This is a genomic window from Microbulbifer sp. ABF4_148, from assembly GCF_056158985.1.
The window spans coordinates 295858-757230 of the sequence record NZ_JBSWUI010000001.1 but is presented as its reverse complement, the minus strand read 5'-3'; the positions used below and the strand labels follow the sequence as shown (position 1 = coordinate 757230).

General features: G+C 58.2%; 410 protein-coding genes, 1 tRNA gene and 1 pseudogene (1 of these 412 only partly in view). 223 read left to right on the top strand and 189 right to left on the bottom strand.

The annotated features are described in order from the left end of the window. The first annotated feature begins 481 nt into the window (after positions 1-481). The 10 genes from rpmE to rsd all read left to right on the top strand — a co-directional run bounded on the left by rpmE (position 482) and on the right by rsd (position 8043). A complete protein-coding gene (gene rpmE, locus ACXAD0_RS03275; protein ID WP_475086917.1) occupies positions 482-694 on the top strand; it encodes a 50S ribosomal protein L31 in 213 nt (70 codons plus the stop codon). 20 nt (positions 695-714) lie between these two features. Then, on the top strand, positions 715-1515 hold the full coding sequence (locus tag ACXAD0_RS03270) for a thermonuclease family protein (RefSeq protein ID WP_475086916.1): 801 nt from the start codon (positions 715-717) through the stop codon (positions 1513-1515). A 121-nt stretch (positions 1516-1636) separates the two neighbouring features. After that, entirely contained in the window at positions 1637-2890 is a 1254-nt protein-coding gene (locus ACXAD0_RS03265) for a malic enzyme-like NAD(P)-binding protein (RefSeq protein WP_475086915.1), read from the top strand. A 138-nt stretch (positions 2891-3028) separates the two neighbouring features. Next, positions 3029-3469, top strand: a complete 441-nt coding sequence (locus ACXAD0_RS03260) for a hypothetical protein (protein WP_475086914.1) — start codon at positions 3029-3031, stop codon at positions 3467-3469. 86 nt (positions 3470-3555) lie between these two features. Continuing rightward, a complete protein-coding gene (gene gshA, locus ACXAD0_RS03255; RefSeq protein WP_475086913.1) occupies positions 3556-5172 on the top strand; it encodes a glutamate--cysteine ligase in 1617 nt (538 codons plus the stop codon). Between the two features lie 22 nt (positions 5173-5194). Then, positions 5195-5788, top strand: a complete 594-nt coding sequence (locus ACXAD0_RS03250) for an acyl carrier protein phosphodiesterase (protein WP_475086912.1) — start codon at positions 5195-5197, stop codon at positions 5786-5788. Between the two features lie 32 nt (positions 5789-5820). Further along, positions 5821-6312 carry a disulfide bond formation protein B gene (locus ACXAD0_RS03245; protein WP_475086911.1) on the top strand — a complete coding sequence of 164 codons (492 nt, stop codon included), beginning with the start codon at positions 5821-5823 and terminating at the stop codon, positions 6310-6312. Between the two features lie 6 nt (positions 6313-6318). Further along, on the top strand, positions 6319-6720 hold the full coding sequence (locus tag ACXAD0_RS03240) for a CidA/LrgA family protein (protein ID WP_475086910.1): 402 nt from the start codon (positions 6319-6321) through the stop codon (positions 6718-6720). After that, positions 6717-7412 (top strand): LrgB family protein, encoded by a 696-nt coding sequence (locus ACXAD0_RS03235; protein ID WP_475086909.1) that lies wholly within the window; start codon positions 6717-6719, stop codon positions 7410-7412. Before ACXAD0_RS03240 ends, ACXAD0_RS03235 begins: the two co-directional genes overlap by 4 nt. A 163-nt stretch (positions 7413-7575) precedes the next feature. Beyond that, positions 7576-8043: a sigma D regulator gene (gene rsd, locus ACXAD0_RS03230; RefSeq protein WP_475086908.1), complete on the top strand. Its 468-nt coding sequence runs from the start codon at positions 7576-7578 to the stop codon at positions 8041-8043. Between the two features lie 122 nt (positions 8044-8165). On the opposite strand, the gene ACXAD0_RS03225 is transcribed toward rsd, so the two are convergent. After that, positions 8166-8939: an FKBP-type peptidyl-prolyl cis-trans isomerase gene (locus ACXAD0_RS03225; RefSeq protein ID WP_475086907.1), complete on the bottom strand. Its 774-nt coding sequence runs from the start codon at positions 8937-8939 to the stop codon at positions 8166-8168. A 593-nt stretch (positions 8940-9532) separates the two neighbouring features. Between ACXAD0_RS03225 and ACXAD0_RS03220 the strand changes: the two genes are divergently transcribed. Further along, positions 9533-10420: a hypothetical protein gene (locus ACXAD0_RS03220; protein ID WP_475086906.1), complete on the top strand. Its 888-nt coding sequence runs from the start codon at positions 9533-9535 to the stop codon at positions 10418-10420. A gap of 43 nt (positions 10421-10463) precedes the next feature. Here the strand turns inward: ACXAD0_RS03220 and ACXAD0_RS03215 are convergent, their stop codons facing one another. Then, positions 10464-10961 carry a TIGR02444 family protein gene (locus ACXAD0_RS03215; RefSeq protein ID WP_475086905.1) on the bottom strand — a complete coding sequence of 166 codons (498 nt, stop codon included), beginning with the start codon at positions 10959-10961 and terminating at the stop codon, positions 10464-10466. A 70-nt stretch (positions 10962-11031) separates the two neighbouring features. On the opposite strand from ACXAD0_RS03215, the gene ACXAD0_RS03210 reads away from it, so the two are divergent. After that, positions 11032-12930, top strand: coding sequence for an ABC-F family ATP-binding cassette domain-containing protein (locus ACXAD0_RS03210; RefSeq protein WP_475086904.1), 1899 nt, complete (start codon positions 11032-11034; stop codon positions 12928-12930). Positions 12931-12946: 16 nt separating this feature from the next. On the opposite strand, the gene ACXAD0_RS03205 is transcribed toward ACXAD0_RS03210, so the two are convergent. The 7 genes from ACXAD0_RS03205 to ftsY all read right to left on the bottom strand — a co-directional run bounded on the left by ACXAD0_RS03205 (position 12947) and on the right by ftsY (position 19157). Then, complete coding sequence (locus tag ACXAD0_RS03205; RefSeq protein WP_475086903.1) at positions 12947-13759, bottom strand: outer membrane beta-barrel protein; 813 nt, start codon at positions 13757-13759, stop codon at positions 12947-12949. Between the two features lie 118 nt (positions 13760-13877). Then, positions 13878-14594 carry a tRNA (guanosine(46)-N7)-methyltransferase TrmB gene (gene trmB, locus ACXAD0_RS03200; RefSeq protein WP_475086902.1) on the bottom strand — a complete coding sequence of 239 codons (717 nt, stop codon included), beginning with the start codon at positions 14592-14594 and terminating at the stop codon, positions 13878-13880. Positions 14595-14671: 77 nt separating this feature from the next. Next, a complete protein-coding gene (locus ACXAD0_RS03195; protein WP_475086901.1) occupies positions 14672-15049 on the bottom strand; it encodes a DUF423 domain-containing protein in 378 nt (125 codons plus the stop codon). 104 nt (positions 15050-15153) lie between these two features. Then, complete coding sequence (gene rpoH / locus ACXAD0_RS03190) at positions 15154-16008, bottom strand: RNA polymerase sigma factor RpoH (RefSeq protein ID WP_475086900.1); 855 nt, start codon at positions 16006-16008, stop codon at positions 15154-15156. A gap of 233 nt (positions 16009-16241) precedes the next feature. Further along, entirely contained in the window at positions 16242-17261 is a 1020-nt protein-coding gene (ftsX, locus tag ACXAD0_RS03185; protein WP_475086899.1) for a permease-like cell division protein FtsX, read from the bottom strand. Next, a complete protein-coding gene (ftsE, locus tag ACXAD0_RS03180; RefSeq protein WP_475086898.1) occupies positions 17242-17928 on the bottom strand; it encodes a cell division ATP-binding protein FtsE in 687 nt (228 codons plus the stop codon). Before ftsE ends, ftsX begins: the two co-directional genes overlap by 20 nt. 56 nt (positions 17929-17984) lie before the next feature. Then, positions 17985-19157 (bottom strand): signal recognition particle-docking protein FtsY, encoded by a 1173-nt coding sequence (gene ftsY / locus ACXAD0_RS03175; protein WP_475086897.1) that lies wholly within the window; start codon positions 19155-19157, stop codon positions 17985-17987. A gap of 113 nt (positions 19158-19270) precedes the next feature. Here ftsY and rsmD point away from each other — a divergent pair, with 113 nt between their 5' ends. The 3 genes from rsmD to ggt (ACXAD0_RS03160) all read left to right on the top strand — a co-directional run bounded on the left by rsmD (position 19271) and on the right by ggt (ACXAD0_RS03160) (position 22296). Further along, complete coding sequence (gene rsmD / locus ACXAD0_RS03170) at positions 19271-19852, top strand: 16S rRNA (guanine(966)-N(2))-methyltransferase RsmD (protein WP_475086896.1); 582 nt, start codon at positions 19271-19273, stop codon at positions 19850-19852. Positions 19853-19947: 95 nt separating this feature from the next. Beyond that, complete coding sequence (coaD, locus tag ACXAD0_RS03165; protein WP_475086895.1) at positions 19948-20424, top strand: pantetheine-phosphate adenylyltransferase; 477 nt, start codon at positions 19948-19950, stop codon at positions 20422-20424. 84 nt (positions 20425-20508) lie between these two features. Further along, on the top strand, positions 20509-22296 hold the full coding sequence (gene ggt / locus ACXAD0_RS03160; RefSeq protein WP_475086894.1) for a gamma-glutamyltransferase: 1788 nt from the start codon (positions 20509-20511) through the stop codon (positions 22294-22296). Here ggt (ACXAD0_RS03160) and mutM read toward each other — a convergent pair. The 4 genes from mutM to radC form a co-directional block, all read right to left on the bottom strand. Then, positions 22293-23108: a bifunctional DNA-formamidopyrimidine glycosylase/DNA-(apurinic or apyrimidinic site) lyase gene (gene mutM, locus ACXAD0_RS03155; RefSeq protein WP_475086893.1), complete on the bottom strand. Its 816-nt coding sequence runs from the start codon at positions 23106-23108 to the stop codon at positions 22293-22295. The two genes, ggt (ACXAD0_RS03160) and mutM, sit on opposite strands and share 4 nt — an antisense overlap. A 167-nt stretch (positions 23109-23275) precedes the next feature. Then, entirely contained in the window at positions 23276-23431 is a 156-nt protein-coding gene (gene rpmG, locus ACXAD0_RS03150) for a 50S ribosomal protein L33 (RefSeq protein WP_475086892.1), read from the bottom strand. Positions 23432-23466: 35 nt separating this feature from the next. Next, the gene (rpmB, locus tag ACXAD0_RS03145; protein WP_475086891.1) at positions 23467-23703 is read right to left on the bottom strand and encodes a 50S ribosomal protein L28; all 237 of its coding nucleotides are present in this window, start codon (positions 23701-23703) and stop codon (positions 23467-23469) included. A 237-nt stretch (positions 23704-23940) separates the two neighbouring features. Then, the gene (radC, locus tag ACXAD0_RS03140; protein WP_475086890.1) at positions 23941-24624 is read right to left on the bottom strand and encodes a RadC family protein; all 684 of its coding nucleotides are present in this window, start codon (positions 24622-24624) and stop codon (positions 23941-23943) included. An 89-nt stretch (positions 24625-24713) separates the two neighbouring features. Between radC and coaBC the strand changes: the two genes are divergently transcribed. From coaBC to slmA, 4 genes are all read left to right on the top strand, one after another. Continuing rightward, on the top strand, positions 24714-25934 hold the full coding sequence (coaBC, locus tag ACXAD0_RS03135) for a bifunctional phosphopantothenoylcysteine decarboxylase/phosphopantothenate--cysteine ligase CoaBC (protein ID WP_475086889.1): 1221 nt from the start codon (positions 24714-24716) through the stop codon (positions 25932-25934). Positions 25935-25951: 17 nt separating this feature from the next. Further along, positions 25952-28249, top strand: a complete 2298-nt coding sequence (locus ACXAD0_RS03130; protein WP_475086888.1) for a phosphomannomutase/phosphoglucomutase — start codon at positions 25952-25954, stop codon at positions 28247-28249. A gap of 65 nt (positions 28250-28314) precedes the next feature. Continuing rightward, a complete protein-coding gene (gene argB, locus ACXAD0_RS03125) occupies positions 28315-29220 on the top strand; it encodes an acetylglutamate kinase (protein WP_475086887.1) in 906 nt (301 codons plus the stop codon). Positions 29221-29390: 170 nt separating this feature from the next. Then, complete coding sequence (slmA, locus tag ACXAD0_RS03120; protein WP_475086886.1) at positions 29391-30002, top strand: nucleoid occlusion factor SlmA; 612 nt, start codon at positions 29391-29393, stop codon at positions 30000-30002. Between the two features lie 61 nt (positions 30003-30063). Here the strand turns inward: slmA and ACXAD0_RS03115 are convergent, their stop codons facing one another. Together ACXAD0_RS03115 and pyrE are read right to left on the bottom strand one after the other, a co-directional pair. Next, positions 30064-30666, bottom strand: a complete 603-nt coding sequence (locus tag ACXAD0_RS03115; RefSeq protein WP_475086885.1) for a hypothetical protein — start codon at positions 30664-30666, stop codon at positions 30064-30066. A 112-nt stretch (positions 30667-30778) separates the two neighbouring features. Further along, positions 30779-31432 carry an orotate phosphoribosyltransferase gene (gene pyrE / locus ACXAD0_RS03110; protein WP_475086884.1) on the bottom strand — a complete coding sequence of 218 codons (654 nt, stop codon included), beginning with the start codon at positions 31430-31432 and terminating at the stop codon, positions 30779-30781. A gap of 287 nt (positions 31433-31719) precedes the next feature. Between pyrE and ACXAD0_RS03105 the strand changes: the two genes are divergently transcribed. Beyond that, positions 31720-32493 carry an exodeoxyribonuclease III gene (locus tag ACXAD0_RS03105; RefSeq protein ID WP_475086883.1) on the top strand — a complete coding sequence of 258 codons (774 nt, stop codon included), beginning with the start codon at positions 31720-31722 and terminating at the stop codon, positions 32491-32493. 72 nt (positions 32494-32565) lie between these two features. Here the strand turns inward: ACXAD0_RS03105 and ACXAD0_RS03100 are convergent, their stop codons facing one another. Next, the gene (locus ACXAD0_RS03100; protein WP_475086882.1) at positions 32566-33495 is read right to left on the bottom strand and encodes a LysR family transcriptional regulator; all 930 of its coding nucleotides are present in this window, start codon (positions 33493-33495) and stop codon (positions 32566-32568) included. Positions 33496-33610: 115 nt separating this feature from the next. Between ACXAD0_RS03100 and ACXAD0_RS03095 the strand changes: the two genes are divergently transcribed. The 3 genes from ACXAD0_RS03095 to nhaA all read left to right on the top strand — a co-directional run bounded on the left by ACXAD0_RS03095 (position 33611) and on the right by nhaA (position 36204). Further along, positions 33611-33844: a hypothetical protein gene (locus ACXAD0_RS03095; RefSeq protein ID WP_475086881.1), complete on the top strand. Its 234-nt coding sequence runs from the start codon at positions 33611-33613 to the stop codon at positions 33842-33844. After that, positions 33845-34786, top strand: a complete 942-nt coding sequence (locus tag ACXAD0_RS03090) for a sodium-dependent bicarbonate transport family permease (RefSeq protein WP_475086880.1) — start codon at positions 33845-33847, stop codon at positions 34784-34786. A gap of 182 nt (positions 34787-34968) precedes the next feature. Then, positions 34969-36204, top strand: coding sequence for a Na+/H+ antiporter NhaA (nhaA, locus tag ACXAD0_RS03085; protein ID WP_475086879.1), 1236 nt, complete (start codon positions 34969-34971; stop codon positions 36202-36204). 62 nt (positions 36205-36266) lie between these two features. Here the strand turns inward: nhaA and rph are convergent, their stop codons facing one another. Then, positions 36267-36986 carry a ribonuclease PH gene (gene rph / locus ACXAD0_RS03080; protein WP_475086878.1) on the bottom strand — a complete coding sequence of 240 codons (720 nt, stop codon included), beginning with the start codon at positions 36984-36986 and terminating at the stop codon, positions 36267-36269. A 113-nt stretch (positions 36987-37099) separates the two neighbouring features. Here rph and ACXAD0_RS03075 point away from each other — a divergent pair, with 113 nt between their 5' ends. Together ACXAD0_RS03075 and ACXAD0_RS03070 are read left to right on the top strand one after the other, a co-directional pair. Continuing rightward, positions 37100-37978, top strand: coding sequence for a YicC/YloC family endoribonuclease (locus tag ACXAD0_RS03075; RefSeq protein WP_475086877.1), 879 nt, complete (start codon positions 37100-37102; stop codon positions 37976-37978). A 448-nt stretch (positions 37979-38426) separates the two neighbouring features. Continuing rightward, entirely contained in the window at positions 38427-40502 is a 2076-nt protein-coding gene (locus ACXAD0_RS03070; RefSeq protein ID WP_475086876.1) for a S8 family peptidase, read from the top strand. A gap of 96 nt (positions 40503-40598) precedes the next feature. Here the strand turns inward: ACXAD0_RS03070 and ACXAD0_RS03065 are convergent, their stop codons facing one another. Beyond that, positions 40599-41618: a hypothetical protein gene (locus tag ACXAD0_RS03065; protein ID WP_475086875.1), complete on the bottom strand. Its 1020-nt coding sequence runs from the start codon at positions 41616-41618 to the stop codon at positions 40599-40601. 223 nt (positions 41619-41841) lie between these two features. Between ACXAD0_RS03065 and ACXAD0_RS03060 the strand changes: the two genes are divergently transcribed. The 5 genes from ACXAD0_RS03060 (at position 41842) to ACXAD0_RS03040 (ending at position 47081) form a co-directional block, all read left to right on the top strand. Next, positions 41842-43086: a sterol desaturase family protein gene (locus ACXAD0_RS03060; protein WP_475086874.1), complete on the top strand. Its 1245-nt coding sequence runs from the start codon at positions 41842-41844 to the stop codon at positions 43084-43086. A gap of 249 nt (positions 43087-43335) precedes the next feature. After that, positions 43336-43956, top strand: a complete 621-nt coding sequence (gene gmk, locus ACXAD0_RS03055) for a guanylate kinase (protein ID WP_475086873.1) — start codon at positions 43336-43338, stop codon at positions 43954-43956. 163 nt (positions 43957-44119) lie between these two features. Continuing rightward, positions 44120-44392 (top strand): DNA-directed RNA polymerase subunit omega, encoded by a 273-nt coding sequence (gene rpoZ / locus ACXAD0_RS03050; RefSeq protein WP_475086872.1) that lies wholly within the window; start codon positions 44120-44122, stop codon positions 44390-44392. 42 nt (positions 44393-44434) lie between these two features. Next, entirely contained in the window at positions 44435-46555 is a 2121-nt protein-coding gene (gene spoT, locus ACXAD0_RS03045) for a bifunctional GTP diphosphokinase/guanosine-3',5'-bis pyrophosphate 3'-pyrophosphohydrolase (RefSeq protein WP_475086871.1), read from the top strand. A gap of 142 nt (positions 46556-46697) precedes the next feature. Then, entirely contained in the window at positions 46698-47081 is a 384-nt protein-coding gene (locus ACXAD0_RS03040; protein ID WP_475086870.1) for a RidA family protein, read from the top strand. A gap of 136 nt (positions 47082-47217) precedes the next feature. Here the strand turns inward: ACXAD0_RS03040 and ACXAD0_RS03035 are convergent, their stop codons facing one another. Then, the gene (locus ACXAD0_RS03035; RefSeq protein WP_475086869.1) at positions 47218-48093 is read right to left on the bottom strand and encodes an NAD-dependent epimerase/dehydratase family protein; all 876 of its coding nucleotides are present in this window, start codon (positions 48091-48093) and stop codon (positions 47218-47220) included. A 329-nt stretch (positions 48094-48422) separates the two neighbouring features. Beyond that, positions 48423-48683, bottom strand: a complete 261-nt coding sequence (locus tag ACXAD0_RS03030) for a GlsB/YeaQ/YmgE family stress response membrane protein (protein WP_475086868.1) — start codon at positions 48681-48683, stop codon at positions 48423-48425. A 185-nt stretch (positions 48684-48868) separates the two neighbouring features. Here ACXAD0_RS03030 and ACXAD0_RS03025 point away from each other — a divergent pair, with 185 nt between their 5' ends. The 4 genes from ACXAD0_RS03025 to ACXAD0_RS03010 all read left to right on the top strand — a co-directional run bounded on the left by ACXAD0_RS03025 (position 48869) and on the right by ACXAD0_RS03010 (position 53614). After that, positions 48869-49792: a hydrogen peroxide-inducible genes activator gene (locus tag ACXAD0_RS03025; protein WP_475086867.1), complete on the top strand. Its 924-nt coding sequence runs from the start codon at positions 48869-48871 to the stop codon at positions 49790-49792. Beyond that, the gene (recG, locus tag ACXAD0_RS03020; protein WP_475086866.1) at positions 49789-51873 is read left to right on the top strand and encodes an ATP-dependent DNA helicase RecG; all 2085 of its coding nucleotides are present in this window, start codon (positions 49789-49791) and stop codon (positions 51871-51873) included. Before ACXAD0_RS03025 ends, recG begins: the two co-directional genes overlap by 4 nt. A 91-nt stretch (positions 51874-51964) precedes the next feature. Continuing rightward, positions 51965-52639, top strand: coding sequence for a hypothetical protein (locus ACXAD0_RS03015; RefSeq protein ID WP_475086864.1), 675 nt, complete (start codon positions 51965-51967; stop codon positions 52637-52639). Positions 52640-52909: 270 nt separating this feature from the next. Beyond that, positions 52910-53614: a hypothetical protein gene (locus tag ACXAD0_RS03010; RefSeq protein ID WP_475086863.1), complete on the top strand. Its 705-nt coding sequence runs from the start codon at positions 52910-52912 to the stop codon at positions 53612-53614. A gap of 64 nt (positions 53615-53678) precedes the next feature. Here the strand turns inward: ACXAD0_RS03010 and ACXAD0_RS03005 are convergent, their stop codons facing one another. Then, positions 53679-55019 carry a dicarboxylate/amino acid:cation symporter gene (locus ACXAD0_RS03005; RefSeq protein WP_475086862.1) on the bottom strand — a complete coding sequence of 447 codons (1341 nt, stop codon included), beginning with the start codon at positions 55017-55019 and terminating at the stop codon, positions 53679-53681. A gap of 182 nt (positions 55020-55201) precedes the next feature. On the opposite strand from ACXAD0_RS03005, the gene ACXAD0_RS03000 reads away from it, so the two are divergent. The 4 genes from ACXAD0_RS03000 (at position 55202) to phoR (ending at position 58976) form a co-directional block, all read left to right on the top strand. Beyond that, entirely contained in the window at positions 55202-55822 is a 621-nt protein-coding gene (locus ACXAD0_RS03000) for a chorismate--pyruvate lyase family protein (protein ID WP_475086861.1), read from the top strand. Positions 55823-55857: 35 nt separating this feature from the next. Then, the gene (ubiA, locus tag ACXAD0_RS02995) at positions 55858-56703 is read left to right on the top strand and encodes a 4-hydroxybenzoate octaprenyltransferase (RefSeq protein ID WP_475090297.1); all 846 of its coding nucleotides are present in this window, start codon (positions 55858-55860) and stop codon (positions 56701-56703) included. A 96-nt stretch (positions 56704-56799) separates the two neighbouring features. Then, positions 56800-57504, top strand: coding sequence for a phosphate regulon transcriptional regulator PhoB (phoB, locus tag ACXAD0_RS02990; RefSeq protein WP_475086860.1), 705 nt, complete (start codon positions 56800-56802; stop codon positions 57502-57504). A 173-nt stretch (positions 57505-57677) separates the two neighbouring features. Beyond that, positions 57678-58976: a phosphate regulon sensor histidine kinase PhoR gene (phoR, locus tag ACXAD0_RS02985; RefSeq protein WP_475086859.1), complete on the top strand. Its 1299-nt coding sequence runs from the start codon at positions 57678-57680 to the stop codon at positions 58974-58976. Positions 58977-58998: 22 nt separating this feature from the next. On the opposite strand, the gene ACXAD0_RS02980 is transcribed toward phoR, so the two are convergent. From ACXAD0_RS02980 to ACXAD0_RS02965, 4 genes are read right to left on the bottom strand one after another with little or no spacing between them, the layout of a single operon-like run. Beyond that, positions 58999-59361 carry a hypothetical protein gene (locus ACXAD0_RS02980; protein WP_475086858.1) on the bottom strand — a complete coding sequence of 121 codons (363 nt, stop codon included), beginning with the start codon at positions 59359-59361 and terminating at the stop codon, positions 58999-59001. A gap of 33 nt (positions 59362-59394) precedes the next feature. Continuing rightward, entirely contained in the window at positions 59395-60042 is a 648-nt protein-coding gene (locus tag ACXAD0_RS02975; protein ID WP_475086857.1) for a DUF938 domain-containing protein, read from the bottom strand. Then, positions 60039-60815, bottom strand: coding sequence for a peroxide stress protein YaaA (gene yaaA / locus ACXAD0_RS02970; protein WP_475086856.1), 777 nt, complete (start codon positions 60813-60815; stop codon positions 60039-60041). The genes ACXAD0_RS02975 and yaaA overlap by 4 nt, the downstream gene beginning before the upstream one ends. A gap of 48 nt (positions 60816-60863) precedes the next feature. Next, positions 60864-61343: a DUF4265 domain-containing protein gene (locus ACXAD0_RS02965; protein WP_475086855.1), complete on the bottom strand. Its 480-nt coding sequence runs from the start codon at positions 61341-61343 to the stop codon at positions 60864-60866. A 111-nt stretch (positions 61344-61454) separates the two neighbouring features. On the opposite strand from ACXAD0_RS02965, the gene ACXAD0_RS02960 reads away from it, so the two are divergent. Further along, complete coding sequence (locus tag ACXAD0_RS02960; protein WP_475086854.1) at positions 61455-62738, top strand: M48 family metalloprotease; 1284 nt, start codon at positions 61455-61457, stop codon at positions 62736-62738. A gap of 105 nt (positions 62739-62843) precedes the next feature. Here the strand turns inward: ACXAD0_RS02960 and ACXAD0_RS02955 are convergent, their stop codons facing one another. From ACXAD0_RS02955 to ACXAD0_RS02925, 7 genes are all read right to left on the bottom strand, one after another. Continuing rightward, a complete protein-coding gene (locus tag ACXAD0_RS02955; protein WP_475086853.1) occupies positions 62844-63647 on the bottom strand; it encodes a putative porin in 804 nt (267 codons plus the stop codon). A 215-nt stretch (positions 63648-63862) separates the two neighbouring features. Further along, the gene (locus ACXAD0_RS02950) at positions 63863-64768 is read right to left on the bottom strand and encodes a putative porin (RefSeq protein WP_475086852.1); all 906 of its coding nucleotides are present in this window, start codon (positions 64766-64768) and stop codon (positions 63863-63865) included. 391 nt (positions 64769-65159) lie between these two features. Beyond that, positions 65160-65861, bottom strand: coding sequence for a phosphate signaling complex protein PhoU (phoU, locus tag ACXAD0_RS02945; RefSeq protein ID WP_475086851.1), 702 nt, complete (start codon positions 65859-65861; stop codon positions 65160-65162). Positions 65862-65922: 61 nt separating this feature from the next. Continuing rightward, on the bottom strand, positions 65923-66663 hold the full coding sequence (gene pstB / locus ACXAD0_RS02940) for a phosphate ABC transporter ATP-binding protein PstB (RefSeq protein WP_475090296.1): 741 nt from the start codon (positions 66661-66663) through the stop codon (positions 65923-65925). Between the two features lie 183 nt (positions 66664-66846). Continuing rightward, positions 66847-68139 (bottom strand): phosphate ABC transporter permease PstA, encoded by a 1293-nt coding sequence (gene pstA / locus ACXAD0_RS02935; protein ID WP_475086850.1) that lies wholly within the window; start codon positions 68137-68139, stop codon positions 66847-66849. Continuing rightward, on the bottom strand, positions 68132-69511 hold the full coding sequence (gene pstC / locus ACXAD0_RS02930) for a phosphate ABC transporter permease subunit PstC (protein ID WP_475086849.1): 1380 nt from the start codon (positions 69509-69511) through the stop codon (positions 68132-68134). Before pstC ends, pstA begins: the two co-directional genes overlap by 8 nt. Positions 69512-69680: 169 nt before the next feature. Beyond that, positions 69681-70733: a PstS family phosphate ABC transporter substrate-binding protein gene (locus ACXAD0_RS02925; protein WP_475086848.1), complete on the bottom strand. Its 1053-nt coding sequence runs from the start codon at positions 70731-70733 to the stop codon at positions 69681-69683. 193 nt (positions 70734-70926) lie between these two features. Here ACXAD0_RS02925 and ACXAD0_RS02920 point away from each other — a divergent pair, with 193 nt between their 5' ends. Both ACXAD0_RS02920 and ACXAD0_RS02915 read left to right on the top strand, forming a co-directional pair. Further along, complete coding sequence (locus ACXAD0_RS02920) at positions 70927-71562, top strand: TRAP transporter small permease subunit (RefSeq protein ID WP_475086847.1); 636 nt, start codon at positions 70927-70929, stop codon at positions 71560-71562. Continuing rightward, positions 71559-72920, top strand: a complete 1362-nt coding sequence (locus tag ACXAD0_RS02915) for a TRAP transporter large permease (protein ID WP_475086846.1) — start codon at positions 71559-71561, stop codon at positions 72918-72920. The genes ACXAD0_RS02920 and ACXAD0_RS02915 overlap by 4 nt, the downstream gene beginning before the upstream one ends. 138 nt (positions 72921-73058) lie before the next feature. Here ACXAD0_RS02915 and ACXAD0_RS02910 read toward each other — a convergent pair whose 3' ends face one another. Beyond that, positions 73059-73952 carry a hypothetical protein gene (locus ACXAD0_RS02910; protein WP_475086845.1) on the bottom strand — a complete coding sequence of 298 codons (894 nt, stop codon included), beginning with the start codon at positions 73950-73952 and terminating at the stop codon, positions 73059-73061. Between the two features lie 228 nt (positions 73953-74180). Between ACXAD0_RS02910 and ACXAD0_RS02905 the strand changes: the two genes are divergently transcribed. Further along, entirely contained in the window at positions 74181-75224 is a 1044-nt protein-coding gene (locus ACXAD0_RS02905; RefSeq protein ID WP_475086844.1) for a DUF1214 domain-containing protein, read from the top strand. Between the two features lie 42 nt (positions 75225-75266). On the opposite strand, the gene ACXAD0_RS02900 is transcribed toward ACXAD0_RS02905, so the two are convergent. Then, entirely contained in the window at positions 75267-76307 is a 1041-nt protein-coding gene (locus ACXAD0_RS02900) for a 2Fe-2S iron-sulfur cluster-binding protein (RefSeq protein ID WP_475086843.1), read from the bottom strand. Then, positions 76304-77086: a hypothetical protein gene (locus ACXAD0_RS02895; RefSeq protein ID WP_475086842.1), complete on the bottom strand. Its 783-nt coding sequence runs from the start codon at positions 77084-77086 to the stop codon at positions 76304-76306. The genes ACXAD0_RS02900 and ACXAD0_RS02895 overlap by 4 nt, the downstream gene beginning before the upstream one ends. A 222-nt stretch (positions 77087-77308) precedes the next feature. Between ACXAD0_RS02895 and ACXAD0_RS02890 the strand changes: the two genes are divergently transcribed. Next, positions 77309-78712, top strand: a complete 1404-nt coding sequence (locus ACXAD0_RS02890) for a MutS-related protein (protein WP_475086841.1) — start codon at positions 77309-77311, stop codon at positions 78710-78712. Here the strand turns inward: ACXAD0_RS02890 and ACXAD0_RS02885 are convergent. The 4 genes from ACXAD0_RS02885 to ACXAD0_RS02870 all read right to left on the bottom strand — a co-directional run bounded on the left by ACXAD0_RS02885 (position 78669) and on the right by ACXAD0_RS02870 (position 85294). After that, a complete protein-coding gene (locus ACXAD0_RS02885; RefSeq protein WP_475086839.1) occupies positions 78669-81863 on the bottom strand; it encodes an efflux RND transporter permease subunit in 3195 nt (1064 codons plus the stop codon). The genes ACXAD0_RS02890 and ACXAD0_RS02885 overlap by 44 nt on opposite strands. Next, positions 81860-83476 (bottom strand): efflux RND transporter periplasmic adaptor subunit, encoded by a 1617-nt coding sequence (locus tag ACXAD0_RS02880; RefSeq protein ID WP_475086838.1) that lies wholly within the window; start codon positions 83474-83476, stop codon positions 81860-81862. The genes ACXAD0_RS02885 and ACXAD0_RS02880 overlap by 4 nt, the downstream gene beginning before the upstream one ends. Positions 83477-83538: 62 nt before the next feature. Beyond that, positions 83539-84846 carry a TolC family protein gene (locus ACXAD0_RS02875; RefSeq protein ID WP_475086837.1) on the bottom strand — a complete coding sequence of 436 codons (1308 nt, stop codon included), beginning with the start codon at positions 84844-84846 and terminating at the stop codon, positions 83539-83541. A gap of 61 nt (positions 84847-84907) precedes the next feature. Then, complete coding sequence (locus ACXAD0_RS02870; protein WP_475086836.1) at positions 84908-85294, bottom strand: hypothetical protein; 387 nt, start codon at positions 85292-85294, stop codon at positions 84908-84910. 204 nt (positions 85295-85498) lie between these two features. On the opposite strand from ACXAD0_RS02870, the gene ACXAD0_RS02865 reads away from it, so the two are divergent. Next, a complete protein-coding gene (locus tag ACXAD0_RS02865) occupies positions 85499-85888 on the top strand; it encodes an acyl-CoA thioesterase (protein WP_475086835.1) in 390 nt (129 codons plus the stop codon). A gap of 50 nt (positions 85889-85938) precedes the next feature. Here ACXAD0_RS02865 and ACXAD0_RS02860 read toward each other — a convergent pair whose 3' ends face one another. From ACXAD0_RS02860 to uvrD, 5 genes are all read right to left on the bottom strand, one after another. Then, positions 85939-88173: an ankyrin repeat domain-containing protein gene (locus ACXAD0_RS02860; RefSeq protein WP_475086834.1), complete on the bottom strand. Its 2235-nt coding sequence runs from the start codon at positions 88171-88173 to the stop codon at positions 85939-85941. Positions 88174-88246: 73 nt separating this feature from the next. Next, positions 88247-90508 (bottom strand): ankyrin repeat domain-containing protein, encoded by a 2262-nt coding sequence (locus ACXAD0_RS02855; RefSeq protein WP_475086833.1) that lies wholly within the window; start codon positions 90506-90508, stop codon positions 88247-88249. 183 nt (positions 90509-90691) lie between these two features. Beyond that, complete coding sequence (locus ACXAD0_RS02850; protein WP_475086832.1) at positions 90692-91828, bottom strand: TRAP transporter substrate-binding protein; 1137 nt, start codon at positions 91826-91828, stop codon at positions 90692-90694. Positions 91829-91903: 75 nt separating this feature from the next. Then, complete coding sequence (locus tag ACXAD0_RS02845; protein WP_475086831.1) at positions 91904-92425, bottom strand: DUF3592 domain-containing protein; 522 nt, start codon at positions 92423-92425, stop codon at positions 91904-91906. Between the two features lie 30 nt (positions 92426-92455). Then, positions 92456-94681 carry a DNA helicase II gene (uvrD, locus tag ACXAD0_RS02840; protein ID WP_475086830.1) on the bottom strand — a complete coding sequence of 742 codons (2226 nt, stop codon included), beginning with the start codon at positions 94679-94681 and terminating at the stop codon, positions 92456-92458. Positions 94682-94883: 202 nt separating this feature from the next. Between uvrD and hexR the strand changes: the two genes are divergently transcribed. Beyond that, positions 94884-95738, top strand: coding sequence for a transcriptional regulator HexR (gene hexR / locus ACXAD0_RS02835; RefSeq protein WP_475086829.1), 855 nt, complete (start codon positions 94884-94886; stop codon positions 95736-95738). Between the two features lie 54 nt (positions 95739-95792). After that, positions 95793-97109, top strand: coding sequence for a multidrug effflux MFS transporter (locus ACXAD0_RS02830; RefSeq protein ID WP_475086828.1), 1317 nt, complete (start codon positions 95793-95795; stop codon positions 97107-97109). 14 nt (positions 97110-97123) lie between these two features. Here ACXAD0_RS02830 and gstA read toward each other — a convergent pair whose 3' ends face one another. From gstA to ACXAD0_RS02805, 5 genes are all read right to left on the bottom strand, one after another. Beyond that, positions 97124-97729 (bottom strand): glutathione transferase GstA, encoded by a 606-nt coding sequence (gene gstA / locus ACXAD0_RS02825; protein ID WP_475086827.1) that lies wholly within the window; start codon positions 97727-97729, stop codon positions 97124-97126. An 85-nt stretch (positions 97730-97814) separates the two neighbouring features. Continuing rightward, positions 97815-98234 carry a secondary thiamine-phosphate synthase enzyme YjbQ gene (locus ACXAD0_RS02820; protein WP_475086826.1) on the bottom strand — a complete coding sequence of 140 codons (420 nt, stop codon included), beginning with the start codon at positions 98232-98234 and terminating at the stop codon, positions 97815-97817. 66 nt (positions 98235-98300) lie between these two features. Then, positions 98301-99272, bottom strand: a complete 972-nt coding sequence (locus tag ACXAD0_RS02815; protein WP_475086825.1) for a glutathione S-transferase family protein — start codon at positions 99270-99272, stop codon at positions 98301-98303. Between the two features lie 75 nt (positions 99273-99347). Continuing rightward, entirely contained in the window at positions 99348-99749 is a 402-nt protein-coding gene (locus tag ACXAD0_RS02810; protein ID WP_475086824.1) for a DoxX family protein, read from the bottom strand. A 119-nt stretch (positions 99750-99868) separates the two neighbouring features. Then, positions 99869-100756, bottom strand: a complete 888-nt coding sequence (locus ACXAD0_RS02805) for a LysR family transcriptional regulator (protein ID WP_475086823.1) — start codon at positions 100754-100756, stop codon at positions 99869-99871. Between the two features lie 162 nt (positions 100757-100918). On the opposite strand from ACXAD0_RS02805, the gene ACXAD0_RS02800 reads away from it, so the two are divergent. The 4 genes from ACXAD0_RS02800 to ACXAD0_RS02785 all read left to right on the top strand — a co-directional run bounded on the left by ACXAD0_RS02800 (position 100919) and on the right by ACXAD0_RS02785 (position 105783). Continuing rightward, a complete protein-coding gene (locus tag ACXAD0_RS02800) occupies positions 100919-101788 on the top strand; it encodes a pirin family protein (protein WP_475086822.1) in 870 nt (289 codons plus the stop codon). 62 nt (positions 101789-101850) lie between these two features. Next, on the top strand, positions 101851-103170 hold the full coding sequence (locus tag ACXAD0_RS02795; protein ID WP_475086821.1) for a cation:proton antiporter: 1320 nt from the start codon (positions 101851-101853) through the stop codon (positions 103168-103170). 27 nt (positions 103171-103197) lie between these two features. Beyond that, positions 103198-105054 (top strand): monovalent cation:proton antiporter-2 (CPA2) family protein, encoded by a 1857-nt coding sequence (locus tag ACXAD0_RS02790; protein ID WP_475086820.1) that lies wholly within the window; start codon positions 103198-103200, stop codon positions 105052-105054. A 30-nt stretch (positions 105055-105084) separates the two neighbouring features. Further along, entirely contained in the window at positions 105085-105783 is a 699-nt protein-coding gene (locus tag ACXAD0_RS02785; protein ID WP_475086819.1) for an aspartate/glutamate racemase family protein, read from the top strand. A gap of 7 nt (positions 105784-105790) precedes the next feature. On the opposite strand, the gene ACXAD0_RS02780 is transcribed toward ACXAD0_RS02785, so the two are convergent. Together ACXAD0_RS02780 and ACXAD0_RS02775 are read right to left on the bottom strand one after the other, a co-directional pair. Then, the gene (locus tag ACXAD0_RS02780) at positions 105791-106375 is read right to left on the bottom strand and encodes an ion channel (protein WP_475086818.1); all 585 of its coding nucleotides are present in this window, start codon (positions 106373-106375) and stop codon (positions 105791-105793) included. 90 nt (positions 106376-106465) lie between these two features. Then, a complete protein-coding gene (locus tag ACXAD0_RS02775) occupies positions 106466-106606 on the bottom strand; it encodes a hypothetical protein (RefSeq protein ID WP_475086817.1) in 141 nt (46 codons plus the stop codon). Here ACXAD0_RS02775 and ACXAD0_RS02770 point away from each other — a divergent pair. Genes ACXAD0_RS02770 through ACXAD0_RS02760 form a run of 3 tightly spaced genes read left to right on the top strand, consistent with a single transcriptional unit; the run spans position 106600 to position 108709 of the window. Beyond that, positions 106600-107313: a hypothetical protein gene (locus ACXAD0_RS02770; protein ID WP_475086816.1), complete on the top strand. Its 714-nt coding sequence runs from the start codon at positions 106600-106602 to the stop codon at positions 107311-107313. The genes ACXAD0_RS02775 and ACXAD0_RS02770 overlap by 7 nt on opposite strands. A 20-nt stretch (positions 107314-107333) precedes the next feature. Continuing rightward, positions 107334-107900, top strand: a complete 567-nt coding sequence (locus ACXAD0_RS02765; protein WP_475086815.1) for a hypothetical protein — start codon at positions 107334-107336, stop codon at positions 107898-107900. A 29-nt stretch (positions 107901-107929) separates the two neighbouring features. Then, on the top strand, positions 107930-108709 hold the full coding sequence (locus ACXAD0_RS02760) for a hypothetical protein (protein WP_475086814.1): 780 nt from the start codon (positions 107930-107932) through the stop codon (positions 108707-108709). Positions 108710-108736: 27 nt separating this feature from the next. Here ACXAD0_RS02760 and ACXAD0_RS02755 read toward each other — a convergent pair whose 3' ends face one another. The 16 genes from ACXAD0_RS02755 to glmU form a co-directional block, all read right to left on the bottom strand. Then, complete coding sequence (locus tag ACXAD0_RS02755) at positions 108737-109498, bottom strand: caspase family protein (RefSeq protein ID WP_475086813.1); 762 nt, start codon at positions 109496-109498, stop codon at positions 108737-108739. Between the two features lie 280 nt (positions 109499-109778). After that, a complete protein-coding gene (locus ACXAD0_RS02750) occupies positions 109779-110150 on the bottom strand; it encodes a hypothetical protein (RefSeq protein WP_475086812.1) in 372 nt (123 codons plus the stop codon). A 45-nt stretch (positions 110151-110195) separates the two neighbouring features. Next, entirely contained in the window at positions 110196-110687 is a 492-nt protein-coding gene (locus ACXAD0_RS02745; RefSeq protein ID WP_475086811.1) for a GNAT family N-acetyltransferase, read from the bottom strand. A gap of 104 nt (positions 110688-110791) precedes the next feature. Then, positions 110792-111148: a DOPA 4,5-dioxygenase family protein gene (locus ACXAD0_RS02740; protein ID WP_475086810.1), complete on the bottom strand. Its 357-nt coding sequence runs from the start codon at positions 111146-111148 to the stop codon at positions 110792-110794. 188 nt (positions 111149-111336) lie between these two features. Next, positions 111337-111828 carry a hypothetical protein gene (locus ACXAD0_RS02735; RefSeq protein WP_475086809.1) on the bottom strand — a complete coding sequence of 164 codons (492 nt, stop codon included), beginning with the start codon at positions 111826-111828 and terminating at the stop codon, positions 111337-111339. 147 nt (positions 111829-111975) lie between these two features. Continuing rightward, positions 111976-113412, bottom strand: coding sequence for a prolyl hydroxylase family protein (locus tag ACXAD0_RS02730; protein WP_475086808.1), 1437 nt, complete (start codon positions 113410-113412; stop codon positions 111976-111978). 220 nt (positions 113413-113632) lie between these two features. Beyond that, positions 113633-115672 (bottom strand): hypothetical protein, encoded by a 2040-nt coding sequence (locus tag ACXAD0_RS02725; protein ID WP_475086807.1) that lies wholly within the window; start codon positions 115670-115672, stop codon positions 113633-113635. Positions 115673-115934: 262 nt separating this feature from the next. After that, positions 115935-119549, bottom strand: coding sequence for a di-heme oxidoredictase family protein (locus tag ACXAD0_RS02720; protein WP_475086806.1), 3615 nt, complete (start codon positions 119547-119549; stop codon positions 115935-115937). 896 nt (positions 119550-120445) lie between these two features. After that, positions 120446-121681, bottom strand: coding sequence for a helix-turn-helix domain-containing protein (locus ACXAD0_RS02715; RefSeq protein ID WP_475086805.1), 1236 nt, complete (start codon positions 121679-121681; stop codon positions 120446-120448). 318 nt (positions 121682-121999) lie between these two features. Next, positions 122000-122413, bottom strand: a complete 414-nt coding sequence (locus tag ACXAD0_RS02710) for a DUF1330 domain-containing protein (protein WP_475086804.1) — start codon at positions 122411-122413, stop codon at positions 122000-122002. 135 nt (positions 122414-122548) lie between these two features. Next, on the bottom strand, positions 122549-124378 hold the full coding sequence (glmS, locus tag ACXAD0_RS02705) for a glutamine--fructose-6-phosphate transaminase (isomerizing) (protein WP_475086803.1): 1830 nt from the start codon (positions 124376-124378) through the stop codon (positions 122549-122551). 23 nt (positions 124379-124401) lie between these two features. Then, positions 124402-125181 (bottom strand): DeoR/GlpR family DNA-binding transcription regulator, encoded by a 780-nt coding sequence (locus ACXAD0_RS02700; RefSeq protein ID WP_475086802.1) that lies wholly within the window; start codon positions 125179-125181, stop codon positions 124402-124404. 106 nt (positions 125182-125287) lie between these two features. Beyond that, positions 125288-126445 (bottom strand): dihydrolipoamide acetyltransferase family protein, encoded by a 1158-nt coding sequence (locus tag ACXAD0_RS02695; protein WP_475086801.1) that lies wholly within the window; start codon positions 126443-126445, stop codon positions 125288-125290. Next, positions 126442-127425 carry an alpha-ketoacid dehydrogenase subunit beta gene (locus ACXAD0_RS02690; RefSeq protein ID WP_475086800.1) on the bottom strand — a complete coding sequence of 328 codons (984 nt, stop codon included), beginning with the start codon at positions 127423-127425 and terminating at the stop codon, positions 126442-126444. Before ACXAD0_RS02690 ends, ACXAD0_RS02695 begins: the two co-directional genes overlap by 4 nt. Further along, entirely contained in the window at positions 127425-128540 is a 1116-nt protein-coding gene (gene pdhA, locus ACXAD0_RS02685; RefSeq protein WP_475086799.1) for a pyruvate dehydrogenase (acetyl-transferring) E1 component subunit alpha, read from the bottom strand. Before pdhA ends, ACXAD0_RS02690 begins: the two co-directional genes overlap by 1 nt. Positions 128541-128672: 132 nt before the next feature. Further along, positions 128673-130034 (bottom strand): bifunctional UDP-N-acetylglucosamine diphosphorylase/glucosamine-1-phosphate N-acetyltransferase GlmU, encoded by a 1362-nt coding sequence (glmU, locus tag ACXAD0_RS02680; protein ID WP_475086798.1) that lies wholly within the window; start codon positions 130032-130034, stop codon positions 128673-128675. 320 nt (positions 130035-130354) lie between these two features. Here glmU and ACXAD0_RS02675 point away from each other — a divergent pair, with 320 nt between their 5' ends. Then, positions 130355-131452, top strand: a complete 1098-nt coding sequence (locus tag ACXAD0_RS02675; protein ID WP_475086797.1) for a class I SAM-dependent methyltransferase — start codon at positions 130355-130357, stop codon at positions 131450-131452. A gap of 148 nt (positions 131453-131600) precedes the next feature. Here ACXAD0_RS02675 and ACXAD0_RS02670 read toward each other — a convergent pair whose 3' ends face one another. From ACXAD0_RS02670 to rpmH, 18 genes are all read right to left on the bottom strand, one after another. Further along, positions 131601-132020 (bottom strand): F0F1 ATP synthase subunit epsilon, encoded by a 420-nt coding sequence (locus ACXAD0_RS02670; RefSeq protein WP_475086796.1) that lies wholly within the window; start codon positions 132018-132020, stop codon positions 131601-131603. Between the two features lie 79 nt (positions 132021-132099). Then, positions 132100-133497 (bottom strand): F0F1 ATP synthase subunit beta, encoded by a 1398-nt coding sequence (gene atpD, locus ACXAD0_RS02665; protein ID WP_475086795.1) that lies wholly within the window; start codon positions 133495-133497, stop codon positions 132100-132102. A 72-nt stretch (positions 133498-133569) separates the two neighbouring features. Continuing rightward, positions 133570-134430 (bottom strand): F0F1 ATP synthase subunit gamma, encoded by an 861-nt coding sequence (gene atpG / locus ACXAD0_RS02660; RefSeq protein WP_475086794.1) that lies wholly within the window; start codon positions 134428-134430, stop codon positions 133570-133572. Positions 134431-134492: 62 nt separating this feature from the next. Beyond that, positions 134493-136037: a F0F1 ATP synthase subunit alpha gene (gene atpA, locus ACXAD0_RS02655; protein ID WP_475086793.1), complete on the bottom strand. Its 1545-nt coding sequence runs from the start codon at positions 136035-136037 to the stop codon at positions 134493-134495. A 61-nt stretch (positions 136038-136098) separates the two neighbouring features. Then, positions 136099-136635, bottom strand: coding sequence for a F0F1 ATP synthase subunit delta (locus ACXAD0_RS02650; RefSeq protein WP_475086792.1), 537 nt, complete (start codon positions 136633-136635; stop codon positions 136099-136101). Positions 136636-136646: 11 nt separating this feature from the next. Next, complete coding sequence (locus tag ACXAD0_RS02645; RefSeq protein ID WP_475086791.1) at positions 136647-137117, bottom strand: F0F1 ATP synthase subunit B; 471 nt, start codon at positions 137115-137117, stop codon at positions 136647-136649. Between the two features lie 70 nt (positions 137118-137187). Further along, on the bottom strand, positions 137188-137433 hold the full coding sequence (gene atpE / locus ACXAD0_RS02640; protein WP_020413895.1) for a F0F1 ATP synthase subunit C: 246 nt from the start codon (positions 137431-137433) through the stop codon (positions 137188-137190). Positions 137434-137504: 71 nt separating this feature from the next. Further along, the gene (gene atpB / locus ACXAD0_RS02635; RefSeq protein ID WP_475086790.1) at positions 137505-138440 is read right to left on the bottom strand and encodes a F0F1 ATP synthase subunit A; all 936 of its coding nucleotides are present in this window, start codon (positions 138438-138440) and stop codon (positions 137505-137507) included. Between the two features lie 59 nt (positions 138441-138499). Next, positions 138500-138862, bottom strand: a complete 363-nt coding sequence (locus ACXAD0_RS02630) for an ATP synthase subunit I (protein WP_475086789.1) — start codon at positions 138860-138862, stop codon at positions 138500-138502. Between the two features lie 196 nt (positions 138863-139058). Further along, complete coding sequence (locus tag ACXAD0_RS02625) at positions 139059-139961, bottom strand: ParB/RepB/Spo0J family partition protein (RefSeq protein ID WP_475086788.1); 903 nt, start codon at positions 139959-139961, stop codon at positions 139059-139061. A 16-nt stretch (positions 139962-139977) separates the two neighbouring features. Further along, a complete protein-coding gene (locus ACXAD0_RS02620) occupies positions 139978-140772 on the bottom strand; it encodes a ParA family protein (protein WP_475086787.1) in 795 nt (264 codons plus the stop codon). Between the two features lie 195 nt (positions 140773-140967). Beyond that, complete coding sequence (gene rsmG / locus ACXAD0_RS02615) at positions 140968-141579, bottom strand: 16S rRNA (guanine(527)-N(7))-methyltransferase RsmG (protein ID WP_475090295.1); 612 nt, start codon at positions 141577-141579, stop codon at positions 140968-140970. Between the two features lie 76 nt (positions 141580-141655). After that, a complete protein-coding gene (mnmG, locus tag ACXAD0_RS02610; RefSeq protein WP_475086786.1) occupies positions 141656-143545 on the bottom strand; it encodes a tRNA uridine-5-carboxymethylaminomethyl(34) synthesis enzyme MnmG in 1890 nt (629 codons plus the stop codon). A 719-nt stretch (positions 143546-144264) separates the two neighbouring features. Beyond that, positions 144265-145641 carry a tRNA uridine-5-carboxymethylaminomethyl(34) synthesis GTPase MnmE gene (gene mnmE / locus ACXAD0_RS02605; RefSeq protein ID WP_475086785.1) on the bottom strand — a complete coding sequence of 459 codons (1377 nt, stop codon included), beginning with the start codon at positions 145639-145641 and terminating at the stop codon, positions 144265-144267. Positions 145642-145739: 98 nt separating this feature from the next. Next, positions 145740-147389 carry a membrane protein insertase YidC gene (yidC, locus tag ACXAD0_RS02600; protein WP_475086784.1) on the bottom strand — a complete coding sequence of 550 codons (1650 nt, stop codon included), beginning with the start codon at positions 147387-147389 and terminating at the stop codon, positions 145740-145742. A 1-nt stretch (position 147390) separates the two neighbouring features. Further along, entirely contained in the window at positions 147391-147639 is a 249-nt protein-coding gene (gene yidD, locus ACXAD0_RS02595) for a membrane protein insertion efficiency factor YidD (RefSeq protein ID WP_475086783.1), read from the bottom strand. Then, on the bottom strand, positions 147636-148016 hold the full coding sequence (gene rnpA / locus ACXAD0_RS02590) for a ribonuclease P protein component (RefSeq protein WP_475086782.1): 381 nt from the start codon (positions 148014-148016) through the stop codon (positions 147636-147638). The genes yidD and rnpA overlap by 4 nt, the downstream gene beginning before the upstream one ends. Positions 148017-148052: 36 nt before the next feature. Continuing rightward, a complete protein-coding gene (gene rpmH / locus ACXAD0_RS02585; protein WP_067157157.1) occupies positions 148053-148187 on the bottom strand; it encodes a 50S ribosomal protein L34 in 135 nt (44 codons plus the stop codon). A 504-nt stretch (positions 148188-148691) separates the two neighbouring features. On the opposite strand from rpmH, the gene dnaA reads away from it, so the two are divergent. The 7 genes and pseudogenes from dnaA (at position 148692) to ACXAD0_RS02550 (ending at position 156198) form a co-directional block, all read left to right on the top strand. Further along, positions 148692-150290, top strand: coding sequence for a chromosomal replication initiator protein DnaA (gene dnaA, locus ACXAD0_RS02580; RefSeq protein WP_475086781.1), 1599 nt, complete (start codon positions 148692-148694; stop codon positions 150288-150290). Between the two features lie 47 nt (positions 150291-150337). Beyond that, positions 150338-151444 carry a DNA polymerase III subunit beta gene (gene dnaN / locus ACXAD0_RS02575; protein ID WP_475086780.1) on the top strand — a complete coding sequence of 369 codons (1107 nt, stop codon included), beginning with the start codon at positions 150338-150340 and terminating at the stop codon, positions 151442-151444. A 118-nt stretch (positions 151445-151562) separates the two neighbouring features. Further along, positions 151563-152669 (top strand): DNA replication/repair protein RecF, encoded by a 1107-nt coding sequence (gene recF, locus ACXAD0_RS02570; RefSeq protein WP_475086779.1) that lies wholly within the window; start codon positions 151563-151565, stop codon positions 152667-152669. Positions 152670-152690: 21 nt separating this feature from the next. Next, positions 152691-155111 carry a DNA topoisomerase (ATP-hydrolyzing) subunit B gene (gyrB, locus tag ACXAD0_RS02565; protein ID WP_475086778.1) on the top strand — a complete coding sequence of 807 codons (2421 nt, stop codon included), beginning with the start codon at positions 152691-152693 and terminating at the stop codon, positions 155109-155111. Positions 155112-155275: 164 nt separating this feature from the next. Continuing rightward, positions 155276-155560, top strand: coding sequence for a hypothetical protein (locus tag ACXAD0_RS02560; RefSeq protein ID WP_475086777.1), 285 nt, complete (start codon positions 155276-155278; stop codon positions 155558-155560). Positions 155561-155592: 32 nt separating this feature from the next. Then, a pseudogene (locus tag ACXAD0_RS02555) lies at positions 155593-155721 on the top strand (helix-turn-helix domain-containing protein); the annotation flags it as partial. Between the two features lie 147 nt (positions 155722-155868). Then, entirely contained in the window at positions 155869-156198 is a 330-nt protein-coding gene (locus ACXAD0_RS02550; protein WP_475086776.1) for an STN domain-containing protein, read from the top strand. 115 nt (positions 156199-156313) lie between these two features. On the opposite strand, the gene ACXAD0_RS02545 is transcribed toward ACXAD0_RS02550, so the two are convergent. Together ACXAD0_RS02545 and ACXAD0_RS02540 are read right to left on the bottom strand one after the other, a co-directional pair. Beyond that, on the bottom strand, positions 156314-156982 hold the full coding sequence (locus ACXAD0_RS02545) for a phosphoadenosine phosphosulfate reductase domain-containing protein (RefSeq protein WP_475086775.1): 669 nt from the start codon (positions 156980-156982) through the stop codon (positions 156314-156316). Between the two features lie 146 nt (positions 156983-157128). Beyond that, the gene (locus ACXAD0_RS02540) at positions 157129-157662 is read right to left on the bottom strand and encodes a DUF805 domain-containing protein (protein ID WP_475086774.1); all 534 of its coding nucleotides are present in this window, start codon (positions 157660-157662) and stop codon (positions 157129-157131) included. A 228-nt stretch (positions 157663-157890) separates the two neighbouring features. On the opposite strand from ACXAD0_RS02540, the gene ACXAD0_RS02535 reads away from it, so the two are divergent. Then, a complete protein-coding gene (locus ACXAD0_RS02535) occupies positions 157891-158484 on the top strand; it encodes a 1-acyl-sn-glycerol-3-phosphate acyltransferase (RefSeq protein ID WP_475086773.1) in 594 nt (197 codons plus the stop codon). A 14-nt stretch (positions 158485-158498) separates the two neighbouring features. Here the strand turns inward: ACXAD0_RS02535 and ACXAD0_RS02530 are convergent, their stop codons facing one another. Further along, entirely contained in the window at positions 158499-158948 is a 450-nt protein-coding gene (locus tag ACXAD0_RS02530) for a GNAT family N-acetyltransferase (protein ID WP_475086772.1), read from the bottom strand. 204 nt (positions 158949-159152) lie between these two features. Here ACXAD0_RS02530 and ACXAD0_RS02525 point away from each other — a divergent pair, with 204 nt between their 5' ends. After that, a complete protein-coding gene (locus ACXAD0_RS02525; protein WP_475086771.1) occupies positions 159153-161333 on the top strand; it encodes a TonB-dependent receptor family protein in 2181 nt (726 codons plus the stop codon). 65 nt (positions 161334-161398) lie between these two features. Here ACXAD0_RS02525 and gntH (ACXAD0_RS02520) read toward each other — a convergent pair whose 3' ends face one another. Then, positions 161399-162712 carry a guanitoxin biosynthesis MBL fold metallo-hydrolase GntH gene (gntH, locus tag ACXAD0_RS02520; RefSeq protein WP_475086770.1) on the bottom strand — a complete coding sequence of 438 codons (1314 nt, stop codon included), beginning with the start codon at positions 162710-162712 and terminating at the stop codon, positions 161399-161401. Positions 162713-162851: 139 nt separating this feature from the next. After that, positions 162852-164027, bottom strand: a complete 1176-nt coding sequence (locus ACXAD0_RS02515; RefSeq protein ID WP_475086769.1) for a class I SAM-dependent rRNA methyltransferase — start codon at positions 164025-164027, stop codon at positions 162852-162854. A 241-nt stretch (positions 164028-164268) separates the two neighbouring features. On the opposite strand from ACXAD0_RS02515, the gene ACXAD0_RS02510 reads away from it, so the two are divergent. The 3 genes from ACXAD0_RS02510 to ACXAD0_RS02500 all read left to right on the top strand — a co-directional run bounded on the left by ACXAD0_RS02510 (position 164269) and on the right by ACXAD0_RS02500 (position 167457). Further along, positions 164269-165291 (top strand): GlxA family transcriptional regulator, encoded by a 1023-nt coding sequence (locus ACXAD0_RS02510; protein ID WP_475086768.1) that lies wholly within the window; start codon positions 164269-164271, stop codon positions 165289-165291. A gap of 88 nt (positions 165292-165379) precedes the next feature. Next, positions 165380-166003, top strand: a complete 624-nt coding sequence (locus tag ACXAD0_RS02505; RefSeq protein WP_475086767.1) for a cytochrome P460 family protein — start codon at positions 165380-165382, stop codon at positions 166001-166003. A gap of 236 nt (positions 166004-166239) precedes the next feature. Further along, complete coding sequence (locus ACXAD0_RS02500) at positions 166240-167457, top strand: S41 family peptidase (protein ID WP_475086766.1); 1218 nt, start codon at positions 166240-166242, stop codon at positions 167455-167457. A 78-nt stretch (positions 167458-167535) separates the two neighbouring features. On the opposite strand, the gene ACXAD0_RS02495 is transcribed toward ACXAD0_RS02500, so the two are convergent. Then, complete coding sequence (locus ACXAD0_RS02495; protein WP_475086765.1) at positions 167536-167709, bottom strand: hypothetical protein; 174 nt, start codon at positions 167707-167709, stop codon at positions 167536-167538. Positions 167710-168272: 563 nt separating this feature from the next. Here ACXAD0_RS02495 and ACXAD0_RS02490 point away from each other — a divergent pair. Both ACXAD0_RS02490 and ACXAD0_RS02485 read left to right on the top strand, forming a co-directional pair. After that, positions 168273-170330: a hypothetical protein gene (locus ACXAD0_RS02490; RefSeq protein WP_475086764.1), complete on the top strand. Its 2058-nt coding sequence runs from the start codon at positions 168273-168275 to the stop codon at positions 170328-170330. A gap of 285 nt (positions 170331-170615) precedes the next feature. Further along, positions 170616-171245 carry a hypothetical protein gene (locus tag ACXAD0_RS02485; RefSeq protein WP_475086763.1) on the top strand — a complete coding sequence of 210 codons (630 nt, stop codon included), beginning with the start codon at positions 170616-170618 and terminating at the stop codon, positions 171243-171245. 78 nt (positions 171246-171323) lie between these two features. Here the strand turns inward: ACXAD0_RS02485 and gmhB are convergent, their stop codons facing one another. Genes gmhB through glyQ form a run of 3 tightly spaced genes read right to left on the bottom strand, consistent with a single transcriptional unit; the run spans position 171324 to position 175020 of the window. After that, positions 171324-171884, bottom strand: coding sequence for a D-glycero-beta-D-manno-heptose 1,7-bisphosphate 7-phosphatase (gmhB, locus tag ACXAD0_RS02480; protein ID WP_475086762.1), 561 nt, complete (start codon positions 171882-171884; stop codon positions 171324-171326). A 56-nt stretch (positions 171885-171940) separates the two neighbouring features. Further along, on the bottom strand, positions 171941-174025 hold the full coding sequence (gene glyS, locus ACXAD0_RS02475) for a glycine--tRNA ligase subunit beta (protein WP_475086761.1): 2085 nt from the start codon (positions 174023-174025) through the stop codon (positions 171941-171943). After that, complete coding sequence (glyQ, locus tag ACXAD0_RS02470; RefSeq protein ID WP_475086760.1) at positions 174025-175020, bottom strand: glycine--tRNA ligase subunit alpha; 996 nt, start codon at positions 175018-175020, stop codon at positions 174025-174027. The genes glyS and glyQ overlap by 1 nt, the downstream gene beginning before the upstream one ends. A gap of 168 nt (positions 175021-175188) precedes the next feature. On the opposite strand from glyQ, the gene ACXAD0_RS02465 reads away from it, so the two are divergent. Next, positions 175189-176076, top strand: a complete 888-nt coding sequence (locus ACXAD0_RS02465; protein ID WP_475086759.1) for a lysophospholipid acyltransferase family protein — start codon at positions 175189-175191, stop codon at positions 176074-176076. Positions 176077-176113: 37 nt separating this feature from the next. On the opposite strand, the gene ACXAD0_RS02460 is transcribed toward ACXAD0_RS02465, so the two are convergent. The 4 genes from ACXAD0_RS02460 to ACXAD0_RS02445 form a co-directional block, all read right to left on the bottom strand. Further along, positions 176114-177304 carry an ABC transporter permease gene (locus ACXAD0_RS02460; RefSeq protein WP_475086758.1) on the bottom strand — a complete coding sequence of 397 codons (1191 nt, stop codon included), beginning with the start codon at positions 177302-177304 and terminating at the stop codon, positions 176114-176116. 5 nt (positions 177305-177309) lie between these two features. Beyond that, the gene (locus ACXAD0_RS02455; protein ID WP_475086757.1) at positions 177310-178467 is read right to left on the bottom strand and encodes an ABC transporter permease; all 1158 of its coding nucleotides are present in this window, start codon (positions 178465-178467) and stop codon (positions 177310-177312) included. Beyond that, on the bottom strand, positions 178464-179159 hold the full coding sequence (locus tag ACXAD0_RS02450; protein WP_475086756.1) for an ABC transporter ATP-binding protein: 696 nt from the start codon (positions 179157-179159) through the stop codon (positions 178464-178466). The genes ACXAD0_RS02455 and ACXAD0_RS02450 overlap by 4 nt, the downstream gene beginning before the upstream one ends. Before the next feature lie 67 nt (positions 179160-179226). After that, a complete protein-coding gene (locus ACXAD0_RS02445; protein WP_475086755.1) occupies positions 179227-180312 on the bottom strand; it encodes an efflux RND transporter periplasmic adaptor subunit in 1086 nt (361 codons plus the stop codon). A 215-nt stretch (positions 180313-180527) separates the two neighbouring features. Here ACXAD0_RS02445 and ACXAD0_RS02440 point away from each other — a divergent pair, with 215 nt between their 5' ends. Continuing rightward, positions 180528-180974, top strand: coding sequence for a hypothetical protein (locus ACXAD0_RS02440; protein WP_475086754.1), 447 nt, complete (start codon positions 180528-180530; stop codon positions 180972-180974). Beyond that, complete coding sequence (locus ACXAD0_RS02435) at positions 180971-181600, top strand: CDP-alcohol phosphatidyltransferase family protein (protein ID WP_475086753.1); 630 nt, start codon at positions 180971-180973, stop codon at positions 181598-181600. Before ACXAD0_RS02440 ends, ACXAD0_RS02435 begins: the two co-directional genes overlap by 4 nt. Here the strand turns inward: ACXAD0_RS02435 and ACXAD0_RS02430 are convergent. From ACXAD0_RS02430 to def, 5 genes are all read right to left on the bottom strand, one after another. Next, positions 181597-183048 carry a TrkH family potassium uptake protein gene (locus tag ACXAD0_RS02430; protein ID WP_475086752.1) on the bottom strand — a complete coding sequence of 484 codons (1452 nt, stop codon included), beginning with the start codon at positions 183046-183048 and terminating at the stop codon, positions 181597-181599. The genes ACXAD0_RS02435 and ACXAD0_RS02430 overlap by 4 nt on opposite strands. A 35-nt stretch (positions 183049-183083) precedes the next feature. Next, entirely contained in the window at positions 183084-184469 is a 1386-nt protein-coding gene (gene trkA / locus ACXAD0_RS02425; RefSeq protein WP_475086751.1) for a Trk system potassium transporter TrkA, read from the bottom strand. A 117-nt stretch (positions 184470-184586) separates the two neighbouring features. Beyond that, positions 184587-185891, bottom strand: coding sequence for a 16S rRNA (cytosine(967)-C(5))-methyltransferase RsmB (gene rsmB / locus ACXAD0_RS02420; protein ID WP_475090294.1), 1305 nt, complete (start codon positions 185889-185891; stop codon positions 184587-184589). Between the two features lie 15 nt (positions 185892-185906). Next, the gene (fmt, locus tag ACXAD0_RS02415) at positions 185907-186881 is read right to left on the bottom strand and encodes a methionyl-tRNA formyltransferase (RefSeq protein WP_475086750.1); all 975 of its coding nucleotides are present in this window, start codon (positions 186879-186881) and stop codon (positions 185907-185909) included. A gap of 81 nt (positions 186882-186962) precedes the next feature. Next, on the bottom strand, positions 186963-187469 hold the full coding sequence (gene def / locus ACXAD0_RS02410) for a peptide deformylase (protein WP_475086749.1): 507 nt from the start codon (positions 187467-187469) through the stop codon (positions 186963-186965). 227 nt (positions 187470-187696) lie between these two features. On the opposite strand from def, the gene ACXAD0_RS02405 reads away from it, so the two are divergent. The 10 genes from ACXAD0_RS02405 (at position 187697) to ACXAD0_RS02360 (ending at position 196155) form a co-directional block, all read left to right on the top strand. Then, positions 187697-188758, top strand: coding sequence for a LysM peptidoglycan-binding domain-containing protein (locus ACXAD0_RS02405; RefSeq protein WP_475086748.1), 1062 nt, complete (start codon positions 187697-187699; stop codon positions 188756-188758). A 77-nt stretch (positions 188759-188835) separates the two neighbouring features. Next, positions 188836-190017, top strand: a complete 1182-nt coding sequence (dprA, locus tag ACXAD0_RS02400) for a DNA-processing protein DprA (RefSeq protein ID WP_475086747.1) — start codon at positions 188836-188838, stop codon at positions 190015-190017. Positions 190018-190187: 170 nt separating this feature from the next. After that, positions 190188-190775 carry an L-threonylcarbamoyladenylate synthase gene (locus ACXAD0_RS02395; protein ID WP_475086746.1) on the top strand — a complete coding sequence of 196 codons (588 nt, stop codon included), beginning with the start codon at positions 190188-190190 and terminating at the stop codon, positions 190773-190775. Positions 190776-190838: 63 nt separating this feature from the next. After that, a complete protein-coding gene (gene hemF, locus ACXAD0_RS02390) occupies positions 190839-191753 on the top strand; it encodes an oxygen-dependent coproporphyrinogen oxidase (protein ID WP_475086745.1) in 915 nt (304 codons plus the stop codon). 22 nt (positions 191754-191775) lie between these two features. Then, positions 191776-192216: a hypothetical protein gene (locus ACXAD0_RS02385; RefSeq protein ID WP_475086744.1), complete on the top strand. Its 441-nt coding sequence runs from the start codon at positions 191776-191778 to the stop codon at positions 192214-192216. A 75-nt stretch (positions 192217-192291) separates the two neighbouring features. After that, a complete protein-coding gene (aroE, locus tag ACXAD0_RS02380) occupies positions 192292-193128 on the top strand; it encodes a shikimate dehydrogenase (RefSeq protein WP_475086743.1) in 837 nt (278 codons plus the stop codon). A 292-nt stretch (positions 193129-193420) separates the two neighbouring features. Continuing rightward, entirely contained in the window at positions 193421-193912 is a 492-nt protein-coding gene (gene purE / locus ACXAD0_RS02375; protein WP_475086742.1) for a 5-(carboxyamino)imidazole ribonucleotide mutase, read from the top strand. Between the two features lie 43 nt (positions 193913-193955). Beyond that, positions 193956-195071 (top strand): 5-(carboxyamino)imidazole ribonucleotide synthase, encoded by a 1116-nt coding sequence (locus ACXAD0_RS02370; RefSeq protein WP_475086741.1) that lies wholly within the window; start codon positions 193956-193958, stop codon positions 195069-195071. Positions 195072-195377: 306 nt separating this feature from the next. Then, a complete protein-coding gene (locus ACXAD0_RS02365; protein WP_475086740.1) occupies positions 195378-195731 on the top strand; it encodes a hypothetical protein in 354 nt (117 codons plus the stop codon). Between the two features lie 34 nt (positions 195732-195765). Continuing rightward, complete coding sequence (locus tag ACXAD0_RS02360) at positions 195766-196155, top strand: c-type cytochrome (RefSeq protein WP_475086739.1); 390 nt, start codon at positions 195766-195768, stop codon at positions 196153-196155. Between the two features lie 85 nt (positions 196156-196240). Here ACXAD0_RS02360 and ACXAD0_RS02355 read toward each other — a convergent pair whose 3' ends face one another. Both ACXAD0_RS02355 and ACXAD0_RS02350 read right to left on the bottom strand, forming a co-directional pair. Beyond that, positions 196241-197152 carry a dimethylarginine dimethylaminohydrolase family protein gene (locus ACXAD0_RS02355; RefSeq protein ID WP_475086738.1) on the bottom strand — a complete coding sequence of 304 codons (912 nt, stop codon included), beginning with the start codon at positions 197150-197152 and terminating at the stop codon, positions 196241-196243. A 241-nt stretch (positions 197153-197393) separates the two neighbouring features. Further along, positions 197394-198635 (bottom strand): Zn-dependent hydrolase, encoded by a 1242-nt coding sequence (locus ACXAD0_RS02350; protein ID WP_475086737.1) that lies wholly within the window; start codon positions 198633-198635, stop codon positions 197394-197396. 111 nt (positions 198636-198746) lie between these two features. Between ACXAD0_RS02350 and ACXAD0_RS02345 the strand changes: the two genes are divergently transcribed. From ACXAD0_RS02345 to ACXAD0_RS02335, 3 genes are all read left to right on the top strand, one after another. Continuing rightward, positions 198747-199718 carry a LysR substrate-binding domain-containing protein gene (locus tag ACXAD0_RS02345; RefSeq protein WP_475086736.1) on the top strand — a complete coding sequence of 324 codons (972 nt, stop codon included), beginning with the start codon at positions 198747-198749 and terminating at the stop codon, positions 199716-199718. Between the two features lie 229 nt (positions 199719-199947). Then, the gene (locus ACXAD0_RS02340; RefSeq protein ID WP_475086735.1) at positions 199948-201339 is read left to right on the top strand and encodes an APC family permease; all 1392 of its coding nucleotides are present in this window, start codon (positions 199948-199950) and stop codon (positions 201337-201339) included. 184 nt (positions 201340-201523) lie between these two features. Continuing rightward, positions 201524-202945: an NAD(P)/FAD-dependent oxidoreductase gene (locus ACXAD0_RS02335; protein WP_475086734.1), complete on the top strand. Its 1422-nt coding sequence runs from the start codon at positions 201524-201526 to the stop codon at positions 202943-202945. Between the two features lie 39 nt (positions 202946-202984). On the opposite strand, the gene ACXAD0_RS02330 is transcribed toward ACXAD0_RS02335, so the two are convergent. Then, entirely contained in the window at positions 202985-203818 is an 834-nt protein-coding gene (locus ACXAD0_RS02330; RefSeq protein ID WP_475086733.1) for a helix-turn-helix transcriptional regulator, read from the bottom strand. Between the two features lie 77 nt (positions 203819-203895). Beyond that, positions 203896-204453 (bottom strand): gamma carbonic anhydrase family protein, encoded by a 558-nt coding sequence (locus tag ACXAD0_RS02325; RefSeq protein ID WP_475086732.1) that lies wholly within the window; start codon positions 204451-204453, stop codon positions 203896-203898. 146 nt (positions 204454-204599) lie between these two features. Between ACXAD0_RS02325 and ACXAD0_RS02320 the strand changes: the two genes are divergently transcribed. The 3 genes from ACXAD0_RS02320 to ACXAD0_RS02310 are packed head-to-tail and all read left to right on the top strand — an operon-like array spanning position 204600 to position 207759. Further along, positions 204600-206624 (top strand): M3 family metallopeptidase, encoded by a 2025-nt coding sequence (locus ACXAD0_RS02320; RefSeq protein WP_475086731.1) that lies wholly within the window; start codon positions 204600-204602, stop codon positions 206622-206624. Between the two features lie 15 nt (positions 206625-206639). Next, positions 206640-206894, top strand: a complete 255-nt coding sequence (locus tag ACXAD0_RS02315; protein ID WP_475086730.1) for a YheV family putative zinc ribbon protein — start codon at positions 206640-206642, stop codon at positions 206892-206894. A gap of 28 nt (positions 206895-206922) precedes the next feature. After that, positions 206923-207759 (top strand): hypothetical protein, encoded by an 837-nt coding sequence (locus tag ACXAD0_RS02310; protein WP_475086729.1) that lies wholly within the window; start codon positions 206923-206925, stop codon positions 207757-207759. Between the two features lie 147 nt (positions 207760-207906). Here the strand turns inward: ACXAD0_RS02310 and ACXAD0_RS02305 are convergent, their stop codons facing one another. Together ACXAD0_RS02305 and ACXAD0_RS02300 are read right to left on the bottom strand one after the other, a co-directional pair. Next, entirely contained in the window at positions 207907-208545 is a 639-nt protein-coding gene (locus ACXAD0_RS02305) for a hypothetical protein (RefSeq protein WP_475086728.1), read from the bottom strand. A gap of 209 nt (positions 208546-208754) precedes the next feature. Next, positions 208755-210128, bottom strand: coding sequence for an MATE family efflux transporter (locus ACXAD0_RS02300; protein ID WP_475086727.1), 1374 nt, complete (start codon positions 210126-210128; stop codon positions 208755-208757). 418 nt (positions 210129-210546) lie between these two features. On the opposite strand from ACXAD0_RS02300, the gene coxB reads away from it, so the two are divergent. Genes coxB through ACXAD0_RS02280 form a run of 4 tightly spaced genes read left to right on the top strand, consistent with a single transcriptional unit; the run spans position 210547 to position 214751 of the window. Then, positions 210547-211698 (top strand): cytochrome c oxidase subunit II, encoded by a 1152-nt coding sequence (gene coxB, locus ACXAD0_RS02295; protein WP_475086726.1) that lies wholly within the window; start codon positions 210547-210549, stop codon positions 211696-211698. Between the two features lie 20 nt (positions 211699-211718). Then, positions 211719-213269: a cytochrome c oxidase subunit I gene (gene ctaD / locus ACXAD0_RS02290; protein ID WP_475086725.1), complete on the top strand. Its 1551-nt coding sequence runs from the start codon at positions 211719-211721 to the stop codon at positions 213267-213269. Positions 213270-213282: 13 nt separating this feature from the next. Beyond that, positions 213283-213855 (top strand): cytochrome c oxidase assembly protein, encoded by a 573-nt coding sequence (locus ACXAD0_RS02285; protein ID WP_475086724.1) that lies wholly within the window; start codon positions 213283-213285, stop codon positions 213853-213855. A 5-nt stretch (positions 213856-213860) separates the two neighbouring features. Beyond that, entirely contained in the window at positions 213861-214751 is an 891-nt protein-coding gene (locus ACXAD0_RS02280; RefSeq protein WP_475086723.1) for a cytochrome c oxidase subunit 3, read from the top strand. A gap of 73 nt (positions 214752-214824) precedes the next feature. Here ACXAD0_RS02280 and ACXAD0_RS02275 read toward each other — a convergent pair whose 3' ends face one another. Further along, entirely contained in the window at positions 214825-215049 is a 225-nt protein-coding gene (locus ACXAD0_RS02275) for a DUF2909 domain-containing protein (RefSeq protein ID WP_475086722.1), read from the bottom strand. Between the two features lie 49 nt (positions 215050-215098). On the opposite strand from ACXAD0_RS02275, the gene ACXAD0_RS02270 reads away from it, so the two are divergent. Genes ACXAD0_RS02270 through ACXAD0_RS02250 form a run of 5 tightly spaced genes read left to right on the top strand, consistent with a single transcriptional unit; the run spans position 215099 to position 219180 of the window. After that, positions 215099-215896, top strand: a complete 798-nt coding sequence (locus tag ACXAD0_RS02270) for an SURF1 family protein (protein ID WP_475086721.1) — start codon at positions 215099-215101, stop codon at positions 215894-215896. After that, on the top strand, positions 215893-216510 hold the full coding sequence (locus ACXAD0_RS02265; protein WP_475086720.1) for a hypothetical protein: 618 nt from the start codon (positions 215893-215895) through the stop codon (positions 216508-216510). Before ACXAD0_RS02270 ends, ACXAD0_RS02265 begins: the two co-directional genes overlap by 4 nt. Before the next feature lie 12 nt (positions 216511-216522). After that, positions 216523-217572 carry a COX15/CtaA family protein gene (locus ACXAD0_RS02260; RefSeq protein WP_475086719.1) on the top strand — a complete coding sequence of 350 codons (1050 nt, stop codon included), beginning with the start codon at positions 216523-216525 and terminating at the stop codon, positions 217570-217572. 25 nt (positions 217573-217597) lie between these two features. Beyond that, complete coding sequence (cyoE, locus tag ACXAD0_RS02255) at positions 217598-218491, top strand: heme o synthase (RefSeq protein WP_475086718.1); 894 nt, start codon at positions 217598-217600, stop codon at positions 218489-218491. Between the two features lie 2 nt (positions 218492-218493). Beyond that, positions 218494-219180 (top strand): SCO family protein, encoded by a 687-nt coding sequence (locus ACXAD0_RS02250; RefSeq protein ID WP_475086717.1) that lies wholly within the window; start codon positions 218494-218496, stop codon positions 219178-219180. Positions 219181-219201: 21 nt separating this feature from the next. Here the strand turns inward: ACXAD0_RS02250 and ACXAD0_RS02245 are convergent, their stop codons facing one another. Both ACXAD0_RS02245 and ACXAD0_RS02240 read right to left on the bottom strand, forming a co-directional pair. After that, complete coding sequence (locus ACXAD0_RS02245; RefSeq protein WP_475086716.1) at positions 219202-220008, bottom strand: iron chelate uptake ABC transporter family permease subunit; 807 nt, start codon at positions 220006-220008, stop codon at positions 219202-219204. Next, positions 220009-220761, bottom strand: coding sequence for an ATP-binding cassette domain-containing protein (locus tag ACXAD0_RS02240; protein WP_475090293.1), 753 nt, complete (start codon positions 220759-220761; stop codon positions 220009-220011). Positions 220762-220912: 151 nt separating this feature from the next. Here ACXAD0_RS02240 and ACXAD0_RS02235 point away from each other — a divergent pair, with 151 nt between their 5' ends. Next, complete coding sequence (locus ACXAD0_RS02235) at positions 220913-221800, top strand: metal ABC transporter solute-binding protein, Zn/Mn family (protein WP_475086715.1); 888 nt, start codon at positions 220913-220915, stop codon at positions 221798-221800. A gap of 20 nt (positions 221801-221820) precedes the next feature. Here ACXAD0_RS02235 and ACXAD0_RS02230 read toward each other — a convergent pair whose 3' ends face one another. After that, positions 221821-222123 carry a hypothetical protein gene (locus ACXAD0_RS02230; RefSeq protein ID WP_475086714.1) on the bottom strand — a complete coding sequence of 101 codons (303 nt, stop codon included), beginning with the start codon at positions 222121-222123 and terminating at the stop codon, positions 221821-221823. A 273-nt stretch (positions 222124-222396) separates the two neighbouring features. Here ACXAD0_RS02230 and polA point away from each other — a divergent pair, with 273 nt between their 5' ends. The 6 genes from polA to ACXAD0_RS02200 all read left to right on the top strand — a co-directional run bounded on the left by polA (position 222397) and on the right by ACXAD0_RS02200 (position 228368). Further along, a complete protein-coding gene (polA, locus tag ACXAD0_RS02225; RefSeq protein ID WP_475086713.1) occupies positions 222397-225138 on the top strand; it encodes a DNA polymerase I in 2742 nt (913 codons plus the stop codon). A gap of 321 nt (positions 225139-225459) precedes the next feature. Next, a complete protein-coding gene (locus ACXAD0_RS02220) occupies positions 225460-226134 on the top strand; it encodes a phosphoribosyltransferase (RefSeq protein ID WP_475086712.1) in 675 nt (224 codons plus the stop codon). Next, entirely contained in the window at positions 226135-226497 is a 363-nt protein-coding gene (locus tag ACXAD0_RS02215) for a ribose-phosphate pyrophosphokinase-like domain-containing protein (RefSeq protein ID WP_475086711.1), read from the top strand. Between the two features lie 4 nt (positions 226498-226501). Further along, the gene (prs, locus tag ACXAD0_RS02210; protein ID WP_475090291.1) at positions 226502-227137 is read left to right on the top strand and encodes a ribose-phosphate diphosphokinase; all 636 of its coding nucleotides are present in this window, start codon (positions 226502-226504) and stop codon (positions 227135-227137) included. Positions 227138-227806: 669 nt separating this feature from the next. Continuing rightward, on the top strand, positions 227807-228175 hold the full coding sequence (locus ACXAD0_RS02205; protein WP_475086710.1) for a hypothetical protein: 369 nt from the start codon (positions 227807-227809) through the stop codon (positions 228173-228175). Then, on the top strand, positions 228156-228368 hold the full coding sequence (locus tag ACXAD0_RS02200) for a hypothetical protein (RefSeq protein ID WP_475086709.1): 213 nt from the start codon (positions 228156-228158) through the stop codon (positions 228366-228368). Before ACXAD0_RS02205 ends, ACXAD0_RS02200 begins: the two co-directional genes overlap by 20 nt. A gap of 57 nt (positions 228369-228425) precedes the next feature. Here ACXAD0_RS02200 and yihA read toward each other — a convergent pair whose 3' ends face one another. Beyond that, on the bottom strand, positions 228426-229067 hold the full coding sequence (gene yihA, locus ACXAD0_RS02195) for a ribosome biogenesis GTP-binding protein YihA/YsxC (protein WP_475086708.1): 642 nt from the start codon (positions 229065-229067) through the stop codon (positions 228426-228428). A gap of 163 nt (positions 229068-229230) precedes the next feature. On the opposite strand from yihA, the gene ACXAD0_RS02190 reads away from it, so the two are divergent. From ACXAD0_RS02190 to ACXAD0_RS02155, 8 genes are all read left to right on the top strand, one after another. Continuing rightward, complete coding sequence (locus ACXAD0_RS02190) at positions 229231-229878, top strand: c-type cytochrome (protein WP_475086707.1); 648 nt, start codon at positions 229231-229233, stop codon at positions 229876-229878. Positions 229879-230086: 208 nt separating this feature from the next. Next, entirely contained in the window at positions 230087-230770 is a 684-nt protein-coding gene (locus tag ACXAD0_RS02185; protein WP_475086706.1) for a thiol:disulfide interchange protein DsbA/DsbL, read from the top strand. Between the two features lie 458 nt (positions 230771-231228). Then, positions 231229-231735, top strand: a complete 507-nt coding sequence (locus ACXAD0_RS02180) for a hypothetical protein (protein WP_475086705.1) — start codon at positions 231229-231231, stop codon at positions 231733-231735. 136 nt (positions 231736-231871) lie between these two features. Further along, positions 231872-232669 (top strand): hypothetical protein, encoded by a 798-nt coding sequence (locus ACXAD0_RS02175; protein ID WP_475086704.1) that lies wholly within the window; start codon positions 231872-231874, stop codon positions 232667-232669. Between the two features lie 10 nt (positions 232670-232679). Beyond that, positions 232680-233090 (top strand): ACT domain-containing protein, encoded by a 411-nt coding sequence (locus ACXAD0_RS02170; RefSeq protein WP_475086703.1) that lies wholly within the window; start codon positions 232680-232682, stop codon positions 233088-233090. Between the two features lie 33 nt (positions 233091-233123). Continuing rightward, positions 233124-233864 (top strand): hypothetical protein, encoded by a 741-nt coding sequence (locus ACXAD0_RS02165; protein WP_475086702.1) that lies wholly within the window; start codon positions 233124-233126, stop codon positions 233862-233864. A gap of 93 nt (positions 233865-233957) precedes the next feature. Further along, complete coding sequence (locus ACXAD0_RS02160; protein ID WP_475086701.1) at positions 233958-235301, top strand: SLC13 family permease; 1344 nt, start codon at positions 233958-233960, stop codon at positions 235299-235301. Positions 235302-235409: 108 nt separating this feature from the next. After that, positions 235410-237026, top strand: a complete 1617-nt coding sequence (locus tag ACXAD0_RS02155) for a M28 family metallopeptidase (protein ID WP_475086700.1) — start codon at positions 235410-235412, stop codon at positions 237024-237026. A 107-nt stretch (positions 237027-237133) separates the two neighbouring features. Here ACXAD0_RS02155 and ACXAD0_RS02150 read toward each other — a convergent pair whose 3' ends face one another. After that, positions 237134-238012, bottom strand: coding sequence for a LysR family transcriptional regulator (locus tag ACXAD0_RS02150; protein WP_475086699.1), 879 nt, complete (start codon positions 238010-238012; stop codon positions 237134-237136). Between the two features lie 117 nt (positions 238013-238129). On the opposite strand from ACXAD0_RS02150, the gene ACXAD0_RS02145 reads away from it, so the two are divergent. Next, positions 238130-238906 (top strand): ferredoxin--NADP reductase, encoded by a 777-nt coding sequence (locus ACXAD0_RS02145; RefSeq protein ID WP_475086698.1) that lies wholly within the window; start codon positions 238130-238132, stop codon positions 238904-238906. 372 nt (positions 238907-239278) lie between these two features. Next, entirely contained in the window at positions 239279-239785 is a 507-nt protein-coding gene (locus ACXAD0_RS02140) for a lipocalin family protein (RefSeq protein ID WP_475086697.1), read from the top strand. A 31-nt stretch (positions 239786-239816) separates the two neighbouring features. Here the strand turns inward: ACXAD0_RS02140 and ACXAD0_RS02135 are convergent, their stop codons facing one another. The 10 genes from ACXAD0_RS02135 to ACXAD0_RS02090 form a co-directional block, all read right to left on the bottom strand. Next, positions 239817-241436 carry a hypothetical protein gene (locus ACXAD0_RS02135; protein ID WP_475086696.1) on the bottom strand — a complete coding sequence of 540 codons (1620 nt, stop codon included), beginning with the start codon at positions 241434-241436 and terminating at the stop codon, positions 239817-239819. Continuing rightward, complete coding sequence (locus ACXAD0_RS02130; RefSeq protein WP_475086695.1) at positions 241433-243784, bottom strand: hypothetical protein; 2352 nt, start codon at positions 243782-243784, stop codon at positions 241433-241435. The genes ACXAD0_RS02135 and ACXAD0_RS02130 overlap by 4 nt, the downstream gene beginning before the upstream one ends. Next, on the bottom strand, positions 243781-244977 hold the full coding sequence (locus ACXAD0_RS02125; protein ID WP_475086694.1) for a BatA domain-containing protein: 1197 nt from the start codon (positions 244975-244977) through the stop codon (positions 243781-243783). Before ACXAD0_RS02125 ends, ACXAD0_RS02130 begins: the two co-directional genes overlap by 4 nt. Then, positions 244977-245867 carry a DUF58 domain-containing protein gene (locus ACXAD0_RS02120; RefSeq protein ID WP_475086693.1) on the bottom strand — a complete coding sequence of 297 codons (891 nt, stop codon included), beginning with the start codon at positions 245865-245867 and terminating at the stop codon, positions 244977-244979. Before ACXAD0_RS02120 ends, ACXAD0_RS02125 begins: the two co-directional genes overlap by 1 nt. A gap of 3 nt (positions 245868-245870) precedes the next feature. Continuing rightward, a complete protein-coding gene (locus ACXAD0_RS02115; protein WP_475086692.1) occupies positions 245871-246869 on the bottom strand; it encodes an AAA family ATPase in 999 nt (332 codons plus the stop codon). A gap of 7 nt (positions 246870-246876) precedes the next feature. Continuing rightward, positions 246877-247587, bottom strand: a complete 711-nt coding sequence (locus tag ACXAD0_RS02110; RefSeq protein ID WP_475086691.1) for a DUF4159 domain-containing protein — start codon at positions 247585-247587, stop codon at positions 246877-246879. A 67-nt stretch (positions 247588-247654) separates the two neighbouring features. Further along, a complete protein-coding gene (locus ACXAD0_RS02105; RefSeq protein WP_475086690.1) occupies positions 247655-249286 on the bottom strand; it encodes a TldD/PmbA family protein in 1632 nt (543 codons plus the stop codon). 32 nt (positions 249287-249318) lie between these two features. Beyond that, positions 249319-250650 (bottom strand): TldD/PmbA family protein, encoded by a 1332-nt coding sequence (locus ACXAD0_RS02100; RefSeq protein WP_475086689.1) that lies wholly within the window; start codon positions 250648-250650, stop codon positions 249319-249321. 51 nt (positions 250651-250701) lie between these two features. Continuing rightward, positions 250702-252345, bottom strand: coding sequence for a TldD/PmbA family protein (locus ACXAD0_RS02095; protein ID WP_475086688.1), 1644 nt, complete (start codon positions 252343-252345; stop codon positions 250702-250704). A gap of 265 nt (positions 252346-252610) precedes the next feature. Further along, positions 252611-253993: a nicotinate phosphoribosyltransferase gene (locus ACXAD0_RS02090; RefSeq protein ID WP_475086687.1), complete on the bottom strand. Its 1383-nt coding sequence runs from the start codon at positions 253991-253993 to the stop codon at positions 252611-252613. Between the two features lie 174 nt (positions 253994-254167). Here ACXAD0_RS02090 and ACXAD0_RS02085 point away from each other — a divergent pair, with 174 nt between their 5' ends. The 6 genes from ACXAD0_RS02085 to ACXAD0_RS02060 all read left to right on the top strand — a co-directional run bounded on the left by ACXAD0_RS02085 (position 254168) and on the right by ACXAD0_RS02060 (position 259090). After that, a complete protein-coding gene (locus tag ACXAD0_RS02085; RefSeq protein ID WP_475086686.1) occupies positions 254168-254650 on the top strand; it encodes a hypothetical protein in 483 nt (160 codons plus the stop codon). 15 nt (positions 254651-254665) lie between these two features. Then, positions 254666-255334, top strand: coding sequence for a PspA/IM30 family protein (locus ACXAD0_RS02080; RefSeq protein WP_475086685.1), 669 nt, complete (start codon positions 254666-254668; stop codon positions 255332-255334). Further along, positions 255334-255993, top strand: a complete 660-nt coding sequence (locus tag ACXAD0_RS02075; protein WP_475086684.1) for a YqiJ family protein — start codon at positions 255334-255336, stop codon at positions 255991-255993. The genes ACXAD0_RS02080 and ACXAD0_RS02075 overlap by 1 nt, the downstream gene beginning before the upstream one ends. Before the next feature lie 16 nt (positions 255994-256009). Beyond that, positions 256010-257707, top strand: a complete 1698-nt coding sequence (locus tag ACXAD0_RS02070) for a flotillin family protein (protein ID WP_475086683.1) — start codon at positions 256010-256012, stop codon at positions 257705-257707. Positions 257708-257798: 91 nt separating this feature from the next. Further along, positions 257799-258767, top strand: a complete 969-nt coding sequence (locus ACXAD0_RS02065; protein WP_475086682.1) for a DnaJ C-terminal domain-containing protein — start codon at positions 257799-257801, stop codon at positions 258765-258767. Positions 258768-258769: 2 nt separating this feature from the next. Further along, entirely contained in the window at positions 258770-259090 is a 321-nt protein-coding gene (locus ACXAD0_RS02060) for a chaperone modulator CbpM (protein ID WP_475086681.1), read from the top strand. A gap of 53 nt (positions 259091-259143) precedes the next feature. On the opposite strand, the gene ACXAD0_RS02055 is transcribed toward ACXAD0_RS02060, so the two are convergent. Continuing rightward, on the bottom strand, positions 259144-260130 hold the full coding sequence (locus ACXAD0_RS02055; protein ID WP_475086680.1) for a calcium/sodium antiporter: 987 nt from the start codon (positions 260128-260130) through the stop codon (positions 259144-259146). 201 nt (positions 260131-260331) lie between these two features. Here ACXAD0_RS02055 and ACXAD0_RS02050 point away from each other — a divergent pair, with 201 nt between their 5' ends. The 10 genes from ACXAD0_RS02050 (at position 260332) to ACXAD0_RS02005 (ending at position 271069) form a co-directional block, all read left to right on the top strand. Next, positions 260332-261207 (top strand): DUF533 domain-containing protein, encoded by an 876-nt coding sequence (locus ACXAD0_RS02050; RefSeq protein ID WP_475086679.1) that lies wholly within the window; start codon positions 260332-260334, stop codon positions 261205-261207. 647 nt (positions 261208-261854) lie between these two features. After that, positions 261855-262679 (top strand): 2OG-Fe(II) oxygenase, encoded by an 825-nt coding sequence (locus tag ACXAD0_RS02045; protein WP_475086678.1) that lies wholly within the window; start codon positions 261855-261857, stop codon positions 262677-262679. Next, positions 262676-263659 carry a sulfotransferase family protein gene (locus ACXAD0_RS02040; protein ID WP_475086677.1) on the top strand — a complete coding sequence of 328 codons (984 nt, stop codon included), beginning with the start codon at positions 262676-262678 and terminating at the stop codon, positions 263657-263659. Before ACXAD0_RS02045 ends, ACXAD0_RS02040 begins: the two co-directional genes overlap by 4 nt. Further along, positions 263602-264642 (top strand): glycosyltransferase family 2 protein, encoded by a 1041-nt coding sequence (locus ACXAD0_RS02035; protein ID WP_475086676.1) that lies wholly within the window; start codon positions 263602-263604, stop codon positions 264640-264642. Before ACXAD0_RS02040 ends, ACXAD0_RS02035 begins: the two co-directional genes overlap by 58 nt. Then, on the top strand, positions 264639-265571 hold the full coding sequence (locus ACXAD0_RS02030; RefSeq protein WP_475086675.1) for a sulfotransferase family protein: 933 nt from the start codon (positions 264639-264641) through the stop codon (positions 265569-265571). The genes ACXAD0_RS02035 and ACXAD0_RS02030 overlap by 4 nt, the downstream gene beginning before the upstream one ends. Continuing rightward, entirely contained in the window at positions 265568-266569 is a 1002-nt protein-coding gene (locus ACXAD0_RS02025) for a glycosyltransferase family 2 protein (RefSeq protein WP_475086674.1), read from the top strand. The genes ACXAD0_RS02030 and ACXAD0_RS02025 overlap by 4 nt, the downstream gene beginning before the upstream one ends. 25 nt (positions 266570-266594) lie before the next feature. Continuing rightward, on the top strand, positions 266595-267356 hold the full coding sequence (locus tag ACXAD0_RS02020; RefSeq protein WP_475086673.1) for a WecB/TagA/CpsF family glycosyltransferase: 762 nt from the start codon (positions 266595-266597) through the stop codon (positions 267354-267356). 36 nt (positions 267357-267392) lie between these two features. After that, complete coding sequence (locus tag ACXAD0_RS02015; protein ID WP_475086672.1) at positions 267393-268352, top strand: glycosyltransferase family 2 protein; 960 nt, start codon at positions 267393-267395, stop codon at positions 268350-268352. A gap of 12 nt (positions 268353-268364) precedes the next feature. After that, the gene (locus tag ACXAD0_RS02010; protein ID WP_475086671.1) at positions 268365-269636 is read left to right on the top strand and encodes a glycosyltransferase; all 1272 of its coding nucleotides are present in this window, start codon (positions 268365-268367) and stop codon (positions 269634-269636) included. A gap of 20 nt (positions 269637-269656) precedes the next feature. After that, positions 269657-271069, top strand: coding sequence for a hypothetical protein (locus ACXAD0_RS02005; protein ID WP_475086670.1), 1413 nt, complete (start codon positions 269657-269659; stop codon positions 271067-271069). On the opposite strand, the gene ACXAD0_RS02000 is transcribed toward ACXAD0_RS02005, so the two are convergent. Both ACXAD0_RS02000 and ACXAD0_RS01995 read right to left on the bottom strand, forming a co-directional pair. Then, positions 271052-273316: a DUF5011 domain-containing protein gene (locus ACXAD0_RS02000; RefSeq protein ID WP_475086669.1), complete on the bottom strand. Its 2265-nt coding sequence runs from the start codon at positions 273314-273316 to the stop codon at positions 271052-271054. The genes ACXAD0_RS02005 and ACXAD0_RS02000 overlap by 18 nt on opposite strands. 465 nt (positions 273317-273781) lie before the next feature. Beyond that, positions 273782-275770, bottom strand: coding sequence for a glycoside hydrolase 5 family protein (locus tag ACXAD0_RS01995; protein WP_475086668.1), 1989 nt, complete (start codon positions 275768-275770; stop codon positions 273782-273784). A gap of 367 nt (positions 275771-276137) precedes the next feature. On the opposite strand from ACXAD0_RS01995, the gene ACXAD0_RS01990 reads away from it, so the two are divergent. Then, entirely contained in the window at positions 276138-277118 is a 981-nt protein-coding gene (locus tag ACXAD0_RS01990) for a sulfotransferase domain-containing protein (RefSeq protein WP_475086667.1), read from the top strand. Between the two features lie 81 nt (positions 277119-277199). On the opposite strand, the gene ACXAD0_RS01985 is transcribed toward ACXAD0_RS01990, so the two are convergent. The 4 genes from ACXAD0_RS01985 to ACXAD0_RS01970 all read right to left on the bottom strand — a co-directional run bounded on the left by ACXAD0_RS01985 (position 277200) and on the right by ACXAD0_RS01970 (position 283931). Then, entirely contained in the window at positions 277200-278576 is a 1377-nt protein-coding gene (locus ACXAD0_RS01985; protein ID WP_475086666.1) for an oligosaccharide flippase family protein, read from the bottom strand. A gap of 35 nt (positions 278577-278611) precedes the next feature. Then, positions 278612-279769: an acyltransferase family protein gene (locus tag ACXAD0_RS01980; protein ID WP_475086665.1), complete on the bottom strand. Its 1158-nt coding sequence runs from the start codon at positions 279767-279769 to the stop codon at positions 278612-278614. 51 nt (positions 279770-279820) lie between these two features. Beyond that, positions 279821-283081, bottom strand: coding sequence for an AMP-binding protein (locus tag ACXAD0_RS01975; protein WP_475086664.1), 3261 nt, complete (start codon positions 283079-283081; stop codon positions 279821-279823). 166 nt (positions 283082-283247) lie between these two features. Beyond that, the gene (locus ACXAD0_RS01970) at positions 283248-283931 is read right to left on the bottom strand and encodes a VOC family protein (protein ID WP_475086663.1); all 684 of its coding nucleotides are present in this window, start codon (positions 283929-283931) and stop codon (positions 283248-283250) included. Between the two features lie 588 nt (positions 283932-284519). On the opposite strand from ACXAD0_RS01970, the gene ACXAD0_RS01965 reads away from it, so the two are divergent. The 5 genes from ACXAD0_RS01965 to ACXAD0_RS01945 all read left to right on the top strand — a co-directional run bounded on the left by ACXAD0_RS01965 (position 284520) and on the right by ACXAD0_RS01945 (position 290737). Next, positions 284520-285929, top strand: coding sequence for an undecaprenyl-phosphate glucose phosphotransferase (locus ACXAD0_RS01965; RefSeq protein WP_475086662.1), 1410 nt, complete (start codon positions 284520-284522; stop codon positions 285927-285929). A 63-nt stretch (positions 285930-285992) separates the two neighbouring features. Further along, positions 285993-287183, top strand: a complete 1191-nt coding sequence (locus ACXAD0_RS01960) for an outer membrane beta-barrel protein (RefSeq protein ID WP_475086661.1) — start codon at positions 285993-285995, stop codon at positions 287181-287183. Positions 287184-287205: 22 nt separating this feature from the next. Further along, positions 287206-287763, top strand: a complete 558-nt coding sequence (locus tag ACXAD0_RS01955; RefSeq protein ID WP_475086660.1) for a polysaccharide biosynthesis/export family protein — start codon at positions 287206-287208, stop codon at positions 287761-287763. 4 nt (positions 287764-287767) lie between these two features. Further along, positions 287768-289945 (top strand): GumC family protein, encoded by a 2178-nt coding sequence (locus ACXAD0_RS01950; protein WP_475086659.1) that lies wholly within the window; start codon positions 287768-287770, stop codon positions 289943-289945. Next, complete coding sequence (locus ACXAD0_RS01945; protein WP_475086658.1) at positions 289946-290737, top strand: tyrosine-protein phosphatase; 792 nt, start codon at positions 289946-289948, stop codon at positions 290735-290737. 13 nt (positions 290738-290750) lie between these two features. Here the strand turns inward: ACXAD0_RS01945 and ACXAD0_RS01940 are convergent, their stop codons facing one another. From ACXAD0_RS01940 to ACXAD0_RS01930, 3 genes are all read right to left on the bottom strand, one after another. Further along, positions 290751-292502: a gamma-glutamyltransferase family protein gene (locus ACXAD0_RS01940; protein ID WP_475086657.1), complete on the bottom strand. Its 1752-nt coding sequence runs from the start codon at positions 292500-292502 to the stop codon at positions 290751-290753. A 204-nt stretch (positions 292503-292706) separates the two neighbouring features. Then, complete coding sequence (locus tag ACXAD0_RS01935; RefSeq protein WP_475086656.1) at positions 292707-293381, bottom strand: CAP domain-containing protein; 675 nt, start codon at positions 293379-293381, stop codon at positions 292707-292709. A gap of 642 nt (positions 293382-294023) precedes the next feature. Further along, positions 294024-294100 (bottom strand) — tRNA-Arg (locus tag ACXAD0_RS01930). Positions 294101-294292: 192 nt separating this feature from the next. Here ACXAD0_RS01930 and ACXAD0_RS01925 point away from each other — a divergent pair. From ACXAD0_RS01925 to ACXAD0_RS01890, 8 genes are all read left to right on the top strand, one after another. Next, positions 294293-294706 (top strand): c-type cytochrome, encoded by a 414-nt coding sequence (locus ACXAD0_RS01925; RefSeq protein WP_475086655.1) that lies wholly within the window; start codon positions 294293-294295, stop codon positions 294704-294706. A 286-nt stretch (positions 294707-294992) separates the two neighbouring features. Beyond that, complete coding sequence (gene hppD, locus ACXAD0_RS01920) at positions 294993-296084, top strand: 4-hydroxyphenylpyruvate dioxygenase (protein WP_475086654.1); 1092 nt, start codon at positions 294993-294995, stop codon at positions 296082-296084. A 55-nt stretch (positions 296085-296139) separates the two neighbouring features. Next, the gene (locus tag ACXAD0_RS01915) at positions 296140-296688 is read left to right on the top strand and encodes a VOC family protein (protein WP_475086653.1); all 549 of its coding nucleotides are present in this window, start codon (positions 296140-296142) and stop codon (positions 296686-296688) included. Between the two features lie 27 nt (positions 296689-296715). Continuing rightward, entirely contained in the window at positions 296716-297726 is a 1011-nt protein-coding gene (locus tag ACXAD0_RS01910) for a fumarylacetoacetate hydrolase family protein (RefSeq protein WP_475086652.1), read from the top strand. Between the two features lie 583 nt (positions 297727-298309). Beyond that, positions 298310-299071 (top strand): hypothetical protein, encoded by a 762-nt coding sequence (locus ACXAD0_RS01905; protein ID WP_475086651.1) that lies wholly within the window; start codon positions 298310-298312, stop codon positions 299069-299071. A 142-nt stretch (positions 299072-299213) separates the two neighbouring features. Then, entirely contained in the window at positions 299214-299522 is a 309-nt protein-coding gene (locus ACXAD0_RS01900) for a transposase (protein ID WP_475086650.1), read from the top strand. Between the two features lie 8 nt (positions 299523-299530). Then, positions 299531-300376, top strand: coding sequence for an IS3 family transposase (locus tag ACXAD0_RS01895; protein ID WP_475090290.1), 846 nt, complete (start codon positions 299531-299533; stop codon positions 300374-300376). Positions 300377-300415: 39 nt separating this feature from the next. Continuing rightward, positions 300416-300799 (top strand): PAN/Apple domain-containing protein, encoded by a 384-nt coding sequence (locus ACXAD0_RS01890; RefSeq protein ID WP_475086649.1) that lies wholly within the window; start codon positions 300416-300418, stop codon positions 300797-300799. A 55-nt stretch (positions 300800-300854) separates the two neighbouring features. On the opposite strand, the gene ACXAD0_RS01885 is transcribed toward ACXAD0_RS01890, so the two are convergent. From ACXAD0_RS01885 to ACXAD0_RS01870, 4 genes are all read right to left on the bottom strand, one after another. After that, positions 300855-301939, bottom strand: a protein-coding gene (locus tag ACXAD0_RS01885; protein ID WP_475086648.1) for an IS3 family transposase whose coding sequence is annotated in 2 segments (ribosomal slippage) — positions 300855-301675 and positions 301675-301939 — 1086 coding nt in all. Because the reading frame shifts where the segments join, the coding sequence is not laid out codon by codon here. A gap of 133 nt (positions 301940-302072) precedes the next feature. Then, a complete protein-coding gene (locus ACXAD0_RS01880; RefSeq protein WP_475086647.1) occupies positions 302073-302654 on the bottom strand; it encodes a hypothetical protein in 582 nt (193 codons plus the stop codon). Further along, positions 302651-303808: a M48 family metallopeptidase gene (locus tag ACXAD0_RS01875; protein ID WP_475086646.1), complete on the bottom strand. Its 1158-nt coding sequence runs from the start codon at positions 303806-303808 to the stop codon at positions 302651-302653. Before ACXAD0_RS01875 ends, ACXAD0_RS01880 begins: the two co-directional genes overlap by 4 nt. Positions 303809-303817: 9 nt before the next feature. Further along, a complete protein-coding gene (locus ACXAD0_RS01870) occupies positions 303818-304558 on the bottom strand; it encodes a hypothetical protein (protein ID WP_475086645.1) in 741 nt (246 codons plus the stop codon). 301 nt (positions 304559-304859) lie between these two features. Here ACXAD0_RS01870 and ACXAD0_RS01865 point away from each other — a divergent pair, with 301 nt between their 5' ends. The 3 genes from ACXAD0_RS01865 to ACXAD0_RS01855 all read left to right on the top strand — a co-directional run bounded on the left by ACXAD0_RS01865 (position 304860) and on the right by ACXAD0_RS01855 (position 307677). After that, positions 304860-305540, top strand: a complete 681-nt coding sequence (locus tag ACXAD0_RS01865; protein WP_475086644.1) for a DUF998 domain-containing protein — start codon at positions 304860-304862, stop codon at positions 305538-305540. Positions 305541-305662: 122 nt separating this feature from the next. After that, on the top strand, positions 305663-306700 hold the full coding sequence (locus ACXAD0_RS01860) for a hypothetical protein (protein WP_475086643.1): 1038 nt from the start codon (positions 305663-305665) through the stop codon (positions 306698-306700). Positions 306701-306813: 113 nt separating this feature from the next. Next, positions 306814-307677, top strand: coding sequence for a TolB-like translocation protein (locus ACXAD0_RS01855; protein ID WP_475086642.1), 864 nt, complete (start codon positions 306814-306816; stop codon positions 307675-307677). 98 nt (positions 307678-307775) lie between these two features. On the opposite strand, the gene ACXAD0_RS01850 is transcribed toward ACXAD0_RS01855, so the two are convergent. Together ACXAD0_RS01850 and ACXAD0_RS01845 are read right to left on the bottom strand one after the other, a co-directional pair. After that, positions 307776-308642 carry a DUF2306 domain-containing protein gene (locus tag ACXAD0_RS01850; protein ID WP_475086641.1) on the bottom strand — a complete coding sequence of 289 codons (867 nt, stop codon included), beginning with the start codon at positions 308640-308642 and terminating at the stop codon, positions 307776-307778. Positions 308643-308751: 109 nt separating this feature from the next. Continuing rightward, positions 308752-309030, bottom strand: coding sequence for a helix-turn-helix domain-containing protein (locus ACXAD0_RS01845; protein ID WP_475090289.1), 279 nt, complete (start codon positions 309028-309030; stop codon positions 308752-308754). 1052 nt (positions 309031-310082) lie between these two features. Between ACXAD0_RS01845 and ACXAD0_RS01840 the strand changes: the two genes are divergently transcribed. From ACXAD0_RS01840 to ACXAD0_RS01815, 6 genes are all read left to right on the top strand, one after another. Then, the gene (locus ACXAD0_RS01840) at positions 310083-312476 is read left to right on the top strand and encodes a DNA polymerase II (protein WP_475086640.1); all 2394 of its coding nucleotides are present in this window, start codon (positions 310083-310085) and stop codon (positions 312474-312476) included. A 444-nt stretch (positions 312477-312920) separates the two neighbouring features. After that, complete coding sequence (locus ACXAD0_RS01835) at positions 312921-313421, top strand: hypothetical protein (RefSeq protein WP_475086639.1); 501 nt, start codon at positions 312921-312923, stop codon at positions 313419-313421. 58 nt (positions 313422-313479) lie between these two features. Continuing rightward, complete coding sequence (locus ACXAD0_RS01830) at positions 313480-315033, top strand: DUF2235 domain-containing protein (protein WP_475086638.1); 1554 nt, start codon at positions 313480-313482, stop codon at positions 315031-315033. A gap of 109 nt (positions 315034-315142) precedes the next feature. Then, positions 315143-315685: a hypothetical protein gene (locus ACXAD0_RS01825; protein ID WP_475086637.1), complete on the top strand. Its 543-nt coding sequence runs from the start codon at positions 315143-315145 to the stop codon at positions 315683-315685. A gap of 341 nt (positions 315686-316026) precedes the next feature. Continuing rightward, a complete protein-coding gene (locus tag ACXAD0_RS01820) occupies positions 316027-317187 on the top strand; it encodes a tetratricopeptide repeat protein (RefSeq protein WP_475086636.1) in 1161 nt (386 codons plus the stop codon). Beyond that, the gene (locus tag ACXAD0_RS01815; RefSeq protein WP_475086635.1) at positions 317184-319040 is read left to right on the top strand and encodes a CPBP family glutamic-type intramembrane protease; all 1857 of its coding nucleotides are present in this window, start codon (positions 317184-317186) and stop codon (positions 319038-319040) included. The genes ACXAD0_RS01820 and ACXAD0_RS01815 overlap by 4 nt, the downstream gene beginning before the upstream one ends. Positions 319041-319171: 131 nt before the next feature. Here the strand turns inward: ACXAD0_RS01815 and ggt (ACXAD0_RS01810) are convergent, their stop codons facing one another. Both ggt (ACXAD0_RS01810) and ACXAD0_RS01805 read right to left on the bottom strand, forming a co-directional pair. Beyond that, positions 319172-320821, bottom strand: coding sequence for a gamma-glutamyltransferase (gene ggt, locus ACXAD0_RS01810; RefSeq protein WP_475086634.1), 1650 nt, complete (start codon positions 320819-320821; stop codon positions 319172-319174). A gap of 291 nt (positions 320822-321112) precedes the next feature. Then, complete coding sequence (locus ACXAD0_RS01805; RefSeq protein WP_475086633.1) at positions 321113-323230, bottom strand: winged helix-turn-helix domain-containing protein; 2118 nt, start codon at positions 323228-323230, stop codon at positions 321113-321115. Between the two features lie 108 nt (positions 323231-323338). Between ACXAD0_RS01805 and ACXAD0_RS01800 the strand changes: the two genes are divergently transcribed. From ACXAD0_RS01800 to ACXAD0_RS01790, 3 genes are all read left to right on the top strand, one after another. Continuing rightward, positions 323339-325210: a serine hydrolase domain-containing protein gene (locus ACXAD0_RS01800; protein ID WP_475086632.1), complete on the top strand. Its 1872-nt coding sequence runs from the start codon at positions 323339-323341 to the stop codon at positions 325208-325210. A 145-nt stretch (positions 325211-325355) separates the two neighbouring features. After that, on the top strand, positions 325356-327140 hold the full coding sequence (locus ACXAD0_RS01795; protein WP_475086631.1) for a DUF885 domain-containing protein: 1785 nt from the start codon (positions 325356-325358) through the stop codon (positions 327138-327140). A gap of 47 nt (positions 327141-327187) precedes the next feature. Continuing rightward, complete coding sequence (locus ACXAD0_RS01790; protein WP_475086630.1) at positions 327188-327790, top strand: hypothetical protein; 603 nt, start codon at positions 327188-327190, stop codon at positions 327788-327790. A gap of 80 nt (positions 327791-327870) precedes the next feature. Here ACXAD0_RS01790 and ACXAD0_RS01785 read toward each other — a convergent pair whose 3' ends face one another. The 3 genes from ACXAD0_RS01785 to ACXAD0_RS01775 form a co-directional block, all read right to left on the bottom strand. Further along, positions 327871-328461, bottom strand: coding sequence for a 3TM-type holin (locus tag ACXAD0_RS01785; RefSeq protein ID WP_475086629.1), 591 nt, complete (start codon positions 328459-328461; stop codon positions 327871-327873). Then, entirely contained in the window at positions 328461-329000 is a 540-nt protein-coding gene (locus ACXAD0_RS01780; RefSeq protein ID WP_475086628.1) for a glycoside hydrolase family 108 protein, read from the bottom strand. The genes ACXAD0_RS01785 and ACXAD0_RS01780 overlap by 1 nt, the downstream gene beginning before the upstream one ends. Positions 329001-329233: 233 nt before the next feature. Further along, positions 329234-329923, bottom strand: coding sequence for a hemerythrin domain-containing protein (locus ACXAD0_RS01775; protein WP_475086627.1), 690 nt, complete (start codon positions 329921-329923; stop codon positions 329234-329236). 244 nt (positions 329924-330167) lie between these two features. Here ACXAD0_RS01775 and ACXAD0_RS01770 point away from each other — a divergent pair, with 244 nt between their 5' ends. From ACXAD0_RS01770 to ACXAD0_RS01750, 5 genes are all read left to right on the top strand, one after another. Next, the gene (locus ACXAD0_RS01770; RefSeq protein WP_475086626.1) at positions 330168-330665 is read left to right on the top strand and encodes a hypothetical protein; all 498 of its coding nucleotides are present in this window, start codon (positions 330168-330170) and stop codon (positions 330663-330665) included. A gap of 133 nt (positions 330666-330798) precedes the next feature. Beyond that, entirely contained in the window at positions 330799-331485 is a 687-nt protein-coding gene (locus ACXAD0_RS01765; protein ID WP_475086625.1) for an ABC transporter ATP-binding protein, read from the top strand. Beyond that, positions 331461-333833 (top strand): ABC transporter permease, encoded by a 2373-nt coding sequence (locus ACXAD0_RS01760; RefSeq protein WP_475086624.1) that lies wholly within the window; start codon positions 331461-331463, stop codon positions 333831-333833. The genes ACXAD0_RS01765 and ACXAD0_RS01760 overlap by 25 nt, the downstream gene beginning before the upstream one ends. Continuing rightward, positions 333826-334914: a lipocalin-like domain-containing protein gene (locus ACXAD0_RS01755; RefSeq protein ID WP_475086623.1), complete on the top strand. Its 1089-nt coding sequence runs from the start codon at positions 333826-333828 to the stop codon at positions 334912-334914. Before ACXAD0_RS01760 ends, ACXAD0_RS01755 begins: the two co-directional genes overlap by 8 nt. Before the next feature lie 131 nt (positions 334915-335045). Next, positions 335046-335426, top strand: a complete 381-nt coding sequence (locus tag ACXAD0_RS01750) for a carboxymuconolactone decarboxylase family protein (protein WP_475086622.1) — start codon at positions 335046-335048, stop codon at positions 335424-335426. Between the two features lie 89 nt (positions 335427-335515). On the opposite strand, the gene ACXAD0_RS01745 is transcribed toward ACXAD0_RS01750, so the two are convergent. The 3 genes from ACXAD0_RS01745 to ACXAD0_RS01735 form a co-directional block, all read right to left on the bottom strand. Next, positions 335516-335899 (bottom strand): hypothetical protein, encoded by a 384-nt coding sequence (locus ACXAD0_RS01745; RefSeq protein WP_475086621.1) that lies wholly within the window; start codon positions 335897-335899, stop codon positions 335516-335518. A gap of 331 nt (positions 335900-336230) precedes the next feature. Then, positions 336231-337997, bottom strand: a complete 1767-nt coding sequence (locus ACXAD0_RS01740) for an ABC transporter transmembrane domain-containing protein (RefSeq protein ID WP_475090288.1) — start codon at positions 337995-337997, stop codon at positions 336231-336233. A gap of 165 nt (positions 337998-338162) precedes the next feature. Then, positions 338163-338621 carry a GNAT family N-acetyltransferase gene (locus ACXAD0_RS01735; RefSeq protein ID WP_475086620.1) on the bottom strand — a complete coding sequence of 153 codons (459 nt, stop codon included), beginning with the start codon at positions 338619-338621 and terminating at the stop codon, positions 338163-338165. Positions 338622-338623: 2 nt separating this feature from the next. On the opposite strand from ACXAD0_RS01735, the gene ACXAD0_RS01730 reads away from it, so the two are divergent. Further along, positions 338624-339214, top strand: a complete 591-nt coding sequence (locus tag ACXAD0_RS01730) for a tRNA-uridine aminocarboxypropyltransferase (RefSeq protein ID WP_475090286.1) — start codon at positions 338624-338626, stop codon at positions 339212-339214. 3 nt (positions 339215-339217) lie between these two features. Here ACXAD0_RS01730 and ACXAD0_RS01725 read toward each other — a convergent pair whose 3' ends face one another. Beyond that, positions 339218-340450, bottom strand: coding sequence for an MFS transporter (locus ACXAD0_RS01725; protein WP_475086619.1), 1233 nt, complete (start codon positions 340448-340450; stop codon positions 339218-339220). Positions 340451-340659: 209 nt separating this feature from the next. Here ACXAD0_RS01725 and ACXAD0_RS01720 point away from each other — a divergent pair, with 209 nt between their 5' ends. Together ACXAD0_RS01720 and ACXAD0_RS01715 are read left to right on the top strand one after the other, a co-directional pair. Then, the gene (locus ACXAD0_RS01720) at positions 340660-342918 is read left to right on the top strand and encodes an OsmC domain/YcaO domain-containing protein (RefSeq protein WP_475086618.1); all 2259 of its coding nucleotides are present in this window, start codon (positions 340660-340662) and stop codon (positions 342916-342918) included. Between the two features lie 43 nt (positions 342919-342961). Next, positions 342962-343600 (top strand): hypothetical protein, encoded by a 639-nt coding sequence (locus ACXAD0_RS01715; RefSeq protein ID WP_475086617.1) that lies wholly within the window; start codon positions 342962-342964, stop codon positions 343598-343600. Between the two features lie 6 nt (positions 343601-343606). Here the strand turns inward: ACXAD0_RS01715 and ACXAD0_RS01710 are convergent, their stop codons facing one another. After that, entirely contained in the window at positions 343607-345178 is a 1572-nt protein-coding gene (locus ACXAD0_RS01710; RefSeq protein ID WP_475086616.1) for a hypothetical protein, read from the bottom strand. 188 nt (positions 345179-345366) lie between these two features. Further along, positions 345367-347757, bottom strand: coding sequence for a hypothetical protein (locus tag ACXAD0_RS01705; protein ID WP_475086615.1), 2391 nt, complete (start codon positions 347755-347757; stop codon positions 345367-345369). Positions 347758-348229: 472 nt separating this feature from the next. Here ACXAD0_RS01705 and ACXAD0_RS01700 point away from each other — a divergent pair, with 472 nt between their 5' ends. Further along, complete coding sequence (locus ACXAD0_RS01700) at positions 348230-350782, top strand: TonB-dependent receptor (RefSeq protein WP_475086614.1); 2553 nt, start codon at positions 348230-348232, stop codon at positions 350780-350782. A gap of 109 nt (positions 350783-350891) precedes the next feature. Here ACXAD0_RS01700 and gntH (ACXAD0_RS01695) read toward each other — a convergent pair whose 3' ends face one another. Further along, positions 350892-352163 (bottom strand): guanitoxin biosynthesis MBL fold metallo-hydrolase GntH, encoded by a 1272-nt coding sequence (gntH, locus tag ACXAD0_RS01695; RefSeq protein ID WP_475086613.1) that lies wholly within the window; start codon positions 352161-352163, stop codon positions 350892-350894. 160 nt (positions 352164-352323) lie between these two features. Further along, positions 352324-355266 carry a M16 family metallopeptidase gene (locus tag ACXAD0_RS01690; protein WP_475086612.1) on the bottom strand — a complete coding sequence of 981 codons (2943 nt, stop codon included), beginning with the start codon at positions 355264-355266 and terminating at the stop codon, positions 352324-352326. Positions 355267-355700: 434 nt separating this feature from the next. Here ACXAD0_RS01690 and ACXAD0_RS01685 point away from each other — a divergent pair, with 434 nt between their 5' ends. Beyond that, positions 355701-356072: a hypothetical protein gene (locus ACXAD0_RS01685; protein ID WP_475086611.1), complete on the top strand. Its 372-nt coding sequence runs from the start codon at positions 355701-355703 to the stop codon at positions 356070-356072. Between the two features lie 56 nt (positions 356073-356128). On the opposite strand, the gene ACXAD0_RS01680 is transcribed toward ACXAD0_RS01685, so the two are convergent. Continuing rightward, a complete protein-coding gene (locus ACXAD0_RS01680) occupies positions 356129-357058 on the bottom strand; it encodes an SGNH/GDSL hydrolase family protein (RefSeq protein WP_475086610.1) in 930 nt (309 codons plus the stop codon). Positions 357059-357279: 221 nt separating this feature from the next. On the opposite strand from ACXAD0_RS01680, the gene ACXAD0_RS01675 reads away from it, so the two are divergent. The 5 genes from ACXAD0_RS01675 to ACXAD0_RS01655 all read left to right on the top strand — a co-directional run bounded on the left by ACXAD0_RS01675 (position 357280) and on the right by ACXAD0_RS01655 (position 361214). Then, positions 357280-357741 (top strand): methyltransferase family protein, encoded by a 462-nt coding sequence (locus tag ACXAD0_RS01675; RefSeq protein ID WP_475086609.1) that lies wholly within the window; start codon positions 357280-357282, stop codon positions 357739-357741. Between the two features lie 36 nt (positions 357742-357777). Continuing rightward, positions 357778-358014: a DUF1059 domain-containing protein gene (locus tag ACXAD0_RS01670; RefSeq protein WP_475086608.1), complete on the top strand. Its 237-nt coding sequence runs from the start codon at positions 357778-357780 to the stop codon at positions 358012-358014. A gap of 147 nt (positions 358015-358161) precedes the next feature. Beyond that, complete coding sequence (locus ACXAD0_RS01665; protein WP_475086607.1) at positions 358162-358344, top strand: DUF2256 domain-containing protein; 183 nt, start codon at positions 358162-358164, stop codon at positions 358342-358344. Next, positions 358341-359660 (top strand): DASH family cryptochrome, encoded by a 1320-nt coding sequence (locus ACXAD0_RS01660; protein WP_475086606.1) that lies wholly within the window; start codon positions 358341-358343, stop codon positions 359658-359660. Before ACXAD0_RS01665 ends, ACXAD0_RS01660 begins: the two co-directional genes overlap by 4 nt. Positions 359661-359678: 18 nt before the next feature. Beyond that, on the top strand, positions 359679-361214 hold the full coding sequence (locus tag ACXAD0_RS01655; RefSeq protein ID WP_475086605.1) for a cryptochrome/photolyase family protein: 1536 nt from the start codon (positions 359679-359681) through the stop codon (positions 361212-361214). Between the two features lie 23 nt (positions 361215-361237). On the opposite strand, the gene ACXAD0_RS01650 is transcribed toward ACXAD0_RS01655, so the two are convergent. The 4 genes from ACXAD0_RS01650 to ACXAD0_RS01635 all read right to left on the bottom strand — a co-directional run bounded on the left by ACXAD0_RS01650 (position 361238) and on the right by ACXAD0_RS01635 (position 368813). Then, the gene (locus ACXAD0_RS01650; protein ID WP_475086604.1) at positions 361238-362011 is read right to left on the bottom strand and encodes a CLCA_X family protein; all 774 of its coding nucleotides are present in this window, start codon (positions 362009-362011) and stop codon (positions 361238-361240) included. Positions 362012-362050: 39 nt separating this feature from the next. Continuing rightward, positions 362051-364492: an ATP-dependent DNA helicase gene (locus tag ACXAD0_RS01645; protein WP_475086603.1), complete on the bottom strand. Its 2442-nt coding sequence runs from the start codon at positions 364490-364492 to the stop codon at positions 362051-362053. A gap of 81 nt (positions 364493-364573) precedes the next feature. Then, positions 364574-366964, bottom strand: coding sequence for a penicillin acylase family protein (locus ACXAD0_RS01640; RefSeq protein WP_475086602.1), 2391 nt, complete (start codon positions 366962-366964; stop codon positions 364574-364576). 178 nt (positions 366965-367142) lie between these two features. After that, entirely contained in the window at positions 367143-368813 is a 1671-nt protein-coding gene (locus ACXAD0_RS01635) for a VRR-NUC domain-containing protein (protein WP_475086601.1), read from the bottom strand. Positions 368814-369058: 245 nt separating this feature from the next. On the opposite strand from ACXAD0_RS01635, the gene ACXAD0_RS01630 reads away from it, so the two are divergent. After that, positions 369059-369721, top strand: coding sequence for a hypothetical protein (locus ACXAD0_RS01630; protein WP_475086600.1), 663 nt, complete (start codon positions 369059-369061; stop codon positions 369719-369721). A gap of 16 nt (positions 369722-369737) precedes the next feature. Here the strand turns inward: ACXAD0_RS01630 and rep are convergent, their stop codons facing one another. After that, the gene (rep, locus tag ACXAD0_RS01625; protein WP_475090285.1) at positions 369738-371771 is read right to left on the bottom strand and encodes a DNA helicase Rep; all 2034 of its coding nucleotides are present in this window, start codon (positions 371769-371771) and stop codon (positions 369738-369740) included. Between the two features lie 218 nt (positions 371772-371989). Between rep and ACXAD0_RS01620 the strand changes: the two genes are divergently transcribed. Genes ACXAD0_RS01620 through ACXAD0_RS01610 form a run of 3 tightly spaced genes read left to right on the top strand, consistent with a single transcriptional unit; the run spans position 371990 to position 373531 of the window. Further along, positions 371990-372448, top strand: coding sequence for a YaiI/YqxD family protein (locus ACXAD0_RS01620; RefSeq protein WP_475086599.1), 459 nt, complete (start codon positions 371990-371992; stop codon positions 372446-372448). Between the two features lie 22 nt (positions 372449-372470). Continuing rightward, the gene (locus ACXAD0_RS01615; protein WP_475086598.1) at positions 372471-372992 is read left to right on the top strand and encodes a GNAT family N-acetyltransferase; all 522 of its coding nucleotides are present in this window, start codon (positions 372471-372473) and stop codon (positions 372990-372992) included. Beyond that, the gene (locus ACXAD0_RS01610; RefSeq protein WP_475086597.1) at positions 372989-373531 is read left to right on the top strand and encodes a GNAT family N-acetyltransferase; all 543 of its coding nucleotides are present in this window, start codon (positions 372989-372991) and stop codon (positions 373529-373531) included. Before ACXAD0_RS01615 ends, ACXAD0_RS01610 begins: the two co-directional genes overlap by 4 nt. A gap of 7 nt (positions 373532-373538) precedes the next feature. Here ACXAD0_RS01610 and ACXAD0_RS01605 read toward each other — a convergent pair whose 3' ends face one another. The 3 genes from ACXAD0_RS01605 to ACXAD0_RS01595 all read right to left on the bottom strand — a co-directional run bounded on the left by ACXAD0_RS01605 (position 373539) and on the right by ACXAD0_RS01595 (position 375919). Next, complete coding sequence (locus tag ACXAD0_RS01605) at positions 373539-374036, bottom strand: methyltransferase family protein (RefSeq protein WP_475086596.1); 498 nt, start codon at positions 374034-374036, stop codon at positions 373539-373541. 95 nt (positions 374037-374131) lie between these two features. Next, the gene (locus ACXAD0_RS01600) at positions 374132-375628 is read right to left on the bottom strand and encodes a YifB family Mg chelatase-like AAA ATPase (protein ID WP_475086595.1); all 1497 of its coding nucleotides are present in this window, start codon (positions 375626-375628) and stop codon (positions 374132-374134) included. 57 nt (positions 375629-375685) lie between these two features. Next, a complete protein-coding gene (locus tag ACXAD0_RS01595) occupies positions 375686-375919 on the bottom strand; it encodes an accessory factor UbiK family protein (RefSeq protein ID WP_475086594.1) in 234 nt (77 codons plus the stop codon). Between the two features lie 436 nt (positions 375920-376355). Between ACXAD0_RS01595 and ACXAD0_RS01590 the strand changes: the two genes are divergently transcribed. From ACXAD0_RS01590 to ACXAD0_RS01570, 5 genes are all read left to right on the top strand, one after another. After that, on the top strand, positions 376356-377081 hold the full coding sequence (locus ACXAD0_RS01590; RefSeq protein WP_475086593.1) for a TorF family putative porin: 726 nt from the start codon (positions 376356-376358) through the stop codon (positions 377079-377081). Positions 377082-377131: 50 nt separating this feature from the next. Further along, positions 377132-377470, top strand: a complete 339-nt coding sequence (locus ACXAD0_RS01585) for a P-II family nitrogen regulator (protein ID WP_475086592.1) — start codon at positions 377132-377134, stop codon at positions 377468-377470. A gap of 83 nt (positions 377471-377553) precedes the next feature. Then, positions 377554-378813: an ammonium transporter gene (locus tag ACXAD0_RS01580; RefSeq protein ID WP_475086591.1), complete on the top strand. Its 1260-nt coding sequence runs from the start codon at positions 377554-377556 to the stop codon at positions 378811-378813. Between the two features lie 136 nt (positions 378814-378949). Beyond that, a complete protein-coding gene (locus tag ACXAD0_RS01575) occupies positions 378950-379288 on the top strand; it encodes a P-II family nitrogen regulator (protein WP_043319767.1) in 339 nt (112 codons plus the stop codon). A 393-nt stretch (positions 379289-379681) separates the two neighbouring features. Further along, on the top strand, positions 379682-379912 hold the full coding sequence (locus tag ACXAD0_RS01570; protein WP_475086590.1) for a hypothetical protein: 231 nt from the start codon (positions 379682-379684) through the stop codon (positions 379910-379912). Between the two features lie 8 nt (positions 379913-379920). Here ACXAD0_RS01570 and xerC read toward each other — a convergent pair whose 3' ends face one another. From xerC to lptM, 5 genes are read right to left on the bottom strand one after another with little or no spacing between them, the layout of a single operon-like run. Further along, positions 379921-380844: a tyrosine recombinase XerC gene (gene xerC, locus ACXAD0_RS01565; RefSeq protein WP_475086589.1), complete on the bottom strand. Its 924-nt coding sequence runs from the start codon at positions 380842-380844 to the stop codon at positions 379921-379923. A 5-nt stretch (positions 380845-380849) separates the two neighbouring features. After that, positions 380850-381581 carry a DUF484 family protein gene (locus ACXAD0_RS01560; RefSeq protein WP_475086588.1) on the bottom strand — a complete coding sequence of 244 codons (732 nt, stop codon included), beginning with the start codon at positions 381579-381581 and terminating at the stop codon, positions 380850-380852. Between the two features lie 18 nt (positions 381582-381599). Beyond that, complete coding sequence (dapF, locus tag ACXAD0_RS01555) at positions 381600-382430, bottom strand: diaminopimelate epimerase (RefSeq protein WP_475086587.1); 831 nt, start codon at positions 382428-382430, stop codon at positions 381600-381602. A gap of 8 nt (positions 382431-382438) precedes the next feature. Next, the gene (lysA, locus tag ACXAD0_RS01550; protein WP_475086586.1) at positions 382439-383725 is read right to left on the bottom strand and encodes a diaminopimelate decarboxylase; all 1287 of its coding nucleotides are present in this window, start codon (positions 383723-383725) and stop codon (positions 382439-382441) included. Further along, entirely contained in the window at positions 383722-383958 is a 237-nt protein-coding gene (lptM, locus tag ACXAD0_RS01545; RefSeq protein WP_475086585.1) for an LPS translocon maturation chaperone LptM, read from the bottom strand. Before lptM ends, lysA begins: the two co-directional genes overlap by 4 nt. 109 nt (positions 383959-384067) lie before the next feature. Between lptM and cyaY the strand changes: the two genes are divergently transcribed. Then, positions 384068-384391, top strand: coding sequence for an iron donor protein CyaY (cyaY, locus tag ACXAD0_RS01540; protein WP_475086584.1), 324 nt, complete (start codon positions 384068-384070; stop codon positions 384389-384391). Between the two features lie 8 nt (positions 384392-384399). Here cyaY and ACXAD0_RS01535 read toward each other — a convergent pair whose 3' ends face one another. Further along, a complete protein-coding gene (locus ACXAD0_RS01535) occupies positions 384400-385434 on the bottom strand; it encodes a glycerophosphodiester phosphodiesterase family protein (RefSeq protein ID WP_475086583.1) in 1035 nt (344 codons plus the stop codon). A gap of 122 nt (positions 385435-385556) precedes the next feature. After that, positions 385557-386984 (bottom strand): argininosuccinate lyase, encoded by a 1428-nt coding sequence (argH, locus tag ACXAD0_RS01530; protein WP_475086582.1) that lies wholly within the window; start codon positions 386982-386984, stop codon positions 385557-385559. A 155-nt stretch (positions 386985-387139) separates the two neighbouring features. Here argH and ACXAD0_RS01525 point away from each other — a divergent pair, with 155 nt between their 5' ends. Both ACXAD0_RS01525 and ACXAD0_RS01520 read left to right on the top strand, forming a co-directional pair. Continuing rightward, positions 387140-388339 (top strand): sensor histidine kinase, encoded by a 1200-nt coding sequence (locus ACXAD0_RS01525; RefSeq protein ID WP_475086581.1) that lies wholly within the window; start codon positions 387140-387142, stop codon positions 388337-388339. A gap of 9 nt (positions 388340-388348) precedes the next feature. After that, positions 388349-389140 carry a LytR/AlgR family response regulator transcription factor gene (locus ACXAD0_RS01520; protein WP_475086580.1) on the top strand — a complete coding sequence of 264 codons (792 nt, stop codon included), beginning with the start codon at positions 388349-388351 and terminating at the stop codon, positions 389138-389140. A 30-nt stretch (positions 389141-389170) separates the two neighbouring features. Here ACXAD0_RS01520 and ACXAD0_RS01515 read toward each other — a convergent pair whose 3' ends face one another. The 3 genes from ACXAD0_RS01515 to ACXAD0_RS01505 form a co-directional block, all read right to left on the bottom strand. Further along, the gene (locus ACXAD0_RS01515) at positions 389171-389800 is read right to left on the bottom strand and encodes a LysE family translocator (RefSeq protein WP_475086579.1); all 630 of its coding nucleotides are present in this window, start codon (positions 389798-389800) and stop codon (positions 389171-389173) included. A gap of 21 nt (positions 389801-389821) precedes the next feature. Next, a complete protein-coding gene (locus tag ACXAD0_RS01510; protein ID WP_475086578.1) occupies positions 389822-390970 on the bottom strand; it encodes a PilT/PilU family type 4a pilus ATPase in 1149 nt (382 codons plus the stop codon). An 83-nt stretch (positions 390971-391053) separates the two neighbouring features. Then, complete coding sequence (locus tag ACXAD0_RS01505) at positions 391054-392088, bottom strand: type IV pilus twitching motility protein PilT (RefSeq protein WP_475086577.1); 1035 nt, start codon at positions 392086-392088, stop codon at positions 391054-391056. A 106-nt stretch (positions 392089-392194) separates the two neighbouring features. Here ACXAD0_RS01505 and ACXAD0_RS01500 point away from each other — a divergent pair, with 106 nt between their 5' ends. The 19 genes from ACXAD0_RS01500 (at position 392195) to ACXAD0_RS01410 (ending at position 409299) form a co-directional block, all read left to right on the top strand. Beyond that, on the top strand, positions 392195-392908 hold the full coding sequence (locus ACXAD0_RS01500) for a YggS family pyridoxal phosphate-dependent enzyme (protein ID WP_475086576.1): 714 nt from the start codon (positions 392195-392197) through the stop codon (positions 392906-392908). A gap of 42 nt (positions 392909-392950) precedes the next feature. Then, positions 392951-393778: a pyrroline-5-carboxylate reductase gene (gene proC, locus ACXAD0_RS01495; protein ID WP_475086575.1), complete on the top strand. Its 828-nt coding sequence runs from the start codon at positions 392951-392953 to the stop codon at positions 393776-393778. Between the two features lie 41 nt (positions 393779-393819). Continuing rightward, entirely contained in the window at positions 393820-394425 is a 606-nt protein-coding gene (locus tag ACXAD0_RS01490) for a YggT family protein (RefSeq protein ID WP_475086574.1), read from the top strand. 241 nt (positions 394426-394666) lie between these two features. Further along, entirely contained in the window at positions 394667-396634 is a 1968-nt protein-coding gene (locus ACXAD0_RS01485; protein ID WP_475086573.1) for a dynamin family protein, read from the top strand. Positions 396635-396778: 144 nt separating this feature from the next. Continuing rightward, positions 396779-397969 (top strand): homoserine O-succinyltransferase MetX, encoded by a 1191-nt coding sequence (gene metX / locus ACXAD0_RS01480; protein WP_475086572.1) that lies wholly within the window; start codon positions 396779-396781, stop codon positions 397967-397969. Continuing rightward, positions 397959-398549 carry a methionine biosynthesis protein MetW gene (metW, locus tag ACXAD0_RS01475; protein WP_475086571.1) on the top strand — a complete coding sequence of 197 codons (591 nt, stop codon included), beginning with the start codon at positions 397959-397961 and terminating at the stop codon, positions 398547-398549. The genes metX and metW overlap by 11 nt, the downstream gene beginning before the upstream one ends. Positions 398550-398661: 112 nt before the next feature. Further along, positions 398662-399114, top strand: a complete 453-nt coding sequence (locus tag ACXAD0_RS01470) for a DUF4426 domain-containing protein (protein WP_475086570.1) — start codon at positions 398662-398664, stop codon at positions 399112-399114. Between the two features lie 107 nt (positions 399115-399221). Continuing rightward, a complete protein-coding gene (gene rdgB / locus ACXAD0_RS01465; RefSeq protein ID WP_475086569.1) occupies positions 399222-399842 on the top strand; it encodes an RdgB/HAM1 family non-canonical purine NTP pyrophosphatase in 621 nt (206 codons plus the stop codon). Then, positions 399835-401013, top strand: coding sequence for a radical SAM family heme chaperone HemW (gene hemW, locus ACXAD0_RS01460; protein ID WP_475086568.1), 1179 nt, complete (start codon positions 399835-399837; stop codon positions 401011-401013). Before rdgB ends, hemW begins: the two co-directional genes overlap by 8 nt. Positions 401014-401194: 181 nt before the next feature. Next, positions 401195-401521 carry a thioredoxin TrxA gene (trxA, locus tag ACXAD0_RS01455; RefSeq protein WP_475086567.1) on the top strand — a complete coding sequence of 109 codons (327 nt, stop codon included), beginning with the start codon at positions 401195-401197 and terminating at the stop codon, positions 401519-401521. Between the two features lie 368 nt (positions 401522-401889). Continuing rightward, on the top strand, positions 401890-403149 hold the full coding sequence (gene rho, locus ACXAD0_RS01450; RefSeq protein ID WP_475086566.1) for a transcription termination factor Rho: 1260 nt from the start codon (positions 401890-401892) through the stop codon (positions 403147-403149). A gap of 272 nt (positions 403150-403421) precedes the next feature. After that, positions 403422-403691 carry an RNA recognition motif domain-containing protein gene (locus ACXAD0_RS01445; protein WP_475086565.1) on the top strand — a complete coding sequence of 90 codons (270 nt, stop codon included), beginning with the start codon at positions 403422-403424 and terminating at the stop codon, positions 403689-403691. A 179-nt stretch (positions 403692-403870) separates the two neighbouring features. Continuing rightward, positions 403871-405334 (top strand): 4-hydroxy-3-polyprenylbenzoate decarboxylase, encoded by a 1464-nt coding sequence (ubiD, locus tag ACXAD0_RS01440; protein ID WP_475086564.1) that lies wholly within the window; start codon positions 403871-403873, stop codon positions 405332-405334. A gap of 172 nt (positions 405335-405506) precedes the next feature. After that, positions 405507-405977, top strand: a complete 471-nt coding sequence (locus ACXAD0_RS01435; protein ID WP_475086563.1) for a helix-turn-helix domain-containing protein — start codon at positions 405507-405509, stop codon at positions 405975-405977. 213 nt (positions 405978-406190) lie between these two features. Further along, positions 406191-406799, top strand: a complete 609-nt coding sequence (locus ACXAD0_RS01430; protein WP_475086562.1) for a hypothetical protein — start codon at positions 406191-406193, stop codon at positions 406797-406799. Positions 406800-406980: 181 nt separating this feature from the next. Then, complete coding sequence (locus tag ACXAD0_RS01425) at positions 406981-407307, top strand: hypothetical protein (RefSeq protein ID WP_475086561.1); 327 nt, start codon at positions 406981-406983, stop codon at positions 407305-407307. Positions 407308-407378: 71 nt separating this feature from the next. Next, positions 407379-407975: a DUF1287 domain-containing protein gene (locus ACXAD0_RS01420; RefSeq protein ID WP_475086560.1), complete on the top strand. Its 597-nt coding sequence runs from the start codon at positions 407379-407381 to the stop codon at positions 407973-407975. Positions 407976-408140: 165 nt separating this feature from the next. Then, the gene (locus tag ACXAD0_RS01415) at positions 408141-408422 is read left to right on the top strand and encodes a hypothetical protein (RefSeq protein WP_475086559.1); all 282 of its coding nucleotides are present in this window, start codon (positions 408141-408143) and stop codon (positions 408420-408422) included. Positions 408423-408489: 67 nt separating this feature from the next. Further along, a complete protein-coding gene (locus ACXAD0_RS01410) occupies positions 408490-409299 on the top strand; it encodes a hypothetical protein (protein ID WP_475086558.1) in 810 nt (269 codons plus the stop codon). Positions 409300-409489: 190 nt separating this feature from the next. Here the strand turns inward: ACXAD0_RS01410 and ACXAD0_RS01405 are convergent, their stop codons facing one another. From ACXAD0_RS01405 to gshB, 11 genes are all read right to left on the bottom strand, one after another. Continuing rightward, positions 409490-410254: an oxygen-binding di-iron domain-containing protein gene (locus tag ACXAD0_RS01405; protein ID WP_475086557.1), complete on the bottom strand. Its 765-nt coding sequence runs from the start codon at positions 410252-410254 to the stop codon at positions 409490-409492. 166 nt (positions 410255-410420) lie between these two features. Further along, entirely contained in the window at positions 410421-412001 is a 1581-nt protein-coding gene (locus ACXAD0_RS01400; RefSeq protein ID WP_475086556.1) for a tetratricopeptide repeat-containing sulfotransferase family protein, read from the bottom strand. A gap of 111 nt (positions 412002-412112) precedes the next feature. Further along, a complete protein-coding gene (locus tag ACXAD0_RS01395; protein ID WP_475086555.1) occupies positions 412113-414365 on the bottom strand; it encodes a TonB-dependent receptor in 2253 nt (750 codons plus the stop codon). A 544-nt stretch (positions 414366-414909) separates the two neighbouring features. Further along, positions 414910-416151, bottom strand: coding sequence for a heme biosynthesis HemY N-terminal domain-containing protein (locus ACXAD0_RS01390; protein ID WP_475086554.1), 1242 nt, complete (start codon positions 416149-416151; stop codon positions 414910-414912). Further along, positions 416148-417605 (bottom strand): uroporphyrinogen-III C-methyltransferase, encoded by a 1458-nt coding sequence (locus ACXAD0_RS01385; RefSeq protein WP_475086553.1) that lies wholly within the window; start codon positions 417603-417605, stop codon positions 416148-416150. Before ACXAD0_RS01385 ends, ACXAD0_RS01390 begins: the two co-directional genes overlap by 4 nt. 140 nt (positions 417606-417745) lie before the next feature. After that, a complete protein-coding gene (locus ACXAD0_RS01380; RefSeq protein ID WP_475086552.1) occupies positions 417746-418525 on the bottom strand; it encodes a uroporphyrinogen-III synthase in 780 nt (259 codons plus the stop codon). A 10-nt stretch (positions 418526-418535) separates the two neighbouring features. Beyond that, complete coding sequence (gene hemC, locus ACXAD0_RS01375) at positions 418536-419453, bottom strand: hydroxymethylbilane synthase (protein ID WP_475086551.1); 918 nt, start codon at positions 419451-419453, stop codon at positions 418536-418538. Positions 419454-419508: 55 nt separating this feature from the next. Next, positions 419509-419943: a Holliday junction resolvase RuvX gene (gene ruvX / locus ACXAD0_RS01370; protein ID WP_475086550.1), complete on the bottom strand. Its 435-nt coding sequence runs from the start codon at positions 419941-419943 to the stop codon at positions 419509-419511. Between the two features lie 16 nt (positions 419944-419959). Continuing rightward, the gene (locus tag ACXAD0_RS01365) at positions 419960-420544 is read right to left on the bottom strand and encodes a YqgE/AlgH family protein (RefSeq protein WP_475086549.1); all 585 of its coding nucleotides are present in this window, start codon (positions 420542-420544) and stop codon (positions 419960-419962) included. A gap of 77 nt (positions 420545-420621) precedes the next feature. Continuing rightward, complete coding sequence (locus tag ACXAD0_RS01360; RefSeq protein WP_475086548.1) at positions 420622-421530, bottom strand: energy transducer TonB; 909 nt, start codon at positions 421528-421530, stop codon at positions 420622-420624. 90 nt (positions 421531-421620) lie between these two features. Further along, positions 421621-422577 carry a glutathione synthase gene (gene gshB / locus ACXAD0_RS01355; RefSeq protein WP_475086547.1) on the bottom strand — a complete coding sequence of 319 codons (957 nt, stop codon included), beginning with the start codon at positions 422575-422577 and terminating at the stop codon, positions 421621-421623. 311 nt (positions 422578-422888) lie between these two features. Here gshB and pilG point away from each other — a divergent pair, with 311 nt between their 5' ends. From pilG to ACXAD0_RS01325, 6 genes are all read left to right on the top strand, one after another. Next, on the top strand, positions 422889-423284 hold the full coding sequence (gene pilG, locus ACXAD0_RS01350) for a twitching motility response regulator PilG (protein WP_475086546.1): 396 nt from the start codon (positions 422889-422891) through the stop codon (positions 423282-423284). 196 nt (positions 423285-423480) lie between these two features. Next, positions 423481-423843, top strand: a complete 363-nt coding sequence (gene pilH, locus ACXAD0_RS01345; protein ID WP_475086545.1) for a twitching motility response regulator PilH — start codon at positions 423481-423483, stop codon at positions 423841-423843. A 29-nt stretch (positions 423844-423872) separates the two neighbouring features. Next, the gene (locus ACXAD0_RS01340) at positions 423873-424415 is read left to right on the top strand and encodes a chemotaxis protein CheW (RefSeq protein ID WP_475086544.1); all 543 of its coding nucleotides are present in this window, start codon (positions 423873-423875) and stop codon (positions 424413-424415) included. Positions 424416-424551: 136 nt separating this feature from the next. Further along, positions 424552-426699 carry a methyl-accepting chemotaxis protein gene (locus ACXAD0_RS01335; RefSeq protein WP_475086543.1) on the top strand — a complete coding sequence of 716 codons (2148 nt, stop codon included), beginning with the start codon at positions 424552-424554 and terminating at the stop codon, positions 426697-426699. A 128-nt stretch (positions 426700-426827) separates the two neighbouring features. Next, positions 426828-433010, top strand: coding sequence for a hybrid sensor histidine kinase/response regulator (locus ACXAD0_RS01330; RefSeq protein WP_475086542.1), 6183 nt, complete (start codon positions 426828-426830; stop codon positions 433008-433010). A 55-nt stretch (positions 433011-433065) separates the two neighbouring features. After that, entirely contained in the window at positions 433066-433542 is a 477-nt protein-coding gene (locus ACXAD0_RS01325) for a chemotaxis protein CheW (RefSeq protein ID WP_475086541.1), read from the top strand. A 124-nt stretch (positions 433543-433666) separates the two neighbouring features. Here ACXAD0_RS01325 and ACXAD0_RS01320 read toward each other — a convergent pair whose 3' ends face one another. Then, positions 433667-436336 (bottom strand): penicillin-binding protein 1A, encoded by a 2670-nt coding sequence (locus ACXAD0_RS01320; RefSeq protein WP_475086540.1) that lies wholly within the window; start codon positions 436334-436336, stop codon positions 433667-433669. Positions 436337-436493: 157 nt separating this feature from the next. On the opposite strand from ACXAD0_RS01320, the gene ACXAD0_RS01315 reads away from it, so the two are divergent. From ACXAD0_RS01315 to ACXAD0_RS01265, 11 genes are all read left to right on the top strand, one after another. Continuing rightward, positions 436494-437570, top strand: a complete 1077-nt coding sequence (locus ACXAD0_RS01315) for a pilus assembly protein PilM (protein WP_475086539.1) — start codon at positions 436494-436496, stop codon at positions 437568-437570. A gap of 2 nt (positions 437571-437572) precedes the next feature. Then, positions 437573-438154 carry a PilN domain-containing protein gene (locus tag ACXAD0_RS01310; RefSeq protein WP_475086538.1) on the top strand — a complete coding sequence of 194 codons (582 nt, stop codon included), beginning with the start codon at positions 437573-437575 and terminating at the stop codon, positions 438152-438154. 12 nt (positions 438155-438166) lie between these two features. Continuing rightward, positions 438167-438787: a type IV pilus inner membrane component PilO gene (locus tag ACXAD0_RS01305; RefSeq protein ID WP_475086537.1), complete on the top strand. Its 621-nt coding sequence runs from the start codon at positions 438167-438169 to the stop codon at positions 438785-438787. Further along, positions 438787-439314: a pilus assembly protein PilP gene (locus tag ACXAD0_RS01300; RefSeq protein WP_475086536.1), complete on the top strand. Its 528-nt coding sequence runs from the start codon at positions 438787-438789 to the stop codon at positions 439312-439314. Before ACXAD0_RS01305 ends, ACXAD0_RS01300 begins: the two co-directional genes overlap by 1 nt. Continuing rightward, the gene (locus ACXAD0_RS01295; protein ID WP_475086535.1) at positions 439314-441599 is read left to right on the top strand and encodes a type IV pilus secretin PilQ; all 2286 of its coding nucleotides are present in this window, start codon (positions 439314-439316) and stop codon (positions 441597-441599) included. The genes ACXAD0_RS01300 and ACXAD0_RS01295 overlap by 1 nt, the downstream gene beginning before the upstream one ends. A 3-nt stretch (positions 441600-441602) precedes the next feature. Continuing rightward, positions 441603-442142, top strand: coding sequence for a shikimate kinase AroK (gene aroK, locus ACXAD0_RS01290; RefSeq protein WP_475086534.1), 540 nt, complete (start codon positions 441603-441605; stop codon positions 442140-442142). Positions 442143-442281: 139 nt separating this feature from the next. After that, positions 442282-443367, top strand: a complete 1086-nt coding sequence (aroB, locus tag ACXAD0_RS01285) for a 3-dehydroquinate synthase (RefSeq protein WP_475086533.1) — start codon at positions 442282-442284, stop codon at positions 443365-443367. 243 nt (positions 443368-443610) lie between these two features. After that, on the top strand, positions 443611-448074 hold the full coding sequence (gene gltB / locus ACXAD0_RS01280) for a glutamate synthase large subunit (RefSeq protein ID WP_475086532.1): 4464 nt from the start codon (positions 443611-443613) through the stop codon (positions 448072-448074). A 12-nt stretch (positions 448075-448086) separates the two neighbouring features. Beyond that, complete coding sequence (locus ACXAD0_RS01275; RefSeq protein ID WP_475086531.1) at positions 448087-449505, top strand: FAD-dependent oxidoreductase; 1419 nt, start codon at positions 448087-448089, stop codon at positions 449503-449505. A gap of 129 nt (positions 449506-449634) precedes the next feature. After that, entirely contained in the window at positions 449635-450711 is a 1077-nt protein-coding gene (gene hemE / locus ACXAD0_RS01270) for a uroporphyrinogen decarboxylase (protein ID WP_475086530.1), read from the top strand. Positions 450712-450896: 185 nt separating this feature from the next. Then, positions 450897-452270: an HD-GYP domain-containing protein gene (locus ACXAD0_RS01265; protein ID WP_475086529.1), complete on the top strand. Its 1374-nt coding sequence runs from the start codon at positions 450897-450899 to the stop codon at positions 452268-452270. Between the two features lie 125 nt (positions 452271-452395). Here ACXAD0_RS01265 and asd read toward each other — a convergent pair whose 3' ends face one another. The 3 genes from asd to rsgA form a co-directional block, all read right to left on the bottom strand. Further along, a complete protein-coding gene (gene asd, locus ACXAD0_RS01260) occupies positions 452396-453250 on the bottom strand; it encodes an archaetidylserine decarboxylase (RefSeq protein ID WP_475086528.1) in 855 nt (284 codons plus the stop codon). 32 nt (positions 453251-453282) lie between these two features. After that, positions 453283-454041: a sulfurtransferase gene (locus ACXAD0_RS01255; protein WP_475090284.1), complete on the bottom strand. Its 759-nt coding sequence runs from the start codon at positions 454039-454041 to the stop codon at positions 453283-453285. A gap of 84 nt (positions 454042-454125) precedes the next feature. After that, positions 454126-455157, bottom strand: a complete 1032-nt coding sequence (gene rsgA / locus ACXAD0_RS01250) for a small ribosomal subunit biogenesis GTPase RsgA (protein WP_475086527.1) — start codon at positions 455155-455157, stop codon at positions 454126-454128. Positions 455158-455308: 151 nt separating this feature from the next. On the opposite strand from rsgA, the gene orn reads away from it, so the two are divergent. After that, on the top strand, positions 455309-455851 hold the full coding sequence (orn, locus tag ACXAD0_RS01245) for an oligoribonuclease (RefSeq protein WP_475086526.1): 543 nt from the start codon (positions 455309-455311) through the stop codon (positions 455849-455851). A 5-nt stretch (positions 455852-455856) separates the two neighbouring features. Here the strand turns inward: orn and queG are convergent, their stop codons facing one another. Next, entirely contained in the window at positions 455857-457011 is a 1155-nt protein-coding gene (queG, locus tag ACXAD0_RS01240; protein ID WP_475086525.1) for a tRNA epoxyqueuosine(34) reductase QueG, read from the bottom strand. Positions 457012-457174: 163 nt separating this feature from the next. Between queG and ACXAD0_RS01235 the strand changes: the two genes are divergently transcribed. The 4 genes in view from ACXAD0_RS01235 to mutL are tightly spaced (at most 51 nt apart) and all read left to right on the top strand, a layout consistent with a single transcriptional unit that may run on beyond the window. After that, positions 457175-458656 carry an NAD(P)H-hydrate dehydratase gene (locus tag ACXAD0_RS01235; RefSeq protein WP_475086524.1) on the top strand — a complete coding sequence of 494 codons (1482 nt, stop codon included), beginning with the start codon at positions 457175-457177 and terminating at the stop codon, positions 458654-458656. 21 nt (positions 458657-458677) lie between these two features. Further along, positions 458678-459163, top strand: coding sequence for a tRNA (adenosine(37)-N6)-threonylcarbamoyltransferase complex ATPase subunit type 1 TsaE (tsaE, locus tag ACXAD0_RS01230; RefSeq protein WP_475086523.1), 486 nt, complete (start codon positions 458678-458680; stop codon positions 459161-459163). Between the two features lie 51 nt (positions 459164-459214). Further along, positions 459215-460522: an N-acetylmuramoyl-L-alanine amidase gene (locus ACXAD0_RS01225; protein ID WP_475090282.1), complete on the top strand. Its 1308-nt coding sequence runs from the start codon at positions 459215-459217 to the stop codon at positions 460520-460522. A gap of 43 nt (positions 460523-460565) precedes the next feature. After that, positions 460566-461373, top strand: the 5' portion of a protein-coding gene (gene mutL, locus ACXAD0_RS01220) for a DNA mismatch repair endonuclease MutL (protein ID WP_475086522.1). The gene runs 1070 nt beyond the window's last position; the window shows 808 of its 1878 coding nt (coding positions 1-808); it begins with the start codon at positions 460566-460568; the stop codon falls past the right edge of the window.

The window sequence follows — 461373 nt, the reverse complement described above, 5'->3', positions numbered from 1 at the left end:
TTGCATGCAATATAAATATTTTTGAGTGCAATAAAATATTTATCAGAGGACCTGCATCACAGATTCCTGTATTCGCAGGCGCCTAACCGCCATCTGCGTACCTTTTTGCGCCATTCAGGGGAGAAGCGGGGTGCGACTTAGACCTACAACCTCGACACTGGCCATACTGCCCGGCCGGCAGCCTAACCAGGCACATTGATGGCCAGGGAGACAGGACGCCGGGTCTATCGGCAAATCAATGTCGACCAGGCAGTCTCTGGACGCGTGCCACCGAAACCCTGCCCCGGGAGGCCCATCGACCGCCCGGACGCGCCGCCATTGTCCATACTGATTAAGCAGCGGCAGGCCCATAATCGCTTGCGTTCCCGGTGGGTTTTGGTAGTATGCGCCGACTTTTTAACCGGCCCTGTCGGGCCAGCCTAAACCAAAGACGACTCTGTGCTTGGCGATGACCAAGTGGCAGTTTCGAAACGAGGCCATCATGAAAGCTGATATCCATCCGAATTACGTCGACGTCACTGCAACCTGTTCCTGCGGTAACGTTATCCAGACCCGCTCCACCCTGGGCAAGGACCTGAGCCTGGACGTTTGCTCCCAGTGCCACCCGTTCTACACCGGCAAGCAGAAGCAAGCGACCACTGGTGGACGCGTCGACCGCTTCAAGAAGCGTTTCGGCAGCCGCATCGGCAAGTAAGCCGGCGCAGCGCACCGCCCATGAAAGCGGTCAAAAAGGCACCCTGGAGTCTCCTCGGTGCCTTTTTTTGTGCCCTGCTGTTTGGCGTCGAATCCCATGCCGATTGCGTGCTGGGCGCCGCCGACGAAGTCGTGGCACTCAAACGGGTACAGGACGGTGACAGCCTGCTACTGAGGGATGGCCGCCGGGTGCGCCTGATCGGCGTCAATACACCGGAGATGGCCCGCGACGGGCGTCCCGCCGAACCACTGGCCCGCCGCGCCAAGGAATTCACCGAGCGCTTCCTCGCCGGCGGCGACGTGGAGCTGGTGTACGACCGTGATCGTCGCGACCGCTTCGGGCGCGTGCTGGCCCATGTCTATAACCATCGTGGTGATAGTCTCGAGTCCGCGCTGTTGTCAGCCGGACTCGCCTTCCACATCGCCGTCGCCCCCAATCTCAAACTGGCCGAATGCCTGTCGAGCCGCGAATACGAGGCCCGACGCCGCGGCCGTGGCGTTTGGGCACCGGGGATCTGGCCGGTGACCATGGCGGCCGATGTACAACCGGGGGATGCGGGCTTCGTGCTGTTGCGCGGTACGGTACGCAAGGTCGACCGCAACCGGTTCCTGTGGCTCGAACTCGATGGCCCGGTCGCCCTGCGACTCGGTCCAGGCGGGGATTATGGCCACTTCCGGCGGCGCTATTGGAAAGGGGCCGAAATAGAAGTAAAGGGATGGCTGGTGGACCGCGGAGCGAAATACTCATCTCGATTTCCACGCCATAAGCGTTTTTTTATTGCTGTGGACTCCCCATCCATTCTTGAAATTAGTACAAAATAACTCTCGCTAATCCTTACGCACCTTGTGGCTATCAGCGCCTGTCGGTTATCCTTCGCGCCCCAACCAATATCGGCCCGAGTGGCACCTGCCAGCGGCCTCAACGAGTGTTTGCGAGAATGGAATGACAGACGCATTGCGCCAGGCGGCGTTGGACTACCACGCCCTGCCAAGCCCCGGGAAACTCTCGGTGGAACTCACAACCCCTGCCCAGACGCAGGAGGACCTGTCACTGGCGTACAGCCCCGGTGTGGCGGAGCCCGTGCGCGAAATCGCCAAAGATCCGGAGGCGGCCTACCGCTATACCGGCAAGGGCAACCTGGTAGCGGTTATTTCCAATGGCAGCGCCATCCTGGGCCTCGGCAATCTGGGCCCGCTGGCGTCCAAGCCGGTCATGGAAGGCAAGTCCCTGCTGTTCAAACGCTTTGCCGGCATCAATTCCGTCGACATCGAGGTAGACGCTGCCGGCCCGGAAGAATTTATCCAGACCGTGAGCGCCATTGCCAATACCTTTGGTGGTATCAACCTGGAGGACATCAAGGCACCGGAGTGCTTCCAGATCGAGGATGCCCTGATCAATCGCTGCCTGGTGCCGGTCTTCCACGACGATCAGCACGGTACCGCGATTGTGACTGTGGCGGCGATGCTGAACGCGCTGGATATCCAGGACAAGCGCATCGAGGACGTGCGTATCGTGTGCCTCGGTGCCGGTGCCGCGGCCACCGCCTGCTGCAAACTGCTGCTCGCTGCGGGTGCGCGCAAGGAACAGATCACCATGCTCGACAGCCGCGGCGTGATCCATGCCGGGCGCACCGACATTAACGCCTACAAGGGTGAATGGGCGCGGGATACGGAAATGCGCACCCTGGACGATGCCATCGACGGCGCTGATGTTTTCCTCGGCGTATCCGGCCCGGATTTGCTGTCGGCTGAGCAGCTGGCGATGATGGCGCCGCGCCCGGTGGTATTCGCCTGCTCCAACCCCAACCCGGAGATTGCCCCGGAACTGGCCCACAGCACGCGCGATGACCTGATTATGGCCACAGGACGATCTGACTACCCCAACCAGGTCAATAACGTACTGTGCTTCCCGTTTATCTTCCGCGGCGCACTGGACGTGCGCGCGGTGCGCATCAATGAGGAAATGAAGCTCGCGGCGATCGAGGCCATTCGCAAGATCGCCCACCTGCCGGTGCCCGACGAGGTACGCGCGGGCTATGGCGGTATCGAGCTGGAATTCGGCAAGGACTACATCCTGCCGAAGCCCACCGATCCGCGACTGCTGCCGGAGGTAGCTGGTGCGGTGGCACGGGCTGCGGTAGACAGCGGTGCGGCCCGTCTGCCCTACCCGGAGGACTATCCACTGGCACCGCTCTGAGTCACCGGGCACAGCCGGCCAGACGTCGGCTGGTCGCACAACGGAAGGGGCTGGCGCCGGTTGCCAGTCCCGACCTTGACCCTTCCTGCAGCCTCGCTACACTGGCCCTCTGATACCGACGCAGAGTTGTTCTTCCGCATGAGTCACGTCTACGTGCTGACTAACCAGCACAAAAAGTTCCTGAGCAAAAGCAACGAGTGGATTGATGGCCGCGAGGCCAACAAGTTGTTCCGCAGCGAACACAAGGATGTCGCCATCAACCAAATGTTCGAGGCCAACACACGCGACGTTAGCCTGCGCATCGAACTGCTCGAATGCGAGCTGGTCGGCAAAGGGCACCCGGGCATTCCCGAAGATGCACTGGGCGACCCGGAGATCGAACCCGGCGCGCCGGAAGAACTGCCGGGAGAATCTGCACCCGAGGTAAGCCCGGAGCCCGCCCCCGAAGCCAACCCTGAAACTGCACCGGAAGTCGCTCCGGATGTGGCGCCGGAGATCATCCCCGGCCAACCGGGCGACCAGAACCCCAGCTCAGAGAGCCCGGGCGAGGATAACAGCCTGTCCGGGTCCGCCGCCTGAGGGCATCCGGGCAGATGAGCCGCCCCTAGCCACCGTTGGCATGGCGGCTTGAGTTCCCCGCTCAGAGACCCCATATTCGCCAGACTATGTTTTGCCGTCGGCGCACCAAGGAGATTCGCGTGCCCAATCCCTACCTGGCCAGTCTGGCCGAGCCCTCTCAGCATGCACTGCTCAAGGGCATTCGCCGCGGGATCGAGAAAGAGAGCCTGCGTGTGGCCCCAGATGGCACCCTCGCGCTCACCGGCCACCCGCAAAAGCTGGGTTCGGCGCTAACCCATGAATACATCACCACAGACTTCTCCGAAGCCCTGCTGGAATTCATCACCCCGCCCTGTGCCTCACCGGAAGAGGCGCTGGAAACCCTCGAACGCATTCACCGGTTCACCTATAGCCAGATTGGCGAAGAGCGCCTGTGGGTAAACAGCATGCCGTGCCGACTCGGCGCCGATGAAGACATTCCGGTGGCCCGCTACGGCAGCTCCCACAGCGGCACCATGAAGACGATTTACCGGCTGGGTCTGGGGTTGCGCTATGGCCGCACCATGCAGACCATCGCCGGCATTCACTACAACTTCTCCCTGCCAGACACCTTCTGGCAATGGCTGCACGAAAAAGAGGAAAGTAGCGAGACGCTGAGCAGTTTCAAAACCCGCCGCTACTTCGACCTGATCCGGAACTTCCGCCGCTACTACTGGCTGCTGATCTACCTGTTCGGCGCGGCGCCAGCGGTGTGTGCGTCGTTTGTTGACGGACGCGAACACAAGTTGGTGCCGGTAGAAGGCGATGAACACAGCCTGCACGCGCCCAACGCGACTTCCCTGCGCATGGGAGACCTCGGCTACAACAGTGCTGCGCAGCAATCCCTGATCGTCTGCTACAACGATCTGCAGAGCTACCTGGCCACCCTGTGTGCCGCCATCTCCCGGCCCTATGCCGACTATCACTCGCTGGGTGTGCAGGACACCGATGGTGAATACCAGCAACTGTCCACCGGCCTGCTGCAAATCGAAAACGAGTTCTATTCGCCGATTCGACCAAAGAATCCGGCGCGCATGGGGGAAACCGCACTGTCGGCACTGGATCATCGCGGGGTCGAGTACATCGAGGTGCGCTGTCTCGACCTGAACCCGTTCGAACCGATGGGTATCGATGCCGCACAAATGCGTTTTCTCGACAGTTTCCTGCTGCATTGCCTGTTGAGCGACAGTCCGAAAACCGATGAACTCGATTACCGTGCAACCCAGGAAAACCAGTCGCGCATTGTGTACCGCGGCCGCGAGCCGGGCCTGACACTGGAATGCAACGGTGCCGAGCGACCGCTGACCGAATGGGCGGAGGAACTGCTCGACGGGATCGCGGACATGGCAGGCTTACTGGATAGCGCCTGGGACAGCACCGACTACGCAGAGGCGCTGGAACAGCAGCGCAATAAAGTGCGCGGCAAAGCGGCTACCCCGGCGGCGCAAATCCTTCACGAGATGCAGGCCCGCGGGCAGAATTTTTACGAGTGGGCAGCGGACAAGGCAGAGGAACATCGCCGCTACTTTATCGAGCGGCCGCTCGATCGCGAAGAGCAGTCGCTGTTCGACCAGGCCGCAGCCACATCGCTGGAGCGGCAGCGAGAGGTGGAGCAGTCTGACACCGGCTCGTTTGAGGATTTCCTCGGCCAGTACTATGCCCAGTACACGTTCTGCCAGCAGTAGGGCGGCCTGAGCGACACCAACGGTGAACTACCTCGCCCACCTGCTACTCTCCGGGCCCGAACCAGACTGGCGACTGGGCGGGCTTCTAGGCGATTTTGTCAAAGGCCCGCTGAAAGGTGAGCGTCCCGAGGCCATCGAGGCCGGTATCCGGCTGCATCGGAAAATTGATGCGGTCGTCGATCAACACCCCGCCTATCGTGCAGCACTTGCCGAACTGGGTCCCGAATGGCGCCGTTACGGCGGTATTGCCCTGGATATCTGGTTTGACCACTTACTCAGTAAAAACTGGAGTCGCTGGAGCGGGGAACCATTGGGCCAATTTTGCGACCAATGCTGGGAGGATTTTCGCCAGCGTCGCGATCACATCCCGCCCAACGCACAGCGCTTCATGGCACGTGCAGAGCAATATAGACTCCTGCAGGGTTACACTGAGCTCGCCGTGATTGAGCGCAGCCTGGCTCGAGTCGGGCAGCGGCTGCGCCGCCCGGTCAGCCTCGAGGAGACCATGCCCGCGCTGGTCGCCGCGGATGAAAAGCTGGTGCCCCTGTTCGATGCGCTGTTTCTTGAGCTGAGTCGACGGGCGAGCGAATTTCGCCGGCAGTTCGACCAGCCGTAAACAATAAGACTGAAACTGGAAAATAGTATCTGATGACTTTGCCCAATCCCCGCACCATTTTTCTGGTGGTGTTCCTCGGCGTCGCATTTATGTTGTGTGCCGCTTTCTACCTCGAGTATGTCGAGGGTCTGGAGCCCTGCCTGCTGTGTATCACCCAGCGGATCATGTTCCTTGGGGCCGGGCTGGTATCGCTGATCGCTTTCCTGCATAACCCCGGTTCGACTGGCCGCCGCATCTACGGCTTGCTGGTTGCCCTTTGGGCCCTGGGCGGCCTGTATTTTTCCGGGCGCCAGTTGTGGCTGCAAAGCCTGCCCGAAGATCAGGTGCCGGCATGTGGCCCGGGCATTACCTACATGCTCGACGCCTTCCCGATGGGGGACGTCATCAAGGGCCTGCTCACCGGTGATGGCAATTGCGCAGAAGTCGCCTGGACTTTCCTCGGGCTGAGCATTCCCGGCTGGGCCGCCGTCGGCTTTGTGGGCCTGATTGTGCTGGGTATCTGGCAGGCATTTCGCCGCGGCTGATCTAGATTGTTGAGTCACAAGCCGGCTTCTCTTCAACGCTGGGGCGCAAGGGCCCTGGGCGCACTGGCGCTGGTGATTTTCAGTTTTGCTGGCAGCTGGTTGCAGCAGCAACTGGGAATCGCCGTACCCGGCGCCGTGATCGGAATGTTAATCCTGCTGTTTGGCCTGATGCTGCTGGGCCACGTGCCCAACGGGTTGGCGGAAGTGAGTAGCGCGTTGTTGCGCATTCTGGTTCTGGTCTTCCTGCCCGCCGCCACCGGTATCTATTTTCTACGCGACCTGTCGGCCGCTGACTGGTTCGGCCTGATCGCTGCCGCTGTCGTCGGCACGCTCATCTCCGTCGCAGTGTGCGGACTGTTGATGCGCGCGCTGCTCGCCCGGTCAGACAAGCGGCGAGATGGTCAATGAGTGATATCGCGCTGGCGCTATCCAGCCCTGTCTTTGTACTGCCGCTGAATGTCTGCGCGTTTCTGTTCGGGGTATGGCTTTATCGCCGTGCACGCACCCCGCTGCTGCATCCGATCGTCGGTGCCAGCGCCCTGGTGGCGGTCACACTCATCGCGCTGGGCATTCCCTACGAGGAATATCGCCAGGGCAGCGCATTGCACTATGCATTGCTGGGCCCGGCAGTGGTGGCACTGGCTATCCCGTTGCGACAAAACCTGGCCGTGGTGCGCCAGGCAGCTGTGCCCCTGACCGTCACTGTGGTCGTGGGCGCGCTGATCGCGCCGCTGGTCGCTGTCCTGCTGGCGCTGCTGCTTGGTGCGGGCGAACCGATCATGCTGGCGCTCACCGGCAGGTCCGTGACCACGCCGGTAGCGATGGCCGTGGCACAGCAGGTAGGCGCCGCAGAATCACTGACCATTGGTGCCGTGATGATCAGTGGCGTTGTCGGGGCGCTGCTCGGGCCACCACTGCTGCAGCGAATCGGCGCCGGAGATGAGCGCATTATCGGGTTTGTACTGGGCATCAATGCGCATGCCATTGGCACGGCGCGGGCACTGGAAATCAGCACGCTGTGCGGGGCCTTTGCGGGACTCGCAATGGGACTTTGCGGTGCCGTGACCGCACTCGCGCTGCCTCTGCTGACCGGCGGCTGAATACCGCCCCCAGACGGCCATTTCCCCTCACGTCAGTTATGGCACCTAAAGCGTCCGCTTCCTTGCCGCCGGCGGGTGAATCTCCTATCTTGGACTAAGCCACGCGCGTGGTCTTAGGGGTGTTCGCGCCTGAAGCAAAAGATGACACAAGGAAGTTTTGGCGATGTTGGAAAATTGTAAATCCGCGCGCGAGCGCTGGGGGGGCGTCAGCGACATCATTGATCGTTGGCTACAGTCACGACAGTCCCTGCTCGTATCCTTTTGCGCCCTCTCGGAAAAGAAAGAAATCCGCGAAGGCGACTCCGAAACAGAAGCCAATGTGCGCGAGCTGTGCCAGCACCTGATGGACTATGTCTCTGCCGGGCACTTTGAGGTCTACGAACAGCTGATTCTTGAAGGCAAGGCGTTCGGGGATACCGAGGGCCTGGAAAAGTCCCGCGATATTTATCGCGAGATCGATGGAACAACGGACATTACCGTCGATTTTAATGATAAGTATCAGGAAACGGACGATCTATCGAGCCTGGTCAGCGACCTTTCCCAGCTGGGGGAAGCACTCGAGACCCGCTTTACTTCGGAAGACAAAATGATCGCGGTCTTGCATACGGCGCACAAAAACCAGCTCGCCTAGCACTGTCATCAAGCATTGATACGCAGCACGCGCACAGACAACAAACAAAAAAAGGGGCCTGACGGCCCCTTTTTTATTGGCACCGGAAACATCCAGCGCGGTACGTCAGCAGAAGAGGGGTATCACTCTCCGCTGTCGCTTTCTGCCGGAGCCGCCGGCTCGTTGGAAACATTGGCCTTGTGCAGTTCCACCTCAAAGATCAGCGTGGCATTAGGACCAATCAGGCCACCCGCACCGCCCGGGCCGTAGGCCAGGTCTGAAGGAATGTAGAGCTCCCACTTGGCGCCTTCCTTCATCAGCTGCAGCGCTTCGGTCCAGCCCTTGATCACGCCATTCACCGGGAACTGAACCGGTTCGCCGCGCGCGTAGGAGCTGTCAAACTCGGTGCCATCGATCAGCGTGCCTTTGTAGTCCACTTCGACCGTGCTGTCTGCCGCGGGGGTATCACCGCTGCCGGCAGTAATAATCTTGTACTGCAGGCCGGAGTCTGTGGTTACCACGCCCTCTTTCTTGGCGTTGGCCTCAAGGAATGCTTTGCCGTCAGCCAGGTTTTGCTCAGCCTTGGCTTTAAAGTCTTCTTCCTGCTTGGCCAGCATCTCTTGCTGCTTGGCCTGCATCTTTTCCTGGAATACCGCGATGACTTCTTGCTTCTCTTCATCGGAGAGACGGGAGTCCCGCTCTGCCGCCACATCACTCAGCGCCATCATCACAACCTGCGGATCGAGCTGGACTTCCTGGGAAGCCAGGCGACGTGCCATATCTTCGGCAATGATATAGCTGACTTTCTGCTCGTGAGTGTCGAGAGCGACCTCAGTATTCTGGCCGGAATCTTGCTTGTTACAGCCGGTCAGTGCGAGGCCCAGAGCAACGGCAGCGGCCAAAGGATACTTTTTCATATTGGAAGGATCTCAGTGTCGTGATTATTTATCTGTGTCTGCTTGATGCACAAAAGCGCCATAGCTGACCCCAAGCGAATTACAGCCAGGCGCTTCCTGTAGATGGGTGCCCGATGACCTGATCAGAGAAACGTGATCGGAACCCTGGCAAACGGAACCGGTTAAACCCATATCGGCGGAAACCACCATTGTTCGCAAGTCTAACCCATGGTGTACGGGGATGCATATCAACCTGGTTCACACTGCCGACGGAAAATCCCTATCGGGAGCGAATCGTGGATTTTCTGCACCTGCATTGGTCTTGGCGGCCTTCGATGAGCGGTGAGAGTGCGGAAGCGGTCAAAAAGTTTCTTTGCCGGCAAAAATTTTTTGTATTCCGGATGAATTCATCCCCGGCGGCATACAACTTTTCAAAAAACAGCGCTATTATCTGGCGACCTGTCGTTGCTCCGGCTCAACACTGGTTGGTCTCGCGGGATCGGAGAAATCGTCAGTACATGTATTTTTAGAGGGTGCGGCTACCACCGCAACTGGATCGGATACTTAGGGTACCGATCTGCTCCGGATCGATAATCACCTCAGGACATTTACTCATGGCTGCCAGAAAGAAAGTTGCTAACCCGGTCGTAGAACTGGAGGCACAAATTGCCAAGCTCACCACCAAACTCGACAAGGCCCGTGCCAAACAAGTCTCCGATGCCAGCAAGGCGCTACAGAAAGCCGTAAAAGCACAGGCGTCTGCCAAGACCAAGCTGGCCAAGGCGAAGGAAAAACTTTCAGCCGCGCAGGCCGCAGGCAAGAAAAGCAAAACCGCCGCTGCCACCAAGCGTATCGCCACTGCCAAGGCAGCCGTTGCCAAGCTGGTGACTGAAGCGACCGCCGCTGCCAAAGCCAGCGCGACCGCAAAGCAGGCGGAAGCAGCTGCCAAGCTGGACGCCAAGGTAGCCGCCACCGTTGCCAAGGCAGCAGCCAAAGCGGAAAAAGCGGTTGGCAGCAAGACCAAAAAGAAAAAAGCCCCGGCAAAGAAAGCAACCAGCAAAACGGCTGCCAAGTCCACGGCGAAGAAGGCTGACGCCAAGAAAGCCGCCCCGAAGAAAGCCGCTGCCAAGAAGGCAGTAGCTAAAAAGGCCGCTCCGAAGAAAGCAGCCCCCAAGAAAGCCGCTGCAAAGAAAGCGACCCCCAAGAAAGCCGCGGCCAAGCCGACTGCGAAAAAGGCGGAAGCCAAGCCGGCAAAGAAAGCACCGGTGAAGAAAGCGGTCGCCAAGGCGCCGGCAAAACCGGCCGCCAAGCCGGCAGAGGCCAAGCCCGCAGCACCCGCTGAGAGCAAGCCCGCGGAAGCACCGGCGGCGCCAGTGGTGAGCAAAGCTCCGGAGGCGAAACCTGCCGCCCAGCCAGAGGCACCCAAGCCCGCAGCACCGAGCATCACGCCGGCAACACCGGCGAACAGCCTGTTTGCCAGCGAGCCGTCCAGCGACAACTAATCTGCGGCGGACGCGCGGTAGGGCGGCGCAGCTGCGCCAGTACTCAAATCGGTACGATGTCCCGACCCGCCGTAAACCCCTCGATCAGGCCCGCCCAGCGGGCCTGTTCTTTTTGCGGTAACCCATACTGCTGACCTGCGAGCGCGAGCGCGTCGCGATCTTCCGGCCACGCCTCCTGCTGCAGCTGCCATAGCGCGGCGAGCTGGCGCTGCTCCAACTGCAACTCCCAGCGCAGGCAGCGGCGATACAGATTACTGGCACGTGGCCCCAGCTTCTTGAGCCACCGTCGCACACCGCGTACGCTGCCAATAATCCGCCGTCGGGGCGCCAGGCCGCGATCCGCTATGCGCCAGCTCTCCTCACTCAACTGGCGACCGCTCGCTTCCACATAGCTCGCCCATAGCAACAGGCATACATCGGCCCCACGCGTATCCTGGCAATCCAACAAGAACGATTTCACCCCGTCGTGGCCATAGAAGTCGATACTGAAGTCCCACAGGGGGTTTTGCAGAGACGAAGATGGAGGTGCGGATTTTGTCACGTTAGAATTCCGACCGTTTTTTCGATTGGCTCCTAAACACTAGCCACTTTTCCCGTATAAGAGGTTTTCCTTGATCAATCTGCAAGGGGTCTCCCTGCAAAGGGGCGGCCGCGAACTGCTCAACAACGCGGATTGCCGCATTTTCCCCGGCCACAAGGTGGGCATCATTGGTGCCAACGGTTGCGGCAAGTCTACCCTGTTCAAGTTACTTTTGGGCCAGACCGAAAGTGATACGGGTAGCGTCGAGGTGCCCTCTGGCTGGCGCTTTGCCCACATGGCACAGGAAGTCGCGCACAGCGATGCGTCAGCGCTCGACTATGTGCTCGACGGCGATGGTGAGCTGCGCCAGCTCCAGCAGCGACTGGCACAGCTGGAAAATGGCGCTGGCAGCGACGCACGCGAGCTGGCTGAGCTTCACGAGCGCATGGCGGCCATCGACGGCTATAGCGGTCCGGCACGGGCGGCACAGCTGCTCGACGGACTGGGATTTTCCCACGCCGATCAGCAGCGCCCGGTGAACAGCTTCTCTGGTGGCTGGCGCATTCGCCTGAACCTGGCCCGCGCCCTGATGTGCCCCGCCGACCTGATGCTGCTCGATGAGCCCACCAACCACCTGGACCTGGATGCAACCCTGTGGCTGGAGCAATGGCTGCAACGCTACCCGGGCACACTGCTGATCATTTCCCATGACCGGGATTTCCTCGACGCGGTTGTAGACGGGATTGTCAGTTTCGAAAACCAGCGGCTGCAGCTGTACAGCGGCAATTACAGCAGTTTTGAACGGGCCCGCGCAGAGCGACTGGCCCAGCAACAAGCCCAATATGAAAAGCAGCAAGCGGAACGTGCGCACATGGAAGACTTTGTGCGGCGTTTTCGCGCCAAGGCAACCAAGGCCCGGCAGGCACAGAGCCGCCTGAAAGCGCTGGATCGCATGGCCGTGATTGCGCCGGCGCATGTCGACTCACCGTTTCGCTTTCAACTGCCCGCCGCCGACAAGGTATCAGACCCGCTGATTGACCTGCGCGAGGTGGACCTGGGTTATGGCGACACGACCGTCGTGCACAACGTCCAGCTGGGTATCCAGCCGGGACGTCGCATTGGACTGCTCGGCCCCAACGGCGCCGGCAAGTCCACCCTGATTAAAACCCTTGCGGGGTTGTTGCCGCCCCTGTCCGGTGAGCGCCTCTGTGGCGAGCATCTGCAGATCGGCTATTTCGCCCAGCATCAGCTCGAGGCACTGGACGGCCATGCGTCCGGCCTGCTCCATCTGCAGCGCCTGTCGCCGGATGCCAGTGAACAGGCGCTGCGGGATTTTCTCGGTGGCTATGGATTTATTGGCGACCGGGTGTTTGAGCCCGTCGCTGGATTTTCGGGCGGTGAGAAAGCGCGCCTGGCGCTGGCAATCCTCGCCTGGCAAAAACCCAATCTGCTGCTGCTCGACGAACCGACCAACCACCTCGACCTGGAGATGCGCCATGCGCTGACACTGGCACTGGCGGAGTTTCCGGGTGCGGTCGTGCTGGTCTCGCACGACCGCCACCTGCTCTCCAGTACTGCCGACGAATTTATCCTGGTTGCCGGCGGTAAGGCAGAGCCGTTTGACGGCGACCTGGAAGATTACAAACACTGGCTACTGCAGTTCCGTCGCGAGGAGCGCAGCGAAACCGCCAGGGCGGACGGCGCACCCAGCGAAGACAAGCGCGCCCAGCGTCGGGCCGCCGCTGCCCTGCGCGAGCAACTCAAGCCACTGACCAATCGCCTGAAAAAGGTGGAGCGCGAAATGGCGCAGTGTGAGGAACGTCTCGCGAAAGTCGAGGAACAACTCGCCGATGAAAGCCTCTACAGCGGTGGCCAACAGGATGAGATCGCCAAACTGAATCGCACGCAGTCTGAACAGCGCGGAAAACTGGATGAGCTGGAAGCCGAGTGGCTGGAGATCAGCGAGCAGCTCGAAGCTGCCCGCAGCTAGCGTCGGTTAACTGCCGTTAACGCGGGCAGCCGTTCTCGTCCACAGCGGTACCCTGCGGGGTACCGGGACACTGGTCGAGGTAATCCGGCACGCCATCGCGGTCGCTATCGATGGGGCAGCCGGTATTGTCTACATCGACACCGGGTGGCGTCTGTGGGCATTCATCATCGCCATCGAGAAAGCCATCGCCGTCGGTGTCCCGCACGACCACCGTATATTCACTCCACTGGTAGCCAATGGTAACCGCCAGCATGCCATCCAGGCCGCCGTTTTCGACACCCTGATAGGCCCGACCGTCGGCGCGTACCTGCCAGCGCGGCCCCAGTTGGTATTTGACCCCCAGGCCCAGATTGACCATGGTCTGGCGGTCGTACCAGTATTCGGAAAACCCGTAATCGTTGTCCTGCTCGATGCGAATTTCACCTGCACCAAACGCCACATAGGGCTGCCAGCAATAGTTGCCGCAGAAACGGCCGAGGAAGTGGTAAAAGAGGTCGAAATGGTAGTTGTAGATCTCCACATCTTCGGAGATTTTAAAACCGAATTCGTCGAAGGTGCTGGCATCGGCACTGTAGTAATCGAGCACGCCTTCCAGAGCCCATCGATCGTCAATGCTATAGCCAAAACCCGCGCCACCGCCGGATGCATCTTCCAGCTCGAAGCCCTCCAGGGGAGTGCCGTCGAGACGGTCATTGTCGAACCAGGATCTCGAGCCCTTGAGATACAGATTGAGCGTGGTTGACCGATCGGCCAGTGCCGGAGCGGTGGGAATGATCAGCAGGGCGAACAGAGGCAGCAGCCAGACTGCGCGCTGACGTCTTTTATGCATTGTTGTCTCCGGAAATCCTTTTGCCGGCAGCATCGGACTGGCTGGGTCACCGCGCAGTCCTCCGCACTTGAAGATAGCAGACGCAGCAGGCATTGCCCGCGCACTGTCGAGCTACGCCTCAGACCCTGCGATAGAGCAGATCCCAGACCCCATGACCAAGGCGCTGTCCACGACGCTCGAATTTGGTTTCCGGGCGGAATTCCGGGCGCGGGGAAAAGCCGCCGTCAGGCTGCGTGTTCTGCAGCATCGGCTCGGCGTCGAGGACTTCCTGCATCTGCTCGGCGTAGTTCTCCCAGTCCGTCGCCATATGCATCAAGCCGCCCGGCTTGAGCTTGCTGCACAACAAGCGCACAAACTCGGGCTGCACGATACGCCGCTTGTGGTGCTTCTTTTTGTGCCAGGGATCGGGGAAGTACAACTGGAAACGATCCAGCGAAGCATCTTCGATGCAGTCAGTCAGCACATCCACGGCATCCGCCATATAGACGCGCAGGTTACTGAGTTCAGCCTTGCCCGCATTATTGATCAGGCGGCCGACACCCGGTGGATGCACTTCGATGCCGATAAAGTTCTTGTCCTGCTCTGCCTCGACCATGGCCAACAGGGAGTCGCCCATGCCGAAACCGATCTCCAGGACCAGCGGCGCCTCGCGGCCAAACGCTTCGACAGGGTCCAGCTTGCCGCCAAACAACGACAGGCCAAAAGGCCCCCAGTAGTTGTCAAACGCGCGGCGCTGGCCTTCGGTCATGCGCCCGGCGCGGATCACATAACTGCGAATGGACTTCTTCTTGTACTCGGTGCGGTAGGGAAAGTCTTCCGCGGACTCTTCATGCATGGGCTGGACCTCGGCTGCGCATGTCGATGCAATCAGTGTAGGCCGGCGCCACCATGGACGCCGTCGGGGCGGGGATACTAACGAGGCAGCGACAGGGCGGCAACCAGCAGGGCGACCCAGCCCGCAATCAGGCAGAGTCCACCCAGCGGTGTGACAGGGCCCAGCCAGCGCGGTCCGCCCAAAGCCAACCAATAGAGACTGCCACTGAACAACAGGATCCCCACACAGAACAGGGACCCCGCGGTGGTGAATGCGGTTTTGTCGCCCCACACCTTGATCAGCACTGCAATCCCGATCAGCGCCAGCGCATGCACCATCTGGTAGTGCACACCCGTCTTGAACGCCTCCAGCAGGTTTTCCGCCACGCGACCACGCAGGCCATGGGCGCCAAAGGCACCGAGCATAACGCCGCTGCCGCCGAAAAGTGCGGCCAGTACGAGGAAAGTCTTGGTCATGTGTGTCCCTTATCCAATCGGGTTTGGAATCTCTGTTACTGGCCGTCTTGCGACAGCCATAAAAAAACCGCGCCGGAGCGCGGTTTTTCTGCCATCGGGAAGGATCAGGCTTCCATCGCCACACGAACCTTCTTCATGGCATTTTTCTCCAGCTGGCGAATACGCTCAGCGGAGACGCCGTACTTGTCGGCCAGTTCGTGCAGGGTGGACTTTTCCTCCCCCAGCCAGCGCGCCTGAATGATGTCACGGCTGCGATCATCGAGCTGCTCCAACGCGGATGCCAGGCTGCTGAGATTGGTCTCCTGCAGGTTCTCCTGCTCTACCTGGGCGGCCGGATCAAAGCGACGGTCCTCGAGGTAGTGCGCCGGCGCCTGCCAGGCCGAATCTTCGTCGTCATCGACACCGGCATCAAAGGCAGCATCGTGGGCGGCCAGGCGGCCTTCCATCTCATGCACCTGGGCCACATCGACATTGAGGTCCGCAGCAACAGCCTTGGCCTCGTCATTGGTCAGCCAGGCCAGCTTCTTCTTCTGACCGCGCAGGTTAAAGAACAGCTTGCGCTGTGCCTTGGTGGTGGCGATCTTGACGATGCGCCAGTTGCGCAGGATGTACTCGTGAATCTCGGCCTTGATCCAGTGCACCGCAAACGACACCAGGCGCACACCCTTTTCAGGGTTGAAGCGCTTGACCGCTTTCATCAGGCCAACGTTGCCCTCCTGGATCAGGTCACCCTGATTGAGGCCGTAGCCAGAGTAGGATTTGGCGATATGCACAACAAAACGCAGGTGCGACATAACCAGCTGACGGGCAGCATCAAGGTCTTCGCGATAGTAGAGATCTTCAGCCAGGCGCTTCTCTTCCTCGGCCGACAGCACATTAAAGCCGCTAACCGTTTGGATGTATGCGCCCAGATTGGCTCCCGGAGACAGCGTATAGGCTGGCTGCAGGCTCGTTCCCATTCAGGTTTCTCCAGTCAAATAGCCGCCAGCGGTGGCTGGGGCCCCGCGCGAACAGTTGAGTCCGCGTGACAAAAATTGTGTCCCAGTGTAGCACTAGCCCGCGCCGAAGCAAAAGCTAAGGGGCGCCGTCCTCAAACCGTGCCACACCCGTTGTATTTCGAGGTTCTTAGGCAGTTATCCACAGGGAAAGTTCCCCGCCCCGGACGACGCGCGGGCATCCCAGAACCGACCGGTCAGGACGGCTCGATCGCGCGAATGTGGCGTGCAACCGCGAGCCACGCGCCAATCAGGCCAAGCAGCGCCGCACCGGCGGTGAGTGCCAGCAAATATTGCAGACCCGGACCATCCAGGCTGTAACCACTGCCGTAGGACGAAGCCAGTCCCGCAACCGGCGATGACAGCAGCAGGGCACCCCCGGCCACCAGTAACCAGGCGATGAATCCACCAAATACCCCGTACCAGAGCCCGGAGTAGAGAAAGGGCCGCCGCACGAACGCATTGGTCGCACCGACCAGCTTCACCACCAGAATTTCCTCGCGGCGACTCTCGATATGCAGGCGGATGGTATTCACCACCACCAGTATGACCCCAAGTGCCAGCAGCAAACCGAGCCCCACCGCAATACGCCGCCCCAGTTGCGTCAGCTGGGCCAGCCGCTCGACCCAGGCCAAATCCAGTACGACCGCATCGGTCAGTGCACTGTCCCTGAGTCGCTGCGCCAGTGCTTCCAGCTGCGCCGCCTCAGTGGCGGCCGGCCGGACCAGCAAAACCGCCGGCAAAGGGTTGGCATCGAGGCCCGCGAGTGCATCGCCCAGGCCGGATGCCTGCTGGAATTCCGCCAGCGCCTGTTCCGGCGAGATATACGTCACCGCACCCACCAATGGATCGCTCTGCAACCGCTCGATAAATCCATTCACGGCATGCTCCCGCGCACTCTTGTGCAGGAACACGGACAATTGCGGCTGGCCATCCCAGCCGGCGATGGCCTTTTGGAAATTGACCAGGCCAATCTGCAGCGCGGCCGGCAGGGCCAGCGCGATGGCGATGACCAGCGCGGTCATGGCACTGGCCATGGGCGCGGCAAAAAAACGGCGCAGTGCCTCCGCCGCCATTTCCCGATGGTGACCAAGCCAGCTGTGCCAGCGATCTCCCACACTGGTACGTGCGGCAACGGCACCCGCACTGCGGCTGCGTGTCTCGGCTGGGGCGGGACGGCGTCCGGCGCCGCGCGGGTTACGAGTAGGCTGGCTCACGACCGGGGACTCCGTCATAGATCAATTCACCCGCCTGCAGGGTCAGTACCCGACGTTGCTGACGCGCGATTAATTCCAGATCGTGGCTGGCAATCAATACGGTCACCCCCACCGCATTAAAGTCGGCAAATAACTGCATGATTTCCGCCGACAACTGCGGATCGAGGTTACCGGTCGGCTCATCGGCCACGAGGATCGCCGGCTTGTTGACCACAGCACGCGCAATACCCACCCGCTGCTGTTCACCGCCGGACAGCATGATGGGATTCTGCCGCTCTTTGTGCAGCAGTCCGACCTTGTCCAGCGCGGCGCGCACACGACGTCCAACATCGCGCTTGCTGCAGCCGGCCACCGACAGCGGCAGGGCCACGTTGTCGAAAACACTGCGGTCGAACAGCAGCTGGTGATTCTGGAACACGATGCCGAGGTTGCGGCGGTAGTAGGGGACCTGGCCATTGCGCAGGCGATTGAGATTCTGTCCGGCCACAATAATGCTGCCGCGAGTAGGGCGCTCGATGGCCGTAAGCAATTTCAACAGGGTACTTTTACCGGCCCCAGAGTGGCCGGTCAGGAAAACCAGCTCTCCACGGTCGAGCTCCAGGCTGATACGCACCAGCGCATCCTGTCCGGAGGCATAGCGTTTATTGACGTTGTCGAAAGTGATCATGCGGCGCTGCTGTTATTGTTCTTTCCTGGTCGCGTTTCCGGCCGGGCCGGCAAGGCTCACCGACTGCTGTCACCGCGATCAAACAGGGCCCCGACAAATTCGCGAGCCCTGAACGGCTGCAGGTCTTCGGCCTGCTCCCCCACACCGATAAAGCGTACCGGAATTCCAAAACGCTTCGCCAGTGCAAAGATCACACCGCCTTTGGCCGTGCCATCCAGCTTGGTCAGCACCAGACCGGTCACACCCGCAGCATCGCGGAACTGCCCGGCCTGGCTGATGGCGTTCTGGCCGGTGCCAGCATCCAGCACCAGCAACACCTCGTGTGGCGCGCTCGCATCCAGCTTGCCCATTACCCGCCGTACCTTGGCGAGCTCTTCCATCAGGTTTGACTTGGTATGCAGGCGGCCGGCGGTATCGGCGATCACCACATCGGTTCCGCGGGACTGGGCCGACTGCACGGCATCAAAAATGACCGAGGCGCTGTCAGCGCCGGTATGCTGTGCCACCACCGGCACATGATTGCGCTCGCCCCACACCTGCAGCTGCTCCACCGCTGCCGCGCGGAACGTATCGCCGGCGGCCAGCATCACCGACTTACCTTCAGCCAGGTAGCGGTGTGCCAGTTTACCAATCGTGGTGGTCTTGCCGACGCCATTCACGCCCACCACCAGGATCACAAACGGTTTCTTGCTGGTATCAATTTGCAGAGGCGCATCCACCGCTCCGAGGAGATCGGTCAGCTCGTCCTGCAGGGCCTGGTACAGGGCCGCACCATCGGTCAATTCGCGGCGCGACACCCGTTCGGTCAGGCGCTGGATAATTTCGTCGGTTGCCTCCATCCCCACGTCGGCCATCAGCAGGTGGCTCTCGAGATCTTCCAGCAACTCATCGTCGATTTCCTTGGCCCCCAGGAACAGGTTGCCCATGCCCTCGGCAAACTGGCTGCTGGTGCGCGACAGGCCGCGGCGAATACGGGCAAAGAAACCGAGCTTTTCCCCGGCGGGTTTTGGCGCTGGCGACGCCGGCGGCTCCTCTGCTGGCGGGGTTGCCGGCGCCGGTTCCGCGGCCGCTGCGGTCTCTGCTTCAACCTCAGCGTCAGCCTCGCGCGGGGCCGGCTCGGCCGCACCTTCGTCATCCTTCCGCTGCTGCTCCTCCGCTGGGGCCTCTACCTCGGGCTTGGAGACCTCGTCTTCGGAGGGCTTCTTCTTGCGCAGAAAGTCGAAAATCATGTGGCTGTCCGGATGTACCGCTGCTGGAAAGGCGCTAATCTTAGCACGCCGCTGTGCCCCATACCGCGCTCCGCGCGGTCATCCATTCAGAAACCCAGTGTCAGGATTCCCCATTGCCCAGAAGTCGCCCCAACAAGTCCGCTCCGCCGGTATCCCAGCTGCGTATCATTGGCGGCGAGTGGCGCGGCCGAAAGGTACAATTTGCCGCACTGGAAGGTCTGCGCCCGACCGGGGACCGGCTGCGGGAAACGCTGTTTAACTGGCTGCAGTTTGATGTGGTGGGTGCCCGCTGTCTGGATTTATTCGCCGGATCCGGTGCGCTGGGCCTCGAGGCCCTGTCCCGTGGTGCCCAGTCGGTAGATTTTGTCGAGCTCAATCGTACCGCCGCAGACCTGCTGCGCCGGCAACTGCAGATCCTCAATGCTGGCAATGCGCAGGTACATCCGCTGCCCGCGGAACAGTTTCTGGCCCTGCATGCCAATGGCACCTACGACCTGATCTTCCTCGACCCGCCCTTTGCCGGTGACCTGTGGCAACCCATCCTGGCGCAGTTACACCCACTCCTCGCCAGGGACGGACTGGTGTACGTGGAAACGCCCCGCGACACCGCGCTGGCGCTCTCCGGTGATTGGGAGATCGCCAAGGAAAAGCGCTCCGGACAAGTGTGTATGCGCCTGCTTCGGGCCGCAGGATGACCGGGCAAGGCCCTGCGGCCGCGCCGGGATTTTGAGCAGTTGGCACAAATTGTTTAACATGCGCCTCCCTGTTGGCCCGCAGCGAATGCAGACCCATGAAAAAAGTCGTATATCCCGGTACTTTCGATCCCATCACCAATGGACACATGGACCTCGTAGAGCGGGCGGCGCGCCTGTTTGACCATGTGATCGTGGCTGTAGCCGCCAGCACCCGGAAAAACCCGCTCTTCACCCTCGATGAGCGCGTTGAGCTGTCCCAGCAGGTGCTGTCGCACCTGCCCAATATCGAGGTCATTGGCTTCGATATCCTGCTCGCCGACCTGGTGCGGCAGGTGGACGCCTACGGCGTCTTGCGCGGACTGCGCGCCGTATCGGACTTCGAGTACGAATTCCAGCTGGCCAATATGAATCGCCAACTGGCGCCCAATATGGAAAGCCTGTTCCTGACGCCTGCGGAGCATCTCTCGTACATTTCCTCCTCGTTGGTACGCGAAATTGCGTCGCTCAACGGTGACGTTACCAAGTTTGTACCGCCCGCCGTGCAGGCTGCCCTGCAGGAAAAATTCCGCTAGTTCGTGCGTCTGGCGCTGCCTGCCCCGGTAGCGCCAACCCCATTTCATATACTGCGGCTACACCCATCGCTCCGGGAGTCTGCCGTGCGCCGCCTGTTTAGCATCGCTGTTCTGCTCAGCCTGGTAGCCGCCTGCGCGGAGCCCACGCCGCCGACAACGCCACAGCCGCAGCAGCCGCCCCCCGCGGAAACCGCAGGCGCTCATCAGGATGCGCCGCCCGAAGCCGCCACCGGGCGGGGCAAGACACAATCGGTTTCCGGACGCGAATATATGGCGGTAACCGCCAATCCCCATGCCAGCCGCGCCGCGGCAGAAATTCTCGCCCGCGGGGGCACCGCCGTGGATGCGGCAATTGCCGCGCAACTGGTGCTCACTCTGGTGGAGCCACAGTCCTCCGGAATCGGTGGTGGCGCTTTTATCCTGAGCTACCGTGCCGACCAACAGAAATTGCACTTCTATGACGGGCGCGAAACTGCGCCCATGGCGGTGGATGCACAGTACTTTATGCGCGATGACAAGCCGCGTCCGTTTCTGGAGGCGGTCATCGGAGGCTATTCGGTTGGCGTACCCGGTGTAATGCGCCTGCTGGAGCTCGCACACCAGCGCGATGGCAAACTGCCCTGGGCCGATCTGTTTGCGCCAGCGATACAACTCGCTGAGCAAGGCTTCGACGTTTCCCCCCGATTGCACCAGCTACTGGTCAAGATGCCGAAGGTCAACGTGCGACCGGCCATCGCCGCCTATTTCTTCGACCCTCACGGACAGCCGCTGCCCGTCGGGCACCGACTGAAAAACCCCGCCTATGCCACTACTTTGCGGACACTGGCGACAGAAGGGGCGGAGTCTTTTTACTCAGGCGAGATCGCTGCGGCGATCGTCGATAGCGTGCGCAATGACCCGCATAACCCGGGCCGCATGACCCTCGAGGACATGGCAGGCTACCAGGCAAAGGTACGTGCGCCGCTGTGTAGCGCCTTTCTGCAATACCGCCTGTGCGGGGCCAATGCACCGTCATCGGGCGGCGCGGCAGTCGCTGAAATCCTCGGGGTGCTGGCACACTTTCCGCTGGGCCGGTTGCAGGCCGGCAGCACGGAGCTCACCCACCTGTTCGCCGAGGCCTCCGAGCTGGCATTTGCCGATCGCAACACCTATGCGGGGGACCCGGACTTTGTCGCCGTGCCGAATCAGGGACTGGTGTCGCCCGCCTATCTAAAAGAACGCGCCAGGCTCATCTCGCCGGATCGCGCGACACCTGCCGCGGCGGGCAAGCCGCCGGGCTTTGATCAGAGCCGGACCTCCGCTGTGAGCGGCGAGATACCCAGTACGACGCATCTGTCGATTGTCGATCGATACGGCAATGGCGTGAGTATGACCAGCAGTATCGAAACGGCTTTTGGCTCGCGACTGCTGGTAAAAGGCTTCCTGCTCAACAACCAGCTCACGGACTTCTCCTTCGTGCCCACCAATGCCAGTGGTGCGCTCGTCGCCAATCGCGTTCAACCGGGCAAACGACCCCGTTCATCCATGTCGCCGACCATCGTGTTTCATCCGGACGGCAGCATGCGCCTGCTGGTGGGGTCACCGGGAGGCTCGCGCATCATTGACTACACCGCGCGCACTGCCCTGTACCATCTGGCGCTGGACATGCCGATTGAGGAGGCCATTGCCGCGGGTAATATCGCTGCCATTGGCCGGAATGTAGAACTGGAACCGGACGCATTTCCCGACTCCGTTATGACGCAGCTGGAGGACATGGGGCATCGCGTCGTGCGTCGCCCACTGAATAGCGGCATTCACGCGATCGCGATCATTGACGGCGTACTGCACGGCGGTGCCGACCCGCGCCGCGAAGGTGTGGCGATCGGCCGCTAGCGCTGGCAGGTGCGGCAGAAAAACGTGTTGCGCTGTCCCAGCACCATGTCACGCACAGGTCCGCCGCACTGCCGACAACGCTCTCCGGCTCGGCCGTAGACATTCAGCTGCTGGGCGAAATAACCGGGCTTGCCATCGCCGCCAACAAAATCCCGCAGCGTGGTCCCTCCCTGGGCAATCGCATTCGCCAGTACCTGCTTGATGGTTTCCGCGAGGCGCTGGTAGCGCGCTCGGGAAATACCGCCCGCGGTACGGTCCGGCAGGATGCCGGCGAGAAACAGAGACTCGCTGGCGTAGATATTGCCAACGCCCACCACCACGCGGCCGTCCATGATCAGCGTCTTTACCGCCTGCTTGCGCCCGCGCGAGATTTTAAACAGGTAATCACCATTGAAGGCATCGGACAACGGTTCAGGACCCAGATGCACCAGCAGCTCATGCCCGGCCAGATCGTCGTCGGACCACAGCAGTGCACCAAAACGACGGGGATCGTGATATCGCAGGGTGAGTCCGTTACTGATCTGCCAGTCGATATGATCGTGTTTGGCGGGCGCCTCACCTGGCTGCACCATACGCAGACTGCCGGACATACCCAGGTGCCAGATGGCGCAACCGCGATCCGTCTGGACCAGCAGGTATTTGGCGCGGCGTTCAAGCCGCTGGATCCGCGCCCCCTGCAGATGCCCCTCAATACCCTGCGGCACCGGCCAGCGCAGTTTGCGCTGACGCACGGTCACCGCTTCAATCTGCTGGCCCTCCAGATGCGGAGCCAATCCGCGGCGGGTCGTTTCTACTTCGGGTAGTTCTGGCATAACGCTCGATCTTTTCGGTAACAGGGGTTTGCCACAGAACAGGCGTCGTGGCGGCCAGTGCCAGTGCGAGTTGCTCCGTCAAATCATCTGGAGTCTGCGCTATCGGCCAAACCAGCAGGCACAAAAAAGCCCGGGCTAGCCGGGCTTTTTCGCGTAAGGAAAACCAATTACTTGATTTTGCCTTCCTTGTACATCACGTGCTTGCGAACAACGGGATCGTATTTTTTGATCTCCATTTTCTCAGGCATGGTGCGCTTGTTCTTGGTAGTGGTGTAGAAGTGACCAGTACCGGCGCTGCTGTTCAGACGAATCTTGTCACGCATTGTTCTGTCTCCAATCTCTCAGCGGGGAACCGCAATTAAACTTTTTCGCCGCGAGCACGCAGCTCAGCCAGTACGGTCTCGATACCTTTCTTATCGATGACACGCATGCCTTTGGCAGAAACGCGCAGCTTCACGAAACGCTTCTCGGACTCAACCCAGAAACGGTGGCTGTGCAGATTCGGCACGAAGCGACGCTTGGTGCGGTTCTTAGCGTGGGATACATTGTTACCAGTGACCGGGCGCTTACCGGTTACCTGACATACCTTGGACATCTGTTGGCCTCTTCAAAACACTTGGACCCGCGCGCTGAAGGGGCGGGACGTCAACTCGGAATTCTAATCCTGGGCGGCGGCGGATACTGTCCAGAATCTGGCCCGGCCGCAAAGAGCGGCGATTTATACCAGAAGCCCCCCTGCAGGGCAAGTTTTAACCAGCCCCCAATCGTGACCGGTCGTAACTGTCCGGGACAGGTCGCCCCAATGCCTGCGGAGAGAGCGGCAGCAACCGTGTCACGGGGCCTGCAGTAAACCCCGCTCGGCAAAGGAAAGCGCCTGGCCATCGCCCACGATCATATGGTCCAGCACCCGGATATCCACAAGCGCCAGGGCATCTTCGAGGCGCCGGGTGATCCAGCGATCCGCCTCACTGGGCTCGCAAACGCCCGATGGATGATTGTGGGCGAGGATGACCGCTGCCGCGCTGTGACGAAGCGCGGCCTGAACCACCTCTCGCGGGTAGACCGCGGCAGCGTTCAGGGTCCCCTCGAACAGCTCTTCAAATGCGACCACCCGGTTCTGGCTATCCAGGAACAGGCAGCAGAACACTTCGCGGCGGCGATGTCGCAGGTTTGCCGCCAGAAAATCACGCACCGCCTGCGGACTGCCCATGGCATCACCGCGCGCCAGGGTCTCGGCCAGATGGCGCCGGGCCATTTCCAGCACCGCCTGTAACTGCACGTATTTTGCCTGTCCAAGCCCTTTACCGCGGCAAAACTCCTCAGACGGCGCCTCAAGTAGCGCTCGCAGGCTGCCGAAATCTGCCAGCAGTTGCCGCGACACCTCCACGGCAGACGCGCCTTTTACCCCGGTTCGCAGGAAAATCGCCAGTAATTCGGCATCGGTCAATGCGGGCGCGCCCCGCATCAGTAATTTTTCCCGCGGACGCTCGGTCGCGGGCCAGTCCTTGATCGCCATGGATTCCTCCCTGAAATCACATTGGTTTATCAACTCAACGGCGCATAAATGGTAATCTTACCCGTTGATTCATTCCCGGAGCCGGACCTATGTCACCGCTGGCAAACAAACGCATCCTGCTAGGCGTGAGTGGCGGGATCGCCGCCTACAAGAGTGCAGACCTGGTGCGCCGCCTGAAAGACCGCGGCGCCGATGTGCGCGTGGTCATGACCAGCGGGGCCCAGGAGTTTGTGCGGCCGCTGACTTTCCAGGCCCTGTCGGGCAATCCGGTGCATACCGATTTGCTGGATCCGGCGGCCGAAGCGGCCATGGGCCATATCGAATTGGCCAAGTGGGCGGACCTGATCCTGATTGCCCCGGCCAGTACCAATACACTGGCGCGGCTCGCCGGGGGATTTGCCGACGACCTGCTGAGCACCCTGTGTCTGGCCAGCACGGCGCCACTGGCGCTGGCGCCGGCCATGAACCAGGCCATGTGGAGCCACCCCGCCACCACGGACAATGTGGAAACCCTGCGCCAGCGCGGCGTGGTATTTTATGGACCTGCGGAAGGCAGCCAGGCCTGTGGTGATGTCGGCCCCGGCCGCATGCTCGAACCGGAGCAACTGGCAGAGGCAACCGCACGCTGGATAACGCCAGAGCAATCGCTCAGCGGGAAGCACGTCGTTGTCACGGCTGGCCCGACCCGCGAGGCACTGGATCCTGTGCGTTACCTGAGTAATCACAGCTCCGGCAAAATGGGCTTTGCACTGGCAGCAGCAGCGCAGCGCGCCGGCGCCCAGGTCACCCTGATTGCCGGCCCGGTGTCATTGCCCACCCCCGCCGGCGTCAACCGCGTCGACGTGATCGGTGCACTCGACATGCAGACCGCCGCGGAGCGAGCGGCAGATTTGAGCGACCTGTTTATTGGCGCAGCGGCAGTGGCCGATTTTCGCCCGGAGCAGGTCGCGGAGCAGAAGATCAAGAAAAAAGACGGCAGTGATCGCGATGCCCTCGCACTGGTGAAGAACCCGGATATCGTCGCGGGCATCGCCGGGCGCACCGCGAAACGTCCGTTTACCGTGGGATTCGCGGCGGAAACTGAAAAAGTCATCGAGCATGCGCGGGCAAAACTCGCGCGCAAGAATCTCGATATGATTATTGCCAACGATGTCAGCAGCACCGACGCCGGCTTTAACAGCGATCGCAACGCGGTGTCAGTGATTGACGGGGAAACCTGCCAGACACTCCCGCTGACGTTGAAATCGGATCTGGCCGACCAGCTGGTACAGATCATCGCCGACAGGGCATTCCGTAACACAGAAGAATAATTAGACAGGGATTCGGTGTGGATTTTTCACGAATTACGCAAGTAAAAGCGCAGTACCACCGCGGGCTTATTTTGCCGGCATTGCTGGCCGTGGTCGCCTGGATCGCCGGCGCTCATCTGATAAACGCCAATTTTCTCGCCCCGGCCAGTACGGCCAGTGTGGAGCAGGCCGCGCAGGCACAAGCGGCGCAGACCGCCCAGCAGGTACGGCAATTCCTGCAACGCGGCGACCAACAACTGCAAGGGCTGGTGAAACAAGCCGGAGAGCAGGGGTCTGCCAAGAAAGGCGCCCTGCGCGCGCAACTGTTTCAACCGGATACCGTTCGGGCCGGCGCGGGCAACCCGCCGCTCAGTTTCGCCACCGTTGATTTGATCAAGCGCACGGCCAGCAAATCCCGCCAGCCTACCGAAATCCTCCAGGATACTGACCAGCAGCAGTGGCATATCTATCGCACGACGTTATCCGATAATAATGGCGTGGTATTGGCCAGCGAGCCCTTCTCGCGACTGGAACGCGAGCTGGCAAAACTGGACAACGGCGCTGGGCGCCTGAGCCTGATCCAGCAATTCCAGGGCGGACCACCGCGCGCACTGTGGCAGGGCGGCAATGGTATGCCTGGCGCACCCCGGGTGCAGGCGCCGGTACCAGGCTCCCACCTGCGACTCGAGCTGGTACCGAGTAAAACCTTTGTCGGTGCCAACGATATTTCTTCGCTGTGGCTCTATCTGCCGGCCATCATCGGCCTGCTGGCAACGCTGTGGTTCCTGCCCATGCTGAACCCGCGCGAGGAGGCGGCACCCTGGGAGCGCAAGGGACGCAATACCGAGCCCCGCCCAAGCTCCGATTACCCCGAATTCAAGAAAACAGGTAGCCACAGCGAAGTGTGGGAGAACGGCGACAGCGACAGTAAACCGGCGCGCCGCCCGGCTCCCAAGTTGCCGAGCAATTACCCCCCGCAGGTTTTCCGCGCCTACGATATTCGCGGCCTGGCCGGCAAGGAGATCGACGAGCCCTTTGCCTATCAGCTCGGCCGCGCGCTCGGCACCCTGGCACTGCACGCTGGCGAGACCATGCTGCTCGTGGGCCGCGACGGGCGCAACTCCAGCCCCTTGCTGGCCGAGTGCCTGACCCAGGGCATTCTCGACACTGGCTGCGACACCGTAGACCTGGGCCTGGTGCCCTCACCGCTGGTGTATTACGCCTGCGCCAAGGGACGCAATACCAGTAGTGGTGTCGTCGTTACCGCGAGCCATAATCCGGCGGAATACAACGGCTTCAAGATACTGCTCAAAGGACAATCCCTTGCCGAAAACAAACTGCAGCGCCTGCACCAGCTGATGCAGGACGGGCCGTTCAAAACCGGCGAGGGCAGCAATGCCGAACAGAGCTTGGTCGAAAACTATATCGATGAAGTATTCAACGATGTCGCCCTGGCCGGGCAGCCGAACCTTGTGATCGACGCCGGCAACGGCGCAACCTCAGAGCTGGCGCCGCAACTGTTTGAGCAGCTGGGTTGCGATGTCACGCAGCTCTTCTGCCAGGTGGATGGCAATTTCCCCAACCACGCACCGGATCCCTCGCGACCGGAAAACCTGCGCGCCCTGCGCGATCGCGTGCTGGAGACGGGTGCAGATCTCGGTATTGCACTCGATGGCGACGGGGATCGGGTAACCCTGGTCTCGTCGAGCGGTCGCATCGCCTGGGCGGATCAGCTGGTCATGCTGCTGGCGCGCGACATCCTTGCACGCGAACCCGGTGAAGACGTGGTGTTTGACGTGAAGAGTTCGCGGGCACTGGCCGAGCTGATCACCCAATACGGCGGTCGTCCGGTCATGTGGAAAACCGGGCACGCCCCGATGAAGGCGAAGATGCGCGAAACCAATGCAATTCTGGGTGGCGAGCTATCCGGGCACATCTTTATCCGCGATCGCTGGTTCGGCTTTGACGACGGCATGTATGCGGCAGCGCGTATCCTCGAGATCATGGCGCTGCGTGAACAGAGCCTGGACGAGCTGCTGGATTCCTTGCCGCAGCTGGTCAGCACACCCGAAATACTGGTGCCGGTGGCGGAGGAAGATAAATTTGCGCTGGTCGAGAAGCTCCGTGACGAAGGCCAGTTCGGCGACGGCGAACTGATCACCCTCGACGGCATCCGCATCGAATACCCGGAAGGCTGGGGCCTCGTGCGCGCATCCAACACCACCGCAGCGCTGACACTGCGGTTTGAGGCCGAGACGGAGCAGGCACTGGAAACCATCCGCGAGCGTGTGGAAACACAACTCAAGACGGTGCTGCCGCCCCAGACAGCGATCTGATAAATCAGCATTCAATCGGCAGCCATCACTGCCGGACGGACCCATAGAGTTAGGAAGACGAAGTTATGTCACTGGACAGCAAATCTGCGTTGCGTGTAGCGCAGGTACTCAACGAGGCCCTGCCGTACATTCAGCGCTTCACCGGCAAGACCATCGTGGTCAAGTTCGGTGGCAATGCCATGGTGGATGAGGAGCTGCAGAACAGTTTTGCCAGAGACATCATCCTCATGAAGCTGGTGGGAATGAATCCAGTGGTAGTCCATGGCGGTGGTCCGCAGATCGGCGAGCTGCTCGGCAAGCTGAGCATTGAATCGCGCTTTGTGGATGGCATGCGGGTGACGGATAGCGAGACCATGGACGTCGTGGAGATGGTCCTCGGTGGCACCGTGAACAAACAAATCGTCAACCTGATCAACAAGAATGGCGGCCGTGCCGTGGGTGTCACCGGCAAAGACGGGCTGTTGATCCGCGCGCGCAAACTCAAGATCCAAAATGAATCTGCCGGTTTGCATGCCTCCGAGATTATCGATATCGGCCATGTCGGCGAGGTCGAAAAAGTGAATACCGATGTGATCGATATGTTGATCCGCGGCGACTTTATCCCCGTAATCGCCCCAATCGGGGTTGGTGAAGATGGTGCTTCGTACAACATCAACGCCGACCTGGTGGCTGGCAAAGTGGCGGAATACCTGCAGGCGGAAAAGTTGATGCTGCTCACCAATGTGGCAGGCCTGCAGGATAAGGAGGGGCAGGTATTGACCGGCCTCTCCACCAAACAGGTCGATGAATTGATCGCCGACGGCACCATCTATGGCGGTATGCTGCCAAAAATTGCCTGCGCCCTGGAAGCGGTCAAGTCAGGCGTGACTTCGGCACATATTATCGATGGGCGAGTACCCCACGCGGTACTGCTGGAAATCTTTACCGACTCCGGCGTAGGCACACTGATCACCAACGGCCGCAGCGAGTAACCGCGTTAACAATTGAAGCGCGCCGGGCGAATGGTTAGGATGCCGGCCATTGCCACGGCTCTGGCAGACCGAAAGCCATACGGCGCGCCGCAAAATAACGGCATAATAACCATCAAGAAAAGCCCAGACAGTATTGGCCCGGGCGAGAAAGGCATCGACAAAGGCACAGAATGAGCAGCGAGAAAGTCAACCGCCGTCAACAGATTCTGCAGGCCCTGGCCCATATGCTGGAGGCCAGCCCCGGCGCACGTATCACCACCGCGGCGCTGGCCAAAGAGGTCGGGTTCTCCGAAGCGGCGCTGTACCGCCACTTCCCGAGCAAGTCGAAAATGTTCGAGGGGCTCATTGAGTTTATCGAAGAGACCATCTTCAGCCGCGTCTCGCTGATTCTTGCAGAAGAACCCTCCGCGGCACTGCGTTGCCAGAAAATCCTCCACCTGCTGCTGGCGTTCTGTGAGCGCAACCCGGGTATCACCCGGTTGCTGACCGGCGATGCCCTGACCGGCGAAACCGAGCGCCTGCACGGGCGCATCCTGCAGTTGTTCGACCGGCTGGAAACCCAGATCAAACAGATTTTGCGGGAAGCCGAGCTGCGCGAGCAATTGCGCCCCGCCATCCCCCTGGGCGCTGCCGCCAATCTGCTGATGGCCAGCGTGGAAGGCCGAATCGTTCAGTACGTTCGCAGCGGTTTCAAACGCAAGCCCACCGAGTACTGGGTCGAGCAGTGGCCAGTGCTGATCGCCGGATTTTTCCGCGAGACCGCCATAGCAACCGCTCGCTGATCGCGACGGCACGGGAAAGACACGGGTAGGAAGGAATATGGGCGACGGGCGTCGCCACAGGTTATTTGCCGGAGATTTCGGTAAACCGCACCTTGTGGCGATCGAACTCGGCGTTGATTTGCACCGCTTCCTGTTCGCGCAACAAGAGCCGCTCCTGCATCACTTTGACCTCTTCCCGGAGGTTATCAATGCGTGACAACAACTCCTGGGAAATCTCGCCACCATTGCGCTCGGTTCGGGCCGCTGCGGACTCCTCGCGCTGAATCTGGGACTTGAGACTGGTGATATTGGAGCGCGCCAGCGCCAGGTCACGCTCGACCTTGGCCAGTTTGCGCTTTCTGGCGCTCTCAATGTCATCCACACTGGAATAGCGGCGCAGCAACTGCAGGTCAGCATTCAACTGCGCCTCGCGCTCGGCTTTCTCCGCTCGCTCCGCTTCAGTCAGCTGCGCAGCCACGACCCTGATCACACGGCCGGTGGGACTGATGACCTCATAGCCGTTGCTTACATAGCGCGGAGGCACCACGTCATCGATGACCTGCACACCATGCTCGTTGGTATAGCGATACAAGACATTGCCATGCTGGGGCGAATCCGGGGCAGCACTCGCCAGAACGGCAAATGCCGTCGCAGCTAACGCAATGACAACCCTGGAAAAACTCATCGAACTCCTCACTTTCGGAGCGCTCTACCCCGGCAAACCTGACCACCCTCGTTTGTGCACCAACCGGGGACCAAATCCTTGGACCATCCCAAACTGGCAATAAGCGCGGTTATCAGGAGCCGGAAACGCCGTAACGCTGCCGATAGCTGATTATTTTTTGTACAGTGTCGCGATCCTGCGACCCTTCCTCAAGGTAACTGATTATATGGTCCAGTTGAACAATACTCACTACCGGAATGTCATATTCCTGCTCAACCAGCTGAATCGCCGAGAGTGCGGTCTCCTCATTGGCACGCTCCTGCCGGTTAAGACCGATCACAACCCCGGCCGCTTCGGCGCCCTCAGCGTCGATGATCTGCATCACCTCACGGACCGCTGTGCCCGCGGTAATCACATCATCAATGATCAAAACCTTGCCATTTAGCGGCGCACCCACTAAGGTTCCGCCCTCGCCGTGACCCTTGGCCTCTTTCCGGTTGTAGCAAAAGGGTTTGTCCACCCCCCGTTGGGCCAGGGCGACGGCAGTCACGGCCCCGAGGGGAATCCCCTTGTAGGCGGGCCCGAAGATGACATCAAACTCCACTCCCGAAGCCAGAATTGCCTCCGCGTAAGCGTCGCCCAGTGCCGCCAGCGCGGCTCCGGTGTGGAAGCGCCCCGCGTTGAAAAAATAGGGGCTCTGGCGACCCGACTTGAGGGTGAAATCACCAAAACAAAGAACCTGGTGATCAAGAGCCAACTGGATGAAATCGCGCTGATACTGCTGCATGGAAATTTGATAACTATTAGCTAAGGTGAAGGGAAGCTGCTCGGCCCGGATAGGACGACGCAGTCAAGATAATGTTAGTAATGAAAGTGTACTGTTTCTCGGGAAATGGCGCTATTGGGGGCTGCCCATCTGCACCGGTTCCATCCGCGATCGGAGAGGACAAGATCGTCAGACGTATCCAGCGCAGCGTGCCGACCGGCAAGCTTTCCGCGCCCTGCGAACAATTGGCGACAGTCCGGTTCAAACTCCCGTCACAGTGCACCAGTCCGCTGGTAAGGGGCTAAATAATGCGAATAGTGAGTCTGTCGGTAGACGGCGTTCACCAGGCCGCGCAGCGCGGTCTTTACGATTGGTTGGCAGATCAGGACGCCGACATCATCTGCCTGCAGGATCTACGTTCCCTGGAGCCCGAGCTGGATCATCCAGTTTTTCATCCAGATGGCTATTACAGCTATTTCTTCGATTCCGGTACGCCCCACGAAAACGGCGTGGCCATCTATACCCGCAACCAGCCCAAAGCCATTATTTTCGGCATGGGCTTCGCCAATGGCGAAGACATGTACGGACGTTACCTGCAGGCCGATTTTGAACGCCTGAGCGTCGGCTCGCTACTGGCACCGGCAGCGGTACCCGGGGATGAGCCAGCACTGGAAAAAAAGGTGCAATTCTTCGATGACATGCAGGCGCACCTGAACAAGATCAGCCGCAAGCGTCGCGACTTTATCTTCTGTGGCAACTGGGGCATGGCACATCGCCGCGCCGATGTGGAAAACTGGCAGGACCATCAGGACACCCCAGGTTTCATGCGCCACGAGCAGCGCTGGCTGGATCAGATCTTCAACGACATCGGCTATATCGACGCGTTCCGCAAAGTGGTCAAAGACCCGGATGAGTTTACCTGGTGGCCGAGCGGGAAAGTGGGTGAGGGTGACGGCTGGCGCATCGACTACCAGGTGACCTCGCACTCCCTGCGCAACCGAATTGAGTATGGCGCGGTCAACAAGAATGTGGATTTCTCCAGCCACCTGCCCGTGATCATGGACTACGACCTGGAAGTGTAAGCGCAGCGCGGCAACGTCCTCAAAGGTCTGCCGTCGTCAGGCGTATCCCTCCTGCAGCGGCCAGCGCGACACTCAGAGATGCATGTCGTTCAGCTGGCCGAGGCGATCATCCTGTTTCACAAACTCGAGTAACGCCTCCGCCACCGGGCTGATCGGGCGGCTTCTGGAACGCACCAGGAACCAGTTGGTCTTGATCGGCAGGTGCTCCACATCCAGCACCACCAGCCCCGAAGAGTCCCCCACATTGAGCGCGTGCTCGGACAGGATCGACACGCCCATGCCGGACATGACCATGTGCTTGATCGCCTCGTTACTTTCGATGGTCATGCGCTGATTCAGCTCGCAACCCAACCGCTCCATCTGTCGCTCGATGGCGTAGCGCGTGCCCGACCCCTGCTCGCGCATCAGAAATGGCGCATCGGCAAACTCCCGCAACGGAATCCGTTCACCGCGATTCAGCGCGTGATCCCGCGGAGCGATGGCTACCAGGTAGTTTGGCAGGAATTCCGTTAACAGGTACTCCTCCTTTTTCGGCGGATGACTGAACACACAGAAATCATCGATACCCTCCGCCATCCGCTGGCTAATCTGTTCGCGGTTACCCACCTTCAGCTCTACGGTGATCTCCGGGTACAACTGGCAAAAATCCCCGATCAGGTGCGGAATGAAGTACTTGGCGGTGGTCACCACGGCGATACGCAGAGTACCGGCGGTGAGTCCGCGCATCTTGGTCAGGTTCATATCCAGGCGCTCGAAGCACGACAGGATCTCCCGGGCACTGCTCACCATTGCCAGCCCCGCGTCGGTGAACTGGATACGGCGCCCAACTTGGAAATAGAGCGGCATTTCCACCGCCTCTGCCAGCTTACGCAGCTGCATCGACACCGTCGGCTGGGTGAGATGCAATGCCTTGGCGGCCGCGATCACACTGCCATGGTCTTTCAGCGCACAGAGGATCTCCAGCTGGCGAATCGTCCCTACCCGGGCATGCAGTCGACTCATCGGGCCATCTCCATATATAGATATATATCTAATATTATCTTAAATAATATCTATTATTATTTATACAACTCGCCCCGCATAATCCGCAGCCAATTCATCAACAGAGGCGCGAGTTATGCATACGAAACCACTGATCTTCGGCATTGGCAGCAGCATCACCATCGCTGGTATTGGGGCCCTGCTTGCCCTGCAGGGCATCGCCGGCTGGGCCCTGGCCATGACCGGTATTGGCCTCTGCCTGCTCAATGTCGTCGGCTGGGTGAGCGCTTCCGGCAAACGCCCGCGGGCGATCAAACGCCTGTTGCCGCACTTCCCCACTCCTGCACCGGCAAACGGGAGCGTACGATAAATGGGGATCGATATTGTCGTCGCCTTTTTCCTGTTTGGCATGGCTGCCACACTCATCGGCAGCCGCATTGAGTTTCCCCGGGGACTGTACCAGGGCCTGACGCTGTTTCTGCTCCTGGCGATCGGCTTAAAGGGCGGGGTCGCCCTGAGTGAGCACGCCAGCGCACATCTGGTGCCGCGCGCGCTACTGGTATTGTCACTGGGGCTAGCCCTGCCCTTTATCGCCTATCCCATTCTGCGCCGGTTCGGGCAGTGGGGCAGGACTGACGCCGCTGCGACGGCGGCGCACTATGGTTCAGTCAGCGTTGGCACATTCGCGGTCGCTGTCGCTTTGCTGGAGAGCCGTGGTGTCGAGTACGAGGCGTACTTCCCGCTGTTTGTCGTACTGCTCGAGGTCCCCGCCATTGCGATCGGGATTTATCTGGCCTCACGCGGCAGTGAGCAGACAGCTTCCCTGGACTGGCGCAGCTTGCTGCTGAACCAGGGCTGCGTGCTGCTCATGGGCGGCCTGGTCATCGGCTGGATCGCTGGTGTGGATGGCAGCGCGAAAGTCATGGGCCTGTTTGGACCCGCGTTCCATGGCGCACTGGCCCTGTTCCTGTTGCATATGGGCTGCCAGGCAGCGCGCTACTTTCCTGAAGTGGTACGCAACGGCGCTTTCCTCACGAGTTTCGCAATCACCATGCCATTGATCGGCGCCACCATCGGTGGCGTGATGGCGACGGCGATGGATTTCTCTACCGGCGGCATCGCGCTGATGGCAACGCTCGGTGCCAGTGCCTCCTATATCGCGGCGCCGGCAGCGCTGGGGGCAGCCCTGCCCAAAGCGAACCTGAGCCTCCCGCTGACGGCATCACTGGCCATCACTTTCCCATTCAATGTGCTGGTGGGCATTCCAATTTACCTGGCAGTGGCGACATACCTGAACGGAGTCTTCGCCTGACACAGTGATCGGGTCATTCAAAGCGGCGTATCGCCATGGCAAATGCCGCGAACAAGTTACCCGATACCAACGCGCAAGACGCACCCCGGCAACTGATCAGGTCAGCGCGCCGGGGCATACAATTTGATGAAACGGCACCAACTGCCTTAACGGCAGGGCGCCGTCACGGAGGAAACACGGCAATGACTGCGGTTAAAAAAATAATTGAACACGAATCATTCGGAGGGGTACTGCTGGTCTCTGCCGCGCTGCTCGCGATGCTGCTGGCAAATTCTGCCCTGCAGGGATTCTACTTTGATGGACTGAACACCAGCGTGGTGTTTTCTTTTGGTGACTTCGCCATCCAGAAGCCGCTGCTGCTCTGGGTCAACGACGGGCTAATGGCCCTGTTCTTCCTGGTCGTGGGTCTGGAGATCAAACGCGAGGTCATCGAAGGGCACCTGTCATCGAAAGACCAGGTGATCCTGCCAGGTTTGGCGGCCATTGCCGGCATGGCAGTCCCGGCAATCATCTATGCAATGATCAACCTGGACAGCCCCGATACCCAGCGTGGCTGGGCAATCCCCTCTGCCACCGATATTGCCTTCGCGATCGGAATTTTTACCCTGTTCGGCAAGCGCCTGCCGATCAGCCTGAAACTGTTCCTGCTGTCCGTGGCAATCTTCGACGACATCGGCGCAATCCTGATCATTGCACTGTTCTACAGCAGCGACCTCTCGCTGGTGTCACTCGCGGTCGCCTCTGTCGGGTTCGCAGGATTACTCCTGCTCAATAGGGCGCGCATCACCAATCTCGCACCGTATGTGATACTGGGCACCATCATCTGGGTTGCCGTGCTCAAGTCGGGAGTACACGCGACCCTGGCCGGATTCCTGACGGCCTGGTTTATCCCGCTGAAGGTCAACATGGTCAAGCCGCTGGCGCCGCTGCATCGTATGGAGCAGGGCTTGCTGCCCTGGGTCACCCTGCTGATTCTTCCGGTGTTCGCATTTGCCAACGCCGGGGTATCACTGGCCGGGTTCTCCGCCGAGCGCCTGTTTAATCCAACCACGCTGGGCATTGCGCTGGGCCTGTTCCTCGGCAATCAGTTGGGTATTTTTGGCGTAACCTGGCTGGCGGTGAAGAGTGGCCTTGCGCGCTTGCCGGTGGGCGCTGGCTGGGCCCATGTGTATGGCGTGGCGTTGCTGTGTGGTGTTGGCTTTACGATGAGCCTGTTTATCGGCAGCCTGGCCTTCGAGGGCTATCCTGCTGCCTACCAGGAGAACGTGAAAGTGGGCGTGCTGCTGGGGTCGCTGCTGTCGGCGCTGGCGGGAACCGCGGTGCTGTATCTGTCCAGCCGCAAGCTCACCGCCAAAGACGAAGAGACGGGGGCGCCAGTCTTCTCGCCCTTCGGCAAGACACTGGACGATCCGGCGTAATCACCCCGAATGAAAACCCGGGCCGGATACACCCGTTAGTGTATCCGGCCTTTCGATCAGGGTTAATCTTCCAGCGCGCGTTTCTGCAACGCGATGATTTCATCAATACCGGCTTTGCCCAGTGCCAGCATCTGGGCAAACTCATGCTCGGTAAAAGGCGCCCCTTCTGCGGTTCCCTGCACCTCGATCATGCCGCCATCCGCCGCCATCACGAGATTCATATCGGTGTCGGCATTGCTGTCTTCCGGATAGTCCAGATCCAGTACCGGCATACCCTCATAGATACCAACGGAAACCGCGGCAACAAGATTTCTGAGAGGATCTGTCGCAATCATTTTTTCCCGCTGCATCACTCGCAATGCATCGACGAGCGCAACGCAGGCGCCGGTAATGGAGGCCGTACGCGTACCGCCGTCCGCCTGAATCACATCGCAATCCACGGTAATCTGGTTTTCGCCGAGCAACTCGAGATCTACCGCAGCACGCAGCGAGCGCCCGATCAGGCGCTGGATTTCCACGGTGCGGCCACTCTGTTTTCCACGTGCGGCTTCACGCGCCATGCGCGTCCCGGTGGAACGCGGCAACATGCCATATTCTGCCGTTACCCAGCCGCTGCCCTGGCCGCGAAGGAAACGCGGTACTTCTTCTGCCACCGAAGCGGTACAAAGCACCTTGGTGTCGCCAAACTCTACCAAAACGGAACCTTCCGCATGGCGGGTATAATTACGCGTGATTTTTACCTGGCGAAGATCATGGGGTTGGCGGCCACTGGGACGCTGCATAGGTGCACCTCTGTCATTAATTTAAGTTCGCAGTATACATGCCTGCGCTACGCACGGCGGAGCGATACCCATGCTATGATTCGCGGCCCCACTTTCATCTTCAGGAGCCAGGCATGGCTAAAAAAACCGTTCGCAGCATGACCGCGTTTGCGCGCGCCGAGTCCAATTTTTCCGGCGGCACCGCGGTATGGGAACTGCGTTCGGTCAACCATCGCTACCTGGAACCGCACTTCCGCCTGCCCGAGGCCGGGCGCCCACTCGAGTCGCAATTTAGAGAAACCCTGCGCCAGCGCCTCAACCGCGGCAAAGTGGAATTGACGCTGACGCTCAAGGCCGTCGGCGGTGAGACGTCTGCCCTGGAAGTGGATCAGGATATGCTGCGCAGTGTTGTCACTGCCGCCGAAACCGTTGCCGCCCAACTTTCTCCGCCCGCACCGATTAATCCGTTGCAGGTTTTGCAGTGGCCCGGCGTCATCGCCGACTCTGGCGCGAATGCCGACGAGCAGGCCAAGGCCATCACCGAAGCACTGGCGCAGGCACTCGACCAGCTCGTTGCCAATCGCGAGCGCGAGGGTGCGGAACTGAAAAATTTTATTGAACAACGCCTCGAAGGCATCAGTGCCCAGGTGGAAAATGTGCGCGCGCTGCTGCCCGAGATTCTCACCGCACAGCGGGAAAAACTCCGTACGCGGCTTGAGGAACTCCTCAGTGAAGTCGATCAGGAACGCATCGAGCAGGAGATCGCGCTGCTCGCACAAAAGGCCGATGTCGACGAAGAGCTCGATCGCCTCGATGCCCATGTGCGCGAAACCCGCCGCGTGCTCAATGGCGGTGGCGCTATTGGCCGACGCCTCGATTTCCTGATGCAGGAATTCAACCGCGAGGCCAATACCCTCTCGTCAAAATCCGTAGTCTCCGATACCACCCAGGCGGCCGTTGAGCTGAAAGTACTGATCGAACAGATGCGCGAACAGATCCAGAACATCGAATAACGGCCCTCCTGCCGGGTGGCCGACTCCAGAGCGTGCCGCCCAACCTCCCATCTTTTTCGTTCCGGCCTCTCGTTCAAGTTACCCATCCGTGATTGTTTACTTCTCGTCACTGTGACGACTGCGCACATCGCTCTTCTGGCACATTTTTCCTTAAATATGTCCGAACTGGACACGAACGTACCAACTTAACCTCAATATTGGCACCTATTTCCAAATATTGTCCTTCTCTGGCACTGAGGAGAGGAATTTTATTTTCGTTATACCTATTGTGTGCGGATATTTATCCCTCTACAGGAGGATCGGGTCCGTGCGGCGAGGTAGGGCAGTGTCGCGAAGTCGGGACACCAGGGTTGCACGCATCGAGAGGAGCGCGGGTTGGGTAGTTGAGTTAGTGCTACACGCCGGCCTGCGACACCAACAACAATAATTCCCGGAGATATTCATCGTTATGAAATCACAATCCCTCACCGGCACCCGTCTGGGTGCTTGGGCGGGCGCGGCACTGTTGACCCTGTGCGCCGCCCTCCCCACTCACGCGGTTGAACGCAATCTGCCCGGCGCAGCGCCCCAGCTGTCAGAGGTCGAGACCGATCGCATCATCATCAAGTACAAGGCCAGCGCGGGCATTGCCAGCTCGGCCGCCATGTCGCAAAACGCGGTCGACGCGCTGTCACGTCGCTCGGGTGCATCGATGCGACACATGCGTCGACTGGCCACGGGCGCCCAGCTCATGAAGATGGGCAAGCGCCGCAAAGGGGCAGACCTGGCTGCCGTCATCCAGCGCCTGCAACAGGATCCCAACATCGAATATGTCGAGGCCGATGTGCTGCTGCAGCCAATGGCGACGCCCAACGATCCGAGCTACAACCAGCAGTGGCACTACTTTGAAGCCACCGCGGGTATCAATCTGCCCACCGCCTGGGACACCACTCAGGGCGAAGGGGTGGTCGTCGCCGTCATCGATACCGGCTACCGCAACCATGTGGACCTGGCCGATAACCTGCTACCCGGTTACGACATGATCTCGGACACCACCGTGGCGCAGGATGGCAATGGCCGCGACAGCGACGCCACCGATCCGGGCGACTGGTCCCCGGCCGGCGCCTGTGGGCCGGGTGAACCCGCACGCAACAGCAGCTGGCACGGTACCCATGTGGCCGGCACGGTCGCCGCGGTGTCCAACAACAATACCGGTGTTGCCGGTGTCGCCTATAAAGCCAAGATCGTACCGATCCGTGTGCTGGGTCGCTGTGGTGGATACACGTCGGATATTGCCGACGGCATCATCTGGGGAGCCGGCGGTTCCGTCAGCGGCGTCCCCGCCAATGCCAATCCTGCCCAGGTACTCAACCTGAGCCTGGGTGGCGGTGGCAGCTGCTCCAGCACCACGCAAAACGCGATCAATACGGCGCGCAGCCTGGGAGCGACCGTGGTCGTCGCGGCGGGTAACTCGAACGCCAATGCGGGCAACTACACCCCGGCAAGCTGCTCTGGTGTGATCTCGGTGGCTTCCGTGGATCGCAGTGGAGGCCGCGCCTGGTATTCCAACTACGGTTCCGTCGTGGATGTTGCCGCACCTGGTGGCGACACTTCCGTGAACAGCAACGGGGTTTTGTCGACGCTGAACAGCGGTAGCCAGGGCCCGGGCTCTGACAACTATGCGTTCTACCAGGGCACCAGTATGGCCGCGCCACATGTCGCCGGTGCGGCGGCACTGCTCTATGCCATCGACAGCAACATCACCCCCACCGAAGTGGAATCTGCACTGGTGAATACCGCGCGCAGCTTCCCGGCCGGGTGTAGCCAGTGTGGCTCAGGCATCATCGATGCGGCAGCAGCGGTGGCGGAAGTGAACGGCGGTGGTGGCGGCAATCCACCCCCGGCGGATGGTGTTCTGGAAAATGGAGTGGCAGAGACAGGGCTCTCCGGCAGCACCGGAAGTGAGCAGTTCTTTACCCTCGAAGTGCCCGCTGGCGCGAGCGACCTGAGCTTTGCCATGACCGGCGGCACTGGTGATGCAGACCTGTACGTTCGCTTTGGCAGTGCACCGACTACCAGTACCTATGACTGTCGCCCCTACCTGAACGGCAACAACGAAACCTGCTCCATCAGCAATGTGCAGGCGGGCACCTACCACGTAATGGTGCGTGCCTACAGCACCTTCTCCGGGGTTTCCCTGACCGGCAGCTATAGCGAGTCCGGTAGTGGCGGCGGCGGTGGCCCCACCAGCTTTACCGAAACCAACCTGTCCGGTAATTCTGGCAGCTGGCAGCACTTCACCCTGACAGTGAATGAGGGCATGTCCACCTTGCAGGCGGTGATGTCCGGCGGCAGCGGTGATGGCGACATGTATGTGCGCTTCGGCAGCGAGCCGACCACCAGTGCCTATGACTGCCGTCCGTATCGCTGGGGTAACGCCGAGACCTGCAATATCAGCAACCCGCAGGCGGGCCAGTGGTACATCAGTATTCGCGGCTACAGCAGCTATTCCGGCGTCACGCTGGAAGCCAATGCATCGCCCTGATGTCGCTCTGTTGATATCGCTTTTTTGATGTCGCTTGATGGGCTGGCACCAGGTTGCCAGCCCTTTTTTATGGTCGGCCAGCCCTGACCGGGTAATTTACAGCGCGAAATTGCCGCTGCTGCATGCATTGGGCTGGAACTCGGTCTGTGCCCAATCCACCCGCTCAACCTCCTCGGCCAGCGTGCTGTTGGAGATCCGCCACAGTGAGGCATGAGGGCCTGCATGGCGGAAGAAATCAGAGATATTCTCCGCACTCAGCAACTTGTCCTCATGGGAAACGATATGCCAGATTGGCTTGGTCGCCCCCAGGTCGAGATACTCACAGTCTCCTCGCTGAATCGTGCCGGCAATATCATCGATGTAGCTGCTGCCCCACTTTTCGATATAGGTTTGGGGCATATGGGCATCGACAAATTCGTCGATGATATCGATGCGCATGCCATGATCCCGCGGGTTTCCCCATGACGTCGCTGCCAACAAAAATGTATCCGGCACCAGCGTGCCAAGCTGGTCGAGGCGATCCCGGTGCGCCTGCAACAACGACTCCAGTGTGGTCGTCGCGCCATCGAACTCCGCTTCAATGTCCAGAACAAAGCCGGCATAACCAACCCGTACCGCAGCCTCGAGCATATCCGCCTGCGCCTCATAGGAATGCGCGTCGTTATAGGTCCACGCCCAGGGCTCGATACCGTTGTCGCGGTAATGCTGCAGATTGGCCGGCTCGCAGGCATCCTGCCATTCCCCGCACTGCACCTCGCCACCGGTGAACGTGATCTGGTTACTGTCCCAGCGATAATTGATATCGCTGATTTTGATGAACACCCGTTTGACACCGAGGTTCGCCAGATACGTTGCCATGCTGGCATGGTCGTTGTGGACCAGGCCCGCCTCGTCAATATAGAAAATCCATGCACCGAAGCGGTTTTCACCCACTTCAATAGGGGCAGGACTTGTGCCAGCGCCGCCGCTCCCGGTATCGCCAGCATCGGATTCCGGAGGTTGCTGAGGCGCATCGCCTGAGCTGCCACCGCCGCCACAGGCCACCAGGCCCGCAACCAATAGACTCGCGAATACAATGACCAATAGACCGTGGAGGGTGAGTTTTTTCGTGCGCATAAGGATCCCCGTATGTTTGGCGGGATACTAAGGCGGTGGCGGTGGGCGCCACAGTCACTAGGTATCGCCGGCAGCGATTTGCCGCGGACCGCGCCAACCACCCGCCACCTTCCGGTCAAAACCTAACGAATTCCAAAATCCGGCCGGCTGGGACATTTCTGGCGGGCGCCGGCTATGGCAAAGTGACGCTCATAGAAAGATCAATAATGATGATGAGGTCGATGTGAGCCTGGTAACCCTCGCGATCCCGTTTTTTCTTCTCTCCATCCTCGTCGAGCTGGCACTGGACCGCTGGCGTGGCTGGGGCGTCTACCGCCTGAATGACGCCATTGGCAGTCTCAGTGCGGGCGTGCTGAGCCGGATCATTGGCCTGCTGCGCACCGGCCTGCTGCTGGTGATTTACATTCCCCTGCACGAGAAACTGCAGCCCTTCTATGACCAGATGGGCTTTGCCTGGTCCATGGACAATCTCTGGCACCTGTTCCTGGCTCTGGTGGCCTACGACTTCTGCTACTACTGGAAGCACCGGTATATGCACGAGCTCAATATCTTCTGGGCAGATCATGTCGTGCATCACCAGAGTGAGGACTACAACCTCACCACAGCCCTGCGCCAGGCCACCGGTGGGCTGCCCCTGGGCTGGATCTTCTACATGCCGATGTTGCTGATCGGGGTGCCGGCAGAAATGCTGGTGACCGTCGGCGCGGTCGACCTGATCTACCAGTTCTGGGTGCATACGCAGAAAGTCCCCAAGGTACGCTGGACCGAGTGGATCTTTGTTACCCCTTCGAACCACCGCGTGCACCATGCGCAAAACAAGGTGTATGTGGATCGCAATTACGGCGGGATGTTTATCATCTGGGATCGCCTGTTTGGCAGTTATCAAGAAGAGCTCGAGAACGAACCGTGCATTTATGGCGTGCGCAAACCCCTCAACAGCTTTGATCCCGTCGCCGCCAACCTGCAGCACTACAAACGCATGGTGCTGGACGCCTGGTACACGCGCAGCTGGTGGGACAAGTTGACATTGTGGTTCCGCCGCACCGGCTATCGCCCCGCCGATGCGGAGGCAGCGATGCCGGTTCCGTCTACCGAACTGGAAGGTTTCCAGCCCTTTGATCCACAGATCCCACGGACCCACAAAGCCTATGCGCTGGTACAGCACCTCTGTTACCTGGTGGCGACCGTAGCGCTGTTGTGGACAAACCAGTCGCTCGAGTTCGGGCTGCTGGCTGGCCTGGTTGGGCTGCTTACCCTCGGCATGGTGGCCAATGGCCGCATTCTCGATGGCCATCCGCTGGCGAGCCGTGTTGAGCTCGGGCGACTGGCGGCCACTCTGGTGGTGATCCCGTTCCTGCCGGAGATGGTTGGAATGGTGCTGCTGACCTACATCGTTATTTCGGCGATCACCTGGTGGTGGTTGGCTTTTCGTAACAAAGCCGTTACAGTCGTTGCCGTTAGCGATTAGCAACAGAGAGCCGTTCGACGGCGGGCGCAGGTAGTTTGGGGCGCGCGGCTAGGCTCTCACTGGGCGGTTCCGGTCGGGTCCGGCGGTGCAAGGCAGTAACGCATCGTTGGAGCTCCCAACAGTATCCCCCAATCCCGGCCGGGATTTTGCCCAGTTCTACCTCGATTCCCGCTGTAATGTTTTCTCACCCTGCCTTGCGCGGCGCCCGCAGGTATAATGCCGTTTTTGTCCCCGGCTACAGGAACCGTTGTGCAAACAGGAACCCTCTATACCGTTTCAGCCCCCTCCGGCGCAGGCAAAACCAGCCTGGTCAAAGCCCTGGTAGAAGGCGATCCACAGATTACTGTGTCGGTCTCCCATACCACCCGGGATATGCGCCCTGGCGAGACTGACGGGGTCAATTATCATTTCATCGACAAAGCGCGCTTCGTCGCCATGCTGGAAGAGAACGCCTTCCTCGAACACGCGCAGGTATTCGACAACTTCTACGGCACCTCGCGGCAATGGGTGGAGGACACCCTGCGCAGTGGTCGTGATGTCATCCTCGAAATCGACTGGCAGGGCGCTGAGCAGGTGCGACGCCTGCTGCCCGAAACCAAGGGCATTTTCATTCTGCCGCCATCACGGGAGGCCCTGCGCGAGCGCCTGACCGGCCGCGGACAGGATGATCAGGAGGTCATCGACCGCCGCATGGCGCAGGCTATCGATGAAATGTCGCATTACGTCGCCGCCGACTTCCTGATCATCAACGACGATTTTGATACGGCCCTGGCTGAGCTCCGCGCGATTCTGCTGGGCCAGCGCCAGCGGCTGGAACGACAGCAAGAGGAACACGCCGACCTGTTGCAGGCGCTGCTGCGTCAGGATTGATCCCGAACCATACTGAAAGCGGGCATTAACCCGCTCCCGCGGCGCGCGTCACGACTGGTTGATTTACGTACACCTCTCACTGAGGTAAAATCGCCGGTTCTGTGGCTCACAAGCCGTCAACCGAATTCGCCCACCGTGGGCACAGCAATGGATACGAGAGTTTATGGCACGCATTACTGTTGAAGATTGCCTCGAGCACGTCGACAACCGCTTTGAACTGGTGATTGTGGGCAGCAAGCGCGCTCGCCAGATCGCTACCGGCGGCCGGGATCCCATGGTCGCTGAAGAAAACGACAAGCCCACTGTCATCGCCCTGCGTGAAATCGAAGAAGGCCTGGTCGACGCCAGCATTCTCGACGAGCCGGAAGAAGATCCGCAGGAAATGAGCCCGGTCGCAGCGCCGGCGTACCTGTCCGAACAGGACCTGCAACCCTGATTCCCGGCGCAGTTAGCGCACGATACTGAGGCGGGTGCGGTTTTGCATACCATCGATAGTCTGGCCCACCGCCTCTCTTCCTACCTGCCACCCGAGCAGATCCAGACCGTCCGTCGTGCCTATTTCTATGCGGAACAGGCCCACGAAGGTCAGCAGCGCCGATCCGGCGAACCTTACGTAACCCATCCCCTCGCTGTCGCGACCATCCTGGCTGGCATGCACATGGATCATGAGAGCCTGGCCGCGGCCATGCTGCATGACGTGATCGAGGATACCGGGATTCCCAAGGCGGCCCTGTCCGAACAGTTCGGTGGCGAGGTCGCCGATCTGGTGGATGGCGTCTCCAAACTGACCCAGTTCGAGACCGACAGCCCGGCAGAGAAGCAGGCCGAGAACTTCCAGAAGATGGCGCTGGCCATGGCCCGCGATCTGCGCGTCATCCTGGTGAAACTGGCCGACCGGCTACACAACATGCGTACACTGGGCGCACTGAAGCCCCAGAAACGCGCGCGCATCGCCCGCGAAACCCTCGAAATCTATGCCCCCATTGCCCATCGCCTGGGCATGAATGACGTGCGTATCGAGTTCGAGGACCGCTCTTTCTTTGCCATCCATCCGCTGCGCGCCAGTCGCCTGCGCGCTGCACTGGTTGCCGCGCGCGGCAACCGCAAGGAATTGCTGGAGAAGATCCAGAATGCCATCGAGGTGCGCCTGCAGCGCGAGGATATCGATGCGCTGGTGATTGGCCGCGAGAAGCACCTGTACAGCATCTACCAGAAGATGCGCGCGAAGAAGAAGTCGTTCAAGGAAATCATGGACGTCTACGCCTTCCGCATCATCGTCGACAGTGTGGACAACTGCTACCGCGTACTCGGGGTTATCCACAACCTGTACAAGCCGGTGATCAGCGAGTTCAAGGACTATATCGCCATTCCCAAATCCAATGGCTACCAGTCCCTCCACACCGTCCTGCTGGGGATGCATGGTGTGCCCATCGAGGTACAGATCCGCACCAAGGAAATGGACGAAATGGCCAATAGCGGCATCGCTGCCCACTGGCTGTACAAGGCGTCCGGGGATGAGGTACTCAATACCGGCGGCACCAGCCAGGTGCGGGCAAGACGCTGGGTGCAGGGCCTGCTGGAGATGCAGCAGCGTGCCGGCGACTCCCTAGAATTTATCGAGAACGTGAAGATCGACCTGTTCCCGGACGAGGTGTACGTGTTCACCCCCAAGGGGCAGATCGTCGACCTGCCGGCGGGCGCCACTGCGGTGGACTTCGCCTACTCGGTGCATACCGACATCGGCAACTCCTGTGTAGCGGTGCGTATCAACCAGCGCCTGGCCCCGCTTTCACAACCGCTGGAGAGCGGCCAGAAAGTCGAGATCCTCACGCGCAAGAGCGCCCAGCCGAACCCCAACTGGCTCAATTTTGTCGTCACCGCCAAAGCCCGCAGTGCCATTCGCCACTTCCTCAAGCACCAGCGCCACCACGACTCGATCAGCCTCGGCCGTCGCCTGCTCGACAAGGCGCTGCTCAAGTTCAACACGCGTCTCGACGACCTGAGCGAAGAACAACTGTCCCGCGGCCTGAACGAGGCCAAGTGCGCGACGCTGGATAACCTGCTGGAAGAGATCGGCCTCGGCAACAAGGTGGCGTTTTCTGTGGCAAAACTCCTCGCGCCGACTGGCAGCGACGAGGGCGAGGCGAGCAATATCTCCTCACCGCTGAACATCGACGCCCAGGAGGGCATGATGATCAGTTTTGCCCGCTGCTGCCGCCCGATTCCCGGCGACACCATCATCGGCCACATCAGCTCTGGCAAGGGGGTGGTGGTCCACCGGGATGCCTGCCGCAATACCATCGAGTTTCGCGAGCACCCGGAAAATATCATGCTGGTGAACTGGTCCCCGGACGTCACCGGTGAGTTCCTCGCGGATGTGCGCGTCGAGGTGGAGAGTGAGCGCGGCATTATTGCGCGGCTCGCCACCCGAATTACCGAAGACGGCGCCAGTATCGAACAGATCAACGTGGACGAGAAAGATGCACACAACAGTGTGATCTCGCTGACCCTCGAGGTGACCAATCGCGTGCACCTGGCCCGGGTCATGAAGCGGCTGCGTAACCTGCCTGCGGTGATCCGTATCGCCCGCCCCGGCTGATTGTGCAATACCTGTCTGCTTTCGCCGTATTTGCCCGCAAAAGCCGTGCTTTCTGTATCGACGCGGGGACAAGCCTTCCAAATTTTCCATCAAGCGCGCTATAGTCTCCCGCTTTCTTTTTTCGAAAGCACTGGAGCATCCCATGCCGAATCGAGCGGTAATAAAAACCGATAAGGCACCCGCAGCTATTGGCAGCTATTCCCAGGCGGTGAAAGTGAACAGCACCGTCTACCTGTCTGGACAGATCCCGCTGGACCCGCAAACCATGGAGCTGGTTCCCGGGGACTTTGCCGCACAGGCACGCCAGGTGTTCTCCAACCTGCGCGCCGTTTGCGAGGCCGCGGATGGCAGCTTGAACCATCTCGTCAAACTGAACCTGTACCTCACCGATCTCAGCAACTTTGCCACCGTTAACAGTGTGATGGCGGAGTTTTTCGACGAGCCCTATCCGGCACGTGCAGCGGTGGGCGTCAAGGAACTGCCGAAAGGCGCGCTGTTTGAAGCGGAAGGGGTGATGGTCGTCTGATCCACGACAGTGCCGCGCAAGCGGCACTGAATAATGGCATCGGCCCGTTCACTCGTGCGAATACCGGCAAAGGGCGCGGGAAAATTGCGGGACTGGCGGGCCGGGTGCATCAGCCCTGGCCGTCAGGAGAGCGCTGTCACTCGAGTTCGAGCAGGGCGGTGTAGCCGCTGCGATAATCCGGGTACTCCAGTTGGTAACCCGTCTCCAGCATGCGCTGATTACTGAGTTTCTTCGAGCGCCGCTGGCTCGTCTCCACTTTCTCGCGCAAGTGCGCCGAGGTATATCCCATCGCCCGCGCGAGCCAGTGCTGGACTTCATGCATGGGTACCGGCTTGGAATCCGTAGCGATATACAGCGGATCCGGAGACCAGTCGTCTCTCTGTTTTTTCATCAGGTGTAACAGGAAACCGATGCAATCGTCCACGTGGATACGATTGCTGTACTGCGGTGGTGTGGAGGACGCACAGTAACCGGCCCGCACCTGGGACAGCAGTCGGTCGCGACCCGGTCCATAAATGCCCGCGAACCTCACAACACAGGTATTGGAGACGGCATTGCTGATGATTTCTTCCGCCGCCAGCAGGATGTCTCCCTGAAACCCGGAAGGCACGGGCGCGGTGCGCTCATCGAGAAACTGATCACCGCCCTGGCCGTAGACGCGCGTCGACGACACCCAGATCACCAGCCGCGGCGGTTTATCCAGATGGGTAAGGGCATCCGCCAGCGCCGTGGCGGTATCGACATAGGCACGGTGATAACCATTGGGTGTGTACTCGTCGGGTGTCAGGGTGGCGATCACCACATCGGCCCCTTCCGAGAACAATTGCTGCAGGTCTTCGCTGCGCGTGGCATCGCCGCGACGCCATTTCACGGCATCGGCACGCCGCTTGGTAGCCAGCGCTACCAGCGGGTTGCGTCGTACGCCAAACACCTCGTACGACTGCCGGTCCAACCTCAGCGCGAGACGCGCGCCAAGATCGCCGCAACCGATTATCCACAGCTTTTCTTTCACGATTTCCCAACCCGTGCAACAGGATCAACCCGCCGCACACAGCACCCAAGAATAGATTTGCAGTATGGTTGTAGATTCCAGCTTTATCCGTGTTCACGACGCCGAAGACACACCTGGCCGTGAGAGAAGAAATCGCCCGCAGGCGCGATAAGGCTAACCACAGCCTTTATTTTGACAGCACCACGTGGTCACGCAATGCGCTGGATCACTTTAGCGTTAATTAGGCGTCGTTTTTGTGATGGGCTACCAACAATGGGGGGTTTGGTCACACTAATTGGTACGGTCGAGCAAGGTACGACCGTACCGAATACGTGCAAAGCCTCTTCGACTCAACCGCCGCGTCCGCGCAACTGACGGAAGATCAGCAGGAAGATGATGGCACCGATGGTCGCGGTCACGATATCGCCCAGGCCAAATCCCGTCACCGGGCCGCCGATGCCCACCAGTGAGCCGAGCCAGCCACCAATAAAGGCGCCGACGATACCGATCACCATAGTCACAATCCAGCCACCCGGATCCGGCCCGGGCATAATCCACTTAGCCAGTGCGCCGGCGATCAGGCCGAGGATAATCCACGAAAATATGCCCATAGCGGTTCTCCAGTTCGTGCTTCCCTAAACATATAGCAAATTTTTCCGCCATGACGCGGATGCCCATCCGGTCGACCATGTTTTTTGCGAACAATTTGGGCCCAACTGGTCACATTCGCCCTTTGCATCCTCCGGGGCATACATGAATAATATTTATCACATGTGGCTTTCTGATTGCTGAAATCATGACCCTCAACGAACTGCGCTATATCGTCACCCTCGCCCAGGAACAGCATTTTGGCCGCGCGGCCGAGCGCTGCTTTGTGAGCCAGCCAACCCTGTCCATCGCTGTGAAAAAGCTTGAGAAAGAGCTCGGTGTATCCCTGTTCGAGCGCTCCAAGACGCGGGTTCAGGCGACTCCGCTGGGGGAGCGCATCGTCGCCCAGGCACATCTGGTACTGGAACAGTCCGCCGCCATTCGCGATATCGCCAGCGCCGGCAAGGACCAGCTCGCCAGCCCGCTGTCGGTGGGCGCGATCTTCACGATCGGGCCCTACCTGTTTCCGCACTTTATTCCACAGCTGCAGCAACTTGCACCGGATATGCCTCTGTATGTGGAAGAGGGCTATACCTCGACCCTGCGCCAGCGGCTGCGCAAGGGAGAGCTGGATGCCATCATTATCGCCCTGCCATTTACCGAGCCGGACGTTGTCACCCAGCCGCTCTACGATGAACCCTTTGTGGTACTGATGCCCGCGGACCATCCGCTCGCCGAACAACAAACCATCGAGCAGGATCAGCTGGTCCGCGAGAATATCCTGCTCCTGGGCGAAGGCCATTGCTTCCGCGACCAGGTACTGGAGGCCTGCCCCCAGCTACAGCACTCCATCGAACAGGAAGTCGGGCGCGGCAGTATTCGCACGGCCGCCGACGGCAGCTCGCTCGAAACCCTGCGCCACATGGTGGCTTCCGGCCTCGGTATCACTGTACTGCCGCTGTCCGCCGCCACCGCTTCACAGTATGCGAGTGGTGTGCTGGTAACCCGGCCATTCTCCTCGCCCGCACCACAGCGCACCGTGGCCCTGGCCTGGCGTGCAAGTTTTCCACGGCATCGCGCGATCGATATCCTGCGCGACGCCATTAACCAGTGCCAGCTTGTGCCATCGTGAGCAACCTCGCGGAACAACCGGTCACCAAATTGCGCGGCGTAGGGGAAAAGTTCGCGCAGGTACTGGCCAAACTGCATATTTCGACCCTCGGCGACCTGCTGTTTCACTTGCCCCTGCGCTACCAGGACCGCACCCGCGTGACGCCCATCGCCGCGCTGCTGCCGGGTGTGGACGCCGTCATTGAAGGCGAAGTGCGCGTGGCCGACGTCGCCTTTGGACGCCGCCGCAGCCTGGCGGTGCGCCTGCAAGATGGCAGCGGCACCATCACGCTGCGCTTTTTCCACTTTTCCGCAGCGCAGAAAGCGCGGTTTGCGCCGGGCACACGCGTGCGCTGCTACGGAGAGGCACGCCGCGGCAGCGCCGGGCTCGAGCTGTACCATCCCGAGACAGAACTGGTAGAGACGAGCACCTCGCCCCTGCCCAGTACACTGACGCCTGTGTATCCGCTGACCGATGGCGTCAGCCAGGGCCGCATGCGCGGACTGGTGGCGCAGGCCCTCGACCATCTTGCCACCGCACAGATCACCGAGCTCGTACCCGAGGAATTGCTGCCCGGGGCCATGCACTACCCATTGAAGGCCGCGCTCGATTACCTGCATACCCCGCCGGCAGAAGCGGACCTGGCAACGCTGAGTGCCGGCATACACCCGGCGCAACAGCGTCTCGCGGTCGAAGAGCTGCTGGCCCACCACCTGAGCCTGCTGGCCCTGCGACGTCAGGGCGGCGCCCACTCGGCACCGGTGCTGGCCACCAACAAAGCGCTGGAACAGGCCTTTTTCTCTCGACTGCCGTTTACCCTGACCGGTGCGCAACAGCGCGTCTGCGCGGAGATCGCGGCCGACCTGGGCCGCCCGCAGCCGATGATGCGCCTGCTGCAGGGCGACGTCGGCGCGGGCAAAACCCTGGTCGCCGCCATCGCCGCGCTCAAGGCCATCGGCAGTGGCGCACAGGTCGCCGTCATGGCACCGACCGAAATCCTCGCCGAGCAACACCGGCGTAACTTCGAGCAGTGGCTGGACCCCCTGAATATCGGTGTCGCCATGCTCACCGGGAGCCAGCGCACCGCCGAACGCCGCAGCCAGCTCGAAGCCATTGCGGGCGGCAGTGCCCAGGTCATCGTCGGTACCCACGCGCTGTTTCAGGCCGAAGTGCAATTCCACAACCTCGCCCTGGTCATCATCGACGAACAGCATCGCTTCGGTGTGCGCCAGCGTCTCGCCCTGCGCAATAAGGGCAGTGCGGCCGGCGAGAGTGTCGAGGTGCACCCTCACCAATTGATCATGACGGCAACGCCAATTCCGAGAACACTTGCAATGTCGGTTTTCGCGGATTTAGACTGCTCAGTCATAGACGAGTTACCACCGGGCCGGCAGCCGATCAGTACCGTCGCCATCGCCAACGATCGACGTGACCAGGTGATTGATCGGGTTCACGAATCAGTGCGCGCTGGACGCCAGGCTTACTGGGTCTGCACCCTGATCGAGGAGTCCGAGACGCTGTCCGCACAAGCGGCCGAATCGACCGCTTCGGAGCTGGCGGAAACCCTGGCAGGGGTCCGTATCGGCCTGGTGCATGGGCGCCTGAAACCCGAGCAGAAAGAACGGGTCATGACGGCGTTCAAGGCGGGCGAACTGGACCTGTTGGTGGCTACCACGGTAATCGAGGTCGGTGTGGATGTACCCAATGCCAGCCTGATGATTATCGAGAACCCGGAGCGGCTGGGTCTCGCCCAGCTGCACCAGCTGCGCGGTCGTGTCGGACGCGGCAGCGTGGCCAGTCATTGCGTACTGCTGTACGGCACGCCGCTGTCAAAAAACGGCAAGGCGCGGCTGCAGGCGCTGCGACAACACAGTGATGGCTTCGCCATTGCGGAAGAGGACCTGCGTTTACGCGGGCCCGGCGAGATTCTTGGCACGCGCCAGACCGGAGATGTGCAATACCGCATCGCCGACCTTCAGCGAGATGCCGAGCTGCTGCCACTGGTGCAGCGGATCGCTGCGTCACCACAGCTCTCTCCGGAGACGCGGGAGGCGCTGGTCGAGCGCTGGCTGCAGGAAAAGCCGCGCTTCGCCGAAGCCTAGCCGCTTCTGTCAGCCGCTCCACTTTGGGGGCAACCGGACAGGGGCGGCATGGACATAACAATACAACGATAAGAGCAAAAGGACTGTGAGCTTGAAAATCAGCATCTGCCCCCGTTTGTTGTTCGCACCATTGATGGTGCTCTCTCTCGCGACCAGCGCCCAGGATTCCTCTGGCTGGCTCGGCATGGGATCCGATGACGCCCCCGTTCGCCTGACGCTGGCCCCGCTCAATATTTCCGTTGATGCGCCGGGAACCAACAATGCGGACTTGATGCTGGCCCTGTCCCAGGGCATCGATCTGGCAGAGTTGAAACGCGCGAGCAATGAACAGTTTGCCTCAAGGTTGCGTCAGGCGATGCGCGCACAACTGAGCGAATTTTTCGACGACGAGGATGTGCAGATTACGGCAGAGAGCCCGCTGACCCTGCATTTCGTATTGGATCTGGATGTGGCACAACAGATCCAGCGCGTGAAGGAGAGCGGTGACTTCGAAATTGAAACCGGTGAAATGAAAGCGACCGGTAATCTGCGCTACTGGTTCAGCGTACCCGGCCTCGATCCCATGGCCGCGCCACACGAGTTGCCGCTGGAAAATTTGCGTGTGAAAGCGCGCTACCGCAACAAGACGTCGCTGACCGGTGGCGACAGTGAGAACGGTGCTAAAGAAGCCATCGGCGAGATACTGGAAAAACTCGCCGAACGTATCGTCGACCGCATCGACAACGATATCGAGGAGGATGCGCTGCGCGATCTACTGCGCGGCTAATCTACCTCTAAGCTGACTCAGATACTGGCGGTCGGTCATTATGCCGACCGCGCAGATCACCGCTACCATGCGGCCAGTAGCGCTACCCCAATCCCTGCACTCCACCCGCCATGCTGGCAGCGTCCCCTCACCGCGCAAAGCTGGCAACAGTTCACGAATTTTGTTATCAACGTCAATAGTGACAAAACTATCGGGCATTGAGCCTGACAGAACTAAAAATACAAATTTCGTCACGTAGAACAAAAATAATTTACGTACGCGGAGAAAGTGATGATGAGGCGATTTTGCGGCCGTGCGCTGCTATGCGCTTTTCTCGGGGCGGGTTCTGCTGTGTTGGCAACCCAGGCAATGGCACAGGAAGGTTTTCTCGGGTTCGGCGGTGATAGCGGCCAGAACCCCACCGTGTCGATCGACCGCACCGATATCCAACTCGATATCCCCATGCCCGTGATCGCCGACCTCGAGGCCGCCCTGACAGCGGCGAATGGCGATATCAATTTTCTCGTCAATCTCAAACAGGACGCGATCGACAAGCACCAGCAACACCTCGAGTCTGAACTGGAGCGCAAACTCGCTGAATTCTTTTCAGATGAAGACGTCGCGCTCGTTGGCCGCGAAGGCATGTTGTTGCTGCACAGTGAATTTAATCTGGAGGCGACCAAGGGCATTGGTGACCTGAAAGGCGAAGCTGGTTTCGATCGCGAGCGCGGCACGGTGACACTGTCCGGCAACTATTTTTTCCATCTGCGCGATGCCAGCAGCAAAGTCCTGCACGCCGGCGAAGTGGATATCGACAAGCTGAGGATCCGCGAAAATTACGAAGTGCGCACACCGGTGCCGGGCAGTGGCGTCGAGCCGCTGGACACGACCGAAGAGGCCATCAACCGCGCGCTCTCCAAACTGATCGCGCGCATCGTCGACGAGACCGAAGATGATCTCGAGGCGGACAACCTGCGGGATCTGGTCGAAGGATAATTCACTCTTTGCCGCACAAAAAAAGCCCCGCACTGGCGGGGCTTTTTTGATTGCAGAGGCCGCATCACTTAGCCGGCACAGACTCCCCAGCCGGTTCAGACTCACCGACGGACCCTTCCGCTACCACGCCATTGAAATTGTTATCGTAGAAAATCTCTTCCGACAGCGCGCCTTCGCTCTTGGCCACCACAGAGCTCACAACCGCATCACCAGTGATATTCACCGCGGTGCGCACCATGTCGAGCAGACGGTCAACACCCATCACGATAGCAATGCCCTCCAGCGGCAGACCCACCTGCTGCAACACCATCGCCAGCATGATCAAACCCACACCCGGCACACCGGCGGTGCCGATAGAGGCGAGGGTGGCAGTGAGGACCACCGTCAGGTAACCGGCGACACCGATCTCAATACCATACAGCTGGGCGATAAACGCGGTCGCCACGCCCTGCATGATGGCGGTACCGTCCATATTGATGGTGGCACCCAGCGGTACGGTAAACGCGGCAACCTTGTTATCCACACCCAGGCGCTTCTCGACGGAAGCCAGGGTGACCGGAATCGTGGCCGCGGAAGAGGCGGTGCTGAACGCAAACACCATCGCCGGACGCATCTTCTTGAGCAGCTGCAGGGGGTTCAGGCCCGACAGCAGCTTGAGCAACAGCGGGTAGACGCCCAGTGCGTGCAACAGCAGGGCACCGAGCACCACCATGAAGTAGGCCAGCAACGACATGATCGCATCGAGACCCAGCTGCGAGATGCTCTTGGCCAGCAGGGCAAAAACCCCATACGGCGCAAACACCATGAGCACGCCCACCATTTTCAGAATGACTTCATTGAGGTCATTGAAGAAGGCAGCAACCCGTCGGCCGGGCTCACCGGCGCGGGCAATGGCGTAACCCATCAGCAGGGCAAACACGATGATCTGCAGCATGTTGCCCTTGGCCATCGCGTCAATGGGGTTGGTGGGGAAGATATTCACCAGCACTTCCGACAGCGGCGGTGAGGGTTTCGGGTCGAACGTCGCGGTGCCGGCCACCACGGCCTCTTCGACTCCGGCGCCGGGCTGGAACAGGGTCGCGAGAAACAGGGCCAGGCTGATGGCGACCGCGGTCGTCAGCAGATACAGGCCGACGGTCTTGCCCGCGAGGACGCCCACTCGACTGCCCTCGGACAGCGCACAGGCACCGCACACCAGGGAAACCAGCACCAGGGGCACCACCATCAGCTTCAATGAAGCGATAAAAATGCGGCCGACGATATCGAACAGACCGTTAATCAGGTAGTGGTCAATAAACTGGGTGGCCGCCGCCCCCAGTGCGCCGCTGGAGCCCAGCAGGTTAAACACGATGCCGACCAGTAGTCCGGCCCCCATCGCAATCAGGATTTTGGTAGTGAGACCCATAGTGATTATTTCTCTCTGATAAGGCCCTGTGAGGATCGAGCAAACGGTCACTATATCGGGCACCGGCGCCGCGGGCAAAAAACCGGCACTGCCGATACGCAGCCGGTGATCGGCCAACGCCGGTTTTCCCGGCGGGCCGAATCGGTACAATGGGGGCCTTTGTCCTGTTCGCGGAGTGCGCGTTGTACCAGTCTCCTTTTCTGCCCGAAGGCCAGTGGCTGCAGTCCTCGCTCGAGTCGTTGCAGCACACTCTGCCGGCGGATCTCCAGCCCTGGCTACTGCACCCGGGATCCCTGACCGCAGCGCTCAAACACCAGAGCGGTGGCCAATTTCATGTGCAGGTGCTCAATCAGCGCTGGCAACAGCCCGGCCTGGAAGAACGCCGCGCGCTCGGGCTGCGGGACCGGCAACTGGCACTGGTACGCGAAGTCTTGCTGTTTGGCCGGGGCAAGCCCTGGGTCTATGCCCGCAGTGTGCTGCCGCAGCGCTGCCTGCAGGGCAAGTCGCGCTACCTGCGCAGTCTCGACAGCCGCCCTCTCGGCGAATTGCTGTTCAGCGAACCCGGTATTCGCCGTGGGCCGATCACCCTCAACCAGTTGCGACGAAACCGCGACTGTTCTCTCGAGGTGCTGGGCGATGAACAGGAGCGCGCCTGGGGGCGCCGTTCGATTTTCTGGCTGCGGGACAAACCGCTGCTGGTCGCGGAGACATTCCTGACCGCGTTCCGACCGAGTGGGCCGCCGCTTTCTACACAGACCAACGCTGCCGATGCCGGCACTAAAGACGAGGATCTCTGTCAGTGATCACCGCACGAATTGCCCAACGCTGGCCGGCGCTCATGCCCTACTGGCGACTGATGCGTATGGACAAGCCCATTGGCACACTGTTGCTGCTGTGGCCGACCTGGTGGGCGCTATGGCTCGCGGCGGACGGCTGGCCGGGCTGGCACCTGTTCGCGGTCTTTACCCTGGGCGTCATCCTGATGCGTGCGGCCGGCTGCGCCATTAACGATTATGCGGATCGCCATATCGATGGCAGTGTGGAGCGGACCGCGACGCGGCCTCTGGCCACCGGCGCGATCAAGCCGCGCGATGCGCTGCTGCTGTTTGCGGGGCTGTGCCTGCTGGCGTTCCTGCTGGTACTGACGACCAACACCCTCACCATCCAACTGTCGCTGGTCGCGGTGGTACTGGCATTCTGCTATCCGTTTGCCAAACGCTTCACCCATATGCCCCAGGTCGTGCTGGGCGCCGCTTTCAGCATGGGCATTCCGATGGCCTTTGCCGCAGTGAATGACAGCGTGCCACCGGAAGCCTGGCTGCTATACACCGCCAATTTGCTGTGGACCGTCGCCTACGACACTTTTTACGCCATGGTGGACCGGGACGACGATCTGCGCATCGGCGTGAAGTCCACGGCCATCCTGTTTGGCGAACTGGACCGGGCCATGACCGCCTCACTGCAGGGCATGGTCATTTTCGCGCTGATGCTGGTCGGCCAGCGCTTTGAACTGGGCTGGCCCTTCACTATTGGGCTCGGTGTCGCCGCCGGTTTGTTTCTTTATCAGCAATGGCTGATCCGCGACCGGGCGCGCGATGACTGTTTCAGGGCCTTTTTGAACAACAACTGGGTAGGTCTTGCGGTATTTGCGGGAATTCTGTTCTCAACACTCGCTGACAAGTGAGTACTATGGGGACTCTCCCCCGGCTGTCATATATTTGTCATTGTATTGCCGTTAAATGGGCAGCGTCCGTTGGACAGGTAAGGTATGACAGGAACGATGCACAGCAAGACTATTCTGATCGTCGACGATGAAGCCCCCGTGCGCGACATGCTGCGGGTGGCGCTGGAAATGGCGGATTACCGCTGTCTCGAGGCGGAAAACGCACAGACAGCCCACGCTCTCATTATCGATGAGAAACCGGATCTGATCCTGCTCGACTGGATGCTGCCGGATGTTTCCGGTGTCGAGCTCGCGCGACGCCTGAAGCGCGACGAACTCACCTCCAGCCTGCCCATCATCATGCTCACCGCCAAGGGTGAAGAAGACCACAAGATCAAGGGACTCGAGACCGGTGCGGATGATTACATCACCAAACCGTTCTCCCCCCGGGAACTCGTTGCCCGGCTCAAAGCCGTACTGCGCCGCGCTGGCCCCAATGCGCCAGAAGAACCATTGCGTGCCGGCAAGCTGGTTTTGGACCCCCTGAGCCACCGCGTTTCCATCGACGGCCAGGCCGTCGAGATGGGCCCCACCGAATTCCGACTGCTCACGTTCTTCCTGTCTCACCAGGAGCGTGCCTATACCCGTGCCCAGCTGCTGGACCACGTCTGGGGAGGCAACGTGTATGTCGAGGAGCGCACCGTCGACGTACATATCCGTCGCCTGCGCAAGGCGCTCAGTCTGGAAGGCCACGACCGCTATATCCAGACCGTGCGCGGCACCGGCTACCGCTTTTCTGTGCAAACTCCGGAAAAAGTGTGACAATCCGCACAGGTTCGGCCCCGCGCCGATAGCCGGGGCACACGACCCTTTGCTCGCAATTGCCCCCGCCTGAACAGACCATTGGAGGCGTCGCTGCGATGGCAGTCTTCGCCCCGATTCCACGGTAATGGGACCGCCTTTTCCAGGCGGCTCAAACTGGAACGCCAACGACCATGCTGGAACGCAGTATTGGCGAGTTCTCTCGCCTGATTGTGATCGCCCTCGGCTGCACTATCTTTGGCTTTGCCACAGGCTACTGGCATCTCAGCCTGAGCCTGGGCCTGGGCATCTACCTGATCTGGATCCTCACCCAACAGAGCCGCTTCAACCGCTGGCTGGCAAATGGCCGCCGTGGCCCGGCGCCCACCGCATTCGGTATTTGGGGCGAAATTTCCGACGATTTCTACCGCATGCAGCGCCGCCACCGCCGCGAAAAGCAGAAACTGCATGCCATGCTGCGCCGGGTGCAGGACAGCACCAGCGCGTTACGTGAAGGTATTGTGGCCCTGGAGGGTGACGGCAACCTGGCGTGGTGGAACCCCACGGCGGGGGAACTGCTCAACCTGCAATCCGGTGACGCTGGCCAGCCACTGGTCAACTTCGTCCGCGATCCGGTGTTCGTGCACCATATGCACCAGACCGACAGTAACTCCGGGCCGATCACCATGACGGCCCCAGGCGATGAAACCCGCATACTTCAGGTCGAAGTCACCCACTACGGTCAGGACGAGGCATTAGTGGTCGTGCGCGATATCACCCGCCTGCATAACCTCGAACAGATGCGTCGCGACTTCGTTGCCAACGTGTCTCACGAATTACGCACGCCGCTCACCGTAATTGCCGGTTATCTTGAAACGCTCGAAGCGAGCGGCATGGCACCACAGGCGTGGCAACGGCCACTCACCCAGATGAGTGAGCAGACCGCCCGCATGACCACGCTGGTTAACGACCTGTTGTTGCTCGCGCGCCTGGAAACCTCCGAGCGCCACCGCGGCCGCGACAAGATTTCCGTGTCTGAACTGATGGAGCGGGTGGCCCAGGAAGCCCGCGATTTCAGCGGCGATCGCCACGATATCTCTGTGGAATGCGACAAGGACGCCGTGTTGACCGGCGATGCCACGGAGCTGCACAGTGCCTTTGCCAACCTGGTTCAGAACGCGGTGAAGTACAGCCCGGATGGCGGGCCGATCAAACTGCGCTGGTGGGAAGACAGTCGCGGCGGCCACTACGCGGTGACCGACAATGGGCTCGGTATCGACCCGATGCACATCCCCCGCCTGACCGAACGCTTTTACCGTGTGGATGCGGGCCGCTCACGGGAGAGTGGCGGCACCGGTTTGGGACTGGCCATCGTCAAGCATGTCCTGCTGCGTCACAGCGCAGACATGACCGTCAATAGTTCGCCCGGGCGGGGCAGTACTTTCACACTGCACTTCCCGCCGCAAAAGCTCTCTTCTACGGCGACCGCCTGATCGTTCATGCTCAGGGGTGGTGTCAGCCCTTGAGCTCTTCCAGGGTAATCTCCTTACCCCCCGCGGTGATGGTCACGCGCTCGCCCTCTGCGACCGGAGTACTCTCGCGCTGCAACACCAGATGATGCAGCTGCTGTTCCGCATCACGCAGCAGGGCGTGCTCGCGGCCCTCGTCGTCGACCGGCAGCTGGCGCGCACCGGTCAGCGCGTCACGCAGGGTGCGCAGCGCACCAATATCCCGGTAGCGATCCAGGTCGTTGGACAGACGCTTTTTCATGCGTTCGCTTTCGTGTAGCGCGGCTGCCACTTCACGGTATTTCGCTAAAAAGAACACCGCTGCCAGCGCAAAGCCGGCAATCACCATATTTTCAAACCAACCCGGCATAGTAATTCCCCCTCAATTCCAGGCTTTCCAGATTCAGCGGCTGCCCTGCGGCCACCGCCAAACCAACAAATGGTTATTTGCGGGCATCTCGTGCAGCTCGGCACGCCGCAGACCCACTTCTGTTGCCAGCTCATCGAGCCACTCCAGGTCGCGAACGCCGCTGCGCGGGTCCCGCTCGCGCAGCCAGACATCGAAGTCCGCATTGCCCGAACCGACAAACTGCCCATCCATCTTCACCGGCCCATAGGCAATAAACTGGCCACCGCCCTGAAGCAGCGCGGCCACTCGCTCAAACAGCGCCCGCACCGCCACCTCTGAGACGATATGCAGGGTATTCGCCGTGAATACCGTGTCCGCGTGCAGGTCTGCCGGCCAGGGCAGCGTGACATCCAGCTCGATTGGCTGGGGCAGATTGGGGGCCGGCTCGGCGGCGAGCCACTGGCGGATATCCTTCAGGCGCGCGGCCACATCCGAGGTTTGCCAGACGAGCTGCGGGAAATGCGGCGCGAAATAAACGGCGTGCTGCCCGGTACCACTGCCGATTTCCAGCAGCTGCCGGCTGTTGCCCAGCAGGCGCTGCAGGTGCGCGAGGATCGGTTCCCGATTGCGTGCGCAAGCGGGGGCATCCGGCAGTTCCTGTTCGGCAGATCCGTGCATGGAGGACGACCGCGCCTTACTCACACCGGCTCATCGCGGGTAAAGACCCAGTCGTTGTCTTTCGACAACTCGGGATTGAATGCGTAGCCTGCCACATCGAACTGCTTGAGCTCTTCCGCCTTCTTCACCCGCTGGTCGATGGCCCAGCGGCTCATCATGCCGCGTGCTTTCTTGGCAAAAAAGCTGATCATCTTGTACTGGCCGTTCTTCAGGTCCTTGAAGTGGGGCGTGATGATCTCCGCCTCCAGTTGCTTCGGCTTGACCGCTTTGAAGTACTCGTTGGAGGCCAGGTTTACCAACTCCCGGCTTTTCACCGTCGCAAGCTGGGTATTGAGACCGTCCGTCAGTTTTTCGCCCCAGAATTCATACAGGTTCTTGCCGCGGGCATTGGCAAACCTGGTGCCCATTTCGAGGCGGTACGGCTGCATCAGGTCCAGTGGACGCAGCAATCCATACAGGCCGGAGAGCATACGCAAGTGTTTCTGGGCATAGGCAAAGTCACGCTTGCCCATGGTCTCCGCCTCCAACCCGGTGTACACATCGCCCTTGAAGGCGAGCAGGGCGGGGCGTGCATTGGTGGGCTTGAACGGCCGCTTCCAGGACTGGAAACGGTCGTAATTCAGGACGCCCAGTTTGTCCGACACCTTCATCAGTGCGGAGATATCCTGCGGGCTCAGGGCGCGCAGCTCCTTGATCAGGGCCGCGGAATCATCCAGATAATCCGGCTGGGTGGTGTCCAGTGAGGGAATGTCACTCTCGTAGTCCAGCGTTTTTGCCGGAGAGATCACGATCAACATAGGGCGTTCAGTTCTGTTCCAGTAAATACTTGTGGTGCGTTATACGGATTATTCCGGCTTGAGGATGTCCTGCCACCAGTTCAGTGGTGTCTGCCCGTCCTGCGGGTCATAGACGTTGCCGTAGTACCAGGTACTGTTGGCTCCATCGCACACGCTGTCGAGAATTTTCTCGATATTGGTAAATCCGCAGCTCACGTGGATGCTGTAGATCAGCATGCGCTGACTCTCCATATCCAGCTCTCCCCCGAGCTTCTCCAGCTGCGGCGTTAACTGGTCGGATATGGCCGCGCTGTCGCCCCGACAAAATACCCGTATCGCCAGGTTGCCGGAGCGCTTTACCAGTTCGAACTGCTGGTCGTCTTTGTTCACCTTGATGGAGTCGCCGCTGGCAATGCCCTTGATAAACGCCGGTGAGCGCACCAGCTGGCAACTGTCATCCTCGTTGACCTTTACCTGGAGCCGCTCGACCACCGGCGCCCCATCGGGGCCCGTTCCGGCAAACAACTCAATAACCTGTAACGCAGTCATAACCTCTCCCAGCGGACTGTGTAAAATATCCGACCCATCACGGTATCGGTGATGTCAAAACCGATGCCCCGACAGCCGTCAAAGATGACGCATAGTATACAGGGAGCCAGCATGATCTCGCGTAAACTCGCCCGCTTCTCAATTCTCTCCGCCCTATCCGGGCTTTTACTCAGTGGCTGTGCCGTGAACCCGGTGACCGGTGCCAAGGAGTTGTCCCTGATGTCCCAGGCACAGGAAGTGGCCATTGGTGAAGAGCAGTATCCCGCCAACCAGCAACAGCAGGGCGGCCAGTACAATGTCGACCCGGCGCTACAGGACTACGTGAACCGTGTGGGGCAGAAGCTCGCACGGGTATCCGACCAGCCGCAACTCCCCTATGAATTTGTCGTGCTCAATAATTCCACGCCCAACGCCTGGGCCCTGCCCGGCGGCAAAATTGCCATCAACCGGGGCTTGCTGGTATTGCTGGAAGATGAAGCCGAGCTGGCCGCAGTGCTCGGGCACGAGATCGTCCACGCGGCGGCGCGTCACTCTGCCTCGCGCATGTCCCAGGCGCAGGTGCTGGGGGCCGGGCTGGCCGTGCTCGGTGCGGCTACCCAGAACACCGAATACGGAGACCTTGTCGCTCTGGGTGGCCAGCTGGGTGGCTCCGCGTATATCGCCCGCTACGGACGCCAGAATGAACTGGAAGCGGACGAGTACGGCATGAAATATATGGTGGCCGCGGGCTATGACCCCCAGGGCGCCGTGCGGCTGCAGCGCAAATTTGTCGCGCTGTCCAAGGGGCGCAACGCCGGCGGCCTCGACGCCCTGTTTGCCAGCCACCCACCTTCGCAGTCGCGGGTTGATGCCAATATTGCCCACGCGAAGCAGCTCGGCGGTGGTGTCACCAATCGCGACGGCTACCAGCGAGCCATCGCCCAGCTCAAGCGTGACGCCGACGCGTACAAACAATTCGATGAGGCCATGGCAGCCGCAGGCGACAAGCAATACGATCGCGCGCTGACGCTGGTACGTGACGCCCAACGCCGGCAGCCGCGCGAAGCCGCCTTCTTCCAGCTGGAAGGTGATCTGCTGGCCCAGCGCAAGCAGTATCGGCAAGCGTATAGCGCGTACAACAACGCCGTGCAGAAGAATCCGGGGCTGTTCTCCAACTGGCTCAAGCGCGGCCTTGCCAGTGCCGAACTGAAAAACTACATCGACGCGGAGCGCGACCTGACCCGTTCACTGCGCTACCTGGAAACACCACACGCGCACTACTACCTGGGTGAGGTGTACGAAAACCAGGGCAATCGCAGTAAGGCCATCAACCACTATCAGACCGCGTCCAAGGCCGGTGGTGATATCGGTACCCGCGCGCAACAGCGTATGCAGGCTCTGGGGAACCAGGGATAAAACTCGAACGAAAGGTCCGGTACCTGTGGTATCAGGGATGCCGGCAAACAAAAAAGGCGGCCTAATTTGGCCGCCTTTTTGATGGAGCAATGCAACCCGACAAAGTTACAGCTGTACCACCAATCCCAGGGTCAGTACATCCACATCGACGCCGTCCTGATCATCGCTGGAGAATGCGAGTTCACCGGCGATGTTGCGGTTGAAGAAGTGCGATACGCCCAAACCAAAGCCACCCTCATCATTCAGCGAGGCGCTGACACCAGTGTGCTGGTTAAAGTAGTAATCGGCCTCCAGTACGGCATCATTGCCGAATTCAGTATCCAGCAGCGCGATACCCGCGGCAAAGTAACGTCCACCGGTCAGTTCAGTGAAATAGCGCGCCGACAGCGTACTGTTGTCCAGCTCGTCGTCTACGGAAACAGTGACGCCAACGTAGTCATTGCCCACCAGCTGGTGGTTGTACTGGCCACTGAAGAAGAAGCTGTTGTCCCCATCCTCGACAGACACTGCCTCGACTTCGAGCAGCAGGTTCGGGTCGACAAAGTAACCGGCAGAGACACGGAACACGTCAGAGAAATCGCTATTCTCGAAGGCGCCACCAAATTTCAACGCACCGGTGAAGTACTCGCCGCCGATCACGGTACTGTCGAAGTCACCGAACTCCGAGTCCGTACTAACGAATCCGCCAAATACATTACTGGCGTGATTGATGTATTCGAACTCTTTCAGCGGACCGAGAGACTGCTTTGGAGAAAAGTAATAGGTACTGCCAATGCTGAAGGTATCGGCAGAACCAAAAGGCGTGTCGATATCAGCGTATTCGGCAGAAGACAGCGATGTGTACTGCTCTGCAGTGGCGGTAGCCGCAGCGAATGCGAGAGTCAGTGGAAGCAGGTGCTTGAATTTCATAGGTCTCATCCTTTAGTCACAACATTGCCTGGTACAGGCCGAGTCGCGCGGAGTGTAGCAAAAGCGCATGGGTGTGCAGCGGCAATTCGCGAAATTGCAGACTGCGTCCCAATCCGCTTTTGTCCCTGGGCAATATTTTGCCGACTGTTGCCGAGGCGCGAGCCAGCGCGAGACGTACGGGTACACGGCACCTAGAAAGTGCCGCGGCCTGATCTTTAGAATTGCACAGACGCGCTCAGGGAATAGGACTCATTGTCCAGCGTCCACCCTCCAAACTCATCCGACTTGTTGGTGTAACCCAGTGAGAGGGAGATATTTCTGTTGAAGAAATGGGTTGCCCCCAGGCGATAGTGGCCCAAATCTCCAACCTCCGCTTTCAAGGAAGTCGACTCGGAGAAATAGAATTCGCCTTGGAGCTCCCAGATATTGCGCACAGGCGCGATGTCAGAATCGGACAGCAGGAACTCGGTGGACAGACCGCCAGTATCAGCGTATTTAAGGCCGAGGCGCAGATAGCGGTCATTGCTCAGGGCGCGGAAATAGCGCGTCGAAACCACGGCCCCGGAAAAGCCGTCATTGGTTTGCAGGGTAACGCCCAGATAATCGGTGTCTCCCAGTTGATATACGTACTGCCCACCCAGCAGAACGCGACTGTCGCCTTCGTGGTACTCGATATCAACAGTGGCCTGCAGGGAAGGGGTGAAAAAATATCCCAGCGCGCCGCCAAACACCTGCTCTCCATCCAGATCCTGTACGCTGGCCCCCAATTTCAGGTTGCCTGTGAAATATTCACCGCCCAACACACCGTTGCGGGCATTGTGGTATTCATCATCGCTATAGCCGTAGGCGCCATAGAAATTGCTGATGCGGTTGATGTAATCAAATTCCTTCAGGGGACCCCGGGCCTGGCGATCCGATAAATAGTAGCGGCTGGCAATGGTGAGGGTTTCACCGACCTGATCCCGTAGGGAGGTATTCAACAGACCGGTCTCAGGATCCCAGTAGCGCCACAAAGCGACGTCTTTCTCATAGGAATAGCCACCGCTCGAAAACGACTGGTATGCCTCCGCAACATTGACGGACAACAACAGTGCGAGCGGTAAAACAAACTTCGGATGCATTCAGAACTCCTTGTACTTATTGCAATTATTCTTCGGGCCCGCGTCGCTGGTCAGACCCAGTTTGTCCAACCGCCCAGGCAAAGCAGGCGCATGCATCGGACCGGAGAATGGCAATTTTGTTTCAGATTTGAACTTAATTTTTAGAATTTTATTTCTAATCTATGTTTCAGATCGCATCGAATGACCGATAGATATCCGCAAATTGCTCAAATTTTCTACTTTTTGGTTTTTGAAGGATCGGCACGGTCGTACCGGGGGAAGGGAATCATGCAGCTGGGTACAGGCCACGCTCACTCGATGAGGCGCGGGCTGGTTGGGATAGCGCAATAAAAAAGGCCCGCTTTGCGGGCCTTTATTTGGGTGCTTCACCGGCCAAGCCAGTGGGTGCCCATCAGCTTTTTTTCAGGTTGCTCTCGTGGCCATGGCGAATGTCGGTGCCTTCGACCAGATACACCACCTGCTCACAGATATTCTTGGCATGATCGCCGATACGCTCCAGTGAGCGCAGTACCCACAGTACGTTGATGCCGCGGGAAATGCTGCGCGGGTCTTCCATCATGTAGGTGATCATTTCGCGGATCGCGGAACGGTAGTCCATGTCCACCTGCTCGTCTTCGGCCATGGTAGCCAGCGCTGCCTGTACGTCGAAGCGGGTATAGGCATCGAGCGCGTCGTTGAGCATCTTGCGCACCGCCTGGGCGATGTGGCGGATCTCGGTGTAGCCGCGCGGGGAGGTGCCCTCATCGGTCAGTGCAATCGCCATCTTGGCGACCTTGCTCGCCTCATCCCCAACCCGCTCCAGATCGCGGGCAATGCGGGTGATCGACAGGACCATGCGCAGGTCAGACGCGGTGGGCTGGCGCTTGGCAATAATCAGTGTGGCGTGCTCGTCGATCGCCATCTCGCACTTGTCGATCTCCTGCTCAACACCGAGTACTTTCTCTGCCAGCTCACTGTCCGCGCTGGCCAGGGATTCGACCGCGTCGGCGACCTGCTGGGTCACCATGCCGCCCATTTCCAGCATTTCGGTTTTGAGGCCCTCCAGGTCTTCGTTGAACTGGCGGGAGATATGTTGATCGAAGTGCATTTCCATAATGTGTCGTGTTTTCTGCAGAGCTTGAGGGGGGCAACCCCGATAATCGCTATTGAAATAATTAACCGAAACGGCCGGTAATATAGGCTTCCGTCAGCTCGTGCTGCGGGTTGGTAAACACGGTTTCGGTATCGTTCACCTCGACCAGGTGGCCCAGGTGGAAGTACGCCGTACGCTGGCTCACCCGCGCTGCCTGCTGCATCGAGTGGGTTACGATGGCAATAGTATAGTTCTGGCGCAGCTCATCGATGAGCTCCTCGATACGCGCGGTGGCGATCGGGTCCAGTGCCGAGCAGGGTTCGTCCATCAGGATCACTTCGGGGCTGACAGCAATCGCACGGGCAATACACAGGCGCTGCTGCTGGCCGCCAGACAAGCCGGTGCCGGGCTTGTCGAGGCGATCTTTGACTTCATTCCACAGGCCGGCGCGGCGCAGGCTGTTCTCGACAATCTCGTCGAGCTCGGCGCGACGGCTGGCAATACCGTGGATCTTCGGGCCGTAGGCCACATTGTCGTAAATGGACTTGGGGAACGGGTTCGGCTTCTGGAACACCATGCCCACGCGCGCGCGCAGGGGCACAACATCCACCTTGGGGCCGTAGATGGGGTCGCCATCCAGGGTGAGGTCACCTTCCACACGACACCCTTCGATGGTGTCATTCATGCGGTTCAGGCAACGCAGGAAGGTGGATTTACCACAACCCGACGGGCCAATCATGGCAACCACTTCATTGCGGCCGATATCCAGGCTCACATTGTGGATCGCCTGCGCTTCGCCGTAAAAGACATTCACATCGCGCATGCGCAGCTTGGCGTTGTCACACAGCGGCTGGCCTACGGTCTCTCTTACCTTGGTATTGGTATCCACAGTCGGTTGTTCCACGGTTTCAGTTGCTTCCGCCGGGATCTGGCCGGCATCCAGGGTCATAGTGTTCATAGCGATTCTATCGGTTGGTTATCTTAGCAGCGAACGGGATACCGCCCACTACCAACGACGCTCCAGTTTCTTGCGCAGCAGTACCGCGGCGGTATTCATCAAAATCAGGACGCTGAGCAGCACCATAATGGCGGCGGAAGTCCGCTCCACAAAGGCGCGCTCGGGGCTGTCGGCCCATAGGAAAATCTGTACCGGCAGCACGGTCGACGGGTCGGTGATACCGTGCGGGACATCGACGATAAACGCGACCATACCAATCATCAGCAGCGGCGCGGTTTCACCGAGGGCCTGCGCCATGCCGATAATCGCGCCAGTGAGCATGCCGGGCATGGCCAGCGGCAGCACATGGTGAAAGACCGTCTGCATACGCGATGCGCCCATACCCAGCGCCGCCTCGCGGATGGAAGGCGGAACCGCCTTCAGCGCTGCGCGGCTGGAAATAATGATGGTCGGCAGGGTCATCAACGTCAGTACCAGACCACCCACCAGCGGGGCGGAGCGGGGCAGCTCGAAGAAGTTGATGAAAATTGCCAGGCCCAGCAGACCGAACACAATCGACGGCACCGCCGCGAGGTTATTAATGTTCACCTCGATCAGGTCGGTCCAGCGATTCTTCGGCGCAAATTCTTCCAGGTAAATGGCCGCGGCCACACCAATCGGAAACGACAGCACCAGGGTCACCAGCAGGGTAAACAGCGAGCCCATCAGGGCTGCGCGGATACCGGCCTGTTCCGGCTCTCGGGAATCACCGTTGGTGAAAAACGTGGTATTGAAACGTTTCTTCAGCTCATCGCTGTCCATCAGCGACTTGATCCAACCGACCTTCTGCTCGGAAGTCCGCCCGCGGAAGCCCTCTTCACTGTCTTTCAGGCTTTTGACGAAGGTATCCACATCATCGTCGGCGGTGAGCCAGCGGCTTTCGGTCTGGCCGAGCAGCTCCGGGTGCTTGGCCATGCGATCGCGCAGGTCATAGGGCTCACCGGAAGAAATCAGCGAGTACAGCTCCCGCTTGTCGCGGCGGCCGGACACCTCCGGGAAGCGCTCGAGCAATGCCTTGCGGATCACACCGGTAAAATTGGCGTAGGCCAGCGTCTCGGCATTGACCTCGTCGATACCCAGCACCGCCGGGTCATAGTTGAGCTCCAGTTCAATGGCCGTCTCGGCAAAGGCGCCACTGCCCTTGCTGATAATGTCGGTAAACAGTACGACCACTGCCAGGATGCCCAGCGCGATACTGAAAATACCGAGGCCGCGGAACAGCTTTTCCTTGCGGTGACGGCTGGCCAGGCGCGCTTCGATACGCTCGCGCACCTCGGCCTGGGATTTGGTTAGATCAGTCATACTGTTCCCGATATTTCTTCACAACGTGCAAGGCAATAAAGTTCAGTACCAGGGTGCTGACGAACAGCATCAGGCCGAGGGCAAATGCCGCCAGGGTCTTGGGACTGTCAAATTCCTGGTCACCCACCAGCAGGGTCACAATCTGCACCGTCACGGTGGTGACCGATTCGAGCGGGTTGGCGGTGAGGTTGGCGGCGAGGCCCGCGGCCATCACCACAATCATGGTTTCACCGATCGCGCGGGAGACCGCCAGCAGCACACCACCGACAATGCCGGGCAGGGCCGCAGGGATCACAACCTTGCGCACGGTTTCCGACCGGGTGGAGCCCAGTCCAAGGGCACCGTCACGGAGGGACTGCGGTACGGCATTGATCACATCGTCCGACAGGGACGACACGAACGGAATAATCATCACACCCATCACCAGGCCGGCGGCGAGGGCACTTTCGCTTGACGCCTGCAGGCCCATGGCCGCGGCGGTGTCTCGCACCCAGGGGGCCACGGTCAGCGCAGCGAAGAAGCCGTATACCACGGTCGGTACACCGGCGAGGATCTCGAGCAGCGGCTTGGCGATCGCACGCACGCGCTTGCTGGCGTACTCGGCCAGGTAGATTGCTGACATCAAACCGACAGGTACTGCCACAAACATGGCAATGGCAGACACCAGCAGGGTACCGGTAAACAGCGGTACCGCACCGAAGGCGCCACTGGAACCTACCTGGTCCGCACGCAGGGCCATCTGCGGGCTCCACTGCAAGCCAAACAGGAATTCGGTAACCGGCACCGACTGGAAGAAGCGCAGGGATTCAAACAGCACCGACAGCAGAATGCCGACGGTGGTGAAGATGGCCGCACAGGCGCAGGCCAGCAGCACGATGCGCAATACTTTCTCGACCTTTTCCCGTGCGCGCAGCTCCGGCGAAAAACGCAGCATGGCGAAACTGGCGAGGCCAACCGACAGGATCAGTATGATCGCCGTCTGCAACCACTGCGCCGAGCTGCGCAGGCTGGCCAGCCGTTCAGCGGCAGCGGCGACTTCCGGCCCGGGCGTACCGAGGGTGCTGCCCTTGGCGACATTCTGGATTTGCGCATACAGCAGGTTTTGCCCGGCGATGGTATCCGGCTTGTCGGCTATGCTGCCCATTACCATCGCGCGAATGATCGCATCATCAAAGATCAGCCAGGCGCCCAGCAGTATCAGCGCGGGCAAGCCGCACCACAGGGCCATATGCAGGCCGTAATAGCTGGGCAGGGAGGCCAGGTTGCGCATGCCGCCCTGGCCACGGGCGACGGTTACCGCACGGGTAAAACCGGTTCCGTAGGCCACCAGGATCAGCAGCAATAACAGAGCAAAGAGGGTTGGGGTCTGCATCGATCTACCATGCACTCAAAATTTCAGCCGGGCATTATCCGGACTTTTTACGACGTTTGCATGGCATACCATGCTCCCGGGACAAAAAAACCGGGTCTATAGACAGCAAAAGGCCAAGCCCTTGCGGGCTTGGCCGGTAAATCCCTCTACCTCTGGTCGTCCTGACTTTTTATTTTACAGCCAGGTTGCTCAGGGCATTCAGCTTGCGCACGTCAGTAGCGACCTGCTGACGCTTCTCGGTGGGCAGCGGGATCATGCCCTTGTCTGCCAGGTAACCTTCCTCACCCCAGGCGCGCTCGCTGGTGAACTCAGCCAGGAACTGCTTCATACCGGGAATCACGTCGGCATGGGCTTTCTTGGCGTAGATGAACAGCGGACGGGAAACCGGGTAGCTCTGGTCAGCGATGGACTCAAAGGTCGGCTCCTGGCCTTCGATGGTGGAACCCTGCACCTTGTCAGCGTTCTGGTCCAGGAAGCTGAAGCCGAAGATGCCGAGGGCATTCGGGTTGGCAACCAGCTTGTTCACGATCAGGTTGTCGTTCTCACCGGCCTCTACATAAGCGCCGTCTTCACGAACGGTGTGACAGATCGCCTTGTAAGCGCTCTTGTCGGATTTCTTCTTGGCCGCAATCCAGTCAAACTTCTTGCAGCCACCTTCCATTGCCAGCTCAGCGAAGGCGTCACGGGTACCGGAAGTCGGGGGCGGGCCCAGCACTTCGATCTTGGCATTCGGCAGCGCCGGGTTCACATCCTTCCAGGTCTTGTAGGGGTTCTCGACCAGGGTCTCGGAACCGTCCGGGTTCGGTACTTCTTTGGCCAGGGCCAGGAAGATGTCCTTACGCGAAAGCGCATACGGCTTGGCGGTCTTGGCGTTTGCCAGCACGATGCCGTCGTAGCCAACCTGAACTTCAACCACGTCTACGCCGTTATCGTTACACATGTCCAGCTCGGACTGCTTGATGCGACGGGAAGCACCGGTGATATCGGCAGTGCTTTCACCAACGCCCTGACAGAACAGCTTCATGCCGCCGCCGGTACCGGTGGATTCGACAACCGGGGTCTTGAACTGGGTAGAACGGCTGAAACGCTCCGCTACGGTGGTGCTGAACGGGTAGACCGTGGACGAGCCGACGATGCTGATATGATCGCGGGCCGCCAGTGCTGCCTGGGAGGCTGCGATGGTCAGTACCGCCAGGGAAGAAGCGAGAATGCGCTTGCTCATGTTTCACTCCAAGTGAGTTCTGTTTGGTTTACGCGGCGATGCTATGGCGAACGGGTGACGATTCTATGAATGGAATATTACAAAATGGTTACATTGCCACTTAGGTGGCCTCTGGCGCCGGAAGATCGCCCGCGGTAGGCTGTGGCGACGGCCCGGTCGCGCCCGGGAACACCCGACTAACAACAATAAGACGGTGAGAGAGGTACTCCCAATGCATCTGCTCAGCAGCTGCGCGAACAATATTGACCGATTGTCCACTGCCAGCGGCCGCCTGCTCGGCTGGTTTACCCTGGCCATGGTGTTGCTGCAGAGTGCCGTCGTGCTGCTGCGCTACGGGCTCGGAGACGATGGCATGGCGCTTGGCAGCGCCGGTGAATTCCTGCGCGGCGGCTCGGTGGCCCTGCAGGACTCGGCGGTCTACCTGCACGGGGCGGCCCTGATGCTCGGGCTCGCCTATGCCCTGCAGACCGACGCCCATGTGCGGGTCGACGTGCTCTACCGGCAGATGTCACCGCGGCGCAAGGCGTGGGTGAACGCCACCGGCACCATCCTGTTCCTGTTGCCCCTGTGTGCCTTCACTTTGGTGGGCAGCTGGCAGTTCGCCGCCGCCAGCTGGGCCGTGCGCGAGAGCAGCGCCAACGCCGGCGGCCTCGCCGGGGTCTATCTACTGAAAAGCGTGATCCCGCTGGCCGCCACCACCCTGGCCCTGCAGGGTATCGCCCAGCTGGCGCGGGCGCTGGAGCAACTGATGCGGGTGGAAACCCCCAGTCAGCCACAAGCGCAGACCCGAACCCCCCAGTCTCCGCAACTGGAGGAGATGGGCGCATGATCGAACTGATTCCCCTGTTGATGTTCGTCGCCATCTGCGCGGCGCTGATGTTTGGCTACCCGGTGGCCTTTACCCTGGGCGGCACCGCACTGCTGGCCGCCGGCCTCGGCATTGTCACCGGTATTTTCGACCCGGACCTGCTCAAGGCCTTCCCCGACCGCCTCTACGGCATCATGCAGAACGGCACCCTGATGGCGGTGCCCTTATTCGTACTGATGGGCGTGATGCTCGAACGGGCGCGCATTGCCGAAGAACTGCTGGTTAACCTGGCCAAGGTCTTCTCGCGGGTGCCTGCCGGCATGGCCGTGTCCGTGGTGGTGGTCGGCGCACTGCTGGCCGCCAGTACCGGGATCGTGGGCGCAACCGTCGTGACCATGGGCCTGATGTCCCTGCCCACGATGCTGAACCGCGGTTACTCCTCGCAGCTGGCCACCGGTACCATCTGTGCCACCGGTACCCTCGGCCAGATCATCCCGCCCTCCATCGCGCTGGTATTGCTCGGCGATACCCTGTCCAACGCCTACCAGCAGGCACAGCTGTCCGCCGGCATCTTCAATCCCAAGCCGGTGAGTGTCGGCGACCTGTTTGTCGGTGCCATTATTCCCGGGATGCTGCTGGTCGCGGCCTACATCATCTACCTGCTGTTTATTGCCCGGCGCGAGCCCGCTGCCGCGCGCGTGGAAGCCGAAGACTTCGATACGCTTGAGACCGTCAAAAGTCTGCTGCCACCCATTGCGCTGATGCTACTGGTGCTCGGCTCGATCATGACCGGCGCCGCCACCCCAACCGAGGCCGCTGCGGTTGGCGCGCTGGGTGCGGGCCTGCTGGCACTGAGTCGCGGCGCTCTGAACTGGGAGCGTGCCGGCGAAGTAGGGCAGAGCACCCTCAAGGTCACCGCGATGGTCTTCGCCATCCTGATCGGCGCCTCGCTGTTCTCACTGGTGTTCCGCGGTTACAACGGCGAGGAGATGGTCACCAGCTTCTTCAACAGCCTGCCCGGCGGCGTGGTGGGAGCTACCCTGCTGGTGATGCTGGTGATCTTTGTACTCGGCTTTATCCTCGACTTTATCGAGATCACCTTTGTGGTAGTGCCGATTGTGGGGCCGGTGTTGCTGGCCATGGGTGTCGACCCGGTGTGGCTCGGCATTATGATCGCCATCAACCTGCAGACTTCCTTCCTGACGCCACCATTCGGATTTGCCCTGTTCTACCTGCGCGGGGTGGCACCGGAAACGGTGGCAACCGGAGCCATCTATAAAGGGGTGGTGCCATTTATCATGATCCAGTTGGCGTTGATGTGTGTACTGGCCTTGTGGCCGTCACTGGCGACGTGGTTGCCGGCGTATATGGCGGGGTAACGACCGCGCTGGCTCGGCCAGAACAAGAATCCCCGGCTAAGTGCCGGGGATTCAATTTGGGGCCAGTATATTTCTGCCTATTTGCACGGCAGGAAATTGAAAGTCATAAAGTTGATCTGGACCCATATGCTCAAAACATCAAAGAAACTTTAGTTTGTCACTCCCAAATAAAGAAACAATGCGCGCTTGGTTTTCTTTGTTTATTGGGAAGATACTCAACGAATCGACTCCTTTCAGACCAATTGAAATTAGACTCGAAAAATCAATCGGAGAGTTTATTAGCTTTACGGCCCGCAATCCCGGCACATCAAAAATATAATTTACGTCGACACCCTGACTGCATTTATTGATATAAATCTCTCTACACGCTCCAATACTTTTTAGCCGAGAGAAATTTATTTTTTTACATCCTTCGACAACCAAAGAATTAAGGCGCGCAGAAGAAAACTCTATATCTTCAAGATTCCGACAACTTGCTATTTTTAGCTCATTCAATTTGATTTTGCCAAACCCTGACATTCTTTCTGAAGAACAAGACAACACCTGCAGGCTGCTTACCTCATAAGCACTTAGAAATGAAAAATCAGAAATCTTTGGCCGCTCTAAGACCAAAGACTTCATCTTTCTAGGCAATGATGACAACGAGACTTCAGACTCAATAATCCCTGTAATTAGAAGCAGATCCAATTCAAGACAAGATATGGCAGAAAAATCGAATTCTTTCGACCTCCTGTCCATCTGCAGCAGGATAACCCTTAAAGACTTAAGATTCTCAACACCTGCCAATGACTTCACCGCGTTGCTGTTTATACTCACGCCCTCAATGGCTGGTAGCGCCTTGGCAATCTTTTCAAATGAAGCATCCACGCCAAAATCAACGGTCAAGTACTTAACTTCATTAGCTGATGAATTTTTCGATATTTCTTCGAAGAATCGGTCCTCACATTCAGGCTCCTCTTCAGGCTTAATCAAATGTATATCCTGACCCAAACGCTGACTGCCCCAAGAGAGGTCACCAAATTCTATATACAAAGGCATTTCCATACCTATTTTAAAAATTAACTAGGAATAGTTTCATTGTGAAAAATGAGGTGAGATCAACATTATGACGCCCATTTTTTTCTTCTGTACACGACCTTGGACCAGCGCTTGATTGATTGCCCTGGCATAAGGTTGATTTTATCAACCCACTAATTAATCCCCTATACTTGGACAGAGGCACGTATTTTTCTACCCTTGAGATATGGCCACAAGAGAAAGATGAATATGCGGAATGGCATACCTGTCTTTATCACTGCACTGGTTTTGCCCGGGGCTGTATCACTATGTGTCGCTCAGGATGCGCCGGATCCAGTCACAGAAGAGAGTTTTATCCGAGCTGAGGTGGATGCACGTATACTCCGCTTCCAGGAAGCAGGTGGCCTGAATCAGGGCCTGGTTTACTCGGAGCCAACACCGCTTGACAACCAGGCAGTGCCACGCATGAATCGCGATACACTCTATGCTGGCATACCGATCGATACGAAAGACGGCTTCCGTATCGAGATCCCTGAGTCGCCGGCCAATCGCTATTTTTCGGTCTATTTGCTGGATAACGATCACTACACTATTGATATTTTGAGAAAGCCTGGCACCTATGAATTTGGCGCTCAGGATACCCGCTATATTGTGGCCATTCCACGGGTTCAAATATTCGATGCAACCGACGAAGCCGATATTGAGACAGCACGCCAGATTCTTGCCAATGTAAAGGTTGATTCAGGCAGCAAGGTGCCCAAAAAGGCGAACTGGAACTGGGATGAAATGCTGCGGTTAAGAAGCCTTTATGATCGCAAGCTCAGCAAGTATAGCCAGTATCCTCCTTCATTTCAGGACACGCGCAAATCGGGAAAAATCGATCCGGAAGAACATCGCATCGCAGTTGCCAGTTCGTGGGGCCTTTTTCCTGATTATGAAACGGTTTATATCGCCGACAGGGCATCCGGCGCTACCGATCATTGTTACCAGGCCACGTATCAGGTTCCTGAAAACCAGGCGTTCTGGTCAATTACGATGTACAACGGCGAAGGCTATATGTTCAACGAAAATGCGGCACTCAATGACTCCAACACCAAGATGAATGATGACGGTACATTCACCGCGTACTATGGTTCAAAAGCGGTATGTGGCGATGTACCTAACCGTCTTGATACCGCAGAAGGCTGGAATATCTTGATGAGAGTTTATCGTCCAGGCAAACGTGTTCGGTCTGGCGACTACAAATTGCCGGCGATGACCAAAGTGGATGTAAAGAAAACGGAGTAACAATAAAGGAATTCACGACCAGGCACGGCAGATCAATAGTTATTATGCCGTGACACTGGCACCAACCAATTGCTGACAGGCCAGGCGATAACCACACGCGAGCTGCTGATCGTTAAAACGATCTCTCTCGATAGCATTCACCGGAGTCTTTGCATTCAGTTGCACCACGCACTGGCCGCAGCTGCCGCCGCCGCCGCACTCGGACGGCAAGGTAAGTCCGGCCTCTGCCAGCGCCTCATACAGCGAAGCGCCTTCCACCAACTGATAAGTCTGCTCACCATCACGCTTGTTCTTTAACACCACCGGTACCCGCGACGACCTCTGCGAAAATACAGACCACCACTGGCGCAAACGCGCGAGCTCTTCGCGACGCAGACCATTAAGCAGCAACCAGAAGCCGCTGGCACTCAGCCACAGCGCGATAAAGCCGAACGCGATGACCACGGGATTATTGAAGTCCGTGCGCTCGGTGTAATCCATGATGTGCAACATCCATAGGATATCGAACAGCCGCCAGGTATCGGTGCGGCGTTCCAGTACACGGCCATCCTCAGCGGAGATATACAGGGTGGTGTTATGCGCATCCGCTACCGGGATCTGCCAGCTGGAACCGCTGTGACGCCGGGTTGCCATGTTGGGCGCGGGTATTTTCTCCGGCGTGCCCAACAGGTTCGTATCACCGGCATAATCGGCGCGAGCGATGTGCAGGGCCAGCGCACCGTCGATGGTTACCACGCTGCCGTCCAGTCTATGCAGCGTTACGCCTTCTTCGGTGACAACCCGCAATAGCGGGCGATCCACGTTTTCAATGCGCGCATGGGACAGGTGATTGCCGAGTTGGACCTCGGTAACCGTACCGGCCGGGTAACGCGCGAGTACCCGCTGCATTGCCGCCGCAGTCTCTGCCGTGGCTTCTGCTGCAAAACGGGGCGTTTCTGCCGCACTGGAAGCTTTCAGCGCGCGGCCACTGACGAGACCCGGGTCCAGCAGACTGAACAGCAGGCCAGTGATTACCCAAATCAACAGCTGCACGCCCACCAGCAAGGCCAGCCATTTGTGCAGTTTCTTCAGCCAGGGGGTCATGCATTGACCTCCTGGGACCGCCGCAACCGAAACTGTCGCAGGCGCAGGTGTAGCAGACGAAAATACAGCAGGCCGAGCCCGGCGAGAGTTGCGGCCAGGGCCAGCAGCGCGAAGCCGCGCAGGGTCAGGTTGTGGATATCTTCGCGCGCCTCGTAATCCATGATGTGTAACATCCACAGGAAGTCGAACACCCGCCAGTAATCATGGCGGCGGGTGAGCAGCTCACCGCTGACCGGGTGGATATATAAACTGGTGCCGAAGCGATCCTGCAGATCGACCCGCCAAACCGGCAGGATACGCGGGGGTATCTCCGATGGTGGGTTACTGATTAACAGACTGGCGCTGGCCGCAGGGAATTCAGGTTGGGCAGGCTGATAGTAGTGGCGTGCCAGGTCCAGCACGGCGTACTCGTCGAGCCTTGGCAGCAACGCGCCGCTGCTGGCATCAAAACGATGGCGATCTCCATCGGCCTGCACCAGAAATACCGGCGTGCCGGCGATGGATTTCAATGTCAGCGCATCAATGCGCTCGAAACCCTGCAGGTCCGGATTGGCCAACGGCACATTGGGCAGGGGTTCTGTGGTGTTTCTCACCAAGTGATCGCCGTGGATAAAGTCCAGATCGACCACCACCATATAAAAACCACTCAATGCCCACGCGAGCAACTGCACACCGGCAACAAGCAGCAAGCCGCGGTGCCACTGGCGCAGCCGTCGGGTCAGTGTGGGGCGCATCGCTTCCTTGGTACTGCCGACACGCACTGATTGATGTTTGCTCATAGGCTCGCCATTCCGGCCCGGCCGTGATTGAAGGTTCCCAATCTCTATTGTGCGCGAATTCCACCGGTATTGCTGTAGCGATTTAGCCGCGTCTAAGGTCCCGGATTGAATTCACTCCAGCTTCTGCTTAAATAGAAAACGCGAATAACAATAACTCTCAAATCGAAATATCAGAGAACAGTATTCTGCAGCGAGTTCGATTTGCCCAACGGGGATCCGCCTATGTCGCAAAGCCGTAACGACTCCGCTGTGCTGGGTATCGATGCCCATACGTTCAAAGACCTGGAAATATTTGAATCCGATACCGGCGACGCCAGCCTGTTCGATTTCTGTAATCGGACGCGGTCGGTCGGAGGCGCAGCGGTACTGCGGCGGCGTATGCAAAAGCCCTGGGCGAGCGCCCAGCATATCGATGCAACCCAGCAGGCGATCCGCTTTATTGCGGAACGGCGCAAGCTCTTCGATAAAATGCCTTCGGTGTATGCGGTCGAGGGGACGCAAACCTACCTGCAGGAAATTCTGCCCAGCCTGGACTTTCGTAACAGCCTCGAATTTATGCTCGGCGCCTTTCAGGTCTGGGCCAACCAGGACAACCATTTTTTCAGCATTGTGCGTGGTGCCCAGTCTGCCTGTCGCCTGATCCGCGCCCTGCGTACTTTTGTCGGCCTCGCGCCATTACAGGACGCCACCGGCGAACTGGCACCGCTGCTGCAACGCATCCGCACACTGCTGGCGCGCCCGAATTTTCGCAAGGTACCGGATTATGATGTGGGCGGCTGGGGCACCTGGCGGATGCTCAAGCTCGACCAGATCCTGCGGGTGAAAGAGAAGGCGTCCCTTGCACAGCTGCTGGAAGTGAATTATGAGCTGGATGCCCTGGTGTCGATGGCCGACGCCAATAGCGAGCACGGTTTTGTGCTGCCGGAAATCTGCACCGGCGAGATGCAGGTGTACGCCGACGGCCTCTATCACCCGTATCTCGACAACCCCGTTGCCAACCCGGTTACCCTCAGCCAGCAACAGCGCATTCTGTTTCTCACCGGCCCCAACATGGCCGGCAAGACCACGTACCTGCGCGCCTTTGCCACTGCCCTGTATCTTGCGCACCTGGGCATGGGTGTGCCCGCACAGAGCTTCCAGTTTGTGCCGGTACAATGGCTGTTCAGTTCCATCTCTCTCACCGACGACCTGCGTCGCGGGGTGAGTTACTTCCGCGCCGAGGCGCTGCGGGTCAAAGCCGTGGCCGAAGCCGTAGCGCGGGGCGAACGAGTAATGGCGCTGATGGATGAGCCCTTCAAGGGCACCAATGTAAAGGACGCGTTCGAGGCGTCACTGGCCATCCTCGAACGCTTCTCCAAACGGCAGAATTGCCTGTTTATGTTTTCTTCCCACCTGATCGAGCTCAGCGAACATCTGCAGCGCCTCGACAACCAGGTGGACTGCCGTTACTTCGAGGCGATCGAGAGCGGCGAGCGGCTGCACTTCGACTATCTGTTGCGTTCCGGCATTTCCGACCAGCGGCTGGGCATGCGCGTGCTGCACGAAGAGGGTATCTTCACGCTGCTGGATCAGGACACCGCCATCACAACGGATGCTGCGCATCCGGTGTTGCAGGAGGACGAGTAACCATTTGACCGTTAGCGGAAACGCGCAACGCGCGCCCCTTCCACAGGCGATATACCGCCGGCAATACCATCAACGTCAGTAACATGGCGCTGATCATGCCGCCCACCATCGGCGCGGCGATGCGTTGCATCACCTCGGAACCCACACCGCTGCCCAGCATCACCGGCACCAGCCCGATAAATACCGTGGCGGTGGTCATCACCACCGGGCGCATACGCTGGCCAGCCCCCGCGCGAATCGCATCGTCCAGATCCTGTGCAGACAGCGATTGCCCTGCCGCCGCACGCTCATCCTGGCGCTGTTGCCACGCCTGGTTGAGATACACCAGCATGATCACACCGATCTCTACTGCCACGCCGGCCAGCGCAATAAAGCCCACGCCCACCGCCACCGACAGGTTGTAGCCGAGCCCGTACACCAGCCACAGGCCGCCGATCAGCGCCAGTGGCAGGGTGCCCATAATCACCAGCACTTCGCCCCAGTGGCGGAAGCTGGCATACAGCAGCAGCATGATGATGCCGAGCGTCACGGGGAGCAGCAGGCCGAGGCGCTCGCGCGCGCGCTGCATATATTCGTACTGGCCCGACCAGGACAGGGAATAACCCGGCGGCAGCTCGAGCTGGTCGCGCACCAGACGCTGCGCATCGGCCACCCAGGAACCCAGGTCGCGATCGCGAATATCGATATACACCCAGCCGTTGGGGCGCGCGTTTTCGGTCTTGATCATCGGCGGACCGCCCTGTACCTCGATACGCGCCACGTCGCCGAGACTCAGGTGGGTACCGTTCGGCGCGACCAGGGGCAACTGGCGCATCTGCGCGGGCGAGTCGCGCCATGCCTGTGGATAACGCAGGTTGATCGGGTAGCGCTCGAGCCCCTCAACGGTCTCGCCCATTTTTTTGCCGCCCACTGCCGTGTCGATCACGCTCTGCACGTCACTGATATTGAGGCCGTAGCGCGCGGCCGCAGCGCGATCGATCTGGATATCGATATAACGGCCACCCTCCACCCGCTCGGCAAATACCGAGGCGGTGCCGGGCACCTGCGGCAGGAGTTTTTCCAGCGCGGTACCGATCTTTTCGATCTGGTGCAGGTCGGCACCAGCCACCTTGATACCCACCGGAGTCTTGATTCCGGTGGCGAGCATATCGATACGGGTCTTGATCGGCATTACCCAGGCATTGGTCACACCCGGCAATTGCACGGCGGCGTCGAGCGCATCGCGGATTTTTTCCGGCGTCATGCCCGGGCGCCACTGGTCGCGCGGTTTGAATCGAATAATGGTTTCCACCATGGTGAGCGGCGCCGGGTCCGTAGCGGTCTCGGCGCGGCCCATCTTGCCCCACACCTGTGCCACTTCCGGCACCTGCATGATCAGCTTGTCGGTTTGCTGCAGCAGCTCGCGTGCCTTGCCGATGGAAATACCGGGATGGGTGCTCGGCATATACATCAGGTCCCCCTCATCCAGCGGCGGCATAAATTCAGTGCCGGTCTTCGCCAGTGGGTAGAGGCTGCTGGCCAGCAGCACCATCGCCATGCCAATCACCGGCAGCGGGTGACGGATGGCGAGTTCCAATAGCGGGCGGTAGCCAGCCGCCAGCGCGCGGTTAATGGGATTGGCCCGCTCCGGTTTTATCGGCCCGCGCACCAGGTAGCCCATCAACACCGGCACCAGCGTAATGGCGAGGCCCGCCGCTACGGCCATGGCGTAGGTCTTCGTGTAGGCCAGCGGCGCAAACAGGCGACCCTCCTGGCCCTGCAGGGCAAATACTGGCAGGAAGCTCAGGGTAATAATCAGCAGGCTGAAAAACAGGGGTGGGCCGACTTCTTCCGCCGCGCGCGCCACCAGCTGCCAGCGCGCCTGCTCGGATGCATCCTTGGGCAGCGGGTTGCGCTCCATGTGCTTGTGCAGGTTTTCAATCATCACGATGGCGCCGTCCACCATGGCACCGATGGCAATGGCGATACCGCCGAGGCTCATGATGTTGGCGTTGATGCCCTGCAGGTGCATCACCACAAACGCGCCGACGATACCCAGCGGCAAGCTGATGGCAATCACCAGCGAGGACCGCAGGTGGAACAGGAACAGCGCGCACACCAGCGCCACCACGATGAATTCCTCCAGCAACTTCTGCCACAGGTTTTCCACCGCGCTGTCGATCAGCTCACTGCGGTCATAGGTAGGCACAATCTCGACGCCCGCCGGCAGGCTGCGCTGCAGCTCTTCCAGCCGGCTACGCACGCCATCGATGACCGCGCGCGCATTCTCGCCGAAGCGCATCACCACCACGGCACCAACCGCCTCGCCCTCGCCATCGAGTTCCGACAGGCCGCGACGCATCTGCGGGCCGATGTGCACGTCGGCCACGTCCTGCAACAACAGCGGCGTGCCGCTCTCATTCACCGCCAGCGGCAGCTGGCGCAGGTCTTCGACACCCTGGATATAGCCACTGGCGCGCACCATGTACTCGGCCTCGGCCATTTCCACCACCGAGGCACCGGACTCGCGATTGCCGCGCTCGATGGCATCCTGGATTTGCGCCAGAGTCAGGTTGTAGGCGCGCAGGCGCAGCGGATCCACCTGCACCTGGTATTGCCGCACCATACCGCCCACAGTGGCCACTTCGGAAACACCCGGCAGCGTCTGCAATTCATATTTGAGAAACCAGTCCTGCAGGGAGCGCAGCTGCGCCAGGTCGTGGCGGCCGCTGCGGTCCACCAGCGTGTAGCTGTAGATCCAGCCAACACCGGTGGCATCCGGCCCCAGCTCCGAGCGCGCACCCGCCGGCAGCCGCGGTGCCACCTGGCTGAGGTATTCCAGTACCCGTGAGCGGGCCCAGTACAGGTCCACGTCATCATCAAAAATGACGTACACATAGGAGTCGCCGAAGAACGAGTAACCGCGCACCGTGCGCGCACCGGGCACACTCAGCATGGCGGTGGTCAGCGGGTAGGTCACCTGGTCTTCCACCACCTGCGGTGCCTGGCCGGGATAACTGGTTTTCACAATCACCTGCACATCGGACAGGTCCGGCAGGGCATCCACCGGTGTGTGGCGCAGGCTGTACAGACCGCCAACCGCGAGCGCCAGCGCGGCAATCAATACCAGTGCGCGGTTGTGCAGCGACCAGCGAATAATGCGCGCGATCATTTCTCACGCTCCTGTGCATCGCTCCCTGCCGGATGCATTTCGCTGTGATCCATTCCCTCGTGATCCATCCTGTCGTGATCGGATTTTTCCTGTTCGGGGCGGTCGGCAGGGTTCGCTGGCGGCGCCAGGTCCCCCGTGATGCCACGCATGGCAATCACCTCAAACTTGCCATCGCTGCGTTTGCGTATTTGCACCTGCACCCGCGCGCCACTCTCGAGCGCCTGACGCAGGCCCGCCTGCGCAGAGTCCGCCACATAGAACCCCATGACCATGCCGGGCCAGTCCCACGCCGGCACCGGACCGTGTTCCAGGCGGGCATAATGATTGTCATCGGGCATGCTCAGCACCGTGGCATCCGCCCAGGGCGCGTCGCCGACGGGTTCGCCATCGGCGCTGTCGGTCGCGGCGCCGCCAACCCGGTCCAGATCGGCGCTGATGCTCGACTCGGAATCGAGCAGGAACTGCGCCGAGGTGACCACCCGCGTACCCGGCTCGATGCCATCCAGGATCTCCACCCGATCGCCGATTTCACGACCCGCCTGCACCCGCACCGAGCGATAGCGGCCATCCCCTTCGGCAATGACCAGTCGATCCATGTCGCCGGTGCGGATCAGTGCACCGCGTGGCACGGTGAGCACATTGACTTCGGGGCCCAGCAGGTCGAGGCGTACAAACATGCCGGGGCGCAACAGTTTGTCCCGGTTATCCACAGCCACGCGCACGCGCAGGGTGCGGGTCTTGGCATCGAGGTCGGGCAACACGTGCACCAGTTTGCCGGTCCAGCTGCGGCCGGGCGCGAAGTCGCCGCGCACGGTGGCGGTTTCCCCCACACGCACCTGCCCGCCCTGGCGGGGGAACAGCTCGCCCTCCACCCACACGGTATCCAGCGGGCCGATACTCATCAGCGTGGTGGCCGGGGTCACATACATGCCATCCCGTGCACCGAGGACATTCACGTAACCGCCGGTCTCCGCATGCAGGGTGATGTTTTCACTGACCTTGCGACTGCGCTCCACCTGGCGCACATGGGCCGCGGGAATCCCCAGACTGCGCAGGCGCTCGCGGGTCGCCGCGATCAGGGTCGGGTTTCCACTTTCGAGCGCCGCCACCAGCTCACTCTGTGCCTTGACCAGTTCCGGCGAGTAAATCTCCAGCAGCGGCTGGCCGCGCTCGACCCGGTCGCCAACCGCCTTGACCCAGGTGCGGTGCACCCAGCCGTTCAGGCGCGTGTGTACATGGTGCAGTTTGTCCTCATCCAGCTGGACAAGACCGACCGTCTCTACACTGGTCGCCAGCGGCGCACGCTCGGCAACGGCCGTACGCACGCCGAGGTTGTTCTCCACCTGGGGACTGATCGTGACCGTGCCCGGCGCAGCCTTGTTGCTGCCGGTGTCATCTCCCTCGTAGACCGGCACCAGGTCCATCCCCATGGGCGACTTGCCCGGTCCATCGCGGCGGAAATTGGGATCCATGGGCGCGACCCAGTAAAGGATCTTGCGCGCATCACTGTCACCGCCCGCGGCCTGCTCGCTGTCCCGCGAGAAAAACTGGCCGAGCAAAGCGCCGGCCACCAGTGCCGCCAGAATCAGGGCGGCCAATAACATTCGGTTCATGGAAGTCTTTCCATCGCTTTCGTTCATGGGGCGGTTGTCGGCGGAAGTGTTCTGAGCGCGATTCATTTGCGGTCGCCCTCCCTGCCAGCCGCCAGGAAATAGCGGATGCGCGCTAGCGCGCGGTAGTAGCCAAAGGTGATTTGCGCCGCGCTGATCTGCGCCTCAATGGCATCCAGCCGCGCATCGATCACCGCTTCCAGGTCGGCGGTGTTGCTGGCGTACCCCTTTAACACCGCGTCGGCAGTGGCATCGGCCTGGGCGAGCAGGTCGGTTCGGTAATCCGCTTCGCGGCTTTGCAGTGCCTGCGCATCAGCCACGGCCGCATTGAGAGCGGCATGCAATTGCTGCAACTGCTCCTGGCGCTGCAGGATGCCGGCGCTTTCCCGCGCGTGACTGGCCGCGAGGCGGCGATCCTGCCGGTTCTTGCGGAACAGTGGCATCTCCACCGAGAACATCACACTGGCAAAGTCGGCTCCATCGCTCATCGGGGTGGGCTGGCGCTGGCCGTATTTCAGGTCGATACCAAGCTGCGGTTTGTACGCTTCGCGTGCCAGCGCCACATTGACCCGCTCCGCCTCAACCTGCGCATTGCTGGCAGCGATCATCGGATGCGCCTCGATCACCGCCATGGGCACCGGCAGGGCCTGGTCTGACGACCAGCGCCGGGTGTCCTCCCAGCCGGGCAGGGTCCGGTCAATCGGGCCCCAGGCAGCCCCGCCAATCCAGCGACCCAGCAGACCGCGGGCGCGGCGCACTTCGCCGTCCACGGCCGCGATGCGATCGTCCAGCCGCGCCAGCGCCAGCTGGGATTGCAGCAGCTGCTGCGACTGAATCTGGGCGCTGGCCAGACGCGCGCGGTTATAACCCACCAGTTCCTGCATCCAGCGCCGGTTTTCCGACAGCAACTCGCGCGTGCGCAGCTGCTCAGACAATGTCAGGAAGGCCAGGCTGACATCCCGCTCCAGTGCCAGCTCCAGCCCCGCCGCGCCGGCAAAGCCCGCTTCGGCCAGCCACTCACCGCGCGCGCCGGCGAGTGCCGCGGAATCCCCGCGGGGCAAATTCTGGCGGATACCGATCACCTTCTGGGTCATCGGCTGCTCGTCAAAGGCAAAGCTGTCGGTCGGCAGATTGGCGACCCCCACCTGCAGGGTGGGGTCGGCCCACTGGCCATCGGCAATGGCGTTCTGCTGCTGGGCCAGCGCGCTTTGGCGAGCACTGCGGGTACCGGGGTCTTCCACCAGTGCCAGTGCAACGGCATGCTCAAGGCTGGTCGCTACCGTTGCCGAGACGGCGTCTGGCCCGGCCAGGGCGAGGGGCGCTGCAAAAGACAGCAACGCATTCAGGCACAGAGCCCGAAACGGGGTAAACATGGGGTAATCCTGTCTGGTTGAACTCAGTTGGGCGCTTACTAGCCACCCTCAAACGAGGCAATCAGACAGCAATAGGTGGGCGATACAGGGCGCCGGGCAGGGAAGAGGGAACGGAAACCGACAGATCCGGTGGCGTAAACGCCACGCCGATCCAGTCGAGCCGGTCGAGTGACTGGGCCGCGATAGCGACACCGGATGAACAGGCGCTGGCTGCGCAAGTCAGCTCGCACAGGGCATCCATTGAGGTGGCGTCGTTGTCCTCACAACAGGGCATGTCGCCATGGCCCGCCATGTCATCCATATCGTGATGGCCGTCCATCGACGGCATGCTCCGCATGTCATGGTGGCCGGTGTGATCCATTTCGCCCAGACAGGCCTGCCCCACCGACAGAGCCAGGCTCTGGGCGCAGAAGAACAGACACAAAGTAAGGACGGTGAGAAAACGCATGTGCTGATTCTATGAGCCCACCGGCCGGGGGGCAAGTGACTGGGGGGCCACACAAATACGCAAAGCGAGACCAGTCTCACAGGCCTGCTGACCAAATTGATTAATTTGTCACCAACCCTGTGGTAAACTGCGCAACCCCGATGCCCGCACAGGCCGGCACGGCGCCAACAAGTCTGAATAAATCTAACAATCAGTGAGCTGTCGATGTCCGCACTTGATGAAGAGCCGCTTCCCAGCGGTACCCTGACCCTGCAAACCCTGGCCATGCCAGCGGATACCAATCCGCAGGGCGACGTCTTTGCAGGCTGGTTGATGTCCCAGATGGACCTCGCCGGTGCCATCCTCGCCCAGAGCATTGCCCGCGGCCGGGTCACGACGGTAGCGACCGGCAGCATGGTGTTCCTGCGCCCGGTGCCCGTTGGTTCCACCGTCAGCTGCTATGCGGAACCCGTGGAAGTCGGTCGCTCTTCGATCAAAACACTGGTTGAAGTTTGGCTCACGCGTGTGGATACCGGTGAGCAGGTCAAAGTGACCGAAGGCGAGTTTGTATTTGTTGCCATCGACAATCAGGGGCGTACGCGGCCGATACCCTGAATCCCCATCAGCATAAAGAGAGTCCCGTCTGATCCGGGACTCTCTCCATGCTAGGGTGCATCGCACCTTTGACCATCTATTTCGATCGCTCCAGAGTAGCTGCTTAAGTCAGCGTCCACAAAACGATTAAGTGTGTATTTGCCGATCGTATGTTGTTCAGATACTTTCGCGCAGTGATGTTTTCGTCCACTCCGGTATTGCGCTATCCAGCAAAGGCGCTCGACTTTTACATCTCCCTCCGTCAGAAAATCAACGCCCCTTTCGTATCTTCGGCGACTTCCATCAAGGCCATTCAATACCGGATAGCCAGACCTCCCATATATCCCGGGTATTCCCGTACATGAAACATTCAGATGTTCTTTAAACCATCTGATGAATTCACTTTCTCGGTCTTGCCTTGGAGCCAGAACGGCAGAGAAAAGAAAGCCCTCATAGATAGCTTTTTCGTCAAAATCGCCTTCCGTTATCTCTAACGAACGAACTCTCTTTTCCCCATTCTTCTCAAAAAAATCTTGAATAGTTAGAGCGGCGTTAAAATAAGCTGAGGCCTTCACCTTATCAGAAGCACTCGACCTAATGACAGCTACTGAAGCCGCCAGTGCTTCACGGTGCTTCCCCGCCCGAAGCCCCACTAAGGATAAGTTGCTAAGGGCCTTAAGATTACTTTTGTTCAGCTGAATAGCGAGATTCAAATCTTGATAGGCCGACAGCACATCTCCTTTTGAATATGACATTTCCGCCTGACGATTCAGTCGTTTAGACATTTTTCTAGCGATCGTAATATCGTCCGGCAATTTAAGGGCTATTTTTAGTTGCGAGACGTCTGTATCACTCAGATTTTTGTTCTCTTCCAACCAGTCGATAGCGTATTTTTCATATCCCTCTGGTGAAACTGCATCCGTTCTTTTATATGGAGAAGAACCGGCTTCGAGAAGGACATCAATAACCTCCTTCGAAGCATATCGCGCTGCGTAGTGCAAAGCTGTATATCCTGAGGTCTTCAATTGATAATTGCATTTATCCCGGGGAATATATGTTTCAGCATGCACGCTAGCGCCTTTTTCTAATAAAAATCGCACAGACTGAGCATCATCATACTGAGCCGCATACATCAAAGGTGTCTTTCCAAACCCATTTTCCCTATCCGCTCTCAAGCCTTGTCCTAACAAGAACTTTGTTGCATGTGCATTGCCGACAGCAATCGTCAGCAAATTTTCGCCGAAATAGGATTTATTCATTTTCTCTTTGTATGAGTCAAAATCCACCTCAATTGCCTCGAGTGCACTCATACCTGCACCGCTAAGAATGGCCTCTCTTAGAGCTTCTTCACCGTGAACAAAGTCGTTATAGCCGGAGAATCGAAATGAGATGTCAAACACAAAATCCAGTGCTCGCAAAGCCAAATCTTCAGATTCTTGCTGAGACAGCTGATATTGCGTTTGATAAAACGTGGCAAGTTCGCTCAGAACAGTTTCACGTAGGTCAAATAGTCTATGGTACTGCGCATAGTTGTTTATCCCACGAAGGGACCATCGCTTGAATCCTTCGAGGTCATGTTTAATTTCACGATGGTAGTATCCTCCATGCTGCTCTTCCATAGCCCATGGTCTTGTAAGTAACAGAGGAAAATAATTATCGAATCTTGTGGCCCAACGAGCATCTGTCTGCATACTGCCACACATATGGCCACGCGCATTACCTGCCACCAGATGCCTGACGGACTGAAGTTCGCTAAGAGCAACCTTCAACCGCTCCGGAGCGCCATTTACTAAGTCAATGCTCTGTGGGTAAAACTCGATATTACAGGCTGTTGACCATTTCGCCGATTTCTCTAGTTTTTCTAAGCGTAAAAATCGTGGAGTCTCAGAAAGTCCAAAGTATTCTCCATTACCTGAACGAACGAGAATTGACTGTTGCTCCGCCCCCATCGTTCTCACGCCAGGTTGCTCATTGAAAGAGACACTCTTCGCTTCGAGGGAATAGGTTTCGCACGCCCCACCGCAACCGGGATTCGTTCTTGGGTTGATCGCTACAAGCTGGCCGTCTACTTCTAGCCCAGGTGAGTAGCTTATACCTGTCGGTTCAAGAATCCCCTTAAACCCTGCTTGACGATCAAAGTGATTTCTTCGTGTTTCGAACCGCGTTTCTTTAACTTTTTCCAAAAGCTCCGCACAGATATTGTGTTCACTGATCGTGAGAAGGGGATCCAAGGCAACTGCCGATTGGGAGATTAAGGAGAGGGAGAGAGCTCCATATGCAGAAACTGCAAGCCTTCTTAACAACATAAGGACATCCTAGATAGATAAGACCATTTCCAGTGGTTACTGCCCGAATAAACAAAATGTTTAAGCGTTATACTTAATTTCCGACGGCGCTGCTCAGCGCCAATGTGCCACATTGCTTCCCTCCGATTTCAATGGCCCTCGCATCATGCAATAAGTAGGCGTCTTCGAAACGGCTCAGTGTAATGCTGTCAAATTCATGTTGTTGCTTGGCTTTTGCACAGGTTCGTTTTAAACCATTGCGAGAATGACCTTCCCAGCAAATCTCCTCGACAGTCACTTTTTGCTCACTCAACACATCGAATCCGGGCTTGCCGGAATACCGTCTACCCACCAAAGCAGTACGCGGTCCTATATCAAGGCGCATATTAATTCCGGGAATGTTCGAGCAGGTGTAATTCCGCTGGTCTAGAAAAACTTCAACCAGCTTATTTGCTCGATCTTGCCGCGGGGCCAGTACCGCTGCGGAAAGGTAACCCTCATAGGCATCTTCTTTCCTGAAGCTACGATCGGTCATATCTAATCGAGAGATATTGCGCTCTTTCCCTTGCTGCAGATAGTCGTCTATCACAAGTGCTGCATTAAAATATGTCGCGGCCTTTGTTTTGTTCGGCAGGTCTGAGCGGATCACCTTGAGAGCTGCCTCCAGGGCCTTTCTGTGCTTGCCCACCCGAAGTCCGACAAGGGACATGTTTGCCAGGGCTTTTGCATTGTGCTCATCGAGCTGCAATGCCATATTCAGCTTTTGGTAGGCTTGCTGTACTCGACCTGCACGATAATCCGCTTCAGCTTCCAGATTGAGTCTTTTTGATAATTCGGTTTTCTCTGCATCATCCGGTAATTTCAGAACCGCATGCAGTTCAGCTAATTCTTCGGTACTTAACTTTGGATTATCCTCAAGCCAGTCCACGGGGAATTTTTCATAGCCCCCATATCTGGCGGCAACGGTTCTATGAAAGGGCGAAGCGCCCGCATCAATCAGATACTCAATAACTTCCTTTGACGCATACCGGGCAGCATAATGCAGCGGACTGTAGCCTGAAGTAGCGAGCGTATACTTACATGGCTCCCATGGAATAAAGGTTTCTGCATTCAAGTCCGCTCCGGCCTCTACCAGATGCTGAATAGATTCCAGATTATCGAACTGGGCGGCGTACATAAGCGCGGTTTTGCCAAAGCCATTTTCTTTGTGGATGTCGATACCGCGGTCTATCAAAAATTTAAGGGCTTGCGGACTGTCCACAGCAATGGTTGCCAGGCTTTCGTCGATGCCTCGACTTGTCGCAAGTTTTTGGTTGTAGGCTGGAAAATCAAAATCTATTAGCTCTAGTATTGTGGTATCTGCACCAGCAAGTATCGCTTCGCGTAGATTTACCTCGTTAGCCATCCATTTGTTGTAATCGTAGTAATCATGAAACCTGATCGAACTACCAAATACGATGGTGATCGACGCTTTTGCAAAATCTCTAGATTGTTCGGCCGTATATCCATATTCCGATTTGTAGAAACCCTCCAGATGCTCTTGTAAGGTTTTCAGCTTATCCTCGAGCATTTGATATCGGCTGAAATTTTCAATGCCCCGTACTGACCAGTTTTGAATACCAGTAAGGTCAGAGGCGAAGCCATCGCGGTAGGATTTCTCGTACCGCTGGTACTGTCTATGGAGCATCCAGGGCCGGGTTACTAACATTGGGAGCTGCTCATCAAAAGATCTGCTCCAGCGCTCTGCAGTCACCATCGTCCCACATTGGCCGGCACTACCGGCGATGGCGTGACGTAGCTCTTTGAATTCGGCGATCGCGTTTACCAGCCCGGGCGATAACCCTTCTATCTCTTCTACTGAATCGGGGAAAAACTGGACCCGGCATGTCTTTTCCCAGGAACCATCTTTGGTGAGCTTCTGTAACAGCAAAAACTTTTGATCTTCATCGAGACCGAAAAATTCACCGTCTGCTGATTGCACCAATATACTGCGCTGCACAGTACCCTGCGTCCGCCCTTTTTGTGTAGTCAGGGAGTACGTCTCACACGCCCCACCACAGCCTCCATTTACCCTGAGTGAAATCGGGATATCTGCCCCATCGACTTTGATCTTGCGGCTACTGTCGAAGCGCAGTTCGCCCACCTGTGCGGGCACTAATAAGTCCGCAAAGCCCTGCTCGCGATCAAAGTGATTTGTATTCGACACGAACCGGGCTTTCTTGACCCTGTCCAGAAGGCCCGCACAGATTGGATGCTCATTGACAGTGAGGCGCGGTTCAAGGCCAACCGTTGGCTGGGCGATTAAGGTGGAGGGGAGGAACCCAAGTACGGCAATAACGAAGGTTCTGGAGACCATGAAATGTATTTCGCGACAGCTATTTGGAAATAAAATCTATCATATGAGATACGAAAGGAAAAATATTGCGTCATATTCTGGAGGGGGAGGAAATAGCCTGACAAGTTCGCGATCAGCGACATTTGCGTCTTAACGGAAGGAGTTGTGGGGTGTACGTCATCGCACACCCCCCGTATGACCCGGTTACTCTTCGCCCAGTGCCCGCGCCTGGTAGTACGCCTCTTCACTGATCTGGTGATAGGGCGCGACCTGGGATTCGAACTCGCGGAAGGCCTCGTACACCTGCGCAAACTGCGGATCTTCCGCTGCGGTCTCTTCGAGGATCTCGCGGTTGATGGTTTTGAGGTGAGCGATCACTTCAGCCGGCAGGCGCTTGAGCTGTACCCCATGCTCCTCTACCAGCTCTTTCAGCGCGCGGTTATTGCGCGCCGTGTATTCGTCGAGCATATCCTGGTTGGCGTCGCGGGCGGCCGTGCGCACAATCGCCTGCAGGTCTTTGGGTAACTGTTCGAATGCTGTTTTGTTGATAATAAATTCAAGGATGGAACCGGGCTCGTGCCAACCCGGGTAATAGTAGTACTCGGCAATCTGGTGGAAGCCGAACGCGAGGTCATTGTAGGGACCAACCCATTCAGTCGCGTCGATGACGCCAGTCTGCAGGGCGGTATACAGCTCACCGCCGGGGATAGTGACCGCGGTACCGCCGGCGCGGGTCAGCACTTCGCCGCCCAGGCCGGGGATGCGCATCTTCAAACCCTTGAGGTCATCCACCGTATTGATGGGTTTGTTGAACCAGCCCGCCATCTGCACGCCAGTGGAACCGCCGGCCATTGGGATCAGGTTGAACGGTGCATAGAGTTCTTTCCACAGCTCCAGGCCGCCGCCATAGTGCAGCCAGCCATTCATTTCCTGGGCATTGAGGCCGAACGGGACCGCGGTGAAAAACTGGGCTGCGGGCAGCTTGCCCTTCCAGTAATAGGCGGCGCCGTGGCCCATTTGCGCAGCGCCCTCGGACACCGCACCGAAAACACCCAACGCCGGCACCAGTTCGCCCGCGCCATACACTTTGACCTTCAGGCGACCGTCAGACATGGCCTCGACATTTTTGGCAAAGCGCTCGGGGGCGCTGCCGAGACCGGGGAAGTTTTTCGGCCAGGTGGTAACCAGCTTCCACTCGAAGGTTTCCTTCTCGCCGCTTTGCACGAGATGCCGGGTGCCGGCGCCCTGCTGGGAGGTGGACACCACCAGCGCGCCAAAGGTGACCACCAGCAGTGCGAGCAGGGTCAGGATAACGGGAGGGTACCAATTTATGTTTTTCATCACGGCCATTCAGTTTTTGTTATTTTGGCGATGACCATAATTAGTGAGTGAATGGTCAGCCAGATTAGCCTCATGTTACTGGCGACGCGCTTCAGATTCCATGAGGAGCAAATCGTTCTGGAGCACGAGGCAATCCCAAAGCTCGGCGAAATATCCAGCTTCAAACGCATACACCACCCCAATGCCAAGTGCTATCCAGGCCGGCAGCAAGATGGTACTGCTCCAACTGATGGGCGCTTTTTCCAGGTAAGCAACGGAAGGCGAGAGGGGGTGGAAACGCGCCAGCACAATATCGCCGGGGCGATATTGCCGAACAAGCCGAGATTCAAACTTTAGATTGGGAAATAAATTGTACCCGCGCAAGACCGGTGTTTTCGATACGTATTCGCGTCCACCGATCTCGTACTTGAAGGCGATAATTGCCTCGACCGCGTTTTTGCCATCGATCAGCTGGTTAAGCAGTCGCGAGTGCGTAATCTCGGCCCGGACCGTAGGCCACCGGGAGAATGTCCGCGTAAAACGCCAGAAGACCAGCGTCTGCAGCAGTCCCAACGCGGCGAGCATCACCCAGATCACAATAAACGGCAGTTTTAACAACATCCCTGTCTATCGACTCCTGCTCCAGGGTTAAAGCGGCCGCAACTTCGCCATGGCCGCCACCAGCCACTTGCTGCCGGCATCATCAAAGTTGACCTGCACCCGCGTGCGCGGGCCGCTGCCCTCGAACTGCATCACGGTGCCTTCACCGAACTTCTGGTGTTCTACCCGACCACCCAGCGCCAGCGGCGGCAGGTCGTCATCGAATTCCGGAGCCGGATCGGAGAAGGCGCCGGGAGCGCTGCCGAGGCTGCCGTAGTTGGCATTGAACATGGGCCGGCTGATCTCGGTCTTGAGGCGCACCTCGTTAATCAGCTCCGGCGGGATCTCATTAATAAAGCGCGACGGGCTGTTGTAGGTCTCGTTGCCGAACAGGCGGCGGTTTTCCGCGTAGGTGATGTAGAGCTTCTGCATGGCGCGGGTGATGCCCACGTAACACAGGCGCCGCTCTTCCTCCATACGGCCGGGTTCCTGCGCCGACATCTTGTGGGGGAACAGGTTTTCCTCCACACCGGCCATAAACACCAGCGGGAACTCGAGTCCCTTGGCGGAGTGCAGCGTCATCAGCTGCACCGCATCCTCGAATTCATCGGCCTGGCCCTCACCGGCATCCAGCGCGGCGCTGTCGAGGAACTGATCCAGTAGCGGCAGCTCTTCTACTTCCTGGCCATCTTCACCCTCGGTCATATCGAGGCCGTCGAAGGCGCGACAGGCACTGACCAGTTCACGCAAGTTTTCCACGCGGGTCTGGCCCTTCTCGCCTTTTTCCTTGCCGTGGAATTCCAGCAGGCCACTGGTCTCGATTACGTCTTCGGCAATTGCATCCAGCTGTTTGTCTTCGGCGTTGGCGGCGAGCTGTTTCATCAGCTCGAGGAAGCCATTGAGTGCATTGCTGGCACGGGCCGCCATCACTTTTTGCGCAACCATCTGCTCGGCCGCCGCCCACAGGGAACTGCCGTGCTCGCGCGCATAGGCGCGCACCGCTTCGACGCTGCGCGCGCCGATGCCACGCGTGGGCGTATTCACTACCCGCTCGAAGGCGGTGTCATCCTGGGGGTTGCTGATCAGGCGCATGTAAGACAGCGCATTCTTGATCTCGAGGCGTTCGTAGAATCGCTGACCACCGTAGATGCGATAGGGTACCTGTTCGCGCAACAGTGCTTCTTCCAGCACCCGCGACTGGGCATTGGAGCGATACAGCAGGGCGACACTGTCACGGCGGTTGCCGTCTTTCACCCACTGCTCGATACGCTCGACAATAAAGCGCGCCTCATCCTGCTCGTTGTAGGCGGCGTAGAGGGAAATCGGTTCGCCTTCTTCACCGTCGGTCCACAGTTCCTTGCCGAGGCGATCGGCATTGTGCTCGATCACCGCATTCGCGGCCTTGAGGATGGTGCTGGTGGAACGGTAATTCTGTTCAAGGCGCACGGTCTGCACGTCGCGCAGGTCTTTGGCGAAGTGCTGGATATTCTCGATCTTGGCGCCGCGCCAGCCATAAATCGACTGGTCGTCATCCCCCACCGCGGTGATATTGCACTGCTCACCGGTGAGCAACCGCAGCCAGGCGTATTGGATGGTGTTGGTATCCTGGAATTCGTCCACCAGGATAAACGGGAACCGCTGGCGGTAGTGGGCCAGGATGGCTTCGTTGTTCAGCCACAGTTCGTGCGCCCGCAGCAGCAGCTCGCCGAAGTCGACCAGGCCGGCGCGCTGGCAGGCCTCCTCGTAGGCAAAGTAAATGCGCACCATGGTCTGCAACCAGGGATCGCCGCCGGGCTGGATGTACTGGGGGCGCAGGCCCTCGTCTTTCTGGGCGCCGATCCACCACTGGGTCTCCCGCGGCGGCCACTTGGACTCGTCCAGGCCCAGGTCATTCTGCACCCGCTTGATCAGGCGCAGCTGGTCATCGCTGTCGAGAATCTGGAAGTTCTGCGGCAGATTGGCTTCTTTGTAGTGCGCCTTGAGCAACCGATGCGCCAGACCGTGGAAAGTCCCCACCCACATGCCGAAGGTATTCACCCCGAGCAGCTCTTCGATACGCGCGCGCATCTCCTTGGCGGCCTTGTTGGTAAACGTCACCGCGAGAATGGAATAGGTCGAGGCGCCCTCGACCTGCATCAGCCAGGCGATGCGGTGTACCAGCACACGGGTCTTGCCGGAGCCGGCGCCTGCCAGTACCAGTTGGTTGCCGGGGGGCGCGGCGACAGCCTCGCGCTGCGCGTCATTAAGGGGGTCTAGAATTTGGGATACGTCCATGGGCGGCGATTGTACCAGAGCTGGCGGGTGAGACCTGTGTAAATAAACAGGTTTTTGACCGCAAGCACCTCTCGGCCGGGCAGTCTCCCGGCACCCCCGACCGGCGCAAACTCAGCGCTCATGCCGCCTCGGGGGATTTGAAGCTCGCCACGGCGTTGAGCAGCCGCTACACTGCACGCCAGCACGAAAGGAAGGAAGTCCCGTGAAACCGGCGGAAGTCACGCAGAAAATCAGTGAACAGTTGTCGTCCATGCGCAAATCCGAGCGCAAGGTGGCGGAATATATCCTCGCCAACCCCGACGAAATCATCCATATGCGCATCGTCGACCTGGCCACCGAGGCGCAGGTGAGCGAACCCACCGTGGTGCGATTCTGCCGTGCGGTCGGCTGTTCCGGTTTCCAGGAGTTCAAGCTCAACCTGGCCCAGCAGCTCGCTTCCAGCCCCAGTTTCGGCCAGATCGCGGTAACTGACACCGACACCATCTCCGAATTCAAGCGCAAGGTATTCGACTCCACCGTCGATACCCTGCTGAACGTGCGCGACAAGCTCGACGCGCGCGCACTGGAAGCCGCCGTGAGCGCCATTGCCGCCGCCAAGCGGGTGGAGTTCTTCGGTTTCGGTGCCTCCGGGGCCGTGGCCACAGACGCCCAGCACAAGTTCTTCCGCCTGCAGCTGGCGACCGCTGCGCACTCCGACCACCACATGCAGAACATGTCCGCCATGTCCATGTCACCCGGCGATGTGGTGGTGGCCATCTCACAGAGCGGCCGCACCAAGGCGTTGCTGCACTCCATGGAAATGGTGAAACAGCAGGGCGGCACGGTAATCGGCCTGGCACCGAGCGGCTCGCCAGTGGCGCAGCGCGCCACCATCCCGCTGGAAGTGGATGTCGAGGAAGACATCGAGATCTATACCCCGCTGTACTCACGCATCGCCCACCTGGTGGTCACCGATGTGATCGCGATTGGCGTTGCCCAGCGCAAGGGTCCGCAACTGCAGGATCACCTGCTCAAGCTGAAGCAGGGCCTGCATACCCTGCGCGAGGAAGACAGCTAAGCCGGGGTTTTCCGGGGGCTGACTCCCGGCCCCTGACGGTCACGGATTTCTCTGGTGACGCACGGGCTGCGCGGTTACCATGCCGCCGCCCTGCACACCCTAGAGATTTCCATGCCGCCGCTGCCCGCCGCCCTGAATATTTCCCATCGTTCGCTCGCCATCTGGCTGGCGACCCTGGTGGCGCTCACCCCGTTTTCCCTGGATACCTACCTGCCGGCCATCCCGGCGATGGCCGACAGCCTCGGGGCGAGTATCGATCGCGTGCAGCAGTCGGTATCTAGCTACCTGCTCGGTTTTGCCCTGGGCCAGCTGGTGGGCGGGCCGCTGTCGGATCGCTGGGGACGGATTACCGTCGCGTCCATTGGTCTGTCCATCTATCTGGCCACGACCCTGACAATCGTGTTTGTGCCCAATGTGGAAATGCTGATCGGCCTGCGCCTGCTGCAGGCCTTCGGTGGTGGTTTTGCCACAGTGATCTGCGCGGCCATTGTGCGCGACCTGTACAGTGGGCGTGACGCTGCCAAGGCGATCTCAATTATCAGCACCATTATGCTGGTGGCGCCGCTGGTGGCCCCGGTCATTGGCTCGATCCTGCTCGGCCTGACCGGCTGGCGTGGGATCTTTGTGTTCCTTATTGGCTATGGCCTGGCCATGCTGTTCCTGGTGCGCCGTCGCCTGCCCGAGACCGTCTCGCGCTTCCGGCGCGCCCGGCGCAGCCTGCAGCCCAAGCGGACACTGATCAGTAATTATCTTGAGGTGCTGAGCAATCGGCGCGCACTGGGCTTCCTTGGCGCACAGGCGATGGTGAGCGGTTCGATGTTTATCTACATCACCACCGCACCCTTCGTATTTATGGATTACTTCGGTGTATCGGCGGGCAACTTCCCGCTGCTATTCGGCGCCTGTGTGCTCGCCGTATTTGTGATGGTGCAGTTGAACATCCGCCTGCTGAAGGTGTTCGAGCCGCGCAATATCCTGCTGGTGGGGATCGGGCTGCAGGTGATGGGCAATGGCATGCTGGTACTGGGTACCCTGACCGGGACCAAAGAGCTCGCCCTATGGATAACCCCGCTCATCCTGAGCATGGGCTGCATCGGTATTACCGGCCCCAATGCCGCGGCCTGCTATCTGGAATTTTTCCCGCGCATCAGTGGTAGTGCCAATGCCCTCTATGGTGCCACCCTGTTTATCTCCGGCGGCGTGCTCGGCGGGCTGGTCACCTCGCTGCATACCGGTACGCTGACGCCCATTGCGATGACGATGTTTGCCTGCGCCTGCACCGCGCTGCTGCTGGCGATATTTGTCGCACGAGCACGGCTGCCGATTCCGCCCCAGGGAAAAACTCCCCCGAAGCGTTTTGTTGCCGGCTGACGCGTCAGAACCGGTTAGCCTTCCTTGATCAGCCCTTCTGCCAGCATCGCCGCGCGTACCGCCGGACGGCTGGCAACACGCTGCTGGTAGGCCTCCAGATTCGGCCACTCGCTGGTATCAATCTTGACCATGCCCAGCCAGTTGATCACGGTGAACAGATACGCATCGGCCACCGAAAACTGATCGCCGAACAGATAGGCTTCAGTGAGCACGCTATCGACATAGGAAAAACGCTGCCGCAGTAATTTGCGCGCGAGTTCCTGCGAATCTTCCGGCCCCTGCCAGAACAGCGGCACAAACGCTTTGTGCAATTCGGTGGAGATATAGTTCAGCCATTCCTGTACGTGGTAGCGGGCCATTTCACCGTTGGGGGGCGCCAGCCCGGATTCCGGTTTCAGGTCGGCCAGATACTGCACGATCGCCGGACCTTCGGTGAGCTTGTCCCCGGAATCAGTCACCAGCAACGGCACATAACCTTTCGGGTTGATCGCGCGGTAGTCCTCGCCATCGACAAGTTTCTTGCGAATATCCACCCGCTGAATTTCCAGGTCGATGCCGGCTTCACGGGCAACGATATGCGGCGAAAGGGAACAGGCGCCAGGGGAGTAATAAAGCTTCATCGCGTAGTCTCCATCAATCAATTCGCGTGCTTAGGCTAGGCCCAGTATAAAAACTGCATCTCAGGCGTCGCTGACCAAAGGTGTGTTATGCACCGATAATTTTTACCAACACACGCTTGCGCCGGCGCCCGTCAAATTCGCCGTAAAAAATTTGCTCCCAGGGGCCAAAGTCCAGTTGGCCATCGGTCACCGCAACCACCACCTCGCGCCCGAACAGCTGGCGTTTGATATGCGAGTCGGCGTTATCTTCACCGGTATCGTTATGCCGGTAGCGCTCGATGGGGCCGTAGGGCACTAATTCGTCGAGGAAGTGGCGAAAGTCCTGGTGCAGCCCGGATTCGTCGTCGTTGATAAATACCGATGCGGAAATGTGCATGGCGTTCACCAGGCACAAGCCTTCGCGGATACCACTCGCGCGGAGCTCCACCTCCACGTCCGGCGTAATGTTGATAAATTCGGTGCGCTCGCGGGTATCGAACCAGAGTTCCTTGCGATGCGATTTCAAATCAGGCCTCCCCAAAACTGTTCAGGCCGCCAAATGCGGCGGCCACAAAAGTATCGAGGGGTCAGGTTACCCGCGGTTATGGGGTGCTGAATAGTCGAGATCCGGGCCCAGCGGCACAATACCGGTCGGGTTGATGGTGGCGTGACTGGCATAGTAGTGGGTTTTGATATGGTGGAAATCCACCGTCTCCGCCACACCGGGCCACTGGTAAAGCTCGCGCACGAAGCCCCACAGATTGGGGAAATCCGCTAGGCGTTGGCGGTTGCACTTGAAGTGCCCGTGGTACACCGGGTCGAAGCGCACCAGGGTGGTAAACAGACGCCAGTCGGCCTCGGTAATCTGGTCTCCACACAGGTAGCGGTTTTCTGACAGACGTTGTTCCAGATGATCGAGTGTCGCAAATAACTCCGTGTAAGCCACATCGTAGGCTTCCTGCGTCGTAGCGAAGCCGGCGCGGTATACGCCGTTGTTGACGGTGTCATACACAACGCTGTTGATTTCATCGATCTCACTGCGCAGCGCTTCGGGATAATAATCGTCGGTATTGCCCGTCAGCCCGTTAAACGCGCTGTTAAACATGCGGATAATTTCCGAGGATTCGTTGCTGACAATGCGCTCCTGCCGCCGGTCCCATAGCACCGGCACGGTGACGCGCCCGGTGTAATCCTTTTTGTTGCGGGTATACACCTGATACAGGAATTCGGAGCCAAACAGCGGATCACCGGTACTGCCCTCGTCCTGGGCGAAGGTCCAGCCATGCTCATACATGTAAGGGCTGACTACCGAAACCGTAATGTAATCTTCAAGCCCCTTGAGCGCGCGAAAAATCAGCGTCCGGTGTGCCCACGGGCACGCCAGCGAAACATACAGGTGATAGCGGTCGGGCTCCGCGGCAAAGCCGCCCTCGCCAGAGGGGCCGGGGCTGCCATCCGCCGTTATCCAGCTGCGCAGCTGCGCATCCTCACGCACAAACTTGCCACCACTCTTTTTCGTGTCGTACCAGCGGTCCTGCCACTGGCCATTTACCAGTAATCCCATGGGTTCCCCCGCGAATGCGTTACAGATAGCGCCGCCGCAAATCGACGGCGCTCAATAAGAAAAGTAATCGGTGTATCAGCTGCGTCGACTGGCGAGCAGGTGATCGAGACTGATACGTCCGGCGCCTGCACAGGCGAGCACAAAGAAGCCACCCGCAATGGCGAGGTTTTTCGCGAACATGATCTGCTGCATCTGGTCACCCGGCACGTTGTGGAATAACCACGCGGAAAGCAGGCAGAACACCGCCAGCGCCAGCGACGCCCAGCGCGTCAGCAGGCCAGTGAGGATCGCGAGACCACCACCCAGCTCGACAATAATCACCAGCGGCAGCAGGATCCCGGGCACACCGGCGGATTCCATATAGGCCTGGGTACCGGCATAGCCGCCGATTTTGCTCCAGCCGGCGGAGATGAAAATCATCGACAGTAGGATGCGACCGAGCAATTTGCCCAGATCACAGAACATTGGGTTGTTCATAGGAAGGCTCCTTGGTCTTGTGTTTCACAACACCCCGGAGTTTAGTGCGCGCCGCGTCGAATAAAATCGCAAATTATCGCGGCTTATAATCGTTTTTTTAGAAACTCAGGCGTTTCAGATCATTCGGGTATGTTCAGACCGTTGCGCAACGCGTCGATGAGGAAGCTGGCAGCGGGGCCAACCCCATCGCGGTCGGCATAGATCAAATAGACCACCACCTCGCGTCCGAACAGCTCGTCGGTCTGCAGCGGCAACAGGCGATCGGCACACAGGGACTCCCGCAGGCGGGTTTCCGGCAGCCAGGCAAACCCCAGCCCGCGCTCGATCAAATCGATCGACGTTTGCACATTGGTGACAGTGATGCGCTGGTCGGAACCGAGCCAGCCGGAATCCTTGCGGTTTTTGCTGGCGCTATCACGCAGCACTATCTGCCGGTGCGCCTTCAGGTCCTTGCGCTCCACCGGCCGGCCGAGCTGGTGCAGGGGATGATCCGGGTGCGCCACGGGGATAAAACTCACCTTGGCGACCGGCTCACCGACAAAGCCCTGGGGGACTCGCGCTGACAGGATAAAGTCCGCTTCCTGCTGCAACAGCAATTCCTCCGCGCCGGAGAGCACTGTCTCCCGCACCTCGAGCCGGGTATGCGGAAACGCCGCACTGAACTGGTCGATGGCATTGAACAGGCATTCGTAGTCAAAAATGACGTCCACGGCGAGAGACACCGAGGCCTCCTCACCGCTGGCGAGACTGTTGGCCACCGATTCAATCGCGTCGGCCTCATGCAACAAGCCACCGGCGCGCGCCAACAGGATGCGACCTGCGTCGGTCAGCTCGGCCTTGCGCCCGCGCACCTCGAGCAACGGGATACCCAGGCTCTCCTGCATCTTGTGCACGGCATGGTTAATGGACGACTGGCTCTTGTGTACCGCCTTGGCGGCCTGCGCGAATCCACCGTGCTCCACCACCGACTGGAACATGCGCCACTGCTCAAGCGTCACCTTCGCCATCACTCTCTCCCTGTCTTTCCCTGTGCCATGCGACCGGTTAACTAATCGATGAATTCGAACATATAAGGCGATTTTTTGCCATTTTTTCCAAATTTATTGAACGTATACTGCGAGCTACACCACATTCACGGCAAACCATGCCACTACTCGCAGGAGGTCACCATGGCCGATCACGACACCACCACCGGCACCCGGGCGCTGTTGCGCATTGTGCCGAGCCACGCCTCAGCCGACGGCGCCGGCGTCAAGATTCAGCGGGTTGCGGGTTTCCAGAGTCCGGAGTTCAGCCCGTTCCTGATGCTCGACGAAATTCGCGCGGATGACGCCGATGACTACATCGCCGGCTTTCCGCCGCACCCGCATCGGGGTATCGAGACGCTCACTTACATGCTGAATGGCGAATTCGAGCACCAGGACCACCTGGGCAACAAGGGCGCAGTGACCTCTGGTGGTGCCCAGTGGATGCGCGCCGGACGCGGCATCATTCATTCGGAAATGCCCGCCCAGGCCGAGGGCGGCATGCACGGTTTCCAGCTGTGGATCAATATGGCGGCGGCGGACAAGATGGACGCGCCGACCTGGCGAGATATCCACAGCCAGGAAATCAAGGAAGTGGAAGTAGGCGAAAACGGCTCGCAAGTGCGACTGATCGCCGGCGATTGGACCGTCGGTGCGCAAACCTATTCTGCACCGCTGACCGAGGCGGCGGCCGCAGCGGCAGTGGCTGATGCACGCCTGGTGGATAATGATTCAGCGCACCTGGCAATGCCCGCGGATCACACGGTGCTGGCGTATATCTACCGCGGTTCGGTGGAAACGGAACGGGGCGAGCTACAACGCGGCAATATGCTGTTGTTTGGGACCGGTGAGTCGCTACAATTGCGCGCCGGCGCCGAGGGTGCCGGGATCCTGTGCCTGCATGGACGACCATTGGGAGAGCCGGTGGTGCACTACGGCCCCTTCGTAATGAACAGCCGCGAACAAATCGAACAGGCGTTGCAGGACTACAATAACGGCACCCTGGTGAGCTGAGTTCGCGCTCCGCCTGTCAGGGTTTTCCACTCCCTTCAGCCGGCAGCGAGTCAGCACACCGCATGGAAGTCTATTACACCTTTTGTTTTCTGGCGGCGGCGTCGGTTTTCCTCGGGTTCCTGAACCAATACGTGCTGCGCGCGCAGAGCACCATCGCCATTACCGCCGGCGCCCTGGCGCTGTCGATGCTGGTGACGGGCCTCGGCAAACTGGGTTGGCTGGACCTGCGCACCTACGTAGACCAGCTGCTGCCGCTAATGAATCTCGAGGACCTGTTGCTGAAAGGCATGCTCGGTTTCCTTCTATTTGCCGGCAGCCTGCACATCGACCTGTTGATGTTGCGCAACCAGCGTCTGGAAATTGGCTTGCTGGCGATTGTCGGCACCCTGATTTCGACGTTTGTCGTGGCTTCGCTGTTGTACTGGTTCCTGCTGTTTGTCGGCATGCCGGTGGGGTTCATCTACTGCCTGTTATTCGGCGCCCTGATTTCCCCCACCGACCCGATCGCCGTACTGGCCATCCTGCGCAACCTGCGTGCGCCGGAGCAGGTCGCCATCCAGGTGGAAGGCGAATCCCTGTTCAATGATGGCTTTGGCATGGTGCTGTTTACCGTGTTGTTCGCGCTGGCTTTTGGCGGGAGCGAACCCACTGTGGGCTCGGTGGCACACCTGTTTGCCGTGGAGGCATTCGGCGGTATCGCCCTGGGGCTGGCCATTGGCTTCCTGTTCCACTGGCTGATCTGCGCCACCAACGAGCACAGCCTGGAGCTGTTGCTGACCCTGTGCATTCCCACGGCGGGGTTTGCGCTAGCGAATATCCTCGGCGTGTCCGGGGCCCTGGCCATGGTGGTGAGCGGCATCATCATCGGCAACCTGACCCGCGAAAAGGGCTTCTCGCGGGTCAGCCAGCACGAGCTGGATAACTTCTGGAATATCACAGAAGAATTTATGAACGGCATCCTGTTCCTGCTGGTGGGTCTGTTCCTGATCACCATCGATATGGGGCCGTTTGACTATGTCCTGATAGCCGTCGGGATTGTAATTGTGTTGCTCGGCCGCATTGCGGCGGTCAACGTGCCGTTTTCGCTGCTCAAATTGCGCCGGCACTACCACCCCTATACCGAGCGGATCCTGATCTGGGGGGGACTGCGGGGTGGACTGGCACTGGCTCTGGCGATGTCATTGCCGGCCAACACATTGCAAATCGGCGATCAGGACCTGCGCCACTTGTGGGTGGTGATGACCTACGGCGTGGTACTCTTTTCCATCGTCGTGCAGGGGTCCACCATCGGGCCATTAATTCGTCGCAGCCGCGAGAGTGAGATCAACAGCGGCGATAGCGACAATAGCGAAACCGGGGGAGGGCAGACCACTCCCCCATAACACCAACGACTGTTGTTTTTGGGGATCATGGAACACTCTTCTTTCTTGCTTGAGGCCGTTATTTACCTCGGTGCGGCAGCCATTGCCGTACCTATTGCCACCCGACTCGGACTGGGCTCCGTACTGGGCTATCTGCTCGCGGGCGTCGCGATCGGCCCGCATGCGCTGGGTCTGGTGGGCGACGCCACCGACGAAATGCATATCGCCGAGTTCGGTGTCGCGCTGATGCTGTTCCTGATCGGTCTCGAGCTGCAACCCAGAAAACTGTGGCAGATGCGCGGTTCGATTTTCGGCACCGGTAGTGCCCAGCTCGGGCTCACGGCGGTGGTAGTCGCGCTTCTGGTGATCATGATTTTTGGGATCAGTATCCGCAGTGGCGTGGCCATTGGCCTGATCCTGGCCCTGTCCTCCACCGCCATTGTGTTGCAGTCCCTCAGTGAGAAAAAGCTGCTGCGCACCGAGGGCGGGCGCAGCGCGTTTTCGGTGCTGCTGTTCCAGGATATTGCGGTCATTCCGATTCTTGCCTTGCTGCCGCTGCTCTCGGTCGCGCCACCGGAAACCGCGCACGAAGGCCTCACTGGCTGGCGTTACGCTGCCGTGGTCATCGGCACCATGGTGGCTTTCCTACTGGCCGGGCGCTATTTACTCGGCCCACTGCTGCGGCTGGTGGCCGGTAGCCAGTTGCGCGAAATGTTTACCGTGACCTCACTGCTGATCGTGATGGCTTCCGCGGCCGTGATGCAATGGCTGGAGCTGTCGCCGGCACTGGGCACGTTCCTCGCCGGGGTGATCCTCGCCGAGAGCGAATTCCGCCATGAACTGGAAGCGGATATCGAGCCGTTCAAGGGTCTGTTGCTCGGCCTGTTCTTTATTGCCGTGGGCGCCACCCTGAACTTCACGTTCATCGCCGAATACCCGCTGTTGTTGCTGGGTCTCGTCGTCGCACTGGTAGCAGTGAAGTTTACTGTGCTGTTTCTGATCGCGCGCTTCGGCAAAATGTCCAAAGGGGAGGACTGGCTGTTTGCCCTGTCCCTGGCACAGGCGGGGGAGTTCGGCTTTGTACTCACCTCGTTCGCCACCCAGAACCGGGTGATCGATTCCTCCGTGGGGAACCTGCTGGTTGCGACCATCGCCCTGTCGATGGCCATCACGCCAGTGCTGCTGTTAATTTACGAGCAGGTGATTCAACCCCGCTATATCCGTGGGTCCAATGATCGCGAGGGAGAAGAGGAAGCGCCGCAGGACGAGGGCTCGCCGGTGATTATCGTCGGCTATGGCCGCTTCGGGCAGATTGCCGGACGCCTGCTCAACGCCTGCGGATTTGATACCACACTGCTCGAACGCAGCGCCGACCAGCTGGATATGGTGCGCCGCTATGGCATCAAGGCCTATTACGGCGATGCCTCGCGCGAGGACCTGTTGCGCGCCGCCGGTGCCAAGAACGCCAAGCTGGTAATCCTGACCCTGAGCGACCAGGCCGCCTCGCTGGAAATCGTGGCGCAGCTGCGCAAGCACTTCCCGCATATCAAGATTCTCGCCCGCGCGCGCAACCGCATGCACCACTACGCACTGATGGAAGCGGGGGTGCAGTACATTTTCCGCGAGACGGTGGATAGCGCGATCGAGATCGGCCGCTGTGCACTGGAACTACTGGGGCTCACCGAAGAACAGGCGCGCGACGCCGCGGAGAAATTCAAGCTGCACGACCAGCGCATGCTCGAGGCGTTGTTCCCCTACTGGCGCGATGAGGCGCAGCATGTGGCGCAAACCAAGGTCTACCGGGAGCAGCTGCTACAGGCCCTGCGCGAGGACCGCCGCGATCCGGACCTGCACCTGGACCACCACTGGGGTGATGAAGCGGCACACAGTAAACCGGGCCTGTAGGCAAACGCCACACAGCAAGAGGATTCACGGATGAAAACCATCGGCCTGCTGGGCGGCATGAGCTGGGAATCGACGGCGGCCTACTACCGCGCCATTAACGAGGGCATTAAAGATGCCCTCGGTGGACTGCACTCCGCGAAGATTAGCCTGTACAGCGTTGACTTCGCCGCTATCGAACAGTGCCAGGCACAGGGCGACTGGCAGCATGCCGGTGAATTGCTGGCACAGGCGGCCCGCAAAGTGCAGGCGGGTGGTGCGGAGTTTCTGCTGATCTGTACCAACACCATGCACAAGGTGGCCGACCAGATCACCGCGCAGCTGGAGATCCCGTTACTGCATATCGCCGACGCCACCGCGCAGCGCTTGCGCGATCGCGGCATTCGCAAGATCGGATTGCTCGGCACCCGCTTTACCATGGAGGAAGATTTCTACCGCGGGCGTATCCAGGACAAGTTTGATATCGAGGTACTGGTACCCGAAGCCGACGAACGGCGGCTGGTCAATCGGGTCATCTACGAAGAGCTTTGCCTTGGCGAGGTATGCGACGCCTCACGCAGGCAGTATCTCGAAATCATTCAGCAACTGCAGGCGCGCGGAGCCGAGGGTGTGATCCTGGGGTGTACCGAGATCGGGCTGTTGGTAAAGCAGAGCGACACGCCGGTGCCGCTATTCGATACCACCGCTATCCACACACAGGAAGCCGTGAGCCTGGCGCTCTCTAACGGGTAGCCAAACCTTACTCTTTATTGGTCGTTTCCGGCGGCGCGCCTTTCGACTTACCCGCGTGTCCATAGCCCAGCACCACCACACCTACGGTCAGCAACACCTGAACATCGACCAGTAACTTCACCGTCCAGTGCACCGGCACCATATCCCCGTATCCCAGCGTCGTGCCCGTCACGATAGAAAAGTGCACTGCATCCACCAGTACCTGTCCCAGTTCCGGCAGGTAGGCGAAGAAATCGAATCCGTCACGGGTATCAAATAACGATCGGTCCAGCGGACCAAAACCGCGAAATGCCTCCGCACCGTGCAGCAGGTACAGCCACATGTAGATGCTGGCGAAGATGGCCAACAGCTCGAAGTAGAGGACCAGCAGGCTATTGACCGATTGGGTGTAGCGATTGAAGCCAACCAGCCGCACCATGATGATCGTGATGGAGCCCAGATACAGCACACAGAACAACAGATACGACAGGACTTCATACAACAGGTGCAATCGCCACGACCAGAATGGCGGGGCAAACACGGCGACCAGCAGGGCAAATAGTGCGACATAAAACCCGGCATAATCGAAAGTATTCTTACGCAGTCGATGCATAGTGAATACGCATAGTGAATGTATTGCCAAAGGATAGCCGCTGCCGACATTGTGGCGCCCACTATGTCTCCTGTGTCGTCCGCGCGCGATTCACTCCTGTAGCGCGGTCAGTTGTACATTGCGCCGCCGCTGCAATAACATCGTGTGACTGCGGTGGTTAAACATGGATGTAACCTGAGCCATTTCTGCCGGTGGGCAATGGCCATTGACCCAGAGGATCTTCAGTGCCACGTTCTCCCCGACTACTCGCCCTGCTACTCGCGTTTTCCTCTCTCTGCCTGGCTGCACCGCCGCCGTCAGATGAACTCCCCAGTATTTCTGTACAGATCGACGAGAAAACATCGCTGCGACTCGAAGATGACGGCACGGAAACCGGGCAGCGCCTGTACTCGCTTGGCAATGCACTGGACGCGCTTGACCAGGACATCCGCCAGTGGCAGGCGCTGGCCGATCAGGCCCGCTCGGCGGAAAACGGCCAAACCTCGAGCGGGCTGAAGTCGCATACCCCGCACGCCGGCAAGCAAGAAGCGGAGATTCTGCACAGTGTCTTGGCCGTCATGCAGGAGAACCGTGCTGATGCCGCGACCGAGTTACAGGAGGCCTGGAAACTCGCCAATGGCCGCTCATGGGGGTCGCCAACCGAGCATCTCGCCTCGGCACAGGACAATATAAATTCGGTGCGTGACGTATTGCAGAAAGCCATGCCCAACAGCCTGTACTGCAGAACACAGATCAAATCCGCCAACGAGCCAAGTACTTTGCACTATATGCCCGAGGGCACCTTCCGCAGCGGCGGTGAGGACTGGGTAAGCTACACAGCAGGCAGCAAAATTAAAATCGGCAACTATCGCTTCCGGGTCTCGGTTGAAGGCGAGGTGTTCAACCAGAAAGTGACCATTCTCCAGGATCCGTTTGTCCACGTTATCCAGCCCCTCTGACCAACACACAGGGAAACACCATGCGCCTCAACACTGTGCTGCAAAGATTCGGGGGACTGTGGGCCGCGATTGTGGCGGCGGTCGTCGCCGGCCCGCTGGGTGTGTGGATCGGTGAACTGGATCCGCCCGATCCAGCCGGACTGGCCGTAAAAATTGCCATCCCGTTCTGCTGCATCTGCGTCGCCCTGGTATGGCTCTGGGGGCGCAATATCAACCAGCGCACGCGGGGGATATTTGCGAGCATTACGCTACTGCTCGGTATCCCGGCGCTGGCTTTCTACTTGCTGACTTATTTTTCTGTGGTGGTGTCGCAACCGATCCCCACCGCAGAAGGGGTGCGCACCGTACGCCTGACCATCGGCGACGAATATCGCTCTAGCGTCGACACGCGCGACAGTACCCCCGCCGAACTGCTGCTCGATTATGCGTTTGACCCCGGCAAGATCTGGACGCAGGAATCTATCCGCAGCAACCAGATTCAACTCAACGCGCTGTTTATTCTGAGTTTTTCATTACTCTCGGCCGGATTTGCCCTGATCTCCGGTCGTCCTGAACCCACAACCGACGAAGTGGCAGCCGCCACCTGACTCTTGCACTTGTGAATGGAGATCACGCGATGCGAACCCGCCACCAATGGATGCGTAACCTCGCATGCACTAGCCTGATGATTGGCATAGCTTCCACGCATGCGCAGGAAGGTCCGGAAGTCCATCTGTTTACAGGTGTGGAAATGGGTTATGGCACCTACTCGTTTGAACAGAAACTGGATCAGACCGTGGTGTTTCCTGTCACCAACCTGACTGCCGGCCTTGCCTATCAGCGGTTCAATGCCGCACTCAACCTGTCCGGCTCAATGCAGGATGCCGAGGTTTCGGAAGAAGAGTTTGTTGGCAATGCGGCACGGCGCGACTTCGACCTGACCGCCGGCTATCAGGTCAATGATTACCTGAGCGTGTTTGCCGGATACAAGGCCGGCAAGACGAGTTTGGATCGTCTGAGCCGCGAAGAGCCGCCAGCGGCAAGCAAGGAGTACTTCCGCCAGACGGGCCCATTTGCCGGTTTCAATGTGGGCCGCAGTTTCGAGAACGCTGGCAAGCTCGACCTGTCCATCGCCTACGCAGCACTCGACGGCGACAACCGGTTTGTCAGTGATGGCGACGGGGTAGAAGCCGGCGAGACTTTCGAGGTGGACGATATCGACGATAAAAACAGCGGCCGTAGCAGCGGTTTTTCGGTCAACCTGGGCTGGACGGTACCTATGTCAGGCAACCTGCTGTTTCGCACCAAGCTGCGGCATAACAGCTACGAGCAGGAAATCCGCTTTAATGACCAGCGCTTTAGCGGCATTCGGGAAAACTCCACCATGTTGCTGGTCGGTATTATCGGCGTTTTCTGAATCCGGATTGCTACCGAGCAGCCAACGCTAAAACCCCACCACATTGGGGATTTTCTTGTTCTTCGGTGGGGCAAAGTAAAAGGTCTCCAGAAGAGAAGAGTGCTCCCAGGGGGTCTGCCGATTGTCAGTGGCCTTGAGCACATCCTTCCGCACTTTCTTGAATAGCGCTTCTGCGGTTTCCGAGCGGGTAAAGTGCCGCAGTAACGCGCGGGTATAGGTACCGTTGCGACCGCGCCCGTCCTCTGCCACATTGCCGGGCTCGGTGGCATAGGCAATCAATGTACTCGGTGGAGCCTCTACCATTGCCAGCCCCGCCTGGATTTCCTTGAGCTGCGCAGTGACGGATCGCGTTTTGCTAAACGGATTGTTTCGGCAGGCATCCAGGATAATCACATTTTGCGCACTGAGCGATTGCTCCATCTCACTGAGCAGATCATTAATGGAGTAGGCACTGGCGACCAGCTCTTTAGGATCGCGGATCGGCACATCCACGGGTATCAGGTAGTTGGTGTTCTGTAACTGAATGCCATGGCCCGCGTAATAAAACACACTCACCGCATTCTCTTCTTCAATCGAACGATAAAATTCGGCCACGGTGTCGCGGAAGGTTTGCGGATTCAGGTCCGTCGCCAAGGTAGTGCGGTAGCGCAGTTTACGCAGGGCGCGCGCGACATCCTTTGCATCATTGGCGGGATTTTTCAGTGGGGCAAAGTCATACTCGCTGTTGCCGATCACGAGTGCATAGCGCGGCACAGATTCATCGTATGCCTGAACAGCTAAGGGCGACATCAGAGCCAAAACCGTAAACAAAACAGCACGATACGCGGAGCGCCACGGTTTCCGCTCCCTGCGTACCGTAATTGAGATCCATTGATGATGCACTGGGTGAAACCCCGTGTGTGTGGACATTCCTAAGCCCCTTGCCAATATCCTGTTGGCTGCTTCGATGAATTTTCTTCGCTGCGTATGCTGACATCAAGGTTGGCAAGTCGCCCCACAACGAATCGCCGTCAAGCATTCTCCGTGGTCGGTAAGAACTATCCAGGGTGGTGAGTGCTAAGCCCCAACGTTACCGATTATCGACGAGATCTTTTTCTACTTTCTGCAATTCAGTCGGTAAATTGCCATACATCTTGGCTCTCCTCAGGGACTCGCCGGCTTTCGGCAAATCATTAGCGGCCAGATATTTTTTCGCTTTTCTCAAATGATACTGGAATCGACGTTCCCTGATCAGGCCCGGCTCCTTGCTGAATTTTTTCTCGGCGATCCAGAAACCGAAAAAGGTTATAGGAATGCCCGGAAACAGTAGCCACAGATTTTGGAATTCAAACGCGATCGGGAGGGCAACAACAAAACCCGCGATGACCGAGGCGAGTGCGCCGAAACAGCCTATTCCGTCACTTCTGGCTGGATGCTTATACCCATAGCGCTTGTACCACATCAGTCCATCCACCTGCAGCGAGTCGCTCCGACAATAGCGGCAGCGCTATTTGATGACATCATTGTTCCCGACAGCCTTCAGCTGCTTGCATCCACGGCTGACCGGCAGAAGCATGTCGATACGATGCATTCCCGGTCCCCAGCCATCCGGGGTTTCCGAGATCTGGCGCGCGCCATGCTTTGCAAAGAAAATACTCGCCTTGTGGCTGGTGGCAATCTTGATATGAACCGCGCCAAGACTGCGGGCATCGGTAATGACCCGTTGCAGAATGATGGAACCCAGCCCGTGGCCCTGCACATCGGGCCGCAGCAGTATCCAGTTAAGTTCTGCCGTATTTGGTGCTTGCGGAAATAGCCCATAGGCACCGACGACCTGGCCACCAAAGACACAAACCGTGTAGCCAGGCAAATCCGCGTCGAGAAAAGCCAGGTAATCCACCCGCTCATTAGGGGCAAAGTAGTCCGGGCAATTCGCATCAAACAGTGCGAGGCATGCGTCGCGGTTTTGGGGCTGATAGTTGTGAAAAGTCGTCTTCATCGCCTGTTGTACGTTCGTAATTCTGGTTTGCGCTCGCATCCCGATTATCCGGCGGTGTTATGGTCTATCGGAACACTGCCATATACGTCCAGTTATCCACAGCACTAGGATTCTCGGAAGATTCTCAGGTTCAGCGGCTTGGGCTGCCCTAACCAATACGCAAACTCTGTGTGGTCTTGCCAATCATTGCCGGTGACGGCGTGGACCAATACGGTTAGGTCATGCCTGTTTGCTTCCAACCAGGGAATAAAGCCGTCAAAGTCTTTAGCACCAAATGTGATTTGGCAGCTCCAGCAAGGATGAGGACCAACCAGCTTCTCGTGAAAGCGACCTACTGCCAGGCCAAACGTATCCGCAACATCCTCACATAATTTCTTCGCCACCATCTTCGATGCTTCATCGAAGTAAATATGGGCATGATAGGCCTTATGTAAGTTCACGGGCCTTTTGATTGCGGCCATTGCAAAACGCCTCTTTATCAACGAGATCAGTTAAGGATCAGCGAATCTGCTAGCGTTTTTGTCACGTAAATTGAGCACTTTCTTGTCGCTATGCCCGAGATCATAACTCACAGCTCGATCGACAAACTGGTTAGGCGTTCAACACATGCTACACATTATCGATACGCTGGTTATGGCGAGATAATGGACTACCACCCATATTCGTCATCAATCCATTGCCTGGCTTCTGCCAAAGTTCCGAACCAGATCGTTTTCCATGGTAAATGCTCGGTTGCTTTCACGTAGATATCGACCAGTGCTTTCCTCCCCTCATCTTCTGCTGGAAGCACAGATGGATTCAGAATATAAGGGTTCGTCAGGCTGAGGGCGTAAATAAAGTGGGATAGGTCTTCAATCTCCTTCGGGGTAATGCCGCTTTTCTCGGATTCGGACCAGTCACCGATGATATACCGCAGATTATCGAACCTCGGATCAGAACTGAGCCTCATGACAGAGGAAACAAGCTCTTGCCCAGAGGTCTTGCCAACGTAGCGGGTATACAGCCCTCTTTCTTCCCATTGATGTATTACAGCCAAGCTCTCTTTTCTCCAAACCTTCTTGCAAACGCCGTCATAATGTGGATGCGCGATGTGCTGATTTTTTGCCAATTTGTGAACAATGCCGGCAAGGGCAACCAACACCAATCTTGGGGTTGCGACCCTCGCCCTCGGTATAGGCGCCTTACCACGGAGGTGTTACATTGATGCACGGCGATATTCTGTCTTATTCTGGCGTTTACTGTCACAGCTTGGCTACTTCGGGAGAATGGGAATGTTACGCAGTGGCTTCTATTTCTCCGGCAGCTTGAAGTGCACAAAAATATTACAGAACTGCTCACCATCTAAGGGCTCTTCACGCCCATGGGTTAGGCGCGCTCCTTCGTAGAAAATCATCTCACCGGGTTGTAACAATACTTTGTGGCGGCGGTAGTCGTGGTCTTCAATGGTGAGTGGCCAGGGCTGGTCGACCTGTTGATCCACATTGATGATGACACTGGCCACATGGGTCTTGCCGCGATCGCGGTGATTTTTGAGGGCCGCGCCGCGGTTGTAGCGACGGATACCGAACACATGGGTAGGCTCGAGAAAGTGGCCAATCCAAGCTTCCACGAGCGGTTGCAGTGTGGAGTGAATATCGGCACGCAGGGCTTGCGGCAACTGGATCAATTCACTCGGGGCCTGATGGGTTGCGCCATTACCATCGATAAAGCCCGGCACCGCTTCGCGCTCGGCACGGTCGCGGTTGGTCAGGTAGAAATCCTGGATGCGCGCAAACAGTTCTGTGGGCAACTGGCTTTTGAGGAAACCCTCGCGGGTAAACGCCGGTAAATATTCGTTGGGCGTTTTGGTGAACTGGGGTCCCTGGCCCTTGGCGCGGAACCACTTGGTAATGATCACCTTATAGCCGTCTTGCACGGGCATGCCCCAGTGCATGCTGTCGACGTTGGGGCGCCCGTCCGGATGCAGGCTGTTCCAGATCACCGCGCGACCGCGCTTTGGGGCGAATTCGCGGCCCACATTCACAAAGCGGGTTTCGCCACCCGCACGGGTGCTGTTCAGGTAAATCATAAACGTCCAGGTGCGCTGGCCACGATCGCGGGCATGGCGTTCGAACTCTTCGGTATTGGGTTCGAAATAATCGGTATGCGCCTTGAATTGCTGCCCGACGTCATACCACTGCGCCTGAATGCTTTCCGAGTAACTGGCATCAATCCCGATGACCTCGCACAGTCGACGGTCAATATCGGCGATCAACGGATCATTGATCAGGCCAAGGTCGCACGTCTGACTGGTGCGGTAGGTATTGCTACCACTTTCATCATTGGTCAGCGTGGACTTGCGCAGGTTGCTGCGAATAATGCTGACCAGGTCGATACATTCCTGGGCGTTGAGAAAGTCATCCAGCACGATCATCTCGAGCTTGCCATCGGTATCGATGACGTCGCCATTGGGGATGCATACCCGGTCTTCCGTTTCGGTGAGTTCGGTGCTGAGACGTTCTCGTTCAGCCATGGCTTCCGGAGTCACAGCGGTGCGGCGGGCAACCGTCACCGGAGCAGCTTGCTGGCGTGGGGAAGTAAGCGGCGGAAGCTGCAGTTGGCTGGCCACCAGCTCGGGGCAAAATTCGTGTTCCAGCAAAATCTGGCGCATGCCTTCCTTGTCACAGCCACGCTGGATGTTGGTCTGGATCCACGCCATCCAGCTCTCATCAAAAGCCGTTTTCATCGCGGGAATACCTCGCAGGTTCGCCGTTATTGTTATTGGGGTCGGCACGGCAGGACAGCAGATCGCCGCTGAACAATACGCTCCCGGCCTGTCCGGGAGCGCTGCACATCATTGTAATGGGGCCGCCGGCCAAGCGATACCAAGACGGCCGACGGCTGGGGGGTAAACAGTCGGGCGCGCGACCCCCTGCGAGTCATGAAGTGGGGGCCGCCACAACCCTTTACTGGTCGAGAACGTAGCCGTTGTCCTCGGTGACCATGGACTTGAAATGCTCTTTTACCGTTGAGTCCAGCTGGACGCGGGTGTCGGAGTACTTGAAGTAGTTCTGGCCGGCCTGGTCAGCCGCATTCGCCCACTGGGGCTGCGAGCTCCAGTTGGCATTGATGTAATGCCAGGCCTTGGTGGAAGCGCGCTGGATCTCGGCATTTTTGTTGTTGAACCAGTTGAGGTCGTTATGCAGGGTGACGCTGCCATCGGGGCTGCTGCCGGTACTGTTGAACGGCAGCTTGAAGTCGTACTGATGGAACAGCGCGCCATGCGGAGTCGCCTCGGCAATAAAGTGCGGCAGGCCTTCAGATTCGGCTATTTGCGCCTCTTCGCCGACATCGGAGTCGAATTGCGACGAACCCACCCAATCCACATATTGCCTGCCGGGCCAGTAGCCCTGCTCAGTGTCACCCAGAGTGCCCGTGGTGCGTCCGGTACCGTGGTAGGAATCGGACTGCCACACGTGTGCGACATTGGTGACGTTCTGCCCGTCGAGGAAAGTCCGCACGTATTTGAACGTTTCGCGGAAGTTCACATCTGACCAGCCACCCGCATCGCCATTGAACTCATAACAGGTACGTAGGAAGAAGCTAGTCGCATCGTTAGCCTTGAAGAAGTCCGCCAGTTCCGTGAGCAGATCATCGTAGGCGCCGCTGTTGTATAGCGATGGCATACGGTCGTTGCTCGGGCACCACAAACCAATCGCCACCACTGCTGGGCTGTAGGTATCGATCAACCACTGGATGTTCATTTCACCGGAACCCCAGTGGTTCTGGCGATAGCCATTGTCAAAACATCCGTTGGCACTGCTGGAATTGAAATTACCCACATCCTTGAGGCCGTCCAGCCCTTTGAAGCAGTAGCTGCCGTCATAATTCACCTCACCGCGGGACAGAGTGGTGTACATGGTGAAGCCACTGGGGCGCGGCAGGTCCGACTGGGCCATATATCCCTCGATCGATGCCTTGTCCTGCCCGACGATAAAGTACCGCTGGCCATCGGCGGGAATCGCCGGCTTGCCGGCACTCGGGGTGGGCGTCGGAGTCGGAGTCACGCTACCGCTGAACTCGACAAAGTCGACATTCATCGCGCTGTCGCCGGTTTCCCAGAGCAGGTCCACGGTGGCACCTGCGGGAATCGTCGCGGACAGACTGGCGGTGCGGTAACTTCCAGTCCAGCCACCGGTGGCAGTAAAGTTGATATCACCCGCATCGTTACCATTCACTTTTACCGACAGGGAGCCGGACTGCTCCGAGGCATAAGTGACCGTCAGGCTATCGGACGCCGGCACATTGCTCAGGGCAAAACCGGCACCGTCCGTGTAGATCCAGGCCACGCCGGCACCGCCGGACGCGGCCCCGTCGTTATAAGTCCGCGCTTCGCCATAGGGACTGCCGGATTCCGCCTCGACCTTGGTGACGGTTGGCGTCGGAGTCGGAGTCGGAGTCGGCGTTGGAGTCGGCGTTGGAGTCGGCGTTGGAGTCGGCGTTGGAGTCGGCGTTGGAGTCGGCGTTGGAGTCGGGGTCGGGGTCGGAGTCGGGGTCGGGGTCGGGGTCGGAGTCGGGGTCGGGGTCGGGGTCGGGGTCGGGGTCGGGGTCGGCGTTACCGTACAGTCGATCGGGGTGCTCGCAGGATGCATATTGCCGTAGCCCGCCGGCGAGTAATAGCCGTCCACACCCGGCCCTTCAAGGCGCCATTCCACCTGGCCACCGCTATACGCCATATTGCTGACGCATTGACCCGCACTGCAGCTACTGTCGGCGTTCCACATCCACTGGCCATCGTTGTAACCGGCAACCCAGATGGTGCCGTTGCCGGTGATATTGGGGTCATTAAATACCAGGTTGCCGCTGTCGGTGCAGACCGAAGTACCAAAAGCAGGGCCGGCCATGACTGAGGTGATACCCGCGGCGAGCAAGCGGCGCCGATAACGTCTGGCGGGGGACGACACCCGTCGGTGATTTGAGTGCATCGCTGTTGTGTCTTTATTCATTGTTATTAGTCCTTTCCAAGCGTGTTGGTTCTTCCTGAAAGTTTTTTGTGTGCAGGTCCCCGCGAAATGCCGTGAGGCATTCCGGACAGGGACAGGCTTATTGAAAATCGGGATCGGCAAAGTGCTTGTCGATCTCTCCCGGTTTGGGCTGCGGGGAGGACCCGCAGTATTCGCCCCGGAAGCCGGCATCCCGCCCAAGGCGAGACACCGGCTCCCTCTCAAGTCACCCTGTGAGAGGCGAAGGAGAGAAACCCGTACTGCATTACAGAGAGCGCAGGAACTTCACGATTAGCGCTTTGTCTTCACTGCTCAGGCTGGGCACGGAGCTATTGCCATGGGCATCTATGGCCCCCTCGAGAGAGGTAGCGCGACCGTCATGCATGAACAGGGTGGCCTTGCCGTTACGCTCCAGCAGCTCAACGTTCTGGCCAATTGCCCACAGCGCCGGGGTACGGAAATCACCACCGGTACCTACGTCCCACAGCTTCATATCGGTATAGGGGCGGATCGCGAGATCTCGGGCCCAGTCCGGCGCGTCGCTGCGGGTTTTTTGGGTCGGCTGGTGACAACCGGCACAACCTGCTTCGAAGAACGCCACTTCACCGTCGGCCACTTGCGGATCCACGTAGGTGTCGTAATCCCGCACCGGTACGTGCAGGGTCTCGGTGTAGGTCACGATCTGGTCGAACACGGTTTCACCAATGTCGACCGGGGTCAGGCCCAGGTCAGCCTGCAGGGCAGACTCTGCCTGCGCACGCACCGTATCCACAGAACCATCCCAGGTCAGTCCGGTTTCGGCACCCTCGATCCATTGCAGCAGGCCAACACCGAAGGTGGGCGGTGCCAGTAGTGGACCTTTTGCGGTATTCACCACAAAGTCCGAACGACCGTCGCGGAAGTGACAGTCTCCACAGGAGCCCTGGCCGGCATCTTTGATCACGGTGCCGTTTACATCGGTGATGGCAACCGCGCCGTCAAAGCCAGTCTGATTCGGGCGACCGCCGGAAACCTGCGGCAGACCGTGGAACGCATGGTGGCCCCAGATGAACTCGTCCACCTGCTCGGCAGTCTGCACCGTGGTCAGCTGCTGGGTGAAGCGCGCGTTGCGTTCTTCATCCTCGACCGGGTTACAGCCATTGGAGTGGACCATACGCACGCCGGCAGGTCCGGCCAGATTCAGGCGCGGGTCACCGGTGGCCGTGGTAAAGCCCTGGCCAAGTGTGGTGTTCTGCATGGTGTTATACACCTGAGAACTGATGGAGGTTCCGCCCGGGAAGTTGTTCTGGGCCGTGGGGAAGGTGGCTTCCCAACTGATGATCTGGCCGTAGTCGAACGCATTCGCCGGCAGCGGGTAGCTGTTGATAATGTACTGCGGCCCCTGACAGTTACCTGCACCCCATTCGAAGGCTTCAATCCGCAGCGGGCCAGTGCTCGCGTTGGGCTGAATGGCAAACTGGCCTTCACCGTCGATAAAGGTGGTGGTGTAACGCTCGAGACCGGAGGTCAGAGAGTTGTTGTACGGAGCCGCATCAAACGAGACGAACTCTTCCGGACGGTCACGGGAATGCGGGTGACCATGGCGCTGCCAGTTGGCGCTGGTGTAAGTCACGGTCGGGCGATCACGTGGGTCGATACGGTCATCCGGGTTGTTCTCGTCATACTCGAACAACGCGGTGTAAACCCAGTTATCTTCCGGCTCGTTATTCACCGTACCGTAGATGCGGTAACGCAGGAAGTAGTAGAAGGTGCCGTAGCAGGCGCCCGGGATTTCCGCAGAGTAAGGACCGGTTAAGGTGCCCGGCAGATCCGCCTTGTGGAACTGGATCTGGTTGTTGGAACACCACAGCTCCAGATTCGGATCCTTGGCAGAGCGCGGTGCGCCTTCACCACCATAGGGAGAGAACTGCGCGATCAGACCACCGGTCATGCTGGAATTGGAACCGGGTCGCCAGGTGAGGGTGCGGCCTTCAATGTCGATGGCCATGCCCATTTCCCGCGGCACCAGGCCGTTGATGGTGCTCTTCAGCGCAGGAGCCGGATGCTTCACCAGCGGCAACTGCGGAATCAGCGACGCTTGCGCGAGACGCCAATTGTTGAGGGCTGCACCGGCGGTGGTGTCCGCGGAAGTATCACCGGCATAGAAGTACAGCGGCTGGTCTTCATAGGTCACCTGGTAATCGGTGACTTCGACCATATCGCCGCACTCATTGGTGGTTTCATAGGTACGCGCAATCGTACCGAAGTTGCCGGTGACACCACCGGCGCCCACCACATCGGCAGGATCGTCGACGATCACTTTGGGCCAGTTGTCTTCACAACCACCGGAACAATTACTGACGTTAGCGCTGTCGAGATCGAACGTATACAGGGCATAACCCTGCTTGCCAGTAGCTTCTCCACCGACCAGGCGTGCGAGACCCGCGGCACCATCGGTCACCACCATGCCGACTGTCGGCTTGGGTGCGGCTGGCGCCGGCGCTTCGCCACCACCGGTTGACGGGGTGTAACACACCGCGTCAGTCACACCTTCACCGGGCTGCACGGTGATCTGGGCAATACACTGACCGCCGGGGAACTCATTGCCCTGCAGGCGCATTTCCAGGGTGTAACTGGTGTTCACATCCACCGACCCCAGATCCGTTTCATAGCGGTAGTAGCTGTTGCCCTGAGAGTCGGTAAACAGCACTTGATTGCCGGCCTGGTTGGGCGCATCGCCCTGCAGGCCCCAGATGGCAAAGCCGCGGCTCGCGCCGGTTTGCTCCGAGTGGTAAGCAATGCCGGACGTCGTGAGACCGGCCTCATACCCTTCACCGGTTTCCGCCGCCGGATCGCCGGACGGCGCTTCACAGCTCGGCGTTGGTGTCGGCGTTGGTGTCGGCGTTGGTGTCGGCGTCGGTGTCGGTGTCGGCGTTGGCGTCGGTGTTGGCGTCGGTGTCGGTGTTGGCGTCGGTGTCGGCGTTGGTGTCGGTGTTGGCGTCGGCGTTGGCGTCGCATCGCCACTGAACACGACATAGTCGACATTCATGGCGGCATCGCCATTTTCGAACACGATCTCTACAGTCGCCCCGTCAGGAATGGCGGTATCCAGCGAAGTGCTGGCGTAGCTGCCGACCCAGGTACCGGTGGAGCTAAAGGTAAAGTCGCCGGCATCCGCGCCGTTAACCTTGAGGGACAGGACTCCGGAGTTTTCGGATGCGTAGTAAACCGTGATCGTGCCGGAAGCCGGCACATTGGCCAGGCTGAAACCAGAACCGTCGGTGTAGATGTAGGCGACACCCTGACCACCGGATGCCGCTCCATCGTCGTAAATGGCCGCATCACCAGACAGTACCGCAGCTTCCGCTTCTCGCAGCGTGGTACTGGGTGTTGGAGTTGGCGTCGGAGTTGGCGTTGGTGTTGGCGTTGGCGTTGGCGTTGGCGTTGGCGTTGGCGTTGGCGTTGGCGTTGGCGTTGGCGTTGGCGTTGGCGTTGGCGTGCCAGCACAGCCTGCCGGTACCACGGCCGGATTCATATCGCCGTATTGAGGTGGTGAGTAATAGCCTTCCACTCCCGGACCTTCCAGGCGAAACTCAACTTCGCCGCCAGTGTAGGCAATAGTGCTTGCACATTGCCCGACAGAACAGCTCAGCTCGGAGGTCCACATCCAGCTGCCATTGTTAAACCCACCAACCCAGACGCCACCGTTTCCGGTGATCGCTTCATCGGTGAATACCAGGTTGCCATCTTCGGTACACACCGACGCGGCAAATGCCGGGGCTGAGACGAAAGAGGCAAAACCCGCTGCCATCACTGCTTTTCTCAGTCTCCAGGACTTATTTTTGGGCATCGCATCGACAGTGGACCACTGTTGATGCCTTGCCTTGTGAAAGTGTTTCATCGCACACCTTTTTATTGAGTTGTTGATCTCGCGCTCGCACGCTTCTCTCTTTAGACACTTTGCAGAATGTCGCCTGTTATCCGGACGTTGTGCGCTACCAATTGCCGTAATAAAAAAGCGCAACTTTTTCATATTTTCGGCTGCTACTACTTTTTTGTGTCGGTATTGCTGGCAAACGCAAGCGCAAATTTTTTGCTGTTGACAGCCACAAACGCACAGCAAAAAATCCGGATTCAGGCCCTTCCCATTTCTCATCCAATCAGTTTTTTTTGGCCGTGCAAGCATCGAAAAGGTACTTTTTAGGCGGGTTCGAGAAAGCGTGCACCAGAAATGATCCATGGCACTGAGACGGCACCGTTCGAGTAAGATTCGAACCTGTCGTTCTGCCAGACAACAATCAACACGCTGTTACCCGGGGTGACTCATTCCGCTGCAAAACACCCGAAAACTATTTAATTTCAGAAAGATAGGGCGGTTACCGAAGGTGACAATTACGCGCAGTCGTTGAGCAGGTATGCGCCGTGGCTGTTCTGCCACTGGTGGATAATGTCTGGTTCAGATAGCGGTCCGGGCCAGGTTCGATTAATTTCATGCGCGAAAAAACCATTATTCGTACCTGACCGGTGCCTTATTGACATGCGATACCGACTTTATTCACAAGGCGGCATTCGTCAATCAGTCCGGGAGCGTAAAGTGCTCTGGCTAATGAATTGATACATCAGAACAAATTGCAATTGGTGGCAATTGGCTGTTTGCTCTTGGCGCTCGTTATTTGGTCGCTGAAGCAATCAATAGAACATGATGTGCGTCGGAAGATAGAGGACTTGGTCCAGACCGAAAAAGCAGGCTCGAATTGAAAAAATATGCGGCGCCACGTTAGGACAGCGCCCCGTAGGTCACACCGCCACCGCGACGTCCCCATATTTTTCGCGGTACTGGGAAGGGGTCATTCCTACCCAGCGCTTGAACAGGGTATTGAAGGAAGATTTACTGCGGAAACCCACCGCTTCATAAATATCCTGAATCGATTTGCGATTCTCACGGTTGTAGCGCAACAGATGTTTGGCTTCCTGAATGCGATAATGATTGACGAATTCGTAGAAGTTTTTTTCAAAATGGCGATTAATCGCGAATGAAACCTGTTTGACTGGCATGGCCAGCCCCTCAGCAAATTGTTCTACCGTGAGGTTGGAGTTGCGGTAGAGCTTTTCGTTTTCCATCAGGTTTTCAATAGCTGCCAGATCTTCCCGGGTAATCCGAGTTTCTTTCCTATTATCTCCCTCGCCTGTCTCCGGCACCTCGTCCAGTTCCTCGAGGGCTGGTAACACGTTGACGATACGTACACTCTGGGAGAGGCCAAACAGTACTGCAAAGGTCAGGAGGACAATCTCGATCACGCTGGGCACGTGAATGATGATCTGCCGCACAATATCGGACATATCGATCGGCAGGAATGGCGGCACCAGTGCCATAAACCAGATCATGCCGAAACCACCAGTGACCATTCTCAGCCAAAAGATATCTACCGGATCGATATTGCCAAAGTAATGCAGCAGCTGCTGTTGGTAGCGATGAATTTGCACCATTGCCAGAGCCGCAAATACCGTATTCAGCGTGAATCCCACGGTCGCAACAAAGATATGCGGGCGCCAGAATAACTTGGCCAGTCCTGGCCCGAAGCCGCCCAGCTGCACAAACAAAATCGCCCCGGCAAACACCACCAGTGGCAACAGAAACAGGCGGTTGTCACGCCTGCCCGGATAGACCAGTGAGGTCACATAGCGATAAAGAAACACACCGGGGTAATAGAACAGCAGTGCCAGTACCGAGAAAGTGAACGCACCCAAATTCTCGAAAATAACGCGGTAGACAATCGGATTGTAGGTGAGCAGGAAGACCAGCTCGGTGCAGCCGACCAGCAGCATAAACAGCGACAGCAGTTTTGCGTTATACGCCCGGTTTTCCTTTTGTTCGTTGTGATCCGCACGAGTCTCCGTGAGTACATGGGTGATCACTCGACTCTGGTAATAGTAAAAAATGGAAAACAGCAGCGATTCGACAAAAATGACGGTGATCAGAATGTCGTAGCTATTGAAAATCTGCGCGCCCAACGCAACCAGGATTTCACTCATCAACGACCGCTCCAGAAACTATCGTCCGTCACCAGACAATATTTCCAGCAACATATTGCGATATTTTTGTAATTTATTGCGATGCTTTTCTTATCGTTATTGCAACTTGATGGTAACGCACTCGCCGGGGATTTGTACCCTAATTCGGTTAGCACCGACCGCATGCCGGCACAGGCAACGTGACCTCTGTTGATGAGATCGTCATGTAGAAAGAGTGTCTTGCGGGAACCCGCGTAGTCGGAGCGAGCAGGGTAACGGAACAGCACTCGCCATTACGTTACCCCCGGGAGGAAATGCAGTGAAAGGTAGCGCTAGGCTCTAGAAGTTCACATACAGGCCGCGCTCATAGATGGCGACAGTGAGGTCTCCAGCTTGCTCGCGGACCTCTGCCAGTCCGGAGTTTTGGCTGCTTGCCCAGAATTCACGCGCCTTGCGCAAACAGGGGAACTTGGTCAGCATCATCACTTCGCTGCCAGACATCGCGCCATCTAATACTTCTGTGGGACGTTGCTGCGTGAGCACGCGGCCATCAAAGTGGTCGGCCTGATAGGCATGCGCCTCCCGATAATCCACCAGCGCATCGGCATTGCGCAGGGAGCCGGTTTGGACCAGGTAGGCGGTGCGATTGCAGTCGCTGGAATACCCATCCTCGCCGGTTTCGGTCACGTTGATGGAAACACAGCCACCGAGGCTGGTGAGTGCGGCGGCCACAATTACGGCTTTGAATTTCATCGATTGTTCTTCTCTTAACGCGTCTTTGGGTGAAAAGTGCCAATTAGACGCGAGTGCGGTCAATATAGATGCGATCAACCGCGAAAATATACGCCCGGGAGATCCGTCCTCGCGAATCTCCGGGCGGGTGTACCGTTACTCCACGGTGACCGACTTGGCCAGGTTACGCGGCTGATCCACATCGGTGCCTTTCAACAGGGCGACGTGGTAAGAGAGCAGTTGCAACGGCACCGTGTAGAGAATCGGGGACAAGCTCTTTGGCGCATCCGGGACTTCGACGACCGTGACACCCGGCTCACTGGTGAAGCCCGCACTGGGGCTGGCGAACACAAACAGTTCACCACCGCGGGCGCGCACCTCCTGCAAATTGGATTTCAGCTTTTCCAGTAACTCGTCATTCGGGGCGACCACAACCACCGGCATGTCAGAGTCCACCAGCGCGAGAGGGCCATGCTTCAATTCGCCCGCCGGATAGGCTTCGGCATGGATATAGGAGATTTCCTTCAGCTTGAGCGCACCCTCGAGGGCAATCGGGTACTCCACACCGCGACCGAGAAACAGTGCGTGGTGTTTTTCCGCAAACGCCTCGCTGGTGCGCTGCACCAGACGATCCAGTGCCGTGAACTCCTCCATCAGCGCCGGCAACTGGTGCAGCGCGCGTACCAGCTCCGCCTCCCGTTCGGCGCTCATACCGTTGGCCTTGGCGAGGGCCATACAGAATAGCTGCAGTGCTACCAGCTGAGTGGTAAAGGCCTTGGTGGAGGCCACGCCAATTTCCGGACCCGCCTCGGTCATCAGGGACAGTTCCGATTCCCGTACCAGTGAGCTGTTGGGGACGTTGCAGATGGTCATGGAGGCTAGGTAGCCGAGCTCCTTGGCCTGACGCAGGGCGGCAAGCGTGTCGGCAGTCTCGCCGGACTGGGAAATGGTGACAAACAGGGTACCGGGGCGGACCGCGGTTTTGCGATAGCGAATTTCGCTGGCGACTTCGACAGCGCAGGGGACTCCCGCCCAATCTTCCAGCCAGTAACGGGCGACCAGGCCGGCATGGTAACTGGTGCCACAGGCGACAATCTGTACCTGCTGTACCTGCGGCAGAATCTGATGCGCGCGCGTACCCAGGGCTTCCGCCAACACCGACTCCGTGCCAATTCGACCGGCTAGGGTCGCCTGCACCACTTCCGGCTGCTCGAAAATCTCTTTCTGCATATAGTGGCGGTAACGCCCCTTGTCCGCCGCGTCGTGGCCGCCTTCGAGTTTGTGCACCGGCCGGCTGACTTCGTCACCCTGGCGATCAAACACCGCAATACCGCCGGCGGTAATCTCGGCAACATCACCTTCCTCGAGGAAAATAAAGCGATCCGTTACCTGACGCAGCGCCATCGGGTCAGAGGCAATAAAGTTTTCCTCGATACCGACCCCAACTACCAGCGGACTGCCGGATCGCGCGCACACCAGCACTTCTGGCTCCGCCGCACTAATGACACCGAGGGCATAGGCCCCCTCCAGCTGGTGGGTGGCCTCGGTGACGGCATCCAGCAGGGTGCGGCCGGCATTGGCCAGATCGTGAATCAGATGGACCACAACTTCTGTGTCGGTGTCGGACTGGAATTCATAACCTTTTGCGCGCAGCTGTTCGCGCAGGCTCTGGTAGTTTTCAATGATGCCGTTGTGCACCAGGGCAAAGTTGCCGGACACATGCGGATGGGAATTGGTATCGGACGGCTCGCCGTGGGTGGCCCAACGGGTGTGGGCAATCCCGAGCCGACCCGCAGCACGATTGGCCGCGAGCAATTGCTCCAGATCAGCGACCTTACCCTGGGTTTTGCGCAACTGCAGGTGACCGGCGTCGTCCAGCAGGCACACACCGGCGGAATCGTAACCGCGATATTCCAGACGCCGCAGGCCTTCCAGCAATATTTCCGTCACGTTGCGTTGGGCCAGCGCCCCGACAATGCCACACATCTTGTGTTTCTCCTTGCAAACTCTTATTCAGCCAGTGCGTGAGCACTAACTTCGGCGCAGACGACGCGTACGCCTTTCTGCTCGATCTGTTGACAAATATGAGGATCCAGACCGCTGTCGGTAACCAGCGTATTGATCTGCTCCCACGGTAATTCCTGGTTGGGGATCCGACGGCCCACCTTGCTCGATTCCGCCAGCACAATGACTTCACGGGCGACCTCTGCCATGACCCGGGAAAGCCCGATCTGTTCGTTGAAGGTGCAAGTGCCACGATCCAGATCGATGCCATCGGCGCCAATAAACGCCTGGTCAAAGTCATAGCCGCGCAGTGCCTGCTCGGCGACCTGCCCCTGAAACGCCTCGAAGTGCGGATCCCAGGTACCACCGCTCATCAGTAAGGTGGGCTCGTTTTCCAGCTCGCGCAGTGCATTGGCCACATGCAGGGAATTGGTCATCACCACTAAACCGCGTTTTTGGTTCAGTTCGGGGATGATCGCCGCCGTTGTCCGCCCATAATCGATCACTATACGATGGTGGTCGGGGATCAACCGCGCGGCGGCAACGCCGATCGCGCGCTTTACTTCGTCGGGCACTGCTTCGTGCACCAACTCGCGGGGCAGGGGAATGGCGCCGCCGCGGCGACGCAGCAACAGTCCATGCGCCTCCATCGCCGACAGATCCTTGCGAATGGTGACTTCGGAGGTATCAAACTCCCGCGCCATCTGCTCGACGCTGACTTCACCGCGAGTGTTCAGCAGGGACAGGATCTGGTGACGGCGCTGCTGCGTGTTGCGCTTGGACATAACTTTAATTTCGATTCGATCGATATAAGTTTCGTTTCGAAAGTTAAGTGTAGCAATCTGAAAGGTAAGTTGGCGAATATTTTGCCAATTTGTGTACTGTGCCGCGTTAAACGGCCAGCAGGGCCTCTTTTATGGCGGTCAGGAACCGCGCCAACTCCGCCCCGGTAATCGCGCGATGGTCAGCACTGACCGAGAGCGGCAACAGGCGGGCTGTTGTTGGTCCGTCATTACCGGGCACAACCGCCTGATAGGCTCGGCCCACGCCCACAATGGCAACACACGGAGGCACGACCACCGGAGTGGCATAGCGCCCGCCCAACGATCCAAAGTTGGAGACCAGCAGAGTGGCACCCAGCAAATCTTCACGACGCAACCCGGTCGTCGCAGCCTGCTGTTTGAACGATTCGATCTGCTGTCGCAGTTCCGCATCCGTGCACGCCGCCAGGTCCCGCAAGACCGGGACATACAACCCTCGGGGAGAATCCACTGCGAGCCCGATATGCACACCATGCGCCGGAATTAGCCGTCCATCGACGAAGTGGGCGTTCACTTCGGGGACAGCCAAAGCCGCACTCACCACCGCGCGCAACAAGCGGATGGTGGGGTCGCCCCGGCCCCACCACGCAGAGACATCGACCGCGTCCTGCAAGGTCATGGGCATCACCTGATCCCGTGCGTTTGCCATGGCTTCTGCCATGGCGCGGCGAGCCAGGGTGCCATTGTCCGTGGATGATTCGGCGGGGCTGCCCGCCGGGGACGATGCCGGGGCAGAGCTCGGTGGTGTGACACCGGTAGCGATATGCGCTTCGACCTCTGCGCTGGTGATTTGTCGATGTCGGGTCGCGATGCTCGCCAGATCAATACCCAGCCGACGGGCGAGTGCACGCGCAGCCGGCGTGGCTTGGTGGCGCGCGGGTGGGTGAATTGCAGTTTCTGCCGCGAGACGGCCCTCGGCGGTCGCAATCCGCCCGACAACAGTAGCCGCATCGGCAGGACTGGATGACGCCGGTTCGTCAGCGCCAGCGGCGGCATGGTCGACGAATCCTACTAAGGGTTCCCCCACGGTGACTGCCTGGCCGGTATCGGCGAACAGTTTCTCCACCGTACCCGCCCAGGGCGAAGGCACATCCACCAGTGCCTTGGCGGTCTCAACGGTCGCGAGGATTGCATCGGTAGCCACCGTGTCTCCGGCTGCTACATGCCACTCGCGTACGACCGCGTCGGGCAAGCCCTCGCCCAGATCCGGCAGGTGAAAGAGTTTCATCGGCGATACTCCATAACCTGCTCAACAGCAGCGATTATGCGGCGAACGTCGGGTAAATACTGATTTTCGAGGCGATAGTAAGGCATTACCGTATCAAACCCGGTCACGCGTTGGACTGGCGCTTTCAGCAGATCGAAAGCATATTCATTCAGCTGCGCCGCGATCTCCGCGCCCAGGCCGCCAAAGCGCGCCGCCTCATGCACAACCACACAGCGGCCTGTCTGCTCGACAGAATCAATGATGGTATTGGTATCGAGGGGCTTGAGTGTGGCGGGATCGATCACGGCAGCAGAGATCCCGCGCAGCGCCAGCGCCTCAGCCGCCTCCAGTGTCTCTTTCAGGGCCGCCCCCCACGCCACGAGGGTTACGTCACTACCGTCACGCACCACAAACGCGCGATCCAGCGGCAGCGCAGTACCGGTATCCGGCACCTCCTGACGCCATGCGCGATAAATACGTTTGGGCTCGAGGAAAATCACCGGGTCGGGATCGCGAATTGCCGCGAGCAACAAGCCGTAGGCGCGGGCGGGCGTGGAGGGCACGACGACTCGCAAACCCGGGATGTGGGCGAATATTGCCTCGGTACTCTCCGAATGGTGTTCCGGGGCATGGATACCACCGCCGTACGGGGCCCGGTAAACCACCGGGCATGACAGGCGCCCACGGGTACGATTGCGCAAGCGGCTCGCATGGCTGAGGATGTGGTCCAGCCCGGGGTAGATAAACCCCATAAACTGGAACTCTGCCACAGGACGCAGCCCCTGTGCGGCCATTCCCACGGCAATCCCGGCAATCATGTTTTCCGCCAGCGGTGTATCCCGAACCCGCGCCGCACCGAATCTTGCCTGGAGGCCGTCTGTTGCCCGAAATACGCCACCGTTCGCGCCAATATCCTGACCAAATAGCACGACCTGATCATCCTGGGCCAGCGCGTGGGCCAGCGCCTGATTGACCGCTTCGACCAGTGTGATCTCCGCCATCACGGTGCCCTCCGTTCCGGGAGCTCGCCCATGCGCAGCAGCTCGGCGTACTGTTCGAGCAGTGCGTCCGGCAACACGTCATACAAATGATCGAACATCGCTGTTGGCGGTTCCGGTTGACGCGCCCGGTAGGCCTGTAGGGCTTTTTCCATCAACTCGGCCTGTTCTCGCTCCATCTCGGCCTGACGATGCTCATCCCACAATCCCACGGACTCCAGATAGCGGCGCAGGCGCACCAGGGGTTCCGCGGCTTCCGCCCGCTGCAGGTCCTCCTGGCTGCGGTAACGATGCGCGTCGTCGGCGGTCGTGTGGTCACACAGGCGGTAGGTCACCGCCTCAATCAACATGGGTCCCTCACCGGCGCGCGCCCGTTCAATCGCATCCCCCACGGCCGCGCGGACCGCGATCACGTCATTGCCATCCAGTTGCAGCGACGGGATTCCGGCGGCGATTGCCTTTTGCGCGATGGTCTGCGCATGTGTCTGTGACTGGCGTGGTACCGAGATAGCCCATTGATTGTTGTTGACCACGGCGACCAACGGCAGCCGCCAGACGCCGGCGAGGTTGAGTGCCTCGTAGAAATCCCCCTTGGATGACGCGCCCTCGCCACTGCACGTGACCGCCACTTTGGGCGGCGCACCGAGTTGCTGGTGTCGATACTGCAGCGCGCAGGCGACACCAGCCGCGTGCAGCAACTGGGTGGCAATCGGGATACACAGTGGCAGGTCTTGTTCGACGCGACGGAAACATTGCCCCCGTTCCTCGCCGCCCCAGATCGCGAGGATTTCGCCAATCTCGACGCCGCGTTCGAGCAATGCGCCGGTCTCGCGGTAATACGGGATATAGACATCCGTCGTGGGGATTGCGCTGGCAACGCCCACTCCGACGGCTTCCTGCCCCAGTGAAGAAGGGTAGGTGCCCAGCTGGCCGGTGCGCTGGAGCTTCACTGCGCGATCATCCACCTGACGAGCGAGGTGCATTTGCCGGTACAAATGCAGCAGGGTATCCGGCGTTGCGAATGCCGGCAGGGTCTGGGTGAGATCACCCTGCTCATCCAGATATCGCAGATGGGCGATATCGAAAGACGCCACCAGGTGCATACGTGGTTTGTGCATCGGGTATTTCCTGTTTGCCCCGATACAAAAGTTTAGTGAAGAAGTGTTATCCGCCAGTCATGGCAGCCGGCTGAAAAGAAGGCGGGGCCCCGAGGATCGGGGCCTGGCGTTCGATGGCGCCTGGCGGCCAGGTCAGGACTTTTTGGTGGGTCGCTGCCAGCCAGAGACGTTGCGCTGTTTGCCTCGGGCAACGGCCAACTCTTCATCACCCACTTCGCGCGTCACCGTGGAGCCGGCGCCCACTGTGGCCTTTTTGCCCACTTTGACCGGTGCAACCAGCGAAGAGTTGGAGCCAATAAATGCGCCATCACCAATTTCCGTTTTGAATTTGTTCACCCCGTCGTAGTTACAGGTGATCGTACCAGCGCCGATATTGACCCCTTCGCCGACATCCGCATCGCCGACATAGGACAAATGGTTCACTTTGCTGCCGCGGCCAATCCGGGACTTTTTGGTTTCGACGAAATTTCCTACCTTGGCGCCATCCAATAGTTCGGTACCGGGACGCAGGCGTGCATACGGGCCGATATTGCAGGCTTCGCCGACAACCGCATCTTCGATCAGGCTATTGGCTTCAACCCGTGTACCCGATGCCAGGCGACAGTTTTTCAACACACAATTGGGACCGATGTGAACGCCATCACCGAGTTCAACCTCGCCCTCAAAGACACAGTTAATATCGATGGAAACATCGGTGCCGCAGGTTAACGTCCCGCGAACATCCACGCGCGCCGGGTCCAGCAGGGTGACGCCCTCATTCATCAAGCTGAGTGCGCGGCTGTGCTGCAGAGCCCGCTCCAGCTGCGCCTGTTGCGCGCGACTGTTCACCCCGGCCACTTCGACAGGATCTGAACAGCGCACGCCGGTAACCGGCACGTTTTCACTGACAGCACGCGCAATCAAATCCGTGAGGTAATACTCGCCCTGGGCGTTGTCATTGGAGAGTTCAGGCAACCAGGTGGCGAACCGGTCGGCGGGGCCGGCCAGGATACCGGTGTTCACCTCGCGAATCGCCAGGGTATCGGCATCGGCATCTTTCTCTTCGACGATGGCCTGCACGCTGCCGGTATCGTCGCGCACGATGCGACCGTAGCCGGCGGGATTGGCCATCTCCACAGACAACAACGCAACGGCATTCGCGGAAGCGTTGAGCAGCGACTGCAAGGTGCCGGTCTTTACCAGCGGCACATCACCATAGAGGACCAGCACCGTCGCGCCCGCACGAAAATTTGGGATCGCCTGCGCCACAGCATGGCCGGTACCGAGTTGCTCGGTCTGATCCACAAACTGGACGCCGCTGTCGGCAAATTGTTCCCGCACCGTTTCTGCACCATGACCGACGACGACCGTAATCGCCGCATTTTCCAGGCGCTTGGCCGCGTCGATAACCCGCCCGAGCATCGGCACCCCACCAATCGGATGGAGCACCTTGGGGAGGTCGGAACGCATACGGGTGCCTTTGCCCGCAGCGAGGATGACGACGTCGATGGTCATGTTGGGTCCTTAATCACGTCTTTTTGGTATTCCGGAATCGGTCAGGGGCGGCATTGTGGCCCTTCACAGACGCGCACTCAAGCGCGCGACGGTTTCCTGCAGAGTAGATCGTTTGGGCGTGAAGATTTATCCACAGCCCGCTGCGGGGTTTGTTTCCGCTTTCTGACCAACTGCCTGTGTCGGTGACATGCGCGTCAATTTTTCGGTATTGGCGCGGGAGTTCTTTTCCACTGAACTATGCTCATGGGTTATCGAAGCCCAGCAGGCTCCTGGTTTCTTCGTAGCGGTATACCTAACAACTTCAATAAAGGTTATCCCTCATGGAAACACTCACACCAGAAACCGGAGCAGCCACATCGGGCCCCGATTTGGACATGGCCAAGGTCGAAGCGTTTGCCGGGCGAGTAATCGGCGATCTGGCGGCCGCCGGCGCACATGCGCTGGTGTATGTCGGCGACCAACTGGGCCTTTTCAAGGCGCTGGCCGCAGCCCCGACAACTGCCGCACGACTCGCGCAATCACAGGGCCTCGATGCAAGATATGTACGGGAATGGGCAAGCGGACTGGCCGCTATTGGTTATCTCGATTACGACCCCGCAACAGAGGAATTTGCGCTGCCACCGGAACGCGCAGCGGTACTCGCCGAAGAGGCCTCACCGGCCTTTATGGCAGCCGCCAGCTCAGTGGTGCGCACGATGTACCACTCTGCGGACGATATTGCTGGGGTGTTCAAGTCTGGCGCCGGCTTCGGCTGGCACGAACATCACCAGTGCCTGTTCAATGGCACCGAACGATTTTTCCGACCCGGCTACCGGACGTTTCTGGTAGATGACTGGCTCAAGCAATTACCCGGCTTAACCGAGCAGTTGCAGCAGGGGGCCGACGTGCTCGATGTGGGTTGTGGTCACGGTGCATCGACCATTGTTCTCGCCAGGGCATTCCCCAATTCACGTTTTGTCGGTGTCGATTACCATGCCGATTCGATCGCCGCTGCAGAAACTGCGGCGCGTGAAGCGGGCGTGGCCGACCGGGTGTCGTTCTCGGTGGCGCCGGCGCGCGATCTACCAGCAGGTGAGTTTGACTTGATCTGCTATTTCGATTGTTTGCACGATATGGGAGATCCGGTTGGCGCGGCGACCGCCGCTTACGGACACCTCAAGCCAGAAGGCAGAATCCTGCTGGTCGAGCCACTCGCGGAAGACCGGCTGGAAGACAATATCAATCCGCTCAGCGCACTGTATTACGCGGCCTCTACGTTCCTCTGTACGCCTTGTTCCAAGTCGCAGGAAGTGGGACTTGCGCTCGGCGCCCAGGCTGGGCCGGCGCGGCTGTCGCAGGTGTTGGAAAGTGCCGGATTCAGTCAGGTCCGCGTCGCCACCCGTTCAATGGCCAACCTGATTATCGAGGCAAAACGTTAGCGCCTGGGCTCTTTTGCTAATGCGGAAGCGCTGTAGGGCGGGGCTTTCAGGAAGATCCTGAATTGTCATACAGCGCTGACAGGTTGGAATTAACAGACACAAAAAAAGCAGCCGAAGCTGCTTTTCTCGATCGCTGAAGGGCGAGCTGTTACTTGCCAGCCGCCTTGCGGATCGCCTGCAGGGTACGCAGACGCGCTTCAGCTTCGGCCAGTTGCGCAGAAATGCGCGCGTAGTCGATCTCGGACGGCGCCTGGTGCAGGGCGTGCTCGGCTTCCTCGCGGGCTTTTTGCGCCGCTTCCTCGTCAATTTCGCGCTCGGCGATATCGGCGAGGATGGTTACCATGCTCGGCTGCACTTCGGCGTAACCGCCGCTGACGTAAAGAACTTCTTCTTCGCCGTCGGCCTTGATGATGCGCACTGGACCAGGCTTTAGCTTGGTCAGCAGCTGGGCGTGGCCATAGGAAAGACCAAGTTCCCCTTCCACACCGTTTACGATCACCATCTCAACCAGTCCGGAGAAGAGGGATTCTTCAGCACTTACAATGTCGCAGTGTACAGTCATAGCCATCTAGGCTACCTCGTTCTCTGGTGTTTGCCAGTACCGGCGCGCACCAGAATCACTTCCGGTGCGGTGCCAGTCGCGCTTACTAGGCCTTATTGGCTTTCTCGACAGCTTCGTCGATGGTGCCAACCATGTAGAACGCTTGCTCAGGCATATCGTCGTAGTCGCCGTTGAGGATGCCCTGGAAACCACGGATGGTTTCTTTCAGGGAAACGTATTTGCCCGGTGCACCGGTAAATACTTCCGCAACGTGGAAAGGCTGGGACAGGAAGCGCTCGATCTTACGCGCGCGCGCTACGATCTGCTTATCTTCCTCGGACAGTTCGTCCATACCCAGGATCGCGATGATGTCCTTCAGCTCCTTGTAGCGCTGCAGTACGGACTGCACGCCACGGGCTACTTCGTAGTGCTCCTGACCGATAACCAGCGGGTCGAGCTGGCGGGAGGTGGAGTCGAGCGGGTCAACAGCCGGGTAGATACCCTTGGCGGCGATGTCACGGCTCAGTACTACAGTGGAGTCCAGGTGGGCAAAGGTGGTTGCCGGAGACGGGTCAGTCAAGTCATCCGCCGGTACGTATACCGCCTGGATAGAGGTAATAGAACCTGTCTTGGTAGAAGTAATACGCTCCTGCAGAACGCCCATCTCTTCCGCCAGAGTCGGCTGGTAACCTACCGCAGACGGCATACGGCCGAGCAGTGCAGATACTTCAGTACCGGCCAGGGTGTAACGGTAGATGTTGTCGACGAACAGCAGTACGTCACGACCTTCGTCACGGAACTTCTCGGCCATGGTCAGGCCGGTCAGGGCAACACGCAGACGGTTACCGGGCGGCTCATTCATCTGGCCGTAAACCATCGCTACCTTGGAGTCAGAGAAGTTTTCGACGTTTACAACGCCCGCTTCCTGCATCTCGAAGTAGAAGTCGTTACCTTCACGAGTACGCTCACCAACACCCGCGAACACGGACAGACCGCTGTGCTCGGTGGCGATGTTGTTGATCAGCTCCATCATGTTTACGGTTTTACCTACACCGGCACCACCGAACAGGCCAACCTTACCACCCTTGGCGAACGGGCAAACCAGGTCGATTACCTTGATGCCGGTTTCCAGCAGGTCGGTAGAGCTGGACTGCTCTTCGTAGGAAGGTGCCGCGCGGTGGATAGAGGCGCGCTCTTTCTCACCGATGGGGCCACATTCGTCGATCGGGTTGCCCAGTACGTCCATGATACGTCCCAGGGTCTCGGTACCAACCGGTACAGAAACCGGCGCGCCGGTGTTTACAACCGGCAGACCGCGGGAAATACCCTCGGAAGAACCCATGGCGATGGCGCGTACTACGCCGTCACCCAGCTGCTGCTGCACTTCCATGGTGAGGTCTTTACCCTCAACCACGAGTGCGTCGTATACCTTCGGTACGGAGTCACGTGGGAATTCCACGTCGATGACCGCGCCGATAACTTGCACAATTTGCCCGTTACTCATTTCCGGATCCTCAAATCAAAATTCTTTCTGCCGCGTGCTTGCCTGCAAACCACTCGCCCAAACTTCGGGGCGTCAGACCGCTGCGGCACCGCCCACAATTTCGGACAGCTCCTGGGTAATCGCCGCCTGGCGCGCCTTGTTGTATACCAGCTGCAATGAATCAATCAGGTCACCGGCATTATCGGTGGCGCTCTTCATTGCAATCATGCGCGCAGCCTGCTCACAGGCTTTATTCTCAACAACGGCCTGGTAAACCTGCGACTCGATGTACCGCTCGAGCAGTCCATCCAGCAGTTCTACCGGCTCAGGCTCGTACAGGTAATCCCAGTCGTGCTTGAGCTGATCGTCGTCGTCCTTGGGCAGCGGCAGTAGCTGATCAACGCGTGGCTTCTGCGTCATGGTGTTCACGAACTCGTTGGACACCAGGAACAGGCGATCGATATCGCCAGAAGCGAAGCGGTCCATCATTACCTTGACGGAGCCAATCAGCTGGTTCGCCTGGGGCTGGTCGCCCAGGTCGCGCACGGCAGCGACAACCTTGCCGCCGATGGCGTTGAAGAAACCGGCCGCCTTGTTGCCTACCGCGCAGATCTCGACATCCACACCTTTTTCAGACCATGCCTGCATATCTCGAATGGCTGCCTTGAACAGGTTGACGTTCAGACCACCACACAGGCCGCGATCTGTGGATACCAGGATGTAACCCACACGCTGCGCTTCGCGCTCCTGCAGGTAAATGTGCTGGTATTCCGCAGAGGCGTTGGCGACGTGGCCGATCACCGCGCGAATGCGCTGGGCGTAGGGACGCCCCAGTGCCATGCGATCCTGAGCTTTACGCATCTTACTCGCCGCAACCATTTCCATCGCGGAGGTAATTTTCTGCGTGCTCTTGATGCTGGCAATTTTTGTGCGTACTTCTTTTCCGCCTGCCATAGTTGTTACCCTGCCAGGGCGCCGGATTCCCGCGAGGGAGCCACGGCGCCGTTAGTCCTGAATTACCAGCTACCGGTAGCGACAAACTTCTCGATAGCGGCCTTGAAGGCAGCATCGATTTCGCTGTTGTAGTCGCCAGTGCTGTTCACCTTCGCCATCAGCTCTGCGTGTTCGCTGTTCATGTAAGCGAGCAGGGCAGCTTCGAAGTCCAGTACCTTGGCTACTTCTACGTCGTTCAGGTAACCCTTGTCGGCAGCGTAAACAGAGACAGCCATGTCCGCGATAGACAGCGGAGAGTACTGCTTCTGCTTCATCAGCTCGGTAACGCGCTCACCGTGGTCCAGCTGGGCCTTGGTGGCTTCGTCCAGGTCGGAAGCGAACTGGGAGAACGCCGCAAGTTCGCGGTACTGAGCCAGAGCGGTACGAATACCACCGGACAGCTTCTTGATCACCTTGGTCTGCGCGGCACCACCTACACGGGATACGGAGATACCCGGGTTGATTGCCGGACGCACGCCTGCGTTAAACAGGTCGGTTTCCAGGAAGATCTGACCATCGGTAATAGAAATTACGTTGGTCGGTACGAACGCAGATACGTCACCGGCCTGGGTCTCAATGATCGGCAGTGCGGTCAGGGAGCCAGTCTGGCCTTTTACTTCACCGTTGGTGAACTTCTCAACGTAGTTGGCGTTCACACGGGAAGCGCGCTCCAGCAGGCGGGAGTGCAAGTAGAAAACGTCACCCGGGTAGGCTTCACGGCCCGGCGGGCGCTTCAGCAGCAGGGAGATCTGGCGGTAAGCCCACGCCTGCTTGGTGAGGTCATCATAAATAATCAGGGCGTCTTCACCGCGATCGCGGAAGTACTCACCCATGGTGCAACCGACGTACGGAGCCAGGAACTGCATAGCGGCCGGGTCGGCAGCGCCAGCAGCAACCACAATGGTGTGATCCATTGCGCCGTGCTCTTCCAGCTTGCGTACAACGTTGGCAATAGAAGACTGCTTCTGGCCAATCGCAACGTAGACACACTTAATGCCGGTGCCTTTCTGGTTGATGATGGCGTCGATCGCAACAGCGGTCTTACCGATCTGGCGGTCACCAATGATCAGCTCACGCTGGCCGCGGCCGATCGGCACCATGGTGTCGATAGACTTCAGACCGGTCTGTACCGGCTGGTCTACGGACTGGCGATCAATAACGCCCGGTGCAACCTTTTCAACCGCGTCTGTCAGGGAAGTGCCCAGCGGGCCTTTACCATCAATCGGGTTGCCCAGTGCGTCTACTACGCGACCGAGCAGCTCGGGGCCAACCGGGGCCTCGAGGATGCGGCCGGTACAACGACACTTCTGGCCTTCTGCCAGGGACTTGTAGTCACCCAGTACGATGGCACCAACAGAATCGCGCTCCAGGTTCAGCGCCATACCGTAAACGCCGCCGTCGAACTCGATCATTTCACCATACATCACGTCGGCAAGGCCGTGGATGCGGATAATACCGTCCGATACGGAGACAATGGTGCCCTCATTCTGGGCCTGGGTGTCCACATCGAGACTGTCGATGCGGCTCTTGATAATTTCACTGATCTCAGAGGGATTCAGTTGCTGCATGCTCTGTTCCTCAAGTTCCCGGGCGCCTCATCACAGTTAGGTGGCTGCCTGGGAATGTTATTTAGGAGTTCATCGCCTCGGCGAGTTTTGCCAAGCGGCCGCGCACGGTGCCATCGATCACTGTATCGCCGGCACGGATAACCGCACCGCCGAGCAGGCTTTCATCGACGCTGCTGTGCAGGTGAACTTCGCGCTCGAATTTCTTGCTGAGTGCCTGGGTCAGTTTCTGAGCCTGGGCATCTGAAAGCGCTTTGGCAGAAACCACTTCAACTTCGAGAGTGGATTCGGCATCAGCCTTCAGTTCTTCAAACAGTTCGAAAATTTCGGGCAGCAGGCGCAGGCGGTGGTTTTCCGCCAACAACCGGATAAAGTTCTTGCCCGCGATGCTGAGGTCGCCTTCACAGATCGCTAGGAATTGGTCCGCGCGCTCGTCGCTGGTCAGCTGCGGGTTATCCAGCAGCTCACCAACTTTTTCGCTAAGGCTGACCGCGGCCGCGGTTGCCAACGCCTTGCTCCAACCTGCGAGGTCAGAGGCTTGCTGGGCGTAGGCAAATGCCGCTTTGGCGTAGGGCCGGGCCAGTGTGCTGAGTTCCGCCATGGGTTCCTCGCTTACAGCTCGGCTGCCAGTTGATCGATCAGGTCCTCGTGGGCCTTAGCGTCGATATTCACGGACAGGATCTTCTCCGCACCGGCAACAGACAGCGCCGCAACACGGCTGCGCAGCTGTTCTTTAGCACGATTCACTTCCTGTTCGATCTCCGCTTTGGCTGCCGCCTTCAGACGATCGCCTTCCGCGTGGGCGGACTGCTTGGCTTCATCGATAATTTGGTTGGCGCGCTTGTTCGCGCCATCGATGATTTCCGCAGCCTGCTCTTTGGCTTCCTTCAGCTGGTCAGCGGCTTTGCGCTGTGCCAGTTCAAGGTCTTTGCCTGCACGCTCGGCCTCTTCGAGACCGGTAGCAATCTTCTGCTCGCGTTCCTGCATGACACCGATCAGAGCGGGCCATACAAATTTCCAGCAGAACCATACGAAAGCCAGAAACGTAATGGACTGGCCAATTAGAGTCAGGTTGATATTCACACCGACACCTCTTGCTCTTTGCTCTTAACTAATAAGAACAGGTGGTTAAAGGGCAATTGGAACGATGTAATCAAACCAAACCGGGCGCAACGGCGAAGATCAGGTACATGGCGATACCAACACCGATCATCGGAACGGCGTCGAGCAGACCGGCCATCAGGAACATTTTACCCTGCAGGGCAGGAGCCTGTTCCGGCTGACGAGCAGAACCTTCCAGCAGCTTGCCACCCAGGGTGCCGAAGCCGATTGCAGTACCCAGTGCGCCCAGGCCGATCAGAAGTGCGCTCGCGATGTAAACCAGACCAAGTGCTTCCATTGTTTTCTCCAAAATCAAGAGTTGTTGAAAAGTAAATTAAAGGGTTAATCGTCGTCTTTGCGCGCGACCAATTACTGGTCGTGCGCGTGTTCTTCTTCCCGGTCATGCGCCATGGCCATGTATACAGTGGTCAACACCATAAATACAAAGGCCTGCAGGGTAATCACCAGGATGTGGAAAATGGCCCAGCCCATCTGCAGGAAGCCGGCACCAATAAAGCCCAGTACACCAACGCCAAACACGATGGCGATCAGGATAAAGATCATTTCACCGGCGTAGAGGTTTCCGAACAGTCGCAGGCCCAGGGAGATCGGCTTGGCGATCAGGGCAACCGCTTCCAGCAGGAAGTTGAACGGAATGAGGAAAATATCGATGAACCACTTGCCGGTGTGGAACGGGTGCAGGGTCAGCTCCTTGATAAAGCCGAGCGCACCTTTTTCACGAATACTGAAGAAGATCATCAGTGCGAATACGGCCAGCGCCATACCCAGGGTGATGTTCAGGTCGGTAGTCGGTACAACCTTGAAGTAAACGTGGTTCGGATCAGCGCCGGTCAGGGCCGCAGTACCGTGGGCAACCGCCATTGGAATCCAGTCGACGGGCACCAGGTCCATCAGGTTCATCAGGAATACCCACACAAAGATGGTCAAGGCCATCGGGGCAACCATGCTGTTGCGGTGAGGGAAAGTATCCTTGACCAGCTTGTCGATGAAATCGACGGTCAACTCGACAAAGCTCTGGAAACCCGTCGGAACGTCTACGGTGGCCCTTTTGGCCGCACGGGAGAACAGGAAAGCGAACAACAGGCCGAGACCGATGGACCAGCCCAGGCTGTCGAGGTGCAGAGCCCAGAAGCCCATATCGGACGCTTCCTGAGAGGAGTGCGCCAGGGTCCAGGTGCCCTCAGTCAGAACGGTGCCATCGGTGCGGGTATAACCAGCCGGCAACTTGCCATAGGTCATGTTCTGCAGGTGGTGTTGGATATACTCCGTTGGGGTACCAGCCATAATTCCTCAGCAATCAGTAAAGTAGAATTCTTTTCCTTCCTGCAGCGCCGGTCGACGTGTTAACGGACCAGTCGCGCCACCATCAGCCATTGCACCACTACACAGGCACCGTAGCTGGCAAACAAGGCCGCCGGATTGAGCGGCCTCACCACAGCGAAGATCGCTGCGAACCCCACCAGGGTCAGGACAAACTTGCCGGTTTCGGCCCGGTAGAAAGACGCTACCACCCGCTGTGCTTCCCGGGCGCCGCGATGGCGAAAGGCGCGCAAGCCGAAATACGCATTGGGCAGAGCACACAGGGCTCCCCCCAGAAAAACTGACAGCGCGGTGACCGGCTTACCGGTGAAATGCAGGGCTGCTCCAATCAGCGATACCAGCAGCAGCTGGACCGTGGCAATTCGCAATACCGGGGGTCTGTACATAGGCGGGTTAAACCGACCAAATTCGCGCTGTGCGCCCAAAATTTGGGCGTGCGAATTATAGGTGGAAGGGGCGCCCCGGTTCAACCGAATTTCCCGCAAGTTTATTGGCGTTCGGTATTTTTTCCCCGCCGGTTAGGCGGCGTAACCGGGGCATGGTTCGGTGCCGAGCGCCCCGTTTTGGGGCGCGCCGTTCAACCTAGGCGTCTTCGCGATATCCCAGATGGGCGAGGATGCCATCCAGCTCGTCGAGGCTGCTGTATTTCAGCACCAGCCGGCCGGCCCCTTTGTCGTTGTGGTCAATCGCCACCGGCACACCGACCTTTTCTGACAGTCGTTCACTTAACCGGCGAATATTGGGATCTTGCTTGGGTTTTGCGGGAGCCGGATTTTCCGCCTGATGCTGCAGACGGCGGACCAGCGCCTCGGTCTGACGCACGGTCAGGCCGCGCTCAACCACCTGGCGGGCGGCGCTGCGCTGCGCTTCGCCGGAGAGCCCGAGCAGGGCCTTGGCATGCCCGAGTTCGAGATCGCCACGCTCGAGGAAAGTGCGCACTTCGTCATGCAGGCTGAGCAGTCGCAGCAGATTGGTCACCGCGCTACGGGATTTGCCCACGGCATCGGCAACCTGCTGCTGGGTGAGCTCGAACTCATCCTGCAGGCGCTTCAGGGCGACGGCTTCTTCGACCGGGTTGAGGTCTTCACGCTGGATATTCTCGATGAGCGCCATGGCGATGGCTGCTTCATCCGGGACTTCGCGCACCAGCGCCGGTACGCGGTCGAGCTCCGCCAACTGGGCGGCACGCCAGCGGCGCTCGCCGGCAATGATCTCAAATTTCTGGTCACTGACGGGGCGCACCACGATGGGCTGCATAATGCCCTGGGCGCGAATGGAGTCGGCCAGTTCCTGCAGGGATTCCTGCGGGAAATCGCGGCGCGGCTGGTAGCGGCCGCGCTGTAGGAATTCAATCGGCAACTCGCGTAACTCACCGTCAGCGGCAGCGCTGTCGGAGTTACCGGTAGCCATGGCGATGGCCTGGGAGGCCTCACCACTAATCAGGTGGTTCAGGCCCTTGCCCAAACCCTTGCGGCGGCTAGCCATAGTCTTTACCTCAGATTTAAACGGCTTCCGCCACAGGGCGGCTCTGGTTGGCGGCGTGGCGACGGGTCATTTCGCCAGCCAATGCCAGATAGGCGATCGCACCCTTGGAGTGCTTGTCATAGTCCAGCGCAGGCTTGCCGAAGCTGGGGGCCTCTGCCAGGCGGACGTTGCGGGGAATGCACGTGCGATACAGGCGCTCACCGAAGAATTCCGACAGTTGCTCGGACACATCACTGGTGAGGCTGTTCCGTGGATCGTACATCGTGCGCAGGATTCCCTCGATCTTGAGCTCAGGATTGGCCGCACGCTGGATCTGGGTGATGGTATCGATCAGGGCAGACAGCCCCTCGAGGGCGTAGTATTCACACTGCATCGGGATCAGCACGCCGTTGGCCGCACACAGGGCGTTCACGGTGAGCATGTTCAGTGACGGCGGGCAGTCGATCACGATGTAGTCATAGTCTTCGCGGATATCACGCAGGGCGCGACGCAGGCGGGATTCCCGACCATCCATTTCCAGCAGCTCAACTTCCGCCGCGGACAGGTCGCCGTTGGCCGGTAACAGGTCAAAACCACTCGGGGTTTTCACGATCGCGTCACGGGCAGGCTTGTCATCGGCGAGCACGTCGTAACTGGACAGCGGCAGCTCACTTTTGTCGATGCCACTGCCCATGGTGGCGTTGCCCTGGGGGTCCAGATCAATCAACAGCACGCTGCGCCGACTGGCAACAAGCGACGCCGCCAGGTTTACACAAGTGGTGGTCTTGCCTACGCCGCCTTTCTGGTTGGCGACCGCAAATATCTTGCTCACGGTTCAGGTCCTATGGTTTCCCGCAGGCACCTCTCCCGGGTACTGGCGGGGCCGGCAAGTGCCGGCTTTCAGGCCCGCGCCGGCAGTGCCAGGTGCGGGCAGGTCTTGTCATTTGGAATACTTGTCAGCGGGGGCTTTTGACCGTCAGGATCTTGTCGATCAGTCGATTCCGGCAAGCGTTGCCGAGTGAGCCTGTTACGCCTGATCGTCGCTTTCCTGTTCGCGACAGAGAACGATGAGGTGGCGATCCGCGTCGCAACCCGGTACCGATAGGGTGTGCACCCGTTCGACCTTAACCCCTTTGGGCAGTGCGCTCAACTCATCTTCCGGGTACTTGCCCTTCATCGCGTAAAACTTACCGCTGGATGTGAGCAAGTGCTCACTCCCCGCTATCATATCAGCCAGAGAGGCAAAGGCTCTAGAGACGACGCCGGCAAATCTTCGCTCGGGCTCGAACGCCTCGACGCGTTCGTTCACGACCGTCACATTCGGCAGTGGCAACTGGCTCGCCACCTGGAAGGTAAACCGGGTTTTCTTACCGTTGCTGTCGAGCAGGGTCACCGGGCGATCGGGGTAGACAATGGCCAGCGGAATTCCCGGCAGTCCGCCACCACTGCCCACATCGATGATTGGCTCATCCGCCGCACCACACAGATTCATCACACTCAGGCTGTCAATCAGGTGACGCTCCAGCATCTGTTCGGGATCGCGGATCGCAGACAGGTTGTAGGCGGCATTCCAGCGGGCAAACAGCGCCAGGTACTGCAGCAACTGATCGACCTGCTTGTCCGTCAGGTCGAGATTCATTTGCGCGGCTGCGGCGCACAGGCGCGGGCGAAATTGCTGGAAATCGGTCACAGCGATACAACTCCTGGCGACGGGCTCAAATGGCTTTCTTGCGCGCCAGCAGGCCGCGTTTTTTCAACTGGATCAACAGCAGGGAAATGGCGGCGGGGGTGACACCGGGCACCCGCGACGCGCGGGCGAGGGTATCCGGGCGAGCGTCGCCGAGCTTCTGCTTGATCTCACTGGACAGGCCCGAGACGCCGTCGTAATCAAAATCGACCGGAATCGGGGTGTGCTCATAGGCCTGCACACGCTCGATTTCCTCGCGCTGGCGATCGATGTAACCGGCGTACTTGGCTGTAATCTCAACCTGTTCGGCGACCTGCTCATCGGTGACGGCCGCCCCTTTCAGGTCGGCAACGTCGGCATACGCCAGTTCCGGGCGACGCAACAGGTCCATCAGGCTGTACTCGCGGCCGAGTGCCTGGGGCAGCTTGGCCTCAACCGTTTCGGCTTCCGGCGTCTTCGGGTGCACCCAGGTTTCCCTGAGACGCTGCTGCTCGAGCTCGATGGCCTCACGCTTTTCGCAGAACGCCGCCCAGCGGGTATCCGACACCAGGCCCAGGCGGCGACCGATTTCGGTCAGGCGCAGATCGGCATTGTCTTCGCGCAGCAGCAGCCGGTATTCCGCCCGGCTGGTGAACATGCGATAGGGCTCTTTGGTGCCGCTGGTGATCAGGTCGTCCACCAACACGCCCAGGTAAGCCTCGTCGCGACGGGGAGACCACGCTTCCCGCTCCTGTGCCTGCAGGGCCGCATTGGCACCGGCCAGCAAACCCTGTGCAGCGGCCTCCTCGTAACCGGTGGTGCCATTGATCTGGCCGGCAAAATAGAGGCCCTCGATGAACTTGCTCTGCAGGGTGGGCTGCAGGTCGCGGGGGTCAAAGAAATCGTATTCGATGGCATAACCCGGTCGGGTGATATGCGCATTTTCAAACCCGCGGATCGAGTGCACCAGGTTCACCTGCACATCAAACGGCAGGCTGGTGGAAATACCATTCGGGTAGAGCTCGTTGGTGGTCAGCCCCTCCGGCTCGACAAAGATCTGATGGCTGTCCTTGTCGGCAAAACGGTGCACCTTGTCCTCGATGGAAGGGCAATAGCGCGGTCCGACCCCCTCAATCACCCCGGAATACATGGGGGAGCGGTCCAGGCCGCCCTGGATGATCTCGTGGGTACGCGCATTGGTGTGGGTTATCCAGCAGCACACCTGCTGCGGATGCTGGTCGCGGCTGCCGAGGTAGGACATGACCGGTGTGGGCGCATCGCCCCATTGCTCTTCCATCACGGAGAAATCGACAGAGCGGGCATCAATGCGCGGGGGCGTGCCGGTCTTCAGACGCTCCACCCGGAACGGCAGGGCACGCAAACGATCTGCCAGCGCGATGGAGGGGGGATCGCCGGCACGGCCACCAGAGTGGCTGTCCAGGCCGATATGGATCCGTCCGCCGAGGAAAGTACCGGTGGTCAGGACTACCGTCTTGCCATGAAAGCGCACACCGGCGTTGGTGATGACACCGACGGCCCGATCCGCCTCGACGATCAGGTCATCTGCGGCCTGCTGGAAAATGTGTAGATTTTCTTGGGACTCCAGAGTCGCGCGAATAGCGCTGCGATAGAGCGCTCGGTCAGCTTGTGCCCGGGTAGCGCGCACCGCGGGGCCCTTGCGGGCATTGAGCACGCGGAACTGTATCCCGGCACGATCCGTGGCCTCGGCCATGGCGCCGCCCAGGGCATCGACTTCTTTCACCAGGTGACTCTTGCCGATTCCGCCGATGGCCGGGTTGCACGACATCTGGCCCAGGGTCTCGATGTTATGGGTCAGCAACAAGGTCACGGCGCCCATTCTCGCGGCGGCGAGAGCGGCTTCGGTACCGGCGTGACCGCCACCGATCACGATGACGTCATAACGAGTGGGAAAGTCCATAGCAACTGCAGGCAGGGGTTGGAAAAGGGCGCACATTTTATAGCCAGCTTCTTGTGACGGCAAATGTATCTGTCGATCAATTTCCCGTTGCCGCTGCCACCAGAGTGCGCGCATCAGAGATTCTAGGATGAAGTTATTCAGAATCGTCAGAAGGTTCCTGTTGGTTTTTTGAAGAAGCCTCTCTTATGAATAAAGAAATAAAGTTATACATATCTCATATGTATTGTTTATCTATGTTTATTTAATTTATTTAGGCGTCGTTTTTCGGTGTTTAACTCCAAAAAACTTATATAAAACATAGGTTTACGTGAAGTATAAGTACCCCGGAAAACCCTGTTCGAAGCACAGAGTAAGCTTGGGGCGGCGCTGTGGACGAACGGGATAACTTTCGCCCTTTTGACGGCGCTCATCAGTTATTCCCGGTTGATTCTCACGTTCTACGGTAAGTTTTCCCCCGATTTCTCCACACCCCCGCACCAAAAGAGATCATTTGTGTAAGTTTGGTGGTATTAGCGGTGTAGCAGCTGTGGGTAAGTTGCGCCCCCTGGATAAGCCTGTGGGTAGCTGTGGGCAACTTCTGTGGTTGGCGCGTGGATTTTCTTGTGGAACGGGTTGGGTCGCTGAAGTGACCGTCGAGTATCCATTTTTAGGCGGGGCGCGCTGGCCGGGGGGAGCGACCCCAAAAATGCGGGTGAGGCCGCCGGGAAAAAGGGGAGAAATTATTTGCCGATACAGAAACTGCCGAAGATTTTCCCCAGCAGTTCATCGGCGGTGACGGCGCCGGTGATTTCACCCAATGCCTGCTGAGCCTGCCGCAAGTCCTCGGCGAGGAGTTCACCCGCACCGGCACTTCGCAATTGGGCGGCCCCGTTGTCGATAAAGGCGCGCGCACGTTCGAGTGCCTCCAGGTGCCGTCGTCGGGCACTGAAGGTGCCTTCACCGGCGCCGCTGTAGCCCATGCATTGTTTGAGGTGTTGCCGCAGGTCATCGATACCGGCACCGGTATGGGCACTCAGGGCGAGGACCGGTATGCCGTCGGAGTGGGCCTGCAGGCCGGGGGTGTAGTCGGTGAGGTCGCTTTTGTTGAGCACCAGAGTGAGCTTTTCGGGATCACTCAGTCGATCGGTAAACTCCGGCCAGACATGCTCCGGGTCAAGGGAATGGGCTTGGTTGGCATCAACGACCAGCAGTACCCGGTCAGCCTGGTGGATCTCTTCCCAGGCACGCTCGATACCGATTTGTTCGACTTTGTCCGTGGCGTCGCGTAACCCGGCCGTGTCGGCAAACTGCAGGGGCATGCCATCAATGTGGATTTGCTCGCGCAAGATGTCCCGTGTTGTGCCGGCGAGGTCCGTGACGATCGCCGCCTCTCTTCCTGCCAGTGCGTTGAGCAGGCTCGACTTGCCGGCGTTAGGTCTGCCTGCGATGGCGACGCGCATACCCTCGCGCACCAGGGTGCCCTGGCGTGCCTGCTCGGTAACCCGGTCGACCTGATCGAGGAGGGTGTCGATATCGGCAGCAACTTTGCCATCGGCGAGGAAATCGATTTCTTCTTCAGGAAAATCGATCGATGCTTCGACGTAGATGCGCAAATGAGTCAATGAAGTGACTAATTCTTCGATTTTTTCGGAAAAAACACCCTGCAGGGAGTGCATGGCGTTACGTGCGGCCTGCTCGCTACCCGCTTCAATCAGGTCGGCAATCGCCTCGGCTTGCGCCAGATCGATCTTGTCATTGAGGAAAGCCCGCTCGGAAAACTCGCCCGGACGCGCCTGTCGCGCACCCTGGCTGATACAGGCCTGTAGTAACCGATCCAGAATAACCGGGCCGCCGTGTCCCTGCAGTTCAACCACGTCTTCGCCGGTAAACGAGTTTGGCCCCGGGAAGCTGAGTGCGATGCCCTGGTCAATGGTCTCGCCGTGATGGCAAAAATTGCGGTAATGCGCCTGACGCGGTTGTAGCGGAAGGGCCCCACACAGGGCCTGGGCGATCTCGCGTGCGTTGGGGCCGGACAGGCGGATGACGCCGATGCCGCCGCGGCCGGGTGCCGTGGCGACAGCAGCAATCGTATCTCTTTCACTATTCAGGTTGGACATGGGGCAAGTGTATCCGAGGCTGGTGCGACGTGGGGTGGCCAAAACGAAACAGGGCCGCTCGCGGCGGCCCTGATCGGAGTGGTCGGTTGGCGACGGGCTTATTTGCCTTCCGCTTCAACCTGCTTGTTGATGTACCAGCTCTGGGCAATTGAGATGATGTTGTTCGCAATCCAGTACAGGACCAGGCCAGCCGGGAACCACAGGAAGAAGAACGTCATCATCACCGGCATCAGCTGCATGATACGCGCCTGGGTCGGATCGGTGGGCTGTGGCTGCAGTTTCTGCATCAACCACATACTGGCGCCCATGATCACCGGCAGGATGAAGAACGGGTCCTTGACGGACAAATCGTGAATCCAGCCGATCCAGGGAGCATGGCGCAATTCGACGGTTTCCATCAGCATCCAGTAGAGGCCGATAAAGACCGGCATCTGCAGCAGGATCGGGAAACAGCCGCCCATCGGATTGATCTTCTCGCGGCGGTAGAGCTTCATGGTCTCTTCGGCGAGTTTCTGGCGGTTGTCCTTGTACTGTTCCTGCAGACGCTTCATCTGCGGGGCAAACTTGCGCATGTTGGCCATGGAACGCAGGCCGGCCGCAGACAGCGGGTAGAGCAGTGCCTTGATAAAGACGGTCAGCAGGATGATGGCCCAGCCCCAGTTGCTGACGATGTTCTCGTGGATAAAGTGCAGCACGCGGAACAGCGGCTTGGCGATCCACCACAGCCAGCCGTAGTCGACGGTCAGGTCCAGGTAAGGTGAGATTTCTTCCAGGCGATACACATCTTTCGGGCCCGCATAGAAAGAAGCACTCAAGGTGCCCTGGGTTCCAGCGGCCACGGTTTCTGCCGGGGCGTAGAAACCCATCAGGAACATGTCATCGGAAGTCTGGCGCAACTGGAAGGTGTTGCGTCGATCCTGAGGCGGGATCCAGGCGCTGAGGAAGTAGTGCTGCACCATCGCAACCCAGCCTCCTTCTACTTTTTCCCTGGTTGGCGCTTCCGCAATCTCTTCGAAGTCCTGCTTGAAGTAGTTCTCGTCGTTGGTGCGCATTGCCGCCCCAAGGAAAGGAGAAACACCAATGCCGGCGTCGGTAGGCGGTTGGTGGCTATCGCGCTTGATCTGGCCATAGAGGTTGGCGGTCCAGGGCGTGCCACTGGTGTTGTCCACCAGATAGGTGACGTCGATCAGGTAGTCGCCGCGCTTAAAGGTAAAGCGCTTGGTGATATTGGCACCGGCTTGCTGCAGGGTCAGGTCCACCACCAGTGTGTCGGCGCCCTCTTCCAGCGCGTATGCGGTCTCGGCCACGGTGAAGCGCGGGCGTCCTTCGTTGGTATCGGTACCGTTTGGACCAATCAGGCCGCTTTGGGCGATATAGGTTTCGTCGCGGGTGCGCTTGAGCAGCAGCAGCGGCTGTTCCGGAGTGTCGATTTGTTCGGCAAACTCGCGCAGTGCCACTTTGACGATATCGCCACCGTGTGGATCGATCAGCAGGTCAAATACGTCGGTGGTGACGCTCACCAGGCTCTGGGGTTGTACCGGGGCGGCGGGCGTCTCGGTCGTGCTTTCCAGTTGCGGTACATCACCAGCGTTGTTGCTCGATGGGACCACGGCAGTGGTGCCACCATCCATAACGATCTCCCGGTCGACTTCCGGCGCATTGCGTTGCTGGAATTCGTTCCACTGGAAGATGAGGGCGAGGATTACTGCGGCGATTCCGCCCAGCAGCGTATAGCGTTGCCAATCCATTCTAATTCCTAGGGGGCTGGTGTTTATTTGAGTGACTGACGGGGGGAACCGGGTCCATGCCGCCGGGATGCCAAGGGTGGCATTTTATAAGGCGCCGTGCGGTTAAATAACCCCCTTTGAAGAACCCGTGCTGCTTAATCGCCTCTTCCGAGTAGTGGGAGCAGGTCGGGTAGAAGCGGCACTGATTGCCGATCCAGGGACTGAGTAGGTAGCGATAGAGGTGGATCAGTTTTATGGCCAACCAGCTCATTGTCCCGCCTCTTTGGCGCGCTTGGTGAGCTTGCGCCAGAGCTTGTTCATCAACTTTGCCTGGGCAGCCTTGTCGAGCTTGTCGAGACCCGGCCGTGCGAGAACCACGGCATCCAGTGCAGGCAGGTCGGTTTGCTGCAGGCGGAAAGTTTCACGTGCGATGCGCTTTACCTGATTACGGTCATAAGCATGGCGTACGTGTTTCTTGGCGATCACCAGACCAAGGCGAGGATGCCCAAGTTGGTTGGGGCAGGCGAGGATCAGGAGGTTGGGGTGTGCGGCGCGTACCTGACTGCCATTAAAGACAGTACGATACTGCGCCGCGGTCAGCAGTCGCAGCGGCTTGGCGAACCCGAAGTCGCTGCGTGACTGTTGCATATATATAGAAGAGGCTCTGGATAGTATCCGTAGCGCTTATGCAGACAGTACTTTGCGACCTTTAGCGCGGCGACGGGCCAGGACCTTACGGCCGTTCTTGGTGGCCATGCGTGCACGGAAACCGTGGGTGCGCTTGCGCTTCAAGTTACTGGGTTGAAATGTGCGTTTCATTGTCTTGCTACCTAGACTATGGATTCATAAATTCTTGGAGCTGTTGCTCCGTCTGCAGTGCTCGGTCCCGTTGGGCGCAGTGAGTGCTGCAAAGGCGGCGGATTGTATAGAAAGGCATCAGTTAAATCAATGAGTTGGGGAGCGCTTGCGCCGCTTTTTTGCAGATTCTATGGCAGCATTTTAAGGCGGATGGATGGCGCTTCCGCGGAGGGATTTTTGCCGTTTGGAACCGGGTCCCAGGTACCCACCGCTTCTCACCAAGATATTCACAGATTACTGTGGATAACTAGGTCCCCCGGGTCCCGCGCCGCTGGTTAAAAAGTGCTCAAGTGGTTGATATAGCAATGTTTTTTTGCCATCGCTCGTTAATAAAAAGGCAGGGGGTTGTGGATAACCGGCGATGCTAACTGATATACTTTGCGGCTATTCTCGGCGATGGTGAGTGCCCTTCAGGGCTTTTGGGGACCAGCGCCAATTTCTGTTTTTGGGGTATCGGGGGGTTCCTTGTCAGAGTCCATTTGGAAGCAGTGCGCCGCCTGCTTGCAGGATGAGCTGCCGTCTCAGCAGTTCAATACCTGGATCAGGCCGTTGCGGGTGAACAACACCGGTGCGCCGGGCCAGCTGATCTTGCTGGCGCCGAATCGCTTCGTTCTCGACTGGGTGAACGGTAAATTCCTGAACCGCATTCGTGAACTCACCGCGCAGTTCTCTGAAGGGCAGCCGCTTGAGGTGGTGCTTGAGGTGCCGGCGCGCCCTGCCGCGCGCTTTACCCGTGGTCGTTCCGCGGCGGGTGAGCCCCGCGGCAATTTTTATCGCGGCACGCCCGCTTCCACGGCGCCAGAACCGGTGCCGGCTTCGATGGCGCCCCAGCCGGGTGCGCAACCTGGTCTGTTTTCTGCGCCGAGCGCCGCCTCCAGCGTGCCGCCGGTAGCGCAGGCTTCTCCTGCGGTAGTGGATGAAGCGGCCAAGGTTGATCAGGTCAGCACCGGTGAGTTTGCCCTAACCGATCTTCGCGGTGGGGCACCGCAACGCGCCGTGCCGGAAACGCCGCGGACGGTGGAAGTGGAGGGCGCGATCAAGCATGGCAGTTCCCTCAACCGTAACTTCACCTTCAAGTCTTTTGTGGAAGGTAAAAGTAACCAGCTTGGTCTCGCGGCTGCACAGCAGATCGCGGACAACCCAGGTGGTGCGTATAACCCGCTGTTTATTTACGGTGGCGTCGGCCTCGGCAAGACGCACTTGATGCATGCGGTCGGCAACGCGCTGCTCGAGCGTAACCCCAACGCCAAAGTGGTGTACCTCCACTCAGAGCGCTTTGTCGCCGACATGGTGAAGGCGCTGCAGCTCAATGCGATCTCCGACTTCAAGCGCTATTACCGTTCTGTGGATGCGCTGTTGATCGATGATATTCAGTTCTTCGCCGGTAAAGAGCGTTCGCAGGAGGAGTTTTTCCACACCTTCAATGCGCTGCTCGAGGGCGGCCAGCAGATCATTCTTACCTGTGACCGTTACCCCAAAGAGATTGATGGCCTGGAAGAGCGGCTTAAATCCCGCTTCGGTTGGGGACTCACGGTTGCCGTTGAGCCGCCCGAGCTTGAAACCCGGGTAGCCATTCTGATGAAGAAGGCGGAGCAGGTCGGGGTCGAGCTGCCACCGGATTCGGCGTTCTTTATTGCCCAGCGAATCCGTTCTAACGTCCGTGAGCTCGAGGGCGCGTTGCGTCGTGTCGTGGCAAATGCCCAGTTTACCGGTCGTCCGATTGACGATTTGCTCGTACGCGAGGCGCTCAAGGATCTACTGGCACTGCAGGATCGCCTGGTGAGTGTTGATAATATCCAGCGCGTGGTCGCGGAATACTACAAGATTAAGGTTGCCGACTTGCTGTCGAAGCGCCGCAGTCGCTCGGTAGCACGCCCCCGCCAGGTGGCGATGTCGCTAGCCAAAGAGCTGACAAATCACAGTCTGCCCGAGATTGGCGATGCCTTTGGTGGCAGGGATCACACGACGGTGCTGCATGCCTGTCGCAAGATCCGCGAGTTACAGGAGTCAGATGCGGATATTCGCGAAGATGTTAAATTGCTGACTCGCTCGCTGACGACCTGATTTAGATTTTTGATTTTTCCCATAAGACATAACAAGGCCAGACATCCATGAAATTTAATGTGAGCCGGGACGCCATTCTCAAGCCTCTGCAGTTGGTTGCCGGTGTTGTCGAGAAACGCCAGACATTGCCGATCCTCGCAAACGTCATGCTGCAGCTGCAGGGTAACGAGCTGTCCATGACCGGTACGGATTTGGAAGTTGAGATTGTCGCTCGCCTTGGTGTCGAGGGCGTCGAGATGGAAGGCGAGGTGACGGTACCGGCACGTAAGCTGCTGGATATTGTGCGCTCCCTGCCTGACGGTGCCGAAGTAAAGATTGAACGCGACGGTGAGCGCCTGATTGTCCGCAGTGGGCGCAGCCGCTTTACGCTGTCGACTTTGCCTGCATCAGACTTCTCCACACTGGATGAGGACGCGGCGCAGACCCGTTTCAGCATTTCGCAGCGTGAAGTTCGCCGCCTGATCGAAGCCACCAGTTTCGCTATGGCCCAGCAGGATGTGCGCTATTACCTCAATGGCCTGCTGCTGGAATGTCGTCCGCAGCAGCTTCGCGCGGTAGCAACCGATGGCCATCGCCTGGCGCTGTGCGATCGCGATGCGCCCGGCTTGAACGTAAGCGCGCCGATTCAGGCAATTGTGCCGCGCAAAGGGGTAATGGAGCTCGGTCGTCTGCTGGAAGATTCCGATGTACCGGCAGAAGTGGTACTGGGCAATAACCATATTTGTGTTGAATGTGGTCCGTTCACCTTCACTTCGAAGCTTGTAGACGGGAAATTCCCCGATTATGAGCGTGTTCTTCCTCGCGCAGCCGGTAACGAGATCTATGCAGATCGCCTCGCTTTGCGTCAGGCGTTTTCCCGCGCGGCGATTCTTTCTAACGAGAAATACCGCGGTGTTCGCCTGCAGATCTCTGAAGGATTGCTGCAGATCGTCGCAAACAATCCGGAGCAGGAAGAAGCTGAAGAACAGCTCGTGGTCGACTATGTAGGCGAACCGCTCGAAATTGGCTTCAACGTCAGCTATTTGTTGGATGTGACCGCTGCGCTTAATAGTGACCAGATCCGTATTGGTCTCGCAGACGCGAATAGTAGTGCACTGATCCAGCAGCCAGAGGGCGGGGACGCTGTGTACGTTATCATGCCGATGCGTCTGTAAGCCGGGCCTGATTTATCAATAGCCTGGGTTTCTCTGTGACTCGATATCGCCACTCGCAGCGGGTGGCGATACTGCCTCTCTCCGAGCCGTTCGGCTCGGACTGCTTCGTATCTGTTCTGTGTCCCTGAAGCGTCTTGCAGTCTCCAACTTTCGTAACCTGCAGCAGGTGGATATCAACCTGGAGGCTGGTGTTAACCTTTTTTCCGGAGATAACGGATCCGGCAAGACTTCTCTGCTGGAGGCGGTGCATATGCTCGCTTTCGGCCGCTCTTTCCGTTCGCGCCAACACCAGTCTGTGATTCGGGAAGGGGTGGAGTCTCTCGCTGTTTTTGGTCAGTTGGCAAAGGGGGATACGCTCGGCGTTCAGCGCCAGCGGGCTGGCGGGGGAAGGGTGCGGCTCAATCAGCACAATGTGGAATCCAGTTCTCAGCTCGCTGCGCTGTTGCCGCTACAGGTGATCAATGCAGATAGCTTCAGCGCTCTGGATGGTGGCCCGGGGGTGCGGCGGCGCTTGCTGGACTGGACAGTGTTCCACGTGGAACATCAGTTTCTTTCCTGCTGGAAGGGCTACGAAATTGCCCTCAAACAGCGAAATGCGTTGTTGCGACGTGGTAAAATTGACCCCGAAAGCTTCGACATTTGGGAGCAACGGCTCGCCCAAAGTGGAGAGCAGGTCGATGTATTGCGTCGATCCGTTTTTGCCCCATTACGTGAGCACTTTCTTCGTCATCTCGAGGAACTGGATGATGCACTGCTCTGCCGGGTTGATCTGAACTACCGGAGCGGCTGGAAGAAAGATACGGAGCTGTTGGCGGCGCTGTCAGGCGCGCGAGAGTCGGATCTTGCACAGGGCCACACTCGACTCGGGCCGCATCGCGGTGACCTGCGTTTTACGGTGGGTAGCGACGCGGCACAGCACATACTGTCACGCGGGCAACAAAAGATGGTTGTCTGCGCGCTGCGGGTCGCAATGGCGGAGTTGGTCTCTGCCGGGCAGTCGGAAGCACCGGTTTTTCTGATCGATGACTTGCCGGCAGAGCTGGATACAAACAATCAGCAACGGTTCGCCCACTGGGTGAGCCGGTGTGCCAGTCAGGTCCTGGTGACCGGAATTGATGAAAACGCCCTGGCATTGCCGTGGCGAACCCTGGGTGAGCCCTGGAATCAGCCGAAGATGTTCCACGTGGAACATGGAACGGTCACTCCAGCGTCTGCCCTGGACTAATAACGAAGATGGAGTGAATCAATGTCAGAGCAGAACAGCTATGACTCCAGCAGTATTAAAGTCCTGAAAGGCCTGGATGCGGTGCGTAAGCGCCCTGGTATGTACATCGGTGATACCGATGACGGAACCGGCCTGCACCACATGGTGTTTGAAGTCGTGGACAACTCCATCGATGAAGCCCTGGCGGGCCACTGCGATGAGATCCGGGTGGTCATTCATCCCGATGAGTCCGTCTCTATCTCCGACAATGGACGTGGTATTCCCACCGAGATTCACCCGGAAGAGGGTGTTTCTGCGGCCGAGGTAATCATGACCGTCCTGCATGCGGGCGGTAAGTTCGATGACAACACCTATAAAGTGTCTGGCGGACTGCATGGTGTGGGCGTCTCCGTTGTAAATGCGCTGTCCGAAGAGCTCAAACTGACGATCCGCCGCGGTGGCAAAATCCACGAACAGGTTTACCGTCACGGCGTTCCGGATGCTCCGCTGTCCGTGGTTGGCGATTCTGAAACATCCGGCACGATGGTGCACTTCAAGCCTTCGGCTGACACCTTCACCAATATCGAATTCCACTTCGACCAGCTGGCCAAGCGTCTGCGCGAACTGTCCTTCCTCAACTCCGGCGTACGGATCGTGCTCAAGGACGAACGCAGCGGTAAAGAGGAAATCTACGAATATGAAGGCGGATTGCAGGCGTTCGTTGAGTTTCTCAATCAGAACAAGACCCCGATCAACAAAGTCCTGCATTTCCAGAGTCAGCGTGAAGATGGCATTGGTGTCGAAGTCGCACTGCAGTGGAATGACAGTTTCCAGGAAAACATCTACTGCTACACCAACAATATCCCCCAGCGTGACGGCGGTACCCACCTGGCGGGCTTCCGTGCGGCACTGACGCGCGGCCTGAATGGCTATATCGAGCGCGAGGGTATCGGTAAAAAAGACAAGGTGAGCACCACAGGTGATGACGCCCGTGAAGGTCTCACCGCGATTATCTCGGTGAAAGTGCCTGATCCGAAGTTCTCATCCCAGACCAAAGACAAGTTGGTGTCTTCCGAGGTGAAGCCTGCTGTCGAGCAGGAAATGGGCCAGCACTTCAGCGACTATCTGTTGGAAAACCCGCAGGAAGCCAAAGCCGTCGTCACCAAGATGATCGACGCCGCCAAGGCCCGTGAGGCCGCGCGTAAGGCCCGTGAAATGACCCGACGCAAGGGCGCCCTGGATATCGCCGGCCTCCCCGGAAAACTGGCAGACTGCCAGCAGAAAGACCCGGCACTCTCCGAAATCTACCTGGTGGAGGGTGACTCCGCCGGTGGTTCTGCCAAGCAGGGGCGGGACCGTCGTACCCAGGCGATTTTGCCGCTGAAAGGTAAGATCCTCAACGTCGAGAAGGCGCGCTTTGACAAAATGCTGTCCAGCGCGGAAGTTGGCACCCTGATCACCGCACTGGGTTGTGGTATCGGCAAAACCGAGTTCGATCCGGATAAGCTGCGTTACCACAGCATTATCATCATGACCGATGCCGACGTGGATGGTGCCCACATCCGCACCCTGCTGCTGACCTTCTTCTTCCGTCAGATGCCGGAGCTGATTGAACGCGGTCATATTTATATTGCTCAGCCGCCGCTGTACAAGATGAGTAAGGGCAAGCAGGAGCAGTATCTGAAGGATGAGGCCGCACTCACGCAATTCCTCACCAATGCCGCTCTGGAAAGCGCGAGCCTGTTCGTCAACCCGGAAGCGCCGGGTCTGTCCGGCGCTTCGCTGGAGAATCTGGTGGGAGAATACCGCTCGGTAATGTCCACCATCGATCGACTCTCGCGTCTCTATCCGGAAGAGGTCCTGCGCAGCATGGTTTACCTGCCCGCGCTGACCCCGGAAGACCTGCAGTCCCAGCAAAAGATGGAAGACTGGTGCGCAAGCCTTCAGCAGAAGCTGGAGGAAGAGGGTGAAGGCGGTAGCCGTCGACACCAGGTAACCGTTCAGGAAAACACTGAACGTGGCCTGTTTTTGCCGCATATCCACATCGTCGCCCACGGTGTTGGCACTGATTACGCGATCAGCCACGAGTTTTTCGAGTCCGCCGATTACAATGCCATCAAGGCCCTGGGCGAGAAGCTCGACGGGCTCCTGGAAGAGGGCGCGTACATTCAGCGCGGTGAGAAACAACAACCGGTAAGCAGCTTCCCAGAGGCGCTGGACTGGCTCATGAACGAGAGCCGTCGTGGCTACGGCATCCAGCGCTACAAGGGACTGGGTGAGATGAACCCGGAGCAGTTGTGGGAAACCACCATGAACCCGGAAACCCGTCGCATGCTACTGGTGACCATTGAAGATGCCATCGCCGCGGACCAGATCTTTACCACCCTGATGGGGGATCAGGTAGAGCCACGCCGCGACTTTATCGAGAGCAATGCGCTGGCGGTAGAAAACCTGGACGTCTAAGCCCGTTTCCACCCTTAAAAAAGGCCGCAATCGCGGCCTTTTTTTATGCCCCCATAGAAGCCGATGACTTTTGGGCGTATTCCAAAATATTCCTCGACCACCACCCGTCGATCGAATTAGCGTAGCGCCTGAACAAGCAACAAGGTCCTTCGATGAGAAAACAAATGACGATGGTGTTGGCGTGTATGCTACTGGTCGCCAAGCTGGCGAGTGCAACCAGTGATTCGTCCGACGCGCTGCTAAGCCTAACGGCACACAATGAACCCGTGGGGAAAATATGGGCGTTAGTGACGGATTACTGCGGCGTTGACGCAAAGACACTCGCTATTCCATTCCCGCAGCAAACACTCAATGTGACATGGCAGGATGTCAGCTGTAATGACGCGATCGCGCTTTTAACAGACTACGTAACTGGTGGGGAAAATGACCGTGCACTTTCGACCGACTAAGTCGATGGCCACGATCATACCAACGAGAGGGAATAACCATCATTGAAGCAACGATTGGCGACGCGCTGAAACAGCGCAGGCTCAACCATCAACTAAGCCAACAGGAAGCCGCAAAAAAAGTTGGGATTCAGCAGTCGTATCTGTCAAAGCTCGAAGCCGGGCGTGCTGCGGGTTCCGTAGAGACGCTGGTCAAGTTGGCTCAGGTGTACCAGGCGTCCCTGATAACGATACTGGAATCGGTAAGTGAGCATGAACTTCGCCGGCAACCCAAAGCGCATGCGTATCTGAAAGAAAGCCAGCGCCGCGCTGTGCGCAAGCGAACTGCGCTTGGTGCGGGCGTAGGCTTCGCTGCCGCGATCTTAATGAGCGCCATACTCATCACGTCACCAAGTCCGCAACGCGCCCCGGAGCATCAGGCGATCACACTCACCCTTGCACAAATTGATGGGCCAACTGCGATGCGGCTGTTGGCGGAGTTTGGTGGCCTCAAAATAGAGGGCTTAGACTTACTGGAAGGGACGGTCGTCGATCTGGATGTCCAGAATACGCCCTGGGATCAGGTGCTGGCGGAACTCGCACATGCCACTGGCGTGGACGCCGAAATTAGCGGGGCTTATGTGCGGCTCACGCCCCGATGAAATCAATTAATCTCAGTGGTGAGTAAGGGCTAACAAACCGTGCGCGCCCAATCCCACGCAATAAAAAGGGCGCCGATGCGCCCCTGAATCTACCGATTACTCCGAGTGACCACGCTTACTTCTGAAGCAGCAAACCACATTCACGGTGCTCTTCGCCCTTGGTGGGGTCGAAATACACATCGTTATCCGGCAGCTCGTTTTCATAAACATACTCTTCCACATCCAACTCATTCAGGTGGAACATGGGGGCGACACGAATGGTCTCGTGGTTGCCCTTGGTAAACACATCCAAATTTTTGCGATGGGCATTCTGATCGTGGCGAATGCCGTTCAGCCAGACATCGGGCTTCAGATCCTGCATCGCGCGGTTAAATGGTTCGAGCTTCACTGTACGGGAAAAGAAATCGTGCTCCGGTGTATCCAGCGGCGGAATATCACCATATACCGCGGTGTAGTGGGCCGCAGACATCTTGGGGGAATAGGTGTGCAGGTTCAGGTCCAGCAGCTTAATCACCCGTTCAATATGCCGGTAGGTCTCGGGCGTATTGAAACCATGGTCGACCCAGATCACCGGGATATCGGGCTTGGCACGCGTAACCAGGTGCAAAAACGCGATCGCCAGGGGACGGAAATTGGTAAACACCACCGGGTTAACGGCGTTCTCCACGGTAAACCGCATGATCTCGCTGGGCAACGCCCCTTTGAACTGGGCATTCAACGCATCGAGGTCGGCGCCGTGGTGGAAAGTGCGCGACAATTGTGGTGATTCGAGAGAGAGTCCCATGGACTGACAGCCTGCAAACTAAACCAATAGAGGCTGAATGCTACTCCCGCAGGATATATCTGAAAAATACTAATAATGAAGCAATGTAGAACTTTTCGATATATGAATGGGGTACCCCGGCGGGCGGGGTACCGGCAGAGGGGCGTTTACTGCGACTGGATTTGTGCGCGAGTGACGTAATCCTGATAGGCGGGAATTGCGACCGCTGCCAGGATACCGGCCACCATGACCAGACCTGCAATCACCGCCAGCCACCAGGAGCCACTGCCACGCGGAGCCGGACCGTACTGGTTCTCAGTCTTGGAGCCCGGCCAAAACAGCAGATACAGGCTAAAGAAAATATTTACCACGGGCACAAACATCAGCAGCATGAGCCAGCCATTTTTTTCCAGATCGTTCAAACGGCGTCGGGTATAGCCGAGTGACAACACCACGAATGCGATCGTCGGGATGGCGACGATCAGCCCGAACGCCACGCCGGACCCCGCGCCGATTGCCCCCAGCAAAACGGAAAAGACCCCAACCGCGAGGATGAAGAGTAGGTAGGCTCCGGCGTTATAACCAAAATAACGCAGGCGTCCGATACGTCCGCTCAGGGAGAAAAACGCCGGATCATAAAAAGACGTTTTCGCTTCTGCGAGATCGCTGCTGGGTGTTTCGTAGGGGTTCGCTGCAGTCACTGCTAATTTCCTTATGCTGTTATCATTTGCGCGACGAATTATCCGCCGGAGAATAATACGCCAGTGCAGCGAGGAAGTGGCAGGCCACGACCATAAAAACCGTCACCGCAACGGTGAGTCCGTCCCAATTACACCAAAACCCACGGCAATACTGGCACTAAAATAGACACCGTCCTGGCCAGCGCCACAACACTAACAATAACGGCCTATCAAGAAAGTCTGCTGTCGATGTCTGAGATTATTCCCTCTATCCCCGCAAACTGGCCCCGTTTGGGTAACCGCTTTACCCGCTGGTTTGGCCGCGTCGTATTGCGCCTGTACGGTTGGCGTATTAAAGGCGAGCTGCCACAAAAGACCCCGCTGGTGATTGCCGGTGCTCCCCACACTTCGAACTGGGATTTCGTGTTCGCCATGGCGGCGGTTCTGGCGATGGGCATCAAGGTGAACTGGATGGGTAAGCACACGATCTTTGTTCGCCCATTTCGCACACTGTTGTTTGCCCTCGGCGGCATACCGGTGAATCGACAGGCCGCCCAGGGCATGGTTGAACAGGCCGTTGCGCGAATGAAGAGCTACCCCCAAACCATCATTGGCCTGGCACCGGAAGGGACGCGTTCGCGGGTCGAGAAATGGAAAACCGGGTTTCTGCGTATGGCGCACGAAGCACAGGTACCCGTGCTGCCGATTGGCATCGACTATCCGTCAAAAACCTTCTTGATTGGTGATCTGTTCGACACCAGTGGCGACCACCACAAGGATCTCGCGATCCTGAAGGGATTCTTTGCCACCTGTACCGGGCGCTACCCGGAAAAAGCCGGATAACGAAATCGCCTCGGTCAGTAATACTGGATGCGCTCGTCACTCACCATGGTCAGCATCTGCTGGTTGGCCTCGATGCGAAAGTAACGGTTTTCTTCGATAAAACCGCATTGCTGCAGAAAATATCTCGCGCCGAGATTTTCCTCCAAAACCGATACCCGCAGGTCAGCTGACCGCTCCCGCGCCGCGTCGACCAGCGCGCGGCCAATACCAAACCCCTGTAACGCCCGGCCCACGAACAGGCAGGGTAAATTCCCGTTACGTTCGACCAGGATAAACCCGTCGGGACGATTTGGCGTGCCATCGCAATAGACGAGTCCACACACCGGATCGTTAAACCAGCGCAGTGCCAGCCCCTGGCGGTTGGACCAGAAATCTGGCGACAGTGATGGATGTGCCAGGAAGGCCGTGTCCTGCCACAACCGCAACAGTCGATCGGCGTCAGAAACCAGAACGGGTCGGATCATGTTAGCCCCCGTCGTCGAGAATGACGGGAGAATAGTAGTTTGGTCAGCCGCGACTCCCACCTTTGATCCTGTCCCGATCACAAGTGCATAAAAAAACGCCTTCAGGCCATATTCGGTGTGGCTTAATCCTAAATCTCGACGTAAAATACAATCATTCTCATTTTCATACTTGATACAAACACGCCGAGTGTTCACGGAGGATTGATGAAACGCTTTGCCCTGTCGCCATTGGCCCTGATGTTGGCCCCTGCTTTTACCACTCTGGTGGCGGCACCCGCTTTGGCAGAAGACACTACCAAGCGCCTTGAAACCGTTTCCGTACTGGGAGATCAGGAAGATCTGCACCAGCTGCCGGGTTCCGCCCACTATGTGGATCCGGAAGAACTGGCCAAGTTTGAATTTGCCGATATCAACCGCATGATGCGCGCCGTCCCCGGCGTCTACCTGCGTGAAGAAGACGGTTATGGCCTACGACCGAATATCGGTATCCGCGGCGCAGCCACTGGCCGTTCCGGCAAGATTTCCCTGATGGAAGACGGCGTCCTGATCGCGCCAACCCCCTACGCCGATCCGTCTGCGTACTACTTCCCCACAGCCGGCCGACTGGATGCGATCGAAGTGCTGAAAGGCCCGTCCACATTGAAATACGGCCCGTTCACTGTCGGTGGTGCCGTCAATCTGCTGAGCACCCCAATCCCCACGGACGCACAGGGCAGCGTACAGGTCGAAGCGGGCCAGAATGGTGAGCAGCGTGTGCACGCCACCTATGGCGACAGCACCGAGACCACCGGTTGGCTGGTGGAAACCCACCAGCAGTTTGCCGACGGTTTCCGCGAGATTGACCGCGCCGGCTCTGCCGATATCCAGAAAGAAGATTACCTGGTGAAGGGCCGTTTGAAGTCTGACGCCAATGCCACTTACCAGCAGCAGCTGGACGTGAAACTGCAGTACTCCGAAGAACTGTCCGGCATGAGCTATCTCGGCCTTACCGATGCAGACTTCGATGCCGATCCCAATCGTCGCTACGGCCTGACCGAGCTGGACGAAATGCAGAACCGCCACAGCACCCTGCAGCTGAACCACAGCATCGAGCTGTCCGAAGGTTTTAGCCTGCATACCCAGGCTTACTACAACAAGTTCAAGCGCGACTGGTTCAAGGTCAATAATGTCGGTGATCTGCTCGATGCCGCGAATGCGGGTGACGCCGGTGCCCAGTCAATCCTCGATGGTGACACCGACTTTGCCGGCATCGATATCAAGCACAACAACCGCAAATACGATTCCCGCGGCGTGCAAGTAAGCGCTAACTGGCAGTTCGCCACCGCGGCCATGACACATGACCTGAGCTTCGGCGTGCGTCGCCATGAAGACGAAGTGGATCGTTTCCAGCCGGTAGAAGTCTTTGATCAGGTCGACGGCAATCTGGTCTTCGTTGAGAAAGAACTGCCGACAGGCAGCAACAACCGCGTTGAAACCGCGGAAGCCACCTCACTGTTTATCTACGACGAAATTCAGTTGGCAGAAAAACTGGCGCTGACCGCCGCGCTGCGTTACGAAGATATCGACACCAGCCAGCAGCGCTACGACGATGTTGAACGCAATGTGGATGGTAGCTATCGCGCTAACTCTGTTTCCGAGTGGCTGCCGGGTGTCGGTGTTGTTTACGCCTTCAATGAAGAATGGAGCCTGCTCGCCGGTGTGCATCGCGGCTTTGCCCCTCCTGGCGCCAGCTCCAGAGACGGTGTTGATCCGGAGCTCTCCACCAACTACGAGTGGGGTGCTCGCTACACCACCGACGCGATTACCGCGGAAGCGATTGCGTTTTACTCTGACTATGAAAACACCGTACAGAACTGTTCCGTGGCGATCCCCTGTCCGGACGGTGCCGATAGTGGCACTTACCAGTTGGGCGCGTCTGAAATTAGCGGTGTCGAGCTGAGTGTTCAGCGCGACTGGATACTGGCCAACGGCTGGTCGATTCCAGTGCGTGCCAACTACACCTACACCGACGCGGAAATCAGCAAGGACAGTGATGCGGGTAACCTCCTCGCTGGCGATAACCTCGCCTACCTGCCCGAAAATGTGTTTGCCCTGACCACTGGTATCGACAGTGGTGCGGCCTGGCGCGTAAACGTGACTGCGGCTTACCAGGACGACATGTGTGTAAATACCAGCTGTAACCGCGGCGGTACAGACCAGTTCGATCGCACCGAGTCCCTGTGGGTGATGGATGCGGCTGCGCACTACGACTTCGACGCGAACCTGAGCGGTTATCTGAAGTTTGATAACCTCCTCGACGAGCAGGCCATTATCAACCGCAGCCCCGATGGTGCCCGCGCCAACAAGCCGCGCACCGCGACGGTGGGTATCAAGTACGTCTTTTGATTAAACAAAGACGTATACAAAAAGGCCGCGCATTGCGCGGCCTTTTTTATTCCTGAGCGCGAAAATTAATCGCTACTCTGCTTTTCCATCTCCTCGTACATCTTCGGACGCCAGTCTTGCTTCTCCAGATTGTTTTGCTCCATGTACCGATCGAGGGCCGGGTCCTGTGCCTCAAACGCCGGTCTCCAACGGCCAGCCTCAATCTCCGGACTCATTGGGTCAGGCATACCTTTCTCCGGCGGAGGTTGTTCTGCCGTACCGGGCACTGACCAGGCATCGTCAGTGGAAACGCCCATTCTCTCTAAAATTTTATCTTTGGTGACATTCCAAACCATCATGTCGGTTGCCATTGAAAGCGGGCCGTCATAGGTTTCGCGAATGCCCTGATAAATCTGATAGCGCGTATCCGGCTCGTTAAAGAAGTGAAAAGCCACTGCATGGCGCGGCTGAATGGTACTCATGATTTTGCCAAACGCCTGCGGGGAGGTATGAAATTCACAGCAGGTTCGCCACGCGAGCTGTTTAGGTTGGTTATAAAGGGCCGCAAACTGCTCGGGTGTGTGCATGGCTTCGTGAATCGCCAGATCCACATCGCGACCATATTTTACGAACCATTGATTGGGCACAGTGTCCCCGCTAAAGAAGACCGTTAGCCCGGCATACTCCAACTTGTAGCTCACTGGGCCATCACCGATATGCACAGCGGGATAGGAACGAATAGTGACGCCATTGTCCTGATAAACCACCTGATCCGCTACGGCATAATCGAACTCCGTAACGTCCAGCTGCCCCGGTATCGGGCTAATTTTGTATTCCCGTGTGACCTTGTCCCAGTTCACGAACTTGAGGAAATGCTCAATCGCATAGGCCGTGCCCATTTCCCTGGTTGCGCCACTGGGCCCCCAGATCCGCAGCGGATTGGGCCGCCCGGCAGTCCAGCCACCGGCCCACAAGCTCAGTAAATCGCCCATATGATCGGTATGTAGATGGGACAGAAACACTTTGTCGAGATACTGATAGGGAATCATCAAGCTGGCGACATTGGCCATGGAACCGGTGCCGATATCAAACAGGAACTTGTCTCCGTTACCGACCTCAATCAGGAAACAACTCGCTGCCTGTCCGCGGCGTGATGCGGGCATGCCGGTCCCGCAAGCCACGACACGAATCTCGTTCTTGGCCAGTGCCTCTGTGCCGGGATAATAGACATACCGATCCGGTGCCGTGCCCTCGGGAGAAGTCACTTGCCCGCCGGCCGCTTCGGCGAACGGTATTGGCGCTACCGAATAGATTCTGCTGAACCAGAAAATCGATCCGCCAAAAAGTGCACCGAACAGAAAAATGTAAATGGAAGAACGTGGAAGCGTACGCTGTGCCATGCCAGGGCCCGAGTCAAAAAATGGACATCGAGCATTGAGAATAGCCAACCTCTGGTAATGCCGCGCCAGCCACCATTAATGGCCGGCGTTGAATAACGCAGAGGAATCAGGAGGTAACTACGCTGGTGTAGTGAGAGACTTAATCGAGATGCACAAAATGGGCTTTCAGATAACGGGTTTCCGGAATTGCCGGGTGCACCGGATGGTCGGGACCCTGATAGCCGCTGGTCAGCAGCGAAGCGGGACGGCCGAGTTTGTGTGCCGCACCGCGGATACATTCGAGTAACTCCTCTTCCGCCAGATGCATGGAGCAGGAAGCGCTTACTAACAGGCCACCGGGCGCCACCAATCGCATCGCCAGCTCATTGGTATGGCGATACGCCGCCAGTCCGGATTTATGATCCTTGCGTCGCTTGATGAACGCGGGCGGATCCAGCACCACGACATCGAAGCGCTCGCCGTTGGCGACCATATCCTTGAGCACATCCAGTGCCTTGCCACGAACCGTGCTGAATACCGACGCTTTTCCGATGTTGTCCGCGTTGACCTCGCACCAGTCGAGCGCCTGTTGTGATGCATCCACACAGGTCGCGGATGTCGCGCCGTTCGCCAGGGCTTGTACGCCCCAGCCGCCGGCGTAGGAAAACAAGTCCAGCACGCGCTGACCACTGACCCATTGATTCAACCGCGCCCGATTGTCACGGTGGTCGAAGAACCAGCCCGTTTTCTGTCCCTGGTGCACGGGGGCGAGCAGCGCCACGCCGTTTTCGGTAAACGGCACAAATTCCGGTACCTCGCCATGCACCACTTCATTCACCGGTGGCAGGTCCTCGACGCCGCGACCCTGGTGATCGTTGCGCAGCAAGATGCCCTTGGGTTGCAATAGTGCAATCAGGATAGAGACCACTTCATCAAGTAGCTGCTCCATGCCCCAGTTGGACACCTGCACCACCAGGTAGTCGCCGAATCGCTCAACCACGAGACCGGGCAGCAGGTCCGAATCGCCGTATACGAGACGGTAGCCACTATCCGTGAAGTAGCGTTCGCGTTTCGCCAGCGCTGACTTGATGCGCTGCTCCAGCAGCGATTTGTCCAGAGGACCTTTGCGCGACACGAGCCGGCCACAGATCAACTGGCTCGGATTAACAAAGGCATAACCCAGAGATTTGCCACCGCTGTCGCGGACTTCCAGTTGGGTCCCCGGCTCGATACCTTTCAGCGGGGTCTTCTTGGTGTCCACCTCATTGCTGTAAATCCACAAATGGCCGCGCTTCAGGCGGCGCTCGGCGCCACGGTTCAGGATAATCTCTGGCACTGCGGATTCCTCTCACTTGGGGATATATCGTTGTGCAAAAAGCGGGCGCAATGTACACAGTTTTCACTGCATAAGCACGCAAAACTCCCTGCCCATCCAGCAATATTAGCCACCGTCAGTATTACGTTACTGTGTATGATGCTGAGGAAGACAGCGGCGCCTGCCACCATCCATTCGATTTGGCAGAAATTGCACGCCAAAAGGCATTCCCGCCACCGGATGTCCGTGTCACTCTATCCCCATGAAAGACACCCAATCCGCCAATTCCGATACCGCGCTACAAGCGACACCGGCCACCGTCGCGATGCTGGTGTACCCCGGTGCACAATGCCTGGACGTTACCGGACCGCTGGAAGTGTTTTCCCTTGCCAACCGTCAGCGCCTGGATCACGGCGAGCCAGTCACACCGGAATACAAAATCCAGCTGTTAGCGGAAGAAGCCGGCCCGGTCATTATGTCTTCGGGTATTCGTATAGTGGCCGATATGGCATATCGCGATGCACGAAACATCGACACTTTGCTGGTTTGCGGTGGCGACGATCAAAGCCTGGCCCGGCTGCGTGCCGATAGTGCCGTGATCGAATGGCTGCAAACCACCAGCCGGCAGGTGCGCCGACTGGGCTCTATCTGCAATGGTGCGCTGCTGTTGGCAGAGGCCGGCCTGCTCGACCAGCGCAAGGCGACCACACACTGGATGGACGTGCCTGCGCTACAGACCTATGCCGATGTCGATGTGAACGCTGATGCAATCTATATCCGTGACGGCAATGTCTTTACTTCGGCGGGAATCACAGCCGGCATCGACCTCGCGCTGGCCATGGCCGAAGAGGACTGTGGACGTGAACTCGCCCTGTCGCTCGCACGCAGGCTGGTGTTGTACCTGAAACGTGACGGTGGCCAGAACCAATACAGTACACACTTAGACGCCCAGTCCCGTAGTCCCCGGTTTTCTGGTCTGCTCACTTGGGTGCGCGCCAACCTGGGGGAAGTTTTGGATGTCGAGCGCATGGCAGCACAGGCAAATATGAGCAGCCGACATTTCGCCCGGCGGTTCAAGGAAGAAATGCAGGAGACACCGGTCCGTTTTGTTGAACGGTTGCGTGTGGAAAAAGCCCGACAACTGTTAGTAAGCGCCGGAGTGGATTCCGTCGCGCTTGCGAAAATACCCGGCCACTGCGGCTTTACCTCCAGCGAGCAGATGCGCCGCGCTTTCAAGCGCCACCTTGGTGTTTCGCCAACGGATTACTGTAAGCGGTTTAGCTAAACCCAAATCCCAACCTACTAACCCTCGCACCCCGGATCGATAAATTTGCTCTGGAGGGATCCACTCGCCTAAAAAAAGGAACAACAAGATGAAAACATGGATATCACACCTCACTATCGGGGCTGCACTACTACTTCCTGTCAAAGTTTTTGCACAAGTCCAACTTGAAAGTGATGGCGATAAAAAAGAGATAAGCGAAGCGCAGTTTACCGAAGACGGAAAACTATTGATGCCGGACAATGTGGACCAATGGGTATTTCTCGGGGCCTCGGTCGGCCATGGCTACCCACAAGAAGCTGCGGGTGGATTTAGTAAGGAAAGCCCGGGTCTCTTGCAGGTGGTGCAGATGGAACCTGCTGCCTACGACTACTTCATTGAGTACGGCGAATACGCCGATGGCACCATGATGTCCCTCGCTTTCTATCGGCCGCAGGAATCCCCTAAGCCCGCTATCGATGGCTTGGTGCAGGGGGAGCTCGCCAGTTTTGAAATCCATCTTATCGACAAGGAACTGTTTCCTGACCAGCGGGCGTTTTATCTGTTTGCCACCGACAGCAACACAGCAGCTATGTTGCCGGAAGGAAACAGTTGTGTCCGATGCCATAGGGAGCACACATTATTTGATGGCACTTTTGCACAGTTTTACCCTGTGATTCGTCAGCGCCTAAGCCAGTACAGCCATAGTGAGCATGCGGCCTTGGACGCGCAATAACCTCGCAACCAATCCCGCAGGCGCTTTTGCGTAAAGGTTCGAAGTAATCAGAAGGCGACAGTACGAAACAGGAATAGGGAATCACCACCAGAGAGAAGTACACAACGGCTTACAGCACCCAATCCAGACTCGACCTCATGGTAATCTTTACCTACTGATCTACTGGAAATAAAAAGATGCGAAAAAAAGCGTATATATCTGTCGTGTGTGCTGTCGCAGTCTCATTCGTTGTGGGAGTGAGTAGTGCATACACGAATGAACAATCCGCGGAACGCTGGGCAGAGGATATCGCTTACTACCAGCAAAAGCTGGCCGAGAAGCATATCAACCTGTACCACACTACCAGTAAGGTTGCTCTGACTGCTGACCTCGACGCACTGGTGGAGCAGCTACCGGAATACAATGAATCCCAGATAATCGCGGAAATGATGCGTATCACGCGCACCATTGGCGATGGCCACACCCAGTTCGGTTATTGGAGCGGTGACAGCCTGTGGTATCCCATTCATGTGGAGATGATCTCCGGAGATTTGCGACTGGTCGCAGCGGGCGAGAACCTCAAGCACCTGCTTGGTACAAGGCTCAGTGCGATTGACGGAGTTCAGATCGCCAGCGTTATCAAGCAAATCCAGCCTGTCGTGCAGGGCGTCGAAAATACTCACTCGTTAAAAGAGCGCGTATCCAGCCAGGTGAAGCTTGCGCAGCTGCTCTATGGCCTGGGGATTGCCGAGCAATTGGAGCGCGCCGCGCTGACATTTACCAGCGATGACAACCAGAGTGAGACCGTGCTGGTGGAAGCCATCGATAGGCAAGACCTGCACGACGAATTGACCCATCAATTGTTGCCCGAACAGATACCGTTCGGTAATAAAGCCATTGAAGCATCGCAAGGACTCTGGCTCTCTACGGATCAGGAAAGCCAAACGGCGTACCTTTACTTTCGCGACTATCCGAGTTTTCCGGATATGGAAGCCTTCGCGATGAAGGTGAAACAACACCTTGATCAGCACCAAATACGAAACCTGATTATTGATTTGCGCGATAACGGCGGCGGAGACTTTTTTGTCGGCCTGGGATTGGCCTGGGGCCTCGTGCTCACAGACGGGTTGGACTGGGACAACGGCGTCTATACATTGATTGGCAACAAGACATTCTCCGCTGCCATGAGCAATGCCGCCCAGTACCGCCAGATCCTTAATGCCAAATTGGTGGGTGAACCCACGGGGGCTAACCCGGTGGGTTATCAGGACATGGACAGCTTCAAGCTACCCAACAGCGGATACACCGTTACCTATTCAAAGCGAAACTACCGCTTCCAGGACGTCGCCAGCGAGGGGATTGAACCGGATGTTATTGTGCCCTTGGGCTGGGACGACTATCGCAATGCTGATGACGTGCAGCTGGGCTGGATATTGGCCGATATTGCCGATCGACAGACGGCGGGGACGAAATAGCGGCGTTGGGGAGTGCCGTTGCAATGGGGCCCGATATGAACTTCGGGCCCGAAGGCTCAACAGCACCAGAGGCCGAACTTACCGGCCCTTTTCCTCACGAATTTCGTTGATAAATTCGACGGTAATCTCTTCGATTCCCCGCTCACGGGCGGCGGCCTCGACTTTCTTCTTGACGGTACCGCGTACGAACGCCGGAACAAAGTCCATCGACAGCTCGGCAGCCATATCCCACTTGATTTCGGACTCGCTCATAACAACCTCGAATTGGTCAGCTTTCTATATTGGTTCTCTGGCGGTGTGCGTTCCCGGGAGCGACTGGATGCCAGGGTTTTGATAACACTATCAAGCCATTAGGCTCATTCAATCGCTATGAGTTTTGTCAATTTCAGGGTGCTGCTGCCAAATTGCCGATCGACCTCCTCCTGAGGGAGGCTGGATCTTGTCTCAACTGGAAGAGAGCCAATACTAGCTTGGCGATGCATCTTCTTGCTTTGATGCTTGCACAACTGATGGGCCATCGAGGCGCTTGCAGTGGTGCGTTCAGAGAAATAGATATCTCCCGCTTGTGCCGTGACGGGAGAGCCGGAACCGTCAGAACTGCCAGAACCACCAGAACTGCCAGGCGTCTATGCCGTTGCGTACCTCTCAAGTTTTCTGCCTTGCAGCCTCATTTAGGGCAGATAAAAAAAGAACCGCTGGGTAAAATTAGCGTCGTGACATGGTTCACAAAAGTGGCGGTATAAGCCGCAGGATTATCCAAAAATTACTGGCACGCGAGAGACTTGTATCGTGTCGCCAGAACTGTGGGGGACGGAATGAAAGCGAGATTTCAGATAGGAATGCTGGCGGTTATCCTGACGCTGGCGGCATGTGGCGGAAATAATTCCTCAACGGGAGCGGGTTCCCCCCCGGAACCTTCCCTAACCTTGGTAGACGGCTTTCCGGGCATGCGGATTTACCCCGGATTTAATGTGGTATCGGAAGACGACCAGACCACCCTGTCCATGAGTTCGGGGCAGAGCATTGAAGTATTGCGTATCAATGGTGAAGACCAGGTGCTGGAGGACGGCAACAGCTGGATGGCAGCGTTTGAACTGACGCCCGGTGATAATATCTTTGATTTCTATCTACAGGCCGGTACCGAGTACACGGAACGTTCGGTGACAGTACGCTACCAGGGCATTATTCCCCATGGCAGCGCCGGCGCAGCACTCACAGACAATGGTGGCCTGGTGGTTGACGATTACCGGCGCGATGCGCTGGTGCGCTACTCCATCGACACGCCGTTCGTCGAGGCCTTTGAGCCCGCTTCTGTAGAAGGTTTCCCGGAATCTTTCGGTAGCTTTGCGGCCCGGGGTAATGACGTTTATTTTTCGGCCTGGGATGAAGTCGCTGAGACCGACAAGATTTATCGCCTGGATACCAGTACCTACAGCTTCGAAACGTTGTTCGATCCGCAACAACCCTATTTCAATACCGATGCGTTCGCATTGAGTGATGATGGTGCAACCCTGTACTTCTTTGGTGAGTCCATCCTGTTTGGGCTGGAATTGGCAACCGGTGCCCTGAATGAAATCGCCAGTGCGGACGCAAGCGGCCTTGACGAGGAGTTTAGCTATGCACAGGCAATGGTTGCGGATAATACGTCTGGGAAAATCCTGATCAGTACGGTTGAGTACATTTATGATCCTCAATTCCAGCAGGTCAACAAATTTATTTCTGTCGACCTAGAAGGGGCCAATGCGGGATTATTCCAGCGTATTGATCTGTCAAGCGAAACCGGCTGCCTGACGGACATTAATGATTCCTGGTTTTATGCCGCCCCACGGATTTACGATGGGAGCTGGTACCTGGCCGAATCCAGCGGTAGTGTCCTGAAACTGGATGCCGCTACGGGTTGCATCGCCAGCGTCCTGCAAATATCCGATGCTGATTATCCCAACAGTGAGTCACTGCAGGGCATCGATTATGATCCGGTCAATCAGGAAATCTACCTGGGTTATTTTTCTGGTGCGGCGAAATACAATCAGGTTACTGAATTGTTTAGCTATGTGGAGCCGAAAGGGTTTGCCGAGCAGCATTACCTGTTTGAGGAGCCCTTGCGGGTGGCCGTCGACACGGCAACCAGTACGATTTTTACCACTTTCGAAAACACCCTGGTCGCACACAGCCCGGTCTCTGCCGAAACCGAAGTACTGGCTACGTTGAGTGATGATATTGCCGGCCTGTATCTCGACTCTGCCAATGGCGTGCTCTACGTGGGGGACGAAAGCGGGGAACTGGGTATGCATGACCTTGCTTCAGGGGAATATACCCAGTTGCTAGCGCCCGGGGGTCCGTATGACATAGAGGCACTGGCCCAGCACTCGGACGGCACCCTTTACTTCCTCGATGGGGACGTCGTCTACCGGGTTGCAGCCGATACACTGGAAGTGACGCTGTTGTCCGGGGCCCTGACCGACGGCATTGAAATCTGGCGGGATGACGACATGGTGATTGACGAAGCGGGCAACCGCCTAATCACCAATAGTGAAATCAATGACCTGTTCTATTTTGTTGCCATCGACCTTGAGACCGGTGCTCGCTCGCTGCTGAACCCGGATACTGGCATCGATGGTTTCTTTGGTGAGGGATTCCTCCTCGGCAGCGATGGCTCCCACATCCTCTTCACAGTTAGTGAACAACTCATGCGTTTCGATCTAGCTACCGCCACCCCTGAACTGTTGTTTTCCGAGCAGGATGGCTCAGCAAAATTCGGTGAGCTGACGGGCATTGCTGCGATGGGGGAAGGCGAGCTGGTCATCGGTGACGACGACAAAAATGGCTTTTGGTACCTCAATATGGCCACCGGCGAACGCACGTTTATCCAGTAAATACCGCAATTTGCCGTTGCCCAATAAAACGCCCCCATTCTGGGGGCGCTTTTTTGTGTACTGATCATTTTCAGGCTTTTCCAGATACAGAGGCTAGATAGGGCTGTTCGAGGCGCGTCGTTCCGCTGCCTGTTACCCTTGCACTCCCTGCACGCAATCGAGCGATCCAAGCGCAAAGCCCTGCAACTAAACGAAATCTGGCGCCTGTGTCCCTTGATCTGGCATGGTGTACCGATTAGATTGGCCGTCCTTCCCCATCCCGGTGACAGAAAAGTCGCCCATACCATGGAAATCGATGAGCAAAAACTGCTTGATCATATCAAGCAGCATTTTCGCACGAAGAAAATTGTCAAACCCTTCCCCCAGAAGCTGGCGCGCTTTGAACGTGTGTCCATCCAGCATGACCGCCACATCAAGTCTGTCATTGACAAAACCGGCACGATAATCTGGTCCGACCATCATGTCATCAACGGAGACAATCCGCGCGCTGACTGGGTGCATTCGATCGAACTGGACCATGCCATACACGATGGCGAGTCGGAGCTGAAGTTTGTCAATTGTCTTGAGAGTGATCTAGTGTCTCTTGGCTGCTATGGGAAGGAGACACAATTCCTCGGTTCGACCTACGAAGTGAGTTCTGATTGCGAGCTCAATGATAATTTGCCCTTTTTTGAAGGCACTTTTCGCATACCGGGCGAGTTCTGGAGTCTCATACTGATACATAAGACTTTCGATGTTCCAACGGCGCAAATTGAACGGTATCGCTGGAGTAACGGTATAACAACTATTGAGGGAGATTTTCCTGAAAACGAGGTTTTAAATCTGGACGTCATCATAGAAATATTGCAGAGCTACTACCCAGATAGCGAATGGCACCAGGTTGATGGTCCAGATTCCATGATACTCAGAGGATGAACGAAACAATACGCATCAGAGAGTTTCCCCGCCCAACCCGAAGTGATCAGATCTTCACACGGACGCATCGTCCTATGATTAATTTTGCATCGAGGAAAGCAAAAATTCAGAAAAGGTATAAAGGTCCTCGAAAAACATTGCCGAGGCTAGGTTTTCCTGCGGAGCGCTGATCAGGCTGGCGAGCGTCTCCTCCCCGCGGCCGGTCCGCACCAGTACCGGCCTGCATCCCTTCGCCACCGCAGCCTGCAAATCCTGCACCCGATCTCCCACCATATAACAGTCGTGCACACTGGTATCGAATTCGGCTTCGATGGCATCGAGCATTCCGGTGCCGGGTTTGCGGCAGCGGCAATTGTCGTCGGGGCCGTGGGGACAGTAGAAGATGGCGGCGACTTCGCCACCGGCGTCTTCGACCGCAGCGCGCAGCTTGGCGTGGATGGATTCCAGGTCGTCCAGTTCGAAGTCGCCGCGGGCGAGCCCCGGCTGGTTGGTGACGATCACGAGCTGGAAGCCGGCCTGGCTGAGGGCCGCCATGGCTTCGATACTGCCGGGCAGGGGCTGCCAGTCGTCGGCGCAGCGCACTCCGCCTTCGACTTCAGCGTTAATCACTCCGTCGCGATCTAGCAGGATCAGGGACATGGTGGTGGTCTACTCCAGAGACAACACCGGGGCCGTCAGGCCCCGGTAGTACCGTCTTACTTGGCAGGTGCCAGCAGTGAAATGTCGGCAACTTCGAGGAACAGGGCACGAAGTTGCGATAACAGGGCCAGGCGGTTGTTGCGCAGGGCTTCATCGTCTGCCATGACCATTACGTCGTCAAAGAAGGTGTCGACGGTCTCGCGCAATCCGGCGAGACCTGCCAGGCCCTCGGTGTAGCGGGCTTCCGCGTAGAGCGGCGCGACTTGCGCCTGGGCATCCTTGATCACCGCAAACAGGGCCTTTTCGGCATCTTCCTGCAGCAGGTGCTCGTTGACGCTGGTCGGCGCCGGGCCATCCAGCTTGGCGAGGATATTGGAGACGCGCTTGTTGGCCGCAGCCAGGGCCTGCGCTTCCGGCAGCTGGCTGAACGCATGTACCGCATGCACGCGGTTGTCGATGTCCAGCGGACGCGACAGTTTGCGCGCGGCCACGGACATAAACACTTCGGCGGGAATGCCCTGGTCCTCGTAGCGGGCGCGGAAGCGCTCGAGCACGTAGGCGAGGGTCTGGTCGACCACGGTGTTGTATTCCCCCAGCGCCGTGCGCGGGAAGTTGTCGCGGGCCATTTCCAGCAGTGTGTGCAGGTCGAGATCCAGATTCTTTTCTACCAGCAGGCGAATCACACCGAGGCTGGCGCGGCGCAGGGCGAACGGATCGCGTGAGCCGCTGGGCGGCTGGCCGATACCGAAAATACCCACGAGCGTGTCGAGTCGATCTGCCAGAGCCAGCACCGTACCGGTATCGGTCTGCGGCAGCTCGTCACCGGCAAACTTGGGCATGTACTGCTCGTACATGGCCTTGGCGACTTCCAGCGGCTCGCCGTCATTCTCGGCGTAGTAGTAACCGGCGATGCCCTGCATGTCGGCAAACTCGAACACCATCTCGGTGACCAGGTCAGATTTACACAGGGTGGCGGCACGTTCGGCCCAACCGGTGTTGGCAGTAATCGCCGTGGCGATACCGCTGGCCAGCTTGGCCAGGCGCTCGGTCTTGTCATAGACGGTACCCAGCTTCTGCTGGAATACGATCTGCTTGAGCTTCTCGCGACGTGCCTCGAGACTGGTCTTTTTATCCGTTTCGAAGAAGAAGGCGGCATCGGCCAGGCGCGGGCGAATGACGCGCTCGTTGCCGTGGATCACCTGGGCGGGGTCCTGGCTCTCGATATTGGCCACGGTAATAAAGAAAGGCAGCAGCTGGCCGTCTTCATCCACCACATGGAAATACTTCTGGTGTTCCTTCATGGAAGAAATCAGGGCCTCGGCAGGCACCTCGAGGAAGCGTTCCTCGAAGCGGCCGGTGAGTGCCACTGGCCATTCCACCAGAGCAGTCACTTCGTCGAGCAGGTCGTCGTCGATCACCGCCACGCCATTCACATTTTCCGCCTCAGCAGATACTTGAGCGCGGATCATGTCGCGACGTTTGGCGAAGTCCACCAGCACATAACCGGGCTTTTCCAGCTGCTGCAGGTAATCGCTGGCGGAATGTACTTCCAGTTCGCGGTTGCAGTGGAAGCGGTGGCCACGGGTGGTGTTGCCGGACTTGAGCCCGAGAATCTCCGCGTCGACTACCTGGTTGCCGAACAGCATCAGTAACCACTGCGCCGGACGCACAAACTCTTCGCGGCGCGCACCCCAGCGCATGCGCTTTGGAATGGGCAGGGCGTCGAGGGAGGCAGACACGATGTCGCCGAGCAATGCGGTGGTGTTTTCGCCACCCACGGTTTTTTCACAGAACAGCTTGTCCTGTTTGCCGTCGTTGGCGACACAGTCGGCTAGCGTATCGATGGCGATGCCATTTTTCTGCGCGAAGGCTTCCGCTGCGCGCGTGGGTGCGCCGTCCTTGAAGGCGACCTTGGCGGGTGGACCCCAAACGGACAGGGTCTTGGTCGGGGTCTGTTCGGCCAGTTCGGTGACCACCACCGCAAGACGGCGCGGCGCCGCGTAGGCACGCACCTCGCCGAACGGCAGTTCTTGTTTCTTCAGGCCCTGCTCAATGCCGGCGGCAAAGGCGTCCATCAGCTTGCGCAGTGCTTTCGGGGGCAGTTCTTCGGTGCCCAGCTCTACGAGAAAATCCTGCGCCATTACTGCTTCTCCTCTTGGGCAGTGTCCTCTGCCAAAATTTCTTTACGAATGTCTTCCGCAGCCAGCGGGAAGCCCAGCGCACGGCGGGCGTCGTAGTAGGCTTGTGCCACCGCACGGGCGAGGGTGCGCACGCGCAAAATATAACGCTGGCGCTCGGTGACCGAGATCGCGTGGCGGGCGTCCAGCATATTGAAGGCGTGAGAGGCTTTCATGACCTGCTCATAGGCTGGCAGCGGCAGACCCAGCTCGATCAGGCGCTGGCTCTCGCGCTCACAGTGATCGAAGGTGCTGAACAGGAACTCCACATCGGCGTGTTCGAAGTTGTAATGGGACATTTCCACTTCGTTCTGGTGGAACACGTCGCCGTAGGTCACCGGGCTGCCATCGGGATTGCGGGTCCAGACCAGGTCGTAGATAGATTCAACACCCTGCAGGTACATGGCGATTCGCTCGAGGCCGTAGGTAATTTCGCCAGTCACTGGGAAACACTCGATGCCACCCACTTGCTGGAAGTAGGTGAACTGGGTCACCTCCATGCCGTTCAGCCACACTTCCCAGCCGAGGCCCCAGGCGCCCAGGGTGGGAGATTCCCAGTTGTCCTCAACGAAGCGGATATCGTGGATGGCCGGATCCACGCCCATGGCGCGCAGGCTGTCCAGGTAGAGCTCCTGGATGTTGTCCGGCGAAGGCTTCATTACGACCTGATACTGATAGTAGTGCTGCAGGCGGTTGGGGTTTTCCCCATAGCGACCGTCGGTCGGGCGACGGCAGGGTTGCACATAGGCGGCGTTCCAGGTTTCCGGACCCACAGCGCGCAGGAAGGTAGCCGGGTGGAAGGTACCGGCGCCCACTTCCATATCCAGAGGCTGTAGAATGACGCACCCTTGGCGCGCCCAGTAATCCTGCAGGGCAAAAATCAGTCCCTGGAATGTGCTGAGGTCGTATTGCTTGGACACCGCTTTCTCCGCATGTGTAAAGTGCGGCCAGCGCCGCATCGGGTCCGGGCATGTGGCCCGGGCAAAGGGTCGCAATTATAGCGGTAGCGGGACGCGTGCTAAAGCGCCGGAAACCGGCGATGGCGTCCTGCGTTGCCCGCATTGCGGTGATTGTGTCGCTGGCGATGGCAATCACCAGAAAGATGTTACAGATAGGAAGTTGTAGTTTTGGATATTAAAGGGCGCTTTGCGCTGGGCATGATCAAACTTATCGGGCTGCTACCGCTGCGCTGGTCGCGTCGGCTCGGCAGCCTGGTCGGCCATCTGGCGGTACTGCGCCGTGCGGACAGCCTGCGTGTGACCCGCGTCAACCTGGCCCAGTGTTACCCCGCCATGGATCCTGCCGAGCGCGAAACCCTCGCGCGGCGCAGCGTGGTGAATACCGCAATCACCGGCTTTGAAGTCGCCTCCGTCTGGTGCCAGCCGTGGCCGCGCACCGAAGATGCGATTATGCGGGTGCGCAACCAGCAGTTGCTCACCGACGAAGTCAATGAGAACCGCGGCGTGCTGTTGTTGATTCCGCACCTGGGCAACTGGGAGGCGTTTGGCATGTATATCGGCACGTTGGGGCCGATGACGGCGCTCTATGCCCCGCCCAAGATTGAAGCGCTGGATCCTGTGATCCGCGGTGCCCGCGAGGCGACCAGTGGCACTTTGGTGCCGACCAATGTGCGTGGCGTGCGCTCCTTGCTCAAGGCGCTCAAGGCCGGTGGTATTGTGGCGGTTTTGCCCGATCAGGAGCCGGACACCTCTGGTGGCGAGTTTGCGCCTTTCTTCGGCAAGCCGGCTCTGACCATGACGCTGGCGCACAACCTGCAGCAGCGCACCGGTTGTAAGGTGGTGTTTGGTTTCGGCAAGCGTGTGGACAGTGGCTTCGAGCTGGTGTTTTTGCCCGCAGAACAGGCGATTTACAGTGAGGATACCAAGGTTTCCCTGGCGGCAATGAACCGCGGCGTGGAAGCCTGCATCGCGGAAGCGCCGGAGCAGTACCAGTGGGAATACAAGCGCTTCCGACGTTCACCGGAAGGCAAGACACACCTCTACCGCAATATGTAAGGGTTGCCGGCAGGAGGTGCGTCTTCCTGTTGCGTGGTTAAGCGTTGGCGGTGAATGCCAGCGCCACCGGTACCCGCGCTGCGCGCCAGGCGGGGAAGAAACCGCTGACTGCACCGATCAGTAGTGCCAGTTTGGTACCCTGCCAGAACAGGTCCGGCTCCAGCTGGAAGGTAAACACTACCTGCGTAAAGCTTCCCCCCAGCGTCGAGGTCGTCAACCCGTCGAAGAACAGGTAGGCCGCCGCCGAGCCGAGCAGTCCACCCAGCACAGACAGGAACAGCGCCTCCACCATTGTGCCGCTGAACGCCGACAGGTTGCTGAAGCCCAGCGCCCGTAACGTCGCCATCTCCTTGGCGCGGTCCGCCACCGAGTTGTACATGGTGTTCAGTGCGCCGGCCAGCGCGCCCAGCGCCATGACAAAGCTGATTACCCGGCCAAACTGCGCCATATAACCCAGCTGTTTGCCCTGATCCACGAAGAAAGCGGTTTCGGTTTGCACCGACAGGTTGAGCTGCGGGTCGTCGGCCACCGCCTGTTCCAGCGGGGCGATGTCCCTGGGTGTGGCCAGCACCGCACGGATCGATTGATAGCTGGAGCCCCGGTTGTAGAGCGTCTGCAACAGCTGAGCATCGGCCCACAATTCACTCTCGAACACATTGCCGCCAGTGGAGAAGGCACCAACTACGGTCCATTCATTTTTGCCGAAGCGCATGGTGTCGCCGAGATCGAACCCGTCAAACTCCCGCAGGATCGATTCACCCACGATCAGCTCGTTGGTCCCCGGAGTGAACATACGACCCTGGGTGAGCTGGAAGGTGGGACGCAGTTCCGGACCCCTGGCGCCGATCCCGCGCAAGGGGATATTGGCTTCCTTTTGTGTGGACTTCTTGATGCCATCCACAATCACGTAGAGCTCGCCAGAGACCAGCGCCTGCCCCTCACTGTTGCGCGCCACGCCGGGTGCCTCAGCCAGCAGATTGAGCTGGTCACGTGTCACCACACTGTTGATTTCCGAGGCGGACCCATCGCGCATAAAGATCGCCACCCGATCTGAGCCGGCGCCGGTCATGGTTGCAGAAAAGCCGCGGTCCATGGCGAGAAACGCCAACAGAATGGCAACTACTACGGCGGATGCCAGCACCATGGCCAGCGACATCCACAGGCGTCGCGGCAGACTGCGCAGGTTCATCAACACCACTGTGGAAAACTGACGGAAGAAAGATCCCATGGCCATTACCCCCGATTAAATGCAGTGACAATGTTCAGACGCAGCGCGCTGAACGCAGGCAGTAACCCGGTAACCAGTCCGAGACCGACCATATACAGCACCGCCTCACCGGCGATTTGCCCGTCGAGCGACAGATTTGGCAGGAACTGTCCCAGTGTTTGTTGCAGGCCCTCCACCAGCAACCAGCCGGCACCCAGACCAAGCAATCCGCCCAGCAGTGCGATCAACAGTGATTCCGCCAGCACCATGCGAAAGATGCGCCCGGACTGGAAGCCGAGAGTTTTCAGCACCGCGATCTCGCTGGTGCGTTCGCGCACCGCCAGTGCCATGGTATTGCCGACAATCACCAGAATGGTGAAGAAAGCGGCAAACACGACACCGAAAATAATCAGTCCGATATTGCCGACCTGCTCGATAAAACTCTGGTTGAACGCCTTCTCTGTGCTGGTCTCGGTTTCGTACTGTGAGTTGGCAAACATCTCGTCGATGCGTTCTGCCACCTGCTGGTTCAGGCCGGGGTCCGCGGTGGTAAGTGTCAGCCATCCGTGCGTGTTACCACCGAAACTGGCGGACTGGCGAAAATACTCGTAATGAATCGCGGCGCCGCGGGTATCGTACTCTTCGGTTGCACCGGTAAAGATTCCCTTGACCACAAAACTCCAGCCGTCATCGCCCTCTTTATGCGGGAAGATATTCGATGGGATCGGCACACGATCACCAATCTTCCAGCCATAGGTTTCCGCGAGGCGCTTGCCGATCAGGATACCCTGCCTGTCCTGCAGCCAGGCCTGGCGTTGCGCCGGATCGATGACAATCTCTGGATAGACGCGCAGATAGGAGGCCGGATCCACGGCCATAATGACGACCTGTTGTTTGGCGTCCTGGTAATAGCCGCCGTACCAGTTCATATGCGTGACGTCCTTCACGCCTTCTAGTGCTCTGACTTTTTCAACATATGACTGCGGCAGCGGACTGGTGAAGTTGATGCGGTTGACCACCACCAGTCGATCGTCTGCCGCCAGCTCAACACCCGAGTTCAAGGCACCGCGAAAGGTCGCAATCGCACTGAAAATCAGAAAGGCGATAAAAATTGAAAAACAGGTCAGAAACAGACGCAAGGGTTTGCGCGTCATGTTTTTCCAGATCAGGTAGAGATCACTCATGCGGGTTGTTCCTCCCGCACGAACTGTCCCTTGTCGAGGCGCACGGTCTGGCGTGCGTAGCCGGCAGCTGCCGGGTCATGGGTCACCATTACGATGGTCTTGCCATGTTCACGATTGAGAAGCTGCAGCATTTCCAGCACTTCATCAGCTGTCTGGCGATCCAAGTCACCGGTCGGCTCGTCACACAGCAATAGCTTGGGATCGGTGACAATTGCTCGCGCGATGGCGACCCGTTGCTGCTGACCACCGGACATTTCGCTGGGCATATGCTTGGCACGGTCACTGAGCCCGACCAGGGTCAGTGCGGTTTCCACACTTTTGCGTCGCTGTGCGCGGGTCAGGTTCGTCAACAGCAACGGCAACTCGACATTGCGCGCGGCATTCAGCATGGGCATCAGGTTATAGAACTGGAAAATAAATCCGATGTTGGCGGCGCGCCAGCGCGTCAGGGCCGCCTCGCTCAGGTTATCGATGCGCTCGCCATCAAAGGTAATCTCCCCGCCGGTGGGTCGGTCAACGCCGCCGAGCATATTCAGCAGGGTGGTCTTTCCGGAACCGGAGGGGCCCATGATCGCCATGAAGTCACCGCGCTCGATCGTCATATCCAGCGAGGTGAAAATATCGATGGACTCCTTGCCCTTGATAAATTGTTTGCTAACACCCTTGAGATCAAACAGTACATCCTGTGCCATTGGCCTTTCTCCATGCTGATATGCGCGATGTTGTTATGTCCTTCGCGAATAAAAATTTTTCGGGTTGTCAGATCGTCACATTTTTCAGGAAGGCAACCTTGACGCCCATGTCTGGCAGGATCCGCGTATCCTTCGTTTCAAGACCGATCCGCACGCGCACCGTAGCGCGCGCACGGTCTGCAGTGGGAATAATGGCGATGACCCGCGCGGGGATATCCCAATCCGGGTAGGCATCCAGATTGGCCCGCACCGGTTGCCCGGCGGTGACCCGACCGATATAGGCTTCGTTCACATCGACTTCGATTTCCAGTGATGCCATATCAACGATGGTACAGATACCGGTGCGGGTGAATCCGCCCCCGGCCGAACTCGGCGCTACGATTTCGCCAGGCTGCGCATTCTTTTGCGTGACGACCCCCGAGAAGGGTGCACGAATGGTGTGGTCATCGAGAATCTCGCGGGCGCGCTGCGCATCCAGTCGCGCTACTTCGATATCTGCCTGCGCACTCGCCAGGTTTGCCGTGAGGCTTTCGACATTGGCGCGGGTCTGAGACAGTTGCGCCTTGCTGGAAAAATCTCGATCGATCAAACCGCGAAAACGTTTTTCCTGACGTTGAGCTTCGGCCAGATTGGCACGCACGCTGCTTTCCCGTGCTTGCAGGACCTTTACACGTGCGAGCGCCAGATCGAGATTCACCTGCGCTTTGGAAGCGTCCAGTGTTGCCAGTACCTGGCCAGGTTTTACTGACATACCCTCTTCCACATCGACACTGCGGATCAGGCCCATGACTTCGGCCGACACCGTCGCCATCCGGCGCGCAGTGATATAACCGGAGCCACTCAGTATCGACTCGCCGGGAATTGCAGCGGACACCGGAGTTTCGAGGTCTGCGGGCGCGCCGGACGTTGTTGCTTCAATTGGTGGTTGATCCAGGACGGGATCGGCGTTGCGCTCTACGGCCGTCAGCGAGGGTGGTACGGCGCTTTCTGTCGCATCGTCGCCGGAGAAAATCAGCGCGCCTGCGGTCAGGCCGATAGCAAAGGTGACTGCGATAGCGGATGCCAGCACGAGTGGGGAAAAAGGTCGTGACTCGACGGGGGCATCCCGATCAATTTTGAGCTGGTTGAGCAGCTCACTGGTATTTCTTTCCATAGAACTGAGCTTCACTGCTTGATCAATCACTGTGACAGATAAAGCTCTGCGTGACCATCAAATAGCGCCAACAAGGAAGATGATAAAAGGATTTGCGTGCCAGCCGTTTCGGCGGCGCATGTTCTTGCGAAAAAAGGCGCCTGCGAACGTGCGTGGACCGCGGAGTTGGTGCCTTGGTGCTATATACAAGGAAGACCAATCCCGACGGATCGCCCATGCCTTACGGAACGCCGTGCCCTGAGAAAACACGCCAAGTGACCACGCCTATTATGATTGCGGGTCTGGGGCTGATTTATTTTTTCCTGCTGGCGCTGTATTGGGGACATCTCGCAGACATCCTGTCACTGGGACCATTGCTGGTGACGCAATTGGCGGACACCGCCGCCCTGTGGCCTGCACTCATTGTGCATGACCTTGCGATCAATGCTGTAATCGCCGTGCCTTTCGCCTGGCTGCTGGTGAGCGCCGCAGGAAACGTGCGTAGCGGAACGCTTGTGGGCTTGTCCGTGGCTCCCGCACTGGTATTTGTTAACTGGCCTTTTTTAATCGCGCATACACAGTGGCACCTAATCATCTACCAGCTACTCACGGTCCTGCTGCCTATCCCAATCGCCCTGCTCGGCTTTTATAAAATCCGGTTGCGCCGACGGCAGACACGATGACAAATAATGAGATGTCTGAAGGCGAACCACCGGAGCCTTCGCCCTGGCGCCGCCTGCCAAATGCACTGACGTTATCGCGGCTGCTGCTCGGTGCGCTAATTATTTACTGGACGCTGGAGCGGCGGCCGGTACTGGCACTGGTGGTATTTGGTATCGCGGTACTCACGGATGTGCTGGATGGTTTTATTGCGCATCGCTACGGCTGGCAGTCGCGCGTTGGTGAATTACTCGATCCAATTATCGACCGGATTTTCGTGCTCGCGCTGCTTTATTTATTGTGGCACCTGGGTACGACTGGACCGGTGTACTTTACGTTGGTGTTGGTTCGCTGCCTGATACAGCTCAGCATTTTTCCGGTGATCTGGTACGGAATGAAGCGGCCGTTTCGAGTGCGCTCTACAGTCGCCTCCAAAACCGCAATCACCATCGTTTATCTGGTCATCGCGCTGGGTCTGGGGCATCAGATTGCGATTGAAGTATTGCCTGAGGTTTCTCGCGCGTCGACGCTGTTCCAGCGCAGTTTGATTCTTTTCGTGGCGGCGGGGTGCGTGACGGAACTGGTGGTGATTTACCGGTTTATCGTGCAGTACTGGCGCGTGCTGCGTGGCCAGGATGACAAATTCTAGCGACGCCAGAAAGCCGGCGTGAACAGTACCAGCAGCGTGAAGATTTCCAGGCGCCCCATCAGCATCGCCAGAATCAAAAACCACTTTGCCACATCATTCACCGATCCGTAATGTGCAGCGGCGTCACCGAGCGCCGGGCCAATATTGCTCAGGCAGGCGGCCACGGTTGAGAATGAGGTGACAAACGTTTCCCCGGTGGCCATCACCACAATCGTCAGCACAATAAACGACAGGATATAGACCGCAAAAAAGCCCCACACCGCATCGGTCACTTTCTCGGGCACAATTTTCCGGTTGACCTTGATCGGCAACACCGCATTGGAGTGCACCAGGCGGTTCAGTTCGCGCACACCAGATTTCATGATCAGCATGCCGCGTACTGCCTTGATTCCACCGGAGGTGGAACCAGCACAGGCACCGAGTATGCCCAGCATTAACAATACGTAAGGCAGGAAGGCAGGCCACGCGGAGAAATTTTCCGAGGCGAAGCCGGCCGTGGTACCGATGGACACCACCTGGAAGAGGCCGTGCAGGAAGCTTTCGCTCGCGGAAAAGATACCCTGCCACCACAGATACAGGCTAACCAACAGCGCAGAGAATACGGTAAGCATGACCCAGAAGCGGAACTCGGAGTCTTTCCAGTAGTGGCTCAGGCTTTTATTGCGGAACGCAAAGAAGTGCAGGCCGAAGTTAATCGCCGCGGTAAACATAAACAGGATACAGATCGCCATGATTGCGCTGTTGTTGGCATAGAAGCCCATACTCGCATCATGGGTGGAGAATCCCCCGTTGGCGACGGTCGAAAAAGCATGACCGACCGCATCGAAGGGAGACATGCCGGCCCACCAGTAACCCAGACCGCACAAAATGGTCAGGGTAATGTAAATCACAAACAAAGCGCGCGCGGTTTCGGCAATACGCGGGGTGAGTTTCGTGTCCTTGACCGGGCCGGGGGTTTCCGCCTTGTATAGCTGCATACCACCAATACCCAGCATCGGCAGGATCGCCAGGGCAATCACAACCACACCGATGCCACCGACCCACTGTAATTGCTGGCGGTAATACAGAATTGCCGGAGGCAGGTTGTCGAGCCCGGTAATCACCGTGGCTCCGGTGGTGGTGAGCCCGGACAGGGATTCAAACAGCGAATCGGTGATGCTCAGGTCGGGCAGAGGGCTGATGATCAGCGGCAGTGAACCGAAACTGCCGAGTACCAGCCAGAACAGGGAGGTCACCACGAAGCCGTCGCGGGTGCGCAGGTCCTGATGCAGGTCGTGCACCGGAAGCCACATCAGCAGGCCGGTCACCAGCGTGATCGCAAAGCCGCCGATAAACGCCGTATGGGTGCCGTCGTCGTACCACAGCGACACTCCAATCGGCGGCAGCAGCGTGAGGCTGAACAGCATCAGGAGAATCCCGAAAACCCGTGCTATGACTGCAATGCGCATCGGTGTTGCTCAGCCCCAGGTGAATGAAAAAAGCATTAGAAGAACGAGAATCCGACCTGGAACAGCCGCTCCACGTGTCGGGTGTGGCGGCGGTCTACCAGGAAGACGATCACGTGATCATCGGTTTGCACCACCACGTCGTCGTGCGCGATCAGTACCTCGCTGCCATTTTCTGTCTCCCGCACGATGGCGCCGATCGAGGCACCTTCGGGCAGATCAATGTCTTCTATTTTCCGCCCCACCACTTTGGACGTGCGCTTGTCGCCATGGGCAATCACTTCGATGGCCTCGGCGGCGCCGCGGCGCAGCGAGTGCACGTTTACCATGTCACCGCGACGCACATGGGTGAGCAAACTGCCGATGGTGGTCTGTTGTGGTGAGATCGCAATGTCGATTTCACCGCCCTGCACCAGGTCGACGTAGGCGCGGTTGTTGATCAGTGTCATCACCTTGCGTGCGCCAAGCCGCTTGGCCAGCAGTGATGACATGATGTTGGCTTCATCGTCATTGGTCAGGGCGAGGAACACATCGGTGTCTTCGATGCTTTCTTCCAGCAGCAGGTCCTGGTCGGACGCACTGCCGTGCAGAATAATGGTGTTGGACAGTTCCTCTGACAGGAACACACAGCGGTCGTGATTGCGCTCGATGATCTTTACCGTATAGCGATTCTCAAGCTGCAGTGCCAGGCGCAGGCCGATGTTGCCGCCGCCGGCGATGGTCACGCGCTTGTAGCCCTGTTCGAGGCGACGCAGCTCGCTCATGACCGCGCGGATATCCGCACGCGCGGCAATAAAGAACACTTCATCGCCGGCCTCAATTACGGTATCCCCCTGGGGAATGATGGGGCTGTTGCGTCGGTAGATCGCCGCTACACGGGTATCCACCTTGGGCATGTGCTGGCGCAGGAAGCGCAGCTGCTGGCCCACCAGGGGCCCGCCCTGAATGGCGCGCACGGCGACCAGCTGCACGCGGCCGTCGGCAAAGTCGAGTACCTGCAACGCGCCGGGGTGTTCGATCAGCCGGGCAATGTAGGCGGAAACCAGCTGTTCCGGGCTGATCAGTACGTCGATGGGAATCGCAGAGGGATCGAACAGTTCCGGGTACTGCAAATAAGAGGCGGCGCGCACACGTGCGATTTTGGTCGGAACACGAAACAACGAGTGCGCAATCTGGCAGGCTGCCATATTGGTCTCATCGTTATTGGTGACCGCCACCAGAATATCGGCGTCTTCGATGCCCGCCTGCTGCAGGCTGTCGGGGTGGGAGGCATGGCCGTGCACCACACCGATATCAATGCGGTCGCGCAGCTCGCGCAGGGTTTCCTCGTCGCTGTCCACCAGCACAATATCGTTGCGCTCGGATGCGAGGCTTTCTGCCAGCGACCCGCCTACCTGGCCAGCGCCGAGAATGACAATTTTCATAACAGGATTGGCGCGCGGCTAGAGCCGCCGTTTCTGTTGTTATTACGCCCTGCCATCAATAGCTGGGCGCCTGTTCGCTCACCGGACAACCGTTATCAACCGCTCCGTGCGGCAAACTTACTCGCTCTTTTGCAACAGAGCGTAGTAGAAGCCGTCACCGCCGTCAGGGCTGGGTAGTATTTGCATACCCACTGCCTGCGGTTCCCCCCAGGGCTGACCGGCCAGTAGCGCGGGGGTATTGTCGCTCGCATCCCCCGTCTCCGCAACGAAGGCGGCGACTACCGCACTGTTTTCTGCCGGCAGCACGGAACAGGTGGCGTATAACAGGGTGCCGCCGGGCCGCAGTAACCGCCATTGGGCACGCAGGATTTGTGCCTGCAGTTGTGCCAGTTCCTCAATGTCGGATGCGCGTCGCAGCAGTTTGATATCCGGGTTGCGGCGAATCACGCCGGTCGCCGAACAGGGCGCGTCCAGCAGGATACGGTCGAACGGTTGCTGGTCCCACCAGTCGCCGGTCGCGATCGCATCGGCACAGATCAATTCGGCACTGATCCCCACGCGTTCGAGATTTTCCTCGACACGAATCAGGCGGTCTTCGTCGATATCGAGCGCCACGGCATTTATAGAAGGTTGCTGTTCGAGCAAATGGCAGGTTTTGCCACCCGGTGCCGCGCAGGCGTCGAGCACGCGCTCGTCGGCTTGCGGGTCCAGCAACAGGGCGGCCAGCTGGGCCGACTCGTCCTGAACGCTGACTGCACCCGTGTCGAAGCCGGGCAGTTCGGCAACGCTGCGGGCTTCAGTCAGGGTGATGCCCACCGGAGAAACCCGGCAGGGGTTCGCTTCGATACCCGCTTCCGCCAGCCTGGCCAGATAATCCTCGCGGTTGGTCTGGGCGCTGTTGACCCGCAACGTCATCGGCGGATTCGCATTGTTGGCCCGGAACACGTCGGCCGCGCGACTGCCCCAGGCGCTCTTGAGGGCCTGTTGCAGCCAGGCAGGATGCATGGAGCTGAATTGCGGATTGCCGGACAGCTTGCGCTGCAGTTGTTCGCGGTTGCGCAGTGCATTGCGCAACACGCCATTGATTACCCCGGTGGCGCGGTCGAGCCCCAGCTCGCGCGCGGCATTAACCGTGGCGGAAATAGCGGCGTGATCGGGTATGCGGGTGTATTCCAGCTGGTACAACCCCACGAGCAGCAGCGCTTCGACCAGCGAATCGGCCGCGGGCTTGCGCAGTAGCTTGTTGGCGAGCAGTTGCAGGCGTGGTGCGGTGCGCGCGGTACCGTAACAGAGCTCCCGCAGCAGCCCACGATCCCGCTCAGCCACGCGCGCCTCGGCGCGAGGCAGCAGGCGCGCCAATGAGCCATCCCCGGTGAGCAAATCGTCGACGACGGAGGCCGCGGCCGCGCGGCTATCGATCATTTTGTCGTTGTTCATCTATATGGCGCTACCCAGTTGCTGGCCAGTGGTGAATACACCGGCGTAGCCGCGTAGCAGCTCTTCCGCCGACAGCACCTTCTTGCCCGGCATCTGAAGTTGTTGCAGTCGCAGGGCCTCGCGGCCGCAGGCCACCAGGATACCCTCGGCATCAGCGCCAAGAATGGTGCCCGGAGTGTCACTGTGACAGCCGCGCTCCCAGGTCGCACTGTAAATACGCAGGCGTTGCTCGCCTTTGCCGGCCTCCGCGGGCAGGGTGGTCCAGCACACCGGGAACGGGTTGAACGCGCGAATCTGCCGCTCGAGTTCTTCTGCCGGGCGCTGCCAGTCGAGGCGCGCTTCGTCTTTGGAGATCTTGCCGGCGTAGTTGGCCAGATCATCATTCTGGACTTGCGGTGTCGCGGTGCCCGCAGCCAGTTGCGCCAGTGCCTCCAGCAGTGCCGGCCCGCCGAGTTCCGCCAGCTTGTCATGCAGGCTGCCACCGGTGTCACGCGCGGTAATCGGGCAGCGGGCTTCCACCAGTACCGGGCCGGTATCCAGGCCCGCCTCCATCTGCATGATGGCTACACCACTCTCGGCATCACCGGCCTCGATTGCGCGCTGGATTGGCGCCGCGCCGCGCCAGCGCGGCAGCAGGGAGGCGTGCACATTGACGCAACCCAGCCGGGGGGTATCGAGTACCACTTGCGGCAGGATCAGCCCATAGGCCACCACCACCATCAAATCTGCACCGAGCGCGGCCAATTCCGCCTGGGCGTCGGCGTCACGCAGGGTTTGCGGCTGGTAGACCGGCAGCTGGTGCTGTTCCGCCAGTTGCTTTACCGGGCTCGCGAGTAATTTCTTGCCGCGTCCGGCGGGGCGATCTGGCTGGGTATAGACGCCAATCACCTGGTGCTCGCTGTCGAGCAGCGTCTGCAGGTGCATAGCGGCGAAGTCCGGGGTGCCGGCAAATACAATCTTGAGTGGATTGGTCATAACAATGCTGTGGCAAGGCCGCCGGGCGCCGGCAGCGAAAATTCGGGACGCCAGCGACCGGTGGGCAGCTGGCGCTGGCGATCAGGCGCGCTGGCGGTGGGCCTTCTCCAGTTTGGAGCGGATGCGGTTGCGCTTCAGGGGAGAGATGTAGTCGACGAACAGCTTGCCGTCGAGATGGTCCACTTCGTGCTGGATACAGACTGCCAGCAGACCTTCGGCCTCCATGGCGAAGGTCTCTCCTTCCCGGTCGAGCGCCTTGATACGCACCTGCCGTGGGCGTTCTACCGTCTCATAGAAGCCCGGTACCGACAGGCAACCCTCGTCGTACTGGTGGATATCCTCGTCCAGCACTTCGATTTCGGGGTTAATGAACACCAGCGGTTCATTTTGATCTTCAGAAACGTCGATGACCACAATGCGCTTGTGCACATTGACCTGGGTGGCGGCCAGTCCGACACCCGGGGCGTCGTACATGGTCTCGAACATATCGTCGATCAGCTGGCGCAGCTCATCGGTGACCTCGGCGACAGGTTTGGCGACCTGGCGCAGGCGGGGATCGGGAAACTCTAGTATCTCAAGTTTGGCCATAACACCTGTGACAAACTTCTAGTAATCGTGGAACTTGCGCTGATAACATAATGATCGCGCTCAATATTTGCCGCGCGGGCTGCTCGCCGTTCCCTCTTTAACGACAAAGGGGAACTGGTTCACAAAGCCTGGCCACTGGACCCGAAAAACGAGTCTGGTTGTGGAGCCCCGGGGGGCTGTGGTGCGGCGCTGAGAATTATAGCGATAAAGAGCATAGGAATGCTTCCATGAAGAAAATTATTCTGGCCGCCGCTGCGTTGATGGCGACGACCTTTGGCATTCACGCCGCCGACGTGGCGCTCAACCCGGATCGTCCGGACACCTATGTGGTCCAGCGTGGCGATACCCTTTGGGATATTTCCGGGACTTTCCTGCAGCAGCCCTGGTACTGGCCCGAGATTTGGCAGGTCAACCCGCAGGTAGAGAATCCTCACCTGATTTACCCGGGTGACCGTCTGCGTCTGGTTTACGTCAATGGTGAGCCCCGCCTGGAACTGGAGCGAGGCCCGCGCCCGTATCGCCTGTCCCCGTCTGACAACCGCCTGCAGCCGCAGGTGCGCCGCGAGGCCATGGAGGACGCGATTCCTGCCATTCCGCTGGATGCCATTGATGCGTTCCTGTCCCGTACCCGTATCGTTGAGCCGGGCGCTTTCCAGGGCACGCCTTATGTAGTTTCCGGGGAAGACCAGCGCCTGTTGATGGGTGCGGGCATGCGCCTGTATGCGCGCGGCGACTTTTCCGAGCCGCTGCCGTCCTACGGTATTTACCGTCCGGGTGAAGTGTATGCCGACCCCTATACCGGTGAAGTGCTCGGCATGAAGGCGCTGGATGTGGGCGATGTTGACCTGTACCAGCTGGACCCCGATACGCGTCCTAACCTGGCGGTTGCCACTATGGAGGTCACACGTACCTCCCGCGAAATTCGCCTCGAAGACCGCCTGTTGCCGGTGGAAGAGCGTTCTATTGCGGCGCTGTTCCAGCCGGGTTCCCCCATCGACCAGATCGAGGGTGTGATCCTGGGTGTGGAAGAGGGCGTCACCCAGATTGCCAAATACGACATCGTTGCGATCAACCAGGGCCTGCGGGACGGCCTGAATCCCGGCCATGTGCTGGCGATTTACAAGCGTGGTGCCGTAGTGCGCGACCGCATTGAGCGGGATTCCGTCAAGTTGCCGGACGAACGCGCCGGCCTGCTGATGGTATTCCGTTCCTTCGAGAAAATGAGCCTGGGCCTGGTGCTCGAGGCCGATCGCGCGCTCGAGGTCATGGATATCGTTCGCAACCCCTGATGTCCTGATCCACGGATGTTATCGCCCGGCACGGATGCCGGGTGTCTGTCTCTCCCAACCGAGTTCACGGAAATCGCATGGAAGCGCTGATTGCCACCCTGGCCCTGTTGCGCCTGGAAGGCCTGGGCACCGCCCGCTACTGGTCCCTGATCGAGCATTACGGCTCGCCGGTTTCTGCACTGCAGGATCCTCCTCAACGCCTGCTCCAACAATTGCCTTCGCGTGCTCAAGCGCAATGGCGTGCATACCTCAAACACCCTGCAAGCGGTGAACTGCTGGACTGGGCAGAACAGGAGCGCGCTCGGTGTGCGGCGCTCGGTATCCACATACTGCACCACGCCGATGATGCGTATCCCGCGTTGCTGGCGGAGGTGGAGCGTCCTCCACCCCTGCTCTACGTGCGCGGCAATGCGGATGCCCTGCACCTGCCACAGATTGCGATTGTTGGTGCGCGGCGGGCCACCACCGCCGCGCTGGAAAATGCACGGGCGTTCGCCACAGACCTGGCGGGTTCTGGATTCGCGGTGACGTCCGGTCTGGCGCTCGGCATCGATGCAGCCGCGCACAGCGGCGCACTCGAGGCGCGGGGTGTCACGCTGGCGGTGATGGGCACCGGCATCGATCGGGTGTATCCGCGGCGAAATCAGGCGCTGGCCGAGCAAATCCTGGCCGCTGATGGCGCGCTGGTGAGTGAGTTGCCCCTGGGACGTGGACCGGAGGCGAGTAATTTTCCACGCCGCAACCGCATTATCAGCGGGCTCTCTTTAGGCGTTCTTCTGGTCGAAGCCGCCGTTAAATCCGGATCACTGATTACTGCGCGGCTGGCCGCCGAGCAAAACCGCGAGGTGTTTGCCATTCCGGGCCCGATCCATCATCCGTTGTCGCGGGGTTGTCACCAGATGATCAAGCAGGGCGCCCATCTCGTCGAGACGAGTGCGGACATTGTCGCGCAGCTGGGTGGCTTGCTGACGCATCTGGCCGCGCCCGGTGCCACGCAGGCGCCAACGACTACCTCAGAACTGCCGGATCGCCTGAGACAGCAATTCGCTGGGCTGGAAACTTTGCACCAGCGGCTCATGGGCGCGCTGGCTGCCGCCCCGCGCAGCCTGGAGCAGCTCGCTGCAGAAACCGGCGATGAAACCGGCACACTGATGGCGAGTTTGTTGAGCCTGGAGCTGGAAGGATTGGTCGAGCAGCTGCCCGGGGGCTACCAGCTCACTGGCAAGGGCGCTCAACTATTGCAGGCGCTACCGGTATAGCCCGCACCTTGTTCCTGCCTGGTTGATGGGCTAAATTGCGGCGCTCTGCATACACGCACGCTGCGATCATCGCTCACTGGCCAACGCCTTTGGCGCGGCCGGCATCCACTGTAGCGTGCGTCGCTGCACTATGATCTAAAGCATCCAACAGACTGATAGAGCGCCTTTCCTTGTCAGAAATCAAACGCCTGAATCCACACAATAGCGGACTGCAATTGGCGGCAGCCGTGCGCGCTTTGCACGCCGGCGGCGTGATTGCACACCCCACAGAATCGGTCTGGGGGCTTGCCTGCGATCCGTATAATCAAGAGGCGGTGGCCCGATTGCTGCGCCTCAAAAATCGCCCGCTGGAAAAGGGGCTTATCCTGGTTTCCGGTGAAGCGGATCATTTTTCCGGGCTGTTGCGGAATCTGAGTGGCGACCAGCGCGCGCGCATTGACGCGACCTGGCCGGGGCCGGTTACCTGGCTGGTGCCACATTTTGACCAGGTGCCCGCCTGGGTCAGCGGTGTACACCACAGCGTTGCCTTGCGTCATACTGCGCACGACTTTACCGCGGCTTTGTCGCGCGCCTTCGGCGGTCCCATAGTGTCCACCTCGGCTAATCCGGGTGGTTGTCAGCCGGCGCGGCACAAGTTCCAGGTGCTGCGCTATTTTGGCGATGCGCTGGATTTTGTCGGTGGCGGTAGCACGGGTGGCCGCGCGGCGCCCAGTGAAATCCGCGATGCCGCCAGTGGCCGTGTGTTGCGCGCTGGCTAGTGGCCCTTGTTGCCGGACGAAAGTCCCTGCGGCTATGCACCCCAATCGAATCGTGAGTTTTGCATGAGTGACATCAATATCCAGGCTGTTAAAGATTATTTGCTCGATCTGCAGGATCGTATCTGTGCCGCGCTGGAAGCCGTCGATGGTGGCAAGTTCTATGAAGATGCCTGGGACCGTGAGGGCGGTGGCGGTGGCCGCACGCGCGTCCTCGAAAATGGTTCAGTGATTGAAAAGGGTGGGGTGAATTTTTCCCATGTCTATGGGGACAACCTGCCCCCCTCGGCGACGGCGAGCCGCCCTGAACTGGCCGGCCGCTCGTTCCAGGCGATGGGCGTCTCTCTGGTGATCCACCCGCGCAATCCTTACGCGCCCACCAGCCACGCCAACGTCCGCTTTTTTGTGGCGGAAAAGCCCGGCGCCGAGCCCGTCTGGTGGTTTGGTGGCGGTTACGACCTGACGCCTTACTATGGTTTTGAAGAGGACGTGGTGCACTGGCACCAGACCGCCAAGGATGCCTGTGCGCCCTTTGGCGACGAGATTTATCCGCGTTTTAAAAAGTGGTGCGACGATTATTTTTATCTCAAGCACCGCGATGAAGCGCGCGGCGTCGGCGGTCTGTTTTTTGATGATTTCCATGAGGGCGGCTTTACCAACGCATTTGGCCTGATGCGTGCAGTAGGTGACAGTTATCTGGAAGCTTACTTGCCGATCCTGACCAAGCATAAAGACACGCAATATGGTGAGCGCGAGCGGGACTTCCAGCTTTACCGTCGCGGTCGCTATGTGGAGTTCAATCTGGTTTTTGACCGCGGCACTCTATTTGGCTTGCAGAGTGGCGGCCGCACTGAATCGATTTTGATGTCGCTACCGGCATTGGTACGTTGGCAATATGACTGGCAGCCGGAGCCCGGCAGTGCCGAAGCGGCACTCTATACGGATTTCCTGCCCGCCCGCGAATGGGTGCCCCTGCGCTGAGAAACATCCTGAGGAGTTCGTCGTGGACAGTGATCAGCAACTGAAACAGACCATTAACAAATTCTTTCTTGAGTACCGTCGAACGTTTGAAAGTGGTGATGCGGCGCAGGTCGCGAACTTCTATCGCTTTCCGCTGCATTACTATCGCGAAGATGGCAGCAAGGAAGTGATGACGCGTGCGGCGTTTGAGAGCCATGTGCAGAAACTCCTGCAGGTCTACCAGCGCCTTGGTGTCCAGCAGATCGTTGGTACCCTGGCATCCAGCGAGCCACTCAATGCGGGCTGCAATCTCGCCACCGTCAATTGGATACTGCTGCGGGATAGCGCCGGCAAGCCCGAGCAGGTCTACGCTGCCTCAACCCGTTATTTGCTGGGTCACTCCAGCGAGGGTTGGTTGATCGATGGGTTGATCGCTGTGGATGAGGCGCGCAAGGTGCGCGCTGCCTGGCGGGCAATGAAATAGCCCCGCAAACTGCATTGCCGCTGCGTATCGAGAATAAAAAAGGCCCGATCGGCCACCGAACTTCAAGGACATGACGTGACCGAAAAATACGCTGTTGTCGGCAACCCCATTGCCCAATCCCTTTCTCCCGTCATCCACAGTGCCTTCGCCACAGAAACCGGTGAGGACATTCACTACGGACGCCATTTGGTCGAACCCGAGGGCTTTGCGGCATTTGCCAGCGCGTTTTTCGCGGGAGGGGGTGCCGGGCTGAATGTCACCGCGCCCTTCAAACTGGATGCCTGCGATTTTGCCGACGAACTGACGCCTGGCGCGCGCGCTGCGGGTGCGGTAAACACCCTGCTGCGCCGTGCCGATGGCAAGATCATCGGGGAGACAACTGATGGACCGGGGCTGGTGGCCGATATCCAGCGCCTGGGCTGGCCGATTGCCGGCCGTCGCGTTTTGCTGCTGGGTGCAGGTGGGGCCGCGCGCGGTGTATTGCTGCCGCTACTGGAGCAGGGACCGGCGCTGGTGCATATCGCCAACCGCACGGGCGCCAAGGCCGCAGACCTCGCCGTGGCATTCGCTGAACAGGGACTGGTAACCGGTGCCGGGCTGGATTCCCTGGAAGAACCTTTTGACCTGGTGATCAATGCTTCTTCCGCAGGCTTGAGTGGCGAGATGCCCGATTTGCCTGATGTGATCATTCATTCGGGTAGCCACGCCTACGATATGGTTTACGGCGCGGAACCCACGCCTTTTATGCGTTGGGCTGCCGAGCGTGGCGCCGACACAGCCGATGGCCTCGGCATGCTGGTGGGCCAGGCGGCAGAATCTTTTCACCTCTGGCGCGGCGTGCGCCCGGCGGTGGAGCCAGTGTTGGCTCTATTGCGTGAGGAATTGCGGCAAAAGCTCGCCGCCGATACCTGATCACGGGCAAAACTGCCCACCTCTCTGCAGTCACAAATGCGTGCCGTGACCGGCACGCCACACTATCTTTCAGTTTCAGTGAGTGGATCCTCTGCCGGGATAGGCCTGAATGCGCAGTCAAACTGATAGATATTCCCCGGACAGCAACCAATGGCGTGCTTTCTCGCTGAGTTTTGGTATCCTCTCGCCCCTTAATTTGGGCCGGGTCAGGCTCCAGTGGCGCGACCCAGTCCTCCCCGGTGCGGCGGCGAGATTGGCTGCGGCGCGCGTGAAACACTGGAGTTAACCGCAAGTGAAAGAGATTCCCTTCGAAAAAGTCACCATCGTAATGGGATCCCAGTCCGACTGGCCGACCATGGAAAGGGCTACTGTGCCGCTCACCGAGCTGGGCGTCCCCTTTGCCACGGCCGTGGTCTCTGCCCACCGTACCCCACAGCGTCTGGTGGAGTTCGCCACGCATGCCCACGAACGCGGCACCCAGGTGATTATTGCCGGCGCCGGCGGCTCCGCCCATTTGCCCGGCATGATTGCCGCCATGACACCATTGCCCGTGGTTGGTGTACCGGTTCAGAGCAAATTTATGACCGGTATGGACAGCCTGCTGTCCATCGTACAAATGCCCAAGGGTGTCGCCGTTGCCACCCAGGCGGTGGGCGCTTCCGGCGCGTACAACGCGGGCCTGATCGCCGCACAGATGCTGTCCCTGACCGACGCGGAGCTGCAGCAGCGTTTGATAGCCTGGCGTGAAAACCAGACCGCCAGCGTACCCATGGAAGTGGAATAACTTCTGCGGGCAAGACGTCGGGAAAGAGTGAGGTGTAGTAGAGATGACAGTCAGGCGAGTAGGAATTGTTGGCTGCGGCCAGCTGGCACAAATGATGGCCCAGGAGGCACGTCCGCTGGGTATCGAGTTCAGTTTCCTGGCCGAGGGGGGTGAAAACACCACCTGTGTCGAGGGGCTAGGCACCATCGTGCATGCCGCCGACGGCGCGGATATCGAATCTCTTTACAAAGCCATGGGCTCCCCGGAAGTCATTACCGCCGAGCGCGAAAGCGTCGATGTCAGTCTGCTGCGCGCACTGGAAAAATTCTGTCCGGTTTACCCGCGTCCCGATGCCTTCGAAAAAACCCAGCACCGCGTCCGTGAAAAAACCGCGATCAATGACGCCGGTCTGCCGGTGGCGCCGTTCCGCGCCGCCAATAATTACGACGAGATTTGTGCGGCAGTCAGCGAGCTGGGTTACCCGTCTTTTATCAAGAGCTGCGAGCACGGCTACGATGGCAAGAACCAGTGGCGGGTGAACAGCGACGAAGACCTCGCTGCAATTGCCGACCAGGTGCCGCCGCAGGAATACGTGGTGGAAAAGGGCATCAACTTTTCCCGCGAAGTTTCCCTGATCGGTGCACGCACCGCCGACGGCAAGGTTGTGACCTACCCGCTGGCGGAGAATGACCACTACAACGGCACGCTGCTGGTCTCCATTGCGCCGGCGCCAGAGGTCAGTGACGCGCTGCAGAAGACGGCGGAAAACTATCTTGCCAAGCTGATGGATGCGTGGGACTACGTCGGCGTACTCGCGATGGAATGCTTCGTCAGTGATGACGGCCTGATCATCAATGAGCTGGCGCCGCGGGTGCACAACAGCGGCCACTGGACGCTGGCCGGCGCCAAGACCAGTCAGTTTGCCAACCACGTGCGTGCCATTCTCGGCATGCCCCTGGGTGAAACCGGCTGCGACCGCATCGCGGTGATGATCAATATGCTCGGCGTCGACGAGAAGCCTGCGCTGGCGAACGACGGAGTCTGGTCTTATGGCAAGGAATTGCGCCCTGGCCGCAAGATGGGCCATGTGATCCTGCTGGATGATTCTCAGGAAGCGCTGGCCGTTCGCATTGAGGAAATGCTCGAAGCACTTTACGGCCCCACCAAAAGGCCCGCCTGATAGCAGCCTGTTAATAGAAGCCGGGTGATGGTCCGATTGCCCGGCGGTTTTCTCTTTCACTTCCTGCCCGCTCCACTTATCCCCTGACCAAACCCAACTCACCGTCAGAAGCCCCAAGGTCGTCCCGACTCGTGATTAGTGGCTACTACAAAAAATTGAACCCCGTATACGGTTGATTTGAGCGTGTCTGGCATACTGCATCGTAGAAATATCGCAGTACCGTTTTTTTGCGATAGGGATTGATTGGGGAGAAACACAGTGCGCGAATTTACCAGGGAACTGTCTATTTGTTTTGCTGCAGGTTGTATGGCTGGACTGGGCTACGCGCTGGGACTTTGGGCGCTGGGCCACTACGGGATTACCCGCGCGCTGTCTGTGGATATCGCACCGCATCTGTCCAATGCTTACCTGTATCAGCGCGTGGTGTGGGGTGGCATCTGCGGGTTGATTTTCATGTTGCCGTGGCGCAAAAGCTGGATTACCCGTGGATTTCTGCTATCCCTGATACCCGCGGGCATTCTTTTGCTGGTCCTTCTGCCGATGCGCGGTTTTGGTGTGGGTGCGCTGGCGCTGGGGACACTGACTCCGCTGGTGATCATCCTGGCCTGTGCTTTGGGAGGCATCGCGGGTTCTGGCTGGCTGCGCGCGCAGGGAAAGTGAGCTCGTATCAATTTCTGGCAACAGGATGCACTGAATGAAACGTACGCTATTCATCGGAACACTGTTTACGACGCTCGCTCTGGGGGCGGTCGCTTCAGAGCAGGAGACCCGCGACCTGATCGGAGTGGGTGCACTGACCTTTGCCGACAATTGCATGAAATGTCACAAGATAGATGGCTATGGTGAGGAGGCGCTGTATCCCTCGCTGCGCGACCCCGCGTTGCTGGCAAATAAACCGCTGTTGATCGACACCGTGTTACACGGGCGCTCGGCACCGCGCCGCAATGGCGGTGAGGAGGATCTGATGCCGCCGCTGGAGTTTCTGACGGACCGCGAAATCGCCGCAATTATCGCATTTATCACCAATACCTGGGGTGATGAGGTGCTGTTGGTGAGTGAAGAGGAAATCAAGGCGGCGCGCTGATTCGGCCGCGAGCCTTAGTGTGGAAAGAGAAATTTTCCTGCAGTAAAAAGGTCGGCCTATGGCCGACCTTTTTTTGCCAGCCTGCTTATGCGGGCTTTCTCGCCAACGGCTGACACATGCAGTGCACGCCACCGCCACCGGCGGTAATCATGGAGATATCCGGGTCGATGACCTGCAGGCCGTGGGCACGGCATTTTTCTTTCAGTTCGGTGTTGTCGGCAGGCAGCATTACGCGATCGTTACCGAGCGCTACGACGTTGACGCCAAGCTCCATTACCTGCGGGTAAGAGATATCGATAATCTCGAAATTGCGGGCTTTGAACCACTGCACCAGCTCCGGCTCCACCGCGTCTACGCACACCGCCACCAGCTTTTCTGCCAGCGCTGCGACCAGCACATCCAGGTGCAGGAAGTAGGGATCAAACTGGTAGCCCTTCACTTCCCAGCCCTCAGCCTCGATCCAGTTTTTCATCTGGTTAAAGCCTTCCGGTGAAGTGCGCTCACCACTGTAGCCGCACAGGATGACACCGGGTTCGAGCACCATAAAGTCGCCGCCCTCGAGGCTGCCGGCGGTGATGATGTCGTAAATGGGGATATCCAGATTCTGGTAGCCCAGCACCACATCTTTCCATTCGCCACGACGCCAGGGGCTGTACATCTGAGTCACGATCGGGCCCCAGGGAGTCATCACGCTGGAGTCACGCGCGTACAGCTGGTACGGCAGGTTCTCGTCCGCACGCAGTAAGTGAGTGGTTACCCCGGCCTGACGATAGGCATCGAGCATTTCTGCATGCTGGGCCTTGGCCACAGCTGCGTCGAACTGGCGGCCGAGGCGCACGGAGCGGCGGGAGGCCGCATTACCCATCTGCCACGTGTAGTGATCGATGGGGCCTACCAGCAGATCTGTCAGCACACCGTATTCGGAGTCGATACCCCAACGGCCCAGCGGCGCGGTACTGCCGCCCTCTTTGCGGTGCTTGAAAGTGAAGTCAGTCATAGTGTCCTCAAATTTTTACGAGGCTTGTATTGCCCGTAGTGACTTGGGTGGCGGCATCTGTTTATGTCCTATGCCGTTGCATGTTCGTGGTGCGATTGGCGTTGCGGGTGCCAGCGCTGCTACTGGGATCCCTTTGCCGGACCTTCCGCGACAGGGATGTCGCGGCAGAGCCCCCAGGGATGGGTCCACGGCGACTCCGGTAAAGGGATCCCAGTTGCTGCGCCAACCACTAAAGTTGCGGTCAGCTGTTGGCCATCTTCAGCATTGCGTGCAGCAGCACATTCGCGCCGGCCTCCAGGTCTGCCGGCTCCGCATTTTCCGCCTCGTTGTGGGAGAGGCCCTTTTCGCACGGTACAAAGATCATGCTGGTCGGCGCTACCCGGGAGATGTACACGGAGTCGTGCCCGGCACCGGACACCATCTCCTTGTTGCTGTAGCCGAGCGCATCGACCGCGCTGCGTACCGCGTCCACACACTGGGGTGCGAAGGCCACGGCGGGGGAGCGCCATTCGTCGCGAATGTCGGCGACTACGCCGGTTTCTTCAGAGTAACGCGCGGCAATTTCCCGGAAGCGGCGATCCATCGTGTCCAGGATGTCCTGATCCGGGTGGCGCAAGTCGACCGCCAGCACCAGCTTCTCCGGTACGGTGTTACGGCTGCCGGGTTCGACGCGGATATCGCCAAAGGTCACCCGCGCCCAGGGGGCAAATTCATCGGCCAGTGCGTAGAGATCGCGCAGGATCGGGTGCAAGGCCATAAACGGGTCGCGGCGGCTGGTCATGGGGCTCGGGCCCGCGTGGCAGGGCTGGCCGGTGAGGGTCAGGTCATACCAGTTCATACCCTGCACGCCGGTGAGTACGCCGATTTGCTGGCCCTCGTCCTCAAGGATCGGACCCTGCTCGATGTGCACTTCAAATGCCCCTTTGAGCGGGCGGGCGCTCGCCGGTGTATCGCCGCGGTAGCCGATGCGTTCCAGTTCCTCGCCGATGGTGCGGCCCGCCTTGTCGGCGCGGCTATGGCCGTAGTCCAGGTCGAACTCGCCCGCCCAGACGCCGGAGCCAATCATCGCGGGCGAAAAGCGTGCGCCCTCTTCATTGGTCCACACCGCCACTTCCAGCGGTGCTTCGGTTTCGATACCTGAATCGTTCAGGGCGCGGACCACTTCAAGGCCGGCAAGCACCCCATAAACACCATCGAACTTGCCACCGGTCGGCTGGGTATCCAGGTGGGAGCCGGTCAGCACTGCGGGCAGGGCATTGTTGCGACCGGGCCGGCGCGCGAAGATATTGCCCATGGTGTCGACGTCGATGCTGCAGCCGGCGTCGCGACACCACTGCACAAACAGGTCGCGGCCTTCTTTATCGAGATCCGTCAGGGCCTGGCGATTACAGCCGCCCTTGTCGGTGGCGCCGATCCTGGCCATTTCCATCAGGCTCTGCCAGAGGCGGTCGCCATCGATACGCACGTTGCTGTGGTCTGCCACGGTTCGCTTTCTCCAGTCGTTACTCCGATTTATTCACAGTCTATGGTTTGTTTTTGTTTGCGCAATTAACAAAAAATTGCCAGTCTGGTGCCAAATAGGTACCAAATTCAAATGCCTCCAATGACACCCCAGCTCAAGAATCTGTCCCTGGCCTCCCTGCGCACCTTCCACGTGGTGGGGCGTCACTGCCACCTGCGCCGCGCGGCAGAGGAGATGCATGTTTCGCACCCCGCGCTCAGCCGACAGATCCGCCAGCTGGAGGATCGTCTGGGCGTGGCATTGTTCAGCCGCGATGGCAATCGCTTGACCCTGACTGCGGCGGGTGCCCGGCTGCACGGGGTGGTATCCGAGGCGTTTGAACAGCTGGCAAGCGGGCTGCTGTATCTGGACCCGGACAGCGTTGCCGGCGAAGTGGTGATCGCCGGGACGCCCACCGTGAGTATGAGCTGGTTGCTGCGGGTTGTGCGCGAAGTCCAGCAGCGCTACCCGGAAATTGGCGTGCGTGTCGTGACACAGGAGCCGCTGGTACGTCGTCTGGAGGGGGACAGTGATATCGCCATCTGCCTGGGCCAGCCCGACGCGGGCAGCCGCCAGCTGACCCATCTGTTCGAGGAACACTACCTTCCAGTGTGCAGTCCCGAGCTGTTGCAGTCGCGCCAGCTGCAGCGACCAGTCGACCTGCTGCAGTACCCGTTATTGCATGATCGATTGCAGCAGTGGCCGGTATGGTTCACCGAGCAGGGCATCGACTTTGCTCCGGCCGCACAGGCGATGCACTTCGACTATGCCTACCAGGCCATCGAGGCGGCGCGCCTGGGCATGGGCATTGCGCTCGCGGACCGGCTGGAGGTGAGCGATGACCTGCGCGCGGGACGGCTGGCCGCCATACTGCCGCAGGCGTTCACCATTGGTGAACCGCTGTGCCTGATTACGGACCAGACGGCGAACTTGAACGCGCGCACCCGGGTGGTGCTCGGTGTCCTGCTGGAATGGTTGCGGGTGCGCGGCGCGGATCTGCATCGTGATGCCACCCTGCTTGCCCGGGAAATGGAGCCGGTTTCCGGCGATCACCTGAAAGGGTGATAGCCACGATTTCGCGCCGGCCGCCATACTGCCAATCTTCACTCTCTATGGGCACGTGCCGGGATGATACGGGGTGTCCATTCGTTATCAGCCGGACGCCAGCGCACCCCGCGGTAACCGGGTCGACCACAGTAGATTCTGGGGCGGTTAGTGCAGTGGATCCGATAACGTCCGGGATGGCGCTGGCCGCCTGAACCTAACAATAAAGATATCAACTGGGAGTTTCGCAGTGACGGAAGCTACCGCATCCAAAAAAATCCTTGGCCGCCGCGATATGGTGCTGTTTTCGGTATCGGCGATCCTGCTGGTGGATACCCTGGCGGCCAGTGCTGCCATCGGTACCTCAAGTATTTTCTGGTGGCTCTTTCTCGGGGTGATCTTCTTTCTCCCGTTTGCATTGGTCTCGGCGGAACTGGGGTGTGCCTACCCGGAGCAGGGGGGAATTTATGCCTGGGTGCGCGATGCCTTTGGCGGACGCTGGGGCTCGCGAGTAAGCTGGAGCTACTGGGTCAACATCGCCATCTGGATGCCGGCCCTGCACATCCTGTTTGCGGGAATCGCCAAGCAGCTGTTCTTTCCCGATATGACAATCGCGGTACAGATCGGCATCGGCATTGCGCTGACCTGGATTGCTGTGGCGGCAAACATCGTCACATTGGACGTGGGCAAGTGGGTGCCAAATGTCGGTGCCGTGTTCAAGGTCATTATCTTTGCGGCCATCATCCTCGGTGGGGGTGTGTATGCCGCCGAACATGGCCTTGCCAACCCCATCAACTTTGAATCGATTCGCCCCACGTGGGGAGATAGCCTCGAATATATCCCGGCGATTATTTACGGCATGTTGGGTTTTGAGCTGGTCAGCGCGAGCAGTGAAGAAATGCGCAATCCGCGTCGCGACGTGCCCGCGTCCATCCTGATTTCCGGCCTGTTGATCATTACGCTGTATACCCTGGGGACGGCCGCGATTCTCGCCGCGATCCCGGTTGGCGACATTGACCTGGTCGAGGGTCTGGTGGATACCTTGGCGTTGTTCTTTGGCGGATTGCCACTGGGCGGGGTGATCGTCACTGCGCTGGGTCTGGCTGCACTGTATACCTTCTACTCAAATGGTGTGACCTGGGCGATCGGGGGCAACCGCGCCGCTGCCGAAGCCGCAGAGGAGGGCGAGTTGCCACGGGTGTTTGCCATTCACAGTGCCAAGCGTGGCACGCCTGTGGGTGCTGCCGTCCTGATGGGTATCTTCAGCACTGCGGTGCTGGTGCTGTATGGATTCCTGGTTGATAGCAATGAAGACCTGTTCTGGTCCCTGTTTGCCTTTAGTGGCGTGATCTTCCTGTTGCCGTATATCGGCATGTTCCTGGCGTTCCTGAAAATGCGCATCGCCGATGCTGAGCACCCGCGCCCGTTCAAAGTCCCAGGTGGTTTCGCCACCAGCCTGCTGCTGACGGTAATCTGTGTCGGTATTTTGCTGTTGAGTATCGTGTTGTTCGTCTACACCCCTGGCGAAGGCATCCAATGGCCGGTGTTTGTCGGTGCGCTGGTGACCCTGCTGCTGGGCGAGATCGCCATTCTCTGGGCCGAAAAGCACCCGCGTCGCGCGCTCCAGCCCGCAGTGAGCTGACCTGGCCGATGCCCCGTTTGTGTCGACCCGCGCCCGACTCTGTCAGGCGCGGCGCCTGTCGCACTGCGTCTGCCTGATCGCACCGGACGGGTGGCCGCTTCACCCCTTCAGGTGATACCGAAACATCATTCGGTTTTTTATAGTGAACCCAATAGTCAGAATAACGACAAATTTGGGGGATCTCATGACGCGCACCGCCGAAATCGACAAGGACAAGCTGTTGCAAGCGCTGTCGACCACACGCTTTTCACCATACTGGTTGGACAACCCGGCGCGGCCGGAGGAAGAGCCTTCCCTCTCGGGAGAACACCAGTGCGATCTGCTGATCGTGGGCGGGGGGTTTACCGGTCTGTGGGCCGCCGTGCAGGCGAAGGAAGCTGAGCCGGCGCGCAATGTGATCCTGATTGAGGCCAACAGCATTGCGATTGGTGCATCGGGAAGACCCGCAGCGATCCTCTCTACCTCTGTTATGCATGGCCTCGCGAACGCCCAGCGGCTGTACCCCGAGGATATGGACGAGCTCGAACGTCTCGGTAAGGAAAACCTCGATCAATTTCGCGAAACCATCGAGCGTTATGTGATTGATTGCGATCTCGAGTGGGGCGGTGAGTTGACCGTTGCCGTTGGTGACGAAGGTATTCCGGATATCGAAAAGGAATATGCACTCTACCGCCAATATGGCCACGACGCGCACCTGCTGAACAAAGACGAAGTGTATGCGGAGATCAAGTCGCCAATCTTCGATGGCGGTCTCTGGTCGAAACAGCGCAGCGGTACCGTCCATCCCGCAAAGCTCGCCTGGGGCCTAAAACGGGTCGCACAGCAACTGGGGGTGGCGATCTATGAAAACACGCCCATGCTGAAAAACCGCAAGGTGCGCGATGCGGTCCAGGTGACGACTCCGGACGGCAAGGTAACGGCGACTCGGGTATTACTGGCCACCAACGCATTTGCGGCAGGCCATCGCAAAATTCGCCAGCGCGTGGCTGCCATCCGCGATCGTATCGTCGTGACCGAACCGCTCACCCAAGCTCAGATGGAGGCCGTGGGCTGGCACAACCGGCAGGGCATTTACGATACCCGTACGCAGCTCAACTACATGCGCCTCACTGCGGATAATCGCATCCTGTTTGGTGGACGTCTGGCGTACTTCTTTGGCAACGATACCGATCCGGCAGATGACAAGCAGGCAGCGCCCTACTTGCGCCTGATCGAGAATTTCTACCGTACCTTCCCCATGCTCGCGGATATTACTTTCAGCCATGCCTGGAGCGGACCGATCGCACTGACCACCCGGATGGCGGTGCACTACCAGCGCTACCATGGCGGGCGCATGGTCTACGCGGGCGGATACTCCGGGTTTGGGGTCACTGCCACCCGCTTTGGGGCGCGCGTAGGCCTGGCGATTCTGGACCAGCGTGATACCCCCGAAAGCCGGTTGCTATTTGCCCAAACCAAGCCCGCTTATATCCCGCCCGAGCCGTTTCGCTGGATCGGTGCCCAGATCACTATGTATGCCCTGGATACCCTCGATGAAAAGGGTGGTTGGCGTGTGCCCTGGGTTCGCATGGTGGAGAAAATGGGTTTCCCGATTACCCAGAAATAGCCATTCCGGTTTAATCGTTTCACATGCTGCGCGGCAGGGTCAGCGGGTTTCACCCAGCCCGCGCAGCGGATCTTCACCACTGTGCGGGTTTTGTCGCAGTGCGCTGATAAACAGGTAGAACAGTTCCGACTGCGAAGATACGTCGAGCTTCGCGTAGATATGTTTGCGGTGGGTCTTGATGGTATCCACGCTGGCGCCGAGGCGCTCAGCGATGGATTTGATCGAGTGGCCGTGCATGCTCATGTGCAACACTTCGCACTCCCGATTGGTGAGCACCGAGCTGCCAAACTTCTCCAGTGCGTCGTCCAGCTTCTCGCCAAAAGATGCGGCAGGCGCCTCATTCTCATCAAGCCAGCGATTCAAAACGGCCCGCACCACCGGGAAGACTTCGGTCAACTGCGCGACTTCGCTTTCGGAAAACCTGCCGCCGCGCATGGTTTCCGCGCGGCCAATTGACAGGCTGGCAACGGTGCCATTTCCGCCCTGAACCAGGAAACAGGCTTCGTCACCGAGGTTGGCGCCGCGATAGTAGACCCGAAAATATTCGGTCTCCTCGAATGCATCCGGTGCGACCTGGCGCAGCGTGAAAAGTCCTTCTGCTTCGTTGTGAACAGCGATACGAAAAAACGGATCCAGCAGGTAGGCGCCGGCCACATACTTCCCGACCTGCGTATCCGCCGTTTCATTGGCCAGCAAGCGGTGGTGACAAACCAGCGGCTGGGCGTTGCGCGGATAGAGGATCGCCATGCTGCTGTTGCCATTCACCAGCAGCTCAGTCGCGCGTAACAATTCCCTCACCGCGTCATCCGCCGATCGGCTTTCGAGCATACCGGCAACGGCTTGATGCCATTGGCTGGAAATTTCTGGAGACATACAGCGGGGCGTCCTCTACGCGGAGCGTTATCCGATGGTAACAAACTCGCCGCGCATCGACGAAATTAGCGGCTGGATCAGGGCTGTTCTTCCCCGGCCAGATACTGGTTCTTCAGGTTCACATAATTCTTCGCGGAGTATTCGAAAAACGCTTTTTCCTTGTCGGACAGCGGGCGGGATTGCTTGCAGGGTGCGCCCACATACAGGTAGCCGCTTTCCAGCTTTTTGCCGGGCGGCACCAGGGCGCCCGCCGCCAGTACCACGTCGTCCGCGATTTCGGCGCCGTCCAGCACAATGGCGCCAATTCCGATCAGCACGCGGCTGCCAATGGTGCAGCCGTGCAGACAGGCTTTGTGGCCAATCGTGACGTCATCCCCAATCGTCAGTGGCCAACCGTCCGCGTTGAATGGTCCGGCATGGGTAATATGCAGCACCGCGCCATCCTGCACGCTGGTGCGCGCGCCGATTCGAACCCGGTGCATGTCGCCGCGTACCACGGCCATGGGCCACACCGAACTGTCGTCACCCAGAACCACATCGCCGATCACGCAGGATTGGGGGTCGATGTATACGCTGCTACCGAGTTGGGGATTGGCGGTGCCTTCTTCTGTGGAATGGGGTCTCAATGGGGACATGGTGTGCCTCTGCGGAACTGCTGATGAACGCTGTACACTGCGCGCAATACTGGGGGTGGCCGACGGCAATTCCGGTATCAACCGCCGACCGCTGTATAATCGTTCTTCTATCATACTCGCATCATCGCGGAGCAACCGAGTTTTCCATGTCCAATCCCCTGTCAGAATTTTCCCTGCTGCCCCCTTTTGACCGTTTACAGCCAGATCAGGTCGCGCCGTCGATCGATGAGGCAATCGCGAATTGCAACACGATACTGCAAGCGGGGCTGCAGGCACCGGGTTGGGATACCACGATTGCGCCGTTAGAAGAGGCGCAGGACCAGCTGAGCAAGCGCTTTTCCCCGGTGAGTCATCTCAACAGCGTGCTCAGCGGAGATTGGCGGGCGCCCTATGAAGAGGCGCTGGCAAAAGTGACGGCTTACTGGACCGAGCTGGGACAGAATCAGGCACTGCACGCGGTTTATCAGCAGATCGCCGCGTCGCCGGACTTCGCCCAATGGCCCCAGGCCCGCCGTCAAATGATTGAACTGGGCCTGCGGGATTTTCGTCTTGGCGGTGTCGCCCTCGAAGGTGCCCAGCGGGAGCAATTTGCAGCCAACAGTCGGCGACTGTCCGAGCTATCGAGCCAATTTGCCAACAATGTGCTGGATGCCACCAATGCCTGGACCTACCACACCCAGGATGTGGAGGAGCTGGCGGGCCTGCCCGCCACGGCGCTGGCATCGGCAGAAGACGCTGCGCGGAGTCGCGAGCTCGACGGTTGGGTGATCACGCTCGAGGGGCCCAGTTACCTCGCCGTGATGACGCATGCAGATAATCGCGCGTTGCGCGAGCAGGTTTACCTTGCCTTTGTCAGCCGTGCTTCGGATATCGGGCCGCAGGCTGGCACATATGACAATTCGCGGGTCATGGAGGAAATTCTCGCGCTGCGCGCGGAGCAGGCGCACCTGCTGGGCATGACGAGCTTTGCCGAGCTGTCCGTTGCCAGCAAGATGGCGCGCAATACCGACGAGGTGCTCGAGTTCCTGCGAGACCTTGCTGCACGAGCCCGTCCCGCAGCCCGGCGCGAGTTTGAAGCGCTGGCCGCCTTCGCTACAGATACCCTCTCGCTCGATGACCTGCAGCCCTGGGATATTCCCTGGGCGTCGGAAAAACTCAAGCAAAGTCGCTATGCGGTGAGCCAGGAAGAGCTGCGACCCTATTTTCCGTATCCGAAAGTGGTGCAGGGCCTGTTTGCGGTTGTCGAACGTCTGTACGGCATCACTGTGGAAGAGGATCCCTCCGTGGCCGTCTGGCACCCGGACGTGCAATTTTTCTGGCTGAAGCGCGAGGGAGAGCGATTTGCGGGTTTCTATCTGGATCCGTTCGCGCGGGAGCGCAAACGCGGTGGGGCGTGGATGGATACGGTCAGTACCCGGCGCCATACCCCCGATGGTCTGCAATTACCCATTGCCTACCTGGTGTGTAATTTCAGCCCAGCGACCGGAGATACACCCTCGCTGCTGACGCACTACGAAGTCACGACTTTGTTCCATGAATTTGGCCACGGCCTGCATCATATGCTCACTCGGGTCGATGTGGCGGCGGTTTCTGGCATCAATGGCGTAGCCTGGGATGCGGTAGAGTTGCCCAGCCAGTTTTTGGAAAACTGGTGCTGGGAGCCAGAGGCGATAGCGCTGATCTCCGGCCACTATAAAACCGGAGAGGCGCTACCCGGTGTCTTACTGGAGAAAATGCTCGCCGCGCGCAATTTCCAGTCCGCCATGTTTACGGTGCGCCAGCTGGAATTCGCGCTGTTTGATTTTGAGCTGCATAGTCTCGGCAAGGGCGTGAATGCTGCGGATATCCAGTATGTGCTCGACAAGGTGCGCAGTCAGGTTGCTGTAGTGCCCGTTGTGAAAGAAAATCGTTTTCAGAATAGCTTCAGCCATATTTTTGCCGGCGGCTACGCCGCGGGTTATTACAGCTATAAATGGGCAGAAGTATTGTCTGCGGATGCATTCTCGCTGTTTGAAGAGCAGGGCGTATTTGATCGGGAGACCGGTGAACGGTTTTTGCATAGTGTGTTGGAGCAGGGAGGCAGTCGCGATGCCCTCGACTTGTTTGTCGAGTTTCGCGGACGCCCGCCCGAAATCGATGCGCTGTTGCGTCATTCAGGTATTGAAGGATAGCGAGTGGTTAGCGTTATGAGTGATGCAAAGCAAAAGCCTGTGAAAAAACGTTTTATCGCCGGAGCGGTTTGTCCGCGTTGTGGGGAGATGGACCGGATCGTGAATTATCACGAAGACGGCAAAAACTTTAGAGAGTGCGTGTCCTGTGGCTTCAAGGATGAAATCCGATTGCAAGGTGCGCAACGAGAGCTCGATACACGTGTCAATCAGACCGAAGAACAGCAAGTAGAAGAAACCCCGGTGAAAATTCTTCAGCCGGGCAAAAAATAATAATGGTACGAAGTCGCGGTAGTAGGCAGTGAATAAAAAGAGTATTTCTCTCGGGGCGGGCGGCGCCGCCGTCGTTATCGCTCTGGTCGTCGGGTTCCTGATGCATGAGCGCTGGCAGCAAGCACGTCAGCTGGAGCGCGAGGAAGCGGCCAGCCTGCTGGCCAGCTGTGTGAACCAGGGATTGCTGTCGCTGTTTCGTTTGCAGGCCAATGACTGGCGTGCGCAGCCGACGTTTTACGATGCGGAAGCTGCGCGTTATCAAAAAGAGATCGACGGCTTGCTGGAAGAGCGTCACGGCCGGTTTGCACAGGCGTTGCCGCAGCCGATGGTGGAGGCTACCGCCGTGTGCCGGAATCTGACCGCACAGAGTGCGGAGAACCACCATGAGATTTTTGCGGCGCTGGCCAACTTCCTGCAGCAAGCGCCGCGACCTCACCAGTTGCAGGAGGACGGTACCCTGCAAATCTATCTGCAGCATTGGCAGGTTGTACGTGATGTGGTCGAACCGGCGCGCTCTTACCTGAGCCTTTTGCGGGAGCAGATCGGTACGGAGCTCGCATTGTCCGGGTTGAGCGCGGAAAGTCGTGCGCTGGCGACAGCCGCGATTAACAGCGAAGTACTCGATTACTATCGGCGCGGCAGGTTTTCTGCGCAGCAGGCCGAAACCTTTTTGATTCGCCAGAAAGCCTATTATGAGTTGCTCGCCAATAACCCTGAAGGTTATCGCGTGCGAGGGGGAACTCTACTGTTTACCAGCGCGCAGCTGCACCGGAAAGTTGAGGGGTTAGCGAATGCCGTGATGCAGGACAGCACCGCCTTTGAACAGAGCTGGCATCAGCTCGTGAGCTACCAGCAGGCCCGTTAGTTCGTCATCGATGGGTTGGCAGGGTTCGACCGGTTTTTTGCGGACATGGCATCAGCGGAAAAATAGCGAGCGGGTACCGCGGATTCCCGCCCAAAGTTCCCATCCTGATTGTTATCTGGTGATGGCCTGGTGCGCCAGGGCATTGCGTTAGTGCACCGGGTCGGGAGTGGCGTTTACTTCCACCGAGCCGAGCGAAAAATCCATCTCGTCGGCCAGGTCGGGCCACTCTCCAATCGTGGTATATAGCCTCTGTCGACACAGTATCAACGCGACGATATCGTCACTATCGAGTGCCAGCCCGGCAAACTCCTCGCCAAGCTGGGCACATTGACGGTCAATCTGGATGCGTGTCGATTCTTCCAGCATCTCGCCAATGATCAGGTTCGCTGTGAGTGGGTCCATTGGCAGTAACGGACGGCTGCAACGGGGATACAGCCGATCATTGACTTCCTCCATCGCGCGATGGGCGCGATAAGCTTCCTGTAGCAATTGTTGTAAGTTGGGCTCTGAGTCGCCATGCCCCGTCAGGTGTTGCAGATGCTGTCCGCGCATCTGGGCCAGGGGCGTAAAACTGATGCATGCCGATTCGAACAGCCGCTCAAGCAATTGCATCCAGGGTGGCACGAGCCGGATATAGCGGATAGCGAAGCAGGTCAGGTGCAGGGCGCCGTCGCCGGCGGGTACGCGAATGCTGTGGTGCAGAGTGGGTGCCAGCTCGCGCAGGTTGAGACAAAAATGGCCTTCCTGCCTCTCGCGCGTCACTGCCAAATCAATGACCTTCTGCATTATCCGGTATTGGTTATACATCGGCTTGCACAGCTTCTCTCACTTCTGATGACGATTTTGAACGGCTCACGGGGTTCAATGATCGCTATATAACCCCAACGCTTGCTGAACGGATTAAAACGCTGGCTGAGGTAGCTAATAGTTATATAGCAACAAAGCGGCAATGCTGCCTGATAAGAATTGTTATTTTTGCAATTCGTCAGCAAAGATCAGCCGGAGGTGGGGGTTGCGCGGGCTTCGATCCATGAATTGGTGTGGGAGTAGTAACGATAGACCAGCAATAGCCCTACAGATCGTGCGCTAATCCACAATAACAGGCTAAACCAAACGCCATGATTCCCCCAATCGCGGGTGAACCACCAAGTGGGAAAAAATACGCACAGCGTGGCGATGAGCATCGTATCCCGCATGGCCCGACTGCGCCCCGCGCCGATGAATACTCCATCCAGCAAATAGCACCACACTGCGATGAGCGGTAGCGCCACCAGCCAGGGGTAAACCTGGATAGCGGCTTCCTGCACCGTCACAAGGTCAGAAAACAGCGGCAAAATCTGGTCCCGGCCGAGCGCCAGTACGACGGTCAGCGCCGTTGCACTTGCCAGGGCCCAGATAGTGGCGGCGCGCACCGTGCTGTGAAAATGGCTCCTCGAGCGTTCGGCAATGGACCGGCCTACGAGTGACTCACAGGCATGGGCAAAACCATCCAGCGCATAGGAAGTCATCATCAACAGCTGTAGCAAGATGGCATTGGCAGCGAGCACCGCATCCCCCTGTGCGGCGCCTTGCGCGGTGAAAAAGGTCAGCGTCGCCAGCAGCAGGCAGGTTCGGACAAACAGATCCCGGTTGATTCGTAACAACTCGAGCCAGGGCGCTGCCGCGCGCCAGGGGCGGAATTCCGGTTTGCGCAGGCCGTCACCGAGGCGTTGCAAAATCTTGCCATCGGTACGTTGCAGCAGCCAGATACCCAGTGCAAACGCCGTTATGTCGGCACAAACAGTCGCCATGGCCGCGCCACGAGCACCGAGACCCATTCCGAGGATGAACAGCAGATCGAGCACGATATTGAGGAGATTGGCGGCGACCAGGATGTACAGCGGCGCCTTGCTGTCCTGGCGACCGATAAAAAACCCGAGCAGGGCAAAGTTCGCCAGCGCCAGGGGCGCACTGAGTAGCCGGATCTGCAGGTAGTCCTGCGCTTTTGGGGTGGCCTCCGCACTCGCGTTCATCCAGCCGACGATTGTCGGTAGCAGCGGGCTGGCGATCAGCAGCAGGGCGACCCCCAGGGCGAATCCCAGCCCCAGTGCGCGCAGCAGCCACTCGGTACAAAGATTGAGATCATCCCCACTGCGGGCCACCAGGCCAGTGGTGCCCATACGCAGGAAGCCGAACGCCCACAGCAGCATCGACATGACACTCGCACCAATCGCCACGCCCGACAGGTAAACCGGCGATGGCAGGTGTCCGAGAATCGCCGTATCGACCGCACCCAGTAACGGCACTGAAATGTTACTGACGATCATTGGCCAGGCGAGTTGCCACACGCGAAGATGGGCGGGATTGGCTTGTGACTGCTTCTGAGACATAAGACTTAAGTAGGCGGATTCATTGACATTATCGCGCCGATATGTTCCTGTTGGAGTCGTGCGACAAGCGATGATAAACAGCTCGCACGAACAAAAAAGAAGTTGCAACGAATTTTTAGAGAAGTAACACGCAGGTTGTTGGTTGTACCTCCCGGACGACGACATCTGAAGTAACTAATCTTTGCGAAAAGAATAACAAGTTGCACTGTTGCAGTATTGCGAAGCCTGCGCGTCAGGAATTCGCTCAGTGTATGTAGTCTTGTATTACTACAGTATGTCCACATAAATTGTGTGGAATTGTCTCTCTGCCGGGGGTGGGGGGATAGTTTCGGTCATCCGTGACAGCCAATGGCTGATGATAAAAATGTGGTTGTTCACCAGTTTGGTGGGCTCCGCAATACACGGAGATCTGTAGGCGATGTTGAAAGGCTTCAAACGGCTGTTCGCCTTACTGGCCACTTCACTGCCCACTGCTGCCGTTCTGGCACAGGAAGAGGCGGGTGTTGAGCGCTGGGGGGTCAATATGACCCAGGGGGTGACAGAGGTTTCGCGGACTACCTACGATCTGCACATGCTGATCTTCTGGATCTGTGTGGCGATCGGTGTGGTGGTGTTCGGGGTCATGTTTTACAGCATGTGGCGGCACCGCAAGAGCAAGGGCTACAAGGCGGCGCAGTTCCATGAGAGCACCGCGGTCGAGCTGGTCTGGACCATTATCCCCACCATCATTCTGATCCTGATGGCGATCCCCGCCACCAAGACCCTCTACGATATCTACGATACCGAAGAAGCCGATATCGATATCATGGTGACCGGCTACCAGTGGAAGTGGAAGTACGACTACCTCGGTACCGATGTCCAGTTCTTCTCCAATCTCGCCACACCGCTTGCCGAGATCAACAATGATCTTCCCAAGGGCGACAACTACCTGCTCGAAGTCGACGAGCCCGTAGTTGTGCCGATCAACAAGAAGATCCGCTTCCTCTTCACTGCCAATGATGTGATCCACGCGTGGTGGGTACCGGATCTCGCGGTCAAAAAAGACGCGATCCCGGGCTTCATCAATGATTCCTGGACCCGTATCGAAGAGCCGGGTATTTACCGTGGCCAGTGCGCCGAACTGTGTGGCAAGGACCATGGCTTTATGCCGATTGTGGTCAAGGCTGTGCCCCAGGCGGAATACGAGACCTGGCTGGCCGAGCGCGCCGAGGCTGCCGCACGTGTACGTGAGCTGACCAACAAGACGTTCAGCTTCGATGAGCTCTTTGCCCAGGGCGAGAAAGTCTACGGGCAATACTGCGCCGCCTGTCACCAGCCGAATGGCCAGGGCGTACCGCCCACCTTCCCGGCCATTGCCGGCTCTGCGATCGCGACGGGACCGCTGACCGGGCATCTGGGCATCGTGGTAAACGGTTCAGAAACCAACCCGGCGATGCAGGCGTTTGGCCCGCAATTGTCCGAGGCGGACCTGGCTGCGGTAATTACCTACCAGCGCAGTGCCTTCGGCAATGATATGGGCGATACCGTGCAGCCCATCGACATCCTGAATTTCAAGAATAACCAGCAGTAAGCGCCGCGAGGAGTAAGAGAATGGCACACGGTCCAAAACCCGGATTCTCCCGGTGGCTGTATACCACCAACCACAAAGACATCGGCAGCATGTACCTATGGTTCAGCTTTGCCATGTTCCTGCTGGGCGGCTGCATGGCGCTGGTGATTCGCGCTGAATTGTTTGAGCCCGGTCTGCAAATTGTCGACCCAGAATTCTTTAACCAGATGACCACCATGCATGGTCTGATCATGGTCTTCGGGGCCGTGATGCCGGCATTTGTCGGCCTTGCCAACTGGATGATCCCGATGATGATCGGCGCTCCGGACATGGCGTTGCCACGCATGAACAACTGGAGCTTCTGGATCCTGCCCTTCGCCTTCGCGATGCTGGCCTCCACCCTGTTTATGGAGGGCGGTGCGCCGAACTTTGGCTGGACCTTCTACGCTCCGCTGTCCACCGAGTATGCGCCCCCGAGCGTGACCTTCTTTATCTTCTCGGTGCACATCATGGGTGCGTCTTCCATCATGGGCGCCATCAATATCATTGCCACCATCCTGAATATGCGTGCCCCGGGTATGACCCTGATGAAGATGCCGCTGTTCGTGTGGACCTGGCTGATCACCGCCTACCTGCTGATTGCCGTAATGCCGGTACTGGCGGGTGTTGTGACCATGATGCTGATGGATATCCACTTCGGTACCAGCTTCTTCAGTGCCGCTGGTGGTGGTGACCCGGTACTGTTCCAGCATGTGTTCTGGTTCTTCGGGCACCCCGAGGTGTACATCATGATTTTGCCGGCATTCGGCATCGTGTCTGCAATCATCCCGACCTTCGCACGCAAACCGCTGTTCGGTTATAGCTCGATGGTGTATGCGACCGCATCGATTGCCTTCCTGAGCTTCATCGTGTGGGCGCACCACATGTTTACCGTGGGTATGCCCATCGCCGGTGAACTCTTCTTCATGTATGCGACGATGCTGATTGCGGTACCGACCGGGGTGAAGGTATTTAACTGGGTCACCACGATGTTCCGGGGCTCAATGACCTTCGAAACCCCGATGCTGTTTTCCATCGCATTCGTGATTTTGTTCACCATTGGTGGCTTCTCCGGCTTGATGCTGGCAATCGCCCCGGCGGACTTCCAGTACCACGATACCTACTTTGTGGTAGCCCACTTCCACTATGTGCTGGTGCCTGGGGCGATCTTCTCGATTACCGCAGGTGTGTACTACTGGTTACCCAAGTGGACCGGCAATATGTACAACGAGACCATGGGTAAAGTGCATTTCTGGCTCGCCTTTATCGGCCTGAATGTGACTTTCTTCCCGATGCATTTTGTTGGTCTCGCCGGCATGCCCCGACGGATTCCGGATTATGCGCTGCAGTTTGCCGACTTTAACCAGATCGCCAGTGTCGGTGCCTTCCTGTTCGGCGCCGCGCAGATTGTGTTCCTGTTCAACGTGGTGCGTTGTGTGCAGGGTGGCAAGAAGGCGTCTGATGAAGTTTGGGAAAATCCCGAAGGTCTGGAGTGGACCGTTGCTTCGCCTGCGCCTTACCACACCTTCAGCACGCCTCCGGCGGTTCGTTGAGGAGTACGCTTAGATGGGCCTGAATGAAAACGCAAAGCTCACCGCAAAGCTGCTGGCGCTTGCCGCCAGCATGCTGGTGTTTGCGATTTTCATCATGCCGCCCCTGTACGATGCGTTTTGTGAAATCACCGGACTGAATGGCAAGACCGGTGGACGCTATGAGGCGGTGCCCGCCGCGGTGGTTTCGGATCGACTGGTCACGGTACAGTTTGTGGCAAACAACAACGAGACCATGCCGTGGCGCTTTGGTCCGCAAGTCGTTTCCATGCAAGTGCATCCCGGCGAAGTGATCGATACGGTATTTCTTGCCGAGAATCCCACCGATCGTTTCATGATAGGGCAGGCCATTCCGAGTCTCGTACCCTTCAAGGCCGCCAACTATTTTCACAAGACCGAATGTTTCTGCTTCAACCAGCAGGAGCTGGCTGCGGGAGAAAGCGCGGAGTTACCGCTGCGCTTTATTGTCGATCCTGATCTACCCGCGACTGTCACAACAATTACGCTTTCCTACACGCTGTTCGATGTCACGGAAAGAATGACGAACATTACGAATAACAAAGATACCGACTCCGAGCGAGAGGGATAAACGATATGTCCAGTGAAAGCACTTACTACGTGCCCGAGCAGTCCAAGCTGCCGATATTAGCGACCATCGGCCTTTTCCTTGTGGCCTTTGGTGCGGCCAACTGGATTAACGGCGGAAGCTCCTACATTTTCTTTGCCGGCGCTTTCGCAATGGCGGCAGTACTCTGGTTCTGGTTTGCCGCGGTTATTCGCGAAAATATGGCCGGACTGAACAGCGATCAGCTCAAGCGCTCTTATGTCTGGGGAATGGGCTGGTTTATCTTCTCCGAAGTCATGTTCTTTGCCGCTTTTTTTGGAGCGTTGTACTACATCCGCACCTTCTCGCTGCCCTGGCTGGGTGGTGAAGGCGAGCGCGGCGTGTCCAACATGCTGTGGGAAGGTTTTGAAAATACCTGGCCGCTGATGGTCACCCCCGATGCCGCTGTCCATGGCGATGCAGCCAAGGTCGTCGGCCCGGATGACATTATTGACCCGTGGCACCTGCCGCTCTTCAACACCATCATTCTTTTGCTCTCCAGCGTGACCGTACACATTGCCCACGTTTATCTGAAAAAGAACAACCGCAAAGGGTTCAATATTTGGCTGGGCGCAACCGTTTTACTGGGTATTGCCTTCCTGATCCTGCAGGTAGAGGAATACTACGTAGCCTATACCCAGCTGGGGCTCACACTGGAATCCGGAATTTACGGTACAACCTTCTTTATGCTCACCGGCTTCCACGGTGCGCATGTGACGCTGGGTACGATCATGCTGCTGATCATGCTGTTACGCTCCGTGATCGCACAGCACTTCAAGCCCGATGACCATTTTGGTTTTGAAGCATCGAGCTGGTACTGGCACTTTGTCGATGTCGTGTGGGTGGGACTGTTTATCTTTGTGTATGTGCTGGGGTCCTGATGACCCGCAGCTAAAGGGAGAGGGCGCAGTGTTTACTGCGCCCCCACTGCCAAGTTACAGACTTCGTTAAAGATCAGTAACGATTGGCCCAGGGCGCCGTGTTGTGCAGGATGCCGCTGTCAAAGCCATACCAGATGGCCAGCAGTAAAAAAGCGGCAAGAGAAACGCGGATGCCGAGGGCATAAAGGGTACGCTTGGATTCTGGTGCGCCCATATCGCGTAACAGGAAAAAGATTGCACTGGTAAGGCTGGCCAGTACCGCGAGAAACAGCAAAACAATAATTATTTTCAGCCACATTTGTAATTCGCCATTTGATGTAGGCGCCTGCTAGCAGGCGAAAATCGGCATGACAACACATACCCGAACGGCGCAACCAGGTTCTCCTCAACAGGAGCCGGTGCAAACCAGAGCAGCCAGTGTAGCACTGATCACCAACTGGCCGTTGACCTTGTTCTGCGTCTTGCTTCTGCCAGTTCTGATTTCTCTCGGCTTCTGGCAAAAGTCCCGTGGGCTCGATAAGGAAATCCTGCTTGCCCAGATTGACCGCCAACTGTCTGCCCAGCCTGTTTCGCCCGCTGAACTGGACCAAATCACCGCGTTTACCCCGGTGCGTCTGCAGGGGCGCTACACGAGTGAATTTTTCTTCCTCGACAATCGTACTCGCGAGGGCCGGGTCGGGTATGAAGTATTGCAGGTATTTGCGTCTGCCGGAGAACGTTGGCTGGTCAACCGCGGATGGATTGCCGCGGGACCAAGTCGCGCGGAGTTGCCCACCGTCGAATGGCCCGATCAACCCATAACGATTACCGCTTTTACGGTCCCCGTGATTGAGGCGCCGGCAACGCCGATGATCGCCAGCGGCAGCCGACAGCAACAACTGTCACAGTCACTGCAGCGCGCACTTACGATTCGCGATCCCCAATGGGGGCTTCGCCTGAGCGCCGATTCTCCCAGCGCGCTCTACACCGATTGGCAGTTTTATAACAGTCCACCCGATCGCCATTACGCCTATTCCGTACAGTGGTTCGCCATGGCCGGTGCACTGGTGGTATTGTGGATCATCGCGGCCACCTCATTGCCGCGCCACCCACTCGTGACGCGAAGACGACAACTACAACAAAAAGAGAGAGGTGCCTCGTCGTGAGTCCTTCCGAAAATGAATCGACACCAACCACAGGGCGCAGCCGCATGCAGGCGTTTTCCGTGGTCGCCTCAGTGGTGCTCCCCATTCTCGCCGCCTATACGGTCTACTACACCGGTATTGGAATGCCGGACGGTACGGCCAACCAGGGGGACTTGTTACAACCACCCCAAAACATCACCCAGTTGCCGATGCTGGAGGAAGGCGAGGGCCAGTTGCAATGGCAGCGCGAAGAGGCCAAGTGGCGATTCTTGATCGTTGCAGATGATGCCTGCTCGATGGACTGCGAGCAGATGCTGTATACCAGTCGCCAGGTGCACGTGCGTCTCGGTGATAAGGCGACGCGGGTGGAACGCATGCTGGTCAGCTCCGCGCCACTGTCTGAATCTCGCCGGGCGGAGTTGGAAAAGCTGCATCCGCGGCTGCGATTTATGACGCTTGCCCCGGACGCGCTGTCGACGTTGCTGGAAAATACCAGCCACCAGCAATTGCCACTTCCGGGCGGTTTACTTGTGGACCAGCAAGGTTTCGCCATGATGGTGTACAACAACGACCACAGCGGCAATCAGATGCTGAAAGACATCAAGCGACTTTTGAAATATTCCTACGAGCAGTAACCAGGATACGTAATGAGAAATTACCTCGACGACGATACCAACCCGCGCAATGACTGGCGTAAGCGCGTCGCGATTGGCGGCACGCTGCTGGCCGTGGTGGTCGTTGTCCTTGGCGCATTTACCCGACTGGCCGATGCCGGGCTTGGGTGCCCGGATTGGCCCGGTTGCTATGGCCATCTGTTATGGCCCGATGAGACCCATGAAATCGAAGCGGCGAATCGTGCCTACCCCGACGCGCCGGTAGAGCTGGATAAAACCTGGCCGGAAATGGTTCACCGGTATTTCGCCGGGACCCTGATGTTGTTGATTTTGGGGCTTACCGTTATGGCGTGGCGCCGACGCGGTCAGCGCGGCTTTGTCCAGACCCATGTATTGCTCGCCCTGGTGATTGTGCAGGCTTTGTTTGGCATGTGGACGGTCACCCTGAAGTTGTGGCCGCAGGTTGTCACGTTGCACCTGCTCGGTGGCATGGCGACCCTGTCGATGCTCTGGCTGCTAGTGGAGCGATTACGCTACCGAAAACGACTCGTGCCGGTGCATGAATTCCGTGCCCTGCAGAAATTACGCCCACTGGCTGTGGTGGCGACGGTCGCCGTCGCGCTGCAGATTGCCCTGGGTGGGTGGACCAGTTCCAACTATGCGGCACTGGCTTGCGCAGACTTCCCCACTTGTCATGGAGAGTGGTGGCCGGCGATGGATTTCCGCGAGGGCTTCAATATCGCCCAGCAAATCGGGCCGAACTATCTGGGCGGTGCATTGGAAAGCGATGCCCGGACCGCAATTCATATGACACACAGGATCGGCGCCATCGTGGTCAGTATTCTGGTGCTGTGGGTCGCGATACTGGCCTGGCGAGCGGGTTCACGCCGCTGGGCGGTGGGTTTGTCTCTGGCATTGCTGCTGCAGGTCTGCCTCGGCATTGCCAACGTGGTGATGTCGCTGCCACTGCCCATTGCCGTCGCGCATAACGCGGGTGCCGCCTTCCTGTTGCTCGGATTACTGACATTCTGTTATCGAATACGCACCGTGCAGCCGCGTATGAGCTCAACCTACAACGAATAAAAAGCTGTAAAGCAGAGGTGAGAAAATGACCACACAAAGTATCGCGACGGAACGCCCCGATTGGCGCGACTACTACGAACTGACCAAGCCGCGGGTGGTCATGTTGATGATTCTCACCTCGGTCATCGGTATGTTACTTGCCGTGCCGGGCATGGTGCCGCTGGATATCCTGGTGCTCGGTAATCTGGGTATTGCGCTCTGCGCCGGCAGCGCCGCCGCGGTGAATCATCTGGTGGACCGCCATATCGATATCAAGATGGCTCGGACCCACAATCGGCCGGTTGCCAAAGGCCGGGTGGAGCCGCAGAAAGCCCTGGTGTTCGCGCTGGTGCTGGGTTGCGCGGGCATGGCAATCTTGCTGGTGTACGTCAACGCGTTGACTGCCTGGCTAACGCTCGGGTCGCTATTGGGATATGCGGTGGTTTACACCATGTTCCTCAAACGGGCCACGCCACAGAATATTGTGATTGGCGGTATTGCCGGTGCGGCACCGCCGTTGCTCGGCTGGATCGCCGTTACCGGTGAAATCCACGGTCATGCGCTTTTGCTGGTGTTGATCATTTTTGCCTGGACGCCGCCGCACTTCTGGGCGCTCGCCGTGCATCGCCGGGACGATTACGCCAAGGCGGACATTCCGATGCTGCCGGTGACGCACGGTGTGGGATACACCAAGCTGCACATTTTGCTGTATACCCTGATCCTGATCGCGGTGACACTGTTGCCGTTCGCGACTGCAATGCTCGGCTGGCTCTACTTGCTGGGCGCGGTTGTGCTCGGCCTGGGCTTCCTGTACTGGGCAATAGAAATGTTGCGGGATAAAAATCCCAATGCGGGAATGGAAACCTTTAAATATTCCATCGTTTATCTGATGGCCCTGTTCAGCATTATGCTGCTGGATCACTACCTGATAGAGGTGTAATTGTGAATGAGGTTTTGACGTCTCAACACCGCGCGGATCGTGACCCGGCGCAACAACGCGGGATTATGGTCACCGTCGTGGTACTGGTGCTGTTTATGCTGGCGGTGCTCGCGGGATTCCTGAATAAGCTGAGCAAGCCCCGCGTACTCACGGCCAGTGAGCTACATGCAAACGGAGCCGTAGAGCTGGAGCGTCCCAGAATGCTCAGCGAGTTCACCCTGCTATCTGACGACAACCAGCCATTCACCCAGGCGGCGCTGGAAGGTCAGTGGACATTGATGTTTTTTGGCTTTACCCACTGCCCCGATATTTGTCCAACCACCATGGGGCTGTTGAATCAATTTTACCAGACACTGGATGAGGAAACGCGGAGCGATACGAGTGTGGTACTGATTTCGGTCGATCCGCGGCGGGATACCACCGACAAGCTGGCCCCGTATGTGGATTATTTCAACAAGCAATTCAGTGGTGTCACCGGTGAATTTCTCGATATAAAAAGATTTGCCAACCAGCTCAATGTTCCGTTCAACAAGGTTCCGCTGGAGAATGGAGACTACACGGTGGATCACGGCTCGCAGGTGGTATTGATCAATCCACGCGGGCACTACCATGCATTCTTCAAGGCCCCACTGGATCCCGCCAAGCTCAAGCTCACCTATCGCTCCATACGCGCAACCTACAATGGTTGAGCGTTAGTGTATTGACCGGGTTCAGCTGGGCTTGCTGCGCAGCTGAACCAGCAAGAAAACCATCGCTGCCGCGAGTACGATCGATGGTCCGGCAGGGGTGTTCCACAAGACGGATGCCAGCAGGCCCAGCACCACGGCGGCACTGCCGATCAGCGCGGCGCCCAATGCCATTTGCTCCGGGGTGCGCGACAGACGCCGTGCGGCAGCGGCCGGGATAATCAACAGTGCGGTAATCAGCAATACGCCCACCACTTTCATCGCGATCGCAATCAGCAAGGCCAGCATCAACATGAGGGTCAGCCGGACCCTCTCGACGGGAACCCCCTCGGCCGCAGCCAACTCTTCATTGAGCGTAAACTCCAACAAGTGCTCCCACTGCATAAAGAGCAGCACTGCGATGATCGCTACAGCGGCCAGCATCAGCCCGATATCCTCGAGGCTCACTGCGAGCAGGTCGCCGAGCAACAGCGACAGCAGGTCCACATTGATACCAAACACACTGACGGTCACAATGCCGAGGGCCAGCATCGAATGCGACAGGATACCGAGCAGCGTATCCACTGAAAGGCGCTGGTTGCGTTGCAGATAGACCAGCAGGAAAGCCAGTACACAGCTGGTAAAGCCCACTGCCAGCGTCGGCTGCACGTGCAGCAGGAAACCGAGCGTCACACCCAGCAGAGCGGAATGCGCGAGCGTATCGCCGAAATAGGCCATGCGCCGCCACACCGCAAAACAGCCGAGCGGCCCACTCACGATGGCAACCAACAAGCCGGCTGCCAGTGCCATCCACAGGAACGGGCTCGCCAGGATCTGGCTCAGGGCTTCCATTTAATCGTCCCCCCGCCCGTGGTCATGCCGACACTGGTTGCCAACGATATGGCCACTAAAGTCGTGCTCGTGATTGTGGTGATGGGTATACGGTGCAAGCTTGTCACCAAATAAAGCCAGGTAGGCGGGGTCCTTGCTGACCTGGTCCGGATGGCCGCTACAACAGACATGCTGATTGATGCACAACACCTTGTCGGTTGCGGCCATGACCAGGTGCAGATCGTGGGAAACCAGCAACACGCCACAACCGAGCTGATCTCGCAGGGCGGCAATCAGTTGGTAAACCTCGGCCTGGCCACGCAGGTCGACGCCCTGGGTGGGTTCATCGAGCACCATCAATTGCGGCTTGCGTGCAGCTGCCCGGGCAAGCAAGACCCGTTGCATCTCTCCGCCAGACAGTGCGGCCAAATCGGCGTCCGCCAGTTGCGCGGCGCCCACCATCTGCAGGGCTTCATCGGCTGCGGTGCGGTCAACATCGGTATTGCCCAGCTGCAGGAAGCGAGACACCGACATGGGCATGGAGGCGTCAACATGCATCCGTTGGGGCATGTAGGCGAGCCTGAGCTTGGCAGCATGTTCGACACTGCCGCTGGTCGGGCGGCGCAACCGCAGCAGCAGCCTTAATAGGGAAGTCTTGCCGGCACCATTGGGGCCAATGATGGTGACAATTTCACCGGGCACCAGCGCCAGGGAAATGCCGCTCAGGATTTGTCTGCCGTTGGCGACCAGGCTCAGGTCGTCGGCTTTGATCAGGGGGGGCGGCTGGCTCAGGGTGGGATCTCCAAAGGTCGGCGGCGAGACGGGCGCAATTGATCGCCAAGCGTGTGATCCATCTGTTTCCATTCATGGGTTTGGCCGGCTGGATGCTATTATATCGCACTTTAACTCCTGACCTGTGACCCAGATGTCCCCTCTGCAGTACCTCAAGAAACGATTGACTGTCTTCCTGCTCGTCACCGCGGCTTGCCTCGCAGCCTGCGGCGAGGCGCCGCAGCGCGGCGAGCCGACGATCGTCGTGAGTGTGCGTCCGCTCGCCCTGATCGCGCAGGAGGTGGTTGCCGGGGCGCCGCAACCCTGGTCGATACATGTGCTGGCAGAAAATACTGATCCGCATCGGTATGCCCCGGGGATGGCTGATCGTTCTGCCATCGAACAGTCTGCGCTGGTCGTGTGGCTCGGCCCGCAGATGGAGAGCGTACTGGCCCGACAACTGGCGCAGGTGCCGGCGCAGCGGCAGCTCACCCTGTTAGAAGACGGCGAATTTGAGTTCAGCGCTGCGCGCGCGGACGATGGACATATCTGGTTGCGCCCCGTGAATGCGGCGCGAGCGGCCGGACAACTGGCTGAGCGACTGGCACAACTGGATCCCGCCGAGGCGGACGGCTACCGCAAGCGGGCCGCGGAATTCTCCCGTAGTATGGCGGGGCTGCAGGCTCAGGTGCAGCGCCAGTTGCAGCCATTTCGCGAGGTGCCGATTGTGGTTGGTCACGATGCGTTCGGACATTTGCTTGGCCCCGCAGGCCTGCAGACCCAGGCGCTCGGTGGCGCCCATGCCGGGCACGGCGCACGGGCGATGCTGGAATTACAGCAAGCTGATGGTGGCTGTCTGTTTGGCGAATGGCCAGAGAATGACCGCGACCGCCAGACCGCGGAACATCTCGGACTGCGCTATGCAGGGCTCGACCTGATGGGCGCCGGGCTCGCGGCCGATGCCACTTACCCGGATCTGATCGAGCGTCTGCTTGCCCAGGTACAGTCCTGCCTCGCTGAGAATGTCACGCAGGCCGAGTAACCGTCCTGCGTCGGGGCGAGTCAGGTTGCCTCGTCACTTTCCCGCAATTTCTCAACGCGAACGCGTTCCTGCTCCTGCTGTTGTCGCAGTAACTCGAGCTGACGTCGCTGGCGCTCCTCGAGCAGCTTTTTTTGTTCGCGGCGGCTTTCCTGCAGGAGTTTTTGCAGTGGATCCACTGTTTCCGGCTCCGCATTGGGCTGTTCCTCCTGCTCTTCCAGGTCCGCCAGTACCATTGGTGGTGGGTTCACCACCGACGCGGCGAACACAGGAAAAGTGAAACAAGTGGATGAGAGGAGCAGAGCGGACAAAATTACACGTGTCATGGTAAATCCCTCGTTGACCGATTGCGCTTGCCGTCCCGGATAATGGCCGGGCGGCTATTGCACTGCGCCGTCGTTGCCGGCGAGTAACGACTCGTGGACGATTTGGTGAATATCCTGCGTCGTTCCAATGAAAGCCTAGAGGTTGGGACTGGCTCCGAAGCGTGACTGCGATGACTGCCAATAAACGGCGGTCGGGACGAGCGAAAAAAGACGATCGCGGTTATCCTGTCGACCGAAATTAAATAACCCTGAAATTCTTCACTTCCGGAAGTTATGAGTAACAGTCAATCCAGTGCCGCCCCACTGATCCTGGTCGATGGATCTTCTTATCTCTACCGCGCTTTCCACGCGCTGCCGCCCCTGGAGACCAGCAAGGGCCAGCCCACCGGAGCGGTACGCGGCGTGATCAGTATGCTGAGGCGTCACCTCAAAGATCATCCGGACAGCACCGTCGCTGTCGTATTCGATGCCAAGGGCAAGACGTTCCGCGACGAACTGTTTGCCGATTACAAATCCCACCGCCCGCCGATGCCGGACGACCTGCGCGCGCAGATTCAGCCGATCCACGACGTAATCGATGCCATGGGCTTGCCGCGCATCGTCATTGACGGGGTAGAGGCGGACGACGTCATTGGCACGCTGGCCATCCAGGCGCAGGAACAGGGGTTACCGGTGATTATCTCGACCGGTGACAAAGACATGGCGCAACTGGTGGGCCCGGGGGTCACCCTGGTCAATACCATGTCCAACACGGAGCTGGACACCGACGGCGTCAAGGAGAAGTTCGGCGTAGGCCCCGAGCTGATCATCGACTTCCTGGCGTTGATGGGCGACAAGGCGGATAACATTCCCGGCGTGCCCGGGGTGGGTGAAAAAACTGCCCTGGCGCTGCTTCAGGGATTGGGCAGCCTGAAGGATATTTATGCCGATCTGGAAGCGATTGCGCCGCTCGGTTTTCGGGGCAGCAAGACGCTGGCCAAGAAAATGGAAGCGCATCGCGAGGCGGCGGACCTGTCCTACCTGTTGGCCACCATCAAGACCGATGTGGAAATGCCCTACGCGCCGGCAGAATTGCACAATGCGGAGCCGGACAAATCCCGCCTGGCCGAACTGTTTGGTGAACTCGAGTTCCGCGGCTGGCTGGAAGAGCTGGATGGGGGCGAAGAGGCGGCGGAAGCCATGGCCGAGGCCGTCGAGCGCAATTACCAGGTGGTCACCGATCCCGCGGAGTTTGCGGCCTGGCTGGCGCGCCTGAAAGAGGCCGAGATCTTCGCGTTTGATACCGAGACCACCAGCCTCAACTATATGCAGGCCAAGCTGGTTGGCGTGAGTTTTGCGGTGGAGCCCGGCGAAGCCGCCTACGTGCCGATGGCGCACGACTATATGGGTGCGCCGGCGCAGTTACCCTTTGACGACGTGCTCGCGGCGCTGAAGCCGCTGCTGGAGGATCCGGCGCAGAAAAAAGTGGGGCAGAACCTTAAGTACGACAGCCACATTCTTGCCAACTATGGCATCGAGCTGGCCGGCGTGGCCCGCGATACCATGCTCGAGTCCTATGTGCTCGACAGCACCGGCAGCCGCCACGATATGGATAGCCTGGCGCTGAAATACCTCAACGAAAATACGGTGCATTTCGAGGATATTGCCGGTAAAGGTGCCAAACAGCTGACCTTCAACCAGATCGAACTCGACAAGGCGGGCCCTTACGCGGCGGAGGATGCGGACATCACCCTGCGCCTGCACCATGAGCTGAGCGGCCGCCTGTCCGCGGAGCCGACCCTCGAAAAAGTACTCGATACCATCGAAATGCCGCTGATGCCCATCCTCGCGCGTATCGAGCGCAATGGCGCCTATATTGATGCGGCCATGCTGGCTGCACAGAGCGCCGAACTCGAAAAGAAGATGCGCGAGACCGAGCAAAAGGCGTTTGCCGAAGCCGGCGAGGAGTTCAATCTCGGGTCCACCAAACAGCTGGGTGCCATCCTGTTCGAGAAGCTGCAGATCCCGGTGATCAAGAAAACCCCCAAGGGTGCCCCCTCGACCGCCGAACCGGTACTGCAGGAGCTGGCCCTGAGCCACGCGTTGCCGGCGCTGATTATGGAATACCGCGGCCTGGCCAAGCTGAAGAACACGTACACCGACAAACTGCCGCAGATGATCGACCCCGCCACCGGGCGGGTGCACACCTCCTACCATCAGGCGGTCACAGCCACCGGGCGACTGTCATCCAGTGACCCGAACCTGCAGAACATTCCCATTCGCAGCGAAGAGGGCCGCCGTATCCGCCAGGCATTCGTCGCAGACCCGCGCATCAATGGTGGCAGCGTGATCATGGCGGCGGACTACTCGCAGATCGAGCTGCGCATCATGGCGCACCTGTCCGGCGACAAGGGGCTGGTCGATGCCTTTGCCCAGGGCGCTGATATCCACCGCGCCACCGCCGCGGAGGTGTTCGAGGTCCCGCTGGACGAGGTCAGCGATGAGCAACGCCGCCGCGCCAAGGCCATCAACTTCGGCCTGATCTATGGTATGTCGGCCTTCGGCCTGGCACGTCAGCTGGATATCCCGCGGGCGGATGCGCAGCAATATATTGATCGATACTTCGAGCGCTATCCGGGTGTGCTGGCCTATATGGACAACACCCGCAAGCACGCTGCCGACAAGGGTTATGTGGAGACCCTGTTCGGGCGCCGCCTCTACCTGCCGCAGATCAATGCCCGCAATGGCGCCCTGCGACAGGCCGCGGAGCGCACCGCGATCAACGCGCCGATGCAGGGCACCGCTGCCGATATCATCAAGATGGCAATGATCCGCGTGGATGAATGGCTGCGAGAGCAGCAGCTGCAGACCCGCCTGATCATGCAGGTCCACGATGAACTGGTGCTGGAAGTCCCCGGCGATGAGCTGGAGCAGGTCAGGGAGGGCTTGACCCGGCTGATGGAAGACGCCGCCCAGCTGGACGTGCCGCTGATCGTTGATGTTGGTGTGGGAGCCAGTTGGGACGAGGCGCACTGACCCGTGCCGGCAACCCCGGAGGCCCCGTAAATCGGGGCCCGGCAATATCTGGCCAATAAAAATTCATTTTTTTTGCCCATTTGGGGAACTGTGCTGCCAACCCCCCCTCTAACTAAGCAAGATCGTTGGATTGCGTCATCATCCCCCAAAAGGAAGTCAGATGTTGCTCACCCCGGTACTCCCCCAAGACCGGGGTTTTTTTTGTCCGCGATTTCGCCCCTCCCGCCCGGATAAGGGCCGGATGCTCGCCCGCTGAGCCTTGCCCTGAATACCCCTGCGCCTCTGCTAGTCTGCTTCTATTACTGCAGCGGATAGACCACCGTGACCATCCCCTTCAAAGACCGCCGCGCAGCCGGACAGGCACTGGCTCGTGAGCTTTCCGAGACGATCGAGCGCGATGATACGGAAACGATTGTGCTCGCGCTGCCCCGCGGCGGTGTGCCGGTCGCACAGGAGGTTGCCAACGCGCTCGGAGTGCCCCTCGACCTCCTGTTGGTGCGTAAGCTGGGGGTCCCGGGATACAAGGAACTGGCCATGGGTGCCATTACCGCGCGCGCGCGAATTCTCAATGAAGATGTGCTGCGGCGATACGCGGTGACCGATGAGGATCTCGCGGCGGAAACCGCTGCGGAACGCGCTGAACTGGATCGCCGCGCGCTGCGTTATCGTGGTGACAAGCCCTGGCCCGATTTGCATGGACGCCGGGTGATACTGGTGGATGACGGCATCGCCACCGGCGCCACGATGGAAGCTGCCGCCCGCGCCGTGCGCGCCGAAGCGCCCGCCGAGCTGATCGTCGCAGTACCCGTGGCACCACCCGATGTCGTTGCCCGGTTCACGCCACTGGCCGATCGCTTTGTGTGCCTGGAACTCCCCACCGAATTCTGGGCCATTGGCGCCTGGTACCAGCGCTTTGACCAGTTGTCCGATGAAGAAGTACTCGACGCGCTGGGCGGTGATCCTGCCGCGAACCGGCCGGATGGTGAGGCGAACTAGATGTCGCTGTTGGGCAAAGGCCAGCGGCCCTTGATGGTTTTCAGCCTCGATTCGGGCAGTCATTTTGCACGGACCGTCGCCACACATCTGGGGGTGACGCCCGCTGCGCATGAGGAGCGGCGGTTTGCCGATGGTGAATACCGGTTGCGGCCCATGAGCACGGTGGCGGGTGCGGATGTGTACATCGTCCAGTCGGTCTTCTCTGATGCCGACCGACAACAGGGTGGCGAGGAGGTCGACGCGCTTCTGCTGCGCCTGCTGTTTTTTATCCACAGCCTCAAGGATGCGGGCGCAGACCGGGTGACCCTGGTCTGCGCCCTTTCTCGCCTATGGGCGCAAGGACCGCCGCACCAAGGCCCATGATGCACTGCCGTTACGCTACCTGGCCGCACACCTTGAGCTGGCCGGACTCGACTGTGCAGTAACACTCGAAGCGCACAATCAGGCGGCGTTCGAAAACGTCTTTCGGTGTCGCACTGTCCATTTGCCGGCACACGCACTGTTCGCCGCGCATTGGATCTCGCGTCAGGGCAATACAACACAGCCGCTGGTGGTTGGCTCGCCCGATATCGGCGGGATCAAGCGTGCAGAGGCACTGCGTGCCCTCCTGTCGGCAAAGCTCGGTGTGCCATTGGGTAAGGTCTTTATCGAGAAGTATCGCGATGACGAAACCCTGCATGGTGGGGCTGTCATCGGTGATGTCAGCGGCGCTCAAGTGATACTGGTCGATGACCTGATCGCTGGTGGCGGCACCATGACCCGCGCCGTGCGCCAGCTGCGGGATGCCGGCGCCGCAAGGGTCCATCTGATGGCCAGCCACGGGCAGTTTTGCGGTGATGCATTGTCCAAAGTGGCCGCGCTGCCGGTGGATAGTGTTGTCGTGACGAACTCTCTGCCACAAGCGGATGCTCATAGTCTGATGGTGCTGGATTGCGCGCCGCTCGTGGCCCAGTTGATACGCGCCCTCTATCGCCACGAAGACCTGACACCCTTGATGCGTTGAGGTGCCTCCAGTGGGTCGCAAGACCAATTGCGCGCCAGTTCCTCAGGATTGCGGCATCGACGGGAAAAAATTTACCGTTGTTTGGAACCTTCCTGAGTTGCCCGTGACTAAATAAGCAGTTGGTTCCTCTCATCATTAGATTTGGCTGAATTCCTACCCCACCCCCGGATAGTGTTCCCACTCCGGGGTTTTTTTTGCCTTTTTATGACGTGGTTCTCGCCTTTGCGGTTCGGTGGGAATAACTTCTGGAAAACCCCGTAGTCATTAATACAATGGTGCGCAAACGTTAGAGGTGGGTCTAAACGCCACGTTGGGAATCCACCCGAGCGACCTTATCGTAGAGAGGTAAGGAAGCGGCATTGTTGATGCTGCTGTAAGAACCCAAAGGCGTGTCCTCCCCCTGGACGCGTCTTGTTAAGTGCCCATCCCCAAGGGCACTGCCCCCCTGAGCCGGCAGTCCCCCATCTGCCGGCTTTTTTTTATCTGAATTTCCCTGTTGCGCCCCGCAGCCCCTGATGGCGCGTTGTACTGGTCGTCCCTGACGCCGGCAACATAGACGCCCAATTCATCCTCACACCCTTGCCAATTGCGAATGATTCGCATTAACTTTAAGGGCGTCGATCGTGAGCGCGCCGATCAAAAGCCGCCGCGAGCAAAAAGGAGTACCCGGTGAAAGCAACTTTTCTATGCCCCAACCATCGGCAGTGGCTGTTGGCCAATACCGAACGTGCCGAACGGATGATGCTCAGCTGGCTCGACCAGGGCCGCCTGCATTTTGCTGCCGGACAACGGCAGGCGGCACGGTGCTATGGGGGATGTGCCTATGAGCTCGCCGATCACTTGCTGGAGGTGCAGTGGCCGGACCCCGCGGTGGCAGTCAGGCGCTTCAGTCAATGTGCCAGCCTGTTGCTGGCGACGGCCTGCGATACGGCGGAACGAGCGCGGTGTCAGCAGTTGATTACCGCCACACGAAATCGCCTGCGGCGTCAGTGGCAATGCCTGGAGAGGGAGGACAGCGATGCGCCGATACGGCACTGAAGCCCAGTTCCATACGCTATCAGCAAGGCGCTGTCGGCGACAGCCTCTTGCCCTGCTGATGGAACCGGACACATTGCTGCGTCTACTTGCCAGTCGACAGCTCTGTGTGGAAGAGCTGTGCGCGCTGGGCCCGGATACCAGGCAACAACTGCGACAATTGCTGCTGGAGTCTCTGGAGGTCGAGGGGGATTAACCGGTGTGCACTGCCGAGCGGGGCTAGTGCCTGGTGCCGCAAGAGAGGAGGCCGCAGTTACTCCGCGGCGTCCGCATCCTTGATTTCAAGCCACGCATTGAGCTGGCGTTCCAGCTTGTCGAGCCCCTTGCCCTTGGTAGAGGAAAACACCTGCACCGAGACGCCGCGGTCCAGGCCGAGCTCCTTGAGCTCTTTTTCCACGGCGAAGCGCGTATTATTGGCCGGGCCATTCTTCATTTTGTCTGCTTTGGTCAGCAGGATATGCACGGGCAGGCCGGACTCGACCGCCCAGCTCAGCATATGCTGGTCGAATTCCTTCAGCGGTTGGCGAATATCCATCAACAGGATCAACCCCTTCAGGCAATGGCGCTGTTCCAGGTAGAACGCCAGGTGCTTCTGCCACTCATCCTTCATGGAACGGGCGACCTTGGCATAGCCGTAGCCGGGCAGGTCCACCAGTCTCTGTTGGTCACTGACACTGAAGAAATTGATCAGCTGGGTACGCCCCGGTGTCTTGGAGGTGCGTGCCAGCTTGGTATTTTCTGTCAGGGCATTGATCGCACTCGACTTGCCGGCATTAGAGCGGCCGGCGAAGGCGACCTCGGCACCTTCGTCAGGCGGGCACTCCGCCAGGGTCGGGGCGCTGGTTAAAAATTGAACGCGACGGTAGTTCAGTTTCGCGGGAAAAGCTTCAGACATGGTAGTTCTGCCAGATTCGGTACACTCACTTGGCGTGCAAGTATATAATGCCGCCGTTTAAGCGTCGCTGGAGAGCTTTGGGGGCGGCGCTAGGGGCTGCAGTTTGCAGTAAGAAAGCTTAATGGACCGCTATTTTTTTCAGCGCGCTATGGTGGGAACACGAATGATCAGCATGTTACAGAAAACCGCTCTGGTAGCCGGCCTGGTATTGGCCGCGCCGTTCGCAATGGCGGCCGGGGACGCCGCGGCGGGCCAGGCGAAGGCCACAGCCTGTGCAGCTTGCCACGGACCGGACGGCAATAGCCCGGCACCGGCCTTCCCGAAAATTGCCGGCCTGGGCGAGAAGTACCTGCTCAAGCAGCTGAAAGATGTGAAGAGCGGTGATCGTGAAATCATCGAGATGACTGGCCAGTTGGATAACTTCAACGAGCAGGACCTCGCCGACATCGCTGCGTTCTATGCTTCCCAGGCCATGCAGCTGTCCGGTTCGCAGCCGATGTCCGTCAAGCTGAACAGCGGCGAAAGCGTTGATGCGCTGCTGCTGGGCCGTGATATCTACCGCGCGGGTAACAGCGAAAGCAATGTGCCGGCCTGTATGGGTTGCCACTCCCCGACTGGATTGGGTAATGCCCCGGCCGGTTATCCGCGTCTGTCCGGTCAGTATGCCGACTATATCGAGAAGCAGCTGAAGGCGTTCCGCGCTGGTGATCGCACCAACGACGGCGAAACCCGTGTCATGCGCAGCGTCGCCAAGCAGCTCTCCGACGCCGAGATCAAAGCTGTCGCGGACTATATTGCCGGTCTGAACTGATCCGACACCCGGCGACTGCCGGGACAGTCCCTGCAAAAGGCCGGCTCTGCCGGCCTTTTTACTGTCTGGCATCCGGGGTTTCTGACTGAGGAACCTTTCTCCCTGTGGACAAGTCTATGGACTTATCCAGAGCTTCCTTAAATAATCGGCCTGGAATACGAATTGCGTATCCGGCGCCACGCCGCCGGACATAACAACGGAGAATCTCATGAGAGCTGTAGTCACCAAATTCGCCATGGCGCTGACCATGCTGTTCAGCCTTGCCGCCTGTGCGCAGGAGCCCGGCCAGTTCAAGGCGGGCCAGCATTACCAGGTGCTGCCCCAGGCGGTACCGCAAAAGAATGCTGACAAAATTGTGGTGACTGAGCTGTTCTGGTACGGCTGTGGCCACTGCTATCACTTCGAGCCGAAACTGGATAAGTGGAAGAAGGGCGTGGCGACCGACGTGGCCCTGACCAAGATTCCGGCTATCTGGCAGCCGGTCATGGAGATCCATGCACGCATGTATTACGTCGCCGATGCGATGGGTGTTCTCGACCAGATGCACGCACCGATCTTCAATGCGATCAATAACCAGCGCAAAATGTTTGCCACCAAAGATGGCCGCGAATGGAAAACCGATCTCGCTGCCATTGAGGAACTGTTCAACAAGAACGGTACCGATGGCGCCAAGGCGGCCAAGCTGATGAACTCGTTCGCCATCAACAGCAAAGTGAAGCAGGGCATGGCCAACCAGCGTGCCTACAAGCTGTCCGGAACCCCGGAAATGGTAGTGGCTGGCAAGTATCGCGTATCGACTTCGCTGCCCGGCTTCAAGGGGAAAACCAATGGCCAGGACATGATGCTGGACGTTGTTGACTACCTCGTAGAGAAAGAGCGCACTGGCGGCTGATCTGTCCGCAGCGTTGCTGAAAACCCCGCCCTGGCGGGGTTTTTTTATGCTCGAAGGTATCCTGGCGCATCTGTGATATCCGCGTGCTGGGCAATGGATTGCTCTCGCCCTATAACTGTTGCCCGCCGTCCGCTGTCAATGCATCGGGTGGCACAGGGATCCATGGGTAGTCTGTGTTTCAAGTGGCGCGCCGACAATCCGTTGCCCTGCGCCCGTCCACGGTCAGGCATCCTCGCCCCATCCGTCTCGCCGGTGTCCGCTGGCGGGCGATTGAATATTTTTGACGTTTCGTCTGCCAGTGTGCGTTTTTGCGTCTAGCCTTGAATGAGAAGGGACGTGAAAAAGCGCGCACAAGCTCTTTTTCACGCCGATTCTTCCCCATCGCAGGAGGGATCGGCCAGGAAAACCGGCGTCACCGCAGTGTCGCCATCCTGTGGTCAGCAGCAGTAGAGAAGCGCATGAAGTATTTGCGTCCAATATTCGCCCCCCTCTCATTCCAACTTGCTTCCCGTCGGGTTTTGGCGGCTTTCTTCCAGGCCCACCTCGCCATTGTTCTGATTTTCCTGCTGGTGCCACTGGCACTGGCCGATGACCAAAAACGCGGTTGGTCGGGTGACTGGCTGGTTGTGGGCGAGGGAGATGAACAGCTGGTGTGGCAGCTAAATTCCGACGGCTCCGGCTATGCGTACGGATTCCTTCCAAGTGGTCACCTTTCCCATGGCTTTGCCATCAATTGGTCGGTACAGGGCAATCGGGTGCGTATCCGCACCGGGGCCTCGGTGCGCTGTAATGGCGGTGTCGTCGCTGTCGCCTTTACCGGGTGGAGCCCGGTCACCTTAAACTTCGCAATACTGGATGGTCGTCATTGGCGCCAGCATGGCGGCGGTCTTCTGGCTTTCCAGCGTCGACTGGACAGCTGGGAAACCCCCCGCGCTGGAGCTGAATGCCCCCGCTTGTCAGGCTAATCGCCTGCGCTGGAGCACGTCAGTGAAATTACCAATGACCTGCGGCCACGTCGGTGGCCGCGTTCCCCGACAATCAGGGCTCACACGGATAGGAAGCAGTTCTCAGGACGAGGCGCAGTGCACTGGGAGCGATAGCGTGAGGCAGCAGCGGATTGTTCACACACTGCTTGTATGCGCCGGCATTGCTGGCGGCGGCCTCATTGCCGCAGCGCAGGCCCAGGACACCGATGCTGGATCAGAGCCGCAGCAACCTTCACAGGAGGCCGGGGCTTCCAACCAGGGCTGGCACACCGAATCCCGTCTCGACCCTCAGCAATGGGTGGGTTCCTGGCTTATCTCCCGTGATGGCGACGCCCATCATGTCTGGAGCCTCAATGCCGATGGCAGCGGCAGATCCTATGCGTTTTCAAAAAACGGTGAGGAGATGCGGTTTGCCTATGGCTACGACATCCGCTGGTATTTCGATCCCTACACGCAGATGGCCAATATCAAAACGGAACGACGCATCGTGTGTCGCGGCGGGAGGGTATACCCCTACTTCCTGACGCTGAAATCCTACGAGAGTGATTACGCGGTGCGCGGCCGGTTTGCCTGGCAAACCACCTGGACGGAAGCCAATATCGGCGAGAATCGGCTGCACAAGTCTCTCGTTGTATTTGTCGCACCGCTCTCTGGGTGGCACAACCCGGAAAAAGATGCGCCGTGTCCCGAGTTCCCAAGTATCGCGCTGGAGCAGGATCTCGATCGCACCCTGGATCGCTGGCAGGAACAGGCGCGACGCGAGGAAAGTGAAGCCCTGCGCGCGGAAAATGAAAAAGACCTGGACACCACGCCAGCCCCGGACGAGCCCGAGTTCGAAGGGGAAGAATTCTCAGACACACCCGCGCGGACAAGAACCGGCGCGAAAAAATCGACAACGAAACGAAAAAGGTAACGGCAACGCTATGAATGCAGAAATCCGTTTGCAGCAGATACTCCGCGACCTGAACCCAAAACTTCATGACGGCGATTGCGTGTATTGCACGCTGCCGTCGGTGCAACTTTCCGTGCTCGCGCCGTATTGTCGCTGCCTGGTGCGCGAAGGCGATGATTACGCGGCCATACTGCCGCGAGACCTCGCAGAGCGCGCCGGACTGGAAGTGGCAGATCCTGTGCGGGAAATTTCCCTGCGTGCTCGCGCCAATGGTGATGGTGGCGGACTACTGGCACTGGTATCCGAGGAGTTTCTCGCACGGGGGATCGCCGCTGATTTCCTGTCGACGCCAGAGGGGCAGCACATTTTTGTCGCCGAAGAGCTGGCTCAGCGGGCCATGCAGGTCCTGCGCGGGTTGGGAAATCGGGCACAGTATCTCTAAGGATCCTGAACCCTCAAGGTTGCCCGAGCGACCATGCGCGTCGACTATCCATTGCCGAGGCCTCATGGCGAAATTCGCCAGCTGATGCCCGATGTGTTCTATCTGCCTGGCACGGTGCAGATTGCCCCGGCAGCGACGGTCAATCGCAATATGGTGATCATCCGGGAGGGGGATGACCTTACCCTGGTAAACCCGATCCGTTTGCGCGCGCAGCAGGAAGAAAAATTGCAGGACCTTGGCAACATACGCCATGCTGTTCGGCTCGGTTTTTGTCACGGGTCCGATGACCTCTATTATCGTGATCGTTTTCAGCTGACATTCTGGTGTCAGCGCCATTCCGCGATTTATCCCCTGCCGGGTGGCGATGCCGAAATTCGCGAGAACGGTGCCTGCCCACTTCACGAAGGCAAATTCGTCGAATTCAGCCACGGTCGATTCCCGGAGGCGGTGCTCTGGTTGCCGCGCTGCGGTGGCCTGCTGCTCACCTGTGATGCGCTGCAGTACTGGATGAGTTGGTGCGGCTGCAGTTGGTGTGGCAAGAATCTGCTGCGGCTGCAGGGCTTCCGACGAGGGATGCAGGTTGCCCCGAGTTGGTGCCGACAGATGTGTGCCGAGACCGTCGACGGCGAGACCATGCTGTATGAGGATTTTCAGCGCGTGCTGGCGCTCCCCTTCCTTCACTTGATGGCAGCTCACGGCGACTTCTGCCCGGATAGCGCGCATGAGCAGGTGGAGCGTGCGGTGGCCCAGCGTTTTCAGCGGCACCGCCACTGATTTGATATCGTAGTCCCCGATAGTCACGCAGCACCAACTGCCGTATAAAAAATAATGGCGCGAATGTGCCGAAAAAAAACGGGAAGCCTTCCTTTGTCTGATCTACCGATACCCCTGCGTTTGCTGGCTGTGCTGGCGTGGCTTGCGGTCGCCTGGCTGTTATCCCAGGCTGCCGGTGAGGGAAGTGAGCAATTTGGATTGTTCGTATTGCTGGCTGCCGCCGGACTCTGGATGAGTGAAATCATCCCGCTGCCGGTGACCGCCTTACTGGTGCCGCTCGTTGCCTATATCAGTGGACTGATGCCAGCGCGCGAGGCGTTGGCCCCGTTCTCCAGTACGATAATTTTTCTGTTTATGGGGGGCTTTGCCCTCGCTGCCGTGTTGCAGGCCCATGGAATCGATCGCCGCCTGGCGGCATCGGTGTTGCGTATGGGGCGGGGTCGCCTGTGGCCAACGCTGATCGGATTCCTCGCGGTGGTGTGTTTCCTGTCCATGTGGATGAGTAACACGGCGACGACGGCGATGATGTTACCGATCGCGCTGTCACTGGTGGATGAACAGCATCCACGCACGCGGATCTTGCTATTACTGGGGACCGCCTACGCTGCCAATATTGGTGGAATCGCGACGATGATCGGCAGCCCGCCCAATGCCATCGCCGCGCGGGCACTGGATCTGGAGTTTGCCGACTGGCTGCGCGTTGGGCTGCCGACGACGTTGGCAATGTTTCCGCTGGTGCTGGGCTGTTTGTGGCTGGTGCTGCGGCCGGATCGAGAAACCGCTGAGGTACGCCCGCCCCTCGATCATTCGCTGTCATGGACGCCCGGCGCGATTGGCGCGGTCGCGCTGTTTTTGCTGGCTGTGTTTGGCTGGACTTTCTCTTCCCCCCTGAGTCAATGGTTGGGTGTCGGCCGCGGCTTCGATGCGATGGTCGGGCTGGCAATTACTGCGCTTGCTCCGCTGTGTGGCCTGATTCGCTGGCCTGCACTGCAGGAGAAAATCAATTGGGGCATTCTGCTGATGTTTGGTGGCGGACTCTGCCTGTCCGCGGTGCTGCAACAAACCGGTGCTTCGGTATGGCTGGCGCAAAGCATGCTGGGTGGGCTGGGCGGCGCGCCCGACTGGCTGCTGTTGATGGCCTGTATCGCCCTGATGATTTTCCTCACGGAGCTGGCATCGAATACAGGCAGTGCCGCCATACTGGTGCCGGTCTTCCTCGCGCTCGGTCAGGAGTTCAGTCCGCATATGGCTTACGCCATGGTGCTGGGGGTGGGTATCGCGGCAACCTGTGCATTTATGCTGCCGGTGGCAACCCCACCCAACGCCCTGGTTTATGGCAGTGGCGAGGTGCCGCAGCGGACAATGATCCGTGCAGGATTGATGCTGAACATCCTTGCAATACCCACTGTTTGGTTCATGGTAAGCTGGCTTGCCTGATCAGCAGGGGGCAATCCTCCTGAAACTTATTTGGGCATCTCCTGATTTTAAAAACGCGCGATAAGCGCCAAGGCAGCAATGAAATCCCTGTTTTCAAAGAAAAATACCATGGCGATCGTATGCCTGGTCCTGCTTGGCCTGGCCGCCTGTACAGTGCAGCCAACTGCGAAAGTCCCCGCGGTCGATACCGCGAACATTCGTACGCACCTGGAATATCTTGCCGGAGATGAGTTCGCCGGCCGCGAAACCGGAAGCGAGACCTACCGTCGCGCGGCCAACTATGTCGCGGATCAGTTTGCGATGCTGGGTTTGCAGCCCGCGCCCGGCATGAATGGCTATTTACAGGAAGTCCCTTTTCGCAATGCGAGCTGGGACGATACGCTACCTTCGCTGGTATTGCAGGGGCCTGCCGGCGATATCCACTTCTCTTTTGGAGAGGACTTTATCAGTCGCCCGCCGACGGCGGCAGTCAATCAGGAAGTGTCGGCTCCGCTGGTGTTTGCCGGGTTCGGCGTAGAAGCGCCGGAATTTGGCATCGATGATTATGCCGGCCTCGATGTGCGCGACAAGATTGTGGTGGTGCTCGGTGGGCGCCCCTCGCGCTTGCCCAGCGAGGAGGGTGCCTATTACGGATCCGGACGCACCAAGGGCGCAACCGCAAGACGTCACGGAGCGATCGGGATAATCTCCCTCAATACCCCCGAGCGGGAAAAGGTTTCCCCATTCGAGCGTCTTCGCTCCGGACGCATGGACGCAAGCTTTGACTGGCTGGCCCCGGACGGACATCCCGGCAATGCCATTCGCGGATTGCGCGGCTCGGCCTACCTCGACATTCCCGCCGCACGCCAATTGTTTATCGGCGCCGAACGCAGTCTGGAAACCATTTTTACCGAAATTTCCAATGGCCTCGTGCCGCAGGGGTTTGCGTTGCCATACCGGGCGATGATGCGGCGCGCGGCAACCCACCGTAGCGTCGACAGCCCGAATGTCGTCGCGATGATACCCGGCAGTGATCCGCGTTTGCGCGATGAGTTTGTCATACTGAGCGCGCACCTGGATCATATTGGTACAGACACTGAGGGGCGTATTCGCAATGGTGCCCAGGACAATGCGGCCGGTGTGGCTATGTTGCTGGAAACGGCGCGACTGGTAAAAGCCAGTGGTAAAGCACCGCGGCGCTCACTGCTGTTTGTTGCTGTGACCGGTGAGGAAGAGGGCTTGCTCGGCTCCGATTATTTTGCCCAGTACCCGCCGATTCCGGCCAGTGCGATGGTCGCCAATATCAATCTTGATATGCCCATGTTGCTCTACCCCTTTCGCGACATTATCGCCTTCGGGGCCGAACACTCCTCGCTGGGGCCAACGGTACGACGGGCGGCGGCCCGTGTCGGGCTGCGTTTGAGTCCCGACCCAATGCCGGAAGCCGCGATTTTTGTGCGCAGCGACCACTACAGTTTTGTCCGCCAGGGTGTTCCCGCGGTCTTCCTGATTACCGGCCGCGATTCTGCTGATCCGGATGTTGACGGAACAGCCATGCAACAGCAGTTTTTTGCCGAGCGCTACCACCAGCATACTGACGAGGCGGATGCGCAGATTAATTATGTGGCTGCCGAGCAGTTTGCCGCGGTGAATTACGTCATCCTGCGGGAGGTGGCCGATAGCAAGCGACGTCCGCGTTGGGTGCAGGGTGATTTCTTCGGTGAGTTGTTTGCGAGCAAACGGTGATAGACTGCACGGGCTGTGTTTGTGTTGTTACGTCAGCATGGCCGCGCGGTTATTAAATCTGCGCTACTGTGAGTGACGTGACGAAAGGCCTCCATTGGAGGCCTTTTTTATGTCTGTCGGCAGAGTTCGAGCCAGCGCTCGATACCGGCACTGCGATATTTTTGCCGGTGCAGGGTGAAATAAAATTCACGGCGAAAATCCCGCTGGGGTACCGGCAGCTCTACCAGCGAGCCGCGTTTCAGCGCGTCCGCCAGGGATACCCGGGACAGGCAGCTGATCCCCAACCCGGCCTCTACCGCGCGCTTGATCGCTTCGGTATGTTGTAGCTCCAGCAATATCTGCAGTTGGGGCATCAGGCCAGCCAGTGCACGCTCGAAGGACTGCCGCGTTCCCGAGCCCGGTTCGCGTAGTATCCAGGTCGCGTCACACAGGTCCTTGTCCGACAGTTTCTTGCGCCCTGCCAGTGGGTGATCCGGTGCGCAGAACACGACCAGTTCATCATCGCGCCAGGGCAAAATCTCCAGGTCGGGATGATTGAGTTCGCCCTCTACCAAACCCAGATCCAGCTCGAAGTTCAGGACCCGTTCCGCAATAGCTGCGGTATTGGCCACCTCCAGTTCCACCCGTGCGTCCGGTTGTTCGGCCATATAGCGCGCCATAATGCCGGCCGCGAGGTAGTTGCCGATGGTCAGCGTGGCGCCAATTTTCAGCCGCCCAAGATCCGAATGACCGGCGAGTGATTCCTCCAGCGCCTGGGCCTGTTCCAGCAGGGCCTCCGCCTGCGGCCACAGTTGCCTGCCCAGTTCGTTCAGGCGCAGGCGTTTGCCGGTGCGCTCGAACAGTCGCAGGTCGAATTGCTGCTCGAACTCCTTGAGCGCTGCGGAAGCCGCGGACTGTGACATATTCAGGCTCGCGGCGGCACGGCTGACATTTTCGAAGTGCGCACAGGCGAGAAATACCTGCAGTTGGCGGAGCGAGTAGCGCATGAGATTCTAATAGAAGAAAAATCGATAACAGATATCGAAATATCCCATTTTACCGATAGGTTTTCCATCCCTAAAATTGCCGCATCAAACGAACAGGAATAGATCGGTTATATTGCTATGTCTAATTTGAATATCGAAAAGGTGCTGGAGGTTCATCACTGGAACGACACCCTGTTCAGTTTCAAAACCAGCCGAGACCCCTCGTTCCGCTTCGAGAACGGCCATTTCACCATGATCGGCCTGCCGCAGGACAACGGCCGCCCGTTGCTGCGCGCCTACTCGATCGCCAGTGCCAACTATGAAGATGAGCTGGAGTTCTTCAGCATCAAGGTACAGGATGGCCCGCTGACCTCTAAATTGCAGAAGATCCAACCCGGTGATGAAATCTTCGTCAGCCGCAAGCCGACGGGCACACTGGTTGCCGACCACCTGCTGCCGGGCAAGCGCCTGTGGCTGTTGTCGACCGGGACAGGCCTGGCACCCTTTATGAGCATCATCAAGGATCCGAGCGTATACGAGCGCTTTGACCAGATCATCCTGACCCATGGTGTGCGCTTCGTTTCCGAGCTGGCCTACCAGGATCACATCGAACGCGAATTGCCGGAGCATGAGTTCTTCGGTGAGATGGTGCGCGAGCAGTTGCTGTATTACCCCACCGTCACCCGCGAACCCTACCGCAACAACGGCCGTCTGACCGATCTGATGACGTCGGGCAAGCTGTTCAGCGACCTGAACGTGCCGCAGCCGAATGTAGAGGAAGACCGCTTCATGCTGTGTGGCAGCCCGGCCATGCTCAAGGACCTCACTACCATTCTCGATGGCTGGGGCTTCAGTGAAACCCGTGCGGGTGTACCGCGCGAGTATGTGATTGAGCGGGCATTCGTAGAGAAGTAATCGCTCACTTCGTAGCCTTCCCCCGGGGAAGTGCTGCGGTCTGTATTTCGCTGCACCGGGAAGAGGGACTTGCCCGGTGTTGCCGTTTTCCGTCAGGAAGATCGCGACAGGGAGCCCACGCAGGGACGTTCGCCAGTGGGTCAGGGTGCCGGAGGCACTGTGCAAGGAAGCCTGAGAAAGGAAGCGCGTCAGGGATGTTCACGCGAAGCGAAATACAGACCCCAGCACTTTTCCCGAAAGCCCGGCGGTCGCGCCAGGGCCTGCACTTGGATTTCTGTCGGCCCTGCGCTATCACTACGCATGGTTAAAATACGCCCCTCGCAGCCTTTGCCCATCTTGTCCGTCCTGCGACGTTGGAAAAGTGCCGCCAGTATGGTGCTGCTCCTGCTAATCGTTGGCGGATGTACCGGCTTACCGGAAAGGGTTGAGCCGGTCGGTAATTTTGAACTGCAGCGCTTTCTCGGCGAATGGTATGAGATTGCACGCCTTGATCACCGCTTCGAAAGGGGCTTGAGCAGGGTGACCGCCCGTTACCGCTTGAACCCGGATGGTTCGGTGCATGTCCTGAACCGCGGCTATGATGCCGCCAGTGGCCGCTGGAAAGAGGCTGAGGGTCGCGCCAGGTTTGCCCGTGGCGCCGATACCGGCCATCTGGAAGTGTCGTTCTTCGGGCCCTTTTACTCTTCCTACGTCATCTTCGAACTGGATCCGCAGTACCGCTATGCGCTGGTCAGTGGCTACAACCGCTCCTACCTGTGGATACTCGCGCGTGAACCCCGTCTGCCGGAAGAGGTGCTGAAGCGACTGGTCGCCCGTGCGGCTGAATTGGGCTTTGATACCGACCAACTGATATTCGTCGATCAGTCGCCGCTACCCTGACACCTGACGCGGATCGGCTGCTGTCAACGGCCTAGTGCGCCGTGCGGCGCTCCATCAGCCAGCTCGCGGTCAGCAGCAGTAAGAGCATGACGGCGATCCAGGCGCGCGGCAGGGCGGTTCGGTCCTGCGTCTGCACAGAGGGGCCAAGGCGAGCCATTGCCATCTGAGCGGTATCCCGTTCGCGCAGGGCCTGTTGCCACCATGGCCAAGCACTTTCCTCAAACACGTAAAAGTCCCCTGGCGTCTTGGTACCCTCAAGACGGTGCCAGCCGGCGGCGAGCGGCCATGTGGTTGCACAGGGGCGATCCGCTGCAGTCAGTAGCGACAGCGGCGCGTCCGGACGAGCCAGTTCTGCCACCTGCAGTGCCGATGCCTGTAGCAGTGCGGGCGAACACAGGGTGAGCGCGTGGCCGGTGCGCGCGAGGGGTGTGTCGGCGCGCAGCGGTGGTGCGGCCCCCTGCTGCGCGAGTTGCAGGTCGGACACCCGCTTCCACAGTGCGGCGTACTCCGGGCCGCCCCCGGCGGTGATCCAGCGGTAGCTGCGATCAAACAGCACAAAGCCGCGGGTACCGTCTTCGAGTGCTCTACCCCAGTAGAGGACATCGCCGGAGCTCGCGCGAATCTGCGCATCCGCAGCGCGTGTACTGCGAGGCTGGAAGCCCCGTGATATGAGCGGTGGCAGGTTTTGCTCAACGTCCATCTCAACTACGGATGGCTTCGCCAGGGGCGCGAGCGCCAACCCGTTTGTAGCCTGCGCCTGCAGGAAAGATTCGGGGGTATCGCGATCCACCAGCCACAGTACTGCCGGTTGCCGCGCCAGTGCCGCTTTCTGCTGCGCGTCGAGTGTTGGCCAAAGGCGGCTGTCGAGGATCACCTGGTCGAAGGGTTCTCCGGCAAGGGGATTCTCACCGGCTGCACGCCCGTCATTCAGTTTCAGCCTGCGCGCCAGACCCGGCGCAAGCTGGGTCACCACGGTTGCAGGCGTGCCGGATTGGCGCAGCCATCGCTGCAGGGCGGCGGTTTCAAACGTCGGGCCGGCTGTCCACAACAAGGTTTGTGGGGCGCTTGGCTCCAGTACCTGTACCGGCACCGGTTCGCGTCGGCGCGATGCGCCGGTGTCAATTTCCAGTTGGAAAAGCTGCGCGCCGGCCTGCGCCGGTACATGGCGGAGGGTGATGCGGTTGTCCGCCGCAGCGATCCGCGCAAGCGCGTCGCCATCCAGGTTGTGCGCGTCGACGGTATTGCCGTCCGGGCCGATCAACGTAAGGCGGGTCTCAGCTGGGAGGCTGTCCAGATTGCTCAGGGAGAGGTTGAGGGAATCCCCGAGTGTCAGCTGGCGTGGCCAGTCCACTTGCCAACTCGGATTGTCATCCGCAGACGATAGTGTCAGACGCTGGGGAGCGTGATCGATCAGCGCGCGCCGAAACATGGGCTGGTCGGCAGTGAAGGGGATCGACGCCTCCTGCGCCGCGGGCAGCCAGTGTGGTGGCTGCCAGAGCCACCAAACACATAGCCAGATGGCGAACTGCAGCATGGCCTGCAGCCCCACCCGCAAAAGCCCCGCTTGCTGCAAGCGGGCCCGACGCAGCAATGCCCACAGCGAGAGTGACACGCCGATAAGGATCAGTGCCAGCAAGCTTAACGAGATCACGGTGCGTCCCCCTGTGGGTTTGCTTCCGCCGCCGGGACATCCATCGCCGGCTTGTCGAGCAGCCACTGATGAAAAGGTCCCTGGGTCTGCTGTTGTCGCGGCAGGGTGGGGCGCGCATCAGGTTGCGGCAACAGTCGGTTGAGCACGCTGCGCAGGGCCTGACGCGCATCGACGTTATCCGGTTGCTGGCGATAGGCGAGCAGCGCCCGGTTAAACGCTACGGCATTGTCCCCGGCCGAGAACCGCGGCTGGGCGCGCAATGGCTGCAGCAGTGACTCGGGCAGTGATGCACCCTGTGCGGTGAGCGCGAGTAGCGACAGGACGCGCTCCCGGTCGGTTTCCTGACGGGTTTCCTCTACCGATTGCGCGATGGTTTCCTCGCGATCACCGGTGAGCCTGCGCTGTTCATCGAGTGGCGGGGTTTCGAATCCGACCCGCTGTAGATAAATGCGCGAGGCCTGCTGCACCTCCTTGATATAGCGCAGGGCTTCGTGCTGGTGGGGTAAGGAAGCGCGGGGTTCGATGATCGAGAGTTCGCGCCAGGACGACCACATTGCATTCAGGGCGGAGCGCAGCAGCTCTTTGGTCTGGGGGTCGAACAGGGTCGCGTGTTCACTGGTGTCATGCGAGTGTCCGGCAGATTCCACCACACCGGTCGCATCGCCAAACTGTTGGTTGGGGGCACTTTGGCCCGGTTCGTGGGCGTGGTTGTGCGAGGAATGAGTCTGATGGCCAGGTCCGTGCTGCTCGTGGCCGTCATGCTCATCGTGGCCGTCGTGGCCGTCGTGGCCGTCGTGGCCGTCGTGCTCATCGTGTTCATGCTTCGGCTCGCCAGGGGTTTCCGGCTTGGCCTCGTCATGTGCCTCCAACGCGGAGTCTTCTTCGCCGAGAAAACGACCATAGCGCATCCGCAACAAATTCTGTTCGTAGGCCAGGGTTTCTGAGCGCGCACGGAATTGGTCGGCATCGATGTTCGCCGCTTCGGCCAGTAGCGCTTCTGTATCGATAATCAGTTGTCGCTGGCTGCGGAAATACTCCGGCATCACCCGAATCGCCATCCCCTCGGCATCACTCAGGCCGAAGATCTCATCCTGGGGCCAGCGCACGATAAAGCTCGCGCTCTTGCCGGTGTTTGCCTGTGGCTGGCGATTGTCGGTGGCGATCAGTTGCCAGTACACCTCATCGCCTGGCTCAATGGCGTAGTTCTGCAGCGGTAACTGGAAACGATAGCGCCGTTGATTGTTGTCCGCTTGCTCGGCAGATAGCGGATAACGCTTGTTGCGGAAGCGCACGTTCTCCCCGGTACCGCTGGCCAGCGTTATCGACAGCTCGACCGCCGGTGCGTTGTTGCGGTCGACAAAGCCGTAATCATCGCGCACCAGCACGTCAATCGTGCCCGCGTCGCGGGACGTCGCATCCGCCAACACGGTGACCGGATCCCGTGGGAAATTAAACTCGAAGGTGGGGGCCGTATCCGGGATCACTTCCTGGTTGTGGATCTCTCCCAGCGGGAAGGATTCCTCACCGGCAGTGCCACGCTTTTGCGCTGTTGCCTGCAACAGGTATGCATCGTTCTCGAAAAGGGTGCGCGTCATTGTCCAGTGGGTTGCCGGTGGCTCGCCTGTTGGCGCAAAGGCCAGCACCTTGTCTGCACTGTGCATCTCCAGTGCAGTAATCGGTTCGGATACTTCGATCTCCCATTTGACCCGTGAGCCCTGCGGCACGCGCAGATCCAGCCCGTGCGTGGCCGGCGCCAGCCCTGTATAAACAGGGGGCGTCACCGTGACCTGTGCTGCTTGCAATGTGGGATTCACGGCGCTGATGGAATCCGCAGCCCCAATGTTCCCGGGCCTGTCCGCTATCCCGCGTGACGGCAGCATCTGTTGTGCGCACACCAGCATGAGCAACAGGGTGGGTAGCAGCGCCGCGCAGGCCACTGGCCAGCGCCGCCAGTCGGGGTGAAAATGCCGGAATGCGGGATGTTGCTCGAGTGCCGCCAGTTCATCGGCAATGCGTTGACGTTGCAAGGCCAACACGTTGCCCCCATCGGCGCCCGTGTTAAGCAGCAGTTCCGTACTGTCCTGTAACGTGGGATAGCGCGCGTTCAATCGCTGGCACAGCGCTGCTGGCTGTGGCCGCCATTGGCGATCACACACGACAGCCACGGCAATGAAGCTGGCACTCACCACGAGCAGCCACGGCGTCGAACCCAGCCACCAGTCCACCAGCAAAGCCGCGGGTACAACGGTTGCTGATATCCAGGCAAAGGGTGTCAGTGCGCCGCGGCGCCAGTGCTTTGCTGCGCGTCTCAGTGCCGGAAAGCGATCGGCAGGAGCCATGCCCTTCACGCCGCACCTCCCTGAATCTGCTCATTGCGACCGCCATAAAGCGCCAGAGTGCGCTCGGCCGCCAGCAGTGTGATCAGGACCACCAGCAGGGGCCACAGTGCCATCGGCAAGCTGCCCGGTGTTTCAGCGTCAATGGCGACTTCCTGCACCGGTACCCGCTTGGGGCTCCAGCGCACACGCTGTGCGCGCTGTGTTTGCCAGTCTGCGGAGCGCCATTGTGCCCACGTATCCTGTGGGAAATTGGGATCCTGGATAAAATCGTTCGCATCCCAGTTGGCGGAATACTGCAGCCAGCTGCCGCGCCCTATCGCGTGCAATCGGTAGGCGTTACCCCGACCAGACACCGGGAGCGCACTTGCCGACGCATCTCGCGTCTCGAGTTCTACGCGGCGATCGGTGATCAGCAGGCCGCCATTGCGCACGAACGTTTGCACATCCGCTGGTAAGTCGCCGGGCATGGCATAGATGAGCCAACCGGTGAAATCGGCGGGAATCCGCGCAGGATCATCGAGTTGCGCGACAGCAGGGACCGTCTCACCGTCGTACCCAAGCTGCGCCAGCATGGGCGCCAACCACAGCGGTTGGTCTCCGGCCACGGTGACGCTGGGTGCGGAGTCGATGGTTGCTGCAGGGTTTTCGAGTTGGTGCCAGCGCCAACCGGGACTCGCTTTCAAACCCTCGTCACGCGCATGTCCTGCGGCAGCGGGTAACAGGATCTGTGCATTGCGCAGTGCGGGATGCCCGGCAAGCGCCCGCAGTGTTTGCCATCGCCGATCATCCGTCCAGGTGTGTGGCGCGGGATCTGAAAAAGGTCTGGGCGGCACGTCCAGCCAGTACAAGGTATAGGCACTGTCCGGTTCGCGGTCGATTGCCAGCTCGGTTTCAACAAAAACCTCGATGGCTTCGGGGGACAGGGCCGGATCCACGAGAATGCGTTGATGGCCACTATCGTCAGCCGCAGGCATGGGACGGGCCAGAATTATTGCCAGTAGTGCGATAATCAGCAGTCGTAACAGCAGCAGTAACTTTTCGCGCAGCTGCAGTCGGCGCCAGCGTTGCTGGGGGTGTTGCCCGAGCCATCGTGAAGCCGCAAAGGTAATTTCCCGACTGCTGCCGCGCTGCAGCCAGTGCAGCGCCAGCGGGATTGCCGCAGCGAGCCCCAGCCATAGCCAAGATGCGGAGACAAATTCCATCAGGCAACCCTGCCGTGTGTACGCACGAACTGGCGCAGCGCCGGTGCCATCGGTTGTTCAATATCCAGGGTGGTCAGCGGTGCACCAGCTTTGGCCAACCGCTGGCCCAATGCCTGTTGTGCCGCAGAAAACGCCTGCAGGTATTCGTGTCGCTGTGCGCCGGCGTCAATCTCGAGCGTGTTCGGTCGCTCGGGATCTCGCACCCGCAGGTCCCCGCCAAAGGGAAAACTCGATTCCGCCTCTACCAGCAGTTGTACCGGTAGGCACTGCCTGCCCGCTGCCTGCAGACGCCCCGCCAGTGCGCTGACTTCCGCTTTTTCTTCGAAGAAATCACTGAGCAGTACAACCACGGAGGGCGCATCCGGTTGGCCCCAGTAGCGGTCCAGCTGTGAGGCACCGGGCCAATCTCCCCTTGCCTCGAGACGTGCCAATGCCAGACACAGGTTGCGATGGTGTTGCTCACCGTGGCCCGCAGGAATGTACTGCATTTGCTCGCCGTTCAGTGCCATCAGGGAATAGTGATCGCCCTGTCGGTTGAGGATCCATGATAGCGTCGCAATCCAGGCGCGTGCGTACTGCAATTTGTCCAGTGCTGGCTGGGCGAAGCTAACCTGCCCCATCGACGCGCTGGTATCCAGCACGAACCCAATATGCATCTGGCTGTCTTGCTCCGATTCCCGCACATAGTAGCGATCGCTGCGCGCATACAACTTCCAGTCGATCTGGCGGATGGAATCGCCCGGCTCGTAACTGCGGTATTGCTGGAATTCCAGACCGGCGCCACGACGCCGGCTTTGCTGGAGACCCGCCGTCGCCTGCAATGCCAGCTGTCGTGACAGCCACACCAGGTCGCGGGTATCCGCTATCGTACGGGGATCTAGCTGGATCAAAACTCAGTCCCGGCCGGGCTCCGGGCAGCGTTCCAGCAGCGCTTCAATGACGCGCTGCATGCCGATACCTTCTGCCTCCGCATGAAAACTGAGTAGCAGGCGATGACGCAGTACCGGAGCCAGCAGGGCGCGTACATCGTCGCGAGTTGCCGCGAGCCGTCCATGCAAGAAGGCACGTGCCTTGGCGGCAAGCACCAGCGCCTGGCCCGCTCGGGGCCCGGCTCCCCACTGAATCCACTGCGACAGCTCGCTGCCGCTTTCGGGATCTGGACGGGTAGTGCGAACGAGCCGCGCGACCCAGCCCAGCAACTCATCGCTGATATGCAGCTGTCGCACCAGCGACTGCATTTCTTTCAGCGCTTTCCCCTCCAGCGCCGGGCGAGTATCCGCCGGTGTGTCGCCGGTGGTGCTGCGCAGAATATCGACCTCTTCCGACTCGGTCGGGTAATCGATAACGATGTTTAACAGGAAGCGATCCAGCTGGGCCTCCGGCAGGGGATAGGTGCCCGCCTGTTCGATGGGGTTCTGGGTGGCCAGCACAAAATAGGGTTGCGGTAGCGGCATGGTTTCGCCGGCGACAGTAACGCGTCCTTCCTGCATCGACTCGAGCAACGCGGCCTGGGTCTTCGGCGGGGTGCGGTTGATTTCATCCGCAAGAAGGATATTGGTGAAGACCGGGCCCTTCTGAAATTTAAAAAAGCGCTTGCCGGTGCCGTGGTCTTCTTCAAGAATTTCTGTGCCGAGCAAATCACTGGGCATCAGGTCGGGGGTAAATTGCACACGCTTGAAGTCCAGGCCGGTACCCGTTGCAAGGGTTTTGACCAGCAGGGTCTTGCCCAGGCCGGGCACCCCCTCCAGCAAGGCATGGCCACCCGCCAGCAGGCAGATCAGCATCTGCTCGACGACCGCTGACTGGCCGACAATGACTTTGCCAATTTCCGCACGTAGCTGTGCCAGGTCGTTAGCGGCGGAATCGAGTTGCTGTTCTAGATCGGCATGCATCGGTTATTTAACTCGTGAGTGCGTAAATTACGATATTGACGGCGAAGCGGGTATTGTCCACCGCCAGCCAGCGTTTGTTGCGGTAGTCATAGTCCCACTCACAACCAAAATCTTTATTGCTATACAGAACGGCGATGCGCCCGTCGACGACGATGGCCTTGAGATAATCGTGCACCAGATCATCCCCCCATCCATTCAGCTCGAAACTGGTTACTGGGAGTTCGTCGAACTGGAAAAAACAGTGATACAGCGGGTGATCATCGGGCAGCTTTTGCAGGCAGTCTTCGCCAAACAGGGCAACCATTTGTGCTTCGAATGATTTCGCAAACAGGCCATCGATATCGTGGTTGCAGTCGTCGACAAACACGAAGCCACCGCGGTTGACGTAGTCTCTAAAATTCTGGCGCTCTGCCGGGGTGAATTCCACCAGCTTGTGGCCAGCGAGATAGCAGAACGGTGCCTGCAACATTTTGCGATCGGCCAGTGGCACGATGCGTTCATTGGGGTCGACGCGCAGATTGGTATATTCGATCAGCGAATTCAGCACGTTGGAAGGCATCCGCTGGTCGACGTCCCAGTCGCCGGACTCGTACATCAGGCGGGTAAAATAAAAATCGTATGGCTCTCGGGAAGACTGCGCCTGCAAGGACGTTGGCAATGCCAGGGCACTGCTGCCGAGCAACACATTGCGAAGAAACTGTCTGCGGGAAGTCGACACGGTTACAGCTCTGGGAGTGGGCACCAGCGGGCCATGCCGGCGAATACCGGCATGGCCCCGGGGGCGTTTAGCCAATGTTGCGTTTGGTATTAATCACATTCACACCATCGAAGCGCGCTGTGGAACTACCATGGGAAACAGCGCTCACCTGCGACGGCTGTCCTTTACCGTCGAAGAAGGAGCCGCCCAGACGGTAGTCCCGCTTGTCACAAATCTGTGAACAGGCATTCCAGAACTCCTGGGTGTTCGACTGGTAAGCAACGTCTTCCAGCATGCCGACAACTTCACCTTCCTCGATCTCATAGAACAGCTGTCCGCCGAACTGGAAGTTGTAGCGTTGCTGGTCGATGGAGAAGGAACCGGCACCGACAATGTAGATGCCTTTCTCGACGTCCTTGATCATGTCGTCGAGGCTCAGTTCTTCCTCGCCGGGCAGCAAGGAAACGTTGGGCATACGCTGGAACTGCACACTCGACCAGCTATCGGCATAGCAACAGCCATGGGACTTATCCTGATCGAGCATATGTACCTGGTCACGCACGGCCTGGTAGTTCACCAGCACACCGTCTTTCACCAGATCCCAGCTGCCGGTCTGCACGCCTTCGTCGTCGTAGCCGACCGCGCCCAGTGAGCCCGGCTGCACCTTGTCGGCAAACAGGTTGACCTTGTCGCTGCCGTACTGGAATTTGCCGCTCTCCCATTTGTCGATGGTCGCAAAAGAGGTACCGGCAAAGTTCGCCTCGTAACCCAGAACCCGGTCGAGTTCCAGCGGGTGACCGACCGACTCGTGGATGGTGAGCCACAGGTGGCTCGGGTCCAGAACCAGATCATACTTACCCGGTTTGACAGACTTGGCGGTAAGCTTTTCCTGGGCCTGCTGTGCGGCCAGTTTTGCGTCCTCGACCATGTCGTAGGAGTCGCGGTAGAGCACGGTTTGCGACTGGATCTTGTCTTCTTCACGGCCGTCCAGGTATTCGAAGCCGCGACCCACGGGCTGGCTCAGGCCGTTGCGGGTACGGAAGCTGCCGCTCTTCTTGTCCACTGCGGTGACCTGCATCGGTGCCCACAAGCGGTGTACGTCCTGGTCGATATAGGATCCATCGGTGGAAGCAAAGTATTTTTGCTCGTTCACCAGGTACAGCATGGAGTTGATGAAGCTCGCACCGGCATCCAGTGCGGACTGGTTGACCTCCATCAGCAGATCCACTTTTTCTGCCAGCGGAATTTCCATGGCGTTTTTCTGGATCGGCGTTTTCCAGCTGACTTCGCCAAAACCTTTCTGTTTGGCCAGCTGCACCGGTTCGGACTGGTACTTGGAGTTGGCCTTGGCGGTTTCTACCGCTTGTGTGGTTGCCCGAGCGATGCCATCAACCGTCATATCGTTGGTGGCGGCGAAACCCCAGGTGCCGTTGGCGATCACGCGTACACCCATGCCAATTGACTCGGTGTTGACCACGTTCTGCAGTTTCAGCTCACGGGTTACCACGTACTGGTTCAGGTAACGGCCAATCCGTACGTCAGCGTAGCTGGCGCCGAGTCGGGTCGCGGTATTGAGCGCGGCATCGGCCAGCTCTTTTTTTACGGCGACATCGATACCGCTCATGGTCAGTTTGCTTTCTGCGACTACGCTACCGGAAAGCGGCAGCATAGACATACCGACACCGGCACCGCTTAACTGGAGAAATTTTCTTCGGTCCATGTTAGCTCCTTATTCTTTTCTACCGATGTGGATCAGACTGCGTCAGACAGGCTGCTGAAGGTAAAGTCGCGCACTTTCAGTGCGGGAATCATGCCCGAGAAACCCCACATACCTACACGCTCGGGACGACCCATGTCTTCAATATTGTTGAGCATGATCACCGGGCTTTCATTGAAGCGGAAGTTCTTCACCGGGTATTTGATTTTGCCGTTTTCGATATAGAAGGTACCGTCGCGGGTCAGGCCGGTCAGCAGCAGGGACTGCGGGTCAACCATACGGATATACCAGGTGCGGCTCACCAGGATGCCGCGGCGGGTATTTTTAATCAGCTCTTCAGTCGATTTGTCACCGCCCACCATCAGGATGTTACTGCCCTGGGGTACTGCCTCGGACTCGGTTTTATCCGCCCAGAAGCGGCTGCGGGGCAGGTTCTGCACCACACCGTCCTTGATCCAGTCGGTGCGCGACAGCGCCATAAAGTCATCGTCTGCCCAGGGCGTGGATGGCAGGCTGGGATCGGCCGGATCGGAATACAGGTTTACACGCTTGTCGAACATCTTCTCGCCGATGCGGTTGCCGCCACCCTGCTTGCTCATAAAGCTGCGGCCTTCGTCGGCAGAACGCGCATTCATGTTGAACAGCATGTAGCCCACCAGCCCGGAGACCGCGGCCGGTTCCAGAATAACGGTGTACTTGCCGGGCTCCAGTGCGCGCGCTTCCTGTGAGCTGACCGCCTTGTCGATGGCCACCGCAGAAGTGGCAGCGGTGCTCATGTCGCTAATGTCAGTCACATCGCTTTGCGCCCAACCGGAACCGAGGCCGTTTTCCGTACGCATGGTGACGGTGAAGTTGGCCGAGGTGGAAACGTGGTAACCGAACAGGCCGCGGGTATTGGCGACCGCCGCAAAAGAACGATCGTCCTGCAGGAAGCCTGCGGCAACAACCTTGTCTTCCTTGGCCGCCATGATTGAGTCGGCTGCGGCTTTGGCGCGCTGGTCCGGGGTAATGCTCGCGGTGTTTTTGGCAAAGCCATCGACCGGCAGGTATTTCTGCGGGCCTAACAGTGGCATGGCTTCCGGATTGTCTGGCGACAGCTTGGCCAGCTCTTCGGCGCGACGCATGACTTTTTCCAAAGCTGCATCGGTAAATTCGTTGATGGTGGCTACACCGGATTTCTTGCCGAAGCGCGCTTCGACAGCCAGCTCGATATTGTTGACGATACCGCTGGTGGAAACACTGTTACGCGCGTAGCGGATATTACCTTCCTCACTGCCGCTCAGCTGCGCACTCGCCTCTTCTGCAGTGCTGTACTTGAGCACCTTGTCGAGGATCTGCTTCGCTTCACTCCTGGATAAAATTGCCATTACATTTTCTCCATTCAATTATTTTTGTACGTGGGTTGCCCTTGTGGGGCCTTACGAAAGTTTGCGCTTAGTGTTGATCACATTGATCTGGTCAAAACGGGTGGTCGAACAACCGTGGGAAACGGCGCTGACCTGGCTCGGCTGACCTTTGCCATCGAAGAACGTCCCACCGAGGCGGTAATCGCTCTTGTCACAAATTGCGGAACAGGAGTTCCAGAATTCCTGGGTGTTGGACTGGTAGGCCACATCTTCGACCTGCCCGACGATCTCACCGTCCTTGATCTCGAAGAACAGCTGACCGCCAAACTGGAAGTTGTAACGCTGCTGGTCGATGGAGTAGGAGCCGCGGCCGAGAATGTAGATACCTTTCTCCACATCCTTGATCATGTCTTTGGCCGAGTACTTGTTTTGCCCCGGTGCCAGCGACACATTGGGCATGCGCTGGAACTGCACACTGGACCAGCTATCGGCATAGCTGCAGCCATGGGACTCGTCCTGGTCGATCATATGTACCTGGTCCCGGGTTGCCTGGTAGTTCACCAGCACGCCGTCTTTGACCAGGTCCCACTGCTTGGTTTTTACCCCTTCGTCGTCAAAGCCGACGGCACCGAGTGAACCCGGCTGGACCTTGTCGGCAAACAGGTTGACCTTGTCACTGCCGTACTGGAATTCCTTGCTGCGCCACTTGTCCAGCGTGGCGAAGGAGGTGCCGGCGTAGTTGGCTTCGTAGCCCAGTACGCGGTCCAGCTCCAGCGGGTGGCCGACAGATTCGTGAATGGTCAGCATCAGGTGCGAGGGTTCCAGCACCAGGTCGTACTTGCCCGGATCGATAGAGGGGGCGGTTAGTTTGACCTGGGCCTGCTCTGCGGCCAGGCGTGCATCCTCCGCCATATCGTAGGAGTTCTTGTACAGCACGGTCTGGCCGTGGATCTTGTCTTCCTCGCGGCCATCGAGATATTCGTAGCCACGCCCGACCGGATCGCTCAGGCCGTTGCGCGTTTTGAAAGCGCCTGTCTTTTTGTCGACCGCGGTCACCTGCATCGGCGCCCACAGGCGGTGCACGTCCTGGTCAATGTAGGAGCCGTCGGTGGAGGCAAAATACTTTTGCTCGTTCACCAGATAAAGCGAAGAGTTGATAAAGCTCGCCCCGGCTTCCAGCGCACCATTGTTGACCTCCATCAGGTAGTCCACCTTCTCGCTGATGGGCACCTCAAAGGCATTCTTGACGATGGGTGTCTTCCAGGCGACTTCGCCCACACCCTTGACGGGCGCCAGCTGCACCGGTTCGGTCTGGTACTTGGAATTGGCCTTGGCGACGGCGACCGCCTGGCGAGCGGCATTCGCGAGGCCATCTTCCGTCAGGTCATTGGTGGCAGCAAAGCCCCAGGTGCCGTTGGCGATCACCCGGATACCTGCGCCGAACGACTCGGTATTGACGATATTCTCGACGTTGGTCTCGCGGGTAATAACGAACTGGTTGAGGTAACGGCCGATGCGGACGTCGGCGTAACTGGCGCCTACCTGACGTGCCGTATTCAGGACGACATCGGCAAGCTTCTTCTTGCGCCCGACATCCATACCATTGCTGGCCAGTTGTTCTGCGGAAACGGGTACGCCGACGACGGGTAGCAAGATTCCTGAAGCGCCGACGCCGGCAAGTTTCAGAAACTGTCTTCTGTGAAGTGAATTGTGCATGTTCCTCCCCGATGGTGCAGCCACGGGTGCAAAGCCCGTGCCGGGTGGACACCCGGGCGCTTGTGGCGCTCCGCGGCATCCTGGATTTGTTGTTATATCCGGATGGTATTCCGGCGGTCGGTTCCCACGCTATCACATCGGACGGTCGCTGAAACCCAACACCTACCAATATTTGGTTTTGGCGTCGCTGTAAAGGGCATGACGCCGAAACGAATCTGAGCGGGGATAGAGTGACAATACGCCGGGCGAAGGGGTTTCGATCAATTTAGTCGCGGGGGAGTGCCGCGTTCGCGCGTATTGTGTCGAAGTTTACAGTCCGCAACAGTGCGCCATCGCGGTAGACCGGGCGTAGCAGATTGGCCTGTTCGTCCACCGCCTCGAGCCGTACCGTAGCGAGCGTCCCCGCATCGTCGACCAGCGCCAGCCGTCCGCGCTTGGAGGTTTTCTCCGGGCCGGTCACAGGATCCTTGTAGACATCGTGCCAGCGCCCATCGATCTCGATCGCGCTGGCTTTCATGGCAAAGCTCAGGGTGTCACGGTCGATTTTCTGCAGGAGCTCGCCCCCCATGCCAAAGCTGATGTTGTCCGCACTCTGGCGCCGCTGTTTCATCGCCTCGAGGATGCGTGGGATGGAATGGCTGGAGATGCCGTCACCCTGGATGACCCGGACAAATGGCGGCAACACCCGATATCCCTTGCGATTGGTGGTGGCACCGAACAGCCGCATCAGCCGGTCGATGCATTCGGTCACAATCTGCACCGGCTCTCCCGAGTCTGGCCGGATCACCAATGTCCCACCGCTGTGGATAACCCGCTGCTTCAGGCGTCCACCCCAGAGCTTATCCACCGCATGCCATAGGTCATAACTGTCACTCACGACAGCAACCGTACGACCCCTTCCGGCAAACTGATCGAGCATGTTGGCATAGGCATCGAGCTCGCGATCGCGCCCCCATGCGGTGATGGTGCTGTGCTCGGCCGCGGGAATCGAGAATCCAGGCATATCAGCGCCATAGTACTTTCGTGCGGCGACCAGCCCCGAAACGGTGTCGGTTCCGGAAAAATTGATCAGGTGCGCCATGCCCCCGAGCATCGCCGATTCCAGGCTGCTGGCGCCCCGTGCGCCAAAGTCGTGCAGCTTGAAGGCCAGCCCCTCCTGGCTGTCCGCCGTCAGGGCCAGATAGCGCGCGATGATTCTTTTAATCTCCCGGCTCTGGGTTGCAACGGTTGAGGGATACCAGATGGCCCGCACCAGCGCAGTTTCCACATAGCTGGTCAGCCAGCAGCAGTGTGGGCAGGTATTGACCACCTGCAGCATGACATTGCGCAGCGGCAGCACTGTGCCTTCCTCAACCGCGCTAATTTCGAGCGGCAGGCGCCCCCCGTGGGCCGAGAGGATGTGCTGCCATCCGGCGCGGTTAAACGGTAAGCCGTGGGGTTGCAGTAGTGACTCCGCTTCCTCGATATCGGCCTCGGTCACCGCGTCTAGCAGGTAGTCCATGACGAAGGCCTGCAAACCAAAGAACACGACTTCGTCGAATACGCCGCCACGGCACTCGATGTAGCTGCTTACCTTTGTCGCCCCGGGCGGGTACTGCAGATAGTGGCTGGCTTTGTAGCTGTCGACGTTGAGAATGACGTTGGCCATGGTCACGAAGCGTGGCGGACTGGTGCCTGAACGAATAGCACAGTGCGACGCATCGGCGCGGTCAGCGGCGTCATTTCGATGCTAACAATCCCGTTATCCGCTGTGACCGGAAAAATGTTGACACTTGTATACATCCGTGTGTACTTTTGTATACAAGTTAAGACAGGGACGGTTATGCTGACAAAATCCCAATCAATTTCTGCTCGCCTCTCGCCGGAGGATTACGCGTACCTGATGTCCATTGACCGCAATGGTGCGGTCACGCAAAGCGAGAAGGTGCGCGAGTTAATCGCAATGACGCGCGAGGCGGTGGGCACCGAATCATTCGCCCGGGCCTACGTGAGTGCAGCGGAAGCAATTTTGCCGATGCGCGCGCGTTACCTCGAAGATGGGCCGCGCAGCGTACTGGTCGAAGCCTTGTTTGATTTCCTTTCCGAGGGCGCCGCAGCCGTCCAGTCGAATGCGGGAAGTGAACAGGCGACCGCTAACCTCGAGACGCGCATTCTGCCCGCGGTTCAGTCGCTGCTCGAGCAACTATTGTTGCTCGCCACCCAGGAACAGGTCAGCGTCGCGGAACCGGAGACCCGCAAAGCGATCCGGCAGCAGCTGTCAGGTATTTGCCAGAGTGATCTGGAAAAAGAACAAATTGAGTCCTAAGCAAAGGAGATCGTTATGAGAGAAGGATTAGTGAAGCGTGTTTCCCGGATAATCGCAGCATCGGCCAATGCGCTGGTGGACTCGATTGAAAACGCCACTCCGGGTATGGTGATGGAGCAGGCGATCCGCGAAGTTGAGGACGCGATCGGTGAGGTAAAAGATCAGCTGGGCAAAGCAGAAGCGGCAAAGTATCTCACCAGCAAAACGCTGAACGACGAAAACAGCCGACATGCCAGCCTTGCCGAGCAGATTGATGTAGCGGTCCAGTCCGGCCGCGACGATCTGGCCGAAGTCGCAATTGCCAAGCAAATGGACATCGAAGTGCAATTGCCGATTCTTGAAAAAGCCGTGACTGACGCAGATGCCGAAATCTCCGAGCTGAATTCCTATATCAGCGCGCTGCAGGGGAAAAAGCGCGAAATGCGTGAGCAGCTGCTGGAATTTAACAAGGCCAACGAGCATGTCAGTAATGGCGTTACCTCAGAGGCGCAGGGCAGCAGCCGCTCGACCGCCAATAAGGTCGAGCAGGCGAACGACGCATTTGATCGCGTGCTGGAAAATGCGGGGGTCACCACCGTGAAATCCACCGCCGACGCGACCAAGCTCGCAGAGCTCGAAGAGCTCACCAGAAGCAACCGCATTAAAGAACGGTTGGCGAAAATAAAATCACAACAGGAGGCCTGATGGCATTCTTGCTTGAGGACGGCAACGTCCTTTTTACCGGCGCACTGGTATTGATGTTTCTGATCGCCTGTCTGGAGGGTGTGATGACATTAATCGGCGTCGGTATTTCCGACCTGCTCGACAATATGTTGCCGGATGTCGATGTCGACATTGATGTTCCGGACAGCGGTCTGAGCGGCGGAATGACCAAGCTGTTGGGCTGGCTGCGCTTTGGCGAGGTGCCTGCACTGATCCTGCTGGTGGCTTTCCTCGTCGCGTTCGGCGTGACCGGTCTGCTGATCCAGATGACCGTAGAGGCCGTCTTCGGGTTTTTGTTGCCCGGCTGGCTGGTGGTGATTCCAGTCTTCCTGCTGGCGCTACCGCAGGTGCGTATGGTCGGCAATGTATTGCGCCGGTTTGCCGTCGGCGATGAAACAGAAGCGGTTGGCAGGGACTCCTTTATCGGTCGGGTAGCGACGATTACCCTCGGCGAGGCCAGGGCCGGCAGTCCGGCGGAAGCCCGCTTCCGCGACGAGTTTGGAACCACCCACTATGTCATGGTGGAGCCGGAAGGCAGTGAAGCTTTCCAGCAGGGGGAAGCGGTATTGTTGGTGGAAGGTCTTGGGGCAAATTTCAAGGTAATCCGACCCACCAGCCAACATCTCATGGAAGAACACTAAAACGGAGATTCGAGCAGTGATTGAGAACTTTTCCAGCATTATTTTTATGGCGGGCGCCGTTTTGGTTGGCCTGCTGGTTATCGGTACGGTCTTCGCACGGCTGTATACCCGCGCTTCAAAAGAGCGCTCGTTTGTACGAACCGGTATGGGGGGCCAGAAAGTCATTATGAACGGTGGCGCACTGGTACTGCCGGTGTTGCATGAGATTATCCCGGTCAATATGAATACCCTGCGTCTGGCCGTGTCCCGCAAGGAACAGCACGCGTTGATCACCAAAGACCGTATGCGTGTTGATGTGCTGGCAGAGTTCTACCTGCGCGTTAAGCCTGACGTTGACGCCATTGCCAATGCCGCCCAGACCCTCGGCCTGCGTACACTGGATCCGGATGCGCTCAAGGAAATGATCGAGGGTAAGTTCGTTGATGCCCTGCGTTCCGTTGCAGCCGAGATGGAAATGGCAGAACTGCACGAACAGCGCAGTCAGTTTGTGCAAAAAGTACAGCAGGTGGTTTCCGAGGATCTGCTGAAAAACGGCCTCGAACTCGAATCCGTTTCCCTGACCGGCCTCGACCAGACCCACAAGGAATTTTTCAACCAGGACAACGTATTCGATGCGGAAGGTCTGGCGAGCATGACCCGCTCGATTGAAGCGCGACGTAAAGAGGTCAATGACGTCGAGCAGGAGACCATGGTCCAGATCGAGAAAAAGAATCTCGAGGCCGAACGCCAGAAGCTCGAAATCGAGCGTGAAAAGCGCTACGCCCAATTGGAACAGCAGCGCGAAGTCGAAAACCGCGAAGCGGCACAGAAGTCAGACATTGCCAAGGAACACGCGGACCACGATCGTGCCGCACGCCAGGCTGAGATCGAGGCTGAACGTGAGGTAGATCAGGCGCGCATCTCTGCGCAACAGGCGACACGCTTGCTGGAGATTGAAAAAGAGAAGCGCTTGCAGGAGCAGGAAATCGAGCGCGAGCGGATTCTGCAGGAGCAGCGCATCGCGAAGCAAAAGTCTGTCGAGATCGCCGAGCAGGAGCGCGCCATTGCCGTCGCAGAAAAATCCAAGGAACAGTCTGTTGCGGACCAGCATGCCAACGTCGCCCTCGCCGAAGCGGTAAAAGCGGAAGAGCAGGTGCGTACGGCCAAGGAAGTAGAGGTGGCTGAACGGGATAAGCATATCGAGATCATCGAAGCGCAGAAAGAAGCTGAGCGCCAGGCGACAGCGATCACCGTCGCGGCTGAGGCAGAAAAGACGGCCGCCGACGACCGGGCAGAAGCGCTGCGCCTGCAGGCCAGTGCGGAAGCAGAAGCGATTCGTATCAAAGTCGAAGCGGATCGCGAAAAGTATGCGGTGGATGCCGAAGGCCAGCGCCTGATGAACGAGGCCTTTAACAGCCTAAACGAAGCGCAGGTGGCCCTGAAGAAAGTGCTCAGCCTGCACGAGAGCCTGCCGAATATCATTCGCGAAAGCGTCAAACCGCTGGAAAGCATTGAAGGCATGAAGATTGTCTCTGTCGATGGCCTGAGTGGTGTTGGCGAGCGCACTGGCGGCGGAATCCTGCAGGGCGATTCCGACAGCGCAGGGCAGAGCCTGCCGGAGGCACTGGTTGGCAGCGCGTTGAAGCATCGCGCCATGGCGCCGCTGGTCGACTCTCTATTGAAAGAGGCAGGCGTCAAGGAATTCGCCCAGGGACTGGAAACAGAAACGGAATAATTCCTCAATCAAAAAAAAGCCACCGCAAGGTGGCTTTTTTTATGGCGCCTCCATCGTGGCGAGCCCGGTACTTTTGGGCTTTTATAGAACGATGGAATACAAGGACTACTACAACATTCTCGGCCTGGAACGCGATGCGGATCAGGCTGAGATTAAGCGCGCCTACCGCAAGCTGGCGCGTAAATATCATCCCGATGTCAGCAAGGAGGATGAGGCTGAGGAGCGCTTCAAGGAAGTCAGCGAGGCTTACGAAGTGCTCAAGGATCCGGAGAAGCGGGCCGCCTACGACCAGGTTGGCAGTGGTTACCATTCCGGTGAGGAGTTCAGCCCGCCACCGGGGTGGGATGCGGGTTTCGAATTCCATGGCGGTGGATATACCGAAGCGGATCCGGAAGCCTTCAGCGATTTCTTCGAGAGCCTGTTTGGCCGCGCCGGGGGATTTGCTCACGGCTATGACGGTGCATATGGTGGGGCACAGCGCCGGCATTTCCATGCCGAGGGAGAGAATACCTACGCCAAAATCGCCATCGATCTGGAAGACAGTTATCGCGGTACCACTCGGCAGATTGGGCTCAAGCATTCGGTGCTCGGATCCGATGGCCGGCCCGAGATCAAGGAGCGCAAGCTCAATGTGAAGATCCCCAAGGGTATCACCGAGGGTCAGCAGATTCGTCTGGCTGGGCAGGGCGAGCCGGGGATTGGCCACGGCAAGCCCGGTGATCTCTATCTGGAAATTCTCTTCAACCCGCATTCCATCTATAAAGCAGAAGGCAAGACGGTGTATCTGGACCTGCCGCTTGCGCCCTGGGAGGCCGCGCTCGGCGCCAAGGTGCAGGCACCCACGCCGGATGGCCCTGTGAATTTGACCATCCCGGCCAACAGCAAGGATGGCAGCAAGCTCCGCCTGAAAGGCCGCGGGATACCCGCCAAAGAAGCCGGTGACCTGTACGTGGTCCTGAATGTGGTTGCGCCGCCGGCGAATACCGAGGCGGAAAAAGAGGCTTACCAGCAGTTCAGCCAGGCCTTTAAATTCGATCCGCGCAGTCGTCTGGGAGGCTAGCTATGGGCACAAAACACTACCGCGAAATCACCGGTGTGATACTGGATGAAGAGAGTGAGTTAAGCCTGGCTGAGTTGTGCCGAGCGTGTGGTATGCCGGCAGAGCGGATATTGGCACTGGTCGAAGAGGGCATCATTGAGCCGCGAGGGGCCCGCACGCGTTGGCGCTTTAGCGGTATTTGTGTACGGCGTGTGCGCAAGGTCAGCCGGCTCGAGCGCGATCTTGGCGTCAACCTGGCCGGCGCCGCCCTGGCGCTGGATTTACTGGAAGAGGTTGAGCGGTTGCAGGCGCGGCTGGCGCGCCTGGAGAACCGGCGGGACTAAATCCCATAACTGATCGCCCCAGCTGATCGCTGCGGGCGATCGCGGCAGGCATATCAGGCGGTCGCGGCTCGGGTAATCGTCATCGCTAAATAGGCGTTATATGCGACATAGGCGAGCAGCAGCGCGGCCCCCTCAAAACGATTGATGCGACCCTGCCGGCCACGGAACCCATAACCAAAAACAAACAGGGCAATGGTCAGGCCCAGCACCATCGGCCAGTCGCGATACATGACCTCCGGGGGCACCGAAGACATGGGCGCGATCGTACCGGCGATACCAATCACCGCCAGCAAATTGAACATATTCGAACCGACCACATTGCCGATTGCCAGGTCGTGCTCCCCCTTGCGTGCGGCGATGACCGTGGCGGCAAGCTCCGGCAGGGAAGTGCCGAGTGCGACGATGGTCAGGCCGATAACCAGTTCGCTGACACCGAGCGATTCCGCGACGGTGACCGCACCCCAAACCAACAGGCGCGAGCTGGCTACCAAGACCAGTAAGCCGGCTACCACCCAGAACAATGCGCGGCTCAGGGGCATACTATGCACCTCCAGTTCGCCAGCCATTTCCCCTTCCAGCTTGTCGCCCTTGCCCCGCATAGCGGACCAGATCGACCAGCCGATCAGCGCGAAGAAGCCGGCCAGTAGCAAGGCGGCTTCCCAGCGTGACAGGGCGTCATTCCACAGGAACGCACCGGTAATCACGGTGATCAGCAGCAGCAAAGGCAGTTCCTTGCGGACGATACGGGAATTGACCGTGAGCGGGATCACCAGGGCGGTAATGCCGAGAATCAGGCCCGTGTTGGCAATATTGGAGCCATAGGCATTACCCAGCGCCAGGCCCGGACTGCCATCCAGCGCCGCCATCGCTGAGACAACCATTTCCGGCGCTGAGGTGCCAAACCCAAGAATGACCATACCGATGAGTAGAGTCGGCATGCCGGCGTGCTGGGCTGTGGCCGCGGCGCCCTCGACGAAACGGTCGGCACTCCAGACCAGCAGGGCAAAGCCAACAACGATGGCGAGGGCGGCAAGCAGCATAGGAAATCCTGTAATTCAGTCGCTGATCAGATCGGGACGCGATTGTAGCGGTTTTCTGGCCTCACGACAGGTCGATAACGAGGTTCGCAACTCGGGCTGGAGAACCATGGGGTCGCAACTGTCCCGGCGGCCCGCGACGCATCCTCGGGGCCCGACACTAGAGTAGTGCTAATTCAAGCGGCCAAGCCGGAGGTATTGGGCATGAACAAGAAGCTTCTCTTAGGTGCCCTGATCGGAGCCGGGATGTCCCTGCTCAACAAAAAGAAGCGCCAGCAGTCCCCATCCGTAGCGCGCGGCGTGCCCCGCCCGGACTTCAGTCAGGTCCCGTCGCCGGATCCGATTGACCTGCCCGGTACGTCGGCGGCCGGTGCGTCTGCCGGTGGTCGCCCCGCCGGCGGCGATATCTTTGGCGGTGCCGCACCCGGTGCCGCCGCGGGCAGTGGCGGCGCAGTATTCGCGGATATCGCGCGGCGAGTGCTGGAAGAACTGCAGCGACAAAGCGGTGGCGCCGTCAGTGGCAAAGTCGTCCCGATTCCGGGTGGCGGCGCTGGCGGGGGCGGCCTGATGGATATCCTCGGACAGATATTCCGCGGCGGCGCGGGAAAGTTCTCCCCGCAGGGCCCTCACGGACAAAATGCGAATCCGGGCGTGTGGCCCTCCGATGCTGCACGAGGCGGCAATGGCATGTTCCATTTCGCTGGAGAAACCAGCGGTATGCAGGGCGAGGCCCAGGCAGAACTGATGCTGCGTGCCATGATTGCCGCTGCGCAGGCCGATGGTGCCATTCAGGCGGAAGAACAGCAGAACATACTGTCCAGGCTGCCTGACGGTATGACTGACAGCGATCGCGAAGAGTTAGTGCGCATGTTGCGTCAACCCGTTGATATCGATCAGCTGGTGGATGACGTCGAGGACCCGGTGACGGCGCTAAACCTTTACCTCGTTTCTGCCATGACGATCCGCGAAGACAATGCGCGGGAACATGCCTACATGGACCAGCTCGCCGAGAAGTTGGGTATCGACATGAAAGTCGCCCATATGATTGATGAGCGTGCGCATATGCAGATGGCCGCATGAACCCGCTGAGCATTCTTGCTGAACGAAAGGCGCTGATATGACAGAAGCTTACAAATAGGGTTTTACGCGCCAGACAATCGGAAAGCTGCGGCGCCCGTGTGTTTACACAGGCGCCGCAATTTTCAATAATAACCGGCATGGGGCAAGCCATGACGGCTTGAAGAGGCACACCAAACACGATGAATTTCCCGCCGGCTCCGGCCGCATCGAGAGGAAAGTTCGGAATATAAGAATCACGAAGATGATTCTTGTGACAGGGCCTTTTGCTTTTCAAAGGATTGGGAGCTTCCCCGCGTGTGAAGTACGGCATGGTGCTGTGCGTCTATTCGCAAGCTGCGCAGGGAGCGCGTCAATCTATGGGTACAGGTACCTGTTTTTCCTTTCGAAACTTTTTCCGGGTGGGCTTCCTTCCCGAAAATGGTCCCGCGCAACTTTTCTCGACACCTCGCGGTCTTGTTACGTTCTCCAGTGCATTTAGCCACCTGAGTAAAACGCTGAGCATATTACGTGGTGCTCAGGCCACGCTTGCCGTATTCCAAAGCACACACACGTTCAGTCGGGCACGGATCTTGCCCAACAATATCTCAGTGCATGTCAATCGGCATGCCTGTACAGATCTTATTTCCACGGAAACCAGGTTTTAAGACATGTCCTATCGCTATCAAGACTACCTGCCAATAGAAAAGCTGCGCGCTATCGCGGATCAGGAAAGCACCAAGTATCAATCCGCCGCGCCTTTCGCCCATGGCGTCTATGACAATATTTTTCCGGCAGCGCTGCTTGAAGAGGTCATCGACGAGTTTTACAAGGGAAAAAAATACTGGCGGGAATTCGAATCAAAATATGAGCGCAAGCTCCAGATGAGCTCCGATATGAGTATGGGGCCCGTCACCCGGATACTCATCCACAATCTCAATTCCGCGCCCTTTCTCGAATTTCTTGAAAAGCTCACCGGGATCAATGGCCTGATACCCGATCCCTATTTACATGGAGCGGGTCTGCACAAGACCCAGCGCGGTGGCAAGCTGGGTATCCATGTCGACTTCAATGGCCATCGCCGGATGAATGTCTACCGCCGGATTAACGTGTTGATCTATCTCAACAAAGACTGGCAGGAGGCCTGGGGCGGCAACTTTGAGCTGTGGTGTGACCAAGAAAAAGTGTGCAAGCAATCCATACCGCCGCTGTTCAACCGGATGGCCATCTTTTCTACCACCGCCAACAGTTACCACGGTCATCCGGATCCACTCGAATGTCCCGAAGATCGTGATCGAGTGTCCCTTGCGCTCTACTACTATACGGCCGGCGAGCGCGGCGACCAGAAGAAAAAGCTGCACAGCACGCTATTCCTCGGTAAAGATGGCAAAGTCGAGGATCTCACCCGCAAGAACCCGATACGCACCTTCGCCGCAAAAGTCATGCGCACTATAAAGAAATGGTTCTCCGGTCGCGATAGCAAGGTACAGGCATGAACGAAGCCGCTGAAAAGGCCGTTGAAAAAGCCGCGTTCGGCAATGATGGAGAAGGCCTGATTTTCGTGGTCGGCCCTCTTCGTTCTGGATCCACGCTACTGCGACTGATCCTCGACCATCACTCCGCGCTCAATATGTTCGGCGAGTTCGAAGCCGCCGTGTGTTTTGCGCGCGGTAATGCGTGGCCATCAGAAACAGCGTATCGCGAGCATTTGGCCACGCATCGTCAGACGCTGGCCTACAACCTCACACTGACAACGCAGGCTGGATACCGCGAACAGGTCTTCGATATGCTGCGGCAGCTGGATCGGCGCTCATCCAAGCCGCGTATGGGTGCTTCGATCCATTCTCGCATCGATCTTTTGCCACGCCTGTTCCCCGCTGCCACCTATATCCATCTGTATCGCGATCCCCGTGATGTCGCCAAGTCCTGTATTGGTATGGGCTGGGTGGGCAATACCTATGAAGGCTCTCAATACTGGATTGATGTCGAGCAGCGTCGCAAACACCTGATCGCTGGAGCGCCGAACGCCAGGCACTTCCATATTCACTATGAAGAGCTGGTGACAGAACCTGAGAATCACATGCAAGCGCTGTGTGAGTTCCTCGGCGTCACCTACGAAGCGAATATGCTCGAGATCGGCCATGACACGACCTACTCCTACCCGAGTGCGGCGTTTGCCAATCAGTGGCAATCGCGTCTGCGGCCCGAAGAAATTCGCTGGGTCGAAGCACGATGCGGCGCACTTATGCGCACACAGGGCTATGAGACAACGATTGCACCTGCGGCTAAAGTGGGCACCATCGAAAGAGGCTATCTGCGCCTGCAATCCCGGCTTGCACGGGCGCGATTCAGCATCAAAAAGTGGGGTGTGACGCTCTGGACACAGCATGTACTGGCGAACTTACTCGGACATAAAACATGGCAGGCATCGGTTCGCCTGAAAACCAATGCCAAGGATACCTTGCTGCTCAAATAGTGAGACACCATTACATGGATCATGATGCCCAGATGGGGCCCAATGGACTTCGACTCGCGATTATCATTCTTAACTATCGCACGCCGGAACTCGCGATTGCCTGTGCCGAAAGTCTGCTGTCGGAAATTGGCCGCAAAGGCGATATCGCAGTCGCGCTTGTTGATAATGATTCCGCTGATGGCTCCCTGGAAAAACTGCAGCAGTGGCATGCGACTCTGGCTGAGGAGGATGCGAAGCAATACCACGTCATCGCCAGCCATCGAAATGGTGGGTTCTCTTATGGCAACAACGTCGGAATCCGCGCGTTGCCTGCCCAAAACTATCTGCTCATGAATAGCGATACCATCGCGCGGCCCGGTGCAATTGCTGCGTTATTAAACAAGGTCGAGGAGACAAGCGGTGCTGGGCTGTTTGCACCCCAGCTTGAGTATGACGATGGCCGGCCGCAGATCAGCCGCTTTCGATTACATGGTATCGCGAGTGAGCTGATGCGTGGTGCATCGCTCAAACTGCTGGAGCGCATATTCCACCGGCACAAAGTCGCAATCCCAATCGGTGATCGCGATGCCGAAGTGGAGTGGGCCAGTTTCGCCAGCATTCTGATCCGCCGCGAAGTGCTGGATGATATTGGTTTGCTCGATGACGGCTACTTCATGTATTTCGAAGATGCCGATTTTTGCCGGCGGGCACGCGCCTATGGCTGGAAAATAATCCCGTGCCCAGAATCCCGGTTTATCCATTTCCGCGGTGGTAGCTCGAGCGTAAAAAGCCAGACCGCCCTGCAAAAACGCCTGCCAGCTTACTATTACGCCGCGAGATCCCGCTACTTCATCAAAAAAGGCGGTTGGGCCTATTTGTTACTGGCAAACTGCGCCTGGTATAGCGGACGTATTATCGCAACACTCAAGCGGCTGATCGGCAAACGAGATAAAGGCGCGATCGAGTCTCAGTGGCGGGATATCTGGATAGGTGCATTCGGGTGACGGATCAGGTACTGGAAGAGAACATGGAAGACAACTACCCGCACTTCATTATTATCGGTGCGATGAAATGTGCGACGACCACATTATTCGCACAGCTCTGCCAGCAGCCTGGGATCTTTATGCCGGATCCCAAGGAGCCCAATTTTTTCAGTGATGATGAAGTTTACCGGCGGGGAACTGCCTGGTACCGCTCCTTATTTGACGCAGCCAAGTCAGGGGACCTCCTGGGCGAGGCGAGTACCCATTACACGAAGCTGCCGACCTATCCAAAAACCGTCGAGCGGATGGCGAGTGCGCTTCCCAAGCCACGCCTGGTGTATGTCATGCGTCACCCGATCGATCGATTGATTTCCCAGTACATGCACGAATGGAGTCAAAATAACATTCGGGAAGATATCAACCAGGCAATATTTCGCCATCCCGAGCTGATTGATTACAGTCTCTATGCCAACCAGCTGGCGCCCTATATCGAGCGCTTCGGGTCTGACAGTATTTTGCCGGTCTTTTTCGAGAGGCTCAAAGAACAGTCTGAAGATGAGCTCGAGCGCGTGGCACGACATATTGGCTATCGTGGCAGCGTACGCTGGTCCAGTGACAATCAGCAGACCAATATCTCGAAAGAGCGCATCCGCAAGTTTCCTCTGTACGGCGCACTGATTGAATCCAGGCCGATGACTTGGGTGCGTCGAATGCTGGTACCCAAAAGTGTCCGGGCTCGCATCAAGAACTCGCTAACTATGTCAGAGCGGCCGGTGCTATCAGAGGCCGCCTACCAGTATGCCTGTCGTAAAATCGATGCGGACCTCGCGATCCTTGGGAACATGCTCGGCGTCAGCCTGAACTGCGATAACTTCTCGAGCATCGTATCCCGGCAACCCCTGGACTGGATAGCAACATCGAGTCCATTGCATCCGGAGGCCGCGCTGTGAACGAGCCGTCCTATGCCACCCTCGGCATTGTCATCATTGCAAGAAATGAGGGCGAGCGCCTGCGCCGATGCCTCGACAGCATTGCCCGATACAACTGTGCGATTGCCTACGTTGACTCCGGTTCCACGGATGGCTCACTCGAGCTCGCCAGGACCTACACCGACACAATCATTACGCTGGATACGAGTATTCCATTTACGGCAGCGCGAGCGCGCAACGCGGGGGCAGGGGCACTCCTGCAGCAACAAGCCTCATTGACGCATCTACAGTTTATTGACGGTGACTGTATGCTCGATCAGGAATGGCTGCCCGTCGCAATAGCACATCTCGAAAATCATCCCGACGTCGCCGTGGTCTGTGGGCGCCGCAAGGAAACCAGACCTGAAGCCTCTGTCTACAACCAGCTCTGTGATATGGAATGGGATCGCCCGAACGGAAAAATTGAATCCTGCGGTGGCGACTTTCTGATCCGCGTCGCCGCATTCGTAGAGATCTCCGGATTTCGCAACGAGATGATTGCCGGTGAAGAGCCAGAGATGTGTTATCGCCTCCGACAGGCCGGCTGGTCGCTGGAGAAAATTGATCACCCCATGACATACCACGATGCCGACATGCATCGGTTTGGCCAGTTCTGGAAGCGCGCCAAGCGCTCTGGGCATGCCTATGCCCAGTGTGCGAGTCTCTATGGGCGGGGGCAGGAAAAGTTCAAGGTACGCGAATTGATGAGCATCGCGCTTTATGCGCTGGCGCTTCCCGTGGCGTTAGTTGGTGCGGCCATCGTAGTTTCGCCAGTATTTCTTCTTGTCCTGGCCACGGTGTATGGCCTCTTGCTCGTTAAGATCCAGCGCGCTGAAATGTCCAGGGGTACAGCGCGACAGAACGCGAATCTCTATGCCCGCTTTGTCATCCTCGGCAAATTTGCCCAGCTCAGCGGCGTATGGGAATTCATCAAGAAAAAAGTTGCCAATCGCCAGTTGGAACTCATTGAGTACAAGTAGGCTTGTACCCATCAGGGAATGACATATGGACATGAACATCGCGCCGATTGATATTGGCACCTGTCAGATCAACGCGCTGCCGTTCCGGGCAGCGGTCGATGCGATCGGTGCTCTGTCCCGGTCTGCACAGTTTAAGTATGTGGTGACTCCTAATATCGACCATGTCCAGCGTTTGTCGAGCGATGCCTCCGATGCGTATACCTCGGCTTATCGGCAAGCCTATCACCAGGCCAGTTTGACTCTCTGCGACAGTCGAATTCTGCAAAAGATTCTTCGCTTGAAGAGACTGAAGGTCGAGGAAGTGATTACTGGAAGCGGCATGACCGCCCATTTATTTGCAGAGATATTGACTGCAAACGACAAGATCGTCGTAATCGGTGGGGATGACGATGTCATCGAGACGTTGAGGGCGCGTTATCCCCAGCTGAACCTCCATCACCGCAACCCGCCCATGGGTTTTATCAAACAGCCGCCTGAGATTGATCAAGTCGTATCCTTCGTGGAGGAGATATCGCCAAATTATACGTTTCTCGCCGTCGGATCTCCCCAGCAGGAGATTCTGGCGGCACGGTTGGCAGCGAGCCGAGCTACCGGGGTTGGTCTCTGCGTCGGTGCGTCACTATTGTTTTTGGTTGGCCAGGAACAGCGCGCACCTAAGTGGATGCAGACGTTGAACCTTGAGTGGCTCTATCGATTGATGCAGAACCCCGCACGCCTGGCGGCACGATATTTCTCGAACTTTAGAAGTTTGCCGAGGATCTATCGTTCGATTCCGGCGAGAAACTAATATTTATTCAGCCCCGCAAGCGAAATGGAATTCACAATGTCAGCGGAAAAAAGCCTCAAAAAATATCTGATCGTCTCCCCTTGTCGGGATGAAGCCGAGTTCATCGAGCACACGCTACATAGCGTCATCAATCAGACGGTAACACCTGACTTGTGGTTGATTGTCGATGATGGCTCGACCGACGAGACGCCAGAGATCCTCCAGCGCTATGCCGAACAGTATCCATTCATCCAGATCTATACACGGAAGAATCGTGGCTTTCGTAACGTGGGGCCGGGCGTCGTAGAGGCATTTTATGCAGGCCTGGAGCAGGTGGACTGGGAGTCGTTTGAATTTCTCTGCAAGCTGGATCTGGATGTTGAGCTGCCCCACAAATATTTTGAGACATTGCTCGATCGCATGGAGCAGGATCCGCGGCTGGGGACCTGTAGCGGCAAGCCGTACAACCTGCGTGACGGCAAGTTGATCAGTGAGCGGCGCAGCGACGATATGTCTGTGGGGATGAGCAAATTCTACCGGACCGAATGCTTCAAACAAATTGGCGGTATCGTGCATGAAGTCATGTGGGATGCGATTGACTGCCATAAAGCGAGGCACCTGGGGTGGAAGGCGCGCAGCTGGGACGAGCAGAATCTGCAGTTTATTCACCTGCGCACAATGGGATCCAGCCAGAAAGGGGTGCTGACGGGTCGCATGCGACACGGTTATGGTCAGTACTTTATGGGGACCGGCTTTATCTATATTTTGGCAAGCGCGATGTTCCGTATGCTCGAGTATCCGCAGGTAATTGGCAGTATGGCGGTCGTATGGGGCTACTTGCGAAGCTGGCTGATGGGGCAGAGACGATATCCGGAGCCGGAACTGCGCGCGTTTATCAACGACTTCCAGTGGAGCACTTTGATTCGCGGGCGCGAACAGGCAATTGATCAGTTCGAGGAAATGGCGAGGCATCGCTGGCTTAGCGAAAACGCGCCGGCCGATGTGAACCCGGCCTGAGGACCGCAACGAATGACAAAACTGCGGCTTGCCTATCTCGCGCCCGAACTACCTGGACTCTCCGCGACCTTCGTTTACAAGGAAATCTTTGCGTTAGAGAAGCTGGGTTTCTCCATTCTGCCGGTTTCCGTTCATCGTCCGAATGGGCATGAGCAAGACGAGAAACTTCGGGCGTTGTCCGGGCGTACCCAGGTTCTCTATCAAACGCCATTCTTGCAGTTATTGGTTAACTGTCTCTGGTGTGTGGTTAACCGACCGGCATATTACTTCAGCACATTGTGGCTTCTGCTGTCCGATATGCCGAAGGCTAACCTCGGGTTCCGCGGGAGTCTGGGGTTGGCTTTTCGTTTTTTAATGGCGGCGACGCTGGCCAAAAAACTTGTTGCGGGCCAAGTTGAACACCTGCATATACACTTTGCCCATGTCCCTTCGGATATTGGCATGTATGCTGCGCGCATCGCCGGTATTTCCTACTCGGTGACCGCGCATGCCAATGATCTGTTTGAAAGAGGCTATCTGCTGACGCAGAAAGTACAGCGCGCAAAATTCTTTGCCACCATTTCGCAATTCAATGTGCAATGGCTACAAGCGCAGGGTGTTCCCACAGAAAATATTTGTGTTATCCGCTGTGGCGTTAGCGCTGAAGAGTTTCCAGCCAGAGACATTGCCCCGGATAACACGCCGAAAGTCATTGGTGCACTGGGTCGTCTGGTGGAGAAAAAAGGCTTCGACCTTCTGATCGATGCTGCGTCACGTTTGCGCCAGAGCAATATACCGTTTCGGTTACAGATTGTCGGTGATGGCCCGTTGCGCGACGTATTAACCGAACAGATTGCGGACGCCAAGCTCGATGATGTAGTCGAGTTTCTGGGTTCGAAGCCAAACCGGGACGTGGCCAACTGGCTGCAAACGTTGGATATTTTTGCCCTTCCATGCCAGCAGGATCGCAATGGCGATATGGACGGCATACCGGTAGCGTTGATGGAAGCCATGCTGAGGGGAATTCCCGTGGTCAGTACCGATATTTCGGGGCTGCCGGAATTGGTGATCAATGGTGTCACGGGATTCGTTGCGAAACCCTCTGCGGAAAAGCTGGCGGACGCGCTGGCAGCGGCATTGCAATGTGAGAATGCGCAGCTCGATATATACGTCAACGCTGCGCGGCAACAGGTATTGCGAGAGTTTGATCTGGATCTGAATGCCAAAAAACTGCGCGACGCCATCGTAATACAGACTGAAGCAGCAGCGGATGAACGCGGACCCGGTGATACGGTGCAAGGATGATGCAGGAAAAGTAACCCACAATGCCAAATGCAATAGCCTTTGCGGTTCTCTGTTTATGGCCCGTTGTTGCCATCGTACTCTATCAGCGCATGCGACCGTTGACGGCAACGTTTATCACGATTGTTGGTGGCTATCTGCTACTACCAGTAAAGGTAGAGTTTGACCCACCCCTGATTCCGCCCCTTGATCAGCAGACCATTCCTGTCATCACCGCGGCGATTGCCTGTGCGTTAATCAAGAATGTACGGTTCCGCGGTCTTCCCGATCATGGTTTCGAGCGTATTGCCGTTATCGCATTGGTGGTCATACCGGTCTTAACGGTGTTGACCAATTCAGAACCGTTTTTTAATGGTGCAGTTGCCGTTCCTGGTATCGCACCGAAAGATTCGATCTCCGCCATGGTCGGGATCTATCTGACACTATTACCGTTTATCCTGGGGCTCACCCTGGTGAAGAATGTCGAAGACATGGCCTGGGTAGGGAAAATGGTCGTGCTGGCCGGATTACTCTATTCGCCTCTGGTGCTGTACGAGGTACGGATGAGCCCACAGCTACACAGTATGTTGTATGGCTTCTTTCCTCATGAATTCTCACAGCAGGTGCGTCTCGATGGCTTCCGTCCTGTGGTTTTTGTGGGGCATGGCCTCTTGGTTGCAGCATTCTACGCGGTCGTGTTTATGTTTGCGCTCGCGCTAAATCGCTCCGGAGTCAAGCTCGCCCCCGTGCCGAACATGCTGGTGATTCTGTATCTGGCTATGGTGATTATATTGTGTAAATCGGTGGGTGCCTGGTTGTTGAGCACGATGGCACTGTTGCTGATTGTCGTATTGCCCAAAATGCTCTCAGTAATGGGCATTCGGACACTCGCATTCACCATTATTTCCTATCCATTGCTCTGCATACTCGCCATCTTTCCCCATGCCGGCATCGTTGAGTTGATTGCCAGTGCCTTCGGTGAAGATCGCGCGCAATCGCTGGATTTTCGTTTTTTCCATGAAAGCCACTTGCTCGAGCATGCGCGAGAGAAGCTGTTGTTTGGCTGGGGCGAATGGGGGAGGAACCGTTTTGCAGATTCGGTCACTGATGGTTACTGGATTATCAAGTTGAGTTCCTGGGGGATTTTTACCTACCTGGGCCTCTTTGGGCTGATGTTGGGCGCCATCTTGCGCAACCTGAAAATGATCAAGCGGATGGGCGCGGACAAAGGCGCTTACGTCCTGTTGGGCAGTGCAGTATTTGTCACCCTGCTGATGATGAACCAGTTACCGAATTCCTCTATGTACTCATGGCTCTGGTTCCTGATTGGCTGCGCTGCAGGGCCATCATTCCATCTCGCCAGGCAGCTGGCCAGGAGGCCTGCTATGCAGACCCAGGCGGAGCAACGCACAGGCGTTGCCCCGCCTGATCTCGCCAGTTTAGCGAGCCGGCGCTAGCGGCACGACGAGCTCGCGCGGCGCCAGTTGGCCACAGCCGGGGATGCTGGTAAATATCTTATTGGTATCCAGATAGGGTCCCTCAATGACGCCCGAGACGATCCGGCATTCCCGGTTTACTGGATTGAAGACATTCCCCTGCTCGACAACGTTAATGCCACCGAGGCTCAATTGCGAAGCCGACTGATCCACCTCGTCGAGCAGGAATTCGTTGTTAAAAACCCCGGTATAAAAGTGGCCACCACGAATATCTACGAACGCGGCCGACTCGTGCGCGGGTAACATCTCGGTATCATTAAAGATGCTGTCAAAGATAAAGTTGAAGGTTGGTGACCAATGTTCGCTGATATCGCGCGTTCGTATATGGTTACCTGCCGCAAAATCTTCCGCATCTTTATCCGTTCTGACATTGTCCGTATCGCTGGTTTGGCGCAGGGTAATCCGATGCTTGCCGCCGCGCCCGCCAACGTGATCGCCGCGCAGGCGCAGATTGGAAGCAACAAATCCCCAGACACCCATAAAGCGTGCGTTGTGTTCAATCGCATGCTTGGCTTCAATACCAGCCATTCCGCCGTTGATCATCAGGCAATCATTCATGCAACCGATGTTGATGTTGGGAAGGTTGTTGCCGTTGGCCTTGACGACGGAGTCCGTAAAGAACACGCCATAGGGAGACGGGACCACATCGCAGTCAAGCTCTTCCGGAGTATTGGTGCAGTAACTTCCGGCGCTGATAAACGCAAAGCCGCCGGGAAACTCACTGTCATTTGACCAGTCGATATCGAGGTCATGGGCAGTGACAAGGGTAGAGGACATGCCTGTTCCCACGAACCCGGCACGAATCCCGGTAACCGTAATGTCATATGCCCAGCCCTGAGTGATATGGCCGGCGCCATCCTTTGCGAGCATGTCATAGCCACGGGCGCGGCTGGTATTTGGTGCGGTATCGCCACATCCCGTGTCTACGCCAACGCGGACATCTGGCACCAGTGGTCGCGTACCGACACCGTAGGTATCCACAGTGACATTTTTCTCGCCATAGCCGATACAGATGTTGGAGTGGCGCTCGCCAGCGTGGAGCAAAATTCGCTTGCCGGAATATCCGCCGACATCCGGGGTCTGCTGCCGTTGTTCCGCTCCTGCGGGACAACCGTCAAAGTTGCCCGCCGGCGAGACACAAATTGTATCCGCGAGGTCGTATGCCGTTTCCTGAGCCTGGATTGTGATTTCCAAAAAGGCATCGCTGAATTCGCCGTCCGGATTCATCGCGCGCACACCGACGTTGTAAACGCAGGTGCCATTCTGGTATCGACTGCTCTCAGGCGTGCAGGTAAAGGTATGGATGGCACGTGGTGATGGGCCTACCTGCTTGTTGCGACTCAACCCTGTGGTTGCGAAGTTGCCGGAGTCTGGATCATCAAAATCGAAGTGATACGCGAGCCATTGGCCGGTGGCACAAGCGGTCGCGTCATTGCCATCCGAAAAATCTACGCAGTTTTCGTCGGTGGAGTCCTGCGCTGAAAAGTAGACCGTCTCGGGCGAAACACCGGATACCCGTGTTAATGAGCGCAAGCGCGCTACCACGGAAGACGCTGCCATGCCGGGATCAGTTACTCGAACCTCTCGTGAGGCGGCTGCCGACTTTCCGCCTGAGTCTGTTACGGAGTAATTGATCGTGTACGTGCCGATGATTGTGGTATCGACGTTGGAGCTGCTCTGGATCTGGTCTGTCAAAGTGCCATCTTCGGCATCCTCTGCAGTCGCGCCAGGATCGTTGAACACGGAGTCGACCGGGACGACTACGGGATTATCGCCGAGGAGGCTAATGGTCGGGGCCGCATCACCGATCACCACTACGTCACGCGTCGCCGACGCGCCCGCACCACCCGAGTCCGTGACCCGATAGGTAATGGTGTAGCGTCCGGGCACATTCGTATCGAAATTCGCTCCGCTCACTTGTATCTGGTTGGTGAGATTGCCATCTTCGGCATCCGTCGCTGTGGCGCCCTGGTCCTGATAGCTATCGCCCTCCATGATCTCAACGACGCTGCTGCCGACCAGCGTAATGACTGGTGCGGTATTCGTGGTGCCGCCACCGCCATCGTCGCCACCTCCGCCACCACTACCGCCATCGTCACCGCCGCCATTGCCGGGCGGGTCGATATCCGCGCCACCGGAGCTACCACCGCCACCGCCGCATCCTGCGAGCAACATGGCGAATACAACAACGTAAACTAATTTAGACATCCTCAAACCCTGATACGTCTGTAGTTGAAATCGGCATCCATTTTAACGTTCAGACCTGTCGACTTAGTGACAGGAATCTCATCGACGAAAATAGGCTTATTCAATTCAAGAATTGCTTCCCGCGGCTGACAACAGGGGGCCGGAAAATATTCCAATCCCTAACAACCAAATCACATTTCCGACATGCAAATGCTTGTCGAAACAGAACGACTGCCCGGTACGATAGGAGGCGCATCGTCGGATAAATTCCTCTCCCATTACGTAACAAACTGCGTCGCGGCAGCAATGCACCTGAATGAGGCGGCATGAGAACCGGTCGACTTGCTTTGCAAACTTGCGTTCCAACCACCCCAAGCAATTGGCAAGCCAACCTTCTGATAAAACGGAGACGTGTTTCGCAAAACACAGTGCGAAACGATAATTTCCGTAGAAGGGTATGGGATGGGCGGGCGCTACTTCTTCAAGCTACTCCTTACGCAGCAGCAGCCAGGGAGAATGTTCAAATACCGACAAGTCGATTCGCATCGTCTCGCCCTCCATCGTCACCGGCACCGTGGCGCGAGTGTCTGACGGAGGATAAAAAGCCCTGAAATTCGTGACGCCATTAATGCCAATGGTTCCGCGTGGCACCTGGTAGTCATAGTGACTGCGCTTGCCTGGACGAAACGCGGCATCCCCAACAAAACTCAATAGGAGATGTCGCGAATGTTCCAGGCCGCTGCCGTCAAGGCTTTGTAAGATGACCGCACCGTGACTATCTGTCTGCGTCACCTGAAGAGGCCCGCTAGTCACACCGTCAGAGGTCGATAGATCGCCGCCGATCGCGACAACGTTTGGCGCGTGAAGCGTCAACTGGCCTTTCTGCCAGTTTCGGCAAATCCTATTGCCCTGCGAACAGTGGGATGCCGAGCGGCGGAAGTTAGTAGCGGTGGCAAGGTCCAGATCATCCGCCTGAATCGTGTCGGCCGCCGCCACCGAGGTAAAGCGTTGCCCCAGCCAGGGCAATATCTCCTGATAGGGCAGGTCAACGGAGAATGGACGGGATTCTGTCAGCTCTCGCAAGAGCGGCGCTGACGCCGGCGTTACTTTCTGACCAAAAAAAGTCTCCGGGTCGAGTGATACACGGACTGGCGGTTCCGCAGAGCGCACTTGCTGCGCGCGAAAAATGCGCGCGGCGGCTGGCATTACACCCATCATGATCGGGTCATTGAACGATGACCATTGGTTCGCCCGAAAGGGTGCATCCAGATTCACCTGCGAATAGCCATAGAGCATCACCGCGTCCCAACTGTGCAAGGCGCCAAGACTTGCGATCCACAACGCCGATGCCGCTCGATCTGGCGTACCGGGCTTCTGCATATTCCATTCAGAAACGGTGACGGGTTTGCCAGTCACTTGTGCTGCACCAATCCAGTGGACAAACGCATGATCTTTGGCGGGATTGCTACGCAGGCCACTAGTGTCCCCGTAGGTGTGTACATCGACCACATCGCCATCCGTGAGAGATGGCAGCCCGGCGAGGCTCATTTTGCCCCAATAGTTAGTGGTCGCGATCAGCGCTTTTACCCCGCTCTTTCGCAGCGCCGTGATCATATACTGGTTAAACTCGTGCTCCACCTGGTTCAGGAATATCTTCGAATCGCCCCAGCGCCAGGTCTGAATCGCTCGTGCGGGCTCTATATCCAATGGCGGTGACAGAGCTTGTGCTGATGATCGGAGTTTCTGGAAATACTGCGGCCGGTTTCGGTCTTTCAGTAGCGCATTGCCGAAATGGTGGGTCACATCATTTTCATTGGTGAGTAACAAAAATGCGATGGCGGGATCATCGGCGTAGCGCAATCCGGTAAAAGGATTGGTTCGCAGAAGCAGCTTTTTCGACAAGTCCAGCATTCTGGCTTGAATCGCTGGATTGAAATAATTAAAGCCCTTTAGCTGACCGCGGCCCCGTTTATTCAGGGTCTCATCGAACAAGGGGATTGAATCCCCTTCTGCAAAGGTATGGCCAACATTCAGGTCGAGCCAGACATAGATACCCTGCTTTTTCAGCTGATAAATCCAGTAGTCGAGTTTCTTGAGGGAATCCGGATTCAACCTTACGGTATCGACTTCGGGTGAAGCGAAGATGTTGGGCGCTACCCACTCCGAATCGAGATGATGCAGCCGCACCAAATTGAAGCCCAGCGATGCAAGACGGTGCGCGTGACGTGCGATGGTCTCATCGGAAGACTGAAATACCGCTCTTGCCTGGAGATTAATACCCCAGAAGCGTGCGGGTGAGCCATCCGAAAATGTCAGATTACTGCCTTCGGCCCGCACGAAGCCATATTTCCCCGCCGGCTTGTGATTCATGTCCAGTACAGCACTGCCCTGTGGCCATGGCAGGGCGTCGGCCTTTGCGAGACTGGCTGCGCAAAACATCAGTGCAATGAACAGGCGGAGACCGTGAAAGTACATCGGCGTTTGCATAAACCTCGATAGACACTGTGTCTGCCGAAACAAAATCGGTATGCCAGACATGAGCAGAAAATCCAGGCTTAATCTGAAATAGGGTTGCGGCTTGTATGTGCTTCAGTTGCCGCAAATAGCGGCATAGCCGAATCACTGGGCTGACATGAAAGACTACCAAATTTCGTATTTCGGCTGTGCAGAATTGGGCGCCAAACTGACCGCGTTGTGCCAACTTATTTGGTGCATAAAGGATAAGAAGCCCTGAGGAAAATTTTTATCAAATAGCCACTCAGGTTTTGTAGTAAAAAATGATTGAATATTGGAAAATAGCCATTCGATAACAAAAGCATCTTCAAGGATTGAATGCACACTTATGGATGAGTATGCCCTATCCGATGTTCAGGCGGATAAGAAACACAATATCAATCATGTTAGTCGTCCGAAACCGGCGTATGCGGCACAGGATTACCGTCTCCCGGACTTTTTTCTAATCGGTGCGATGAAGGCCGGCTCTTCGAGCCTGTATCGATTTCTCGAGCAACACCCGGCAATCCATCTGTCAAATCCCAAGGAGCCCGAATATTTTTCTCATCACTATGGTAACGATGAGGAAAAGAACTGGTATCTCTCCCTGTTTGCGGATGCTAAAGACGGTCAGCTATGCGGAGATTGTTCGACCGGATATTCGAGGAACTTTGACTCTGGGAGCGTCGCCAGGCGCATTGCCACGGATATCCCACACGCAAAAATCCTGTATCTCCTGCGTCATCCGGTAGACCGCGCCTGGTCACACTACCGCCATCGGATGAATGAATGGGCCGCAGAAGGCAACGCACCGCTACCCTTCTACGAAGCCGTGAAGGATATGCCGGACATCCTGGAAGCGAGCAAGTACTCTGAATATATCAAGGAATACCTGCGCTATTTCGATCGGTCCCAGCTGAAGATCATTATCCTCGACGAAATGTTAAGAGATGCGGAGAGTACATCCGACGAGATAGATGCGTTTCTCGATCTCGAGCCTCAAGCTGACCGCAGCTTTACCAGGGAAAACCCGTCGGGGGATCTCTCGGTCAGAAGAAAAGTCAATCGCATGACCAAGCGACTGGAAGGTAATCGCTTTGTTCGCGTGTTAAGCAAGGCGTTACCTGGTGCATTGAAGTCGTTTATCCGACAAAAGATCCTTGGCGCCGAGTGGTTCCGTTCAGTCATTTCACTCTTCACCAGAAAGGCGGAAATTAACCAGAGAATGGACGCCGACATGCGCCGGCAGCTCCTCGATTACTTCGAACCCTATAATGAAGAGCTGGCGAAATTTCTCGGCCGCCGGTTACCGGAAGAGTGGCATTACTAGGCATTGGCTAGCTGCTAGCTGCTAGCTACTAGCTGCGCAACTGGTGTTTCTCGTTGGACGACAACCTCAAGGGAGACACCATTACTGGCCAATCACTCGCTGTAATGGTTCGTATAAGAAGTACAGCCAGATCGCCATTGGCGCAGTGAACGCGATCGAATCCAGCAAGTACAGCCGCTGCGGAAAATGCCGATAGGTGCTCAGCGCGGTCAGGATGCCACCGAGGAGCTGCGCATAGCCAATGCCCAGCAGCATGCCGGCGGCATCTCCCGCGGTATAACCCACGGCGATCCCCACTGCCAGCGCAACCGACTGGATGGCGCGAACCCGAAACAAGCCTCTAGAATCCGCTTTGGCCTTGAATATGGGCATATAACAGTTGGCCACAACGATCCCCATGGATCCTGCCGCGACCACCGCCAATAGCGGAGCCACCGCCGAATAGGTGTCGGTATAGATCAATGCAACAAGAAAGTCGGCTGCGGTAATCAGTACCGAGAGTCCGGTTACTGCAGCAAGCAGGATTACCACGCGAATCTTTAGTGCCAGGACGTTCAGCGCCTGGTGGGAGCGGTGTTTTGCCAATACCGGGAATAGCCACTTCTCACCGAGCGTCGCACACACGCCGGATACCAGTAGCCCCACGTTGGACGCGATCGCAAAGAAGCCGAGTGTAGAAGCAACAAGCACAAAGCTGGTTGCCAATTTGTGCCCCTCCCGAGTTGCCCAGGTAAGTATGGTCGCAGGAAGTATCCATTTGCCGTAGGAGAAGACGGTGCGCACCGCTGTTCGATCGAGGGTAAGCCGGTTGGCGATGCCCTTGCCAAACAAATGACTGCACCCAACAAATAGCAATGCCGCGACGACATCTGCCCAGAGAATTGACAACGCGCTCGGCCACAAATAGCAAAAAATGACAGAAAAAATCAGTGCACTAAAGCGCTTCAGGAGCAGGAGCAGCGACGGGAGAAACAGTTTTAATTCTTTCTCCATCTGGTAAATTTTGGTCGAACTAAAGCCGGAAACCAGTGAAATGAGAGCCGCAATCCACAGTGCTTCGCGCAGCTCATGATTACCTGGATACAGCGTTTCAATAAACAGCGAGCTGCCCGCAATGATCCCCGCAATCAATACATGCTGCAAAATCATCAGCGTCCAAACCGTATTGACGTAGGCGCTGTCCGCCTTACCGCGGATGTGATTGATGACGCTACCGCGAAGGCCAACTTCCGAGCATAGGGTCACCAATGCAGCAATGGTGGTCACAATCAGAATTTGTCCAAACGCCTCGGGCGCGAGCAAGCGCGTCAGGATAATGGTCGACAGAATTCGAATAGCAATCTGTCCACCATGGTTGGCAAGTACAAAGAGAAGGCCCGAGAGCTCGGGTTTCCTCAGCGTATGCGCAATGCGCTCGAAAGAGAGCTCGCTCGCGTAACGGGTAACTTGTCCAATCATAACTATCTACAGTCTTCTCACAGTAAACACCATCGTTACGAGTTCTGTATCGCGGGTGCCTGGCCGACCTCGCCGCTTGTCTTTTTGCTGCGCTGGTTCCGGTAATGGATGATCGGCACTTCGAGCAGCCGCCAGGACAAATACCCCATCAATAGTGAGCCGCCAAACAAGCCTATTGCCCAGGCTGTCGAGCCGTAATCCGGTGTAAAACCAAAATAATTGGCAAGATAACGCAGGATGTGCGGCGTAAACGCGTGGTAGAGATAAACGCTATAGCTGATTTTTCCCACGAAACGCAGGAAAGTGAGATCAAAGAGTCTGCCAGGAAGGTTCTGTTTGTTAAGAGACGCATTGAACAACAGATAGCAAATGCAAATGGCAAATGGCAAATCAAATAGCGCGAGGGTAATCCGCTGGCCCACGCCTGCATAGAAGAAGGCAGCAAAAATACCCATAAATGTAATGGAAGCAATCACTGCGGACTTGATGAACCATGTCGGCACACGATCAGATCCTGCGTAGCGATGCTTGTACATGGCCAATAGGGAGCCGGCCATCAGGGTGTCCAGATTGGCCGGCAGTACAAACAGGTTCTGGTGTGGATAGGTTGGGTCCCCAATGTAAAGCCAATAGCAGCGCCAAAGTGGTGCTACCAGGGCCAGAGCCGTCACCGTGATTACCAGCGGTTTGCCGCGTATCAGAAAAACCACAAACGGGAACAGGAGATAGAACTGTTCCTGTAAAGACAGTGACCACAAGTGGGCGGTAGGTGCATAGCGCAGGCCAGAGTCGCTACCAATATCTGCGAATCGCACGGCATCAAAGTTCGACACGAAGAGTGCATGCCACGCCCAGACATCGGAGAAGTTATCAAAATCAAACAGCAGTACAAGGCCAAGGGCAAAGAAATAGACCGGATAGAGTCGGATACTTTTGCGCACAAAGAATGACGAAAAGGATTCCCATACTGTCGACTTATTGTCGATGATTTTGGCCTGCGCTTTGAGCATCATTCCTGTGATTAAAAATCCGGAAATCACGAAGAATGTGCGTACGCCCACCCCGCGCCATGGAAAATTATCCGCAATGACTGCCAGTTGTGCGCCGAGGCCGAAATGGCTCATCAGCACCAGCAAGATGGCGACACCGCGGATGCCCTCCAGCTGAGTAATAAAACCCGATTTTGCGTTCACGATCGCTATCCTTTGCCCGTCTATGCGCGGCAGAGTGCATTATTGTTATAGTTACAGCATTTCTCTCGAAAGAACCTCGACGATCTCTTCCACATTGCCATCAAGCAGAATGCCCGTGTGGGTGCCAGGGATGCTGTGAATTGCGAGCTCCTGGCAGATACTGGCCCAGCCTAGGTGACGGTCATTGCGCTCGAAAATTTCCCGCTTCCTGTCCCTGGCGTTGAACAGGATAATTTTCCCTTCGAAATAAGAGCAGTGGTATGCCGCCAGGGCTTTTTCCCGGACTGATGCCCGCGGGTCTGGTACAGCTGCGGGTGCCATGTCGTCGATCAAGTCCGGGTTCGCCACGTCAATATTTTGCTGTCGCGCCGCTTGTTTCCCCGTCAATGCGAGCGCCTTCCGCAGAATACGCCGTGGTAGTGACAGGTTGCTTCGATAGCCGGGTGCCCAGGTATCAAATAGAGCAACGAACGGTACCGCCTCACCCTCCTGCATCAGTGTGCGGGCCACTTCGATGGCAATGATTCCCCCAAATGAGGCGCCACAGAGGTAGTAGGGTCCGAAAGGCTGTGCCTCCCGGATGGCAGCGGTATACCGTTTTACGATGTGCGCCATCGATGTGATGGTCGAATGTGCCGGGTCATTTGAATCGCCGGTAATAATGGCGCTCTCCTCCGGCAGCGTGACCCCGGCTACCGCACGATGCGCTGGCATCTTGGCGGCAAGGTCCCGATACTGGAGCACGCCATTGCAGCAGAATAGCGTTGGTGCACCGACCGAACCGTCTTTGATGATCGTCACTTCGGACTCATCGCTATCTTCCAGAGCATCAATGGCGCGTGCGAGCGCCCTAATGTTGCGATTGTTCAACAACAAGGTGATCGGCAACGTGCGACCCAGTATTTCGCTCGCAGCCGCCATGGACCGCACCGCTTTGAGGGAGTTACCACCGAGGTCAAAAAAGTCGTCGAGTACAGAAATGTCGGACAGTTGAAATAGCTCGCACCAAAGCGTGTGCAATAGCGCTTCTGTTTCCGTCTCGGGTCCCACAGACGCGGCTGTACGGCGTAGCCGGTTTTCCTCCGACGGCTGCGGGAGATTTTTCCGGTCTACCTTGCCATTGTGGTTCAGCGGCATTCGGTCCAGCCCAACCAAAACAGACGGCACCATATAATCCGGCAAGGTTTTCTGTAGGGCAGATTGGATCTCGGAAGGATCGAGTGTTTCCCCGGAGAACACCAGGTAGGCGATTAACTGACTATGGTTTTGGCCTTCCTTGCAGTCTCCTACCACGACACAGTCTTTAACGCCGGGCAGCGCCTTCACCGTGGATTCAATCTCGGTGAGCTCGATACGAATACCATCGATCTGCACCTGAAAATCATTCCTGCCAAGGAGCTCGATATTGCCCTGGGCATCAAAGCGGCCGATATCGCCGATGGCAAAAAACCGTTTTCCATCAATCTGATGAAATTTTTCCCGATTGGCTTTTTCGTTGCCAATATAGCCGATGACCAGTCCTTCGCCGGAAAAGTACAGCTCGCCGGAAGTGCCAGAGGGGACCGGGTTGCGGTGTGCATCCAGTATCCGCACTTCCATATTTGGATGGGGCTTGCCGACTTTGGTGCGCCCTACCGGTTGCTCACGCTTTACTGGGAAGGTACACCCCATGCAGCTGATTTCGCTGGAACCATAGTTCACATAAATCTCTGCGATTGGAAACGCCGCCTTGGCAGCTTCCAGTACCTCCGGTGGCACCATGTCGCCGCCGGTCAGCAGTACCCGAATCTGAGCGGTTGCGGAACCACGATCACTCGCTGCCATGCGATCAATCAGGGCGCGTAACAAGGTGGGCACACAGTGCAGTACCGTTGATGACTGCAGCGCATCAATCAATGGATCGAGTGCCATGATTTCGGGCTTGGTCATCAAACGCACCGACCCGCCCAGAACCAACGCCGCCATAAATTCATACATACTGATGCTGAACGTATTGCGGGCTATCGCCACGAAACGATCATCGCCGGTATATCCATAGCGGTGTACGGCAGCGAATACACTCTGGGTAAAGTTCTGGTGTTTGGCGAGGATGCCCTTCGGCACTCCGGTTGTACCGGAGGTAAAGAAGACATGGGAAGGGATATCAATTGTCGAACAGAATTCCGGGTTCTCAAAGGTGTGCGTCTCGGCGAGGCTGATAATGCCATCGACTTCGAGCAAAGCGGTGTCAATTTCAGACGCGATTGGCCGGGTCTGAGCATCCACCAGCGTAAACCGCATCGACACCTGTCCCGCCATTGACGCCAATCTTGCACCCGGGAACCCCGGATCCAGAGGTACATAGATACCGCCGGCCTTGTGGATGGCGATCAATGATGCAATGACGCCAACGGAAGGTTCCAGCAACACGCCGACGAAATCACCGGGTGTGAGGCCCTTGTCGATCAACTGGTGAGCAATTCCATTGGCCAGGTTGTTCAGCTGTGCGAACGTATATGCTGCGTCGACGCAACGAATTGCCGGTCGGTCACCCTGCGTTTCGGCATGTTCCTCGACATAGCGATAGGCGGGTTTGTCGATCTGAAACCGAGAGTGCGGCTGTCCCCACTGGATCTGCCGCTCGACTTCGCCCTGCGGCACCATCGGCACGGTAAAAGGATCCGGCTGTCTGCCAGAGGCTTCCCACTGGCGAATAAGCTCATGGGTATACCGCGATACTGGATGTTGTGTTTTATCTGTTGAATTGGCATCAAGCGCTATCCAGGACAGCTCCTTAGAAAACGAATTCCAGTAAAGGCAGGCATGATCATTGGGAGACAGGTCCGCCGTTGCGCCCGCGATCCACGTCGCCAGGTCAGGACCGGTATCAATAATCAGGCGCAGACCGGGCAGGGTATGCAGGTTTTCAGCAGAATCGCTGTTCCCTTTGCCGCGTTCACAGGCCGTCCGAATCGCTTCCGCGGCCGCACTAAATCCACCCGGCTCTGCTGAAACCGTTAGCGCCTCAACAGACCCAACGGATTCATGGCGTGTTGGATTCCCGGCAAACTGACATCGCACCATCAGACTCGACAGGTTAAATAGCCGCAGTGTTGCGATACTGGCCAGCGCCACATACTCGGCCACGTCACGACTTGGCTCGGTGCGTTGCGTGAATAATCGGTCGAGATCCGCCGCAATCAGTGCGCAGGGCTGACCCGGTACACGGACGGTCTCTTGCTCGCCAGAACGCGCATCAACTGCGTTGGCGCGGTTGCTGGTCGTGTCGGATGCGTCACCGGCGATGGTTTCAGTATCGTCAAAGGAAGTCATTTATTGGCCATGAAAGCCTGCGCAGCCGCAGGGGAATACTATCCAATGCGGTTGCAACCACAGGCGCATAAAGGTTGAGGTTGATCAGCTGCCGACAAGAGCAGATAGCAACACGGCACCCGTCAAACAGGACGCGTGCCATCAAAACTATGCGTTCAGCGGGTGATTAGTTGGCAACCAGAGCCTCTTCGCGAGCTTCGCCTTCATGCTCGGCCGGTGTCCCCTGTTCTTTGGGTAGCGGCTGCACAACGGGCGCCCAATCCTGTGGCATATGGGAGAAGTCAGTGAGGGTCGAGGTGTCCCCGGAATTACGGGCATCCTCGATACGCTGATAGAAGTTTTTCCCGGTATTTTGCGGCACATCGGTGTTAACTGCGCGATTATCGCTACCGCTGCGCGGACGTTCGACATACTCGGGGAATGACATTTCGGCCGCATCTTGCTCCGCGTAGCCTTTGCCAAACAGCTGCTTGAGCACGCCGAATCCATCGTTGCTGACCAATTCGCGGCCACGCAGATTTACGCCCATTGACGTAGCGCGCGTGACGAAATTCACCAGATTATCGGTATCGAACGCAATGTGCTGAACGCTGTGATCACCATGTCGATCGACAAACGCAGTGACCTGGCTCTTTTTGGTGCGATCAATGCCTTCGACCAAAACGATACCGAATGAAGAAAAGTCGATACACCACAGCTTCATGCTGCTTTCCGGATCTTCCGGACGGACGTCGTCAATTCTTTTTGTCAGACGACCACCCTCAATCTCGATGTGGTACCAGCCCCATTTTTCGATCATGCCGGAGGCAACGGCATAAGCAATATGATCGACACGATTAACCTTGGACATCCCTATCTATCCCCCAAAAAAAGAAAATTCCATTTCACTTTTTAACGCAAAAAAATTGCGCCTTTTTTAGAAATACCATGCAGATTCCACAGCGTCAATCGAGCAATTCTATGTTTTTAAACTGTATGACTTTGTAATCTTCGCGTAATGACAGGAGAAATGTTTTAAGCGCCACGCCAAGATTTTTTCCCTGGACGGCGCAATTTTCAACCCGGTCGCGGTGTAACAGAACGTAAGTCGATTTTTCTCAGTCCTTCAAAAAATGTCTGGCACAATTTGTGCGTGATCTAGTTCGAGTCGCAGGAACAAGACTCGATGAATAGGATGCGGCTATTGGCGTAAATGTTTTTCAAAGACCGCTGGGCACGTGATTCGACATGCCGGCGCGTAAACATTCGATACGATAATTTCGACGACGAAATTGTGGAGTGGGTACGGAAAACAGTTGATTTAGCGCACATAAATAGCGCAATATCGCGCCCCAGGCTTCACGCAGGGTACGGGATTTCCCTGCACAAAAGTTCTGGACTGTCATAAAAATCAACGCAATTTGGACGCGTATACCTTGGGGATTCCAAGGGGGGCAAAGTGGAACAGGGATGGATTCGAAGCCATCAGCGGGGTATTACCACGCTGTATCGGCTTCTTGATTTGCTATTGATTCTGGGCGCACTGCTTGCAGTTCTTGCATGGTTCGGTGCGGACTTATCCAAAGACTGGCTGATCGCGCTTCTGGCGGCAGTACTTGGCTTCGCCTTTATGTCGGAGTCGGTGGAACTGTATCGCTCGTGGCGGGGCGAGACCTACCTCAAAATTCTGGGCACCACCGTCGTGGCCTGGGTTTCAGTCTGTATTTTCCTACTCGCGGTCGACTACCTGATCAAAGACTACGGTGGTTTCCCGCGTGAGATTGTCCTGTTGTGGTTTCTTGCCACACTGGTGCTACTGGCCAGCTGGCGCTTTGTGCTGAGACAGCTGCTGTTTGCCATTCGCAGTCGCAACAGGAATACACGTTCAGCGGTGATCATCGGTGCAAACCGGGCCGGTGCCGCCTTGCGTCGCGACTTGTTGACCAACCCGCATCTCGGCATTCGCTGCAACGGCTTTTATCGGGTACCCGATACAGACGAGTTGGCCCTGATTGAAGGGGATATCCGCGAATCTGAAGTGCTGGGTAACGTTGAGGACGCCGTCGAGGAAGCGCGCAAAGGCGAATGCGACCTGGTCTACATCGCCCTGCCGATGCAGGAAGAAAAGAAGATCGCGGAAATCCTGGCGCAGCTCGGTGACAGCACCGCGACTGTTCATCTGGTGCCGAACTTCTTCGTGTCCAACATGTTGCATGCGCGCTTCCACAGCGTGGGCAGCAGCAACCTCCTGAGTGTGTATGACACGCCGATCCAGGGCATCAACGGCTGGATCAAGCGGATGGAAGACCTGGTGCTTGCCTCGGTGATTCTTACGCTGATCTCTCCACTGCTGGTTGTCATCGCTGCGGCGGTCAAACTGACCTCCGAAGGTCCGATCATTTTCAAACAGCGTCGTTATGGCCTGGATGGCCGGACAATCTATGTGTGGAAATTCCGCTCGATGACCACGCAGGATGATGGCGACAAAGTGGTGCAGGCCAAGTCCAATGACAAGCGCATTACACCGGTCGGCGCCTTCCTGCGGCGTACGTCGCTCGATGAGCTGCCGCAGTTCTTCAATGTCATGCAGGGGCATATGTCTATCGTTGGGCCGCGACCTCATGCGGTTGCTCACAACGAGGAATATCGCTCGCTGGTGAACGGCTATATGTTGCGCCACAAGGTCAAGCCGGGGATCACTGGCTGGGCGCAGGTAAACGGCTGGCGCGGCGAGACCGATACCGTGGATAAGATGAGCAAAAGGGTCGAGCACGATCTCGACTATATCCGCCGCTGGTCTGTGTTGCTGGATCTGCGCATTGTATTTATGACGATTTTTCGAGGATTCACCGGCAAGAATGCCTACTGAACCAGAGCAGGGGTCAAGCTCCAGGTCAGTCCATAACAACAAAGAGCCGTGACGTATAAGACGATGAACAACAAGCTTTCGAACGCAATACGACTCGCTGCTGCGGGCTCCCTCTCGGTGAGCCTCCCGGCGGTCGCCGAAATCAATCTGGGTGGGGACCTGGTGCTGGCATCGGATGTTTCGATCGACACCGTCTACGACAGCAATATTTTCAGCCGCTCCACCAGTCTCGAAAGTGCCTGGTTGGCAGTGGTGTCGCCTTCTGTGGCGTTGCGCTCAGAGGGCGAGCAGACCAGTGCGGAGCTCTCTTACCAGATGTTTCACGGTGAGTATCTGGATATTGATCTGCCGGAGTACACCGACCACGACCTGCTCGCGGCTGCGCGTTGGTCACCGGTCAGTTACCTGAGTGCCGGTGTCAGTGCGGGTTATCAGGATTTACATGAGGATCTCGGTTTTGCCGCGATCCGCGACGGTGATCGCGCGCCTGGCAGCGTGGGTCTCGTCGAGACCGCGCCGTCCAAGCATCGCAGCATGGGGGGCGACGTTCGCCTTGGCAGTAATGCATCACCGCTGCAGCTCGAACTCGCGGTCAGCCAGCAGGACGATGATTTTGCCGATGATTTCAGGGACGTGGAATGGACGGGCTACAGTGCGTTGCTCGACTTTCGCGTTGGCGCGCGTAAGTCGATATTGCTCGAAGCGCGCAATAACGACATCGAATATCGCGAGCAGTCCGCGCTGTCGCGCGGTGTCGACAGTACCGAAACGGTACTGCTGCTGGGGTACGAATGGGAGGGTGCCAAAACCCGCGCTTCGATCAAGGCTGGCCGGCTCGACAAAGACTTTGGCGATCAACCGGGCTCCGATTATGAGGGCACCCAGTGGGAAGTGGCACTGAGCTGGTCGCCAAAAAGTTATAGCCGCTTCTCGTTGTTTAGTTCGCGCACACCGCGGGAAACCATCACCAGCGATACCGGTTCCTTTATAGAGCAGACCATGCACACCGTCGCCTGGACGCAGGACTGGACTAGCGCGCTGCAGAGCTCCGTGGCCTACAGCCTGTCAGACAGTGAATTTGTGGGCGAGGGCACCTCTGGCTCAAATACCAGAACCAGCGCACAGGTCAGTTATCGCTGGAGTCCGCAAACGCGGATTGCGTTTGCCGTCTCCACATTGGAGACCGATGCAATCACGGGGATTGATTCCATAGAACGTACACAGGCAACGCTGGGTATCACCCTGTCGTTGTAAGCGATACGGCGCAGAGAGAGTTATGAAGCAACGCACGCATTCAATGGACATAATCGGTCGGCGCACCCTGCTGGTATTGCTGCTAGCGGTAATGCCGCTCTGCGGCTTCGCTTTTGAGGGGGACCAGTATCGTCTTGGTGCGGGTGATCGGATTCAGGTGCAGGTATACGGCGAAGCGGACCTGAGCCTGAGTTTTTCGCTGGGCGACAGCGGCACGATTAATTATCCCTTTCTTGGCCAGATTTCTGTCAGCGGACTGACGCTGTCTGAGCTTGAGCAGAAAATCACTTCCGGATTGAAAGGTGATTATCTCATCAATCCGAGTGTGCACGCCTCTGTGGTGGAGTATCGACCCTTCTTTATTTACGGCGAGGTGCAGGTGCCGGGTGGTTATCCGTACCAGCCCGGTTTGACCGTGGGCAAGGCTGCAGCCATTGCCCAGGGTTTTACGGAACGTGCTTCAAAAAGCAAGATCTATGTTGTACGCGAAGGCAGTACTACGAATAACAAGTTGCGCGCAGATCTGAATACCCTGTTGCAACCAGGTGACATGATCACGGTCGAGCAGGGATTCTTTTAGGAATATGCTAGATACCTCAAGTCCTCACGAAGTCGAAAACCAGCCGACGATCGATATCCTGTATTACATTCGCTTGCTGTTGGCGAATGCATGGAAAATCATCCTGGCGACGGTGATCGGTACTGCCATCGCTGTTTATTACGCCACCACGATTCCTGCCAAATACAGTGCGACCGCACGGATTATTCTCGAAACCAATCAGGGTAACGTGGCTCCGGTCCGCGATGTATTCGATGTCGGTACACAGCGTCGCGAGTTCCTGATGACGCAGGCGCAAATCCTGCAGTCCCGTGCGATTGTCGAGAAGGTCGTCGACAAGCTGGACCTCGTCAACAACGACGCGATGCGCCCGCCCAAAAGCGAGCCCATGTTCCCATGGCTATCCGGACTGTTTGAATCAGAGGCCTCGGAAGAGGACCAGCCCTCACCGGAAGAGGTCCGCGAGCGGCTGATCGATGCGATTCGCTCCGGGATCAACGTCCGCCCCATTCGCAATACCCAGTTGGTCGATATCTCCTTCGAGTCACTGTCTCCCCGGCTGGCGGCAGCGGTTCCGAACGCCGTCGCCGATGCGTACGTAGAGATCCAGATGGATGCGCGGCTCGCCGCCACGCAGCGCGCCACCTCCTGGCTGAATGAGCGCCTGCAGGGGCTGCGCAGTGAGCTGGAACAGTCCGAACGCGCGCTGCAGACCTTCCAAAAATCGGAAGGGCTGGTAGACATTCAGGGTGTTCGCGGTCTGGCAGAGCAGCAGTTGAATGACAGCATGATGCAGTTGCTCGAAGCGCGACGGAAGGTCAAGGAGCTTTCCGGCATTTACCGTCAGATCTCGCTATTCGGCGAGAATGTCGACGCGGTGGCAAACCTTCCGGAGATTCTCAACCATCCGCTGATCCAGAGTGTAAAAGGCCTGGAAGTGACCGCGGCGCAGCGGGTTTCCGAGCTGTCGCAGCGCTATGGCCCCAAGCATCCACGTATGATTGCCGCACGCGAGGAGCAGCAAAACACGCATATCCAGTTGCGCAATGAGGTGCTGAACCTGATCAGCAGTATCAAGGCCAATTATGAATTCGCGCAAAGCCAGGTCCGCACACTGGAGAAGGATCTGGCCGACAACAAAGGCGATGTGCAGCAGGTCGCGTTTAAAGAGATTCGCTACGATGAGCTGAAGCGCGAAGTGGAAGTGAATACCCAGCTGTACAACTCCTTCCTGACGCGCTTCAAAGAAGCCAGTGAAGCCACCGGCTTCCAGTATCCCGCCGCACGCCTGATCGAACCGGCGACGGCACCCAAGTATCCGCTCAGTTCGAAGAAACGTCTGATCGTCCTGATCGCCATGATGTTCAGCGGCGGCCTGGTCGCCGGCATTGTGTTGTTGATCGATCTGCTCAAGGCAAATGTGCGCAGTTCAGACGATGTGGAGAGAAAGCTGCACCAGCGTATTCTCGGCTTGCTGCCGAGTGTTGCAGACACCGATACCGGCAAGGACAGCACGCGGCTGTTCTACAACAAGCAAACGCCCGAGTTTGCCGAGGCGGTCCGTACTCTGCGTACCGGCCTGTTGTTAATGGGCGATGGAACCCCGTCCAAGCTGATCAGCATTACCTCGTCGGTACCCAGCGAGGGTAAAACCACGGTGGCAGAGAATCTGTCATTCGCGCTCAACCAGGTGGGCAAGGTGGTGCTGGTCGACTCAGACCTGCGCCGCGCGTCGGTGAGCAAGCGCTTCGGTTTGTCACCCAGCCGTCCTGGCCTGGCGGACCTGTTGATGGGGAATTTCGCCCTGGAAGAATGCACCTACACCGACCCGGATACCGGACTGGATGTGATTCCGGTGGGCAAGGTCCCGGTGGATCCGCTGCGCCTGCTTGCCGTCAGCGAATTTCGGCGTGTGCTCGAGGAGCTGTCCGAGCGTTACGATGTCGTGATTCTCGATACCCCGCCGGTACAGGCGGTCAGTGATGGTATGGTCGTCTCCAAACTGTGTGACTCTGTGCTCTACGTGGTGAAAGCCGAGGGCACCAGCGCGAGAGTGATACGCAAAGGGATCAAGCGTTTACGCGAAGTTGGCGTGAGAATTGAAGGGGTAGTGCTGAACCAGGTGGATACCGGCCGCTTGTCTTCAGACTCCTACGAGTATTACAACAATTATTACGGTCCTGACCCGGAGGCGAGTACCTAAGTGCATTCGGAACGTATGGTCGATCTACATTGTCACATTTTGCCCGGCGTGGATGACGGCGCAAAAGATGTGATACAGGCTCTGGCGCTCGCCCGGGCCGCGGTGGATAACGGCATTGGCTTTGCCATGGCCACGCCGCATATTCATGTGGGTCGCTACGAGAATGACATCCATGGGTTAACCGCCGTCTTTCGACATTTCTCCGGTGTGTTGAAAAAAATGCGTGTGCCCCTGCAGCTGGGTCTGGCTGCCGAGGTGCGCTTGTCCGGGGAAATTCACGGGCAGGTAGAGCGCGGTGAATTGCCGTTTCTCGGCAGCTGGCAATCTGACCGGATACTGCTGCTGGAATTGCCGCACAGCCATATTCCGCCGGGCACAGTCCGGGTGATCAAGTGGCTGGAGAAGCGCAATATTCGCGTGTTGATTGCGCACCCTGAGCGGAACCGCGACATCCTGCGAGATTATGAAAACGTCGCGCCGCTGGCACGCGCCGGTTGTCTGTTTCAGGTAACGGCGGGTTCGCTCATCGGTAGTTTCGGGGAGCAGGCGGAAGTGCGTGCGCGGCAATTGCTTAAGGCCGGTTTGGTTACCGTGCTGGCGACCGATACGCACCACCTCACCCGACGCCCGCCGGTGCTGGCCGAAGGCCGTGCAGCAGCAGAAAAACTGGTGGGTAGCAGCCGTTCGTGGGATCTGGTTTCGACCAACCCCGGCAAGATCATTTCACAGCAAATGCAGTATCCACTGGCGGCGCAGCCTAACGTCCCGCGACAATCCGCCAGTTTCCTCTAATGTTCGATCGCCATTACAGGCCGGCGATGGTGCCCTCGCGGCGCGGATCGACACCGCCCACCAGCTTGCCTTCGGCATTGCGGTAAATCACGCTCAGGCCGGAGTTCTCTCCCGACGATTCTTTTATCGTGAAGCCCATTTCGCGCAGTGCATCGATCATGCCTTCCGGCGCTTCCGACAGTTCCACTTTCACCTGGTCACCCCGTGCGACCACATTGGGCAACGCCACCGCTTCCTGGGGGGTGAGACCCCAGTCGAGCACACCCACCAGGCTCTTGGCGGTGTACGCAATAATCGAGTTGCCGCCGGGTGAGCCGGTTGCCATCAGGAAGTCGCCATTGCCGTCCAGCACGATGGTCGGTGACATGGAAGAACGCGGGCGCTTGCCGGGTGCAATGGCATTGGCAACCGGCTTGCCTTCATCGTCGACCGGGCGGAACGAAAAGTCGGTGAGCTGGTTATTCAGGAACATGCCGCCGGCCATGCGGCTGGAGCCAAAGATGCTTTCCACACTGGCTGTCATCGACACCACGTTGCCCTGTTGGTCGCGCACCACAAAATGCGTGGTGCTGGGCAGGTCATTGGTCAGGTCCTTGCCATAGCGGCTCGCCACCTGCTGATCGAACTGCCAGGGGTCGCCTTTGACCGACACCTCGATCGCCTTGCCTCTCTGCAGCAGTGCCGCGCGCTGTTGCAGGTACTGCTGGTTCAGCATGCCCTCGACCGGCACATCCACAAAGGCCGGGTCCGCCACATAGTGGTCGCGGTCTGCGTAAGCGAGCCGCTGTGCGTCGATAAACAGCGCCCAGTTTGTCATATCGTCGACGCCGGCTTCCGAGAACGCCGGCCCCTGATCGAGAATGCCCAGCGTCATCGCCACCGCCAGCCAGGAAGAGGCCGGGGGCGGCCCACAGACCTGGTTAACCCGGTAGGGTGCGCACAGGGCGTCAAACTTTTTCGGCTGGTAGGCAGCCAGATCGGCGGTGGTCATGCTGCCCGCGCGGGGTGCAGCCTGCACCTTGCCGGCAATGGTCTGTGCCAGTTCGCCTTCATAAAAATTGCGGTAGTCCGCGGCAATCAACCGCAAGGTCTGCGCATATTCCGGGTTCTTCAGGATGTGGCCCACCGGGTAGGGCTTGCCGGCGTCATCGTGGAAATAGTCGAACGCGTCGGTAACGCCCTGCTCGGGCTTGGACGGGTAGATCCAGCTGAGGTCGCTGTACATATAGTGCAGGCGCGGCGAAATCGGGAAGCCCTGTTCCGCGGTTTCAATCGCACCGTCAAACAAAGCCCCCCAGGCCAGTTTGCCGTGATCGCCATGGGCCATATTCAGCATGGCGACAAGTCCGGGCACGCCCACCGACAGGCCGCTGTTCTTGGCCTGGAAGTATCCCTGGCGTCGGTCTTTGGTAGTGATCGCCTGCAGGAACATATCGCTGGTGGCGCCCGCCGGTGCCACTTCACGCCCGTCATAAGCGGTGACCGCCTTGGTCGCCGCATCGTAATGGACCAGGAAAGCACCACCACCCAGGCCGGAACTCTGCGGCTCCACCAGCGACAGGGTTGAAGCAATCGCGACCGCGGCATCTACCGCGGAGCCGCCCTGCGCCAGAATCTGTTTGCCCGCTTCCGTCGCAATCGGGTTTGCGGTAACCACCATGGCCGAGTGCGCGGCAACAGCGGGCGTCTCGGTACCCGGAGAGTCCTTGGGTCCACAGGCGGAAACCAGAAGGGCCGTGGCGGCCAGGAAGCTGAGTTTTTTCATAGTGGTGATCTGTGCAATTCAGGACAGTAAAAGACCAAAGATCCATGATGCCTGACTGCGAGGCAAATCGCATCGTGCAGGCGCGGTATTTGTGCGGTTGGATCCCATGTACGGACGCCGTCAACGCGGGCGCCCCAGAGTCCAGGAGACGAACAAGCGCTGCAAATAACCTGCCGACTGTGAGTGCTCAGCGCGCGGGGTGGGTTATTTGGTCCGGTACGGCAACTCGCCGCGCACGTTGCCCCCGGGGGCATAGTTGCAGGTGACAATCGTGCGGAACTTGCCGCGCTCGCAGCGGGCGACACCACAGCCGACGGCCCGCGGCAGGGGTTTGCCGTTCACGATCGTATCGTGGGTATTCCAGATCAGCTGGCTGTAGTGGCCGGTCTTCATCACCTTGAACGGCTGGTAGCGATAGTCTTTGGCCTCGCCCACCCAGGCGGCCACCGCGCGGGTCAGGGCCTCCGCATCGGGCAGCGGTGCGCTGTAGTAATAGATGTTCTCTCCCACCCATGGGTATGCGGCATTGCCGCCATTGGCGATAAAGTCCGCGCGTCGCTGGCTGTTGTGGGCCATGCGCGCATTGCACTGCGCGGCAGACCAGTTATAGGCCGTGCGAGCGAGTGCCTGGTCGTAGGCCAGCATACTCACAGGAGGCTTGGGTACCGGGCTGTTGGGCAGGTGGCCGGCGTTCAGGTCTTTGCGTACCTGGTTATGGAGTTTCAGGGCCAGGCAGTGGTTGGGGGTGCGGCAGTCGGATGAGTTGGCGAGCAACTGGGGGGCGGCCGCTAGTAAGAGAACAGCGAGTCCCACAGGCGGGGCGACGAGACGGCGGAAGCGAGACTGGTACACGGCGATGATCCTCAGCTGCAGGTGCATGCATTTTAGTAAGGATTCGGGGGGGTTCTGTGAGGCAATCGTAGAGAAATGTGGTTTGGTGGTGCGGCATCTATATATAGATGCGTGGGGTAGTTCGGTGCGGGTTGGAGGGGGAGGGTTAACTTTGTTGCGGTGCGGCTTGTTTTAAAGTGCGGTGGGTTTTGTTGAATGGGGGTTCGACTCTGGTGCTTCGGGAGGGCCAGCTATAAAGAAACCCGCACTAGGCGGTTGGTGGGCGTTGGGTGATTGAGGGTTGGTACAGAGTGGGCTGGTAGTAGAGGATGAATCAGAACAGCCTATGGGCTGTTCTGCCCCTGCGGGCTTCGCCGCGGTGCGGCTCGTTGCCCTGCGGCGCAGTGCGCCTTCGGGTCGAACCTGGGAATTGGTCGAAGTCCTCAGGCTTGGGCGATATACAAAAAAGGCTACCCGTTGGGTGATTGAAGGTTGGTACAGAGTAGGTTGGAAGGAGAGGATGAAGCAGAACAGCCTTTGGGCTGTTCTGCCCCTGCGGGCTTCGCCGCGCTGCGGCTCGTTGCCCTACGGCGCAGTGCGCCTTCGGGTCGAACCTGGGAATTGGTCGAAGTCCTCAGGCTTGGACGATATACAAAAAAGGCCACCCATTTGGGTGGCCTTTTTTGTATATGGCCCGCCCGAGAGGATTCGAACCTCTGACCTTCGCCTCCGGAGGGCGACGCTCTATCCAGCTGAGCTACGGGCGGATTGCGTCGGATGTGGCCGGCGCGGGGGCGGATTATACAGAAGGGGGTGGGGTGGGCAAAGCAGGGATTTGCGGAATCGGTCGCTGGCACCTTTCACTGCGGGGGGCAGAATGACTATAATGCCCGCCAGTCATAAAGGGCGCCGAACTCCGCAAAAAGGTTGGGTGCTTCAAGCCTCAAGGGGGATCCGGAATGAAAGCGATTGTGAGCATTGTGTCAGGCCTGTTCCTGGGTGCGGCCGTAGCTGTAGCTCAGTCAGTAGATGAACAGATTGCCGACCGCATTGCGCCGGTAGACAAGGTCTGCATGCAGGGTGAAGAGTGCGCGGCAGCAGCACCGGCCGCTGCGGCATCGGCCGGCGGCGCGCGTAGCGGTGAAGCGGTATACAACGCTTCCTGCGGCACCTGCCACACTGCGGGTATTGCCGGCGCGCCCAAGTTTGGCGACGCGGGCCAGTGGTCCAGCCGTATCGCCAAGGGCATGGATACCCTGGTATCCAACGCCATCAACGGTATCAACGCCATGCCGGCGCGCGGCCTGTGCGCAAACTGTAGCGATGACGAGATCCGCGCTGCAGTTGAGTACATGACTGAAGGCAGCCAGTAAGTACTCGCTTCGCCTCGAAAGGCCGCTATTACAGCGGCCTTTTTTTGTGCCCGTCGGAAATGGCCGCGAGAATCCGCCTGCGGCCAACCAGTCCTCTCCCTCTCTCACTATCCTGTACCCACCGGCAGCCCTGGCCTTCCCGCAGTCTGGCGCCGGGTGCATTTGCGCGGTGCTTGACATTGGTTACACCTGTAACTATTTTGTTGCGCCTGAAACTAATATGCCGGTAGCCGCACTGCGAGCCACCGGTGCCAGTTGGCGAATAGCAAGATAGAGGGAGAGAGGTATGTCTGACCTGTTTGAAAACCCCATGGGCCTCGACGGCTTTGAGTTTGTTGAGTTCACCGCGCCGGAGAAGGGCGTCCTCGAGACGGTATTCACCGCCATGGGCTTCACCAAGGTAGCCCGCCACCGCACCAAAGACGTTGAGCTGTGGCGCCAGGGCGACATCAACTTTATTACCAACTACGAGCCGGGTAGCCACGCTGACTACTACGCCCAGGAGCACGGCCCGTCTGCCTGCGGCCTGGCGTTCCGCGTGAAGGATGCCACCTTTGCCTACAACGAAGCGCTGAAGAAAGGTGCCCAGCCGGTCAGCATTGAAACCGGCCCGATGGAACTGCGCCTGCCGGCCATCAAGGGGATCGGCGGTGCCACCCTGTACCTGATCGACCGTTATAAAGAAGGCGAGTCCATCTACGATATCGACTTCAACTGGCTCGAAGGCGTCGACCGTCATCCGGAAGGCTGTGGCTTCCACACCCTCGACCACCTGACCCACAACGTGTACCGCGGCCGCATGGACTACTGGGCCAAGTACTACGAAGACCTGTTCAACTTCCGCGAGATCCGCTACTTCGACATCAAGGGCGAGTACACCGGCCTGCTGTCCAAGGCCATGACTGCGCCGGACGGCAAGATCCGCATCCCGCTGAACGAAGAAGCCGCCGGTGGCGGCGGCCAGATCGAAGAATTCCTGATGAAGTACAACGGTGAAGGCATCCAGCACATTGCTTTTGCCTGTGATGACCTCATCGCCTGTTGGGACCGCCTCAAGGCCCAGGGCATGGAGTTCATGACCGCGCCGCCCAACACCTACTACGACATGCTGGAAGAGCGCCTGCCGGGCCACGGCGAGCCCACCGAAGAGTTCAAGTCCCGCGGCATTCTGCTCGACGGCACCACCGAAGGCGGACAGCCGCGCCTGCTGCTGCAGATCTTCTCTGCCAATATGCTCGGCCCGGTATTCTTCGAGTTTATCCAGCGCAAAGAAGACGAAGGCTTTGGTGAAGGTAACTTCAAGGCCCTGTTCGAATCCATCGAGCGCGACCAGCTCGAGCGTGGTGTGATCGGTAAAGAAGACAAGCCGGCGGCGTAAGCCCCGGCCCTCGAACTAGTGGGATAACAACGGGATAGCAACGGAATACAGACCTATGGCGATTCAACGCATCCACCACGTGGCCTACCGCTGTAACGATGCCAAGGAGACCGTGGAGTTTTACCGCGATCTCCTCGGCATGGAATTCCAGCTCGCCATCGCCGAAGACAAGGTGCCCTCTACCGGGGCGCCCGACCCCTACATGCACGTGTTCCTCGATGCAGGGCAGGGCAATGTACTGGCGTTCTTCGAGCTGCCCAATTCCCCCGACATGGGCCGCGATGAAAATACCCCCCAGTGGGTACAGCACATCGCGATGGAAGTGGAAAGCATGGACGAACTGCTGTCCATGAAGCAGAAACTCGAAGAGGCTGGCATTGATGTGCTCGGCCCCACCGACCACACCATCTTCAAGTCCATCTACTTCTTCGACCCCAATGGGCACCGCATCGAGCTTGCCGCCAATACCGCCGAGCCCGGTATGCACAAAGAGTTGAAGCGCGTGGCGGAAGACATGCTGGAAGAGTGGTCGCGCACCAAGAAGGCCCCGCGGCACGCGGCCTGGATGCACGGCGAAGCCGAGTTCAAGGCACTCGACCCCTAATCAATTCATTACCAAGAGGACGGCACAGTGAAGTTAGCCAGCCTGAACAGTGGCCGCGACGGCAAGCTCGTCGTAGTCAGTGACGATTTAACCCGCATGGCGGATGCCAGCGCAATCGCACCCACCCTGCAAAACGCCCTGGATAACTGGGACAGCGTTGCTGCAAAGCTCGAAGCCCTGCAGGGCCAGCTCAACAGCGGCGAAGAGGCAGGCCAGCCCTTCGACCAGGCCCAGTGCCACTCCCCGCTGCCGCGCGCCTACCACTGGGCCGATGGCAGTGCCTACGTCAACCACGTAGAGCTGGTGCGCAAAGCGCGCAACGCCGAAATGCCCGAGAGCTTCTGGACCGACCCGCTTATGTACCAGGGCGGCTCCGATACCTTCCTCGCCCCGCGTGCGCCGGTGGTCATGCCGCAGAGCGAAGGCTTCGGTATCGACTTTGAAGCCGAGATCGCCGTCATTACTGACGATGTCCCCATGGGGGTGTCCCCGGAAGACGCACTCAAGCACATCAAACTGGTGATGCTGGTAAACGACGTCTCCCTGCGCGGCCTGATCCCCAATGAATTGGGCAAGGGCTTCGGATTCTACCAGTCCAAACCTTCCAGCGCGTTCTCCCCGGTGTGTGTCACCCCGGAACAGCTGGGCGATGCCTGGCAGCAGGGCAAACTGCACCTGCCGCTGGTCTCCCACCTGAACGGCGACAAGTTCGGTGAGCCCAATGCCGGTGTGGATATGACCTTCCACTTCGGCCAGCTTATCGCCCATGCGGCGAAGACTCGCCCGCTGGGCGCCGGCACCATCATCGGCTCCGGTACCGTGTCCAACAAACTCGACGGCGGCCCCGGCAAGCCGGTAAAAGAAGGCGGTGTAGGCTACAGCTGCATCGCCGAGATCCGCATGATCGAAACCATCCAGAACGGCAAGCCCACCACGCCGTTTATGCAGTTTGGTGACAACATTGCCATTGAGATGTTTGATGGTAATGGACAGTCGATCTTTGGAAGGATTGAGCAGGTGGTGGAGCAGCAGGTATAACCGCAACGCTGTAACGAGAGCGTCCGTATCCCACTCGAACGGTCTCGACATAACAATAAAAATATCTGCACCAAAATAGGCCACCGCAAGGTGGCCTATTCAATTCTTGCTACTGTATCTTTCCACAATGCCATAGTTGCCGAATCAACACTTTCCGGCTGGCGATATCCATATTAATAACCCACCGTACCGATAATCCGTCGCGATAGCCTTATTCGAATTTTCGAAAAGCCGCTGACGAAAGACATCTCTCAAAGGTCTCATTTGCCAAATATCCACGGTACCGTGCCAGCGAACCGAGCGAATGAAGGCCCGAATTAATGAGGCATGGCTGACATCCACGGAAAATCTCCCCTAACTAGTTGATTTCATTAGGAGGGGAATGTGTTTAACAGCCAAATCTGAAATCAAGCGAATTGAGCCATTGAGTCACTATCACTGGTTGCCAAATGAACAAAAATCTATACCCTATTACAAATAATGGCTTTTATCTGAGCTTATGGCGGAGTCTTCCAGAAGCAGTAGTCAAATGGATAATGAGCCGCTGGCTCTTTAATAAACTGTTACATTTCAAAAGGTACCGATGGACATTGAAGCTTTGGTAAAGCGAACATTGGAAGAGCACTTTAGTCTACAAGTGGAAAAAATTCCCGAGTCGGACAAGCGTACACCCGATTTTCTTGTGCGCGATGGCACTAGCGAATATTTGGTAGAAGTCAAAGAGAAAGAGGCAAATCCAGAGCTTGGTGAAGCTAGAGAGGAAGCATTCTCGAGAGGTGAAATTTTCGAAATTTCTGAATCTCTTGCAGCGAAAAGTGTACTTCAAAATGTAGTAAGAGACGGCCGCAGACAAATCAAAGCACACGTTACTGACGAATCAACTTTCAGAATAGTTTGGGTTCACTGTACAGGGTTGGCGTATGACGCAACGCTAGAGCAGATAATTGCTGGGCTTTATGGTAGTGAAACGGTTGTAGACTTTAGCTCTGATGATGCTTTTGAGGGAACCTGCTATTACTTCGGCTTTAGTCAGTTCTTTAAGTATCGGGACTCAATAGACGCTGTAATGGTCACAGGCCGTAAAGGCGAGGCTACTCTCTGCGTAAACAACCATTCCCCTCGATATGAAACTTTCATGGCTTCTGTATTAGTGCAATCTATGCCAGTTGGTGTAAGAGACCCTTTACATGAAGAAGGGGAAGGCTGTGCGTTTATAGTCGATGGCGAGGTTGATCGTAGCAAACCAAGTGAAGTATTGAGCTATCTCCAGGAAAAATACAAAACAGATAAGCTCAACGTAATGAAAATGCGCCATATGGAGGTGCATATGGCTGTCCCGCATTAAAAAATGTAACAAGCGCAGACACTGGGACAAAATTTCCGCTGCGCTTCAATTTTGTCCAAGCTGCGGGCGTTAGGGGAAAGACTTACCCACGTTTAGTAGACACCCTGTATAGTTAGGTTTCGGCCTAACACGGAGGTGTACCATGGGTAAGAAAAGAACTCAGGCGTATACGGAAGAGTTCCGCAGAGAAGCGGTTAAGAGGGCAGAGAGGCCCGGTGCGACAACCGCATCAGTTGCTCGGGAGCTTGGTGTCAGTGCCCAGCAGATCTATAACTGGCGTCGACAGTTTCGGCGACTGTCCGAAAAGCAGTTCAATAGCCTGGATGGCGTTGACTATTCCAAACAGGAAAGTGCGGAAGTTCGCAGGCTGAAGAAGGAACTGCATGAGGCTCGGCAGGAGGTCGAGTTCCTAAAAAAGGCAGCTGCGTACTTTGCGAACCACCAAGAGTAAAGTACGCACTGATACAGGAGCATGTGGGACTATTCCCGATAGGCTTGATGTGTCGGTGTTTGGAAGTCTCAAGATCGGGATATTATCGTTGGCTCGGCCGCTTGGTGTCCCCTAGAGCTCTGAGAAGGGTTCGGATAGCCGAGAAGGTGAGGGAGACCTTTGCAGAGTTTAGAGGCCGCTATGGAGCGCCCAGAATCACTCGGGAGCTTCAAGAGGCGGGTGAGCCATGCTCAAAGAACTATATCGCTGCGCTTATGCGAAAGGAACATATAAGAGCGAGAAACGGCAAAGGCTTTCGATACAGCAAACCGGCTGAAGCCAATATCAACGTCGCGGCCAACTTGCTTAAGCGCTGTTTCAATGTGGATCAGCCAAATCGCCGTTGGACTAGTGATATTACATACATCTGGGTGCGAGATCGCTGGTTGTACCTGGCCGTAGTGATGGATCTCTACTCTCGGCGTATCATCGGCTGGGCGTTCGATTCCCAGATGAGCGATGAATTGACGCGGCGGGCGTTGAAGATGGCTTTGGCGCAGCGACAATCGAGGCCTGGATTGATTGTTCACTCTGACAGGGGGGTCCAATATCGGTCGCAGAAGTATCAGGATCTATTGTCTGAGAATAAGTGTAAGCCCAGCATGAGCCGTCAGGCCAACTGTTGGGATAATGCCGCAATGGAGTCCTTCTTTAGTCGACTAAAAGTTGAATTGGTCTACGCAGACCCGTTCCAAAGTGAAGAACAGGCGAAATCCGAAGTGTTTGAATACATCGAGGTTTTCTACAATAGGATCCGTAGGCACTCCGCCTTGGGCTATGTGAGCCCGGCAGAGTATGAGCGCAAATGCGCATAGTTAGAATGTCTACTTTTTGTGGGTAAGACCAGGGAAGAAATGAAAATAGAGAAGTTTCATACTGCCATTCTTATAGTATTTGCACTTTGTACTGTCTTATGGGTTTCATTTAAGGGAATACCTGTCAATCCGGGAGGGCACAAATGGGTAAAAGCCGATGGTTCTAATGAAGACTCGAATGCAAAATCTAATTTAAGATGGTCGGTTGCCAGTTCTGAGCAATGTCAAAAAAAATGCTTGGATAATACCTTCTCATGCAATGCATGGACGTATGCAAATACTCCAAACCATCATAATTGTTGGGGTTATTTCGAGGTCAGTTTTAGAGGTGATGTAGAAAAGCCGGGTTATGAATCGGGTGAAATCTGTAAGCTTTCAAATATTGAAAGTTGCTTTTCAGAAGTGCCAAAGTTATCCCCCTAACAAGCGACTGTGATGTGTAATCCCCCCATTTTTAACCGCCCTAATGAGTAGAGAGCTAACCAACCTGTAGTAGTTGTGTTGGAGGTACGCCACCGATAGCTGAGTTCGGCCGCTCGTTATTGTATTGCCATAGCCACTGAGTAGCTAATAGCTGGGCATGGGCAACGCTGGTGAACTCGTGCAGATCAAGCCATTCGTGTCTGGCCGTCCGATTGAATCGTTCAATGTAAGCGTTCTGGGTCGGCTTCCCGGGCTGGATGTAGATTAGGGTTATTCGATTTTCGTTTGCCCACTCCACCAGTGCTTGGGAGATGTACTCAGGTCCATTATCACAGCGAAGAGCCGCTGGCTTACCGCGCCATTCAATGATTTGATTCAGCGCCCGTATCACCCGTGTCGATGGCAGTGACAAGTCGACTTCGATGCCCAGCCCCTCGCGGTTATAGTCATCGATGACATTGAACGTACGAAGCGATTTTCCGCTGGCGAGCTGGTCGCTCATAAAGTCCATTGACCAGACCTGATTCGGCGCTGTCGGTACATCCAGCTCGCCAGGATAATCTCGCTTGATCCGTCGTCTCGGCTGGATACGAAGGTTTAACTCCAGCTCTCGATAGAGGCGGTATACGCGTTTGTGGTTCCAGCCAAAGCCTTTTACGTTGCGTAGATACAGGAAGCACAGCCCAAACCCCCAACGCTTGTGGGTCTGTGTCAGCTTCAGCAACCACTCGGCGATGACGGCGTTCTCACCATTGAGCTTTGCCTGGTAACGATAACAAGTCTCGCTTATACCGTAGGTCTCACAAGCCAGCCGAATGCTGATACCGTGCTTGGCGACGCCTTTCCTGGCCATCTCCCGACGCTGAGACGGCCTTACAGCTTTCCCTCGAGTGCCTCTTGGCGCAGCTCGGATTTAAGCCGCTCCTCCGCATACATCTTCTTGAGACGGGCATTCTCAGCCTCCAGCTCCTTGAGACGCTTCATGAGTGAAGCATCCATGCCGCCGAACTTGGACCGCCACTGGTAAATCAGCGCCGTGCTGACATTGTGTTCACGGGAAAGCTCTGCGACTGGAACCCCGGCTTCATGCTGCTTCAGAATCGCCATAATCTGGCTGTCGGAAAATCGAGACTTCTTCATTATTCGCTCCTTAGGAGATCATTGTAAAAGTCTCTACTCAAAAACTCGATTAATTTTCGGGGGGATTACAACGGAAATGAAAAGGGCCGCATGGCGGCCCTTGATAGGATTTTATTTCGATTTCACGCTACACCTAGATCACAGCGGATTCAAATAGCTTGCGTACCTCCGGAAGGTGTTCCCCGAAGTAATGTAGATCCGCGGCAGTGAATAAAATCATGTACAACTTCTCGTCCTTGATCGCCGCAAATGCGCTGCCGCGTTTTTTCAGGCCACCCTTATCAAAGTAATCCAGCTCAAACTCAAAACCGAAGGCGCTGCCGAACTCGGTTGGTTTCAGATTGCTGGTGTCGATTTGGATTTCACCGCCCGCCAGGTTTTTTAGTGAGGTCTTTACCAGATCTTCCACATCATTGGGTAGCATGGCCGCATTAAATGTGGGCATTGGCAAAGCCTTGTTTTGGGGTGTGAATAGCGTTTCCCCTTCGCTGACCCCACCAATGAAAATCAGCTGATCGAGGAAATCACCATCGTGAGTCCAAACCTCAACTTTCTTACCAATGCTCGCTGGAGACTTGTTCCAGTCCATGGGCGGGGTAACAGTGATGCCTTTGGCGGCGACTGCAGATCCTGCTGTAACTAGGCTGTACTGTACGCAGCCCGCCATAGCAGATACCAAGCTCAATACTGCGAGTCTTTTCATTAGATTGATCATTTATTTGACTCCAAAGAATTTATATAAAATTCAATCATCTGTTTGTCTGAAGCGTCGGGCGAAAGCGCAAGATAATTGCGAAAATGCGAAACGGCCTCAGTGTTTTTCTTGTTGCGTAACTGGATATATCCCAGGTGTTTATGCGCATCAGGGATCGGACTTTCCAGTTCAAGGGAAGCTGTATAGGCGTTGACAGCGAGCGCCTGGTCACCTGGGTGATTTCTCAACCTATATAGTTCCCCGCGAAAGAAGCTTACTTCCGCAACTGGGAAGCCCATCTGTTCATGCTTGGCAAGTAACAATTCCGATTGTTCATACTCCTGCATTTCCAGATGGTTAGCCATAAACGCTCGATAATGCGGAATGATTTTTTGAATTAGACCGTTTTTTACGGGGGGAGCGTCTCCCTGTTGCAACTTGCTAATGTGCATTTCCAGTTTCGCGATTCGCTGCTTTGGCTGCGGATGCGTCGAGAAAAATGTACTGGAAGACATCTTGCTGCTGTCTGCCTTCTGCTCCGCTTGTACATAGCGCCATAGGTTTGCAGCCTCAACCGGAGCGTATCCGCTTTCATGCATCAGATTGGCACCAATCACATCGGCCTCGATCTCCTGATCGCGTCCAAATGAACTGTTACCAGCCATCACGGCCCAAGTCATTAGTCCGCCAGTCAGCAACATGTCGAAAACCACCGACACGGCGGCGCCGTCGCGCAGGCTACGCCACTGTTTGATGTGGTGGGCACGAAGATAGTGGCCTATCTCGTGTCCAAGTACAGCCGCGAGTTGGGATTCGTTTTCCACCCGCAGCAACAGGCCGGTGTGAACATGCATCATGCCATTTGGAAACATTGACGCGTTGAAATGCGGGTTCTCGATAATGTAGACCCGGATATCATCACAGTAGTCGGCGGCTAGTTGGCACACCATATTACCGACGTAGTCGTTAAGCTCAGGATCAGTGACTACGAAAGGAGAGTGTTGAATATCTCTCTCCAGCTTATCGACCTTGTACCAAAAACCACCGTCATCAGAGGAGGGGTCCGGCTGGTAACCCGGGGCAAAAACCGGTGGATAGGTTGCACTTGCTGCAAAGGAGTTGCTTGCTAGTGAGACCATAGCTAAGCCGAGTAGTGCGCGAGTAAATATGCCCATGGAATCGACTTACCCTGCAGAAGGCAGTGTCTGGAACAGCGCAGTCACCGTTTTTTGTGCGGCTTTTTCGGTGCGGAGGTCACCGGAACTACGGATCAACTGGTTGAACCAGACAATTTCTCCACTGTTGAGGTCAACCAGGGAGGCGAAGCCGTACTGAGTGCCACCAGCTACGCCGATACCGGCTACAGCACCAAGAAATTGCACAGCTTTGCGGCCCGCGCTTGCATAGCTGTCGCGCACGAATACGAACATCGCGTAGTCCGCACCTGTGTGTTCCTTAAGTTCCGCGATGTCGTTGCCAAGAGTCCAGTCAATCTGACTGTTCTTGGTTGGAAGTTTGAGTGGACCATAGTGATGCAGGCGGATGCTAAGGCCAACGGCTTCATGTAGCCTCTGCAGTTGCACTAGGGTGGATTCGGCATTGAGGCCACTAGCATCAAATAACAGAAGATCGGAGTTGCGCCGGGCAAATTCTGCTCTGGCGGAAGTCTTGATATGTTGGATGGCATTCTGGGTCCATTCTGCCTGCGGTTCGGTGAGGCCGGCCGCGGTAAGAATGCTGAGTTCCACATCCAGCGGCATGAGTACGATTTCAGAATTACCGTCAATGGTACTCAATTCGTCGATTTTGGATACGTGATTGGAAGTGGCACAACCACTTAGGTAGATTACCGCGAACAGGGTGAGAAGCAGTTTTCTGATACTGCGGAGCGCGAAATCGCCCCGTATGGCCTTAATAAAATCCATTCGGAAAGAGTCCTTTAAGAAGTTTTATTGTTTTAATCTGGCCACTATTTGGCCAAATACCTAATTTAATGGAATCAGACATCAAAAAACAAGTAATTAATAGTTAGTGGGGTCAGATCATAATAGTTAGTGGGGTCAGATCAAAATTATGACACCCATGAACACCCACCGGGTTTTCCATCTATTAGTCTATGGCTATAACCACGAGGGAAGTGGAGGTTTTTTATTCGGCTCCATGAATGAGTGTTAATGACTTAAAATGTCATCCTGCTGGTAACGCCAACGGTATGAGGTTGATTCCATGGATAGGAAGCCACTAAATACAGAAATTGATCACCACACTGCTAAATTCATCGTGGGATTGATCGCCTTGTCGCTTGCGATATTGACTGACATCCTGACGCCTGGGGTCAGTATTAGCTCGATTAGCCTGTCATACCATTTAACCGATAATGCCCGCAATGTATTCGTAGGGGCTCTCTGTGTCATATCGGCTTTTCTCTGGTCGTATAACGGCTACTCCTTGTTTCAGGCGGTCTTAAGTAAAGTCGCAGCCGTTGCTGTTGTAGCAGTGGCATTCTTTCCGTGCGATTGCCATGCGGGCCGGGTTGTTGACGGGTCAGCTGGAGAGGCGACCCTGACTGGAGTTATCCATACCGCGTCGGCAATTTCCATGTTTATTATCCTCGCGATTTTTTGTTGGCTGTTTTACCTGAGAGCCAGGGGTAAGGATTCTAAGCAGGCGAAGGTTAGGGGGCTGATCTACAGAGCCTGCGCAGTGGTGATGCTTGGCGCGATGGGCGTACAGTTGCTCGATATGCTCGGCTGGGTGGATTTCAGCGGTATTACTCACCGCCTGACCTACTATGTTGAGGCGGCGGGGTTGATGGCATTTGGTGTTGCCTGGCTCACCGCCAGTCGCATGTTGCCATTGATTACCAATGAAGATGAGCGCATAAGAATCGAGCTGTCTCGAGCGTAGCTTATCTTAAGTGCTTGCACGCATTGCTCCGAATCTGTTTTCTCTTCTATTGACGCGTAAATTCAGCAACGATTCAGTTGCGGAGGGTTAAAAAGCAGGTGTGAATCCAAGGAAAACGCACCATGCGCCAGGTCCCCTACCGATTACTCGCCGTGCTCGCCGTCGCTTTCACGCTCGGTGGTTGTGTCACTTATCCCGCTACGCCGGTGGTCGTCGAGAAAACCTATGTCCGTAAGGCACATCCGGTTTATGCCTATTCGGTGATCACCGATCCCGGCTATCGCTTCTACGACGATACCCTCGGCGTTTACGTGTTCTACGACCGCAGCGACGTTTTCTATCGACAGGGGCGTTACTACCGTTGGCATCGTGATCACTGGATCAGTGCCAATCACTGGCGTGGCCCCTGGATTCCCGCCCCGAACCTGACGATCTCGGTCAACTTCAATGACCGCTGGCATACGCGCTTGCGCCGCCATGGCCATCACTATGCCGGAGGGCGCCATCACAGACCGCCGCGCCGGCACGGATATGACGACAGTTACAAGCGGCGGGATCGGCATGAGAGCTACCCATACCGGCATGATCGTCGTGACAAGGCTAAGGATCGTCGGGAGGAGCGCCAGGATCGTCGTGAGGCGCACCAGAATCGTGGCCGAGGTGCCAAGCATGGGTTTACGGGCGTAGCCGAGCCAAAGCGGCGGGCGGTGCAGGTAGATAACCGGGGCGGAAATCGCCGTAATGAAAACGTTGAAGCACGCCGTAAGCCACAGCACAAATTTGGTCGGGATGAGCGGGCAGTGAAACCTGCGGGCAGACCGGCCGGCATTCGCGACCCACGCATTGTCCCTGCAGTAGAGCGCAAGGCAACCGATCGCCGCACGGTGCGTGACAGGCCCAAAGCACAAACCCAGCGCAGCCAGCCCCGGCGCGAGCGCAAAGCGGCAAATGATCCGCGCAAAACTGCCGCGAAGCCAGCGCCGCGCCAGGAACGGGAACAAACAAAGATCAAGCACCCAAAGCTAAAAGAAAAGAACAGGGAAAAGAACAAGGAAAAGAGAAAGAAGCCCAAAAAGAAAATAGATAAGCGCGATCAGGTTCTTCTGGTGCGGGAGCCGCATACCCGTCGGTCCAACGAACCGCGCCGCCGGATTGATTGATTCTGTTTATCAACTCGCCCCGTTAATATTGCAAGCTAACGAGCCAATGCTGTAACGCACCCTGCAGGTCGATACTATGGTGCTCTTATAAAATATTAAGAGTCGCGACGACCATGAAGCCTACCGCACTTGCCCTTTCCCTGTTGTCTTTCAGCCCGCTGGTCCTTGGCGATAGCCCCTATTTTGGTCAGGAGGCCCCGGGGGCAAAGGCCAAACTCTTTGCCAAAGATGCCGTGTCGGTTACCGGCCGTTATGAATACGGCATCACCTTTTCCAAAGATCTGGACGAGATGTACTTCTCGAGCCAGCAAGACGGTCAGCCTGCGGCAATCTATTCGTCCAGACTGGTTAACGGCGTGTGGCAGCCCATCCAAAAGGAGGCGTTTACCCAGGGCCAGAAAGCGGGCGAGATGCAGCCGTTTTTGAGTGCGGATGGCCAGCAGCTCTTCTTCACCGCCTATAACGCAGACTTTACCGATACCAAATTCTGGACGGCCGATCGCGTTGGCGATGGCTGGGGTGCTGCGAAGAAGCTTGCATCACCGGTCAATGACAGCGAAGTGTTCTATTCGACCCTGGCGGGCAATGGCGATCTGTTCTTCACCAATATCATGGAATCTACCGTCTACCATTCGCCGCTTAAGGACGGTAAATATTCCAGGGTAGAAAAAGCGGGCATCGAGTTCGGGATACACGGGTTTATCTCGCCACAGCAAGACTATCTCCTGGTGGATGCCAAGGCGGCGGACGCTGACCGTAAAGACAGCGATATCTACGTGTACTTCAGGCAGCCGGATGGCACTTGGTCCAGGCCGGTGAGCTTGGGTAGCGAGGTCAACTCAACCCATAGCGAGACCGTGCCGAGCGTCACCCCAGACGGCAAATACCTGTTTTTCAGTCGCTATGATGAAGAGGGCGGTATTTCGAACCTCTATTGGGTGAGTAGCGATGTGATCGACAAGGTACGTCCTGAATAAAGGACACCCATCAAAGCGCTCAGCGAATGGCGCTGCCTCTTTGATGGATGTCCCGTGATGCGTCCGTGATGCTTTCTGAGAGTTCGCTGGCTAGAAGATCAAAGTGAAATCGCTTCCCCGGTAATAAGCGATTGCAGGAAGGGCGTATACCCCACCACGCCAATGATCAGGGCGACGGTCAGCAGGATCAGTACCCCACTGGTGGCATACTGCACTGACGGGCTACCGCGCTCGGACGCGTAGAAATATAACTGTGCAGTCAGTAACGGCAGCAGGTAGCAGCCGAAGGTCCACATGGGGAAGAACGGGTCGCCAAACCCCGGTTCAAGCCCCAGTAGCGTACCGGTAATCAGGTAGCTAAATACCCCCACTCGCAGAAACCACTGGGCGTTTGAAACCAGAAACAAACGCAATGCCCATTTCCGGTGATTGCCGATATCCCGCTCCCTGATACGGCGCAGCGCCATATAGACAAACCACAGGATAAACACCCCATTAATACTGGTGCCAATGGCCGAGAGCATATCCGGGCTGGTGCCCCTGATCAGCACCAGGTAAAACCCGGATAAGGCGAGGCCCAATACCGTGGTCAGGTAAATGTAACCGTTGATCCGGTGGAAGCGCGGAAAGCGGTTCCGCACTTGCGGGATAAGCTGTAGCGCACCACCAAAGGCGACGATGCCGGCGCCTAATGCATGTGCGGCAAAGGCCAGGTTGCCACCGAAGTCCCCGGCCACGTAGGGGGTGCTGCCAAGGGGCTCAAAGCGGTTCCAGATTTCCAGGTTCCCGGACAGCACGGAAAACCCGTAAAACGCGATGATGTAGTACAGGAATAGCCACTGCCCCACCATGAGCGAACAAAACCAGAAGATGGAGGCCCCTTTGAGAAAACCGCGAGGCTCCAGTGTGATCGGCGCGCCGGTTGCGCCAGATAAGGGTGTGCGTTCGAGATATCTGCCCAACATAAAACGTCTGCCTGTTGTTGAATTTTCAGGCTGAGAATACGGTCGGGAAGGGCGGTTTTCGTCCGGACGGGCCCATCCGGACGGATTAGGACAACTTTTTGCCTCTAACTTAGTGGGTTTGCTGTCGGCGATAGGCGGTCGGGGTCTCGCCGACGGCCTTCTTGAACGCCGCATTAAAGGTGGACTTGGAGTTAAACCCCACTTCGTAGGCAATGGTGGCGATTTGCTTGTCGGAATCCTTTACCAATGCCTTGGCGGCCTCGACGCGATATCCGTTCACAAACTGGAAAAAGTTGGTTTCCAGAAACTGTGATAACGTCTCTGAGATATGGTTTTCACTCACGGCAGTGGCATCAGAAAGCTTGTTCAGCGACAGGTCTGATTCCATATAAAGCTGGTCTTTCGCCATTACCTGGTTGAGCGTTTGCGCAATCTGCTCCATCCGCTCGGGTTTGAGACTGGCGGGTCTCGAGGGGGTCGCGCTGTCTTTGCCTTTCTCGGAATCGGTCAGCACCGGCTGGTTGATGGCCAGGTGGGCAAATACCAGCAAGATCACCGCTTCAATGGTGGGCAGCACAATACCGGAGCCAAACCAGCGTTGCCCCAGGAAACCGAGGATGTATTCCATCGAGAACAGCAGCCAGGCCGCGCCCCATAACAACAACACAACCCGGAACCAGTCCATCGAACGCCCCTCGATGGAGGCGAACCGGTCCATCAACTGGCGTCGGTGCCTGGCATGGAGCCTCAGGGTGGCCACCAAATAGGCGCCGGTGAACAGGATGAAGACCAGCGTAGACGACACGCAGGTGACAACGGCAATCTTCCACTGTGCGGGATCGCGCGTTGCCGGGTCCGCCAGGGCCAGCTTGTCTTGCGAAGAGATGCCAAACACAAACGGCATCATGACCAGTATCACCAGTAAGGGGCCGGTCATCGCCAGCGCATAGGCTTTGGGTGGCAGCTTCTTATCCGGTGACATGGTCGCAAACGCATAGAAATAGAGCGCAGGCCCCAACAACATGCGTACCGGGAACTGTAACCCCGCCAATGCCGGCGCATACCGGTAAAAGCCGGAATAGATATGCAGCTCGCCCAGGATATGTACCAGCAATAACGAGAACAGGGCAATCAGGTAGACCGTTTGGCGCTGTCGTGGCTTGCTCAGGCACTCCAGCAACGCAAACACCGTCATACCCAACATGCTTGAGTAGATCACTGTAGGGACTACATTGACGCCCATATCGAGAACACAATTTCAGAAGCAGAGAAAAGAGCCATGTTATTCCCGAATACCACACGCATCAATCGGAGGTGTCGGGCACTAAAGCGGCAACCTGGGCCGATGCACTGACGTGGTTTGCACGGTGCTGATATCTGGCTATTTATCCAGTAAACTGGCACAACAGTGTAATCCACGCCGCAACCCAGAGCCGCCCCTTGCCCCAAGGATTCCTCCTCACCCGCCACAGCTTTGATCAGCGCGGCAGCACCTGCATCCACTACTGGCTGGCTACACCAGAGGGCTCGGCCAAGCTGTTGATTGAGGGCGAGCGCCCGGTGTTTATGGTGCGGGTGGCGGATCGCAACCAGGTGGCAGAGCTTCTGGCCGACGTGCCCCACGATTGGCAGCAGCTGGGCTTTCAGACTTTTGGCCGCGAAGAGGCGGCCATGCTGTATTTCCTCACCATCGACGCCCACCGCCGCGCGCAGACCCTGTTGAAAGACCGCGGCATTGAAGTGTTTGAGGCGGACTTCCGTCTCCACGACCGCTACCTGATGGAGCGCTTTGCCCGTGGTGGCCTCTACTTTGAAGGCGTGGCCCGGGCCAGAGACGGCTATACGGAATACCGTCAGGTGCGTCTCAAGGGCGCCGAGGTGCAGCCGGATTTCAGGGTGGTTTCCCTCGATGTGGAATGCTCCGGGAAAGGCGAGCTGTATTCCGTCGGGCTCTACGGGCATGGGGTGGAAGAGGTGTTGATGGTCGGCGAGTCGGAAGACGCCGATACGACTATCCACTGGGTAGAGAACGAGCGGGCACTGCTGCAGGCGCTGGAGGCCAGAATCCAGTCCCTGGACCCGGACATCATCATCGGCTGGGCGGTGGTGGATTTTGATTTCCGCCTGCTGCTAAAGCGGGCTGGTCGCTATGGACTGCGCCTGAAGCTGGGGCGCGGTGGCACCGAGGCCCGCTGGCGGGATGGTCGCGAAGGCAGCCAGGGCTTTGTGACGCTGCCGGGCCGGGTAGTGCTGGACGGCATCGACGGACTCAAGAGCGCCACCTACAACTTTGAAAGCTTCAGCCTGGAGTTTGTGGCCCAAACGCTACTGGACCGGGGCAAGGACACCGAAGATGTGGATAACCGCCTGGCGGCGATTGAACACGACTTCCGCCATAACAAACCCAAACTGGCTGCCTACAACCTGGAAGACTGCCGGCTGGTGTGGGACATCTATGAACACACCCGCCTGCTCGATTACCTGCGCCTGCGCGCCCAGCTCACCGGACTGGAGCTCGACCGCAGCGGCGGCTCGGTAGCGGCGTTTACCAACCTCTACCTGCCCAAACTGCACCGCAGCCACTATGTCGCGCCCAACCTACCAGCCGACGGTGGCCTCGCCAGCCCCGGTGGCTATGTCATGGATTCCCGGCCGGGCCTGTATGACAACGTACTGGTGCTGGACTTCAAGAGCCTGTACCCGAGCATTATCCGTACTTTCAAGATCGACCCCATGGGCCTGATTGAAGGGTTGGCTCATGGAGAGGCAGGAGAAGCCGGTGGGGACCTGGCGGAAGACGAGGCGGATGAGCAGAGTATCCCCGGTTTTCGCGGTGCGCGCTTTTCCCGTGACAAGCATTTCCTGCCGGACATCATTACCAACCTCTGGGCCCAGCGCGATATCGCCAAGCAGGAGCAGGACGCCGCCCGCTCGCAGGCTATTAAGATCATCATGAACTCCTTCTACGGAGTGCTGGGTTCCGGCGGCTGCCGCTTTTACGACACGCGCCTGGCCAGCTCCATTACCCTGCGCGGCCACGAGATCATGCAGCAAACCGCCCGCTGGATTGAGGAGCTCGGCCATCAGGTGATTTACGGCGATACCGATTCCACCTTTGTCTGGTTAAGTGGCCAACCCAGCTCGGCAGAGGCGGACACGATCGGTAAGAATCTCGCCGAAGAGATGAACACGCGCTGGCAGAACAAACTGAAACAAGAGCTGCAGTTGGAATGCGAACTGGAGCTGGAATTCGAAACCCACTACCAGCGCTTCCTGATGCCCACCATCCGCGGCTCCGAGGCCGGCTCGAAAAAGCGCTACGCCGGCTTGGTGGTACACGGTGATAAAGAAAAGCTGGTGTTCAAGGGCCTAGAAACCGTGCGTAGCGACTGGACCGAACTGGCCAAGCAATTCCAGACCCAGCTCTACCAAATGGTATTTCACGGCGAAGACCCGTCCGACTTTATCCGCGAGACGGTGCAGAAAACCCAGGCCGGCGAGCTGGACGAGCAGCTGGTGTACCGCAAACGCCTCCGCCGTAAGCTCGAGCAATACATCAAAAACGTACCGCCCCACGTACGTGCTGCCCGAATGGCCGATGAACAGCGCCGCCAGCAGGGCCTGAGTCCCAAATACCAGAACAAGGGCTGGATCCGTTACGTCATTACCCTCAACGGCCCCGAGCCGGTGGACTACCGGCAGTCACCCATCGACTATCAGTCCTACATCGACCGGCAGCTCAAACCAGTTGCCGATGCCATCTTGCCGTTTATTGATCTGGATTTTGATAGTCTGGTGGATGGGCAGTTGGGCCTGTTTGGAAAGACTGACTGAACGCGGAGAAAAGCTCACACGGGCAAAATTCGCACTCAGTACTTCAACTCCGCCGGCGTCACTTCAATCGTGGGACGCGGCATTTGCGAAAGTTGACGCCTGCACGTTAAGCCCAGCTTTTGGACGACCTCGGAATCGATTAATGCATCACTAGAAGCGAATCATATCGTAACGATAACAAATACATCGCGTGAAATGGCGTAGATATTATCTATCTCGTAACCCGATGTAATCGCGAAGCAATAGTTTACCGCTTGAAAAAGCAGTAAATTGGAAAAGCACTTCTAAATAGCTAATGGAGCTGGGTTGCCACTGCTCCATGCACCTATTTCTATACCAATAATTACTTAAATCCGACATGTAAAGTCAGAGGTGTCGCTGTACCAGAAGTCTTGTCGTCAAAGAATATTCCAAAGGAAATGAATGATGCCGCCAAGAGACTTTATGACGAGACGCCTCAGAGACCGGAAAAAGAAATTCGTCGAGAGCCTGAATACCGGTGAGTTCTCCGGTCGATTTACACTGGAATGGATAGGGCCAAACGAATTTCATTATCACCCGGATAAGGACGATCCTTTCAAATATATCCGCAATTTAGGTGATGGTACCTCTGAAACGATTGAGCCCGGCCCCATGACAACCGATGGTGGCAGTATTCCGCTATTTGTACAGGCGATCACCGGCCTGGAGCCCTGGGAGTGCGGGCCCGCTTATATCATCCACGACTGGGAATTCCACCGCCATGACATCGACAGCACGTTTCAAAAGACATTCGAAGAGGTCAACCTGACGTTGGCAGAGGCGATGTGGACGCTAATGACCAAAGGGTATGGCAAATACAGCATGCCGGAGAAAAGACATAGCGACGTGCACAACGTCTATGCAGGCGTCATGAGCCCAATCGCCCGGCGTATATGGGATGAAGGGGTGCTGTTTGACCGGTGAAAGGGTCAATCGGATAAATCCAGTCAAAGGAAAATAACAAATCAAGGAAGATGAAAAAATGCGGAATTTGATAGTCTGCTGTGATGGTACATGGAATGATGAAAACAATACTGACGAGGGAAAAGCTGCGCCGACAAACGTCAGACGGCTCTTTCAATCACTCGTAGACGATGGCGTGGAACAGCTGACCCGATATCAAGCCGGTGTAGGAACCGGTGGGCTCATCGATAAAGCACTTGGTGGCTTGGTGGGATCGGGCATTACCGAAGATATCAAAGATTGCTATTACTGGCTCTGTGACAAATATCGTCCAGGTGACCAGATTCACCTGTTCGGCTTTAGTCGGGGCGCCTTTTCGGCACGAAGTCTTGGCGGGCTGATAACCAAATACGGGATTGTCCAATTCCACTCAGGTGCAACAGAACATGATAAGTCCCAACTCATCGATGATATCTACGATAGGGGCTACCGTAGGAGCTTATCATCCGTAGAACTGCAGCGCGTTATTCCGGTCGAGTTTCATGGCGACTCAGATCGCGCAGTACATTTTGTCGGTGTGTGGGATACCGTCGGCGCGTTGGGGATACCTGACGATAAAGCAGTCCTGGACGCTTTCGATAACCCCACGAAGTATCAATTTCATGATGTAACCCTTTCCTCCAAGATTCGTTATGGAAGACATGCACTGGCGATCGATGAGATGCGCAGCAGCTTTACGCCAACGCTGTGGAAGAAAAAAGACACTGAAAAACAGAGTGATTTTGACGCGAGAGTCAAGCAAATATGGTTCCCGGGCGTGCACTCTGATATTGGTGGCGGATACAAAGATGCCCGTTTAGCACTTTGTACGCTGAAATGGATGCTGGAAGAAATACAGGCTTTGCCGACTGAACCTGATGCTAAGGCGCTGATTTTCGAAGACGGGTTCATTGACAAAGTGAATTCCACAGCGGACCCGCTGGGAGAGCTACATGACTCCCATACTGGGCTTATGAAGGCGTTGCTGCCGCGGCCGAGGGCAATCCCGAATCTCAGTGACAGCACCAAGGTGCATGTCGCTTCGATTAAGGCAATCTCAGAAGAGGTATTACATCCTAGCTTTCCGTACAGAAGGCATTCGAAATTCAAAGATGGCGTTTCCGAAATTGATGTCTATGCGAAGCATCCGTGGAACTGGACGGGGATCTATCTCGAAAAAGGTAAGTCTTATAAATTCACTGCGAAAGGGATGTGGAATAGTGGGTCAGTCGTGGCCGGGCCAAAAGGCAGTCGGGATGGCAAGTTCCAGCTGGCTGAAATCAAGCATGTCTTCGGAAGCTTTGCCGATGGATTGGAAACGCTGGCAAAGCGAATCACCGGAAACGAAGATTTAGATATTGCCTTCAGCCGCAGGCATGGTGGCTCACCATGGCTGATGCTTATGGGCTGCGTCGCTAATGAGCGGGTCACGCGCATTGATGGAACGCCGGAGCAGCACCACATCTTCGAGATTGGTAGCGATGAGATAGTTGAAGTCACCGAATCCGGATATCTCTATTGCTTCGCAAATGACGCGTGGGGTTCGTATAAAGAAAATCGTAACTATGTGTCGGTACGGATCGAAGAAGTATAAGCACCTAAATAACTTAGCGATTAACCTTCTGCTATGGCCGGGCTGTTACGAACTGGCATCGGCTCATAGCAGCGGATAAAAGATTCTAAGAGAAAGGGAGGAAACTACAATGAATCACTCGATTGAAATTCTCGGCCAAAAGATGAGTTACCCCACCACCTGGCAGGGAATGGCCAGTGTACTGTTCGTCTGCCTCACAATCGGATTTTTGGGCCATACGTTGGATGGCGAAAAGATTGATTCGTATGCAAGTATCATCAATGGTGCGACAGAGGAAGCCTATGGTGAGTCACTCAATACCATTGACGATCTGAATCGCCAAATATCTTCACTGCAGAGCACGATTGCTGACTTGACCGAGAAGGCCCAGCTGGCGGAAGAGGAAAAGGTCGCCCTATTTTCCCAACTGGAAAGTGAAAATAAATCGCGGCAGACGGCTTTAGAGAACCTGAGTCAGCTCAATACAGCCAGAATCAGCAAGTTCACCAATTATGAACAAAAACTACCGGTCGAAGAAAAAGATAAGTTGCAAGGTCAGGTTTACGCGATGCAGCAACAGCAGATTCAGAAGCAGTTGGGTACGGTAAAATTGCAGCAGAACTGGCTGGGTGATCAGCAGCAGAAGCAGCAACAGAAATCAGTGGCGGAGTAGCACGCGCTGATGACCGGGGCTTGGTCGCGAGCACTGAATTACCAAGTCCTACCTGCTACCTGACCTCCAGGATAGGTTAGGCCGTTTTTTGTCCATGCGGCAAAGGGTAGTCTTTTGGCCGATAAATATATTGCCGAGTATTGGCAAGACGGCTGTATATCTTGGGCGTCGCGTTTGAGCCTATCGAGAATAGTCGTGCATGCGGCCGCTCCGGTAACCAATACCCCTCACGGCAAACAATCTATTATTTGGTCGATATATGAGTTGTTATTTGACAGATATATCACATTAGACTATTTCAAAAGGCACCTTATTTTTATATCGATAAACGCAAAATAATAATGAATTACACGCCATATAACCGTATCGGGCGCCGTGCCTGGATAGGGTCAATCATATGTGCCGCCATATTCCTGCTTATTGGCCTCTACTCTGGTGCCGCTTTTACACAACAAATAGAAAAAGCTAAGGACACTCCTAGTCAAAGCGAACCTACACGGGATCAACAATTTGAAACCTTGATTATGGATCTGAAGAACCGCCGAAATGGTGGGGATTTGGCCGCGTCTATCTATCTGGGTGATAACTACATTCGCTGGAATCGCAGCCCAGAGGATATCGAGACGGCGATCTTCTATCTCGAGGAGGCTGCCAACTATGGTTTCGCACGCGCCCAGGAAATGCTTGGAGATCTCTATTTATTCGACAAACTGATTGATCGGGATATCGAGAAGGCGCTGTATTGGTATCGAGCAGCGGCTCAACAGGAGTCACCACATGCGCTGAGAATTTTGGGTGGTATGCATCAATATGGTGATCATATTGAAAGAGATGTAGATAAAGCGTTTATCTACCTAACCCGAGCAGCCGAGTTAGGGGACCAGTATGCCGCGTTTCAATATGCGAGAAAGCTGATCTGGACGCGTGGAGAGGGCGCCAATCTACAACTGGGCCTCCACTATCTAACTGGCCTCGCGGAAGACGGCCATCATCCCGCGGAATATATGATGGCGCAGCTATATCTGGATGGCCAGAAAGTCCGCTATGACGCCGGGGTGGCTGAGCTGTGGCTGAGCCGCTCCGCAGAACACGGTAACACCGCCGCTAAAATCCGGGTGCTGCAACTCGCCTATCATCGTGCGACCACGCCGGACGAAAAAGGTGAAATCCGCAAACAGCAGCGAGAGATCTATCAGAAATCCAGTAACAGGTTTCGGAATGATTTCGCCTGGGATCTCGCGACGCTCTCCTACGAACCGCTGGTCGATGGGGATTTTGCTATCGAGATCATGCAAGAGGTCCTGGTCGGTGAAGTGGCGGACAGTATCCCGTTTATAGACACCCTCGCTGCTGCGCAGGCCACGGCAGGAGATTATGCCGCTGCAGTTACAACCCAGCAGAGGGCAATCACCGAAATTCAGAAAAGAAGCGATGAACCTGTCGAAGACGGGTTTATCGAGCGCCTCGAACTATATAAGAGCGAACAACGCTATATCCAATGAAGCGACTATATCAATTACTACGCTTATCGCTATTCCTGAGCATCATCCTGTCGAGTGCGCAGACTTACGCTGAAACTCTCGAAGAGCCGGGTGGGTTGATTCTGCAGGAATTCGGCCTGGATCTTTCCCAGACATTTTCGGTTGATCAGATACGGCGGGAGTACAACGAACGCATCCGTCTGGTAGATGTCCGCATCGACGGCAACCCCCACAACATAATGTTGAAGATCGCCAAGTGCGATTTTATCCGTGACCTGATGTATCAGTGGGAATATAGCGAGGGCTTCGGCTTTCTTGAGGAAGATAGTGCGGCGTGCGAAGGCCATCTCGAAGATAAATATGCATATCATCCAGAGGTCATCTTACGTCTGCTCGAATATGAGTATGGAGAAGAGTTTTTCCGGCAGGCGCGAGCCACAGAGCGGCAAATCGCGGATGTGATCTGGACCAGTGCACAAAAGGCGCGCTTGTATGAAATGTTGGCCAGCCGATCTGCCTATGATAACGCCCCTCAGGCGATTAGATATGGTGAAAAAGCGCTTGCCCTCGATGCGCACTCAGCTTTCAGGCTAACACTGGCAAGTCTGCATGCGCAGACGGGCGCCAGTGCACGGGCGGTCGAGATCGCCGAGTATGCGTTCCTTCAGCGGGAGAGCCTATCGGCTCCTGAGCTCCAGAACTTACTATCGATCTATGCGGATACTGAGCAGAAAGTATTGGCGCTGTCTGTCTACCAAATCCTGCAGGATAGAGGTGAGCACGGCGGTATCCAGATTGCCAAGGACCTCGCCACGGCGGGCCACTATGAACTGGCATCCAGAGAATTTGCTTCACAGGGGAGTACGATTTACGGTGCGGAGCGACTACAGTTCGAACGCTTTAAATTTGAGTTCCAGAATGGATCAAAAGACGCCGCCTATTCGGCGTATGTCGATATGCGTGATGCGGGACTGGCGGCCGACCCGCTTGGCACTAACCGAATCGCTCTCTTCGTAAAGCACCCGGACTTGCCCTGGTCATTGCGAGACTTCGGCACGATTTTTCTCTCCATACCGGCGATCTTCGCGGTTGTCTTATTGCTGGGGATTCCGTTTACCATTATCCACTACATTGCACTCGCAAGAGCGCAGCGTGGCAAGTTGGTACCCCAGCCTGGTGGTCTGGGGCTGAGATATTCCTGGCTCGCGTTTTCCTACTGTGTCCTTGGATTGATGATTCCATTTGCCATTCTGAGTCCGACGGATTTCGTGGGCGAGGATTTGTGGTTTAGCGATGGAGCGGGTGTCGACAGGCGATATCTCGCCGACGCAACGTTGCTGGGTTCTCTACTGTCCATCGGCCTGCTGTTGCCGCTGACAAAACGCTGGAACCGGCTTGGCGGGGGTTGGCTCGCTGACAGGCATCCGTTGGTCCCGTCGATCATGGCCGGTGTGGCATTTGGTTTTGCGATGCGTCTGCCGGGGTTCCTGAAAGCGGAGATGTTGCCGGAGATCACTGAGTATTTTTCTCGGTTTACTGAACAGGGCATTGCCATCAGTGCGGTTACCGAGACCTATGGGTGGCCCGCCACTGTATGGATGGTAGTGATCGCCGCCCCCGTCGTTGAAGAATTTGTCTTCCGCGGCGCCATCCTCGGAGGGCTCCGGCGTTACCTGACCTTCGGATGGGCTAACCTGATCCAGGCGTTGCTCTTTGCAAGCCTACATGCGGTTGAGTCGATATCTGCTTCGGCATATATCTTTGTTGTTGGGGGCATGCTGGGCCTGCTTAAAAAGGAATATGAGGGTCTCCTGGTACCAATTCTTGCCCATGCAACGTTCAACGGTGTTTTTGTCTATTGGATGATGACCTAGCGCCAGGCAGTCTGGGCATTCTGCGCACTTGGTGGCATTGGAGAGGAAGTACCGCGTAGGCAGGACGCCTACGCGAATTGCCAGCAGAGCTCACTGGCTGAGTAGACACATAAATTACTGTTCGAATTCAGTTAGTAGCCCGCGGCTTGGCCGTCTTTCCGGCTTTCTGATGCACCGTGATAGACGCCATTTGCGGTCTTCTGTATGGCCTGATAGCCACCGTAAGGTCCACTTTCAAAGCGTACCTGATGCCCCATCTGCACCAGCTTGCGTCGGGTTTCCATGGGAAAGCCATCCTCCAGGCTGAGGTAGCCGCCGTCCTCCATCAACTCGTCGGTGGGTTGGCTGGACCCGCTGTGCAGAATACGCGGCGCGTCACCGGCCTCCTGTACGTTCATACCGAAGTCGAGCATGTTGATCACGATCTGCGCATGCATTTGCGGCTGGGTGGCACCACCCATCACGCCAAAGCTCAACCAGGGCTTTCCATCCTTGGTTACGAATGCTGGAATAATGGTGTGGAATGGACGCTTGCCGGGCTGGTACTGGTTAAAGTGTCCCTCGGTCAGGCTGAACATTTCTCCGCGATCCTGCAAAATAAAGCCGAGCTCGCCTGGTGTCATACCGGAGCCCATCCCACGATAATTACTCTGGATTAAGGAAACCATATTGCCGTCTTTGTCGGCGGTGGTCAGGTAAATCGTATCGCCATGGCGCAGCGCTACGGTGCCGGCTTCATAGCGCTTGGCTGCCTTGTTCGGATTAATAAGTGCTCGGCGCTTCTCAGCGTAAGATTTGGAGATCAGCTCTTTAACCGGCAGCTTGTTGAAGTCCGGATCGGCGTAATACTTGGCGCGGTCTTCAAAGGCGAGTTTTTTTGCTTCGGCAAAAAGGTGGATATACTCGGGGCTCAGGCGACCGAGCTTTTTCAGGTCGTAAGCTTCGAGAATATTGAGTATCTGCAGCGCTGCAATGCCCTGGCCATTGGGGGGTAACTCCCACACGTCGTAGCCGCGATAGTTGGTGGATACGGGTTCGATCCAGTCAGAGGTATGCGTGGCGAGATCTTCGTATGACAAGAAACCACCATTGGCCTTCATATAACGGCCGATTTCACGGGCAATCTCACCCTTGTAGAATGCATCGCGGCCACCCTCGGCAATCTGTTGCAGAGTCTTAGCCAGGCGCGGGTTGCGGAACAGTTCGCCTTCTTGTGGGGCCTTACCGTCCGGCATATAGGTTGCTCGGAAACCCGGGAACTTCTCCAAGCTCGGTACCGAGCGGTTCCAGTAATGAGCCACCAGCTGGGTAACAGGAAAGCCCTTGTTGGCATATTCAATGGTGGGTGCCAGCAGGTCTTGCATCGGCAGTTTGCCAAACTTGTTATGCAGTTCGAACCAGCCATCCACCGCGCCTGGTACCGAAACCGGCAGTGGCCCGTGGGACGGGATTTTGTTCAGCTCATTTTCGGCAAAGTAGCTGAACGGTAGCGACTTGGGTGACCGGCCACTGGCATTGAGACCATAGAGTTTTTGCTCCTCGGCACTCCAGACAATGGCAAACAGGTCCCCGCCAATCCCGTTGCCTGTGGGTTCCATCAGCCCCTGCGCGGCGTTGGCCGCAATGGCGGCATCTACCGCACTGCCACCCTGTTTGAGGACATCCAGTGCGATCTGCGTGGCCAGCGGATGACTGGTAGCAGCCATGCCCTGCGTAGCTAGTACCGGCGAGCGGCTGGCGAACCCTTCCCCATTCACCCGGTCATAAGCGACGCTACTCACCGATATCGCTGAAGCAATCACAAGAGAGATTGCGCCTTTGATGCCTCGGCGAAGGATTGGGACGCGTCTGGGCATGGAGGTGCCTTTACTGAGTGCGTTTTCAAACAATGCTGTTATCTGAGGTTTCACGAAAAGGTCCTGATCTTTATTCTTGAGATTAGTTTCATGCGATTCCAGAAGTGCGTCAAACACCCGTTCGCAAGCTGAAGATGATGATCTGTTTTACGCTGTATGAATTTAATTAGATTTTCTCAGTGGCATATCCCGAAAGTTTGTTCCTGCAGCGTATAGTTATTCCGAGTCGAGCTTCATCAAGACTTTAACGAGATCACTCTCGGCAAGTAACGATTTCACCGCAAGCATCTGCTCGCCATCCTCACTCAAGTCAAAATTCAGTCGAAAGCGATTACGTGCTAGCGAGCGCTGGTCGTGTAAGCCCGACGCCAGATGTATACGATGTAGTTGTGCATCGGTGCCAGACCGGTCGGTGTAGTACAGCCAGCCGTCACGAATAGTCCAGCGATTCGGGCTCGCGTCGGGCAGCTGGGCAAGTTTTCTCGGCGCACTGTCAACTTCGTGCAGCCACGCGATACGGTTTGTATCCAAGAGCACAAACCTTTCACTCCTCAGGATTCGAATCCCGATAGCGTTCCGGTATAGCAGTTGCGGTTCGCTGCCCCATGTCGCTTGGTACAGGCTGGGTACTCCGCCTGAGTGTTTGCTGAAATAAATACTGTTGCTATCCAAGCTCCAGGTGGGGTGGCCCAATGCGTCTGCGCCATTGCCGAAAAAGTGGAACTCGCCACTCTTCACAGTTAGCACGAATACCCGTCCATCGAGCAGTCCAGCCAGATAGTTGCCATCCGGACTGACCTGTAGCGATTGAATGGACGCTGTTCCGGGGAGTTCTGCCAGCGTTTCGCTGGGTCCCTGGTTGGGGTGGAGCTGTATGGATTGTTGCTGGCTATGGTGCGAGACAAAAAATAGCCCGCCACCCAGTGGATGGAACAGCGGGAAGTCTTCTGCGTTTGGCAAACTCAGGTCGGTTGCAGCCATTAACGGTCTATCGTGGAATGGCAGTGGCTGTTGTTGGAGATCCAGAAAGTTGCCGTTGTGCCTCCGCATAAAAAAGCAGTCGGTGCCGCAGTGATGGAATACATGGTTGGTATTGCCATCAATACCTGGGTAGGGCGTCAGTTGGTCAGTTGCCAGCTCGTACTTGGCTAGCTCTCCTGTGAAACCGGAGAGCGCCACGACACGATTGTCCTCGGACCATACCAGTCGCTGAAACAGCCTGGCAAGGTTGCGTGTGTGTAGCAGCGTGCCCATGGCAACATCCAGCACCAGGAGTTCCTGCTTTTCACGACTCAGGGCGCGCAGTACCGCAAGCTTGCTGCCATCGGGAGATTCACGCACAAAAAAGTCGAACATACCGCCCTGACCGGGTTCGGTTACCGGCTCAAGGGTATGGTCTTCCAGTCCTAACCGGGCAATTCCAGGCGTGTTCGATGTGGGCCCCGCCTTTAAGTACAGGGCACTGCCATCGTGACTCCAGCTGGAAAGATAGCGGCGCTCCCCATCGGGTAAGGAAATTGTCCGGACATTGATCAGGCCCTGCCCGGCCTCGTAGTCCGCCACAAAGTGAGTTAGCTCGGTGCCGGCGTCACTTCGGGTATAGGCCAGCTGGCGGCCGTCCGGGGACCAGAGGGCATTGGCATAGTTGGCGGCTTCCCAGGTTAGCCGCTGTGCGTTATCGGTTCGCAGGTCTTTTACATACAGCTGCAGATAGTCGTTTTTGTTCGCACGATGGGAGAACACCAGTCTATCGGTGGCAGCGCTGTAGTCCGGGTTGAGCTCTGAGCCAGGCATTTGGGTCAGACGGGTGATTTCAATCACTGGCTCGGGTTGTGTATTCATGCGTAGCAGCACGGCGCTGACGATGAGGGCTGTTGCCAGACTGGCAGCCCCCCACAACTTGCGTCTCCGAAAGAAGGAGGGAGTAGCGCGTTGTATTTCGACGGGAGCAATCAACGCGTAGCCCTTTAACGGCACGGTACGGATATACGTCGGGTTGCGCGCATCGTCACCCAGGCAGTCCCGCAGCTTGCGGATCATTGCCCGCAGCGCATCATCGGTTACCACGCGGTCCGCCCAAATATGGGTATTGATGGTATCGCGGCTAACGGTGAGGCCGGCCTGTTCCACCAGTAGCTGTAGCAGGCTGTTCACCTGGGGCTCAAGCTTGCGCTGGTCGCCATGGCGACTGAGCGTGCAACGTGCAGGGGCGCATAGGTAATCGCCAATTTGGTAAAGGCTGGAAGTTGGCTCCTGGTCACGCATGGTACTTATCCAGTCTGTCCATTCTGCGTTGTGAATCGCTGTGAATGCGCCGTATTCACATAAGTTCACAATTCTTCCTTTGTGGGCCAGCACTGCGCCCGGCAAGTTTCACGTATTAAATCACAGCCATGGTCGTCGTCGAGAGATGGCAGATGGTAAACACAAGGAAGGCAGCCTGTGCTCAACACAATTCGAACTTGCTTACTCGTGGCCCTGCTCATTGCGGGTGCGCCGTTCAATCATGCCTCTGGCAACGCCGTTGCCGATCGGTATACGGAACTGGCGCAAGATATTGACCAGATCTTGGCCCGTACCGACACACCCGGTGTTGCCGTGGCCCTGATGGAGCCGGGGAGAGAACCCTGGATCTATACCAGCGGGTTTGCCGATCTGAATGCCCGAAAGCCTGTCACTGCCAATGCCATATTCCGCACTGGCTCGGTTGCGAAGATTCTGGTGAGTATGTCGATCATGAAGCTGGTGGAAGAAGGGCGGCTTAGCCTGAATGATCGCGTCGTGGAGCTCGCCCCAGAGGTTACTTTTCACAACCCCTGGGAGGCCACGGATCCACTGCTTCTGGTACACCTGCTTAACCACAGCAGCGGTTGGGATGCGCCCCATTTCCCCGAGCTGGTTGGCAGGGCAGGGAGTCCTATTGGCATTGTCGATCAGCTGGCGCTGCATCCCCATTCGCGTACCAGCCGTTGGGTGCCGGGTACCCGCACCGCCTACAACAATACCGGCCCATTGGTCGCCGCCCATATCGTGGAAAAGGTCAGTAACCAGACCTTTGAGGAGTATGTACAGGCCAATTTCTTTGCCCCGCTGGGCATGGTCAACAGTGGCTACTTTTATGATGACCGCTATCGCCGATTGGCAGTTACCCAGTATCGGCAACAAGGTCCGGTGCCCTATTGGCACCTGGGCAACCGTGCAGCGGGCGGACTGCATGCAAACGTAAAAGATCTGCTCGCATTAGCGCAGTTCCTGCAGCAACCTGCGCTCGAGAGCGAGCCAGTGCTCACTCCGGCATCCGTGCGCGCCATGGAGCGGCTTCAGGGGACGCGCGCTGCAGCGGCTGGGCTCGAAATCGGCTGGAGCCTGGGGTTAACCAGCTTTCACCACAAGGGACTCGTATGGGCGGGGCACGAAGGCAGCCTGCCCGGTGCCGGTGCGCTGCTCGCCTATGAGCCCGCGGGCGAACATGCCCATATTGTGCTGGCCAACCAGGATGGCCCGGCCGTTGCTCAGATCCATCAGCGCTTGCAGGCATTTTCAGCAGCCAGCCACACTGAACCGGTGAAGGAGCAGGTAGACCACGGCGCCATCAGCGAGGTTGATACTGTCGCTTTCCAGCCTGGGTATTACCGCAATATAAGCCCGGTGGCCAAGCGCGTCGAGATTCTTTCCGGTCTGATGCCATGGCAGCTTCAGCTGGATAATGACATGATCAAGCTTTCCCCCATATTCGGTGGCCCTCAGCGAACCCTCGCACGCAATCAGCGCGGCCAGGGGATTCAGCCCGACAGCGGCCTCGTGGTACTTGTGCATCAGCAGAATCCGCTGGCTGGCAATGTGATTCATTATGGGCCTATGACCTTTAAGCCTATCAGCGCACTGCAGGCCATTGGACCGCCAGCGCTGGTGATTCTCTGGGCGCTGGTGAGTGTGGTGGGGGTATTAGCCGCTGGCGGGCGATCGGTGCTGTGGGTGTTTGGTAGGCGCAGTACCGCTAGCCGTCGCTATTGGGGATGGCCGCTGGCGACCTTTGCGGTGGGCATCGTTATGTTGGCCTCGGCAAAAATTGCCCTGAGTACAGCGGAACCGTATGTGCGAGCAGCTGATCTGTCTCTACCGGGCGGACTGGTATTTGCTGGTTCACTCTTGTTCTTTGCAATGGCGATCTGGGGTATGCGCGTGCTGTATACCGGGTTCGGTTCCCAGCGAAGCTTTGCCCGCTGGCATGGTGCGGCATGGTTGGTGCTGAATGCCGCGGTTGCGATTCTACTGCTGAACTATGGACTGATCGGCCTGCGCCTCTGGGCCTAGCCGAGATATTTGCTGTGTCTGACAGCTGTGGGTAAGCAAGGTGAGTCAAACGTCGTAACTCGCTTTGGAGTCGTGAAACAGACACGCCAATTTGGGTCCGTGTTATGGTTGGTGGTTTCATGTTTCCATCAAGGGGTAGATCACAATGCCTGTCGCCAACTGCGCGGAATCCAAAGAGCCCATTTCGCTGGCCTCTTGCCTGTTTGTGTTGCTCGCTATTTTCTCTACTTTTGCGGCGGCAGCGCCCGGTGAAGACCTGCAAGCTATTATTGACGAGCACTGGCAGTACAGCCTGAAAGAAGATCCGATCATGGCCGGGCGTATGGGGGTGAAGGACTACAATGATCGCCTGCCCGGCGTGACGGCCGAAGACCGCGCCCGTCGCCTGGCAGCGGAACAGGGATTTATCCAGCGTCTCAAAAAGATCCCTGTGGATAAGCTCAACCAGTCCGAGCGGGTGAACCGCGACCTCCTGATCTGGGTACTGGAAAACTCCGTCGAGCACAATGAACTGTTCCTCGATCGTATTCCGTTCAATACCTTCTCCAGCTTTTATAGTGGCGCCACTACCGCGAGTGAAGGTCTGGCGATGAACTCGGTGCAGGACTACGAGGACTATATCGCCCGGATCAAGGATTTCGGCCGCTACTTTGACGAAAATCTGGCCAATATGCGTCAGGGCATCAAAGACGGATTCGTCCAGCCGAAAATCGTCGTGCAGGGCGTGGCGCCCACGGTACGAGCGCAGGTCTATGACGACCCCAGCAAAAGCCGGTTGTACAAGCCATTCGAGAAAATGCCCGATAACATTTCGGCCAAGGAGCAAAAGCGGCTTCGCGCGGCGGGTAAGCAGGCAATCGACACCGTCGCTACGCCTGCATTTGGTCGCGTGGCAGACTTCCTGGAAGGTGAGTACATGCAGGCCGCTACCGATACGATCGGCGCGGAGCAACTACCGGGCGGCAAGGACTACTATCGTCACGGTATCAAAACCTACGTGACCGAAGACCGTGACCCGGCTGAAATTCACAAGATCGGACTCGCCGAGGTCAAACGTATACGGGAGGAGATGGAAGCGCTGATCGAAGAGTCCGGGTTTGACGGCAGCTTTGATGAGTTCACCGAATTCCTGCGTACCGATCCCCAGTTTTATGCCAAGACGCCTGAAGCGCTGTTGAAAGAAGCTGCGTACATCGCCAAGAAAACCGACTACGTGCTGCCGGAGTTTTTCGGCAAGCTGCCGCGTATGCCCTATGGCGTGGTCCCGGTGCCTGCGGAGATTGCCCCCAACTACACCACGGCGTCCTACAACCCTGCCGCTATTGGCGGGATTCGCGGTGGTGCCTACTGGCTCAACACCCATGCCCTGGGCCAGAGACCATTGTACGAGCTGGTTGCCCTGAGCCTCCACGAAGGTGTGCCCGGCCACCATCTGCAGGGTGCGCTTTCTCAGGAGCTGGAAAACGTCCCGAACTTTCGTCGCAATTTATATCTCAGCGCCTTCGGAGAAGGGTGGGGTCTTTATTCCGAGCGCCTGGGTAAAGAAATGGGCCTGTATACCACTCCCTATGAGCATTTCGGCCGCCTGAGCTATGAAATGTGGCGTGCGGCGCGTCTGGTACTCGATACCGGTATCCATTCCCAGGGTTGGACAAGGCAGCAGGCACTGGATTTCCTGTCGGAGAACACCTCCCTGTCTGAGGCCAATGTCCGCGCAGAAGTCGACCGCTACATCTCCTGGCCGGGCCAGGCCCTGTCATACAAGATGGGCGAAATTAAAATCCGAGAACTAAGAGATCGCGCAGAAAAAACGCTTGGTGATCAATTTGATGTTCGAGCATTTCACGATGCAGTGCTGGCAAACGGCGCTTTGCCGATGGAAATGCTCGAGCAGCAAATGCAGTCCCTTACGGAAAAGACGGCACAATAAGATTTCGTAAAAGTACAAACACATAATTAAAAGATCAGGGGAATAGTATGAAATACCTCGTCTCTGCCATCATGATAGTGCTGGTCTCTGGCTGTTCGAGCATGTACACACCGGCTGACACCAATATCGCAGTGGGCTCCCTTCTGGATGAGATCCAAATCGCGATCAATGAAATCAATCGAAACACCCAGGACGATTCGAGCCTTCCTCCTTTCCAGAGTGCCGAGGTGACTCTCTCGACCAAGGCGGAGTTGACGACTTCTGGCAGTGCCTCACTGGTTGTTGCCGGTGAAAGTAGCAGCTCTCGTATCGATTCTAACGTGTTAACGCTGGAGCTCGTTCCCGGCGCATTCCAGACCAAATCCAATGTCAGCTCCCAGGGCTATAAGATTGCTGAATATGTACTGGCAGCCGTCCGTGCAGTCGATAGCAATGGTTTTCTGGTGCTGAATTCACTCACCGTAGAGGCTGGTCTCGAAGTCGTGCGAAATGAGGCGGGTGGTATTGAGGTTGAGCTGGTCGGTATGACGGTCAAGGGCGGAAAAGCAAAAGCGTCTACATCGGTAAATAATCTGAAGCTCGTTTTTGCACATTCGGAAGAGCAGCAGGCAGAGGCGGCAAAGCCGTCAGCAGAAAAACTGCTGTTGTGATTGCCTGAATTTTGACAAGAAGCGATCCAGTTTTGACTGTGGATCGCTTCCTACCACAATTGCATGCGATCAATTATGTTTTATGCCGTCTGTTCAGCTTTGTCCCGTAACCACTGAGCAACCACTTTATTCGGGATCTTTCTATTCCCGGAGCTGACGGCACGATCAAATGATTTGGACTCGACGGATTCATCTTCCTCTTCCAGCTTGCGGAACTCTGCCTTCATCGCCATCAATTCTTTGGCCGCTTTCACGGCGTCCTTGCGTACATGCATATCCTGCGACTTCAGCTGCATACGGCCGCCAAAATAAAACCCAATGACAACGCTAACCAGCGTCCAGTAGCCCGGCGGCATCAGTTCATAGGCCTTGGCAATTTCCAGAAAGCGCGCTGGATCCAGCGGAGCGAGCACGAAAAAGCTGAGGATCGCAATCGCCATCAGTGGACGTGGCAGGCGATTGAGGCCATCGGCAAAGGAGTCCCACCAGATGCGGGTTTTGCGCGTATGGAACTCCGCCGAGTACTGGGTCAGTGAAGCCATGTCGCGGCCGATATCGGCCATGGTTTCATCGTGCTTGCGCTGGCCACGGTTCTCTTTGTTCTCGACAAAGACCTCGGCAACATCCTTGCCGCTTTTGAAGACATTGGTAATTACGTTCCACCAGGCCATTACGCTAGCTCCTGCTCAAATTCGTCTACCCGATTCATCCATCCCTTGAGGAATACCTCCTGGGAGGCATCGTTGTCGACGATGAGTCGGTAAAAGTTGCGGCGTTCTTCAATAAGTGCCTTTATGAAGACCTCGCCCATTTCCTGTTGTGCCCAGACGGCTGCAGAACGCGTTTGTGGCCCCATCGCACCGTCTTCATCGAGATAGGAACTGTAGCCGGCCTGATTGCATACGCTCTGTACGAATTTCAGCGCCCGGCGAGGGCCATGGTTTACCGCACAATCAAAAATAAAGCCCTGGATTTCGGTCGGCAGGCGATCGATACCCGGAGCGAGGAAGTAGTTGCGTTCGTAGATATCCTTGGCGAGATCGACCGATAGACCGCGGACTTCGTCTTCGCGCACTGCGCGCCCGAGAAAGCGCGACAGGGTTTTCTGGGTAATACCGTATTTAGTGGGGCCACCGCGATCTGCAGGGTGGTTTACATAGCCCCCTTCACGGCGCAGGACTTTATCCAGCATTTCATCAAAGCTTGCCATCACTCCTCCTTGAACATTATTTGAATAGTATTGATAACCAGCCGGGAAAAGTCTTGTCGCTCGAAAAACGACGACGGTTGGCGCTGGCAATGCCGCGAGGACCGCAGCGGCGTGACTTGGCAAGCTACCATTCGGTAGAGAGAAGAACAAGCGCTGACAGATTTCAGCGGATCACAGGGAGAGTTGCCGGTATCGATGCTCGTGGGGCTTTCTGGCGGTAAGCGACTATCGAACTATGGACGTGCAGACAAGCCAGCAGACAGGGCTCGCCATCGCTCTGCGCTCACGCCGTCCTTGATGCCGTCTACCTTGTGAGCAAAAACGTCGGCGGGCAAGAACGTTTGCCATGCCTTGAGCAGATGTATTCCGTGCTCCTCACTGATATTGGAGAACATCCAGCCCATGATCGCCGGAGCGATCCATGCTGGCGTCTCACCCACCAGGCGGGTGACCATGTCTTTTTGTTGCTCGGTATCCAGGTGCGCTTCAAATGCCGGGATCAGCTGAGTGTCTTCATATTCGATATGCTGACGCAGCTGTTCTTCCAGCGCCGCAAGCTGTGTGTGAATTCGCCCAATAGTCGCGTGTATATCTTGTTCGTCTGACAATGCATGTAGCGCAGCCAGCTCCGTGCGGATGTCATAGAGAAGATTCAGCTCCCGGTGATGTTCCTTGCGAATACACTCCGGTACGTCGATACCGTGGTTGACCATATAGGGAAAAGCGACACCGTCTTCATGCAGGGAATGCGTCTGCAGCACATCAAAGAAGAATTGAAACTGCCGGGTGAAGTCCGAAAGAGTGTCCAACGATAGCGAATCGGCTGCATCCCTTAACCGCGACATATCCCTGAGGATGGCCTCATGCACGTCATACCAGCTTTGTAAGGGACCATCGTGCCAGTTAGTTGCCAGTAGCCTCATGGAATTATTTTCCGCCAGTATCTTGCCAATTCTGGATGAATCCAGATGCCGGAAACTATAGCAATGCCTTGGGGATCGGCTTCGGCCGCTTCCCAGAAAATCTGCGAAGCCATTTGATGAGTGATAGATGATACAGCCGACGTGAGCGCTGCACTGAAAAGCGACACTTGCCTACACTGTGCATCTAAAAGCACCTCAATTGGCAGGTCGAAGATCTATAGCGCGCCAAGAATGATGAGCCTATATGCAAAAGAAATACCTCTATAAAACCTGGCGACGGGTCTTCGGACACCTGTTTGCGCTGGTATTCGCGTTGGTATCACTGGGGATTGTGGTATCTACAGTGATTGGTGCCATCGGTAATATTTTTGAAGGAGAGGGGGTATCCAGCGCCACTAATATCGCTTACATACTCGTGAATACGGCAACCAATCTTGTGGTCGCGCTGACTATCTTCGAATTAGCCTACTTAATCGATGCAGAACTCGCTGTGCCGCCGGGAGCTGAACCCAGCATTACCGAAATTCTGCAAAGCGATTTGCCGCGCTTCATCGGCACGATTATCTGTGCGGTAGCCCTAGAAGGGCTGATTCTGATTCTGAAATATAATACAGAGCAGGCCTACGACCGTATCTACATTGCGGTTGCAGTGATTTTGAGTGCGGCGATATTACTCGTGGCTTTGTCGTTGTATCTGAAGTGGTTTCCGCTGGGTAGAAGACTGGAAAATCACGAGAAGTAAAAGCGGTATTTGGGCATAGTAAATATGTCAACGTGATCGCCCAAAATTATATTGCTGAGAAGCATTGCGGGCCGATGGAGTTTCGGTGCAGATACATAAAAACGAAAATCAGACATTCGTAGATTAATAGACAATGGAAGATCTCCTTATCGACGCATGTGATCTCCATCGTTCGTACCATAACGGACGAGAAGATGTATCCGTATTGATGGGCGCATCTATGGAGTTACAGCGCGGCGAGTCGGTAGCGGTCATTGGTCCTTCTGGTTCGGGTAAAAGCACTTTGCTGAATATCCTGAATGGACTGTTGACGCCAGATTCCGGCGAGGTGCGGATTTTCGGTCGAGAGGCGTCATCGCTTGGTGACGAGGGTTGGTCCGAAATGCGCCGTACCCGGATTGCCACCTTATTCCAGGACGGCAACCTGATACCCACGCTGTCGGTCGGGCGCAATATCATCTTTCGTGCGGCGCTCGCAGGCATCGAGGTGTCTGATAACGCGGCATTGCTCGAGCGCCTCGAGATCAGTGATACCGTCCATCGCTTTGCGGACCAGATCTCCGGCGGGCAGCGTCAGCGCGCTGCGCTGGCCTGCGCGTTTGCCATGCAGCCGGAATTGATCCTTGCGGATGAGCCGACGGGCAGTCTGGACCAGGCCACCGCCGAACGTGTCACCCCGCTGTTTTTTGAGGCCATTCGCGAGCGCAATGTCGGTGCGCTCATCGTTACTCACAATCTTGAACTCGCGCATCGCTGCGACCGTATTCTCGAACTTCGCCAGGGCGTCCTGCATCCATGGGACTCAGTAGCGTCTTCCTGAGCCACTACCGTCGCCACCCGACGCAGCTGATCGGTTTGCTGCTGATACTGGTGTGCGCGGCGATGCTGTGGAGCGGGGTGCGGACATTGACAGCTGCGGCCGAAAAGTCAGTCACGCGTTCCCAGGAGGCTCTGGAACCCCTCACGCTGGTCCTGCGAGAAGACGGTCGTGCAATAACGGTGGATGACTTTGCCACGTTGCGGCGCAGCGGGCTGTGTGTGTCGCCACGGCTGGAAGTCCGGTTCGCCGATACCGGTGCGCCGATGGTGGTCGGTATCGATCCGCTCACTGCGGCGTGCCTGCGCCAGTATCGCGGTGGGGCGCCAGCCATGAACTCCCTGTTTGCCAACCTCGACAAACCGGCGTTACTGGGTGCACCCGCAGACCTCAAGCGGTGGCAAGTACTGGCGCCAGCCGGCAGTGCCCGTTATGCGCTGGAACCCGTCGACGGATTGCCACGCCGCCAACTGCTGACCGACATCGCCGTCGCCGCCGAGCTGGCTGCGCGCGGTCACGGCACCCTGGAGCTCTTGTTGCCGGAATCTGAACTCGAGAAGCAGACATTACCGGCGGGTTACCGGACTCAGGTTGAGGACTATGGGGTGACGCCGGCGCCCTTGGTGGATGCCTTCTTGCTGAGCCTGAATGCCCTGAGCGTGCTGGCACTGTTGGTGGCTGCGTTACTGGTGCGCAGTGTGTATCGCTTTGCACTGGAGCAACGGCGGCGCAGCCTGGACTTGCTGGTGCGCTTTGGTGTGCGTCCCCTGCAGTTGCGCCTTGCCCTGATTGTCGAAATCGTACTGATTGCGCTGGTCGGCGGTACCCTCGGGATGTGGCTGGGTGGCTGGCTGGCGGCTGCCATGGCTGATGGTTTTCAGGGCACACTGAGCGGACTGTTTGGCGTCAGTGGCGCCGTTGCCCCTGCGCCCAGAGTCGGCACATGGCTCAGTATGGTGTTGATACTGGTGCTGATCGTCGGCTGGGCGGGGCTGGATTTACTGGTGCAGCGCGCCGAGACACAGCCTTACCAGACTGTGCAAAGCCGTCTTCCGAAGTGGGCGGGCCAGATGAAGCGCTGGTGGTTGTGGGCCGGCGTATTTCTGGTGTCGCTGGTGATGTTGTTGTTTACCCAGCAGTTGTGGCTGGTTTTCCTGGCGGCGGCGGGTTGTCTGTTGGGCGTCGGCCTGTTGTTGCCGGAGATCCTCAATGGCCTGTTGGCGCTGGTGCAGCATCGCACCGTGCGACCGCTGTTGGAGTGGTCCTGTTCAGAAATGCGGGCCCTGTGCCGGGTACTGCACTTGCCTCTGACGGCACTCGCCTTCGCGATCGCTACCGTGATTGGCGTGCACGCGATGGTGAACGGGTTCGAGAATACTTTTGACCGCTGGCTGGACCAGCGTTTGCGTGGTGACTTGTATCTGGACCCGGGTGGTCCGATCGAGGCAGCTGATTGGCAGCGCAAACTGCAAAACTTGCCCGGCGTCAGCGCGGTATTGCCGATGGTACGGGGGCGCGGCTTGCTCGCCTCCGGGCCGGTAGACGTCATGACTATCGATGCGACATCGCCGCTGGTGCAGGCATGGCCCTTTATTGCGGCAGAGTCTGATGTGTGGGAGGCCCTGATTGCCCGCGGAGTGCTGGTGAATGAGCAGCTGGCGCGCCGCCATGGTGTCGGCGTAGGCGATCGCCTGAGTTTTCAGGTTGGCGACGCAAAGATCACCCGCGATGTAGTGGGGATCTATGCAGACTATGGCCGCCCCCAGGGCGAGTTGATGCTGGCACAGTCGGCGTTGTGGGAAGCACCTCCGCAAAGTTACACCACCTTTGTGCTGGGCGCCGAGGACATCGATACGCTGCCCTGGCGGGCATGGCCGGAACGCCATCCCTGGTTGGCGGCCAGTCGCATACGTGATCAGCAAGAACTCAAAGGGCTGGCGAATGCGGCCTTTGCGCGCACTTTCCAGATGACCCGCGTGCTGAATACCCTGACGCTCGCGCTGGCCGGTGTTGCCCTTGGCCTGATGGGGCTGGTGATTTTCCGGCTGCGCCAGGCCCCCTACACACTTTTGCATGCGTGTGGTGTACCGGCCAACGCACTGCGTAAACGCCTGGTGACCCACAGCCTGCTAATTACCGGCTTGTTGGCATTACTGGCGACACCGTTGGGTGTGTTCCTCGGTTGGGTGTTGGTGGCACAGGTCAACCCGGCCGCATTTGGCTGGGCCCTGCCACTGAAACTCTATCCGCTGTTCTGGCTGCAGGTCTGGATTGCCTCGGCGGCGATCGGTGCGCTAGTCGGTCTGCTCGCTGGCAGTCCGGTACGTCTGGGGGCCCTGAAAAATGACTAGATTGTCCGGTGTCCTTCTGTGGGCTTTTGTTCTGGCGCTGACGGCGTGCAGCGAGCCCGAGGAGGGCGGATCCGAGCTCGGTGCAATCGAAACAATGCGTGAACCACCGGAGGGCTTCGAGCAGGCGCAGCCGGGGATGTCGGTCACCCTGCCGCAAGACCTCGGCGCGCACCCGCGCTACCGATTGGAATGGTGGTACCTGACCGCCAATCTACACAGTGAGAGCGGGGAACAGTTTGGTGTGCAGTGGACGCTGTTTCGCACCGGTGTAAAACCCGGCCCCTATACCGCCCAGGCACAGGACTGGCCGCTGGATGAAATCTGGCTGGCACATGCTGCACTCAGCCAACCGGAGAATCATCAGTTTGCTGCGCGCAGTGCACGCGGCGGCACCGGGCAGGCGGGCGTGACGGCGCAACCGTTCAGTGCCTGGATGGATGATTGGGCATTGAGGGAGCAGGCGGACCACTGGTTACTCAGTGTGAAGGCTGATGACTTTTCTTATCGGTTGAAACTCAATCCCGGCGAGCAGCCGGTGTTCAACGGCGTGCAGGGGTTCAGTGCCAAGTCTGCCGGCGGTGGTGGTTCGATGTACTTTAGTTTCCCCATGCCACAAATTACCGGTGAAGTTACGGTGCAGGACCGGACCATTCCTGTGCAGGGGCAGGGCTGGTTCGATCGGGAATGGAGCAGCCAGTATCTCAAAGCCGACCAGCAGGGCTGGGACTGGATGGCCCTGCATCTGGATGATGGTCGCCGTATTATGGTGTTTCGTGTGCGCGGTGCAGAAGACTTCTACGCAGGCACCCTGGTCGCGGCCGACGGCACTGCCCGCAGCCTGAATCCGTCCGAGTTCTCGTTACAACCGCAGACGTTTCGTGACAGTCGCTTCGGATCAGTGCCGGTCAACTGGCAACTGACGATTCCCGCTGAGGGCATCGCGCTGGAGATTGCATCCTGGCCCGGGGATTTCTGGAACCCGGGTTCGTTGCGCTACTGGGAGGGGCCGGTACGTGTCAGCGGCAGCGCATCTGGTGAGGGCTATCTGGAAATGACCGGTTACGGCAATCGCGCGGACTAGCCTCGTAGGTTATCTCCAAATTCCACGGCGTATTGAATCAGTGAATAGCGACTATCGCCAATCCTGCATGGGCCTGGGCAGCGTCAGCGCGCATAATTTTTGCCAGACAATGCATACGGGTGAACAAGTTAATGACGGAAAGTAAACGTGACCGTGGTGAGGTGATTCGCCGCGAAGTAATGAGTGATCCGTTTGTGGATCGCGCATTGGATAATGTGACCGACTTTGATCGCGAATTGCAGGACTTCGTAATGGAGGTCGCCTGGGGCAGTGTGTGGAACCGGGATGAGGCCGTCATCGACCGTAAAACCCGCAGCCTGATGACCCTGTCCATGCTCATCGCATTGCGTGCAACTGAAGAGCTGAAAGGCCATGTGCGCGGTGCGTTACGGAATGGCTGTTCGGAACAGGAAATTCGCGAAGTGATCCTGCATTCCGCTGCCTACTGTGGTTGTCCGGCAGCGCTATCGGCGAATCGGGCGGCGCGGGAAATTATCGAGGCGGAACGATAGTGATTTTGAGTTCCGGCTGAAAAAGAGAAGGGGCCGGCTGGCCCCTTTTCTAAATGCTTCAGGAGAGTGAAGCAATTATCGTGTTGTCATTATTGACGCAGATTACTGATACAGTTGTTGTATTCGCGGATATAAATCTTACCGCCCATAGCAGGGTTGGCATTAGATTTATCAGCCGCAGCATTACGACAACCTTCTACCTGGTCCGGTGTCAGGCCAACTTCAGGAGACTGGCTACCACGAACAGACATGTCAGGAGACTGCTGATGTTGCGGCAGAGAGCTCGGGGGCTGTACCTGATAAAAGTACTGACCTTGCTCGTTAAAGCGATAGAACTGGTCACCACTCTTATAGTAGGTCGTACCTAAATGCTGAACGGGCTGAGCACCCGACGGCAGCTGACTCAGGCGCTCTTGCGCAATACTGAAACCGGCAAGAGAGCAAAGCAGCAGTACAGAAAGTACATAACGCATGATGTTTTCTCCTTCCTCCAATGTGGCCTCAAGTCTACTCAAACCATTGGGTGGTCCCAATGACCGTCAATGGAAGTTCCCTTGCTTAAGAGAGATCTTTTAAGACTGCAAAGCGATAAAGAAAGGTTCCCCTGCAGGGCCCGTTGTCGGTTTCTTGCGTACGCATCACTATCGTTCTAACCCTGTTGGGTTAATGAGTATTTGAGCGCTGCCAATTTGCGGCTGTGATCTATGACTATTGCCGGTAAATGCGGGCACGGTATGTCCTATGGCGTCTGGGCGACGCCATAGTGCGGTGACCGGGCTGCCATTTTTTCTGGTTTGGGCCGAATCAGGCGGTGGCTTCCTGGAATTGCAGGTCCGCGAGACGCTTGTACAGGGGGGAGATCTCCAGCAGCTCGGTGTGGCTGCCCTGTGCCACCAGCTGGCCGTGCTCCAGTACTGCAATGCTGTCGGCGTGCAGGATAGTTGCCAGGCGATGGGCGATGATAATGGTGGTGCGATTTTGCATCAGCGTTTCCAGCGCCTGTTGCACGTGGTACTCGCTCTCCGCGTCCAGCGCACTGGTGGCTTCATCCAGCAACAGGATTTTCGGATCCTTGAGAATAGCGCGGGCAATGGCCAGGCGCTGTTTCTGTCCGCCGGACAGGCGCGTGCCCTGTTCGCCCAGATGGCTGTCGTAGCCGTCTGGCAACTTCTCGATAAACTCATGTGCGTGCGCCGCTTTGGCTGCCGCAATCACTTCTGCGTCGCTGGCATCGGGCTTGCCGTAGCGGATGTTGTACCAGACATCGTTGGTGAACAGCGCCGGTTGCTGCGGCACCACGGCAATCTGTCTGCGCAGGGTTTCGGTATCAAGCTCGCGGATGTCGGTTCCGTCCAGGGTAATACTGCCGCCTTGTGGGTCATAAAAGCGCTGCAGCAATTCCAGCAGCGTTGACTTGCCGGCGCCGGACGGCCCCACCAGCGCGAGACTCTTGCCGGGAGCAACGTCCAGACTCAGGTCACGAATTGCAGGATGGTCCGGGCGTGATGGATAACTGAATTCGATCCTATTGAACGACACCTGGGCAGTGCCTGGTGTCCCGTTTTGCGCATCGCAAGCTTCCGCGGTATCCGCGCGGCTCGCAGGAATCTGTGACTGCACATTGAGCAGGTCCACCAGACGCTCAGTGGCGCCGGTGGCCCGTTGTAACTCTCCGTAGACTTCGGAAATGGTGGCGACCGCAGAGCCCATCATCACCGCATAGAACACAAACGCCGCGAGGTCACCACCGGTCATGCGGCCGGAAATCATATCGTTGCCGCCGACCCACAGCAGGCCGCTGATGGCGCCAAACATCAGCAAGATCACCACGGCAATCAGCAGCGCGCGCTGGCGCACACGCTTCTTGGCAATGCGGAATGCGGTTTCGACTTCGGCGTCAAAGGCCTGTTTCTCGTGCTTCTCGCGGGTGTAGCTCTGTACTGTTTTGATGTGCTGGATAATTTCACCGGCGTAACTGCCCACGTCCGCGATGGAATCCTGGCTGGCCTTGGACAGCTTTCGTACCTTGCGCCCGTACAACACAATCGGCAGCAACACCGCGGGCACACCGATCAGCACGATCAGGCTGAGTTTGAGATTGGTGACCACCAGCAGGATCAGCGCCCCCACAAAGGTCAGCGCGCTGCGCAGCGCCATGGAAAACGACGAGCCAATAATGTTTTGCAGCAGGGTGGTATCGGTGGTGAGGCGAGACATAATCTCGCCGCTGCGATTGGTTTCGAAGTAACTGGGGTGCAGGGTGATGATGTGGGAGAACACGGCCTTGCGCAGGTCGGCGACCACGCGCTCGCCCAACCAGGACACCAGGTAGAAACGGGTATAGGTGCCAATGGCCATCAGGAATGCGAGGCCGATCAGGATCACTACCGCGCGACCGAGGGCCTCACTCGAGTTGGCCACGAAGCCCTCGTCCACCAGCAGCTTTACGCCCTGGCCGATCGACAGGCTGATACCGGCAGTGAAGACCAGCGCGATACCGGCGGCGATCAGTACCAGCTTATACGGCTTCATGTACTGCCACAGAGCCAGCATCATCTCGCTAAACGGCATGCTGGAGGCGGAGCGTTGGGGAGTGTCGTCGGGATTGCCGGCGGGGGACGGTGCAGCGGTATTGGACATGAAAGCTTCTAAACAGGTCTTCAGGTAGCCCTTTTGGGGCGGCGTTGGAATACAGTTATCGAGGCGCCGTGGCGGAATTCAACCCGCGACTGCCGTTTACTCTGCGACAAAGCGCATGATCAGGATGTCGCGCCCCTGTTTGACGTAGGTCTGGAACCGGTCGAGCACGGCGCTGGGCTGTGCACCGGGCGGTTCCTCGACAAAACCCAGCGACTGGTAGAAAGCGACGAGGTGCCGGTAGGGAAAGGTAAAGGTGTTGTCCCCGAACTTTTCGCGCATCTGTGTCACCAGCAATCGTGACACGCCCTGGCCGCGGTGGGTTTCGGCCACCGCGACTCCGGTCAGTAGCTGGCTGTCGGTGAGCTGGCGCAGGCAACCGCAGGCGATGATCTCACTGTGGTGGCGAATCACCAGGCACGGATCGTGGCGCTTCGCTTTGCCGCGGAATTTGTGGGTGCGGTAAAATTTGTTGGCCAGCGGGATCTCTGCGTCGGATAGCCACTGGGCGGTATAGCCGTTTGTCCTGTTGCCAACGTTTGCAGAAGTTTTTGTCATTTATGCCGCGCCTGACCTGCCCCACATGCCACCGTCCCCCATCGCTGTGTTACTGCAGCGCGTTGGTGCGTGTGGCGTCCCGTCTGCGAGTGCTGATCATACAGCACCCGCTGGAGCAGAAGCATCCATTCAATACCGGGCGCATGGCGCACCTCTGCCTCCCCAACAGTGAACTGGTGATTGCGGAAGCTTCGGACGAGGCGCTATGCGCCCGGATTCTGTCGGTGCCATCGGCGCTGCTGTATCCATCGCTGGACTGGCTGCCGCCGGTAGAGGAAATCGTGCCAGACACCGAGGCCGCACAAGCGCTGCAGCAACTGGTGGTCCTCGATGGGACCTGGCGCAAGTCGAAACGTATGTTGCATCTCAATCCGGCGCTGCAAAGGTTACCCCGGGTCAGCCTCGCCGGTGGCCTGCACTCGAATTACCAGGTGCGACGTTCGTCGTTACCCGACAGCCTGTCGACGGTGGAGAGTATTGCGCTGGCACTGCAACAGCTGGAGCCGGCGCAGGATTTTCAGCCGTTACTCCAACCGTTTGAGCGGATGGTGGCATTACAGGCTGCCAGTGCCAGCAAGCATCGCCGCGAGTAGCATTCAGCCCGCAACAGCCACGGGCTTCAGCCGGTCGGTATGATCCCGTTCATCGATGGGCCAGTGCAGGATGGCCGCGAGCAGCCCGAGAACGACACCCGCATACCAGATTCCGTTGTAATTCCCGAATACCTCATACAGGTAGCCCCCCAGCCAGACGCCACTGAAGCTGCCCAGCTGGTGGCTGAAAAAGACGATACCGTAGAGGAAGGTCATGTAGCGTGTGCCGAAAAACCGCGCCACCAACCCCGAGGTGGGGGGCACTGTCGCCAGCCACAGGAAACCCATTAGTGCGCTGAACACCAGCACGCTGGTGAGGGAAATGGGAATCAGCAAAAACGCGCTAATGGCGATCACCCGACCCAGATAGATCCCCGACAGCAGTTTGTGCATGGGGTACTGGCTGCTGAAAACACCGGCCATAAACGCGCCGACCACGTTGCACAGGCCGATCAGGCTGATGCTCCAGGCCCCGACCTTGGGATCAAAGCCGAGGTCGACCAGATAGCCGGGCATATGCACGGTGATAAAGGCGACGTGGAAACCACAGACAAAAAAGCCAAACACCAACAGGGTGTACGAAGGCACCCGCAATGCGCGCCGTGCCAGCTCCGGCAGGCCAATGTTATCCAGTGAGGGTTCCGCGGCCTGTTCCGTATGGTGGCTACTGTAGCGTGCCAGCGGGATGGCACAGAGTGCCATCAGCAGTGCCGATAACCCGAGAATATGCAATGCCTGGTACCAGCCTGCCCAGTCGATCAGCTGCTGCATAAACGGCACTACCAGAAATTGTCCGAGGCTACCCGCCGCCGTGCCGATCCCCAGCGCCATCGCGCGACGCTCTTCCGGAACGGCACGGGCCATTGCCGGCAGCACGATACCGAAGGCGGTGCCCGCCACACCGGCGCCGACCAGCAGGCCAGCAGTGGAGGTGATGGCCATGGGGGTGGTGGCATCGGCCATCAGCCACATGCCCAGTGCGTAACAGGCTACCCCGGCCAGCAATACCTTGAGAATGCCGTGCCGATCGGCCAGCCCGCCGGCGAATACCGCGAATATTCCCCACGACAGATTCTGGATCGCCAGTGCCAGCGAGAAGACATCCCGTCCCCAGCCATTGGCTTCCGACATCGGTGCCAGAAACAGGCCAAACCCGGCGCGATAGCCAAAAGACAGTAACAGCAGCAAACAGGCGCTGATCATCACGGGCAGATAGGGTTTGATACTTTTTGTCATGGCGTCAGGGGGCAAACGGTGTGGTGGAGGAATGTCGTGTCGGTCGATTATCGGAGATCTGCCCGGGACCTCAACCCCTGGGTGATCCCAGCCAGTTGGCGTCTGCCTGTCACAGCTCAGAGATTCAGGTGTCAGCCCCGGTGGTTGGCTCGAAAGCAGGGCGGTTGTCGTCGCCCCGACGGGAGACGAGCTACCCTAAATTCTGCATAATGCCGCGCTTCAATTCCCTGCCCGGCACCCTGTCGCCAGAGGCACCATCCAGCTCCGGTATTTCCATGGAAATCAACGTTAACTTCCTCGACAATTTGCGGCTCGAAGCCAAGTTTGATGACTTCACCGTCATCACCGATCAGCCGATCCGCTACAAGGGGGATGGCTCGGCGCCGAGCCCGTTCGATTACTTCCTTGCATCGTCGGCACTGTGCGCGGCCTACTTTGTACGCGTCTACTGCCTGGCGCGGGATATCCCCACGCACAATATCCGCCTGTCGCAGAACAACATCGTGGACCCGGAAGACCGTTACAACCAGATTTTCAAAATCCAGGTTGAGCTACCGGAAGACCTCTCCGACAAGGACCGCGCCGGCATCTTGCGCTCCATTGACCGCTGCACCGTGAAGAAGGTGATCCAGACCGGCCCTGACTTCCAGATCGACGCGGTGGAAAACCTCGCCGAAGATGCCCAGGCCCTGCTGATGGTGGAACCGGACAGCGAGCACACCACCTACATCGAAGGCAAGGACCTGCCGCTGGAGCAGACCATCGCCAATATGACCGGCATCCTCGCCGACTTGGGGATGAAAATCGAGATCGCCTCCTGGCGTAACATCGTGCCGCATGTGTGGTCACTGCATATTCGCGACGCAGCGTCTCCAATGTGCTTCACCAACGGCAAGGGTGCCACCAAGGAAGCCGCCCTGTGTTCAGCACTGGGCGAATTTATCGAGCGGCTGAACTGTAACTTCTTTTACAACGACCAGTACTTTGGTGAGGAGATCGCCAATGCGCCGTTCGTGCACTATCCCAACGAGCGCTGGTTCAAGCCCGGTACAGACGATGCGCTGCCGGACGGTATCCTCGATGACTACTGCCTGGAAATTTACAACCCGGACGGCGAGCTGCGCGGGCGCAACCTGATCGATACCAATTCCGGCAATGTCGCGCGCGGGATTTGCACACTGCCGTTTGTGCGCAAGTCTGATGATGAGGTGGTGTATTTCCCCTCCAACCTGATCGAGAACCTGTATCTCAGTAACGGCATGAGTGCCGGTAATACCCTGTATGAAGCGCAGGTACAGTGCCTGTCGGAAATCTTCGAGCGCGCGGTGAAGAAGCATATCCTCGAGGAAGAGATCGCGCTGCCGGAGGTACCGCGTGCGGTACTGGAAAAGTACCCGCATATTGTCGAGGGTATCGATGCGCTGGAACAACAGGGCTTTCCCATCCTGGTGAAGGATGCCTCTCTCGGCGGCCAGTTCCCGGTGATGTGTGTGACCCTGATGAACCCGCGCACCGGCGGCGTCTTCGCCTCCTTCGGCGCCCATCCGAGTTTTGAGGTGGCGCTGGAGCGCAGCCTCACCGAACTGATGCAGGGCCGTAGCTTCGAGGGGCTCAACGATGTGCCGCCTCCCACCTTCAATAGCCTGGCGGTGCAGGAGCCGAACAATTTCGTCGAACACTTTATCGACTCCACCGGTGTGGTGTCGTGGCGCTTCTTCAGTGCCAGGTCCGACTATGAATTTTGCGAATGGGACTTCACCAGTGACCATTCGGAAACCAATGCCCAGGAAGCCACCCACCTGTTCAAGATTCTCGAAGAGCTCGGCAAGGAAGTGTATGTCGCAGTGTACGATGACCTGGGTGCGCCGGCCTGCCGGATTCTGGTGCCGGGCTTTTCCGAAGTCTACCCGGTGGAAGACCTGATCTGGGACAACACCAACAAGTCGCTGGATTACCGCGAGGATATCCTCAACCTGCATAGCCTCAGTGAAGAACAGCTCACTGCGCTGGTGGATCGTCTGGAAGAAAGCCAGCAGGACCAGTACGAAACCATTATCAATCTGATCGGTGTCGAGTTTGATGAGAATACGGGGTGGGGACAGCTCACCATCCTCGAACTGAAGCTGCTGATCTATTTGGCCCTGCAGCGCCATGAAGAGGCGCTGGAACTGGTGGAGACCTTCCTGCAGTACAACGACAATACCGTCGAGCGCGGGCTCTTTTACCAGGCGGTGCAGGCAGTACTTGAAGTGACCCTGGATGAGGAGTTGTCACTCGGTGACTTCATCGCCAACTTCCGCCGCATGTTCGGCGATGCCACCATGGACGCGGTGGTGGGCTCTGTCGATGGCAGTGTACGTTTCCATGGCCTGACGCCGACCAATATGCAACTGGAAGGGCTCGACAAGCACCTGCGTCTGATCGACAGTTATAAAAAACTGCATGCAGCACGGGCCAAGGCCATCTAAACAGTTGGCGCCATAACCGGATGTAAAAAATCGGAGAAAAAGGATGCAACGGATACAGGGATGGTATTTGCTGCTGTTGATCCAGTGTCTATGGCTTCCAGCTGCCGTCGCGCAGGAAGACAGGGAAACCTTGATTGTGGTGGTGCGCCATGCGGAAAAGCCGCCAGCAGGTCTCGGCTTGCTCGACTGTCAGGGGCTGAACCGCGCAGCGCGATTGCCGGAATATTTCCGTGAGAAATTTCCCAAGCCGGATTTTATTTTTGCGCCCAACCCGTCGGTGAAGGCCACTGAAATTCATGGCGATGGATTGCGCCATGATTACGTGCGTCCGCTGCTGACCATCGGTCCCACGGCGGTGAACTTCCAGATACCAGTTAACACACAGATTCCCTTCAACGATCCCGGCTTGCTGGCCGATGCGCTGATGTCAGAGCGCTACCGCGGGTCGACCATCTATGTGGCGTGGGAGCATATGAATATCGTGCTGCTGGCCGAGATTTTGCTGCGCCGCTTCAAGGTCGATAGGAAAGTCCCCGATTGGCCAAACTCGGATTACGACACGGTCTTTGTATTTCGGCTTTCAGGCGAGCCCGGTAGTGGTCAGATGCAAATGGAAGTGGACAAGCAGGGGCTCAACGGCATGCCCAGCGCCTGTCCGCAACCTGCCGACCATGTAGAGTAGGCGGCGCTACGGTTTATTGCAGCCTAACTGCGGATTGTCATCCTGGCCGGACTTTGCATTGAGCAGTAGAAAACTCATGACATGCAGGTCCTCAAAGCGTTTCTCGTAGGGTGGATATACGGTAACGCCATGGGGAAATGCATTCAGGTGACAGCGGCTGCAGCTGAAGCCCTTCTGGGTGTAGGTCTCCAGCGTGGTATTGACCAAGTTCTGAACGCTGGAATGTTGCGGACCGGGAATGCCCGGGCCCAGATTTGGATTGGGATCTTGCAGGTTTTTGTTCTGGGTGCCAATTAGCTGGTAGTAGGACCACACCGTGTCCCGTAGCAACCATTGATATTTCTTGTTGGCGACCTGAACCGCTACCGGAATTGGAAATTCACGGGAGACATTGACCTGCTTGATGTCTGATTTTGGCGGAATGCTGTCACCATCCTTGAAGGGTGTCGGGATCAGGCCGGCGACACCCGATTCCCCGCCCACTTCATAGCCATTCGGATATTGCGGTGCACCAGCAAACGGCAGCTCATTCTGCTTGCCGGGGTTGAGTGCCGGGTGTGCCGGCAGCGGTAGTGGATCGTGGAAGCGCTTTTCCAACTGCACATTGTCCACGTGCTCGAACGTCGACGGCAGGTGGCCGAAGGGTGTGACGCGATGAATATGAAAGCCGATCAACCCCATCAGTGTTGGTTCACTGAGGGAGCCATCGGGCATGGGGAATTGCATGACGCGGCGAAAGTAACGGCCGGGAATATCGGCATCCGGCCCTGCCGTTTTCAGGACTTTCCAGGCCGCCTTGACCTCGGTAATCCCCTGCCGGGCATATTTGGGCAGGTCGCGGATATAGTATTCGAGTCCGGTGGGCAGCGGTTGGAATTTGCTGCTGTCGTCGTAGGGACTATCGGCGGGCGGCGGTGCAGCGTCATGCTGGTTGGCGTAGTCGATGAATTTCTTTACCGCGGTGACCTGGTTATCCGCGTCGTAGTATTTGAATTCCTTGATATAGCGGAAATAGGGCTGGCTGAGGGTCACTTCGACCCGCACAAACTCCTTGTTCTGATCCACCAGTGGCCCGGTAGGTACATTCGCATTGGTATAGGGCTGGTTGATACCCGGTGCGAACGGACGTCCGTAGGGATAATTGTTGGAATAGCAGGGGGGCGATGCTTCCCGTTGCAGATTCACAAATTCCGGGTTGCCCCAGTCCACCGGCCAGTATTGTGGCGGCGTGAACGCCGTTTCCGGAGACATATAGGATTCCCACACCACGATCGCATGCGGCGTTGTGGTGTTTTCAATACCGGCGAGCTGCGCGGCCTTATCCGGCTTGCCACCGGGCCCGCCCGGTTGCCAGGGCCAGTTCAGTGCAATAAACGATTGCCAGGCGAAGTCGTAGGTATCCTTCTGCTGCACCGGCGGGGTCTGGTAATTGTCGGGGTCGGCAGGGTAGTGCGGGTGATTGAGATCGAAGGGGAGCAGCCAGGGTTTTTCCCAGCCGGGAAAACTGTCGGCACTGGCACTGAGCGAAATCCAAAATGCGGCGAATAAGACCGCCGGCTTCTTCGAAGGCACTTTCATACAGCGAAGCTCCTTTCGGCCAGGTATTCAAACAACCACCTGTTGTATTAAGCCTAGGAGGTTTGCCGCTATCGATTGTGTGATATCCCGCCAGATGGCATGAAAAGCTGCTAGATGGAGAAAAGAAATGACGGGGGAAGATGAGATAGCCAGAAGGCCCGCAAGGGCCCTCTGGCTATAAAAGGGGGTTAGCGGCTCAGCATTATCCGGTCGCCGCTGTTGCGGTCGATTGCAAGGATGGCTTTGGTGCCTGTATCGAACAGGTAAAGCAGCTTGTCCTCGCGATCGAAAGCCAGGCTGCCACCATAGCCAGTGCCATGGGGCTGTGCACCATGGCCTACGGCTTCACTGGCGAGCACTGAACGGACACCGGTAGTACCATCCACAGTGATGATACTGCGCAGGTTGCTGTCAACCACTAATAATTCGCCGGCTTCTGCATCATAAAGTACCTCCCAAGGAGAACTGAAATCAACGACGCTGCCCGCATCCGGGTCGCTTAATACGGTTCTGGCACCAGTTGCTATATCCACGCGAAAGATCTCTTGTTGCGTGTTTGGTACAACATAAAGCTGCTGGTTTTCTGAATCCAAAGCGACACCTTTGGGATAGTCGATGAGTTCACCACTGCCAGTGGTGCCATCTGAGATAATGGTCTTGGTGCCCGTTGCGATATCAATATGGGAAATTTCATCGGCAGAACCCGCGCTGACATAAGCGGTGCTCCCATCTTCGCTAATGTCCAGCCCATAGCCGAGTTGTGGACTAAACACTGTTGTAATGGCGCCTGTGTTCGGGTCAATAATACTCAATTCCCTGCCGATGGAGAGCAGGCGATTATTGGTACTGTCAAAAACCAGGTCATTTATCTCGCCCATTACATCGGCGCAGCAGAACGGTTCCCAGTCGCTTATCACTGTGCGTGCGCCTGTGGCGATATCAATTTCCATCAGGTTGGAATTTGCGGTAAATAAACGGTGGTTCTGCTTGTCCAGTGCCAGGGTGCCTTTGGAGGTCGGGAAAGGATTACCACTTCCGATCCTTATATCTTCGACTTCTGTAGAAAGGCTGACGCCATCGCTACTGAGAATCAGTACTTCCCCGCCGGCTTTGCGAGTCATTACTAGTCTGCCATCCGCCAGTAATGTCAAACCGTTGAGTGCTTCCCAGTAGTACGGGTTGCCGTTATCGTCGGTTTCGACATAGACACTTTTTGTTTGGGTAGTCAGGTCTATCTGATAAATTCTTTCACTATGTGTGTAGAGGATGCGGTTGTTGGCCGAATCGACAAGCGAGGATCCCGCAGTATTTTGCGGGCCAGAACGATCGGGTATGAAAGAGGTCCGGTCACCACTTGTCAGATCTACCAGTACAAATTTCGTGCCCTGATAGATGACAGCCCGATTATTGTCTTCATCCAAATCCATGCCCGGGCCGTCGGTAGAGAAACCCAGCGGGTCGCCGGTTCCGGTGCTCGCATCAGAGACGATTTCCCGATCGCCAGTAGTCAGGTTTACCCGCAACAGTGCGTTGAGACTTTCATCGATGACATAGGCATGGGTCAGGCTGGCAGTTACCCCGATATCAGTACCGGATTCGAACATCGGGCCAACACCAACGCCTGTCCCGGAAATGATGCTTTGAACACCCGTGGCGATATCCACCGCGATTAGCGCGTTGACGCTGCGGCTGAAGGTAATCAGGCGATTACCGGTGCCGTCGAACTCCAGGCCACGCATACCGTATAGCATCTCACCATCGAGTACGCTCGATACTAGATACCGGTGTCCTGTGGGCATATCGATTCCATGCAGGCGGCGGTCATCGTATCCCTGTACGTAAAGAATCTGGTTCGTCGCATCATGGGCAATTGCTCCGCCACCGAGTAGTACCGGATCATTCCTGTATGGCATGGTATCCATGAGCTGGCTGCCATCGGAAAAGTCGAAAACTACCGGAAGGCTATTTTGTCCCACAGGTGTTGGGGCTACCAGGGACCAGGCGCCACTATCGGCATCGAAACTTGCGGACACGCCGTTCACAGAAATATCCACAACTTCATTTTGTTGGATCAGGTTGCCATCAGTACGTGACAGTTTGCCGCGCACGGTAATCTCGCGACTGCCGTCAAAATTAGTATTGGGAAGTGGGAAAATAATCCGGTTACTGTGTTTGCTCGCCTCTGGGACGAGAATCGTAAATTCGGAAACCGATAGTGGATCGGAAGCATTGCCCGCGTTATCGGTAACCACAACTTCGCAATCACTATATGTCCCAGGGTTGAGCGGGGAGAATGTGATGGTGTTGTCTCCACTGGCTGCCGTGGTATCTGTTGACTGGCAGCTGCCCGTGTAAGTAATGCTGCCTGCTTCACTACTGCTAAATGTGTAATTCGGACTGTCATTGATGCTGGGTGTAGTTACCGTGGTCACTTCCGCGAGTACCGGAGGTGTGTTGTCGGTAGGAGGTGGTGGGGTTCCCCCTGAACTGCTGCCAGAGCCGCCTCCTCCGCAGGCCGTCAACATTGAAGAGGTTAAGACGATAGAAATAAAGTATCTGTTATTTATTGAGAGCGGCATCTGGAAGAACTCATTTATCTTTTTCGATGCGGATATTAAGCGGGGCCAGGCGGGTGACGTGTTTTGCGGCGACTAAAGTGTGACCTGTGTCACAAAGGTGGGTGAAATACCCAGGGATATAGGGTCGTTTTTCATTTCTCCTTTAACCGCAGTGCATTCGGGGGCCGGCCGGAACGCTGTGAATGGCCGGTCTAAATTTTGCGTGACTAAATCTTATTTGGTGAATTGGGCAAATCTTCGGAGTGTTCAAAACTTCACTGAAAGGCATTGAACTCAAATAGTGAAAAAAACTTTATGTCTTACGTGTCATTCAGTGTATTTGCGTGACTCGATGAGTAGTTGATGTCAGGCCCGTTATGGTACTTTCGTGCAATGTTACGAGTTCGCCAAAACGCAGCTGACAGGGGTTGTGTGATCGCGGCATACGTACCGGCTTATTCAGCGAAAAATAACAATAACGTAAGGAGTTGCCATGAAGCCCCTTTTCAAATTTCCCAAAGCGCATCTGTCTGTAGCGATCGCGTTACTGACACCGCTCGCCAGTACTCCGTTAATAGCGCAGGAGTCCATGCTCGAGGAAGTGGTCGTTACCGCGCAGAAACGTGAACAGAATGCGATGGATGTGCCGGTCACTGTCGATACCTTCTCGATGAAGGACATTGAAGAAACCGGCGCACTCAATATTTCCGACATGGATGCGTACATTCCGGGCTTCGACGCGGGGGATGGCCTGACCCAGTCTTCGCTGAGCATTCGCGGGATCTCCAGCCCGAACATCAGTGCTGGCGGTGACCCGTCTGTTGCGACCTTCTATGACGATGCCTATCTGCCATCGGCGGCAGCCACGCTGGCGTTTTCGGACATGGAGCGGGTCGAAGTACTGAAAGGACCGCAGGGAACTCTGTTCGGTCGCAACGCAGCGGCGGGTGCGGTGTTGCTGGTACCGCACCGCCCGGTAGAAGAATTTGAAGCGTTTGTGTCCACCAAGGTGGGCAACTATGGCCTGGTGCGCAACGAGGCGATGGTCAACACCGCGCTCTCTGACAGCGTATTTGTGCGCGCGAATGTAATGACCAACCAGCGCGACGGCTACATCGAGAACGTGGCCGGCCGTGATAGTGGCGAGCAGGATAATGTCACCGGACGCCTGTCCCTGTGGTGGGATGCGGCCGACAGCACTGCGCTGCAGATTTCCTATGACTGGGACTCGGTGGATAACTCGCCGCGCAATGCCATTGGCTTTAGCGGCTCTGCCCTCAACGCGGATCCGTTCTCGCGCAAAACGGCCAATGATGTGCGCAACGCGGAAGAGACCCGGGATATGTACGCGGTCAGCACCAAGCTGTTCCATGACTTCAGTGACAGCCTGAGCCTGAAGTGGGTGAACAGTTACCGCGCCTACGAAACCTCGAACCGCGAGGAGGAGGACGGTACCGCAGATCCCACCGTCTACCTTGATACCAACAATATTTTTGACAATGACATCCTGTATGAAGAGTTGCAGCTGAACTACAACGGTGACCGCTTCAATATGGTGATGGGAGCCAACTACTCCCAGGAGACGATCCATCAGGAAACCATTGTCACTGCGCTGGGTGATTCGATTACCCGACTGACCACCGCAAACCTGGTGAATGACGCCGGTCTGCAGGGCGCCATCTATCAGGGCACCGTGGCAGCCGCAAACCAGCAGACTGCACCGGCGGTTGCTGCCGGGCTGATGACACAGGCCGAGGCCGATGCCATCGCTGAAGGTGCCGCGCAGCAGTCACTGGCAGCGCTGGCCAGTGTTGACCATCTGTGGGATCCGAATGACTGGGCCACCTTCACCACCGTGCTGACAGGCAATGCACTGCCCCAGGACGACATGTTTTACGATGGCGTCGCGCAGCAGCTCGGCACCAGCATGCTGTTTGGTACCTCTTACGCCGGTAGTGAATGGACCGAGTCCGTCATTAATGATGGCGAGTTCGTGAACTATGGCTTCTACGCCGATGGCGAATATGCTATCACCGACAAATTCCGCATGCTCGCGGGCCTGCGTTACAGCTACGACGAAAAAGAATTTAGCTGGCTGGTACCTGGCATCCAGTTTGATCGCGCCACTGTACCGGGCACATTGCCGATTGAAGCGGTGGTGTTCCGGACCGACGATGGCTACACGATCGGCAGCGAACTGCTGACCGCCAAGGAAGACTGGAGCAAAGTGACCGGTCGTATGGTGGGGCAGTACGATATTACCGACGATGCCATGGTGTTCCTGTCGTACGCTACTGGCTACAAGTCCGGCGGTTTCGATAGCCTGGATCAGGCGTCGGCCAATACACCGGTCAAGCCCGAGGAAATCGACAACATCGAGCTGGGCCTGAAAGGCGACTTGCTCGATGGCCGCGCGCGGGTGCAGCTGTCGTACTTTGATATGACCGTCGACAACCGCCAGCGCAGTGTCGAGAGCAAGCCGCCGGGGCAAACCAATGCTTTGCCGCGGGTCATTAACGGTGACCAGTCCATCAATGGATTTGAACTCACCGCCGATTGGCTGCCGATGGACGACCTGCGCCTGGGCGTAGTGACTACCGTGCGCGATACCGAATCCAAGTGGGAACCTTTCTACGATGTATTCGGTGAGCTGGTTGAGGATACACAAAGCGGCTCGGCAGATACGGCTTACACCCTGACCTTTGATTGGTCACCGGCAGTGAGCTTTGGTGAGATCAACCTGCATGCGGATTATGTGTACGCAGAAAATAATGCGGAGAATGATCCCGCGGCAATCTCGTCCATCGTCATCAATGGTGTGGATACGCCCATTCCCGGTTTCGGTGAAGATACCAGCCTGTTGAATGCGCGCCTGTCCTGGGTGAGCACAGATGCCAAGTATCAAATGGCATTGTGGGGCAAGAACCTGCTGGAGAATGAAGTAACCGGTTCTGTGAGCGGCCGTACACTGGATGTGTTCGGTACGGGTTATGTGGATATCTCCGCACCGCGTACTTACGGTATCGATCTGCGCTACAACTTCTAAACCCGGTCGATCCGGATAAACAAAAGGCGGTGTGAGTGACTCACACCGCCTTTTTTATTGCCCGTGCAAGCAGGTTATTGCTTCGCATGTAATAGGCGCGCAATCCGGGTCAATCTTTTGGCACCGGCACGTCAGTGCCGAACTCTTCGTTGGTTTCGTCGTAGGCTTTCTGGATGATATCGGAGAATACTTCGCGGCCGCTCTCGATAAATTCGGTAAAGCCGACGCGTTCGCTCGGATCTGCCGGTAGTTTCTTGGTGACCGACGGCAGTGGCCAGGCATCTTCGTTGACCACCGCCATGCGTACCTTGATATCGTCCTTGGTGACGTTGAACACCATATAGTCCACGGCGAGGGTCAATGGACCATCGTAGGTCATGCGCACCAGTCGCTCGACCTCCGGCTGGGTATCGAAGTCATTGAAGAAGTGATACCCCACGGCCATACGCGGTTTGGTCATACTCATTACCTTGCCAAACATGGCCGGCGAGGTGTGTACCTGTGTGCCGACATTGAGTGCATCCGCCACCGGGAATTTCTGTTTGGTGACCATCAGGGCCGGCGGCAGGAAGCACTCGTGAATGGCGAGGTCGGCATTTTTCGTATGCTCCAGCCACCACTTGTTGGGGTAGGTATCGCTGCTGAATGCGAATTTGAGCCCATTCCAGTCGAGGATAAAACTCACTGGCCCATCCAGTGCATGTACCGCAGGAATGGAACGGATGGTGACGCCGTTCTCCTGGTAAATCACCTGATTGATGCCGCGATAGTCAAACTCATTGATTTCGAGTTTTTGTCCCTGGGTATTGACGTTGCCGAGACGGGAGGCCGCATCCCAGGTCAGCATTTCCTGCATTTTCTCTACCGCATATTTGGTGCCGTACTCGGTCTTGGTACCGCTGGGCCCCCAGATGCGCAGTGGCCGCTGGCGATTGCTGATCACACCGCCTACCCACAAATCACCGAGGTCGCCAAAGTGATCGGAGTGCAGGTGACCGATAAAGACCTTGTCGAGAAAGTCGAACGGGATCGACAGGGCCGAGAGTCGCTCAAAAGAACCGCTGCCAATATCAAAAATAAATTTATCGCCATTGCCGAGCTCAACCAGCCAGCAGGCCGCGGCCTGCTTGGGTCGTGCGTTGGGCATACCGGTCCCACACGCAGTCACGCGCATTTCATCCGGGGCCAGGCTTTCGGTACCGGGGAAGTAAGCATCGCGGTCTTCCACCGGCTTGACCGGCGAAAGTTTCGGCGTGCTCTGCGCGTTATCGGCCGTCAGTTGCCCGGCGAAGATCAGGGCAGTTATCCCCAGCAGGGCAATAAAGATCGCCTGCGCGGGGATGAAGAGTTTCCTTGAGGAAGACGTTCGACGAGTGTTCATGGGAACCGGCACCTTACAGGAAGCACATCGGTTCAATATAGCGGACGGGTCTTCAGTGGCAGGATCCTGCTGTCGAGCTTAACGACAGGCGGTCGGGCAGATACCGTGGGCAAAAAAAAGCCCGCCAGATGGCGGGCTTTTTCCGACTGTGCGAGGGCCTTTACAGCGCTGCGGAGTCCGCGGCTTCTTCGGAGGCTTCTGCCTGTTTGATATAGCCATCTTCATCCAGGGTGACGATGGGCATACCCAGTGCTTCCAGGTTTTCGCGGATACTGGCTTCATCGCCGACCACCACGATGGCCATCTTCTCCGGTTCCAGTACGCCGGTAATCACCTTGTTGAGGGCGTCGCGATCGACTTCCTGCAACAGGGCATTCTGCTGGGTGCGGTAGTCCAGCGGCAGGTCATAGCGCAGGATATTGCTCAGCAGTCCGAGTTTGGCGCCCGGTGTTTCATAGCTGCGTGCTTCCTTCTGGCCGATCGCGGAACGGAGATAAGAAAACTCGTCCGGGGTCATGCCATCGCGGTCATAGGCCTCAATTTCATTGAGGACTTCGGTGATCGCCTCAGCGGTCGCATCCTTCTTGATTTCGGAGCTGAAGGAATAAGTCCCTTCTTCCGGCTCACCGATCAGGTAGGTGCGGGCGCCATAGGTGAAGCCTTTATCCTCACGCAGGTTCAGGTTAATCCGGCTGTTGAAATTACCACCCAGCGGGAAGTTGCCCAGGTAAGCCAGGAAGTAATCGCCGAGGGCATCGTACGGCAAGCCTGCCTGGCTGGTACGTACGCTGGATTGCGCCGCGCCTTCTTTGTTGACCAGGTATACGGTGCGGGAATCGATTACCGGTTTCTCGAACGCAAGCTCGGCGCGCATCGCCGGCTTGACCTCGAGCTTCGACAGGCCGTCGAGCGCCTTGATCGTGGTGTCCTGGTCGAGACTGGTACTGACGGTTACGCCACTCAGATGCACCGGGAAGTGCGCCTTATAGTGAGCTTTGATGTCTTCCAGGCTGATCTCCGCAACAGTTCCCGGCAGGCCGCCAGTGGGGTAGCTCAGCGGATGCTCCGGGCCGCGCATAACCGCGCCCACTGCCCGCGTTGCCAAGCCTTGCGGCGTTTTACGTGCTTGTTGCAGTCCCTCGATAGTTTGCTGCTTGATCCGGGCGAAGTCTGCTTCGTTGAAGTCTGGCTTCAGCATGCGCTCGAGCATCAATGGCATGGCGGCATCGAGATGCTTCGCCAGCACGTTCAGGGTCACTGTGGTCTGATACTGGCCCGGTGCGATGCTGACAGAAGCGCCGAGGCGGCTCAGCGCTTCGGAGAACTCGGCGGCGCTGCGCTCGGTGGTGGCCTCGGACATCAGGGAGGCCATCAATGAGGTCAGGCCGGCTTTGCCCTGCGGCTCGTCCAGCTGGCCCACATCAAAGACCGCACGCACTGTCACGGTGGGGGTCTCCGTGTTTTCTACCGTCAGCAGGCGCACGCCATTTTTGAGCTTGCCGTCCTGGATGGCGGGCAGCTCCACTTGCGGGTTGATGCCCGGGGTGGGTTGGACGCTGCGATCAAAGTTGTCTTTGACCGGACGCAACGCCAGCTCCTGACCGTCATCACCATAGGTGTCCGGGATGGTGCGCTGCCATTCATAGTTCTGCTCGGCAGCGGCCAGTTCCGGCTTGCCGTTCGGTACCACGCTCAGCAGCACAGAGGGTTTACCGGCGACATACTGCTCGAATACGCGGGTCACATCCGGGGTTTCCACGGCGAGGTAAGCGCGAATTTCCTCATCGATACCCTTCGGGCTGCCTTTAAAAGTTTCAAAGGCGGCAAGGGAAGATACCTTGCCGGCAACCGACTGCAGGCCGAAGACGCGACCGGACTCATAGCCTGCCTTGAACTTGACCAAGTCATCTTCGGTGACGCCGCGCTCGGCGAATTCCTTCAGGGTTTCGCGAACGGCGACTTCCATTTCTGCCAGCGATTCACCGGAGGCGGGATTCTGGATCACGATGAACCACATCTCGCAGGCAAGCTCCCGGCAGGAATGAGAAACACTGGCCTGTACGGCGCGCCCGGTCTGCACCAGACGCTGGTAGAGCATGGAGTCCTGGCCCTGGCCGAGGATTTCCGCCGCGGCATCCAGTGCCGGCTCATCAGGGTGGTGCCGATATACCGTGGGGATCATCATCGCCAGCGCCGGCAGGTGGATATTATCCTCGAGCGTCACATAGCGATCGGATTTCAGCTTGGCGGGCTGCTTGGGCAGATTGTCCACTTCGGGACCCGCGGGAATCGGACCGAAGTACTTAACGACCCATTCGAGTGTCTGTACGGTGTCAATATCACCACCGATAGTGAGTACGGCATTGTTGGGGCCGTACCAGCGGAGGAAGAAACGCTTCAGGTCGTTAAGATCTGCCCGGTTCAGGTCCTCGAGCCAGCCGATCACCGGCCAGGAATAGGGGTGGCCGTCGGGATACATGGACGCGTTCAGGGTTTCCAGTGCGCGTCCATAGGGGCGGTTGTCAACGCGTTGGCCGCGTTCGTTCTTCACGGTTTCACGCTGGACTTCAAACTTCTCCTGCGTCACCGCGTCGAGGAAAACGCCCATGCGGTCGGACTCGAGCCACAATACGGTTTCCAGCTGGTTGGCGGGAACCGTCTCATAGTAATTGGTACGGTCGGAATTGGTGGTCCCGTTTAAGGTGCCCCCGCCTTCCTGGATAATTTTGAAATGCTGCTCGTCGCCCACATTGACGGAACCCTGGAACATCATGTGTTCGAAGAAATGGGCAAAACCGGAGCGGCCCGGATCTTCGCGATTGGAGCCGACATGGTAGGTGACGTCGACATGCACCAGTGGGTCTGACTTATCCTCGTGCAGTACCACGGTCAGGCCGTTGTCGAGCGTGTACTTGGTATAGGGAATGGCAATTTCGGCGCCATCTCCGTCAAAGGATTCGACCAGGCTGACACCAGCGGGTAGCGCGGCAGCGGATGCGGTAGTGGACTCGGCGGAAGCCTCGGTGCCGGAGTTACCGGCATCCTGGCCACAGGCCGACAACAGTGCGGCGGCAAGTATCAAAGCAATTCTATTGCGAAGCATTTTATTTTTAGACTCCGTGGTTTGAGCGGAACATCACCGATGCTAACACAGGGGGTCAGCCCGTCGAATTTTCCTTCTGGTAAACCAAATTACGTGCCAAATAAGGGCGGCTATCGAACCGAAATCCAACCGGAAACGTAAATCGCGACTGCGAATCGAACATTCACGGGCCCTGTGTGGCCATACTGAGACCAGCTGCAGAAGGAATAGTTTGGATGCGGAAAGTCCTGTTCATCGCTACAGCGAGCGCGATAACCATTCCTCTGGTCGTATTGCTGTGGGCGGGGCAAAAAGACGATCCTTCTAAGGGTTGGACGCGCCACTTCGCTCTGCTCAGCAGCGAACGTGTGGAGACATCCGCAACCGATGCCGGGCAGCCTTCGGCGGGATCGACATGTGACATACCGGAATGGCAACTTTTATGTGCTGCTGCAATGGCTCACCCCGCCATGGATAACTCCCAGAGCCAATTCAAAGACCGGCTAATAGCGCTGGAGCCAGAACTGCTGCAGTTTGTGCGAATACCCCAAGACAAAGTACTGTACCAACAGTTATCCCTGGCAGAAGCGGTACAGCTGAATCCAGAAGATCTGAGTCCGGCAGAGCGCGAGCAATGGGCCAAATTTTTAGACGATCGCTTGTACCGCGTACAGGCTCAGTCGGAATCCGAACTGCTTGCCTTGCAGATGCAATGGGCCGCCGCACTGCTCAGCAGTCGAACACGAGATGAGTATCTGCAGAATTTGTTGGCACTGAATCAGCGGTGGATGGGTACCGCAGCGTCCAGTGAGCTGCAGGCAGAATAAGACGAGTGGCACGGGCGGCTTGCACTGCCGCCCGCACAAGAGGGTATCTACACAACCTACATTGGGGTGACGGCGTACAGCGCCCTGAACAGCCGCTGATGTGTCACCGCTGTTGGGTGCACTTCATCGAAGAAAAAGAAACCATCGAAAAGTACCCCGTTCTCGCACTCCGGGTTAAATGCCAGGTTGCGCGTCTCAAAGCAGGCATCTTGCGTATTGATGTAACCCAGTCCGCGGCCATTCCTGAGCACACTGGAAAACAGGGTGTTGACGTCGACCTCGATAATGTCGACGCCACTCGCCCGTTCCAGTCGGCGAACTGCGCGATGGAGTTTCCGGCTGAATTCCGTGGCCTGCACCGCGGTGATTTTCCCCAGATAGGGCACGCCTATGGCTTCGGCCACGAGACTGGTTGAAGGGGTAAATCCAACGTCGGGCGCATTGAGCACCATGATCGAGTCCGCACCGGCGGCGAGGAGGGCAGCCAGCTGTTCCTCGATCGTGTTGACGGCGCGATCAATGATTTGCAGGGATTTGAAGAAATTGGTCTCGTCGCGTGCATCGAACAGATCGTTCCCGCCGATAAACATGACGACCAGGCTGTCGTCGGGTACCGCGCCGGCATTGTTCACCAGGAAAGCGCCCACCTGGCTACGCAAGTCGCCCGGTTCATTGCGGCCCGCGCGTGCACCTGCCACTGCATAATTCGTCCCTTGCTCCGGTACCAGCTCCAGAAACCGCGCCGGATTCAGGGGAAGGCCCAGCTGTTCGGCGAGGAGCTCCGCGGCCACCGGCCCATTACTCACCCGCGACCCCTGAAAAAATGGTGGGGGGAAGGGACTGCCAGTGGCACCGACCAGGTTGCCGGTATCAGACAGGCTGTCACCAAACACGTATAGCCGCTCAGGGGGTTCCGCTGTCGCGGTACCGGCACACAGCGCAGCGACCATCGCGAGCAAGCCGAGCACTCTCCTTATGCACTTCATCGCGTCTCTCTCCTTGATCTGGCCTGGTGCTGGGGACCGCTTTCACCAGGCCTTGTTTCGCTTTGTGTTCGCATGTTAGTACAGTAGACGTCATTTCTCGCTTCCAGAAATGACAGCTCTCACGGAATGCTGACGTATTTGGCGCCTGATGGGCCTGTGGTGTGACGTGAATTGCTTGTCACGGCGCCACCAGAAGCGACAAGGTAATAGAGGAAATCACGATGGCGTTTCTGGAAACAAAAGTTCCGCCGCCAATCATCGGACTATTGAGTGGGGCACTGATGTGGGCGCTGGCGCATTGGCTGCCCGTGGTGTCGCTACCGAGTAGCATCCGTGGTTGGGTGGCCCTATTGTTGGCTGTCTGTGGATTCTGCATCGCGATCGCCGGCGTAATCTCCTTTCGCCGCGCGAAAACCACCATCAGTCCGCTGGACCCTGCGGAAACGAGCGCACTGGTCACGAGCGGCGTTTATCGCTTTAGCCGCAACCCAATGTACCTGGGGCTCGCTGTTGTGCTCATTGGTTGGTCGGTCTATCTGGCCTCCCTCTGGAGCCTGGTGGGTGTTGCCCTGTTTGTACTCTATATACAGCGTTTCCAGATTCGCCCCGAAGAGCGCATGTTGCAGCAGTTGTTTGGCGCCGCATTCGAAGCGTATTGCCGGCATGTACGGCGCTGGATTTGAATTCGATCTGAAATAACGAAATGGTGAGACATCACAATGAAAAGCATGACTTGTGCCCAGCTGGGTGGCGCCTGCGAGGAGGTTTTCCACGCGCACACCTTTGAAGAAATGGCAGAACTCAGTAAGCAGCACGGTGTGGAAATGTATCGGCAGCAGGAACCTGCGCATCTGGAGGCCATGAAGAAAATGCAGACATTGATGCAGTCCGAGGAATCCATGCGCCAGTGGTACGAAGAGAAGCGTGCCGAATTCGACGCGCTGCCCGAGACCTGAAGTCGTCCAATGACGGAGTACCGCAGAGAATGGCATAAAGATCCTTTTCTCTGGATGGGACTGCACTAAATTAATCGCGAGCCCTGCGATTGTCGTCCGGATGCGCGTTCAGATCGTATTCCGACGCAACGAGATCGTGATTGTGTTATGCCCCATCAAAAAAACCATTTGCCCGAGAAGATATGCCCTGTCTGCCGACGGCCGTTTAAATGGCGACGGAAGTGGGCGCATTGCTGGGACAGCGTGAAGTATTGCAGTGAGCGCTGTCGCCGCAAGCGGTTGCCAGAGCAGCCCGCCGCTGATGGCGATGCGGAGTCCATTGGGCAATGAAGGTCATCTGGCTGCAGAATAATCTGCGTATTCGAGATAACGATCCACTGCTCGCAGCCTGTGACGCCGCGCGCCGGCAAAATACACGGGTGATGGCACTCTACTGTGTTGATCCCGAACAGTTCAGGTCAGGCGCGTACGGCTTGCCGCGTATCGGGAAGTACCGGGCCAGGTTTCTGTTGGAATCCCTGGCAGATCTTCAGCAGCAATTGCTGACACTCAATATACCCCTGTATTTTGCGCTGGCCGAGCCTGCACAGTTCCTGTCAGATCTCCTGTCAAGGGGTGACGTCACTGGTCTTTACCTGCAGAAAGAATGGACGCGGGACGAGCGCCAGACGATGGATCGCGTGCGTGGACAGGCGAGTAAATTGGGTGTAGAGGTGCATGAATATTTTGCACAGTTCCTGATCCATCCGGAAGACTTGCCATTTTCCCTGCCCGAATTACCGCGAATGTTTACGGCATTCCGGAAGACCTGTGAACGACAGTGGGCTGTCCGTGCAGAATTGCCCGCGCCAGCGCCGCTACCTCGTGAGAATCTGGTTGCCCAGGAACTAATGACGATAAGCACCACGGTGCCCCCCATGGAAACGCTGGGGCTGTCGTCGCCACCGATTGATGCGCGGAGTGCTTTTCCATTTGCTGGTGGTGAGACTGCGGCTTGGCATCGGATACAAACGTATTTCTGGGATACCCAGGGGCTGGCCTGCTATAAGCAAACACGCAATGGTTTGCTCGGCACCGAGTATAGTTCCAAGCTTTCTCCGTGGCTTGCCAATGGCTGTATTTCACCGCGGCAGATTTACTGGCAGGTACAGAAATTTGAGCGGGATGTACTGGCCAATGAGGATACTTATTGGATGGTCTTCGAGTTACTGTGGCGCGACTTTTTCAAGTATGTAAGCCAGCGGTATGGCGACCGGATTTTTGCGCTGGGCGGCATTCTCGGCAGAGACTATGAATGGCATCGAGATGACGACGCATTTGATCGCTGGATTAACGGCGAGACCCCCTATGATTTCGTCAACGCCAATATGCGCGAAATCGCCGCTACCGGCTGGATGAGTAATCGGGGCCGTCAGAACGTGGCAAGTTATTGGGCCCGTGAGCTTGGGCAGGACTGGCGCGTTGGGGCAGCCTATTTTGAAAGTCTGTTGGTCGACTATGACGTGCACAGCAATTATGGCAACTGGATGTATTGCAGTGGTGTCGGCAATGATCCACGTGATCGACGCTTCAACATCGCGTCGCAGGCAGAGCGTTACGACGCTGATGGACATTATCGCCGTTTGTGGTTGGGTACGTCGGGTTAACGAGGCGGGGGACTACGTTTGAAGACATTGCGACTGGTGCTTGGGGATCAGCTGAATCATGTACACAGCTGGTATCGCAACGACGATGCGGACACGGTTTACTTTATTGCAGAGATGCGGCAGGAAACCGATTACACCGTGCACCATATCCAGAAAGTGGTCGCCTTCTTTGAGGCGATGGCGGAGTTTGCCGATTGGCTCAGGTCGAAAGGGAAGCAGGTGCTGCACTATCCGCTGGACCATCCAGACAACCGGCAGGATCTGGGGCAGAACATCAAGCACTTAGTGCAACAATATGGCTTCGAAAAATTTGAATATCAGCTGCCGGATGAATTTCGCCTCGACGGTCAACTGCGGCAAATCGCTGCGGATATCGGTATAGAGAGCCAGGGGTATGACACGGAGCATTTCCTCACGCACCGGGAGGAACTGGCGGAGTTCTTTCAGGGCAAACAAACCCTGTTGATGGAAAGCTTCTATCGATATATGCGGCGCAAGCACCAGGTCCTGATGGAATCCGATGGCAAGCCAGTTGGTGGCAAGTGGAACTTTGACCAGAGTAACCGGAAGAAGTGGAAAGGCAAACCCGATATCCCGCATGAGCGGGGTTTTCGTAAAACGGTGCAATCCACACTGGCACGTATCCAGGATGCCGGTGTCCGTACGATTGGTTATATCGATGCTGAACGGTTTAGCTGGCCGACGAGCCGGGAGGATGGACTGAAAGTATTGCGATACTTTTGTGAGCATCTGCTGGTGCACTTCGGGGATTATCAGGATGCGATGGATCCCGATCAGGTCTATCTTTTTCACAGCCGTCTGAGCTTTGTACTGAACAGTAAGCTGCTGCACCCGATGGAAGTGATACAGGCGGTTGTGCTGAACTGGCAAGATCATCAGGATTCGATTGCGATCAGCCAGGTCGAGGGCTTTATCAGGCAGATTCTCGGCTGGCGAGAGTACATGCGGGGTGTTTACTGGAAAGAAATGCCCGGTTACCGACGATGCAACCGGCTCGACAATCAGAAAAAGCTGCCGAAGTTCTACTGGACCGGCGAGACGCAGATGAACTGCCTCCATCATGCGATACACAACAGTCTGGAACATGCATACGCGCACCACATACAGCGCCTGATGATTACCGGAAATTTTGCTTTACTGACGCAGGTGCATCCGGACCAAGTCGATGCGTGGTATCTCGGAATCTACATCGACGCAATCGAATGGGTCGAGATCACCAATACCCGAGGCATGAGCCAGTTTGCCGACGGCGGCCTGGTGGCGACCAAGCCCTATATCAGTAGTGGCAGCTATATCCATAAAATGAGTAACTACTGTGAGGGCTGCCACTACAACGTGAAAGAGCGCACGGGTGATACCGCCTGTCCGTTTAATAGCCTGTATTGGCACTTCCTGGCCGAAAAGAGGGAACACTTCGAACATAATCCGCGCATGACCATGATGTTGAGCCTGCTGGACCGGATGGACGCGGAAGAGTTGGAAAAGGTTCGTGCCCGCGCGCGACAGATTGTGAAGTCCCCAGATCAATTTTGAAGGAAGACTTCAGCAAGAAAGTATTAAGCTGAAGATAGAAGTGCTTGCCCGAGAGCGCCAAAATATTCCGCAAAGGCGTCATTGACGCGCTGGCGTTGCTGTCCGGATGGATAGAGCCCCAGGCGGGCCTCGTCAGTCGCTTTGGTGCCCGCCACCAGGAAGTTGTTCTTGATAACGGAATCCTGCACGTAGGCCTCAAAGGCACGCGCGCACATCTCTACCGGATCAGCGTAGTATAAGCAGCCGGCTGCCTCATCTGCTTTCTTGGAGCTGAGGAACATTGCGCTGGGATTGTCACCATTATCGTCCAGCATGATTGCGCGAAATACTGCCAGTAGGTGGTCATTGATTGGGTGGACCACTGGGGTTGCATCCTTGAGCCAGGCCTGGGATGCATACATGGTTTCGGGTGCATCGGAAAAGGCTTTGTCGGCCAGGTAATGATCCAGGGCATGGAACCATTCATGCGCGATGGACCCCGGTCCGGCATTTTTGGCCAGAGAGAAGCTCCGCACATTCGGGTCATAAAATGCGGAAATGCCCGGGCGCCCGCCGATGCCATATTGGAACGAGAGTGTCCCGCGCAACGAAACCAGTGCTTCCGGTCCGCGCAGAATGGCCATCAGATCGTCGAGCGCATCATAAAACAGGCCTGCCGCACGATCCCTTTCGGCCTGTGTCACCCAGCGGCCAATGCTGATCGAGCGAAACCCAAAGCGCTTACGCACATCGGTAAACGAAATCGTTTCATCCGCTGTGCGGGTTCTGCGACTGCGGTAGAAGTCTCGAGTCAACACGCCATCAACTCCCGGGAACGGTAGAAATCTTTAGTTGCTTCATGGGGCGGGGAATTCTTCCAGAAGGTTATGCCCGGATTGCCAGAATGCATTCAATGCGTCTTTAAGGCGATCGACGTTGTGACAAGTGCGGACGTCCCAGTGCGCGGGAAACAGCCCGCGATAAAACGGCTCAGTAAAACGGCAATCTGCCAGTACGATCACGCCACGATCGCTCTCGGTGCGAATTACCCGGCCAGCGGTCTGCAAAACACGGGTGAGTCCCGGATAGCGGTAGGCGATATCGAAGCCGTGGTTTCCCTCGGCAGTGGCGCCCTCCCGCAACAGCTCCTGCTCTACATTGATCTGCGGCAGACCTACACCAACGATGATGGTACCGATGAGTTGCTCGCCAACATAGTCGACACCTTCACCAAAAATACCGCCCATGATGGCAAAGCCCAGGGTATTCCTGCCCTGGCTAAAATGCGCGCGAAACTCCGCCCGAGTTTTCTCATCGGCATTCGACTGCTGCAAAAGAATGCCGGTGTGAGGGAATTCCGCGGTGTAGCGTTCGGCTACCTGCTGCATAAACCGGTAGGAAGGGAAAAATACCAGATAGTTACCGGGACGCATCGCCGTCGTTTGATGGATCAGGGCCACCAGCCCATCGATGGAGGATTCGCGCGAATGATAGCGGGTATCGATAAAAGGACACAGGAGAATACCGCTCTGTTCTGGCTGGAAGGGCGATGGCAGCGACACATAGGATGCCTGCTGCCCCACGCCCAATTGCTCGCAGAAAAATTCTGCCGGTCGCAGGGTTGCCGAAAACAGTACCACACCATGAAACTGCTGGTAGCAGCGCTGCAGATAATCCGCTGCACTGAGGCACAACAGTTTGATTTTCTGTTCCTGCCAGGGCGCGTTACGGTCGGTACAGCGCGTAAGCCAGCGATGTTGCGCCGATCGCTGTTCCTCAATCACAAGAAAGCGAAACACGCTGCGCAGCCAGTCGTTGATTGTCTCCGGTGGCGTACGGGACTGTTCCCACAGCTGGCCGACCAGGGTGATAACTTTTTGTGCTGCGCGAATGATACTGGTGGGCTCGCCTGTTGTGTCGGCGCCCTCGCTGCGCGCCGCTGGGCCCACCCAGATTTCTTCGTCCTTGTGGCTGGTTTTGGCTGATACAGCCGCGTGCCCCGGGGTTTCTTCCCGCTGGGCGCCTATCCACTGATCCAGAGCGCGAACCAGCCCCAGAATTGCACGGCGCAGGCCGGGGTGGCTGCCCTTGCACTCATTGGCGGCGCGACGACTGTCGCCTCGGCTGAGCACTGCGCTATACATTTCTCGTGCGCGGTCGGGCAAATTGTGGGCCTCGTCCACCAGCAATGCACGCCGTCGTGCGGTGTCATACAGGCTGCCGAGACTGGTCAGCGGGTCGAACACATAATTGAAGTCACAGACCACCAGATCTGCCCAGGGCACCATCTGCAGGGAGAGTTCGAAGGGACACAGCTGATAGGCGTCGGCGACTTTCGCTATGGTATCGGTAGTCAGCGCGGGCTGGCCCAGTAGCTCGGCGCGCGCATCGGGTAGCCGGTCGAAGAAGCCGCGGGTACGCGGGCAAATGCCGTCGGCATCGCGACTGCACAGGCCCTGGGTGCAGGCACAGGTTTTTTCCCTGGCCTGGATCTCCAGTACCGAGAGTTGCAAGCCGCTCTGTTGCAGTCGCCCGCAGGTTTCCCTCACCACTTGCCGACCGGAGTTCTTGGCCGTCAGGTATATCAGCTGATCGACCGCCTGTTCCCCCACCGCCTTGATCGCCGGAAACAGGGTGCTGACCGTCTTGCCAATTCCGGTGGGGGCTTCTGCCACCAGCGGTTGGCCATCGCGCAGGCTGCGGTAAGTGGCCACTGCGAGCTGGCGCTGGCCCGCACGGTAATCGGCGAAAGGAAACTCGAGCGCACGGGCGGAAGCCTGCAGCGCGCTGCGATGCTGCTGCCAGCGTCGGTGCCAGCGCAGATAAGTTGTTACGGCTTCGCGCGAGAATTGCTCCAGTTCGCGGAAATCAAACTGCCGCTCCTCGTTGTAGGTCTTCTTCTCCTTGAGGTTGTGCCACAGCATTCGCAGTTCGACGCGGTCGAGGGGCTGGGGTTGCCCGGCGTTTTGCACCAGAAGATAACAGAACCCATAGATCTTCAATTGCGCCCAGTGCAGCGCGCGCACGGACTCTGGCAGTTGGTCAGGTGGGCAGTAGGTAGTCTTGATTTCGTCCAGTCGGGCGATGGTGTGGAGGTCGGCCTGGGGATGCAGTATGTCTACCCGGCCATTCAGCTGCACCACGCTGCCATCGCAGCGCCATTCCGCCTCCAGGGCGTATTCCGCTTCGCTGCCTTTGGGGCGCTTTTTCTGCAGTTTCTGGTGCGCGCGGATGCCCTCCTGCGCCGTCGGGCCCGAGCGACTGCCTGTCAGGTCTCCGCTGCGACAGGCAAAGGCCACCAGCTCCCCCACCGACAGGCGGACGGGAGCTGGATTTGGGTTAGCGGGGGGTGTGCCACTGTCCTCCAGCGCGGTGACTCCTTATTGGGGTGCAAGCGTCAGCGTGTGGATCACGGAACCTGGCAGCAGCGGGGTGTTTTCTGCATTCACCCAGTCGGCATGGCCCGCGGTATAAAAGTCGGAAAGCGGGTGGCCACTCTGTCCTCCGGGCATAATCAGGAAGCCATCCTGCTCTTTACCGGGACTCACTACAAAGCGCATGGACTGGCCATGCTTGGGCCGCTGCGCCAGCGGCATGTAGCTGTCACCGGCCTGCTCGCTGGCAGGCATATTCAAATGGTCGGCCAGGAATCCGGGCAAGGCCGAGGCCAGCGGATGGTGCATTTGCAGCGCATTGTGCTTGCCCCAGTTTGCCGCGTCGATGTCGCCATGCCGCTCGACCAGATCGGCGAGTACGGTTTGCAACACGGAGCGCTGGAAATCCAGCCAGGTCTGGAAGCCCGCGGGTAGCCAGTGTGTCGGCTGCTGGTCACGAATCTTCGCCAGGGCGCCCTCACTGTTACTGTTGAACAGCCATACCTCTTTGTGCTCGGCAGAGATCACCGTGTTATTCACCAGGGTTTCCTGCAGGGCACGGTTCATCGCGCGGGTGAATTCCCGCTGGTATTCCCGTGCGACGGTGTAGCCGACATCATCCTCAGCGGCACGCGCGGACCAGTCTGTGAGTGCTGTCAGCGCGCTGTACTCGTCTGCGGAGAGATCTTCGAGCGGGTCCATCCAGCTCAGCAGGTGGTCGCGCCAGCCGGCAACGGTTTCCGCCCGATTGTTCTGCAGCATTTCGGTCATGCGCAGTTCATCGAAGCGCTCGGTGGCGGTCAGGTCCTGCTCGATCAGCCAGCCGCGGGTGCCCAGGGCATAGGTGCCGCGTCCGATCTGGTCGCGCATATCGCCGCCGACGATACGGTTGTTGGCGGTCCAGATGTAATCCAGTTGCTCACTGGTGATCATTGGATAGTCAGCCGGTTGCAGCCAGCCGCGCCAGGTATTTTCGACTTGCTGCCACGGCACCAGTCGCTCGGTCAGCACGCTACCGCGCTCAGGAATGCGGCCGAGGATCGTCCACAGGATATCGCCCGCGCTGTCCGCGACCACAAAGTTGAACGGGCTGATACCGGAGCGATGGGCAATCTCGGCGGCTTCCGCAGCGGTTGCCGCGTCGTCCATATCGAGGAATGGCAACGGGTTCAGCGCTTCCGCATGGTGGACCAGCCAGCGATAGGCAGCGCGTTGGCCATCTTCCAGCGTGACCGCGGGCCCCCAAATGGTGTTGTCGATTTCCAGTGTCACCGGCGCTTCACCTTTGACGACGATGGTCTCAACCTGGCGATCAAACGCTTGTTGACCCTGAGGGGTTTGATAGTGGGTCCCGTCGTGTTCCAGCACGATGTAATCGGCCCAGTCACCGGCCGAGTTGGTCATACTCCACGCGACATTGCCATTGGTTCCGATCGCCATGGCTGGCATGCCGGGGAAACTCACCCCATTCATATGCACGGCATTGCCGGCCGCATTGGTGTAATTGAGTTGGACGCGGTACCAGATGTGGGGAATGGCCATGCCGAGGTGCGGGTCATTGGACAACAGTGCACCGCCATGGCTGGTTTTGGCACCACTGATGGCCCAACTGTTGGAGCCATTCATCGGACCGGGCTCGGGTGAGACAGCGGCCAGTTCGGCGGCCTCGTCGGACGCACTCCCGCTATTCAGCGCGAAGATGGCCTCCGACGGGATTGTCGGCGTTGCATACCGGGTGCCGTCAATGGCGGTATCCCAGTGCGTGCCCTGGGGTTGGATAAACTCCAGCAGGGTTTCACCACCCGCGCGCAGCAGCAGGTCGCGGGCATAGTCACTTTGCGCCAGCTTGCCGGTCATCTGGATGAACATGGACATGGACACCAGCAGGGATTCGGTGGGCGACCACGGTTTGGGTTCGGCGCGCAACAGGTGATATTCGAAAGGCTTGCTGCCGAGGCTGGCGAGACCCGCATTGACGCCTTTCGCGTAGATCTCGAGAATGGCGCGATCCGCTGCCGGGATAGCCGCGAGCGCTTCGTTGGCCCGGCGGCGCAGCTGGTGTACGCGATATTTCTTATCGGCCTCCAGTGCCATGTTGCCGAACAGTTCCGCGAGTTCGCCGCTCGCGAGCCGGGATGCCAGGTCCATCTGGAAGAAACGGTCCTGTCCGTGGGCAAAGCCCATCGCGTAGGCGGCATCCAGCCGGCTGGCGGCGGTGATCACGGCAATACCCTTGTCGTCGCGCGCCAGTGTGGCGGGGGCGCTGAGGCCAGAAGTCACCGTGATTTCACCGTCCAGCGTCGGCAGGCTCGCGCGCAGGGTTAAAGTGAGGTAGGCACCGATAACCAGCACCAAAATACATACTGCAGCAGCGAGCCGCTTCAACCAACTTGGCATGTTGAAACCCGATTATTAATGATGTGCGGCGGTGATCATATCACCACTTTTTCCCCGCCGCCGTCGTGTGGCTGTACGTCGCCAGGCGGCAAAAAGCCTAAAAAAACCTGCGTTTTTCCACACGATGCGCTGACTGTTTGGTCAGGGGGTGGCGGCGTTTGCGGGCCTGGCATTTCCCTTAGGGCTGCCATTCCACATGGAGCACGCGATGGGGTATCTGGTGCTCGGCAAAGTAGCGCAGCCAGCGTTGTTGATTTTGTTGCAGCCGGTCGCCGGGACCTTTTACTTCGACCAGTTCATAGCCGCAGTGCTCAGGGAACAGGATCAGGTCCGGCATGCCGTTGCGATGCTGGGGTATATCACTGACCAGACGCTGGAAAATCGCCCGCCAGTGGTCGGCGGGAATACGCTCGATTGCAAATTCCAGCAGGGTTTCCGATAGGCCATCCCAGGCGACCAGCGGATTGGCAATATCCTGCTTGTCGCGGTAGGTCTGCAGAATGCGTTCTTGCAGGGTTTCCCGGTCCAGTGCCGTCAGGTGTGCGTCGATGGCCGCGCGCCGCTGTGGATAAAAGTCGCTGGTGCGGAAATCGCTGGGCGCGATCTGGAAGGGATTGAAAAAGGCACCGGGAACCGGCGCGAAGACCTGGTCCCATAAGTACAGACCCAGCATGCCATTGAACAGCATATTCTCGACCCAGAAACAGTCTCCGCTTCCGGACGCTTCTCCTTCCAGATACTCGGCGGCGACCAGCTCCACGCGTTCATCGGTCTGCGCCAATCTCACCGTTTCGGTCGGTGCGGTATAGCGCCGGGGAGCGGGCCAGTGCGCTTGCTGTCCAAGTTTTTTGGCGGTGCGATGGCCGAAACTTTCTGCAAATAATTGCTCCGCCTCGTTGGCGGGCTGCTGCAGAATTTGCCGGCACAGAGCCAGCCCGGCGTCACCGTCGCCCCGGGTCACGGCGATACGGGCGCGTCGTTCACGCGCGGGTGGCCGACCACAGTGCCGGTAGAGTTGATCGGCCTCTGCGAGCGCATCGAGTCGTTCCAGCTGTCGCGCCAGCGTCAGGCGCAGTCGATCCAGCCGGCGGTCCAGGGTCGCATCCTCGGGATGAGAATCGGGCAGCGCCTCTGCCAGCATGAGGATGGCATCGGTACCGGTTTCCAGTGCGCTGTCGAGATCTTCCAGACAGCGATAGTACTGCCGATGGAGGTCCAGCTGGTCGCGCGAGCGAAACGGCAGGTTGTTCCGATCCAGCGGATAACGTTCATAGCGGTACAGCCCCAGGTCGCGGAGCACATAATCGGTCAGATCCTGATGCAGGTTGCCAAAAAACAGCAACCGGAAGGTATCGAAATGCTCTGCCGACTGTACTGCCAAAATGGTCTCATCCCGAGTTAACCGGGTTCTCAGCATACGATCGTCATGATGCTCGAGCAGCGCCTGTTCCAAAGCATCGCGCTTGAGATTTTTTGCTTGCGGGACAGGTGCGCGGGCAACGAGCTCGGGCTTGGTGAACAGGGGGAGCAGTGCGCCTGCCCCCTGCTCGGGATCTATTCGCAGAAGGCCGTCCGCATGCAGCTGGTCCACTGCTGTGGAGAGATCGGTAATCTCTTCATACTTCAGCTTGCCGAGGCGGAACAGGGCGCCCGCCCCGGAAGGTACGCCCTTGCGCGATAGCAGGCGTACGTAAAGGCGCTGAGCATCAACACCCTGGGCGCGAAAGGCGTCGTAAAACCGTTGCTCTTCCGCCGACAGGAGGTCCATATAGCGGTCGGCGACAAACTGCATCAGGGCCTGGAAGTTTTCCAGGTAATAGTCGGGTGCCAGTTCGACAGGAGATTCCATGGCGAGGAGTCATTCTTTATTGAGCTGCAGATGAGGGGTTCAATTGCTTGCGTAAGATATAGCTGTGTTTTTATACAGCATGGGCGTCTTCGGTACAAACCCGATAATGACTGCCCGGGCGTGACCGGTGCGAAGCGCGACGGCAGGACAGGGTAAGGTGGTATTGGCGGATGCGGTCCTCATATAATCCATCGAAGCAGTGCACATGACATCAGTACACGGCACAAGGAGCGGGAGCATCCGTAATGGGGTTCGGCAAAGTATTGATTGGAACTTTTCAAGCGATCACGCGGCACGCAACAGCGTTGCTGCAGGCATTGGCGTGGCCGTTTCTCGCCCTTCTACTGATCGATGTCCTGTCTCAGCGCGCTACTTCGATTGCCGCGATCGTGGTGGCGATAGTTACCCTGTGCCTCCAGATCGTTGTCGCGATTACCGCAATACGCATTGTCCTGATGCCCGCAGGGTCGATGCCCGCCTGGGGACTGAGGGCGTGGACATGGCGAGAAACCCGCTTTCTGTTGAAGTTTCTGGGGTTTGGCATGGCGATCCTCGCGCTGACGATGCTGACAGCGGATTCGATCGCGGCAACGTTAGTCGGTGTGCTCTTGATCGGCTGGGGTGTCGGCCGTTTGTGTCTCGTGTTACCTGCCGCGGCGGCGGACAAGCCGATGACGTTGCGGCAAGCGTGGCAGGCCACCGCAAATCATCAGCTCTTGATGCTGCTGGTGGTTTTGGTCGTACCTGCCATCTTTTCAATTCCGGTATTGGTCGCGAGCCTGCTTCCCTACTCTGATATTTTTATCAGTATCTTCGTCAACGTGGCGCTCGCTGCGGAAATGATTGCACTGTCCGTGGTGTATCAAATGATCCAGGATGCCCAGCCGCGGGCAAATACGCCTGCATAGGCAAAAGTGTGAAAGGTTAGTCGAACATACTCAGCAGCGACCCCAGCGTCTCCTCACCCTTTGCCTGATTTTGCTCCGGCGTGGCCTGGCCGAAACCTTCCAGAATAATGTCTTCCTCCGGCAGCTCTTCGATAAAGCGGCTGGGGGTGGTGTCCTGGGTTTCTCCGAACTGCTTGCGCTTGCCGGCCAGGGTCATCATCAGCGTGCGTTGCGCACGGGTAATGCCGACATAGGTCAGGCGGCGCTCTTCCTCGATATTGTCGTCTTCGATGCTGTTGCGGTGCGGCAGCAGGTTTTCTTCCATGCCGATCATAAACACGTGGGGGAATTCCAGACCCTTGGCGGCGTGCAGGGTCATCAGGCTGACCTTGTCGGTCGCTTCCTCTTCTTCCTGACGGTCGAGCATGTCGCGCAGGATCAACTTGGAAATGGCCTGCTCGAGGCGGATATCCTGTTCCAGTTCGTCGTCGGTGCCTTCCATGATTTTGTTCAGGCTTTCCAGCAGCCAGTACACATTTTCCATGCGCTTCTCGGCCACTTTCTCGCTACTGGCGTTCTGCGACAACCAACCCTGGTAATCGATATCGTCGAGCATTTCGCGCAGTGCGGTTTCGGCGGTATTTTCGCGGCAATTGCGCTGCACGCCTTCGAGCCACAGGGCAAACCGGTTCAGGCGCTCGTAGCCCTGTTCGTTGATGTGCTCGCGAAAGCCGAGCTCGCTACAGGCGGCGAACATGGAAATCTCGCGGCCCTTGGCATAATTGCCCAGCGCCTCGAGGGAGCTGGTACCGATCTGGCGGCGCGGGGTATTGATGATGCGCAGGAAGGCGTTGTCGTCATCCGGGTTCACCAGCAGACGCAGGTAGGCCATCACGTCCTTGATCTCCGCACGGGCAAAAAACGAGGTGCCACCGGACATCTGGTAGGGAATCTGGTTCTCCTGCAATTTCATTTCGATCAGGCGCGCCTGATGGTTGCCGCGGTAGAGCACCGCGAAGTCCATGAATTTCGCACCGCGCCGGGCGCGCTGCAGGAAGATCTCATTGGCAACCCGCTCCGCCTCTTCGTTTTCATTCGGCACTTTCACTACCCGGATTTCCTCGCCGAGGCCGCGGTCGGACCAGAGTGCCTTGTCGAAGTCGTGGGGGTTGTGCGCAATCAGGTGGTTGGCGACGCGCAGGATGCGGCTGGTGGAGCGATAGTTTTGTTCCAGCTTGATCAGGCGCAGGTTGGGAAAGTCGACTTGCAGCTGGCTCATGTTTTCCGGGCGTGCGCCGCGCCAGGCGTAAATCGACTGGTCGTCGTCGCCTACCACGGTCAGGCCGCCGCGGCCGCCCACCAGCATTTTCACCAGCAGGTACTGGGAGTTGTTGGTGTCCTGGTACTCATCCACCAGCAGGTAGCGGATCTTTTTGCGCCAGCGTTGCAGCAGTTCCGGATCGCTGTCGAACAGTTGCACCGGCAGTAGAATCAGGTCATCGAAGTCCACCGCGTTGTACGCCTTGAGGGCATCACAATAGCGACCATAGGCCACCGCGATGGCCTGTTCTCCCGCACTTTGCGCCTGCGCCATGGCGTCGCGCGGCATGAGCATGTCGTTTTTCCAGTTGGAAATCTGGTTCTGTACCCGGTCCAGCAGGTCGGTGTCCAGGTCACCATCGCGTAGCATCAGCTCCTTGATGAGTGCGCGTGCATCTTCCGCATCGAAGATCGAAAATCCGGGTTTGAAGCCGGCGGTGCGGTATTCCTTGCGGAGGATGTTCAGGCCCAGGTTATGGAACGTAGAGACGGTCAGTCCATGCGAGGCCTTGCTGCTCTTGCCGTCGGCGCCGCGCAGTAGCTTGCTCACCCGCTCCTTCATTTCCCGCGCCGCCTTGTTGGTGAAGGTCAGGGCGGCAATGTTGCGCGCAGCGAATCCACACTCTTCGATCAGGTAGGCAATCTTGCGGGTGATTACACTGGTCTTGCCGGAGCCGGCACCCGCCAGAACCAGGCAGGGGCCGTCTACATATTTCACTGCCTCCGCCTGGCGGGGGTTGAGCTGGGTCATGGGTAACGCGACTTCCGGGTGATTGAGCCCCACGTGGAGCATTCAGGCTCCGCATTCTATCAGGGGGCGCGGGTTCCGTTGACCTGCAATCGGCAGACCATGGATTCATTTGCGACTGCGGCGCCGGATTGTGTTCATAGCCAGCACCGCAGGGATTGGCTATAAAGAGGCCTGCCCGCGCCCAGCGGGCATATGACATGTGTTGGGAGGAGGTGCCCATGGGGGCGAAAATTTGGGTGGACGCGGATGCCTGCCCGGTGGTGATTCGCGAGATCCTGTTCCGTGCGGCGGAGCGCACCGGTACTGAGACGACGCTGGTGGCCAATCAATACATGCGGGTACCGCCCTCGCAGGTGATCCGATCGGTGCAGGTGACTTCCGGATTTGATGTCGCGGATAACGAGATCGTGCGTCGCTGCGCGGCCGGAGACCTGGTGATCACCAGTGACATCCCCCTGGCTGCAGAGGTCATTGAGAAAGGGGCGACCGCACTCAGTCCGCGGGGAGAACGTCATACCGCGGCGAACATCCGTGCACGACTCAATATGCGCGACTTTATGGACACCATGCGTGCCAGTGGCATGCATACCGGTGGGCCGCCGGCCCTGGGGCAGACCGAGCGCAAGGCTTTTGCCGACCAGCTCGACCGCTGGCTGTCTCGCCAGCGCGGGGCCTGAGTATGAGCAGCAGGAGCTCGCCGTGAACGACGCGGTGCGTACTTGCCAACTGGTACCGGCCAGTGAGGGGCAGCGTGAGGAGCTGGCGAGTTGGCTGCAGACGGCTGCACAGGCGATGGACTGGGGGGGTCCCTGGCTGCGCTTCCCATTTGATGCGCAGACCTTCCGCGAGGACAGTCGCTGGGATGCCCTGCCGAATCGGGCGCTTGTCGGACCCACGGGGAACATGCTGGGTTTCGGGCAGTATTACCTGCGCGCGGGGCGCTGCCATCTCGGCCACCTGATCATTGCGCCCGGCCGGCGTGGACGTGGGCTCGGCGGCGAGCTGGTCCGGCGCCTGGCGGAGGAGGGATGTCGCGAGCTGCAGGTGAGCGAGTGCTCGCTGTTCGTCCTGGCTGACAATGTCCCCGCCGTTCAACTGTACCGCCGCCTGGGTTTTTCATCCGCCGTTTATCCACAGCCGATGGAAGATCTGGACAAATGCGAATATCTGGTCGCTTCATTGGCGAGCGTTCAGGCCGGACCGGAGGCACTGCCGTTATGACACCCGTCACGATGTGCACCGAGCGCCTGCGCATGCGACCGTGGCGGGACGATGACAAAGCCGCTCTGGCCGCCATCAATGCGGATCCGCGGGTTATGGAATTTTTCCCGTCTGTCCTCAACCGCGTCGAGAGCGATGCGGGTCATCAGCGATTGTGCGATCACTTCGAACGGTATGGCTGGGGTTTCTGGGCGCTGGAAGAGCGGGATTCCGGAATACTGGTCGGCTTTACCGGGTTGCAAACCCTGAAGCCTGAAATGCCATTTGCGCCCGGCGTGGAAATCGGTTGGCGACTGGCCCGCCAGAACTGGGGGCGCGGCTATGCGGTGGAGGCTGCACGGCGTGCACTGACGTTTGCGTTTGACGAGCTCTCACTCTCGTCCGTCGTGGCATTTACGCCCTGCCAAAACACTCGCTCGGAGCGGGTCATGCACAAGCTGGGCATGCAGCAAGAGGGCACGTTTGATCACCCGGGCCTGGCTTCGGGACATCGACTGCGGCGCCATCTGCTCTATCGCGTCTCCGCACCGGCCGAGTGAACCCGTACTAGAAATAGCGACGCACGCGCCTGCGGTAGGTACTGTAGGCGGCGCCGAAGCGCGCGGAGAGATAGGTCTCTTCGCGGCGGATGACCCCGTAATGCGTAATCGCAATCAACGGGGCCGAGATCAGGGGGCCCCACCAGGAATTGATCAGCAGGGTGCCGCCGAGAAAAACCAGCGCCAGCGCGAGATACATCGGATTCCGGGACAAGCGGTAGGGGCCCTCGCAGACCAGTCGGTTGGCGGCCTCGCCGGGATTACTGCTGGTGCCATTCTGGCGCAGGGTTGCCGCGCTCCATGCGAGCAGTATCAACCCGGGTACCAGCAGTGCCATGGCGGGTCGCCAGAGCAGTGTTTCCGTTTGCAGGACCAGTAGCGGATGCAGCCAGTCCAACAGCAAGACGGCAATAAACCCGATTGCGTAAAGCAGCGATGGCAGGATCACGACCTGTGGGCGGTCCTGTGTATCCATCGCGGCGGGTACACCGGAAGCATTTGCCATACCAAAACTATCCTTGTGGGCGACTACGGTTGGCTGGGATGCGGGGCCAATACTGACGCCCATCCCTGATGTCTCAACTGGCGGGGTTGTACCAATCACACGCCGGCTGTTTCGGCGACAGGGCGATCGAGGTTGCGGTAGGCCAATGCCTCGGCAATTTCCGCCGCACTGATTTGCGGCTTATCGTCGAGATCGGCCAGCGTACGGGCAACCCTCAGAATGCGGTGGTAACTTCTGGCCGAAAGTCCAAGTTTTTCGACCGACCGGTGCAGCAACTGCGCTTCTGCGCTGCCGAGCGCACAGTGCTGATCCAGTGCACGTCCTGTCAATTGCGCGTTAATTGTAGACTGTCTTTGCAGTTGGCGTTCACGAGCTTGCGTCACACGCCGGCGCACCGCTGCCGAGGACTCCCCGGGTGGGGTTTCATGTAGGGCTGACGCCGGAAGCGTTGCCACTTCGACCTGCATATCAATCCGATCCAGCAGTGGGCCGGAAAGTTTGCCGCGATAGCGCTGGATCTGGTCCGGCGTACAGCGGCAACGCGGCTCACCGAGATAACCGCAGGGGCAGGGGTTCATGGCCGCCACCAGCTGAAATCCCGCCGGAAAGGTGACCTGTGCGCGGGCGCGGGCAATACGCACCTCACCGCTCTCGAGAGGTTCGCGCAAAATTTCCAGCGCATGGCGCGGAAACTCCGGCAATTCATCCAGAAACAGTACTCCTCGATGGGCCAGCGAGATTTCCCCCGGACGCGGTGAACTGCCGCCCCCGACCAGCGCGGTGGGAGAGGCACTGTGGTGCGGCGCGCGAAACGGGCGCTGCAGCTGTCGCGGCAGGCCGGCGCTGGAATACACCGCTGCGACCTCCAGCTGCTCTGCACGGGCGAGCGGGGGCAGCACGCCTGCCAGGCGGCTCGCCAGCATGGTCTTGCCCGTTCCCGGGGGGCCGTAAAACAGCAGGTTGTGGCCGCCCGCCGCAGCCACTTCGAGTGCGCGACGCGCGCGCAGCTGTCCCCGTACATCTGCGAGGTCGGGTACGTCGAGCAGGGCGTCGCTCGCAGGAGGAGAGGCTTCTGGTAAGGCCTGCCGTTGGTGTAAGTGGGCGCAAACTTGTAGCAGGCTGTCGGCCACCCGGGCGGGCACGCCGGCGAGCCCGGCTTCTTCGCTGCACCCCTCGGGTACCACCAGGGTACGTCCGGCGGCACCGCAGGCGATAGCTGCCGGCAGGGTGCCCGGTATCTCTCGCAGCGCGCCTGTCAGTGCCAGCTCACCAATAAACTCATAGTCTCCCAGCCTGTCGCCGGGAACCTGCCCGGACGCCGCGAGGATGCCGAGGGCAATGGCCAGATCGTAGCGGCCGCCCTCCTTCGGCAGGTCGGCCGGTGCCAGATTGACGGTGATACGCCGTTGCGGGAATTCAAAGTGGCTGTTCACCAGCGCACTGCGCACACGGTCGCGGCTCTCGCGGACCGCCGCCTCGGGCAGCCCGACAATATTGAAGGCGGGCAAGCCGTTGGCGAGATGAACTTCAACCACCACTGGCGGGGCATCGATGCCCAGTTGGGCACGGGAATAGGTAACCGATAGGTTCACGGCGTCTGTCTTCCTTGAACTGGCCTGAACGGTTGGGAGTGTTTGGAGTGGGCTGGGTTACGTCTGGTCGCGTTCTTCCAGCCTGTTTTCCAAATCTGCCATTTGCGCTTCGAGTGCGGCGAGCTTCTCCCGCGTGCGCTGCAGGATGGCGGCCTGGGTATCAAACTCCTGTTGTGTGACCAGCGGCAGCTTGGCCAGCGCGACACTGAGTGCATCGCGCAGGTCGCTGCCGATGACTGCACCCTGTTGTTGCAGCTCCTGCAAAAGTTGTTGCAGTTTGTCGCTACTCATCCGCAATTCCTCACTAATATACTGCCCGAGAATAGTTTTCGATTGTAACCCAGCCACAGGTTTCGCCAACCTGGTTCACAATCTGCGCGAATCCGGCAATTTATGCTCTGTCATGGTTCGCGCGCACCAAAATGTCCCCAAAACTGTGCGTGCACCGCTTCGGCGCAATATTCTGGTGCGCCCCGTTTTCGCGCGCCACCTGCCAAACGCCCCGTTTTGCATCATAACCCCTTGAAATTAAACGAAATTGCAAACTTGGCATCATGTCTGCAATTGCACCACTGCAGATCATTTTCAGACGCCGGGCAGGGACAGGCTCACGAGGCACCGACTGGCGACCACTGAGACATCTTCAGCGGCTCGTGACCCGAACTGATACAGGCTGCACCACATAACAAATGAATAGACATATTCACAGATACCAAGGAGAACCAAGGTGGGAATCAAATTGAACAAAATTGCTGCTGTATTTACTGCTAGTGCCCTGGCGCTGAGTGTTTCTTCTGCCGTGAACGCAGAAGAGTCTGGTATTTCCGCTAGCGCGAATGTTGGTGTTGTCAGTGACTATCGCTTCCGTGGCATCAGCCAGAGCGATCGTGCACCGGCGGTTCAGGGCGGTGTAGACCTGGACTTCGGTAACGGCCTGTACGCAGGTACCTGGGCTTCCCAGGTTGACTTCGCTTACGGCAGTGACGAAACCAAGGCTGAGCAGGACGTTTACTTCGGCTTCGCCGGCGACCTGGACGACAACGTGAGCTACGACGTTGGCTACATCTACTACGCCTACCACGGTAGCGATCAGGATGAAGATTACCAGGAAGTGTACGGTAGCCTGAGCGTTGGCGACCTGAGCCTCGGCGCTGCTTACTCCGACGACTACTGGGCTGCTACCGGCGAGTTCGTTTACCTGAACGCCGCTTACTCTTTCGCCCTGCCGAACGATATCGCTCTCGATCTGAGCGCGGGTATCAACCTGTTTGACGAAGAGTCTTTCCTGTTCGAGTCCGACTCTTACATTGATTACTCAGTAACCCTGAGCAAAGAATTTGGCAGCCTGGCTCTGAGCGCCTCTCTTATCGGCACTGACATCAGCGATGCTGAGTGCTTCGACCTGGATTGGTGTGAAGCAGGCCTCGTTGCTGGCGCTACTTACAGCTGGTAAGTGATCTCGGCCCGCCCTCATCGGTGGGCCTCTACTTTTTAGGGGGAACCATGAAACTGGTAACCGCAATAATCAAACCCTTTAAGCTCGACGCGGTTCGCGATGCGCTGGCGGAAGCTGGCGTTTCTGGTATTACCGTGAGCGAGGTTAAAGGATTTGGTCGGCAGAAAGGCCACACCGAACTTTACCGCGGAGCGGAGTACGTTGTGGATTTCCTGCCTAAAACCATGCTGCAAATTGCAGTGGAGGACAGCCAGCTGGACGCCGTACTCGAAGCCATTGGCTCCGGTGCGCACAGTGGCAAAATTGGCGATGGCAAGATCTTTGTTGCCAACCTGGAACAGGTTGTGCGTATTCGCACCGGCGAAACCGGCACAGAAGCGCTGTAACAACTGCGCGGGTAACGCAACCGAATAGCCAAAAAAAAATTAAACAACTTTTTTATAACTCTCGGGATTAAACGGAGCGAAAAATGGAAAATCAAATTTTCCAGTTGCAGTATGCAATGGATACGTTTTACTTCCTCGTGTGCGGCGCGCTGGTCATGTGGATGGCAGCGGGCTTCTCTATGTTGGAAGCAGGTCTGGTACGTTCTAAGAACACCACCGAAATTCTCACCAAGAACGTGGCGCTGTTTGCCATCGCTTGTATCATGTACCTGATCAGCGGCTACGCGATCATGTATGACGGCGGCATCCTGCTGTCCGGTATCGAAGCATTTGACCTCGAAGGCGTGCTGGCCGATTCGGCTGACGCTGGCTTCGAAGGTGGCTCGGTTTACTCCGGTGCTTCTGACTTCTTCTTCCAGGTAGTCTTCGTTGCTACTGCCATGTCCATCGTTTCCGGTGCGGTTGCAGAGCGTATGAAGCTGTGGAGCTTCCTGATCTTCGCCGTTGTCCTGACCGGCTTCATCTACCCGCTGGAAGGTTCCTGGACCTGGGGTGGCAAGGAAGTATTCGGCCTGTACAACCTGGGCGATCTGGGCTTCTCTGACTTTGCCGGTTCCGGCATCGTGCACATGGCTGGTGCTGCCGCTGCTCTGGCTGGCGTTCTGCTGCTGGGCGCTCGTAAAGGCAAGTACGGCCCGAACGGCGAAGTTTACGCCATTCCGGGTGCCAACCTGCCGCTGGCAACCCTCGGTACCTTCATCCTGTGGATGGGCTGGTTCGGCTTCAACGGCGGTTCCGTACTGAAGCTGGGCGATGCTGCAAACGCGCACTCTGTTGCCATGGTATTCCTGAACACCAACACCGCTGCTGCGGGCGGTGCAATTGCCGCCCTGATCACTGCACGCGTCCTGTTCGGCAAGGCCGACCTGACCATGCTGCTGAACGGTGCTCTGGCTGGTCTGGTAGCGATTACCGCTGAGCCTTCCACCCCGACTGCCCTGCAGGCAACCCTGTTCGGCGCCCTCGGCGGTGTTCTGGTTGTCTTCTCCATCGTTGGCCTGGACAAGCTGAAGATCGACGATCCGGTTGGTGCAATCTCCGTGCACGGTGTTGTTGGTCTGCTGGGCCTGTTGCTGGTACCGCTGACGAACGACGGCTCTACCTTCAGCGGTCAGCTGATCGGCGCTGCGACCATCTTCGGTTGGGTATTTGCAGCCTCCTTCGCAGTCTGGTTCCTGCTCAAGGTCATCACCGGTATCCGCGTCTCTGAAGACGAGGAGCAAGAAGGTGTTGACTTGGCTGAGTGCGGAATGGAAGCTTACCCCGAGTTCATGAGCAAGTAATTGCTCTGAACAGGTGCAGTGACTGCCTGGCGGTCGCTGCCCTGGGATTGCTTTCGCGGAAGGGTCCCGCGACCCGACTCCCGCAGAATAACCAACGGGCCTCGTAACAGGGCCCAAGACCAAGGGAATAGCTCAGATGAAATTGATTACCGCAGTGGTTAAACCCTTCAAGCTCGACGACGTGCGTACTGCATTGTCTGAAGTGGGCGTTCAGGGTATGACCGTAACTGAAGTAAAAGGTTTTGGCCGCCAGAAGGGCCATACCGAACTGTATCGCGGTGCTGAGTATGTCGTGGACTTCCTGCCCAAGGTAAAGCTTGAGCTGGCCGTTGATGACAGCATGGTGGATAGCGCTGTTGAAGCGATCACCAAAGCCGCTCAGACCGGTAAAATCGGTGACGGAAAAATCTTCATTACCGCTCTGGAAGAAGTGATCCGCATCCGTACTGGCGAAACCGGTAGCGAGGCCGTTTAAGGTCTCCGCAGGATTTTGCCCGGCGCGAAGCAATTTGCGCCAAATTCAAAAAGGCCCCTCCGGGGCCTTTTTTATTGCTTTGCGAAAGGCAAAATTGGTGGTCACTTCGCTTTGCGGGCTTTTCCTCGGTGTTGCCCACCTCGCTCAAACGGCGCTTTTTTCTGCATAACCAAGCGCAATATCCGCTGTAACTTGCCTGACAAAAAACTCTATCTTTCCCGCGCCGCTTTGCTGGCGGGACGGCAACCGAGTGCCTATATATTACTCGCCGCCGCGTGGTGTCAGTGCTGGCAGGATTCCGCATTATCTTGCGGACCCCGGTTACGACATTGAGGGGCGGCGGCACAGGGGTACGTCCTCTGTAACAGGAGTTTCAGTTACAGGGTTAGAGTTATGAAAACCGATGGAAATGAAGAGCAAACCAGCAACGCGCGCAACAGCAAGGACAATGAGGACTTTGCTGAGGAGCGCAGTATTACTTCTCGCCAGCGAGCGAGAACCCAGTTATGTGATGACGTTGAGGAATTTCTCGCCAGCGGCGGCGCTATTGCGGAAATAGATCCCGATGTCACCGCGGACCCGCCGCGTAAGCCGCAACCGAAATACGGCAGCAGGCCTATCTGAAGGCTGTTCTACTCTTCCGAATCGCCATTTGTCCCCCCCGCGCGTGCGCGCGGGTGGGCTTTGTCGTACACCTTGGCCAGGTGCTGGAAATCCAGGTGCGTATAGATTTGGGTGGTGCCGATATCGGCATGGCCCAGTAGTTCCTGCACGGCGCGCAGGTCTCCGCTGGATTCGAGCATATGGCTGGCGAACGAGTGCCGCAGCATATGCGGGTGGACGCGCTGTTCGGCGCCGCTGGCTCTGGACCAGTGTGCGAGGCGTGCCTGCACCGCCCGGTTGCCAAGCCGCTTTCCCTTCATGGATACGAACACCGCCGCATCTTCAGACGCCGGTGCTTGCTTGCGCCACGTGGCCAGGGCCTCCAGCGCGGTACGGCCGATGGGGAGCAGTCGGCTCTTGCCACCTTTGCCTGTTACCCTGATTTCCGCTGCCTGTGCGTCGATATCGTGCCAGTTCAGTGCGGTCAATTCGCTCAGGCGCAACCCGCTGCTGTAAAACAGCTCGAGTATGGCGCGATCGCGAAGCGCCAGGGCGTCGTCGCCAGTGGCAATGTGCGCGGGGCTCTCAACAAACTCACCGGCGGCATCCACATCCAGTGGTCGCGGCAGTTTCTTTTCCCCTTTGGGAGCGCGCAGACCCGCCGCCGGGTTCGCGGCGACCCAACCCTGCGTCAGCGCATGCTTGAACAGATTGCGAACCGCGGATAGCCATCGCTGCAGACTGCGCGGACCGAGTCCACCGCGATGCAGTTGTGCCAGGTGCTGGCGCAAGGTCATTTCGGTTAAATCGGCGAGCTGCGAGCCCTGACTGCTCTCGGTGAGACGCAGTAACTGGCGCAGGTCGCGCTCGTAGCCATCACACGTGTGCGGCGACAGGCGCTTGATGTGGCGCAGGTGATGGAGGAATTGCTCGATGGCGAGCGACAGGTCCAACGGGCCTAGCCCCGATTCATCAGGTCCGGCAATACCCGTTCGAGTACTTCGCCGATATAGGAGAGGAACATGGTGTCCAGGCTGGAACTATAGTGCTGTGCATCCCCGGAACCCACGGCGAGCACACCCAGCTGGTTTGCCAGCGGTACAACCGCCGCGGAGGCGACATGATCGGCCTGGTCCCCAAACAGGAACTGTTTTTCTGACCCACGCAAAACCCCGCAGACGGTGCGGCCATTGCGCAACAGGGCACCAATAGCGGCTTCGCCACTGGTACGTGAACGCACGTTGAGGGCGTCGCATCGCTGGCTGCTGGGGACGGGTTCGAACAGGGTCAGTGCGGTGAACTCAACACCAAAGTCCTTTTCGAAACTGCGCTGCAACGCGTTTGCGGCCTCCGAGAGCTCAGCGGCTTCCAGCAGTGCCAGTACCAGTCTCCGGGTGTGCAGGAAAAGCGCATCGTTTTCGCGTGCGGCGTTCAGCAACTGATCGAGCCGTTGCCGCATCTCGATGTTGCGCTCTCGCAGCAGGTTGGTCTGGTGAGTCATCAGCGAGACGGTTTTGCCATTTTGTCGCGGCAAACGCATATTCTCGAGCAGCTCCAGGTGGTCGGCGAAAAAGTCCGGGTTCTGCATCAGGTAGCGTGCCACCTGCCGCGCCAGTGACTTGCGGTCACGGGGCGAGGTGGATTCCGCTGCGCTCGGGCCGGACTCGATTGCGTCGCTGTGCTCGGTCATGCTGCTGTGGCTCGTCTGTCAGAGATTGATCTGCCCGTGGTATACCGACGTGGCAGGCCCCGTCATGGTAACCGGGGTACCGGGACCACTCCAGTGAATTGTCAGGGTGCCACCGGGCAGGTGGACTCTAACCTCGTCATCGACCAGTCCACGCAGGTGTGCCGCGACCATGGCCGCACAGGCGCCAGTGCCGCACGCTCGTGTCTCGCCCACGCCGCGTTCGAACACCCGCAGGCGAATGCTCTCGCGGGATTCCAGCTGCATAAAGCCGACATTGACGTTGGCGGGGAAGCGCGCGTGAGACTCGATGCGCGGGCCGAGGGATTCCACCGGTGCATTGAGCACGTCCTCGACCAGCAATACGGCGTGTGGGTTGCCCATGGAGACGGCGCCGATATTGAAGGTCTCGCCATTGACCTCGAGGGGATAGGACTCCGCCTCACGATCGGCGTTAAAGGGAATCGCGGCTGGCTCCAGGACAGGGGCGCCCATATCGACACTCACCTGGTCACCTTCGAGCAAGTCGAGCCGCAGCAGCCCGCCAGCGGTTTCCACCAGCAGGCTGTTCTTGCCGGTCAGCCGGCGCTCGCGTACGAAGCGGGCAAAACAGCGCGCGCCGTTACCGCAGTTCTCCACCTCGGAGCCATCCGCATTGAAAATGCGATAGCGGAAATCCGCCTCGGGATTGCGCGGCGCTTCCACCAGCAGCAATTGGTCACAGCCAATACCCAGGTGGCGATCCGCCAGTCGGCGGACTTTTTCCGGGGACAGGCGAACCCGCTGGCTGATGCCATCGAGCATGACAAAGTCATTGCCGAGGCCGTGCATTTTGCTGAACTTCAGGCGCATTCTCTGGTTCAGTCCTTGTGTTCGGAGGCTTCAGTACGTCGGGGAGCCAGGTGTTCGCCGCGCACCAGGTCTGCCTGGGTTTCACGGGCGCGAAGCAGGTTTACCTGATCACCGTCGACCAGTATTTCCGCGGCGCGCGGGCGACTATTGTAGTTGGAACTCATGGTAAAACCGTAGGCGCCGGCGGACAGCATCGCCAGCAGTTGCCCGGGCTCCGGGGACAGTTCACGACGCTTGCCGAGGAAGTCGGCGGTTTCGCAAACCGGGCCGACGATATCCCACAGTTCTTCGTTACCGCCACCCGCTGCCGAATTGGGTTTCACCGGTACGATATCCTGCCATGCCTGGTAGAGCGCCGGGCGCAGGTTGTCGTTCATCGCCGCATCAACAATCGCAAAGTTGTGGTCGGCGGTCCGCTTGAGAAATTCCACCCGCGTCAGCAGCAGGCCTGCATTGGCGGCGATGGAACGACCGGGCTCGAGTACGATGGCCAGATTGCGGCCTTCCAGGCGCGACTTGACCGCGCCAATATAGTCGCTGACCGGCGGTGGCGCCTCTCCACGATAACGGACGCCCAAACCACCACCGAGATCGAGATGCTTGAGCGCAATACCATCTGCCGCCAAGCTGTCGATCAGTTTAAGCAGGCGGTCCAGCGCATCGAGGAAGGGCGCCAGGTCGGTGAGTTGCGATCCGATATGGCAGTCCACACCGACCACTTCAAGGTGCTGGGATTTTGCAGCGCGTCGATACACCGCGGGCGCATCCTCGATCGCGATACCGAATTTATTTTCTTTCAGTCCGGTGGAAATGTAGGGGTGGGTCTTGGCATCCACATCGGGATTGACCCGCAAAGAGACCGGCGCGACCACGCCCATTGCCTCTGCGACACCCGCGAGCCGATCCAGCTCGGCACCGGACTCAACGTTAAAACAGTGCACGCCGACTTCCAGCGCACGACGCATTTCCGCCGCGGTTTTGCCGACGCCGGAAAACACCACCCTGGCCGGATCACCGCCCGCGGCGAGGACCCGTTCGAGTTCCCCGCCGGAGACGATATCGAAGCCGGAACCGAGTTGCGCGAGTACTGACAGCACACCCAGATTACTGTTGGCCTTCACCGCATAGCAGATCAAGCCCGGGTGATCACCCAGCGCTTCGGCATAGCTGCGGTACTGGCGCTCCAGATGTGCGCGGCTGTACACATAGGTCGGGGTGCCGTGTTGCTCGGCGATGGACTCCAGCGATACGTCCTCAGCCCAGAGGCTGCCATCGCGATAGTGAAAGTCGGTCATTTTTCTACTTCTTGCTCTGCACTGCTCGATTCGGATTGTTGCTCTTCTTCGCCATCGTTTGCGGTAGACGGGCTAACGGCCGTCGGTGCCGTGACGACCCCGGTGGACACGGGCGCAGGCGGAAGTGTTTCCTGGGGGAGATAGAGCGGCCCCTTCTGGCCACAGGCACTGGTTGCCAATGCGAGGGAGATCGCAAGAAAGAAAGGGATTCTCGGGGGCAGTCTCGAGGACATAAGCTGCATCCTGCGGCGAATAGGCGAAAGCCTGCTAGTATAGCCAGCTGCGGTGCAGAACTACACTGCCAGAACACCCCGGCCAACCCGATAGTAGAAGTATTGTTTCATGAGCCAGACTGAATTTGATGCAGCCATTGAGCGGACCCTGATCCAGGTCGAAGATGCACTGGACGAATGCGAGTGGGATATCGACTACGAACGCGCCGATGCGGTGTTGACCCTGACACTGGAAGACAATGGAAGCCAGGTCATTTTGTCGCGCCAGGGTGCAAATCAGGAGCTCTGGGTGGCGGCGCGCTCTGGCGGCTTTCACCTGAAATTCCAGAACCCCGGCTGGCACTGCACCACCACAGGGGAGGACTTTTCCACCCTGCTCGATCGGGTCTTGACCGAGCAGCAGGGCGCGCCGGTGACACTGGGGCTCGGTTAAGTCCGGGCCTATTGATGTGGCCGGGCGGCCGGTTGGTTGTTAGATTCCGCTAGCGCTGCCCGATCGCCGCTAAACTTGGCCTGTGCATAAGGCCCGATCTCCTCGATTTTCTCCACCCACAACGCCCCGCGGAAGTCTGCCGGCAGGTAATCCAGCTGCTCCGGACGGTAAACACCGGTCAGGCCGTTGTGGTGATCCTTGATGGAAAATACCAGGCTACCTGCATCATGCAGGCGTTGCTGGAGCCGATTGGGCCAACCCCAGGCGGCCCAGGCAAGTGAATCCGGAACGATAGCCGCACCGTCGCGGCAGGCCTCCGGTACATAACCACTCCACCCCACAAGCAGGTAGCGGATCAAACACAGCTTGACGCTCTGCCGGCTAAACAACAGTGCGTCAGGTTCCAGCTGGCGCAGGCGTTCCATCGGCAGGTGGTGTCCGTAGGCCATCAGGCGCGAGTCAATGGGCAGGTTACGCGCTTGCAGGTAGTCGTGTAGCAGGTTCGCTTCGTTCGCATTCTGACTTTTGATATTGAGCAAAAACGCCTTGCTCGGAAAAGCCCGGTAGACCTCCTCGAGGGTCATCATTTGTCCCCGGGCCTGGCCGCGAAACGGATACGTCTGGCCTCCGTCGTGGGTGTAGCCATAGCCCAGATCGAGGCTGCGCAGGTAGTTCATCGTCTGTTCACGGGTGGTGCCGCTGCCCTCTGTGCGGCAATCCAGCGTCCAGTCGTGAAACACGGCGAACTCTCCATCGATGGTGGGATGAATGTCGATCTCGACAATATCGGCACCGGCAGTAAACGCGGCCTCCATCGAGGGCTGCGTATTTTCGAGATAAGGGTGTTCGGGCGGGTCGATACGGATCGCCGTGCAGGTATCCCGCTCCAGGTTTTCCCGGTGATAGGTCTGGTAGACGCCCCGGTGGGATACGAGCGTGGGACCGTCGGTCGCCAGAGGCGCGAGCCAGGAGGCGTTGGTCAGGTAAATGGCAATCAGTGCGGCCAGGTTGACCAGCAGGATGAGGCGAAACTTCCTTTTCATTTTCTGCTTCCCTTCAGTGTGGAAAACAGTTTACGGCTTGTGCGACAGGAGTTTCGGGCGGGCGCAGGATGAATTGTGGCGAATTATGGCAGGGCCGGCATCGCGCCGGCCCTGCGGGTAATTTAGCGGGCCTCGATCAGCGCGCGCGCACGGGCACAGGCAGCGCGGACCTGGTTGGGCGCGGTACCGCCAATGTGGTCGCGGGCGGCGACCGAACCTTCCAGGGTCAGCACCTCGAAGACATCGTCGCCAATGTCGCCGGAAAATTGCTGCAGTTGTTCCAGGCTCAACTCAGACAGGTCCTTGTCCTGCTCGATCGCAAACGCCACTGACTGGCCGACAATCTCGTGGGCATCACGGAAGGCGACGCCCTTGCGTACCAGGTAGTCGGCCAGGTCGGTGGCTGTGGAAAACCCTTTGGCCGCGGCCGCGAGCATATTGTCCTTTTTGGCCTGAAGTGCCGGCGCCATGTCGGCGAAGGCGCGCAGGCAATCGAGTGCCGTATCGGCCGCATCGAACAGCGGCTCTTTGTCTTCCTGATTGTCTTTGTTGTACGCCAGCGGCTGGCTTTTCATCAGGGTCAGCAGGGCGATCAGGTGTCCATTAACACGGCCGGTTTTGCCACGTACCAGTTCCGGCACATCGGGATTTTTCTTCTGCGGCATGATGGATGAGCCGGTACAAAAACGGTCCGGCAGGTCGATAAAGTCGAACTGGCTGGAGGTCCACAGCACCAGTTCTTCGCTGGCACGGCTCAGGTGCGTGAGCAGCAGTGCGGCGAAGCTGCAGAATTCGATGGCGAAGTCACGGTCGCTCACGGAATCGAGGGAGTTCTCGGTGGGTGCGTCAAAGCCGAGTAGCTCCGCGGTGCGGGCCCGATTGATCGGGTAGCTGGTGCCCGCCAGTGCGGCAGCGCCGAGCGGCGAGCGATTGACGCGCTTGCGGCAGTCCTGCAGGCGCTCATAGTCGCGCGTCAGCATCTCGTTCCAGGCCAGCAGGTGGTGGCCAAAGGTCACCGGCTGGGCAGACTGCAGATGGGTGAATCCGGGCATGATGGTGTCGGCCTCGCGCTCGGCAAGGTCGACCAGACCGGTCTGCAGACGGGTCAGTTCTGCCGCGATCGCATCGATGCGGTTGCGCAGCCAAAGGCGGATATCGGTCGCGACCTGGTCGTTGCGCGAGCGTCCGGTATGCAGTTTTTTGCCGGTGGCACCGATGCGGTCAGTGAGGCGTGCCTCGATGTTCATGTGCACGTCTTCGAGTTGCACTGACCAGGGGAACTCGCCGGCTTCAATTTCGCCGGCGATCGCCTTGAGGCCATCGGCAATCTGCTGGTATTCATCGCCGGTCAACACACCCACTTCCGACAGCATCTGTGCATGGGCCAGAGACCCCTGGATATCCTCCAGCGCCATACGCTGGTCGAACATCACTGAGGCAGTAAAGCGTTCCACAAAGGCATCGGTCGCCTCGCTGAAGCGGCCCCCCCAGAGTTTGGCGGCGGGGTTGGCGGACGGATTGGCTGGGGTGGACTGGTCTTCTTTACTCATGGTGCCTCTGTTGCGCGTAACGGTGTTCTGGTCGCGGGTCCGATATTGCCAGTCAGCATCGCAGTGGTGGAAGTGACCGGTGGATGGCGGTATCTTCGGGAAGTCGCTGTGACGACCGACAATAACAGCAACCGATCAAGCAAGAATAACGTGGTATGACTATCCCAGGGCCCGCTGGGCCGGCGGGCATTATAGCGCAGCAAATTCGCGAAACTGCCCCTGATGGCAAAGATTCTGCGTCTTCTGCCGCGCCGACGAACCGAGAGCCCTTTATCCCTGACCTCTGCAGCGTCACCTCGCTGGCCGTGCTGGTGCTCATGGGTGAGCTGCTCGCGCTGGTGCTGGTGCTGGCTGTGGATGGCCTGCGGGATTTCAGCTGGCAGCGTCTCGGCCTGATTTCCCTGACGGTGCAGTGGGCAATCCTCCCCTCAGCGGCCATTTTGTGTCGACTGCGCCCGCGCCTGGCGCGTATGCCAGTGCGCGCGGCGGGCGCCCTGAGTTATACGGTCGTGCTGGCGGTGCTGCTGGGCGTGACCGCACTCGAACAGGCCTGGCTGGCCTATGTCGCCCAGGTTTCCCTGGATCTGTGGCGTCTGGGTGGCAACTTCCTGTTGGGGGCCATCTGTGCCGGGGTGGTGCTGCGTTATGCGTATGTACAGCAGCAGCTGCGCAACCAGCAGCGCGCTGAGCTGGGTGCGCGCATTGATGCCTTGCAATCGCGGATTCGGCCGCATTTTCTCTTCAATAGTATGAACAGCGTGGCGAGCCTGATTTCTGTCGATCCGGAGCGCGCCGAGCGTTTGGTGGAAGACCTGTGCGCCCTGTTCCGCGCGAGCCTGGCGGATGCGCGTCTGGTCCCGCTCGAGCAGGAAGTGGCGCTGGCCCAGCGCTACCTGCAGATTGAGGCCCTGCGCCTGGGGGCACGACTCCAGCAGGACTGGCAGGTGGAAGCGGAGGTAGGCCGTATGGCAGTGCCCTCAATGTTGCTGCAGCCCTTACTGGAGAATGCCGTTTTACACGGCGTGGCGCGCTTGCGTGGAGGCGGAACCATCCGGGTGAGTATTGAGGTGGTCGGCAACGCCGTCTCGATTGTGGTGGAAAATCCACTTCCCGAAGCGGCGCCCGTGAACGAGACCACGGATTCCGTTCGCGGAAATGGCATAGCCTTGGAGAATATTCGCCAGCGTCTCGCTGCCCACTACGCACAGGGCGCCAAATTTGAGGCGGTTGCAGGTGCGGGTCGCTATCGTGTGCACATTGTGCTGCCAGCGCAGCCGATTGCGAGCGGCAAGGCCGAACCGCTGACAGAAGAACCGCTGCCGACGGCAACTGCGCCGCTGCGGCCCGAGGGGTAGAATGCAGAGATGACATCGCCAGCGGTACAGACTTTGACGGATCTTGGCGTCCTGATCGTCGATGACGAGCCGCTCGCGCGCGCCCGTCTGGCGCGTCAGTTGAGCTCTGTCGATCACGTCGAGTTGCTCGGTGTGGCCGAAGACGCCGAGTCAGCGCTGCTGGCAGTGGAGCGCCTCGATCCCGATCTGGTGCTGCTGGATATTGAAATGCCCGGCGACAATGGGCTGGAGCTGGCGCAGCAACTGAGTGCGCTTGAGTACCCTCCCGCCATTATCTTCTGTACGGCCCATGACGAATTTGCACTGCCCGCGTTCGCCACCGCGGCAGTGGGCTACCTGTTAAAGCCGGTCACCCTCGAGCAGTTGTCCGCGGCGATTCACAAGGCACAACGCCTGACCCGTGCCCAGCATCGCTTGCTGGCGGAAGCCGGCGCGCAGACTGAATCGGCCCGTGTCACTTCTGGAGTCAACACGGCGCGAATCCGTGCTGTCAGTCGTCGCGGGGTAGAATTGCTGGAGCCCGCGCGAATTCGCTGTTTTGTTGCCGACAGCAAGTATGTGGTCGCTCACCACGATGGGGGTGAGACCATTCTCGATCAGACCCTGAAAGAGCTCGAGACCCTCTACCCGACACAATTCCTGCGTGTGCATCGCAATGCGCTGGTGTCCGTCGAGCACGTATCCGGTTTGCGTCGCGACGGCAATCACTACCGGGTGCAGCTCGAGGGCACCGAGGAGGAGCCTCTGGTCAGCCGTCGCATGCTCGCCGGGGTGAAGTCCGCACTGCTGGAATTCAGCTAGCAAGATTGACGGACGCTGTGCAGTGCGCTGCTAGCTGCGTGCCGCGATATAGGCCCCCCCTCCGACGAGTACCCCACCGGCCACCAGGTTCAGCATTCGCGATGCCTGTGGATTCTCATTGAAGCGCGCGCGGAGATGGCTGCTGGCGCTGATCGCCAGCCAGGCATAGGTCAGTTTGACGCAGCCCAGCGCGAGGGTGATCACTGCCAGAATGGCCAGAATATCGCTCCCCTGCAGGGTGCCCAGGTCCACAAACGCGGGAAAGAAACTGGCGTAGAACAGTATTGCCTTGGGATTGCCCAGTGTGGTGGTCAGCCCCAGTAGAATGCTGCTGTGATGGGAGGGCGAGCGAGTGTGTGGTGCCTCGGCGGCAGTTGGCTTCGTGCGTATCAGGCTGATACCGAGCCAGATCAGGTAGCCAGCGCCCAGGTATTTGATCACCAGAAACACGCTTGCCATTGTCTCCGCTACCAGCGCCAGCCCGGCAATGGACAGCAGCACAAATACATAGTCCCCAAGGACTACCCCCAGAGTTGTAGATGCGCCATGGGCGAAGCCCCCGCTGACTGCGCGGCTGGTTACCGCCAGTACGCCGGGACCCGGCACCACAGCGAGTAGCAGCATTGCACCAAACAGGGCAAACAGGGCGGTAGTGGACATCCTTGTCTTCCGTTGGGGGCGTTAGTAGAGCTTCGGCCCGCTGTACTCGTCCGATTCGCCCTGCAGGCTCAGCTCGCCGGCGGCATCGTTCAGGTATTCTGCGTCGGACTCGGACTTGAGCTTGATCATCAGGCGCAGGTCGTTGGCAGAATCGGCGTGTGCGAGCGCATCTTCATAGGTGATCTCGCCGCGGTCATACAGCTCGTACAGGGCCTGGTCGAAGGTCTGCATGCCCTGCTCATTGGAACGCTTCATCAGTTCCTTGAGCTTGTGCACCTCGGCCTTGCGGATCAGGTCGGAGGCCAGCGGGGTATTGAGCAGAATTTCCAGACACGCGCGACGTCCCTCACCATCGGGCGTGGGCACCAGTTGCTGCGCGACCATTGCCTTCAGGTTGAGGGACAGGTCCATCCACAGCTGCTGGTGGCGGTCCGCCGGGAAGAAGTGGATGATCCGGTCGAGCGCCTGGTTGGCGTTGTTGGCGTGTAGGGTGCACAGGCACAGGTGACCGGTTTCGGCGAACGCGATCGCGTGCTCCATGGTTTCGCGGGTCCGCACCTCACCAATCAGAATGACGTCGGGGGCCTGACGGAGGGTGTTCTTCAGGGCGACCTCGAAGGATTCCGTATCGAGGCCCACCTCCCGCTGTGTGACGATACAGCCGCGGTGCTGATGCACGAATTCGATCGGGTCCTCGATGGAGATGATATGGCCGCGGGAGTGCTCGTTGCGATGACCGACCATCGACGCCAGCGAGGTGGACTTACCCGTACCGGTGGCGCCCACAAAAATAATCAGGCCGCGCTTGGTCATGGAGAGATCCTTGATGATCTCGGGCAGCCCCAGCCCATCAATGGTGGGAATCTTGGTTTCGATGCGACGTAGGACCATGCCCACCAGATTGCGCTGGAAAAACGCAGATACCCGGAAGCGGCCCACGTTGCGCACCGCGATGGCGAAGTTCAGCTCCTTGTGCTCGGCGAACTCGCGGCGCTGCTTCTCGCTCATGGTGCCGACCACCAGCTCGCGGGCTTTTTCCGGTGGCAGTGGCGTGCTGCTCAGGGGCACGACTTTACCGTGGATCTTGGCGGAGGGTGGTACACCGGCGGTAATAAACAGGTCCGATGCCCCTTTCTCTACTACCAGCTGTAAAAGTCGTTCTATATCCATCGTTGTCACCGCAAATTATTCTGTTGTGTGGGCACGACATGTGCCGGCGGCAGGTGCCGCGGGCTGCGTGTTGTCGCAGCCGGTTAGAAGTTCTCGGGCATCTTGGCCTTCTCGCGTGCAACCTCGCGGGCGATGATGCGGCGCTCAACCAGGTCCTGCAGGCACTGGTCCATGGTCTGCATGCCCACGCTGGCGCCGGTCTGGATGGCCGAGTACATCTGCGCAATCTTGTCCTCGCGGATCAGGTTTCGGATCGCAGGGGTACCGCGCATGATCTCGTGGGCCGCCACACGGCCGCCGCCACTTTTCTTCATTAGTGTCTGCGAGATAACTGCCTGCAGGGATTCCGACAGCATCGAACGCACCATGGCCTTTTCTTCCGCGGGGAATACGTCCACCACACGGTCGATGGTCTTGGCGGCTGAAGTGGTGTGCAGGGTGCCGAACACCAGGTGGCCGGTTTCCGCCGCAGTCAGGGCGAGGCGGATAGTCTCCAGGTCCCGCATCTCACCCACCAGAATGATATCCGGGTCTTCACGCAGCGCAGAGCGCAGGGCCTCGGCAAAGCCGTGGGTGTCGCGGTGTACTTCCCGCTGGTTGACCAGGCATTTCTTGGATTCGTGGACGAATTCAATCGGGTCCTCAATGGTGAGGATGTGCTCGTATTTGTTGTCGTTGATGTAGTCCATCATCGCCGCCAGCGTGGTGGACTTGCCCGAACCGGTGGGGCCGGTCACCAATACCAGGCCGCGCGGGGTATCGGAAATCTGGCGGAATACCTGGCCCATGCCCAGGTCATCCATGGTCAGTACCTTGGATGGAATGGTCCGGAACACGGCACCGGCACCGCGGTTGTGGTTGAACGCATTCACACGGAAGCGGGCAACACCGGGCACCTCGAAGGAGAAGTCGGTCTCGAGGAACTCCTCGTAGTCCTTGCGCTGCTTGTCGTTCATGATCTCGTAGATCAGCGCGTGGACTTCTTTGTGCTCCATGGGCGGCAGGTTGATACGGCGCACATCGCCATCCACACGGATCATCGGTGGAAGACCGGCGGAAAGGTGTAAGTCGGAGGCGTTCTGCTTGGCACTGAAAGCGAGGAGTTCTGTAATGTCCATACTGCTACCTTATTGTTCTGTTGGGCCTCGGGTAAACTTTGCGCCCTGATTGTCAGGCCGGCCGAACACGCGGTTGGGCCATCCCCCGGACAGAGGGAGTTAGTATATGCGCAAAGCCGAGATCATCGAAAACCTGAATCGCGTGGGTGAGCGGATTGTCACAAGTTGCACGAAAAGCGCACGCGAACCGGGCTCTGTGACCCTGTTGGCGGTCTCCAAAACCCGGCCGGCAGCAGACCTGCGGGTCGCGTACGAGGCGGGCCAGCGTCACTTTGGCGAAAACTACCTGCAGGAAGCCCAGGAGAAGCAGGCGGCGCTGGCGGATCTCGACATCATCTGGCACTTCATCGGGCCGCTGCAGTCGAACAAATCGCGCACCGTGGCAGAACAGTTTCACTGGATGCATACCCTCGACCGGGCAAAAATCGCCCGGCGCTTGTCTGCGCAGCGCCCGCCCGGGATGGCACCTCTCAATGTGTGTCTCCAGGTCAATGTCGATGGCGAGGACAGCAAATCGGGCGTTGCCCCCGGCGCGGTGCTGGAATTGGCCAGGGCGGTGGCAGCACTGCCGGGTCTGCGTCTGCGTGGATTGATGGCGATCCCGGCGAAGCGTGAGGGGTTTGCCGCGCAGTGCGCACCGTTCGCGCAGCTCGCGGGCCTGCTGGCCTCCCTGCGCGAGTCTTTGCCGGGACAGTCGCTGGATACCCTGTCGATGGGGATGTCCGGCGATCTGGAAGCTGCGATCGCCAGCGGTGCGACCATAGTTCGTGTCGGTACCGATATTTTTGGCCGGCGTGCCTATCCGTCCGAGCCAGCGTGATCGCTGGTGCGGCAAACTTTGATACAAGAAACAGGAAAGCGGATGTCTGTGGAAAACATGGTGTTTATTGGCGGTGCCGGCAATATGGCGGGCGCGGTCGTTGGGGGGCTGATCGCCAGTGGCTATCCGGCCGACAACATTGTGGCGACGGGTCGCGATGAGCAGAAACTGGCTGATTTTGCCCATCAAACCGGGGTGCAGGTCACCTCTGACAATGAAACCGCCGTAGCACAGGCCGACGTACTGGTGCTGTCGGTCAAACCGCAGGGCATGAAGGAACTGTGTGCCGGCATTGCGCCGCAGGTGCGCGCGCGCAAGCCGCTGGTGATTACCCTGGCGGCCGGTATTCCGCTTTCCGCGTACCAGCGCTGGCTGGGCGCCGATGTGCCGATTGTGCGAGCCATGCCCAATACGCCGGCGTTAGTAGGTACCGGCGTCACCGGTCTGTATGCGGGAGCGGGCGTGAGCGATGCACATATCCAGATCGCCACGCGGATGGCAGAGGCGGTGGGCATCGCCCTGTGGGTCGATGAGGAGTCCGGTATCGATCAGGTCATTGCTGTGTCAGGATCGGGGCCTGCCTATTATTTCCAGTTTATGGAATCGATGATCGACGCTGCCGAAAAGGCGGGCATGAAGCGTGCTGACGCCGAGCGGCTCACCTTGCAAACCGCTCTGGGGGCGGCGAAACTTGCGGTGGCAAGCGATGTGGATGTGGCGCAGTTGAAGCGCAATGTCATGTCCCCCAACGGTACCACCGAGCGCGCAGTGTCCCGCTTCCAGCAGGGCGGACTGCCCGAACTGGTCGAGCAGGCGATGGCGGATTGCGCTGCGCGCGCAGCCGAAATGGCGCGTGAGCTCGATCAGTAGACGGTACCGGCAAAGCATAAATCACCCAATAAGGATCATTCATGGGTAATACCTTCAGCAATATCGGCGTCTTCCTGGTCGCTACCATTGGCATCCTGTTCCTGTTCGCGGTGCTGCTGCGCTTCCTGCTGCAGCTGGCGCGCGCCGATTTTTATAATCCGATTTCGCAGGGCGTGGTCAAGGTGACCAACCCGCTATTGTTGCCGCTGCGCAAGGTGGTGCCCGGTCTGTTTGGGCTGGATATGGCTTCGCTGGTGCTGGCACTGCTGGTGGGGACGGCGATGATCCTCGTGTGTGGCCTGATGATTGGCGCCGGCCTGGTGAATCCACTGAGTGCCCTGTTGTGGTCGCTGATCGGCTGCATGAAGACATTGGTGGCGATGCTGTTCGTGGGCATGCTGATTTCGATTGTCTTCAGCTGGATCGCACCGCAGAGCCATCATCCGGCGCTGGTGCTGCTGCATCAGTTGTTGGAGCCAGTGTGCGGCCCGGTGCGCAAGCTGATTCCGTCTCTGGGAGTGATCGATATCAGCCCGATCTTCGTGTTTATCCTGCTGGGAGTGATCGACCGCTTGCTGCAAGGGTTTGCGCTGGCCGCAAATATGCCGCCATTTGCCCAGAGCCTCTTCTGGCATATCCCGTTCTAAGCAATCCACTGACCGCACAATCGTGGTGCGCCGCCTCCCGCGGCGTACCGCCGCCGACCGGCTTTGTCATTACTTGTGCTTTGCCTCGGGCCCATCACCTGTAGTGCCCTGCAAACTGCCGATTTTTGGGTGTTATCCATGCAGTTTTGTTGAAAATTGCGCATTGGAGCGCTTTCCTGCGGGCGTGTTTTGGTTGAAAATGTTGGGTTCCCCACAAGACCAATGATAAGAACACTGCTACATGGAAGACGCTATTTTGCGACAGCATATTGCTAACTATGACCGCTGGAAAAAGGGCCTCGATGGCCAGTTTGCCGCGTTCAGTACCTGGCTGCAGGAGCATTTCCCCAATTCTGCGGGTGCTCGCCAGGTAGTCGCCCAGGCCCGAAGCCTGTTACAGGAAGATCAGTTCACATTGGCGCTGGTGGGGGAGTTTTCTCGGGGCAAGACCGAGCTGATTAATGCCTTGTTGTCCCATACCTACGGCAAGCGCCTGCTGCCATCCCGCCCCGGACGCACCACCATGTGCCCGACCGAGATTTACAGCGATGGCCGGACGCAGGCCAGTTTGCGACTGCTGCCTATCGAGACGCTCGGCACCAACACCACGCTGGAAAGCTTTCGCAAGATCCCGCAGAAGTGGGTCACTCACGAATTTGACGCCGATGATGCCAATGCTACCCGTGAGGCGTTGATGCGGGTGGCGGAGACCAAGTCGGTGACGCCGGAAGAGGCGGCCCGTTTTGGTTTTGATCGTCGCCACCTGGACAGCAAGGGCAGTCTGGTGGAAATCCCCGCATGGCGCTATGCGCTGATTGCGTTGCCGCATCCACTGCTTGCCCAGGGCTTGCGCATCCTCGATACGCCTGGACTCAACGCGCTCGGCAACGAGCCCGAGCTGACACTCAGCACCCTGCCCAGTGCACAAGCGGTGGCGTTCCTGCTGTCTGCCGATGCCGGTGTGACCGGGACCGACCTGAACATGTGGGAGACCCATCTGGTGCCGCTGCGCGAGCATCGCGGTACTGCGGTGATGGCGTTGCTCAACAAGATCGACAGTCTCTGGGGTGATCCTGATGAGGATTCTGAGGAGCTGCTGCGGGGCATGCGTGCGCAGGTGGCCAAATTACTCGAGCTGCCGATGGAAAGTGTTGTCGGTGTCTCTGCCAAACAGGCTTTGTTGGCGCGTCAGCAGCAGGACGAAGCGCTACTGGCCGATAGCCACTTTGCCGACTTCGAAGAAATGCTGGTGCAGCGCCTGATGGAGCACCGCCAGAAAATCAGCGAGCATCGTGCGGTGCATCAGGCCCTGACTCTGATGGCCGATACCCGCGACATGCTCAAGCGTCGCCTCAACAGTGGCCGCGCAGCGCTAGAGCACCTGCAGCAGAGTGGGGGCACTGATGCCGGACAGCTGCAGGAGCTGGAACAGCTGCAGCAGACGGCCACAGCGCAGCATCGCGTCCTGCATCAGGAATTGCTGATGCTCAAGTCCAGCCAGAAGGTTCTGGGCCGACAGCGCATGGCCTTGATGAATCCAGTGTCCAGCCAGCAGCTGCAGCGCCTGATCGATGACACCCGTCAGGCGCTGAATGAGCGCTGGACACCACTCGGTCTCGCCCGCGCAATCGATGACTTCATGCTGGGTGTGGACCAGCAGATGGGCGCCCTCGAAGGCGAAGTGGAGCAATCGAATCGGGTACTCGATGCCATTTTCGAGCGTTCATCGCTGGATATTGCCGAGGCGCAGGAGCAGCATTTCGATATCGGTGGTTTCCGCCTGGCGCTGCGGGGCCTGCATCGTCAGGCGGCGCAGTTACGTCGCTCGCCACAATTGCTGTTGGCTCGCCGCGACCGTCTCACCGAGCGTTTCCTCGATACGCTCGCCAGTGAGGTGGGCCGTATGTACAGCCAGTTGATTTCTGCTGCCGACGGATGGCTGGATCAGGCACTGGAGCCGCTCAAGCAGCATGCCCAGTACCAGAAGCATCTGCTCAACCGGCACATGATCAAGCTGACTGAGCTGAAGCAGAAGACCCAGGTGCAGCGCACTGATCTGCGCGTGCTCGAAGAGGAAATTCTACGCAATGGTCGCGCTCTGGAGTCCCTCGAAGAGCTGCTGTTGAGTGGTGGGGCCGCGCCGCATCCCGTGGCGCCGGCTCCGGTCGCCGATAATGTCACCCCGCTCAAGGCAAGCGCAGCGGGTTAACGACGCCAGCCCGGCGGCCATTGGCTGCCGGGTGCACCATTTGTATTCCACCAAGCCGGTCCGTACACTTGGCCGCTGCCTGAAGGCAGGGCGCCGCCTGCGGCGCGCCGCGAAGGAAAACGCAAACCGAACGGAAAATTTTTAGTGCCAAGTGCCACCGAGCGACCTGCCACGGACCCTGGCTCCGTCGGCATCGTCAAGCCGCAAAGTCATACCTTTACCGAGCCGCTGGAACTCGCCTGTGGCCGCACCCTCGAAGAGTACACCCTGGTCTATGAGACCTATGGTGAACTGAACGCCGATCACAGCAACGCGGTGCTGATTTGCCACGCGCTGTCTGGTCATCATCATGCCGCTGGCCGGCATAGCGAGGACGACAAGCGACCGGGCTGGTGGGACAACTACATCGGCCCCGGCAAACCCATCGATACCGATCGATTTTTTGTGGTTGCCCTCAATAATCTGGGCGGCTGCCACGGTTCGACCGGACCCGCTTCCACCAACCCGCAAACCGGTAAGCCCTGGGGGCCCGACTTCCCCATGCTGCGTGCACGCGACTGGGTGAACAGTCAGGCGCGCCTCGCCGACCTTTTGGGAATTCAGCAGTGGGCTGCAGTGATCGGCGGCAGTCTCGGTGGCATGCAGGCGATGCGCTGGGCCCTGGAATATCCCGACCGGCTGCGTCATTGCGTGGTGATTGCCTCCGCGATGAAGCTCTCCGCACAGAATATTGCGTTCAATGAGACGGCGCGCCAGGCGATTACCTCCGATCCGGATTTCCGCCATGGCCGCTATCTGGAAGAGGGTACCCTGCCCCGGCGCGGACTCGCGGTGGCGCGTATGATCGGCCACATTACCTACCTGTCGGATGATGGCCTGGGGAAAAAATTCGGCCGCGAGTTGCGCTCGGGTACTTTCGACATCGGCGTTGAGGAGCAGGTGGAATTTCAGGTGCAGAGCTACCTGCGTTACCAGGGTGACTCCTTCTCCGGCAGTTTCGATCCCAATACGTATATCCTGATGACCCGTGCGCTCGATTACTTTGATCTGGCCCGAGAGTATGGCGACGACCCGGTGGCGGCCTTTCGCCACGCGCAGTGCCAATTCCTGCTGGTCTCATTTACCTCAGACTGGCGCTTTGCGCCGGAGCGTTCGCGCGAAATTGCCGATGCACTGATGCATGCCAACAAAGCCGTCAGTTATGCCGAGGTGGAGTCGCCAATGGGCCACGACGCCTTCCTTTTGCCCAATGATCGCTATCAGCGTGTCTTCCGCAGCTATATGTTGCGGGTCGCCAGTGAGTGCAAAAAGTCGGAGGGCGACGATGCGTATTGATCTCAATATTATCCAGCCGTGGATTGCCCAGCAGAGCCGCGTGCTCGACCTGGGTTGCGGCGATGGCGCGCTGCTCGAGCGGCTCGCCAGCCACAAGCAGGTGACCGGTTACGGCCTGGAAATTGACCCGCACGAGATTGAGCGCTGCATTCAGCGCGGGGTCAATGTGATCGAGCAAAACCTGGACGATGGGCTGGGGAATTTCGCCGATGACAGCTTTGATACCGTTGTCATGACCCAGGCGCTGCAGACGCTGCGCCAGCCACATCGGGTGGTCAGGGAAATGCTGCGGGTCGGGCGCGAATGTATTATTACGTTCCCCAATTTCGGTCAGTGGCGGGCCCGCTGGCACCTTACGTTTTCCGGGCGGATGCCGGTATCCGATTTATTACCTTACGAGTGGTACAACACGCCCAATATTCACTTTTGTACCTTCAGGGATTTCGACATGCTGTGTAAGGAGAACGGCTGGACTGTTCTGCACCGGCAGGTAGTGTCAGAATCCACCGGCAGCAAACTGTTGCAGGACTTTTCTCCCAATCTGTTTGGTGAGACAGCAATTTACCACCTGACTCGCTAAACTGGCTAAACTGAAAAGAGCACGAATAAATGTGCGCCAAATTGCCGTGGGCCCGGACCGGGCGGCAGGGCTGCACACGACAAAATCATCGTCGCCACCGAGGAGGTGCACCGTGAAACGCATCCTGACTGCCTTCGTCGCCGCAGCCACACTGCTGTGGGCGGCCGCCAGTGCTACCGCGCAGGAAGCCAAAGTCATCAAGAGTCACAAAGATTTTGGTGATTACCGCGTAATGTATTCCGTATTTGATAGTGAATTTATCAATCCGGATATCGCCAAAACCTATCAGCTGGTGCGTGCCAATGATCGTGCCTTCGTGAATATTGCGGTGGTGAAAAAGGATGGTGGGCAGCACGGGCTCAGCGCGGAGCTGGCCGGTACCGCGACCAACCTGATCCAGCAGTCCCGCTCCCTGGATTTCCAGGAAATTCGTGAGGGCGATGCCGTCTATTACCTGGCGCCGCTGCGTTTTGAAGACGAGGAAACGCTGACGTTCAATATCGACGTGGTGCTTCCCGATGGCCGCTCCGAGCGGCTCACGTTCCGCCGCAAGTTGGATCGATAGCGGCGCGACCGTCGCGCGATGATCAGCGAAAGCGAGCGCCTGCGCTCGCTTTTTTCGTGCGCATCTGTCCCTCCCCGTCACACAGCATTGAAAGAACCCGACCTCTGATGATCGATAAAATTGTCCTGGCCAGTGGCAACGCCGGCAAACTGCGTGAGTTTTCCCAAATCTTTGCCGATTGGGGGATCCAGGTAGTGCCCCAATCTGAATTTAATGTCAGCGATGCTGACGAGACCGGGCTGAGTTTTATTGAGAACGCCCTGCTCAAGGCGCGCCACGCGAGCCGCATCAGTGGACTGCCAGCGCTGGCGGATGACTCGGGCCTGGCGGTCGATGCGCTGGATGGTGCGCCGGGTATTTATTCCGCGCGCTATTCGGGTCCGGGTGCCTCCGACGCCGACAACAACGCAAAGCTATTGCGTGCGCTCGAGGGTGTTGCGGAGACGCAGCGTGGGGCGAGCTTTTACTGCGCGCTAGCGTTTGTGCGCAGTGCCGATGACCCGATTCCGCTGGTGTGCACTGCCCAGTGGCGCGGGCGCATTCTGGCTGAGCCTGCCGGCGAGCAGGGTTTTGGCTACGATCCGCTGTTTTTTGTCGAATCGGAAGGCATGACCTCGGCGCAGTTGCCGCGCGAACGCAAGAACCAGCTGAGCCATCGTGCCCTGGCCGTGGTCGAATTTTCCAGGCTCTGGCAGGCCCAGATCGGTACGGGGGCCGCACTTGGCTGATTCCCTTGCCTTGCAGTTGCCGCCGCTGAGCCTGTATGTGCACATCCCCTGGTGTGTGCGCAAATGCCCCTACTGTGATTTCAACTCCCATGCGGCCGGCGAGTCTCTGCCGGAAGCGGACTACGTGGCTCAGTTGGCTCGGGATCTGGGTAGTCAGTCGGCCTGGGCCCAGGGGCGTCGACTGGGGTCGATCTTTTTCGGTGGCGGTACGCCGAGTCTGTTTTCCGCCAGTGCGATTGGCGAAATTCTCTCGGCGGCCGAGCGCATTGTCGGCTTCGAGCCGGATATCGAAATCACCCTGGAGGCCAATCCGGGCACGTTCGAACAGCAGAAATTTTCCGGGTTTCGCGCTGCCGGGGTCAATCGGCTGTCTATCGGCATCCAGAGCTTCGACGCCCGCCAGTTGGATAATCTGGGGCGTATCCACTCCGGTGATGAGGCCTCCGCGGCGGTGGGGATGGCCCGCCGCGCGGGCTTCGACAATATCAATCTCGACCTGATGCACGGGTTGCCCGAACAGAGTGAAGAGGAGGCCCTGGCGGACCTGCGCCGGGCGGTGGCCCTGGAGCCAGAGCACCTCTCCTGGTACCAGCTGACAATTGAGCCGAATACCGCCTTTTACAGCGCACCGCCGGTGGTCCCCGGGCCCGCCCATATTGTGTCCATGCAGGGTAGTGGCCGTGAATACCTGGCCATGCAGGGGTTTGCCCGCTATGAGGTGTCGGCGTACAGCCAGTCTGGACGGCAGTCGCGGCATAACATCAATTACTGGACCTTCGGTGACTATCTCGGCGTCGGTGCCGGGGCCCACGGTAAGATTACCCTGCCGGAGATAGGGCAGGTGTTGCGCAGCCGGCGCACCCGAGCGCCGCGTCACTACCTGGATATCCCGCAGGCAGCGTCGGGTGAGCTGGCCCTGCCGATCACGGAAGAGGTCGCGATCGAGGAGCTGCCGCTGGAGTTTCTGATGAATGCCCTGCGCCTGACTGACGGCGTTCTGGTCGCGGACTTTACCGAACGCACCGGTCTGCCCCTGGCGCGGCTGGCCCGACAATGGTCTTCACTGGAGCGCCTGCAGCTGGTGCAACCACTGGGGCCGCGGATCGCGGCCAGCACCTTTGGCTTTGATTACCTCGACGAAATCCTCCAGCGATTTCTCGAGCAGCCCTAGGTCGCCGCGGCGGTCTGGGGCTTGAAATGGCGGCCGGTGACCCCCAGATAGGGGGGAATCGCCGGCCCGGAAGGGTTCCGGGCATCCGGTTTGCGCTTGCGACCGGGCTCCGGCTGTCCTTATCATGTGCGGGCACCTGCATGGGTGCCGCGCCGACTAACCACAACGACAGGAAAAGAATATGAGCGCTGCAATCGTCAATGTGACCGACGCCGAGTTTGAGCAGGAAGTACTCCAGGCTGAAGGCCCCGTGCTGGTGGACTTCTGGGCCCAGTGGTGCGGTCCGTGCAAGATGATCGCGCCGGTACTGGAAGATCTGGCTGGTCACTACGGCGACAAGCTGAAGATCGTTAAGGTCGACGTGGATGCCAACAAGGAATCCCCGGCCAAATACAACGTGCGTGGTATCCCCACTCTGCTGCTGTTCAAAGGCGGCAATGTGGAAGGCACGAAGGTTGGTGCGCTGTCCCGCGCCCAGCTGGCCGAGTTTATCGACAGCCAGCTGTAATCCGGTGTACCTGCGGGGGGAATAAATTCCCCCTTGCAGGATGGTGAAGTGCCGTTATACTGGCAACAGAATCTTTTAAACCGCTCTATTAAGAGCAAGTAATAAACCCCCGGATTGACCTAAATCAAGTCGCCCCGCCTGGTTCCAGGCAACTCCCGGCGCGCTAACTCATTTCGTCGAACTTTTCCGTGACATCCTTACAGTAAGTAGTTTGTTGCAGGCAGTATCAGAGTTCCGGATTATTCGCGCACCCGGTTATACACGGGCATGACTCGGTTAAAAGCGAGCTTTTCGATTTTTAAGTCCCTCCCAATACTCCCGGCGCGTCCGCGCAAGCTGGAAAAAGCAACCTCAATAAAGCAATTGGTATGAATCTATCCGAATTAAAAACAAAACCTATTGAAGAATTGATTGAAATCGCCAAGGGCATGGGCCTCGAGAATGTCGCCCGCTCGCGCAAGCAGGATATTATTTTCAATATCCTCAAGCGCCACGCGAAAAGCGGTGAGGACATCTACGGTGATGGTGTTCTCGAAATCCTTCAGGATGGTTTTGGTTTTTTGCGCTCCGCCGATTCTTCCTACCTGGCGGGCCCGGATGACATCTACGTTTCCCCCAGCCAGATTCGCCGTTTCAACCTGCGTACCGGTGATTCCATTTCCGGCAAGATCCGCCCGCCCAAAGAGGGCGAGCGCTATTTTGCGCTGCTCAAGGTCAGCGAAATCAACTTTGATAAGCCGGAAAACGCGCGCAACAAGATTTTGTTCGAAAACCTTACGCCGCTGTTTCCCAATGATCGCCTTACCCTGGAGTGCGGCAACGGTTCTTCCGAGGACCTGATTGGCCGGATCATCGACCTGGTGGCGCCGATCGGCAAAGGGCAGCGTGGCCTTATCGTTGCCCCGCCCAAGGCGGGTAAAACCATCATGTTGCAGAACATGGCGCAAGCCATTACCCGCAACAACCCCGAGTGCCATCTGATTGTTCTGTTGATCGATGAGCGTCCGGAAGAAGTGACCGAGATGCAGCGTTCCGTTCGCGGTGAAGTGGTCGCGTCTACCTTCGACGAGCCGCCAGCGCGCCACGTGCAGGTCGCCGAGATGGTGATCGAGAAAGCCAAGCGTCTCGTAGAACACAAAAAAGACGTGGTCATCCTGCTGGACTCCATCACGCGTCTGGCGCGAGCCTACAACACCACGGTGCCGAGCTCTGGTAAGGTACTGACCGGTGGTGTCGATGCCCATGCACTGGAACGCCCGAAGCGTTTCTTCGGTGCTGCGCGTAATATCGAAGAGGGCGGTAGCCTGTCGATTATCGCCACAGCCCTGGTTGATACCGGTTCAAAGATGGACGAAGTGATCTTTGAGGAATTCAAGGGCACCGGTAACATGGAGCTGCAACTGGATCGCAAGATCGCCGAGAAGCGCGTTTACCCGGCCATCAATGTACGCCGTTCCGGTACCCGTCGCGAAGAGCTGCTGATGCCTGAGGGCGAGCTCCAGCGCGTCTGGATCCTGCGCAAGTTGCTGCACGATATGGAAGACTTGGCCGCAACCGAGTTCCTGATTGACAAGTTGAAGGACTTCAAGACCAATGATGAGTTCTTCCTGTCCATGAAACGAAAATAATTTTGATTTATCCTCGGGCGCTGTATCAGGCGCCCGAGTCATATTCGGGTTGAATCTGACGATGATTTCGACCGGATATAGTTGAAAAGGCGATATCGCCGGCATATAAAGTTCCACAGCGTGGCGCTGATATGTGATACGCCCGACCCGGATTGGCCCAAGCCCGCAGGTGACTGCTGGTAACAGGGGTTAGTCTCAGCTGGAGAGCCTCGTGGTGCTGGGCCTCCAACTGTGAATTGAACGACAGCCCACAACGTTAGTGAGAACTTTTTGTGAATATTTATATTGGAAACCTGGCCTACGCGGTAACTTCCGACGACCTGCAGGATGCATTTGGTGCGTTCGGAGAGATCTCTCGGGCTACTGTCATTACCGACCGTGAGACTGGCCGCTCTAAAGGCTTCGGTTTCGTCGAGATGCCTAACGACGATGAAGCACGTAAGGCGATCGAAGAAATGAACGACCAACCGCTGTCTGGCCGCAACATTCGTGTGAATGAAGCCAAGCCGCGCGAAGATCGTCCGCGTCGTCCGCGTTACTAAGACGGTCGCTCGCTGAGCGTTCGATCTTCAACGGCCCGTAGCCTTGGTTGCGGGCCGTTTCTCCATCCCGCCCCTTGTCAACGCTTATCCGGCTGACGGATACGTAGCGTTCCCCATTTTGTCGTTCCTGCTTTACACTGCGCGTTGCACCAAAATCCCCCTGCAACTGCTGAGCTGGAATGAAATACAAAGACCTGCGCGACTTTATCAAGCTGCTGGAAAAGCGCGGCGAGCTAAAGCGCATCAAGCACCCCGTAGACCCTAATCTCGAAATGACAGAAATCGCCGACCGTGTGCTCCGCGCTGGTGGCCCGGCCCTGCTGTTCGAAAATCCAGTGGGTTTCGATACCCCGGTACTGGCCAATCTGTTCGGCACTGCTGAACGCGTGGCGCTGGGCATGGGGCGCGAGCATGTCAGCGAGTTGCGCGAAGTGGGCGAGCTGCTCGCCTTCCTCAAGGAGCCGCAGCCCCCGGAAAACCTCCGTGACGCGTGGGAAAAGCTGCCGGTATTCAAGCAGGTGCTGAACATGGCCCCCAAGGTGGTCAAGGGCGCTCCCTGCCAGGAAATTGAGCTCAGCGGGGATGAGGTCGACCTCACCCAATTACCGATCCAGACCTGCTGGCCCGGCGATGCCGCGCCATTGGTGACCTGGCCGCTGGTGATTACCCGTGGTCCGGAGAAGAAGCGCCAGAACCTGGGCATCTATCGTATGCAGTTGCTCGGCCCGAATCGGCTCATCATGCGCTGGCTGTCCCACCGTGGCGGCGCGCTGGATTTCCGCGAATGGTGCAAGCGTAATCCGGGTAAGCCCTACCCGGTGGCTGTCGCCCTGGGGGCGGATCCGGCCACCATTCTTGGTGCGGTCACGCCGGTACCCGATACGCTGTCAGAATACGGCTTTGCTGGGCTGCTGCGCGGTGACAAGACCGAGGTGGCGGAAGCCAAGCTCAGTGACCTGCAGGTGCCGGCCAGTGCGGAATATGTACTGGAGGGCTTTATCTATCCTGATGATATGGCCGATGAAGGTCCCTACGGCGACCATACCGGCTACTACAACGAAGTAGATCGTTTCCCGGTATTCACCGTGGAGAAAATCACCCACCGCAAAGACCCGATCTACCACAGCACCTATACCGGCCGTCCACCGGACGAGCCCGCCATTCTCGGTGAGGCCCTCAACGAAGTCTTCGTGCCCATCCTGAAAAAGCAGTTCCCGGAGATTGCCGATTTCTACCTGCCGCCCGAGGGCTGCTCCTACCGCCTGGCGGTGGTGACCATGAAGAAACAGTATCCCGGCCACGCCAAGCGCGTGATGATGGGCGTCTGGTCTTTCCTGCGGCAGTTCATGTACACCAAGTTCGTCATTGTTACCGATGACGACGTGAATGCGCGGGACTGGAAAGACGTGATCTGGGCCATGACCACCCGGATGGACCCGGCCCGCGATACCACCATGGTGGAAAACACGCCTATCGATTACCTCGATTTCGCCTCGCCGGTCTCAGGTCTCGGCTCCAAGATCGGCTTTGATGCCACCAACAAGTGGGAAGGCGAGACTGACCGCGAGTGGGGTGAGCCCATCGAGCGCGATGCCGACGTGGTGAAAAAGGTCGATGAGATGTGGGGCAAGCTCGGGTTGTAATGCTGCTGCCAGAATTTCGTGTCAGTCGGGGAAGGTCGACGTACGAGCGAGAGGAGTCGGGCGTCGAATTGGTCAAAAAGTGTGCTGTCGGGTCGATTTCGGGTGAATGACGTGGCCGACATTTCGTCTTGAACGTCAGAATCCGGTTCGACTGATAGCAAGAGATAGAACTGTGTATCTTAAACAATTAAGAAAACGTCGAAAGTGGACACAAGAGCAGCTCGCCGCGCTCAGCGGGCTGAATGTTCGTACCATTCAGCGAATCGAGAGCGGCAAGAAACCTGGTCTTGAGTCCCTGAAATCCCTTGCTTCAGTGTTTGAGGTTGAAATATCAACATTGGAACAGGAGATAGGTGTGATAGACAAAACAACAAAAGAATGGAAGCAATTGCCGCTGTTATTCCGTATGAACTTTATCGGCTCCGAGTTTGGTTGGCTCGGACTGTCCAAGCGGGAAGATTGGGTAAAAGGAGAAAAGCAGGTCGTGCTCCTTTCCCTGATATTTGCATTGGGCCTGTTCGCGGCAATGGTCGTCCAGGGTGAATACAAGCTCGAAGCGTTCATCGGACCATTGTGGATGATGGTCATCGCTTATGGTATTGCTAATATCATTCGGGCGGGGGACCGCTACGAAATCTGGTAGCACATCACTACCGTGACAGGGGCTTTCGAAGCTAAACACCGGTTTTGTGTCATCTGCGGTGAACGCTTTTTATACAGGCCGGTGCACTGCGTCGATCGTCCCTGAACAGGTAGCCAACGGTCGCCATGGCGACCACAAAAAAACATAAGGGTCGCAATTGAGGTCTTAACAGGCGGCTGCCTGCTTAATGTCCGAGCATTTAACGGGGAAGTCGTGGACTATTCGAAATATAGCATTCAGGAGCTGAATGAGAGTTTAAGAAGTATCGATAAAGATGCCTATCCGGAAAACTACCAGGCGCTACTCGCCGAACTCGAAATAAGGCGTCCCGAAATCGAATCGCTGAGAAAAGAAGAACAGGAAGCGTTTTCTATTTCGATTGATCAGCGACTAAATCTATTGAGCTGGCTGCAGATGGCAACATGTGCAGCGTTCCTTATCGTCGCTCTTCTATTTGTTTTTCGCGGTAGCGACTCGATTGGAGTAGCCATTTATCTGGCAATTGCCCTATTCAATGGCGTTGCCGGTTATATGCTCATGAAGCGAAAGTCTTTAGGCTTCGAAATATCCTATATCAATCAGGTTCTGCAGCTGGTTACATTGAATACGGGGGCCATGTTCTATTCCTATACTGGCCTCGGCAGTCTGCTGGTTGGCGTACAGGGTCAAATATTTTTTAATTTATCAGTGATCAATCCCGATTTTCGGCTGTATTTTGGCGAGGATCTCGGAGGCTTCGGGGTGGGAATCGATTTGATCGCGCTATTCTTCATCTGGGTGCTGAATTCTTGCCGCGATAGAGAAGAGCAGGCATCTAGCTGAATAAAGTTTACAGTCACTCCGCTCGGTCAAGGAAAAGCGACGAGCGTTGGCAACGTAGCAATGATCCGCAGCTGCGCAATACCGTGGGTCGCACCGTAACGCGATAAGACCAGGTCGCCTGATCAACAAGAAGCGTGTGGGGCACTTTGCGTGGTGGGTCTAGATACAGGGAGAAATTACAGTGGATAGTAAAGAAAAATTGGCGGGCTGGGGGCTGGCGATCCATGCTGCTATATCCCTCGCCGCTGTTTCCATCGCATTTGTGGTGTTCTACCTTTTCTTTCACAGCGGCCTTCCAGATTTCATGGTCTGGGTGTTTGTTGGCTTTATGGGGGCGCTAATACTCATTAACAGTATTGGTCTCGCTGCGGGTATCGGCCTCATACAGGATAGCAGTGGGCCGCATTCTCTCGCCATTCCCTATTCGGTGTATTGTTTGATCAACTTTCCGTTCGGCACTATGGTCGGGTTCTTCTATCTCTGGGTCTACTTCGAAGGCCGAAATTAAGAGGCGTCAAATCGCATCACAGCAATACAGTCAAGGGTGCCCGTCGAGACCCGTAGCGAGGGCGTGTACACATGAAAAAACTACTGGCTTTAGTGTTGTATTGGGTTTCACTGAGTGGCATTGCCGGCGAATTTGAGTCCGATCTGGTTGACGCGGCTATAGACAGGACCCAGAGTGAGGTTACCTATGACGGAGCCTACTTTTCGATTGAGTATCCCGGTGGTGATGTCCCGGCGCATATTGGCGTCTGTACCGATGTGGTCATCCGCTCCTATCGGGCGATTGGCGCTGACCTTCAGGTGCTGGTCCATGAGGATATGCGGGATAACTTCGCGCTCTACCCGTCGAAGAGAATCTGGGGGCTGACGTCCACCGACCGGAATATCGATCATCGTCGCGTGCCCAACCTACAGGAATTTTTTTCGCGACACGGGAAAGTCCTGCCGATCTCCCGTCGACAGCAAGATTACCGCCCCGGTGATATCGTGACCTGGAGATTACCCGGGAATCTGCCACATATCGGCATCGTAACTGACAAAATTTCGCCTGCCAGCGGTAATCCGATGATTGTCCACAATATCGGCGCAGGGCCGGTGCTGGAAGATATGTTGTTCGCCTATGACATTACCGGGCACTATCGATATGTGCCCCCACACTATAGGGACTGAGATCGCCTGCAGTGCCGATTCCGCACAGGCGAGTACATTGATAGGGATGACGATACCGTGAAATTGTGTGCTTTTGCGTTTGCTGCGTTCTTGCTCACTGGGTGTGCCACGCACAAATATGCTGTTGAGCTTCCCGTCATATTGCCTGTCGAGGGCGAGAACATTGTGCATATGGATAGGCAGGAGTTTGGGGGGGAAGTGGATTTGCCGTCTGCCAAAGTCTCATTCGAATTTGCAGGTCGTCGAGAAGCACCTCCGATGATATTTGCCTGTGGCGGGGTTGTTGGCGTTGACTCAGATCCCGGTCTCGCCGTACTGGAAAATGCCGACCTGGTTCTGGCGCTGACAGGCATGCGCGATCTATGGATTCCGATCAATGGCAAACCGACCCGGCTCTACTTGTTCGACATCAAGGTGCCGTCAGCAGCAAAGTCATTCGAACGCTGACTCACTAAAGTGAATGTCTAGGGAAGCGCGCTATCGAAGCTGCCATTTCTCTTAGGGGAACGGGGACATGTTTGGACTGTTCAAGTCAAAGCCGTTGATTTCCGATGAAGATCGGCAATTTCAGGTTGATACGTTTAAGTGGCTGTTGACCCATTTCGGTGGTGATGACTTCTATCAGGAAACGATCCTGGTGCTGCCAACCAAAGCGCACTTCCCCGATAGTGTAACCTCCGAGCAAGAGGCGGTTGAATCCACGTTTGCGCGCGTCAAAGACTATGCGGGGATGTCAGAATGGAACTGTCTTCTGGAACGCCAGGAGGTGGGGCCGGACCCTCGTGTGGCAGAGTTCCTGACGATTCAAAATGTCCCTGCAGAACCTCTTGGCACATTCTCCATGAATGACAGTAACGATGTCATCATCTCCTATCATCCAGATATCGTGCGTAATCCGACCAACCTGGTGGCAACCTTTGCGCATGAGTTGGCCCATTACCTGACGGGTGGCTGCGAGGATCCACCCCCGGGTGGATGGGAGAATTGGGAGTTTGCCACGGATATCGCCGCAGTATTTATGGGGTTTGGCATTTTTATGGCCAATAGTGCGTTCTCTTTTCGGCAGTATCAGAGTGCGGGCGCCATCGGTTGGCAGACACAGCGCAATGGCTATTTGTCAGAAGCAGAGTACGCCTATGCTCTGGCAGTTTTTTGCGCGCTAAAAGGGTTGGATCCGAAATCGCCGCTGCCTTATCTTGATAGAAATATCAGGAAACTTGTATCACGGGCGAACAATGAGATTCGCGCGATGGATGTCATACAGGAGATCTTGTCTGCAGATTTGCCGGCAGCAGCTGTGCGTTCTACTGCCACACGCCGATAATAAAAGGATCAGCCGGCTCCCTGGTGGCAAGCCGCGATAAGCTCGTTCACGGTGTACAACTGATCACTTTGTACAATTTGGTGATCGACGTCTAGGGCCGGTATACCAACCGTGCTGTTGGTCGGTCAGTAAGGTATGACGCTGTCCGGGCGCCGTCAATCATGCGGCGCCCTCCTAAAAGACCATGTGGTTATAGCAGGTCCACCCCGCACTCCAGGCTTTCGAACCAGTCCAGAAATTCTGCCACCTTGTCCTTGCCAATAAATGGCTTTCCGTGTTGCGGCAGAATCATGTCCACATCCAGTACGCGGATACGGTTGACCCACTCACGGCAGGCCCGGTTGCCAGCCATGTAGCGTCGATGGAACTTTTCCATGCGGGGAATATGCGCGGCCATATCCTCCACTGGCAGGTGATCCTGTCCCGGGGTGATTGCCGCCCCCACGTCGCCGGAAAACAGTGCTTTGCTGATCGGGTCGTAAAAGTGGAAGTTGCCCACTGAGTGGAGAAAGTGCGCCGGTATGGCTTCGAAGCTGGTATTGCCCAGGGCAATTCGCCCACCCTCATCAGGCAGCTCAATCATACGATGGTTCAGCGACGCGTTCATCTGGCCCGCGACGAAGCCGGAAACCAGATGCGGTAAAAACCGTGCCCACAATTTGGAGGTCACAACCCTGCAGTCGGTATGCATCAGCCAGCGTGGCAGGGACGCAATGATATCCGGGTCCTGGTGCGACGCGCAGACGTAGCGCAGGGATTTCAAGTCGATGAGCTTGGAGAGCTCGAAGGACAGCGCACTGTACGTAAGGTCACCGCCGGGATCAAACAGGGCTGCTTCTCCGTGATCGATAATGACGACCTGATTACTCGGTATCGCTTCTCCCTCCACCAGTCCAGTCACGAACAGGCAAATATGATCGTTGTTATCGTATAGTTTTATGATCTGTTGGCTCATCGCACTGCGCCCTTGAAATCCTTGAGTGGGAAGCGTCATTCTTCCGTGGAAAAGGCGCGATCATACGGGGCGGCGGCAGAGGAAGATTGATCCAGATCAAGCGGGCAGCGCGAATGGGTTTCGGGTTGTGTGGGCGCGCCAACAAGCGGGAGCGCCCCGTATAAACTCAGTTCAAGTCAATGCCCGCAGAGCGTAGTGCGTGCTGAAGTGGCTCCAGATGGCTGGCGAAGTGATGCCAGCGGCCTACAGAGCGGCTGTGCATAGGCTGGCGAACCTGGGAGGCGCTCGCGGTAGCGGCAGCGGCTGTACCGCGATGAAACTCGAGGCAGGCTGCTTCGAATGGTAGGTCGAGTTTGTCGAGGAGTGCCCGGGTCTGCTGCTCCTGCTGTTGCACCAGCGTGTCGTAATGCACTTCGATCAGGCGCTCACCCAGTAGCGCCCGCCAGTGTTCCATCAGGCGATGGTAACCGATGTAGTAGGTCGCGAGTTCGTCGAGATCGTAGGAGAAGGGGTGTGCATCGGCGAACAGTTGCTTGAACATGGCGAAGCAGCTGTCCATCGGATCGCGGTAGACATGCACCAGGCTCGCGTCGGGAAATGCTTTGGCCAGCAGGGGCAGGTAGACAAAGTTGTTGGGCAGTTTGTCGGTAAAGCGAGGGTGCGGGTCGCGCAGGTAGGCGATCTCCTGGCGATAGCTGTCGGCGAGTACCTGGGGCGATACGGACGCTGCCTGTGCGGCAATATCCGCACGGAACAGTCCGGTGGCGCGTACGCCGGTTTGACGCTTGACCGCCAGTGGCCATTGCGCGAGTTCACCGAGGGACTGCACCTGTGAATGGCTGCCAATAATGCGTTCCACCAGGGTGCTGCCTGAACGCGGCATCCCGAGGATAAAGATTGGGGCATCTGCTTGGCTGGCGTCTGCCGCCGGAATGCGGTCGAACCACTGTTGATCGAAGTGTGTCGTGAGCGAGTCGAACAGCGCTTTGTCGTCGCTAGCGGCGTACGGGATACGCTGGCGTTGTAACGCGGCGCCTTTGCGGTAGTGGTGCCAGGCGTTATCCCACTGTTGCAGGTCTTCATATTCTTTGCCCAGCGCATAGTGCAGGTAGATACGATCACTGTCTCTGGTAGCGCTATCTAACAGCTGGGTTTTCATCGCGCCGCAGTGTTGCTCATCACTGGCTTTCCTGGCTTTGGAAAGCTGCCAGTGGCTGCGGCTATGGGCGGGGTTCAATTCGAGGGCCCGCTCCAGATTGTCGGCCGCACGTTCCTCTTCGCCCACGAACAGTTGGATGGCGGCGGCGTTGGACAGGATGTTGATGTCGGTGGGCGCCAGTTTGGCGGCCCGGCGCACCAATGGCTCCGCCTTTTCCTGCTTGCCGATATGGCTGTAGACGGTGGCGAGCAGGTCGAGCAGTTTGGGATTGTCCAGTGACGTCGCATTGGACAGGTCTGCTTCCTGTTCTGCGTCGGCGTGTCGGCCGGCCTGCACCAGGCAACGCGCGCGCTGGATGCGGGCGTCTGCGCGGCCGGCATCGATCTTGAGCACGGTCTCGAAGGCGCGCAAGGCAATGTCCAGTTTGCCACCTTCGGCGGCGGCGAGCCCGAGCACCAGATGGGCATCGGGCTGGTTGCGGTCGCGCTTGAGGATCTCGATGCACAGCGCGGTGGCGGTGCGCCAGTCGCGTTTGGCCATGGCTTTGCGCACGGTTTGCAGCATGGGTGCGATTTCGGTACGGGTCATCGGACGCCTCGGGGTTACCGGCACATGCCGGTCTGGTCTGGGATCACTTTATTATCGGGCATAAAAAAGCGGGGCCGAAGCCCCGCTTAACCATCCTGTGAAGGAGACAGGTTAGAACTCGTAGGACACGCTGGCACCGATGGTGCGCGGCAGGCCGACGTAGTGGAATTGACCGCGCTCACCGTAACGGCGTGCACTGCGGCCACCCACGTAGTAGTACTCGTTGGTGAGGTTGTCGGCGAACAGCGACGCGCGCCACTGGTCGAGACGGTAGTCCGCGGACAGGTTGAACAGGGTGTAGCTGTCCAGCTGTTCGTTGTCGTTGAAGCTGCCGAGGCTGTTCAGGCGTGTCTGGATCTCATCCTTAAAGTAGGCGTTGCCGCGCAGGGTCAGCTCACCCACCGGTACTTCGACGGCGTAATCCACCGCCACATTGGCCTGCAGATTCGGTACACCGGGGAACGCATCGCCGTCGAAACCGCCGATTTCCGGCGCGTCGCCTTTCAGGCCATGGTCGTAGTAGGTCACCCACGCGTTCACACCAAGGCTGTCGGTAACGGCGGCCTGGGTAGACAGTTCGATACCGTCAATCTGGCCCTGACGGGCATTGCCGGTGATGTTGATGGCTGCCAGCTCGGACTTGGCCGGTACCTGCAGGTCGTTCCAGTCGATGCGGAAGATGGCGCCGTTGAAGATCACGCGGCCATCTGCCAGCGTGGTGTGCCAGCCCAGCTCGTAGTTCACTGCGGAGTCGGAGGTGAAGGCCTTCTCGCTGTCGAGCAGCTGCGGGCCGATATTGGTGCCGCCGCGGCGGAAGCCCTCGGCTGCAGTAGCGTACAGCATCACGTCGTCGGTGAAGTTGTAGGCGGCATTCAGCTTGAACACGGTGTCGTCGATTTCGGATTTGCCGGAATCACACTCGGGCACGACTTCGTCGCGGGTCCAGTACCAGTACACCGGCAGCACAGTACAGTCGTAGGCGATGTCCTCGGTTTGTTCGAAGTAGCGCGCACCCACGGTTACCTGGAGCTGCTCGCTCGGGTGGAAAGTGGCTTCACCGAACACTGCACGCTCTTCAAAGGTGCTGTCGCTATAGGCCCAGTATTCGACTTCGCCGTAACCGGTATCGATGCCGGCCCAGTCCTGGTAGCCCGGTGTGAACTCGCGGGAGGAGCCGGTGCCTTCGTTTTCCTCATAGTACACACCAGCGATCCAGTCGAGCCACTCGGGGGAGTTGGCGTCGGTGGACAGGAAGCGGGTCTCGTGTACGAAGGCTTCTTCTTCGTCTTCTTCCAGGGTGTAGGCAGAGAACTCGGGGAAGTCACAGTAGCCCGGCCAGATGTCGACGCACAGCAGGTCGGTCTGGTCGCGGTTGCCCTCGCCCTCGTACTGGGCGATCGAGGTGGTGGAGAAGATCTCGACCGCGTCGGTGTTCCAACCGAGCTCGACGTTGTACAGGTCATCGCGGTTATCGCGGACTTCCAGATAACGCAGCGGGGAGCTGTACTCGTCACCGGTGTAGCCCAGGTTGACGGCGTTACGGCCACCGGCCTGCTGGTCCTGCAGGTAGTAGCTGAACTGTGCGTGGAAATTGTCGGTCGGCTCCCAGCGCAGCGCGGCGCGTACAGACGTGGTCTCTTCGGTGTTGCTGTCTTTGACCACGCGGCTGTCATTGCTGACGCCAGGTTCGGTCAGTACGTTCACATAGTCCACGAAGCCCGCATCGTCGACCATGTTGGCGGAAACGCGCAGCGCCAGGGTGTCGGACAGCGGCAGGTTGAGGATGCCGGTAATGTCGGAAGACAGGCTGTCGCTTTCACTGTTCTGGTACAGCTCAGTGGTAACGGAGCCTTCAACGGCTTCGGTGCTCGGCTTGTTGAGGATGTAGCGCAGGGTGCCGCCCATGGCGCCGCGGCCGTACAGGGTGCCCTGCGGGCCACGCAGGACTTCAACGCGCTCGATATCGACCAGCTTGAAGTCGATCAGCAGCGGCGTGTCGTTGACGTAGCGGGAGATGATGTCACTGCCGCCCTGGTTTTCTGCCGCCTGCAGGCCGCCCACGTTCATGCCACGCAGGGTAACGAGGCCAGTGCTGCGGGCACCGGAATCAATCATCTGCATGCCCGGGATGAACTGGGACATCTTGCTCAGGTCGTCGGCGCCAATGTTCTTAATGGCTTCGCCGGTGACGGCGGTGATGTTGTAGGGAATCTCCTGAATGGATTCGGCGCGGCGGCTAGCGGTAACCACCACTTCTTCCAGGGTTGCGGAGGGCTGCTCGCTTTCCTGGGCCTGCAGGGCCAGGGGCGCCGCGGTGGTGGCGGCAATCGCAAGCGCGATGAGCTTCTTGTTGTAGTGGGTCATAAGGCTACCTTTTGACTTCTCGTTAATGTAAGCGTTGGAAAGGTTTGTTTCCCCAAACGCCCCATGGGTAACCGCGCAAGGGCCGGGCGGCTGAGACCGCTGGTCGCCACGGCGCGAAGGCTTGCAGCCATGCAAGACCTGAGCCAGATACCTGGGGGAAGGGAGGTTTGTTATTGCTACAAAGGAAAAACACGGGAGTCCGCCGCTGGTTGAATACTTCTTCTGTGGGCAGGCGGAAATTTGTTACCGGCAACCCGCTATCGCACCGCGATAGCAGTCACTTAATTGTTAAACCACTCGCTGAGATGGAAGTCGCAAGAGCGACGGCGCAGGGGCCGGCCTGTTGCGATCTCGATGATGGTGTCGGAGATGAGCTGGTAATGCATGTCTCAGGTTTTACTGCAATCCACCGGGGGGTGCAAGCGAGTTGCGCAACTCTCCGGTCAACAGGCGAAGATCGACAAGTTTTGTCGAACAATGGCAGTTGAGTCAGGTTCACCAGGCGGCAGGGGGAGAAGAGAGCGGACGGCTGATGCTGGCGAGATCAGCCGTGCGCTTCCAGTGCGGGTTTGTCGTCGCTGGGGAGGGGCAGGTCTGGCAGGGTGCGCACAGCACTCATCAGGCCATCCCGATACAGGCGATCGGCCTCAGATTTTTCTCCGAGGGCATTGCACAGGCGCGCCAGTTCCGCCGCGGCCGTCGGCTCGGAGCGCAGGAGCAGGCTCTTCTCGAAATACTGCCGGGCTTTGCCCCAGAGTTCATTGCGCAGGCACAGGCGACCGAGGCAGGTCAGCAGGTCGGGGTTTTGCCCGTATTCTTTCAGCCAGCCCTCGGCGACGGTGAGCTGGGCGGCGGCATCCGCGCCGGTCAGGCGACCGTACAGTTCGGCCAGCTCGGCGCGCCACTCGCGGTTCAGTACCCAGCGCAGGTTTTTCTCTGCTCCCTCGTCATCATTAAGCAGGTGCAGTTGGCCGGCATATTGTCCGCGCAGCTGCATGTTGCGTTGCCAGCGGCCACTGAGCGCATTCCAGGCGCTGTGGAGCTGATCGAGGTCCTTGCGCTGCGCGGCGGCCTTTAATTGCTGTTCATAGACTTCCAGCTCGAGTTTTTGCAGTTGCTCTTCACGCATATTGCCGTGCTTATCCAGTTCCGGCAGCAGCTTGCGCAGTCGCTCCCAATCGCCCAGCTGATAATAGGCCTGCTGGAGCAGTTGCAGGATGGCGGGGTGGTGGGGCTCGAGCTGGCGGGCGCGCTCAAGGCTGGCGATACACTGCTCATAATGCTTGTCGAGGAGTTGCATGCGCGCCTGGGCCAGGGCAACGGCGAGATGGCTGTCGCCCTCGACCGATTCGGCTTTGGCCAGTAGTTCGTTGGCCTCGTCACGGTAACCGAGCTCGAAGGCGCTGCGTGCCGCGGCCAGATAATTGATTAGCGGCGCGTCCGAGCGGGGGGCGCTTTTCAGCAGCTGACGCCGCGCCCGCGCCCAGTTGCCTTCCATAAATTCCACCAGGCCGCTGGTCATCCGGCGGCGCGCGACACGAGTGCGGCCAAAGCGCACCCGGCTGATACTGCCGGTAAAGGCGCGGAACAGGCTGCGCAGCAGCCAGATCACCAGCAGAATACCCAGCACCGCCGCGGTCACTGCCCCGATGGCCACCCAGATGTTCATCTCGATGCGTTTACCCGCGATCGCCACCAGCATATAGCCGGGGTAGCTGCGGATCATCTCCGCGAGAAAGGCGCCGAAGAGTAGAAAAGCGAGGGCGGAGAACAGGAAGCGCTTCACGATGCGTTCTCCCCGCTGGTGCCGGTGCTGTGCAGGCGGTCGATGTAGTCGCGCAGGGCTTTTTGTGAAGCATTCAGCGGTGGTAGCTCCGAGCGGATATTTTCATTCGCCAGCGCTTCGAGCTCGCTGACCAGGACGTCGCGCTGATTGTTGGCGATGGCGTAATCCAGTAGCAGTTGTTTCGCGCGGTTGAGGGCGTCCTTGTACACGGTTGCGTCTTCACGCAGCACCGCCAGTTCCGCCTGTTCCATGTTCAGGCGCAGACTCTGGCGGAATCGGGCTTCGCTCTGCGGCGACAGCAAAACAGGATCGATATCGCCATCGCGGATGCGCACGGAATCTTTCAGAAAGCTGACGAAATTGTCCCAGCTGCGGCGCCAGTCGGACGGGTTCGCAGAGGTGTCAGCGTCGGTCTGCACTTCGGTGGCTGTTTTGGCGATATCGAACTCTGGCTGGATGCTGGCGCGCAGCATCTGCTCCTCAAGTGCGCGCAGACGCAGGTAAAGGCCTTCGCGGTCAATATTGTCCACCAATTTCAGTGCCGTGATATCCCGCGCAAGTTGTTGACGCACGCCATAGAGATCCGGATTGTCCACGCGCTGCAGAATCTGATCGACTTCTTCCAGTAAACCAAGTGCCGTGCGGCTGTCGCGATCCATCAGCAGGCGCTGGTTGGCGAGACGCAGCAAGTAGTCGGCTTCTGCCAGTTGCCAGTCGTCCCGACTGATATTGCCGAGCTCGCCGATACGGCTGCCCTGGGCGGTGACGTCACGCTGCATCGCTGCCAGCTGCTGTTGCAATTGCTGGATGGTCTGTTGCTGGCGGTTCACTTGTTGCAGGGTGACCTGCAGAGCCTGTTGCAGCTGGTTGACCGTGCTGTCCAGTGCGGCGGCCGGATCGGGCTGGGGGGCTGCGGGCGTAACAGGTGAGGTATCGGGAGAAGAATTTTGTGCGCTCTGCTCAGCGACAGGGTTTGCCGGTGCCGTCTCGCTTGTGGTGGGCGCTTCGGCCGGCGCGGCGATGGGCGCGGGCGCAGCACTGGGTGCTTCTGGTCGCGCAGCAGGTGCGGCGCGGGATACTTCTGCGCTGGGGCGATCACGCTCGGCTGCGGTATCGGTTGCCGGGCTGGCCGGCGGTTTGTCCCCCCGCAGGTTGGCGACCTGATCCGAAACCCAGGTGCGGAAGGGTGGCCACTGGTACCAGGCAGCCGCGGCACCACCTGCCAGCAAGATCAACAGTACCAGTAACCAGGTCCAGCCCGATCCGCCGGAAGAAGACGTCGCGGCTTTGTTGGGTTTGCCCTTGCCGCCTTTCGCGCTCTTACCATCTGCTGCCGCTTTGGCGAAATTGCTTTTGCCGCCGGATTGCGTCTGCGCAGCGGGAGCCTGTGCCGCCTTTTCGGGCTTGTCGGCATTGGCGGGTGCAGCGGGGTCGGATTTCTTCTTGTCGGTCATGGGCTGGGGGTGCGGTGAAAATTGTCGTGGAATTATAGCGAGTCACGCCACGCTTTATACGCCGAGTGGCGCGCATTTGAAATATTTTGCCAGATCGGCGCCCTCATCGGCATCTTGCTGCCGCGGTCAGCGAAGTGTGTTCAGGTGTTCTGCCCGAACAGGGCGTGCAGGCAATCGAGCATGGCGCTGTCACCGGCATTGAGGGCGGCGACGGGATGGGCAAACCCCAGCTGACGGCCGATGGTCGCCACTCGCTGACTCGGGCATATCAGGGCCGACTGCAGCAGATCGGCACGACCGGTTGCGTCGATGCTGCGGGCGAGGTTGCTGAGGGTTTCACCACTGTGCACGCTGATGGCATCGGGTGTATGTGCATACTCGGCAAGCTGTTGCTGCGCCTGTTCGGGCAGGGTGCGGCGATACAGTTCGCAGTAGTCTACACGTGCGCCTCTCGAGGAGAGCGTATCGCCTAGCTTGGTGCGGCCACCTTCGCCGCGAAAAATCAGTACGCGCGCGTCCTTCACCTGCTGGAGCGCCGGCAGGGCGAGCAAAGCCTCGGAGTCCATGGCGCCGCCAGCACAGGTGCTGTCGACATCGTAGTCGCCCAGCGCAGCCGCGGTGGCGGCCCCGATCCCGTAATAGCGCGGACCCTGGGGCAGTTGAGGCCAGTAGTCTTCCAGCCAGGTGAAACCCTGGCGGACGGCGTTCTGGGAAACAAAGATGGCATGCTCGAACTGATCGAAGTCGAGTATCAGGTCCTTGATGCGCTGGCGCGCCGCACTGTCCACCACCGGCTCAATGGCCAACATGGGAATGCTGTCGACGGTGGCGCCGAGATCGGCAAGGCAGGCACACCAGCCCTGTGCCTGATGGGCGGGGCGGGTGACGAGGATACGGCGTCCTTGCAGTGCCTTACTCATCGGGGGTGGCTTAGATCGCTGCCAGGATTTTGTCGGCGCCCCTGGCGAGTAACTCTTCGGCCAGGGCGGTGCCGAGTGCCGCGGCATTGTCGCGGGAGTCTGAGCCTTCCGCGCGGATCATGCTGGCGCCATCCGGACTGCCGACCAGGGCGCGCAGGCGCATCTGTTCGCCGTCGAGCTCGGCGAAACCGCCGATGGGTACCTGACACCCCCCATTGAGACGTTTGACCAGTGCGCGTTCAGCCGCAAGTCGGTCGGCGGTGTTGCGGTGATGCAGTGGCTGCAGCAGGGCTTCGAGCTCGGCGTCGCGGCGACTCTCGATACCAACGGCGCCCTGTCCACCAGCGGGCAGCAGGATATCGGTGCTGAGAAACGCGCGGATGCGCTCCGGCATCTCGAGCCGGATCAGCCCGGCGGCGGCCAGAATAATGGCGTCGTAGTCGCCGGCATCCAGTTTCGCCAGGCGGGTGTTGACGTTGCCGCGCAGGAATTTCACCTGCAAATCAGGGCGCTGTTCCATCAGCTGGCACTGGCGACGCAGGCTGGACGTACCCACCACGGCGCCCTCGGGGAGGGCGTCGAGGCTATCGAAGCGATTGCTGACGAAGGCATCGCGCGGGTCTTCGCGTTCGCAGATGACCGGCAGGTGCAGCCCTGCGGGGAAGTCCATTGGTACATCTTTCATGGAGTGGACGGCGATATCAGCGCGCCCCTCGAGCATGGCCTTTTCCAGCTCCTTCACGAACAGGCCCTTGCCGCCGACTTTTTGCAGCGGGATGTCGAGCACCTGGTCGCCGCGGCTTGTCATCGGCAGCAGCTCGACGGTGAGTCCTGGGTGAAATCGCTCCAGCTCGCGCTTGACGAAGTGGGCTTGCCACAGGGCGAGGGCGCTTTCGCGGGTGGCGATTCGGATGCGGTCGATGGGCATGGGGCCTCGGCAGTTTGCGGAACTCGGGCCGGCATATTACCAGAATGTCGCGGGGCTACCCGTCTGCCTGGCTGCGCAGCCAGTCTTCAAGGAAGATTCGCGCGGCGATCGAGTCCACCGGGTTGTCGGCATAGCTGCCGCGATGGCCCCGCTCGGCGGCTTCCTCCTTGGCTGCGCGGGTACTGAGCCGCTCGTCGACAAAGTCCACGGGCAGGCCGCTGCGGCCGTGCAGGCGGTTACCGAATTTCCGCGCGCGGGCACAGAAGTCGCTCTCAGTACCATCCATATTCAGCGGCAGGCCGACAATCAGCCGGGCGGGTTGCCATTCGGCGAGCAGCTTCATCACGTTATCCCAGTTGGGGATGCCGTCTCTGGCAGGTATGGGTGCGAGCTCGCGAGCGCTGCCGGTCAGGGTCTGGCCGTAGGCGAGACCGATGGATCGCGTGCCAAAATCAAATGCCAGCGCGGTAAGGGGGCGTGTCGAAGGCATGGTGCGGTGCTCCGGCTCAGGCGTGGCCAGTTTGCGAGCCGATCCCCGCGACATCGATACCGTGGCGGGCCGCGGCAGTTTGCCAGCGACGCTCACAGGGGGTGGCGAAGAGAATCTCCGGTTCCGCTGGCAGGGTGAGCCAGGCATTTTCGGCCAGCTCCTGTTCAAGCTGACCACCGCCCCAGCCGGCATACCCGAGGGCGATCAAAACATCGTCGGGACCGCGGCCAGCGGCGAGGGATTCGAGGATGTCGCGAGACGCGGTGACGCTGATATCACGATTCACTTCCAGGGTGGAATCAAACACCGCGCCGGAGCCGTGCAGCACAAAACCCTGCTCCGGTGCCACCGGGCCGCCCAGCAGCACGGTTTCATCCCCGCGCAAGCTCGCGTCCTCCAGCGACAGCTGGTCAAAGACTTCTTTCCAGTGCACTTTGCTGGGGGTGTTGATCACGATCGCCATGGCGCCCTCGGTGCTGTGGTCGCACACGAAAGCAATCGTCTGCTTGAAGCGCGGGTCCTCCATGCCGGGCATGGCCAGCAGGAACTGGCCGCGCAAGCTGGAGTGCGTGAGATCGCTATCGATATTGGATTGCTGCATAGGTTCAGTCTAGGGGTTGTTGTGCCGGATTTCGACAGTGTTTCCCACCCGATGAGAGGGGGATTAACTGCGCCCGGTCAGCCCCGGCTCGGCGAGCTTGCGGCAGCCGTGGAGAATCCGGTCATCTCGAAGCGCCAGGTACGGATGATTTCCAGTCGGTCGGCATTCTGGCGGATCTCGGCGGGGAAGGGTGCGAAAGGCGCGGCGAGGCGCACGATCTGCTGCGCCGCATCGTCGAGCACGCGCTCGCCGGAAGAGTTCAGAATCACCACCTCTTCCACCGCACCGGTTGGCAACAGGCGCACCATCATGCGCAGGCTGCCGGTAATCTGCTTTTGCAGTGCCTCTTCGGGGAAGTTGTCATTGCCCACTTCTTCCACCTTCTGCCGCCAGCTGTGCAGGTAGGCCGCGTCAATCGAGGCCTTGGTTGCTACGGATGTGAGGCGGCGTACGCGCGGGCGCTGGGCGATCGTCTGGCGAATCTTGTCGAGGCGTGCCTGCAGGCTGGCAATTTCGGCGCTCACCTGGGGAATATCACTGGGCGCATCGCCGCGACGTTCTTCGGAGCGCTTGTCCTCCGCGGGTAGCTCTGGCGCCAACGCCGGGCTTTCGCCAATGGTGGTGACCAGCTGGCGGCGCTGTTCCACCGGTCGCGCGACCTGGACCTGTGGCAGTGGGTTGACCTCGCGGATGCTGGTGTCGGCGATTTCCGCATGGCGATCAGTGGACAGTTCTTTCGGGGTTTCGGCGGTACCGCTCGCCTGCTGGTTGTGCTGGGCGAGATAGTCGGCGTCTTCCGGTGCCTGGGCGGTGTGGTGCTGGGCCAGGGTGACTTCCAGCGTCGGGGGCGCCTGGCGCCCCTCGGGTGAGGTAAAGGCGATACCAAAGATCAGCACTGCATGAAATGCACAGGCGAGAAACAGCGCGAACGCAAAGCGGTCCTGTTGCGCGGCTTGGGGCTGACTGGGGCTTGCGAGTGCTGTCATGGTCGGCTGTGGTTACTTCTTGTTTTTGCCTTACCGGTTCTTCCCGATCCAGCCGTCGGGGGCGGATCGGAGGATTAATATGCCAGAAGTTTACCCTTTTTGTGATAGCCGGTCTGTGATGGCGTCCATCAGCTGGCCGGCGATGTCGGTGCCGAAGGCGGCGTCAATCTCGCGCACGCAGGTCGGGCTGGTCACATTGATTTCGGTTAAATAATCGCCAATCACATCGAGACCGACAAACAGTAGGCCCTTTTCGCGCAGGCTGGGCGCTACCTGGGACACGATCCAGCGGTCCCTCTCTGTCAGCGGGCGCGCCTCGCCGCGACCGCCGGCTGCCAGGTTGCCGCGGGTTTCGCCGGCTTCGGGGATGCGGGCCAGGCAATAGGGTACGGCTTCTCCATCCACCACCAGGATACGCTTGTCGCCCTGTTTGATCTCGGGAATAAAGCGTTGTCCCATGATCTGCTGGGTGCCGTGCCCGGTGAGGATCTCGAGGATCGCACCGAGATTGGAGCCGTCGGGCTTGCAGTGAAATACACCGGTGCCACCCATGCCGTCGAGAGGTTTGAAAATCACGTCTTTATGCTCAGCGTGGAAAGCGCGCAGCCGTTCCATGCTGCGGCTGACCACCAGCGGCGGGCAGCACTGCGGGAACTGGGTCGCGAAGATCTTCTCGTTGCAGTCGCGCAGGGCCTGCGGGCGATTGACGACCAGACAGCCCTCGCGTTCTGCCGCTTCGAGGATATAGGTGGAATAAATGTACTCGTTATCGAACGGCGGATCCACGCGCATCAGGATGGTGTCGACGCTGGAGAGCTCGATCTCCTCGGCGGGCCCGAGTTCGTACCACTTGTTGGGGTCATCAAACACTTCCAGGGGGCGGGCGCGCCCCATGGCTTTGCCTGTGTCCAGGTACAGATCGCCCTGTTCAAAGTACACGAGGGAGAATCCGCGATGCTTGGCAGCAAGCAGCATCGCCAGTGTGGTGTCTTTCTTGAAATTGATGTCGGCAATGGGATCCATTACCACGCCCAGGGAATAACTCATGGGGAAATCCGTCCGGCACAAGCGGTTTGAGAGGTTTTCAGTAGCTGCCTAAAGTAAAAGTTGCAGCCCGAGCGTGCAACCATCAGCGTTTTCGCAGGACGCATCGGCGCGGGTCCAGTTCGCAGTCTGGGCCCCTGATTCTCTGGCGTTTGTAGATTCACCGGGTGTTCTGTGATAAAAGATCGCTTTGGTGCCAGACTGCTGTTTTTTGCGGTCGGGTGCCCCGACCCTGCTGAGGTTCACAACAATCAGGCGTTAGCTGCGATAGGCTTGCGGCCGGCAATAAATAAATCAGGGGAACCAACACTATTATGGAACTCAACTTGGAAAGCCTGACCGTGATGGTGATCGACGATAGTAAGACTATCCGTCGCACCGCGGAGACCCTGCTGCAAAAAGCGGGCTGTACCGTTGTCACGGCCACTGATGGCTTCGATGCACTGGCCAAGATTGCGGATTCCCGTCCGGATATCATCTTCGTCGATATCATGATGCCGCGCCTGGATGGTTATCAGACCTGTGCGCTGATCAAAAACAACAGCGAATTCCGCTCTACTCCGGTTGTGATGCTGTCGAGTAAGGACGGATTGTTCGATCGCGCCAAAGGGCGGGTCGTCGGTTGTGATCAATATTTGACCAAGCCGTTTAGCAAAAGCGAATTGATGGGCGCGATCTCTGCGCACGCCAAGCCGACGCACGCCGCTTGATCGCTTTCGCATTTGGCGTGTGATTTTGTTCGCGCGTCGATGTAGAGTAGGGAGGTGAGTTACGGCTCACCAAGGCAACAGCGATAATTGCGGGAAGGGAAGGCCCTCCGGGTGTCAGCCCGCAACATTACAACAAACTGCCGCCTGACTGGCCTGGGGAGGCTTTCAGGAGCGGCTACGCATTCACGGGGAGACCATGGCTAGAGTACTGATTGTTGACGACTCGCCGACAGAAACTCACAAGCTCACCACCATCTTGGAAAAGAATGGCCACGCGGTGCTGACTGCCGTCAGTGGCGAATCCGGTGTGGATGTCGCGCGCGAAGAAATGCCCGACGTCATCTTGATGGACGTGGTCATGCCGGGGCTGAACGGCTTCCAGGCAACCCGCCAGCTGAGCAAAGATGGCAATACCTCTGAGATTCCGATCATTATGGTAACCACCAAAGATCAGGAAACCGATCGCGTTTGGGCGATGCGCCAGGGCGCGCGTGCCTACCTCACCAAGCCGGTTGCAGAAACCAAGCTGCTCGGTGTTATTGAGGAGGTGTTGGCTTAAGCCAGCGCTGTTGATCAGGCGATAGTAGCGTGCAGTCAAACAAGACCCCTTACCTTGCGCTGGTGGAAATAGCCCGGCGTGCGAAAAGCAAGGCCGCGGCCCTGCCGGCCCGGGGTGAGGTAAAGCCTTTCTGGAGTGGTATCGGTTTTTCCCTGTTGGGGCATCGTTTTGTTGCGCCAATGGATGAGGTGGTCGAACTGCTCGAAGTGCCGCCCTTCACGTTTGTGCCGGGCGTTCAGCCGTGGGCGCGTGGCGTCGCCAATGTGCGGGGTCGCCTGCTGCCGCTATTCGACCTGGCCATGTTTTTCGGTGGCCACCTGAGCGGTGCGCGCCAGCGACGCCGTGTCGTGGTGATCGAACACGAAAAGACGTATGCAGGCCTCATCGTTGATGAGCTGCATGGGATGCAGCACCTGGCAGTGGAGGATGCACGCCACGCGCCGGGAGATTTGCTGGAGCCGTTTGCCCCCATGGTGAGCGGCCAGTTTGTCGGGGAGGATCAGCGGTGGCTTGTCTTTGACATGTTGACGCTGATTAACGACAGCCAGTTTATGGATGCCGCGGTCCGCTGAGGTCCGCGGCTTTTGTGCATTAAGAAGTTTCCCATTTTGGGGGGTGGGGTTCCGAGTGGTTGGAATCCTGGGTTAGTAAATAACAAGTGGTGAAAATAAGCGTTGGCCGGTGTTCCCGGCCTGGCAGGAGTAAACTATGAAAACAGGCTCCCAGAGTTCCTTTTCCGCAATGCGCCGAAACCCGGTAGCGCTGGTAATGGGTCTGCTGGTGCTCGCCACCCTGGCGGGCCTGATCGTGAGTATCTACCTGGTACAGACCCAGGGTGACCGCGATAGAGACTACCTGCAGCAGGTGTCCGAGATGCGTGCATTGGCCTACCAGCTTGTGACCTACGCACCGGCGGCAACATCCGGCGACGAAGAAGCCTTCGATGAGCTCGAAGAAGTTGTTCGTCAGATGTCCACCACCTGGAGCCAGCTCAATCAGGCTGATTTGCAGACCCGGCAGATGCTCGATCGCGAACTCGCGGTATACCGCCAGTTGTGGCAGCAGACCCGCGAGCAGGCCGATACCATCCTGAGCAACAAAGACACCATCATCTTCCTGAACGATGTTGCCAGCACCCTGAACGACTCCCTGCCGGAACTTCAGGCTGAGCACAACAACATCGTAGAGATCCTGCTGGCGAACAACGCACCGGCCAACCAGATTGAGCAAGCGCAGCTGCAGGTATGGCGTGCTGAGCGAATTGGTCGAAACATCGACAAGATGCTGCGCGGTGGTGTTGACTCCGAATCAGCTGCCGACCAGTTCAATACCGACGCAAGCCTGTTCGGTAAAGTGGTTGAGGGCATGAAAGGCGGTGACGTGGTGATGGGTATTTCCCGCGTTACTGATGACGAAGCCCGCCAGTCTCTCGATGAGATTAGTGAGCTGTTCGAATTTGTAAGCTCGTCCGTACGGGAAATCTTCGAAGCGACCCCGGCCCTGTTTGCTACGCGTCAGGCCTCTGACGGCATCCTGGCTTCTTCCCCGCAGTTGCTGCAGGCGCTCAACGGTCTGAATGACCGCATCGGCGGCCTGTCTGATGAGCGTCAGCCGAACAACCAGACCATCATGATTGTGGCCGGTGTGTTCGTACTGTTGATCTTCTTCATGATGATTGCCGCATTCTCCGGTACCCGCCGCAGCCTGCGTGAAGAATCTGACACCAACGAGCGTAACCAGCAGGCGATTATGCAGTTGCTGGACGAACTGGCTGACCTCGCTGACGGTGACTTGACCACATCCGCGACCGTGACCGAGGCCTTTACCGGTGCGATTGCTGACTCTATCAACTACACCATTGACCAGCTGCGTGTACTGGTGTCGCGAATCAATGGCGCGGCACAGGAAGTATCCGGACTGTCCCAGGATACCCAGCAGACTGCACTGCACCTCGCCGAGGCCTCTGAGCACCAGGCGCAGGAAATTGCCGGGGCTTCTGCCGCTGTGAACGAGATGGCGGTGACGATTGACCAGGTATCTGCGAACGCCGCCGAATCGGCCCAGGTAGCAGAGCGCTCGGTACAGATCGCCGGCAATGGCGCCAAGGTGGTACAGAACACCATCAAGGGCATGGATAACATCCGTGAGCAGATCCAGGACACTTCCAAGCGAATCAAGCGTCTGGGTGAATCTTCCCAGGAAATTGGCGATATCGTATCTCTGATTAACGACATTGCGGACCAGACGAACATCCTCGCATTGAACGCCGCGATTCAGGCCTCTATGGCCGGTGACGCAGGTCGAGGCTTTGCGGTGGTAGCGGACGAAGTTCAGCGCCTTGCAGAACGTTCCGCGGCTGCAACCAAGCAGATTGAGGGCCTGGTAAAAGCGATTCAGAGCGATACCAACGAAGCCGTAACCTCGATGGAGCAAACCACTACCGAGGTGGTGCGCGGTGCTCGTCTGGCACAGGATGCGGGTGTTGCCCTGGGTGAGATCGAAAGCGTATCGACCAACCTGGCTGCGTTGATTCAGAACATTTCTAACGCTGCCCGCCAGCAGGCATCCTCTGCCGGCCACATCTCCAACACGATGAACGTGATTCAGGAGATTACTTCACAAACCTCTGCCGGTACCCAGGCTACCGCCCAGTCCATTGGTAACCTGGCCCTGACCGCCACCGCGCTGCGCGATTCGGTTGCGGGCTTCAAGCTGCCGAGCACTGAGGAAAATATTGCAGACGATGCCGACGAGCTGTTCGACGTTGATCTGCCTGAGATGAGCGAAGAAGACTTCCCGCTGCTCGACGGTGAAGGCGCAGAGGAAGCCTCTCGCGAAGATCGAGCGCTGGCCTGATATCCGGCGCGGGTGATGTCGTCCTTTCGGGGACGAGCATTCCCACCGGTATGGACACGCGGAATCCCTCCCGGCCGAGTGGTAAAGCGCTCGTGCCGGAGCACAGAAAGAATTACTGAGGACTTGGCGTGAGTCACGACAATCCCAACTTCCAGGCCCTGGACTGGCTCACCGGCGAAATCAACGAGAGTCTTTCGCAAGCCCGACAGTACCTGGAAACTTTCGCCGCCGATGGCAGTGGGGCCGATCCAGCTCTGCTGCATCATTGCCTGGACCAAATTCACCAGGTGCACGGCAGCCTGCACATGGCCGAGCTGACCGGTGCGGCCATGTTGGCCGAGGAAATGGAGCAGCTGTTGCACGCTCTCTCTGCGGGAGAGGTCGAAAACAGCGACGAAACGCGCGAATTCCTGATGCGCGCGCTCCTCGAGCTGCCACTCTACCTGGAAAAAGTCGCCTATCAGCGCCGTGACAATGCGGTGCTTCTGCTGCCCTTGCTGAACGACCTGCGCGCGGTGCGCCGCGAGCGTCTGATCAGTGAAGGTGCGCTGTTCTCGCCCAATCTCTCCGTGCTCGAACTGGTCACTGGTTCGCGCCAGCAACTGCTGCAGGATAATGCGCGCCTGCAGGACCTGGTCGGCAAGTTACGCAAGATGTACCACGTCGCTGCCGCCGGGCTGATTCGCGACGTCAACAGCGGCGACAGCATCACCTACCTGCTCAAGGTCAGCGAGAAAATGTCCCTGCTGTATAGCGGCAGCTTGCGCCAGCCACTGTGGCAGGTATTACAGGGTATTTTCGAAGCCATTTCCGAGAGCCGCATCCATGTTCTGCCGGCCCTGCGACAGCTGTTGCGCCGTATTGATGTGGAATTTCGCCTGCTGCAGGGGCGCGGAGCGGCGGTTCTTGATGCGCCGCTCGATCGCGGCCTGGTCAGCAACCTGCTGTTTTACGTGTATCTCGCGGGTCCAAATGGACCGCGTTGCAAAGCCCTTTACCAGACCTTCGCGCTGGATCAGGCCGTACCAGGCACGCCGCGCCCGGATACCGATGACGCACTGGCGATGGGCCCGGAAGCGATGGGAACGGCTGTTGCGGCTTTGCGCGAAGAGCTGCAGTCGGTCCGCGATGCGCTGGAACCCGGCAGTGCCGGTGTCGAGCAGCAGCCGCTTGGTGAGACTGCCACGGTAGCCAAGCGCCTTGCCGACACCATCGGTGTGCTCGGCCTTGAAGACCAGCGCACCCGTGCCCGAGAAGTTTACGAATTGCTGCGCGATGCCTCGCGCAGCGCCGAGCCGCAAGACCTTCTGATGGAGGTTGCGGGACGCATTCTGGAACTCGATTCCTCACTGGAGCAGGCGGTCAGTCGCCAGAGCCCTTCCCAGCCTACTTCCCCGTTGATGGGAGACGCCACCGATACCGTGGTGCGTGAAGCGCGCGCCGGACTGGAAGGCGTCAAGGAATCCGTGGTCGAATTTATCGCCAGTCACTGGGATGTGAGCTACCTGATTAAAGTGCCGGATGCCTTGCAGGGCGTCGGCGGTGGCCTGGAGATGGTTGGTTACCAGCGCGCGGCGCGGATTATTGGTGCCTGCAATCGCTACATCCGCGAGCAGCTGATTGATGCTGCGGAACAGCCCGACTGGAAAGTCCTCGATACGCTGGCGGATGCCATCACCAGCGTTGACTACTATCTGGAGCGCCGCGCGGAAGGCGTGGAAGACGCGGACATGTTGCTCGCGCTCGCCGAAGACAGTGTCGCCGCCCTCGGCTTCGAAGTGCCGGCAGGTGAGCGCAGTGAGCCGCGCGAACTGGTGGTTGAAAAGGCGGTTGTGCCCGAGCCACCCGCGGAAACGGCGACCGAAGAAGCGCCGGCGATGCCTGTCGAAGAGACACTCGCTGCACCGGTTGCTGAGCCTGAAACGGTTAAAGTGGTCGAAGCGCCGAAGGTCGAGACACCCGCGCCAGCCGAACCAGTGGCGCCCGCCGCTGTGGCAGAAGAAGAGAGCCTGATCGATGACGAGATCCTGGAGATCTTCCTCGAGGAGGCGGCCGAGGTTCTCGAAACTATCGGCGAGTACTTCCCGCGTTGGGCGGCCGATAGTAAAGATGATGAAGCGCTGACGGAATTCCGCCGCGGCTTCCACACCCTGAAAGGGTCTGGCCGCATGGTCGAGGCACTGGATATCGGCGAATTGTCGTGGGCAGTGGAAAACATGCTCAACCGCGTGATCGATGGCAGCGTGAAGCCAGCGCGGCCTCATGTCGACCTGATTCAGCGTGTCATCGATAAATTACCCTCCATGATCGAGGGCTTCCGTACCGGCAGTGGTGATCCCGATCCTGCCCTGACTGCACAGCTGGAGTCCTGGGGTGAGCAGCTTGCTCGTGGTGATATCCCCGCAGATATGGGCGCAGCGCCTGAACCCGCCGCGCCGGTATCGATGCCAGACGCCGCTGTTGAGGCAGAAGAAGATCGTGACCAGCTGTGGGAAATTTTTGCCCAGGAAGCAGAATCCCACCTGGCGGTAGTCGATGGTTTCCTCGATGACATGCGCCTCGCTGCGCCAATTTACGCGGCGCCCTCCGATCCTCTGCATCGCGCACTGCATACCCTGAAGGGTTCTGCGCACATGGCAGATATCACCGCGGTCGCAGAGCTGGTAGCGCCGATGGAGCGCTTCGCCAAAGAATTGCGTACCTACCAGGTTCATATCGATGCGGATATTTTCGATCTGATCCAGGATCTGGTGCTGTACGTGCGCGGTGCACTAGCCCAGATTCGTGCGGGTGAGGCCGTTGCAATATCCAAGTCTGAGCAGTTCCTCGCGCGGACCGCCGAATTGCAGGAGCGGTCCGTCGGCCACCTGATTCGCGAGCGTGAGGCTAACGAGCCGAAGACCGTCGATCCGCAGTTACTGGCTGTGATCATGGCTGACGGCATGAAGGTGCTGCTCGATGCCGACCAGATGCTGGCGCAGTGGCGCCAGGCCCCGACCGATATCGCCATGCTCGGCCCGGTCGTGGAAGAGCTGGCTATTCTCCAGGAGGCCGCGAATCGCGCCCAGTTGCCGACGCTGGCCGAATTGTCCGGACTGCTGTTGCAGGTCTACAACAAGGTGGTTGCCGGTGGCCTGGAGGCTGAGCCTGCGCTGTGGGCGTCACTGGAGCAGGGCCACAATGAATTGCTGGACCTGGTGGATGCGGTCGCCGCCGCCCAGGACCTTCCGGAAGTCAGCGAAGCCGTCGGTGCCGCGTTGCAGGCACTGGTGCAGGATGCCTCTGCGCCGGACGACGAAGAGGATTATGATCTCGCTGAGCTCGGCATCGATAGTGCAGATCTGCCTACGACTTCAGGTGATGGCAGTGAGGCCTATCGCCTGGCGGGCGAGGATGATCCCTCGAGCCTCGAAGAAGTGCACGATGAGCTGCAGCAGGCCGCGATGGTCGCAGATGCCGGTGAACTGGTCGCGCCCTCTGATGAGTACCTGCAGGAACTGTCATTGCTGCCCGATTCCGAGCCTGTCAGCGATACCGATGTTGAGCTTGAGGCATTCAACCAGCTCAATAGTGAAGAAGAAGCCATCGTTATTGAGTCGGCTGACAAGCCCGACGATTTTGACCTCGATCTGAGCTCTGTATTTGTCGAAGACGCGCCCGTTACTCCCGCGCCCACCGTCGGGCACCAGGAGCCCGTGGTTGATGAAGCGCCGGTTGTTGCAGGCGCACCGCCTGCACCCGTCGATGATGCCGCGCTGTCCGAAATTCTTTCCGATATCGACCCCGACGTAGTCGAAGTCTTTATGGAAGAGGCTCTCGACCTGGTTGAAGAGCTGGAAGAGCTGATCCAGAACTGGGAGCAGGAGCCGGCCGACGTCAGCCAGGCCGAAGCACTCAAGCGTGTGTTGCACACCTTTAAAGGTGGTGCGCGCATGGCGGGCCTGATGGGCCTGGGTGAAGTGGCGCACCGGTTTGAAAGTGTGATTGAGCGGATGCCTTCCGGATCGGCACCGTCGGCGGACTTCTTTGCTGACTCGCACGCTATTTACGATCGCATTGCGGCCGGTGTCGATACGGTCCGCGCGTGGATGGGTGGCGAGCAACTGCAAGCGTTTGCAGACCTGCTCGATACCCGCTGGGCCGATACCGGCGCAACCGCAGAGTCTGCGACAACGGTTGAGGTCGCCGAGTCCCAGCCAGAGAAAGCGGCAGGCACGTCTGCCTCTGCGAAGTCGTTGTCGGGCAGCGAAGAAGCCGAGCTGGCGCGTGAGCTGGAAGAGGTGTTGGCGAACCTGCCCACTACCACTGAACCTGCCGTCGATATGCCTCAGGAGGTTGCCTCCACGGCTGTCGCAGCGCCGGCTGCTGCAGAGCAGGCTGGTGCCGGGAATGTACTGCCCTTCGTAAGCCGCAAGGATCGCCTGCGCGAGGGAGAGACCCAGGGGCCGAACCGTGGGCAGCCCCAGGAAATGGTACGTGTCGCGGCGGAATTGCTCGAGGAGCTGGTAAACCTCGCCGGTGAGACGTCGATTTCACGTGGTCGACTGGAAGAGCAGGTCAGTGAATTTGGTTTCGTTCTCGACGAAATGGACTCCACGTTGCACCGACTCAATGAACAGCTGCGCCGCCTCGACACGGAGACGGAAGCACAGATTCTGTTCCGCCAGGAGCAGCTGGCTGAGCAGGATGACAGCTTTGATCCGCTGGAGATGGACCGCTACTCGTCCATTCAGCAGTTGTCGCGCTCCCTGTTGGAGTCGACTTCCGACTTGCTCGAGCTACGCAGTAACCTGGGCAATAAGGCACGCGACACGGAAACGCTGTTGCTTCAGCAGTCTCGGGTAAACACCGAACTGCAGGAAGGCCTCATGCGCAGCCGCATGGTACCGTTCTCTCGCCTGGTGCCGCGTTTGCGGCGAATTGTCCGGCAGGTGAGCTCGGAGCTCGGTAAGCAGGTTGACCTGGTCTTCTCCAACGTTGAGGGCGAGCTGGATCGTTCCATGCTCGAACGTATGGTCGCCCCGCTGGAGCATATGCTGCGGAATGCGGTGGACCACGGTATCGAAATGCCCGATGAGCGTGCTGCAGCCGGCAAGGCGGAGCGCGGTCGTATCAGCGTTGCGCTCGCCCGTGAGGGTAGTGAGGTAGTACTCACCATCAGCGACGACGGTGCGGGTATCAACCTGTTGAAAGTCCGCGAAAAAGCCGTCGAGCGCGGGCTGATGCGCCCGGACGCGGAGCTGTCGAACAACGAGATTCTGCAGTTTATTCTGCATGCGGGCTTCAGTACCGCCGACAAGGTTACCCAGATTTCCGGTCGCGGTGTGGGTATGGACGTGGTTTCCGCGGAGATCAAGCAGATCGGTGGATCTGTCGACATCAGCTCCAACCTGGGTGCGGGTACCGAGTTCGTCATACGCCTGCCGTTTACGGTGTCTGTGAACCGAGCGCTGATGGTGCGCATTGGCGACGATATGTACGCAATGCCACTCAATACCATTGAGGGTATTGTGCGTCTGAGCCCGTTCGAGCTGGAGCACTACTACCAGTCTAAAGACGCACGCTTTGAATATGCTGGTGAACCCTACCAGGTGCGCTATTTCGGCAATCTGCTGGGCTCCGAAGCACAGCCAAAACTGAGCGTGGATGACAGTCAGTTGCCGGTGTTGCTGGTGCGTTCCGAAGGCACCGCCATGGCATTGCAGGTCGATGCAGTGCTCGGCAGCCGGGAGATCGTGGTGAAAAGTCTTGGACCGCAGTTTGCCGCGGTGCAGGGGGTTTCCGGTGCGACGGTCACTGGTGATGGCCAGGTTGTTGTGATTCTCGATGCGCACGCGATGCTGCGTCAGCACGCGGCGCTGTTGGCCCGTCCGGAGACGGTGCCGTCATTGCTGGAACCGGTGGTTCAGGCAGCGCCGGAGCCCGAGGAAGAGCAGCTGCATGTCATGGTGGTGGATGATTCCGTAACCGTACGCAAGGTAACCACGCGCTTCCTGGAGCGTGAGGGATACCAGGTAACCACGGCGAAAGATGGCCAGGATGCGGTTATCCAGCTGCAGGACTTTGTGCCTGACATGATCTTGCTCGATATCGAAATGCCGCGTATGGATGGTTTTGAAGTGGCGCGCCACATTCGGGCCAGTGATCGACTGCGGGATATCCCGATCATTATGATTACCTCGCGTACCGGTCAAAAACACCGCGAGCACGCCATGTCACTGGGGGTTAACCACTATCTTGGTAAGCCCTATCAGGAAGAAGTGCTGCTTGAGGCGATTCGCGACTACACCGAAGTTTCCGCTGAGCACTGACGTGCCGCTGTGGTCGCTGTAGAAATGATGAAAGTTACAAAGTGAGAGGTTGGCAATGAGCAATATGAATGCGCTGCCGACAGATATCCCCGACGAAGTGAGTAGCCTGCTGCTGCCGCTCGCCGATGGCCAGGTACTGGTCCCCGTTGATGTGCTGTCCGAGGTGATTGCCGTGCAGACGCCGGTTTCTGCCTACGACGCACCTGACTGGTACCTGGGTGAGATTGTCTGGCGTGAGCTGCGTTTGCCGCTGTTGTCGTTCGAAGTGATGCGCGGTAAATCCCTGGCGTCGATGGATGGCAATGCGCGTATTGCCGTGTTGGCGACCGGTGCTGATGAGTTGCCTTTCTTCGCGATGTTGCTGCAAGGGACACCCAGGCTGGCGCGGGTAACCAGGGATCAGCTCGCGGGTCGAGATGCCCCCTGTGCCATGGGTGAACTGATGCATGTATCGCTGGCCGGGGAAGAGGCGGTGTTGCCTGATTTCGAGGCCATCGAGCGCGAGTGTGTCGCCTATCGGGCGCGCAATTAGGGATGCTGATGGGTCCGTGACGGGCCGATGGTGAAGAGTTGAAGGGCGCGAGTATCGCGCGCGATCGACATAAAAAAACGGGGCCTCAGCCCCGTTTTTTTTATTTGCATCATCCACCCGGCGATCAGAACAGTTCTTCCGGCAGTGGCTCGCGCTCTTCCGGCTGCTCATCGCTCAAATCCCGGCTGTCGTAGCCGCGGTCAAAGCCGGTGTCGAAGCGGCGATAACCGCCCTGCGGGGGCAGGTGTTCCGCGCGGAAAGTCTCGAAAATACCGCCGCGGGAGGTGCGCAATCCGGTGGCGGGATCAATCCGCACGGTCACCATGTCATCGGGCTGCGGCAAGTGGCGCTCGGGCAGGCCCTCCAGTGCGGTGGTCATAAAGTCGATCCAGATCGGCAGCGCCGCAGAACCACCGTATTCATTCTTGCCCAGCTCGTCGTTGGAGTCGAAGCCGACCCAGGCGCTGGTGGCCAGGTGCGGGCTATAGCCGGAGAACCATGCGTCCCGCGGGCCATTGGTCGTTCCGGTCTTGCCGGCAAGGTCGCCGCGCTTCATGGCAAGTGCCTTGCGACCGGTACCGCGACGAATCACATCTTTCAGCATCGAGTCCATGATGTAGGCGGTCTGCGGCGACATGATACGCGGTGCGCGGGGACGCGCGGTTTCGCTATCGCCGGCCTCGATGGGGTTCACGCTCAGGTTGCGCAATTCCAGCGGTTCTTCATCGTTTGCTGGCGCCGATGCGGGCACGGCGAGCTCGGCCAGGTCGACCGGCTCTTCGCCGTTCATGGCCACGCCGTCGTCCAGGCAGTTATGGCAAACCGTCAATGGCAGCGCCTGGTAGATACTCTTGCCGTTCACGTCTAGCACCTGATCGACCAGATAGGGTTCGACGCGATAGCCCCCGTTGGCGAAGGCAGCGTAGCCACGCGCCACTTCCAGGGGGGTGAGCGCCGAGCTACCCAGTGCAATGGTCAGGTTGCGCGCCAGCTTGCTGCGTTCGAAGCCGAAGCGCTCGGTGAAATCGAGGGCGCTATCGATACCCAGTGCCTGCAGCAGGCGGATCGAAACCAGGTTGCGCGACATATACAGGGCTTTGCGCAGGCGGGTCGGTCCCAGGAAGGTCCCGGTGGAGTTTTCCGGGCGCCAGACGTCCTGCACATTCGACTCTTCGAACATGATCGGAGCATCATTGATAACGCTGGCGGCGGTGTAGCCCCGCTCAATCGCCGCGGCATAGATAAACGGCTTGAAATTGGAACCGGGCTGGCGCGCGGCCTGGGTGGCGCGGTTGAAGTGACTCTGGCGGAAATCGTAACCGCCCACCAACGCGCGAATCGCGCCGTCCTCGGGGGCCAGAGAGACCAGCGTGCCCTGTGCCGCAGGGACCTGGGCCAGGTGCCATTCCTCGCGCACGGTCGGCTCTTCGAGCGACTCCGCGGGCTCGCCGGGGTCTGCGAAGGGGTCGGCCGCGAGGGTTTCCACCGCATCACCATTGCCCGCGGATGGGTCCGCGGTGGCGGTGCCATCGGGGGTGATCTCGATCCGACGCAGGCGAATCACATCGCCGGGCGCGAACATCTCTTCCGCCGATTTCAGGCGCGGCCCACGGGAATTCTCTGTGACAAACGGTCTGATACCGTCGAGACCATGCTCCCAGTGGACAGTAACGACACGACGGTCACGCAATTGTACCTGCAACTGCTGCGCTTCCACTTCTGTGACCACGGCGGGCTCCAGGCCACCCAGGATCGGAATCTCATTGAGCATGTCGACCAGCTGGTCGTTGTCCTGCAGCAGGGTCGCCTCAATCTGCTGCTCGGGGCCGCGGTAACCGTGGCGACCATCGTAGGTCTCGAGGCCGCGCTGCAGGGCCTCGCGGGCCGCTTCCTGCAATCGGCTGTCGACGGTGGTAATGATCTGGTAGCCCTCGGTATAGGCGCTGTCACCGAACAGTTCGACGGCTTCCTTCCGAGCCATTTCCGCAATGTACGGCGCATGCATATCGAGGTCGCGGCCGTGGTAGCGCGCGCTCACCGGCGCGGTAATGGAGTTCTTATAGTCGGCCTGGTCGATATACCCCAGATCCAGCATGCGCTTGAGGATCCAGTTACGGCGCACCAGTGCGCGCGATGGATTGGCAATCGGGTTGAAGGTCGATGGTGCCTTGGGCAGGCCGGCCAGCATCGCCCACTGGGCCAGGTTCAGTTCGCCGATATCGCGGCCGTAGTACACCTGGGCTGCGGCCTGGAAGCCGTAGGCGCGGTTGCCGAGGAAGATCTTGTTGATATAGAGCGCAAGGATCTCGTCCTTGCTCAATTCCTGCTCAATCTGCAGGGACAGCAGGATTTCATTGAATTTGCGCACGAAGCGCTGCTCGCGGCTGAGGAAGAAGTTCCGCGCGACCTGCATGGTCAGGGTGCTGCCGCCGGACTGAATGGACCCGGTTTGCACGATTTGTGACGCAGCGCGCATCAGGCCCTTAATGGAAACCCCGCCGTGGGAGTAAAATCCCGCGTCCTCGGCTGCCAGTACCGCCTTGATGAACATATCCGGCGTCTGCTCGATGGTGATGGGGTTGCGGCGCTTTTCGCCGAACTCACCAATCAGCTTCATGTCCCGGGAATAGACCCGCAGCGGCGTCTGCAGGCGAATGTCCCGCAGGCTCTCAACCGACGGCAGGCCGGGCTTGAGATACAGAAAGATGCTCGACAGCACCATGGTGGCCCCTGCAGCGCCGGCGAGGGCCAGCCCTAGCAGTGACAGGAGACGATTTCGGACTTTATCGGTCATGAAGTAACTACTAACTAACGTCAGGTGCTGATCTTACAGGGTCAGGTTAACAATTATACGAAGATTGTGCGCTATTACCTATGCAAAAGCCGGTTGCAGCTGTAATTTAAAGTGCTATAACATCAAACCCTCATAACCCACGGAAAAGATAAGAAAAATGGGGATGCTCCCTTTTCTCAACAAAGGCCCGAAGGCCATGCTGGGTCTCGATATTAGCTCTACAGCCGTCAAGTTGCTGGAGCTAAGTCGCAATGGTGCGAAATATCGGGTCGAATGCTACGCAGTGGAGCCTTTGCCGCCCAATGCCGTTGTGGACAAGAACATCAATGATGTGTCTGCGACCGCCGAGGCGATTCGCAAAGTGGTACGCCGCTCCAAGACGCGCCTGCGCCAGGCTGCTGTGGCTGTATCCGGCTCTGCAGTCATCACCAAGACGCTGGAGATGGCCGCTGACCTGAACGAAGATGCGCTCGAAGCGGCGATCGCCCTCGAGGCCGACCAGTACATCCCTTACCCGCTGGACGAGGTAAACCTGGACTTTGAAGTACAGGGGCCCTCTGAAAAAGGCGAAGGCCAGATGGAAGTATTGCTGGCCGCCTGCCGCAGCGAGAACATTGACCAGCGGGTTGCGACCCTCGAAGAGGCGGGCCTGCAGGCCACAGTCGTCGATGTTGAGGCCTATGCAACCGAGCGTGCTTACACCTTGCTGGAGCGCCAGTTCCCGCCGCAGGAGCAGCTCGTTGTGGCCGTGATGGATATTGGCGCCACCATGAGCGCCCTGTCCGTTCTGGTGGACGGCAAGACCGTGTATACCCGCGAGCAGTTGTTCGGCGGGCGCCAGCTGACCGACGAGATTCAGCGCCGATATGGCCTCTCTGCCGAGGAAGCGGGTCTGGCCAAGCGCCAGGGCGGTGGCGGATTGCCGGATGACTATCACCTGGAAGTGCTGGAGCCCTTCAAGGATGCGGTGATCCAGCAGGTAACTCGTTCCCTCCAGTTTTTCTACTCCTCCAGCTCCTACAGCGATGTGGACTACATCATGTTGGCAGGCGGTGTTGCCGCGATGGAAGGTCTTGCCGAGTTGATCGGTGAGAAGCTGAACAAGCCGGTAATCCTGGCCAACCCGTTCCACGATATGACCGTTGCTTCCCGGGTAAACCGGCAGGCACTGGCGGCTGAGGCGCCGTCACTGATGATTGCCGCCGGATTGGCGATGCGCGAGAAGGAGTTCTAATCATGGCGAAGATTAACCTCCTTCCCTGGCGTCAGGAATACCGTGCACAGAAGCAGAAAGAGTTTCAGCAAGTTGCTGTGCTCGTTGTCATTGCGGCCTGCCTGTCGTCGTTCCTGTGGATGAAATCGGTGGATGCCCAGGTTTCTGCACAGAATGAGCGCAACCAGATACTGCAGGGGCAGATCAATGTCCTGAACAAAAAAGTGAAGGAAATTAAGGATCTGAAGAAGCGTCGTCAGGAGCTGATTGACCAGATGCGCGTGATTCAGGAGTTGCAGGGTAACCGTCCGTTGACGGTGCGCTACTTCGACGAAATGGTGCGTGCAGCCCCGGAAGGACTGTGGCTGACCGGGATTAAGCGCGTCGGCCGGACGATGGAAGTCGAGGGTGTTGCAGAGTCCAACAACCGCGTGTCGTCCTTTATGCGTAACCTCGACCGCTCTGATTGGTATGAGGCGCCGAACCTGACGGGTGTTACTGCCAAGCCAGAATTTGGCGAGCAGTCCAGCGCGTTCCAGATGACAGTTCGCGTCAGCGAACGCAAAACAGAAGAAGATGAAGAACAAGCCGCAGCGGCAAACTAAAGGAATCTGGTGATGGCACTGGAGGATTCGCTCAAGAAACTCAATGAAATCGATATCAACGATATCGATTTCTCCCGCGTCGGTGTGTGGCCGCTGCCGGGGCGTATCGCCCTGTTGGCAGTGATCTCCCTGGCGATTGTTGGTCTCGCTTATTACCTGATGATCAGCGACCGTTACCAGACGCTGGAATTTGCCCAGAAGAAAGAGCAGGACCTGTTTGTCCAGTTCGAGCGCAAATCGTTCGAGGCCGCTAACCTCGAAGCGTATCGTGAGCAGCTGGCAGAAATGGATGAAACCTTCGGAGCGCTGTTGAAACAGTTGCCGAAAAAAACCGAAGTGCCCGACTTGCTGGAAGATATCGATGAATATGGACGTGGAAGCGGCCTGACCATTCAAAAAATTGCGGTTCAGAACGAGCAGGCCGGTGAATTTTATGTGGAGCTCCCGATTCGCATCGAGGTGCAGGGTGGTTACCATGAATTCGGCGCTTTCGTCAGCGGTATCGCGGGTATGCCGCGAATCGTGACTCTGCATGATTTTCAGATCACGTCGGACAAAAAGGGTGGCAGTCTGCTGAGCATGGTGATCAACGGCAAGACCTACCGCTACAAAGAGCAGGGGGATGAAAGCTGATGAAAAAGTTGATTCCCCTGATGGCGGTCGTGTCGCTCGCGGGCTGTAGCCTGGATGGCGGCCACAATGACTTGCATCAGCGTATGGCGGCTATCAAGGCCAAGCCGGCCGGCCAGATCGAGCCAATCCCGACCTTTACGCCATACAGCCCGTATGTGTATAGCGCCGCTGCGCTGCGCAGCCCGTTTACCCGCCCGGTGCTCGAGTCGGAGCAGCGCCTGGTTGGGCGCCGCCTGGATGTAGCGCCCGATGAGAATCGCCAGCCCGAGTTGCTGGAAAGCTTTAATTTTGACGCCCTGTCGATGGTCGGCACCCTGTCCCGTGGTGGACAGCTGTGGGCGCTGGTCAACGATGGTAGCGGTGGTATCCATCGCATTACCGTGGGTAACTTCCTCGGTAAGAATCATGGTCGTGTTGTGAATGCGACTCCCGGGCAACTGGATATTTTGGAAATCGTACCTGATGGCACTGGTGGTTGGATCGAACGGCCGCGGGCGCTGACTTTGGAAGAGAAGGACAATAACTAATGATTCACAAGCAACTCGCCAAAGTATTGGCTCCCATCAAGGTGCTGTTGCTGGGCCTGCTGTTATTGCCGCTGGCTGGTCACGCGCAGGTCAACGAGCTGAATGATATTCAGTTCTCTGAACTGCCCGGAAACCGGTTGCAGCTGCGCCTGTCATTCCGTGAGCTCCCACCGGAGCCCACGGGCTACACCATCGAGCAGCCCGCACGTATTGTGATGGACTTTGCTGGTGTAAAGAGTGGCCTGCCCCAGAAAAAGTACTCTCTCGGTGTGGGTTCTGCCCGCAGCGCGGTGATTGTGTCCGGTGAAGACCGCACTCGCCTGATCGTGAACCTGGACCAGCTGCCGGTCTACACCACCCAGCGCCAGGGCAACCAGATCATCATGGACATTGGTGCGGATTCCGCGACGACCGCCGCGACTGTGGCTGCAGCGCCAAAGGTTGAGCCGGTTCGCTCTGCCAATCTCGGCGGCGAGCAGCGCTTCCGCGCCGCCAGCGGCGTGGCGATCGATAACGTGGATTTCCGTCGCGGAGAAGCGGGCGAAGGCAAGGTTATTGTCAGCCTTAGCAACCCGGCCGTGAATATCGATGTCGAGCGCACCAAGGGTCGTATCCAGCTGACCTTCCTCGGCGCGGAACTGCCCGAGTCACTGCGCCAGCGTCTCGACGTGACCGACTTCGCCACCCCGGTGAAAGCGATTACCGTGGATTATGATGGACGCAACACGGTCATTACTGTTGATCCGAGCGGTACCGAATACGATTACCTCGCCTATCAGGCGGATCGCGAGTATGTGCTGAGCGTCAAGCCGCTGAGCGTTGCTGAGATCAAGGAAAAGGCGAAAGAGTTCCAGTTCAGTGGCGAAAAACTTTCTCTGAACTTCCAGGACATCGAAGTACGCTCTGTCCTGCAGTTGATTGCCGATTTTACCGATCTGAACCTGGTGGCCAGTGACACCGTAGAAGGTCGCATTACCCTGCGTCTCGACGGTGTGCCCTGGGATCAGGCGCTCGAACTGATCCTCAAGGCGAAAGGCCTCGACAAGCGTCAGGAAGGCAACGTGATTATGGTGGCGCCCGCTGCCGAGATTGCCGAGCGTGAGCGCCAGGAGCTGGAAACCCGCAGACAACTTGAAGAGCTGGCGCCGCTGCGTACCGAGTATATTCAGGTTCGCTACGCCGATGCCCGTGAGCTGTTTACCCTGTTCTCCGGCCAGACTGGCGGCGGTGGTTTCAATCAGGGCAACTTCGCTGGCGGTCGCACCGACCAGGAAGAGCAGCGCAGTATCCTGTCCGCGCGCGGTAGTGCCATTGTCGATGAGCGGACCAACACCATCATCCTGACGGATACCGAAGAGAAAATTGCCCAGTTCCGCGACTTGATCGCTGCAGTGGACATTCCCATTCGCCAGGTGATGATCGAGGCGCGTATCGTCAACGCCAACACCGACTTCCTGAAAGAAGTTGGGGTCCGCTGGAACTACGGTGAGCACCACAGCGTCAATGACAAGGGCGGTATCGGTGAGGGTGTGGGTAACCTCGACGGATCCTTCTTCCTGGAAGATAACCGCACAGAAGAGCAGGTCACGCGCCTGGTGCGTGACATCAACGGCAACCCGATCGTTGACCCGGCCACCAACACCTTCGTTACCGAGGAAGTGGATGTCGACTTCTGGACACCGGATCTTGCCGATACCCTGCTGGTGGACCTCGGCGTGGCCAATCCTGCGGGTAACATTGCCTACTCCATCCTGAAGAACAATTTCTTCGTGGGTCTGGAGCTGTCCGCGCTGGAGGATGTGGGCAAGGCGGAAATCGTCTCCCAGCCGAAAGTTGTGACCGGTGACAAGCAGGAAGCCAACATCCAGTCTGGTGTGGAAATCCCATACCTCGAGGCGACGTCTTCGGGTGCTGCGTCGGTGACCTTCCGTGAAGCGGTATTGCAGTTGAATGTCACCCCGCTGATTACGCCGGACGACAACATCATCATGGATCTGGATATCAACCAGGACAGTATTGGTCAGCTGGCAGGTAATACCGGTATCCCGACCATCAATGTGAACTCCCTGCAGACCAAAGTGTTGGTGCGCAATGGTGAGACCATTGTCCTCGGCGGTATTTTCGAAAGTACCCTGATTGAGGGTGAGACCAAGATCCCGCTGTTGGGTGACATTCCCTACCTGGGTCACCTGTTCAAGACGACTGTACGCAGTGATGACAAGCGCGAGCTCCTGATTTTCATCACGCCGCGTATCCTCGAAGACGAACTGTTCTTTTCTAAGTGATCGATGATCGATCGTGTCATCTTCCTTGTCGGCCCCATGGGGGCCGGCAAGTCAACCATCGGAAAGCTTTTGGCGGCTGAGCTTCAGCTGCCTTTTGCCGATTCTGACAAGGTGCTGGAAGAGCGCACTGGCGCGGACATTCCGTGGATTTTTGACGTGGAGGGGGAAGCCGGTTTCCGCCGCCGCGAAAGCGAAGTCCTGCACGATCTCTGTGATGGTCCCGTTCAGGTGGTGGCTACCGGCGGCGGCATCGTCCTGGCGGAAGAGAATCGCGACCAGCTGCGCGAGCGTGGCCTGGTTGTTTACCTGCAGGCCTCCGTCGACCAGCTGGTTGAGCGCACGGGTAAGAACAATAACCGCCCTTTGCTGCAGGTGGATGATCCTAGGGCAAAGATTGTCGAGATCCTCGCCGAACGGGAGCCCCTGTATCTGGAGGTTGCCGATATCATTTGTGATACGGATGACTGCTCACCCCGTCAAGCTGCCGACCTGGTTGTCGAGAAGCTAGTCGGCACTGCCGACTCGAGCGCTCCGGTGTCCTGACCCCGCCGATTCCCTCGCGATTGATCCATGTCGTGGTAAAGTGCGCGCTCGCTCGCGCCGAAGTGCTATCGGCAAGCGACCGGTCTTTGAGCATTCTTGCCATTCTGCTTCATTCTTGTCGTGCCATCTGGAGGGCCGCATGTCGAAACTTGTTGTTGATCTGGGAGAGCGCAGCTATCCGATTGTGATCGGCTCGGGCCTGGTGGGTGATGCCGGGGCGCTGACACCGTACATTCGTGGTCGGCAGGTATGTGTGGTGACCAACGAGACCATCGCGCCGCTCTACCTCGAGCGGGTGTTGGCTGCACTGCAGGGGTTCGATCGGGTAGATTCGGTAATCTTGCCGGATGGCGAGGCATTCAAGAACCTGGATACGTTGAATCGCATCTTTGACGCGTTACTGGAGCGTCGTCACAACCGCAGTACTACCCTGATCGCGCTGGGTGGTGGCGTGGTGGGAGATATGACCGGGTTTGCCGCTGCCAGTTATCAACGTGGCGTCGATTTTATCCAGATGCCAACGACCCTGTTGTCGCAGGTGGACTCTTCTGTTGGCGGCAAGACCGGCGTCAACCATCCCCTTGGCAAGAATATGATCGGTGCCTTCTATCAGCCCCGGCTGGTGCTTGCCGATATGGCATCCCTCGAAACATTGCCCGCCCGCGAGCTCGCTGCCGGCATTGCGGAGGTCATCAAGTACGGGATGATCTGTGATGCCCCGTTCTTCGACTGGATCGAGCAAAATCTCGACCGTTTGATGGCCTGTGATCCTGAGGCGCTGGCTTACGCTGTCGAGCGCAGCTGTGCCGATAAGGCGGCCGTCGTCGCGGAGGATGAGCGGGAGTCGGGCCGCCGGGCTATCCTGAATTTCGGCCATACGTTTGGCCATGCGATTGAGTCCGTGCAGGGCTATGGCAACTGGCTGCATGGTGAGGCGGTTGCCGCCGGTATGGTCATGGGAGCGGAACTTTCGTATTTGCGCGGGTTCATTGATGCTGATGTGGTCTCGCGCCTGCGCAAGGTATTGGAGCGCGCCGGCCTGCCACTGGCCGCCCCCAAAGACATGACAATGGATCAGTTTTGGGACGCGATGGCGGTGGATAAGAAAGTGATCGACGGCCAGCTGCGGCTGGTATTGCTGGAGCGTCTGGGGCATGCCGTGGTGCTTGGGGACTCCACCGAAGCGCAGGTGCGCGAGGCCTTGAGCCGCTGCGGTGCCGGGTGACGGATCGCTCGACTTATTCACGCTTGTGAGGAGCGTTTCACAATAGTTTCACTTGAAAGCAGATAAATCGGCTTATTGTTGATTCATTAGTGGATAAATCTGGCAAATCTTGCAATTTCAGGTGGCCGCAAGTAATATTGCGCGCCCTAAAAAAGAAAAGCGGCAATAAAAGCCGACGAAAAAGCCCCTACGTGAGGGCTTTTTTTGTCTGGGCTGACTGGAAGAGAATGTGTGAGGAATCGTATGGGTAGCGCTCTGTATCGGCTGGATGAGTTCAAGGACAACTGTGGCTTTGGCCTGATTGCCCACCTGAAGGGTAAGACCAGCCACAAGCTCGTCCGTACGGCCATCGAGTCCCTTACCTGTATGACGCACCGTGGTGGTATTGCCGCGGACGGGAAAACCGGTGACGGATGTGGCCTGTTGCTGCAGAAGCCTGATGCGTTCCTGCGTGCCGAGGCGCGTGCTGTGTGCGGTGCAGAACTGACCGATACGTATGCGGTTGGTGTCATCATGCTTCCATTGGATGAGGCCGCAGCGCAGTCGGCGCGCGACGTATTGCGCGGAGCGCTGGAAGAAGAAGGTTTTCGCGTTGCTGGTTGGCGTCCGGTGCCAACCAACCCGGACTGCCTGGGCCCAATTGCCCGTGAGTCCCTGCCGCGTTTCGAGCACCTGCTGATCAACGACGCCGAAACCGCGATGGGAGAGTCCCGGTTCAATGCGCGTTTGTTTGTGGCGCGTCGCCGCGCTGAGCAGCGTTTGCTGGCCGGCGGTCATGCGGATGTCTATATCGCCAGCCTGTCCGACCAGGTCGTTTCCTATAAAGGCCTGATGATGCCGGCGGACCTGCCGAAATTTTTCCCTGAGCTCGCTGACGAGCGTCTGGAATCCGCCATCTGTGTATTCCATCAGCGCTTCTCCACCAACACCATGCCCCGTTGGCCGCTGGCGCAGCCGTTCCGCATGCTCGCACACAACGGCGAGATCAATACGATTACCGGTAACCGCAACTGGTCTGTTGCGCGTACGCCAAAGTTCGCCAGTGAGTTGTTGCCCGAGCTCGCGGAGCTGGCACCGTTGGTGAACCGTGAAGGTTCTGACTCCTCCAGCCTCGATAACATGCTGGAGATGCTGTCTGCGGGCGGTATGGAGTTGCACCGCGCGCTGCGCATGCTGGTGCCGCCGGCGTGGCAGAATGTCGAGAGCATGGACGCCGATCTGCGCGCATTTTACGAATACACGTCCATGCACATGGAGCCGTGGGACGGCCCTGCCGGCCTGGTAATGACCGATGGCCGTTATGCCGTCTGTACCCTCGACCGCAACGGGTTGCGACCCTCCCGCTGGGTGATTACCGACGACGATCTGATTACCGTTGCCTCGGAAGTGGGCACTTACGACTACCAGCCGGAAAATGTGGTTGCCAAGGGGCGCCTTGGTCCGGGCCAGATGCTGTCCGTCGATACCAAAGAAGGCAAGCTGCACCACACCGCCGATATCGACAATATGCTGAAAAAATCCCAGCCCTATAAAAGCTGGTTGAAAGGCAAGGCGCGGCGTATCCGTTCCACTCTGGTGACGGCACCGGTGGACAACAACTTCTCCTACGAACAGTTCAAGGTGTACCAGAAACTGTTCAGCTCCTCGATGGAAGAGCGCGACCAGGTGATCCGCCCGATGGCGGAAGCCGGCCAGGAAGCCGTGGGTTCCATGGGTGACGATACCCCGATGGCGGTGTTGTCCCGTGGCAACCGCTCCCTGTACGATTTTTTCCGTCAGCAGTTTGCCCAGGTCACCAACCCGCCGATTGACCCGCTGCGTGAAACCGTGGTGATGTCTCTCGAGACCCTGTTGGGGCGAGAGAAGTCCGTATTTGAAGAAACGCCCGAGCACGCCGATCGCGTGATCCTGTCTTCGCCGGTACTTTCACATATGAAGTACACCGCGCTGCTGGACGTGAAGCGGGTCGGTTTCGAATCGAAAATTTTCGACCTGAATTACGACCCGTCCACAACCGATCTGCAGGGTGCGATCCGCAAGCTGTGTGCGGATGTCGAGGCGGAAGTGCGCGATAACGGTGTGGTGCTGGTGGTTCTGTCTGACCGCGAAATTCGCGAGGGCATGCTGCCAATCGATGCACTGCTGGCTACGGGGGCGGTGCACCACCATCTGGTACACGCTGGCTTGCGCTGCGACTCAAACGTGGTGGTGGACACTGCCAGTGCGCGCGACTCGCACCAGCTGGCGTGCCTGCTGGGTGTGGGTGCGACGGCCGTGCACCCGTATTTCTCTTACAGCATCATCAATCACCTGATTGAAACCGGCGAGCTGCAACTGGATGCCGCCGAGGCGCAAAAAAATTATCGCAACGGCATCATCAAGGGATTGTTAAAGATCCTGTCGAAGATGGGGATTTCTACCATCGCTTCCTACCGCGGTGCGCTGCTGTTCGAGCTGGTTGGTCTGTCCAAAGAGGTCGTTGAACTGTGCTTCCCCGGTACGCCGAGCCGTATTGAAGGTGCCGGTTTTGCCGACCTGGAAGACGATATGGCCGCGCGCGCGAAGATCGCGTGGAAACCTCGCAAAGCGGTCTCTCCCGGTGGCCTGCACAAGTTTGTATACGGTCAGGAATACCATGCGTTCAACCCGGATGTGGTGAAGGCACTGCAGGACGCGGTACGCACCGGCGACTACTCGGCGTGGCGCGACTATGCCGAGCTGGTCAATGAGCGTCCGGTCGCCACCTTGCGCGACCTGATCGGTTTACGCGATGACCTGACGCCGATTCCACTGGAAGAAGTGGAGCCAGCAGAAAATATTCTGCGTCGCTTTGACTCTGCGGCGATGTCACTGGGTGCACTGTCACCGGAAGCGCACGAGGCCCTGGCGCAGGCCATGAACCGCCTCGGTGGCCGCTCCAACAGTGGCGAGGGTGGTGAAGATCCTGCCCGCTTTGGTACCGACAAGGTTTCCAAGATCAAGCAGGTGGCCTCTGGCCGCTTCGGGGTAACCCCGCACTACCTGGTGAATGCGGAAGTGCTGCAGATCAAGGTGGCCCAGGGTGCCAAGCCCGGTGAGGGTGGCCAGCTGCCCGGTGGCAAGGTGAACGAACTGATCGCGCGCCTGCGCTACTCCGTGCCCGGTGTGACCCTGATCTCGCCGCCGCCGCACCACGATATCTACTCCATTGAGGATCTGGCCCAGCTGATCTTCGACCTCAAGCAGGTCAATCCGGATGCGCTGGTGTCTGTGAAGCTGGTGTCCCGTCCGGGCGTCGGCACCATCGCTGCTGGTGTGGCCAAGGCTTATGCTGACCTGATCACCATCTCCGGTTACGACGGCGGTACAGCGGCAAGCCCGATTACCTCCATCCGCTACGCCGGCTCCCCGTGGGAGTTGGGCCTGGCAGAAACCCATCAGACCCTGCGTGCCAATGACCTGCGCGGCAATGTGCGCGTGCAGACCGATGGTGGCCTGAAGTCCGGCCTCGACGTGGTCAAGGCGGCCATGCTGGGCGCCGAGAGTTTCGGCTTCGGTACTGCGCCGATGGTGGCGCTGGGTTGTAAGTACTTGCGTATCTGTCACCTGAACAACTGTGCCACCGGTGTTGCCACCCAGAACAAAGACCTGCGTGACGAGCATTACATCGGCACCGTCGAGATGGCGATGAATTTCTTCCGCTTTGTGGCGGAAGAGACCCGCGAATGGATGGCTCGTCTGGGCGTGCGCAGTATGGATGAACTGGTGGGCCGGGTAGACCTGTTGCAGGTGCTTGAGGGTAAAACCACCAAGCAGCAGAAGCTGGACCTGTCGCCGCTACTGCACACGGATGAACTGCTGGAGAGCAAGCCGCAAACCTGTCAGCTGCCGCAGAATGATCCGTGGGACAAGGGCGAGCTGGCCGAGCGCATGGTGGCCGAAGTGCTGCCGTCGATCGAGAGCCTGTCCGGTGGCGAGTTCGAATTTAAAGTGGGCAACTGCGACCGTTCCATCGGTGCGCGCCTGTCTGGTGAGATCGCCAAGCGTCACGGTAATCAGGGCATGGCTGATGCACCGATCAAGTTGCGCCTCAAAGGTGTTGCCGGCCAGTCCTTCGGTGTCTGGAATGCCGGTGGCCTGGAGATGTATCTCGAGGGTGATGCCAACGACTATGTGGGCAAGGGCATGGCTGGCGGCAAGCTGGTGATCCGTCCGCCCGAGGGCAGCGTGTTTGCCTCGCAGGATACGAGTATCGTGGGCAACACCTGTCTGTACGGTGCCACCGGCGGCAAACTGTTTGCCGCAGGTCGTGCCGGTGAGCGTTTTGCTGTGCGTAACTCCGGTGCCTTTGCGGTTGTCGAAGGCGCAGGTGATCACTGCTGTGAATATATGACCGGCGGCATGGTCGCGGTCCTCGGTAAGACCGGAGTGAACTTCGGTGCCGGTATGACCGGAGGCTTCGCTTACGTGCTGGATATGGAGCGCAACTTCTTCGACAAGTGTAACCACGAGTTGATCGAGCTGCGTCGGATCAGTGCGGAAGCGCTGGAGGAATACCAGAGCCATCTGCGCAGCGTCATTGAAGAATACGCGGCCGAGACCGGCAGTGCCTGGGGTGCGGAACTGCTGGATAATTTCGACGACTACCTGAGCCGCTTCTGGCTGGTGAAGCCCAAGGCTGCGAGCCTTGCAGGGCTGCTGTCCGACGTGCGCAAGCGCGGTGAATAAGGGGAACCGATTATGACTCAACGACTCAACAACGATTTTCAGTTTGTCGACGTGGGCCGTGCGGATCCTGCGAAGAAAGACATCATTACCCGGACCAATCAGTTTGTAGAGATCTACAAACCGTTCACCGAACGTCAGGTGGCCAGCCAGGCACACCGTTGCCTGGATTGCGGCAACCCGTATTGTGAATGGAAGTGTCCGGTGCACAACTACATTCCCAATTGGCTGCGCCTGATTTCCGAGGGCAATGTCATGGAAGCCGCGGAGCTGAGCCATCAGACCAACTCGCTGCCGGAAGTCTGTGGCCGTGTTTGTCCACAGGATCGCCTGTGTGAAGGTGCCTGTACCCTGAACGATGGTTTTGGTGCGGTGACCATTGGTAATGCGGAAAAGTACATTACCGATACCGCGTTTGCCCTGGGCTGGCGCCCGGACCTGAGCAACGTCAAGAAAACCGACAAGCGTGTCGCTGTGATTGGTGCCGGCCCCGCAGGCCTCGCCTGTGCGGATGTCCTGGTGCGCAATGGCGTGCAGCCGGTGGTGTTCGACAAGTATCCCGAAATCGGTGGCCTGCTGACCTTTGGTATTCCCGAGTTCAAGCTGGAGAAATCCGTGATGCAGCAGCGTCGTGAGATTTTCACCGAGATGGGGGTCGAGTTCTGCCTTAACACGGAAGTGGGCAAGGACATCAGCTTCGAGCAGATCATGCAGGATTACGATGCGGTATTCCTTGGCATGGGCACCTACAACTACATGAAGGGTGGTTTCCCCGGCGAGGATCTGCTCGGCGTTTTTGATGCACTGCCGTTCCTGGTGGCCAATGTGAATCGCAATATGGGCTGGGAAAAGTCTGCGGAAGAATTTATCTCGGTCGAAGGTAAGCGGGTTGTGGTACTCGGCGGCGGTGATACCGCGATGGACTGTAATCGAACCTCCATTCGCCAGCATGCGGCGAGTGTGACCTGTGCCTACCGTCGTGACGAGGAAAACATGCCCGGCTCCCGCCGCGAGGTGGCCAACGCCAAGGAAGAAGGGGTTAAATTCCTGTTTAACCGCCAGCCGGTGGAGATTGTCGGGGACGACCAGGTCACTGGCGTTAAAGTTGTTACCACGCAGTTGGGTGAGCCCGATGAGAATGGTCGCCGCCGCCCGGAAGTGGTGCCTGGCTCTGAGCAGGTGATTCCCGCCGATATCGTACTGGTGGCCTTCGGTTTCCGTCCGAGCCCGGCCGAGTGGTTCGGTGACCACAATATCGAGGTTGCCGACTGGGGCGGTGTGGTCGCACCCGAGGAGCAGGAATATAAGTTCCAGACCTCCAATGCCAAGGTGTTTGCCGGCGGCGATATGGTGCGTGGCTCCGACCTGGTGGTGACTGCCATCTGGGAAGGTCGTCAGGCGGCCGAGGGTATCCTCGACTATCTGGACGTTTGATTCCGCCCGCGAGTTGACACCAGAGTCGACTCGAACTGCACAGCCCGGTGGTCTCGCCGCCGGGCTGGCTGGAACCCTTGGCCGCGCGCCCGTACAATAGCCGCCCTCCTGAATACGGCTATTGTGCACATGTCTGATACTACCTTTCCCGAGCTGAAGAACGACCGTTTCCTGCGCGCCCTGCTGCGCCAACCGGTAGATCGTACCCCGGTGTGGATGATGCGCCAGGCGGGACGCTACCTGCCGGAGTACCGCGCTTCGCGTGCGGAAGCTGGCAGTTTTATGGACCTGTGCAAGAACACCGCGCTGGCCTGTGAGGTCACCCTGCAGCCGCTCGAGCGCTATCCGCTGGATGCTGCCATTCTGTTTTCCGACATTCTCACCATCCCGGATGCCATGGGTTTGGGGCTTTACTTCGCTGAAGGGGAGGGGCCAAAGTTCCACAAGCCCCTGCGGTCTGCTGCGGATATCGAGGCCCTGCAGGTGGTCGATACCGCCAGCCAGCTCACCTATGTGACGGATGCCGTGACAATGATCCGCCGAGAACTGAATGGCCGGGTGCCGTTGATCGGTTTCTCCGGTAGCCCCTGGACCCTGGCGACCTACATGGTGGAAGGCGGCTCCAGCCGCGATTTCGCCCGGACCAAGGAGATGCTCTACACCCAGCCCGAGTTGATGCATCAGCTGCTGACGGTGCTGGCGGATTCAGTGATCGATTATCTGAACGCGCAGATTCGTGCGGGTGCACAGGCAGTGCAGATCTTCGATACCTGGGGCGGTGTGCTCAGTCACGAGGCATACCGTGAATTCTCTTTGCAATATATGGCGCGTATTCTGCAAGGGTTGATCAAGGAGCATGACGGCCGCGCCGTGCCGGCGATCCTGTTTACCAAGGGCGGCGGGCAGTGGCTTGAAGCAATGGCCGAAACCGGTGCTACGGGCCTCGGACTTGATTGGGCGACGGACATTGGCGCCGCGCGCGCGCGGGTGGGCGATCGTGTCGCCCTGCAAGGCAATCTGGATCCGGCCATCCTGTATGCGTCGCCAGCGCGCATTCGCGATGAAGTGGCACGTATCCTGGCGGCATTCGGCCAGGGCAGTGGACATGTGTTTAATCTGGGTCACGGGATTACGCCCAAGGTAGATCCGGCGCATGCCGGCGCGATGATCGAGGCCGTGGTTGAGCTCTCCCCCGAGTATCACTAATCGCGCCGGGTGGCGCGCCGGTGCTCGGTGCCCCGGGATTTTGAAAAAGCATTAGGTGCCAATGGCGTGGCGAAAAGGTCGTGCTATTAGGTGGAATTTCGTGCTATAAAAGCGGGTTGCTGCACACTTTTGGGCAGTAAATTACTAAAAAGAACAATATTGGGCTGGCGGGAACGCGTAATCACGTGGCGATCGAGCAAGTAAAAGTCTTTGTCGAGGAGTTGCAGCGGGGCATGTTTGTGTCGCGCTTGGATCGACCGTGGACGCATACACCTTTCGCCCTGCAGGGATTTTACATCCGTGATCTCGAAGAGATTCGCCAGCTGCAGAAGTTTTGTCGCTACGTTTATATCGATGTCACCAAGACGGTGGGTGATGTCGGCGTAAATTTGCGCCGCATGTCCCAGGCGGCCGGCAAGGACTTCACCAACAAAACGTCCTCCAGTACACAGGTCCGCCGCCGGGTACCCCCGGTCATTCCCTGTCGGCCCGTGCAGATTTCCCACTCGACCTACTCGAACCCCGCGCCTGCAAGATCGGTTGCCCGCACTGCCCGCAAGCTCAATGTGCGGCTGCAGCAATGCATGGGTGAAGTCATGGCGCAGCTGGATTCAAAGGCCCCGCTGCCGATGAAACAGGTACAGCGGGTCGTCGATGAGCTGGTTGAGAATGTGCTGCGTAGCCCCGATGCGCTGGCCTGGCTCGCGCGGGTGCGCGAGAAGGATGAGCATACCCACAGCCATGCGCTGCGCGCGAGTATCTGGGCGGTCTTGTTCGGCCGCCATATTGGCCTGCGCCGTCATGAGCTGATGCAGCTCGGCACCGCCGCACTGCTTAAAGATGTCGGCAAGATCATGCTGCCTGACGAAGTGCTGCGTGCAGAAAAACGCGATGCCCGCAGTGAGCTGGAATATCGCAAGTTCGTTGACCACAGCGTGCGATTATTATCGGCCGAATCCGGTATCGATCCGCAGGTGCTCAATATCGTGCAGTGCCATTGTGAAAGGCACGATGGCAGCGGCTACCCGCGTGGCTTGCGCGGCGACAAGATTCCGGTGCTGGCGCGCATGTGCGGTATTGTCAGTTTCTACGATGAATCCACCAATCCCCGGGGAACCGAGTTTCCGGTGGCGCCTTCCAGGGCGGTCGCGCAACTGTACGACCAGCGTGGAATCTCCTTCCATGAGCAGTTGGTAGTCGAATTCATTCAGGCGATTGGCCTGTACCCAACGGGTACAGAAGTGGAATTGTCTACCGGGGAAGTGGCGGTTGTGGTTGAGCAGAGCTATGGCCATCGCCTGCGTCCCAAGGTGATGGTAGTGACCGACCACAACAAAAAACTGTTGCCCAAACCCCGTCTTCTGGACCTTGCTGCGGATGATGATCGCAAGCAGCGGTTGATCGAGCGGGGCAAGCTGACCGCGTCGGACAAGATTACGATTGTTCAGGATCTGGAGCCGAGCCGTTACCCGGACGTGGATGTCGCCGCGGTGCGGGATCACTACCTCTTTTCCAAAACCGGGCTGAGCGGCCTGGTGTCGAAATTGTTGCCCGCTTAAATCCGGGCATTTTCCTTATTGTTTCTTTCCGTGCATCGCCGGCGTTTCTGCGCCTGCTCTGTGCGCGTTGACCTGTGCCGCGCCGTCGTGCGTCGACGTGGCGGCACAGGCGTTAAGGCGCTGCGTCAGTCTTGCAGGTCGCCGAAGTGCTCACCCATGCGCACCGGGCTATCCGCGCGCAGGTTATCCAGCCATTTCACCTTGTCTGCGCCGAACAGCATGATGACGGTCGAGCCCAGTTTAAAACGCCCCATCTCGGCACCTTTTTCCAGGGTGATGGGCTTGTTGTCCGTGTACTGAGTGGTCTGTACCCGCCGCTTCAGTGGCGCAACCTGACCTGCCCACACGGTTTCAATACTGGCGACAATCATGGCGCCCACCAGGATCATTGCCATGGGCCCGGCTTCTGTATCAAACACGCAGACCACGCGTTCATTGCGCGCGAACAGGCGCGGTACATTTTCCGCAGTTACCGTGTTCACAGAAAACAGCTGTCCCGGCACGTAGGTCATGCTTTGCAGGGTGCCGGTGACAGGCATGTGCACGCGATGGTAATCCTTTGGGGACAGGTAGACGGTGGCGAAGTCACCACCGGTAAACTGTGCGGCGATTTGCGGATCTCCGCCCACCAGTTCCAGCAGGCTGTAATCGTGGCCTTTGGCCTGGAAAATACGCCCGTTGTGGATCTCCCCCAGTTGGCTAATGGCACCATCAGCGGGGCAGGCGATTGCCTCGTCATCGGCTACGATTGGGCGGGCACCGTCTTTCAATGCGCGGGTAAAAAAGTCGTTAAAGCAGGGGTAGGCCGTGCAGTCGGTTTCCACTGCCTCCTCCATGTCGACATCGAAGTGATCCACGAACCAGCGGGTGAAGGGATCCTTGATGGATTTGATTCGGGTCTCGGCGAGCCAGCCCGCTGCGCGCGACAGCGCATGCTGGGGAGTGAGGTATTGCAGTGTGGTAAACAGTTTAGGGTTCATTAGATGCGTTCTTGTTGCTGTTTGCTGTGTATTTACTGGGCGACCGGTGTATCGGGCAGGTTGCCCCATTCGCTCCAGGATCCCGGATAAGCGCGGATATCAAAGCCAAGCGAGCGTCCGACCAGCCAGGTGAACCCGGAGCGGTGATGGCTCTGGCAGTGCGTCACAATCGGCCGGGCGCCATCGATGCCTATCGCCGCGAGAAGCTCCCGCGCGTCTTCGCGGATGCGCAGGTCCCGCTGCGGATCCATTAACTGGGTCCATTCACAATTGATCGCCCCCGGGATATGCCCGCCTCTCAGAGCCACCACCCGTTCGCCGCGATACTCCTGCGGCGATCGCGCATCCCAGATACAGAATTGGGGGTCGTCGAGCTGGGCCAAAATATCCTGCGCATCCACCATGACATTTGGGTGGAGTGTAATGTCGATATCGCTGGGCGTTGCCGTGCCGGCTTGTTGGGTAACGGGGAGTCCCGCGCCTCGCCACGCGTGCTGGCCGCCGTTTAAATAGCTATAGCGCGTGTGGCCAACCACTTCCAGCGTCCACAGCAGGCGTCCGGCCCAGCCGCCGCCCTCATCGTCCATCGCGACCACATGTTTATCGGGGCCGAGTCCGATCACACGGAATACCTGGGTTAACTGTTCTTTGGACGGCAGCTTTCCCGCTGCGGGCGGTGTGCCGGCCATCAATGCACGAAACGGCAGGTGGATCGCACCGGGTATGTGTCCCGCTGCGTAGTTTTCCGGCGAGCTGAGATCCACGATCAGCAGCTCTTCGTGCTCGAGCATGGAGGCGAGTTGCTCTGGCTCAAGAATCAGGGGCAGATTGTCAGACAAGGGGCTCTCCCGAAAAATCTGGACGGATGCAGGTTGTTATTCGTTTTCGAGGCTATTGCGCAGGTGCAGGAAGCTATCCATGCGCCGCTGACTGATATCGCCTCTGGCCAGTGCTGCGTTGATGGCGCAGCCCGGTTCCTGCTGGTGTCGGCAATCGCGAAAACGGCAGTGTCCGATAAACGGGCGGAACTCAACATAGCCTTCCAGCAACTGATCCTCGCTCATGTGCCAGATACCGAATTCTCGAATGCCTGGCGAGTCTATCAGATCTCCGCCGCCGGGCAGGTGAAACAACTCGGCAGCAGTAGTGGTGTGCGTGCCTTTGCCCGTTGCCTCCGAAAGTGCGCCGGTGCGAGCGCCGGCTTCTGGCAGCAGCGCGTTGACCAGCGATGATTTCCCCACACCGGATTGCCCGACAAATACGCTCGCGCCCTGCGCGAGTGTGGCCAGTAATTCCGGCAGGCCGTCTCCGGTTTTGGTGGAGAGGTGCAGTACCGGGTAGCCGAGCCCGGGATAGGGCGCGAGCAGCTCTTCCAGTGCTTGCCGGTTGTCGTCGTTAATCAGGTCAGTTTTATTGAGTAATAACAGCGGAGCAATGCCGGTGCATTCGGCGGCGACCAGATAGCGGTCAATCGCATTGGCGAAGGGCTCCGGGTAAGGCGCAATAACCACGACAACGCGGTCGATATTGGCGGCGACGGTCTTGAGGTCGCCATAGCGGTCCGGTCTTTGCAGTTCCGAATGGCGCGCCAGGCGCGCACCTACCACGCCATAGCCACCCGTACTTTCGCTGATGGACGGGCGCCACGCGACCCGGTCACCGGTGACGAGGGTGTCGATATTGGCGCGGAGGTGACAACGTTGTCGAAGTTCCTCGTCGGCGAGGCTCTCCACCAAAACCTGAGTGCCGTAGTTTGCGATGACCAGCCCGGTTTGCTCGGGGCCCAGATCCCCCTCTTCCAGGGAGTGTTCGGCCTTGTCCGCGCGCTTGCGCGCACGCGCCTCGCGTTCCTGCTGGATTTTGGCAATTCGCCATTGCTGGCGCCGGTTCAGTTTGCGTTTACTCATCGGGTCCGATCGGTGGGCGATTCGCCGCGGATTATAGCCCGCTCAGCGGGCGCTACGCCTTATTCATCGAATTTTTGCCGGATCATCGGTGCGTGGGGCTTGCATCGCTGCGTCGATACGGTACTTTGCGGCTAAAGCTTGGAGGCACATCGTGGACCAGAACAACCTGATCTGGATCGACCTGGAAATGACTGGTCTGGATCCGGAAAAAGAGCGCATCATTGAGATCGCCACAATTGTTACCGACTCGCGGCTGAATATTCTTGCCGAGGGGCCGACCATGGCGGTGCACCAGAGTGATGCGTTGCTGGCCGCCATGGATGACTGGAATACCGAGCAGCATGGCGGTTCCGGTCTGGTTAAGCGCGTGCGTGAATCCAATGTGAGCGAGCGCCAGGCGGAGCGCGAGACCATTGATTTCCTCCGTCAGTGGGTGCCGGAGGGGGCTTCCCCGATGTGTGGTAACTCCATCGGGCAGGATCGCCGTTTTCTGGTGAAGTACATGCCGCAATTGGAGGCTTACTTCCACTATCGCAATCTCGATGTCAGTTCAGTCAAGGAATTGGCGCGACGCTGGCGGCCCGATGTGCTCGAAGGTGTGAAAAAGCACAGCAGCCATCTGGCCCTCGATGACATTCGTGATTCCATCAATGAGCTGTGCCACTACCGCGAACACTTTTTCCGTATGGAGTAAGTGCGCTACTGATCCGGGTCGCGCGCAGGCCGCTTGATCTTGCGCCGGCGTCGCCGGCCACTCTGCAGTCGCGCGATGGCCCAGTGGATATGCTCGGCCAGCATCGCCGATGCGCCGCTCAGGCGCTGGTTGAGCGCATGTATCAGTTCTTCGGTTTGCGCCGCTGGCAAATCGGCATTGCCCAGGGCTACGGCCAGATTGCGCTGCCAGCGCTCGTAGCCAATGCGGCGGATTGCAGAGCCGGCGGTCTTCCGCAAAAACTCCTCTTCGCTCCAGCCGAACAGTGTGAGTAATGCGCTGTCGTCGAGTTGGTGCCGTGGGCGAAAGTCATCCTCCGCGGTGGGGCTGGCAAATTTGTTCCAGGGACAAATCACCTGGCAATCGTCGCAGCCAAACACCCGATTACCCATTGCCTCGCGAAATTCCTCCGGAATCGGTCCCGGGTTCTCGATGGTCAGGTAAGAGATGCAGCGTCGCGCGTCGAGCTGATAGGGGCCGACAAACGCGTCGGTGGGGCAGACCTTGAGGCAAGCGGTGCACTCGCCGCACTGGTTGGACTGTTCGCTGTGATCCACAGGCAGCGCTAAATTGGTATAGATTTCCCCGAGGAAAAACCAGGAGCCGGCGGTGCTGTTCAGCAGCATGCAGTTTTTCCCGATCCAGCCGAGCCCGGCTTTTTCTGCCAGGGCGCGCTCCATGACCGGGGCGCTGTCGGTAAAGGCGCGCCCCTGCGCGGCCAGGTTGTGTTCGTCGCAGTAGCCTTCAATCTGCGCGGCGAGCCGTGCCAGGCGCTTGCGAATGAGTTTGTGGTAGTCGCGTCCTGTGGCATAGCGAGAAACGTAGGCTCTGGAGGAATCCTTGAGCACGCGCACAGGTTCGGTATCCGGCGGCAGGTAGTCGAGGCGGACGCTGATCACCCTGAGGGTGCCGGGTTCCAGCAGTGCCGGTGTCCAGCGCTTGGCGCCGTGGGTGCCCATCCAGGCCATTTCGCCGTTGTAACCGGCCGTCAGCCATTTCTGCAGGTGGGCCCCGTGTTCCTCCAGGTTGCAGTCGGTGATGCCCACTTGCTGGAAGCCGAGCTCCCGTCCCCAGACCTTAATGAGGTCTGCGAGCGCCTGCAGTGGATCGTTGGGCGGATTGTGGGGATTGCGGGATACCAATTGTCTGTTCCAATGCCAGAAGCGTGGCCAGGCTTGTCTGGAGAGCCGGCAACAAATTGCGCGCCTGCGCGGGTATACTTGCGCGCAGCGATATCGATCATCGCGCGCAGGTAGGCGCGGCTATTTTGCCACAGTTTAAAAAATGACCATACACGGAAGCCGAATGGAAATCCCCCAGCCTCTGTATAGCGCCGCCAGTGTGCGCGCGCTGGATCAGCACACCATCGCCGCTCTCAAAATCCCGTCGCTGGCCCTGATGAAACGTGCTGGCCGCGCAGCTTTTGTTCAGCTGCAGCAGCGCTGGCCGGAAGTGAGTCGTCTACAGGTGTTCTGCGGTGGTGGTAACAACGGCGGGGACGGTTACGTGATTGCCGGCCTTGCGGCGCAGCGGCAAATTCCCGTGACGGTCTATGCCTGCATTGATCCGGGCAAGCTCAGCGGTGATGCGCTGGAGGCCTATCGCTATGCGGAGCGCGAGGGCGCCCAGATTGTGACCTCGCTCGCCGCGATGGACGCTGCGGACGCGGCCACCGTGACGGTGGATGCGCTGCTCGGCACCGGTTTTAGTGGCGAGCTGCGCGACCCGATTGCGCCGGCCATTGAGCGCATCAACAAAACCAGCGGTCCGGTGCTGGCGGTGGATATTCCCTCGGGGGTACATGCGGATACCGGCGCGGCGGATCAGGCCGTGGATGCGGATGTCACAGTCACCTTTATCGGCCGCAAGCTCGGCCTGTATGCCGGGCGCGGCGGGGCACTGTCGGGGGAGGTTGTGTTTGACGGGCTTGGCGCGCCGGAATCGGTGTACCTCGAAGAGACACCGTTGGCCCAGCGTTACTGCGGCGATAGTATCGAACGCCTGCCGCAACGTGCGGCTGACAGCTACAAGACCCAGTTTGGCCACGTGCTGGTGGTCGGTGGCGACCGGGGGTTTGGCGGTGCGGCAATGATGGCCGCCGAGGCAGCCGCGCGCACCGGTGCCGGTTTGGTTTCCCTGGCGACCCGTCCCGAGCACCTGCCGGCGGTGCTGACCCGTTGTCCCGAGGTGATGGCGCATCCAGTGATCTCCGGTCAGGAGCTGGAGCCGCTGGTGGAAGGACCGAGTGTGATCGCAGTGGGTCCGGGGCTCGGCCGTGATCCCTGGGGGGAACAGTTGCTGGCGCGCGCTGCGCGTGCCGAGGTGCCGGTAGTACTCGACGCCGATGCGCTGAATATTCTCGCCGGGGGGCGTGTCCTCGCGGGGATGCAGCGTCCGGACTGGGTGATGACGCCACACATCGGTGAGGCTGCCCGCTTGCTGCAATGCGATATTGAAGATGTGAAAGCCGACCCGCGCGCGGCCGCGCAGGCTATTCAGGCTAAATTCAGCGGGGTGGTGATACTCAAAGGTGTCGGCACCCTGATTGCTTCGGACAGTGGTGTTGACCTGATCAACGCCGGTAATCCGGGCATGGCCTCCGGTGGCATGGGGGATCTGCTCACCGGTGTTCTGGCGGGATTGTTGGCGCAGGGCTTGTCCCCGATAAAGGCGGCGCGACTGGCGGTCTGGCTGCATGGGACTGCGGCGGATCGCGCAGCGGCGGATGGCCAGCGCGGGTTGCTGGCGACGGATTTGCTGCCCTGGGTACGCAAACTGGTAGATTGAAACGTTGATGGTCGTGGGTGAATGAAACACTGGCAACTGGAACTCGCTGATGAGCAGGCCACCGTGGCAGCGGGGGAGACCCTCGGTCGTGCGGCGCTGGCGAGTGGTCTGACACGCGGTTTCACGGTGTACCTGGACGGACAACTCGGTGCAGGCAAGACGACCTTCTGTCGCGGTGTGCTGCGCGCCTTTGGTCATCAGGGGGCGGTCAAAAGTCCGACCTATACGCTAGTGGAGCCCTATGAGATGGGTGCATACAGCGTCTATCACTTTGACCTGTATCGGCTGGGTGACCCAGAAGAACTGGAATTTATGGGCGTCCGGGATTACTTCGCCCCGGGTTGCCTGAGCCTGGTCGAGTGGCCCGAGCGCGGTGACGGCGTCCTGCCGGTGGCGGACCTCCAGGTTCGTTTGGAGGTGCCATTGGCCGGTCGCGTGTTGCACGTCGAGGCTGGCTCGGAACGGGGTGAGGCGGTGCTGGATGCATTTCGGCAGTTGCAACAGTAGGGCACAATGGGCGGGCTACGCGTGAACAATAACAACGGACGGGGCATGTTTATGAATCGCTACTGGCGACTGTTTCTCTGCCTTGTGCTCGCGCTGCCGGGTGTTCCGGCGCTGGCGACGGACGTCGAGAGCGTGCGGTTGTGGCGTGCGCCGGATCATACCCGCCTGGTGTTTGACCTGAGTGGGCCGGCGGAGCACAAGCTGTTTACCCTCAGTCAGCCACATCGTGTTGTCATTGATGTGAGTGACGCGCGCCTGGCCGCCAGCCTGGACCAACTGGTGCTGGAAAATACCCCGATTCGCCAGGTGCGCTATGCGCGCCAGAACAAAGATGACCTGCGCGTGGTGCTGGATCTCAAACAGCAGGTGAATCCGCGCAGTTTTGCCCTGAAGCACCACCAGGAGTTGCCCGATCGCCTGGTGATCGACCTCTACGACAAGGTCGAGACCCAGGAAAAAACACTGCAGACGGTCAGTCGTGAGCGCGATGTGGTCATTGCCATCGACGCCGGGCATGGCGGGGAAGATCCTGGGGCGCTCGGTCCGGGTGGCCTGCGCGAGAAAGACGTGGTGTTGGCCATCAGTCGCCAGCTGAAAAAAAGTATCGACGCACGTCGCGGCTTCACCGCCAAACTGGTCCGCACCGGGGACTATTACATCCCCCTGCGTGGGCGCGTCAAAAAGAGCCGTGCCATGCGCGCCGACCTGTTTGTGTCTGTCCATGCAGACGCGTTTACCCGCAAGGATGCCCGGGGCGCCGGTGTGTATGCGGTTTCCTCCCGCGGTGCGACCAGTGAAACTGCACGATTCCTCGCCCAGCGGGAAAATGAGTCCGACTTGATCGGGGGTGACGGTGGCCTCAGCCTGGATGACAAAGACGATACCCTGGCTGGTGTGTTGCTGGATCTGTCGATGACGGCGACCATGAATGACAGTCTGGAGGTCGGGGCAAATGTCCTCAATGCCATCGGCAAAGTGACCCATCTGCATAAGAAGCAGGTGGAACAGGCCAACTTCTCGGTGCTGCGTTCGCCGGATGTCCCCTCCATCCTGGTGGAAACCGGGTTTATTACCAATCCGCAGGAAGCGCGGCGCCTGCGCGATCCCGCTTTCCAGCGCAAGATGGCGCAGCAGATCAGTGACGGCATTGTGGCGCATTTCAACAGCCGCCCTCCCGCCGGTACCTGGCTCGCCGCCAATCGCGATCGCGCGCCCCAGAACTACACCATTGTTCGCGGCGACACCCTGTCGGCGATTGCCGCGCGCTATAACGTATCCGTCGCCAAACTGAAGGCGGTCAATGGTATGCGTAATTCCGTGATCCGTGTCGGCCAGACGCTGACCATTCCATCCGGCTGAATCCATTTTTCAGGGCCGGCACGGGCCGGCGAGTTGTAAAGCTATGCACGATAAAATCCAGCAATTGTCCCCCAGGCTGGCCAACCAGATCGCGGCCGGTGAGGTGGTCGAGCGCCCGGCATCCGTGATCAAGGAGTTGCTGGAAAACAGTCTCGATGCGGGTGCAACGCGGCTGGAAGTGGATATCGACAATGGCGGCATCAAGCGCATCAAGGTGCGCGATAACGGCAAGGGCATAAGCCAGGAGGATTTGCCACTGGCGCTGGCCCGCCATGCCACCTCGAAGATCCATGCGCTGGAGGACCTCGAGGCAGTCGCCACGCTCGGTTTTCGCGGCGAGGCACTGGCGAGTATTTCCTCCGTTGCGCGGCTGGCACTGACCAGTAGTCGCGACGAATCTGGCAAGGGCTGGCAGGTGAGCGCCGAAGGCCGGGATATGCAGGCGCAGGTTGTGCCGGCGGCACACCCGCGTGGCACGACGGTGGACGTGCGTGACCTGTTCTTCAACACGCCGGCACGGCGCAAGTTCCTGCGCACGGAAAAGACCGAATTCAATCGTGTCGATGAAACCATCAAGCGGCTGGCGCTCTCCCATTTCGAGGTTTCGATCAGCTTGCGACACAACGGCAAGAGTGTGCACAACCTGCGTGCCGGTAGCAGTCGGGTGGAAATGGAGCGGCGCGTCGCACAGGTCTGCGGCCCGGCATTTATGCAAAACGCCCTGCATATCGATGTGGAGCGCAGCGGCTTGCGTCTGTGGGGGTGGGTGGCTGAGCCGGCCTTCTCCCGTTCCCAGGCGGACCTGCAATTCTTTTATGTCAACGGCCGTGCGATTCGCGACAAGGTGGTGA

Excerpts from the sequence above, each read along its gene's own strand:
- rpmE (WP_475086917.1), top strand. The coding sequence starts at position 482 with ATGAAAGCTGATATCCATCCGAATTACGTCGACGTCACTGCAACCTGT.
- ACXAD0_RS03270 (WP_475086916.1), top strand. The coding sequence starts at position 715 with ATGAAAGCGGTCAAAAAGGCACCCTGGAGTCTCCTCGGTGCCTTTTTT.
- ACXAD0_RS03265 (WP_475086915.1), top strand. The coding sequence starts at position 1,637 with ATGACAGACGCATTGCGCCAGGCGGCGTTGGACTACCACGCCCTGCCA.
- ACXAD0_RS03260 (WP_475086914.1), top strand. The coding sequence starts at position 3,029 with ATGAGTCACGTCTACGTGCTGACTAACCAGCACAAAAAGTTCCTGAGC.
- gshA (WP_475086913.1), top strand. The coding sequence starts at position 3,556 with ATGTTTTGCCGTCGGCGCACCAAGGAGATTCGCGTGCCCAATCCCTAC.
- ACXAD0_RS03245 (WP_475086911.1), top strand. The coding sequence starts at position 5,821 with ATGACTTTGCCCAATCCCCGCACCATTTTTCTGGTGGTGTTCCTCGGC.
- ACXAD0_RS03235 (WP_475086909.1), top strand. The coding sequence starts at position 6,717 with ATGAGTGATATCGCGCTGGCGCTATCCAGCCCTGTCTTTGTACTGCCG.
- rsd (WP_475086908.1), top strand. The coding sequence starts at position 7,576 with ATGTTGGAAAATTGTAAATCCGCGCGCGAGCGCTGGGGGGGCGTCAGC.
- ACXAD0_RS03225 (WP_475086907.1), bottom strand. The coding sequence starts at position 8,939 with ATGAAAAAGTATCCTTTGGCCGCTGCCGTTGCTCTGGGCCTCGCACTG.
- ACXAD0_RS03220 (WP_475086906.1), top strand. The coding sequence starts at position 9,533 with ATGGCTGCCAGAAAGAAAGTTGCTAACCCGGTCGTAGAACTGGAGGCA.
- ACXAD0_RS03205 (WP_475086903.1), bottom strand. The coding sequence starts at position 13,759 with ATGCATAAAAGACGTCAGCGCGCAGTCTGGCTGCTGCCTCTGTTCGCC.
- trmB (WP_475086902.1), bottom strand. The coding sequence starts at position 14,594 with ATGCATGAAGAGTCCGCGGAAGACTTTCCCTACCGCACCGAGTACAAG.
- ACXAD0_RS03195 (WP_475086901.1), bottom strand. The coding sequence starts at position 15,049 with ATGACCAAGACTTTCCTCGTACTGGCCGCACTTTTCGGCGGCAGCGGC.
- rpoH (WP_475086900.1), bottom strand. The coding sequence starts at position 16,008 with ATGGGAACGAGCCTGCAGCCAGCCTATACGCTGTCTCCGGGAGCCAAT.
- ftsE (WP_475086898.1), bottom strand. The coding sequence starts at position 17,928 with ATGATCACTTTCGACAACGTCAATAAACGCTATGCCTCCGGACAGGAT.
- ftsY (WP_475086897.1), bottom strand. The coding sequence starts at position 19,157 with ATGATTTTCGACTTTCTGCGCAAGAAGAAGCCCTCCGAAGACGAGGTC.
- coaD (WP_475086895.1), top strand. The coding sequence starts at position 19,948 with ATGAAAAAAGTCGTATATCCCGGTACTTTCGATCCCATCACCAATGGA.
- mutM (WP_475086893.1), bottom strand. The coding sequence starts at position 23,108 with ATGCCAGAACTACCCGAAGTAGAAACGACCCGCCGCGGATTGGCTCCG.
- rpmG (WP_475086892.1), bottom strand. The coding sequence starts at position 23,431 with ATGCGTGACAAGATTCGTCTGAACAGCAGCGCCGGTACTGGTCACTTC.
- rpmB (WP_475086891.1), bottom strand. The coding sequence starts at position 23,703 with ATGTCCAAGGTATGTCAGGTAACCGGTAAGCGCCCGGTCACTGGTAAC.
- radC (WP_475086890.1), bottom strand. The coding sequence starts at position 24,624 with ATGGCGATCAAGGACTGGCCCGCGACCGAGCGTCCGCGGGAAAAATTA.
- coaBC (WP_475086889.1), top strand. The coding sequence starts at position 24,714 with ATGTCACCGCTGGCAAACAAACGCATCCTGCTAGGCGTGAGTGGCGGG.
- argB (WP_475086887.1), top strand. The coding sequence starts at position 28,315 with ATGTCACTGGACAGCAAATCTGCGTTGCGTGTAGCGCAGGTACTCAAC.
- slmA (WP_475086886.1), top strand. The coding sequence starts at position 29,391 with ATGAGCAGCGAGAAAGTCAACCGCCGTCAACAGATTCTGCAGGCCCTG.
- ACXAD0_RS03115 (WP_475086885.1), bottom strand. The coding sequence starts at position 30,666 with ATGAGTTTTTCCAGGGTTGTCATTGCGTTAGCTGCGACGGCATTTGCC.
- pyrE (WP_475086884.1), bottom strand. The coding sequence starts at position 31,432 with ATGCAGCAGTATCAGCGCGATTTCATCCAGTTGGCTCTTGATCACCAG.
- ACXAD0_RS03105 (WP_475086883.1), top strand. The coding sequence starts at position 31,720 with ATGCGAATAGTGAGTCTGTCGGTAGACGGCGTTCACCAGGCCGCGCAG.
- ACXAD0_RS03100 (WP_475086882.1), bottom strand. The coding sequence starts at position 33,495 with ATGAGTCGACTGCATGCCCGGGTAGGGACGATTCGCCAGCTGGAGATC.
- ACXAD0_RS03095 (WP_475086881.1), top strand. The coding sequence starts at position 33,611 with ATGCATACGAAACCACTGATCTTCGGCATTGGCAGCAGCATCACCATC.
- ACXAD0_RS03090 (WP_475086880.1), top strand. The coding sequence starts at position 33,845 with ATGGGGATCGATATTGTCGTCGCCTTTTTCCTGTTTGGCATGGCTGCC.
- nhaA (WP_475086879.1), top strand. The coding sequence starts at position 34,969 with ATGACTGCGGTTAAAAAAATAATTGAACACGAATCATTCGGAGGGGTA.
- rph (WP_475086878.1), bottom strand. The coding sequence starts at position 36,986 with ATGCAGCGTCCCAGTGGCCGCCAACCCCATGATCTTCGCCAGGTAAAA.
- ACXAD0_RS03075 (WP_475086877.1), top strand. The coding sequence starts at position 37,100 with ATGGCTAAAAAAACCGTTCGCAGCATGACCGCGTTTGCGCGCGCCGAG.
- ACXAD0_RS03070 (WP_475086876.1), top strand. The coding sequence starts at position 38,427 with ATGAAATCACAATCCCTCACCGGCACCCGTCTGGGTGCTTGGGCGGGC.
- ACXAD0_RS03065 (WP_475086875.1), bottom strand. The coding sequence starts at position 41,618 with ATGCGCACGAAAAAACTCACCCTCCACGGTCTATTGGTCATTGTATTC.
- rpoZ (WP_475086872.1), top strand. The coding sequence starts at position 44,120 with ATGGCACGCATTACTGTTGAAGATTGCCTCGAGCACGTCGACAACCGC.
- ACXAD0_RS03040 (WP_475086870.1), top strand. The coding sequence starts at position 46,698 with ATGCCGAATCGAGCGGTAATAAAAACCGATAAGGCACCCGCAGCTATT.
- ACXAD0_RS03030 (WP_475086868.1), bottom strand. The coding sequence starts at position 48,683 with ATGGGCATATTTTCGTGGATTATCCTCGGCCTGATCGCCGGCGCACTG.
- ACXAD0_RS03025 (WP_475086867.1), top strand. The coding sequence starts at position 48,869 with ATGACCCTCAACGAACTGCGCTATATCGTCACCCTCGCCCAGGAACAG.
- ACXAD0_RS03010 (WP_475086863.1), top strand. The coding sequence starts at position 52,910 with ATGATGAGGCGATTTTGCGGCCGTGCGCTGCTATGCGCTTTTCTCGGG.
- ACXAD0_RS03005 (WP_475086862.1), bottom strand. The coding sequence starts at position 55,019 with ATGGGTCTCACTACCAAAATCCTGATTGCGATGGGGGCCGGACTACTG.
- ubiA (WP_475090297.1), top strand. The coding sequence starts at position 55,858 with ATGCCCTACTGGCGACTGATGCGTATGGACAAGCCCATTGGCACACTG.
- phoB (WP_475086860.1), top strand. The coding sequence starts at position 56,800 with ATGCACAGCAAGACTATTCTGATCGTCGACGATGAAGCCCCCGTGCGC.
- phoR (WP_475086859.1), top strand. The coding sequence starts at position 57,678 with ATGCTGGAACGCAGTATTGGCGAGTTCTCTCGCCTGATTGTGATCGCC.
- ACXAD0_RS02980 (WP_475086858.1), bottom strand. The coding sequence starts at position 59,361 with ATGCCGGGTTGGTTTGAAAATATGGTGATTGCCGGCTTTGCGCTGGCA.
- yaaA (WP_475086856.1), bottom strand. The coding sequence starts at position 60,815 with ATGTTGATCGTGATCTCTCCGGCAAAAACGCTGGACTACGAGAGTGAC.
- ACXAD0_RS02965 (WP_475086855.1), bottom strand. The coding sequence starts at position 61,343 with ATGACTGCGTTACAGGTTATTGAGTTGTTTGCCGGAACGGGCCCCGAT.
- ACXAD0_RS02960 (WP_475086854.1), top strand. The coding sequence starts at position 61,455 with ATGATCTCGCGTAAACTCGCCCGCTTCTCAATTCTCTCCGCCCTATCC.
- ACXAD0_RS02955 (WP_475086853.1), bottom strand. The coding sequence starts at position 63,647 with ATGAAATTCAAGCACCTGCTTCCACTGACTCTCGCATTCGCTGCGGCT.
- ACXAD0_RS02950 (WP_475086852.1), bottom strand. The coding sequence starts at position 64,768 with ATGCATCCGAAGTTTGTTTTACCGCTCGCACTGTTGTTGTCCGTCAAT.
- phoU (WP_475086851.1), bottom strand. The coding sequence starts at position 65,861 with ATGGAAATGCACTTCGATCAACATATCTCCCGCCAGTTCAACGAAGAC.
- pstB (WP_475090296.1), bottom strand. The coding sequence starts at position 66,663 with ATGCGCGATGTGAATGTCTTTTACGGCGAAGCGCAGGCGATCCACAAT.
- pstA (WP_475086850.1), bottom strand. The coding sequence starts at position 68,139 with ATGACTGATCTAACCAAATCCCAGGCCGAGGTGCGCGAGCGTATCGAA.
- pstC (WP_475086849.1), bottom strand. The coding sequence starts at position 69,511 with ATGCAGACCCCAACCCTCTTTGCTCTGTTATTGCTGCTGATCCTGGTG.
- ACXAD0_RS02925 (WP_475086848.1), bottom strand. The coding sequence starts at position 70,733 with ATGAGCAAGCGCATTCTCGCTTCTTCCCTGGCGGTACTGACCATCGCA.
- ACXAD0_RS02915 (WP_475086846.1), top strand. The coding sequence starts at position 71,559 with ATGATCGAACTGATTCCCCTGTTGATGTTCGTCGCCATCTGCGCGGCG.
- ACXAD0_RS02905 (WP_475086844.1), top strand. The coding sequence starts at position 74,181 with ATGAATATGCGGAATGGCATACCTGTCTTTATCACTGCACTGGTTTTG.
- ACXAD0_RS02900 (WP_475086843.1), bottom strand. The coding sequence starts at position 76,307 with ATGACCCCCTGGCTGAAGAAACTGCACAAATGGCTGGCCTTGCTGGTG.
- ACXAD0_RS02895 (WP_475086842.1), bottom strand. The coding sequence starts at position 77,086 with ATGAGCAAACATCAATCAGTGCGTGTCGGCAGTACCAAGGAAGCGATG.
- ACXAD0_RS02890 (WP_475086841.1), top strand. The coding sequence starts at position 77,309 with ATGTCGCAAAGCCGTAACGACTCCGCTGTGCTGGGTATCGATGCCCAT.
- ACXAD0_RS02885 (WP_475086839.1), bottom strand. The coding sequence starts at position 81,863 with ATGATCGCGCGCATTATTCGCTGGTCGCTGCACAACCGCGCACTGGTA.
- ACXAD0_RS02880 (WP_475086838.1), bottom strand. The coding sequence starts at position 83,476 with ATGAACCGAATGTTATTGGCCGCCCTGATTCTGGCGGCACTGGTGGCC.
- ACXAD0_RS02875 (WP_475086837.1), bottom strand. The coding sequence starts at position 84,846 with ATGTTTACCCCGTTTCGGGCTCTGTGCCTGAATGCGTTGCTGTCTTTT.
- ACXAD0_RS02870 (WP_475086836.1), bottom strand. The coding sequence starts at position 85,294 with ATGCGTTTTCTCACCGTCCTTACTTTGTGTCTGTTCTTCTGCGCCCAG.
- ACXAD0_RS02865 (WP_475086835.1), top strand. The coding sequence starts at position 85,499 with ATGTCCGCACTTGATGAAGAGCCGCTTCCCAGCGGTACCCTGACCCTG.
- ACXAD0_RS02860 (WP_475086834.1), bottom strand. The coding sequence starts at position 88,173 with ATGTTGTTAAGAAGGCTTGCAGTTTCTGCATATGGAGCTCTCTCCCTC.
- ACXAD0_RS02855 (WP_475086833.1), bottom strand. The coding sequence starts at position 90,508 with ATGGTCTCCAGAACCTTCGTTATTGCCGTACTTGGGTTCCTCCCCTCC.
- ACXAD0_RS02850 (WP_475086832.1), bottom strand. The coding sequence starts at position 91,828 with ATGAAAAACATAAATTGGTACCCTCCCGTTATCCTGACCCTGCTCGCA.
- uvrD (WP_475086830.1), bottom strand. The coding sequence starts at position 94,681 with ATGGACGTATCCCAAATTCTAGACCCCCTTAATGACGCGCAGCGCGAG.
- gstA (WP_475086827.1), bottom strand. The coding sequence starts at position 97,729 with ATGAAGCTTTATTACTCCCCTGGCGCCTGTTCCCTTTCGCCGCATATC.
- ACXAD0_RS02815 (WP_475086825.1), bottom strand. The coding sequence starts at position 99,272 with ATGGGATTACTGGTAAATGGCCAGTGGCAGGACCGCTGGTACGACACG.
- ACXAD0_RS02810 (WP_475086824.1), bottom strand. The coding sequence starts at position 99,749 with ATGAACAACCCAATGTTCTGTGATCTGGGCAAATTGCTCGGTCGCATC.
- ACXAD0_RS02805 (WP_475086823.1), bottom strand. The coding sequence starts at position 100,756 with ATGGCGAAGGTGACGCTTGAGCAGTGGCGCATGTTCCAGTCGGTGGTG.
- ACXAD0_RS02800 (WP_475086822.1), top strand. The coding sequence starts at position 100,919 with ATGGCCGATCACGACACCACCACCGGCACCCGGGCGCTGTTGCGCATT.
- ACXAD0_RS02795 (WP_475086821.1), top strand. The coding sequence starts at position 101,851 with ATGGAAGTCTATTACACCTTTTGTTTTCTGGCGGCGGCGTCGGTTTTC.
- ACXAD0_RS02790 (WP_475086820.1), top strand. The coding sequence starts at position 103,198 with ATGGAACACTCTTCTTTCTTGCTTGAGGCCGTTATTTACCTCGGTGCG.
- ACXAD0_RS02785 (WP_475086819.1), top strand. The coding sequence starts at position 105,085 with ATGAAAACCATCGGCCTGCTGGGCGGCATGAGCTGGGAATCGACGGCG.
- ACXAD0_RS02780 (WP_475086818.1), bottom strand. The coding sequence starts at position 106,375 with ATGCATCGACTGCGTAAGAATACTTTCGATTATGCCGGGTTTTATGTC.
- ACXAD0_RS02765 (WP_475086815.1), top strand. The coding sequence starts at position 107,334 with ATGCGCCTCAACACTGTGCTGCAAAGATTCGGGGGACTGTGGGCCGCG.
- ACXAD0_RS02760 (WP_475086814.1), top strand. The coding sequence starts at position 107,930 with ATGCGAACCCGCCACCAATGGATGCGTAACCTCGCATGCACTAGCCTG.
- ACXAD0_RS02755 (WP_475086813.1), bottom strand. The coding sequence starts at position 109,498 with ATGTCGCCCTTAGCTGTTCAGGCATACGATGAATCTGTGCCGCGCTAT.
- ACXAD0_RS02750 (WP_475086812.1), bottom strand. The coding sequence starts at position 110,150 with ATGTGGTACAAGCGCTATGGGTATAAGCATCCAGCCAGAAGTGACGGA.
- ACXAD0_RS02745 (WP_475086811.1), bottom strand. The coding sequence starts at position 110,687 with ATGAAGACGACTTTTCACAACTATCAGCCCCAAAACCGCGACGCATGC.
- ACXAD0_RS02740 (WP_475086810.1), bottom strand. The coding sequence starts at position 111,148 with ATGGCCGCAATCAAAAGGCCCGTGAACTTACATAAGGCCTATCATGCC.
- ACXAD0_RS02730 (WP_475086808.1), bottom strand. The coding sequence starts at position 113,412 with ATGAAAACGGCTTTTGATGAGAGCTGGATGGCGTGGATCCAGACCAAC.
- ACXAD0_RS02725 (WP_475086807.1), bottom strand. The coding sequence starts at position 115,672 with ATGAATAAAGACACAACAGCGATGCACTCAAATCACCGACGGGTGTCG.
- ACXAD0_RS02720 (WP_475086806.1), bottom strand. The coding sequence starts at position 119,549 with ATGAAACACTTTCACAAGGCAAGGCATCAACAGTGGTCCACTGTCGAT.
- ACXAD0_RS02715 (WP_475086805.1), bottom strand. The coding sequence starts at position 121,681 with ATGAGTGAAATCCTGGTTGCGTTGGGCGCGCAGATTTTCAATAGCTAC.
- ACXAD0_RS02710 (WP_475086804.1), bottom strand. The coding sequence starts at position 122,413 with ATGAAATTCAAAGCCGTAATTGTGGCCGCCGCACTCACCAGCCTCGGT.
- glmS (WP_475086803.1), bottom strand. The coding sequence starts at position 124,378 with ATGTGTGGCATTGTCGGGGCGCTGGCCCAACGCAACGTGACGGAAATA.
- ACXAD0_RS02700 (WP_475086802.1), bottom strand. The coding sequence starts at position 125,181 with ATGTCCAAGCGCAACACGCAGCAGCGCCGTCACCAGATCCTGTCCCTG.
- ACXAD0_RS02695 (WP_475086801.1), bottom strand. The coding sequence starts at position 126,445 with ATGAAACTCTTTCACCTGCCGGATCTGGGCGAGGGCTTGCCCGACGCG.
- ACXAD0_RS02690 (WP_475086800.1), bottom strand. The coding sequence starts at position 127,425 with ATGGCGGAGATCACACTGGTCGAAGCGGTCAATCAGGCGCTGGCCCAC.
- pdhA (WP_475086799.1), bottom strand. The coding sequence starts at position 128,540 with ATGCACAAACCACGTATGCACCTGGTGGCGTCTTTCGATATCGCCCAT.
- glmU (WP_475086798.1), bottom strand. The coding sequence starts at position 130,034 with ATGACCATCGACGTCGTCATCCTCGCTGCGGGCAAAGGCACCCGTATG.
- ACXAD0_RS02675 (WP_475086797.1), top strand. The coding sequence starts at position 130,355 with ATGGAAACACTCACACCAGAAACCGGAGCAGCCACATCGGGCCCCGAT.
- ACXAD0_RS02670 (WP_475086796.1), bottom strand. The coding sequence starts at position 132,020 with ATGGCTATGACTGTACACTGCGACATTGTAAGTGCTGAAGAATCCCTC.
- atpD (WP_475086795.1), bottom strand. The coding sequence starts at position 133,497 with ATGAGTAACGGGCAAATTGTGCAAGTTATCGGCGCGGTCATCGACGTG.
- atpG (WP_475086794.1), bottom strand. The coding sequence starts at position 134,430 with ATGGCAGGCGGAAAAGAAGTACGCACAAAAATTGCCAGCATCAAGAGC.
- atpA (WP_475086793.1), bottom strand. The coding sequence starts at position 136,037 with ATGCAGCAACTGAATCCCTCTGAGATCAGTGAAATTATCAAGAGCCGC.
- ACXAD0_RS02650 (WP_475086792.1), bottom strand. The coding sequence starts at position 136,635 with ATGGCGGAACTCAGCACACTGGCCCGGCCCTACGCCAAAGCGGCATTT.
- atpE (WP_020413895.1), bottom strand. The coding sequence starts at position 137,433 with ATGGAAGCACTTGGTCTGGTTTACATCGCGAGCGCACTTCTGATCGGC.
- atpB (WP_475086790.1), bottom strand. The coding sequence starts at position 138,440 with ATGGCTGGTACCCCAACGGAGTATATCCAACACCACCTGCAGAACATG.
- ACXAD0_RS02630 (WP_475086789.1), bottom strand. The coding sequence starts at position 138,862 with ATGTACAGACCCCCGGTATTGCGAATTGCCACGGTCCAGCTGCTGCTG.
- ACXAD0_RS02625 (WP_475086788.1), bottom strand. The coding sequence starts at position 139,961 with ATGGCTAGCCGCCGCAAGGGTTTGGGCAAGGGCCTGAACCACCTGATT.
- rsmG (WP_475090295.1), bottom strand. The coding sequence starts at position 141,579 with ATGAATCTCGACCTGACGGACAAGCAGGTCGATCAGTTGCTGCAGTAC.
- mnmG (WP_475086786.1), bottom strand. The coding sequence starts at position 143,545 with ATGGACTTTCCCACTCGTTATGACGTCATCGTGATCGGTGGCGGTCAC.
- mnmE (WP_475086785.1), bottom strand. The coding sequence starts at position 145,641 with ATGTCCAACCTGAATAGTGAAAGAGATACGATTGCTGCTGTCGCCACG.
- yidC (WP_475086784.1), bottom strand. The coding sequence starts at position 147,389 with ATGGATTGGCAACGCTATACGCTGCTGGGCGGAATCGCCGCAGTAATC.
- yidD (WP_475086783.1), bottom strand. The coding sequence starts at position 147,639 with ATGAGCTGGTTGGCCATAAAACTGATCCACCTCTATCGCTACCTACTC.
- rnpA (WP_475086782.1), bottom strand. The coding sequence starts at position 148,016 with ATGCAACAGTCACGCAGCGACTTCGGGTTCGCCAAGCCGCTGCGACTG.
- rpmH (WP_067157157.1), bottom strand. The coding sequence starts at position 148,187 with ATGAAACGCACATTTCAACCCAGTAACTTGAAGCGCAAGCGCACCCAC.
- dnaN (WP_475086780.1), top strand. The coding sequence starts at position 150,338 with ATGAAATTTAATGTGAGCCGGGACGCCATTCTCAAGCCTCTGCAGTTG.
- gyrB (WP_475086778.1), top strand. The coding sequence starts at position 152,691 with ATGTCAGAGCAGAACAGCTATGACTCCAGCAGTATTAAAGTCCTGAAA.
- ACXAD0_RS02560 (WP_475086777.1), top strand. The coding sequence starts at position 155,276 with ATGACGATGGTGTTGGCGTGTATGCTACTGGTCGCCAAGCTGGCGAGT.
- ACXAD0_RS02545 (WP_475086775.1), bottom strand. The coding sequence starts at position 156,982 with ATGGGACTCTCTCTCGAATCACCACAATTGTCGCGCACTTTCCACCAC.
- ACXAD0_RS02535 (WP_475086773.1), top strand. The coding sequence starts at position 157,891 with ATGTCTGAGATTATTCCCTCTATCCCCGCAAACTGGCCCCGTTTGGGT.
- ACXAD0_RS02530 (WP_475086772.1), bottom strand. The coding sequence starts at position 158,948 with ATGATCCGACCCGTTCTGGTTTCTGACGCCGATCGACTGTTGCGGTTG.
- ACXAD0_RS02525 (WP_475086771.1), top strand. The coding sequence starts at position 159,153 with ATGAAACGCTTTGCCCTGTCGCCATTGGCCCTGATGTTGGCCCCTGCT.
- gntH (WP_475086770.1), bottom strand. The coding sequence starts at position 162,712 with ATGGCACAGCGTACGCTTCCACGTTCTTCCATTTACATTTTTCTGTTC.
- ACXAD0_RS02510 (WP_475086768.1), top strand. The coding sequence starts at position 164,269 with ATGAAAGACACCCAATCCGCCAATTCCGATACCGCGCTACAAGCGACA.
- ACXAD0_RS02505 (WP_475086767.1), top strand. The coding sequence starts at position 165,380 with ATGAAAACATGGATATCACACCTCACTATCGGGGCTGCACTACTACTT.
- ACXAD0_RS02495 (WP_475086765.1), bottom strand. The coding sequence starts at position 167,709 with ATGAGCGAGTCCGAAATCAAGTGGGATATGGCTGCCGAGCTGTCGATG.
- ACXAD0_RS02490 (WP_475086764.1), top strand. The coding sequence starts at position 168,273 with ATGAAAGCGAGATTTCAGATAGGAATGCTGGCGGTTATCCTGACGCTG.
- ACXAD0_RS02485 (WP_475086763.1), top strand. The coding sequence starts at position 170,616 with ATGGAAATCGATGAGCAAAAACTGCTTGATCATATCAAGCAGCATTTT.
- gmhB (WP_475086762.1), bottom strand. The coding sequence starts at position 171,884 with ATGTCCCTGATCCTGCTAGATCGCGACGGAGTGATTAACGCTGAAGTC.
- glyS (WP_475086761.1), bottom strand. The coding sequence starts at position 174,025 with ATGGCGCAGGATTTTCTCGTAGAGCTGGGCACCGAAGAACTGCCCCCG.
- glyQ (WP_475086760.1), bottom strand. The coding sequence starts at position 175,020 with ATGCGGCGCTGGCCGCACTTTACACATGCGGAGAAAGCGGTGTCCAAG.
- ACXAD0_RS02460 (WP_475086758.1), bottom strand. The coding sequence starts at position 177,304 with ATGGGATCTTTCTTCCGTCAGTTTTCCACAGTGGTGTTGATGAACCTG.
- ACXAD0_RS02455 (WP_475086757.1), bottom strand. The coding sequence starts at position 178,467 with ATGAGTGATCTCTACCTGATCTGGAAAAACATGACGCGCAAACCCTTG.
- ACXAD0_RS02450 (WP_475086756.1), bottom strand. The coding sequence starts at position 179,159 with ATGGCACAGGATGTACTGTTTGATCTCAAGGGTGTTAGCAAACAATTT.
- ACXAD0_RS02445 (WP_475086755.1), bottom strand. The coding sequence starts at position 180,312 with ATGGAAAGAAATACCAGTGAGCTGCTCAACCAGCTCAAAATTGATCGG.
- ACXAD0_RS02440 (WP_475086754.1), top strand. The coding sequence starts at position 180,528 with ATGCCTTACGGAACGCCGTGCCCTGAGAAAACACGCCAAGTGACCACG.
- ACXAD0_RS02435 (WP_475086753.1), top strand. The coding sequence starts at position 180,971 with ATGACAAATAATGAGATGTCTGAAGGCGAACCACCGGAGCCTTCGCCC.
- ACXAD0_RS02430 (WP_475086752.1), bottom strand. The coding sequence starts at position 183,048 with ATGCGCATTGCAGTCATAGCACGGGTTTTCGGGATTCTCCTGATGCTG.
- trkA (WP_475086751.1), bottom strand. The coding sequence starts at position 184,469 with ATGAAAATTGTCATTCTCGGCGCTGGCCAGGTAGGCGGGTCGCTGGCA.
- rsmB (WP_475090294.1), bottom strand. The coding sequence starts at position 185,891 with ATGATCGATAGCCGCGCGGCCGCGGCCTCCGTCGTCGACGATTTGCTC.
- fmt (WP_475086750.1), bottom strand. The coding sequence starts at position 186,881 with ATGACCAATCCACTCAAGATTGTATTTGCCGGCACCCCGGACTTCGCC.
- def (WP_475086749.1), bottom strand. The coding sequence starts at position 187,469 with ATGGCCAAACTTGAGATACTAGAGTTTCCCGATCCCCGCCTGCGCCAG.
- ACXAD0_RS02405 (WP_475086748.1), top strand. The coding sequence starts at position 187,697 with ATGAAGAAAATTATTCTGGCCGCCGCTGCGTTGATGGCGACGACCTTT.
- dprA (WP_475086747.1), top strand. The coding sequence starts at position 188,836 with ATGGAAGCGCTGATTGCCACCCTGGCCCTGTTGCGCCTGGAAGGCCTG.
- hemF (WP_475086745.1), top strand. The coding sequence starts at position 190,839 with ATGAGTGACATCAATATCCAGGCTGTTAAAGATTATTTGCTCGATCTG.
- ACXAD0_RS02370 (WP_475086741.1), top strand. The coding sequence starts at position 193,956 with ATGACAGTCAGGCGAGTAGGAATTGTTGGCTGCGGCCAGCTGGCACAA.
- ACXAD0_RS02365 (WP_475086740.1), top strand. The coding sequence starts at position 195,378 with ATGGCTGGACTGGGCTACGCGCTGGGACTTTGGGCGCTGGGCCACTAC.
- ACXAD0_RS02360 (WP_475086739.1), top strand. The coding sequence starts at position 195,766 with ATGAAACGTACGCTATTCATCGGAACACTGTTTACGACGCTCGCTCTG.
- ACXAD0_RS02355 (WP_475086738.1), bottom strand. The coding sequence starts at position 197,152 with ATGACTGACTTCACTTTCAAGCACCGCAAAGAGGGCGGCAGTACCGCG.
- ACXAD0_RS02345 (WP_475086736.1), top strand. The coding sequence starts at position 198,747 with ATGCCTCCAATGACACCCCAGCTCAAGAATCTGTCCCTGGCCTCCCTG.
- ACXAD0_RS02335 (WP_475086734.1), top strand. The coding sequence starts at position 201,524 with ATGACGCGCACCGCCGAAATCGACAAGGACAAGCTGTTGCAAGCGCTG.
- ACXAD0_RS02330 (WP_475086733.1), bottom strand. The coding sequence starts at position 203,818 with ATGTCTCCAGAAATTTCCAGCCAATGGCATCAAGCCGTTGCCGGTATG.
- ACXAD0_RS02325 (WP_475086732.1), bottom strand. The coding sequence starts at position 204,453 with ATGTCCCCATTGAGACCCCATTCCACAGAAGAAGGCACCGCCAATCCC.
- ACXAD0_RS02320 (WP_475086731.1), top strand. The coding sequence starts at position 204,600 with ATGTCCAATCCCCTGTCAGAATTTTCCCTGCTGCCCCCTTTTGACCGT.
- ACXAD0_RS02315 (WP_475086730.1), top strand. The coding sequence starts at position 206,640 with ATGAGTGATGCAAAGCAAAAGCCTGTGAAAAAACGTTTTATCGCCGGA.
- ACXAD0_RS02305 (WP_475086728.1), bottom strand. The coding sequence starts at position 208,545 with ATGCAGAAGGTCATTGATTTGGCAGTGACGCGCGAGAGGCAGGAAGGC.
- ACXAD0_RS02300 (WP_475086727.1), bottom strand. The coding sequence starts at position 210,128 with ATGTCTCAGAAGCAGTCACAAGCCAATCCCGCCCATCTTCGCGTGTGG.
- coxB (WP_475086726.1), top strand. The coding sequence starts at position 210,547 with ATGTTGAAAGGCTTCAAACGGCTGTTCGCCTTACTGGCCACTTCACTG.
- ctaD (WP_475086725.1), top strand. The coding sequence starts at position 211,719 with ATGGCACACGGTCCAAAACCCGGATTCTCCCGGTGGCTGTATACCACC.
- ACXAD0_RS02285 (WP_475086724.1), top strand. The coding sequence starts at position 213,283 with ATGGGCCTGAATGAAAACGCAAAGCTCACCGCAAAGCTGCTGGCGCTT.
- ACXAD0_RS02280 (WP_475086723.1), top strand. The coding sequence starts at position 213,861 with ATGTCCAGTGAAAGCACTTACTACGTGCCCGAGCAGTCCAAGCTGCCG.
- ACXAD0_RS02275 (WP_475086722.1), bottom strand. The coding sequence starts at position 215,049 with ATGTGGCTGAAAATAATTATTGTTTTGCTGTTTCTCGCGGTACTGGCC.
- ACXAD0_RS02270 (WP_475086721.1), top strand. The coding sequence starts at position 215,099 with ATGACAACACATACCCGAACGGCGCAACCAGGTTCTCCTCAACAGGAG.
- ACXAD0_RS02260 (WP_475086719.1), top strand. The coding sequence starts at position 216,523 with ATGAGAAATTACCTCGACGACGATACCAACCCGCGCAATGACTGGCGT.
- cyoE (WP_475086718.1), top strand. The coding sequence starts at position 217,598 with ATGACCACACAAAGTATCGCGACGGAACGCCCCGATTGGCGCGACTAC.
- ACXAD0_RS02245 (WP_475086716.1), bottom strand. The coding sequence starts at position 220,008 with ATGGAAGCCCTGAGCCAGATCCTGGCGAGCCCGTTCCTGTGGATGGCA.
- ACXAD0_RS02235 (WP_475086715.1), top strand. The coding sequence starts at position 220,913 with ATGTCCCCTCTGCAGTACCTCAAGAAACGATTGACTGTCTTCCTGCTC.
- ACXAD0_RS02230 (WP_475086714.1), bottom strand. The coding sequence starts at position 222,123 with ATGACACGTGTAATTTTGTCCGCTCTGCTCCTCTCATCCACTTGTTTC.
- polA (WP_475086713.1), top strand. The coding sequence starts at position 222,397 with ATGAGTAACAGTCAATCCAGTGCCGCCCCACTGATCCTGGTCGATGGA.
- ACXAD0_RS02215 (WP_475086711.1), top strand. The coding sequence starts at position 226,135 with ATGTCGCTGTTGGGCAAAGGCCAGCGGCCCTTGATGGTTTTCAGCCTC.
- ACXAD0_RS02200 (WP_475086709.1), top strand. The coding sequence starts at position 228,156 with ATGCGCCGATACGGCACTGAAGCCCAGTTCCATACGCTATCAGCAAGG.
- yihA (WP_475086708.1), bottom strand. The coding sequence starts at position 229,067 with ATGTCTGAAGCTTTTCCCGCGAAACTGAACTACCGTCGCGTTCAATTT.
- ACXAD0_RS02190 (WP_475086707.1), top strand. The coding sequence starts at position 229,231 with ATGATCAGCATGTTACAGAAAACCGCTCTGGTAGCCGGCCTGGTATTG.
- ACXAD0_RS02185 (WP_475086706.1), top strand. The coding sequence starts at position 230,087 with ATGAGAGCTGTAGTCACCAAATTCGCCATGGCGCTGACCATGCTGTTC.
- ACXAD0_RS02180 (WP_475086705.1), top strand. The coding sequence starts at position 231,229 with ATGAAGTATTTGCGTCCAATATTCGCCCCCCTCTCATTCCAACTTGCT.
- ACXAD0_RS02170 (WP_475086703.1), top strand. The coding sequence starts at position 232,680 with ATGAATGCAGAAATCCGTTTGCAGCAGATACTCCGCGACCTGAACCCA.
- ACXAD0_RS02165 (WP_475086702.1), top strand. The coding sequence starts at position 233,124 with ATGCGCGTCGACTATCCATTGCCGAGGCCTCATGGCGAAATTCGCCAG.
- ACXAD0_RS02155 (WP_475086700.1), top strand. The coding sequence starts at position 235,410 with ATGGCGATCGTATGCCTGGTCCTGCTTGGCCTGGCCGCCTGTACAGTG.
- ACXAD0_RS02150 (WP_475086699.1), bottom strand. The coding sequence starts at position 238,012 with ATGCGCTACTCGCTCCGCCAACTGCAGGTATTTCTCGCCTGTGCGCAC.
- ACXAD0_RS02145 (WP_475086698.1), top strand. The coding sequence starts at position 238,130 with ATGTCTAATTTGAATATCGAAAAGGTGCTGGAGGTTCATCACTGGAAC.
- ACXAD0_RS02140 (WP_475086697.1), top strand. The coding sequence starts at position 239,279 with ATGGTGCTGCTCCTGCTAATCGTTGGCGGATGTACCGGCTTACCGGAA.
- ACXAD0_RS02125 (WP_475086694.1), bottom strand. The coding sequence starts at position 244,977 with ATGGAATTTGTCTCCGCATCTTGGCTATGGCTGGGGCTCGCTGCGGCA.
- ACXAD0_RS02115 (WP_475086692.1), bottom strand. The coding sequence starts at position 246,869 with ATGCATGCCGATCTAGAACAGCAACTCGATTCCGCCGCTAACGACCTG.
- ACXAD0_RS02105 (WP_475086690.1), bottom strand. The coding sequence starts at position 249,286 with ATGGACCGAAGAAAATTTCTCCAGTTAAGCGGTGCCGGTGTCGGTATG.
- ACXAD0_RS02100 (WP_475086689.1), bottom strand. The coding sequence starts at position 250,650 with ATGGCAATTTTATCCAGGAGTGAAGCGAAGCAGATCCTCGACAAGGTG.
- ACXAD0_RS02095 (WP_475086688.1), bottom strand. The coding sequence starts at position 252,345 with ATGCACAATTCACTTCACAGAAGACAGTTTCTGAAACTTGCCGGCGTC.
- ACXAD0_RS02090 (WP_475086687.1), bottom strand. The coding sequence starts at position 253,993 with ATGGCCAACGTCATTCTCAACGTCGACAGCTACAAAGCCAGCCACTAT.
- ACXAD0_RS02085 (WP_475086686.1), top strand. The coding sequence starts at position 254,168 with ATGCTGACAAAATCCCAATCAATTTCTGCTCGCCTCTCGCCGGAGGAT.
- ACXAD0_RS02080 (WP_475086685.1), top strand. The coding sequence starts at position 254,666 with ATGAGAGAAGGATTAGTGAAGCGTGTTTCCCGGATAATCGCAGCATCG.
- ACXAD0_RS02075 (WP_475086684.1), top strand. The coding sequence starts at position 255,334 with ATGGCATTCTTGCTTGAGGACGGCAACGTCCTTTTTACCGGCGCACTG.
- ACXAD0_RS02065 (WP_475086682.1), top strand. The coding sequence starts at position 257,799 with ATGGAATACAAGGACTACTACAACATTCTCGGCCTGGAACGCGATGCG.
- ACXAD0_RS02060 (WP_475086681.1), top strand. The coding sequence starts at position 258,770 with ATGGGCACAAAACACTACCGCGAAATCACCGGTGTGATACTGGATGAA.
- ACXAD0_RS02055 (WP_475086680.1), bottom strand. The coding sequence starts at position 260,130 with ATGCTGCTTGCCGCCCTCGCCATCGTTGTTGGCTTTGCCCTGCTGGTC.
- ACXAD0_RS02050 (WP_475086679.1), top strand. The coding sequence starts at position 260,332 with ATGAACAAGAAGCTTCTCTTAGGTGCCCTGATCGGAGCCGGGATGTCC.
- ACXAD0_RS02045 (WP_475086678.1), top strand. The coding sequence starts at position 261,855 with ATGTCCTATCGCTATCAAGACTACCTGCCAATAGAAAAGCTGCGCGCT.
- ACXAD0_RS02040 (WP_475086677.1), top strand. The coding sequence starts at position 262,676 with ATGAACGAAGCCGCTGAAAAGGCCGTTGAAAAAGCCGCGTTCGGCAAT.
- ACXAD0_RS02035 (WP_475086676.1), top strand. The coding sequence starts at position 263,602 with ATGGCAGGCATCGGTTCGCCTGAAAACCAATGCCAAGGATACCTTGCT.
- ACXAD0_RS02020 (WP_475086673.1), top strand. The coding sequence starts at position 266,595 with ATGGACATGAACATCGCGCCGATTGATATTGGCACCTGTCAGATCAAC.
- ACXAD0_RS02015 (WP_475086672.1), top strand. The coding sequence starts at position 267,393 with ATGTCAGCGGAAAAAAGCCTCAAAAAATATCTGATCGTCTCCCCTTGT.
- ACXAD0_RS02010 (WP_475086671.1), top strand. The coding sequence starts at position 268,365 with ATGACAAAACTGCGGCTTGCCTATCTCGCGCCCGAACTACCTGGACTC.
- ACXAD0_RS02005 (WP_475086670.1), top strand. The coding sequence starts at position 269,657 with ATGCCAAATGCAATAGCCTTTGCGGTTCTCTGTTTATGGCCCGTTGTT.
- ACXAD0_RS02000 (WP_475086669.1), bottom strand. The coding sequence starts at position 273,316 with ATGTCTAAATTAGTTTACGTTGTTGTATTCGCCATGTTGCTCGCAGGA.
- ACXAD0_RS01995 (WP_475086668.1), bottom strand. The coding sequence starts at position 275,770 with ATGTACTTTCACGGTCTCCGCCTGTTCATTGCACTGATGTTTTGCGCA.
- ACXAD0_RS01990 (WP_475086667.1), top strand. The coding sequence starts at position 276,138 with ATGGATGAGTATGCCCTATCCGATGTTCAGGCGGATAAGAAACACAAT.
- ACXAD0_RS01985 (WP_475086666.1), bottom strand. The coding sequence starts at position 278,576 with ATGATTGGACAAGTTACCCGTTACGCGAGCGAGCTCTCTTTCGAGCGC.
- ACXAD0_RS01975 (WP_475086664.1), bottom strand. The coding sequence starts at position 283,081 with ATGACTTCCTTTGACGATACTGAAACCATCGCCGGTGACGCATCCGAC.
- ACXAD0_RS01970 (WP_475086663.1), bottom strand. The coding sequence starts at position 283,931 with ATGTCCAAGGTTAATCGTGTCGATCATATTGCTTATGCCGTTGCCTCC.
- ACXAD0_RS01960 (WP_475086661.1), top strand. The coding sequence starts at position 285,993 with ATGAACAACAAGCTTTCGAACGCAATACGACTCGCTGCTGCGGGCTCC.
- ACXAD0_RS01955 (WP_475086660.1), top strand. The coding sequence starts at position 287,206 with ATGAAGCAACGCACGCATTCAATGGACATAATCGGTCGGCGCACCCTG.
- ACXAD0_RS01950 (WP_475086659.1), top strand. The coding sequence starts at position 287,768 with ATGCTAGATACCTCAAGTCCTCACGAAGTCGAAAACCAGCCGACGATC.
- ACXAD0_RS01940 (WP_475086657.1), bottom strand. The coding sequence starts at position 292,502 with ATGAAAAAACTCAGCTTCCTGGCCGCCACGGCCCTTCTGGTTTCCGCC.
- ACXAD0_RS01935 (WP_475086656.1), bottom strand. The coding sequence starts at position 293,381 with ATGCACCTGCAGCTGAGGATCATCGCCGTGTACCAGTCTCGCTTCCGC.
- ACXAD0_RS01925 (WP_475086655.1), top strand. The coding sequence starts at position 294,293 with ATGAAAGCGATTGTGAGCATTGTGTCAGGCCTGTTCCTGGGTGCGGCC.
- hppD (WP_475086654.1), top strand. The coding sequence starts at position 294,993 with ATGTCTGACCTGTTTGAAAACCCCATGGGCCTCGACGGCTTTGAGTTT.
- ACXAD0_RS01915 (WP_475086653.1), top strand. The coding sequence starts at position 296,140 with ATGGCGATTCAACGCATCCACCACGTGGCCTACCGCTGTAACGATGCC.
- ACXAD0_RS01905 (WP_475086651.1), top strand. The coding sequence starts at position 298,310 with ATGGACATTGAAGCTTTGGTAAAGCGAACATTGGAAGAGCACTTTAGT.
- ACXAD0_RS01900 (WP_475086650.1), top strand. The coding sequence starts at position 299,214 with ATGGGTAAGAAAAGAACTCAGGCGTATACGGAAGAGTTCCGCAGAGAA.
- ACXAD0_RS01890 (WP_475086649.1), top strand. The coding sequence starts at position 300,416 with ATGAAAATAGAGAAGTTTCATACTGCCATTCTTATAGTATTTGCACTT.
- ACXAD0_RS01880 (WP_475086647.1), bottom strand. The coding sequence starts at position 302,654 with ATGATCAATCTAATGAAAAGACTCGCAGTATTGAGCTTGGTATCTGCT.
- ACXAD0_RS01875 (WP_475086646.1), bottom strand. The coding sequence starts at position 303,808 with ATGGGCATATTTACTCGCGCACTACTCGGCTTAGCTATGGTCTCACTA.
- ACXAD0_RS01870 (WP_475086645.1), bottom strand. The coding sequence starts at position 304,558 with ATGGATTTTATTAAGGCCATACGGGGCGATTTCGCGCTCCGCAGTATC.
- ACXAD0_RS01865 (WP_475086644.1), top strand. The coding sequence starts at position 304,860 with ATGGATAGGAAGCCACTAAATACAGAAATTGATCACCACACTGCTAAA.
- ACXAD0_RS01860 (WP_475086643.1), top strand. The coding sequence starts at position 305,663 with ATGCGCCAGGTCCCCTACCGATTACTCGCCGTGCTCGCCGTCGCTTTC.
- ACXAD0_RS01855 (WP_475086642.1), top strand. The coding sequence starts at position 306,814 with ATGAAGCCTACCGCACTTGCCCTTTCCCTGTTGTCTTTCAGCCCGCTG.
- ACXAD0_RS01850 (WP_475086641.1), bottom strand. The coding sequence starts at position 308,642 with ATGTTGGGCAGATATCTCGAACGCACACCCTTATCTGGCGCAACCGGC.
- ACXAD0_RS01845 (WP_475090289.1), bottom strand. The coding sequence starts at position 309,030 with ATGGAATCAGACCTGTCGCTGAACAAGCTTTCTGATGCCACTGCCGTG.
- ACXAD0_RS01835 (WP_475086639.1), top strand. The coding sequence starts at position 312,921 with ATGACGAGACGCCTCAGAGACCGGAAAAAGAAATTCGTCGAGAGCCTG.
- ACXAD0_RS01830 (WP_475086638.1), top strand. The coding sequence starts at position 313,480 with ATGCGGAATTTGATAGTCTGCTGTGATGGTACATGGAATGATGAAAAC.
- ACXAD0_RS01825 (WP_475086637.1), top strand. The coding sequence starts at position 315,143 with ATGAATCACTCGATTGAAATTCTCGGCCAAAAGATGAGTTACCCCACC.
- ACXAD0_RS01820 (WP_475086636.1), top strand. The coding sequence starts at position 316,027 with ATGAATTACACGCCATATAACCGTATCGGGCGCCGTGCCTGGATAGGG.
- ACXAD0_RS01815 (WP_475086635.1), top strand. The coding sequence starts at position 317,184 with ATGAAGCGACTATATCAATTACTACGCTTATCGCTATTCCTGAGCATC.
- ACXAD0_RS01795 (WP_475086631.1), top strand. The coding sequence starts at position 325,356 with ATGCCTGTCGCCAACTGCGCGGAATCCAAAGAGCCCATTTCGCTGGCC.
- ACXAD0_RS01790 (WP_475086630.1), top strand. The coding sequence starts at position 327,188 with ATGAAATACCTCGTCTCTGCCATCATGATAGTGCTGGTCTCTGGCTGT.
- ACXAD0_RS01785 (WP_475086629.1), bottom strand. The coding sequence starts at position 328,461 with ATGGCCTGGTGGAACGTAATTACCAATGTCTTCAAAAGCGGCAAGGAT.
- ACXAD0_RS01780 (WP_475086628.1), bottom strand. The coding sequence starts at position 329,000 with ATGGCAAGCTTTGATGAAATGCTGGATAAAGTCCTGCGCCGTGAAGGG.
- ACXAD0_RS01775 (WP_475086627.1), bottom strand. The coding sequence starts at position 329,923 with ATGAGGCTACTGGCAACTAACTGGCACGATGGTCCCTTACAAAGCTGG.
- ACXAD0_RS01770 (WP_475086626.1), top strand. The coding sequence starts at position 330,168 with ATGCAAAAGAAATACCTCTATAAAACCTGGCGACGGGTCTTCGGACAC.
- ACXAD0_RS01765 (WP_475086625.1), top strand. The coding sequence starts at position 330,799 with ATGGAAGATCTCCTTATCGACGCATGTGATCTCCATCGTTCGTACCAT.
- ACXAD0_RS01760 (WP_475086624.1), top strand. The coding sequence starts at position 331,461 with ATGGGACTCAGTAGCGTCTTCCTGAGCCACTACCGTCGCCACCCGACG.
- ACXAD0_RS01755 (WP_475086623.1), top strand. The coding sequence starts at position 333,826 with ATGACTAGATTGTCCGGTGTCCTTCTGTGGGCTTTTGTTCTGGCGCTG.
- ACXAD0_RS01750 (WP_475086622.1), top strand. The coding sequence starts at position 335,046 with ATGACGGAAAGTAAACGTGACCGTGGTGAGGTGATTCGCCGCGAAGTA.
- ACXAD0_RS01745 (WP_475086621.1), bottom strand. The coding sequence starts at position 335,899 with ATGCGTTATGTACTTTCTGTACTGCTGCTTTGCTCTCTTGCCGGTTTC.
- ACXAD0_RS01740 (WP_475090288.1), bottom strand. The coding sequence starts at position 337,997 with ATGCCGTTTAGCGAGATGATGCTGGCTCTGTGGCAGTACATGAAGCCG.
- ACXAD0_RS01735 (WP_475086620.1), bottom strand. The coding sequence starts at position 338,621 with ATGACAAAAACTTCTGCAAACGTTGGCAACAGGACAAACGGCTATACC.
- ACXAD0_RS01730 (WP_475090286.1), top strand. The coding sequence starts at position 338,624 with ATGCCGCGCCTGACCTGCCCCACATGCCACCGTCCCCCATCGCTGTGT.
- ACXAD0_RS01725 (WP_475086619.1), bottom strand. The coding sequence starts at position 340,450 with ATGACAAAAAGTATCAAACCCTATCTGCCCGTGATGATCAGCGCCTGT.
- ACXAD0_RS01720 (WP_475086618.1), top strand. The coding sequence starts at position 340,660 with ATGCCGCGCTTCAATTCCCTGCCCGGCACCCTGTCGCCAGAGGCACCA.
- ACXAD0_RS01715 (WP_475086617.1), top strand. The coding sequence starts at position 342,962 with ATGCAACGGATACAGGGATGGTATTTGCTGCTGTTGATCCAGTGTCTA.
- ACXAD0_RS01710 (WP_475086616.1), bottom strand. The coding sequence starts at position 345,178 with ATGAAAGTGCCTTCGAAGAAGCCGGCGGTCTTATTCGCCGCATTTTGG.
- ACXAD0_RS01705 (WP_475086615.1), bottom strand. The coding sequence starts at position 347,757 with ATGCCGCTCTCAATAAATAACAGATACTTTATTTCTATCGTCTTAACC.
- ACXAD0_RS01700 (WP_475086614.1), top strand. The coding sequence starts at position 348,230 with ATGAAGCCCCTTTTCAAATTTCCCAAAGCGCATCTGTCTGTAGCGATC.
- gntH (WP_475086613.1), bottom strand. The coding sequence starts at position 352,163 with ATGAACACTCGTCGAACGTCTTCCTCAAGGAAACTCTTCATCCCCGCG.
- ACXAD0_RS01690 (WP_475086612.1), bottom strand. The coding sequence starts at position 355,266 with ATGCTTCGCAATAGAATTGCTTTGATACTTGCCGCCGCACTGTTGTCG.
- ACXAD0_RS01685 (WP_475086611.1), top strand. The coding sequence starts at position 355,701 with ATGGCTCACCCCGCCATGGATAACTCCCAGAGCCAATTCAAAGACCGG.
- ACXAD0_RS01680 (WP_475086610.1), bottom strand. The coding sequence starts at position 357,058 with ATGAAGTGCATAAGGAGAGTGCTCGGCTTGCTCGCGATGGTCGCTGCG.
- ACXAD0_RS01675 (WP_475086609.1), top strand. The coding sequence starts at position 357,280 with ATGGCGTTTCTGGAAACAAAAGTTCCGCCGCCAATCATCGGACTATTG.
- ACXAD0_RS01670 (WP_475086608.1), top strand. The coding sequence starts at position 357,778 with ATGAAAAGCATGACTTGTGCCCAGCTGGGTGGCGCCTGCGAGGAGGTT.
- ACXAD0_RS01665 (WP_475086607.1), top strand. The coding sequence starts at position 358,162 with ATGCCCCATCAAAAAAACCATTTGCCCGAGAAGATATGCCCTGTCTGC.
- ACXAD0_RS01660 (WP_475086606.1), top strand. The coding sequence starts at position 358,341 with ATGAAGGTCATCTGGCTGCAGAATAATCTGCGTATTCGAGATAACGAT.
- ACXAD0_RS01640 (WP_475086602.1), bottom strand. The coding sequence starts at position 366,964 with ATGCCAAGTTGGTTGAAGCGGCTCGCTGCTGCAGTATGTATTTTGGTG.
- ACXAD0_RS01635 (WP_475086601.1), bottom strand. The coding sequence starts at position 368,813 with ATGGAATCTCCTGTCGAACTGGCACCCGACTATTACCTGGAAAACTTC.
- ACXAD0_RS01630 (WP_475086600.1), top strand. The coding sequence starts at position 369,059 with ATGGGGTTCGGCAAAGTATTGATTGGAACTTTTCAAGCGATCACGCGG.
- rep (WP_475090285.1), bottom strand. The coding sequence starts at position 371,771 with ATGACCCAGCTCAACCCCCGCCAGGCGGAGGCAGTGAAATATGTAGAC.
- ACXAD0_RS01620 (WP_475086599.1), top strand. The coding sequence starts at position 371,990 with ATGGGGGCGAAAATTTGGGTGGACGCGGATGCCTGCCCGGTGGTGATT.
- ACXAD0_RS01610 (WP_475086597.1), top strand. The coding sequence starts at position 372,989 with ATGACACCCGTCACGATGTGCACCGAGCGCCTGCGCATGCGACCGTGG.
- ACXAD0_RS01605 (WP_475086596.1), bottom strand. The coding sequence starts at position 374,036 with ATGGCAAATGCTTCCGGTGTACCCGCCGCGATGGATACACAGGACCGC.
- ACXAD0_RS01595 (WP_475086594.1), bottom strand. The coding sequence starts at position 375,919 with ATGAGTAGCGACAAACTGCAACAACTTTTGCAGGAGCTGCAACAACAG.
- ACXAD0_RS01585 (WP_475086592.1), top strand. The coding sequence starts at position 377,132 with ATGAAACTGGTAACCGCAATAATCAAACCCTTTAAGCTCGACGCGGTT.
- ACXAD0_RS01580 (WP_475086591.1), top strand. The coding sequence starts at position 377,554 with ATGGAAAATCAAATTTTCCAGTTGCAGTATGCAATGGATACGTTTTAC.
- ACXAD0_RS01575 (WP_043319767.1), top strand. The coding sequence starts at position 378,950 with ATGAAATTGATTACCGCAGTGGTTAAACCCTTCAAGCTCGACGACGTG.
- ACXAD0_RS01570 (WP_475086590.1), top strand. The coding sequence starts at position 379,682 with ATGAAAACCGATGGAAATGAAGAGCAAACCAGCAACGCGCGCAACAGC.
- ACXAD0_RS01560 (WP_475086588.1), bottom strand. The coding sequence starts at position 381,581 with ATGACCGAGCACAGCGACGCAATCGAGTCCGGCCCGAGCGCAGCGGAA.
- dapF (WP_475086587.1), bottom strand. The coding sequence starts at position 382,430 with ATGCGCCTGAAGTTCAGCAAAATGCACGGCCTCGGCAATGACTTTGTC.
- lysA (WP_475086586.1), bottom strand. The coding sequence starts at position 383,725 with ATGACCGACTTTCACTATCGCGATGGCAGCCTCTGGGCTGAGGACGTA.
- lptM (WP_475086585.1), bottom strand. The coding sequence starts at position 383,958 with ATGTCCTCGAGACTGCCCCCGAGAATCCCTTTCTTTCTTGCGATCTCC.
- cyaY (WP_475086584.1), top strand. The coding sequence starts at position 384,068 with ATGAGCCAGACTGAATTTGATGCAGCCATTGAGCGGACCCTGATCCAG.
- ACXAD0_RS01535 (WP_475086583.1), bottom strand. The coding sequence starts at position 385,434 with ATGAAAAGGAAGTTTCGCCTCATCCTGCTGGTCAACCTGGCCGCACTG.
- argH (WP_475086582.1), bottom strand. The coding sequence starts at position 386,984 with ATGAGTAAAGAAGACCAGTCCACCCCAGCCAATCCGTCCGCCAACCCC.
- ACXAD0_RS01525 (WP_475086581.1), top strand. The coding sequence starts at position 387,140 with ATGACTATCCCAGGGCCCGCTGGGCCGGCGGGCATTATAGCGCAGCAA.
- ACXAD0_RS01520 (WP_475086580.1), top strand. The coding sequence starts at position 388,349 with ATGACATCGCCAGCGGTACAGACTTTGACGGATCTTGGCGTCCTGATC.
- ACXAD0_RS01515 (WP_475086579.1), bottom strand. The coding sequence starts at position 389,800 with ATGTCCACTACCGCCCTGTTTGCCCTGTTTGGTGCAATGCTGCTACTC.
- ACXAD0_RS01510 (WP_475086578.1), bottom strand. The coding sequence starts at position 390,970 with ATGGATATAGAACGACTTTTACAGCTGGTAGTAGAGAAAGGGGCATCG.
- ACXAD0_RS01505 (WP_475086577.1), bottom strand. The coding sequence starts at position 392,088 with ATGGACATTACAGAACTCCTCGCTTTCAGTGCCAAGCAGAACGCCTCC.
- ACXAD0_RS01500 (WP_475086576.1), top strand. The coding sequence starts at position 392,195 with ATGCGCAAAGCCGAGATCATCGAAAACCTGAATCGCGTGGGTGAGCGG.
- proC (WP_475086575.1), top strand. The coding sequence starts at position 392,951 with ATGTCTGTGGAAAACATGGTGTTTATTGGCGGTGCCGGCAATATGGCG.
- ACXAD0_RS01490 (WP_475086574.1), top strand. The coding sequence starts at position 393,820 with ATGGGTAATACCTTCAGCAATATCGGCGTCTTCCTGGTCGCTACCATT.
- ACXAD0_RS01485 (WP_475086573.1), top strand. The coding sequence starts at position 394,667 with ATGGAAGACGCTATTTTGCGACAGCATATTGCTAACTATGACCGCTGG.
- metW (WP_475086571.1), top strand. The coding sequence starts at position 397,959 with ATGCGTATTGATCTCAATATTATCCAGCCGTGGATTGCCCAGCAGAGC.
- rdgB (WP_475086569.1), top strand. The coding sequence starts at position 399,222 with ATGATCGATAAAATTGTCCTGGCCAGTGGCAACGCCGGCAAACTGCGT.
- trxA (WP_475086567.1), top strand. The coding sequence starts at position 401,195 with ATGAGCGCTGCAATCGTCAATGTGACCGACGCCGAGTTTGAGCAGGAA.
- rho (WP_475086566.1), top strand. The coding sequence starts at position 401,890 with ATGAATCTATCCGAATTAAAAACAAAACCTATTGAAGAATTGATTGAA.
- ubiD (WP_475086564.1), top strand. The coding sequence starts at position 403,871 with ATGAAATACAAAGACCTGCGCGACTTTATCAAGCTGCTGGAAAAGCGC.
- ACXAD0_RS01420 (WP_475086560.1), top strand. The coding sequence starts at position 407,379 with ATGAAAAAACTACTGGCTTTAGTGTTGTATTGGGTTTCACTGAGTGGC.
- ACXAD0_RS01410 (WP_475086558.1), top strand. The coding sequence starts at position 408,490 with ATGTTTGGACTGTTCAAGTCAAAGCCGTTGATTTCCGATGAAGATCGG.
- ACXAD0_RS01405 (WP_475086557.1), bottom strand. The coding sequence starts at position 410,254 with ATGAGCCAACAGATCATAAAACTATACGATAACAACGATCATATTTGC.
- ACXAD0_RS01400 (WP_475086556.1), bottom strand. The coding sequence starts at position 412,001 with ATGACCCGTACCGAAATCGCACCCATGCTGCAAACCGTGCGCAAAGCC.
- ACXAD0_RS01395 (WP_475086555.1), bottom strand. The coding sequence starts at position 414,365 with ATGACCCACTACAACAAGAAGCTCATCGCGCTTGCGATTGCCGCCACC.
- ACXAD0_RS01385 (WP_475086553.1), bottom strand. The coding sequence starts at position 417,605 with ATGACCGACAAGAAGAAATCCGACCCCGCTGCACCCGCCAATGCCGAC.
- ACXAD0_RS01380 (WP_475086552.1), bottom strand. The coding sequence starts at position 418,525 with ATGAGTAAGGCACTGCAAGGACGCCGTATCCTCGTCACCCGCCCCGCC.
- hemC (WP_475086551.1), bottom strand. The coding sequence starts at position 419,453 with ATGCCCATCGACCGCATCCGAATCGCCACCCGCGAAAGCGCCCTCGCC.
- ruvX (WP_475086550.1), bottom strand. The coding sequence starts at position 419,943 with ATGCCTTCGACACGCCCCCTTACCGCGCTGGCATTTGATTTTGGCACG.
- ACXAD0_RS01365 (WP_475086549.1), bottom strand. The coding sequence starts at position 420,544 with ATGCAGCAATCCAATATCGATAGCGATCTCACGCACTCCAGCTTGCGC.
- ACXAD0_RS01360 (WP_475086548.1), bottom strand. The coding sequence starts at position 421,530 with ATGACAGCACTCGCAAGCCCCAGTCAGCCCCAAGCCGCGCAACAGGAC.
- gshB (WP_475086547.1), bottom strand. The coding sequence starts at position 422,577 with ATGAGTTATTCCCTGGGCGTGGTAATGGATCCCATTGCCGACATCAAT.
- pilG (WP_475086546.1), top strand. The coding sequence starts at position 422,889 with ATGGAACTCAACTTGGAAAGCCTGACCGTGATGGTGATCGACGATAGT.
- pilH (WP_475086545.1), top strand. The coding sequence starts at position 423,481 with ATGGCTAGAGTACTGATTGTTGACGACTCGCCGACAGAAACTCACAAG.
- ACXAD0_RS01335 (WP_475086543.1), top strand. The coding sequence starts at position 424,552 with ATGAAAACAGGCTCCCAGAGTTCCTTTTCCGCAATGCGCCGAAACCCG.
- ACXAD0_RS01325 (WP_475086541.1), top strand. The coding sequence starts at position 433,066 with ATGAGCAATATGAATGCGCTGCCGACAGATATCCCCGACGAAGTGAGT.
- ACXAD0_RS01320 (WP_475086540.1), bottom strand. The coding sequence starts at position 436,336 with ATGACCGATAAAGTCCGAAATCGTCTCCTGTCACTGCTAGGGCTGGCC.
- ACXAD0_RS01315 (WP_475086539.1), top strand. The coding sequence starts at position 436,494 with ATGGGGATGCTCCCTTTTCTCAACAAAGGCCCGAAGGCCATGCTGGGT.
- ACXAD0_RS01310 (WP_475086538.1), top strand. The coding sequence starts at position 437,573 with ATGGCGAAGATTAACCTCCTTCCCTGGCGTCAGGAATACCGTGCACAG.
- ACXAD0_RS01305 (WP_475086537.1), top strand. The coding sequence starts at position 438,167 with ATGGCACTGGAGGATTCGCTCAAGAAACTCAATGAAATCGATATCAAC.
- ACXAD0_RS01300 (WP_475086536.1), top strand. The coding sequence starts at position 438,787 with ATGAAAAAGTTGATTCCCCTGATGGCGGTCGTGTCGCTCGCGGGCTGT.
- ACXAD0_RS01295 (WP_475086535.1), top strand. The coding sequence starts at position 439,314 with ATGATTCACAAGCAACTCGCCAAAGTATTGGCTCCCATCAAGGTGCTG.
- aroK (WP_475086534.1), top strand. The coding sequence starts at position 441,603 with ATGATCGATCGTGTCATCTTCCTTGTCGGCCCCATGGGGGCCGGCAAG.
- aroB (WP_475086533.1), top strand. The coding sequence starts at position 442,282 with ATGTCGAAACTTGTTGTTGATCTGGGAGAGCGCAGCTATCCGATTGTG.
- gltB (WP_475086532.1), top strand. The coding sequence starts at position 443,611 with ATGGGTAGCGCTCTGTATCGGCTGGATGAGTTCAAGGACAACTGTGGC.
- ACXAD0_RS01275 (WP_475086531.1), top strand. The coding sequence starts at position 448,087 with ATGACTCAACGACTCAACAACGATTTTCAGTTTGTCGACGTGGGCCGT.
- hemE (WP_475086530.1), top strand. The coding sequence starts at position 449,635 with ATGTCTGATACTACCTTTCCCGAGCTGAAGAACGACCGTTTCCTGCGC.
- asd (WP_475086528.1), bottom strand. The coding sequence starts at position 453,250 with ATGAACCCTAAACTGTTTACCACACTGCAATACCTCACTCCCCAGCAT.
- ACXAD0_RS01255 (WP_475090284.1), bottom strand. The coding sequence starts at position 454,041 with ATGCTCGAGCACGAAGAGCTGCTGATCGTGGATCTCAGCTCGCCGGAA.
- rsgA (WP_475086527.1), bottom strand. The coding sequence starts at position 455,157 with ATGAGTAAACGCAAACTGAACCGGCGCCAGCAATGGCGAATTGCCAAA.
- ACXAD0_RS01235 (WP_475086524.1), top strand. The coding sequence starts at position 457,175 with ATGGAAATCCCCCAGCCTCTGTATAGCGCCGCCAGTGTGCGCGCGCTG.
- tsaE (WP_475086523.1), top strand. The coding sequence starts at position 458,678 with ATGAAACACTGGCAACTGGAACTCGCTGATGAGCAGGCCACCGTGGCA.
- ACXAD0_RS01225 (WP_475090282.1), top strand. The coding sequence starts at position 459,215 with ATGAATCGCTACTGGCGACTGTTTCTCTGCCTTGTGCTCGCGCTGCCG.